This window comes from Corallococcus sp. EGB (genome assembly GCF_019968905.1).
Taxonomy (GTDB): domain Bacteria; phylum Myxococcota; class Myxococcia; order Myxococcales; family Myxococcaceae; genus Corallococcus.
Genome location: NZ_CP079946.1, coordinates 4107863 through 4569235, shown reverse-complemented (window position 1 = coordinate 4569235; position 461373 = coordinate 4107863). Strand labels below are relative to the sequence as shown.

General features: G+C 70.5%; 351 protein-coding genes, 3 tRNA genes, 1 pseudogene and 1 riboswitch (2 of these 356 only partly in view). Of the genes and pseudogenes, 149 read left to right on the top strand and 206 right to left on the bottom strand.

Features of this window, described 5'->3' with window-relative positions; translation table 11 throughout:
- On the bottom strand, positions 1-760 hold the 5' portion of the coding sequence (locus KYK13_RS19110; RefSeq protein ID WP_370645425.1) for a glucan biosynthesis protein. The gene continues 743 nt to the left of window position 1, outside the view; only the first 760 of its 1503 coding nucleotides appear in the window; it begins with the start codon at positions 758-760; the stop codon falls past the left edge of the window.
- A 548-nt stretch (positions 761-1308) separates the two neighbouring features.
- On the opposite strand from KYK13_RS19110, the gene KYK13_RS19105 reads away from it, so the two are divergent.
- From KYK13_RS19105 to KYK13_RS19090, 4 genes are all read left to right on the top strand, one after another.
- The gene (locus KYK13_RS19105; RefSeq protein ID WP_223646212.1) at positions 1309-2766 is read left to right on the top strand and encodes a DEAD/DEAH box helicase; all 1458 of its coding nucleotides are present in this window, start codon (positions 1309-1311) and stop codon (positions 2764-2766) included.
- Between the two features lie 229 nt (positions 2767-2995).
- Positions 2996-4990, top strand: coding sequence for a serine/threonine-protein kinase (locus KYK13_RS19100; RefSeq protein ID WP_223646210.1), 1995 nt, complete (start codon positions 2996-2998; stop codon positions 4988-4990).
- A gap of 53 nt (positions 4991-5043) precedes the next feature.
- Positions 5044-5865, top strand: coding sequence for a hypothetical protein (locus tag KYK13_RS19095; RefSeq protein WP_223646206.1), 822 nt, complete (start codon positions 5044-5046; stop codon positions 5863-5865).
- A gap of 11 nt (positions 5866-5876) precedes the next feature.
- Positions 5877-6698, top strand: a complete 822-nt coding sequence (locus KYK13_RS19090) for a hypothetical protein (protein WP_223646204.1) — start codon at positions 5877-5879, stop codon at positions 6696-6698.
- Between the two features lie 10 nt (positions 6699-6708).
- Here the strand turns inward: KYK13_RS19090 and KYK13_RS19085 are convergent, their stop codons facing one another.
- Both KYK13_RS19085 and KYK13_RS19080 read right to left on the bottom strand, forming a co-directional pair.
- A complete protein-coding gene (locus KYK13_RS19085) occupies positions 6709-7677 on the bottom strand; it encodes a 3-oxoacyl-ACP synthase III family protein (RefSeq protein WP_223646202.1) in 969 nt (322 codons plus the stop codon).
- Between the two features lie 11 nt (positions 7678-7688).
- The gene (locus KYK13_RS19080; RefSeq protein ID WP_223646200.1) at positions 7689-9608 is read right to left on the bottom strand and encodes a thiamine pyrophosphate-binding protein; all 1920 of its coding nucleotides are present in this window, start codon (positions 9606-9608) and stop codon (positions 7689-7691) included.
- Between the two features lie 391 nt (positions 9609-9999).
- Between KYK13_RS19080 and KYK13_RS19075 the strand changes: the two genes are divergently transcribed.
- Together KYK13_RS19075 and KYK13_RS19070 are read left to right on the top strand one after the other, a co-directional pair.
- Entirely contained in the window at positions 10000-10413 is a 414-nt protein-coding gene (locus tag KYK13_RS19075) for a hypothetical protein (RefSeq protein WP_223646198.1), read from the top strand.
- A gap of 285 nt (positions 10414-10698) precedes the next feature.
- The gene (locus KYK13_RS19070) at positions 10699-12294 is read left to right on the top strand and encodes a hypothetical protein (protein ID WP_223646196.1); all 1596 of its coding nucleotides are present in this window, start codon (positions 10699-10701) and stop codon (positions 12292-12294) included.
- A 10-nt stretch (positions 12295-12304) separates the two neighbouring features.
- Here KYK13_RS19070 and KYK13_RS19065 read toward each other — a convergent pair whose 3' ends face one another.
- The 8 genes from KYK13_RS19065 to KYK13_RS19030 all read right to left on the bottom strand — a co-directional run bounded on the left by KYK13_RS19065 (position 12305) and on the right by KYK13_RS19030 (position 19625).
- Positions 12305-12883: a GNAT family N-acetyltransferase gene (locus KYK13_RS19065; RefSeq protein ID WP_223646194.1), complete on the bottom strand. Its 579-nt coding sequence runs from the start codon at positions 12881-12883 to the stop codon at positions 12305-12307.
- A gap of 76 nt (positions 12884-12959) precedes the next feature.
- On the bottom strand, positions 12960-13112 hold the full coding sequence (locus tag KYK13_RS19060) for a hypothetical protein (protein ID WP_223646192.1): 153 nt from the start codon (positions 13110-13112) through the stop codon (positions 12960-12962).
- 13 nt (positions 13113-13125) lie between these two features.
- Positions 13126-14355, bottom strand: a complete 1230-nt coding sequence (locus KYK13_RS19055) for an ABC transporter permease (protein WP_223646191.1) — start codon at positions 14353-14355, stop codon at positions 13126-13128.
- A gap of 6 nt (positions 14356-14361) precedes the next feature.
- Positions 14362-15600, bottom strand: a complete 1239-nt coding sequence (locus KYK13_RS19050) for an ABC transporter permease (RefSeq protein ID WP_223646190.1) — start codon at positions 15598-15600, stop codon at positions 14362-14364.
- Complete coding sequence (locus tag KYK13_RS19045) at positions 15597-16358, bottom strand: ABC transporter ATP-binding protein (RefSeq protein ID WP_223646189.1); 762 nt, start codon at positions 16356-16358, stop codon at positions 15597-15599. Before KYK13_RS19045 ends, KYK13_RS19050 begins: the two co-directional genes overlap by 4 nt.
- Complete coding sequence (locus tag KYK13_RS19040) at positions 16355-17608, bottom strand: efflux RND transporter periplasmic adaptor subunit (protein ID WP_223646188.1); 1254 nt, start codon at positions 17606-17608, stop codon at positions 16355-16357. Before KYK13_RS19040 ends, KYK13_RS19045 begins: the two co-directional genes overlap by 4 nt.
- A complete protein-coding gene (locus KYK13_RS19035; protein WP_223646187.1) occupies positions 17605-18930 on the bottom strand; it encodes a TolC family protein in 1326 nt (441 codons plus the stop codon). Before KYK13_RS19035 ends, KYK13_RS19040 begins: the two co-directional genes overlap by 4 nt.
- Complete coding sequence (locus KYK13_RS19030; RefSeq protein WP_223646186.1) at positions 18927-19625, bottom strand: YIP1 family protein; 699 nt, start codon at positions 19623-19625, stop codon at positions 18927-18929. Before KYK13_RS19030 ends, KYK13_RS19035 begins: the two co-directional genes overlap by 4 nt.
- Positions 19626-19841: 216 nt before the next feature.
- Here KYK13_RS19030 and KYK13_RS19025 point away from each other — a divergent pair, with 216 nt between their 5' ends.
- Together KYK13_RS19025 and KYK13_RS19020 are read left to right on the top strand one after the other, a co-directional pair.
- Positions 19842-22421: an AAA family ATPase gene (locus KYK13_RS19025; protein WP_223646185.1), complete on the top strand. Its 2580-nt coding sequence runs from the start codon at positions 19842-19844 to the stop codon at positions 22419-22421.
- A gap of 170 nt (positions 22422-22591) precedes the next feature.
- Positions 22592-23407, top strand: a complete 816-nt coding sequence (locus KYK13_RS19020) for a Rossmann-like and DUF2520 domain-containing protein (RefSeq protein WP_223646184.1) — start codon at positions 22592-22594, stop codon at positions 23405-23407.
- Between the two features lie 46 nt (positions 23408-23453).
- Here the strand turns inward: KYK13_RS19020 and KYK13_RS19015 are convergent, their stop codons facing one another.
- Positions 23454-24779 carry a hypothetical protein gene (locus tag KYK13_RS19015; RefSeq protein WP_223646182.1) on the bottom strand — a complete coding sequence of 442 codons (1326 nt, stop codon included), beginning with the start codon at positions 24777-24779 and terminating at the stop codon, positions 23454-23456.
- Between the two features lie 218 nt (positions 24780-24997).
- Here KYK13_RS19015 and KYK13_RS19010 point away from each other — a divergent pair, with 218 nt between their 5' ends.
- Positions 24998-28021, top strand: a complete 3024-nt coding sequence (locus tag KYK13_RS19010; RefSeq protein WP_223646180.1) for a hypothetical protein — start codon at positions 24998-25000, stop codon at positions 28019-28021.
- An 8-nt stretch (positions 28022-28029) separates the two neighbouring features.
- On the opposite strand, the gene nadD is transcribed toward KYK13_RS19010, so the two are convergent.
- From nadD to KYK13_RS18985, 5 genes are all read right to left on the bottom strand, one after another.
- Entirely contained in the window at positions 28030-28596 is a 567-nt protein-coding gene (gene nadD, locus KYK13_RS19005; protein WP_223646178.1) for a nicotinate (nicotinamide) nucleotide adenylyltransferase, read from the bottom strand.
- A gap of 10 nt (positions 28597-28606) precedes the next feature.
- Positions 28607-29281 carry a hypothetical protein gene (locus KYK13_RS19000; RefSeq protein WP_223646177.1) on the bottom strand — a complete coding sequence of 225 codons (675 nt, stop codon included), beginning with the start codon at positions 29279-29281 and terminating at the stop codon, positions 28607-28609.
- A gap of 7 nt (positions 29282-29288) precedes the next feature.
- Positions 29289-30479 (bottom strand): exo-beta-N-acetylmuramidase NamZ domain-containing protein, encoded by a 1191-nt coding sequence (locus KYK13_RS18995; RefSeq protein ID WP_223646175.1) that lies wholly within the window; start codon positions 30477-30479, stop codon positions 29289-29291.
- Between the two features lie 50 nt (positions 30480-30529).
- Positions 30530-31864: an adenylate/guanylate cyclase domain-containing protein gene (locus KYK13_RS18990; RefSeq protein ID WP_223646173.1), complete on the bottom strand. Its 1335-nt coding sequence runs from the start codon at positions 31862-31864 to the stop codon at positions 30530-30532.
- Between the two features lie 67 nt (positions 31865-31931).
- On the bottom strand, positions 31932-32666 hold the full coding sequence (locus KYK13_RS18985; protein WP_223646172.1) for a lipopolysaccharide assembly protein LapB: 735 nt from the start codon (positions 32664-32666) through the stop codon (positions 31932-31934).
- Positions 32667-32741: 75 nt separating this feature from the next.
- Between KYK13_RS18985 and KYK13_RS18980 the strand changes: the two genes are divergently transcribed.
- The 5 genes from KYK13_RS18980 (at position 32742) to KYK13_RS18955 (ending at position 40200) form a co-directional block, all read left to right on the top strand.
- On the top strand, positions 32742-35147 hold the full coding sequence (locus KYK13_RS18980) for an endonuclease MutS2 (protein ID WP_223646659.1): 2406 nt from the start codon (positions 32742-32744) through the stop codon (positions 35145-35147).
- Between the two features lie 108 nt (positions 35148-35255).
- Complete coding sequence (locus KYK13_RS38880; RefSeq protein ID WP_255654318.1) at positions 35256-37424, top strand: putative metal-binding motif-containing protein; 2169 nt, start codon at positions 35256-35258, stop codon at positions 37422-37424.
- Positions 37425-37547: 123 nt separating this feature from the next.
- The gene (locus KYK13_RS18965) at positions 37548-38846 is read left to right on the top strand and encodes a hypothetical protein (RefSeq protein ID WP_223646171.1); all 1299 of its coding nucleotides are present in this window, start codon (positions 37548-37550) and stop codon (positions 38844-38846) included.
- 97 nt (positions 38847-38943) lie between these two features.
- Positions 38944-39726: a class I SAM-dependent methyltransferase gene (locus KYK13_RS18960; RefSeq protein WP_223646170.1), complete on the top strand. Its 783-nt coding sequence runs from the start codon at positions 38944-38946 to the stop codon at positions 39724-39726.
- A gap of 15 nt (positions 39727-39741) precedes the next feature.
- Positions 39742-40200, top strand: a complete 459-nt coding sequence (locus KYK13_RS18955) for a YdeI/OmpD-associated family protein (protein WP_223646169.1) — start codon at positions 39742-39744, stop codon at positions 40198-40200.
- Between the two features lie 198 nt (positions 40201-40398).
- Here KYK13_RS18955 and KYK13_RS18950 read toward each other — a convergent pair whose 3' ends face one another.
- The gene (locus tag KYK13_RS18950; RefSeq protein ID WP_223646168.1) at positions 40399-41337 is read right to left on the bottom strand and encodes a bifunctional 2-polyprenyl-6-hydroxyphenol methylase/3-demethylubiquinol 3-O-methyltransferase UbiG; all 939 of its coding nucleotides are present in this window, start codon (positions 41335-41337) and stop codon (positions 40399-40401) included.
- Positions 41338-41361: 24 nt separating this feature from the next.
- Positions 41362-42390 (bottom strand): NAD(P)-dependent alcohol dehydrogenase, encoded by a 1029-nt coding sequence (locus tag KYK13_RS18945; protein WP_223646167.1) that lies wholly within the window; start codon positions 42388-42390, stop codon positions 41362-41364.
- Positions 42391-42501: 111 nt separating this feature from the next.
- On the opposite strand from KYK13_RS18945, the gene KYK13_RS18940 reads away from it, so the two are divergent.
- The gene (locus KYK13_RS18940; protein ID WP_223646166.1) at positions 42502-43413 is read left to right on the top strand and encodes a LysR family transcriptional regulator; all 912 of its coding nucleotides are present in this window, start codon (positions 42502-42504) and stop codon (positions 43411-43413) included.
- Here KYK13_RS18940 and KYK13_RS18935 read toward each other — a convergent pair.
- Complete coding sequence (locus KYK13_RS18935; RefSeq protein WP_223646160.1) at positions 43406-44635, bottom strand: MFS transporter; 1230 nt, start codon at positions 44633-44635, stop codon at positions 43406-43408. The genes KYK13_RS18940 and KYK13_RS18935 overlap by 8 nt on opposite strands.
- A 77-nt stretch (positions 44636-44712) precedes the next feature.
- On the opposite strand from KYK13_RS18935, the gene KYK13_RS18930 reads away from it, so the two are divergent.
- On the top strand, positions 44713-45606 hold the full coding sequence (locus KYK13_RS18930; protein ID WP_223646159.1) for a LysR family transcriptional regulator: 894 nt from the start codon (positions 44713-44715) through the stop codon (positions 45604-45606).
- Between the two features lie 6 nt (positions 45607-45612).
- Here KYK13_RS18930 and KYK13_RS18925 read toward each other — a convergent pair whose 3' ends face one another.
- Complete coding sequence (locus tag KYK13_RS18925) at positions 45613-46491, bottom strand: sigma-70 family RNA polymerase sigma factor (RefSeq protein WP_223646158.1); 879 nt, start codon at positions 46489-46491, stop codon at positions 45613-45615.
- Positions 46478-46939: a carboxymuconolactone decarboxylase family protein gene (locus tag KYK13_RS18920; RefSeq protein ID WP_223646157.1), complete on the bottom strand. Its 462-nt coding sequence runs from the start codon at positions 46937-46939 to the stop codon at positions 46478-46480. Before KYK13_RS18920 ends, KYK13_RS18925 begins: the two co-directional genes overlap by 14 nt.
- Positions 46940-47032: 93 nt before the next feature.
- On the opposite strand from KYK13_RS18920, the gene KYK13_RS18915 reads away from it, so the two are divergent.
- Complete coding sequence (locus tag KYK13_RS18915; RefSeq protein WP_223646156.1) at positions 47033-47668, top strand: pyridoxamine 5'-phosphate oxidase family protein; 636 nt, start codon at positions 47033-47035, stop codon at positions 47666-47668.
- A gap of 3 nt (positions 47669-47671) precedes the next feature.
- On the opposite strand, the gene KYK13_RS18910 is transcribed toward KYK13_RS18915, so the two are convergent.
- The 3 genes from KYK13_RS18910 to KYK13_RS18900 all read right to left on the bottom strand — a co-directional run bounded on the left by KYK13_RS18910 (position 47672) and on the right by KYK13_RS18900 (position 52189).
- Positions 47672-48706 carry an ABC transporter ATP-binding protein gene (locus KYK13_RS18910; protein ID WP_223646155.1) on the bottom strand — a complete coding sequence of 345 codons (1035 nt, stop codon included), beginning with the start codon at positions 48704-48706 and terminating at the stop codon, positions 47672-47674.
- Positions 48706-50364 (bottom strand): iron ABC transporter permease, encoded by a 1659-nt coding sequence (locus KYK13_RS18905; protein ID WP_223646144.1) that lies wholly within the window; start codon positions 50362-50364, stop codon positions 48706-48708. Before KYK13_RS18905 ends, KYK13_RS18910 begins: the two co-directional genes overlap by 1 nt.
- A 778-nt stretch (positions 50365-51142) precedes the next feature.
- Positions 51143-52189, bottom strand: coding sequence for an ABC transporter substrate-binding protein (locus KYK13_RS18900; RefSeq protein ID WP_223646143.1), 1047 nt, complete (start codon positions 52187-52189; stop codon positions 51143-51145).
- 156 nt (positions 52190-52345) lie between these two features.
- Here KYK13_RS18900 and KYK13_RS18895 point away from each other — a divergent pair, with 156 nt between their 5' ends.
- Positions 52346-53338 carry an aldo/keto reductase gene (locus tag KYK13_RS18895; protein WP_223646142.1) on the top strand — a complete coding sequence of 331 codons (993 nt, stop codon included), beginning with the start codon at positions 52346-52348 and terminating at the stop codon, positions 53336-53338.
- A 73-nt stretch (positions 53339-53411) separates the two neighbouring features.
- Positions 53412-54770: a family 16 glycosylhydrolase gene (locus KYK13_RS18890; RefSeq protein WP_223646141.1), complete on the top strand. Its 1359-nt coding sequence runs from the start codon at positions 53412-53414 to the stop codon at positions 54768-54770.
- Positions 54771-54831: 61 nt separating this feature from the next.
- On the opposite strand, the gene KYK13_RS18885 is transcribed toward KYK13_RS18890, so the two are convergent.
- The gene (locus KYK13_RS18885) at positions 54832-56031 is read right to left on the bottom strand and encodes a polysaccharide deacetylase family protein (RefSeq protein WP_223646140.1); all 1200 of its coding nucleotides are present in this window, start codon (positions 56029-56031) and stop codon (positions 54832-54834) included.
- Positions 56032-56154: 123 nt separating this feature from the next.
- Here KYK13_RS18885 and KYK13_RS18880 point away from each other — a divergent pair, with 123 nt between their 5' ends.
- The 4 genes from KYK13_RS18880 to KYK13_RS18865 all read left to right on the top strand — a co-directional run bounded on the left by KYK13_RS18880 (position 56155) and on the right by KYK13_RS18865 (position 59730).
- Complete coding sequence (locus KYK13_RS18880; RefSeq protein WP_223646139.1) at positions 56155-57024, top strand: ABC transporter substrate-binding protein; 870 nt, start codon at positions 56155-56157, stop codon at positions 57022-57024.
- On the top strand, positions 57021-57815 hold the full coding sequence (locus tag KYK13_RS18875; protein ID WP_223646138.1) for an ABC transporter ATP-binding protein: 795 nt from the start codon (positions 57021-57023) through the stop codon (positions 57813-57815). Before KYK13_RS18880 ends, KYK13_RS18875 begins: the two co-directional genes overlap by 4 nt.
- Positions 57812-58747 carry an iron ABC transporter permease gene (locus tag KYK13_RS18870; protein ID WP_223646136.1) on the top strand — a complete coding sequence of 312 codons (936 nt, stop codon included), beginning with the start codon at positions 57812-57814 and terminating at the stop codon, positions 58745-58747. The genes KYK13_RS18875 and KYK13_RS18870 overlap by 4 nt, the downstream gene beginning before the upstream one ends.
- 143 nt (positions 58748-58890) lie before the next feature.
- Positions 58891-59730 carry a tetratricopeptide repeat protein gene (locus KYK13_RS18865; RefSeq protein WP_223646135.1) on the top strand — a complete coding sequence of 280 codons (840 nt, stop codon included), beginning with the start codon at positions 58891-58893 and terminating at the stop codon, positions 59728-59730.
- A gap of 21 nt (positions 59731-59751) precedes the next feature.
- Here the strand turns inward: KYK13_RS18865 and KYK13_RS18860 are convergent, their stop codons facing one another.
- The 3 genes from KYK13_RS18860 to KYK13_RS18850 form a co-directional block, all read right to left on the bottom strand.
- A complete protein-coding gene (locus tag KYK13_RS18860; RefSeq protein WP_223646134.1) occupies positions 59752-59970 on the bottom strand; it encodes a DUF3185 family protein in 219 nt (72 codons plus the stop codon).
- 52 nt (positions 59971-60022) lie between these two features.
- On the bottom strand, positions 60023-63247 hold the full coding sequence (rnr, locus tag KYK13_RS18855; RefSeq protein WP_223646133.1) for a ribonuclease R: 3225 nt from the start codon (positions 63245-63247) through the stop codon (positions 60023-60025).
- Positions 63248-63379: 132 nt separating this feature from the next.
- Positions 63380-64768, bottom strand: a complete 1389-nt coding sequence (locus KYK13_RS18850) for a protease inhibitor I42 family protein (protein ID WP_223646132.1) — start codon at positions 64766-64768, stop codon at positions 63380-63382.
- 162 nt (positions 64769-64930) lie between these two features.
- Between KYK13_RS18850 and glp the strand changes: the two genes are divergently transcribed.
- From glp to KYK13_RS18835, 3 genes are all read left to right on the top strand, one after another.
- Positions 64931-66160 (top strand): gephyrin-like molybdotransferase Glp, encoded by a 1230-nt coding sequence (gene glp / locus KYK13_RS18845; RefSeq protein ID WP_223646131.1) that lies wholly within the window; start codon positions 64931-64933, stop codon positions 66158-66160.
- 122 nt (positions 66161-66282) lie between these two features.
- Positions 66283-66957: a GTP cyclohydrolase II gene (gene ribA, locus KYK13_RS18840; protein WP_223646130.1), complete on the top strand. Its 675-nt coding sequence runs from the start codon at positions 66283-66285 to the stop codon at positions 66955-66957.
- A 34-nt stretch (positions 66958-66991) separates the two neighbouring features.
- Positions 66992-67813: an MBL fold metallo-hydrolase gene (locus KYK13_RS18835; protein WP_223646128.1), complete on the top strand. Its 822-nt coding sequence runs from the start codon at positions 66992-66994 to the stop codon at positions 67811-67813.
- A gap of 6 nt (positions 67814-67819) precedes the next feature.
- Here the strand turns inward: KYK13_RS18835 and lipB are convergent, their stop codons facing one another.
- The 4 genes from lipB to lipA form a co-directional block, all read right to left on the bottom strand.
- Positions 67820-68905 (bottom strand): lipoyl(octanoyl) transferase LipB, encoded by a 1086-nt coding sequence (gene lipB / locus KYK13_RS18830; RefSeq protein ID WP_223646126.1) that lies wholly within the window; start codon positions 68903-68905, stop codon positions 67820-67822.
- Positions 68902-70668, bottom strand: a complete 1767-nt coding sequence (locus KYK13_RS18825; protein WP_223646124.1) for a ClpX C4-type zinc finger protein — start codon at positions 70666-70668, stop codon at positions 68902-68904. Before KYK13_RS18825 ends, lipB begins: the two co-directional genes overlap by 4 nt.
- A gap of 98 nt (positions 70669-70766) precedes the next feature.
- Complete coding sequence (locus tag KYK13_RS18820) at positions 70767-72038, bottom strand: dihydrolipoamide acetyltransferase family protein (RefSeq protein WP_223646122.1); 1272 nt, start codon at positions 72036-72038, stop codon at positions 70767-70769.
- 43 nt (positions 72039-72081) lie between these two features.
- Positions 72082-73011 carry a lipoyl synthase gene (gene lipA, locus KYK13_RS18815; RefSeq protein WP_223646120.1) on the bottom strand — a complete coding sequence of 310 codons (930 nt, stop codon included), beginning with the start codon at positions 73009-73011 and terminating at the stop codon, positions 72082-72084.
- Between the two features lie 140 nt (positions 73012-73151).
- Here lipA and KYK13_RS18810 point away from each other — a divergent pair, with 140 nt between their 5' ends.
- The gene (locus KYK13_RS18810) at positions 73152-73997 is read left to right on the top strand and encodes a DUF72 domain-containing protein (protein WP_223646119.1); all 846 of its coding nucleotides are present in this window, start codon (positions 73152-73154) and stop codon (positions 73995-73997) included.
- On the opposite strand, the gene KYK13_RS39075 is transcribed toward KYK13_RS18810, so the two are convergent.
- The 6 genes from KYK13_RS39075 to KYK13_RS18775 all read right to left on the bottom strand — a co-directional run bounded on the left by KYK13_RS39075 (position 73991) and on the right by KYK13_RS18775 (position 87871).
- A complete protein-coding gene (locus KYK13_RS39075) occupies positions 73991-75484 on the bottom strand; it encodes an OmpA family protein (RefSeq protein WP_304504117.1) in 1494 nt (497 codons plus the stop codon). The genes KYK13_RS18810 and KYK13_RS39075 overlap by 7 nt on opposite strands.
- A 209-nt stretch (positions 75485-75693) precedes the next feature.
- Entirely contained in the window at positions 75694-76866 is a 1173-nt protein-coding gene (locus tag KYK13_RS18795; RefSeq protein ID WP_223646118.1) for a SpoIID/LytB domain-containing protein, read from the bottom strand.
- On the bottom strand, positions 76863-79166 hold the full coding sequence (gene pbpC, locus KYK13_RS18790; RefSeq protein WP_223646655.1) for a penicillin-binding protein 1C: 2304 nt from the start codon (positions 79164-79166) through the stop codon (positions 76863-76865). Before pbpC ends, KYK13_RS18795 begins: the two co-directional genes overlap by 4 nt.
- Positions 79166-85063 carry an Ig-like domain-containing alpha-2-macroglobulin family protein gene (locus KYK13_RS18785; protein ID WP_223646117.1) on the bottom strand — a complete coding sequence of 1966 codons (5898 nt, stop codon included), beginning with the start codon at positions 85061-85063 and terminating at the stop codon, positions 79166-79168. The genes pbpC and KYK13_RS18785 overlap by 1 nt, the downstream gene beginning before the upstream one ends.
- Before the next feature lie 424 nt (positions 85064-85487).
- A complete protein-coding gene (locus KYK13_RS18780) occupies positions 85488-86849 on the bottom strand; it encodes a hypothetical protein (protein WP_223646116.1) in 1362 nt (453 codons plus the stop codon).
- A 65-nt stretch (positions 86850-86914) separates the two neighbouring features.
- Entirely contained in the window at positions 86915-87871 is a 957-nt protein-coding gene (locus tag KYK13_RS18775) for an SDR family oxidoreductase (protein WP_223646115.1), read from the bottom strand.
- Positions 87872-87973: 102 nt separating this feature from the next.
- Between KYK13_RS18775 and KYK13_RS18770 the strand changes: the two genes are divergently transcribed.
- On the top strand, positions 87974-88972 hold the full coding sequence (locus KYK13_RS18770) for a YafY family protein (protein WP_223646114.1): 999 nt from the start codon (positions 87974-87976) through the stop codon (positions 88970-88972).
- On the opposite strand, the gene lpdA is transcribed toward KYK13_RS18770, so the two are convergent.
- Positions 88969-90366, bottom strand: a complete 1398-nt coding sequence (lpdA, locus tag KYK13_RS18765; protein ID WP_223646113.1) for a dihydrolipoyl dehydrogenase — start codon at positions 90364-90366, stop codon at positions 88969-88971. The two genes, KYK13_RS18770 and lpdA, sit on opposite strands and share 4 nt — an antisense overlap.
- Positions 90367-90480: 114 nt before the next feature.
- On the opposite strand from lpdA, the gene KYK13_RS18760 reads away from it, so the two are divergent.
- Positions 90481-91590 carry a hypothetical protein gene (locus KYK13_RS18760; protein WP_223646111.1) on the top strand — a complete coding sequence of 370 codons (1110 nt, stop codon included), beginning with the start codon at positions 90481-90483 and terminating at the stop codon, positions 91588-91590.
- A 57-nt stretch (positions 91591-91647) separates the two neighbouring features.
- Here KYK13_RS18760 and KYK13_RS18755 read toward each other — a convergent pair whose 3' ends face one another.
- From KYK13_RS18755 to hisG, 10 genes are all read right to left on the bottom strand, one after another.
- Positions 91648-92091, bottom strand: a complete 444-nt coding sequence (locus KYK13_RS18755; protein WP_223646109.1) for a DofB protein — start codon at positions 92089-92091, stop codon at positions 91648-91650.
- A gap of 222 nt (positions 92092-92313) precedes the next feature.
- A complete protein-coding gene (gene hisIE / locus KYK13_RS18750) occupies positions 92314-92931 on the bottom strand; it encodes a bifunctional phosphoribosyl-AMP cyclohydrolase/phosphoribosyl-ATP diphosphatase HisIE (protein ID WP_223646107.1) in 618 nt (205 codons plus the stop codon).
- Complete coding sequence (hisN, locus tag KYK13_RS18745) at positions 92928-93710, bottom strand: histidinol-phosphatase (protein WP_223646105.1); 783 nt, start codon at positions 93708-93710, stop codon at positions 92928-92930. Before hisN ends, hisIE begins: the two co-directional genes overlap by 4 nt.
- Complete coding sequence (hisF, locus tag KYK13_RS18740) at positions 93707-94471, bottom strand: imidazole glycerol phosphate synthase subunit HisF (protein ID WP_370645385.1); 765 nt, start codon at positions 94469-94471, stop codon at positions 93707-93709. The genes hisN and hisF overlap by 4 nt, the downstream gene beginning before the upstream one ends.
- The gene (locus KYK13_RS18735) at positions 94468-95013 is read right to left on the bottom strand and encodes an imidazoleglycerol-phosphate dehydratase (protein WP_223646101.1); all 546 of its coding nucleotides are present in this window, start codon (positions 95011-95013) and stop codon (positions 94468-94470) included. The genes hisF and KYK13_RS18735 overlap by 4 nt, the downstream gene beginning before the upstream one ends.
- Complete coding sequence (locus tag KYK13_RS18730; RefSeq protein ID WP_223646099.1) at positions 95010-95726, bottom strand: HisA/HisF-related TIM barrel protein; 717 nt, start codon at positions 95724-95726, stop codon at positions 95010-95012. Before KYK13_RS18730 ends, KYK13_RS18735 begins: the two co-directional genes overlap by 4 nt.
- On the bottom strand, positions 95723-96316 hold the full coding sequence (gene hisH, locus KYK13_RS18725) for an imidazole glycerol phosphate synthase subunit HisH (RefSeq protein WP_223646097.1): 594 nt from the start codon (positions 96314-96316) through the stop codon (positions 95723-95725). The genes KYK13_RS18730 and hisH overlap by 4 nt, the downstream gene beginning before the upstream one ends.
- Positions 96316-97353 carry a histidinol-phosphate transaminase gene (locus KYK13_RS18720; protein ID WP_223646095.1) on the bottom strand — a complete coding sequence of 346 codons (1038 nt, stop codon included), beginning with the start codon at positions 97351-97353 and terminating at the stop codon, positions 96316-96318. Before KYK13_RS18720 ends, hisH begins: the two co-directional genes overlap by 1 nt.
- Positions 97350-98651: a histidinol dehydrogenase gene (gene hisD, locus KYK13_RS18715; RefSeq protein WP_223646092.1), complete on the bottom strand. Its 1302-nt coding sequence runs from the start codon at positions 98649-98651 to the stop codon at positions 97350-97352. The genes KYK13_RS18720 and hisD overlap by 4 nt, the downstream gene beginning before the upstream one ends.
- Positions 98648-99505, bottom strand: a complete 858-nt coding sequence (gene hisG, locus KYK13_RS18710; protein WP_223646090.1) for an ATP phosphoribosyltransferase — start codon at positions 99503-99505, stop codon at positions 98648-98650. The genes hisD and hisG overlap by 4 nt, the downstream gene beginning before the upstream one ends.
- A gap of 293 nt (positions 99506-99798) precedes the next feature.
- Here hisG and thiO point away from each other — a divergent pair, with 293 nt between their 5' ends.
- From thiO to moaA, 3 genes are all read left to right on the top strand, one after another.
- Entirely contained in the window at positions 99799-100914 is a 1116-nt protein-coding gene (gene thiO, locus KYK13_RS18705) for a glycine oxidase ThiO (protein WP_223646088.1), read from the top strand.
- Positions 100915-101086: 172 nt separating this feature from the next.
- A complete protein-coding gene (locus KYK13_RS18700; protein WP_223646086.1) occupies positions 101087-102319 on the top strand; it encodes an HD-GYP domain-containing protein in 1233 nt (410 codons plus the stop codon).
- Between the two features lie 67 nt (positions 102320-102386).
- Positions 102387-103391 (top strand): GTP 3',8-cyclase MoaA, encoded by a 1005-nt coding sequence (gene moaA, locus KYK13_RS18695; protein WP_223646085.1) that lies wholly within the window; start codon positions 102387-102389, stop codon positions 103389-103391.
- Positions 103392-103394: 3 nt separating this feature from the next.
- On the opposite strand, the gene KYK13_RS18690 is transcribed toward moaA, so the two are convergent.
- Together KYK13_RS18690 and thiC are read right to left on the bottom strand one after the other, a co-directional pair.
- A complete protein-coding gene (locus KYK13_RS18690) occupies positions 103395-103805 on the bottom strand; it encodes a DUF4870 domain-containing protein (protein ID WP_223646084.1) in 411 nt (136 codons plus the stop codon).
- A 130-nt stretch (positions 103806-103935) separates the two neighbouring features.
- Complete coding sequence (gene thiC / locus KYK13_RS18685) at positions 103936-105807, bottom strand: phosphomethylpyrimidine synthase ThiC (RefSeq protein ID WP_223646083.1); 1872 nt, start codon at positions 105805-105807, stop codon at positions 103936-103938.
- A 45-nt stretch (positions 105808-105852) separates the two neighbouring features.
- Positions 105853-105965: riboswitch (TPP riboswitch) on the bottom strand.
- A gap of 175 nt (positions 105966-106140) precedes the next feature.
- Here thiC and KYK13_RS18680 point away from each other — a divergent pair.
- Entirely contained in the window at positions 106141-106797 is a 657-nt protein-coding gene (locus KYK13_RS18680) for a hypothetical protein (protein WP_223646082.1), read from the top strand.
- A 460-nt stretch (positions 106798-107257) separates the two neighbouring features.
- Positions 107258-109273 carry an amidohydrolase gene (locus KYK13_RS18675; protein ID WP_223646081.1) on the top strand — a complete coding sequence of 672 codons (2016 nt, stop codon included), beginning with the start codon at positions 107258-107260 and terminating at the stop codon, positions 109271-109273.
- A 54-nt stretch (positions 109274-109327) separates the two neighbouring features.
- Here the strand turns inward: KYK13_RS18675 and KYK13_RS18670 are convergent, their stop codons facing one another.
- A complete protein-coding gene (locus tag KYK13_RS18670; protein WP_223646080.1) occupies positions 109328-110452 on the bottom strand; it encodes a hypothetical protein in 1125 nt (374 codons plus the stop codon).
- A 583-nt stretch (positions 110453-111035) separates the two neighbouring features.
- Here KYK13_RS18670 and KYK13_RS18665 point away from each other — a divergent pair.
- The 3 genes from KYK13_RS18665 to KYK13_RS18655 are packed head-to-tail and all read left to right on the top strand — an operon-like array spanning position 111036 to position 114044.
- Positions 111036-111896, top strand: coding sequence for a hypothetical protein (locus KYK13_RS18665; protein ID WP_223646078.1), 861 nt, complete (start codon positions 111036-111038; stop codon positions 111894-111896).
- A 33-nt stretch (positions 111897-111929) separates the two neighbouring features.
- Positions 111930-112793, top strand: coding sequence for a hypothetical protein (locus KYK13_RS18660; protein WP_223646076.1), 864 nt, complete (start codon positions 111930-111932; stop codon positions 112791-112793).
- Positions 112794-112808: 15 nt separating this feature from the next.
- Positions 112809-114044 carry a kelch motif-containing protein gene (locus KYK13_RS18655; RefSeq protein WP_223646074.1) on the top strand — a complete coding sequence of 412 codons (1236 nt, stop codon included), beginning with the start codon at positions 112809-112811 and terminating at the stop codon, positions 114042-114044.
- A gap of 15 nt (positions 114045-114059) precedes the next feature.
- Here the strand turns inward: KYK13_RS18655 and KYK13_RS18650 are convergent, their stop codons facing one another.
- Genes KYK13_RS18650 through KYK13_RS18640 form a run of 3 tightly spaced genes read right to left on the bottom strand, consistent with a single transcriptional unit; the run spans position 114060 to position 117468 of the window.
- Positions 114060-116327 carry a molybdopterin cofactor-binding domain-containing protein gene (locus KYK13_RS18650; RefSeq protein ID WP_223646072.1) on the bottom strand — a complete coding sequence of 756 codons (2268 nt, stop codon included), beginning with the start codon at positions 116325-116327 and terminating at the stop codon, positions 114060-114062.
- Positions 116328-116338: 11 nt separating this feature from the next.
- Positions 116339-116800 (bottom strand): (2Fe-2S)-binding protein, encoded by a 462-nt coding sequence (locus KYK13_RS18645; RefSeq protein ID WP_223646070.1) that lies wholly within the window; start codon positions 116798-116800, stop codon positions 116339-116341.
- Positions 116797-117468, bottom strand: a complete 672-nt coding sequence (locus KYK13_RS18640) for an Isoquinoline 1-oxidoreductase subunit (RefSeq protein WP_223646068.1) — start codon at positions 117466-117468, stop codon at positions 116797-116799. Before KYK13_RS18640 ends, KYK13_RS18645 begins: the two co-directional genes overlap by 4 nt.
- A 397-nt stretch (positions 117469-117865) precedes the next feature.
- Here KYK13_RS18640 and KYK13_RS18635 point away from each other — a divergent pair, with 397 nt between their 5' ends.
- Positions 117866-118231, top strand: a complete 366-nt coding sequence (locus tag KYK13_RS18635; protein ID WP_223646066.1) for a hypothetical protein — start codon at positions 117866-117868, stop codon at positions 118229-118231.
- Here KYK13_RS18635 and KYK13_RS18630 read toward each other — a convergent pair whose 3' ends face one another.
- On the bottom strand, positions 118232-118942 hold the full coding sequence (locus tag KYK13_RS18630) for a siderophore-interacting protein (protein WP_223646064.1): 711 nt from the start codon (positions 118940-118942) through the stop codon (positions 118232-118234). It lies immediately after the preceding gene.
- A 110-nt stretch (positions 118943-119052) separates the two neighbouring features.
- Between KYK13_RS18630 and KYK13_RS39345 the strand changes: the two genes are divergently transcribed.
- A complete protein-coding gene (locus tag KYK13_RS39345) occupies positions 119053-120189 on the top strand; it encodes a DUF6600 domain-containing protein (RefSeq protein WP_370645384.1) in 1137 nt (378 codons plus the stop codon).
- 111 nt (positions 120190-120300) lie between these two features.
- Here KYK13_RS39345 and KYK13_RS18625 read toward each other — a convergent pair whose 3' ends face one another.
- From KYK13_RS18625 to KYK13_RS18615, 3 genes are all read right to left on the bottom strand, one after another.
- Positions 120301-122019 carry a radical SAM protein gene (locus tag KYK13_RS18625; protein ID WP_223646062.1) on the bottom strand — a complete coding sequence of 573 codons (1719 nt, stop codon included), beginning with the start codon at positions 122017-122019 and terminating at the stop codon, positions 120301-120303.
- Between the two features lie 116 nt (positions 122020-122135).
- Positions 122136-123119: a hypothetical protein gene (locus KYK13_RS18620; protein ID WP_223646060.1), complete on the bottom strand. Its 984-nt coding sequence runs from the start codon at positions 123117-123119 to the stop codon at positions 122136-122138.
- Complete coding sequence (locus KYK13_RS18615) at positions 123116-125533, bottom strand: helicase-related protein (protein ID WP_223646058.1); 2418 nt, start codon at positions 125531-125533, stop codon at positions 123116-123118. Before KYK13_RS18615 ends, KYK13_RS18620 begins: the two co-directional genes overlap by 4 nt.
- A 240-nt stretch (positions 125534-125773) precedes the next feature.
- On the opposite strand from KYK13_RS18615, the gene KYK13_RS18610 reads away from it, so the two are divergent.
- Positions 125774-126235 (top strand): ferritin-like domain-containing protein, encoded by a 462-nt coding sequence (locus KYK13_RS18610; protein ID WP_223646056.1) that lies wholly within the window; start codon positions 125774-125776, stop codon positions 126233-126235.
- Between the two features lie 60 nt (positions 126236-126295).
- On the opposite strand, the gene KYK13_RS18605 is transcribed toward KYK13_RS18610, so the two are convergent.
- Complete coding sequence (locus KYK13_RS18605) at positions 126296-127303, bottom strand: fatty acid desaturase (protein WP_223646055.1); 1008 nt, start codon at positions 127301-127303, stop codon at positions 126296-126298.
- Positions 127304-127453: 150 nt separating this feature from the next.
- On the bottom strand, positions 127454-128281 hold the full coding sequence (locus tag KYK13_RS18600; RefSeq protein WP_223646054.1) for a PPK2 family polyphosphate kinase: 828 nt from the start codon (positions 128279-128281) through the stop codon (positions 127454-127456).
- 377 nt (positions 128282-128658) lie between these two features.
- Here KYK13_RS18600 and KYK13_RS18595 point away from each other — a divergent pair, with 377 nt between their 5' ends.
- On the top strand, positions 128659-130098 hold the full coding sequence (locus KYK13_RS18595) for a cytochrome-c peroxidase (protein ID WP_223646052.1): 1440 nt from the start codon (positions 128659-128661) through the stop codon (positions 130096-130098).
- Between the two features lie 10 nt (positions 130099-130108).
- On the opposite strand, the gene KYK13_RS18590 is transcribed toward KYK13_RS18595, so the two are convergent.
- A complete protein-coding gene (locus tag KYK13_RS18590; RefSeq protein WP_223646050.1) occupies positions 130109-130612 on the bottom strand; it encodes an SRPBCC family protein in 504 nt (167 codons plus the stop codon).
- A 342-nt stretch (positions 130613-130954) separates the two neighbouring features.
- Between KYK13_RS18590 and KYK13_RS18585 the strand changes: the two genes are divergently transcribed.
- The 4 genes from KYK13_RS18585 (at position 130955) to KYK13_RS18570 (ending at position 135450) form a co-directional block, all read left to right on the top strand.
- On the top strand, positions 130955-131584 hold the full coding sequence (locus KYK13_RS18585) for an OsmC family protein (RefSeq protein ID WP_223646048.1): 630 nt from the start codon (positions 130955-130957) through the stop codon (positions 131582-131584).
- A complete protein-coding gene (locus KYK13_RS18580) occupies positions 131556-131765 on the top strand; it encodes a hypothetical protein (RefSeq protein WP_223646045.1) in 210 nt (69 codons plus the stop codon). The genes KYK13_RS18585 and KYK13_RS18580 overlap by 29 nt, the downstream gene beginning before the upstream one ends.
- A 281-nt stretch (positions 131766-132046) precedes the next feature.
- Positions 132047-134110 (top strand): ATP-binding protein, encoded by a 2064-nt coding sequence (locus KYK13_RS18575; protein WP_223646043.1) that lies wholly within the window; start codon positions 132047-132049, stop codon positions 134108-134110.
- Positions 134107-135450: a sigma-54 dependent transcriptional regulator gene (locus tag KYK13_RS18570; RefSeq protein WP_223646041.1), complete on the top strand. Its 1344-nt coding sequence runs from the start codon at positions 134107-134109 to the stop codon at positions 135448-135450. The genes KYK13_RS18575 and KYK13_RS18570 overlap by 4 nt, the downstream gene beginning before the upstream one ends.
- 17 nt (positions 135451-135467) lie before the next feature.
- Here the strand turns inward: KYK13_RS18570 and mtgA are convergent, their stop codons facing one another.
- Positions 135468-136367, bottom strand: a complete 900-nt coding sequence (mtgA, locus tag KYK13_RS18565; protein WP_223646039.1) for a monofunctional biosynthetic peptidoglycan transglycosylase — start codon at positions 136365-136367, stop codon at positions 135468-135470.
- 261 nt (positions 136368-136628) lie between these two features.
- Between mtgA and KYK13_RS18560 the strand changes: the two genes are divergently transcribed.
- A complete protein-coding gene (locus tag KYK13_RS18560) occupies positions 136629-137624 on the top strand; it encodes a hypothetical protein (protein WP_223646037.1) in 996 nt (331 codons plus the stop codon).
- A 103-nt stretch (positions 137625-137727) separates the two neighbouring features.
- Here the strand turns inward: KYK13_RS18560 and KYK13_RS18555 are convergent, their stop codons facing one another.
- Genes KYK13_RS18555 through KYK13_RS18545 form a run of 3 tightly spaced genes read right to left on the bottom strand, consistent with a single transcriptional unit; the run spans position 137728 to position 144026 of the window.
- Positions 137728-140898 (bottom strand): hypothetical protein, encoded by a 3171-nt coding sequence (locus KYK13_RS18555; protein WP_223646035.1) that lies wholly within the window; start codon positions 140896-140898, stop codon positions 137728-137730.
- 36 nt (positions 140899-140934) lie between these two features.
- Positions 140935-142059 carry a tryptophan 7-halogenase gene (locus KYK13_RS18550; RefSeq protein ID WP_223646033.1) on the bottom strand — a complete coding sequence of 375 codons (1125 nt, stop codon included), beginning with the start codon at positions 142057-142059 and terminating at the stop codon, positions 140935-140937.
- Entirely contained in the window at positions 142056-144026 is a 1971-nt protein-coding gene (locus tag KYK13_RS18545; protein ID WP_223646032.1) for a LodA/GoxA family CTQ-dependent oxidase, read from the bottom strand. The genes KYK13_RS18550 and KYK13_RS18545 overlap by 4 nt, the downstream gene beginning before the upstream one ends.
- A 431-nt stretch (positions 144027-144457) precedes the next feature.
- Here KYK13_RS18545 and KYK13_RS18540 point away from each other — a divergent pair, with 431 nt between their 5' ends.
- The 4 genes from KYK13_RS18540 to KYK13_RS18525 all read left to right on the top strand — a co-directional run bounded on the left by KYK13_RS18540 (position 144458) and on the right by KYK13_RS18525 (position 147314).
- The gene (locus KYK13_RS18540; RefSeq protein WP_223646031.1) at positions 144458-145258 is read left to right on the top strand and encodes a VOC family protein; all 801 of its coding nucleotides are present in this window, start codon (positions 144458-144460) and stop codon (positions 145256-145258) included.
- A gap of 16 nt (positions 145259-145274) precedes the next feature.
- The gene (locus tag KYK13_RS18535) at positions 145275-145763 is read left to right on the top strand and encodes a VOC family protein (RefSeq protein ID WP_223646030.1); all 489 of its coding nucleotides are present in this window, start codon (positions 145275-145277) and stop codon (positions 145761-145763) included.
- Positions 145764-145812: 49 nt separating this feature from the next.
- Positions 145813-145886: transfer RNA gene (locus tag KYK13_RS18530), tRNA-Gly, on the top strand.
- A gap of 108 nt (positions 145887-145994) precedes the next feature.
- Positions 145995-147314, top strand: a complete 1320-nt coding sequence (locus KYK13_RS18525; RefSeq protein WP_223646029.1) for an SDR family NAD(P)-dependent oxidoreductase — start codon at positions 145995-145997, stop codon at positions 147312-147314.
- A 39-nt stretch (positions 147315-147353) separates the two neighbouring features.
- On the opposite strand, the gene KYK13_RS18520 is transcribed toward KYK13_RS18525, so the two are convergent.
- The gene (locus tag KYK13_RS18520; RefSeq protein WP_223646028.1) at positions 147354-148193 is read right to left on the bottom strand and encodes a class I SAM-dependent methyltransferase; all 840 of its coding nucleotides are present in this window, start codon (positions 148191-148193) and stop codon (positions 147354-147356) included.
- 125 nt (positions 148194-148318) lie between these two features.
- On the opposite strand from KYK13_RS18520, the gene KYK13_RS18515 reads away from it, so the two are divergent.
- From KYK13_RS18515 to KYK13_RS18475, 7 genes are all read left to right on the top strand, one after another.
- Positions 148319-148765, top strand: coding sequence for a response regulator transcription factor (locus KYK13_RS18515; protein WP_223646027.1), 447 nt, complete (start codon positions 148319-148321; stop codon positions 148763-148765).
- 170 nt (positions 148766-148935) lie between these two features.
- A complete protein-coding gene (locus KYK13_RS18510; RefSeq protein WP_223646026.1) occupies positions 148936-149343 on the top strand; it encodes a response regulator in 408 nt (135 codons plus the stop codon).
- Positions 149344-149902: 559 nt separating this feature from the next.
- A complete protein-coding gene (locus KYK13_RS18505; protein ID WP_304504116.1) occupies positions 149903-159223 on the top strand; it encodes an Ig-like domain-containing protein in 9321 nt (3106 codons plus the stop codon).
- On the top strand, positions 159220-160398 hold the full coding sequence (locus KYK13_RS18490; protein ID WP_223646025.1) for a FecR domain-containing protein: 1179 nt from the start codon (positions 159220-159222) through the stop codon (positions 160396-160398). Before KYK13_RS18505 ends, KYK13_RS18490 begins: the two co-directional genes overlap by 4 nt.
- Positions 160399-160405: 7 nt before the next feature.
- Positions 160406-161872 (top strand): CHASE2 domain-containing protein, encoded by a 1467-nt coding sequence (locus tag KYK13_RS18485; RefSeq protein WP_223646023.1) that lies wholly within the window; start codon positions 160406-160408, stop codon positions 161870-161872.
- Between the two features lie 128 nt (positions 161873-162000).
- Complete coding sequence (locus KYK13_RS18480; protein ID WP_223646021.1) at positions 162001-163800, top strand: diguanylate cyclase domain-containing protein; 1800 nt, start codon at positions 162001-162003, stop codon at positions 163798-163800.
- 162 nt (positions 163801-163962) lie between these two features.
- The gene (locus KYK13_RS18475; protein WP_223646019.1) at positions 163963-164994 is read left to right on the top strand and encodes an LLM class flavin-dependent oxidoreductase; all 1032 of its coding nucleotides are present in this window, start codon (positions 163963-163965) and stop codon (positions 164992-164994) included.
- Here KYK13_RS18475 and KYK13_RS18470 read toward each other — a convergent pair.
- From KYK13_RS18470 to KYK13_RS18455, 4 genes are all read right to left on the bottom strand, one after another.
- Complete coding sequence (locus KYK13_RS18470; RefSeq protein WP_223646017.1) at positions 164945-165454, bottom strand: DUF6232 family protein; 510 nt, start codon at positions 165452-165454, stop codon at positions 164945-164947. The two genes, KYK13_RS18475 and KYK13_RS18470, sit on opposite strands and share 50 nt — an antisense overlap.
- Complete coding sequence (locus KYK13_RS18465) at positions 165447-165812, bottom strand: DNA-binding response regulator (protein WP_223646015.1); 366 nt, start codon at positions 165810-165812, stop codon at positions 165447-165449. Before KYK13_RS18465 ends, KYK13_RS18470 begins: the two co-directional genes overlap by 8 nt.
- Positions 165813-165950: 138 nt before the next feature.
- The gene (locus KYK13_RS18460) at positions 165951-167315 is read right to left on the bottom strand and encodes a sigma-54 dependent transcriptional regulator (RefSeq protein WP_223646013.1); all 1365 of its coding nucleotides are present in this window, start codon (positions 167313-167315) and stop codon (positions 165951-165953) included.
- Positions 167293-169425 carry a nitrogen regulation protein NR(II) gene (locus KYK13_RS18455; protein ID WP_223646010.1) on the bottom strand — a complete coding sequence of 711 codons (2133 nt, stop codon included), beginning with the start codon at positions 169423-169425 and terminating at the stop codon, positions 167293-167295. Before KYK13_RS18455 ends, KYK13_RS18460 begins: the two co-directional genes overlap by 23 nt.
- A gap of 199 nt (positions 169426-169624) precedes the next feature.
- Here KYK13_RS18455 and KYK13_RS18450 point away from each other — a divergent pair, with 199 nt between their 5' ends.
- Genes KYK13_RS18450 through KYK13_RS18430 form a run of 5 tightly spaced genes read left to right on the top strand, consistent with a single transcriptional unit; the run spans position 169625 to position 174242 of the window.
- Positions 169625-170320: a TetR/AcrR family transcriptional regulator gene (locus tag KYK13_RS18450; RefSeq protein WP_223646009.1), complete on the top strand. Its 696-nt coding sequence runs from the start codon at positions 169625-169627 to the stop codon at positions 170318-170320.
- Positions 170317-171117, top strand: a complete 801-nt coding sequence (locus KYK13_RS18445) for a CoA transferase subunit A (RefSeq protein ID WP_223646007.1) — start codon at positions 170317-170319, stop codon at positions 171115-171117. The genes KYK13_RS18450 and KYK13_RS18445 overlap by 4 nt, the downstream gene beginning before the upstream one ends.
- On the top strand, positions 171114-171863 hold the full coding sequence (locus KYK13_RS18440) for a CoA-transferase subunit beta (RefSeq protein ID WP_223646004.1): 750 nt from the start codon (positions 171114-171116) through the stop codon (positions 171861-171863). The genes KYK13_RS18445 and KYK13_RS18440 overlap by 4 nt, the downstream gene beginning before the upstream one ends.
- Before the next feature lie 48 nt (positions 171864-171911).
- Entirely contained in the window at positions 171912-172949 is a 1038-nt protein-coding gene (locus KYK13_RS18435) for a zinc-binding dehydrogenase (RefSeq protein WP_223646002.1), read from the top strand.
- Positions 172950-172991: 42 nt separating this feature from the next.
- Positions 172992-174242 carry a hydroxymethylglutaryl-CoA synthase family protein gene (locus KYK13_RS18430; RefSeq protein WP_223646000.1) on the top strand — a complete coding sequence of 417 codons (1251 nt, stop codon included), beginning with the start codon at positions 172992-172994 and terminating at the stop codon, positions 174240-174242.
- A 351-nt stretch (positions 174243-174593) separates the two neighbouring features.
- Here the strand turns inward: KYK13_RS18430 and KYK13_RS18425 are convergent, their stop codons facing one another.
- On the bottom strand, positions 174594-175616 hold the full coding sequence (locus tag KYK13_RS18425; protein ID WP_223645998.1) for an isopenicillin N synthase family oxygenase: 1023 nt from the start codon (positions 175614-175616) through the stop codon (positions 174594-174596).
- Positions 175617-175651: 35 nt separating this feature from the next.
- Complete coding sequence (locus KYK13_RS18420; RefSeq protein WP_223646652.1) at positions 175652-176959, bottom strand: FadR/GntR family transcriptional regulator; 1308 nt, start codon at positions 176957-176959, stop codon at positions 175652-175654.
- 647 nt (positions 176960-177606) lie between these two features.
- On the opposite strand from KYK13_RS18420, the gene KYK13_RS18415 reads away from it, so the two are divergent.
- Positions 177607-178659, top strand: a complete 1053-nt coding sequence (locus KYK13_RS18415; RefSeq protein WP_223645996.1) for an oxidoreductase — start codon at positions 177607-177609, stop codon at positions 178657-178659.
- Positions 178660-178662: 3 nt separating this feature from the next.
- On the opposite strand, the gene KYK13_RS18410 is transcribed toward KYK13_RS18415, so the two are convergent.
- A complete protein-coding gene (locus KYK13_RS18410; protein ID WP_223645994.1) occupies positions 178663-179136 on the bottom strand; it encodes a GNAT family N-acetyltransferase in 474 nt (157 codons plus the stop codon).
- A gap of 281 nt (positions 179137-179417) precedes the next feature.
- Between KYK13_RS18410 and KYK13_RS18405 the strand changes: the two genes are divergently transcribed.
- The gene (locus KYK13_RS18405; RefSeq protein WP_223645992.1) at positions 179418-212216 is read left to right on the top strand and encodes a non-ribosomal peptide synthase/polyketide synthase; all 32799 of its coding nucleotides are present in this window, start codon (positions 179418-179420) and stop codon (positions 212214-212216) included.
- A 130-nt stretch (positions 212217-212346) separates the two neighbouring features.
- Here the strand turns inward: KYK13_RS18405 and KYK13_RS18400 are convergent, their stop codons facing one another.
- The 7 genes from KYK13_RS18400 to KYK13_RS18370 form a co-directional block, all read right to left on the bottom strand.
- The gene (locus tag KYK13_RS18400) at positions 212347-213171 is read right to left on the bottom strand and encodes a GNAT family N-acetyltransferase (protein ID WP_223645991.1); all 825 of its coding nucleotides are present in this window, start codon (positions 213169-213171) and stop codon (positions 212347-212349) included.
- A gap of 221 nt (positions 213172-213392) precedes the next feature.
- Positions 213393-214109 carry a hypothetical protein gene (locus tag KYK13_RS18395; RefSeq protein ID WP_223645989.1) on the bottom strand — a complete coding sequence of 239 codons (717 nt, stop codon included), beginning with the start codon at positions 214107-214109 and terminating at the stop codon, positions 213393-213395.
- On the bottom strand, positions 214106-216172 hold the full coding sequence (locus KYK13_RS18390) for a serine/threonine-protein kinase (RefSeq protein WP_223645987.1): 2067 nt from the start codon (positions 216170-216172) through the stop codon (positions 214106-214108). The genes KYK13_RS18395 and KYK13_RS18390 overlap by 4 nt, the downstream gene beginning before the upstream one ends.
- Before the next feature lie 52 nt (positions 216173-216224).
- A complete protein-coding gene (locus tag KYK13_RS39340) occupies positions 216225-216752 on the bottom strand; it encodes a Dickkopf N-terminal cysteine-rich domain-containing protein (protein WP_223645985.1) in 528 nt (175 codons plus the stop codon).
- A 41-nt stretch (positions 216753-216793) separates the two neighbouring features.
- Complete coding sequence (locus KYK13_RS18380) at positions 216794-218518, bottom strand: sigma 54-interacting transcriptional regulator (protein WP_223645983.1); 1725 nt, start codon at positions 218516-218518, stop codon at positions 216794-216796.
- A gap of 64 nt (positions 218519-218582) precedes the next feature.
- Positions 218583-219281, bottom strand: coding sequence for a carbonic anhydrase (locus KYK13_RS18375; protein WP_223645981.1), 699 nt, complete (start codon positions 219279-219281; stop codon positions 218583-218585).
- On the bottom strand, positions 219278-220540 hold the full coding sequence (locus tag KYK13_RS18370; protein ID WP_223645980.1) for an FAD/NAD(P)-binding oxidoreductase: 1263 nt from the start codon (positions 220538-220540) through the stop codon (positions 219278-219280). Before KYK13_RS18370 ends, KYK13_RS18375 begins: the two co-directional genes overlap by 4 nt.
- A gap of 318 nt (positions 220541-220858) precedes the next feature.
- Between KYK13_RS18370 and KYK13_RS18365 the strand changes: the two genes are divergently transcribed.
- Positions 220859-221554 (top strand): MBL fold metallo-hydrolase, encoded by a 696-nt coding sequence (locus KYK13_RS18365; RefSeq protein WP_223645979.1) that lies wholly within the window; start codon positions 220859-220861, stop codon positions 221552-221554.
- 2 nt (positions 221555-221556) lie between these two features.
- Here KYK13_RS18365 and KYK13_RS18360 read toward each other — a convergent pair whose 3' ends face one another.
- Complete coding sequence (locus KYK13_RS18360) at positions 221557-222108, bottom strand: glutathione peroxidase (protein WP_223645978.1); 552 nt, start codon at positions 222106-222108, stop codon at positions 221557-221559.
- Between the two features lie 192 nt (positions 222109-222300).
- Here KYK13_RS18360 and KYK13_RS18355 point away from each other — a divergent pair, with 192 nt between their 5' ends.
- The 5 genes from KYK13_RS18355 to KYK13_RS18335 all read left to right on the top strand — a co-directional run bounded on the left by KYK13_RS18355 (position 222301) and on the right by KYK13_RS18335 (position 228616).
- Positions 222301-224418 (top strand): ATP-binding protein, encoded by a 2118-nt coding sequence (locus KYK13_RS18355; RefSeq protein ID WP_223645977.1) that lies wholly within the window; start codon positions 222301-222303, stop codon positions 224416-224418.
- Positions 224408-225784 carry a sigma-54 dependent transcriptional regulator gene (locus tag KYK13_RS18350; RefSeq protein ID WP_223645976.1) on the top strand — a complete coding sequence of 459 codons (1377 nt, stop codon included), beginning with the start codon at positions 224408-224410 and terminating at the stop codon, positions 225782-225784. The genes KYK13_RS18355 and KYK13_RS18350 overlap by 11 nt, the downstream gene beginning before the upstream one ends.
- 89 nt (positions 225785-225873) lie before the next feature.
- Positions 225874-226398, top strand: a complete 525-nt coding sequence (locus tag KYK13_RS18345; protein ID WP_223645975.1) for an OmpA family protein — start codon at positions 225874-225876, stop codon at positions 226396-226398.
- 84 nt (positions 226399-226482) lie between these two features.
- Positions 226483-227229: a DUF3014 domain-containing protein gene (locus KYK13_RS18340; RefSeq protein WP_223645974.1), complete on the top strand. Its 747-nt coding sequence runs from the start codon at positions 226483-226485 to the stop codon at positions 227227-227229.
- A gap of 244 nt (positions 227230-227473) precedes the next feature.
- Positions 227474-228616 carry a hypothetical protein gene (locus tag KYK13_RS18335; protein WP_223645973.1) on the top strand — a complete coding sequence of 381 codons (1143 nt, stop codon included), beginning with the start codon at positions 227474-227476 and terminating at the stop codon, positions 228614-228616.
- 57 nt (positions 228617-228673) lie between these two features.
- Here KYK13_RS18335 and KYK13_RS18330 read toward each other — a convergent pair whose 3' ends face one another.
- On the bottom strand, positions 228674-229579 hold the full coding sequence (locus KYK13_RS18330; RefSeq protein WP_223645971.1) for a LysR family transcriptional regulator: 906 nt from the start codon (positions 229577-229579) through the stop codon (positions 228674-228676).
- Between the two features lie 268 nt (positions 229580-229847).
- Between KYK13_RS18330 and KYK13_RS18325 the strand changes: the two genes are divergently transcribed.
- Both KYK13_RS18325 and KYK13_RS18320 read left to right on the top strand, forming a co-directional pair.
- Positions 229848-230195, top strand: a complete 348-nt coding sequence (locus KYK13_RS18325) for a carboxymuconolactone decarboxylase family protein (protein WP_223645969.1) — start codon at positions 229848-229850, stop codon at positions 230193-230195.
- Positions 230196-230206: 11 nt separating this feature from the next.
- Positions 230207-230440, top strand: a complete 234-nt coding sequence (locus KYK13_RS18320; protein ID WP_223645967.1) for a tautomerase family protein — start codon at positions 230207-230209, stop codon at positions 230438-230440.
- 19 nt (positions 230441-230459) lie between these two features.
- Here KYK13_RS18320 and KYK13_RS18315 read toward each other — a convergent pair whose 3' ends face one another.
- The 4 genes from KYK13_RS18315 to KYK13_RS18300 form a co-directional block, all read right to left on the bottom strand.
- Positions 230460-231233, bottom strand: a complete 774-nt coding sequence (locus tag KYK13_RS18315) for a ferredoxin--NADP reductase (protein ID WP_223645965.1) — start codon at positions 231231-231233, stop codon at positions 230460-230462.
- 285 nt (positions 231234-231518) lie between these two features.
- On the bottom strand, positions 231519-232085 hold the full coding sequence (locus KYK13_RS18310; protein WP_223645963.1) for an imm11 family protein: 567 nt from the start codon (positions 232083-232085) through the stop codon (positions 231519-231521).
- Positions 232086-232116: 31 nt separating this feature from the next.
- Positions 232117-233409 (bottom strand): AHH domain-containing protein, encoded by a 1293-nt coding sequence (locus tag KYK13_RS18305; protein ID WP_223645961.1) that lies wholly within the window; start codon positions 233407-233409, stop codon positions 232117-232119.
- Between the two features lie 579 nt (positions 233410-233988).
- Positions 233989-234064, bottom strand: a tRNA-Thr gene (locus tag KYK13_RS18300).
- 298 nt (positions 234065-234362) lie between these two features.
- On the opposite strand from KYK13_RS18300, the gene KYK13_RS18295 reads away from it, so the two are divergent.
- Positions 234363-235913, top strand: a complete 1551-nt coding sequence (locus tag KYK13_RS18295; protein WP_223645960.1) for a Glu/Leu/Phe/Val dehydrogenase — start codon at positions 234363-234365, stop codon at positions 235911-235913.
- Positions 235914-235997: 84 nt separating this feature from the next.
- Here the strand turns inward: KYK13_RS18295 and KYK13_RS18290 are convergent, their stop codons facing one another.
- On the bottom strand, positions 235998-236357 hold the full coding sequence (locus KYK13_RS18290; RefSeq protein ID WP_014396384.1) for a PilZ domain-containing protein: 360 nt from the start codon (positions 236355-236357) through the stop codon (positions 235998-236000).
- A gap of 199 nt (positions 236358-236556) precedes the next feature.
- On the opposite strand from KYK13_RS18290, the gene KYK13_RS18285 reads away from it, so the two are divergent.
- Entirely contained in the window at positions 236557-237192 is a 636-nt protein-coding gene (locus tag KYK13_RS18285) for a DUF6066 family protein (protein WP_223645959.1), read from the top strand.
- A gap of 22 nt (positions 237193-237214) precedes the next feature.
- Here the strand turns inward: KYK13_RS18285 and KYK13_RS18280 are convergent, their stop codons facing one another.
- The 6 genes from KYK13_RS18280 to KYK13_RS18255 all read right to left on the bottom strand — a co-directional run bounded on the left by KYK13_RS18280 (position 237215) and on the right by KYK13_RS18255 (position 243398).
- Positions 237215-238747 carry a trypsin-like peptidase domain-containing protein gene (locus tag KYK13_RS18280; protein ID WP_223645958.1) on the bottom strand — a complete coding sequence of 511 codons (1533 nt, stop codon included), beginning with the start codon at positions 238745-238747 and terminating at the stop codon, positions 237215-237217.
- A gap of 81 nt (positions 238748-238828) precedes the next feature.
- Positions 238829-239416: a nucleotide exchange factor GrpE gene (locus tag KYK13_RS18275; protein WP_223645957.1), complete on the bottom strand. Its 588-nt coding sequence runs from the start codon at positions 239414-239416 to the stop codon at positions 238829-238831.
- An 84-nt stretch (positions 239417-239500) separates the two neighbouring features.
- Positions 239501-239749 (bottom strand): RNA polymerase sigma factor region1.1 domain-containing protein, encoded by a 249-nt coding sequence (locus KYK13_RS18270; protein ID WP_120574329.1) that lies wholly within the window; start codon positions 239747-239749, stop codon positions 239501-239503.
- 105 nt (positions 239750-239854) lie between these two features.
- Positions 239855-241900 (bottom strand): ATP-dependent zinc metalloprotease FtsH, encoded by a 2046-nt coding sequence (ftsH, locus tag KYK13_RS18265; RefSeq protein WP_370645424.1) that lies wholly within the window; start codon positions 241898-241900, stop codon positions 239855-239857.
- A gap of 149 nt (positions 241901-242049) precedes the next feature.
- Positions 242050-242883 carry a hypothetical protein gene (locus tag KYK13_RS18260; protein WP_223646648.1) on the bottom strand — a complete coding sequence of 278 codons (834 nt, stop codon included), beginning with the start codon at positions 242881-242883 and terminating at the stop codon, positions 242050-242052.
- Positions 242884-242990: 107 nt separating this feature from the next.
- Complete coding sequence (locus KYK13_RS18255) at positions 242991-243398, bottom strand: (deoxy)nucleoside triphosphate pyrophosphohydrolase (protein WP_223645956.1); 408 nt, start codon at positions 243396-243398, stop codon at positions 242991-242993.
- A gap of 321 nt (positions 243399-243719) precedes the next feature.
- On the opposite strand from KYK13_RS18255, the gene KYK13_RS18250 reads away from it, so the two are divergent.
- Positions 243720-243956: a helix-turn-helix domain-containing protein gene (locus KYK13_RS18250; RefSeq protein WP_043321491.1), complete on the top strand. Its 237-nt coding sequence runs from the start codon at positions 243720-243722 to the stop codon at positions 243954-243956.
- A gap of 51 nt (positions 243957-244007) precedes the next feature.
- On the opposite strand, the gene KYK13_RS18245 is transcribed toward KYK13_RS18250, so the two are convergent.
- The 5 genes from KYK13_RS18245 to KYK13_RS18225 form a co-directional block, all read right to left on the bottom strand.
- Positions 244008-244880 (bottom strand): MaoC family dehydratase, encoded by an 873-nt coding sequence (locus KYK13_RS18245; protein ID WP_223645955.1) that lies wholly within the window; start codon positions 244878-244880, stop codon positions 244008-244010.
- Between the two features lie 60 nt (positions 244881-244940).
- Positions 244941-246200, bottom strand: coding sequence for a sigma-54-dependent Fis family transcriptional regulator (locus KYK13_RS18240; protein WP_223645954.1), 1260 nt, complete (start codon positions 246198-246200; stop codon positions 244941-244943).
- 48 nt (positions 246201-246248) lie between these two features.
- Positions 246249-248003 (bottom strand): hypothetical protein, encoded by a 1755-nt coding sequence (locus tag KYK13_RS18235; RefSeq protein ID WP_223645953.1) that lies wholly within the window; start codon positions 248001-248003, stop codon positions 246249-246251.
- A 186-nt stretch (positions 248004-248189) separates the two neighbouring features.
- On the bottom strand, positions 248190-250409 hold the full coding sequence (locus KYK13_RS18230) for a hypothetical protein (protein WP_223645952.1): 2220 nt from the start codon (positions 250407-250409) through the stop codon (positions 248190-248192).
- A gap of 96 nt (positions 250410-250505) precedes the next feature.
- The gene (locus KYK13_RS18225; protein ID WP_223645950.1) at positions 250506-252866 is read right to left on the bottom strand and encodes an FdhF/YdeP family oxidoreductase; all 2361 of its coding nucleotides are present in this window, start codon (positions 252864-252866) and stop codon (positions 250506-250508) included.
- A 172-nt stretch (positions 252867-253038) separates the two neighbouring features.
- On the opposite strand from KYK13_RS18225, the gene KYK13_RS18220 reads away from it, so the two are divergent.
- The 5 genes from KYK13_RS18220 (at position 253039) to KYK13_RS18200 (ending at position 258218) form a co-directional block, all read left to right on the top strand.
- Entirely contained in the window at positions 253039-253476 is a 438-nt protein-coding gene (locus KYK13_RS18220; protein ID WP_223645948.1) for a hypothetical protein, read from the top strand.
- Positions 253477-253607: 131 nt separating this feature from the next.
- Positions 253608-255263: a urocanate hydratase gene (gene hutU / locus KYK13_RS18215; RefSeq protein ID WP_223645947.1), complete on the top strand. Its 1656-nt coding sequence runs from the start codon at positions 253608-253610 to the stop codon at positions 255261-255263.
- 10 nt (positions 255264-255273) lie between these two features.
- Positions 255274-255993, top strand: a complete 720-nt coding sequence (locus KYK13_RS18210; protein ID WP_223645946.1) for a hypothetical protein — start codon at positions 255274-255276, stop codon at positions 255991-255993.
- A 2-nt stretch (positions 255994-255995) separates the two neighbouring features.
- Positions 255996-257261, top strand: coding sequence for an imidazolonepropionase (hutI, locus tag KYK13_RS18205; protein WP_223645945.1), 1266 nt, complete (start codon positions 255996-255998; stop codon positions 257259-257261).
- 87 nt (positions 257262-257348) lie between these two features.
- Positions 257349-258218: a class II glutamine amidotransferase gene (locus KYK13_RS18200; RefSeq protein WP_223645944.1), complete on the top strand. Its 870-nt coding sequence runs from the start codon at positions 257349-257351 to the stop codon at positions 258216-258218.
- 4 nt (positions 258219-258222) lie between these two features.
- Here the strand turns inward: KYK13_RS18200 and tsaE are convergent, their stop codons facing one another.
- The 8 genes from tsaE to tilS all read right to left on the bottom strand — a co-directional run bounded on the left by tsaE (position 258223) and on the right by tilS (position 268020).
- Positions 258223-258720 carry a tRNA (adenosine(37)-N6)-threonylcarbamoyltransferase complex ATPase subunit type 1 TsaE gene (gene tsaE, locus KYK13_RS18195; protein WP_370645383.1) on the bottom strand — a complete coding sequence of 166 codons (498 nt, stop codon included), beginning with the start codon at positions 258718-258720 and terminating at the stop codon, positions 258223-258225.
- Positions 258708-260240 carry an NAD(P)H-hydrate dehydratase gene (locus KYK13_RS18190; RefSeq protein ID WP_223645942.1) on the bottom strand — a complete coding sequence of 511 codons (1533 nt, stop codon included), beginning with the start codon at positions 260238-260240 and terminating at the stop codon, positions 258708-258710. The genes tsaE and KYK13_RS18190 overlap by 13 nt, the downstream gene beginning before the upstream one ends.
- Positions 260241-260254: 14 nt before the next feature.
- Complete coding sequence (locus KYK13_RS18185) at positions 260255-260629, bottom strand: holo-ACP synthase (RefSeq protein WP_139915148.1); 375 nt, start codon at positions 260627-260629, stop codon at positions 260255-260257.
- 15 nt (positions 260630-260644) lie between these two features.
- Positions 260645-261370, bottom strand: coding sequence for a pyridoxine 5'-phosphate synthase (locus tag KYK13_RS18180; RefSeq protein WP_223645941.1), 726 nt, complete (start codon positions 261368-261370; stop codon positions 260645-260647).
- Between the two features lie 101 nt (positions 261371-261471).
- Complete coding sequence (gene glmM, locus KYK13_RS18175; protein ID WP_223645940.1) at positions 261472-262866, bottom strand: phosphoglucosamine mutase; 1395 nt, start codon at positions 262864-262866, stop codon at positions 261472-261474.
- A 165-nt stretch (positions 262867-263031) separates the two neighbouring features.
- Entirely contained in the window at positions 263032-264255 is a 1224-nt protein-coding gene (gene folP, locus KYK13_RS18170; RefSeq protein ID WP_223645939.1) for a dihydropteroate synthase, read from the bottom strand.
- A 299-nt stretch (positions 264256-264554) separates the two neighbouring features.
- A complete protein-coding gene (gene ftsH, locus KYK13_RS18165; RefSeq protein WP_223645937.1) occupies positions 264555-266471 on the bottom strand; it encodes an ATP-dependent zinc metalloprotease FtsH in 1917 nt (638 codons plus the stop codon).
- 181 nt (positions 266472-266652) lie between these two features.
- Positions 266653-268020, bottom strand: coding sequence for a tRNA lysidine(34) synthetase TilS (tilS, locus tag KYK13_RS18160; protein WP_223645935.1), 1368 nt, complete (start codon positions 268018-268020; stop codon positions 266653-266655).
- A gap of 433 nt (positions 268021-268453) precedes the next feature.
- On the opposite strand from tilS, the gene KYK13_RS18155 reads away from it, so the two are divergent.
- Together KYK13_RS18155 and KYK13_RS18150 are read left to right on the top strand one after the other, a co-directional pair.
- Entirely contained in the window at positions 268454-268663 is a 210-nt protein-coding gene (locus tag KYK13_RS18155) for a TIGR04563 family protein (RefSeq protein WP_223645933.1), read from the top strand.
- Positions 268664-268671: 8 nt separating this feature from the next.
- Complete coding sequence (locus KYK13_RS18150) at positions 268672-268953, top strand: TIGR04563 family protein (RefSeq protein WP_223645931.1); 282 nt, start codon at positions 268672-268674, stop codon at positions 268951-268953.
- Positions 268954-269000: 47 nt separating this feature from the next.
- Here KYK13_RS18150 and KYK13_RS18145 read toward each other — a convergent pair whose 3' ends face one another.
- Positions 269001-269831 (bottom strand): 5'-nucleotidase C-terminal domain-containing protein, encoded by an 831-nt coding sequence (locus KYK13_RS18145; protein ID WP_223645929.1) that lies wholly within the window; start codon positions 269829-269831, stop codon positions 269001-269003.
- Positions 269831-272749, bottom strand: a complete 2919-nt coding sequence (locus KYK13_RS18140) for a TonB-dependent siderophore receptor (protein WP_223645928.1) — start codon at positions 272747-272749, stop codon at positions 269831-269833. Before KYK13_RS18140 ends, KYK13_RS18145 begins: the two co-directional genes overlap by 1 nt.
- 112 nt (positions 272750-272861) lie before the next feature.
- Between KYK13_RS18140 and KYK13_RS18135 the strand changes: the two genes are divergently transcribed.
- Positions 272862-274421, top strand: coding sequence for a ChaN family lipoprotein (locus tag KYK13_RS18135; protein WP_223645927.1), 1560 nt, complete (start codon positions 272862-272864; stop codon positions 274419-274421).
- Between the two features lie 234 nt (positions 274422-274655).
- On the opposite strand, the gene KYK13_RS18130 is transcribed toward KYK13_RS18135, so the two are convergent.
- The 11 genes from KYK13_RS18130 to KYK13_RS18080 all read right to left on the bottom strand — a co-directional run bounded on the left by KYK13_RS18130 (position 274656) and on the right by KYK13_RS18080 (position 283183).
- Entirely contained in the window at positions 274656-275051 is a 396-nt protein-coding gene (locus KYK13_RS18130) for a LysM peptidoglycan-binding domain-containing protein (RefSeq protein WP_223645926.1), read from the bottom strand.
- Between the two features lie 147 nt (positions 275052-275198).
- Positions 275199-276128, bottom strand: a complete 930-nt coding sequence (locus KYK13_RS18125; protein WP_223645925.1) for a hypothetical protein — start codon at positions 276126-276128, stop codon at positions 275199-275201.
- A gap of 83 nt (positions 276129-276211) precedes the next feature.
- On the bottom strand, positions 276212-276595 hold the full coding sequence (locus KYK13_RS18120; RefSeq protein WP_223645923.1) for a hypothetical protein: 384 nt from the start codon (positions 276593-276595) through the stop codon (positions 276212-276214).
- Positions 276596-276723: 128 nt separating this feature from the next.
- Positions 276724-277275: a hypothetical protein gene (locus KYK13_RS18115; protein ID WP_223645921.1), complete on the bottom strand. Its 552-nt coding sequence runs from the start codon at positions 277273-277275 to the stop codon at positions 276724-276726.
- A gap of 90 nt (positions 277276-277365) precedes the next feature.
- The gene (locus KYK13_RS18110; RefSeq protein ID WP_223645920.1) at positions 277366-278160 is read right to left on the bottom strand and encodes a class I SAM-dependent methyltransferase; all 795 of its coding nucleotides are present in this window, start codon (positions 278158-278160) and stop codon (positions 277366-277368) included.
- Positions 278150-278926, bottom strand: a complete 777-nt coding sequence (locus KYK13_RS18105; RefSeq protein WP_223645919.1) for an SDR family NAD(P)-dependent oxidoreductase — start codon at positions 278924-278926, stop codon at positions 278150-278152. Before KYK13_RS18105 ends, KYK13_RS18110 begins: the two co-directional genes overlap by 11 nt.
- Positions 278927-279141: 215 nt before the next feature.
- Positions 279142-279969, bottom strand: a complete 828-nt coding sequence (locus tag KYK13_RS18100; protein WP_223645918.1) for a 3-keto-5-aminohexanoate cleavage protein — start codon at positions 279967-279969, stop codon at positions 279142-279144.
- Positions 279966-280364 (bottom strand): hotdog fold domain-containing protein, encoded by a 399-nt coding sequence (locus KYK13_RS18095; protein WP_223645917.1) that lies wholly within the window; start codon positions 280362-280364, stop codon positions 279966-279968. The genes KYK13_RS18100 and KYK13_RS18095 overlap by 4 nt, the downstream gene beginning before the upstream one ends.
- Positions 280361-281146 carry an OAM dimerization domain-containing protein gene (locus KYK13_RS18090; protein ID WP_223645916.1) on the bottom strand — a complete coding sequence of 262 codons (786 nt, stop codon included), beginning with the start codon at positions 281144-281146 and terminating at the stop codon, positions 280361-280363. The genes KYK13_RS18095 and KYK13_RS18090 overlap by 4 nt, the downstream gene beginning before the upstream one ends.
- A gap of 4 nt (positions 281147-281150) precedes the next feature.
- Positions 281151-281636, bottom strand: a complete 486-nt coding sequence (locus KYK13_RS18085) for a hypothetical protein (protein WP_223645915.1) — start codon at positions 281634-281636, stop codon at positions 281151-281153.
- The gene (locus KYK13_RS18080; protein WP_223645914.1) at positions 281633-283183 is read right to left on the bottom strand and encodes a lysine 5,6-aminomutase subunit alpha; all 1551 of its coding nucleotides are present in this window, start codon (positions 283181-283183) and stop codon (positions 281633-281635) included. Before KYK13_RS18080 ends, KYK13_RS18085 begins: the two co-directional genes overlap by 4 nt.
- Before the next feature lie 314 nt (positions 283184-283497).
- Between KYK13_RS18080 and KYK13_RS18075 the strand changes: the two genes are divergently transcribed.
- From KYK13_RS18075 to KYK13_RS18065, 3 genes are all read left to right on the top strand, one after another.
- The gene (locus tag KYK13_RS18075) at positions 283498-285042 is read left to right on the top strand and encodes a catalase (protein ID WP_304504115.1); all 1545 of its coding nucleotides are present in this window, start codon (positions 283498-283500) and stop codon (positions 285040-285042) included.
- A gap of 82 nt (positions 285043-285124) precedes the next feature.
- A complete protein-coding gene (locus KYK13_RS18070; protein ID WP_223645912.1) occupies positions 285125-285742 on the top strand; it encodes an ankyrin repeat domain-containing protein in 618 nt (205 codons plus the stop codon).
- A 262-nt stretch (positions 285743-286004) separates the two neighbouring features.
- Positions 286005-287753: a glycosyl hydrolase family 18 protein gene (locus tag KYK13_RS18065; RefSeq protein WP_370645382.1), complete on the top strand. Its 1749-nt coding sequence runs from the start codon at positions 286005-286007 to the stop codon at positions 287751-287753.
- Here the strand turns inward: KYK13_RS18065 and KYK13_RS18060 are convergent.
- From KYK13_RS18060 to KYK13_RS18050, 3 genes are read right to left on the bottom strand one after another with little or no spacing between them, the layout of a single operon-like run.
- The gene (locus KYK13_RS18060) at positions 287750-288775 is read right to left on the bottom strand and encodes an L-erythro-3,5-diaminohexanoate dehydrogenase (protein WP_223645908.1); all 1026 of its coding nucleotides are present in this window, start codon (positions 288773-288775) and stop codon (positions 287750-287752) included. The genes KYK13_RS18065 and KYK13_RS18060 overlap by 4 nt on opposite strands.
- 14 nt (positions 288776-288789) lie before the next feature.
- Positions 288790-289797 (bottom strand): esterase family protein, encoded by a 1008-nt coding sequence (locus tag KYK13_RS18055; protein ID WP_223645906.1) that lies wholly within the window; start codon positions 289795-289797, stop codon positions 288790-288792.
- 34 nt (positions 289798-289831) lie between these two features.
- Positions 289832-290845 carry a uracil-DNA glycosylase family protein gene (locus KYK13_RS18050; protein ID WP_223645904.1) on the bottom strand — a complete coding sequence of 338 codons (1014 nt, stop codon included), beginning with the start codon at positions 290843-290845 and terminating at the stop codon, positions 289832-289834.
- A 223-nt stretch (positions 290846-291068) separates the two neighbouring features.
- Between KYK13_RS18050 and KYK13_RS18045 the strand changes: the two genes are divergently transcribed.
- Entirely contained in the window at positions 291069-291632 is a 564-nt protein-coding gene (locus KYK13_RS18045; protein WP_223645903.1) for an NADPH-dependent FMN reductase, read from the top strand.
- A gap of 4 nt (positions 291633-291636) precedes the next feature.
- Here KYK13_RS18045 and KYK13_RS18040 read toward each other — a convergent pair whose 3' ends face one another.
- Positions 291637-292455: a helix-turn-helix domain-containing protein gene (locus KYK13_RS18040; RefSeq protein ID WP_223645901.1), complete on the bottom strand. Its 819-nt coding sequence runs from the start codon at positions 292453-292455 to the stop codon at positions 291637-291639.
- Between the two features lie 147 nt (positions 292456-292602).
- On the opposite strand from KYK13_RS18040, the gene KYK13_RS18035 reads away from it, so the two are divergent.
- Positions 292603-293013: a hypothetical protein gene (locus KYK13_RS18035; protein WP_223645899.1), complete on the top strand. Its 411-nt coding sequence runs from the start codon at positions 292603-292605 to the stop codon at positions 293011-293013.
- A 187-nt stretch (positions 293014-293200) separates the two neighbouring features.
- Here the strand turns inward: KYK13_RS18035 and KYK13_RS18030 are convergent, their stop codons facing one another.
- Positions 293201-293872 carry a LysR family transcriptional regulator gene (locus KYK13_RS18030; protein WP_223645897.1) on the bottom strand — a complete coding sequence of 224 codons (672 nt, stop codon included), beginning with the start codon at positions 293870-293872 and terminating at the stop codon, positions 293201-293203.
- A 19-nt stretch (positions 293873-293891) separates the two neighbouring features.
- On the opposite strand from KYK13_RS18030, the gene KYK13_RS18025 reads away from it, so the two are divergent.
- Positions 293892-294050, top strand: a complete 159-nt coding sequence (locus KYK13_RS18025) for a hypothetical protein (protein ID WP_223645895.1) — start codon at positions 293892-293894, stop codon at positions 294048-294050.
- Between the two features lie 355 nt (positions 294051-294405).
- On the opposite strand, the gene coaBC is transcribed toward KYK13_RS18025, so the two are convergent.
- The 5 genes from coaBC to KYK13_RS18000 form a co-directional block, all read right to left on the bottom strand.
- Positions 294406-295623 (bottom strand): bifunctional phosphopantothenoylcysteine decarboxylase/phosphopantothenate--cysteine ligase CoaBC, encoded by a 1218-nt coding sequence (coaBC, locus tag KYK13_RS18020; RefSeq protein ID WP_223645893.1) that lies wholly within the window; start codon positions 295621-295623, stop codon positions 294406-294408.
- 40 nt (positions 295624-295663) lie between these two features.
- On the bottom strand, positions 295664-298642 hold the full coding sequence (locus KYK13_RS18015; protein WP_223645891.1) for a carboxypeptidase regulatory-like domain-containing protein: 2979 nt from the start codon (positions 298640-298642) through the stop codon (positions 295664-295666).
- Between the two features lie 112 nt (positions 298643-298754).
- The gene (locus tag KYK13_RS18010) at positions 298755-300047 is read right to left on the bottom strand and encodes a Stp1/IreP family PP2C-type Ser/Thr phosphatase (protein WP_014396319.1); all 1293 of its coding nucleotides are present in this window, start codon (positions 300045-300047) and stop codon (positions 298755-298757) included.
- Between the two features lie 57 nt (positions 300048-300104).
- Positions 300105-300617 carry an FHA domain-containing protein gene (locus tag KYK13_RS18005; RefSeq protein ID WP_223645889.1) on the bottom strand — a complete coding sequence of 171 codons (513 nt, stop codon included), beginning with the start codon at positions 300615-300617 and terminating at the stop codon, positions 300105-300107.
- 70 nt (positions 300618-300687) lie between these two features.
- Complete coding sequence (locus KYK13_RS18000; protein ID WP_223645887.1) at positions 300688-301308, bottom strand: hypothetical protein; 621 nt, start codon at positions 301306-301308, stop codon at positions 300688-300690.
- 111 nt (positions 301309-301419) lie between these two features.
- Here KYK13_RS18000 and KYK13_RS17995 point away from each other — a divergent pair, with 111 nt between their 5' ends.
- The gene (locus KYK13_RS17995; RefSeq protein ID WP_223645885.1) at positions 301420-301614 is read left to right on the top strand and encodes a hypothetical protein; all 195 of its coding nucleotides are present in this window, start codon (positions 301420-301422) and stop codon (positions 301612-301614) included.
- 15 nt (positions 301615-301629) lie between these two features.
- Here the strand turns inward: KYK13_RS17995 and KYK13_RS17990 are convergent, their stop codons facing one another.
- Both KYK13_RS17990 and KYK13_RS17985 read right to left on the bottom strand, forming a co-directional pair.
- On the bottom strand, positions 301630-302214 hold the full coding sequence (locus KYK13_RS17990; protein WP_223645883.1) for a DUF2716 domain-containing protein: 585 nt from the start codon (positions 302212-302214) through the stop codon (positions 301630-301632).
- 291 nt (positions 302215-302505) lie between these two features.
- Positions 302506-303918 carry an RluA family pseudouridine synthase gene (locus tag KYK13_RS17985; RefSeq protein WP_223645881.1) on the bottom strand — a complete coding sequence of 471 codons (1413 nt, stop codon included), beginning with the start codon at positions 303916-303918 and terminating at the stop codon, positions 302506-302508.
- 366 nt (positions 303919-304284) lie between these two features.
- On the opposite strand from KYK13_RS17985, the gene KYK13_RS17980 reads away from it, so the two are divergent.
- From KYK13_RS17980 to KYK13_RS17965, 4 genes are all read left to right on the top strand, one after another.
- On the top strand, positions 304285-309501 hold the full coding sequence (locus KYK13_RS17980) for a copper oxidase (protein WP_223645879.1): 5217 nt from the start codon (positions 304285-304287) through the stop codon (positions 309499-309501).
- 96 nt (positions 309502-309597) lie between these two features.
- On the top strand, positions 309598-311586 hold the full coding sequence (locus tag KYK13_RS17975) for a YncE family protein (RefSeq protein ID WP_223645877.1): 1989 nt from the start codon (positions 309598-309600) through the stop codon (positions 311584-311586).
- Positions 311583-312698: an SCO family protein gene (locus KYK13_RS17970; RefSeq protein ID WP_223645875.1), complete on the top strand. Its 1116-nt coding sequence runs from the start codon at positions 311583-311585 to the stop codon at positions 312696-312698. The genes KYK13_RS17975 and KYK13_RS17970 overlap by 4 nt, the downstream gene beginning before the upstream one ends.
- Positions 312699-312709: 11 nt before the next feature.
- Positions 312710-314296 carry an ABC transporter substrate-binding protein gene (locus KYK13_RS17965; RefSeq protein WP_223645873.1) on the top strand — a complete coding sequence of 529 codons (1587 nt, stop codon included), beginning with the start codon at positions 312710-312712 and terminating at the stop codon, positions 314294-314296.
- Here KYK13_RS17965 and KYK13_RS17960 read toward each other — a convergent pair.
- Together KYK13_RS17960 and KYK13_RS17955 are read right to left on the bottom strand one after the other, a co-directional pair.
- A complete protein-coding gene (locus tag KYK13_RS17960) occupies positions 314288-315691 on the bottom strand; it encodes a HAMP domain-containing sensor histidine kinase (protein ID WP_223645871.1) in 1404 nt (467 codons plus the stop codon). The genes KYK13_RS17965 and KYK13_RS17960 overlap by 9 nt on opposite strands.
- Positions 315688-316380, bottom strand: a complete 693-nt coding sequence (locus tag KYK13_RS17955) for a response regulator transcription factor (protein ID WP_223645869.1) — start codon at positions 316378-316380, stop codon at positions 315688-315690. The genes KYK13_RS17960 and KYK13_RS17955 overlap by 4 nt, the downstream gene beginning before the upstream one ends.
- Before the next feature lie 207 nt (positions 316381-316587).
- On the opposite strand from KYK13_RS17955, the gene KYK13_RS17950 reads away from it, so the two are divergent.
- Positions 316588-317958, top strand: a complete 1371-nt coding sequence (locus KYK13_RS17950) for an FAD-binding oxidoreductase (protein ID WP_223645867.1) — start codon at positions 316588-316590, stop codon at positions 317956-317958.
- A gap of 121 nt (positions 317959-318079) precedes the next feature.
- On the top strand, positions 318080-318490 hold the full coding sequence (locus KYK13_RS17945) for a VOC family protein (protein WP_223645865.1): 411 nt from the start codon (positions 318080-318082) through the stop codon (positions 318488-318490).
- A gap of 2 nt (positions 318491-318492) precedes the next feature.
- Here the strand turns inward: KYK13_RS17945 and KYK13_RS17940 are convergent, their stop codons facing one another.
- A complete protein-coding gene (locus KYK13_RS17940; protein WP_223645863.1) occupies positions 318493-318951 on the bottom strand; it encodes a GNAT family N-acetyltransferase in 459 nt (152 codons plus the stop codon).
- Between the two features lie 162 nt (positions 318952-319113).
- Here KYK13_RS17940 and KYK13_RS17935 point away from each other — a divergent pair, with 162 nt between their 5' ends.
- Complete coding sequence (locus tag KYK13_RS17935; RefSeq protein ID WP_223645861.1) at positions 319114-319890, top strand: TIGR04290 family methyltransferase; 777 nt, start codon at positions 319114-319116, stop codon at positions 319888-319890.
- A 260-nt stretch (positions 319891-320150) separates the two neighbouring features.
- On the opposite strand, the gene KYK13_RS17930 is transcribed toward KYK13_RS17935, so the two are convergent.
- Positions 320151-320606, bottom strand: coding sequence for a hypothetical protein (locus tag KYK13_RS17930; protein ID WP_223645860.1), 456 nt, complete (start codon positions 320604-320606; stop codon positions 320151-320153).
- Between the two features lie 45 nt (positions 320607-320651).
- Complete coding sequence (locus tag KYK13_RS17925) at positions 320652-321578, bottom strand: restriction endonuclease (protein WP_223645858.1); 927 nt, start codon at positions 321576-321578, stop codon at positions 320652-320654.
- Between the two features lie 171 nt (positions 321579-321749).
- Between KYK13_RS17925 and KYK13_RS17920 the strand changes: the two genes are divergently transcribed.
- The 5 genes from KYK13_RS17920 (at position 321750) to KYK13_RS17900 (ending at position 325410) form a co-directional block, all read left to right on the top strand.
- Positions 321750-321823, top strand: a tRNA-Ile gene (locus tag KYK13_RS17920).
- 142 nt (positions 321824-321965) lie between these two features.
- Positions 321966-323465 carry an AlkA N-terminal domain-containing protein gene (locus KYK13_RS17915; protein WP_223645856.1) on the top strand — a complete coding sequence of 500 codons (1500 nt, stop codon included), beginning with the start codon at positions 321966-321968 and terminating at the stop codon, positions 323463-323465.
- Positions 323458-323979 (top strand): methylated-DNA--[protein]-cysteine S-methyltransferase, encoded by a 522-nt coding sequence (gene ogt, locus KYK13_RS17910; RefSeq protein WP_223645854.1) that lies wholly within the window; start codon positions 323458-323460, stop codon positions 323977-323979. Before KYK13_RS17915 ends, ogt begins: the two co-directional genes overlap by 8 nt.
- Positions 323980-324011: 32 nt before the next feature.
- Positions 324012-324827, top strand: a complete 816-nt coding sequence (locus tag KYK13_RS17905) for an isocitrate lyase/phosphoenolpyruvate mutase family protein (protein ID WP_223645852.1) — start codon at positions 324012-324014, stop codon at positions 324825-324827.
- A gap of 10 nt (positions 324828-324837) precedes the next feature.
- On the top strand, positions 324838-325410 hold the full coding sequence (locus KYK13_RS17900; RefSeq protein WP_223645850.1) for a bifunctional 2-polyprenyl-6-hydroxyphenol methylase/3-demethylubiquinol 3-O-methyltransferase UbiG: 573 nt from the start codon (positions 324838-324840) through the stop codon (positions 325408-325410).
- On the opposite strand, the gene KYK13_RS17895 is transcribed toward KYK13_RS17900, so the two are convergent.
- Positions 325386-325670, bottom strand: coding sequence for a hypothetical protein (locus KYK13_RS17895; RefSeq protein ID WP_223645848.1), 285 nt, complete (start codon positions 325668-325670; stop codon positions 325386-325388). The genes KYK13_RS17900 and KYK13_RS17895 overlap by 25 nt on opposite strands.
- A gap of 92 nt (positions 325671-325762) precedes the next feature.
- Positions 325763-326263, bottom strand: a complete 501-nt coding sequence (locus tag KYK13_RS17890) for a DUF1579 domain-containing protein (protein ID WP_223645847.1) — start codon at positions 326261-326263, stop codon at positions 325763-325765.
- 147 nt (positions 326264-326410) lie between these two features.
- On the opposite strand from KYK13_RS17890, the gene KYK13_RS17885 reads away from it, so the two are divergent.
- Positions 326411-327454 carry an NAD(P)-dependent alcohol dehydrogenase gene (locus KYK13_RS17885; protein WP_223645846.1) on the top strand — a complete coding sequence of 348 codons (1044 nt, stop codon included), beginning with the start codon at positions 326411-326413 and terminating at the stop codon, positions 327452-327454.
- Positions 327455-327511: 57 nt separating this feature from the next.
- Here the strand turns inward: KYK13_RS17885 and KYK13_RS17880 are convergent, their stop codons facing one another.
- The gene (locus KYK13_RS17880; protein WP_223646644.1) at positions 327512-328078 is read right to left on the bottom strand and encodes a TMEM165/GDT1 family protein; all 567 of its coding nucleotides are present in this window, start codon (positions 328076-328078) and stop codon (positions 327512-327514) included.
- Between the two features lie 367 nt (positions 328079-328445).
- Here KYK13_RS17880 and KYK13_RS17875 point away from each other — a divergent pair, with 367 nt between their 5' ends.
- Together KYK13_RS17875 and KYK13_RS17870 are read left to right on the top strand one after the other, a co-directional pair.
- Positions 328446-328697, top strand: a complete 252-nt coding sequence (locus KYK13_RS17875) for a ribbon-helix-helix domain-containing protein (RefSeq protein WP_223645845.1) — start codon at positions 328446-328448, stop codon at positions 328695-328697.
- A 162-nt stretch (positions 328698-328859) separates the two neighbouring features.
- Positions 328860-329321, top strand: coding sequence for a hypothetical protein (locus tag KYK13_RS17870; protein ID WP_223645844.1), 462 nt, complete (start codon positions 328860-328862; stop codon positions 329319-329321).
- 9 nt (positions 329322-329330) lie between these two features.
- Here the strand turns inward: KYK13_RS17870 and KYK13_RS17865 are convergent, their stop codons facing one another.
- Both KYK13_RS17865 and KYK13_RS17860 read right to left on the bottom strand, forming a co-directional pair.
- The gene (locus tag KYK13_RS17865) at positions 329331-330404 is read right to left on the bottom strand and encodes a lysylphosphatidylglycerol synthase transmembrane domain-containing protein (RefSeq protein WP_223645843.1); all 1074 of its coding nucleotides are present in this window, start codon (positions 330402-330404) and stop codon (positions 329331-329333) included.
- 156 nt (positions 330405-330560) lie between these two features.
- Positions 330561-330764, bottom strand: a complete 204-nt coding sequence (locus KYK13_RS17860; protein WP_120576956.1) for a DNA gyrase inhibitor YacG — start codon at positions 330762-330764, stop codon at positions 330561-330563.
- Between the two features lie 53 nt (positions 330765-330817).
- Between KYK13_RS17860 and KYK13_RS17855 the strand changes: the two genes are divergently transcribed.
- Positions 330818-331819 carry a magnesium transporter gene (locus KYK13_RS17855; protein ID WP_223645842.1) on the top strand — a complete coding sequence of 334 codons (1002 nt, stop codon included), beginning with the start codon at positions 330818-330820 and terminating at the stop codon, positions 331817-331819.
- Between the two features lie 33 nt (positions 331820-331852).
- On the top strand, positions 331853-332842 hold the full coding sequence (locus KYK13_RS17850; protein WP_223645841.1) for an NAD(P)H-quinone oxidoreductase: 990 nt from the start codon (positions 331853-331855) through the stop codon (positions 332840-332842).
- 4 nt (positions 332843-332846) lie between these two features.
- Here KYK13_RS17850 and KYK13_RS17845 read toward each other — a convergent pair whose 3' ends face one another.
- Positions 332847-333281 (bottom strand): MmcQ/YjbR family DNA-binding protein, encoded by a 435-nt coding sequence (locus KYK13_RS17845; protein WP_223645840.1) that lies wholly within the window; start codon positions 333279-333281, stop codon positions 332847-332849.
- Positions 333282-333369: 88 nt separating this feature from the next.
- Here KYK13_RS17845 and speB point away from each other — a divergent pair, with 88 nt between their 5' ends.
- A complete protein-coding gene (gene speB, locus KYK13_RS17840) occupies positions 333370-334407 on the top strand; it encodes an agmatinase (RefSeq protein WP_223645839.1) in 1038 nt (345 codons plus the stop codon).
- 4 nt (positions 334408-334411) lie between these two features.
- Here the strand turns inward: speB and KYK13_RS17835 are convergent, their stop codons facing one another.
- Positions 334412-335419 carry a hybrid sensor histidine kinase/response regulator gene (locus tag KYK13_RS17835; RefSeq protein WP_223645838.1) on the bottom strand — a complete coding sequence of 336 codons (1008 nt, stop codon included), beginning with the start codon at positions 335417-335419 and terminating at the stop codon, positions 334412-334414.
- 257 nt (positions 335420-335676) lie between these two features.
- On the opposite strand from KYK13_RS17835, the gene KYK13_RS17830 reads away from it, so the two are divergent.
- Positions 335677-337017: a trypsin-like peptidase domain-containing protein gene (locus KYK13_RS17830; RefSeq protein WP_223645837.1), complete on the top strand. Its 1341-nt coding sequence runs from the start codon at positions 335677-335679 to the stop codon at positions 337015-337017.
- 53 nt (positions 337018-337070) lie between these two features.
- Complete coding sequence (locus KYK13_RS17825; RefSeq protein WP_223645836.1) at positions 337071-339056, top strand: serine/threonine-protein kinase; 1986 nt, start codon at positions 337071-337073, stop codon at positions 339054-339056.
- Positions 339057-339154: 98 nt separating this feature from the next.
- Here KYK13_RS17825 and KYK13_RS17820 read toward each other — a convergent pair whose 3' ends face one another.
- Genes KYK13_RS17820 through pru form a run of 4 tightly spaced genes read right to left on the bottom strand, consistent with a single transcriptional unit; the run spans position 339155 to position 343282 of the window.
- Positions 339155-339601, bottom strand: coding sequence for a spore coat U domain-containing protein (locus tag KYK13_RS17820; RefSeq protein WP_223645834.1), 447 nt, complete (start codon positions 339599-339601; stop codon positions 339155-339157).
- Positions 339602-339620: 19 nt separating this feature from the next.
- Positions 339621-341963 carry a fimbria/pilus outer membrane usher protein gene (locus KYK13_RS17815; protein ID WP_223645832.1) on the bottom strand — a complete coding sequence of 781 codons (2343 nt, stop codon included), beginning with the start codon at positions 341961-341963 and terminating at the stop codon, positions 339621-339623.
- Entirely contained in the window at positions 341960-342697 is a 738-nt protein-coding gene (locus KYK13_RS17810; protein WP_223645830.1) for a molecular chaperone, read from the bottom strand. The genes KYK13_RS17815 and KYK13_RS17810 overlap by 4 nt, the downstream gene beginning before the upstream one ends.
- Positions 342698-342754: 57 nt before the next feature.
- A complete protein-coding gene (gene pru / locus KYK13_RS17805; RefSeq protein ID WP_223645828.1) occupies positions 342755-343282 on the bottom strand; it encodes a fruiting body spore coat protein U in 528 nt (175 codons plus the stop codon).
- Positions 343283-343743: 461 nt separating this feature from the next.
- On the opposite strand from pru, the gene KYK13_RS17800 reads away from it, so the two are divergent.
- From KYK13_RS17800 to KYK13_RS17780, 5 genes are all read left to right on the top strand, one after another.
- Positions 343744-344571 (top strand): hypothetical protein, encoded by an 828-nt coding sequence (locus KYK13_RS17800; RefSeq protein WP_223645827.1) that lies wholly within the window; start codon positions 343744-343746, stop codon positions 344569-344571.
- A 57-nt stretch (positions 344572-344628) separates the two neighbouring features.
- A complete protein-coding gene (locus KYK13_RS17795; protein ID WP_223645825.1) occupies positions 344629-345663 on the top strand; it encodes an MAC/perforin domain-containing protein in 1035 nt (344 codons plus the stop codon).
- Positions 345664-345727: 64 nt separating this feature from the next.
- Positions 345728-346720 carry a cupin domain-containing protein gene (locus KYK13_RS17790; RefSeq protein ID WP_223645823.1) on the top strand — a complete coding sequence of 331 codons (993 nt, stop codon included), beginning with the start codon at positions 345728-345730 and terminating at the stop codon, positions 346718-346720.
- A 1-nt stretch (position 346721) separates the two neighbouring features.
- Entirely contained in the window at positions 346722-347639 is a 918-nt protein-coding gene (locus KYK13_RS17785) for a hypothetical protein (RefSeq protein ID WP_223645821.1), read from the top strand.
- A 323-nt stretch (positions 347640-347962) separates the two neighbouring features.
- On the top strand, positions 347963-348382 hold the full coding sequence (locus KYK13_RS17780; RefSeq protein WP_223645819.1) for an STAS/SEC14 domain-containing protein: 420 nt from the start codon (positions 347963-347965) through the stop codon (positions 348380-348382).
- 172 nt (positions 348383-348554) lie between these two features.
- Here the strand turns inward: KYK13_RS17780 and KYK13_RS17775 are convergent, their stop codons facing one another.
- Positions 348555-349541, bottom strand: a complete 987-nt coding sequence (locus KYK13_RS17775) for an AraC family transcriptional regulator (RefSeq protein ID WP_223645817.1) — start codon at positions 349539-349541, stop codon at positions 348555-348557.
- A 58-nt stretch (positions 349542-349599) separates the two neighbouring features.
- Here KYK13_RS17775 and KYK13_RS17770 point away from each other — a divergent pair, with 58 nt between their 5' ends.
- Positions 349600-350544: a chlorophyllase gene (locus KYK13_RS17770; protein WP_223645816.1), complete on the top strand. Its 945-nt coding sequence runs from the start codon at positions 349600-349602 to the stop codon at positions 350542-350544.
- Between the two features lie 187 nt (positions 350545-350731).
- Here the strand turns inward: KYK13_RS17770 and KYK13_RS17765 are convergent, their stop codons facing one another.
- Together KYK13_RS17765 and KYK13_RS17760 are read right to left on the bottom strand one after the other, a co-directional pair.
- Positions 350732-352063, bottom strand: a complete 1332-nt coding sequence (locus tag KYK13_RS17765) for a carotenoid oxygenase family protein (protein ID WP_223645814.1) — start codon at positions 352061-352063, stop codon at positions 350732-350734.
- Between the two features lie 221 nt (positions 352064-352284).
- The gene (locus tag KYK13_RS17760; protein ID WP_223645812.1) at positions 352285-355473 is read right to left on the bottom strand and encodes an NEW3 domain-containing protein; all 3189 of its coding nucleotides are present in this window, start codon (positions 355471-355473) and stop codon (positions 352285-352287) included.
- An 824-nt stretch (positions 355474-356297) separates the two neighbouring features.
- Between KYK13_RS17760 and KYK13_RS17750 the strand changes: the two genes are divergently transcribed.
- Positions 356298-358346, top strand: a complete 2049-nt coding sequence (locus KYK13_RS17750) for a hypothetical protein (RefSeq protein WP_223645810.1) — start codon at positions 356298-356300, stop codon at positions 358344-358346.
- A complete protein-coding gene (locus KYK13_RS38875; protein WP_255654298.1) occupies positions 358343-358477 on the top strand; it encodes a hypothetical protein in 135 nt (44 codons plus the stop codon). The genes KYK13_RS17750 and KYK13_RS38875 overlap by 4 nt, the downstream gene beginning before the upstream one ends.
- Here the strand turns inward: KYK13_RS38875 and KYK13_RS17745 are convergent.
- Positions 358469-360208, bottom strand: coding sequence for a serine/threonine-protein kinase (locus KYK13_RS17745; RefSeq protein WP_223645808.1), 1740 nt, complete (start codon positions 360206-360208; stop codon positions 358469-358471). The genes KYK13_RS38875 and KYK13_RS17745 overlap by 9 nt on opposite strands.
- Here KYK13_RS17745 and KYK13_RS17740 point away from each other — a divergent pair.
- A complete protein-coding gene (locus KYK13_RS17740; RefSeq protein WP_223645806.1) occupies positions 360207-360350 on the top strand; it encodes a hypothetical protein in 144 nt (47 codons plus the stop codon). The genes KYK13_RS17745 and KYK13_RS17740 overlap by 2 nt on opposite strands.
- Positions 360351-361024: 674 nt before the next feature.
- Positions 361025-362647: a peroxidase family protein gene (locus tag KYK13_RS17735; protein WP_223645804.1), complete on the top strand. Its 1623-nt coding sequence runs from the start codon at positions 361025-361027 to the stop codon at positions 362645-362647.
- 303 nt (positions 362648-362950) lie between these two features.
- Here the strand turns inward: KYK13_RS17735 and dnaG are convergent, their stop codons facing one another.
- The 3 genes from dnaG to KYK13_RS17720 all read right to left on the bottom strand — a co-directional run bounded on the left by dnaG (position 362951) and on the right by KYK13_RS17720 (position 366494).
- Entirely contained in the window at positions 362951-364699 is a 1749-nt protein-coding gene (gene dnaG, locus KYK13_RS17730) for a DNA primase (RefSeq protein WP_223645803.1), read from the bottom strand.
- A 210-nt stretch (positions 364700-364909) separates the two neighbouring features.
- Positions 364910-365782: an alpha/beta hydrolase gene (locus KYK13_RS17725; protein ID WP_223645802.1), complete on the bottom strand. Its 873-nt coding sequence runs from the start codon at positions 365780-365782 to the stop codon at positions 364910-364912.
- Between the two features lie 112 nt (positions 365783-365894).
- On the bottom strand, positions 365895-366494 hold the full coding sequence (locus KYK13_RS17720) for a TetR/AcrR family transcriptional regulator (RefSeq protein WP_223645801.1): 600 nt from the start codon (positions 366492-366494) through the stop codon (positions 365895-365897).
- Between the two features lie 119 nt (positions 366495-366613).
- On the opposite strand from KYK13_RS17720, the gene KYK13_RS17715 reads away from it, so the two are divergent.
- Complete coding sequence (locus KYK13_RS17715) at positions 366614-366934, top strand: hypothetical protein (protein ID WP_223645800.1); 321 nt, start codon at positions 366614-366616, stop codon at positions 366932-366934.
- A 357-nt stretch (positions 366935-367291) separates the two neighbouring features.
- On the opposite strand, the gene KYK13_RS17710 is transcribed toward KYK13_RS17715, so the two are convergent.
- From KYK13_RS17710 to KYK13_RS17615, 20 genes are all read right to left on the bottom strand, one after another.
- Entirely contained in the window at positions 367292-367864 is a 573-nt protein-coding gene (locus KYK13_RS17710; protein WP_223645799.1) for a hypothetical protein, read from the bottom strand.
- A 52-nt stretch (positions 367865-367916) separates the two neighbouring features.
- Complete coding sequence (locus tag KYK13_RS17705) at positions 367917-369506, bottom strand: hypothetical protein (RefSeq protein WP_223645798.1); 1590 nt, start codon at positions 369504-369506, stop codon at positions 367917-367919.
- A 599-nt stretch (positions 369507-370105) separates the two neighbouring features.
- On the bottom strand, positions 370106-370870 hold the full coding sequence (locus tag KYK13_RS17700; protein ID WP_223645796.1) for a hypothetical protein: 765 nt from the start codon (positions 370868-370870) through the stop codon (positions 370106-370108).
- An 11-nt stretch (positions 370871-370881) separates the two neighbouring features.
- Positions 370882-372561, bottom strand: a complete 1680-nt coding sequence (locus KYK13_RS17695; protein WP_223645794.1) for a hypothetical protein — start codon at positions 372559-372561, stop codon at positions 370882-370884.
- Positions 372562-372588: 27 nt separating this feature from the next.
- The gene (locus KYK13_RS17690) at positions 372589-372798 is read right to left on the bottom strand and encodes a hypothetical protein (protein WP_223645793.1); all 210 of its coding nucleotides are present in this window, start codon (positions 372796-372798) and stop codon (positions 372589-372591) included.
- Entirely contained in the window at positions 372795-374540 is a 1746-nt protein-coding gene (locus tag KYK13_RS17685) for a tail fiber domain-containing protein (protein WP_223645791.1), read from the bottom strand. Before KYK13_RS17685 ends, KYK13_RS17690 begins: the two co-directional genes overlap by 4 nt.
- Positions 374537-375931 (bottom strand): hypothetical protein, encoded by a 1395-nt coding sequence (locus KYK13_RS17680; RefSeq protein ID WP_223645790.1) that lies wholly within the window; start codon positions 375929-375931, stop codon positions 374537-374539. The genes KYK13_RS17685 and KYK13_RS17680 overlap by 4 nt, the downstream gene beginning before the upstream one ends.
- Positions 375928-377493 carry a baseplate J/gp47 family protein gene (locus KYK13_RS17675; protein ID WP_223645789.1) on the bottom strand — a complete coding sequence of 522 codons (1566 nt, stop codon included), beginning with the start codon at positions 377491-377493 and terminating at the stop codon, positions 375928-375930. Before KYK13_RS17675 ends, KYK13_RS17680 begins: the two co-directional genes overlap by 4 nt.
- Positions 377475-377960 carry a hypothetical protein gene (locus tag KYK13_RS17670; protein WP_223645788.1) on the bottom strand — a complete coding sequence of 162 codons (486 nt, stop codon included), beginning with the start codon at positions 377958-377960 and terminating at the stop codon, positions 377475-377477. Before KYK13_RS17670 ends, KYK13_RS17675 begins: the two co-directional genes overlap by 19 nt.
- Before the next feature lie 37 nt (positions 377961-377997).
- Positions 377998-378408: a DUF2634 domain-containing protein gene (locus KYK13_RS17665; protein WP_223645787.1), complete on the bottom strand. Its 411-nt coding sequence runs from the start codon at positions 378406-378408 to the stop codon at positions 377998-378000.
- Positions 378408-379058: a hypothetical protein gene (locus tag KYK13_RS17660; RefSeq protein WP_223645786.1), complete on the bottom strand. Its 651-nt coding sequence runs from the start codon at positions 379056-379058 to the stop codon at positions 378408-378410. The genes KYK13_RS17665 and KYK13_RS17660 overlap by 1 nt, the downstream gene beginning before the upstream one ends.
- 2 nt (positions 379059-379060) lie before the next feature.
- Positions 379061-379693 carry a phage baseplate assembly protein V gene (locus KYK13_RS17655; protein ID WP_223645785.1) on the bottom strand — a complete coding sequence of 211 codons (633 nt, stop codon included), beginning with the start codon at positions 379691-379693 and terminating at the stop codon, positions 379061-379063.
- Positions 379690-380217 (bottom strand): hypothetical protein, encoded by a 528-nt coding sequence (locus KYK13_RS17650; RefSeq protein WP_223645784.1) that lies wholly within the window; start codon positions 380215-380217, stop codon positions 379690-379692. The genes KYK13_RS17655 and KYK13_RS17650 overlap by 4 nt, the downstream gene beginning before the upstream one ends.
- The gene (locus KYK13_RS17645) at positions 380214-381098 is read right to left on the bottom strand and encodes a hypothetical protein (RefSeq protein WP_223645783.1); all 885 of its coding nucleotides are present in this window, start codon (positions 381096-381098) and stop codon (positions 380214-380216) included. The genes KYK13_RS17650 and KYK13_RS17645 overlap by 4 nt, the downstream gene beginning before the upstream one ends.
- Position 381099: 1 nt before the next feature.
- Positions 381100-382125, bottom strand: coding sequence for a hypothetical protein (locus tag KYK13_RS17640; protein ID WP_223645782.1), 1026 nt, complete (start codon positions 382123-382125; stop codon positions 381100-381102).
- 5 nt (positions 382126-382130) lie between these two features.
- Positions 382131-382484: a hypothetical protein gene (locus KYK13_RS17635; RefSeq protein WP_223645780.1), complete on the bottom strand. Its 354-nt coding sequence runs from the start codon at positions 382482-382484 to the stop codon at positions 382131-382133.
- 1226 nt (positions 382485-383710) lie between these two features.
- Positions 383711-384535 carry a hypothetical protein gene (locus tag KYK13_RS17630; RefSeq protein WP_223645778.1) on the bottom strand — a complete coding sequence of 275 codons (825 nt, stop codon included), beginning with the start codon at positions 384533-384535 and terminating at the stop codon, positions 383711-383713.
- A 3-nt stretch (positions 384536-384538) separates the two neighbouring features.
- Positions 384539-384928 carry a hypothetical protein gene (locus tag KYK13_RS17625; protein WP_223645776.1) on the bottom strand — a complete coding sequence of 130 codons (390 nt, stop codon included), beginning with the start codon at positions 384926-384928 and terminating at the stop codon, positions 384539-384541.
- Positions 384929-384943: 15 nt separating this feature from the next.
- Positions 384944-386314: a phage tail sheath C-terminal domain-containing protein gene (locus KYK13_RS17620; protein ID WP_223645774.1), complete on the bottom strand. Its 1371-nt coding sequence runs from the start codon at positions 386312-386314 to the stop codon at positions 384944-384946.
- Between the two features lie 222 nt (positions 386315-386536).
- Positions 386537-387049, bottom strand: a complete 513-nt coding sequence (locus KYK13_RS17615) for a hypothetical protein (protein WP_223645773.1) — start codon at positions 387047-387049, stop codon at positions 386537-386539.
- A gap of 507 nt (positions 387050-387556) precedes the next feature.
- Here KYK13_RS17615 and KYK13_RS39070 point away from each other — a divergent pair.
- The gene (locus tag KYK13_RS39070) at positions 387557-389302 is read left to right on the top strand and encodes an FAD-dependent oxidoreductase (RefSeq protein WP_304504114.1); all 1746 of its coding nucleotides are present in this window, start codon (positions 387557-387559) and stop codon (positions 389300-389302) included.
- A 37-nt stretch (positions 389303-389339) separates the two neighbouring features.
- Positions 389340-389678 (top strand): UBP-type zinc finger domain-containing protein, encoded by a 339-nt coding sequence (locus KYK13_RS17600; protein ID WP_223645772.1) that lies wholly within the window; start codon positions 389340-389342, stop codon positions 389676-389678.
- Between the two features lie 50 nt (positions 389679-389728).
- Here the strand turns inward: KYK13_RS17600 and KYK13_RS17595 are convergent, their stop codons facing one another.
- Complete coding sequence (locus KYK13_RS17595; RefSeq protein WP_223645771.1) at positions 389729-391294, bottom strand: mucoidy inhibitor MuiA family protein; 1566 nt, start codon at positions 391292-391294, stop codon at positions 389729-389731.
- Between the two features lie 10 nt (positions 391295-391304).
- Positions 391305-393491 (bottom strand): mucoidy inhibitor MuiA family protein, encoded by a 2187-nt coding sequence (locus KYK13_RS17590; RefSeq protein WP_223645770.1) that lies wholly within the window; start codon positions 393489-393491, stop codon positions 391305-391307.
- Between the two features lie 243 nt (positions 393492-393734).
- On the opposite strand from KYK13_RS17590, the gene KYK13_RS17585 reads away from it, so the two are divergent.
- The 3 genes from KYK13_RS17585 (at position 393735) to KYK13_RS17575 (ending at position 397688) form a co-directional block, all read left to right on the top strand.
- Positions 393735-394376: a glutathione S-transferase family protein gene (locus KYK13_RS17585; protein ID WP_255654296.1), complete on the top strand. Its 642-nt coding sequence runs from the start codon at positions 393735-393737 to the stop codon at positions 394374-394376.
- A gap of 295 nt (positions 394377-394671) precedes the next feature.
- A complete protein-coding gene (locus tag KYK13_RS17580; RefSeq protein ID WP_223645768.1) occupies positions 394672-396135 on the top strand; it encodes a hypothetical protein in 1464 nt (487 codons plus the stop codon).
- 173 nt (positions 396136-396308) lie between these two features.
- Entirely contained in the window at positions 396309-397688 is a 1380-nt protein-coding gene (locus KYK13_RS17575) for an FAD-binding protein (protein WP_223645767.1), read from the top strand.
- Here the strand turns inward: KYK13_RS17575 and KYK13_RS17570 are convergent, their stop codons facing one another.
- From KYK13_RS17570 to KYK13_RS17555, 4 genes are read right to left on the bottom strand one after another with little or no spacing between them, the layout of a single operon-like run.
- Entirely contained in the window at positions 397689-398240 is a 552-nt protein-coding gene (locus KYK13_RS17570) for a hypothetical protein (protein ID WP_223645766.1), read from the bottom strand.
- On the bottom strand, positions 398237-399262 hold the full coding sequence (locus KYK13_RS17565; protein WP_223645765.1) for a FecR domain-containing protein: 1026 nt from the start codon (positions 399260-399262) through the stop codon (positions 398237-398239). Before KYK13_RS17565 ends, KYK13_RS17570 begins: the two co-directional genes overlap by 4 nt.
- Positions 399249-399809, bottom strand: a complete 561-nt coding sequence (locus tag KYK13_RS17560; protein ID WP_223645763.1) for an RNA polymerase sigma factor — start codon at positions 399807-399809, stop codon at positions 399249-399251. Before KYK13_RS17560 ends, KYK13_RS17565 begins: the two co-directional genes overlap by 14 nt.
- A gap of 49 nt (positions 399810-399858) precedes the next feature.
- On the bottom strand, positions 399859-400773 hold the full coding sequence (locus KYK13_RS17555) for a hypothetical protein (protein WP_223645761.1): 915 nt from the start codon (positions 400771-400773) through the stop codon (positions 399859-399861).
- Between the two features lie 77 nt (positions 400774-400850).
- Here KYK13_RS17555 and KYK13_RS17550 point away from each other — a divergent pair, with 77 nt between their 5' ends.
- Both KYK13_RS17550 and KYK13_RS17545 read left to right on the top strand, forming a co-directional pair.
- On the top strand, positions 400851-402629 hold the full coding sequence (locus KYK13_RS17550) for a DUF1592 domain-containing protein (protein WP_223645759.1): 1779 nt from the start codon (positions 400851-400853) through the stop codon (positions 402627-402629).
- Complete coding sequence (locus KYK13_RS17545) at positions 402626-404233, top strand: DUF1552 domain-containing protein (protein WP_223645757.1); 1608 nt, start codon at positions 402626-402628, stop codon at positions 404231-404233. Before KYK13_RS17550 ends, KYK13_RS17545 begins: the two co-directional genes overlap by 4 nt.
- A gap of 111 nt (positions 404234-404344) precedes the next feature.
- Here KYK13_RS17545 and KYK13_RS17540 read toward each other — a convergent pair whose 3' ends face one another.
- Entirely contained in the window at positions 404345-404761 is a 417-nt protein-coding gene (locus KYK13_RS17540) for a DUF4267 domain-containing protein (RefSeq protein WP_223645755.1), read from the bottom strand.
- 218 nt (positions 404762-404979) lie between these two features.
- Here KYK13_RS17540 and KYK13_RS39335 point away from each other — a divergent pair.
- The 3 genes and pseudogenes from KYK13_RS39335 to KYK13_RS17525 all read left to right on the top strand — a co-directional run.
- A pseudogene (locus KYK13_RS39335) lies at positions 404980-405654 on the top strand (cupin domain-containing protein); the annotation flags it as partial.
- A 109-nt stretch (positions 405655-405763) separates the two neighbouring features.
- On the top strand, positions 405764-407191 hold the full coding sequence (locus tag KYK13_RS17530) for a hypothetical protein (protein WP_223645753.1): 1428 nt from the start codon (positions 405764-405766) through the stop codon (positions 407189-407191).
- Positions 407192-407447: 256 nt separating this feature from the next.
- On the top strand, positions 407448-408995 hold the full coding sequence (locus tag KYK13_RS17525) for an adenosine deaminase (RefSeq protein WP_223645751.1): 1548 nt from the start codon (positions 407448-407450) through the stop codon (positions 408993-408995).
- A gap of 308 nt (positions 408996-409303) precedes the next feature.
- Here KYK13_RS17525 and KYK13_RS17520 read toward each other — a convergent pair whose 3' ends face one another.
- Positions 409304-411181, bottom strand: coding sequence for a lipopolysaccharide assembly protein LapB (locus KYK13_RS17520; RefSeq protein WP_223645749.1), 1878 nt, complete (start codon positions 411179-411181; stop codon positions 409304-409306).
- Positions 411182-411506: 325 nt separating this feature from the next.
- Between KYK13_RS17520 and KYK13_RS17515 the strand changes: the two genes are divergently transcribed.
- Both KYK13_RS17515 and hrpA read left to right on the top strand, forming a co-directional pair.
- Positions 411507-412442, top strand: a complete 936-nt coding sequence (locus KYK13_RS17515; protein WP_223645747.1) for a serine/threonine-protein kinase — start codon at positions 411507-411509, stop codon at positions 412440-412442.
- 127 nt (positions 412443-412569) lie between these two features.
- The gene (hrpA, locus tag KYK13_RS17510; protein WP_223645745.1) at positions 412570-416280 is read left to right on the top strand and encodes an ATP-dependent RNA helicase HrpA; all 3711 of its coding nucleotides are present in this window, start codon (positions 412570-412572) and stop codon (positions 416278-416280) included.
- A 37-nt stretch (positions 416281-416317) separates the two neighbouring features.
- Here hrpA and KYK13_RS17505 read toward each other — a convergent pair whose 3' ends face one another.
- From KYK13_RS17505 to KYK13_RS17485, 5 genes are all read right to left on the bottom strand, one after another.
- A complete protein-coding gene (locus tag KYK13_RS17505; protein ID WP_223645743.1) occupies positions 416318-416665 on the bottom strand; it encodes a hypothetical protein in 348 nt (115 codons plus the stop codon).
- A 138-nt stretch (positions 416666-416803) separates the two neighbouring features.
- Entirely contained in the window at positions 416804-417121 is a 318-nt protein-coding gene (locus KYK13_RS17500) for a DUF1634 domain-containing protein (RefSeq protein WP_223645741.1), read from the bottom strand.
- Positions 417118-417984, bottom strand: a complete 867-nt coding sequence (locus tag KYK13_RS17495) for a sulfite exporter TauE/SafE family protein (RefSeq protein WP_223645739.1) — start codon at positions 417982-417984, stop codon at positions 417118-417120. Before KYK13_RS17495 ends, KYK13_RS17500 begins: the two co-directional genes overlap by 4 nt.
- Positions 417985-417999: 15 nt before the next feature.
- Positions 418000-418743 (bottom strand): GntR family transcriptional regulator, encoded by a 744-nt coding sequence (locus KYK13_RS17490; protein ID WP_223645737.1) that lies wholly within the window; start codon positions 418741-418743, stop codon positions 418000-418002.
- Between the two features lie 772 nt (positions 418744-419515).
- Positions 419516-421174, bottom strand: a complete 1659-nt coding sequence (locus tag KYK13_RS17485) for a hypothetical protein (protein ID WP_223645735.1) — start codon at positions 421172-421174, stop codon at positions 419516-419518.
- Between the two features lie 233 nt (positions 421175-421407).
- On the opposite strand from KYK13_RS17485, the gene KYK13_RS17480 reads away from it, so the two are divergent.
- Positions 421408-421713 (top strand): hypothetical protein, encoded by a 306-nt coding sequence (locus KYK13_RS17480; RefSeq protein WP_223645733.1) that lies wholly within the window; start codon positions 421408-421410, stop codon positions 421711-421713.
- A gap of 164 nt (positions 421714-421877) precedes the next feature.
- Positions 421878-422636 (top strand): hypothetical protein, encoded by a 759-nt coding sequence (locus KYK13_RS17475; protein WP_223645731.1) that lies wholly within the window; start codon positions 421878-421880, stop codon positions 422634-422636.
- Positions 422637-422640: 4 nt separating this feature from the next.
- Here the strand turns inward: KYK13_RS17475 and KYK13_RS17470 are convergent, their stop codons facing one another.
- On the bottom strand, positions 422641-423540 hold the full coding sequence (locus tag KYK13_RS17470; RefSeq protein ID WP_223645729.1) for a hypothetical protein: 900 nt from the start codon (positions 423538-423540) through the stop codon (positions 422641-422643).
- A gap of 171 nt (positions 423541-423711) precedes the next feature.
- On the opposite strand from KYK13_RS17470, the gene KYK13_RS17465 reads away from it, so the two are divergent.
- Positions 423712-424959 (top strand): hypothetical protein, encoded by a 1248-nt coding sequence (locus tag KYK13_RS17465; protein ID WP_223645727.1) that lies wholly within the window; start codon positions 423712-423714, stop codon positions 424957-424959.
- Positions 424960-425088: 129 nt separating this feature from the next.
- Complete coding sequence (locus KYK13_RS17460; RefSeq protein ID WP_223645725.1) at positions 425089-425922, top strand: hypothetical protein; 834 nt, start codon at positions 425089-425091, stop codon at positions 425920-425922.
- Here the strand turns inward: KYK13_RS17460 and KYK13_RS17455 are convergent.
- Genes KYK13_RS17455 through KYK13_RS17435 form a run of 5 tightly spaced genes read right to left on the bottom strand, consistent with a single transcriptional unit; the run spans position 425894 to position 432014 of the window.
- A complete protein-coding gene (locus KYK13_RS17455; protein ID WP_223645723.1) occupies positions 425894-426874 on the bottom strand; it encodes an ABC transporter substrate-binding protein in 981 nt (326 codons plus the stop codon). The genes KYK13_RS17460 and KYK13_RS17455 overlap by 29 nt on opposite strands.
- Entirely contained in the window at positions 426871-427923 is a 1053-nt protein-coding gene (locus tag KYK13_RS17450; protein WP_223645721.1) for a hypothetical protein, read from the bottom strand. The genes KYK13_RS17455 and KYK13_RS17450 overlap by 4 nt, the downstream gene beginning before the upstream one ends.
- Entirely contained in the window at positions 427920-430022 is a 2103-nt protein-coding gene (locus KYK13_RS17445; RefSeq protein ID WP_223645720.1) for an MFS transporter, read from the bottom strand. The genes KYK13_RS17450 and KYK13_RS17445 overlap by 4 nt, the downstream gene beginning before the upstream one ends.
- Positions 430019-430777: a hypothetical protein gene (locus tag KYK13_RS17440; RefSeq protein ID WP_223645719.1), complete on the bottom strand. Its 759-nt coding sequence runs from the start codon at positions 430775-430777 to the stop codon at positions 430019-430021. Before KYK13_RS17440 ends, KYK13_RS17445 begins: the two co-directional genes overlap by 4 nt.
- Positions 430778-430793: 16 nt before the next feature.
- Entirely contained in the window at positions 430794-432014 is a 1221-nt protein-coding gene (locus KYK13_RS17435; RefSeq protein ID WP_223645718.1) for an OprO/OprP family phosphate-selective porin, read from the bottom strand.
- A gap of 142 nt (positions 432015-432156) precedes the next feature.
- Here KYK13_RS17435 and KYK13_RS39065 point away from each other — a divergent pair, with 142 nt between their 5' ends.
- The 4 genes from KYK13_RS39065 to KYK13_RS17415 all read left to right on the top strand — a co-directional run bounded on the left by KYK13_RS39065 (position 432157) and on the right by KYK13_RS17415 (position 441138).
- Positions 432157-434472 carry an MFS transporter gene (locus KYK13_RS39065; RefSeq protein WP_304504113.1) on the top strand — a complete coding sequence of 772 codons (2316 nt, stop codon included), beginning with the start codon at positions 432157-432159 and terminating at the stop codon, positions 434470-434472.
- On the top strand, positions 434465-435670 hold the full coding sequence (locus tag KYK13_RS17425) for an ABC transporter substrate-binding protein (protein WP_223645717.1): 1206 nt from the start codon (positions 434465-434467) through the stop codon (positions 435668-435670). The genes KYK13_RS39065 and KYK13_RS17425 overlap by 8 nt, the downstream gene beginning before the upstream one ends.
- Positions 435667-440403, top strand: a complete 4737-nt coding sequence (locus KYK13_RS17420) for a CHAT domain-containing protein (protein ID WP_223645715.1) — start codon at positions 435667-435669, stop codon at positions 440401-440403. Before KYK13_RS17425 ends, KYK13_RS17420 begins: the two co-directional genes overlap by 4 nt.
- A 96-nt stretch (positions 440404-440499) precedes the next feature.
- Complete coding sequence (locus KYK13_RS17415) at positions 440500-441138, top strand: glycoside hydrolase family 19 protein (RefSeq protein WP_223645713.1); 639 nt, start codon at positions 440500-440502, stop codon at positions 441136-441138.
- A gap of 89 nt (positions 441139-441227) precedes the next feature.
- On the opposite strand, the gene KYK13_RS17410 is transcribed toward KYK13_RS17415, so the two are convergent.
- Together KYK13_RS17410 and KYK13_RS17405 are read right to left on the bottom strand one after the other, a co-directional pair.
- Positions 441228-441665 (bottom strand): hypothetical protein, encoded by a 438-nt coding sequence (locus KYK13_RS17410; protein ID WP_223645711.1) that lies wholly within the window; start codon positions 441663-441665, stop codon positions 441228-441230.
- A 122-nt stretch (positions 441666-441787) separates the two neighbouring features.
- Complete coding sequence (locus tag KYK13_RS17405; RefSeq protein WP_223645710.1) at positions 441788-442093, bottom strand: hypothetical protein; 306 nt, start codon at positions 442091-442093, stop codon at positions 441788-441790.
- Positions 442094-442275: 182 nt separating this feature from the next.
- Between KYK13_RS17405 and KYK13_RS17400 the strand changes: the two genes are divergently transcribed.
- Positions 442276-443727, top strand: a complete 1452-nt coding sequence (locus tag KYK13_RS17400; RefSeq protein ID WP_223645708.1) for a hypothetical protein — start codon at positions 442276-442278, stop codon at positions 443725-443727.
- A 70-nt stretch (positions 443728-443797) separates the two neighbouring features.
- On the opposite strand, the gene KYK13_RS17395 is transcribed toward KYK13_RS17400, so the two are convergent.
- Together KYK13_RS17395 and KYK13_RS17390 are read right to left on the bottom strand one after the other, a co-directional pair.
- Complete coding sequence (locus KYK13_RS17395; protein ID WP_223645706.1) at positions 443798-444124, bottom strand: hypothetical protein; 327 nt, start codon at positions 444122-444124, stop codon at positions 443798-443800.
- A 36-nt stretch (positions 444125-444160) separates the two neighbouring features.
- On the bottom strand, positions 444161-445303 hold the full coding sequence (locus KYK13_RS17390) for a patatin-like phospholipase family protein (RefSeq protein WP_223645704.1): 1143 nt from the start codon (positions 445301-445303) through the stop codon (positions 444161-444163).
- Between the two features lie 223 nt (positions 445304-445526).
- On the opposite strand from KYK13_RS17390, the gene phbB reads away from it, so the two are divergent.
- The gene (phbB, locus tag KYK13_RS17385) at positions 445527-446252 is read left to right on the top strand and encodes an acetoacetyl-CoA reductase (protein WP_223645702.1); all 726 of its coding nucleotides are present in this window, start codon (positions 445527-445529) and stop codon (positions 446250-446252) included.
- Positions 446253-446264: 12 nt separating this feature from the next.
- Entirely contained in the window at positions 446265-448082 is a 1818-nt protein-coding gene (locus tag KYK13_RS17380; protein WP_223645700.1) for an alpha/beta hydrolase, read from the top strand.
- Between the two features lie 52 nt (positions 448083-448134).
- On the opposite strand, the gene KYK13_RS17375 is transcribed toward KYK13_RS17380, so the two are convergent.
- Positions 448135-448821 (bottom strand): RNA polymerase sigma factor, encoded by a 687-nt coding sequence (locus KYK13_RS17375; protein ID WP_223645698.1) that lies wholly within the window; start codon positions 448819-448821, stop codon positions 448135-448137.
- A 10-nt stretch (positions 448822-448831) separates the two neighbouring features.
- Between KYK13_RS17375 and KYK13_RS17370 the strand changes: the two genes are divergently transcribed.
- Both KYK13_RS17370 and KYK13_RS17365 read left to right on the top strand, forming a co-directional pair.
- Entirely contained in the window at positions 448832-450109 is a 1278-nt protein-coding gene (locus tag KYK13_RS17370; protein ID WP_223645696.1) for an SET domain-containing histone-lysine N-methyltransferase, read from the top strand.
- A 35-nt stretch (positions 450110-450144) separates the two neighbouring features.
- Positions 450145-451104: an NmrA/HSCARG family protein gene (locus tag KYK13_RS17365; protein ID WP_223645694.1), complete on the top strand. Its 960-nt coding sequence runs from the start codon at positions 450145-450147 to the stop codon at positions 451102-451104.
- A 75-nt stretch (positions 451105-451179) separates the two neighbouring features.
- Here the strand turns inward: KYK13_RS17365 and KYK13_RS17360 are convergent, their stop codons facing one another.
- Together KYK13_RS17360 and KYK13_RS17355 are read right to left on the bottom strand one after the other, a co-directional pair.
- On the bottom strand, positions 451180-451683 hold the full coding sequence (locus tag KYK13_RS17360) for a hypothetical protein (RefSeq protein ID WP_223645692.1): 504 nt from the start codon (positions 451681-451683) through the stop codon (positions 451180-451182).
- A 69-nt stretch (positions 451684-451752) separates the two neighbouring features.
- Positions 451753-452235, bottom strand: coding sequence for a hypothetical protein (locus tag KYK13_RS17355; protein ID WP_223645690.1), 483 nt, complete (start codon positions 452233-452235; stop codon positions 451753-451755).
- A gap of 330 nt (positions 452236-452565) precedes the next feature.
- Between KYK13_RS17355 and KYK13_RS17350 the strand changes: the two genes are divergently transcribed.
- Entirely contained in the window at positions 452566-453684 is a 1119-nt protein-coding gene (locus KYK13_RS17350) for a triacylglycerol lipase (RefSeq protein WP_223645688.1), read from the top strand.
- Positions 453685-453707: 23 nt separating this feature from the next.
- On the opposite strand, the gene KYK13_RS17345 is transcribed toward KYK13_RS17350, so the two are convergent.
- Positions 453708-454154 carry a hypothetical protein gene (locus KYK13_RS17345; protein WP_223645686.1) on the bottom strand — a complete coding sequence of 149 codons (447 nt, stop codon included), beginning with the start codon at positions 454152-454154 and terminating at the stop codon, positions 453708-453710.
- Positions 454155-454220: 66 nt separating this feature from the next.
- Positions 454221-455246, bottom strand: a complete 1026-nt coding sequence (locus KYK13_RS17340) for an aldo/keto reductase (RefSeq protein WP_223645685.1) — start codon at positions 455244-455246, stop codon at positions 454221-454223.
- A gap of 198 nt (positions 455247-455444) precedes the next feature.
- On the opposite strand from KYK13_RS17340, the gene KYK13_RS17335 reads away from it, so the two are divergent.
- Positions 455445-456542 carry a glucose 1-dehydrogenase gene (locus KYK13_RS17335; protein WP_223645684.1) on the top strand — a complete coding sequence of 366 codons (1098 nt, stop codon included), beginning with the start codon at positions 455445-455447 and terminating at the stop codon, positions 456540-456542.
- A 72-nt stretch (positions 456543-456614) separates the two neighbouring features.
- Entirely contained in the window at positions 456615-458459 is a 1845-nt protein-coding gene (locus tag KYK13_RS17330) for a glycoside hydrolase family 15 protein (RefSeq protein ID WP_223645683.1), read from the top strand.
- A gap of 60 nt (positions 458460-458519) precedes the next feature.
- Here the strand turns inward: KYK13_RS17330 and KYK13_RS17325 are convergent, their stop codons facing one another.
- Together KYK13_RS17325 and KYK13_RS17320 are read right to left on the bottom strand one after the other, a co-directional pair.
- On the bottom strand, positions 458520-460739 hold the full coding sequence (locus KYK13_RS17325; RefSeq protein ID WP_223645682.1) for an alpha-amylase family glycosyl hydrolase: 2220 nt from the start codon (positions 460737-460739) through the stop codon (positions 458520-458522).
- A gap of 312 nt (positions 460740-461051) precedes the next feature.
- Positions 461052-461373 carry the 3' end of a deoxyhypusine synthase family protein gene (locus KYK13_RS17320; protein ID WP_223645681.1) on the bottom strand. It continues 701 nt past the right edge of the window, so only the last 322 of its 1023 coding nucleotides appear in the window; its start codon lies off the right edge, out of view; the stop codon is at positions 461052-461054.

Below are 461373 nucleotides of genomic sequence, written 5' to 3'. Positions count from 1 at the left end.
CGATGCCCAGCTGCCGCACCGCCTTGCGCGCGAACACCGTCGCGTCCACGTCCATCACCGTCCGCTCACCCGGGTGGATGGCGAAGCGGTACGCGCCCGTGACGCTGGGGCTGTCCATCAGCGCGTGCACCACCACCGCGTCGGAGCCCCTGGCCGGCGTCTCCAGCCAGAACTCGCGGAACGTGGGGAACTCCTCCCCCCCCGGCTGCGCCGTGTCGATGGCGAGCCCGCGCGCGGACAGACCGTACAGGTTGCCCTTGCCGAGCGCGCGGAAGTAGCTGGCGCCCAGGAACACCGCCAGCTCGTCGTAGTAGTCCGGCGTGTTGAGCGGCGCGTTGATGCGGAAGCCCGCGAAGCCGTTCACCTTGCCCTTGGGCGGCGTGCCCACCAGGGGGCCGTAGGTGAACTGCTCCGTGGAGAAAGGCACCGGGCGCGCCTTGCCGCCCTCCACCACGTTCACGCCTACCGGACGCGTGTAATAGAAGCCCGGGTGGAAGAACTGCGCGCGGAAGGGCAGCCCCTCCGCGCGCCACAGCGACGCGGCGTCACGGAAGCGGATGTCCCGGTACTGGTCGTAGGTGATCTTCTCGAAGGACGGGGGCACGCCGATGGGCGGCTCCTGGTACGGCTTCGCCGCCAGCGCGCGCGCCTTCTCCTCCACCGTCGCCGCGGAGAACCCGGAGGCCTTTGACACGGTCCCCGCCTTGGGCTGCTGGGCACACGCCAGCGCCGCCACGCACAGCCCGAACCCCCAGGCCATCCCCACCGTCTGTCGCTGCCACCGCTTCAAGTCCCGCTCCGTCCAGGGGCCCACCGCCCGCGCCAGAACGGCGCGACGCGGCAAAGGCTAGCAACGGTTGTGCCAAGCGGCAGTGGCCGGGAATTTTCCCAATTATTCCAACAGGCTACCCAAGGCAGGCGCGGCGCAGATTGTTGCGACACCAATGATTTAGATGGCTTGAGAGGGCGCCCAGAGAGGGGGCTAGCAGGACCTGGATTGGGGGGTTGTGGACGATGGGGACAGGCGGCCAACAGCCCTGTCCGAAATCTCCACAGCGGCGAGGGGCAGGCAGGCGGGGAGGATTTCCCGGGACATTGGCCCCCATTGCAGGCAGTGTGGCCGGGCCCTGGGGGGCGCCGGGAATCCGCCCGGCGACCCAGGGGTTCCAATTCGTTCGCAGGTGCCTCGGGCTGTTTCTTGGCCTGACCGCGTACCGCCAGGCGCCCCCGTCATATCGCGGGAGGGCGCGCTGCGCGGTCGGTCCCCCGCCGGAGGGGGAGTGCGCCGACCCTCTCATTCGGGATTTCATGACTTTCGACGATCTGCAGTTGACCGATTCGCTCCTCAAGGCCGTCAAGGCGGAGGGCTACACCACGCCGACGCCCATCCAGGCGAAGGCGATTCCCCATGCCCTGCTGGGCAAGGACGTGTTGGGCGTGGCCCAGACGGGCACGGGCAAGACGGCGGCGTTCGCGCTGCCCATCCTCCAGCGGCTGTCCGCGAAGGCCCCCGCGGGCGGTGCGCGTCCGGTGCGCTGCCTGGTGTTGACGCCCACGCGCGAGCTGGCCAGCCAGGTGAGTGACAGCTTCGCCACCTATGGCAAGCATTTGCCCTTGCGCCACGCGGTGGTGTTTGGCGGCGTGGGGCAGAACCCGCAGGTCCAGGCGCTGCGCCAGGGCGTGGACATCCTGGTGGCGACGCCGGGGCGCCTGTTGGACCTCATCGACCAGGGCTTCGTGACGCTGCGCGCGCTGGAAGTGTTCGTGCTGGATGAGGCGGACCGCATGCTGGACATGGGGTTCATCCACGACGTGCGGCGGGTCATCAAGGTGCTGCCGCAGGTGCGCCAGACGCTGTTCTTCAGCGCGACGCTGCCGCCGGACATCATGGACCTGGCGCGCAACATCCTGAAGGAGCCGGTGCGCGTGGAGGTGACGCCCGCGTCCAGCACCGCGGAGACGGTGAGCCAGCAGGTGTACTTCGTGGAGCGCGAGGAGAAGCGCGCGCTGCTCACACACCTCCTGAAGGACGCGACAGCGATCCCCCGTGCGCTGGTGTTCACGCGCACGAAGCACGGCGCCAACCGCGTGGCCAAGCAGCTCACGGCGGCGGGCGTGCGCGCGGACGCCATCCACGGCAACAAGAGCCAGAACGCCCGCGAGCGCGCGCTGGACGAGTTCCGCGCCGGCACCCTGCGCGTGCTGGTGGCCACGGACATCGCGGCGCGCGGCATCGACATCGACGGGCTGTCGCACGTGTTCAACTACGACCTGCCCAACGTGCCGGAGCAGTACGTGCACCGCATCGGTCGCACGGGCCGCGCGGGCGCCAGCGGCCAGGCCGTGTCCTTCTGCGACTCCGAGGAGCGCGCGTACCTGCGCGACATCGAGCGCACCATCCGCCGCAGCGTGCCGGTGGTGGCGGACGCCGCGTTCCGCTCGCAGCTGCCCCCTCCCCTGCCTGGTGACGTGGAGGAGAGCCGTCCTCCGATGAACCGCGGTGGCCGGGGCCCGTCGCGCGGCAACGGCGGCGGTGGTGGTGGTCAGCGCCGCGGTGGACGCGGAGGCCGTGGTGGTGGTGGTGGTGGCGGCGGTCAGGGCCGTGCGAACGGTGGCCCGCCGCGTCAGGCCAGCGGCGGCGGCAATGCCCAGGCGCCGCGCGGCGGTGGCCAGGGGCGCCCGCAGCAGGCCCGGCCCGCGGTGGCCTCGCCCGCGGCGGCGCCGAGCTCGCCTCCGCCCCGGCGTCAGATGTCCAAGTGGGGCTGAAGGCCGTCATTCCGGGGTGATCGCGGCTGTGCGCGCCGCGCCTCTTCCGGGTGAGCAGGGCTGAGGTTCATGACGCCCGGGTCCTCCTTCGAGGGTCCGGGCGTTCGACCGTCCGGGGTCTGGAGCGCGAGGGCCGGGCTCGCGCCCTGGCGGATGGGGCGTGGTAGCGTTGCGCCGTGTTTCACGGTGGTGCTTCGCACCCATTTGTCATCAGGACACGCCTTCTTCCATGACGCGCACGGCTGACGGTGAGCTGCACATCGATTCGGTCCTCCGGAATACCTACAAAGTCGTCTCCGTGCTGGGGCGGGGCGGCATGGGTTCGGTGTTCCTGGCCCAGCATCTGCGACTTCCAGGCAAGCAGGTCGCGGTGAAGGTGCTGCGGGTGGGCGACCACGTGGGGCCGGAGCTCCACGTGCGCTTCCGGCGCGAGGCGGAGATCGCCTCGCGGCTGGGACACCCGAACATCGTGGAGGTGCTGGACTTCGACACGCTGGAGGACGGCAGTCCGTTCCTGGTTCTGGAGTACCTGCGCGGGGAGAGCCTCGCGGACCGGCTGCGGCGCGGGCGGCTGACGCTGGAGGAGGTGTTCTCCTTCACGCGGCAGATGGGGTCGGCGCTGCAGGCGGCGCATCGCGCGGGCATCGTCCACCGCGACCTGAAGCCCGCGAACATCTTCCTGGTGCCCACGGACTCCGGCGGCGTGGTGGGCGAGCGCGTGAAGCTGCTCGACTTCGGCATCTCCAAGGTCATGTCGTCGGAGACGCTCCAGACGCAGGAGGCGGTGCTCATCGGCACGCCGCAGTACATGTCGCCGGAGCAGGCGCAGGGGATGAACAGCCGCATCGACGCGCGGACGGACCTGTTCGCGCTGGGCGGCATCGTGTTCGAGATGATCTCCGGGATGACGCCCTTCGGTGGCGGGTCGCTCGCGCAGATCATCTACCGCGTGGTGCACGAGCCGCCGGTGTCGCTCACCACGCTGATGCCGGAGCTGCCGCCGAACGTGCCGAGGGCGGTGTCGCGGGCATTGGAGAAGAACCCGGATCACCGGCATCCGGACGTCGCGTCCTTCATCGCGGAGCTCACGGGGATGACGCTCCAGTCGCTGCCGGAGACCGAGGAGCAGATCGCGGCCCGGACGCTCGGGCGCGCGAAGCGTCCGTCAGGGGTCGCCCTCCCCTCCGTGGCGCCCAGCGATGAGGACGCATTGGGCGCCACGATGGCGCCGTCGAACAAGGGACCTGGGACGGGGCGCTTTGGCGCGGATGCGTTGGCGGCGTCGGATGACATCGGCTTCGACGCGACGATGGCGCCCCGGGCAAGCGGCACGGTCCCATTCGGACAGCAGCCGCAGGTGGCGGGCGGCACCATGGGCTTCGGCGCCACGCAGATGCCCGGGAGCGGCATGGGGAGCTCCGGCGTGGCGCTGCCTGCGCCCGGGAGTGTCCCCGCGCGGATGCCTGGGAGCATGGGCGGACAGCAGGCCGCGCCGGGCTACGGCACGGGTCAGCACGGGATGCCGGGCAGTTTCGCGGGGGCAGTCGTCCCACCCGGGCAGCCGATGGCTCCGGTGAGCGTCGCGGGTCAGCCCGGGATGCCCGGGCCGATGACGATGCCGGTGGCCCCGCCAAAGTCGCGCGTGCTTCCCATCGCGGGCGCCGCGGCGCTGATCCTCGGGGCCGTGGGGCTCGGATGGTGGCTGCGGCCTCCGCCGCCCGTCTCGCCCCCGCCCGTCGCCGTGAACACCGCCACGCCCCCTGTAACCCCGACGACGGCCGCGCCCCCCACCGCGCCGCCGCCCACCGTCGCACAGACGCGGACGACGCCTCCTGTCGCGGTGACGACCGGCACGGATACGCCAGCGAAGGTCGCCGCCACGGAGCAGACCCATACGGCCTCGGGCAAGATGCCCCCACGGCCGGGCAGCAAGACGCCGTCGTCGCGCATCCCGCTCAAGCCCACCGACGCTCTCGCGATCACCAAGCTGGCGGACGCCCAGGCCGCCGCGGCACGGGACGACGTGGCCACCGCGGTCCGCATGGCCCAGCAGAGCTACGCGGCCCAGGACAACCTGGCCGCGCACCACCTGGCCATCCAGCTCCGCTGCGCGACAGGGGACCTCGCCAACGTCCGCTCGGAAGCGGCGAAGATCTCCCCATCGGAGCTGACACCGCGGCTCATCGCCGAGTGTCAGACCCATGATATCGACTTGAAGCGTTGAGCAGACACCGCCCGGCCGAATGACCTCGGCCGGGTGAGGGGGATACATCCAACATGAAATGCATCGTCGCCGTGGCCGTGCTGGCCACCGTCCTGGGCACCCTGCCCGCCCATGCCGCGCCGCCCGTTCCCGTCGAAGCCGGCAAGGTCTTCGTAGGCCCTCAGGGAGAGCTGGTCGCGGTCGTGCCGCTCGTGCCCCGCGAGCAGAACAAGTTCCTCCTGCGCATCCAGGGCACGGGCTCCGTGCTGGACAACCTGGTCCTCCCCTACGTGGTGAAGGACTGGAGCAGCATCGGCACCCTGCGCCAGAACTACACCACCCAGTGGCACGGCAAGGACTACTCGCCGCTCGTCGTCGTGGGCACGCGCACGGAGCTGTACTTCCCCGGCCGCTCCGGAAACGGCATCGTGGTCGAGTACGACGAGGCGCGCTCCCAGAAGCTCAAGCCGGAGGAGGTCTACGCCCAGCACCAGCAGCAGACCCAGAGCGGCCAGCTCGCGAAGCTGATGGCCTTCGACCGCAAGGCGGAGGAGGCCATCCACGACACCGCCTACACGGAAGCGCTCCAGGCGCTGAACACCACCTGCGGCACCTCCGTGGCGGGCGCCATCGACTGGACCACCGTCACCGAGCCCTTCCTCAAGGCCCAGGACATCAAGCGCTACTGCGCCTTCCCCCTCGCGGCCCTGAAGGCCATGTGTGGCGACTCCGAGGAGGCCCGCCGCACCGTGAAGGCCCGCATCCAGCGCATGGACTGCCGCTTCGGCGACGCACTGGAGCCCGCGCTGCAGGGCGAGCGCTTCGTGTGGACCACGACCCCGGAGGCCTCCAACCAGCAGAAGGCCGCCACCCGCTACTTCAAGAAGCACCTCTAGGCCCGCGCACCATGCTCATCCAACACATCCTCCCCGTGGCCATGCTTCTGACCGCCAGCCCCGCCGCCGTCGAACCGCCGTGGGGCAAGGCGGAGAACCTGGGCCAGCGCATGCTCCTGGAGGCCACCGCCGTCTGCACCGACGGCCGGGGGCACTACGTCGTCTCCGTGCCCCGCGAGGACACCGACGAACGGGATGACCAGCTCTACTACGGCGACGGCAAGTCCCTGGTGGAGGTGCCCCGGCCCAAGGGCCGCGGCCTGCCCGCCACCACGTTCCTGGACCCACGCTTCTTCAACCCCACCGCCATCGCGGACTACGACGGCGTGGACCTGCGCGTGCACTCGCAGCTGAACGTGGACACGAAGGAGCGCACCTGTTCGCTGCGCTGCGGCGAGCGCAAGGCGGCGCTGGAGATGCTCCCTGGCACGGAGGCGCGCGAGCTGTTGCGCAAGGCCACCTTCGTGCCCAACCCGCAGAAGTTCGTCCCCCACGCGCTGCTGCGCGACTCGGAGGGCACGTACTACTACGTGGACAAGGGCTTCACGCCCGCGGACGCACGCAACTTCCGTGTGTTCATCGGGCCCCGGGGCAACCTGAAGCCCCAGAAGATGACCAACGTGGTGTCGGACTCCGAGGGCGAGATCTTCACCACCAAGCTGGGCCAGCTGCGGCTCGTCATCGACCGCGCGCAGAAGCCCATGTGGATCGAGAAGGCGCGCAAGGAGGTGGAGCTGCGCAACGTCCCGGTGGAGCAGAACCTGCCCCTCATCTACAACGAGCTGGGCGTCTACACGGGCATCCGGCTGGGCACGCCCTGCGACGACCAGTAGCCCGCGTCCCTCAGACGCGCACCAGGACCGCCATCTGGTGCGCGCCGATGCCCAGGCCGACCATCACCAGGTACTTCGTGCGCAGCTGCCGGTGGAACCGCGCCAGCGTCACCGGGATGGACGCGTGCACCATGTTTCCGTAGTCCGCGAACGTATCCACGTACTCGCGCGGACGGATGGCCTCGGCCCAGTGGTCCATCAGCTTGCGCGTGGCCTGGTGCGAGATCAGCGTCACGTCCTCGCGCGACACGCCGTTCTTCGCGAGCAGCCGCTCCACCAGCCTCGGCGGCCCGTTCATCCCGGAGGACAGGAACGCCTTCACGCCCGAGCCGGGCGCCAGGCAGTACGTCGGGTGATCCACCCCCGCCTCCGGACGGGAGCGCATCGTCATCGCGCCGTACTCGTCGCTGAACGTGTCCGCCGCCCAGTCCACCAGCACGAGCGTGTCGCCCGGGCCCACCACCGCCGCCCCCGCGCCGTCCCCGATGCCAATGGCGTGGCCCTGCGTGTAGTCCATGTTGCGCGTCCACGCCGCGCCCACTGTCACCAGCGCGTGCCGGATGCTGCCCGCGCGCAGCGCCTCCCACGCCAGCACCACGCCCATCAGGAAGTTCACGAAGTCCGCCTGCACCGGAACCACCAGCGCACCCTGTGACAGGCCCAGCTCCTGGTGCACCGCGTACAGCGCGTTGGGCGTGATGTACTCCGACACGGAGAGGTAGCCGTAGAGCCGGTCCACGTCCGCGGCGGTCAACCCCGCGTCCTGGAGCGCCGCCTGCCCCGCCTTCGCGGTGAGCGACGCCAGGGACTCGCCGGGCTCCATCTCACGGCGCTCGCGGTTGCCGTAGAAGAGGGCGATCTCGCCTCCCCCTTCACGGGCGGCGCGGCGCAGCGGTTCGAAGAGCGGATGGTCGTTGCCCCGGACGCGGGCGGGCACCGCGGCACCCGCCCCCAGCAACGCGAAGGATGCGTGAGACATGGGGCGTGCGACTACTTGCCGTCGGACGCCACCGCCGCGAAGCGGTCGCCGTACGGGGGCACTTCCCGGTAGTCGATGTGCGCCACGATGACCTGCGGCTGGCCCGTCTCGTCCGCGCGGCGGAGCACCTCCGGCAACAGCGCGTCCAGCTGACCCGGGCCGTTCACCGTGTAGGCGCGCGCGCCCATGGACTCCGCGAAGCGCTCCAGGTCCGGGTTGCCCAGGCCGTAGAACTCGTCCTCCAGCGGGCAGGTGCGATCCTGCATGTGCTCGGCGTGGTTCACCATGCCCAGCGCGTTGTCGTTGAGCACGATCGTCACGGTGCCCACGCGGTGGCGCGCCGCGGTCAGCATCTCCACGCCGTTCATCACGAACGCGCCGTCGCCCACCAGCGCCACCGCCGCGCGCTCCGGACGGCCCAGCTTGCCGCCGATGACGGCGCCACAGGACCAGCCCATGGACGTCAGCCCCGTCGGGTAGAAGATGCGGGCGGGCGGCGCCACGTGAAGCAGGTGGGAGGACCACCCCGTGCAGTTGCCGATGTCGATGTACAGGTCCATGTCCGCGGACAGGTGCTTGTCCAGCTCCGCCAGCAGCTGCTGCGGCTTGACCATGCCCTCGGCCTCGGGCGCGCTCACGTGGGGCGCGGGCTCCTGGAGCGCCAGCACCTGGGCCCAGCGCTCACGCACGCGCGCGCCGCTGGACGGGCCAATCATCTGTCCCAGCTCCGCCAGGCCCACCACCACCGACGCCGCGTCCGCCACGATGGGCAGGCGCACCGGGAACAGCTGGCCCACGTTCGCTGCGTCCGCGTCCACCTGGATGACGTGGTGGATGGACTGGAAGTACTTGCTGAAGCTGCGGCTGGCCCACTCGCCCAGGCGGCTGCCCAGCACCAGCAGCACGTCCACGCCCTCGCGCAGGTACGCCTCCACGCGCCGGCTGCCGCCCAGGCCCACCACGCCCAGGCACAGGGGCTCGCGCTCGGAGTACAGGCCCTTGCCGCGCAGGCTGGTCGTCACCGGGATGCCGTGCTGGGTGACGAAGGCGTTGAACTCCTCCGCGTGCTTCTCCAGCGCGCCGCGGGCGCCCGCGCCCAGCAGGATGAGCGGGCGGCGCGCGGTGCGCAGCAAGGCGAAGGCCGCGCGCAGGTCCTCGAAGGGCGCGTTGGACGGACGGGCCTGGAAGGCGCCGCGCCGGGTGGGCACCGAGGCGCGCTTGATGGGCGTGCGGGCCACGTTGGTGGGGATGCTCAGGTGGGTGGCGCAGCCGGGCAGTCCCTGGGAGGTGCGCATCGCGCGCTGGAGCAGGCGCGGCAGGCTCTGCGCGTCCACCACCGCGGAGGACAGGGACGTGCACTGGCGGAACATCTCCACCGTGTTCACGCCGTGCGTACTGTTGCTCTCCTGCATCGCGAACAGGCCGATGCGCTCCGTGGACACGTTGCCGCTGATGGTGAGCAGGGGCACGCCGTCCAGGTGCGCGGAGGCGACGCCCGTCAGCGCGTTCGTCGCGCCCGGGCCCGCCGTCACCATGCACACGCCCAGCTTGCCGGTGGCGCGGGCGTAGCCGTCCGCCATGAAGGCCGCGCCGCCCTCGTGCGACGCAATGATGAAGCGGATGCTCCGGTGCTTGCGCAGCGCCTGCTGGAAGGGCGCCAGGTTGCCGCCGGGGATGCCGAACACCGCTTCGACCTCCTCGGCCTCCAGGTGCTCGAGCACGCAGTCGGCGACCGTCAGGTCCTCCACCGTCTTGAAGCCCCGGGCGCTGGTGTCCCCGTACATGGGGATGGGGTCCCCCTGGCGCGCCTCCCTGCCGTCGAGCCCCTCCGCCGGAGTCACCGCGTCGCCGCGGATGACGTTGACGGGCAGCTCCGGGAGTCCCGAGGTCGAAGCGGCCAGGTGGAGCTCGGCGAGAGACGAGGTCGACATCGGAAGCTTCTCCAGGTGCCCCGGGTCCTGGCCGACTCGAACTCCACTTCGAGTCACAGGCACCGGGTCGGGGTCACCTCCGGCGCCCACACAGTCTTGTGAGCCAAGTGCACAAATGCAGTTACTTCCTACCCGAGCAGGAGAGCGGTGTGAAGTAAAATTTAGCGGAATTTTCGTACCCCGCTGTATTCTCACAGTTCAGGACAGACAACCCCGCCCGGATACTTCTGTCTTACAAGTTTCACTGGGAGGGCAGGTTTCGCGCGCGCGTGCGGTGATGCACCTACCGTGGATCCACGGCCCCTCTGAGTTGGGCTAGGCTGGAGGTGCGCCCGCGCTCCCTTGTTCCAGAGGAGGCGCCCGCGTCCGACGAATCAACGTGGGGGTTGTCATGATCGAGAATCTGCGGACGGAGTACGGCTTCCGGATCAATGCACCTGGCTACATCCAGCTTCCTGAGATCACCGCGTGGTTCAATGACCTGAAGGCGAAGGTCTCGGTGAAGCGGGGTCGCCCCTTCGGGTTGGTGGTGGACATCCGCAGCCAGCGCGCGAATCCGCCGGAGACCCAGGACGTCATCAAGCAGGCAATGGTGTGGCTGCGGCAGAACGGCATGGTGCGCTCCGCGGTGGTGCTCGACAGCACGGTGGCGCGGCTGATGATGGTGCGCATGTCCAAGGCGAGCGGCGTCTACGAATACGAGCGCTACATCGACGCGTCGAAGGAGGCGGACTGGGAGCACAAGGCGATCGACTGGGTCGTCAACGGGACCGAGCCTTCGAAGGAAGAGGACGCGGCGGCCTGAGCGCTCCACCTGGGTGAAGGCGGTGGCCCCTCGTGAAGGGCCCACCGCCTCCCCTGCCCGGTCGGGCACGCTGTCTCCCCCGCTACCCTCCAGGTCCTGTCCGTGATTCCCGGGTCCCCGCGGACGCCAGGCTGGTGCAGGGCGGTCCTGATCCTCCTCGTCGGAGTGCTGGGTTTGCGGTGCGCCTCGCCGCCACGTCACCGTTCCGTGACGAGGACCTCCCCCTCAGCGACCTCCTCCCCTGCCCCCACCGCGCGGGGGGTGCGGGTGCGCGTGTACGCGGACATGGACCACCGTGCCCGGAGCCTCCATTGGGAGCGCGGCTTCGCGGCGTGGCTCGAGCGCGCGAGCGACGCGGTGCGCGGGCCCCTTGCCGTATCATTCGAGCTGGAATCCGCGAGGGCGTGGGACCGGCGCGGTTCAGACGGCCCGCTGGAGCCGGTGCTGGAGGCGCTGGAGTCGGTGGACGCGGGCGAGGACGTGGACCTCGTCATCGGCCTGGTGGCTGCGCCCACGTCCTTCAGCGGCGCGCAGCACGAGCTGGGCTTCGCGCGCGTGCTGGGGCGTCACTGCGTGCTGCGCGGCCTGGGCGGCGAGTTGCCGGTGGAGGCTCGGCAGCGGCTGGAGGTCGCGGTCCTGCTGCACGAGTGGGCCCACACCCTGGGCGCGCCGCACGTGCGCGACGGGCGCGGATGGATGTCGCCGAAGTACGACGCGGGCCAGACGGGGTTCGATGCGCGGACGCTCGGACTGCTGGCCGCGGGGCTCCGTCATCTGCCCGGAGCGCGCGTGGAGCTGGAGCCCCAGAAGGCGTGGGCCCGGGAGCTGCGCGCGGCGGTGGAGACCATGGTCGGCCCCGCATGGGAGGGCCCCGAGCGGGACTTCCTGCTCGAATGGACGGAGCGCGTGCGCACCTCCAGCGTCGTGCTGGGGCCGGAGGGCACTCCACGCTCACTGACGCCGTTGGAACGGCAGCGGCTGGCGGAGGTCATCGCCCTGGACAAGGCGGGCCGGCCGGAGCTGGCCGCGGAGCTCCTGGAGCCGCTGGCGGTGCGGCATCCGAGGGACGAGCGCGTGCAGTTGCTGGCGTGCTACCTCGCGGTGCACCTCACCCCGGGGTTGGACGCCACGCGTGAGCGCTGCGAGCGGGCCATCGAGCGGTTTCCGCGAGAGCCCTCGCTGCGAATGAACGTCGCGCTGCTCCACCTTCACGCGGGCCGCATCGACGAAGCGAGGGCCAGCCTGGTGGCGGCGAGGCAGAACCTGGAGGCCCGGGCGGAGGTGGAGCCCGCGCAATGGGCGGACCTGGCGGGCCTCTTCCTGCGTGCCCACTGCGTGACGTGGGCGGAGCAGACCGCGGCCCGTGCTCCGGGACTTGCGGCGTCCGCGGCGGTGCTGGAACAGGCGGCCCGGCTCCGGAGGCAGGTGGCGCTACCGGCCGTGTCCGAAGTGGCTCCCGCGAGAGAAGCAGTCCTGGTGCGCGCGGTGTCGGACGTCGAGGCGCTGTTGCATGCCGGCTCCTCGGGGCCCGCGCGTGAACGCATCACCGAGCTGGCGCAGGCGTTCCCGGGGAGCCCGTCCGTCACGCTCCTTCAATGCGAGCTGCACCTGCTCCAGGGGCACCTGGGCTCCGCGCGCAAGGCCTGCGAGCAGGTGCTCGCTTTCCGGGAGGACGCGGTGCAGGCCCACCTGCTGCTGGGCGTGCTGGCGACGAACACCCGTGCGCATGCGAATGCACGCAAGCACCTGGAGCGGGTCATCGCCCTGGAGCCATCGCGCACGGAGGCCTGGCACCTGCTCGCGCGCGAATACCGGGGCACCCGTCAGCTCAAGACGCTCCAGGTCCGCTACCGCGAGCAGTTCGCGCGCGACCTTCCGTGAGCCTCGCGTCCTACGTCGCGAGGGAAGCACGCCAGGCGTCTTCGAGCAGCGCGAGCAGGATGATGTCGTTGAACCCGCCCCCGTTCGCGTCGACCTGGTAGCCGCGCAACACGCCCTCCTGCTGGAAACCCGCGCGGGTCAGCGCCTTGAACGACGCGCTGTTGCGCACGTTCACCATGCCCTCGATGCGGTGCAGGTTCAGGTGCTCGAAGCCGAAGCGGAGCAGCGCGGGCAGGACTCCCGTCATCACGCGCTGGCCCCACAGCGCGCGCCCCACCATGTAGCCCACCTCCGCGCGGCGGTCCTTCTGGCTCCAGTTGAAGAGCGTCAGGTAGCCCGCGGGAGCCGGATCGTCATCCCGCGACAGCACCCAGCGGATGCCCTTGCCCTGGCGCATCGCCTCCAGGTCGCCAGTCAGCTTCTGGACCAGCGTCTCCCGGAGCACGGGCACCGTGAAGTTGAGGCTCCGCGCCACGTCCGGGTTCGAGTACAGCGCGATCACTCCGTCCATGTCCTCGGGGGTGAGGACGCGCACCCGGAACGGCGGGGGAACGACGGGCAGCGGCAGCGTGACGTAGGACATGGACATGCGGAGCAGGCCCCCTGCGGTAGGGACAGGAGCACCCTACCGGGTGATCGCCATCACCGCCATGGCACTTGCGTGATCACTCTTCCACCCGCAGTCGGCGGCGCTCGCGCAGGACGCCGCCGAGTGGCCCCCACTCGCCCCGGGCCCAGGGCAGTACCTCGCCCACCCTCGCCCGGTGGAGGAAGGCCAGCGCCGCGTCGGGCGTGCGCGTCCAGGTGAGGTGCGGCACCCATTCCGGCTCCCTACTCCGCGCGCATCGCCTCCACGGGATCCAGCCGCGCCGCGCGCGACGCCGGGTAGATGCCGAACACCAGCCCCACGCCGCAACTCATCCCCAGCGACAGCAGCACGGCCCACAGGGGCACGCTCATGGGGAACAGCAGCACCCACTTGCCCAGGAACACGCACCCGAAGCCCAGCCCCAGCCCCAGCACCCCGCCCACCAGCGACAACATCACCGCCTCCGTGGCGAACTGCCCCAGGATGCGGCGGCGACGCGCGCCCAGCGCCTTGCGGATGCCAATCTCGCGCGTCCGCTCCGTCACCGACATCAGCATGATGTTCAGGATGCCGATGCCGCCCACCACCAGCGACAGCAGGCACACGCCCACGCCCGCGAACGCGATGACCTGGGACAGCTCGTTGAAGGACGCGGTCATGGACTCGTTGGTGTGGACCTCGAAGTCGTTCGCGTCCTGCGGCGTGAGGTTCCGGCGGCGGCGCATCAGGTTCACCACCTCGTCCTGCGCCTTCTGGAACGACGCCCCGTCGCGCGCCTGGATGTCGATCTCCACCGAGCGGTTCTTGCCATAGAACTGCTGGAAGGCGCGCATCGGGACGATGGCCTGGTTGTCCTGGCTGGCCATCCCCATGACGCTGCCGCGCTTCTGCAGCACGCCAATCACCTGGAACGGCCGGCCCTGCAGCCGCACCTCGGAGCCCACCGGATTCATGCCCGGGAAGAGCGTGTCCGCCAGCTCCACGCCAATGACCATCACCGGGCGGCCGTCCAGCGTCTCCGTCTCGTTGAAGAAGCGGCCGGTCGACACGACGACGCCGCTCGTCTCCAGGTACGTGGGCTCCGTGCCCAGGACGCTCACCGAAGGGGGCGTCTCCCGGAACGCCGTGGTCAGCTTCTTGCCCCACTCCTGGGCCATGGGCGTGGCCGCGCCCACCGAGGGACAGGACTCCACGATGGCGCGCACGTCGTCCCCAAGCAGGTCCTTGCGCTTGGCGTACTTCGCCCAGTTGATGCGGCCGAAGCCCGAGGGCCACTTCGTCACCTCGAAGGTGTGCGCGCCCAGGCTGCCCAGGTTCTTGTTCACCTGCTCGCGCAGTCCCTCGATGAGGGCCATCATCGTGATGACGGTGGCCACGCCGATGACGATGCCCACCAGCGTCAAGAGCGAGCGCAGCGGGTTGCCCAGGAACGTGCCCAGCGCCAGCCGCAGATTGTCCAGGAAGGCACGCATCAGTGCCTATTCGTAGCGGAGCGCTTCCACCGGGTCCAGCTTCGCCGCCCGCGCGGCCGGCCAGATGCCGAACAGCAGGCCCACCAGCGCCGCGAACGCCACCCCGCCCACCACCGTGCTCGGCCGCACGTCCGCCGCCAACGGCGTCACCAGCGACACGATCTTCGCCGTGCCCAGGCCCACCATCGTCCCCAGCAGCCCCCCCACCGCGGACACGCTGGAGGCCTCCATCAGGAACTGGAGCACGATGGTGCGCTGACGCGCGCCGAGCGCCCGGCGAACACCAATCTCCCGCGTCCGCTCACGCACCGACACCAGCATGATGTTCATGATGCCGATGCCGCCCACCAGCAGGGTGATCAGCCCCACGCCCGTGGCCACCGCGTAGAGCGCGCCGGTGAGCTGCTCGTAGGTCGCCGCGAGCGAGTCCGTCCGGTTGACGTTGAAGTCGTCCGGCTGGCCCGGCGGCGTCGCGCGCACGCGCCGCATGATGCCCACCAGCTGGTCCTCCACCTTCGACATCTGACCCGCGTCCGCCACGGCGATGGCGATCTGCATGGGCCGTCCCTTGCCGAAGCTGGAGTTGAAGGTCTTGAAGGGCATGAACACGGACATGTCCATGTTCTCCGCCACGACCTTCCCCTTGCGCCCCAGCGTGCCCACCACCTGGAACGGCCGCCCGTCGATGCGCACCGTCTGCCCCAGCGGGCTGATGCTGGGAAAGAGCGAGGCGGCCACGTCCGCGCCCAGCACCGTCACCGCCCGGTTCACCTCTTCGTCCGCGCGGGTGATGAACCGTCCGGACACCACCTCGTAGTTGCCAATGGACAGGTAGTCGTTCCACACGCCGTTGATGCGCACGTTGGAGACCTGGAGGGCGCCGTGCGCCACGTCGGACGTGCGCATCACCGCCGGGGAGATGGCGGTGATGAAGTCCGCCTGGGCGCGCAGCTGCGCCACCTGCTCCAGCGTGAAGTTCTTCCGGTTGCGGTACATCCACCAGTTACCCTTGATCATCCAGGGGTACTTGGAAATGAAGACGGTGTTCGCCCCCAGGGTGGCCAGCTGCTTCTCGAACGAGGAGTTGAGCCCCTGGATGATGCCGACGATGGCGAGCAGCGTGGCCACGCCGATGCCGATGCCCAGCGTCGTGAGCACCGTGCGCATCCCGTTCGCCTGGAGGGAGAACACCGCGATGCGGGCCCCCTCCAGGACATCCACGCGGAAGCCCCGCCGGAAGCTCACGCGGTGCCCGCTTGCGGCGCCACCGCGTGTCCGCTGCCCATCGCCACCTCCGGCCCCGGCCCGTCCGCGACAATCTCACCGTCGCTCAGGCGGATGGCCCGGGGACATCTCGCGGCCAGCTTGGGCTCGTGCGTGACGAGCACCAGCGTGTGCCCCGCCCGGTGCAGCTGCTCGAAGAGCTTGACGATCTCCTCGCCCGTGGCCGAGTCCAGGTTGCCCGTGGGCTCGTCCGCCAGGAGCATGGACGGCTCCGACACCAGCGCCCGCGCGATGGCCACGCGCTGGCGCTGACCGCCCGACAGCTCGTTGGGCCGGTGGTGCATGCGGTGCGTCAGCTGCACCTTGTCCAGCGCCGCCTTCGCCCGCTCGCGCCGCTCCTTCGCGCTCACGCCCCGGTACACCAGCGGCAGCTCCACGTTGGCGAGCGCCGTCTCCTTGGGCAGCAGCTGGAACGTCTGGAAGATGAAGCCGATCTCCACGTTGCGGATGACGGCCAGCTCGTCGTCATCCATGCGCGACACGTCCTTGCCGTTGAGCATGTAGCGGCCGCTCGTGGGCGTGTCCAGGCAGCCCAGCACGTTCATGAGCGTGCTCTTGCCGGAGCCGGACTGGCCGATGATGGCCACCCACTCCCCCCGCCGGATGTCAAAGGACACGCCGCGCAGGGCGCGCACCTCTTCACCGCCCACGAAGAAGGCCCGCGTGAGCCCCTCCACCTGGATGAGAGGACCCGCGTCCGGTGCAGGGGCGGCGGTCACGACTTGCCCTTCGACGCGGCCTTCTCCGGCTCGCGCACCGCGTCCCCGTTGGACAGCTCCTTGGACAGCGTGCGGTAGGGGCCCTCCACCACGCGGTCCCCGGCCTGCAGGCCCTCCAGCACCTCCAGCTCCGTGTCGGACGCGATGCCGGTGCGCACGCGGCGCACCTGCGCCTTGTTGTCGCCGTCCACCACGAACACCACCTTGGCCAGCGACTCCGTGCGGCGCTTGGCGGTGAGCGAGGTGCCCTCCACCGGCGCCTGGTAGTCCGGCAGCGAGCGCTCGGCGCGCACCGTCACGGCCTGGATGGGCACGAGCACCGCGTCGTCGTGGGTCTCCGCGCTGATGCGGGCCTCGGCGCTCATGCCGGGGAGCACACCCGGCGGACGCGCGTCCAGGGCGACGGTGATGGGGAAGCTCGTCACCTCGGCCTCCGTGCCCGGGTTCTTGATGGTGGCCTTCTGGGCGATCTCCACCACGGTGCCGGTGAAGGACTGGCCCTCCAGCGCGTCCAGCGTCACCTCCGCGGGCTGGCCGTACTTCAGGTGGACGACCTCGTGCTCACCCACCTCGAACTTCACCTCCATCTGGTTGAGCGCGGCGATGGTCATCACCACGTCCTCGGAGAAGTCGGAGCCGCGCACGCGCTCACCGACCTCGCGCGACATCTCAATCACGTTGCCGTCGATGGGTGACAGGAGCGTGGTGCGCGCCAGGTCCGTGGAGGCCTGCTCCAGCACGGCGGAGCTCTGGGCCACGCGCTGCTTGGCCGCGGCGAGGCGCGCCTCCGCCGTATCCGTCACGGCCTTGGCCTGCTCCACCTCCGCGGCGGACGCGAGCCCCTTCTGCGCCAGCCCCTGCACACGGGCCAGCTCCGCGCGCTGGCGCGCGGCGTCCACCTCGGACACCTGCACCTCGGACCGGGCCGCGTCACGGGACGCGGTGGCCTGCTTCACGGCCGCCTCGTAGTAGCGCTTGTCGATCTGCCCCAGCACCTGGCCCTTCTTGACCGCGTCGCCGTCCTTCACCTGGAGGGAGACGAGGTCTCCGGACAGGTTGGAGGAGATCTTCACGGTGGTGGCCGCCTGCACCTTGCCCGCGCCGGTGATGGTGCGGGTGATGGTGCCCTTGCGGGCCTTGGCCATCTGGACTTCCTGCGTCGGGGGCGGCCGGTCGCGCAGGCCGCCCACGGTGATGCCCACCGCTCCAAGCAAAAGCGCGCCGGCGATTGCCGCCTTCCACCACGTCATTGTGCGTCTCCCGGGTTCAGCGTGCCCATGGCCCGGAACAGGGCATAGCGGGCGATTTCGACATCGATGCGGCTCTGGAGCAACACCAGCTCCGCCTGGGTCAACTTGAGCTGCGCGTCTCGCACGTCGAGCGTGGAGCCAGCGCCCGCGCGGAAGCGCTCGTCCGCCAGCGCCAGCCCCTGCTGGGCGACCGCGCGGTTGGCCGTCGCGAGCTTCGCGGAGGCAATCTGTCCCTCCAGCACCTGGTGGGCGCGGCGCACCTCCGCCTCCAACTCCCGCGCCGTCTGCGCGAAGGTCAGCTCCGCCTTGCGGATGTTGACCTGGGCGCGCGCGGACTGGGCGTCCGTGACGAAGCCGTTGAACAGGTCCCACGTCGCGGTGATGCCGCCGCTGAAGATGTTGCCGTAGCCGGGCTCGGTGAAGAACGGGCCCGGGGCCTGGGCGTTGTGCGAGTAGCGCGCGGACAGGCCCACGCGGGGGATGTAGTCCCCCTGCACGATGGCGCGCTGCAGCTCCGCTACGCGCACGCGCTGCTGGAGCGCCTTGAGCAGGGCGCGGTGCTCGCGGGCCTGCTTGAGGGCGTCATCCAGGGCGGGCGCCGGCGCGGGCTCCTGCTGGAGCACGCCGGGGTCCGCCGCCTGGAGCGGCTCCGTGCCGGGGCGCGCCAGCCACACGGCCAGCTGCACCTGGTCCGCGACCAGTTGGTTCTGGCGCTGCACGATGTTGATGCGGTCGTTGCCCAGGTTGACCTGGGCGGAGATCTCCTCGGCCTTGCCCACGCGGCCCGCATTGAAGAGGGCGCGGGCGCGCTCCAGCTGCTCCTCGCTGCGCTGCGCGGTGGCGGTGAGCACGTCCAGCGTGGCCTGCGACAGGAAGAGCGCGTAGAAGCGGCGGATGGCCTCCATCTCAGAGGTGTCCGCCTCTTCGATGGACTGGTTGCGCGTGGCGTCCACGTTGACGCCCGCCTGCTCCAGCTGCTTCCAGAGGCTGCGGTTGTAGATGACCTGCGACAGGCCCAGGGACGCGGTGTAGCTGTCCGCCGTGTTGGAGGAGCTCACCACCTCGCGCGTGATGGTCTCCGTCTCGCTGATGGGGACGGAGTAGACCTGCCGGCGCCGGCCCAGGTAGTCCAGGCTGGGGCCCAGGTTGAGCTGCACCTGCGGCAGGAGGTTGGAGCGCGCGACGCGCTGGTCCTGCTGGGCCACGGCGACGTCCAGCGCGGCCTGGAGCGCCTGGGTGTTCTTGCGGCCCAGCTGGCGCGTCTCCTCCAATGTGATGGGCGTGGCGGTGAGCAGCGTGGCGACGACGAGGAAGGCACTCACTGCGCACCTCCCGCCGGCAGGCCGATGAAGAAGACACCCGCGTACATGAGATACATCACCCCGATGAGCGCCATCGCGCGGCCCAGCCGCATGCCGGTGGCGGTGGAGAAGCCCACGCCCAACAGCCCCACGCTCCAGAGATTGAAGAAGTCCACGCCCTTGAGGACGCGCTGCATCTTCGGCGACAGGCCGTCCAGCAGGGCCAGGCTGGAGGGCACGAGCCGCTCCGCGCGCAAGTCCGTGAGCGAGTGCTGATAGCCCGCGCACACCGCGTAGATGAGGTGGTAGAGCGCGATGGGCAGGAGCGCCACCGCGGCGGCCGCCATCAACTGCCCGAACGACGCGGGCTTGTTGAAGAGCCACGCGGCAATCCAGAGGATGCACGCGAGCAGCAGCACCATCAGGGGCATCACGATGAGCCCCTTCGCGATGCCGCCCACCAGCGCCTTGCGCGACGCCGTCTGGATCTGCTCGGCGATGTCTGACTCGGACACGGTGGACGCGGTGGAGTCGGTGGGCAGGGCGCTCACCACGGAGGCGGCGGCGTCCCAGCGCAGTGCGTAGACGGTGCCGGAGATGGCGACGCAGACGGCGAGGATGAGGAGGGGCCACAGCCAGCGCCGGGCCTCGACGGCTGCGCGCGTGCCCCCAATGGGGTCCATGAAGACGCGGGCCGGTTGAACAAGGGAGGTCATAGGGATGGGGTCTCAGGGCGAATTACGCAGCCCTCCCGGAGTGATTGCCCGGTCCCTTGAATTGAGTCGGGAAACGGGCGGGCAGCCAAACGAAATCCGGCCGCGGCCCATGGTTTATCCTGCCTTGCATCCATCCTGTAGCGGTCTGTAGCCTAAATTTTGCGGCGGGGCGGCGGACGGTGTATTCCGCTCGGCCGGACGCTTGCCGGAGCATGAATGGTCGACAGCACGGATCTCGCCCAGGTTCTCCATGAGGCGCATGACATCGCCCGCAGCGTCGCCCAGAAGCCCACGTCCGCCCACGTGTTGCTGGCGCTGTTCACGGTGGAGAACCGCGCGCAGCTCCTCCTGAAGGAGAAGGGCGTGGACGAGGACGCGCTCCTGCAGCTCATCACGGAGGCCCCGGCGGAGACGGGCAACGTGGTGCAGGAGCTGACCGCGCGCGCCCGCGAGTTGGCCAGCACCTTCCGCGCGGGCGAGGCGGACTGTCTGCACCTGCTCATCGCCATCATCCGCAAGCGCTGCGCGGCGAGCGACCTCCTGGGGCGGACGGGGCTGGACCTCATCTCCCTGTCCAACACGGCGCTCGCGTACTCCACGAGCGGCGGGCTGCCGCGCCGCCTCCAGCCGGGCTACGGCCAGGCGCTGGCCGCGCGCGCCCCGGTGGGCCGTCCGGTGGGCGCGCCGCCGTCCCCCCTTCCCTCCTCCACGTTCGCGCTGAGCGTGCCGCGCCCGGCGCCGGCACCGGCGCCGGTCATGACGCCCCCGGTGACGACGCCGCCGGTCACGCGCTCGACGCCCGCGCTGTCGCCGCGCGACCTCATCGACGTGGACGAGGACGACGTGACGCAGGACACCGCGGAGCCCGTGCCGCCGATGCCGCGCATGGCGCCTCCCGCGCCGTCGGCCCCGGTGGCTCGCGCGGCGCCGCCCGCCTCGCCTCCCGCGTCCCCTGCTCCGGTTGCCCGCCCGTCCACGCCGCCGCCCGCGCAGGCCAAGGGTCAGCCGCTGACGCTGGATGCCAAGGCCTTCCCGATGCTCACGTCGCTGGGCCGCAACCTGAGCCAGGCAGCCCGCGAGGGGAAGCTGGATCCGGTGGTGGGCCGCGCGCGCGAGGTCGAGGAGGTCATCGACATCCTGGGCAAGCGCCGCACCAACAACCCGTGCCTGCTGGGCGAGCCCGGCGTGGGCAAGACGGCGGTGGTGGAGGGCGTGGCGCAGCGCCTGTTGGGCCTGCGTGGCACGCTGGCGGAGAAGATCCTCGTCGAGCTGGACATGGCCACGCTGGTGGCGGGCACGCAGCTGCGCGGCTCGTTCTCCGAGAAGCTCAACGCCCTCAAGGAAGAGGTGCGGCGGGCCGAGGGGCGCGTGGTCGTCTTCATTGACGAGATCCACACGCTGGTGGGCGCGGGCTCCACGGGCGAGGGCCCGCAGGACGCGGCCAACGAGCTGAAGACGGCGATGGCGCGCGGCGAGTTCCCCTGCATCGGGGCGACGACGCACGACGAGTACCGCAAGTTCATCGCGGCGGACCCGGCGCTGGAGCGCCGCTTCACGCCGGTGGTGGTGCACGAGCCGTCGGTTCCGGAGACGGTGCAGATCCTCCAGGGCATCATCGGACGCTACGAGGAGCACCACGCGCTGCGCTACCTGCCGGAGGCGCTGGAGGCGGCCGCGTCGCTGGCGAGCCGCTACGTGACGGACCGGTTCATGCCGGACAAGGCCATCAGCGTGGTGGACCTGGCGGGCAGCCGCTGCCACCGCGAGGGCAAGCACCGGGTGGACGCGGCGGACGTGGCGCGCGTGGTGGCGAAGCTGGCGGGCGTGCCGGAAGAGCGGCTGTTGATGAACGACTCCGCGCGGCTGCTCCGGTTGGAGAACGACCTGGCGGAGCGCGTGATTGGCCACAGCGACCCGGTGGTGCGCATCGCGAGGGTCATCCGCCGCAACTACGCGGGCTTCGCGTCACGTCGGCCCATGGGCAGCTTCCTCTTCCTGGGCCCCACGGGCGTGGGCAAGACGGAGATGGCGCGGGCGCTGGCGGAGGTGCTCTTCGGCAACCGGGACGCGCTGGTGCGCCTGGACATGAGCGAGATGTCCGAGTCCCACGGCGTGTCGCGCCTCATCGGTTCGCCCGCGGGCTACGTGGGCTTCGGCGAGGGCGGGCAGCTCACGGAGCCGGTGCGCCGGCGGCCGTCGTCGGTGGTGGTGCTGGACGAGATCGAGAAGGCGCACCGCGAGGTGCAGATGCTGCTGCTCCAGGTGCTGGAGGAGGGGCGGCTGACGGACGGCAAGGGCCGGCACATCGACTTCTCGAACACGGTCATCGTGATGACCACGAACCTGGGCGCGGAGGCGTTCAACCGCACGGGCCGCGCGGTGGGCTTCGGCGCGGCGGACGCGGCGGCGGCCAGCGCGCTCGACATGGCGTCGGACACGGCGCGCAAGGCGCTGCCTCCCGAGCTGTGGAACCGCATCGACGAGCGGCTGCCGTTCCGTCCGCTGGCGGAGCAGGAGGTGGCGAAGATCGCCACGCTCATCCTGGCGGAGAGCAGCAAGCGGCTCGCGACGGAGCGCGGCATCGTCTACACGGCGGGCACGGACGTGGTGGGGCACCTGCTCAAGTCCGGCGGCTTCGACCCGATGCTGGGCGCGCGTCCGATGCGCCAGGTGGTGCAGCGGCTGGTGGAAGGCCCCCTGGCGGAGCGCATCCTGTCCGGCGAGTTCGGCGCGGGCGACCGCGTGCGCGTGGCCGTGCAGGCCGGTCAGCTCCAGTTCGCGCGGGACGCCGCCTGACGGTGGCGCGGCGAGGCGGGAGCACGCGGAGCGGCGCCGTTCGCGCCGGGCTCGTGAGCCCGGCGGGCCCTCGCCCGGCACAAGCGAAAGGCCGCACCACCGAGAGCGCCCGCGGGCGTCCCTCGACGGGCACGAAGGCTCGCGGAACGGCGAAGGCGCAGCGGGTCCCCGTGGTCATCGTCGGGGCGGGCCGGCTCGGTGGCGCGCTCGCGTTGGCGCTGCAGGCAAAGCGATGGCCCGTGCGCGTGCACTCACGCGACGACGCGGGTCGCGAGCGCGCGCGAGCCCTGGGCCTCAAGCCCGCGACCTCAGCGGACCTGAGAAAGGCGCGCGTCTGCGTGCTGTGCGTTCCGGACGCGGCGGTGCCCTCCGTGTCCGAGGCCCTCTCCCGTGAGCTGCCGCGCACGGTGGCGCTGGTGCACACCGCGGGCGCCCTGCCCCTCTCCGCGCTGGGGACGCAGCGGGGCCGCGCGGTGGGCTCGTTCCATCCGCTGTGCGCCGTGTCCTCCGCGCGTGACTCGCTCGCGGGCCATACGGCGGCCATCAGCACGCGCTCCCCCGCCCTGCGCGCCGTGCTCCAGCGCATGGCGGAGGACGTGGGCTTCGCGATGTTCGACGTGCCGGAGGCGCACCGGGCCGCCTACCACGCTGGCGCCGTGTTGAGCGCGGGCGGACTCGTGGCCCTGGCGGACGCGGCGGTGGGCGCGCTGGGCGCCGCGGGCATCGAACCGGAGGCCGCGCTGAAGGCCCTGCTGCCGCTGATGCGCTCGGCGCTGCGAGGCATCGAAGCGCGCGGCCTTGCGGGTGGACTCACCGGCCCCATCGTCCGGGGGGACGCGGGTGTCGTCGCGGCGCACCTCGCGGCGCTTCCCGCGGACATCGCCCCGCTCTACGCGCAGCTCTCGCGGCGGGCCCTGCGGCTGGCGTCGGAGCGGCTCAAGCCAGAGCCACGTGCGGCGCTGGAGGCCCTGCTCGCGAAGAAGTGACCGCGCGCGTCCCGGTGTCCCGGGACGCGCGTCTTTCCCACCGTGACTAGGTGAGGATGATGCGCGGGCTCTGCAGCGCGCGGCGCACGATGGCCAGCGCCTGCTCGGAGGCGGCCTCGGCCTCCGTGAGGCGGCGCAGGCAGACGTCGCCGCCCACCGCCACCGAGCGCTTCAGGTCCGCCAGCAGCGTCAGCGCCGCCTGCAGCATCTCCTTGCCCTGCGGAGACTCCGCGGCCGGCTTGCCCGCCGCCTTGGACACGTGCTCCGTGAAGCGCTGCACGGCGTCCATGGTCGCGTTCGGGTCGTACTTGTCCAGCAGCGGCTTCAGCCGGTCCGGCTTGACGCGGATGAGGCGCAGCGCGGTGACCTTCTGGAAGGCCGGGTGCACCAGGCCGATCTCCGACATCTCGAAAGCGCCCAGCAGGCCCTCGTCCGGAGCGCGGTGCGAGTGCGGCACCACGTCCACGAAGAGCGCCAGCGGATCCGCGCCCTGCTTGAACGCCTCCAGCTCGTCCTCATCCAGCGGCGGGAAGCTCGCCGGCGTGCCGATGAACAGCAGCGGCAGCACCACGTCGTGCCAGAACTCCTCCGGCGCCGAGCCCGTGCCGCCCACCGTCGCCACCAGGTGCGTCATCAGCTCCGCGAGCCGCGGGGCGCGCTCGGCCTGATCCGCCAGCGTCTTGCCCTGCTCCATGCGCTGGAGCGACGTGACGATCTGTCCTTCGAACTGCTGGCGGGCCTCCGGCGGCAGCGGCGGCTGGGTGCGGCCCAGCGCGTCACGCACGTCGCGCGCCAGCGCGTCCGTCTTCGCCTCCAGGGCCTGCTTCGCCTTGGCCGGGTCCACCACGATGAACTGCAGGAAGCCCGGGTCGAACAGGCGCTGGTAGTCCTGCGGGCCCAGCCGCTGGGGCTGACCGCCGCCCAGGGCCTGCGCCGGGTTGGCGCCGAAGCGCACCTGCCCCAGCGAACGGCGGATGTCGCCGGCCAGGTCGTCCAGCCGCGTCAACTTGCCCTGGGCCAGCGCGTCCATCACCGCCCCGAACGGGGACAGCATGATGATGGCCTCGGGGAAGCCCAGCGAGGCGCCCTCGGGCGAGTCGCGGTTGGGGAACCAGAAGGCCTGGTGCTCGGCGATGAGGCGCAGGGCGAAGCCGCCCGCCAGGCCCAGCGCCGCGCCCTGGTGGTTCGGGTTGTTGGGGTCGAACCGGCCGCCGAGCAGCTGGATGACCGACTTCTCCACGTCCGCCCACGGCGCCTTCGTCAGGTCGACCGGCGCGCCGCCGGCCTTCTCCAACGCGGCGGAGAGCTGGAGCTGCGCATTGTGGACGTGCTGCGGAACGGGGAGCCCCTGGGGCTCGGCGGGTTCGGTCATGGAAAAGGTTCCTGTGCGAAAGCGACGCGTTCCCTTACCGTGAAAAACGCGTTCGTGACTACGAATTGTGGTCGGTAGGATGCGCAGCCATGTCAGCTTCCCGCGGGCCTGCCCGCCAGCCCGCCATCCTCGCTTGTCTCCTGCTGCTGACATCGGGGTGTGCCTTCGTCGCACCCCGTTTTCCGCAGAACGTCCAGGCGTCGTTCGCGCGGGACGAGATGCACAAGCTGACCACGCGGTCGCTGGAGTTGTACTACCCGGCGCCCCTGCGCGGGACGGCGCTGCGGGTGGCCGCCCGGATGGAAGGGTGCGTGGAGCGGCTGCGCGGGGACGCGTGGAGCAAGAGGGAGCGCAAGCGGGTCCTCGTCTATCTGACGAGCGCGGACTTCAACAACGCGTACGTCCAGTCCGAGTTCGCCAGCACCCCGCAGCAGATGGTGCTGCCCCAGCACATGACGCTGGAGCAGTTCAACCTGCTGGGCCTGGGGGAGACGAACATCGGCGACGTGGCCTGTCACGAGTCCGTGCACTACGTGCAGATGCAGCAGGTGGGCGGCATCTGGAACGTGCTCAACCAGGTGACGGGCGGCCTCTTCCAGCCCAACATCTTCACCGAGTCCTGGTTCCTGGAAGGCCTGGCCACCTACTACGAGGGCCGGCTGGGCAAGGACACGGGGCGCCCCAGCAGCCCGGTGTGGAGCGGCTGGTGGGAGGGCGCGGTGCAGGCCAGGGGGGGCGAGCTCAACGCGGGCTACCTGTCCCCGGGGAACCGCGCGCTGGAGCCGTTCGGCGGCAACTACCTGACCGGTTCGAACTTCGTGGCGTATCTGGCGCGGACGTACGGCGAGAAGCGCCTGTGGAAGCTGGTGGAGGAGCAGGGCAACTCGCTGTTCCCGCCCATCGCGGTGACGCTGCGGTTCAAGCGGGTGTACGGCAAGGACATCGGGTCGCTGTTCGGCGAGTTCGAGGCGAGCCTCCAGAAGGACCTCCCGCGGCGCGAGCGCCCCGCCACGCAGCAGGTGCTGGTGCGGGAGGCGGGCTACTTCTCGCGGCTCGTCGCGAACCCGGCCGACGGCAGCACGGCGCTGATGAGCGTGGGCCGGGAGGAGATCACCCGCCTCACCGTGCGCGAGCGCGATGGCCGCGAGCGCTTCAGCCGCGCGCTGGTGCAGTTGCTGCCGGGGCGCCGGTGGGTGGTGGCCAGCCCGACGCTGGTCAGCGGCATGACGTTCAGCCGCGACGGCCGGTGGCTGTACCTGGTCAGCGCGGACATCGACTCGGTGGGCAGCTACACGGGGAAGCTGTGGCGGGTGGACGCGCGCACGGGTGACGTGGTGCGGCTGTGGCACGACGTGGTGGGCATGGGCGGCGACCTCACGGCGGACGGCCGGTCCTACGTGTTCGTGGAGGTGAGTGGCGACGCGGCGAACCTCGTGCGGCTGGACCTGGAGAGCGGCCAGCGCGAGCGGCTGACGGACTTCCAAGCGCACACCGCGCTGGGCACGCCCGTGACCTCTCCGGACGGCGGGCGGTACGTGTTCCCCATGTTCGGCGCGGAGGGTTGGGACCTGGTGCTGCGCGAGCCGGACGGGTCGCTGCGCTGGCTCACGCGGGACGGGCTGTTCAACTACTCGCCCCGGTGGCTGGATGATGACCACCTCGTCTTCCTGCGCGAAGTCGAAGGGCGCCTCCAGGCGCACGTGATGACGGTGTCCACGCGGCGCATCGCCCGCGTCACCGACGCGCCGCTGCTCGTGCTCGACGCCGCGCCCGTGGGCGGGGACGCCGTGGTGTTCCTCAACCGCGACGGCGTCAACTTCACGGTGGACCGCGCGCCCCTCACCCAGGCCCTGGCCGAGCTGGGTGCGGCGCCGGAGCCTCCGCCTGAAAGCGTCGCGCTCGCGCCGGACACAGGCGTCGCTCCAGAAGGCACGGCTCCCTCCAGCCCCCTCGCCCAGGGCACGGACGCGCACGACGGCTTCGCCGCCTTTCCAGGTCAATCCCCCCTCCCAACGGACGCCCCCACCCAGCCCCCTCCCGACGTGTCACCGGCAGCGGTGGCACCGGTGGCGCTGCCTCCCCCGCCGCCAGTGGACCCCGCGAATGACGTGGACGCGCCCGTGACGCCTCCGCCCGTCGTGGGTCACGCGGTGGACGTGCTGACGGACGAGCCCTACTCGCCACTCGAGGGCTTCTTCGTCCCGAACTACCGCGTCCCCTACTTCTACACGGTCCCCAACGACGTCGATGCGAACGCCCCGTTCATCGGGGGCGGCATCTCCATCGCGGGCCAGGACCGGCTGGGCTTCAACGCGTACGCGCTCACGCTCACCTACGACACGAAGGTCAAGCAGCCGGGCGTGTCGTTCGCGTACGGCAACGCCCTCTTGTCGCCGTTCTACATCCAGATCTCCGGTGCGTACCTGCGCGAGGACAACCGCACGGACCTGCAGGCCACCGCGTTCGCGTCGCGCACGTTCTGGACGACGCCGGTGAGCTTCGGCGTGCTCGCACTCGAGCGCCGCTTCGACGCCACGGAGCGCCGGCCGGCCATCACCACCCGACTCATCGGGCCAGAGGTCGCCGCGTCATACTTCGCCGGCGAGGGCACGTCCTACGGCGGCACGCAGCGCGGCCTGGGCCTGTCCATGAGCGGCGGCGTCTTCCCGAAGGCCTTCACGCGCAACTCCACCGTGGGCGACGTGCGCCTGGGCGTGGACGGCTACCTGGGCGGCCTGCCCTTCACCGGCAAGGACAACCTCCAGCTCTCCGTCGCGGGCCGCGCCTTGCCCGGCGCGCCGGACGGCCTGCTGGAGGTGGGCGGCATCCTCCCGGGCCAGGCCTTCTTCCTCAACCGCGACAGCACCAGTGACGGCGGCCTGCCGCTCCAACTCCAGCCGGGCATCGCCTTCAGCGAATACCTGCGCGGCTACGAGGACCACACCTTCCGCGCGCGCAACGTGCTGCTCGCCAACGCGCGCTACCGCTACCGCTTCATCATCGACTACGGCTGGGCGTCCACGCTGTGGGTGCTGCCGTCGCTCTTCATCAGCCAGGTGGAGCTGGAGGGCTTCGGGGCCTTCGCGCGCACGGACAACCGGAACAACCACACGGCGGTGGGCGGCACCGCCACGCTGCGGCTCAACATGGGCCAGGCCTACAACTTCGCCTTCTTCTACCAGTACGCCCACCGCTTCGAGGACGGCTTCGGCGACCTGCACCTGATTGGCGTGACGTTCTAGCGAAGGCCCTACGGAGCGCGCGCCACACGCAGGCCGTACAGGCCCTCCTCGCGCGCCACCGCGAGCACCGCCGAGGGCACCAGTTCCCCAGGCTCGATGCCGCGCGCAAGCTGGTCGCGCACCAGCGTGGAGGACACCTCCGCCAGTGGCGGCCCCACCGTGTCCGGCGCCGGGTAGCCGGCGCGGTAGAGCACCAGCACGCGCGCCATCCGCTGGATGCGCTCGAAGTCCTTCCAGTGCGGCAGGTCCCTCAGGATGTCGCTGCCGATGATCAGCGAGAACTGCGTGTCCGGGTACCGCTCCACCAGGAACGCGAGCGTGTCCACCGTGCGCCCGCCGCCGCCCACCTCGCGCTCCACCAGGCTCGTCTGGAGCCAGCCGGACGTCTCGCGGCAGAGCGCGTCGCACATGCGCACGCGCGCGTCGAACGACTCCAGCTGCTTGCCGAACGGATGGTGGAACGTGGGCATCAGCCACACCGCGTCCACGCCCTGCGTCGCATGGACGTAGGAGGCCGCCATCAGGTGGCCCACGTGCGGCGGGTTGAACGAGCCTCCGAGCAGCGCGACCTTCACGGCGGGCCCCTTACTTGACGGTGAGCTTCGTCGAGCACGAATCGACCTGCAGCACCCGGGGCGGCAACACCAGGTGTCCATCCAACCGGAACGCGGAGAAGCTCAGGTTGCGCTCCGCCTTCTCCAGGAGGCCGCACGTCTGCTCCGCGGCCCCCACCAGCCGGCCCGGCGTCACGAAGAAGCGCGGGCCGATCTGCACCACCGCGGGCTCCGGCTCCTTGCCGTGGATGAACACCAGCGCGTTGAGCAGGTCGTCGCGCACCAGGTCGTTCTTGTCATGCACCACGCAGCAGAGCGTGTCCCCCACCAGGTCCATGGCCTTGTTGGCCACGGTCGGATCCCGGTACGCCAGCGAGTCGCGCTCCGGGACGCGCACGAAGCGCTCCATCACCAGGCGCCGGTCGTCCTCGTTGGCGAGGTCCGCGGGGGCCTCGCGGGAAGCGGCCGTGCGCGTCAGGCCATCCTGGGGCGCCACCAGCCACTGCGTCACGTCCGCCAGGAAGTCCGCGTCCGAGTACTCGCGCCCACCCCGGCTCTTCTTGCGGCGCCACAGCACCCACTCATCCAGGTCCGTGTAGCGCGCGCCGGTGAAGAGGAAGCGCCGGGCGCCCTTCGACCGCAGCAGTTCATACGCCGCGTCGAAGGCGTCCAGGTCACCGTGCGTATCCGAGAAGACGCCAATCACGTGGGGGTCACCGCGACGCAGCGTACAGCAGAGCGGGCTCGCGGTGCTTGCGGAAGGCCTCCGTCTGCAGCTCGAAGCCCTCCAGCATCCGGTCCAGGCTCCACCCCTCCTCGATGCCGCGGCGCACCTGGTCGGTGCCGCACAGCAGGTCGAACGCGGGCACGTCCTCCACGAACTCGTACGCGTCCGCCCGCCAGTCGAAATGGCCCGGGCCGATGTCATGCAGCGCCTGGACGATGGCGATGCCCGTGCGCAGCGGCTGGAACGCGTTCCGGTCCGTGACGTGGATGAACGCCCCGTTGCACGACTGGCCCTGGTACTTGTCGAACGTGGGGGTGAAGCCCACCGGACGGAAGGCCACGCCCGGCAGCCGCTCCTGGTCCAGCCGCGCCATCAGCTGATCCGTGTCCACCCATGGCGCGCCGAACTGCTCGAAGGGGCGGCAGGTGCCGCGGCCCTCGGACACGTTGGTGCCCTCGAGCTGGCACATGCCCGGGTACACCAGCGCCGTGTCCGCGGTGGGCATGTTGGGCGACGGCGGCAGGAACGGCAGGCCCGTGTCGCTCCAGTACATGTCGCGAGTCCAGCCCTCGCACGGCACCACCGTGAGGTCGCAGCCGAAGCCCTCCTGCGCGTTGAACAGGCGCGCCAGCTCCCCCGCCGTCATGCCGTGACGGTTGGGCAGCGCGTACAACCCCACGAAGGAGCGGAACTTGTCCCCCACGAGGTTGCCCTCCAGCGTCACCCCGTTCAGCGGGTTGGGCCGGTCCAGCACGTAGAAGGGCACGCGGGCCTGGGCCGCGACCTTCATCGCCAGGGCCATGGTGTAGACGTAGGTGTAATAGCGGGCGCCCACGTCCTGGATGTCGAACACCAGCGCGTCCAGGCCCTTCAGCCACTCCGGGCGAGGGGAAAGCGACTCGAAGGTGGAGCCGTAGAGGCTGTGCACCGGGACGCCCGTCTTGCGGTCGCGCGCCTCGTCCACGGCCACCATGTATTGGGCCTCGCCGCGGATGCCGTGCTCCGGCCCGAAGAGCGCCGCCAGCGTCACGCCGTCCGTACCGGCCAGCAGGTCCGCCAGGTGGCGGAAGCGCGAGTCCACGCTCGTGGGATTGACGATGGCACCCACGCGCTTGCCCTTGAGCGCGGTGAAGCCCTGCGTGGCCCACACATCCAATCCCGTCTTCACCTTCGTCACGTTCAGTCGCCTCGTCCCGTCGCCACCGGTCTCACGCGGGCGTGGAATGGTCAGTTCGCCGCCAGGCGCTTGAGCGCGCTCTGCGCGGCCTTCTTCGAGTCACAGGTGCCCAGCCCGAGGAAGCCTCCAGCGGCTCCGTCATTCGGGCCGCCGTCGTCCGCCAGCGTCTCCAGCGCGCCCCGAGCGGACTCGAGCCGCAGGTTGGCCACGGCCTCCGCGGCGCTGGAGCGCACGCCGCACTGCTCGTGCTTCAACAGCGAGATGAGCCGGGACTCCGCGCGGTCGTTGCCGTCCTTGCGCACCGCCTGCGCGTAATAGACCACCGCGGCGCCCAGATTGCCCTGCGCCTCCTCCAGCCGCCCGCTGAGGTAGCCGCGCTGCTCCGGCTCCTCGAGCTTGATGAGCCTCTTCGCCTCGTTCACCCGCTGCGCCTTCTCCGCGCCGCTGGCGCCCTCCACGTCGCGGATGGCCCGCATCGCGGGGCCGCCGCTGCTGACGAGCATTCCTCCGCCCAGCACCGCCCCCACCAGCAGCACCGCGCACACGCCCCACCCGGCCACGGTGGACGACACCTTCGAGGTGATGGCGGGCGGCAGCCTCGCGTACACGCGCGCCCAGAGCGCATCCGTCGCGGTGCGTGCCTGTTTGCCCAGCACCGAGGCCCGCTGCCCCACCAGCGCCGCGCCCGCCGCCGCGCGCTGGCCCACGGCCACCGCGCCCTGCCCCACCAGCACCGCGCCCGCCGCCGCGCGCTGGCCCATGTCCAGGCTCGAATCCACGCGCGACAGGGCCAGGTTGCCGTAGGGCGGCATCGAGGCCGCCTCCTCCGGCGAGGGCAGCACCGCGTCCGGAGTGGGCGCCAGCACCCGGTAGGGCGCGCGCGGCACGCGGAAGACGCGGATCTTCCCGGGGATGCCCTTCAACTCGAAGGCGCCCACCTCCTGCGACGGCACCTCCGCCTTGTTCATGGAGAGGTAGACGGCCTCCGTGAAGTAGACCTCGTCCGCCTCGGTGATGCCCTCCACGCGAGCGGCGATGTTCACGGGCTCGCCGAAGATGTCGTTGTTCTCCACCCGCACCTCGCCCACGTTCACCGCGACGCGCACGTGGATCTGGTCGTCCTCCAACAGCTGCCGGTTGTGATGCCAGAGCCGGTCCTGGATGGCGATGCCGCTCAGCACCGCCTGCGTGGGGGACTCGAAGGTGACGAGGAACGCGTCGCCAATGGACTTGATGATGCGCCCACCGAACGCCTTGAACAGCGGCGCGAGCAACGCCTCATGCACCTGGAGGAGCTGCTGATTCTCCTCCAGCGTCTGGCGACTGGTGCGTTCGGTGAAGCCCTTGATGTCGGTGAAGACGATGGCGAGGTTGGCGGTCTTCAAAGCGGGGGCAGTGTATGCAGCGCGTCGCGCGAAGCAATCGCCACGGAGCGCGCTCCGCCGCCTGCTGTCAGCGCTTTGAAGGTTTGAGCACCCGCATGTTGCGCTTCGGCGGCGCCGTCAGCTGCGCGCGCACCTTCGCGGCGAGTTGGGGCCTGTCCGTCCGCTCATAGAAGGCCGCCAGCGTCCTCAGGACGCCCGGGTTGTCTGGCTGGGCGTCGCGCGCGGCCAGGAACTCCCGCTCCGCGTCCAGCGTGCGGCCCTGCTTCTCCAGCACCGCCGCCAGCTGCATGCGCACCTGCACCCACGCGGGGCGGGACTTGGACAGGGGGCGGTAGTGCAGCTCCGCCTTGAGCCAGTCCCCCGCCTGCGCCCAGAGGCCCGCGAGCCGGAAGCGCGCGTCGTCGTACGACGGGCGCAGGGTGACGGCCTTCTCGTAGGCCCGGATGGCGTCGAAGGTGGCGCCCTTCTCCTCCTGGAGCTGGCCCTGGAGGAAGTACACGCGGGGGTTGTCCGGGGCCTCGCGCTGCGCGGCCTCCAGGTGGACGCCGGCGCGCTCCAGCTCCGGGTCGCTGCCTCCCTTGAGGAGCAGCCGCGCGGCCTCCAGGCGGGGCAACTCCCAGCGGGGCTGGTTGGCAATGAGCCGCTCCAAGGCGGCGAGGGCTCCCGCGTCGTTGCCCGTGGTCTCCAACGCCAGCGCGTCCGCCAGCGGACTGGAGGCCGGAGTCGCTTGCGCCGTCAGGCCCGGAGAGGCCGGTGCGTCGGACGCGCCCGCAAGCAGCGCCGCCACGAGAACCCACATCATGGTTGGCAGATAGCAGGTCCCGGTGGGCCACCTCAATACTTCCCCTTGACGGACACCCGGCCTCGCATGAAACCCATGACCGTGCAGATTTCCCAAAGGACATTGGAAGACCTCGGTTTCTCGGAAGTGCTCCGCGCGCTGACGCAGCGCTGCCGCACCGAGCCGGGAAGGGAGCGGGTGCTCGCCCGTCCATTCCTGGACACCGAGGCCGAAGTGACCGAAGCGCTGGCGCTCGTCGACGAGGCCCGCTTCCTCTCCCAGCAGCAGTTCTCCCTGCCGCTGGGCGGCGTGTCGGACCTGCGCAACGCCGTAGGCCATGCGGAGAAGGGCGGCGTGCTGGAGCCCCGCCAGCTCATCGACGCGGCCCAGCTGCTCTTCGCCTTCGCGCGCACCCGGGAGGCCCTGGACGAGCGCAAGGAGCGCGTCCCCCGCCTGGCGGAGATCTCCAAGCGCCTGCCCTTCCTGGAGGCCATGGCGCGCCGGTTGGATCAATGTTTCGAACCGGACGGAACCCTCTCCGACCGCGCGAGCCCCGAGCTGAAGGAAGCGAGGGACAGGGCGCGCGGCCTGCACCGGCGCATCAAGACGCGCCTGGACGAGATGCTCCACGACCTGACGTTCACCAGCAAGCTGCGCGAGAACTACTACACGCTGCGCAACGGGCGGTACGTGGTGCCGGTGGTGTCGAACTACCGCGCGGAGGTGGACGGCATCGTCCACAACGCCAGCCAGACGGGGCAGACGCTCTTCATGGAGCCCCAGGCGATGGTGGGCCTGGGCAACGACCTGGCCATCGCGCAGTCGGAGGTCGCAGAGGAGGAGCTCAAGGTCCTGCAGGAGCTGAGCAAGCTCGTGGGCCGCGAGTCCGCGCGCATCCTGGAGGGGCTGGAGGCGGTGGCGGAGCTGGACGAGGTGGAGGCCATCGCCGTCCTGTCCTCGGACCTGGACGCCACGACGCCCACCTTCGTGGACGTGAAGGAGTTGCAGCTGCGCTCGCTGCGCCACCCGCGCCTGGTGCTCAAGGGCACGGAGGTGGTGTCCAACGATGTGACGCTCACCGAAGCGGCCCGGGCGCTGGTGGTGTCCGGCCCCAACGCGGGCGGCAAGACGGTGACGCTGACGGGCGTGGGGCTGTGCGCGCTGATGCTGCGCGCGGGCCTGCCCATCCCGGTGGGCGAAGGGTCGCGGATGCCGCTGTACCGCTCCGTGCACTCGACCGTGGGTGACACGCAGGACCTGAGCCAGGGCCTGTCCTCGTTCAGCGGCCACGTCACCCTGCTGCGCGACATCCTGTCGGCGGTGGCGACGGACTCGCTGGTGCTCATCGACGAGATCGCCTCGGACACGGATCCGCGCGAGGGCGCGGCCATCGCCATCGCGGTGCTGGAGGAGCTGCTGGGCAAGGGCGCGTACGTCCTGGTGACGACGCACCTGGAGGAGCTCAAGGCGCTGGCGCACATGGATCCGCGCTTCCTCAACGCGCGCGTGGGCTTCGACGCGAAGCGGATGGCGCCCACGTTCCGGCTGCAGATGGGCGCGTCCGGTCAGTCGTCCGCCATCGACGTGGCGGCGCGCGTGGGCCTGCCCGCTTCGGTGTGCGAGCGCGCGCGGGAGCTGTCGCTCAACGCGGGCGGCCCACTCAGCAAGGCGCTGGCGGCGGCGGAAGAGGAGCGGCGCAAGCTCAGCGAGGAGCTGGAGAAGGCGCGCATCGCGGCGAAGGAGGCGGAGGCGCTCAGGGCGGAGCTGGAGAAGCAGAAGGTCGCCTTCGAACGCGAGCGCAAGGGCCGCATGATGCAGTTCAACGAGGACGTGCACGCGGCCAGCGAGCACGCCGCGCAGGAGGTCCGCGACCTGCTGGCGAAGCTGCGCGCGGAGCAGAACGAGAAGGCGCTGTCGGAGGCGCGGCTGCAGTTGCAGCAGCGCGCGGAGGAGGCACAGAAGCGCGCGGCGGCGGCGAAGGCGGAGCTGTTCCAGGTGGAGGCCCCGGGGCCCGCGAACCTCAAGGTGGGCGCGTGGGTGCATCACTCCGGCCTGGGCCGGGACGTGGAGATCCTGGAGCTGACGGACGGCCAGGCGGTGGTGTCCGCGGGGGGCGCGCTGAAGATGCGGGTGCCCACGACGGAGCTGTCCGGTTCGCGTGGCCGCAAGCCGCAGCAGACGAAGTTCCCGGAGCGTCAGAAGGGCGAAGCGGCCCTGAAGCGCGCGGCCTCCGCGGCGCCGTCGCAGGTGGAGGCCACGAACTTCCGCTGCGACGTGCGAGGCATGCGCGCCGACGACGCGCTGGCGGAGCTGGAGACGTTCCTGGACCAGGGCCTGCGCAAGGGTGAGGAGGCCGCGCTCATCATCCACGGCCACGGCACCGGAGCGCTGAAGCAGGCCATCCGCGACCATCTGGCCGCGTCGCCGTACATCCGCATGTTCCGCCCGGGCGAGAGCCACGAGGGCGGAGACGGCGTGACGGTGGTGTCCCTGCGCGGCTGAGCCGGTGTGTGACAGGGGGCCAGGGTCTCGAAGACCCCGCTCCCCTGCCCCGCGCAGTGTTGGCTACAGTGCGGGGCCATGTTTCGGCTCTGCCTGTTGGGATGTGTGATGTTGCTGGCCGCTTGTGGGGAGAAGGCTCCCGACGAGGGCGCCATCCGCGTGTCCGTGAAGTACGGCTCCTTCCAGCCCGCGTGCGTGCGGGTGGAGGTGAAGGACGCGAGCGGCCATGGGGACCGCACGGACATCCTCTCCAGTCAGTTCAAGAACGCCGACAAGAAAGAGGTCCGGGTCGCGGTGCGCCGGAAGGCGGACTGGGACGCGGCGCTGAGCGTGACGGCGTCGTCGTACGCGGCCGCGACGGCCGCCGGCTGTGACGGGGCCTTCGTGGAGAAGTACGAGAGCGATGGGCCGCTTGCCATCGTCGCGAAGAAGTTCACGAGCTTCGACGTGACGTTGAAGGCGACGGACGCGGACGGCGACGGCCACCTCGCGGACGCCATGTGGGACGAGCCCGCGGACTGCGATGACTCGAACCCGGCCGTGCATCCGGGCGCCGTGGAGTCCTGCGGCTCCACCAAGGACCTCAACTGCAACCAGCGGGTGGGCTGCCAGGAGGAGGGCTGCGGGGGCAACCCGTGCGACGACGGCAACGCCTGCACGACGGGGGACCACTGCGAGGGCGTGGGCCTGGAGGCGAGGTGCGTACCGGCGCAGACGACCACGTGCACCCAGCCCACGGGCGCCTGCGACGCGCGTCAGGAGTGCAACCCCACCTCCGGGCGCTGCGAGGCCGTGGGGTCCATGGTCGGCAAGAGCTGTGATGACCGCGACGAGTGCACGGCAGGCGACATTTGCGGAGCGGATGGGAAGTGCACAGGCATCGCGGTCTCGTGCACCAACTCGACGGATCAGTGTCTGGCAAGTGTGGGGACGTGCATCCCGGCCACTGGCAAATGTGTCTTCGCTCCGCTGCCGCCCACCACCTCGTGTCAGGACGCGAGGACGTGCACCACGGACGACCACTGTGATGGGACCGGGAACTGCGTGGCCACGCCCGGGACCTGCACTCCGCCGCCGTGCTATCGCGTCAAGCAGCAGTGCACTGCGAGCACTGAGTGCGACTACGAGTTGGACCTCAATGGGGTGTGCACGACCGCCAGTGGAGTCCCTGGCGTGTGCCAGGCGGACGCCACCTGCACTCCGTTCCCCTACCGGCCCTACAACTTTGATCCGAAGGACATCGCGGCCGCGGACATTGGTGAGTTGAAGACCACCGGGAACGTGACGTTCGACACCGCGAGTTCGACCTGGGCCCCTTCGGGCGCGATGGCATCCACGCCGAAGGTCTTGTCGATTTCCCAGTCGGGCGGCAATCCGCCGGTCCTGCTCATTCCGGTGCGGACCCTGGAGTTGAAGGGGAGCCTGACCCTCAAGGGTCCTTCTCCCGTCATCCTGGCCGTGTACGGAGACGCGAACGTGGACCAGTCCATCCTGGCCACCGGCAGCATCGCGAACCCCAACGCGGCCTGCGGTGCGTCTCAGGGACGCGACGGCGCCTTCGGGGGAAAGACGGGCGGTGGCGGTGGCGGCGCGGGCAATGGCACCACGGGAGTGGACGGCGGCAAGGGAAACAGCACCGGCGCGAGCCCTGGCGTCGCGGGCATCGTCCGGCCTGCCGGAGCCGAACCCCTTCTGGGAGGCTGCCCGGGTGGCAATGGTGGAGGTTCGGGTTCAGCCACGGGAGGCAAGGGCGGAGCGGGTGGCGGTGCCTTCCAACTGTCCGTCGCGCGCAACCTGACCGTGGCGAAGACCATCTCCGCGAGCGGCACGGGTGGTGACGGCGGCAAGGGTGCCGGCAACAAGGGGGCGGGCGGCGGCGGCGGTGGTAGCGGCGGCCGTGTGGTGCTCGAAGCCTTCCAACTGACGCTCACCCCGGCAGCCCGCGTCACCGCCAATGGTGGAGGCGGTGGCGAGGGAGGCAGCAGCGCCAACAACGATGGAAGGAATGCGAGCGATGGCAGCACGGAGTCAGCGAGCCCCGCGGCTGGCGGTACGGGAGGAGCCACCACGGGAGGAGACGGAGGAGATGGAGGCGCGGGCACAACCGGCCCGGGCAAAGGCATTGAAGGAACCAAGGACGCCTTCTCCACGGAGGGCGGGGGCGGAGGTGGCGGCGGCGCTGCGGGCTACATCCACCTGCGCAGTGTCCAGTCCTGCTCCTTGGCTGTCGGCCATGTGATCAGCCCGCCCGCCACGGGAGGCTGCGCCACCCCCTGACCTGGTGCGGCGGCCCGTTTCACCCTGTAGCCCGCTGTAGCGTCCAGGGAACGGGCGTCCATAGCGGGCACCAGGGCACACAGGGCCGGGCGCGCGGTGGCGTCCGGGTCGGGAGGCGTGGACGTGGCGGGTCTGGACTGGGTGCAGGTGGACGTGGGCTTCCCCATGAGCCTCGCGGTGATCGGCGCCGCGCGGGCCCTGGGCATGGAGCGGCGCGCGTTCCTGGGTGCCATGGTGGAACTGCAGATCTGGGCCGTCCAGGCCCTGCCCGAAGGGCGCTTCGTGTCCTTCGGACTGTCCGCGGACATGTCCGGCGGACAGGCGTGGGCCGCGTCCGCGGACGAAGCCGTGTGGATCGAAGCGCTGGAGTCCGCCGTCCGCTGGACGGGCACCCCCGGCGCATTCTGGTCCGCCCTCCTCCGCGCCCGCATCCTGATCCGCGAAGACGACGGCGTGCGCCTCACCCTGTGCGAGCGCTACGTCGGGGTGCTCGACAAGCGGAAGAAGGAGGCCGAGCGCAAACGGCGCGAACGGGCCGCATCGAGGGGACATGACGTGTCCGCGGGACGTCCTCGGGACATGTCCGGGACGTCCTCTCCCAGAAAGAGAAGGGAGAAGGAGAACAAGAGTTCGTCATCTGCTGCCGCGGGCCTGGATGAACAGGAAACCGTCACCGCGCTCCCCGCCCACCTGGCTCCGGTGGCGCTCATGCCCATCGAGGACACGCCCCCGGACGCGGAGCAGGACCCCGTCCAGCTCTCCCTGCCCGGCACACACCTCGTCCCTGCCACCCCGCCCCGCGCGGATACTCCCGCGCCGTCGCCCGACGCCGGACGTCCCGTCCCCGCCCGCGCGGAGGCCTACTTCGAGGCCTTCCAGGACGCCCGGACCCGGGCCTTCCGGGGCGTCCCCCGGGAGAAGCCGCCCACCGGCTGGGCGGACTGGTATGCCCAGGCACTGCGCGGCGTGGACGGCGACGAGGCCCGGCTCCATGCGGCCTGCCAGGGCTACCTCCAGTCCGACTGGGGCCGGACCCGGCAGCCTCCGGGCACCGTGGTCGCGTTCTGCTCGCCGCGAGTGTGGACGCGCTACGTCCCTCCCCTGGGGGCCGGTACGGACGTGGGCGTGGACGCGGACGCATCCGGCGGACAGGCCACGGATCAGGGCGAGTCCACGGAAGCCGCTCGCGTCTGGAGTTCCTGCCCGGAGCGCGTGCGCGGGCAGGGCAAGCGGTACGCGCTGTCGTGGCTGGGCAAGGCCCGAGCGGTGGGACTGGAGGACGGGTACCTGGTACTCGCGGCGCCGGACACCTCCTTCCCACAATGGGTGGAGGAGCAATACGGCGCGCTGATGGAGGCCGAGGTGCGGAGCCTGGGGCTGCAGGGGGTGCGCTGGGCCCGGACCGTGCACGAGGTCGCGTGAGCCGTCGCCGCGGTGCATCCTCACGAGGCCGCGCGCAAGCGGACCGCGGCCTGCTTTTCGGAAGGCAGCGGCCCGGCGCCAGCGATATGGATCGCCCATGCGCAATGCACTGATGGCGGCATCGTTCCTGGCCCTCGCGGGCTGTTCCCACTCGACGCCCACGGCTCCGGCGTCCTCCACCCAGGCGCAGGCGCCGGCCCAGTCCGCGCAGGCGCTGGTGGACGCGCCGGACCGCACGGAGGCGGATCGCAAGCTGGACGCGGGCCGGCATCCTGCCGCCCTGCTGGAGTTCGTGGGCGTGAAGCCCGGCATGCACGTCGCCGAGTTGATGGCGGGCGGCGGCTACACCACGGAGCTGCTCGCGCGCGCGGTGGGCCCCACGGGCAAGGTGTACGGCGAGAACCCGAAGGTCGTGCTGGAGCGGTTCGCGGAGAAGCCGTGGCAGGAGCGGCTGGCGCGGCCGGTGAACCAGAACGTGGTGCGCCTGGACCGTGAGCTGGACGCGCCCTTCCCGCCCGAGCTCAACGGCACGCTGGACGCGGTGGTGAGCCACATCATCTACCACGACACGGGATGGCTGGGCGTGGACCGGGCGAAGATGAACGCGGCGGTGTTCCAGGCGCTCAAGCCCGGCGGCGTTTACGTCATCTTCGACTCCAGCGCGAAGCCGGGCACGGGCATCACGGAAGGCCAGACGCTGCACCGCATCGACGAGAAGCTGGTGCGCGAGGAGGTCGAGGCCGCGGGCTTCAAGCTCCAGGAGGAGAGCAACACCTGGCGTAACCCCGAGGACACGCGCGACTGGAGCTCCAGCCCGGGCGCCGCGGGCGAGCGGCGGGGCACGAGCGACCGGTTCGCGCTGAAGTTCGTCAAGCCGTAGGACGGCTCCACGACCATGGCCGCGCGCAAGTTCAAGGCGAAGCTCGAAGTCGCCAACGACGTGGGAGGCCGGTTCGTGCGCTGTCCGTTCGATAGCCGCGAGGCCTACGGTGAGGCGCGGCCCGCCGTGGTCGGCACCGTCAACGGGCAGCCCTTCCGGAGCCGGTTGATGGTGTACGGCGGCATCACCTACCTGGGCTTCACCAAGGAGGTGCGCGAGGCCGCGGGCATCGAGGACGGCGCGATGCTGAGCATCACGCTGGAGAAGGACACGGCCCCGCGAGAAGTCGAGGTGCCGGACGATCTCCAGCGCGCGCTGGACGCGGAGCCCGCGCTGCGGGACGTGTTCACGAAGCTCGCGTTCACGCACCGCAAGGAGTTCGTGAAGGCGCTCACCGAAGCGAAGAAAGAGGAGACCCGCGCGCGCCGCCTGGCGCAGACGCTGGACAAGCTGCGCGAAAAGGCGGCGAAGTAGGCCCGGAGCACGCACCAGCTCGGAGGTGTCCGAAGGCATGGGACTCGAGGGCGTGGCGTGCCGTGCTCTTCGTGCTCGCCTGCGCGACGCCCGCGATGACGGTGTTCAACACGAACCCGCGCGCCGGGGGATGGCCAGCCTGCTGTTGGTTCCGGTTACTGCGTGGCACCTTCTGGGGCGCGAAGCAGCGTCCACGGCTCAGGCGTCTTCGTCACTCGAACCGAACGCCTGACCTCGGACCGCCGTGAGCAGCAGGTCGTACTTGCCGCCCAGGAACGTGCGGAAGCCGTGCTGGTGCAGGTAGCGGCGGTAGAAGGACAGGTCCTTCACCAGCAGCGACAGGTCCGGCTCGCGAAGGTTGCGCACGCGGGCGCCGTACACGACCTCGCCGTCGCGGAAGCGTGAGTTGGGGAAGCCCAGCACCAGCGAGGCCTTGGGCTCCAGGTGCTCCTGCACCAGCTTGCGCAGCAGCGCCCGGTCATCCACGCCCGGGCTCTGCAACGTGCCCACCGACACCACCGCATCGAAGCGGCCCAGGTCCGCGGGCAGCGCGTTCAGGTCCGCTTGAATGAACGCATGGCGCGGATCCGGGAACGCCGCCCGAGCCTCCGCCAACGCGCTCGCGCTGTGATCCACTCCGACGAAGCGGATGCCCTCCACCTCCGCGAACGCGGCCAGCTCATCGCCCCGGTTGATGCCCAGGTCCAGCAGCCGCGCGCCGGGTGGCAACGCCAGCCGACCCACCGCCTCCAGCCAGGGCACCAGGAAGCCCGCGTCCTCGAACTTCCGCACGCGCGCGAAGTCGGACGCGGCGCCGTAGCGCTCCTGCGGCGCCTCCGTGCGCGTCCCTCCGCCCGCGTGCCACGAAGCCTCCGGACCCAGCGGCTCGAACGTGAGCCGCACGTGCGTTGCATCCACCGCGCGCGGTGTGCGCAGCCGGCACGACAGCCCCTCCGCCAGGTCGCACCAGCTCCGCAGCGGCCGGTGCACGAGCCCGCCGTCCACGCGCTCCCCTGGATAACGGCCGTGGCCCAGGTCCGGATCCGGCACGTCGATGGAGACGGGGCCAGAGGGCAACAGCGCCTCCAGGTGGCGCAGCACGAGGATCAACGACTCGGCGTGGAAGCGGCGTGACATGCGCCGCACCCTACCCCGTGGGATTCAGTGGGACTCTAGCACGATCTTCCCGAACGCTCCCCGGCGCAGGTGCTCCAGGGCGGCGGGCAGCGCCTCCAGTGGATAGCGCTTGTCGATGACCGGCTTGAGCCCGGTGGCGTCCACCGCGCGCACCAGCGACTCCAGCGACCTCCGGGTGCCCACGTTGATGCCTCGAATGGTCGGCTCCTTGAGCAGGAGCGGCCCGGACGGCCCCGTCACCGTGAAGCCCTCGAACACGCCAATGACGGAGAGGGTCCCGTGCAGCGCCACCGCTTCGATGGAGCGGCCCAGGTTCGTGCCGCCCGCCAGCTCCAGGATGTGGTCCACGCCCCGGTCTCCCGTGATGCGGTAGACGGCCTCCACCCAGTCCTCGCGCTCGCGGTGGATGACATGCGTCGCGCCCAGCGCCTTCGCACGCGCCAGCTTCTCGTCGCTCCCCGACGTCACGATGACGTCCGCGCCCTGAGCCCGCGCGAGCTGCAACCCGAACAGCGCCACGCCGCCCGTGCCCTGCACCAGCACCGTCTGACCCGGCCGCACCGGGCCGTACTCGACCAGCGCGGTCCACGCGGTCAGCCCCGCGCATGGCAGCGTGCTGGCTTCGCCCGCGTCCAGCGTGGCCGGCGCCTTCACGAACCAGTCCTCCGGAAACGCGACGTACTCCGCGAGGACACCCGGATACGCACCGCCCAGCGTCTTGTACGGAGGCACGCGCGCCGTCCCCAGCGCCGGCCCGTCCAGGCGCCCGGGTGAGAACGTGGAGAGGACCTTCTCTCCCACCGCGAACCGCGTCACGCCCGCGCCCACCGCCGTCACCACGCCCGCCAGGTCCGAGCCCGGCGTGAACGGGAACGTCAGCGACAGCCCCATCCCGCTCTCGAGGACGAGCAGGTCCCGGTAGTTCAGCGACACCGCCGCCACCTTCACCAGCACCTCGCCCGGCCGGGGCTCCGGAACCGTCACGGTCCGCAGGTGCGGCCCATCACGTCCCACCGCATCCAGCTCCCACCGCTTCATCGTCGAAGTCTCCACGCGCACGGCTCCTTGCAACGGGTTCGCGGGGGAAGGTATTGGCGAAGGAATTTCTCCGGTGGCGACAAGATTTCCTTTCACTGTCGCCACCAGGGCGACAATGGACGAACCATGAGTGATCCCCTGCAAGGCGTGGCCGTCTTCGTGGAGGCCGTGGAGGCCGGAGGCTTCTCCGCCGCCGCGGCGAAGCTGAACCTGTCGCGCTCCGCCGTGGGCAAGACGGTGGCACGGCTGGAGGAACGGCTGGGCGTGCGCCTCTTCCACCGCACCACACGCTCACAGGGCCTGACCCAGGACGGACAGGTCTTCTACGAACGGTGCCTGCGCGCTCTCGGCGAACTTCGCGCGGGCGAGGCCCTGCTCGAGTCCGGCAAGCAGGAGGTCGCGGGCCGCCTGCGCGTCAGCATGCCCGTCATCTACGGCCGCCACTGCGTCGCGCCCATCCTGCGCGACCTTGCCCGCGCGCACCCGAAGCTGGAGCTGGACCTGTCGTTCAGCGACCGCCTGGTGGACCTGCTTGAGGACGGCTTCGACCTGGTCATCCGCAATGCCGGCATCCAGGGACTCGCCGCGGGCGACGGCCTCACCGCGCGCCGTGTCGGCTTCCAGCGCATGAGCGTGTATGCGTCCCCGGCGTACCTCCGCAAGCACGGCACGCCGCGCACGCTGGAGGCGCTGTCCGGGCACGAGGCCATCCGCTACGTCCGCTCGGGGACGACCCGCTCGTGGCTCTTTCCGCGGGAGGACGGCTCGAACGTGGAGCTCGTGCCCCAGTCGCGGTTGCGCTTCGACGACCTGGAGGCCATCCTGGACGCAGCGGTCGCGGGCATGGGGCTGGCGTGGCTGCCCTGCTGGCTCATCCAGGACCTCGTGCGCGACAAGAAGCTGGTGCGCGTGCTGACGGACCTGCCGAGCCTCTGCTTCGATGTCCACGCGCTCTGGCCCACGACACCCCACCTGCCCGTGCGGGTGCGCGTCGCCATCGACGCGCTCGCGGCGAAGCTGCCCTCCTACGTCAAGTGACGACGGGGGACGCCGCGACCTTCCTCGCCTGGATCTGCTCCCACACGAACGCGAGGCTCAGGAACCCACCGCCCACGGCGCACACTCCCAGCCAGCCCGCGTGATCCCACGAGATGGCGGACAGCGCCGAACCGCAGGCCCCGCCCACGAAGTAGAACATCTTGTAGAGCGTGTTGAGGCGGGTCTGCGCGGTGGGGTGCAGGCGGTACAGCTCCGTCTGGTTGGACACCGTGGCGGCCTGCGCCCCCAGGTCCAGCAGCACCACGCCCGCGATGAGCCCCGCCCACAGCTTTCCGAAGACGGCGAAGACCCCGAACGCCGCCAGCATCGTGACGATGCACACCCGGACGATCCTTCGCGCGCCGATGCGCTGCGCGTGCCGCCCCGTGACGTTCGCGGCGAGCGCCCCCACCGTCCCGATGAGACCGAACATGCCCGCCGTCCCAGGCCCCTCGTGGTACGCGTCACTGCCCAGGAAGAACGCCAGTGAGGCCCAGAACGCGGAGAGCGCGGCGTACATCAGGGCGCCCGTGAGCGCGATGGCCCGGAGCCCCGGCACGTCCCGCTGCAGCACCCACAGCGAATGCAGCAGGCGTGGATACGACAGCCGCGTGTTGGATGCATAGCTGGGCAGCCCCAGCCGCAGCAGCATCGCCAGGCCCACCATGGTCACGCCGGCCGCGAAGTACATCCCTCGCCAGCCCAGGTGCGTCGCCACGAAGCCGCTGAGCGTGCGGGAGATGAGCACGCCCACCAGCGCGGCGCTGAGCACGACGCCCAGGTTCCTCCCTCGCTCCTCGGGCGAGCTGAGCGCCGCGACGAACGGGATGAGGATCTGCACGAGCACGGACGTCAGGCCGATGGCCACGCAGGCGGCCAGGAACAGCGGGAACGTGGGCGCCAGCCCCGCCGCGAAGAGCGCCGCCGCCGCGAGCCCCAGCATCGTCACCAGCAGGCCGCGCTTCTCCAGCACGTCGCCCAGCGGCGTCAGGAGCACCAGCCCCGCCACATAGCCCAACTGCGACATCATGGGCACGGAGCCGACAGCAGAGGCGGACAGGCCGAAGCTCTGCGCGATGACGCCCAGGAGCGGCTGGCTGTAATAGACATTGCCCACCGCGAGCACGGTCGCCGTCGTCATCGTCCACAGCAGCCGGCGGTCCATCGGCGCGGCGTGTGTCTGGGCCACGGCGGCGGGGAGCGAAGCGGACGAGGTCTCCATGCGACATGCCTAGCGCTCCCCCATCCATACTTCCAATATATCCTGGGTCTGGAGTCCAGACCTGGAGCGTATGGACCATGGAGCTGCGCCACCTGCGGTACTTCGTCGCGGTCGCGGAGGAGCTCAGCTTCACGCGCGCCGCGAAGCGCCTGCACATCGCCCAGCCGCCGCTCAGCCAGCAGATCCGCAAGTTCGAGGCCGAGCTGGGCGGGGCCCTCTTCGAACGGGAGCGCCGCGCGGTGCGCCTCACCAAGCTGGGGCGCGAATTGCTGCCGGAAGCGCACCAACTGTTGGAGCGAGCGAAGCGGTTCCAGGAGCACGCGGCGCGACAGGCCCGGGGCGAACAGGACGTGCTGGTGCTGGGGCTCATCTCGTCGTTCGCGACGCCCCGGTTCGCGACGATGCTCCGGGCCTTCCAGAAGAAGGCGCCCGGGGTGCACATCGAATTGAGCAACCACCCCTCCGCGTGGCAGCTGGAGGCGCTGGAGCGGGGCACGCTGGACGTGGGCATCCTGCGCCCTCGCGAGCGCATGCCGCCTGACATCGTCACGCACCTCATCCGGCGTGAGCCCTTCCGGCTGGCGGTGCCTTCACGGCACCCGTTCGCGAAGCGAAAGTCGGTGGCGTGGAAGGACCTGCGGGATGAACCGCTCGTCCTCGTGGAGCCCGGGGTCGCGCCGCCGGACTACTACGCGGCGTTCTTCGAGCGGCTCCGCGAGGCGGGGGTCGACCCCACGGTGCGCCAGTACGCGCAGAACGTCGCGACGAAGATCTGGTTCGTCTCCGCGGGCTTCGGCATCGCGCCCATGCCGCACACGCCCGACACGGAGCACCACTCGGGCGTGGTGTTCATCGACCTGCCGGACGACGCGCCGGTGACGACCACCGTCATCGCCTGGCGCAAGGCCGGCGGCACGCCCGCCCTGCTCCGGTTCGTGGACTTCGTGCGCGAATCCTTCGCCGCGGGCTGAAGCCTCCTATGACGGCTCGCCCACCACCGCGCGCCGGATGCCCTTCAGCTTGTCGGGGTTGCGCGTGACGTAGAGCGCGACGATGCGGCCGTCCTCGATCTCGAGCGCCGTGGTCTGCAGCATTCCATTCGAATCCAGCGTGACGTACGCGGGCAGGCCGTCGATGGCGCCCTCGTACACGAGCTGCGCCGAGTTCACGGCCGGAATGCGCGACAAGCCTTCGAAGAAGCGCAGCAGCTTCTCCCGGCCATGGACGGGATTGAGGACCGCCTTCGCCTTGCCGCCGCCGTCGGCGTACAGGATGACGTCCTGGGCCAGCAGAGCCTGGAGCGCCTGCGTGTCCCCACTCCGGGACGCGGCATGGAACGCCGAGGCCAGCTCGTGGCCCTTCGCCTCCGTCACGGGGAAGCGGGGCCGGGCCTCCTGCACGTGGGCCCGCGCCCGGCTGGCGAGCTGCCGGCACGCGGCGGGGTCGCGGTCGATGGCCTTCGCTACCTGCTCGAAGTCCATGCCGAACACGTCGTGAAGGAGGAACGCGGCGCGCTCCAGCGGGGACAGGCGCTCCAGGGCCATCATCAGGGTCAGCGTCAAGTCGTCGCCCTCCACTGCCTCGATGATGGGCTCTGGAAGCCAGGTCCCCACGTACTCCTCGCGCCGCACGCGCGCGGACTTCAGGACGTCCAGACACAGGCGCGTCACCGTGCGGACGAGCACGGCCTCGGCGTCCCGCACGGCGTCGCGGTTCGTCTGGTGCCAACGGAGGTACGCCTCCTGCACCACGTCCTCCGCCTCCGCGACAATGCCCAGCATCCGGTATGCGATGCGGAGCAGCCGGGGGCGGAGCGGGTCGAAGACGTCCGCGGGATTTGAATCAGGCGGCGTCACTGCGAGCGGTCACCGGGTGGATGGCCCGGAAGCCGATGGCGAACCGGTTCCAGGAGTTGATGACACCAATCATGAGGGTCAGCTTCACGATCTCCTCTTCGGTGAAGTGCGGCTTGAGTGCAGCGTAGTCCTCATCCGGGGCGTGTGTCTGGGAGATGAGCGTCAGGGCCTCGATCCAGCCCAGGGCCGCCCGCTCGCGTCCGGTATACAGCGGTGACTCACGCCACCCGTCCAGCAGGTAGATGCGCTCCTCGGTCTCTCCTTGGGCGCGGGCGTCGCGGGTGTGCATGTGGAGGCAGTAGGCGCAGCCGTTGAGCTGGGACGAGCGGATCTTGATCAATTCCAGGAGGCTCGGCTCCAGGCCCAGCGCCTCCACCTTCTTGCTGAACTCAACCATCAGAGTGACTGCTCCGGGCGCCACCGCGTAGGCATCCATCCTGGGCTTCATGCGTATCTCCTCGTTCTGGGGGGCGAAGTGCCCTTCCATCCCCAGGACGACGCAGCCAGTGCCGCGTGTGACATGGCCATTTAAAAGGCAATAATGGCCACCCTGGGGGTGAGCCGGATGGAGACCGTGAAGGACGTGGAGACGCTCGAACGCCTGTACGGGGTGCCCGTGAAGCAGTCCGTCTTCAAGGAGGTGGACCACCTGCACCCGGCGTACCGGCCCTTCATCGAGCACTCGCCGTTCATGGTGCTCGCCACCTCCGGCCCTGGAGGGCTGGATGCGTCGCCCCGAGGGGATCCCGCGGGGTTCGTGGTCATCGAGGACGCGCACACGCTGCTGCTGCCCGACCGCCGGGGCAACAACCGCATCGACTCGCTGCGGAACATCCTGGCGGATCCGCGCGTCGCGCTGCTGTTCTTCGTCCCCGGCGTGAATGAGACCCTGCGCGTCAACGGCCGGGCGAGCATCGTCATCGAGCCGGCGCTGCTGGAGCGCTTCACCCACGAGGGGAAGACGCCGCGCTCCGTGCTGCGCATCACCGTGGAGGCGGTCTACTTCCAGTGTGGTCGCGCGTTGATCCGCGCCGGGCTCTGGGATTCGAGCCGGCAAGTCGCCCGCGCCGAGCTCCCGAGCACCGGCTCCATCCTCGAGGCGCTGAGCCAGGGCACGTTCGATGGCGGCGAGTACGACCGCGAGCTGCCGGGGCGCGTGAAGACGACGCTGTACTGAGCCTCAAGGGCCCGCGTCGAAGACCGTGGCCTTGCGCACCCGGACACGGAGCGTCTGCCCTGCGCGCACACCGTCGAGCGCCGGTCCGATGACGCGCAGGAAAGCGTCTCCGACCGGGAAGCGGTACTCCGCGGCGTGCCCCAGGAACAGGCGGGCGGAGAGCACCAGCGGCGTTCCTGTCGCACCCAGCTCCAGGTCCTCCGGGCGCACGACGAGCGTTCCCGGTCCGGGCTTCGCCTGCAAGGGCAGGTCGAACAAGAGCTCCGTCCCAGAGCAGTGAAAGGCGCCACCCCGGGTCTCCCCCCGCAGCACGTTCGCGCCGCCGACGAACCCCGCGACGAACGGCGTCGCGGGCTCGCGGTAGAGCCGCTCCGGAGTGTCCACCTGTTCGATGACGCCCCGGTTCATCACCGCGATGCGGTCCGACAGCGCCAGCGCCTCGCCCTGGTCGTGCGTGACGAAGACGAGCGTCGTGCCCAGGCGGGCGCGCAGCGCGGCGATCTCCGCGCGCAGCTCCTCGCGCAGGGCAGCGTCCAGGTTCGACAGGGGCTCGTCCAAGAGCAGCACGCGAGGACCCGCCACCAGCGCCCGCGCGAGCGCCACGCGTTGCAGCTGTCCACCGGACAGCTCATGCGGCATTCGCGCCGCATAGGCCTCCAGCCGCACCCAGCGCAGCGCTTCGCGCACGCGGGTTGCCACCTCGTGGCGAGGTACCTTCCGGAGCACCAGGGGATAGGCGACGTTCGCCTCGACGCTGCGATGCGGCCAGATGGCGTAGCTCTGGAAGACCATGCCCAGGCCGCGCTTCTCCGGGGGAACGCGCACGCCGGGGCCGGCGACCACTTCGTCCGCCAGTCGGATGACGCCCGCGTCCGGATGCTCCAGTCCCGCGAGCATCCGCAGCGTCGTCGTCTTCCCGCAGCCCGAAGGCCCCAGCAGCGACACGAACTCGCCCTGCTCCACCTGCAGGCTCAGGCCGCGCACCACGGGCGTTGCGCCATACGCCTTGACCAGTCCCTCCAGGACGATGGCCGCCATCACCGCACCTCCGGCACTCGACGCCGAGCCCACGCCAGCACGGCCTGTCCAGCCACCACCAGCGCCACGAACGCGCACGCGAGCACAGCGGCGGCGGCCGGATCCGCGTAGCTCTGCAATTCGAACAGCAACGTGCCCAGGACCTCGGAGCCCGCGGGCACCAGGAGCACGGAGAGGGTGATCTCCGTGGCACAAGCGAGGAACGTGAGCACGAATGCCACCACGAGCGCCGGCCGCAGCAGCGGCAGCGTCGCATCCACGAACGCCCGCGCAGGCCCGGCACCGCCAACGCGAGCGGCCTCCGCGAGGGACGGATCCACCTGGGCCAAAGCCTCGGAGCTGTTGCGTTCGCCCAGGGCCAGGTACTTCCCCACATAGCCCACGAGCATCAACCAAGGGGTGTGTGCCAGGGCCAGCACGAATGCCACGCGGTCCAGGACCACCAGCCGCCAGTCCCGGGAGAATGCCACCAACAACGCGAGCGCCAGCACCGTGCCCGGCACTGCGAAGGGCCACACCGCCATCGCCCCCACGCCGGCGCCGCCTCGACGGAAGGCCCGTCGCAGCAGCGCAGCCGAAAGTCCCAGCCCCACGACGCACAGGCCCGCCCCCGCCGCGAGCATCACGCTGCGCCCCGTGGCCCGTAACGTGCGCGAGTCCCAAAGCACACCGGACCAGTGCGCCAGCGTCAACGAGTCCCACGACAGCGAGGCGCCGAAGCTGCGTTGCAGCGACGTCAGCAGGATTGCCACCAGGGGCAGGACCACCAGCACTCCACCGGTGCCCCCCACGCCCACGAGCGCCCAGACTCGCCAGCGCCCCAGCGCGAGCACCCGCGGCGACACGCCCTTGCCCGCGCTGAGGCGAACCCTGCCGCTCCGGCCGAGCATCCAGGTCAGCCCCAACGCCAGCGGGGTGAGCAGCAGGAGGAACGACGCGAGCACCGCCGCACGAGGCAATCCCTCCTCGCTGCCCAGCAGCACCAGTTCATAGATGCGCGTGGTGAGAACGCGGGTGGGCGGCGAAGCAGACACGCCGAGCAGGTAGGGCACGCCGAACGAAGACGCGGCCATGAGGAACACCATCACCGCGCCCGACAGTAGCGCGGGCAGCACCAGGGGCACCGAGGTGTTCAGCACGGCGCGAAGCGGCGAAGCGCCACAGACGCGGGCGGCCTCCTCCAGCGCGGGATCCACGCGCCGCAGCGCCGCGGCGCCCGCGAGCAGCACCAGCGGCAATCCCGACAGCCCCTCCACGAACGCGATGCCCGCGGCGCCATAGAGGTTGAACACCTCCGCGCCCAGCATGCGGTTCAAGTATCCGGCGCGAGGGCTCGCGAGCGACAGCCATCCCATGCCCCAGATGAACGCGGGAATGGCGGAGGGCAGTGTGAAGAGCACGGTGAACGCGCCACGCAGGGGCAGGTCCGTGCGGAACAACAGGAATGCCAGCGGGGCCCCCAGGCACAACGCCCAAGCCGTCGCGCCCAGGGAAATCCCCAGCGTGTTCACGAACGCGCCGGCCTCCGAAGCAAGCACCGGGCCCAGTCCCTCGGTCGCCGCCCCCACGCCCCGCACCAGCAGCGCCACGACCGGGACCACCGCGAACAGCAGCAGCGGCACAAGCCACAAGGCCAATGCAATCCACCGGCCCTTCATCGCACGACTCCATCAAGGCTCGAGCGAAGACACCCGCAGTGCACCAGGCCCACGGAGATGCACTCCGTCCAACCGGATGAGAAAGGGAGAATCCCGCGAGGGCTCCCCGGCGGAGGCGCACCCAAAAAACCTGTCCGACAGTCGGACAAGTCCGCATCACCGCACGAACCGGTCTGACTGTCCGACAAGCCGCCGCCGTCGAATGAACCGGTCCGACAGTCGGACAGGTCGGGCTTCCAGTGGGACTGGGTCCGTTCGCCGGCTAGGCGTGGACTAGCGCTTGAACTGGTCCGACTGTCCGACAAGCCGCCGTCACCGCACGAACCCGTCCGACTGTCTGACAGGTCAACGCCACCGCATGAACCGGTCCTACAGCGGGACAGGACGGGCTTTCGGTGCGAATGGGTCCAATCGCCGGGCAGGCCGGGACCTCCACTTGGACCTGTGTTCGGACCACGGCCGGAACCGGCCCGATGGTCCGACAGGTTCGAGGCCCTGCGGCGGTCCTCCTGGGCTGATGCTCCCCTGCGGATGATTCGCATGGGACTGGCCGCGTCACCTGGCCACGGAAACCTGTCCGACTGTCGGACGGGTTCGGGGCTGCGCGGCGACCTGTCGGACTGTTGGACGGGTTGGGACTGCCGCCACTTGTCCGACTGTCGGACAGGTTTAGAGCGCGCCGGTCCGGAGGGGGGCCTCATGGAGGTCCGGGAACCGTGGGCCCCAGTCCGCTTTGATTGCCACGCCGCGTCGCCACTGCGGGTCTCGCGTTCCTGGCTCATCGCGCGAAGGCCCGGCTGAACGATTCCTTGATGTCGCCGCCGTGCAGCAGCCCCTTCTCCAGGAGCTGCGGCGTCCAGGCCTGCGCCCGGTCCATCAACCCGTCCAGGCCGGGTTCTCCACGCGGGCCACCCAAGCGCGGGTCCACCGCGTGCATGTCTCCCCTCTCCACGATGATGCGTTGACCCTCGGGCGACAGCAGCACATCCACCAATGCCTTCGCCGCCACCGGATTGCGCGTCGATGCGAACAGTCCCGCCGGGCCCGGGATGACCACCGCGCCGTCCTCCGGCCAGAGGATCTCGATGGGGCTCCCCTTCGCCTTCGCCGCCAACGCGTTCTCCAGGAGCAGCACGCCCGCGTCCACCTCGCCGCTCTCCACCTTCTGGAGCACCGCCGCGTTGCCTCCCGCCACCACCGCGCCTCTCTGCCTCAGCCCCTCGAAATACGCCGCCCCGTGCTTCGCTTGCAGGAACACCGCCCATGTGAACGCGGTGCCCGACGTGAGCGGATCCCCGATGGCCACCCTGCCCTTCCAGCTGCCATCCGCCAACGCGGCGAATGACTTGGGCGCCTCGCCCGCGCCCACCCGGTGCACCAGCACCATCGTGGACAACCGCACCGCCGCGTACCTCGCGTCCAGGTCCAGGAGCGTGCGCGGGATGCGCAGCGAGTTCATGGATGCATAGCGGAGGAACGCGCCGTCCCGCGCCAACCGCTCGTAGAGAAACGGGTCCGACGTCATCAGCACGTCCGCGCGCACCGCACCCGCGGCGCGCTCCGCCTCCAGCCGGCTCGCCACCTTCTCACTGCCCGCCTGGTACCAGCGCACCTGCACGCCCGGCAGCCGCTCCTTGAGCAATGGCTCCAGCGCATCCAGCACGTGCCGGTACATCGATGTGTAGACCCACACCTCGCCGGACGGCGTCTCGGACTGCGCCACGGCGGCGCCTCCCGACGGCGCGGCGGATTCGATGCGGCACGCGGCCAGGAGGAGCACCGCGAGGAGCGGGCCCGCTCGCCGCACAAGGAGAGGGATGCGCATGCGGGTGTCGATTATGCGGCACACGCCCGCCCGGCACACCCATCCCGCAGCGGTGGCTCCTGCACAGTCGGCCCGCGCGCCCGTTGTCCGCGGCTGCCTCTGGTCCCAACGTCGGCCTCCCAGACGCCACCTGCCCCTCTGGAAGGACGCCCGCGCATGACCCGGAAGGAATTCCTCGCCGCGACGCTGTCGTTGATGGTTGCTCCGCCCGTGCTCGGGGCCTCCCCCTCGAAGTCGAAGAACGCCCCCGCCGTGCCCCGCCGCAAGCTGGGCCGCACCGGCGTGGAGGTGTCGTGCATCGGCCTGGGGGGCTTCCACATCGGCAAGCAGAAGGAGGAGTCGGAGAGCATCACCCTCATCCGGGGCGCGCTGGACCAGGGCATCAACTTCCTGGACAACTGCTGGGACTACAACGACGGCAAGAGCGAGGAGCGCATGGGCAAGGCGCTGCGCGACGGCTACCGCGCCAAGGCCTTCCTGATGACGAAGGTCGACGGACGCGACAAGAAGACCGCCGCGAAGCAGATCGACGAATCCCTCCGCCGCCTCCAGACCGATCACGTGGACCTGCTCCAACTCCACGAGGTCATCCGCGAAAGCGACCCCGACCACGCCTTCGCCAGCGGCGGCGCCATCGAGGCGATGAAGGACGCGCAGAAGGCCGGCAAGGCTCGCTTCCTGGGCTTCACCGGCCACAAGTCCCCAGACATCCACCTGAAGATGCTGGAGACCGCGAAGCAGCACGGCTTCCGCTTCGACACCGTGCAGCTGCCCCTCAACGTGATGGATGCCCACTTCAACAGCTTCGAGAAGCGCGTGCTGCCCGTGCTCGTGAAGGAGGGCATCGGGGTGCTCGCCATGAAGAGCATGGGCGACCCGTTCATCCTCGACAGCAAGACCGTCACCGCCCCCGAGTGCCTGCGCTACAACCTGTCCCTGCCCGTCAGCGTGGTCATCACCGGCATCGACTCGCAGGAGCGCCTGCAGCAGGCACTCACCGCCGCGCGCACCTTCAAGCCCCTGAGCGAGAAGGACGTCCAGGCCCTGCTCGCGAAGACGAAGGACGCGGCCCAGGACGGCGCCTACGAGAAGTACAAGACGAGCCACCACTTCGACGGGACCGTCCAGAATCCCCAGTGGCTCGGCTGAGTCTCTCCACGACTTCCTGGCAATACACACAAAAACCGGCAAACATGAATGCTCCCCCAACCCTGGAGCATTCATGCACCGCCCCCTTCGAGCAGGCCTTGTCGCCGCAGGACTCCTGACCACCCTCTCCGGCTGTGCCCCGGAGCCGGGAGCCGCCGCCCCGGTGGAGGCGGAGGGATACGGCCAGACGCAGCAGGGCGAGCGTGCCTACGACCCGGGCGCGGGGTGGTCACTGGCGTGGCAGGACGACTTCACGGGCACGGCGCTGAACACGGGCGCGTGGAACGTGCTGACGAGCAACTGGGATCCGGTGACCAACAACTGCAACTTCGGCACGGGGGAGCTGGAGTTCCCTCGCGCGCAGAACGTGGCGGTGGCCAACGGGAAGCTGATCATCTCGGCCGAGCGCACGGCGGACAACCCCACGGACTCGCGCTGCCCGGGTCAGTACCGGTCGTTCTACTCCGGCCGCATCCACACCAAGGGCAAGGTGGAGGGGCGCTACGGGAAGATTGTCGCGAGCATCAAGGTCCCGCCGGGCTACGGGATGTGGCCCGCGTTCTGGACGCTGGGTTCGAACATCCAGAGCGCCGGTTGGCCGGGCGCGGGAGAGATCGACATCCTGGAGTGGAAGTCCACGGAGCCCACGTGGATGAAGTCCGCGCTGCACTGGTTCAACAACGGCAACGCGGACTGGGGCACGGGCGCGAGCCGCGGCGTGGACCTGTCGCAGGACTTCCACACGTATGAAGTGGAGTGGACGGCGAACACCATCGTGTTCCGCCTGGACAAGGACTTCGTGTCCACGGCGACGTTCAACCACAACGAGTCCGAGTTCCAGCAGAACCACTACCTCATCCTGAACCTGGCGCTGGGAGGCGTCTGGTACGGGAACCCGTCGCCGGCCTCCATCGACCTGCCTTCGGGCGCCAGGAAGACCCTGGAGGTGGAGTGGGTGCGCTGGTACCAGCCGGGCGGCTCGCAGTCGCTCGGGCTCACCAACCCGGGCTTCGAGAACGGCATGACGGGCTGGACCACCTGGAGCCCGAACGGCACGGGGGCGGCGGCGTACTCGGAGACGTACAACGGGGGTCACTCGGGCAGCTTCCACCTGACGCACTGGACGTCGGCGGCGGCCTACGAGGCGTGGACGTACCAGACGAAGGCGGGCCTGGCGTCCGGCAATTACAAGCTGCGCGCCTGGTTCCGCAAGGGCGGCACGTTCGACTTCGCGCGCTTCCAGGTGAAGACCTGCGGTGATTGCGCGCCCGCCATCACCAACCTGGGGACCTACGGCGATTACACGCTGCTGGAGACGCCCGCCATCAACGTCACCAACGGCTACCTGGAGTTCGGCCTGCACAGCAAATCGCCGGCCCACAACGGCTCCAACTTCATCCACATGGACGACGTGGAGCTGATCAAGCTGTAGGCCATGGTCGTCCTTCCCGCGCGCGCCGGCGAGCACACCGGCGCGCGCGGTGGCGTCCCGACTACGGCACGAGCACGAAGTCGTCCACGTACAGCGTGCCCTGATCCGAACCCGATTCGTCCATCACGTAGATGTCATCCACCATGCCGGACGTCGCGCCCATGGCGCTCAGCGGGATGGAGACCTTCTGCCAGGTGCCCGCCGCGATGGGGTGCCCCAGCGCTGTCGCCAGGTTCATGCTGCCCACCGGGGTGCTGCCGTTGTAGAGCGCCAGCCGCACCTGCTGCCCGCCCGTCGTGCCTCCGTGAACCCAGAGGTCGATGGACTGGTACTGCGCCAGGTCCAGCCCCGTGTGGTGGAACATCAGCGCCTCCCAGTAATCCGGCTCGAAGCTGACCGCCGTTGAGCCGGAGTGCACCGTGACGGACTGATCCAGGTCGTGCGTCGCCCAGCTCCAGTCCTGGAAGCCGCTGCCCATCGCGTCGTCGTAGACCACCGTCCCCACCGACGGCGGCGCCTCCGTGAGGCCCTCCGTCAGCGCCAGCCCCTCCTCCACCGTCACGGTGCGGATGCCCGTCGACTGCACATGGTTGAGGATGTTCGTGAAGTTGGTCGTCTTGTACTGCGTGTCGCGCGTGGGCGTGCCGGTGGTGAACTCGTGGAAGAGGATGATGAGCCAGCTCTTCTCCGCGATGGCCTGGTTGATCCACCCCTTCACCGTCGCCACCGTCACCGCGCTCGACACGTCGTTCGCGCGCAGCTCGTAGATGACCGTGTCGCGGTAGTTGCGCCCCGCGTTGATGGTGCGGTGGCTGGCGTACGCCGACTTGAGCGCCGTCATCACCGTCGCGTTGTACGCGCCGTACGGTGACGCGAAGTCCTTGCCGCACGCCGCCCCCACGTTCGCCTCCAGCCACGCGCGCGAGTCGTGCAGCTCCGACGCCAGCTGCGCGGGCGTCAGCGTCGTCAGGTCCGCGTGCGTGCGCGTGTGGCTGGCGATCTCATTGCCCTCGGCCATGAGCGTCCGCACCTGCGCGAGGCTCAGGTAGCCGCCCCACCCCTGCGCCACCGCGTCGGTGACCAGGTAGTACGTGGCGGGGATGTTCCGCGACTTCAGCGCGGGCCGCGCCTGCGTGTACTGCGTGCTCCAGCCGTCATCCAACGTGATGGTGATCATCCCCTCCGCGAACGGCGACGCGGCCAGCGCCGAGGAAGTGCCAAGCAGCGCCGCCGCGCAGAGCGCGCGCGAAGTCCAGTTCATCCATGCCATGTCCGGGTATCCCCCCTGTGAGGAACTCCCAGGATATGCGCGCCCCCGAGCGAAACCCAGACACCGCTTCCCGGCCACCCACGCGTGACGCACGTGCTAGAAGTCGGCCCTCCCATGAGTCTCTTCCGCCTCCCCTTCCTGCTCTGCGTGGTGCTCGCGCTCGCGGCGGGCTGCCAGCGCTCGGCGCCTCCCGCTTCGGAGACCCAGGCGCGGCGGATCGTCTCGCTGTCGCCTTCCATCACGGAGACGCTGTTCGCCCTGGGCGCGGGCGCGGAGGTCGTGGGCGTGTCCGACTACACCGCCCTGCCCGCAGGCACTCCCGCCCTGCCGAAGGTGGGCACCACGTTCGCTCCCAACTACGAGGCCATCGCGAAGCTCAAGCCCACGCTGCTCGTGGATCAGCAGGTGAAGCAGGCCCCGGCGGAGGCGCTCTCCGCGCTCGCGCCGCTGAAGGTGCTGCCGTGGACGTCGCTTCACGAAGTGGTGGGCAGCGTGAAGGAGCTGGGCCGGTTGAGCGGCCACGAGCCCCAGGCCACCGCGCTCGCGGAGAAGCTGAATCAAGCGCTGTCGCGTCCCGCGCCCAAGGGCGCCCCCCGCGTGCTGCTGGTGCTGGGTGACCTGGGAGGGGCGCTGTCGGAGGTCTGGTACATGAAGCGCGCGTCGCTGCACGGCGCCGCGCTGGAGGCGGCGGGGGCCCGCAACGCCGTCGCGGAGGACGTCACGGGGCCCCCCAACCTGTCGCTGGAGGGCGTCATCGCGTTGGATCCGGACGCGGTGCTGGTGCTCGTCAATGCGCCGTCCCTGGACGCCTCGCAACAGGCGCAGATCCTCTCCTCGTGGAAGCAGCTCACCGGCCTGCGCGCGGCGCGGGAGGACCGGGTGCGCCTGGTCTTCGGGCCCGACGTGCAGTCCACCGGCCCTGCCATCCTCCACCTCGTCGAGCAGCTCCACGCCGCCCTGGGCACCCTGCCCGCTTCGCGATGACGGCCGGGCTGACGCTGGACGCGGTGACGGTGCGGGCGCGAGGACGGACGCTGCTGGACGGCGTGTCCCTTCACGTCGCCCCCGGGGACTTCGTGGCCATCGTCGGGCCCAACGGCGCGGGCAAGTCGACGCTCCTTCGCGTGGCGCTGGGCCTGCTGCGTCCGGATGCCGGCCATGCCTTCGTGGACGGGCACGATGTGACGCGCCTCGCCCCCCGGGAGCGCGCGGCGCGGCTCGCGTGGCTGCCCCAGAGGCTGGAGGCCGCGGAGCCCATCACCGCGCTCGAGCAGGTCGTCTCCGCGCGCTACCGCTTCCCCGAATCCCGCCGGGCCGCCGTGGAGGCCGCGCACCATGCCCTCGCGGAAGCAGGCGCCGCGGCCTTCGCCCTGCGCCCCATCACCGAGCTGTCCGGCGGCGAGCGGCAGCGCGTGGCGGTGGCGGGGCTGCTCGCGCAGGAGACACCGATGGTGCTCCTGGACGAGCCCGCCAACTTCCTGGACCCCGCACAGCAGTTGGAGCTCTACACGCGCATGGGACACCTGTGGCGAGCGGGGCGCGGCATCCTCTGCGTCACCCACGACGTCAACGTGCTCTCGCACACCCATGCTCCGGGCACTCGCGCGCCCCGCGTGGTGGGCCTGTTCCAGGGCCGCGTGGCCTTCGAGCGCGACCTCGACGCGCCGGACCTGGGCGAGCGCCTGGGCGAGCTGTTCGGCGTGCGCATGCGCGGCACGTCCGTGGACGGACACCGCGTCTTCGTGGGCCTGCCCCGGAGCGGAGGCACCCCGTGAAGGCCTGGCTGCTCGTGTTGGCCTGCGTGGTCGCGTGCGCGGTGGCGCCGTTCATCGGGCCGGGGCTGTCGCCGGACTCGGCGGACTTCATCTTCTGGCAGCTGCGCGTGCCCCGCACGCTGATGGCCATGCTGGTGGGCGGCACGCTGTCGCTGGTGGGCGCCGTGTACCAGTCCCTCTTCGCGAACCCGCTGGCCGCGCCCAGCACCGTGGGCACCACCGCGGGGGCGACCCTGGGCGCGCTGGTGGCCATCATCCTCGGGGCCCGGCTCGCGCCCGGCGGGTTGCCGCTCATCACCGCCGCGGCGTTCGTGGGGGCGCTCGGCGTGAGCCTGGTGGTGGCCGCCATCGCCGCGGGCCGCCGCGTGCGGATGAATGACGTGGTGCTCGCCGGCATCGCGTGCTCCATGGCCGCGAGCGCCATCGCCAGCGGCCTGCAGTTCACCGCGGACTCCGCGGAGCTCATGGCCGCCATGCGCTGGTCGCTCGGCCACCTGCCGCAGGTGGGCTACTCCGGCGTATGGCTCATCACCCCGTTCGCGGCCGTCACCCTCGTGGGGCTGCTGGCCCTCACCCGCGCGCTGGAGGTGTTCATCGCGGGCGAGGAACACGCGGAGTCCCAGGGCGTCCCCGTGCGCCGCGTGCGCACGGTGGCCATTGGACTGGGGGCGCTGGGTGTCGCCGCCTGCGTCGCGTGGTGCGGGCCCATCGCGTTCGTGGAGCTCATCGTCCCGCACCTGGTGCGCCGGACGCTCGGGGTGAGCCGCCGCGTCCTGCTGCCCGGCTCCGTGGTGGTGGGGGCCGCGTTCCTCGCGTTGTGCGATGCGTCGGCTCGGGTGATCCTCCCTGGACGGGAATTGCCCGTGGGGGTGGTGACGGCCGCCCTGGGCACGCCCCTGCTCGTCTCCCTGGTCGCCCGCTCGCGCCCCTGAAAGCACCCGGCCGGACGGGGGCCGCCCGGGAGGAGACGGTCCTTCGGGACGAGGGGTGTACGCGACGACTTCGGGTATATTCCGCGCCACGTGGGGCCCCCGGCTGGGGCGTGCCCCTGGAACTTCACGGAAAGGCTTTGGGCATGAAGCGACTGGGTAGCGTGGGTTTGATGCTGGGCGTGCTGACCCTGGGTGGATCCTTCGGCTGCACCGACGAGAAGGAAGAGAAGGCCAAGGAGCACCGGGTCAAGGGCACCAACTTCCTCGCGGACAAGAACTACGCGGAGGCGGTGAAGGAGTACGAGGAGTCGCTGAAGATCGACCCGACCCAGGAGAAGGTCTGGGAGAAGAAGGCCTTCGCGCACATGCAGGCGGGCCAGACGGACGAGGCCGCGAAGGCCGCGCTGAAGCTGGTGGACTTCGCGAAGACGCCCAACGACAAGGCCGACGCCTACCGCAACGTCGCGGCGATGTACGCGAAGAACGGCCCGCTTGAGAAGGCGGAGCAGTACTTCCAGGAGTGCCTGAAGATCAACCCGAAGGACACCGACGCGCTCAGCTGGATCGCGGAGGTGCACTCGCAGCGCGGTGGCGCCCGTTCCATGAGCGCGCCCGCGGTCCCCGCGGAGCTGGACCTGGCGCTGAAGACGTATGATCAGGTCATCGCCATCAACCCGGACCTGGCCAACACGTACCTGAACAAGCGCATCGTGATGTTCAAGTACATCGAGCACGAGAAGGCGCTGAAGCAGGCCGCCGAGCAGGAGGCCGTCGAGGCCGCGACGCCGCCCAAGCCGGAGAAGGGCAAGAAGCCCGTGGTGGATCCGCAGGCCGCGGAGCGCGTCGCCGCCGCCAAGGCCAGCGCCGAAGCCCATGGCAAGCGCATCGAGGAGCTGACCGCGCAGGCCAACGAGGCGACCAAGCAGTTCGGCGAGGCGACCAAGCGCGCCAAGGCCGCGCAGGCCTCCGGCGCCACCAAGTAGTCCCGGTGGAGGGGACGGGGCCTAACGCCGGCCTCGTCCTCCCCCGAAGAGTGCCAGCAGCGCGCCGCCCACGAGCGCGGCGCCGCCGCCCGCGACGTAGAGCGTGGTCTGCTCGGTGTTGCGGCCGGTGATGAGCTCCGTGGCGCGCTCCGTGAGCGAGTCCCGCGCCTTGAGCCCGGTGAACAGCAGCACGCCGCCCGCCACCGCGAGCATCAACCCCACGATTCTCACAGCACCCACACGGCCTCCTCGAGTGGAACGGTGGCGCGGCCGGAAGGCCCGCGCCCCGAGATCAGCGCTTGCGCTTGCCCGGAGCGCCGCGCCCCGGCTTCTTCGCGCCCTTGGCTCCGCCGGCCTTCTTCCCTGGCGCGGCCTTCTTCGAGGGCTTCCCCCGCGAGTTCGCCCCCGCGGCCGCCTTGCGGAGCTTCTTGGATGCGCCAGCGCGGCCGGGAGCCGCCCCCGTGGAGAGCTGGCCCCGCTGCGCGGCCAGCGCGCGGATCCGGTCGAAGCCCGGGTGCGGTGAAGCAGCCGGAGCCGAGTCGTCGGCCTCGAAGGCCGGCGGCGTAAAAGCCTCGCGAGGCGCCTTCGCGTCGCTCGCGGACCCGCCGCCGAAGCGCTCCGCGCCGGAGACGTCCTCGCGAGTCGTCGGGACCTCCGACGCCGTGGTGGACTCGCCGCCCTCGTCGGACGTCGGGCGCGTCGGACGGATGACCTTGCGCTTGCCCTTGGCCGGCGGGGCCGACTCCGCCCTGGGCGCGGGGGCCTCTTCCGGGCGGGCCCGCAGGAATCGGGAGGTGGCGCGGGCAGGCGCGGCCTCCTCGCGGCGCCCTTCCGTGCTGAAGCGTCCTCGCGGACGCGGTGCGGCCGGCGCCTCTCCCAGGACCTCATCGCCATAGCCGGAGACCGTCGCGGCCTCCACCGTGGCGGCGTCCTCGGACGAGGGCGGCTCCCACCCCTTCACGCCGGACGGCGTCTCCTCCACCTCCCCGAGCGACCGCCATTGCCGCGCGTCCGCGGCCTCGTCCACCGCGGGCTTCCTCCACGGCGTGCCGCCCGTCTTCGCGGCCTCGCGCTCGCGGCGCCCCAGACGGCCCGGGCGCTCATTCCTGCCACCCGTGTGACGACGGCCCGGCGCCTCGTTCACGTACTCGCGGTGGCGCGTCAGCGGACGCGCGCCGCCGGTCCGCTGGAGCGGAGCCTCATCCTCGAACTGGAGCGCCTCGAAGTCGATCTTCCGCGCCGTCGTGTTCGCCGACAGCAGCCGCACGCGCAGCTTCTGCCCCACGCGCACGCGCCGGCCATTCGGATACACCAGCGAGTGCGTGCGCTTGTCCAGCTTGGAGCCCGGCCCCAGCGACTCGCCCTTCACCAGGCCCTCGACGTGGACCTCGTCCAGCTCCACGAAGAAGCCGAACTCGGCGATGCCGGCCACCGTCGCGTCGAACTCCTCGCCCACGCGGTCCTTCATCATCAGGGCCGCGTAGAACGCCACCACCTCGCGCTCCACCGTCATGGCCGCGCGCTCGCGCTCCGAGCACTGCTGCGCCATGCCCTCCAGCCGCTCCTCCTCGCGGTCCAGCTGCGAGTCCGAGGGCCGCTTGCCCTTGCGCGCCCACACCGCCTTCAGGATGCGGTGCACCAGCAGGTCCGGGTACCGCCGGATGGGGGACGTGAAGTGCAGGTAGTTCTCCGCCGCCAGGCCGTAGTGGCCCACGCGCGTCGCCGTGTACACGGCCTGCATCATGGAGCGCAGCAACAGCTGGTTCAGCGCGCGCTGCTCCGGGTGCCCTTCCAGCTGCGTGATGAACGCGTCCAGCTCCTTGGACGAAACGCCGTTCTCCACGTCGAGTTGGAAGCCGTACGCCTCCGCCAGCACCGCGAACGCCGCCAGCTTCTGCGGATCCGGCTCGCCGTGGAACCGGTACACCGTGGGCAGGCCCTCGTCCTGGAAGTACGTGGCCACCGCCTCGTTGGCGGCCAGCATGCACTCCTCGATGAGCCGGTGGCTGTCCTTGCGCTCGCGCTTCTCCATGCGCAGCGGAAGGCCGTCCTCGCCCAGCACCACCTTGTGCTCCGGCACGTCGAAGTCGATGGCGCCTCGCGCCTTGCGCATGCCCATCAGCGCGCGCGCCAGCGCCATCAACTCCTCGAACCGGGGCTTGAGGAAGTTGCGGTGCGGCACGTCCTTGCCGTCCAGGACGTCCTGCACCTCGTTGTAGGTGCAGCGCGCCACGCTGCGCATCACCGCCGGGTACAGCTCGTGCGAGCGGCGCTGGCCGTGGCGGTCGAACGTCATGTCCGCCACCATGCAGAGCCGGTCCTCGTCCGGACGCAGCGAACAGATGCCGTTGGAGAGCCGCTCCGGAAGCATCGGAAGCACGCGGTCCGGCAGGTACACCGACGTGGCGCGATTGAGCGCCTCCGCGTCCAGCGCGCTGCGCTCCTTCACGTAGTGCGACACATCCGCGATGGCCACCACCAGCCGCCAGCCCCCGGCCTTCGGCTCCGCGTACACGGCGTCGTCGAAGTCGCGCGCGTCCTCGCCGTCGATGGTGATGAGCGGCAGCTGGCGCAGGTCGCGGCGGTTGCCTTCCGTGGCCTCCGCCTCCGTGACCTTCACCGCGAACGCGTCCGCCTCGTCCATCACCTCCGGAGGGAACTCGTCGGAGAAGCCGTGCGCGAAGGCCGACCCCAGCACCTCCGCGCTCGGGTCACCGGGCCGCCCCAGCGAACCGGCCACCTCGCCGAACAACCCCTGTCCGGGCTCCAGCAGGTCGGCGCCCACGCCCAGCCGCACCTTCACCAGGTCGCCGTCGCGCGCCATCTGCGTCGCCGGCACGCGGATGGGGCCCGGCAGGTTCGTGTCCGTGGTCATCACCAGCGAGTGCCGGCCCTGCGCCACGTACGTTCCCACCGCCAGCTCACGCCGCCGGTTGAGCACGCGCACCAGCCGGCCCTCGAAGCGGCCCGGCCGCCCCGCGACCTCCACCAGCACGCGGTCGTTGTCGAGCGCCCGCTGCGCCTCGCCGGGCGGCAGGAAGATGTTCTCCCCCTCGCCCGACACCGGGTGGACGAAGCCGAAGCCGTCCCGGTGCATGTGGAGGATGCCCTCCACCGCGGGCTGGCCCGAGTCCTCGAAGCGGTCGTCCCGGGAACCGCGCTGGAGCGAGCGCCGGAAGCCACCGCCGCGGAAGTCCGGACGCTCGTCGCGGAAGCCTCCCCGGCGCTCCTCCCGCCCACTGCCGGGGGCGGGGCCCCGCTTCTTGAAGGGAGGCGCGGACAGGTCGCGGCGGGAATCGAGGCCGGCCTCGGGCGCCCGGGGCGTGCGCGGGCCTTCCGGCCGGAAGCGCTTGCCGTCCTTGACGATGGCGCCCGCGCGCACCAGCTCACGCAGGGCGCGCTTGAGCTCGGTCTGCTGGCCGGGGTTCAGCCCCGCGACGCGAAGGAGCTCCTTCACGCCCAATGGGTGGTCGGCTTCGGCGAGCAGCTGTCGGATGTGGTCTTGGGAGAGGCTCACGGTGGGGATGCGGCGAGGCCGCTGAGGGAACGGGTAAGCCCGAAGGGTGCGGGCGGGAACCCCCCGGCCCCCATTCGCCCTCCCTGGCGGACCTTGCGATCCAGGGAGGGCCCGTGCGCCCGGACCGTCAGGTCAGGGCTTGACCGTGACGTTGATCTTGAAGGAGCGCTCCACCACGCCCGGCGTGAACGCCTTGGCGAGGAAGAACTCCACTTCGAAGTTGCCGGGGTTGCGCGGCGTGAAGAAGAACTCGCGGGTGGCCGGGCCGGACGCGGCGCCCGGCTCGAAGTTGGCCTCGCGCAGACCCACGCGCTTGGCCAGCGTGGGCTCAATGGCCCAGGTGGAGCCGGGCTGCTCCTGCAGGCGCACCGTGAGGCCGTGGTTGAGCTTCACGTCCACGGACGTGGGCACCTCGCCCTCGATGTGCACCAGCTCCATCTCGTCGCGCGACACTGAGCGCGCCTCGGACGGACGCGGCTCCACCGTCTCCGCGCTGATGCGGCCGCCCCAGCCGGACGTCTTGTCCACCACGCCCGTCACCTGGAGCGTCTGCCCCACGTTCTTGCGCAGGGCCTTGGTGGCCGCCTTCCCGTCGATGGCGAAGGACACCTGCTGGCGCGTGCCGCCGTTGGACACCACCAGCACGAAGTCCTCGCCCATCATCTCCAGGTTGCCCCGGATGCTGGCGAAGCCCTTGATGCCGGCGCCCATGCCCGCGGCGACGGCCATGGAGACCTCGCCGGGCGACAGGTAGCGCAGCTTCGGCTCCGAGTCCGTGGGCGGCGGCGCGACCTCCTCCACCTCCGGCTTCTTGGCGGAGTACTTGCGCACGTCCACCACGCCGCTGTGGTTGGTGGTCTTCTTGATGAGCCCGCTCACGGAGACCTTGTGGTCCACGTAGGCCGGCAGCACTTCCTGATCCGGCCCCTGCAGGAGGAACGTCAGCTCGCGCTTGTCGCGGCCCACGACGACCAGGTGGGGCAGCTCGCCGCTGAGGATGAGCCGGCCCTTCAGGCTGCCCTCGCCCATCACGCCGCGGCCTTCACCGGCGGTGAGCAGCTGCTCCATCTCGCGCTTCGTGAGCGGCTCGCCCACGGGCGGAAGCTTCGTCGCGCGCGGGCGCGGCTTCTCCACGGGGGGCGCGGCGGGGATGGCCGACGCGGCCTTGCCCCCCGCCTTGCCTGCCGCCTTCTTCGCGGACGCGGGAGCCGCGGCGGGCGCGGTCTTCGCGGCGGGCGCGGCCTTGCCAGGCTTCGCGGGCGGAGCGGCCTTGGCCGCCGCCTTCTTGGCGGCCGCGGGGGCCTTCTCCACCTTCTCCGCCACCGCCTTCTTCGCCGCCGCGACCTTCCCCTTCGCGCCTTCCGCCACCGCCTTGACGACCTTCGTCGCGGCCGTCGCCACCTTCTTCGAGGCGTTGCGGATCAGATCCAGGCGGGCCGCGTTGTCCTTCTTCGCGGCAGGCTTCGCACCGGCTTTTGCAGCGGGAGTCGGCTTCTTCGCCCCGGACTTGGGCTTGGCCATCGACGCTGTCTCCTTGAGAATTTCCCGTGTGCTATCAACGGGTTGGCGGGACGCCCCTGCTGTTGGACGCGAGCCTCGCGATCACGGTTGCTTGTAACGATGATCAGCTGGGCTGTCAAACTAACACTTGATTTTCCCACGGACTTTGGGTGGGAAACCCGCATGAGTGATGCCCCCGCATTGCTGCCGGTGGAGGAGGCCCGAGCGCGGATCCTCGGGCTGTGCGCGCCGCTGCCCACCGAGTGGGTGCCCGGGGATGACGCCCTGGGCCGGGCGCTGGCCGAGGACGTCCACGCCCGCCGCACCCTGCCCCCCTGGGACAACTCCGCCATGGACGGCTACGCGGTGCGCTCCGAGGACGTGGCGGGCACGCTGCCCGTGCGCCTCACGGTGGGCGAGACGGTGTTCGCCGGCAGGCGCCCCACCCGGGAGGTCACCGCCGGAACCTGCGCGCGGATCATGACCGGGGCCCCCCTGCCCCCGGGCGCGGACGCGGTGGTGATGCGCGAGCGCACCCGCGCGGTGCCGGATGCGCCGGACGCCGTGGAGATCCTCGAGGCCGCGGGGCCGGGGAACTTCGTGCGCCCCCGGGGCGAGGACGCCAAGGAGGGCGACGTGTTGCTGCGGCGCGGCACGCCGCTGGGCATCCCGGAGCTGGCGCTCTTGTGGGCGCAGGGCCAGGGCACGGTCCCGGTGCCCCGCCGGCCGCGCGTGGCGGTGCTGTCCACCGGCGACGAGCTGTGCCGCGTGGACGAGCCCCCCGGCGACGGCATCGTGGACGTCAACGCCCCCGCCCTGGCCCTGGCGGTGCGGCGCGCGGGCGGCGTGCCCACGCTCCTGGGCATCGCCCGGGACACCCGAGAGGCCGTCCAGGAGGCCCTGGCCCGCGCGGAGGGCTTCGACGTCGTGCTCACCAGCGCCGGCGTGTCCGTGGGCGACCACGACTTCGTGAAGGAGGCCCTGGGGGCCCTGGGCGTGAAGCAGCACTTCTGGCGCGTGGCCATCAAGCCCGGCAAGCCGCTGGTCGTGGGCCAGCGCGGCTCCACCCTGTTCCTGGGCCTGCCTGGAAACCCCACCTCGTCCCTGGTGACCTTCGAGCTCTTCGTGCGCCCTGCCCTGCGCCGGCTCCTGGGCCACGCGGACGTGGAGCCGCCCCGGGTGGCCGGCCGCCTGGAGGGCGCGCTCTCCAAGGCACCAGGGCTGGCCCACTTCGTGCGCGTGACGGCCACCTGGCGGGCGGGCGAGCTGTGGGCGAAACCCCTGGGGACTCAGACGTCGGGGGCCCTGCGTTCAGCTGCGGCAGCCACGCATCTGCTCCACCTCCCCCGGGAAATCAGCAGCTTGACTGATGGCTCCCATGTGGAGCTGGTCCCCCTCTCGTGGGTGGCTTGAGCAACACAGTCCACGTCCGCCGCATCCAAACAGGCGGGTTTCATCACACCCATTGGGGTGCCACCTTGACTTGCATCCGGTGGGGCGAGAAGTAACGGCCCCTCTCTGGGAGACGACCTACCATGTCCGACACTCGCACACCCCAGGTCCTGCCGACCCGAAAGCCGTCCCAGCACCTGGAGCGGTACTCGGAAGCAGACGTGCCCACGGCCCGCGGGGTGCTGAAGACCATCGTCTTCCGCGACAAGCGCAACGGGCGCGAGCACGTGGCGCTGGTGGTGGGCGAGCCCAAGGGGATGGAGGGGGTGCCGGCGCGCATCCACTCCGAATGCCTCACGAGCGAGGTGTTCGGCAGCCTCAAGTGCGACTGCCGCGAGCAGCTGGACCGGGCGCTCGACTTCGTGGCCCAGAACGGGCTGGGCGTGGTGCTCTACCTGCGCCAGGAGGGCCGGGGCATCGGCCTGGGCAACAAGATCAAGGCCTACGCGCTCCAGTCGAAGGGCTTGGACACCTACGAAGCCAACCGCCAGCTGGGCTTCGCGGACGACTTGCGCTCGTACGACATCGCCGCGGAAATGCTCCGGTCGTTGGATGTGCGGTCGGTGGACCTGATCACCAACAACCCGCTGAAGATCGCCGGGCTGGTGGAGGAAGGCGTCGCGGTCCGGCGCCGAATCCCTTCCCGGACCGAGCACAATCCGCATAACGTCGACTATTTGAGGACGAAGCGCGAGCGTACGGGGCACCTGATTGAGCTCTTCGCGGAGGACGACGACACGGAAGCCAAGGCCGGCTGAGCGCCCGGCCCGGCGGGGCACCGCGCGCTTCGAGGTGCGCTTCTGGGGGGTGCGCGGCTCCATCCCCGCGCCCGGCCCCGCGACGAAGCGCTACGGCGGCAACACGCCGTGCGTGGAGGTCCGCTGCGGCGACGAGCTGCTCATCTTCGACCTGGGCTCGGGAGCACGCGGCCTGGGAGACGCGCTGGCGGCGACGCGAAAGCCCGTCAAGGCGTCCATCTTCATCTCCCACTACCACTACGACCACCTGCAGGGCCTGCCGTTCTTCTCGCCGATGTTCTCCCCGGCGAACCACGTGACGCTGTATGGCTCACCGCGTGACGGCCGGTCGCTCAAGCAGATATTGGCCGGCCAGATGGTGCACCCCTACTTCCCGGTGACGGCGGAGGAGGTGTTCCGCACGCGCCTGGAGTACCGGGACGTGAAGGTGGGCGAGGACATCCCGGTGGGCAAGGCCGTGGTGCGCACGCTGGAGCTGAACCACCCGGGCGGCAACGTGGGCTACCGCGTGGACTTCGGCGGGCGCTCGCTGGTGTACGCGACGGACGTGGAGCACGGCACCGAGCTGGACCAGAGGCTGTTCGACTTCGCTCGGGGCGCGGACGCGCTCATCTACGACTCCATGTACACGGAGGACGAGTACCGCGGCCGCAACGGGCCGGCCCGCACGGGCTGGGGCCACTCCACCTGGGAGGCGGCGGTGCGCGCGGCGGACGCCAGCGAGGTGAAGCAGCTGGTGCTCTTCCACCACGACCCGGGCCGCGACGACGCGGGCATGGACAAGCTGCTGCGCGAGGTGCGCAAGCACCGCAAGGACTCCATCGCCGCGAAGGAGGCGATGGTCCTCAAGCTGTAGCCGCCGTTACGGCCCGGGCGCCTGGAGCGCCCCGGTCACCGCCTCGCGCAGGCCCCGGAAGGGCAACCTCGCGAGCGCGGTGGGCACGTCCACCCACTCGAAGGCGTCGTGCTCCGGGCCCAGGCGCACCTGCGTGTCCGGCGCGGCGTGCACCGCGAAGCCGTGCTCCTCCACCAGCCTCGGCGGCAGCGCCTCGCCCAGCGCGAACGCGTGGCGGTAGGCCAGGTCCACGACGGGCAGCGCGAGGCCCGTCTCCTCCCTCAGCTCCCGGCGGGCGGCCTCCGCGGGGGACTCGCCCGGCTCCAGGCGCCCCGTCACCGTCTGCCAGAAGCCGCCGCGCTCCGGCGTCCGGCGCACCAGCAGCACGCGCGCCTCCGGCCCGCGGCCGCGCACCACGGCGACGCTCACCGTGCGCAGGTCCACCGTGCCGTCCACGCGCTGGGCGTCGAAGACCCGGGTGAACTCGCGCGCGAGCACCTCCTCCACGTCCGGGACGGACACGGGGTGGCCCAGCTCGCGCTGCATGGACGTGACGCCCGCCTCGCGGATGCCGCACGGGACGATGAGCTGGAAGTGCTCCAGGTTCGTGTTCACGTTGAGCGCGAAGCCGTGCGTCGTGAGCCAGCGCGACAGGTGCACGCCAATGGCACCAATCTTCCGCGCGTCCGGCGAGCCCTCCTGCCCCAGCCACACGCCCGGCCACTTGGGGATGGCTCCGGCCGTGAGGCCGAAGGCCGCGAGCGTCTGGATGAGCCCGCGCTCCACGTCGCGCACGTAGCGGCGCACGTCGCGGCGCTCCGGCGGCAGGAGGAGGATGGGGTAGCCCACCACCTGTCCGGGGCCGTGGTAGGTGACGTCGCCGCCCCGGTTGGTGTCGAACACCTCCACGCCCTCTTCGGCGAGGCGCGCGTCGGTGGCGGTGATGTTCTCGCGCTTCGCGGCGCGGCCCAGCGTGAGGACGGGCGGGTGCTCCAGGAGCAGCAGCGCGTCCCCGATGCGCTCCTGCAGGCGGGCCTCGCCGAACAGGTGCATCAACTTCAGCCCGTCCTCGTACTCCACCCGGCCCAGGCGGAAGACGGTGAGCGTGTTCATGGTGTTCCCTTTCGCCCCCCTCGTGGGTGGTGGGATGGCGCGGCGGGCGTCTGGGCCGCCTCCAGGCTCCAGCTGCCCGCATAGACGCGAGACAGCAGCGCCTGGAGCTCATGCCCCGCGCGGGGAGAGCGCACCGCCTCGGCGGCGAACGCTCCCAGGACTTCTTCGGACAACGTGACCACCGGCTGGCGCAGGGCCAGGGAGCGGCGGGCCACTTCGACCAGCTCCGGCACCGTGGGGCGGCGCACCGGGAGCAGCACCTGCACGCGCTCCAGGAGGGACACCGGCACGAGGCCCTGCACTGCTTCAATCATGCCCGCGGTGGTGGGGACGGGCAGGCTGCCGCCCTCCCCTCGCACCCACAGGCCCAGCGACGACGCGGCGCCCCGGGCGCTCATCACCACCGCGCGCACCGGGTGGCTGGCGAGGAACGCGGTCAGCGCGGCCTGGGCCCGGGGCTCCAGGCGGTCCACGTCTTCGACGAGGAGCGGCTCGGTGCCCGGCGTGGAGGCCAGCGCGTCCACGGTCGTGAGCACGCCCTGGCCGCGCCGCTGGAGCGACTGGAAGAAGAGGCTCTTGCCGCAGCCCTCCGGGCCGACGAGCAGCAGGCAGCGGGCGCCCGCCTGGAGCGTGCGCTCCAGCAGGGTCTTCAACTCGTCGTGGCCCACCATCTCCACGGTCCCGGCGCGCGGCTCCTCGGCCACGGGCTTGCGCACGGGGGGCGGAGCGGCGACGTTGCCGAGCAGAGCCAGGGATTCGCCCAGGCAGCCCTTGCAGATGAACGCGCCCGCCGGGCCCGCCACCAGGTCGCCCACCTCGCCACGGGGGCGGCAGCAGAACGAGCACCACGCGTCCAGCGCCGGATCCGCGCGGGTGGGGCCGCGCTCGATGATGCGCTTCTCGCGCCGGCGGCCCCGCGCCGGTTCCGCGTGCACGGGAGGGGCGTCCTCGTCCGGCGGGCGCAGCAACCCGCCAGGGACGACGGAGTCCTCATCCGGGCGACGCAGCAGCCCGCTGGAGACGCCAGCGTCCTCGCCGCCAGCGGCGCGCAGCAGCCCGGTCGCGGGATCGACCGCGTCTTCCTCAGGGGGCATGAGCAGTCCGCCCGGCACGACGACGTCGTCTCCGGAGGCGACGGCAGGCGTCCGCCCGGTCTGGGGTCGCCGCCCGGTCGAGGCGTCGTCCGTCGATGAAGGCCGCGAAGCATCGTCAGTCCTGGCCGGACGCCGGTGACCGCCAGACTCGGGGGCGTCCAGCTCCGCTTGCGGCTCGTCCTCCGCGGGCCCGGCGACGCTCTCTCCGGTAGCCGGGCGCATGGCGACGGGCCCGTCACGCCCGGTGATGGCTTCAGCCGAGGGCGGGGCCCCGATGGCGGCGATCCTCCCCGCGAGCCTCGGCAGGCCGGGCTCGGTGCGGAGCGGCGCGCCGCCAGTCACGGTGGGAGCCTCGTGGTCCGCCAGCGTGTGCGCCACCGCGTCCGCCTTGTCGTTGAACGCGGCGGATACCTGGTCGCTCCAGCTCACCGCGCGGAAGGTCATCGCGTCCTTGTTCCCCGCCATGGCCGCGGTGAAGGCGGGGCTGACGTCCGGGGCGCGGGCCTTCAGCTGGCGCGCCTGCCGCAAGAGCTGCGCGGCGCGCGAGGTGTGCCCGGACTTCTGGTACAGCGCGGCGGCCTGCTCCAGACACTCCGCTGCTCGCGCGCGGTCTCCCTGGAGCTCGGCGGTCTGCGCGGCGCGGATCAACTCACGGGGATTGTCGGCCATCGCGGATGCCCGCCTTCAGCGTTGCTCTTCCGGAGGTCCCCCGCCTCCCGGCCGCCCCCCGGAGCTGGAGCGGTCGGGAGTCCCCACGACGCGTGCCCTCACGCCATCGCGAGGAACAGCAGGTCCGGCGCTTCCAGGTACTTGATGATCTCGTACACGAAGCTCGCCGCGACATCACCGTCGATGACGCGGTGGTCGCAGGACAGCGACAGGTTCATCATGTCCCGAACCACGACCTGGTCGTTCTTCACCGCCGGGCGCTTCTTCAGCTTGTGAACGCCCAGGATGCCCACCTCCGGGTGGTTCAGGATGGGCGTGGCGAACAGGCCGCCGCTCTGGCCCAGCGACGTGATCGTGAAGGTGCCGCCCGTCAGCTCCTCCATCTTCAGCTTGCGGTCGCGCGCCGCGTTGCTCAGGCGGGAGATCTCCTTCGCCAGCTCGCCCAGCGTGAGCTGATCCGCGTTCCTCACCACCGCCACCGTGAGGCCGTCCGGCGTGGCCACCGCGATGCCGATGTTGTACTCGCCGCGAACCACCAGCTCCTGGGTCGCCTCGTCGAAGTTCGCGTTGAGGTGCGGGAACTTCTTCATCGCAGCGATGGTCGCCTTCACGATGAACGGCAGGTACGTGAGCTTCGTGCCGTCACCGGCCGCCGCCAGCTGGCTGTTGAGCCGCGTGCGCAGCGCGACCAGGTCCGTGGCGTCCACCTCCTCCACGAACGCGAAGTGCGGCATCGTGAACTTCGAGCGCACCATCTTCTCGGCGATCTTCTTGCGCAGCCCGCGCAGCGCGATGCGCTCGTCGCCCTTGCCGGAGGCCACCGGCGGCGCAGCGGGACGCGCGGCCTGGGGCGCGGGGGCCGCGACCTCGTTCTTCTTCGGCGCGCCGTTGCCACCCTCCAGCGCGGCCACCACGTCCGCCTTCGTCACGCGGCCCTGCGGCCCCGAGCCGGTGATCTCCGACAGGTCCAGGCCGTGCTCGCGCGCCATGCGGCGCGTGACGGGCGTGGCCAGCACCTTCGTGGCCGAAGCCGGCGCCGCGGACGCCGCCGTTTGCGCGGGGGCGGCCGCCGGAGCGCCATGGGACGCGGAAGCGCCGTGGGCCGGAGCCTCCGCCGGGGGCGCGCTCCCCTCCATCTCCAGCGTCACCAGCAGCTGGTGCACCTTCGCCATGTCGCCCTCACGGCCGTGCGTCTTCACGACGCGGCCGGCGTGGGGGCTGGGCACCGTGACGGTGGCCTTGTCCGTCATCACCTCGGCGAGCACCTGGTCTTCCTTCACCAGGTCGCCCTCCTTGACGTGCCACTTCACGAGCTCGCCTTCCGTCACGCCTTCGCCGAGATCCGGGAGCTTGAATTCGAAAGTCGCCATGAGGGGGAGTGTCTCTCTCTGGTTGGGGAAGGGGTGCGTCCGGTCAGCCGAGTCGCTCGACGCGCTCGCGCTCCATCAGGCCCTTCATGAAGAACTCGGCGGCGCGGTAGCTGGAGCGCACCAGCGGCCCGGATGCCACGTAGAGGAATCCGTAGGACTCCGCCAGCGTCTTGTACGCCTCGAACTGCGCGGGCGTCACGAAGCGTTCCACGCGCAGGTGGTACTGCGACGGCTGCAGGTACTGGCCCAGCGTGAGCACGTCCACGCCCACGTCGCGCAGGTCCTTGAACGTGCGCTCCAGCTCCTCGTCCGTCTCGCCCAGGCCCACCATCACGGACGTCTTGGTGTAGACCTTCTCCGGGCGGTTCTTGAGGTACTCCAGCACGCGCAGGGACTGGCAGTACGTCGCGCGGCGGTCGCGCACCGTGGGCGTCAGCCGCTCCACCGTCTCCACGTTGTGCGCCACCACGTGCGGCTTCGCCTGCGCCACCGTGGCCAGGTCCTCTTCCTTCCCCTTGAAGTCAGGGATGAGGACCTCCACGAGCGTGCGCGGGCTCTCCTTGCGCAGCTCCCGGATGGCGGAGGCGAAGTGGCCGGCGCCCCCGTCCGGACGGTCGTCGCGGTTCACCGACGTGACGACGATGTACTCGAGGTTCATCTCCTTCACCGCCTGCGCCAGATGGATGGGCTCCATCGGGTCCAGCGGCGGGGGTGCCCCCACCTTCACGTGGCAGAAGCGGCAGGCGCGCGTGCAGACCTCGCCCATCAGCATCACCGTGGCGGTGCCTCCGCCCCAGCACTCGGCGATGTTCGGGCAGCGGGCCTCCTCGCACACCGTGGACAGCCCCACCCGCTTCACAATGGCCTTCACCCGCTCATAGCCTTCGCCATGAGGCAGGCGCACCTTCAACCACTCGGGCTTGCGGGTGCTTTCTGAGACCTGTGGGAGGGGAAACCGATCAGGAGTCGCCATGGGTCGCGGGCCTTCTAGAGGGTGGGTGAAAGCAGGGTCAAGCGTGAAGCCCTAACGCCTCGCGTTAGCGCGGGCCAACCCCGAGCACAACTTCCAGCAGGTGTAACGCGGTGGACAGGGCGCGGCCACGTGGGGCGGGCATGTCCATCCTCCGGCGCATGGCGGCCATCCACCTGGGGACCAGCGGGTACGTCTACAAGCACTGGAAGGGGCTCTTCTACCCGGACGGGCTGCCGGTCCGCCGCTGGCTCCCCTACTACGCGCAAGTGTTCTCCACCGTGGAGCTCAACGCCACGTTCTACCGCCTGCCCACGGAGGCGGCCGTGGACGCCTGGCGTGAACAGGTGCCCCGGGGGTTCCGCTTCGCGTGCAAGGGCAGCCGCTTCCTCACGCACCTCAAGCGCCTCACGGAGGTGGGCGCGGGCGTGGAGCACTTCCATTCACGCGTGCTGCGGCTGGGGGACAGGCTGGGCCCGGTCCTCTGGCAGCTGCCGCCGACGATGAAGACGGCGGATCCCGAGCGGCTGGAGCGCTTCCTCGCCCACCTGCCGGGCGGCGTCCAGCACGTCTTCGAGTTCCGGCACGCGGCCTGGTACCACCCGGAGGTGCTCGCGGTGCTGGAGGCCTACGGCGCGGCGGTGTGCGAGCACGACCTGGTGGAGGCGCCGGTCCCCCACCCCACCGGCGGCTTCCGCTACCTGCGCTTCCACGGCGCTCATGCCCGCTACGAGGGCCGCTATGGGCGCCGCGCGCTCCGGCGGGTGGCCGATGATTTGAGGGCCTGGCGCGACTCAGGCCGGACGGCCTGGGTGTTCTTCAACAACGACCTGCGGGGCCACGCGCTGCTGGACGCGTTCGACCTGGCGGACCTGCTGGGTGCGCCGCTGCACCGGCCGGACCCGGCCGCTGTCCCCCAGACAGCGGCGCCCGGCCCTCCGCATGAGGACCGGACGCCACCGGGACCGCGTGCGCGGGGGGATTACTGACCGAGCACCTGCACCTCGATGCGGCGGTTCTGCACGCGGCCCTGGGCCGTGTCGTTGGAGGCGATGGGATTCGCGTCACCCTCGCCACTGACCTCGATGCGGTCCTGCGGGATGCCCCGGCGCACGAGCGCCCGGCGCACGCTCTCCGCGCGGCTCTGCGACAGCTGCCGGTTGGCGTCCGCGTTGCCGGTGGAGTCCGTGTAGCCGGTGATGCGCACGCGCGTGTCGGCCTTCTCCTGCATCACGTTCCCCAGCTCGCCCACCATGCGCTGGCTCTTCGGGGTGAGCTGCGACGAGCCGGTCTTGAAGTCGACGCCCTCCAGCACGAAGCCCTGCTCCGCGCTCGGGCTGTTGAAGGCCTCGCGCAGGCTGTTGGTGTCGGTCACGCGCATCTTCTCCTGGCCGGAGCCGCCGGTGCCCGCGTTGCCCTGCTTCCCGGTGTCCGCGGCGCCCGCGTTCTGGTTCCCCTGGCCGGAGCCGCCAGTGCCGTCATTGCCCTGGGTCCCGGTGTCCGCCGCGCCCTGCTTCTGCGGGGCACTGGAGCCACCGGTGCCCGCGTTGTTGGGCTGCGCGCCGGAGCCACCCGTCGCGGGCGGGTTCGGCTGTGCGGCCTGCGGCGGGGGCGCGGGTGGCGTCGCGGGCGCGGGCGGCGGGGACTGCGCGACGCGGTTCTGCGAGGGCGGCGGGACGGTGCGGCTCACCGGCGTGACCCGCGCGGGCTCGTGCCTGCGTCCGCGCAGGGCGCCCCACGCGAGCACGATCAGGGCCAGCAGGGCCAGCGGAATGGCCCAGCCGGCGATGCTCTTCTTTCGTTCCGGCGGACGGGCATGGGACGTGCGGGGCGGCGGCTCGCGCACGGTGTGCGTCTCCCGCACGGGGGTCGTCTCGCGGACCTGCGATACCGGCTCCCGGTGAGGCTCGATGACCTCCGCGACCGCGTGGCGCGCACCGCCGAAGCCCAGGACGCTGCCCAGGCCGGCCGGCATCGCGGCGGCGATGTTGTTGCGCTGGCCGTTGAGCAGCTGCATCAGCCCGGACGCCCCCATGCGCTGGTCGCGCACCTGCTTGCCCAGCACGCCCATCAGCATGGGGGCAGCGAAGGACAGCAGCCGCGTCGACGAGCCGGCGTTGCGCATGCCGCCGAAGCGCGTGAGCGCCTCGGTGACGCCGCCCAGCTTGTTGCCAAAGAGGCCGCCCAGCATCCCCTTGCCGCGCTCCTCCTCATCGAGCAGCCCTTCAGCGACGCCGCCCGCGCGCGGAGGCGCGTCAGGTCCGGTGTAGCCGCCCTCGTTGAGTCGGGTCAGCAGGCGGTGGGCGCCGGCCTCGTTTCCGCCCTGGTCCACGACGCCCGCGGCCACGGCGGCGATGGTGCCCGGCAGGGCCTTGGTGGTCGCCTGCGGATCCTCGCCCAATGCGCCGCTGATCTTCTGGATCAATCCCTGCTGCATGAACTGCGAGCCGACTGCTTCGATCAGGTTGAACGCCATGTGATGCCTCCCGGTTGGGTTCCGCACCGGGATGGCCGGTGCGCGAAGCCACCTCCCCACCGGACAGCGCGGGGCTCAGGGCTCTGGAGCAATCGATACGGAGCCCCCTGGATACTGGTAAGCCCTTTACAGAGAGGCGTGGGAGAGCCCCCGGAGGCCCGTCACCTGCGCGGACGACTGCGAGCGAGTGGCCATCATGGCCCCCGCGTTCACTTGTCCCGCGGCGTTTCCAGAAGGGCGCGTGGGAAGTAGTGCGCGAGCAACTGTTCGGCGGTCCATCCCTGCCGTGCGAGCAGGGCCGCGCCGGCCTGGCAGAGACCGACGCCATGGCCGTGGCCCTGCCCTTCGAGCAGTGCCTGGTCTCCGCCAAGCGTCATCGAGAAGCGAGCGCTGCGGATCCGATCCCACCCGGCGCGGGCCCCGAGCGCGCGGAAGAACGCATCACCGCGGGCATCGCGCCCCGAAGCGCGGTCCACGACGCGCACCACCGCGCCGCTGGAGTCCCGGTCCAGCAGCAGGTCCTCCGCCTGGGACGGGCCTCCGAGCGCATCCGCTGCGGCGGCGCTCACCAGAGCGCGCGGCACGACGGCGCGCCAGGGCGACGCGGGGCATCGGTCCGGCACGGCGGCGGCGCCGGTGAGGTCCGGGGCGCCGAACACGGCCACGGGTTCGGACGTGTGTCCGCCGCAGCTGGCGTGGAAGGGAGCGAGGGCAATGGCACCACCGGGCAGGCGCAGCACCATGCCCTCCGTGGAGCGGGCGGCATCGCGGGCGCGGCGCAGGTGGCGGGCGAAGCCCTCACCGCGAAGGACCTGGCAGTGGGTGAGGTCGCAGGCCCGGGCCTCGTCATGGCGCTTGCCGGAAGCGAGCACGTAGCTGCGGGCGGTGATGGCCTGGGCGCGCAGCGCTTCGAAGGGCGTGTCGACCTCGGTCTCGCTCGCGGTGACGGCGGCGACGTAGTCCTCCAGCGCGAAAGTGGCGACGACGATCAACTCCCCGTCCCGGGCCTCCAGGGACAGCGCGGCCTCATAGCGCCGGTCCAGCCCCCGGCCCCGGACGCGCCAGCGCCCCGCGTCGAGCCGCAGGGCGTGTGGCTGGGGGCGCCCCTCCACGACGAGGGTGTTCCCCGAAGCCACGGCCTCCAGCGAGCGCGGGCCATCGAGCCGCAGGCGCGCGGGCTGGTGCTTCGAGAGGATGCGAACGTCGACCTGGGTGTCGGCCGTGGGCTTCCGCGCACGGGGGTCGGGCCCGGAAGGATGGCTCGCGGAATTGGGCGGGGCATGCGGATGGGCCGGTGGCACCAGCGCGCCCGCGCTCCCGACACCGGGCGCCGTGCCCGCCACCAGCGCGGCGATGAGCACGGCCACGCCCACCGCGTTCATCGGACGCGGTACCGCGTCACCGCCAGCGGTTCGGATCCACCGGGCGCCCACAACTCCAACCGGCGCTCGCCCTCCACCGCGGGCAGCCGCGTCACGAAGGGCGGGCGCAGCTCGATGCGGCGGCCGTCGTCCGTGCGCAGCTCCAGCAGCGTCGCCCCTTGAGGCGCCATCACGCGCACGGGCACCGCCTGCGCGCTTTCGGGCAGCTGCGGCTCCACCAGGAACTCGTCCCCGTTCGCCGGCAGGATGAAGCCGGGCTGCGACCCCGGCCCTCCCTCGGAGCCCACCGACTCGGAGGCCAGGCCTTCCGCCTGGGCCCACGCGAGGTATGCCGGGCCCACGTCCAGGGCGCCGTCGCTCCGGTGCATGGTGCACGCGTGGCGCGGCGCCGTGCCCGGCAGGTAGACCTCCTTCATCGCGCCGGGACAGTTCGGGCCCGCGCGCTCACCGGACAGCGGACAGATCTCCGCGGACTCGAAGTGGCTCCGGTCCACCAGCGGCGCGGCGCGAAGGCCCTTCATCGCGAGCGCCATCACCCGCGCGAACACCGGGCCCGCGCCCGTGATGCCGGACACCCCGCGCATCGGCGTGCCGTCGAAGTTGCCCACCCATACGGCCACCGTTCGCTCGCGCGTGAAGCCCGCCGCCCAGTTGTCCACGTGCGCCCGGCTCGTCCCCGTCTTCGCCGCCACGCGGAACGGCAGCCGCAGCGCATTGTCCAGGCCGAAGGCCGGCGCCCGCGCGGCCTCGTCCGCGAGCACGTCCGTGAGCAGCTCCACCGGCCGCGCCGCCAGGAAGCGGTGCTCCTCCATCTCCATCGGGATGCGCAGCGGCGAGCCATCCGGCCCGGACGCCGCGCGCACCTCCCGCAGCGGCCCCACCACCCCACCCCGCGCCAGCCCCCGGTATGCCCGCGCCAGCTCGCGCAGCGTCACGTCGCCGTTGCCCAGCACGATGCCCACGCCGTAGTGCGACGCGCTCTCCGTCAGGCTCTGGAAGCCCGCCTCGCGCAGCACGCGCAGCACCTGATCCGGTCCCAGCGCGTCCGCGACCCGCACAGCCGGGATGTTGTAGCTGGACGCCAGCGCCGCCCGCAGCCGCACCGGCCCGTGCACGCGCCGGTCGTAGTTCTTCGGCACGTACGCGCCGCCCGGCGTCGCCAGGTGCACCTCCACGTCCGCGAGCACGCTCGACGGCGTGAAGCCCTTGCTCAGCGCCAGCCCGTACGCGAACGGCTTGAGCGCCGACCCCGGCTGCCGCAGCGACCGGACGCCGTCGTTCTGCCCGCCCTTCTCCTCATCCAGGAAGTCCGAGGACCCCACATACGCGAGCACCTCGCCCGTCGCGTTGTCCACCACGATGGCCGCCGCCTCGCCCACGCGCCGGTGCGCCAGGCCCCGCAGCTCCTCCGTGATGGCCTTCTCCACCTCCGCCTGGAGCGCCGGGTCGATGGTCGTCTCGATGCGCGCCGCCCCGTCCAACCCCATCTCCGGCAGCCGCTGGAGCAGCGCCGTCGTCAGGTGCGGGACCTCGAACACGCGCTCCGGAGGCACCAGGTCCAGCGGCGTCTCCTCCGCCAGCTTCGCCTCCCCCTTCGTCAGGAAGCCCTCCTCCACCATGCGCGAGAGCACGTCGCGCATCCCGGCCCTGGCCATCTCCGGCCGCCGGTAGGGGTCCCTCCGCGCCGGAGAGCGCGCCATGCCCGCGAGCAGCGCCGCCTGCCCCACCGACAACCGCTCCGCGGGCCGCCCGAAGTACCGCTGCGCCGCCGCCTCCACTCCGAACGTGGAGTTCCCCAGCGGCACGCGGTCCAGGTACTCCAGCAGCACCCGCTCCTTGGACAGGTGCGCCGTCAGCCGCAGCGCCCAGAGCGCCTCGCCGGCCTTGCCCCACCACGAACGCTCCCGGGGCACCAGCCTGCGCGCCAGCTGCTGCGGAATCGTGGACGCGCCGGACACGATGCGCCCGGCCGCCACGTTGTCGCGCGCCGCCCGGGCCACCGCCACCACGTCCACGCCCGGGTGCCGCGCGAAGCGTTGATCCTCCGCGGCGATGAAGGCCTGCCGCACCCGCGAGGGAATGCGCCCCCCCGGCAGCCCCACGCTCCGCCCGTCCTCGCGGGAGAGCACCTCGCGCAGGGTGTGACCCGTGCGGTCGGTGAGCACCAGCGAAGACAGCGCCTCGCGGGACAGCAACGTCCCCGGCAGGGGCCACGCGATGAACACCCCGCAGCCCGCCACCACGAGCGCCGCGAGGATCCCCACGGCGCGCACCACCGCGCGAAGCGTGAGGCGCTTCATCACTTCGAAGCGACCTCGTCCGGCATCAGCACCGGGAAGCGTCCGCCCTCGGAGCGGCCGAACACCTCCGGCGCGTACATCTCCTCCGCGTGCGCGGGCTTGAGCAGGAAGTCGCCCGGCGTCGTGGCCCGGGCGACGAAGCTCGCCACGTGCACGCCGGGGGGCAGCTCGTCAGCGAAGAACACCACGCGGTCATCGCGCATCTCCGTGTGGTTGAACGGCGACCAGAAGCGCGTCGCCCAGAAGTTGTTGCCCTCGTCCGTCTCCGACAGGTCCTCCTCGCTCTCGTACTCGTAGCCCTCGCCGGGCCCCTCCTCCTGACCGGAGCCCGCGGGGCCCGGCAGGTTCGCCGTGCTGGCCAGCGACGTGTCCACCGGCTCCAGGCCCGCGGGCAGCGGCACGTCCACCGCCACGAAGCTGCGGCGCATCGGCGTGGCCACGCGCACGCGCACGCGCACCAGCTCTCCCGCGCGCGCCGCCTTCGCCTGCCCGCCGCCCGCGTACGGCTCGAACCAGCGCTGGACGATGAGGCCCCGGTCCATGGGGTCCACCGGCAGCTGCGCCGGCGCGTAGCGCAGGAGCGCCCCGTAGTAGAGGTTGCCCGTGCCGTTCACCCCGAAGGTGAAGGGCTGCGCCTTGTCCGCCGGGCCCAGCTTCTCCACCGGCACCTGCACCGTCTTCACCGCCATGTCGCGGCCCTTGAAGTCGGCGGAGGCAATCACCTGCCCGCCCAGCTTCACCACCGCCTCGAAGGACGGCGTGGCCGTCTCCTTGCGGCGCACCACCTCCGACAGCGCCATCAGCGTGAAGGCCGCCTCCTGCGTGTTGCGGAAGCGCCCATCCCCCTCGCGCGCGGACGCCAGGTAGCGCCCCATCTTCGACACGTAGGGGTGGTCCGGCTGCACGTCCGCCAGCGTCTGGAGCACCAGCGCCGTGGTGCGCGTGTCGGAGGACCAGAGCGGCGCGTACGTCCTCGCGTCCGTCTCCTGGAAGTGCACGCCCGCCGCGGACTCCTGGGCCGTGTTGAGCAGCTCCTGGAGCATCGTCTGGCCCTGCGCGCGGTTGCCCTTCCCCACGAAGATGGCGTCCGTCAGCATCGCCCGAGCGAAGAGCGGCAGCTTCTGCCGCTGCTCGAACAGCTCGTTGTAGTACGACGGCCGGGGCGCCCCCATGCGCGCCAGCGTGTAGAGCGCGAAGGCCCGCGTCTCCAGCCCCATCTCGCTGCAGCCGGAGCCGCACTGCATGCACACGCCCGGCGCCACCTTGTCCGCCAGGAACTTCTTCGCCTTGTCGAGCACGGCCGCGTCCACCGGGTAGCCCACCTCCTTCGCGCGCGCCAACGCCAGCGTCGCGTACGCGGACGCATACGGCGACGAGCACTCGCTGGAGGCCCAGAAGCGGAAGCCGCCGTCGTGGCTCTGGAGCGCCTGGATCTTGCGCACCGTCGCCGTCACCACCGTGTCCGGATCCAGAGAGCCCTGCGTCTTCAGCGCGTCCTCGCTGAGGAAGCCGCGCACGAACGCCTGCTTCTGCTCGTCCGAGCCGCCGGTCCACGGCACGCCGAACTTGCCGGACAGCTCGCGCAGCGCGACGAACGGCACCAGCCGCGACGACATCTGCTCCAGGCAGCCGTAGGGGTAGTCCACCAGCTGGTTCATGGACTCCTCGAACCCGCCCATCACCGTGGAGGACATCGTCACCGTGAGGCCGCCCATGCCCGGGCGCACACCGCCCGGCGGCTTCAGGCCCTCCACGCGCTCGCTCGTGGTGTCGCCGTAGGTGGCCACCGCCTCCATGCCCACGGGCAGCTGCACGGGGATCTTCTGCTCCACCGCGTCCGTCTCTCCGCCGCCCGCGACGGAGAAGCGCAGCACCGCGGTGCCCGGCTGCTCGGCCACGAAGGTGAAGCGCACCTCGCGGGCCTTGCCATCCAGCTGCACCGTCTTCTCCGCCGGCCCCTCCACGCGCACGCCCGTGAGCTGCGCGGTGACCCTGGCCTCCTTGATGGCCGGGTTGGTGGTGTGGATGACCACGCCCGCTTCCGCCTTGTCCCCCACGCGCACCAGCCGGGGCAGCGCCGGGAGCGCCAGGAGCGGCTTGGCCACCTGCACCTTGCTCTCGCCCACGCCGAAGCGATCCGCGTCCGTCACGGCCACGGCCATGATCCGGAAGGTGGTCAGGTTGTCCGGCAGCGTGAACTCCACCTTCGCCTGGCCCTGGTCGTCCGTCTCCACCGACTGGAACACCGCCGTCGTCTTGAAGTTGGACCGGATGCCGGAGCCCGTCGTGTCGGAGCCGCCGGAGCCGCCCGGCCGCGAGCCCTTCTCGCCGTACAGCTTGCGCAGCACCAGGTGGATGAGCGGCTCGCCGATGCGCACCGACAGGCCGCGCTCCTGGAACATCGCGTCCACCGGATCCGGCGTCTTGTAGCCCGTCAGGCGCAGCACGCCCTCGTCCACGGCCCAGAGCGTCACTTCGGACTTCGTGCCCTGGCCCGCCGCGTCCTTCACCGCGACGTTCACCGTCACCTTGTCGCGCGGACGCTTCTCCGGCGCGTCCGGCGTCAGCGCCACCGACAGGCGCTTGGACTTCTTCTCCACCCGGAGCTGCGTGTAGCCCACGCGCACCGCGGGGCGGCCCGGGTCGTCGCCGGATTCGATGCCCTTGGCCGCCTCCACGCGGCCGCGCACCAGCACCACGCCCACGTAGACGTTGGGGATGGCGCCTTCACCCAGCGGGACATCCAGCGCGGTGGCGCTGCCCTTGAGCTTCACGCGGCGCACGCTGAGCACGCCCTCGCGCTCCACCGTGAGGATGGCGTCCGCCTGCGGGTACGGGCTCTTCACCAGGACCTTCGCGGTCTCACCCACGTCATACTGCTGCTTGTCCGCCACCAGGTCGATGCGGTCCGTGTCGTTGCGCTGCCAGGACACCCAGCCGGAGCCGGTGACGTAGAGCGAGTCGCGCGTCGTCGCCTTGCGGCCCTTTGCGTCCGTGGCCACCGCCTCCATCACGTACAGGCCGGGCTCGGCGGGGGTGAACCTGCACGGCTGAGGCGTCGCCGCGCTCTTCACCGCGCACTTCGCGGCCTCCGTCTCCACGGGCTCCGTGACGGTGAACCACTGGCCGCCCTCGCCCTTCTTGCGGATGGACTTCCACTCGCGGCGCTTGATGCTCACGTCCACCGCGACGCCCTCCTGGCGCTTGCCCTCCGGCGACACGGCGACCAGCTCCAGGCCCACCTCCTTGCCCGCCTCCGCGAAGCCGGTGGAGAGCGTGCGCAGGCCCGCGTAGACGGCCGCGGGGTGCACGATGATGAGGTTGCGGTTGGCCACGCGCTGGCGGTTGACGTCCTCCACCTCCGCCTCCAGCGTGTACTCCCACGTCTTGCCGCCGGGCGCGTCCGCGGTGCCCAGCGACAGCGCCAGCTGGCCCTGCGCGTCCGTGCGGCCGTCACCGGAGCCGAACGACTCGGCGCTGTGCTCCGGCTGGTCGTCGTCCCACCACCAGGTGTTCACCCCGAAGGTGAAGGACTCGTTGCCCGGGGGCGTGAAGAAGGAGCTCTCGCGCTGCACGTTCCAGCGCACCTGCGCATCGCCCATGGCGCCGCCGAACAGGTAGCGCGCGTCCACGCTGGCGGTGAGCGGTTCGCCGGCCGCGACGTCCCGCCTGGGCACCGCCACGTCCACGCGGAACTGCGGCGCGCGGTATTCCTCCACGCGGAAGGTGCCGCCGTAGCTCAGCGTCTCGCCGCCGACCTTCAGCTGCGCGGAGACGTCGTAGAAGCCCAGGGGCATGTCCTTGCCCAGCTTGAGGTCCGCGCGGAAGGTGCCGTACTTCGTGACCGAGGCCTCCGTCTGGAAGACCTTCTCGCCGCGCGAGCTGGTCACCGTCACCTTCGCCTTCGCGTTCGCGGGCGGCGACTTGAGCACGCCCAGGCGGCGGTAGCGCGCCACGCCCTTGAGCATCACGTCGTCACCGGGGCGGTAGATGCCGCGGTCGGCGAACACGAAGCCCAGGCTGTCCGGGACGCGGCCCTCCCACGCGCTCCGCAGCGAGAACGCGCCGGGCGACATGCCGCCCTCCCACGTCGACAGCGTCACGCCGATGTCCGTGTCCTTCTGCGCGGACACCATGGCCCACGGCGTGCTCCAGGCGGACTCATTCTTGGGCTTGAGCAGCTCCGACAGGCCCGGCACCTTCGCCAGGCCGTTCGCGTCCGTCGCGCCCGTCCACTGCGAGGTGCCCGCCTGGTCCCAGAGCGTGAGCTGCGCGTCCGGCACCGGGGCGCCCGTCGCCAGCGACGTCACCCACACGATGCCGGAGGCGGCGCCCAGCTTCGCGTGCACCGCCAGGTCCGTCACCTGCCCGATGACGCGGCGCGGGTACTTCTGCTTGAGCGCCGGCGCATCGAGCTTCGCGAGGAACAGGCCCGTCTTCGCCCCGTTGAACGCCGGCCGCAGGTCGAGCGGCGAGGTGCGCTGCACGTTGCGCTCGGCCCGGGTGTCCACCGTCGTCCGGTAGGACACCGTCGACGGCCACGTGTTGCCGTTGATGAACTGCGCCAGCTCCGCGGGGGACAGCGCCCACACCTCCGCCTGCACCTCCGGGACGTTCGTCGTCGTCAGCGGAATGGAGCCGTCACCCGAGGCCTCCACCAGCGCCTCGCTCGAGCCGGAGTCGAACGAAGGCTCCACGTCCGACAGCTTCGTCTGGCCCTGGAAGGCGGGGCCCGTCTGGCCGAAGACGTCCTTGTAACCGGCGGCGACCTTGATCGTGTACGTGGTGCCGGGGCGGTAGCGGCCGGGCAGCGCCACGTAGGGGCTCTTCCGCTCTCCCCCCGACCAGGGCATCTGCGTCTGCACGCGGTCCCAGTCGATCTCCGCCTTCGGCTCCAGCGTCACCTTCCCCTTGAGCGAGTCCACGTCCAGCTCATTGGACGTGAAGAGGATGAGCGGGCCGTAGGAGCACGCCTCGTCGCCCCAGGTGAACACGCACGCGCTCGCGGACTCCACCTTGAGCGCGCCGTAGGTGGCATACGCGTAGCTCAGCGGCTCGCCCATGGGCAGCGGGCCGTCCGTGCCCGTGAGCTCACCGTCCACCACCAGGGAGAACTGCGTCCCGGTGGGCAGCTTCTGCGCGGGCTTGAGCTCGTACTTCACGCGCCGGTCCTGCGACTTGCGCTCCGGAGCGCTGCCCACCTGCACCTCCTTCACCTCAGCGAACGGCGTCGCCTTGACCAGCGTGAGCGGGATGGGTGCGCCGATCGCGGGCGCCAGGCGCGCGTGCTGCGCCAGGTCCTTCACCGCCTGGTTGAACACCAGGGTGAAGGTCTGCTCCGGCTGCAGCCAGCGGAAGTCCGCCTCCGGCTGCGCGGACTGGAGCGCGGGGCGCGGCGTCTCGAACTGGAAGGTGTACGGCTGCGCCAGCGCGGTGCCGTCCATGGCCTTGAGGCCCGCGGGCACCGTCACCGTGTACTGAGTGCCCATCTTCAGGGGGGAGGCAGGCACGAACTCCACGCTCGCGGAGCCCAGCCAGCGCCACTCGCCCTCCAGCGCCGGTTCAATCTTCGCGGGGGCCGCCAGGCCTCGCTCCGCGGCGACCGAGCCCAGGGCGATCATCGGCTTGGTGAAGGTGACGGTCGGCCGGGCGTTGCCGTAGACCTGCCCCTGCGGCCGCGCGGCCGCGATGGACAGCGGGCCCTGCGCGGCTGCGTCCTGGGCGTCGATCTTCAGCGCGGGAGGCTCGGGCAGCGGCTCGACGGCGAGGCCCGGGGACTTGGAGGACGAAGCCGGCGCGGTGCCGGTCTCCGAGGGGCCGCCCTTCGCGTCCTTGTCGCCGCGCGAACACGCGGTGGCGACGGCGAGGCAGAGGGCCAGCAGGGAGAGTCTGCGCATGGTGGGGCTCACGGAGTTCCAGGGCGGGAGCTCGTGACTGTCTCCCCCTGAAAAATGACGCAGGCACCGTACCATGGGGCATCCCGCCCTGCAGTCACTCCTGCCTCACCCGGGGAGGCGTGGCTCCCCGCCTCGGATTCCGAGCGCTTGAGAGTTCCGGACCGGGACGGGAACGCGGCCGTAGCGGGGCCGGACATCCATCACCGGGGGGCCGTCCGCGAGCACGGAGTCGGGCGCGAAGACACGGGCGATGGACACGACGCAGCCGCCCAGCAGCTTGCGCCAGCGGGACTTGGAACGGCGAAAGGATGACGCCATGGGTGCCTCCAGCCGGAACATGGAGACACCAAGGTGGAAGGGCCGCGGCGGACGGGCCATTGCACCTGTGCGCAAGGGCCCTTCGCGCACTGGACAGTGGCGGGCCCTACGCGCCGCGCAGCAGGGTGGCGCCCACGCCGAGCCCCAGCAGGAAGGCCGCGATGATGAGCAGCATCACCCAGCGCACGGCGACGCCGGTGGCGCGAGGTGCCTGCTGGCCGACAGTCGCGCGGGTGGGTGCGGATTCGTCCGGCACGAGGATGCGGACCTGGATGGCGGCGGTGCGCAGCACCTCGTCCACGTCCGTGAGGAATTTCTCGTATTCCTCCGGGGCCAGCTCCAGCGGCGCGCCGTGCTGGAACTCGTAGCGCTTCGCCACGGCCTCGAAGTTGCGCAGCACGGCCTGTCCCTTGGCCACGTCCACCCAGCCCACGACGAGCGCCGGCGCGGCGCCCTTGCGGTCCACGAGCGAGATGGCCTGACGGGCCTGCTTGCCGCCCGCGGTGCTGGGGCCTTCGGGTTCGTCCACGCGGAGGATGCGGTGCGGGGTGCGGCCGTAGATCTTGTGCTGGAGCTCCGCCTTGAGGCGCTCCGCGAGCAGCGCGGAGTGGGTGGCGAACATCGTGCGCAGCTCGGGCGTTGCCTCCGACTGGCTGGCGGCCTGCGCGGACGGAAGCGGCGCGAAGAGCACCGGCTGACTGGCCTTGCGAGGAGGCTCGGACGGAGCGCCATCCAGTTCGGCGCCACGGCCCGCGTGGATGATCTCCGGCAGCGCGAAGTCCTCTTCCCTCGCGCCGCCGTCCTTGCCGGTGCTCCGCGCGGGGCCACCGGGCCGAGCAGGGCGGACGATCTCCGGCAGGCCCTGCCCTTCCTCGCGAGCACCATTTCGACCCGGGCGGACGATCTCCGGCAGGCCCTGTCCCTCCTCGCGAGTCACGGCGCGCCCCGGACGAGCCACCTCCGGCGCGCCCTGCCCGTTCGCGCGTGCACCTCCGCGCGGCGGGCGCCCGCCCTCGCCCGCGCGCCCCCGGCCGTCCTCACGCGACGGACGCACGGCGGTCTCCGGCGCGGCGTATCCCTCGTCCTCCTCCTCCTTCCAGGGGCCCGCGTCGTCCTCTCCCCGCATCCGGGGCGGAGGCGGAGGCGTGAGCCCGTCCACGCGGGTCTCCAGGGCGGGCTCGTCGTCATCGGGCACGGGCGGCGGTGCCATCCGGGGCTCAAGGCCCGTGAGCTCAGGCACACGCGGAGCCGTGGGGGGCGCGCTCCGCTTCTGGTTGCCCCAGGTCCTGCGGCCGGGAGTTCCTGCGGCCCGGGCAGCGGCCTCCGCGGCGTCGCGCTGGGCGGAGGCCGGCACCTGGGTCTGCTCGGTCCGGACCTCTTCGGTCTCGTCCAGGTCGTCGTCGAGCGGTGCGACCCGGGTCTCGTCGATCCGATCCGGCTCGTCGTTCCTGCGGTGCCCCTTGGCCATGTGCGCGACCTCTCGCGTCAGACCATAGCGCTTCGCATGGCCTCCAGGGGCATGCACCGTGCGTCTCAGTAGCGGGGCCAGTCGGGACAGACGATCTCGATGGAGCCCCCGAGCCACGACGCATAGGCCGCGTCGTCCGCGACCGTATACGGCTTCCCATACGTCCGCTCGAAGTACTCCGCCCAGTGCGGCTGCGAGCCATCCAGGTCCGTGAAGCCGTACTCGCGCGCCAGCGTCCACGACGCGACCACGCGCCCCGCCCTGCGGTGCACGTGCGGATCCGCCGCGAGCGCCGCCACTGCGCGGCCCACGTACGCCGGCGTCTCCGACGCGATGAAGTCCGGGACGATCTTCACCGCGTCGCGCCAGTTGGACTCCTTCACCCCGAAGCCGTCCAGCATCTCCTCCGAGCGCAGGAACCCCGGCGTCACCGCCAGCGCCGTGATGTGCGTGCGGCGCAAGTCGCGCGACATCGCGAAGGCCAGCCGGATGACCGCCATCTTCGTCACGTCATACGCGACGCCGCCCCGGTAGCCGAACGAGTCCCCATCCGTCACCTCCACGATGAGGCCCCGGTCGCGCTCCAGCATCAACGGCACCACGTGCCGGCTGGTGACCAGGTGCGTGAACACGGCGCGGTCGAACATGAGGCGCGCCTTCGCGGGCGACTGCTTCCAGAACGGCAAGCCCAGCTCGTGCAGCGTCTCCCCGCCCCAGATGTCGTTGACCAGCACGTCCAGCTTCCCGGCCTCGGAGCGGATGCGCTGGCACAGCGCCTCCACCTCCTCCTCCACGCTGTGGTCCACCCGCACCGCGATGCCCTTCCCACCCAGCGCCGTCACCTGCTCCGCCGTCTCTTCAATCGTCTCCGGCCGCGACGCCCCGCTCGCCAGGTTCCCCCTCACGCTGCGCCCGGTGCAGTACACCGTGGCCCCCGCCGCCCCCAGCATCGTCGCGATTCCCCGGCCCGCGCCCCGAGTCGCTCCCGCGACCAGGGCCACCTGTCCTTCGAGTGGCTTCATGTCAGTGCTCCCCTTTCACGCGCCACCTTGCACGCCCAATCCTGACAACCCCTGTCATGATTGCCGGTCCAGGCTGCACCTCGCTTCCAGGCCGGAGGACCCATGCGCGCGGATCGCCTCGTCCACTTGTTGATGCGCCTCCAGTCCCGCCCCCGCAGCACCGTGGGCGAGCTGGCGCGCGAGCTCCAGGTCTCCAGCCGGACCGTGCACCGGGACCTGGACGCCCTCTCCACCGCGGGCGTCCCCGTCTACTCCACGCGAGGGGCCGCGGGCGGCGTGGCGCTGATGGAGGGCTGGCGCACGCAGCTCACCGGCCTCACGCGTCCGGAGCTCCAGGCCCTGGCCACGGTGGGCGCCCACGGGGCCCTGGAGGACCTGGGCCTGTCCACGCCGCTGCGCACGGGGCTGGTGAAGCTGGCGGCGGCCCTCCCCGCCCTCCAGCAACCCGCGCTGGAGCACGCGCGCCAGCGGCTCCACGTGGACGCCTCCGGCTGGTTCACCGGCCGCGAGCCCCTGCCGCACCTGGGCAAGCTGCGCGACGCCGCCTGGCAGGACCGCCGCGTGTCGCTGAGCTACCAGGACTTCGAAGGCGCCCGCTCGCGCCGGACGGTGGACCCCTACGGGCTCGTGATCAAGGCGGACCGCTGGTACCTCGTCGCCGGGACGGACAAGGGGCCGCGCGTCTTCCGGGGCGGGCGCATTGGAGACGTGCGGCTGCGGCCCGAGGGCTTCACCCGCCCGCCGGGCTTCGACCTGCCCGCGTTCTGGAAGGACTGGTGCGCGAAGTTCGCCACCGCGCGCCCGCGCTACGACGTCACCCTGGCCTGCACCCCGGAAGGCGAAGCAGCGCTGCGGAGGCTCCGTCCCCCGGCCGACAGTGAGCGCCTGGACCAGGCACCCGCGGCACGCGGCGGAGAGCGGAAGGTGACGCTGGACTTCGAGCGGGAGGCCATCGCGGTCTCCCAGCTGTGCGAAATCGGGGCGGGCGTGGAGGTGCTCGCCCCGGAACCGCTGCGCCAACGGCTGGCCGCGCTGGCGGCCTCACTGGGGGCGCTCTACGGCGGGCCCGGCCAGAAGCGGCCGGGCCGCCATGCCCGCTAGAAGTGCAGCGGGTGCCCCAGCGTGGCCTCGGCGCCCTCGTGCATGATCTCGGAGAGCGTCGGGTGCGCGTGGATGGTGTGGGCCAGCTCCTCGGTGGTGATCTCCAGCTTCATCGCGACGCAGGCCTCGGCGAGCAGCTCCGTGGCGTGCGGCCCGATGATGTGGATGCCCAGCACCTCGTCGTACTTCTTGTCGGAGACGATCTTGATGAGGCCCACCGACTCGTTGGAGATGGCCGACTTCGTGACGGCGCCGAAGGGGGCGATGCCCACCTTCACGTCGTAGCCGCGCTCCTTGGCCTTCTTCTCCGTGAGGCCCACGGACGCCACCTCGGGGTAGCAGTACGTGGCGGACGGGGTCAGGTCGTAGTTGATGGGCGCGGGGTTCTTCCCGGCGATGTGCTCCACCACCATCACGCACTCGGCGCTGGCCATGTGGGCCAGCATCGGCGTGGGGATGACGTCGCCAATGGCGTAGACGTTGGGCTCGCTGGTGCGGCACAGCGTGTCGACCTTGATGAAGCCGCGGTCCACCTGCACCGCCGTCTTGTTCAGGCCCACGTCGTCCGTGACGGGCGAGCGGCCCACCGCCGACAGGAGGATTTCGGCCTCCAGCGTCTTGGTCTCGTTGCCCACCGTCATGGTGACGCGCACGCCGTCCGCCGTGTGCTCCACCTTCTGCACCGCCGAGCCCGTGTGCACGTCGATGCCGCGGCGGCGGAAGATCTTGTCCAGCTCCTTGGAGATGTCCGCGTCCTCGATGGGGAGCAGCGCGGGCATGTACTCCACGATGGCCGTCTTGCTGCCCACGTGGTTGAACACGGAGGCGAACTCGCAGCCCACCGCGCCCGCGCCCAGGACGATGATGCTCTTGGGGATGCGGTCGATGGTCAGGATGGAGTCACTGTTCATCACCCGCTTGTGGTCCACCGCCACGTTCGGCAGGGACTTGGGCACGGAGCCCGTGGCGATGATGATGTTCTTCGTCTCCAGGGTCTGCTTGGAGCCGTCCTCCGCCGTGACCTCCACCTTGCCCTTGCCCGCGATGCGGCCGTGGCCCTTCACCACGGTGATCTTGTTCTTCTTCATCAGGAAGTCGATGCCGTTGGCGCCCTTCGTGACGACCTTGTCCTTGTGCTTCTGGGCGTTGGCCCAGTTCACGGTCGGGTTCGCCACGTCGATGCCGAAGTCGGACGACTCCTTGATGTGGTGGAAGAGCGACGCCGTCCACAGCAGCGACTTGGTGGGGATGCAGCCGCGGTGCAGACACGTGCCACCCAGGCGCTTGTCCTTTTCGATGATGGCCGTCTTCAGCCCGAGCTGGGCCGCGCGGATGGCGCCCACATAGCCGCCAGGACCCGAGCCGATGATCACCACGTCGAAAGTCTCAGCCACACACGCCTCCGGTCATTTTTGCGGATGGAACTCGCGGGCGCTGATAACCCCCGGTCCCGGTTGGAATCAAGGAGTTTGCTCGTGCGTCGCTTCCCGCTCCACACGCTTCTCTTGATGCTAGTAGCGCTGCTGGCGTTCGCGCGCCTCTATTACGTGTCGCATCAAGCCCCGCCCCCGCCGCGGGCCCCCGGGCAGGCGCCGGGCGCGACGCCGGTGAAGCTCACCCCGCCCGACCTGGGCCCCGCCGCGTGCCGCGGCCTGGACGCCGTCCTGGGGGACCTCCTCTCCTCGGACGGCGGCACCGGCGAGGATGCGGGCACGGCCTGGAGCGACGCGAGCCGCCAGCTCGGCGACTGTCTCACCCCACCCGCCGCCGCCTGCGCCAGGGGCCCGGACCTGGCCTCCCGCGAGCCCCCCTCGGAGGCGGACGGCCCGCCCCGCGCGATGCTCGCCACCCTGTGCGAGCGCTGCGCCCCCGCCAACAACCCCTGCGGCCAGGCCGTGACGCGCGCGTTGCGGGAGGCCGCCCGACGGGGGACCCCGGACCTGCCGGAGGCGCGCTGGGGCCTGGAGCGCGCGGGGCCCGCCCTGGGAACTGCCTGCCAGGAGCTCGCGCGCCTAGCCGTGGGGCCCGCCGCCGTGACGGGTGAGGTGGTGGAACCGGCGCTCCTGACGCTGCTGGAGGAACTGGCGCCCACGTGCGTGCGGACGGAACAGGTGCCCCTGTCGCTCGTGAACGCGGCGGCGGTGCAGCAGGGCCCGCGCGCGCCCCGGCTCGCGGCGCCCTACACGGCGGGCGCGGTGGAGACGCAGCCCATCCAGCCGGATCAGCAGACGGGCCCCGGGGACGCGTTCCGTGCCGTCGACCGGAACGAGCTGTCCGGGGTGAAGCTGCCCATGGCGGACGCGGGCTCGGGCCCAGGCTCGGACGGTACGCTGCGGCTCGCATACGCGCCGGCGCTCAAGGTCGCGGTGTCCTTCCAGGTCCAGGCCACGGGGCCGGGCTCGCTGCGGGCGCACATCCGCGCTCCCGACGGCGTGGGGCACGCGGAGCCGGACGGCAAGGGCTTCTTCGTGGATCCCACCGTGTGCCGCTTCCAGGGCACGGGCCGGTGGGAGATCTGCAAGCCCGCGGTCCCCCTGCTCGACGTGGACGCGGTGAGCGTCCTACCGGAGCGGCCGGGGGTGGAGCTGAAGGAGCTGGAGATCAACGGCGCCCGGTAGCTCGGGCGCCACGACGCACGCGGCGTCGGAGGGCTTCCGACGTCGCCCGCGTGGGTCTCAGGCGATGAGGCCGCGCTCGCGCGCCTGGCGGAAGATGGGCGCCGCGTCCTTCTTCAGGGCGGTGGAGACGTCCTTCACGATGGCGTCCGCCGACTTGGCGACCGACAGGTAGTTGTCGAACGTGCGCGTGAGGATGAGCACGCCCGAGATGATGACGCGCTGGAGGTTGTGCTGCAGGTCCGTGCCCTCGTACACGAGCCAGGACTGCTCACAGTAGCGGCGGCCCTCGGCCACCATCTGGTTCAGGTGCGCGCGCTCGGTCGCGTCGGGAACCTTCGCCTTCGGGCTGATGGACGCGATGTAGAGCACGTTCTGTCCCAGCCGCTGCGTCGCGTCCTCCATCTGCGCCATGATGGCCTGGACGTCGTCCTTCGTCGGCGGGTTGTGCCAGCGCGAGAACAGGACGCGGTCGATGAGTTCGGATTGGTACGTGGCAGACACGAAGCCTCCGGGATGCGAACGCTGATGACGACGGGGCCGCTTCGTCGGGCACGGCCCGTGTCGCAGGCTGGAATCTGTACCAGGATCACAGAGGCGGTTGAAGAGTAGCGGACACACGCCTGCACCTTTGGCGTGGCTGTGTGCCAGCCACGCTGTGAGGATGCAGTGGGATTGGACAACTGCACCTGGGTCGCACCTGACACGCCCGGGTATCCTGGGAGTTCAGGGCACCTTCGGCCGGGCGCGGGCGGCGAGGACGGCCTTCACCTCATCCAGCGTCACCCCCAGCGGACGCACCGCGACGAGCACGTGGAACAGCACGTCGGCGGCCTCCTCGACGGCGCGGTGCCGGTCCGCGTCCGCGAGGGCGGTGACGAGCTCCGCGGCCTCCTCTCCCAGCTTCTTCAGGCGCAGGTTGCGGTCCTCCAGCAGGCGCCGCGTGTGGCTGGGCTTCGCGCCTTCCGGATGGGGACCCGCCGCGCGGGCGGCGATCGTCGCGTCCAACCGCGCGAGCGCGTCCCAGCGGCCTTCGCCGAAGCAGGTCTCCTCGCCGGTGTGGCACGCGGCGCCGGCCTTGCGCACGCGCGCGAGCACCGCGTCGCCGTCGCAGTCCGCGGTGAGGGTGACGACGCGCTGGGTGTTTCCGCTGGTGGCGCCCTTGTGCCAGAGGCCGCGGGTGCGGGAGCGGTAGTGCATCTCACCGGTGGCGAGCGTGCGCTCCAGCGCCTCGCGGTCGGCGTGCGCCACCATGAGGACGTCGCCGGTGCTCGCGTCCTGCGTCACCACCGTCACCAGCCCTTGCCCCTTGTCGAAGTTCAGCCCGGAGAGGTCCAGCGTCATGGCTGGACTCCCGGGCGCAGCACCTCGCGCACGCGCTCGGCCAGCGCCGCGTTGGTCGCGATGCCGTCTCCGCCGAACGCGGTGCGAGCACCCTTCCAGTCGGTGAATACGCCGCCGGCCTCCTCGATGATGGGCTGCAGGGCCGCCGCGTCCCAGGGCGACAGGCCTTCATCCACCATGACCTCCGCGCGGCCGGTGGCGACGAGGAGATAGCCGTAGCAGTCGCCCCACGTGCGGGAGACGGACGCCTGCCGGGACAGCTCGCGCCAGGCCGCGCCCTTGGCGGGGTTCTGGAGGAAGCGCTCGTCGGTGACGAGCACCACGGACCGGGCCAGCGAGTCCTGATCCGACACGCGCGCCGCGGATCCGTTCCAGAAGCAGCCCAGGCCCGGGGACGCGACGAGCAGCTCGTTCACGGCCGGGAAGTAGGCCGCGCCCGCGAGGATGGTCTCCCCTTCCGCCACCGCGACCAGCGTGCCCCACAGCGGCACGCCGCGGATGAAGGTCTTCGTGCCGTCGATGGGGTCCAATATCCACCGGCGCTTCGCGCCCGGACGCGACTCGCCGAACTCCTCGCCCAGGATGCCGTCCTGGGGGAAGCGCGCCTCCAGCCACTCGCGGGCCGTCCATTCGGCGGTGCGGTCCGCCACCGTCACGGGGGTTCCATCGCTCTTGGTGTCCACGGCGATGCCGCGCCGGAAGAAATCCAGCGCCACGTCACCGGCCTTGCGCGCCACGTCGGCGGCGGCCTCCATCAAGTCTCGCGGGTCGGCGTTCATGTCGTGCTCCGGACGGCGATGCCGTGGTCGTTCAACAGGGACTTCAAGGCGCCCACCGTGGTGAGGCCGTCGTGGAGGATACCGGCGACGAGTGCCGCATCCGCCGCGCCGAGCGTCAACGCATCACTCACGTGCTCCGCGCGGCCCGCGCCCCCGGAGGCGATGACGGGGACCTCCACCGCCTCCGCCACCGCCCGGGTGAGCTCCAGGTCATAGCCCGTGCGAGCCCCATCGCGGTCGATGCTGGTGAGCAGCACCTCGCCCGCGCCGCGCCGGACGCACTCCTTCGCCCAGGCCACGGCGTCCAGGTCGGTGGGCCGCCTTCCGCCGTGCGTATAGACGCGGTAGCGGTCACCCTCCCGCTTCGCGTCGATGCTGGCCACGACGCACTGGGCGCCGAAGCGCTCCGCGCAGCCGGTGAGCAGCGCGGGCGTGGCGACGGCGGCGGAGTTGATGCTCACCTTGTCCGCGCCGGCTCGCAGCGCGCGTCCCACGTCGTCCACGGTGCGCACGCCCCCGCCTACCGTGAGCGGGATGAAGAGGCGCTCCGCGGTGCGCTGGACCAGGTCCCACAGCGTCTGCCGCTCCTCGGCGCTCGCGGAGATGTCCAGGAAGGTCACCTCGTCCGCGCCGGCTTCTTCGTAGCGCCGGGCCAGCTCCACCGGGTCGCCCACGTCGCGCAGGCCCTCGAACTGGACGCCCTTCACCACGCGGCCGCCCTTCACGTCCAGGCAGACGATGATCCGTCGGCGGAGCATCACTTCACCTCCAGGGAGACGCTGCCCTTCATGCTGAAGACGACGCCGGAGTCCACCATCGCGTCGCGCAGCGCGAGCCCCAGCGCCTTGAAGGCCGCCTCGGTGAGGTGGTGGCTGTCGCGGCCGCGCAGCACGCGCAGGTGGAGCGAGATGCGCGCGTGCTCGCAGAAGGACCGCATCCAGTGCTCATAGAGGCGGCTCTTCAACGGGCCCCGGTAGTAGAAGCGCCCGCCCGCGTCGAGACACGCCTGCACCAGGGCATCGTCCATGGGCAGGGTGCGCTCGCCGTAGCGCGCGGCGGTGGCGGGGATGACGCGCTGGACGGCGGTGCCCAGGGTGATGGCCACGTCCTCCATCAGGTGGTGGCGCAGGTCGCCGCGAGCCCGCAGGGTCAGGTCCAGGCCCGCGTAGCGCGCGAAGGTGGCGAGCATGTGGTCGAAGAACTTGAGGCCCGTGTCCACGCGGGCCACGCCCGTCCCACGCGCCAGCTCCACCGTGACCTGGGTCTCCTTCGTTTCGCGGACCACCGTCGTGACGGTGCTCATGACGTGAACTCCCTCGCGACCGAGCGCGCATCCAACCGACCTGTGTAGAGCGCCATGCCCACGACGGCTCCAGCGGCCCCCACCTTCGACAGCGCGCGGAGGTCCTCCAGCGTCGTCACGCCACCGGAGGCGTAGAGCCGGTGCGGGCTCGAACGGGCGACCTCCTCCATCAAGGGCAGGTCCACGCCGCCCAGCTGTCCCTCCTTGTGCACCGCCGTGACGAGCAGTCCGCCCAGGGGCAGGGGCTCCAGCGAGGACAGCACGTCGCGGATGTCGCGCGAGCTGCCGGACGTCCAACCGCGCGTCACGACCTCGCGGCCCCTCACGTCCGCGGCGACCACCACGCGGCCCGGGAAGCGCTCGGAGACCTCCGTGAGCCAGGCGAGGTCCTCGATGGCGCGGGTCCCCACGACGACCGAGGACGCTCCGCCCGCGAGCACCGCCTCCACGCGCGACGCATCGCGAACACCGCCGCCCACCGTGAAGGTGAGGCCCGGGGCATGCGATACCAGCCGCTCCACCACGCCCGCGTTGGAGCCCTTGCCCAGCGCCGCGTCCAGGTCCACGACATGGAACGTGCGGAAGCCCAGCGTGAGCCACTGCTTCAAGGCGTCCAGTGGATCCTTCACGCGCACGCGCTCCGCTTCATAGGAACCTCCCACGAGCTGCACGCAGGCCCCCTCCCGCAGGTCGATGGCCGGGATGGCAATCACGGGGACACCTCCTGGAGGAACGCCTGCACGAAGCGCACGCCCGCGAGGGAGGACTTCTCCGGGTGGAACTGCACGCCCAGCACGTTGCCTCGCCGCACGGAGGCGGGGAACCGGTCGCCCTCGTGGGTGGTCCAGCCCACCACTTCTCGCGCATCCACGGCACGGCAGACAAAGCTGTGCGCGTAGTACACGGTGGACAACCGGGCGGACTGGAGCGCCCGGTCCTCGTCCACGTCGTTCCAGCCAATCTGCGGCACATGCCGCGCGGCCAGCCGGGTCACCCGGCCCGCGAAGTAGCCGAGTCCCTGCCCTGCCCCCTCATCGCTCTCCTCGAAGAGCAGCTGCATGCCCAGGCAGATGCCCAGGCACGGCAGGCCTTCATCCAATGCCCTGCGCATCGCCTCGCGCCCCGGATCGAGCCGCGCCGCCGCCGCGCCGAACGCCCCCACGCCGGGCAGCACGAGGACGTCGGTCTCCAGCGCGCGCAGTGGCTCCTCCTGCACGCGCACGTCCGCGCCGGGCGTGGTGGCCAGTGCCTTGGTCAGCGAGTGCAGATTGCCCGCGCCGTAGTCGAACAGGGTCACCCGCATCACAGCACCTCCTTCAGGGCCTTCAGCGCCGAAGCCATCAAGGGCCAGGGGCCGCAGCCGATGCGCAGCGCATCGCCCACGCCCGTGAGCCCTTCGAACACCCGCACGTTCACGTTGCGCTCCCGCAGCGCCTCCCCCACCCACCGGGCATCGGGCACGGGGACGAGGAGGAAGTTCCCTTCCGATGGCAGCGGCTCCAGCCCCAGTGCCCTCAAGGCGCCACGCAGCCGCTCGCGGTTCTCCACCGCCTCCGCCGCGCAGGCCTCCATCCAGGGCACGTCATCCGTGAGCGCGGACACGGCCAGGGCTTCACCCAGCACCGTGTGTTTGTAGGGGCCTCGGGCCTTCTCCACCTCCGCGACCAGCGACGGTGCCCCGACGCCCCACCCCACCCGCACGCCCGCGAGCCCGAACGCCTTGGACAGCGTGCGCGTCACCAGGACGTTGGGCCGCGTCCGCGCCAGGTCGAGGAAGTCTCCGTCCCGCGCGAACTCCACATAGGCCTGATCAATGACCACCACGCCCGGGGCCTCATCGACCAGCCGCTCCAGCGCCGAGCGCGAGGCCACGGTGCCCGTCGGATTGTTCGGCGTGCACACGTAGAAGAGCTTCGCGCCCGTGGCGAGCAGGCCCTCCACATCCACGTCATGGTCTGACCGAAGCGGCACGGGCACCGGCTTGAGCGCGCTCAACCGGGCAAACATGGGGACCATCACGAACGTGGGATCCGGAAAGGCCACGACATCCCCAGGCTCCAGGAAGGCCCGCAGCGCGCAGTCGATGACGTCGTCGGATCCGCAGCCTGTCGTCACGTTCTCCACCGCGACGCCCGCGTAGGCGGCCACGGCGCGCTTCAGGTCCGGCGCATAGCTGGCGGGATAGCGGGCCAACCTCAGGAGGCCCTCCTCGCGCAGCACGCGTTCCGCGGACGGAGGCGCGCCAAAGAGGTTGGTGTTGTCACCCAGGTCCACCCGGCACGGCTTCTTCGCCGGGGAGTACAGGGGGATGTCCCGATACGTGTCGCGAAACGGAATCACGGCATCCTCCAGGCCCGGGCCGCGGCCGCGTGGGCGAAGAGGCCCTCGCTGTCCGCCAGCGTTCCCACGTCGTCCGCCATCGCCGCCGCTGCTTCCGGTGTCACGCGTTGCCACGTGGTCCACCGGTAGAAGTCCAAGACGCTCAGCCCCGAGTACGCCCGGGCCAGTCCCGCCGTGGGCAGCACGTGGTTCGCGCCGGTGAGGTAGTCCCCGAAGGCCACCGACGCGCGCTGTCCCACGAACACCGTGCCCGCGTTGCGGACCCGCGCCAGGTCCTCCGAGGGCCGCGCCGTCGCGAGCAACAGGTGCTCCGGCGCGAAGTCCGACACGAAGGGCCACGCCTCCTCCAGCGAGTCGATGCGCAACACCGCGCCCCGGCTCCCCAGCGCCGTCAGGACGATGTCGCCGCGCCGAGCGACGCGGGCCTGCTGCTCCACCGCGTCCCGCACCGCCAGCGCCAGCGAAGCCCCCACCACCAGCGCCACGCAGCACGCCTCCGGGTCGTGCTCCGCCTGGGCCAGCAATTCGCGCGCGACGGCCTCCGGACGGGCGCTCGCGTCGGCGACCACGAGGATCTCGCTCGGGCCCGCGGGCGCGTCGATGGCGACGGCGTCCACCACCTGGAGCTTCGCGGCCGCGACGTACGCATTGCCTGGTCCAACGATGCGGTCCACGCGCGGAACGCTCTGGGTGCCATAGGCCAGCGCGGCCACCGCGCCCGCGCCCCCCAAGGCGAACACCCGGTCCGCGTCCGCGAGCGCCGCCGCCGCGAGCACGCCCGCGCTCGGCAGGCCGTCCGGTCCCGGCGGTGAGCAGACGATGACCTCGCCCACGCCCGCGACCTTCGCGGGGACCACGCCCATGAGCACGCTGCTGGGGTACACCGCCCGGCCGCCGGGGGCGTATACGCCGACACGGCTCAGCGGGTCCGGCCGGCGGCCCACGATGACGCCGGGCTCCGTCTCCACCTCGAGGGCCTGGGGCCGCTGCGCCGCGTGTGCCCGAGCGATGTTGCGCGCCGCGCGGGTCAGCGCCTCACGCACCTCGGAGGGAATCGACCCCAGCGCCGCGCTCCACCGGGCGCGAGGAACCTCCAGCGCCGTCAACTCCACGCGGTCGAACTCCCGAGCGAAGTCGAAGAGGGCCCGGTCGCCTTCCGTCCGGACGCGGGCAATCAGCGTCTGGACGCGTGAAGCGACGAGCGCATCCGACTCTCCCGTGCGCGCCAGCAACCGCCGCCGCGCTTCGGGCTCCAGCGCGGACAGCGCGCCCTGATACTTGAGGACCGATGCGCTCATGCCATCAACCTCTCGATGCGCGTGACGAGGATGCCCTGCCCGCCCAGCGCCTTCAGCGCGTTGACCGTGCGGTAGAGGTTCCGCGACGAGACCACCGCGTGCACCGCGACGAAGTGGCCCCCGTTCATCACGTCCACCACCGTGGGGCCGTTGAGGCCGGGCAGCACCTCGCGCACCTGCGCCAGGGACGTCTTCGGGACGTTGGCCATCAGGTAGCGCCGCCCGCGCGCGGCCAGCACCGACCCCAGCGCCTGCGTCAGCTCCTCCAGCGCCCGGCGCGCCTCCACGCCGTTGCGCGGATACGCGACCAGCCGGGCGCTGGACTCCAGCACGGTGGCCACCTCTCGCAAGCCATTCATCTTCAGCGTGGAGCCCGTGGACGTGAGGTCCACCACGATGTCCGCGATGCCCAGGTGCGGGGCGATCTCCGCCGCGCCGCTCACCGGCACCACCGTCACCTTCTGCCCGCGCTGCTGGAAGAAGGTCTGCGTCAGCCTCGGAAAGCACGAGGCGACCCGCATCCCGTCCTTCACGTCCTCCGCGCGGGAGATGCCACTGTCGTCGCGCGCGGCCACCACCAGCCGGCAGCGGCCGAACTCCAGGTCCATCAGCGACTCCAGCTCGCGCCCGGCCTCGTTCACCAGGTCCCACCCGGTGACGCCCGCGTGCGCGGCACCGTCCGCGACGAACTCCGGGATGTCCTGGGCGCGGACGAAGATGGCCTCGAACTCGCCGCCCAGCGACGCGGTGAGGGCGCGCTCTCCTCGCGCGCGCACCTCCAGGCCCGCGTCGTTGAACAGCTCGCGCACTTCCTCGGACAGACGTCCTTTGTTGGGCAGGGCAATCTTCAACATGGAGGGGCTCGGGGGGCGGCGGGGGCGGAAACGAAAAAAGGCCCGTCCTGGGGGGACGGGCCTTCGGTCACTGCGGCATCTGCCGGGAGTGGGTGCGTTCTAGTGCGTCACCCAGGCATGCGCGCGGCGAACGGTCCCGTCATGGGCCGGCCGATGATGCGCATGGTGGTGATGCATGGACGTGAAACGCACGGTCCTAGCGTTAACGACCGGAGGCCCCAGCGTCAAGTCACCCCAGGTCATTGCCTGTCTTGACGCTTGCAAACCCGTGCTCGCTTGAGCACAAGCGCCGCATGGCAACCTCCGACGTCCTCGTGGTGGGCGGTGGCGTGATGGGCTGTGGCATCGCGCTGAGACTCCGTCAGGCCGGCGCGCGCGTGACGGTGCTGGAACGCTCCATCCCCGGCGCCGAGGCCTCCAGCGCCGCGGGCGGCATCCTCGCGCCCCAGTGGGAGGCGGACGGCCCCGGCCCCTTCTTCGAGCTGTGCCTGCGAAGCCGCGCCCTCTACGGAGGCTTCGCCGCGGAGCTGCGTGAACTGTCCGGCGTGGACATCGCGTACCGGCCGTGCGGCCTCTTGCGCGTCGCGTTCGACGAAGCGGACCTCCACCACGTGGAGTCCACCGTGGGCTGGCAGCACGGCATGGGGCTGCGCGCGGAGCTTCTGGACGGCAAGGCCGCGCGCGAGCTGGAGCCGCACCTGTCCCCCGCCGCCGTGGGCGCCGCGCACTTCCCGGATGATCATCAGGTGGACAACCGGCTCCTCGTGCGCGCGCTCACCATGGCCGCCGCGCGCGTGGGCACGGTGTTCAAGAGCGGCTACGTGCGCGGCGTGGTGCACGAGCACGGCCGCGCGGTGGGCGTGGACCTGGACGGCGAGGTGCTGCGCGCGGACGCCGTGGTGCTGGCCGCGGGCTCGTGGTCGTCCCTGGTCCAGGGGGCGGGCGTGTCGGCGCAGGCGGTGCGCCCGGCGCGTGGACAGATGGTCCAGTTGCAGACGCGGCTGCCCCTCGTGGAGCGGGTGGTGACGTCCGCGAAGGGCTACCTGGTGCCGCGCGCGGACGGGCGGATCATCGCCGGGAGCACCATGGAGCATGTGGGCTTCGACAAGCAGGTGACGGCGGCGGGCCTGGCGCGGATCCTCGACATGGCCCTGGAGCTGTGCCCGGACCTGGCCAACGCCCCCATCACGGAGACCTGGGCCGGGTTCCGTCCCTGGACCGAGGACGCCCTGCCGTACATCGGGGAGGGCCCCTCGCCCGGCCTCTTCCTGGCCACCGGGCACTTCCGCAACGGCATCCTCCTGGCGCCCATCACCGCGAAGCTCGTCGCGCAGGCCGTGCTGGGGGAGAAGCCCTCGGTGGACCTCGCCCCCTTCCGGTACGACCGGGGGACGAAGGCGCGAGCCTGATGCGGGGCGCCTGCCCGCCCTACTCCGAGGGGCGGGGAATGCTCCGAGGACCGGGGACGTTCACTCCGGAGCCAGGGCTCGCACCCCACCCTGGATGGCAGGGAGGCGAGGGGGTGATGATTTCTCGCACTCGTTCGCCTTTAATCCCTGGAAACCTCTAGAATCTTCCGCCGTGGAAGCCATCCCCCCCGCACCGCCCAGAATCCTGATCGTCGACGACGACGATTCCGTCCGCGACGTCATCTCCGTGCTCCTCCGCGAGGAGGGCTACAACTGCGTCGTGGCCAACGGCGCCGAGATGGCGCTCGACGTGGCGGGTGAAGAAGAGACGCCGCTCGTCATCAGCGACATGAAGATGCCGGGCCGCGACGGACTCTGGCTGCTGGAGAACCTGCGCGAGCGGCTGCCGGACACGTCGGTCATCATGCTCACCGGCTACGGCGACACCGAGTCCGCCGTGGACTGTCTGCGCCGGGGCGCGGTGGACTACCTGCTCAAGCCACCCAAGCTCACCGACCTCATCCGGGCGATTGAACGCGCGCTCGCCAAGCGCCGCATCGAGATGGCGCGCAAGCGCTATCAGAAGAAGCTCGAGGGCAAGGTGCGCGACCGCACCGCCGAGCTTCGCAGCGCGCTGCACAACATCGCGAACACGTACCAGAACACGCTGCTGGCGCTGGTGGCGGCCCTGGACGCGCGCGAGCACGAGACGAGCGACCACTCCCAGCGCGTGGTCAGCTACACCACCGCCATCGCCACCCGCATGGGCATCCGCGGCAAGGAGATGGAGGAGATCGGCCGCGGGGCGCTCCTGCACGACATCGGGAAGATCGGCGTGCCGGACGCGGTGCTGCTCAAGCCCGGCAAGCTCACCCCCGACGAGTGGCTGGAGATGCGGCGTCATCCGGAGATCGGCTTCCAGATGATCCAGAACATCCCCTTCCTCAACACGCCGGCGGAGATCGTCCTGTCGCACCAGGAGCGCTACGACGGCGCGGGCTACCCCCGCAACCTCCAGCGCCATGAGATCCACATCGGCGCGCGCATCTTCGCGGTGGCGGACACGCTGGACGCGATGACGAGCGACCGGCCGTACCGCAAGGGCACGACGTTCGCCAACGCCATCCAGGAGATCAAACGCTGCGCCAACACGCAGTTCGATCCGGACGTCGTGAAGGCGTTCCTGGACATTGGCGAGGAGGGCCTCATCCGCATCAAGAAGGAGATGGCGGAGAAGAAGCTCAACCCGATGCAGGCCGCGGCGGACGCCGCCGAGTCCGAGGCGGAGCTCGCGCGGCTCACCGACCTGGACGACGAGCCGGACTCCCCGCCGGTGGGGCCGAGCGCCACGCCGATTGGCGCCCCTCCCGTCGCCGTCCGTTCAGCGTCCGGCAGCGAAGGCTGAACCTGTCTCCGGGAAGCGGTGCCTTTCCGCGCGGGGGTTGCTATCCATGGGGACTGAAGGCCCTGTGATGACCGCTCCCCTGCCCGCTTCCAATCCGCTCGCCCCGCCGCTGTGTGACGCGCAGGGGCGGCGCATGACGTACCTGCGGCTGAGCATCACGGACCGCTGCAACTTCCGCTGCACGTACTGCTCACCGGCGTCGTGGGGCGGGAAGAAGGACCTGCTCGACGCGGGTGAGTTCGAGCGCATCGTCTCCGTTTTCGCGCGCATGGGCATCCGCCGCGTGCGGCTGACGGGCGGCGAGCCGCTCGCCCGGCCGGACATCCTGGACATCGCCCGGCGCATCGCCGCGGTGTCGGGCGTGGAGCACCTGGCCATCACAACCAACGCGAGCCGCCTGGAGCCGCTGGCCGTGCCGCTGCGCGACGCGGGCGTCACCCAGCTCAACCTGAGCCTGGACACGCTGTCCGAGGACGTCTTCCGGCGCATCTCCAAGCAGGGAGACTTCGCGGCGGTGCTGCGCGGCATCGACGCGGCCGCGGGCGCGGGCTTCCAGTCGCTGAAGCTCAACGTCGTGGTGATGCGCGGCATCAACGACGCGGAGGTGCCACAGCTGGTGACGTACGCGCACGCGCGCGGCATCACCCCGCGCTTCATCGAGCTGATGCCGTTTGGCCAGGGCACGCCGGTGCCCACGGCGGAGCTCCTGGAGCGCCTGTCGGCCGCGGGCCGCGTCCTCACGGAGGAGCCGCCGGAGGACAGCGCCTCGCCCACGTCCGGACCGGCGCGCTACTGGCGCACGGACACCGGGCGCGTGGGGTTCATCTCCCCGCTGACGCAGAACTTCTGCGGCGGCTGCAACCGGGTGCGGGTGGCGTCCAACGGGGACTTGCGCAGTTGCCTGGGCGGCCGGGCGCAGGCGCCGCTGCACCAGCTCATCCGGGGCGGCGCGACGGACGTGGAGCTGGCCCTGGCCGTGCGTCGCGCGCTGGGAGAGAAGCCGGAGGGGCACCGCTTCACGGAGGCCGGAAACGGCGCCACGCTCCTGCCCATGATGGGCATTGGCGGCTGAGGGCTACTTCACCAGCCGCAGGTTCACGGGGTAGCGGTAGATCTGGCCCTCGTTCGCCTTGAGGCCGCCGATGACGCTGAACACCAGCGACGCCAGCGCGACGACGGGCACCAGGATGAATCCCACGCCCACGCAGATCAGGATGCCGGAGACGAACATCGCGATGAGCGTGGTGATCTGGAAGTTGAGCGACTCCACCGCGTTGGCACGGATGAAGGACGAGTCCTTGCCCTTGGCCAGCATCAGGAACAGCGGCACCGCCCAGCCCAGGAAACCCGCGCCCACCACGAGGCCCGCGATGGAGCCCAGATGGGCCAACATCCCCATCGTCTTCTCGTCCTGCGTCGCCGTGGGCGAGCCGGTGATGAACGAGCCGAACTGCTGATCCTCACGCTGCTGGGGGTCCGTGTCCATGAGAGCCCTTCCTCGATTCAGGCGGGCGCGACGGGTGCGCCCGGATGGAGCGCACCATGGCATGGCGTGTCGGTCCCTGTCATCCAGTGGACAGGGACCTCACCAGGAGGCCCCCGCCCGCCGGGTGGCTTCAGCGGTACAGCGCGTGCCCCGCCTTCTTGAATTCCTCGCTCTTCTCCTTCATCCCCTGCTCCAGGGCCTGGGCCTCGTCGACGCCGACCTTGTCCGCGTAGTCGCGCACGTCCTGGGTGATCTTCATGGAGCAGAAGTGCGGGCCGCACATGGAGCAGAAGTGCGCGACCTTGGCGCCTTCCGCGGGGAGCGTCTCGTCGTGGAAGGCGCGGGCGCGCTCGGGGTCCAGGGACAGGTTGAACTGATCCTCCCAGCGGAACTCGAAGCGCGCCTTGGACAGGGCGTTGTCGCGAGCCTGGGCGCCGGGGTGTCCCTTGGCGAGGTCCGCGGCGTGGGCGGCGATCTTGTAGGTGATGACGCCCTCCTTCACGTCATCGCGGTCGGGCAGGCCCAGGTGCTCCTTGGGTGTCACGTAGCAGAGCATCGCCGTGCCGAACCAGCCGATCATCGCGGCGCCAATGCCGCTGGTGAAGTGGTCGTAGCCGGGCGCGATGTCCGTGGTGAGGGGCCCCAGCGTGTAGAACGGCGCCTCGTGGCACACGGCGAGCTGCTTCGTCATGTTCTCCTGGATGAGGTGCATGGGGACGTGGCCGGGGCCTTCGATCATCACCTGCACGTCGTGCTTCCAGGCGATCTTCGTGAGCTCACCCAGCGTCTCCAGCTCGCCGAACTGGGCGGCGTCGTTGGCGTCGGCGATGGAGCCGGGGCGCAGGCCGTCACCCAGGCTGAAGCTGACGTCGTACGCCTTCATGATCTCGCAGATCTCTTCGAAGTGCGTGTAGAGGAAGTTCTCCTGGTGGTGGGCGAGGCACCACTTGGCGAGGATGGAGCCGCCGCGGCTGACGATGCCGGTGAGGCGCTTCGCGGTGAGCGGGACGTACTGGAGGCGCACGCCGGCGTGGATGGTGAAGTAGTCCACGCCCTGCTCGGCCTGCTCGATGAGCGTGTCGCGGAAGATGTCCCAGGTGAGCTCCTCGGCCTTGCCGCCGACCTTCTCCAGCGCCTGGTAGATGGGCACGGTGCCGATGGGCACGGGCGCGTTGCGGAGGATCCACTCGCGCGTCTCGTGGATGTTGCGGCCGGTGGACAGGTCCATGACGGTGTCCGCGCCCCAGCGGATGGACCAGACCATCTTCTCCACCTCTTCTTCGATGGAGGACGTGACGGCGGAGTTGCCGATGTTGGCGTTGATCTTCACCAGGAAGTTGCGGCCGATGATCATCGGCTCCAGCTCCGGGTGGTTGATGTTCGCGGGGATGATGGCGCGGCCGCGGGCGATTTCATCGCGCACGAACTCCGGGGTGATGACCCGCGGAATCGCGGCGCCCCAGGAGTGGCCGGGGTGCTGGGCGGCGAGTGAAGCGTCGAGCTTCTGGTTCTCGCGCACGGCGACGTACTCCATCTCCGGCGTGATGATGCCCTTGCGGGCGTAGTGCATCTGGCTGACGTTGTGGCCGGCCTTCGCGACGCGGGGCTTGCGGATGTGGCTGAAGCGCAGGCCGTTGAGGCGAGGGTCGGCTTCGCGGGCGCGGCCGTACTCGGACGTGATGCCGGCCAGTTCGTCGGTGTCGTTGCGGGCGCGGATCCAGTTCTCACGGACGGCGGGCAGGCCGCGGCGCAGGTCGATGTCGGCGTTGGGGTCCGTGTAGGGGCCGCTGGAGTCGTAGACGTGGACGGGGGGATTGGGGGTTTCGGGGCCGGAGTGGCCGTGGTGGCGCGTGGGGGTCTGCGCGATTTCGCGCAGGGGGACGCGGAGGTCGGGGTGCAGGGACCCGGACACATAGACCTTGCGAGAGGCAGGAAGCGGGCCGCGGCTGATTCCCTCCAGCACCTTCCCATCGACCTTGAGGCTCTTGGACGCTCCACTCATCGGACATCTCCTCGTGAGAACGGACGGGAGACGGGACGGGAGCATGGAGCGCCCACACCGCTTCCCTCCGCCGGTGCTAACCGGTTCAGGTTCAAAGGGATCGGACGCGGCCACACGTCCATCTCAGCCCCCTTCCGGAGGCGCCCCTAGCGACTGCGCAGCGATGTAGCGCAGGGGGAGGCGCGCATCAACCCGGCCGGAAGTGCGCCCGGGTCCAGTGGACGCACCGCGGCACCGTGGGGAGGGGCGCAGCCGCCAGGGAGGCGTAGAGTCCTCTCAATGCGTGCAAGTGCCAACAGCCACCCACTCCTTCGAAGCCTGTATGCGCCGACGATGGGCGCGCTCTGCATTCTTCTGTTCGCGATGCCTGCGCATGGCCAGGGCCTCTGGCTGACCGAGCACTTCGCCAACCAGTGCGACTACGAACTGGCATTGTCGAGTTGGTCCATGGCGCCGGCCGATCAGCAAGCGTCGTTTGACGGCCGGCTCCTCAGGGCAAGAATCCTGATTCAGCTCGATCTTGGCGCGAACGCGGTTTCCGAGCTCTCGACGCTGCGGGCGGAAGCTCCGGAGAAGCGCATAGCGGAAATCCTGCTGGCGCTCGGGCTGGCGCAGAGCTCGGCTCGGGTGTTTCAGGCCGCCGAGGCCACGCTGCGCGCGGCTCGCGAAAAAGGGGCCGATCGCGAACTGGTGGATGCCGCGATCGCGGAGGTGTGGCTTTCCAGTGGTCGGAAGATTGAGGCGGAAGCATTGCTACGCCAGGTCCTGCGCCGAGCTCCCGACCTGGCCGGCCCCATGATCAACCTCGCCATGATCAGGGCTGTCGAAGGAAACGTCACGGAGGCTGCCGCGTTGATTCGAATGGCTTGGCAGCTGGGCTACCGGAATCCCAAGGAACTTCGCAAAGCACCCGAGTTTGAACGCGTGCGTGCGCTCGGTCTGCTCAACGACCTGATCACCGAACCGCTCGGGCGTTGTCACATCTTCTGAACCAGCCGAAACCCGCCCGAACGAACATGGACACCAGAGTCCTACCCACTGAACGACAGTGCCTTGTCACGGGCTTCACGGCGCTTTGGCTATCCACGGCGTCGTACCTGTTCTTCCTGCTCCGGTACGCCGCTGGTGCCCGACCGGGCCTCGGCCTGTGGGCGACTCTTGCCTTCCTGCTGCTCGGGGTGGCCACGCTCTGCGCTGGCTACGCAGCGGTGCGCCACCGCTCCAATCCAGCGCTCGGCCTGCTCTTTGGATGCGGAATCGCATGGGCGGTGTTCGTCTTCTTCAGCGCGTCCTGACTTCGATCGCTGTCCGTGACCGCCACGGATGACACGTCGACACCGCCTCCTGACACGTCAAACACAGACTCTGACGCGTCAAGAAAATCTAGAATTACAGCTTTAGCCACGAGAGGGTTTGCCGTAGATTGTGGGCTCCCTCAACAGGAGTTCGCATGCAACACCACTCAATCCGGAAGGCACCGGCTCACGGACTCGTGGGTCGTCGCTCGCTCGCGATGTTCGGAGCGCTGGCGATGCTGACGTCCTGCGCGACGAAGGGCCCCGTTGCTCCGGTGGTCGACGACACCACCCTCTTCGTTGGCAAGATCATCACCCTCGACGACAAGGGAACCATTGCCGAAGCCGTCACCGTGGACCGCCACGGCCGGATCTTGAAGGTCGGGACCGAAAAGGACCTCAGCGCGGGGCTCGGCGTGGGCTCCAAGCGCGTCGAGTTGGAGGCCGGCCAGGTCCTCCTGCCCGGGTTCATCGATCCTCACCTTCACGTGCTGCCGACGCTCCTCCAGAGCGTGCTGGGGACCCACAACCTGGCGCCCTGCCTTCCTCCTCCCTACAACCTTTCCACGCCCGAGGAGTGCATGCAGCATCAGGATCTGCTGAGCGCGCTCTCCTCCATGAACGTTGCGCCCGCGACGCCGGAGACGGCCACCCAGTTCGTCCTTGGGATGAACCTGGATCCGTCGCGGCAGCAGTTCATCTCCGGCAAGTGTGGCGTGAAGTCGACCGTCGCGTTCATGCAGCAGCCGAAGCTCTACCTCGATGCGTGTGTGAGCAAGGAGCGGCCCGTCCTCATCCTCGACCAGTCGGGCCACCTCGCCTACGTGAACGAGAAGGCCTTCGAGATCGTCTGCAAGGGGCAGAAGCCCTGCACCCCTCCGAACTCGGTGACGCAGAACGGAGGCCGGTGGGTCGTCGACTCGAAGGGCCAGTACACCGGCTTGCTCGAGGAGGCCGCCGGCTTCGCGCCCTTCCTGGAAGCGACGCAGCAGGGGATGCTGGTCAACGCGACCATCCCGAAGGGAAGCCTCCAGGACCTCCACAAGGCCATCCAGGCCCTGCGTGAAGCCGGGCTCACGACCATCGCGGACGGAGGGCTGTCCAGCCGGTCGCAGCTCCAGCTGATCAAGCTCCTCGCCGAGAACCCGGCCTTCCCGCTGCGCATCACGGGTGTCGTGACCTACGCCGCCGCCGGCCCCATCGTGAAGGACGGAGCTGTCGTCGAACAGGCCCTCAAGCCGACCGGCCCCAAGTGCACGCCGAGCCCGACCAACGACTGTGCGCTGCCCAAGTGGCTGGGCGCCGGTGCCATCAAGCTCTGGGTGGATGGCTCGACGCAGGGATGCACCGCGCTGCTCGGACAGCCCTATGTGTACAGCGCGAAGGGTCATTGCCCCGACGCGAAGGAGGGCCAGGGCGACTTCAAGAGCTCGAAGGACCTCGCGGACGCCATGCGCCCGCTCTGGCCGGACTCGGCCTGGCGGTTCCAACTGCATGCCAATGGCAACGAGGCGAACCAGTGGGCCGTCGACGCGTTCTCCCAGCTCCAGTTGGAGCAAGCCAACACGCACCGGATGCTGCTCATCCACAACACCGTGGGCCAGGAGTCCGTCTCCCAGGCGATTGGTGAGCTGCGCAAGGGCACCCATGTCGCGGGCCAGAAGACGGTGCCCGCCGTGGACCTGCGGGTGACGCACCTCATCGGCCACGTGGCCTACTGGGGAGATGCCCTGGCGCAGATGCTCGAGAAGAATGGGGCGCACACGGACATCGACATCGACCCGGTGGACTTCGACCGCCGCAATGGCATCCCCTTCTCATTCCACAGCGATTCAATGGTGACGCCGGCGAGGCCACTCTGGTTCGTCGAGCAGGCCGTTACGCGGCGCACGTGGGCCTACCCTGACTTCAAGAGGACCTACGTGCTCGGGCCCCAGCACGCGACGACCGTCGAGGAGGCCCTCCGCGCGGTCACCATCGAGCCTGCCCGCCAGCATGAAATCGACGGCTGGGTGGGCAGCATCGAGCCGGGCAAGGTGGCGGACTTCGTCGTGCTCGGCGCCAACCCGCTCGACTACGACCCGGCGAAGGCGGGAAGCCAGACGCCCATCAGCCAGATTCCGGTGATCCGCACGTACCTGGGCGGCAAGGACCCCGCGAGCAGGAACTGACTGATTCCCAAGCGCGTCGTCCGAATCGCGGGCGACGCGCCCTCCCTTCGCCCTCTATGACGCCTGGAGCTGGGCGCTGGAGTCCCCTGCCCGGGTCGCCAATGCGCGGCGCAGCGCCATTCCCGCCCATTCGAGCTCTTCCTTCGACAGGTCCATGCCCAGCAGCTCCTGGCCCTTGTCGTGCTCGACGACGATGCCCCGCCCCCGGGAGACTTCTGTCCGCGCGTCGCGCACGTCGACGTCCTGGATGCGTGACCTGGGAAGCCGCAGGACCTTCCGGCGCCGCCATGGACCGTGATGCGTCAGCTCGACGCCCCGGGAGGAGGCGTTGATGGACCACCGGCTCGTGGCTTGACGAGCAACCCACACCCCGCAGAAGGCCCCGGCGGCGACGAAGAAGCCGCAGATGATGAGGACCATTCGCGAAGCGAAATCGTCATCGAAGGCCATCCCACGCAGCTTGCTCAGCACAAGGACGGGGCCGGCCACCGCGATAAGGACGGCGAAGGCGCCCTGCGCCGCGTAGCTGGGGCGCCATCCACACGGCGGCAGCTCCAGAATCAGGCCCCGGGCGTCCTGCTTGAACTGGATCCCGCTGCCATAGGGCAGGTCCGGAAGGCGCTCCCCCGTGAGCGGCGCTTCCTCCAGGCGCGCGGTGACGGAGCGGCTCTCGCCGCCTTCCACGCTGAGGCCCAACCCGAGGAACTTGGAGACGGCCTGCGCCAGCTCCGCGGCCTCCTCGCGGTCGTCGCTGTGGGACAGGACGACCGTGTCCGAGGGCCCCTTCAGCGCCACGACGTAGGCCTTCGTGATGAGGAAGCCTGCCGTGGGCCCCTCTCCGCGCTTGTAGAGGGCTACGGACGTGAACGACTCCAGGGGGTACGTCGTCCCCCTGAAGGTCTCTTTGTAACCGGTGCGGTGCCACAGCGTGCGCGTCTCCAGGTTCAGCAGCACCTTCCACCGGGACAGCAGGTGGTGGGTCGCCACGAAGCCCAGGCCCAGCATCAGGAGCCAGGCCTGCGGATCATCCGCGAAGAAGCCCGTCGTGAGGGCGAGCACCGGAAAGGCCAGCACCCACAGCAACGAGCCGCCGTGCAGCCACCTGTCGACGGGGCGGACTTCGTGCTCGAGGGTCAGGAAGGGGCCGGATACGGACCAACGGTGGGATCCACAACGCATCCGCCCCAGGTTAAAGCCTCGGTGTCGGCGACGAAAAGCGCCTGTTCATCCCTCCGTACCCCGCTCATCACTTCCTACGGCTTCCTTTCGGGCTGGGTGACCGGCCCCAGGGTGACCACGGAGGACGTCCCGTTCATGCCGCCCTCCCCTCCGAAGCCACCAGCTCAGGCCCCAAACCATGCCGACTCCCGCGAGGGCCAAGCGGATGAGGGACCCGTTCGGCTGGTAGGATCCGAACCCGACCATGCACGAGGGCTCCCGGAAGAACTCCATGATGGCGTCGAACACGGGGCCAGCCTAACGCCTCGCTTCGTCAGCTGCCTGCCGGGCAACGTGAACAACACCATCTGTTGCTCCGGAAGCGACAACCCGGAGGCGCCATCCCCACGCCTCCCGCGCCCCGGAGGGCGGTTTCCCGAGGGAGATGGGGCGTTTCCGCGGCCGTCCCTCTCACCGCTGCCGTGCTGGTACGGCTGTTGAAATGAGGCAATCCCATCCACGGGGCGCGGCGCACCGGCGCGTCGTGGAAGGGGGAGCCCCTTTCAAGGGGACCTCCTTCACTTCTGTGAATGGAGGCAGGACCATGAATCGCAACAAATCGCGAGCCTTCTCGCGCGCGGGTACTTTTGTCGTGACCCTGGGGCTGATGTCCGGCTCCGTGGCCGTCGCGCAGGACAAGCCCACTTCGGAGACGCCGTCGAACATTCCTCCCAGCCGCGTCATCGCGGGCCGTCCGCTGCACTCGCCGCCCAAGATGGACGCGGCGGATGCCCGCAAGAGCGTCAATGCCTTCATCACCTGGGCCAGTGAGTCCGTGGTGGAAGAGCAGGATGACGCGCGCCGTGCCCTGCTTTCCGCCGCGAAGAGCCCGGAGCTCATCAAGGCCTTCACCGAGGAGATCACCCAGGCGAACAACTCCGGCGACACCAGCCGCGCGCTCGTCGCCCTGGGCCTGCTCGGGGAGATGCGGACCTACGACGGCGCGAAGTTCCTCGTCGAGTTCGTCCGCATGCCCCTGCCCACGAAGGGCACCGTCATCGAGGGCGAGCTCCAGGAAGAGGCCCAGCAGGCGCGCCTGCAGGCCAAGGCCATCGCGGGCGTCGCGTACCTGCGCGACGCGGAGTTCGACCGCGAGGTGGCGAACCAGGCTGGCAACCACCCCTCCGTCATCGTCCGCGCGGAGGCCATCAGCGCGTACCTCTGGAACCGCGGGGACACGGCGGAGGCTCGCAAGGAATTGGAGCCGTTCGTCCGCAAGGAGGAGCGCCTGTTCCTGGAGCGCGTCCGGCGCGTCAGCGGTGAAGGCGCGGATGCCTTCAACCGCAAGCTCACCGCCTACCTCAAGGCCCACCCCGAAGTGCAGGCGCCGAACCCCGAGCCCAAGGAGCCGCGCCCGCCCGAGGAGAAGCCCAACACCTTCGACGTGACCCCTCCGAAGTTCTGACCTTCCCTCACGACCTGAGGAGCGAGAACGCCCATGAATCTCAAGCAAGGCATTGCCCTGATGTCGTCCGTCCTGGCCTTTGGCCTGGCCACCGAGGCCGGCGCCGTCTGCAACCAGACGGCCGCGAGCACCTCGGACCGGGCCCTGTGGAACACCCACGGCTGCTGGCAGGACTTCTTCCTCTGGCAGTACCAGGCCTACGGCCTGCGCTCGGGGGACTGGAGCAACCGCGGCTGGAATAACGCCTGCAACGTCAACCTGGAGTACCCCAAGCACTGGAACGCGTCCTACCTGCTGACGTACGGCATGGCGGACAACCTCTCCCAGTCCTTCCACGGCACCGTGGACTACCGGGCCACGGCGGAGGCGCGCAGCAGCAAGTTCCACGACAGCCTGTATCACAGCATCACCGACCGCACGGACGTCTTCGGGACCTTCACCCCCCGGTTCTGGCCGTGGGACACGGACCGCGTGGAGACGGCCTGCCCGCTCTACAACGCGACCGTCAGCAACTCAAACCCGGGCTCCCGTGCGGGTGACTACATGCACGAGGGCTGGCACGCGTACTTCGACAAGTACAACTTCAACAATGGCAACACCGGCGGCCACCGCCCCGGCCCGCAGGGCGCCTGCACCATCAACGGCTGTGACTATTTCTACTTCCACGGCATTGGCGCGTATGCCTTCGGCGCCCTGTGGGAGAACAATGGCACCGCGAGCCGGTTCCACTCGCCCAACCAGGTGCAGGTGGAGTTCCTCTGCGATGTGGCGGATCAATCGCAGTGGTGGGTTCCACTGAGCGTGAGGCAAGCTGCGGCGTCGGATGCCAATGCTCGCGCCGCGTCCCGGTTCATCAACGGCCCGGGCTACACCTGCGGCAGCCCCCGTCCCTGGTAGCTGGAGGAATCACCCATGGCGCAGTCGAAGCGTGACGCAGTGGTGCCGTTTCGGATGCGCCTGATTCCAGGCCTGCTCCTCCTGACGCTGGTCTGCTGCGCGAATCCCAAGGAGCAGACCGGCGCGGAGGAGCAGGGAACCTGGACGCCCCTCCCCGCGGGCGCGCCCCTGGGCGCGGGGCTCCAGGTGGCGAGTGTCTTCGATGGCCAGAACGTCCTGCTCTGGGGGGGACTGGGCGGCTGCACCCTCAACGGCGTCTGCGGTGACGGGGCCCGGTTCAACGTGGCGACGAAGACGTGGACGCCCCTGTCGGCGCGGGGGGCTCCGACCGCGCGCACGCTGCACTCGGCCGTGTGGACCGGTCGGAAGATGATCGTCTGGGGCGGACTGGGATGCGGGAGCCCCCAGGGCGCTTGTGGCGATGGCGCGATCTACGACCCCGCCACCGACACCTGGAGCTCGATGACGTCTAGCTACGCGCCGTCGCCGCGCGGGGGACACACGGCCACCTGGACGGGGGACATGATGGTGGTGTGGGGCGGCCAGGATCCCCAGCAGGGGCGCGTGCTGGGCGACGGCGCCAGGTACCACACGGAGTCAGGCCTCTGGACGACCATGAACTTCGTCGAAGCCCCCGTGGCGCGCCGCTACCACTCCGCGGTGTGGACCGGCGAGACCAGCGGGGAGGTGCTCATCTGGGGCGGAGATGGAGCCATCAACAGCGTGGACGTGGCCCTGGCGGACGGCTCGATGTACGGCCCGTTCGCGGGCCACTGGCTGGCGATGCCGACCGAAGGGGCGCCCACGGGCCGCTGGGCACACACGGCGGTGTGGACCGGCTCGAAGATGCTCATCTGGGGTGGGCTCGGCTGTGGCGACTCCAAGCAGGACCCGCCGGTCTACTGCGAGCAGGGCGCCGCGTTTGATCCGGTGTACCGGAAGTGGTCGCCCATCTCCTCCAAGGGCGCGCCTTCGCCTCGCACCGGGCACTCCGCGGTGTGGACCGGTTCGAAGATGGTCATCTGGGGCGGCGCCTCGTCGAAGTGCGGCTCCGGAGGTGGCGCCTGCTCGGACGGCGCGGCCTATGACCCGGAAACGGACACGTGGGCGCCGCTGCGCACCGGAGGTGCTCCTTCCGCGCGCTCCGGGCACGTGGGCGTGTGGACGGGCAACGCCCTCTTCATCTGGGGAGGAATGGGGGGCGGCGGCTCCGAGGCCCCCCTGTCGGATGGCGCCCTGTGGGTGCCGTGACGGCGAGGCTTCCGCTCAAACCTTCACGGTCTTCACCAACGGCAGTTCGCGCACGCGGGTCCCCGTGAGCGCGAACACGGCGTTGGCCAGCGCCGGGGCCACGGGGGGCACTCCGGGCTCTCCGACGCCTCCGGGGCGGCCGTCGCTGGGGATGATGTCCACGTGGATGCGCTTCGGCGTCTCCGCGATGCGCGCCAGACGGTAGTCGCGGAAGTTGCTCTCCACCGTGGCGCCGTCCTTCATCGTGATGGCGCCGTAGAGCCCCAGGCTCAGGCCGAACACCACCGCGCCCTCCATCTGCGCCCGGACCCGCTCCATGTTCACGATGGTGCCCGCGTCCGCGACGATCCACGCCTCGTCCACCCGGATGCGCTCGTCCGCGTCCTTCACCACCGACACCACCACCGCCACGTAGGTCAGGAAGCTGCGGTGCGCCGCCAGGCCCAGCGCCCGTCCCTCACGCTTGCGCTCGTCCCAGCGCGCCAGGCCCGTCACCCTTTCAATCACGCGCCTGAGTCGCGCCGTGTCCACGGGGTGCTCGTCAATGGACTGGCCGTAGTTCGGCACCTTCGCCACGCCCAGATCCTTGGGCGTCACGATGCGCGAGGGCCCCACCACCTCCAACAGCATGTCTCGCGGATCCGCGCCGCGCTCGTGCGCCAGCTCGTCGATGAAGCTCTGCACCGAGAATGCGTGGTAGATGTTCGCCACGGAGCGCATCCAGCCGATTCGCGTGTGCGCCCTCGCCTCGCAGTTCTCCATCCGGATGTCAGGGATGGCCAGCGGCAGATCCAGGATGCCCTGCCCCATCTCCCCGTCCCCCGCGAACGTCGCGTCCGAGAACGTCGAGCCGATGGGTGGAAACGCAATGCGCTGGTGCCACGCCACCACCTTGCCGTCCGCGTCCAGGCCCGCCTCCAGCCGCTGCGCGCTCGTGGAGTGGTAGTAGTCGTGGCGCACGTCGTCCTCGCGCGTCCACTGCACTCGCACCGGCGCTCCCACCTCCTTCGCCAGCAGCGCCGCCTCCACCACGTAGTCCGGCTTCGACTTGCGGCCGAACCCGCCGCCCAACAGCGTCACGTGGACCGTCACCTTCGACGGGTCCAGGCCCAGCGCCTTCGCCACCTCGCTGCGCGCGGCCTGCGGGTTCTGCGTCGTGGCCCACACCTCGCAGGTGCCGTTCTCCACCTTCGCCACCGCCGCGGGCGGCTCCATGGGCGCGTGCGCCAGGTGCGGCGTGTTGTACGTGGCCTGCACCCGCTTCGCCGCCTTCGCCAGCGCGCCTTCCGCGTCGCCGACGTTGCGCACCACCTTGCCCGGCCTGCCAATCACGTCCAGCAACTGCTCGCGGTACGCCGCTGAATCGTAGGCGGCGTTGTCTCCGCCCTCCCACGTCACGTCCAGCACCGCGCGGCCCTTCATCGCCGCCCAGGTGTGGTCCGCCACCACCGCAAGCCCGCCCAGCGGCTGGAACAGGAAGGGCTTCTTCGCCGCGGGCAGCTCCACCACCTGCCTCACGCCCGGCACCGCCAGCGTCTTCGATGCGTCGTAGCGGGCCACCCGGCCTCCCGCCACCGGCGGACGCGCGATGACCGCCGTGCGCATCCCCGGCAACACGATGTCCGCGCCGAACACCGCCCGGCCCGTCACGATGTCCGGCCCGTCCAGGAGCGGCAGCTCCTTGCCCAGGTGCTTGAGCTCGCTGCGCGGCCTCAGCGTCACTGCCTCCTTCTTCGGCACCTTCAGCTTCGCCGCGTCGCTGGCCAGGTCGCCGAACTTGAGCATCCGCTGCGTGGCCTTGTGGAACACGGCGTGGTCGCGCGCTTCGCACTCCGCGGGCGCCACCCTCCAGCGCTTCGCCGCCACCGCCACCAGCATCGTGCGCGCCGTCGCTCCCGCGTAGCGCAGGTCGTCGAAGATCTTCCGCACGCTGCTGGAGCCGTCCGTGTTCTGGTCTCCGTAGGCCGCGTCGCCGTCGCCCTGGACCACCTTCACGTGGGCCATGTCCGCGCCCAGCTCGTCCGCGATGAGCACCGGCAGCGAGCTGCGCACGCCCTGCCCCATCTCCGAACGATGACAGACGATGGTCACCACGCCGTCCGGCGCCACGTGCACGAAGACGTTCGCCCTCAAGCCCTCCGTGGGCACTTCAGGCATCGACGTGGGCATGGGCGCGGCGTGCGCCCTCGCGGGCAGGAAGACCTCCAGCCCCAGGCCCGCGGCCACGAGCCCCATTCCCTCCAGCACGGAACGGCGCGACAGACGGATGCGCGTGTCTTGCATGGTGGCGGCCCTCACTCCGTCGGCAGTCCCGCCGCCTTCTTCACGGCGGTGCGGATTCGCGTGTACGTCCCGCAGCGGCAGAGGTTGCCCGCCAGCGATTGATCGATCTCCGCGTCGGTGGGCTTCGGCTTCCTCGCCAGCAGCGCCGCCGCCGTCATGATCTGCCCCGCCTGACAGAAGCCACACTGCGGCACCGCCAGGTCCACCCACGCCTTCTGCAACGGATGCGAGCCGTCCGGCGACAGGCCTTCAATGGTCATCACCTCGCGGCCCTCCGCGCGGCGCACCGGCGTCACGCACGAGCGCACCGCCGCGCCATCGATGTGCACCACGCACGCTCCACAGAGCGCCTGGCCGCAACCGTACTTCGTGCCCGTCAACGTGAGCACGTCGCGCAGCGCCCAGAGCAGCGGCATCTCCGGATCCACGTCGAGTTCGTGCTCGGTCCCATTCACTCGCAGACGGATGCTCACGGTCGGCTCTCCTCGCGCGGGCACTCCGCGCCGTCCTTCGCCCACGCGGCCACCAGGGCCCCGAACTCCGCCTGTGTCCCCGGCGCCGGTAGCCGGTCCGCTCCGGGCTTCCAGCCCCAGCCCACCAGCTCGTCATGCGCGGAGTGCTCGATCAGCTCCGCCAGGCTCTTGCCGCCGTTGCGCGCCGGATCCTTCAGTTGTTCGCACAGCGAGCGCGGTGTGCGCCCCTCCCACGCCATCACCTTGGGCGCCACGTGCCACTTGGGTGCGCCGGGAACTCGCGCCAACTGCGCGTTGCGCTCCTGGTGGCAGGACGTGCACTCCAGGCCGGGGACGCCCTGGTCCTCGGGGCCTCGGACTACTGGCGGGTCGTGCACCTTGCTGGTTTCGCCCTGCAGGGGGCTGTCGCCCGCGGGATGGCAGTTGACGCAGCGGGGATGCAGCATCACCCGGCTCGCCTCCATGAACAGCGCCCGTGAGCGCTCCTTCTTGTCGCTGATATCCGCGAAGGCCTCCGGCGGCCGGAGCGTCTGCGGATTCGCGGGCGGAGGCACTCCTCCAGGACGCGTGGCCCGGCCTCCGCACCCCGCGCTGAACAGGAGCGCCAGCGACAGCCCCGCCGCCCCCGCACCCAGCACGGCTCCCAGTGCCTTCGAGCGAAGATTCATCGTGCTCCGTCCCATCCCTTCGGCCAGGGGTCGCCCGGCCCCACGCGCAGCAGCGCGAGGCCAGAAGGGGCCATCCTGCCCGGTCCAGCCGCCCCAAGCCTGTCAAAATGCCGCAGGGCCCGTGAAGGATTTCTTCAGGACGGGCCCAACCCTGTGCGTGCACGGCGCCGTCACACGGCGTGAGGGATGGCAGCCTCGGTGAAGGGCCGGGCCTCCGCTCGCGGCTCCCTCCTGAGAGCCATTGTCGCGGGCCGTGCCTCGGTGACACGGGCCGCTGGCGGGATTGACGGAATGTCTTTCGGGGTGCGTTGGGGCATCCGCGCAAGTGCTCGGAATCGCGTGCGCGGGGCGTTGGAACGCGGTGTGTATTGGGAAGCGCGCAAGGAGATAGCCCACCATGCGCCAGAGCCCCGCGTCGTCCGTGTTCTCCCTGACCCGCCTCTTCGTCGAGCAGTGCGCCCGCTGGCGGCTGCGCGAGGAGGTCATCGCGTTCATCCTCGAGTTCGGCGCGCCTGCCCGGGCGTGCGGAGCCACCCACCTCACGGTGCACGAGCGCGACCTGCCTGGTACGCTCCGGGACTCGTCGCTCGCCCGGCAGGCGCGCGGGTGGATCCTCATCCTCAATGACGAGGACCGGCTCCTCACCTGCTACCGCCGGCAGGACGCGTCGCGCTTCCTCAAGCAGAAGCCCAAGCGCCGCCCCGCGGGCATGTCGCGCGACCGCGACGACGTGCGGCGCGGCATGCAACTGGGCCCGGCCTGATCAGTCGAGCCCCGTCTTGCCCACGGACCAGTAGGCCTTCACCTTGGGCGTGGCGCGTTCGCCGTCGCCTCGCAGCCTCGCGCGCAGCGCCTGGATGGACTGCGCCCGGCCCGTCATCACCAGCGTGGCTTCCGGCTTCGTGCGCAGGGCTTCGCGCAGCCGTTCGTGGACCTGGGCCAGGTGCGCGTCGCCGGCCGTTCGCTCCACGTCGTGGCCCTCGAAGCCCAGCTCGCGCAGCGCGGGCGCGCAGTCCTCCCGGCGCGTCACCTCGAAGATGGGGGTGACGTTCCGGTTCGCTCCGGTGCGGAACGCGTGCGCCACCGCGAAGGACGTTTCGTCACCGAAGAGCACCACCGGTGCGTCACCCGACTCCAGCGACACCGAGCGCCCGGGCCCGAAGAACCGCACCGTGTCTCCAGTGCGTACGTCGCGGCCCCACTTCGCCCCCGGGCTGTCGCCGTGCAGGTAGACCAGGAAGGCCGTGGCTCCGCGCGCTTCGTCCCACGCCAGCGGCGTGTACGTGCGAAAGCCCAACCCCGGCAGGAAGACCTGCACCTTGTCGCCAGGGGTCCACTTCTGCCCTCGCAGCGCGGGGCCCTCGCAGTCGATCCAGCGGAAGGCGCGCGACAGTTCGCGCGCCTGGGTGACCTTCGCGTCGGTGAAGAGGAAGCGGCCCAGCATGCTTCCGAGCATGGCCTTGGCGTTCGCCATGGAAACCTCCCGTTCAGGCGTTCATACGCCCCTCGCGTGCAGACGGCTCATGAAGTTGCGTGAAGGAGTTCGCACCTTGAAAAGGTGAACCCCCACGAGAGGAACCGGACATGGGCCCCTGGTACACCCGAATGCGCTGGCTTCGGACTGGCGGCGCCACCGTCCTCGCCATCATGGCAACGAGCTCCTGCGCGTTTGGCCCGGAGGAATACGGGCCGCAGGTGACGACGAGCTCGCAGAACCTGGACAGCTCCGTGTCCGAGTTCCGAGATGCCCTGTCTCCCTATGGCACGTGGGTCAACCTGCCGGACGTCGGCTGGGTCTGGCGGCCGGATCCGAACGTCGTGGGTCCGGACTTCGTCCCGTACTCCACTGGCGGCCGGTGGGTGTCCAGCGATTGGGGATGGACCTTCGAGAGCGATTGGGATTGGGGTTGGGCGCCCTTCCACTACGGCCGGTGGTTCGCCAGTCCTTCGATGGGCTGGGTGTGGTGGCCGGACACCGAGTGGGCTCCCGCCTGGGTGGACTGGCGCTGGGGGGATGGCTTCATCGGCTGGCAGCCCCTCTCGCCGCCCGGCATCTCCATCGGGATCGGAATTGGATGGACGTTCGTGGGCGCGAACGACTTCGTGCAGCCCGACGTCTGGCGCTACCGCCTGCCTCCCGGACGCGTCCCCGTGCTGTTGCGCCAGACCCGGCCCGTGGGCGAGCACGTCGAGGGTCGCAGGGGACACTGGAACCGGGGCCCAGAGCCCAGCGAGGTCGCGCGCGTCACCGGACGCCCGGTTCCGGTCGCGAGGCCGATGACGCCGCCCACCGGCCATCCGCCACGGGGGCGCACCGGGCCCGGCGTGACCCCGTCACGGCCCGCGCCGTACGTGCCACGCCACCCGGCTCCGGCTCCCGCGGCGCCGGTCACACCGCGAGGGGCACCGGTCCCACCGCGCGCTCCAACGGTCCCCGCCGCGCCCCATGGACGCGTGGCGCCGGAACCCGTCGAGCCGCATGAACCCGCGCCTCACGCACCCGCGGCCCGGCCTGAGACTGTCGAGCCGCATGAACCCGCGCCTCGTGAGCCCGCCGCGCCTCACGCGCCCGCGGCCCGGCCTGAGACTGTCGAGCCGCATGAACCCGCGCCACATGAGCCTGCCGCGCCTCACGAGCCCGCGCCTCACGAGCCGGCCCCTCACGAGGCGGCCCCCTCGCACCCGTCGGGTGGGCACACCGGAGGCTCGCATCGCCATTGAAGAGGAGCCGCCCCCGGTGCCAAAGGGTTCGGAACCTGTCCGACAGTCGGACAGGTTTCCCGCGGCCGCGCCCGACACGGCCACCCCGCGCCCCGGCGTGACGCCGTGCGTCTACGCGGGCTGGAGGAACCGTCCGTCCACCAGGTGGTCGATGACCTCGCGGGCGGAGTCCGGGTCCAGCCTCGCCTTCGCGCCCAGGTGCGTCACCGCGTGGGAGACGGTCGTGGGCTGCTCGAAGGCGGACAGCGCGGCCAGGAGGATGGCGCCGTCGTCGCCCTGGGTCAGCGTGGGGTCGGTGAACCGGCGCGGGCTGACGGAGGGCGCGCAGCTCAGGGTGATGCCGTCCACGGAGCGCAGGACCGTCACCGGCTCCTTCGCCAGCTTCGCGGGGGCCCGGTGGCTGCCCAGCCAGTCCCCCAGCGTGAAGCGCTTCGTCGAGGGCGCGGTGTTGCGCAGCCGCGTCCTCCCGTCGAGGTCGACGCGCTTCCTCGCGTCCCGGTGCTGCCAGGCCAGGGCGTCCACGCGGTCGGAGTTGCGCTGCACCGCGGCCTCCAGCTCCCGGTCCTTGAAGCGGATCATCGGCACGGACACGTCGCCCGGCTCGCGGCGCTCGAAGTAGGCGAGGAACTCCGCGAACGTCTTCGCCTCCGTCACCATGTCGAAGCGCGCGGGGTGCTCCGTGACGAGCGCCCCGGGCTGGGCCTCCAGCCGCTGATAGCCCACCACGCAGTCCAGGCCGATGATGCGCTCCACCAGCCGCAGCTCCTCCGCGAGCCGCTCCCGGCTCGTGAACGGGAGACCTCCGATGCCGGAGATTTCGATCTCCACGTTCGGATGGCGGCGGGCGGATTCAATGACCTCCAGCAGCTCGCGGTCCTTCGCGCACGGCTTGAGCAGGCCCTTGGCCATCTGCTCCAACCGCTGCTGTTCGGAGAAACAGCCGATGTCGATGACCATGTAGATGCGCTGGAAGGTCTCCGCCAGCGCCGCGACCAGCTCCACGCGCGGTACGCCCCAGAGGAAGTACGTGCAGCAGTGGCGCGACAGGTCCACGCCCGCCCAGGTGCTCCCCAGGAACTCCGCCGTGCTGCCCGCGAAGTCGTAGCGCATCTGCCATGTGCGGCCCGCGATCTCCTGGTGGTCCCTGCGCACGTTCTCCTCCGCGCGCAGGAACGGCTTCGCGCGCCCGAAGTCCGCCTTCTGGTTGCCTCGCGCCCCACCGCAATAGAGGCAGTTCTCGCCGCAGCCCTTCCCCGGCGCGACCCAGCCGGAGAAGGAGTGCAGGTCCATCTGGCTGAGGAAGATCTCGTTGAAGTGCGAGTAGTAGACGTCCTGCGTATTGGTGGAGCGCTGCACGTACGCCAGCGGCAGCCTGCGGGGACGGCCGTCCGGGGTCCGCGTCACGCAGTTGGGCGGGGATTCCTCCCCGTTGCACAGCGCCAGCAGGGGGACCTCTCCGTCGCCCAGCACGATGTGGTCGATGCAGTCGAAGGCGCTCAATTCCTTCCACCAGTATGACGCGGAGTTTCCTCCCACGACGATGCGGATGGACGCGTCGATCTTCCGGATGGTCCGCGCGATGAGCAGCGCGCGGTCCACGTGGTGGAACCACTTGAGGCTGATGCCAATGAGCTTCGGGCGCACGCGGGCGATGAGGCGCTCGAAGGAGTCGGTCACCTCGCCTTTGCTCTCGTCGCCGTCCCACAGCCGCACGAAGGCTTCAATCCCGCCGCGCCTCAGGTAGCTCGCCAGGTAGAGGATGCCGCACGTGGCTTCGCCCGTTCCGGCACCGACGAGGAGGACTGGCGAGAGGGCACGACCACTGCTCATGGGACGACCACCGGCCTGGGTAGGAGACCGCGCCAGCGTAGGCGAATCCGGTCGGCCCCGCGTGGATTCGTCGCCTCCCTCCTCCCCTGCGGCCCGCCTGCTCCCCGGGCAGCCCCTCACTCCAGCAGTTCGGACAGGTCCGACGCGCGCAGGGCAGCCTGAAGCTCCGGGTCCTGCTTCTCCTCGGCGTTCAGCTCCAGGCCCCGCTGCCGGAGCAGGACCAGGGCGGAGCGTCTCCGCGCCTTCTCGTCGCCGTCGAGCCCTGATGCGTCCGCGGTCTGGAACACCTTCAGGTACGGGATGGTCAGCAGCAGGTACATCGGCGAGGCGCTGGAGCGGATGTTCGCGCTGAGCTCGTTCACGGACCTGAACACGGGAGCGGTGCTCTCCGGGGCCCTCTGCTCCGGCGTGTCTCCCAGCAGATGGAATGACTGGAACGCCTGGAAGAAGGCCTGTCCGCTCTCGTCCAGCCACAACAGGTCGCCATTGCCGAAGCGTTCGTAGCCCCGGTAGCGGGCTCGCAGCCGGTAGGGCAGCTTCGCGAGGAAGTCCCTGTGGCGCCCGCCCAGCCGCACCAGGAACTGGCGCTGCTCGGGGTTCACCCTGCGGTCTGTCTCGAGCTGATACCGGAGGAGCTCCTCCTCCGTGAAGGGACCCGCGGCGATGAGGCGCTCGGCCTCGTCCACGTCCCCCTCCCGGACCCGGTCGAAGACCGCCCACGAGAACCGCTTCACGTCGTGGCGCTCAATGGCGGTGCGCAGTTCGTTGGCCCGCTGGGCCGCCCGTTTCTCCTGGGTGGATGGCTCCAGGCTCCGCGCCGCGACCACGACGGACAGGGCAGCCAGGATGATGCCGGCGAAGGCGACACCTGCCCGGGACACCTTCGGGTTCTTCGCGACGAAGCGCTCCCAGAGGAGCATCAGCGCTCCGCCCAGCGCGATGACGCCCACCGTCACCATCGCGCCCACGACGAGGATGAAGCCGAACCCCATCGCGAAGGCGCCTTCGCGATCATGCTCGGGCGCTGTCGCCAGCAGCAGGCCGAGCATTCCGAGGTACAGCGCGATGACGCTTCCGGCGAAGAGGAGGAATCGCTTCATGGGCGTTCGTTGAGCCGGCCCGAGCCTGCCGACCCACGCCCACGAACGCCACTCGCGTCCGGCGCCGTCGCCAGCGGCTTCCGCCCCCGCCTGCGCCGCCGCCGCTTCGAGGCCGCGCCCGGAGGCTGTCCTCCCAGCGCCCGCAGCACCTGCGCGCGCGCGCCGCCATCCAATCGCAGTTGCTGGAGGAGTGCGTGCGCCTGCCGGGCGTTCTGGGGATTGCGCAGTGCCTCCGCGAGCCGCTCCATGATGTCGATGCGCAGCGCCACCGGCCCGATGACCTCGTAGCCCAAGGCCCTCGCGTTCCGGCCGGCCAGCGTCGCGGCGTTCAGCGCTGGCTCCTGGGGGATGCCCTGCGGACACGGAGACTGGTTGAACAGCGCCGTCAACATGGCCCGCCGCTCCAGCGCCTGCGGCGACAGGGCCTCCGCGACGTAGAGGAAGCGCTGACCTTCGTGGACACCCTGCGCCCTCAATCGCTCACGTGACTCCTCGTCCAGGAGCCTCCACTGCTCGCGCGCCTCGCCCTGGGAGATGACGCCCAGGCCCTCCGCCAGCCGGTAGGCAATGCCTCTCATCACCGGCGAGCGGCCAGCTCCCGTGAAGGACTCCGCGGGAAAGCCTCCCATGGCCTCCGTGACCAGGTCTCTCGCCAGCGCCACCAGCCGGCGCTCCAGCCGCTGCCGCGCGCCGCCCGTCCACACCTCCGGCTCCGCCAACGCCAGCTGCGGCGAGCGCCGGTCGCGCCCCCGCACCAGCCGGGCCAACGGCTGCGCTTCGAACGAGATGCGTCCCGCCGCGTCCACCTCGAAGGCGTCGTGCGTCGCGTCCACCACGCGCTGGACGAACTGCTCCTCCGTCATCAGCCCGCCATCCGCGCCCGGCACCTCCGTCAACAACTGCCCCAGCTTGGCGAACGGACTGTCCGAGCCCCCGGCCCGCGGCTGCGTGCTGGCCCGCACGAAGCGGCGCGCGCTCCGCCTCGCGGCCCGTTGCACGAAGCGCTCCACCAACCGCTCATGCAGGGCATCGCCCAGCGAGTCCTCGATGAGGCGCGTGCGCTCCTGCCACTCCACCGCGTCGTGCAGCCAGCCCGGACGGTGGCTGATGTACGTCCAGATGCGGATGGCCGCGAGCCGATCCATCAGCGTGTGGATGTCTCCGGACGCATCATCCAGCGGCGACACCTGCCGGCCCAGCCAGGTCGGATCCAGCTTCCCGTCCCCCGCCGACAGCTGGAGGAACACCTCGCGCAGGAGCGCGACGTGCTGCCCGAAGAGGCCCTTGCGGAAGTCCGGGACCTGGCAGACCTGCCACAGCAGCTCCACGGAGGCCTGGTCGGTGGTGAGCTCGCGGATGGCGGGCACGGCCGCCAGTCCCTTGAGCGCGTCGAAGTCGTCCGCGCGCTCCACCCGGACGAAGGCGCTGTCGCGCGGCGCCCGCGACAGCGAGTCCAGCAGCGCCTCCGGGCTGGCGAAGTCCAGCGAGGAGTTGCGCCAGATGAGGCTGCGCACCGCCGGGAAGCGGTGGGACTCGATGGCGGAGACGAGGCGCGGCGGCAGCTCCGGCAGCGTGTTCAGCGCCCCGAAGCTGCCGTCGTTGAGGTGGCGCCCCGCGCGGCCGGCGATCTGCGCCAGCTCGTCGGGGTACAGGTCGCGCTGCTCGGCGCCGTCGTACTTGGACAGCGTCGCGAAGGCCACGTGGTTGAGGTCCAGGTTCAACCCCATGCCGATGGCGTCCGTGGCCACGAGGTACTGGACCTCGCCGGACTGATACATCGCCACCTGGGCGTTGCGCGTCCGGGGCGACAGCGCGCCCAGCACCACCGCCACGCCGCCCCGCAGGCGCCGCAGTGATTCCGCCAGCTCGTAGACGCGGTCCGCGGAGAACGCCACCACCGCGGAGCGCGGCGGAAGGCTCTTCAGCGAGCGGCGCCCGGAGTAGCGCAGCTGCGACAGGCGCGTGGCGCGCTTCATGGACGCATGCGGGATCAGCGCCTGCACCATGGGGCGCATGGTGTCCGCGCCCAGGAACCAGGTCTCCTTGCGGCCTCGCGCGTGGAGCAGCCGGTCCGTGAAGACGTGCCCGCGCTCCCGGTGCGCGGCGAGCTGGATCTCATCCACCGCGAGGAAGTCGACCTGCCGGTCCGTGGGCATCGCCTCGACGGTGCAGATCCAGTAGTCGGGCCGGGGCGGCACCCGCTTCTCCTCGCCCGTCATCAGCGCGACCCGCCCCTCGCCCACCTTCGCGGTCACCCGGTCGTAGACCTCCCGGGCGAGCAGGCGCAGCGGCAATCCGATGATGCCTGAGTCATGCTCGAGCATCCGTTCGATGGCGCGGAAGGTCTTCCCGGTGTTCGTGGGCCCCAGCTCCGCCACGACGACGGACGGCCGGCTGGATGGGCTCGAGTTCATTGGCGAAGACTAACCTCGAACCCCCTCCTCCGCCCCCGGGGCCGCAAGGGATGTCCTCGAACAACGTCCCTGCCCGCGCCCGGCGTGGAGGCAGGCGTCGGTGAAGGCCCCAGCCCGGGAGCAACGGGCCCCGGGGCGGGACGGTCAGGCCCAGCGTCCCGGCCCGCGGGGGCTGAGGGGATGGCCGTCTCCGCCCGGGCCCCCCAGCTTCCCGACACGCAGCCGCCTGGAGGCAATCCCATGGCCGATCCGCATCCATCCATCATCGACCCGGGGATCCGCCTCACGCTGCTCAACGCCGCGCTCGCGACCAAGGTCGTCTGCGTGCGGCGATACACGCGCCATGCCCTCCTGGCCGGAGGCGCCTGTCACGAGGCGCTGAAGACCGTGTTCGGTCTGCACGCGCGCGACGAACAGGACCACGCGCTGAGGCTCGCCGAGCGCATCCAGCAGCTGGGCGGCCGGCCGGACTTCCGATGGGGAGGACTCATGTCCCGCGAAAATACTCAGGACGACGAAGGGCGCGCGCTGGTGGAGCTGCTCCGCGAGAACCTGGCGGCGGAGCGCGTCGCCATCGCGACGTACCGCGGCCTGCTCCACTCCTTCGCGGACCATGACCCCGCCACGCGGCGGCTCCTGGAGGAGCTGCTCGACGAGGAGGAGGCGCACGCCACCGCCCTGTATGAGTTGCTGGAGCCTTGAGAACCCGGCCCGGTGGGTTCCTCGGGCGGGTCCCGAACGGACCCGCCGGGCCGCGGTTCCTCAGACGCCGGGCGCCGCCTGTACGTCGCGGTAGCGGACCATCCGGTTCAGCGACGGATCCCACAGGTTCAGGCGCAGGCAGCCCACGATGTCCTTCACCGACAGCGTGGTGACGTGAGGCCCCTGCAGCTCCGGGATGGCCTCCATCGCCTCCGGCAGCCGGTAGAACGGGATGCGCGGGTTGAGGTGGTGCACGTGGTGGTAGCCGATGTTGCCCGTGAACCACTCCATCACCGGCCCGAAGCGCATGTAGCTGCTGGCCTCCAGCGCCGCGTCCGCGTGGTTCCACGCCGACTCCGGCAGGATGGCCACGTCGTCGAAGTTGTGCTGCGCGTAGAAGAGGTACGTGCCCAGCGCGTACGCGGCGAACAGCGGCCCCACGAAGGCGGTGAGGTAGACGCCCAGGCCGAAGAAGTGCCAGACGGCCGCGGACAGCGCCAGGTGCACGCCCAGCGCGAGCCCGGACGTCCAGTAGCGCTTCGGGTTCTTCACGAACGGCTGGAGGCACAGGCTGTAGAGGAACGCCGTGACGTAGCCGAGCGCCAGCGTCACCGGGTGGCGCTCCACCACGTAGCCCAGGCGCTCGGCGCGGCTCGCCTGACGCCACCGGTCCGTGGACCAGGTGACGAAGGTGCCCGCCGAGTCCGCCGCGATGCGCGCGGTGTTGGCGTGGTGGTGGTTGTGCGTGTCATTCCAGATGCGCGCCGGCGTGAGCGTGAGCAGCCCCTGCACGTGGAAGAGCGCCTTCGCCCACCGCGACGTGGGCAACAGCGCCCCGTGCATGGCGTCGTGGAAGAGGATGAAGCAGCGGATGAGCACCAGCGCCTCAATGAGGCCCCCGGCGATGCGCAGGGGCCACCAGGGCGCGGCCGCCGCCAGCACCACCGCGCCCGCGAGCGCCAGATAGGTGGTGCCGAGCGCCCGGAGGGAGCGGGCGGTGTCCTGGGCCGCGAAGGGACGCGTGCGGGCGATGAGGTCCTTGCTCGACGGCGTCGCGGTTCGTTCCATGTCGACAGGGCTCCGGCGGTGACCGCCCGGCGACACACCGGGACGGGCTGAACGCGAGCGTTGTCCCATCCCCATGTCACGGCCGGGTCAGCGCCCTCGATGACGCGCGCGAGGTGCCTTCACGTCATGGATGACGCGCGGAGCCGTGCGTCATCGCTTCTTGCGCCAGGCGCGCAGCTCCGCCTTCTTCTCCTTGCCCACCGCGTCCAGCCGCTCCTGCCACACCTTGCGGTAGGGGCGCAGGGCCTCCGCCACGGCGCGCGCGACCACCAGGTTGCGGTACCACTTGGCGTCCGAGGGCACCAGATGCCAGGGCGCCCGCTCGGTGGACGTGCGGGCGAACACGTCCTCGTAGGCCTGCGTGTAGTCCGACCAGTGCTTGCGGTCCTCCCAGTCGCCCGCGGAGATCTTCCACGCCTTGCGCGGCTCCTCCTCGCGCGCCAGCAGGCGCTGCTCCTGTTCGTCCTGGCTGATGTGGAGGAAGAACTTGAGGACGATGGTGCCGTGCTCCGCGAGCAGGGTCTCGAAGTCGCGGATGTGCTGGTAGCGCGAGCGCCAGAGCGACTTGGGCACCAGGTTGTTCACCCGCGCCACGAGCACGTCTTCATAGTGGGAGCGGTTGAAGATGGCGAACTCGCCCTGGCGCGGGGTCTTGCGGTGCACGCGCCAGAGGAAGTCGTGCTCCAGCTCCTCCGTGCTGGGCACGCCAAAGGACGCGACGGACACGCCGCGGGGGTTGAGGCAGCCCACCACGTGCTTGATGGTGCCGTCCTTGCCGGCGGTGTCGCGCCCCTGCAGGACGATGAGGACGGAGTTCAGCTTCGCCCCCCACAGCAGGTCCTGCAGGTCGAAGAGCTCCTCGCCCAGGGCGTCGAACTCCGCCTTCGCCTTGTCCCGGTCCAGCTTCTTCGGCGGCGCCGTGGGAATGCGCTCCAGCTTCACCTTCGCGCCCTGCTTGTCGTTGCGGATGATGTCCATGGTCCCCTTCGCTCCAGGTGGGGGTGCAAGCGTGCCCTGAGCGAAGGCGGATTCACACCGCCCCGAGCCAGGACGGCGGCAGAACGTCCGCGTCGAACCTTTCGAGGACGCTGCGGCGCCACGCCTTCGGCTCCGGCCATGTGGGTCGGCGCGCTGCTCGCGGGCCTGCTGACGCGCGCCCGCCGCCGCAAGTCCTGAGTCCCTCCTTCTTGATGGCATTCCAGGGGACCAGGCCCGGGAGCTCCAGATGCGCACGCGCGAGCTGCGGCAGGCCCGACTCCGGAAGCCGTGAGGGGCTCAACCGCGCGCCCCTCGCGGTGACACTTCGAGAGCCACGCGGTGTTCCCCTCCCATCGCGGCTTACCGGAGGGGAACACATGGCAGGACACCGACTCATCGCGAGCACCCTGGGGGCCTTCGCGCTCGCCGGGCTCGCGGGCTGCACCGACACCACGGCTCCCGTGGAGGACTCTCCCACGCTCGGAGCATCCCAGGCGGAGCTGGCCTCGTTGGCCCAGGCGTCCGCCGGCAAGAAGCACTTCCAGGAGGCCCTGCCCGGAACCAACGGCCGCTCCTGCGCGACCTGCCACGTGCTGTCGGACAACGCCGCGCTCACGCCCGCGCACGTGGAGGCCCTCTGGGCCCGAAACCCCATGGACCCGCTGTTCCACCGCATCGACGCGGACGACCCCAACGCCCCGGTGCCCACCTACGAGCACCTGAAGAAGGGGCTGGTGCGCTTGGTGCTCCCCCTCCCCGCGAACATGGATGTCATTGACGTGCAGGGGAACGTCATCACCGCTCCAGACCGGAAGGTGTCCGTCTGGCGCGCGGTGCCGAGCATCGCCGACACGGCCTTCTCCGGCCCCTTCCAGTCCGACGGCCGCGAACCGGACCTCATCACCCAGGCCCAGAGCGCGGTCACCAGCCACAGCCAGGGCGGGACGGTGGCGCGGCCCGTGCTGGAGCGCATCGCCGCGTTCGAGCGCACCGTCTTCAGCTCCCCGCGCTCCCGCTTCGTCGCGGAGCTCCTGGAGCGGGGCTGGCCGTTGAGCGCCATCCCGGATCCGGACGCCCTGCTGCTGCTGGATGCGTCCGAGCGGCGCGGCCGCGACGTCTACAACCTGGCCTGCGAGGCCTGCCACGGCGACCGCACGCGCAACCGCATCGTGAACCGCGCCACGCACGACGCCCTCTTCTACGCGCTCAAGCCCGACGGCAACATCCAGTACACCGTCACGCCGGAAGGCCGGCCGGAGCCCGTGCGCGTGCCCCGCCCGCACAGCGAGTTCCTCAACACCGGCTACGCGTACATGACCTACCTGGGGCAGCGCGGCGTGGTGCCGCTCTACAACACGTCCGTCGACTTCCCCCAGTACCGCTTCCGCTTCTACACGGACGGCACGCGCCAGCACGCCGTCACGGACCTGCCGCCCATCCCCGTCACCGCCAGCGGCGACCCGGACGACATCAACCCCGCACTGGATGAGAACGGCGCGCCCATCGTCGGACCCGCGCTGGCGGCCCAGTGGTACTCCACCGACCCCGGCCGCGCGCTGATCACCGGCGACCCGGCGGAGTTCGAGGCCTTCGACATCCCGTCCCTGCGCGGCATCGCGCGGACCGCGCCGTACTTCCACGATAACAGCCACGCCACGCTCGCGGAGGTGGTGGACACGTACAGCCGCTTCATCCTCCCGGGCATCCCCAGCGTGGGCGCGCTTCCGGTGCACCCGCCCGAGTTCCCGGGAGGACCGCCGGAGTCGCTCAGCCCCGCGCAGAAGCAGGACCTGGTGCGCTTCCTCCAGCGGCTGTGAAGGCCCACCCTCAGCGCCGCCACTCCCGCTCCGGCACCGGCACCCGGGGCGGAGGTGGCAGGAAGGTGTGCGCCAGTCCTCGCAGACCCCGCGCGTAGAACTCCTCGCGGATCCACTGGCACAGCGCGGCCGTCTCCCCCTCGTGTCCGGGCGTCACCTGGAAGGTCGCCTGCCACTCCACGAAGGTCTGTCCGGTCGCCGTCACCGGCGTCACCCGCAGCTTCGCCACGAAGTCGCGCACGGGCAGCGGGCCCTCCAGCATCTTGTACGCATAGGTGCGCGCCTGCGGGTCGTGTGCCAGCTGCATCTCCAGGTAGACCTCGCCGTCACGCGTGGTCAGCCGGCGCAGCGGGCCTGACTCCGGACGCGTCACCCGTTCGCTGGAGATGACGCCCGGGTGCCAGCGCGGAAGGCCGTCAAAGCCCCCGACGCGGTCCCAGACCACGTCCGCGGGTGCCTGGATGAGCTGACTTGCATACACCTCTGCCATCGGTGCCTCACGTCGTTCTTGCATGGTTCGACTCGGGAAGCGCGCTCAGGCCGACCGGCCCTGGGAGCCCTCGCAAAGCCATACAGCCAACGAACACCGATCCGCACCGCGTCGCACCTCGTTCATGCCGCCCCCATGTCAGGCATTGCGGCGCGTGATGTGGAGCGAGCCCGGCCAAGGCGGAATCACCCGAAAGGGCTGTTGTGCGCGCACGACATTCCGGGCCAACGTGCTTGTGGCCTCGCGATCACCAGCCTGACTGGGGGGACTCGCACTGTAGGGCTAGGGTTGACGGGATGTGAAGCATTGCCCAGGCATGGCTGTTGAAGGCGCAGGGTGCATGCCCCCTGGCCGAGGAGATGCCCGATGACCTCCGCTTCCATCACCGAGTATGAAACGCGCCTCTACTGGCAGGGAGCCCGGGGGGCGGTGCTGACGAGCGACCACGCGCCCCCTGTCCCGATTGGCTGCCCCCTGGGAGGCCAGGAGGGCGGGCCCGAGGACGGGCGGTGGGCCCCGGAGGCGCTGCTGGTGGGAGCGGTGGAGGGGCGCACGCTGCACGCCTTCCTGGACGGGGCCCGGGAGGCGGGCGTGGACGTCCTCTTCTATCAGAGCTCCGCCACGGCCCGGCTGGTGAGCGGAAGCCCGGAGCAGGCCGCCCAGTTCACCGACCTCATCGTCCGGCCGCATGTCGCCGTGGCCAGCCCACGCGAGGCGGAGGACGTGCGTGAGCTCTTCGCCCGGCTGCCTGAGCGCTGCTTCCCCAGCTCCATGCTCCAGCTCACGCCGCGCATCGAGCCGGTGGTGGAGGTCTGGGCCCACTCCCGTGCCGCGAGCAGCGGGGCACCTGTCGAAAATCCCGCAGCTGCCGGCGACGAGGCCGACGCGGCGGTTCCCTGGGAGAGCGGCGTGCGCAGTGTGGAGGAGCATGCCGACGAATCCACAGACGGACCCACCCGCGAAGCCGGTGAAGGAACCCGAGAAGCCCACGCCTGAGATCGAGCCTCCCCGGCCGCCCACGCCGGAGAAGGACCCGCCGCCCGGAGAACCCCGGCGCAGGGAGCCGCCGCCGCCCCTGCAGGACCCCGAGGTGGAGCCGGGCATCCAGGATCCACCCGCGCATGACCCGAACCACCCGGGGCCGCCGAAGATCATCGCCGGGCCGCCGCCTGCCTGAGCGGCTCCCCGCCACGCGGTGGGAGCGTGACTGCCCGCTCGGCATCGTGGATCTCCACGAGCCTGGCGCACTCCAGGCTTTGCGTACTTCACCACGATGGGATGGATGACGGTGCTTCCTGGACCACCGTCCAATGCTTGCGTTGGCTGGTTCCGCGCCAACATGCAAGTCGATGCGAGGGCACATAGAGTGAGACGCGCTCACCACGCGCCATGCCCACGTCTTCCTCGACTCCGCTCCTCCTCCGGATCTCCGCAGCCGCCGCCGCTTGCACGGTGCTCATGGGCCTGGTCGCGGCGTGGAGCGAAGGCCTGTCACCGGGTGCCCGCATCTTCCTGATGACGGCGTGCGCGTTCGTGTTGTCGGCGGTGGGTGCATGGGTCGCCCTGCGGGCGCTGACCCGGCGCGAGCAGGAGCTCACCCGGCTGCGGGACCAGGCGGACGACGCGCAGGCGATGAGCGACGCGGTGATGGGCGTCACACCGGTGGGCATCGCGTTCTACGACCGCGACCTGCGCTACGTGCACGTCAACGCCGCGCTCGCCGCGATGAATGGCCTGCCGGTGGAGGCGCACCTGGGCCGCCACGTGTCGGAGGTGCTGCCCGCGCTGGGCACGGAGCTCGCGCCCCGGCTGGCCCGCGCGCTGAGGTCGGACGCGCAGCAACAGGACGTTGGCCTCCAGGTGGAGACGCCCGCGGCGCCCGGCGAGACGCGCTTCTGGTTCGGCAGCTACTCACGCGTGCGTGGCGCGGGCGGCGCGGTGCTGGGCGTCATCGCCGCGCTGTCGGAGGTCACCGAGCGGATGCGCACGGAGGCCTCGCTCCAGGAGCACGAGGGCCGCCTGGACGTGCTCACCCGGTCACTGCCGGACTACCTGTGGGGTGGGAAGCTGCGGGCCGGTGTGTTGCGTGACTTCTACTGCACGCCCGTGGTGGAGCGCACCACCGGCTACCCGGCCAGCTCCTTCATCGGCGAGGGTCCGGAGCGCACACCCTCGCCGCTGTGGGCGGAGATGATCCACCCCGAGGACCGGACGCGCTACCGCGAGTGCATCGAGTCGCTGGCCCTGGCCCCCAGCACGGAGGTGGAGATCGAACACCGCATCATCTGCGCGGACGGGCGCGTGCGCTGGGTGCGCAGCCGCGCCGCGGCCTCCGGGCTGGACGACCGGGGGGGCGTGCACCTGGGCTGTGTCGTCACCGACATCACCGACAGGCGGCTCGCGGAGGACCTGCGCCAGCGGCTGAACGACAGCTTCCGCCGCTCCGCGATGGAGTGGCGCCGCACCTTCGACGCGGTGACCTCGCCGATGCTGGTGCTGAGCGCGGACGGCTTCATCCACCGGATGAACGACGCCGCCCGCGCGTTCTTCGAGGACCAGGACCCCTCCGGGCAGCCGCTGGCCGTGACGATTGGCTCTCCGCCCTGGTCCAGCGCGGCCTCCCTGGTAGAGGAGCTGCGCGTGATGCGCGGCAGCATGAGCCGGCAGGTGCAGGACGCGGCGTCCGGGCGCACCTGGGAGCTGTCCGCCTCCTGGGTGGACGAGCAGGCCAGCGAGGATGCGCGCATCATCCTGGTGGCCGTGGAGATCACCCGGCTGTTGGAGCTCCAGGCCCACGTGCGCCGGAGCGAGACGATGGCCGCGATGGGTGCCATCGTGGCGGGCGTGGCCCACGAGGTGCGCAACCCGCTCTTCTCCATCTCCGCCGTCGTGGACGCGATCGAAGCCACCTCTGGAGCCCAGGCGGAGCTCCAGCCCTACCTGGACGTGCTGCGCGGCGAGGTGCGCCGCCTCACGCACCTCACGCAGGAGCTCTTCGAGTATGGCCGGCCCGCACGGGGCGAGTGGACGGATGGCGCCGTGGGCGCGGTGGTCGCGGACGCCCTGTCCGCCTGCGCGCTCACGAGCGACAAGGCCGCCGTGAAGCTCGAGCGAGCGCTGCCGGACACGCTGCCCCCGGTGCACATGGACGCGCGCCGCCTGTTCCATGTCTTTCGCAACGTGGTGGAGAACGCCGTGCAGCACTCGCCCCAGGGCGCTACCGTGCACGTCACGGCGGAGGCCGTGGAGGAAGCAGGCCGTCCGTGGGTGCGCTGCACCGTCCACGACGGAGGGCCCGGCTTCAAGAACGAGGATCTGCCCCACGTCTTCGAGCCCTTCTTCAGCAAGCGCCGGGGAGGAACCGGCCTGGGCCTGTCCATCGTCCAGCGCATCCTGGATGAGCATCAGGGGCGCATCCGCTTGTCCAATCACCCCCAGGGCGGCGCGGAGGTGATCATCCTGCTGCCCGCCCTTTCCCCCGCCGGAAGCACCGGCTCCCCCCCGCAGGCACAGGTGTCATGACCCGGACCCGCATCCTCCTCGTGGACGACGAACCTGGCGTCCGACTGGGCATGAAGGGCTACCTCACGCAGCACGGCTTCGACGTGGACGAGGCCACGAGCGTGGCGGAGGCCCAGGAAGGCTTTCGTGCGCACCGGCCGGACGTGGCCGTCATCGACTACCGCCTGCCGGACGGCACGGCGCTGGAGCTGTTACCCCGGCTCAAGGAACTGGACGCCGCGGTGCCCCTGGTGGTGCTGACCGGGCACGGCTCCATCGAGCTGGCGGTGCAGGCCGTGAAGGAAGGCGCCGAGCAGTTCCTGACCAAGCCCCTGGAGCTGTCGGTGCTCAAGGTCGTGGTCGAGCGGCTCGTGGCCCAGCGGCGCGAGCGGCAGCGGCTCCTGGCGGACCGCTCGCGCTCGGCGCGCACGCAGGTGGATCCCTTCCTGGGCTCCAGCACCGCCATCCGCGCGCTGAGGGATCAGGCGGAGCGGGTGCGCGACAGCGACAGCCCGGTGCTCGTCACCGGCGAGACGGGCAGCGGCAAGAGCGTGCTCGCGCGCTGGCTGCATGAAGGCGGTCCGCGCAAGGAGGCCCCGTTCGTGGACCTCAACTGCGCGGCGCTGTCCAAGGACCTCCTGGACTCGGAGCTGTTTGGCCATGAGAAGGGCGCGTTCACCAGCGCTGTGGCCGCGAAGCAGGGCCTGTTGGAGGTCGCGGACCGGGGCACGCTGTTCCTGGATGAGATCGGGGACATGGACGTGGCAGTCCAGCCCAAGCTGCTCAAGGTGTTGGAGGAGAAGCGCTTCCGGCGCCTGGGGGACGTGAAGGACCGGCGCGTGGACGTGCGGCTGGTGGCGGCGACGCACCAGGACCTGCAGGTGGCCGCGCGGGAGAAGCGCTTCCGCAGCGACCTGTACTTCCGCATCAGCACGCTCATCCTCCACGTGCCGCCCCTGCGCGAGCGCCCCGAGGACGTGCCGGTGCTCGCGCGCCACTTCCTGGCGGAGATGGGCGCGCTCCGGGGCCGCGGCCAGGTGGAGCTGGAGCCCGACGCGGAGCGAGCCCTGATGGCCTACGGCTGGCCGGGCAACATCCGCGAGCTGCGCAACGTGTTGGAGCGCGCCGTGCTGCTGTCCGGCTCGGCCCGCCTGTCCCGCAGCGCCCTGCGCTTCGAGTCGCTCCTGCCCGCGGAGGAGCCGCTGAGCGAGGACCTCACGCTGGAGGAGCTGGAGCACCGCCACATCGAGCGGGTGCTGGCGCGCGAGGGCGGCCACGTGGAGCGCGCGGCGACGAAGCTGGGCATCTCCCGCAGCTCGCTCTACGCGAAGCTCAAGGGCTGGCAGCACAAGGGGGGCTGACGGCCGCGAGGGGGCGCTCAACTCCCCGCGGGCCCCCCGTTGCTGGCCTCCGCCACGAAGCCCGGCGCGGGCGGCACGGCGAAGAAGCGCGAGAGCTCGGCCTGCGCCTCACGGGCCTGCGCCGCGCTGATGCGCCCCTCGCGCTCCAGCCTCCCGACGATGACGCCCGCGCGGTTGCGCAGGGCCTCGGGACGCTGGGCGGGCAGCCAGCGGCGCGGGGCAGGCAACATGCCCGCGAGCATCGCGCCCTGCGCCACGCTGAGCGCCCGCGCCGAGACACCGAAGTGCTCGCGCGCCGCCGCCTCGATGCCATAGACGCCGTCGCCCCACTCCACGACGTTCAGGTACAGCGCGAGGATGCGCTGCTTGGACAGGTTCGACTCCAACTCTCGGGCGAGCAGCAACTCCTTGCCCTTGCGCAGCAGACTGCGGTCCGTGGAGAGGTAGAGGTTCTTCGCCAGTTGCTGCGTGAGGGTGGAGGCGCCGCGCCCCAGGCGTGCCTCGCGCACCGACTGCTCGACGGCGTTCTCCACTTCGGTCCAGTCCACGCCCTCGTGCCGGTAGAAGCGCGCGTCCTCGGAGCTCAGCACGGCGTCCACGGCGTGCGGGGCCACCGCGCCAAGCGACACCCACGCCTGGCGCACGCGAGGCTTCTTGCCCGCCTCCAACGCCTCCTCGGCCCGCTGCGCCATGAGCGCGGTGGTGCGCGGGTTCTGCGTCCGCAGGAGGCTCACGTCGGGCAGTCGCGCGAACTCCACGCCGAGCCAGAGGGCGAGCAGCAGCCACCCGCCGAGCGCCCAGCGCCCCCAGCCCGGCCCGGAGCGCTTCGCCACGACGCGCCGGGCGCCAGAGGAGAGCTGCTTCGTCTTCTGCGTCCGGACGGTGGAGGCGCGCACGGGGGGCGGACGGGAGGCCATCGGTGCATTCACATCTGCCCCGGGCAGCCGCCCCTGTCCAGAAGACGGCCGGGACGGAATCCGGCGCCCGGCCTGGATCCTCGAGAACTTGACGCGTCAGCCGTCGCTCCGGATGCGTCAGGCGGATGGAATGACAGGCACCGGGCTTGGATTTCCAGCGGGTTCGGAGCTGCGAGTCATTGGCGTGGTGGGTGCAGAGGCATTCGCGCATCCGCGCGGAACCTTCCCACTCGCGGATGTCACCCCCGAAGAGGAATGCCAATGACCACGATGTATGACGACCTGTTCTTCCGCTCCAACCTGTCGGACTACGGGCAGCTCCCTTCTCCCCCGCTGGCCTACGAGTCGCCGGACATCATCCCCGCGGGCCTCTACCCCACCAACAACCCGCAGACCTTCTTCTCCAGCAACTACAACCAGGATGTGGGCCAGAACCTGGTGACGGACGGCCCCAATTACATCTACCTGCGAACCAAGAACCTCTCCAATGGCGCGCAGAATGGCAAGGTGTCTCTGTATTACACGCCGGCCAGCCTGCTGCTCTACCCGAACAAGTGGCAGAACAACGCGCTCAAGACGAGTGATTCGCAGACGGAGGTCTTCCTCGCGTCCACCGCCCCTGGCGGCATCGCCGTGACGGACAATCCCTTCTTCTGGGAGCCGGGCGCCATCAGCGCGGATCACTACTGCCTCATCAGCCGGGTCTCCACGAGCCGGCATGACAACCCCGTGCCCCAGGTGGGCAGCTACACGGACATGACGGAGTTCATCCTCAACAACCCGGGCTTCGGCTGGCGCAACGTCAGCCTCACGGACGCCAACAGCCCCACCTTCGACACGACCGTGGACTACACCCAGGGGACGGAGGCGGGACGCATCACGTTCCAGCTCGAGTGCACCAACGTGCCTGGCGGCGCCGCCGTCGCGTTCTCCGCGGGGACGCCGGGCCCCTCCCCGCTCATCGTGCTCGAGAAGACGCAGGTGCCGCCGAACAACGGCAGTTGGAACACGTCCGTCACCTGCGACGTGCCCGCCAACTACCAGACGAACATCACCTACTCGTACTGGGCCAATGGGACCAAGCCACTGCAAGGCTTCCAGATCCGCCTCAAGGCCCTGGCCTACTTCGACGAGAGCAGCCGCTTCTTCCACAAGCTCCGCACGCCCCAGGAGCTGGGCGCGTCTCCGGAGCTGGCGCGGCGGATGAGCGCCCAGCGCGGCGTCGTGCTCGGTTCGCACGCCACCATCAGCCGCTGAGCCGTCCCACTCGCGCGGTTCCCAGGAGCGGTCACCGGGACGGGTCGTCGAACCGTCACCGGTGGCCGCTCCTCCTCCCTGGAACCGAAGCAGCCCGGCGTGCCTAGTTCTTCGTCACCCGGGCCTCGCTCAGCACCATGGACCAGTTGTCCATGAGGTCCACCTGCTGGCCGTCCTGCCCCTGCGCCGGGTACTTCAGCGACGCCTTCGTGTTCAGGTGGCTGGACATGTAGATGAGCCGCTGGACCGCTGGCCCTGGCGGCGTGGGCCGGCCCTGCTCATCCCGCAGCGAGTCCTGGAAGCGCGCGTTCAGATAGAAGGGCGGAATCGTCTGGTAGTTCATCCGCACCCGGATGCTCTTCCAGCCGCTCACCGCCGACAGCGGCACCTGGTAGACGAGCTGATCCATCCCCTTCGCGGGCGACGTGCTGAAGTCCGGGTCGGACGTCACGCTCGTGTCCTGGGGACCGAGCACGTAGCTGAACGGCTCGGTGAGGCGCGCGAGTTGCTGGAGGTTCAGGCCGAGCTGCACCTCGTCCGGCTTGCGCTGTGCCGGAGCCACCCAGCCTTCGGGCAACAGCCGGTTGTCCTTCACCTCCTTGAACTGCTGGAGCTCCAGGCTGGTGACGTGGTTCTGGTCATCCACCGCGCGCAGCTCGTAGATCTGCGCCTGGTCCTGCCGGGTGATGACCTGGTGGTGCGGCTGGAGCTGGGACGGGTCGGTGGTGAACTCGCTGGCGAGCAGCGCACTGTCGTCCGGCTTGCAGATACCGTTGCAGATGACCCCCAGCGCGTTCGGCTGACCGGAAGCCCACAGCACCTTGCCGTTGGAATCCAGCACCTCGAACTGGAGGAACGCCCGGCGGAAGCCCGCGCCGCTGGGGAACTTGTGGCCCACGTTGCTGGTGACGGTGACGGGCACCTTCAGCGTGCCGCCCGTCTCCTGGAAGCTGCCCACCGACACCAGGACCGCGGGCTGCGACGGATCAAACACGCCCTGAGAGGTGTTCACCGCCAGGTCCAGGATGGACTGCTGCGCGTTCAGCAGGTTCCTGGCGAAGGTGTAGTCGCGCTTGCCGTCCGCGAGCGGCTTCACCGAGCCGTCCGGGAACTTCAGCGCGACGAACACGTCGTCCACGCTCAGCGCGCGGCCGGGCTGGAACACGAGCCGCAGCGAACGGGTTCCGCTGGGGATGAGCGTGGGGCCCGCCGCCTGCACGGACAGCCAGCGCTGCTTCGTCGCCGCCACCGAGGCGGTGCCGGCCGTGTTCGTCCAGCCACCCTGCCCTGACCGCTGCTGCAGCGACAGCGTGCCGCACGGCTCGACGCCGTCGCAGTACACCGTGGCCCCCCACTGCACGGTCGCCGCGCCCGCCGCCCGGTCGATGAGGTCCTGGTACGCGGACACGTCCACGGTCAGGGACGCGCCCCCGCTCAACTGGAAGAATCGCGCGCCGTGGCTGGGACGGATGACCTGCTTGGACAGCCCCTGCTGCTCGGTCACCGCCGTGACGGTCGCGCCGGTGTCCGGCACCCAGCCATCCACCGTCAGGTCCGCCTTCGCGCCGTCCTCCGCGCCCGGGTTGGTGACGAGGTTGGGCGTGCGCGCGAGGATCTCCGGGCTCTGGAGGTACGGCGGCACGCGCGAGTCCGGCTGCGTGTAGAAGTCCAGGCCCAGCACGTCCGGGAACTGCTGGAACATCTCATGGACGAACAGGTTGATGCCCAGGAGCGTGTGTCGGTTGTATTGCCGGGGCGGCAGCGCCGCGTTGTCGCGATAGAAGGCCGCCAGGTCCCCGTTCTGCTGCGCCACCTTCATGTTGCCGTCGAACGGATCAGCGGGCGCGGTGAGCTGCATGTGGCACGTCATGCAGGTGGAGGTGGACCGGGCATAGCCGCTGTTGAGCCACTCGAAGTAGGTCGTCTGCTCGTAGGCCAGCTCCACGCACGGGTCGGTCAGGAAGTCCCCCGTGGCGCTGAAGGTCGTCTGGTTCTGCGGGCAGCTCGCGGGGCGCTTGTAGACGCCCTTCGCCTCCACCTCCGCGATGGGCATGGAGGGCCGGTAGTTCGTGGGGACCTTGGGCAGCACGACGACGTGGCACGAGCCGCAGACCATGGAGTCTCGCAGGTAGCTGTGCCCGCCCACCGTGGCGGCCGTCTCCAGGCTGAGGCCCGCGGCGGCCATGGGCTGCGTGTTCAGGTGCGTGTCCGGGCCCACGATGGCCCCCGGGCGCAGGTTCATGGAAGACGTGAAGGGGAACGGCGGCGGCTGGACGTCGTCGCCCCGGTCCTTGAGGCGCGCGGAGACGTTGTCACCGAAGAGGGTGCCCTCCTGGGGGCCGTAGAAGGCCGTGTAGTCCGTGCCGTTCCAGGGCAGGCCGCTGTCGGGCGCCACGGAGTGGCACGCGCTGCACGAGACGCCGTCGCGCCCCAGCGCGCCCAGCACCGCCTTCTCGGGGTCGCTCTTGGAGTTGTCGGGCGTCGCGTAGAGCAGCTCATGCGTGAAGGGCTTGTGCTGGCTTTGCGCCTGACGCTGGCCCAGCGGCGAGTGGCAGCGCAGGCAGAGGTTGTCCACGGTGGTGGGCTGGTGGGGTGACAGCTTGCGCGTGGTCTCCACCTGCGCGAGGAAGATGGGGTCGCGGCCCGCCAGCGCCTTCACGGACGCGCTCCAGTCGCCGAACGGAGACCAGTTGGCCGCGAGCGGCAAGGGCGCGTTGGGGTCCAGGAACGACGGCTGCGTGTTGTCGTTCCAGAGCTTGTCCACGGAGGGCATCTGCCAGAAGGCCATGGAAGGCAGGGCCTTGTAGGTGGACAGAGCGTCGGAAGGCAGCGTGATGTCGCTGTTGGCCAGCCAGTCCGCGTCATGGCAGGACTGACATACCAGCGAGGAATTGAACCGCTGGCTGCCCAGGTCCAGCCCGTTGTGCGCGATGTCGAGGGTCCGGGCGGGCAACGCCTGGAGCGAGCCCTTCGTCAGCGAGGGAAAGGTGACGCCGCCCTGCCTGGCATAGAATGAGAGGAATTGCTGGGCCTGGATGTCATTCTCATCCAGGGGCTGGGTCAGCTTGTCGCCGTGGGGAAAGACGGGATACGGCGTGGGCACGGTGCCCGGCGTGGGCACGGAGGTGACCTGGGCCGCGCTCGCGGCCTTACCGACGGGCGGCGGTGCGGAGTCCGCTCCTCGAATTCCGCGTCCGACCAGGGCCACCGCCACGGTCAGGGCGCACACGCCTCCCAGCGTGAGCAGGAGATACCGTTGACGACTTGTCTTCATGGGACCATCCCGGTTGGGGTGAAGAAGAGGCGGCCGTCACGCGGCCAGGGCGCGGGCGGCGAGGGACTCGCGCCGGTTGCGCCAGAAGGGGGCGTCGGGCCACCGCCGCTCCTCGCGGTAGTAGTGGTCCCGCGTCCGCAGGTGCTCCGCGAAGGCCTGACGCACCCGGGCCGCGTAGGCCTCCAGCGCCCCCGGACGGCCCCGCAGGTGCTGATCCAGGGCCTCGGCCGCCAGCAGCGCGGAGCCGAGCGCCTGGGTGATGCCCTGGGACGACAGCGAATCCAGCGCGCACGCCGCGTCCCCCACCGCGAGCCAGTGCTCCGCGTGGACCCGGTCCAGGCAGGCCACGGAGGCCGGCACCGCGCGCGGCGGCGCTCCGCTGAAGTCACAGGCCTCCAGCCGCTCGCGGGTCGCGGTGGTGCGGGCCAGCAATCCCAGCCAGGCTTCCGCGCCACGCACACCGCGCAGGGACTCTCCGTCTCCCATCAGTGCGACGACGACACGGCCCGACGGAAGCAGCGCGGAGTACCACCACCCCTCCGGCCGGGCCTCCACCAGCGCCTGCGTGCTGAAGGCCGCGCCCTCGCGCAGGCGGAAGTCGCCGTAGAGCGCGAAGCCGCGGTCCACCACCACCCGCCGCGCGCCCTGGGACGTGGCGAAGCCGGCCCTCCACCCGGTGGCATCCACCACGAAGCGCGCGCGCAGTGAGGTGGGGCCTTCCACCGGATGGGACAGGTGCAGTTGGAAACCCTCCAGGCTCAGGTCCTCGCACTCCACCAGCGTGGTGCCCGTGCGCACGGTGCCTCCGCGCTCCGCGACCTGGGCGCACAGGCTCGCGTCGAAGCGGGAGCGGTCCAGGTGCCAGGCCGACCCGAAGGGGGCCATGAGCGTGTCGTGATGCCCCACGGTGGCGGAGCCCCAGCAGGACGCCGTGCCGCGCGATGGAAGGTGCCCGTCGCGCAGGAAGCGGTCCCAGACGCCCAACGCCACGAGGGCCCGGCGTGCGTTGGGAGGCAGCGTCTCCCCAATCCGGGGCGCGCCGTGGGAGGTGCGCTCCACCAACGTGACGGACAGCCGCGTCCGGGCGCGCAGGGCCAGCGCCACCCCCGCGCCGGCCGGCCCTCCCCCCAGGACGGCGACGTCGCAGCGGGCCTCGCTCACGGCAGTTGACCGTCCGGCTTCAGCAGGCGCTCCACCTCGATGTAGAGCGGCGCGGGATCATCCGCGCTGTCGGGCCCCTGATCCTGCGGCCGGGCGTCCTTCCGGGCGAGGATGAACCCCAGACCCTTCCAGCCAACGACCATCTGCTCGTCCTTGTCGAAGTTGATGTCGAAGGGACGCGTCCAGTAGCCCTGCTGCCATTCCTGATCCGGGCCCAGGTAGCGCACCTCGTAGGGCCGCTGTGATGGCCACCACCACAGGGACGTGTTCTGCACCACCTGGTTGGAGCACTCGTTGAAGTCCGCCTGCCACGGCAGCGCCATGTACTTGGTGGCGTCCCCCGGCTCGAGGCCCTGGCCGTCATGCGGATTGGTGTCCCAGCGCAGGCCGCTGCCATTCAGCGTGCGGTGCTTGAAGCGGAACGGCTCCATGAAGAAGTTCGGGTCGCGGGCGATCCACGTCATCTCGATGCCCGGGCAGAAGGGGCCGCCCACGCAGTTCTCCAGCACGCCGCGATCCAGCAGCTGCCCCGGGGTGGGCATCGCCGTGCTGGGGGTGTTGTCGAAGAGGCCCTTGCTGAACTGGCTCAGCAGGAAGTACTGCGTCCGGGTGAGGGTGAGGAATTGCCGGGGGACCTGGTCGGTGAGCGGATTGTCCCCCGCCATCTTCGGCATGCGGCCGGGAAAGTCATTGGGCGACTCCGGGTCGCGCACGTACTTCATGAAGTTGTGGGTGCTGGCTTGCGGCTGGGGAAGCTCGGCGTGCGCGTCCACGCCCTGGTCGTTGATGCGCGCGGTCCAGCGATAGTCATTGGGGCGCTGGAGGATGGGCAGGATGTCCGCCTGGAAGTTCGGGCGATAGCTGTCGTTGAACGTTCCGCCCTTGCACAGCTCCGGCTCCAGGTCCCGCTGGGTGACGAAGGTGTCTCGCAGCGTTTCGTACAGCGTGACCATGTTGAGGAGCTGGGGCGCGTACGCCGGCGGGGCCACCACCATCCACGCCGGGGACGTCACCTCCACCCGCGTGCCCCCTTGCAGGATGACCGTCGCGGTGACGGGCCCGTCCGACGTGTCATCCCACCAGAAGTTGTTGTTGGCGTAGGTGTCCAGCCGAGGCTGCATGTAGGCCTGGGCCTGCATGTAGTCGGCGGTCTCCTGGATGTCGGCGGGGCTGTTGGACGTGTCCTTCGCCAGCTCCGCCACCATGGCGGCGCGGAGCGCTTCCTGCGTCGGGAAGAGCTGGTCGGCCACCGGCCTGAGCTCGTCCAGGCGCTTGCGCTGGGAGGCGGTGAGGGTCGGGTCGTCCTCCAGGAGGTTGTCGATCAGGCCGTTGGAGAGGTTCCACACCGCCGTGGTGCCGGAGTGCCCCAGTCCTCCCACCGTGTAGAGGTAGCCCTGGTCGTCCGCGATGACGCTCCCCAGCGTGGTGATGTCATTGCCCTCGGGGAGCAGCTGCGTCCGGGGAAAGGACCGCGGATAGTCCTTGCCCTGGGGGTCGTCGTTGGAGAACTCCGCGCGCGTTGGCAGCTGGTTGTTGCCTCGGCACGCCACGGTGCGAGGCCCCGGGTCGATGATGAGCGCCTTGCGTCCCGCCGCATCCTTCGTCCGCGGATTGCGCAGCGCGTGCGAGGCGTCATAGGTGCCGTTCGCGCCCTGCTGCTGCTGGAACTCGTACCAGGCCGCCTTCTTGTTCGCGACGTGGACGGTCCACTCGATGTCCACCACCCCGTCGACGCCCGGCTGGACGCGCTTGCCCGGCGCGCTGGGATTGGCGGGGTCGAAGGTGTGGATCTGGAACCGGGCGGCCTGCCGTCGGATGCCGCCGTGCACGTCGCGAAAGCGCGTCACGTCCCCGCCGGTCCGCTCCTGGGGGAGCCCTCCCGCCCTCTCCGGCCCCAGGTAGTAGTCCTCGCTGTCCCCGACGCGGGCCACCCCGATCGCCGGGTGGATCCTATAGCTGATGCCCATTGCAGCGCTCCTCCGGTGTTGGCTTGGAGTTCTGCAATTCATGGACCTCCAGAAATAGGAATGGATTTGAGGAGATTCGGAGGGTTCCAGGCGCTTGCGGAAATCCCTGACACGTCAAGCCTGGGGTTTGACAAGTCAAGCACAAGGCCTGACATGTCAGGACTGGCGGGCCGGCCCTTGCGTCACGCAAGCCGGACTCAACCGCTCCCACGGCCGCCTGCGCCGAGCCACGCGGCGCCCGAATGATGGCGAGTCGGCTGTGTCCATGCCCGTGCGGCCGAGTGTCATTGACGTCCATGGATGCGCGATGGACCTTCCGGACAGGAGGCCGCGCCGCTCCCGTGCTCCAGGAAGCCGAGGGCCGTCACGCATGGCCATCAGAGGCGCCCCCTCTATACTCTCCAACCGCTGATCACGAAGGGAGTGACACCATGAGCACCGGTAGCTTCATCTGGTACGAGCTGATGACCCACGACCCCGACGCCGCCGCGAAGTTCTATGGCGCTGTCGTGGGGTGGAAACTCTCCGCTCCTTCCGCGCCCATGCCGAACGGAGTGGACTACCGGATCCTCACGCGCGGCGATGGCGGCTCCGCCGGCGGCGTCCTCCGCCTCTCCCAGGACATGCTTCAGCATGGCGCGCAGCCTTGCTGGCTTGGCTACCTGCATGTCGCGGATGTCGATGCGGCCATCCAGGCCATGGTGGCCGATGGTGCCAGGGTGCTGATGCCGGGCATGGGTCTCCCCGTCGGGAGGATCGCGATGGTCGCCGACCCGATGGGCACGCCCTTCTACGTGATGGCGCCGATTCCCCCGCCCGGCAAACCCGGGGCGAAGAGCGATGTCTTCGACGTGAAGGCGTCACAGCGCGTTCGCTGGAACGAACTGGCCAGCCCGGATCTCGCGCGAGCCAAGGCGTTCTACGCGAAGCACTTCCACTTCCAGTTCAATGACGTGATGCCCATGGGCCCGATGGGCGACTACTGCTTCATCGACCATGACGGCGTCCGGCTCGGCGGCATCATGCAGAAGCCCGCCTCAAGCCCTGGCCCCACCGGCACCTGGCAGTTCTACTTCGGCGTCTCCTCGGTCGCGGAAGCGCAGCGCGCCATCACCGCCAACGGCGGTAGGATACTGCAAGGGCCGCACGAGGTGCCCGGCGGCGACTGGATTGTCGTCGCGACGGACCCCGCGGGCGCCGTGTTTGGTGTCGTCGGTCCCAAGGGTGAATGAAACAAGGAGCGCAACCATGACGAACCGCGTGAACAAGGCCGTCCTCTGCCTCTGGTACGAACGCAACGCCGAAGAAGCGGCGGCCTTCTACGCCCGCACCTTCCCTGACAGCTCCGTCGGTGCCAAACATCACGCACCAGGGGACTACCCGGACGGCAAGAAGGGCGACGTCCTCACGGTGGAGTTCACCGTGCTGGGCTTTCCGTGCATCGGACTCAATGGCGGCCCCGCCTTCAAGCACAGCGAAGCCTTCTCGTTCCAGGTCAGCACGAAGGACCAGGAAGAGACGGACCGCTATTGGAATGCCATTGTCGGCAACGGCGGTCAGGAAAGTCAGTGCGGGTGGTGCAAGGACAAATGGGGGCTCTCGTGGCAGATCACGCCCGCCGCCCTGACGGATGGAATGAGCGATCCGGATCCGGCCGCACGTAAGCGGGTGTTCGACGCGATGATGAAGATGAAGAAGATCGACATCGCGGCGATCAACGCGGCCCGCAAGGGGTGAGGCCGCTGGTGGCGAGTCCTCGCTCACTGCATACTGGTGGAGCCCGGGTGGGTGCCGTAGCGCAGCGGTGACGCGCCGCCTGGCCAAGGCGGAGGACGCCGATTCGAATCCGGCCGGTGTCCACCCGGGCACCTGCTTCATCTCCCCCTTCCAGCTACGCTGACGGAGCCGATGAAAACGCTCCCGTCTGACTGCACCGCCGTCACTTCCGATGAGGAGGTCGCCCGCTGCGTGGCGCTGCTGCACTCCGTGAAGCACTGGCCGGAGGACCACCCGGCCCGCCTGGCCATCGAAGCCGCCGCCATCCAGGTCCAGCGCGGGACCAAGAAGAAGCAGCGCCGACAGCGGGCGGAGACGCGCAAGCGCGCCGACCGCGCCACGCTCGAAGCCCTCCACACCGCCCAGACGGAGACGCTTGGAGTTCGGACCGTGACCTCTGCTTCGCCTGCGTCCGGACTGCTACGCGCGGGGCGTTGCTATGTCTGCAAGGAGCCCTACACCCGGCTCCACGCGCGCTATCCGCTCCTGTGCCCGTCCTGCGCCCACCTCAACGAGGAGAAGCGCGAGCAGCGGACGGACCTGTCTGGCCGTTCGGCGCTCATCACCGGAGGGAGGACCAAGGTGGGCTTCCAGCTCGCCCTGAAGCTGCTGCGGGACGGCGCGCGGGTGTGCGTCACCTCCCGCTTCCCCCGGGATGCCGCGCGGCGCTTCGCCGCGGAAGCAGACTTCGAGGCCTGGTCCCATCGGCTCGCGGTGTTCGGCCTGGACCTGCGCTACCTGCCCGGCGTGAAGGCGTTCACGGAACACCTGCTCGCCACCGAGCCGTTCCTGGACATCCTCGTCAACAACGCCGCGCAGACCGTGCGGCCGACGCCAGAGCAACTGGAGTCCCTGCACGCCCAGGAACAGGCCGCGCGGCTCCCGCCTCATGCCATCGCATTGCTGGGGGACACGTCGTTCCCTGCGCCGCGCAGCGGGCTGGAGCAACTTTCATCCGGAAGCGCGGAGCTGGCGCCGCTGGCCTCCTTCCTCGCGGAGCGCACGGATGGAAGCCTGGAGGATGGCGAGGGCGACAACAGCTGGGTGCTCCGGCTACATGAAGTTCCAGTGGTGGAGTTGCTGGAGGCGCAGCTGATCAACGCGGTCTCCCCCTTCCTCCTCAACGCGCGACTGAAGCCGCTCCTGCTCCGCTCGCCGCACGCGGACCGGTACATCGTCAACGTCTCCGCCGTGGAGGGGCAGTTCGCACGGGCGAACAAGACGGTCTTCCACCCACACACCAACATGGCGAAGGCGGCGCTCAACATGATGACCCGCACGTCCGCGGAGGACTACGCGCGGGACGGCATCTACATGAACAGCGTGGACACCGGCTGGCTCACGAACGAGAACCCGCGCGAGAAGCGGCTGCGGATGTCCCAACTGGGTTTCGTCACGCCCCTGGACGTCGTGGACGGCGCGGCCCGCGTCTACGACCCCATCGTCCAGGGCACGCAAGGCCGACCGGTGCACGGCCTCTTCCTCAAGGACTACCGAAGCGCCCCGTGGTAGCCGCCCCGCCGTTGAGGTGTCTTGATACCGCAATGGCAATCACGGCGAGGCGATTGCCAAGGTGATCCGGGTCACACCGCCCAGCGTGACCTTTCCTCCCGAGCGGGCCTTCTCCAGTTCGGCGACGAGCTCCGCCTCCCACGCCCGGTGCTGAGGCTCCGGTAGCTCGCCCACGAGTTTCATCACGGGCCCGCCCAGCTCGCGGATCCACGTCAGGAGGTCGCTCGCATCATGGGCCTCCACGACGGGGACTTCCTGTTCCTCCGCAGCCTGTACAGAGAAACCGCTGCGCTTGAGGGCGGCATCGAGACGGGCCGGGTCCGCATGACGAAACACCCCGGGTTCATCAGCGACTGGCAGTGCGGGGAGTTCGCGATAGCGGCCGAGGATCCTGCGGGCGAGCGAGGCCCAGGGAACTCGCGCCGGCTCCGCCCACGAGGCGATGACGAGCGCGCCCCCGGGCATCAGGGCGTGGTGGATGGACGCGAGGGCCCGCTCAGGCTCGCGCATGTACATCAAGCCCCAGCGCACAGTGGCCACGTCGAACGTCCCCGCGCCGACCGCCAGCGACTCCGCGTCGGCCACCTGGAACGCGATGTTCTCCAGCCCCTCCCGCCGCGCCCGCTCGCGGGCAATCTCCAGCACGCCCTCCACCAGGTCCACCCCGAGCACCCGCCCCGCTGGCCCCACGCGGTGTGCCGCGGGCACGGAAGGCTCACCCCGGCCACAGGCGACATCCAGCATGCGCATCCCCCTGGAGACGCCGGCCAGGTCAAGCATCCGCTCGGTCAGGGGCCGAGAGAGCCGCGCCTCCATCGCGTCGTGGTGACGCCAGAACTCGACCATCCGTGTCTGCTTTTCGCGCGAGGAGCCGCTCATGTACGTATTCCCCCTGATTCGATTCCAGATTCCGGAGCACGGTCCAGGAAATGGAAACCGGCCTCCCCCGGGCCCTCCCCTCTCCGCCCAATCTCTTGCAATGACTGGGATTGGAGGATGACGCCTTGCGTGGCACAACCGCTGCACTGTTGTTGTGCATGCACGGTAAAATCCTCCTCCTCGATTCCAAGCCCCCGGTTCGTGGGGCGACGGCGCGTCACCTGACGGCCGCGGGCTTCACCGTCCTCACCGCGCGTACGGATGGGCAGGCGCGCAGCCTGCTCGACACCCACCTGTTCGACGCGGTCCTCATCGACCATCCCTTCGGCCGGCCCGGCATGGAGGAAGGCCTGCGCTTCGCGCGCGACGTCCGCCTGCAGGACTCGCACCTCCCCATCCTGCTGATGACGGCGTTGCCCCTGGACGAGGTGCGGCACTCCGCGTGGGCGAGCGGTATCACCAAGCTGCTGCCCAAGCCGCAGCTGATGCCGGTGCTCATCCTCCACCTGTCCGCGCTCATCCCCGCGGCGGCCAACGAGAATCAGCCCCAGCCCATCCCTCTTGTTCGCTAGAACTTGTTCGCTAGAAAACCGGACAACCTTTCATCCCCGGTTTCCGTCCAGATTCCGGAAAATGGATCCGCAACCTGGACAAACGTGCGCGGCGGAACCCGGTCCGCCAGGCCAAGCGGCTGTAAAGACTTCACCCGTCGAATCCGGGATCCCTGGCCCCGCCCTTGCTCATGTCATCCAGTGTGCCCCGGAACCTGCTGATCATCGATGACGAAACGGTCTTGTGCTGGGTCCTGGGCAGGTTCTTCTCCAGTGCCGGATACGCGGTCGATTCAGCGACGGATCTCGACGAGGCGCTGGAGCGGGTGAAGCACGGCCGGTACGACCTGGTCATCAGCGACCTGCGACTGAGCGGCACGCAGTCCGAGGAAGGGCTGATCATCGCGGAGCGGCTGCGCGAAGCCTCTCCGCAAACACGCATGGTGCTGCTGACGGCGTTCGCGACCCCGGACCTGGGGGTGCGAGCGCGAGCCCTGGGCGTGGACCTGGTGCTGAGCAAGCCCCAGCCGCTGCCGGACCTGGCGGAGCACGTGGCGCAACTGCTGGGAGTTCCGCGTCAGGCAAACGCGCGGTCGTAGTCCGGCCGGAGGTCCGTGGTGGTCGCCCAGGCTGGCACCGGCCACGTCCTCTTCAAGGGCGTCGCGACCCCCATGAGTCCTCCCCCATGACGTCCGCAACGGCGGCGCTGGGGTTCCCGACGGGCTCCAGCCGCGGCGCGGCTCCACTCCGCGTCCGGGTGCTCCCATCCCTCTCCGCACCCAGGAGCGCCTCGCCCCTTCGCTCCGCTCCAGGGTGACGCACTGAGACTTGGATGAGGGCGGATCCGGTTTCCGGAAAATGGATCCGTAACCTGGACAACTCACTGCGTGCGAGCACGTTCATTTTTCCAACCACCCGGAAGAATTCGGCGTCGTCTGGCCAACAGGGCTGGCCCTGGCCTTGCTTTTGCGCCGGTCCGTGCCCCCGCGCCATTTGACCTCGGTTGATGCGCCCCCACGCCTGAAGGCCTCCGCTTCGGCGTTTTCCCAGCACGAGCTCCAGCCCGCGACAGGGCCGGCTCGCACGGCGCGAGCGGGCGGCGACGCCCCTGCGTTCCCCCTCGGCCGGCGCTCGCCGCGGCAGTTCCGACGGACTCCCATGGACTCCCCCCCCAACAACGTCCCCCTCGCTTCCGGGCGGGTCTCCGCCCCCCTCGCGCGTGCGTGGGTGCTGTCGTGCCTGGTGCTCCTGGCACTCCTTCCCCAGCTGGCCGCCGCCGCGCCCGCGCTGCGCTACCAGGTGGATCAGCGGGGCGACTTCGTGCTGTTCGGCAACACGCTGTCGCAGGAGTGCCGCAGCGGAACGCCCGCGCCGCTGGTGGGCACGGTGGGCGCCTGCGGCACCAACATCACCGACCAGGCGTCGGACGTGCACTGGAACACCGACGGCCTCACGGCGTACGCGGACACGTCGGTGGCGCCGGCGGATTCGAAGAGCCAGGCGATGCTGGTGCTGCCCGCGGGGGCGGTGGTGACGTACGCGCGGCTGTACTGGGGCGCGGTGCGCTCGGTGCAGAGCCGCACGGGGCCCATGACGCCGGGCACGACGGTGACGCTGTCGCGGGTGGGCACGGGTGCCTTCTCCACGAGCGTCACCGCGGACTCCAGCAAGGGCTACACGTCCGGCAACAACTACGCCTACCAGTCCACGGCGGACGTGACGGCGCTGGTGCAGCAGCGCGGCACGGGCGCGTACCTGCTCGCCGGCGCGGACGCGCTGGACTTCCGCAACGTCAACGACACCTTCCCCTACTCCGGCTGGGCGATGGTCGTCTTCTACCGGCTGGCCAGCGAGCCGCTGCGCAACCTCACGCTCTTCGACGGCCTGGATGCGGTGAGCAGCGGCGTGAGCGCGACGGCCACCCTGTCCGGCTTCCTGGTGCCGTCCTCCGGCTACTCGGCGAAGCTGGGAGTCATCGCGTACGAGGGTGAGAACTCGATCACGGGCGACGCGCTGAACTTCAACGGCGCGGCCCTGTCGGACGCGCAGAACCCGGCGACCAACTTCTTCAACGGCACGCGCAGCCGGCTGGGCGTGGCGCAGAGCAACGACGGGGATCTGCCCCGCTTCGCCGGCACGCCGGGCACCACCGAGGGTCTGGACATGGACGTGGTGGACATCACCTCGCGCGTCTCCGCGGGTCAGACGTCCGCGACGGTGTCCGCCACCTCCACGGGGGACCAGTACCTGCTGGGCGCGTTCATCACGTCCATCTCCACGCAGAAGCCGGACTTCATCCAGACGGTGAAGAGCGTGGCGGCGGTGTCGCCGCGCCCGGACGGCAGCCTGCGCGGCGGCGACGTGCTGGAGTACACGGTGCAGACGACGAACTCGGGCGATGACTCCGGCATCCTCACCGTGCTCACGGACACGCTGCCCACGAACGTCACCTACGTCCCGGGCTCGCTGCGGGTGGCGGCGGGCGCCAACACCGGCGCGATGACGGACGCGACGGGTGATGACCAGGGTGAATACGACGCGGCGAACCGCCGGCTCACGGTGCGCCTGGGAGCGGGCGCCACCGCCACGCAGGGCGGCGTCATCAACATCGGAGAGAGCTCGACCGTCGTCTTCCGGGTGACCATCAACGCGGGGGCAACGGGAAGCATCGACAACCAGGCCGTCGTGCGCAGCACCGGCCAGCAGGGGGCACCGGAGACGTCCTTCCCGTCCTCGCCGCCGGTGGGCACCGGCCCCACGACGATCCCCGTGGGTGCTCCGTCCGCGCCGACGGTGACGGCGCCCGCTGCGGGCTCTACGCTGGCGACCGCCAAGCCCACCTTCAGCGGCACCGCGGAGGCGGGCAGCACCGTCACCGTGCGCGAGGGAACCACGGTGCTCTGCACCGCGACGGTGAACGCGGCCGGAAACTGGAGCTGCACCTCCACCGTGTCGCTCGCTGACGGCGCGCACACGGTGAGCGCGCAGGCGATGGACACCAGCGGCAACGTCAGCCCCACCACGTCCGTGGGGTTCAACGTGGACACGACGCCGCCGGTGGCGCCGGTCATCTCCACGCCCGCGCAGAACGCGCAGCTCAACACGACGACGCCGACGTTCACGGGCACGGCGGAGGCGGGCAGCACCGTCACCGTGCGCGAGGGTGCCACGGTGCTCTGCACCACCACGGCCAACGCCGTGACGGGCGCATGGAGCTGCGTGTCCAGCGTGACGCTGACGTCCGGCTCGCACACCGTGACGGCGACGGCCCAGGACGCAGCGGGCAATACGGGCCCGGCCTCCGCGGGACGGACGTTCGTGGTGGACGTGACGCCCCCGGCGGCGCCGGTCATCACGGCGCCCGCGAGCGGTGCAGCGGTGAATACGACGACGCCCACGTTCAGCGGCTTCGCGGAAGCCGGCAGCACCGTCACCGTGGTGGTGGGCGGCGTCACGGTCTGCACCGCGACGGCCAACGCCTCTGGCGCCTGGTCCTGCGTGTCGACCACGACGCTGCCCCAGGGCACCGTGACGGCGAGCAGCACCGCCACCGACGCGGCGGGCAACACCAGCACGCCCAGCACGACCTCCTTCACCGTGGACACGGTGCCCCCGCCCGCGCCGGTCATCACGGCGCCCACGGCCAACAGCACCGTGACGACGAAGACGCCGACGCTGTCCGGTACGGCGGAGGCGAACAGCACCGTGACCGTGCGTGAAGGCACCACGGTCCTGTGCACCACCACGGCCAATGCCTCCGGCGCCTGGTCCTGCACCTCCGCGTCGCTGGCGGAGGGCGCGCACACCATCACCGCGACCGCGCGCGACGCGGCGGGCAACACGGGCCCGGCCAGCACCGCCGTGCCCTTTACGGTGGACTCCATCCCTCCGCCGGCTCCGGTCATCACGGCTCCGACGGCCAACCAGGCGGTGGCCACGCAGACGCCGGCCCTCAGCGGCACGGCGGAGGCCAACAGCACGGTGACCGTCCGCGAGGGCGCCACGGTGCTCTGCACCACGACAGCCAACGCGTCCGGTGCGTGGTCGTGTACCTCCGCGTCGCTTGCGCAGGGCGCGCACACCGTCACCGCCACCGCGACGGACGCCGCGGGCAATGTCAGCCCCGCGAGCACCGCCGTGCCGTTCACGGTGGACACCGTGCCGCCGGCCGCTCCGGTCATCGCGTCGCCCACGCCGAACCAGCGCGTCGGGACCCCGACGCCGGTCCTCTCCGGCACGGCCGAAGCCAACAGCACCGTGACCGTGCGAGAGGGCACCACCGTGCTCTGCACCGCGACGGCCAACGCGTCCGGTGCCTGGTCCTGCACGTCGAGCTCGCTCGCGGAAGGCAGCCACACCATCACCGCCACGGCGCGCGACGCCGCGGGCAACACGGGCCCGGCCAGCACCGCCGTGCCCTTCACGGTGGACACCGTGCCTCCGGCTGCCCCGGCCGTCACCGCGCCCACGGCCAACCAGTTGATCGCCACGAAGACGCCGACGCTGTCCGGCACGGCTGAAGCCAACAGCACCGTGACGGTGCGCGAGGGCACCACCGTGCTCTGCACCACGACGGCCAACGCCTCCGGCGCGTGGTCGTGCATCTCCTCCACGCTCGCGGAAGGCCCGCACACCATCACCGCGACCGCGACGGACGCCGCGGGCAACACGAGCCCGCCCAGCACGGCCGTTCCCTTCACCGTGGACTCCATCGCTCCGGTGGCGCCGGTCATCGCATCGCCCACGGCCAATCAGACCGTGGCGACCCAGACGCCGGTCCTCTCCGGTACGGCGGAGGCCAACAGCACCGTGACCGTGCGCGAAGGCACGACGGTCCTCTGCACCACCACGGCCAATGCGTCGGGCGCGTGGTCCTGCACTTCGCCGCAGCTGCCGGAGGGCCCGCACTCCATCTCGGCCACGGCGCGTGACGCCGCGGGCAACACCGGTCCGGCGAGCACCGTCGTTCCCTTCACGGTGGACACCATCGCTCCCGTGGCGCCGGTCATCGCGTCGCCCACGCCGAACCAGTTGATCGCCACGAAGACTCCGACGCTGTCCGGTACGGCGGAGGCGAACAGCACCGTGACCGTGCGCGAAGGCACGACGGTCCTCTGCACCACCACCGCGAACAGCACCGGCGCCTGGTCCTGCACGTCCTCCACCCTCACGGACGGTTCGCACACCATCACCGCCACGGCGCGCGACGCCGCTGGCAACACGAGCCCGCCCAGCACCGCCGTGCCCTTCACCGTGGACACCGCGCCCCCGGCGATCCCCGTCGTCTCGGCGCCCACGCCCGGTCAGCAGGTCGCCACGGCGACGCCCGTCATCACGGGTACCGCGGAGGCGGGCAGCACCGTCACCGTGCGCGAAGGCACCACCGTGCTGTGCGTTGCGACGGCCGACGCCAGCGGCGCGTGGTCCTGCACGGCCTCCGCCCTCACGGACGGCACGCACACCCTCTCCGTCACGGCCACCGACGCGGCGGGCAACACCAGCCCCCCGCGCACCGTGTCCTTCACCGTCGACACCTCCGCGCCCGCCGCGCCGGTCATCGCCTCGCCCGCGAACGGCTCGGTGCTGAACGCGGCCCCCGGCACCTACAGCGGCACGGCCGAGCCCAACAGCCGCGTCACGCTCACCCTGGACGGCACGACGCTGGGCGTCGTCATCACCAACGGCTCCGGTCAGTGGAGCTTCTCGCCCGGCCCCGCGCTCGCGAACGGCGGCCACACCCTCACGGCCGTCGCCCAGGACGCCGCGGGCAACACCAGCCCCGTCACCACCTCCAGCTTCACCGTGGACACCGCCGCTCCGGACGCGCCGGAGTTCAACGCGCCCGCCCCGAACGCCATCGTCACCACCCCGCGTCCGACCATCGCCGGCACCGCCGAGCCCGGCTCGCAGGTGACGCTCGTCATCGGCGGCGTCACCTACGGTCCGCTGACCGTGGACGGCAACGGCGGCTGGAGCTTCACGCCGCCCGCCGACCTGCCCCAGGGCCCCATCACCGTCAGCGCCACCGCGACGGACGCCGCAGGCAACGTCAGCGCCGCGTCCCAGCTGACGTTCACCGTGGACACGGTGGCGCCCGACACCGTCATCACCTCGCATCCGCCGGTCGCGAGCAACAGCCCGTCCGCCACGTTCACCTTCGTTGGCACGGACGCGGACGTCACCGGCTTCGCTTGCAGCCTGGACGCGACCAGCGTGCCGTGCGCGTCGCCGTACACCGCGACGGGCCTGCAGAGCGGCTCGCACACGTTCACCGTCGCCGCCATCGACGCGGCCGGCAACGTGGACCCCACGCCCGCCACCTTCACGTGGACCGTGGACCTCACGCCCCCGGACGCCCCCATCGTCCTCCAGCCCACGAGCGGCGAGCTGGTCACCACCGCCTCACCCGTCATCACCGGTACGGCCGAGCCGGGCAGCACCGTGTACCTGGTGCTCGACAACGGCGCGCCGCTGGGCCCGATCCTCGTCAACGCGCAGGGTGAGTGGAGCTACCCCGTGCAGGCCACGCTCGCGGACGGTCCGCACACGCTGACCGCCACCGCCACGGACGCGGCGGGCAACGTCAGTGAGCCCGCGTCGCTCTCCTTCACCATCGACACCGAAGCGCCGGACACCACCATCGAGTCCGGTCCCGCCCAGCCCTCGAACAGCGCCAGCGCCACGTTCGAGTTCAGCTCCACCGGCGGCGGCATCCGCTACGAGTGCAGCCTGGACGACGCGCCCTACGTCCTCTGCGACAGCCCCTTCACCGTCGACTCGCTCACCGAGGGCGAGCACACCCTCTCGGTGCGCGCCGTGGACGCGGCGGGCAACGCCGACCCGACGCCGGCCGAGTACACGTGGACGGTGGACCTGAGCCTCCCCGAGGCTCCGGCCATCACCTCGCCCGCGAACGGCGCCCTCTTCAACACGGGCGCGGTGTCCTACGCCGGCACGGCCGAGCCGGGCGCCACCGTGCGCGTGTCCGTGGATGGCGTCTTCGTGGGCACGGCCGTGGCGGACTCCGACACCGGCGCGTGGACCTTCACCCCGGGCCCGGTGCTGCCCCATGGCTCGCACACCGTCTCCGCGGTCGCGGTGGACGCGGCCGGCAACACCAGCCCGCCCACGAGCGTCACCTTCAGCGTGGACCTCGTGGCGCCGGACACGTCCCTCACCGCGTCCGTGCCCGCCATCACCTCGAGCCGCGAGGCCTCCTTCGAGCTCACCTCGAACGAGTCCAACGTGACCTTCGAGTGCCGCCTCGACGCGGGGGCCTTCGTCCCCTGCACCAGCCCGCAGACGTACGCGGACCTGGCGGACGGCACGCACACCGTCCAGGTGCGCGCGGTGGACGCGGCCGGCAACGTGGACCCCACGCCCGCCACCTTCACGTGGACCGTGGACACCACGCCCCCGGACACGTTCATCCGCTCCGGTCCGGTCGCGAACGACGCGCCCAACCCGGCCAGCTTCGACCTGGACTCCAACGAGACGGGCGTCACCTACGCGTGCAGCCTGGATGACGCTCCCTTCACGCCCTGCTCGGATCCGGCCCTCTTCACCGTGACGCCGGGCGCCCACACCCTCGCCGTGCGCGCCACGGACGCGGCGGGCAACGTGGACCCCACCCCCGCCACCTGGTCCTGGTCCGCGACCGATGACGCCGACAACGACGGCCTCACCGACGCGGAAGAGGCCCTCGCCGGCACCGACCCGCACAACCCCGACACCGACGGCGATGGCCTGTCCGACGGCGTGGAGGTCCACTCCGGCCGCACCGACCCGCTGGATGACGACACCGACGACGACGGCATCCTCGACGGCAACGAGGACGCCAACCACGACGGCATCACCCAGGACACGGAGACCGACCCGACCCTCGCCGACTCCGATCGCGACGGCCTGACGGATGGTCTGGAGCTGGGCCTCACCCAGCCCCAGGGCACCGGCACCGACCCGGCCGTCTTCGTCGCCGACGCCGACCCCACCACCACCACCGACCCGCTCAAGGCCGACACCGACAACGGCGGCGTCTGGGACGGCATCGAGGACAAGAACCACAACGGCAAGGTGGACCCGGGTGAGACCAACCCGCTCAACGCCGCCGACGACGTGGACGCGGACGGCGACGGCGTGGACAACGCCACCGAGTTGGAGCTGGGCCTCGACCCCTTCAACCCGGACAGCGACGGCGACGGCCTGCCCGACGGCATCGACGGCCTGGTCGACACCGATGGCGACGGCCTCATCGACGCGCTCGACACCGACAGCGACAACGACGGCCTGCTCGATGGAGAGGAGGACGTGAACCACGACGGCATCACCCAGCCCACCGAGACCGACCGCCGCAACCCCGACACCGACGGCGACGGCCTGAAGGACGGCATCGAAGTGCACGGGCAGAACCCCACCAACCCGCTGGCCCGCGACACGGACGGCGACGGACTGTCGGATGGCGAGGAGGACACCAACGGCAACGGCATCCGCGACGCCACCGAGTCCGACCCGAACAAGGCGGACACCGACGGCGGCGGCGTCCCCGACGGCGTCGAGGTGAAGGGCGGCACCAACCCGCTCGACCCCGACGACGACTTCGTGGTGATGGGCCGGGGCTGCTCGACGGGCGGCGCCGGGGGGCTGCTCCCGCTGGCGCTGGGCCTGCTGTCGGTGCCATTCCTCGGCCGTCGCCGCCGGGCCTTCGCCCGGGGCACGGTCCGGGGGCTGGCGGCGACGGTGGCGGCGGGGCTGTCGCTGGGCGCCGCGTCGCGCGCGGAGGCCCAGGCGACGGTGTCGCAAGCCATCGACGTGCAGCAGTACAAGCCGGGGCCGGGCGCGTATGACGTGCTCGGGGTGAACAGCGCCCGCGTCGCGCCGCACCTGACGTGGAACGTGGGCGCGTCACTCAACTACGCGCACCAGCCGCTCAACTTCTACGACCCGCGCGAAGACACGTTCGTCTACCGCATCGTGAAACAGCAGGTGTCCCTGGACCTGATGGGCGCGGTGTCCCTCTTCGACCGGCTGGAGGTGGGCCTGGTGCTGCCGCTGACGGTCACCGGCTCGCAGCCCTCGGGCGCCGTGGCGGAGCAGTTCGCGGAGGGCGTGGGCAAGGCGGGCCTGGGCGACCTGCGCGTGGTGCCCAAGCTGGCGCTGCTGTCCAAGGGCGCGCTGAACCTCGCGGTGCTCGCGCCCTTCACCCTGCCCACCGGCGGCGCGGACCACTTCCTGGGCGCGGACGGCCTCACCTTCCAGCCGCGCGTGGCCGGTGAGTGGGCCACCTCGTCGCTGCGGCTGCTGGCCAACGTGGGCGTGAACCTCCGCAAGGAGCAGGACCTGCGCAACCTGCACGTGGGCAACGAGCTCGCGTTCGGCGTGGGCGCGGAGGTGCCCCTCACGCAAGCGCTGTCCGCGCAGGCGACGCTCTCGGGCGCGGTGGGCCTCAAGGAGTCCAACGCGGAGGAGTTCCCCCTGGAGGTGCTGGGCGCGCTGAAGTACCGCTTCGCGAAGGGCTTCGCCGCGCACGTGGGCGCCGGTCCGGGCCTCACGCACGGCTACGGCACGCCCGCCTTCCGCGTGCTCGCGGGGCTGACCTACACGCCGGGCGGAACGCCGGCCCCGGTGTCCGCCGCGCCGCGCACGCCCGCCTGCACGCTGGGGCCCGAGGACTTCGACGGCTTCCAGGACGACGACAACTGCCTGGATCCGGACGACGACAACGACGGCATCCCCGACGTCAACGACCTCTGCCCCACCGAGCCGGAGACGGTGAACGGCTACCGCGACAACGACGGCTGCCCGGACACGGTGCCGGACACGCAGCCGGCCACCCCCGGCGCCCCGGCTCCCGCCCCGCTCGCCCTGATGCCCGCCCCCGCGGACTCGGACGGCGACGGCATTCCGGACAACGAGGACCGCTGCCCCACCGCGCCGGAGGACAAGGACGGCTTCGAGGACGAGGACGGCTGCCCGGACCCGGACAACGACCGGGACGGCATCCCCGACACGGTGGACAAGTGCCCGCTGGAGGCGGAGGTCATCAACGGCGTGAAGGACGACGACGGGTGCCCGGACAAGGGCGCTTCGAAGGTGCGCCTGGAGGGCTCGCGCATCGTCATCCTCGACAAGGTGTACTTCGCCACCAACAAGGCCGTCATCCTGGCCCGGTCGTTCCCGCTGCTGTCGCAGGTGGCCGCCGTCCTGCGCGCCCACCCGGAGCTGGAGCGGGTGCGCGTGGAGGGCCACACCGACAGCCAGGGCGATGACACGAAGAACCTGAACCTGTCGCAGCGGCGCGCGAACACCGTGCGCGAATGGCTGGTGAAGAACGGCATCGCGGCGGAGCGCCTGGAGGCGGTGGGCTATGGTGAGACGAAGCCGGTGACCACCAACGCCACGGCGAAGGGCCGCGAGAGCAACCGCCGCGTGGAGTTCAACGTGCTGAAGACCGCCAACCCGGCGGAAGGAGTGTCGCCGTGAGGAAGGCTGGCGCCCCCTGGATGCTGTCGCTGCTGGTGGCGGCCCTCCCCGTCGCGGGGTTCGCGACGGAGGCGGATGCCCCCTGCGGCGGGCTGTCGTTCGACAATGGGCGGCTCACGATGGGCCGTCCCCTGGAGCCGAAGGGGCCCCGGACGGAGGCCTGCCTGCGCGAGGTGGCGGAGGCCGTGAAGGCGCGCCCCGCCATCCGCGGCCTCACCGTGGCCGCGAAGGTGCCGGACGCGGAGCGGCTGGATGGCCAGGGCCTGGCGGTGGCGAAGGCCGCGGCGGAGGTGCTGGTGAACGCCGGCGTCCCCCGCACGCGCGTGTCCTTCGTCGCGCCCCCGGCCGACCCCAACGCCCCTGCCCAGCTGCAGCTCGCCTACGTGGAGCGGCCCTCGCAGGCCGCGGTGGCGCGGCTGCGCACGGCCAGCGGACTGGTGATGGCGAGCACCGGCGAGGGGCTGCCCACGCCGCGCCTCGCGGGAGAATCGCTGTACGCGGGCGAGCTGGTGGCGACGGACGACACCGGCCGGGCGGAGCTGGCGCTGGCGGACGGCAGCAGCCTCTTCCTGTCCCCCCGGAGCGCCGTGCGCCTGGGCACGCTGGAGCTCACCGCCGAGCGCCAGCGCCGGGTGCTGCTGGAGCTGGTGAAGGGCACGGTGGAGACGCAGGCGGCGCCGGGCGGCGCGGGCTCCACCTTCGAGGTGCGCACGCGCGGCGCGGTGGCGGGCGTGCGCGGCACGCGCTTCCGCGTGTCCCAGCAGGAGGACGGCACCAGCCGCGTGGAGACGCTGGAGGGAAAGGTGGCGCTGGGCGCGGAGCAGGGCTCCGTGGACGTGGACGCGGGCTTCGGTTCGCGGGTCCGTCCGTCCCAGCCGCCGGAGGCGCCCCGCGCGCTCCTGGCGGCCCCGGCGCTGGAGCGGCCCCGCGGCGGCGCGTATCCGAAGGCGCCTTCGCTCGTGTGGAAGGCCGTGGAGGGCGCGAAGGGGTACCGGGTGGAGCTGGGGACGACGGCGGACTTCGTGGGCGACGTGAAGGTCCAGGAGTCGGCCCACCCCACGGTGGACGCGGCGGCGCCCGGCCCGGGCAAGTGGTTCTGGCGGGTGCTGGCGGTCGACGCCGATGGCTTCATGGGCTTCCCCTCGAAGATCTTCAGCTTCGACGTCGCCGGATGAGGTGACCGTGGCCGCTCGGGGTCCCAGGTCCTCGTGGCGCTCCTCCACCGCCCTGCCGCGGTGGCTGGGCGCGGGCGTGGGGCTGCTGCTCGCGGTGGGCACGGCGGTGACGGGCGGCGCGCCGGGCCTGGGCGAGCGGAGCCTGTACGACTTCGCGGTGAGCCGCCTCCTGCCCCCGCTGCCGGCCTCGGCGGACCTGGTGCTGGTGGAGGTGGATGACCGCGCGCTCGCGACGCTGGGCGAGCGCTGGCCGCTGTCGCGCGCCACCTGGGCGAAGGCCTTCCAGGTGCTGGCGCACTACCGTCCCAACGCGGTGGTGGTGGACGTCCTCTTCGACGCGCCGGAGTCCCGCGGCGCGCTGGACCTGGGCGAGGACGTGCTGGAGCGCCTGCGCACGTCCGGGCTCGCGGAGACGCCCGCGGGCGCCTCGCTGGCCCGGGACCTGGAGGCGCGGCTGTACGCGCAGGACGGCGACGCGCGGTTCACGGAGGCCCTGTCCGCGGTGGGCACCGCCATCCTGGGCAACATGGCGCTGGAGGACGAGCCCGGCGGCCTGCCCGTGCTGGGAGATCCGCTGACGCCCGTGCCCATGACCGCGAACCGGCTGCGGCTGGGCGCCCGGGGCCTGTCCACGAACCTGGGCCCGCTGCGGCTGGCGGCCTGGGGCAGCGGGACGCTGAACGTGCTGCTGGACCCGGACGGAGTCATCCGGCGCTACCCCTACGCGGTGCGGGTGGACGGGAAGGCGTGGCCGTCGCTGGCGCTGGCGACGGCGCTGCGCCTGTGGCCGGAGCGCTCGGAGGCGCTGTTGCGCGTGGCGGCCATTGACGACGGCGCGCCCCTGATGCGGCTGCCCGCGCCGGACTGGCTGCCCCGCCTGAGCCTGGCGGACGTGCTGGCCGCGGGGCCGTCCTCCGTGGGGCTGGACCTGGCGCTGCGGGAGAAGACGGTGTTCGTGGGCGTCACCGCCACGGGGCTTCACGGCCAGAGCACCCTGCCCGGCCAGTTGGCGGTGCCCGGCGTGGAGATCCACGCCTTCGCCATGGACAACCTGCGCAGCGGCCGCGTGCTGCGGGCCTTGGGCCCCGCGGAGCTCGTGGGCCTGGTGGAGACGGCGCTGGTGCTGGCCCTGCTGCTGTGGCGCCGGGGCCGCGCGAGGACGCTGGCCGCGGTGGTGGGCCTGGCCGCGGGGGTGCTCGTCGCGCACACGGCGTTCGTCTTCTGGCTCCTGGTGGAGCCGGGCTGGGTCGTGCCGCTGCTCCCCGCCGGGGTGGGCGTGGTGCTGGTGACGCTGGCGGAGGCCGTGGCGCGCACCGGAGACCTCCAGCGGCAGAGCGGTGCCCTCAAGCGCCTGTTCGGCCGGTTCCCCCGGGAGCTCCCCACCCCGCCACCTGGAGCGCAGGAGGCCAGGGCGGGCCCGGTCGACGCGGAGACTGGAACAGCCCGCGGGCTTTCAGGTGAGCCCCGGCCCTGATCGGGCCCGGCACGTCCCGTGGGAATCCCCCAGGGCCTCGCACCGCCGACCCATGGACAGGCGACCGTGACTGGACGTAGGGCCAGGGTACGCGAGCGCGCTGGGCGTGGCACCATGTGCGGGACGCCATGCCTCGCTACGCCCTCATCGCCGAACCGGATCGCCACCGTGCCGCGGGCCTCCTCTCCCTCGTGCAGCAGGAGGGGTTGGAAGGCGTGGTCGCTCGGGATGGAGCGGAGGCCCAGGAGACGGTGCGCCTGCGCGGCGCGCCCGCGCTGCTGGTGACGGACCTCGCGCTGCCCCGGGTGGACGGGTTCGCGCTGCTGGCCTGGCTGCGGGGGCGCTCGGACGCGGGCGGCACGGCGGTGATGGTGGTGACGGCGTTCGACGAGCTGCGCGTGCGCGCGTGGCAGCTCAAGGACTCGCTGGGCATCCACGCGCTGCTCAGCCGGCGCGCGGGGCCGGAGGCGATGCGCGACGGGGTGCGGCGCGCGCTCGCGGGGCAGCTCGCGGGCCACGGCCAGCTGGAGCTCAACGCGGAGGACGAGAAGCGCCGACTCACGCGCATCGAGGAGATGCAGCTGGTGGACCCGGGCCTGCCCGACGCCGGATTGCAGGAGCTGGTGACGGAGGTGGCGCAGGCCTTTGGCGTGCCCGTGGCGCTGCTCACGCTGGTGCTGGGAGACCGGCAGTGGTTCAAGGCGCACGTGGGGCTTCCCTCCACGCTCGCGAGGGACCGCGGCACGCCTCGCGACTGGGCCTTCTGCCACCACGTGGTGCAGGGCCGCGAGGCCATGGTGGTGCCGGACGCCACGCGCCACCCGGTGTTCCGGGCCAACCCGCTGGTGCGCGAGGGCATCATCGGCAGCTACGCGGGCGCGCCGCTCATCACCTCCACGGGGGAGGTGCTCGGCTCGCTGTGCGTCATCGACACGCGCCCGCTGATGCTGGGCCCGGAGGACCTGGCGGCGCTGCGCGAGCTGGCGGGCCGCGTGGCGGAGAACCTGGAGCACACCTCGCTGGTGACACGGCCGCGACCCGCCGCGCCGCGTCCCCAGGGCGCGCCGGAGCCGGTGCTCAACGAGGCGGCGGCGCTGGCGCTCGTGCGCGAGGCGGTGAGCGCCCTGGAGGTGCCGGTGCTGGTGGTGGCGCCGGGCCGCAAGCCCTTCGCCGCCAACGCGGCGCTGGCGGAGCTCCTGGGGCTGCCCGAGGACCGGCTGGCGGGCATGCCCTTCGATTCGCTGTGCCAACACGTCGCGAACCTGACCGCGGACCCGGGCGGCACCCTGCGGCAGCTGGACCTGGCGGCGGAGGGTTCCCGAGGCCTGCACCTGACGCTGTCCCTGGAGCGCCCCCGGCCGCGCGTGGTGCGCTGGGTGGCGCGGCCCTTCCTGGTGCCCGGGGGCAGCGCGCAGCTGTTGTCGCTGGTGGACCTGGGCATCGGCGCGGACCTGAAGGCCCAGCGCGAGCGGCTGTTGCGCCAGGACGCGCTCACGGGCCTGGACAGCCGGCGCGTGGGCGAGGAGCGGCTGGCCAGGGAGATCGCCCGCTGCCGCCGGGATGGGGTACCCGTCAGCCTGCTGCTGGTGGTCCTTGCGGACCTGGCCACCCTCAACCGCACCAGGGGCTTCGACGCGGGCGACGCGGCGCTGCGGGAGCTGTCCCGGCGCGCGGAGGGGCTCTGCCCTCCACCGGGCTTCGTGGTGCGCTGGACGGGGGACACCTTCCTGATCGCCCTGCCCGGTGCGGACGCGGTGGGGGCGGAGGCCATGCGACAGGCGCTCATGGATGCCCCCGGTCCGCCCGCCTGCGTGGCCATCGCCGTGACGGTGCGAGGCGAGGAGGACCCCCACGGCACCCTGGACCGGGCGCACGCCGCGCTGGCCCGGGCGAAGCCGGAGCGCAAGCCCGCCTCCGAGCAGGGCTGACGCAGGCCCCTGGGGCCCGCAGGGCGACAAGCCAGGCTGATGGGTGGGATGGCCCCCGGCTGACAGGCCGTCGGCCGTGCGCGGCGTCAATGCCGTGAAAACCCTGGAGGCCCTGGCTATCGAAGGGCTTTCCCGCCAACCCGTGGCGCGAGGGTCCCACCGATGATCCCCTTCTCCGTCCTCGACCTGTCCCCCGTCATCTCCGGGGGTGACGCCGGACACGCGCTCCGCAACAGCCTGGATCTGGCCCGCCACGTGGAGAAGTGGGGCTTCAAGCGCTTCTGGCTGGCGGAGCACCACAACATGACGGGCATCGCCAGCGCGGCCACGTCGGTGGTCATCGGGTACGTGGCGGGCGGCACGTCGACGATTCGCGTGGGCGCGGGCGGCGTCATGCTGCCCAACCACGCGCCGCTCATCATCGCGGAGCAGTTCGGCACGCTGGAGACGCTCTACCCCGGCCGCATCGACCTGGGGCTGGGCCGGGCGCCGGGGACCGACCCACGCACCTCCGCGGCCCTGCGCCGGGGGCTGGGCGGCGCGGACAGCTTCCCGCAGGACGTGGTGGAGCTGCAGAACTACTTCAAGGATCCGGTGCCGGGGCAGGCGGTGCGCGCGGTGCCGGGCGCGGGCCTGCACGTGCCGCTGTGGCTGTTGGGCTCCAGCACCTTCAGCGCGCAGCTGGCCGCGGCGCTGGGGCTGCCCTTCGCGTTCGCGTCGCACTTCGCGCCCGCGCAGATGATGAGCGCGCTGCACCTGTACCGCACGCAGTTCCGCCCGTCGGACGTGCTCCAGAAGCCGTACGCGATGATTGGCGTCAACGTCTTCGCCGCGGACACGGACAAGGAGGGCCAGCGCCTCTTCACGTCCCTGCTCCAGGCCTTCCTCAACCTGCGCCGGGGCCAGCCGGGCCCGCTGCTGCCGCCGGTGGACAGCCTGGACGGCCAGCTCAACGAGATGGAGCTGGCGGAGGTCGAGCACATGCTGGCGTGCACCGTGGTGGGCTCGCCGGACAGCGTGCGCGAAGGACTCCAGTCGCTCATGGAGCAGACCGGCGCCGACGAGCTGATGGTGACCGCGCAGATCCACGACCACGCCGCGCGGCTGCGCTCGTTCGAGATCGTCGCGCAGGTGCGCGATCAGCTCACGGCCGCTGACACGCCGCCCGCACCGTCCCCGCAAGCCGGGCGATGAGCTGGGCGTCGTGGCTGCCGAAGACGCGGCGCATCCCGCCCGGCAGCCCGAGCACCAGGTAGTGGGTGTCCTCCACCACCAGCAGCGCGGCCATGGACGCGAAGAAGCCCACGGCGGTGGCGATGAGCCCCACCTCGTAGGCGCCCCTCAGCGCGGAGACGCTGACGGACATCGCGGACAGCAGCGGCAGTCCCACCGCCGCAATGAGCCCCATCGCGAGCAGGTAGGGCCACACCTTCGGGCTGCGGCGCGCGGTCTCCACCTGGAGCACGTCGCGCAGCGCCCAGCTCCGGGCGCCCACGACGAGCCGCTCGCCGGTGACGCGGACCTCGCCGGCCTGGAAGAGGCTGGGCTCCCCGGCGTCCACCGCCGGCTCCGGTGAAGCCACCGGGCGGCGCTCCACTTCGCGCAAGGACACAGCGGGGCGCAGCACGGTGACGACGGCCATCGGTTCACCCATGGGTGGTCTCCAACAGAGGAAAGTTCGAGCGCAGGACGGCGCGAAGCTCATCCAGCGGACGTCCCAGCGCGAAACATGCCCGGGCCCCCTGACACAGGGCGCGGGACACCAGGCGCTCGTCCGCGAAGGGCAGCAGGACGACGACAGGGGCAGCGGCGGCGCAGTCCCGTGCGTGGTTCAGCACCGGGAGGATGGCCTCCCCGCGCTCCACATGCGCCAGCACCAGGTCCGGCCGGGCCGCGTCCGCGGCGTCCAGGAACAGGGCGATGCCCAGGTCGCCCAGCACGTCCGCCAGCAGCGACGCCAGGGACTCATCCGCACCGAGCAGCAGGGCCCGGGTTGTGCGCAGGGACGCCACGGCCCCACGTCACAGCAAGCTACATGCCGGGACCACCGCCCCCCGGGGCCACCGAGTGCTCACCCGTGGACCGTGGCAATCCGCCAGCCTCCCGTGGCGGATTGCCATTCCCGCCTCGGACTCCAGGGCAGGTCGCGGCTACCGCTCCCGCTCGCGGCGATGGATGGTGGACACATCGATGCCCAGCAGCTCCGCCGCGCGGGTCTTGTTCCCGCCGCAGTGCTGGACCATCCAGTGGATGTACTCCCCCTCCAGCTTGCGCAGGGTCCACACGCCTTCCTGAGCCTGGGCGAGCGGCGCCGCCGGCTCCGGCAACGGCGCGTGCGGCCGCAGGTCCTCCAGCGTCACCGTCTCCCGGGGGACGAGCACCACCAGCCGCTCCACCAGGTTCTCCAGCTCGCGCACGTTGCCGGGCCACGGCATGGCGCCCAGCGCGGCCACCACCTCCGGTGACAGCGACGTCACGCGCGAGCGAGGGTTGCGCGCGCGGGAGCGGGCGGTGAAGTGCTCCACCAGCTGCGGGATGTCCTCCCGGCGCTCCTTCAGCGACGGCACCCGCAGCGTGACGACGTTGAGCCGGTAGAAGAGGTCCGCGCGGAACCTCCCCTCCCGCACGCGCGCCTCCAGGTCCTGGTGCGTGGCCGCCACCACGCGCACGTCCACGGTGCGGCTGGCGTCCGAGCCCACCGCGCGCACCTCGCCGTCCTCCAGCACGCGCAACAGCCGGGCCTGGAGCTCCGTGGGCATGTCGCCAATCTCGTCCAGGAACAGCGTGCCGCCGTGCGCCTCCACGAAGAGGCCCCGCCGCACGGACGTGGCGCCGGTGAAGGCGCCCTTCACGTGGCCGAACAGCTCGCTCTCCAACAGCGGCCCCGGCAGCGCGGTGCAGTTGACGGCCACGAAGGGGCCGGCCGCGCGAGGCCCCTCGACGTGGAGCGCGCGGGCCACCAGCTCCTTGCCGCTGCCGCTCTCGCCCCTCAGCAGCACCGGGGCCGCGGCGTGCGCCACCCGGTCGATGAGCTCGTACAGCCCGCGCATGGGCGCGCTCCTGCCCACGAGCGCGCCCAGCCCGGAGCGCTCCTGTGACGCCTGCTTCAGCGCCCGGTGCTCCGCGCGCAGCCGGCGGTCCTCCAGCGCGCGGCCCAGGTAGAGGCGCACCTCGTCCAGGCGGAAGGGCTTGGTGAAGTAGTGGTACGCGCCCCGGCGCATCGCCTCCACGGCGCTCTCCACGCCGCCGAAGGCCGTCATCAGCAGCACGGGCAGCTCCGGGTCCACCGCGCGCGCGGCGGCCAGCACGTCCAGCCCGTCCACCTTCTCCATGCGCAGGTCGGTCAGCACCGCGTCGTACACGCGCGAGCGCACGAGCGTCAGCGCCTCCTGGCCGCTCGTGGCCAGGTCCACCGTCCAGCCCGCGTCGGCCAGCGGCTCCTGGAGCATGCGCCCCATCTCCACGTGGTCGTCGACCACGAGGATGCGCGCGTCAGACGGCGAGTCGCTCGGCATGGCGTTCCTCTGGGACAGGGCGGGCCACCGGCCACAGCACGGTGACGCGGGTGCCCTGCCCCTGCGTGCTCTCCAGCTCCACCCGTCCGCCGTGGTTGCGGACGACGTGGGCCACCATCGTCAGCCCCAGCCCCGTGCCCTGCCCGCGCTTCTTCGTCGTGAAGAACGGATCGAACACCTGGTTGAGGCGCTCCTTCGGAATCCCGCACCCGTCGTCGCGCACGGTGAGCGCGACCAGGCCCCACGTCCCCTCCTCGGGGCCCGGCTGCGCGGAGGCGGAGATCTCCACCTTGCCGCCCTCGCTGCACGCGTCGCACGCGTTGAGCGCCAGGTTGATCAGCACCTGCTGGAGCTGATCCGCGTCCGCCGCCAGCGCCGGCACCGACTCCGGCACGTCCACGCTCAGGGTCACCTGCCGCCGCTCCGCCTCCACCTGCAACAGCTCGTGCACGCTCCGGGCGAGCGGCCCCAGCGGCACCGGCCGCACCATCGCGGGCTGCAGCCGGGAGAAGTCCAACAGCTGGCGCAGCGTGCGGCTCACCCGGTCGATCTGCTCGATGATGACGCCCAGCCCCGGGCCCTGCGGGTGCGAGGGGCCCAGCTTGCCCTGCACGTACTCCGCCCGGCCGCGCACCACGCCCAGCGGCGTTCCAATCTCATGCGCGATGCCCGCGGCCAGCACGCCCACCGTGGCCATCTTCTCCGCGCGCAACAGCTGCGTCTCCAGCGCGCGCACGTCGCTCAGGTCCTCCACCACCAGGAGCGCGCGCGTCTCCTCCTTGGGGTCCTCGGCCGTGAGCGGCACCGCGTGCAGGTTGTACGTGCCCTCCTCGCCGAAGAGCGCCAGCGGTTCGCCCAGCAGGCTCCGCGGCCGGTCCTCCTGCCTCGCGGAGGCCACCAGCGCGGACAGCCGCTCCACCACCGGCGCCGGCGCTCCCGGGAACGCGGAGGCCAGCGGCGCTCCCGTCACGTTGCCGGGCACGCGCGAGCGCAGGGCCTGGTTGACGGCGCTGATGCGTCCGTCCTCCGTCAGCGCGAGGACGCCCGTGGGCAGGTGGTCCAGGATCTTCCGCGTCCGGTCATGGAGCGCGGTGAGCTGGGCCGCGTGCCGCCGGCTCTCCGTCAGCGCCACCGCGCGCCGCCGCGCCAGCACCACGTACACCGCGAAGGTCACCAGGAAGAACGCCACCAGCGCGCCCGCGCCCAACAGCCGCACCACCAGCGCCTGCTCGTGCGAGCGCAGCGCCGCGGTGGACACCAGCGTCGCCACCGCCCAGTGGCTGCCGCCGCGCATGCGGATGGGCGTGTAGACCGCCACCACCTCCGAGCGCCCCAGCCCCAGCCGCTCCGCCTCCAGCTCCGACAAGGGCAACATGCCGCGCGAGCCCGCCTTCAGCCGGGACACGAGGAACGCGAAGGCCGGCACGCCCGCGTCCTTCTGGCCCGCGCGCCGGAACCACTCCGCCAGGGCCGGGTCGCTCGCGGAGGTGGGCTGGCCGTGCGTGCCCACCAGCAGCATCCGCGCCTCCAGGTCCGACGTGACGATGCGCAGCGGCGCGAAGAACGACTCCGTGTCCACCAGCACCGCCACCGCGCCCTCGGGCTTGCCGTCCGTGGCGGGCAGCGCCGTGGCCAGGATGCGCAGCCAGCCGCCGTTGGCCGCGTCCAGCATGGGAGACGTGGTGAGGTCCCCCGGCGGACGCATCAGCGCGCGGCGCGCCGTCTCCTTCATCTCCGCGACCAGCCCCTCGCGCGGCACCTGCGCATCCGGCTTGCGGTCCAGCAGCAGCAGCAGCTCCGCGCCGTCGCCGTCGTACGCCGCGATGGCCTTGTACTGCCCCACCGCCTCCAGGAGCGCGCGCAGCTCCCGCCGGTGCTCCGCCAGGCTGCCCGGCTGGGACATCAGCTCGCCGGCGAAGCGCAGGTTGCGGCCCACCTCCTCCAGCGAGTCCGTGACGCCCCCCACGGCCTCGTCCAGCTGCTTCTGCCGGTCCCCCGCGAACTGCTCCACCAGCGCCGTCCGGCTGCGCTTCACGAGCGTCCAGACCCCCACCCCCACGCTCGCCAGCGCGGCGGACAACAGGAGGATGGGCAGGAGCGTGGACCGCATGGGTGACCCGCAACCTAACCCGTCAGGTGGTCCCAAGTCCTTGTTTCCAAAAGCCTTTGTCTCACCTGCCTGCCAGTACTTGCCCGTTGACGGGACGCGTCGAGCGGTGCTACCTACCGGTCGGTAGGCGAGGTGACCTACCGGTCGGTAGGTGGTTTCAGCCCGGCAGGAGCAGGCAGGCCGGCAAGGGAAGGCACGCATGACACCCACGGGGCGCAAACCGGACGAGGGCGAGCGGTACCGGACCATCCTGGAGACGGCGGCACGGCTCATCTGCGAGCGCGGCTACGAGGGCACGTCGATGCAGGAGATCGCCGCCGCGTGCCGGATGACCAAGGCGGGGCTCTACCACCACATCCAGAACAAGGAGCAGTTGCTCTTCGCCATCATGAACTACGGCATGGACGTGTTCGAGGAGCAGGTCCTCGCGCCCGTGCAGGACGTGGCGGATCCGGTGGACCGGCTGCGCCAGTGCATGCGGCACAACATCCACCTGGTGACGAGCGGCCGCAGCAAGGAGGTCATCATCATCCTTCACGAGCACGCCACGCTCACCGGCGAGCCGCGCGAGTACATCGACCGGCGCAAGAAGCGGTACGTGAAGTTCCTGGAGGACGCGTTCGCGGAGGCCAACCGCCTGGGCCGCCTGCGCGGACAGGTGGACCCCACCGTCGCGGCCTTCTCGTTCCTGGGGATGATCCTCTGGGTCTACAAGTGGTTCAAGCCGGACGGGCGCCTCTCCGAGGAGCAGATCGCCGACGGCATGGTGGAGCTGCTCTTCCCTTCCGGCGCGGCGGCCGCGAGCGCCCCGGCCCCCTCGGAGGAGAACAGGGACGCGCCCGCGCTGCGCATGGTGCCGCGCGCCGCCTCTGGTACCGGGGAGGAGCCCCAGTGAACCGCGCCCGGTGGAGCTCCCTGTCGGAGGCGGTGGCCTCCATCCCGGACGGCGCGTCGCTCGCGGCCGGCGGGTTCATGCTGGGCCGCGCGCCCATGGCGCTGGTGCTGGAGCTGGTGGCGCAGGAGAAGCGCGGCCTGCGGCTCATCTCCCTGCCCAACCCGCTGCCGGCGGAGTTCCTCGTCGCGGGCGGGTGCCTGGAGCGCGTGGAGCTGCCCTTCGGCGCGCTGGTGCTGGAGAACCGCGTGCGCCCCCTGCCCTGCCTCAAGCGGGCCATCGAGGCGGGCGAGATTGAATGGCGCGAGCATGACGGCTACCGCGTGGTGCAGCGGCTGCGCGCGGCGTCCATGGGGCTGCCGTTCATCCCCGCGCCGGACTCGGACGTGTCGGAGCTGGCGGAGGTGGACGCGCCGCGCACGGTGGAGGACCCCTTCACGGGCCGCCGCGTGCCGGTGGAGCCCGCCTACTACCCGGACGTAGCGCTCATCCACGCCCGGGCGGCGGACGACAAGGGCAACCTCCTGATTGAAGACCCTACCACGGACCTGCTCGTCGCGGGCGCGGCGAAGCGGATCATCGCCACGGTGGAGGAGCGCGTGACGAGGCTGTCTCGCGTGACCATCCCTGCCTTCCAGGTGGAGCGCGTGGTGCTCGCCCCCGGCGGCGCGCTGCCCACGGGCTGCCTGGGCCAGTACCCGCACGACGACGCGATGCTGGCGGCCTACCTGGCCGCGGCGGACGCGGGTGACGCGAAGGGCTTCCTCATGTCGCTGCGCGCGACGCGGAGCGCGGCATGACGGCGACAGCGATGATGGACGCGACGCCCGCGGAGACGGTGGTGTCCCTGCTGGCGCGGGAGATTGAAGACGGCTCGGTGGTGGCCACGGGCGTGGCGTCGCCGCTGGTCATCCTGGCCATCGCGGTGGCTCGGGCCACGCATGCGCCCGGGCTGACGTACCTGGCGTGCGTGGGCTCGTTGGACCCCGAGCTGCCGGAGCTGTACCCGTCCTCGGAGGACCTGCGCTACCTGGATGGCCGGTCCGCGGAGGTGAGCATCGCGGACCTGTTCGACCACGCGCGGCGCGGCCGGGTGGACACGGTGTTCTTCGGCGCGGCGGAGGTGGATCCGGCGGGCCGCACCAACATGACGGCGTCCGGCAGCCTGGAGAAGCCGCGCACCAAGTTCCCCGGTGTGGCGGGCGCGGCCACGCTGCGGCAGTGGGTGAGGAACCCGGTGCTGCTGGTGCCCCGGCAGTCTCGGCGCAACCTCGTGCCGCAGGTCCAGGTGGCGACGACTCGCGACCCCAGCCGTCCGGTGCGGCTCCTCTCCGACCTGGGCACGTATGAATTGGGCGGACCCCGGGGCGCGCGGCTGTTGTCGCGGCACCCGTGGGCGACGGTGGAGGGCATCGCCGAGCGCACCGGCTTCGAGTTCTCCGCGCCGGACGCGCTGCCCGTCACCTCGCTTCCGGACGCGCGCACGGTGTCGGCCATCCGCGCGCTGGACCCCCGCAACCTGCGCGACGCGCTCGTCGGCGGCTGAAGCACTTCTTCCCCCACCCTCCAAAGCCACACGGAAAAGAGGTACCGCATGGAAGCCGTCGTTCTTCGCCAGTTCGGGAATGCAGAGAACCTGCGTCTGGAGACCGTCCCGGTTCCCCGCCCGGGCAGGGGCGAGGTGCTGCTGAAGGTCCACGCGTGCGGCGTCTGCTACCACGACGTCATCAACCGCCGCGGCAACCTGCCCCGCACGCACGTGCCGGCCATCCTCGGACACGAGGCCGCGGGCGAGGTGGTGGAGGTGGGCCCGGACACGGTGGGCTGGAAGGTGGGCGATCGCGCGGCGACGCTCCAGCGCATGTCCTGCGGCGAGTGCGCGCTGTGCCTCTCCGGCCGCAACAGCCTGTGCAAGACGGACAACCGCTTCTTCGGCGAGGAGCTCCAGGGCGGCTACGCGCAGTTCATGGTGGCCCCGGTGCGCGGCCTGGGCCGCGTGCCTTCCGACCTGCCCTGGGCGGTGGCGGCGACGGTGTGCTGCACGCTGGGCACCGCCGTCCACACGCTGCGCACGCGGGCGAAGGTGAAGGCCGGCGAGACGGTCCTCATCACCGGCGCCAGCGGCGGCGTGGGCCTGGCGGCCGTGCAGCTGTGCAAGGTGGACGGGGCGCGCGTCATCGCCATCACGTCCGGCGAGGCGAAGGTGGCGGCCCTCAAGGAGGCGGGCGCGGACGAGGTGATCGTCTCGCGCGGCCTGGACTTCGGGTCGGAGGCGCGCAAGCGCACGCAGGGCCAGGGGGTGGACGTGGCGGTGGAGATCGTCGGTAGCGCCACCTTCGACCAGACGCTCAAGGCCATGGCGCCCGGCGGGCGCGTGGTGGTGGTGGGCAACCTGGAGTCCGGGGTGGTGAACCTCAACCCCGGGCTGGTCATCGTGAAGGAGCTGGAGATCCTGGGCGCCTACGCGACGACGCGCGAGGAGTTGGACGAGTCGCTCCGGCTGACGGCCAAGGGCCTCATCCGCCCCTTCGTGTCGGAGGAGGTGGCGCTGGCGGACGCGAGCCGCGCGCACTTCCGGCTGGAGAACCGGGAAGTGGCGGGCCGGCTGGTGCTGGTGCCGCCGGCGGCGTGACGCGTTCTGGATTCTTCGACCTTTTGACTTGAGGAGTTCCCCATGAAGAAGCGGGTTGGAATCGAAGCGCTGGCGGTGGCGGTCCCCCGGCGGTACGTGGACATCGAGGACCTGGCGCGGGCGCGCGGCGTGGACCCGGCGAAGTTCACCGCGGGCCTGGGCGCGAAGGAGATGGCGGTCAACGACCCGGGCGAGGACTCCGTGTCGCTGGCGGCGACAGCGGCCGCGCGGCTCATCCAGCAGCAGGGCGTGGACACGTCCAGGCTGGGCATGCTGGTGGTGGGCACGGAGACGGGCGTGGACCACTCGAAGCCCATCGCGTCGCACGTGCACGGCCTGTTGAAGCTGCCGCGCTCCATGCGCACGTTCGACTCGCAGCACGCGTGCTACGGCGGCACGGCGGGGCTGATGGCGGCGGTGGAGTGGATCGCCTCCGGCGCGGCGGCGGGCCGCTCCGCGCTGGTGGTGTGCACGGACATCGCGCGCTACGGCCTGAAGACGGCGGGCGAGCCCACGCAGGGCGGCGGCGCGGTGGCGCTGCTGGTGTCGGAGACGCCGGACCTGCTGGCCATCGACGTGGGGCTCAACGGCGTAAGCACCGCGGACGTGTATGACTTCTGGCGGCCGGTGGGCCGGCGCGAGGCGCTGGTGGACGGGCACTACTCCATCACCTGCTACCTGGACGCCATGGCGGGCGCGTACCGGGGCTGGCGCGAGCGCGCCATGGAGCAGGGGCTGGTGCGTTGGGATTCGAAGCTGCCCAGCGAGCAGCTGGCGCGCATCCTGTACCACGTGCCCTTCTGCAAGATGGCGCGCAAGGCGCACGCGCAGGTGCGGCTGTGCGACCTGGAGGACTCGGGCAACGGGCCGGCCACGCCCGAGGCGCGCGACGAAGCGGCGAAGTCGCAGGCCAGCTACGACGCGCAGGTGGCGAGGTCGCTGGGGCTGAACGCGCGGGTGGGCAACGTCTACACGGCGTCGCTGTACCTGGCGCTCGCGGGCCAGCTGCACGCGGAGGGCGCGGCGCTGGCGGGTCAGCGCATCGGCCTGTTGTCCTACGGCAGCGGTTCCTGCGCGGAGTTCTACTCCGGCGTCGTGGGTGAGAAGGCCGCGGAGCGCATGGCCCGCGCGGACCTGGACGCGGTGCTGGCGAAGCGCGAGCGCGTGTCGGTGGAGGAGTACGAGCGGCTGATGAACCTGCCCTACGACGCGCCGGAGGCGATTGCTCCGGAGCCGGGCACGTTCCGGCTGGCGGAGATCCACGAATTCCGTCGCAAGTACGCGGGCGCGTAAAGGCGCACCCGTTTCAAGGTCGACCCACGGGCGATGCGCGCTTCGGCGGGCATCGCCCGTCTGCTTTCTGCGGAGAGGGCCCGTGACCCAAGCCGCGGGGGCTGCGTGCCCGAACGGGGCGGGCCCGTTGGCCGCGCGCTCCCTCAAGGGGCTCATGAACGTGAAGGGTGAGCGTCTGCGGAACTTCGGATGGCTGGGATGAAGCCGGGGACCTGCGCCCCCGTCAGCGCTACGCCTGACACGCCGCCGCGGACAGCGCCGCCTCCAGCTCCACGCCGCCCAGGTGAAGACCGCTCCCCCTCCCTCCAGGACTCCACTGAGGCCCGGTGGCTGTGGCACTCCTGAGCGCCGCTACAGCACCTCCGAGCGCAGGTCGGGGAACACCTTCCCCACCTTTCCAAGCAGGTAGTCCCCGTAGGTGCCCTGGAAGGAGTGGACGCTCTGGCGGTCCCACCGCTCGGCGTGGTCGTCCGAGCCCGCGTCCTTCAGCGTCGGTGAGTCGATGGCCCGCACCTCCGCCGTCCAGTCCGGATCGAAGAAGAACGGCAGGGACAGCCGGTCGCGGCCCGCGCGGTTGAGTACCCGGTGCGGCGTGGAGCGGTACACGCCGCGCGTCATCCGGTCGAGCATGTCGCCGATGTTGCACACGAACGCGTTCTCCACCGGAGGAGCGTCCACCCACCGCGTGTGTCCGTCCTGGCGCGTCTTCACCTGGAGCCCGCCCGCGTCGTCCTGCTTGAGGATGGTGAGCACGCCGTAGTCTGTGTGCTCGCCCACGCCCCAGACCGGCAGCCCTTGGGCGTCCACCTCCGGGCCCGGCGGGTAGTTGAAGATGCGGAACAGCACCGTGGGGTCCGCCATGTAACGAGTGGCGAAGAAGTCCGCCTCCAGGTCCAGGCTGAGCGCGATGCCGGACATCAGCGCGTGTCCCAGTGACGTCAGGGCCGCCATGTACTCGAGCACCGCACAGCCCAGCCCTTCCGGCTCCCGGGGGAACAGGTTCGGACCATGCAGCGGTGTGCCGGCGCGCACACGAGGATCATCCGGAGGCAGCTCCGTTCCGAAGTACAGCCCCTCCTTGCGGTCCGGCCGGCCCGACGTGAGCTCCCCGCCCACGGGGAAGAAGCCTCGCCATGCCTTCCCCCCGAACCCCATGCGCACGCGCAGCTTCTCCTCCTCCGGCCGGGCGAAGAAGTCCCGAGCCAGCGCCTCCAGCCGCGACTGGAGCCCCACGTCCACGCCGTGGCCCACGACATAGAAGAAGCCGGTGTTCCTGCAGGCCGAGCCCATGCGGGCGGCGACGTCCCGTCGGGCCCGGAGGCTCGACATGGGGTCGACGAGGGCTCGGACGTCAATGAGGGGCACGGTGTCCATGGTGCGAACTCTACGCAGGAGGCCAGGACCGTTGCTCAAGAAGGAGGCCGTCCCGCGGACATGGCCATCGAGCGCCAGAGACGCGCAGCCCACTGCCCCAGGCGTCCCAAGGCACCGTGAAGCAATCCACCCGCCATGCGCGCCCCCCCGTGGCCCTGCCCAATGGTGCCGGCAAGTGGAGTCCCGTGCTGGAAGCCCCCCATGGGCGAGGATGTGCGTCCACCCGTCGGACCATCAGCCAGGCCATCGACGACTGCCCCTTCAGGACACGAGTCGCAGGGCGCGCACCGAGCCTCCCCTGGAGTGGATGGAGGTAGCAGTGTCCCGCTGGAGGGCTCTGAGGTGAGGCCCTCATCGGGGCCAGTCGAACCCTCGCCTTCGTCAACATCCACAGCGGCAGATACAGGCCCCTCGGAGCCCGACGATTCCAAGGTGGGACCTGAATCCAATGCCCCGCCATGCACCTGGGTTGGCGCGAAGTGGGCTGAATCGTGCTCCGCAGCAAGGCGGCCAGGCTCAGGCGTCGCGATGAGGGAACAGGGCTCCACCGCCGCGCCCGAATCGGGAACTGGCACTGGAGCCTCGATGGAGCCCCCCGGGACACGCGAGGCATCAAGTGAATCAGGTTCAAGAACAACAGGGGCGAAGGCGTTCAGCACGCGCTCGTCGCACGCCTGCATCAGCGCCGGCAGCTCCTGCTGAAGCGCCCGCGTGTCGCGCTCTGACAGAGCATGCATGGCGCGAATGGCCCACTCGCGCAGCGCTTCACCTCCCATGAAGGGCAGCAACCGGGCCGCGCCTCCTAGGAAGGCCCGCTGCAGGGACTGAACGAGGAGCACATGTCCGGGCCGCTCCGCCACCCGGGCCGCCAGCCGCAGCAATTCGAATTCCACCTGGGCGCACCGCTCCCCCGACTCCCAGCGCGCCGCGTCCCAAAGCCCGAAGCAGAGCTGCGACAGTTGATTCAAGTCCCTCTCGGAAGCCTTCGCGCAGCAGTCAACCAGGAGCTCCACCAGCACCTGTCGCCGGAGGCTGAAGGAGCCCTCCAGCAGCCACCGGGCCTCCGGCGAGCGCGCGTCATGCAGCGCCAGTCCCAGGTTCTCCAGCGTCAGGGATTCGTCCAGCGCCACCGCGCGCGTCTTGCGCCCGGGGCGCTGCACCACCAGCCCCCGCGCCGCCAGCCGCCGCAGCGCCTCTCGCATGGTGCCCCGGCACACCTTCATGCGACGCGCCAGCTCTACTTCCGAAGCAAACTGCCCGCTTGGGTGCAGCTGTCCCAGCGCGATACTGCGCTCGATCTCAGATTCCACATACGCCACGAGTCCACCACGTCCCATCCCCAGCTCCCTTCCTCGTCCCAGCATCGCCATCCAACCACAGGGGTCTGACATGGATGCGGAAGGCAAACCGCCTGAGTCTTCGGCTAAGACAGCGCGTCCCCGGGCCGCGGGCTGCGAAAACCTGTCGGACTGTCGGACAAGTTCGTGGCTCGGGCACCGTGCTGCGAAAACCTGTCGGACTGTCGGACAAGTTCGTGGCTCGGGCACCGTGTGGTCCAGACCTGTCCGACTGTCGGACAAGTTTTTGAAGAGCGCGCCCGGCAGGCGGCCCCTCCCCGTGGCCCACCCTTGAGCCCGCGCAGGTCCAATGTCGCTACGCACCGCGGCCTCTGTCCGCGGCCCCACCTTTGCGTACGCGCAGCCACGACGGCGGGCCCCACGCCTGCGACTGCCCGTAGCGTCACCCTGTCCCTGCGGCGCCATGACGGTGCGGCCCACCATGAATTCCATCCATGACTCCGCACTGGATTCCGTCTGGCTCGACTTCGCGTTCCCCTGCGTCCATCCGGGGGCTTGCGGGGCCTTCTACTCAGGCACAACATCGCGTCCCGCTCCTGGTGACCTTCCTAGCGACGCGTGTCAGGAAGGTGGCGGGAGCAGGTGCTCGCGGCTGTCCGCATCGGGCGCACTTCCCGCTACGCTTTCGGTTCATGACCTCCGCTCGCGTCCCTGGCTCCCCGCTGCGGGTCGGCCTCCTCGGCTATGGCCTGTCTGGCTCCCGCTTCCACGGGCCCCTCATCGCCGCGGAGCCCGCGTTCACCCTCGCCGCCGTGGCTTCGAGCCGTGTGGATGCCGTGGCTCGCGACTGGCCTGGCGCCCGCGCCGGCACCGTGGAGTCGCTGCTGGCGGATCCGGACCTGGATGTGCTCGTCGTGTGCTCGCCCAATGACTCGCATGCGTCGCTCGCGGGACAGGCGCTGCGCGCGGGCAAGCATGTGGTGGTCGAGAAGCCCTTCGCGCTCGACGCGGACGAAGCGCTGCGGCTGGATGGGCTCGCCAGGGAGCGTGGGCTGTGCCTCACCGTGTTCCACAATCGGCGCTGGGACGGTGACTTCCTCACCGTGCGCCAGCTGCTGGAGCAGGGACGGCTGGGGACGCTCTACAGCCTGGAGAGCCACTTCGACCGCTTCCGGCCCCAGGTGAAGGCGCGATGGAAGGAGCAGGACGTGCCCGGTGGCGGCACGCTGTGGGATCTGGGCTCGCACCTCATCGACCAGGCCGTGCAGCTCTTTGGCCTGCCGGAGTCCGTGTCCGCGGACCTGGGCCGGCAGCGACCGGGCGCACAGGGAACGGACTGGTTCCACCTCGTGCTTCGCTATGGCCCGCTGCGCGTGGTGCTGCACTCCGGCTCGGTGGTGCATGCGCCGTGGCCCCGCTTCGTGTTGCAGGGCGACCGGGATGCGTACCTGAAGCACGCGCTGGATCCACAGGAGGGACAGCTCGAAGCGGGTCTGCGTCCCGGTCATCGGGACTTCGGCCGCGAGCCCGCGGAACACCATGGCCGGCTGCTGGCCTCGGGGGAGACCGTCGCCACCGCGCCCGGCGACTACGGCCAGTTCTACCGGCAGCTCGGCGCCGCCATCCTCCACGGCGCGCCCGTGCCCGTGACGGCGCTGAGCGCGAGCGAGACCGTGCGCGTCATCCAGGCCGCGATCCAAAGCGACATGGAAGGCCGTCGCATCCCGCTACCTCCGCGCGACTGAAGGTCAGAGCACCTTCTCCAACACCAGGAACGTTGGCGACACATGACCGGCATGCGTGCCATGGGAGTGGAAGGCATAGCCCTGGCGCGCGTACCACGCGTGGTGCGATGTGAGCGTGATCCGCACCGACAACCTCACGCGCATCTGGCCCGACTCGCGCGCGCGGGACTCCACAGCTTCCATGAGACGCAGTGACACGCCCTGCCCCCGGTGCGACGGCAGTACCGCGAGCCGATCCAGGTACAGATGGTCTCCCTTCGGATGGAAGAACACGCATCCGAAGAGGACTCCTTCCGCCTCCGCGACGAAGGCGCCTCCGTCCACCAGTTCGTTCCTTACCAGAGCCTCCGTCTTGTCGTGCGCGCTGGACGGCGGATCCAGACGGCCCCGGTATTCCTCGAAGGCGCCACGCAGCACCTGGGAGATCCTCGCGGCGTCGGCGGCGCGGGCTTCGCGGATCCGGAAGGGCTCGGGCATTCCCGAAGTCTAGTGGAAACGTCCGGCGCGGGCGTTCCAACACCACGGTGAAACACCGCTGAAATACGCCACCAGACACCGCGCGTGGAGCGGAATTCCCGCGCGGTTCACGCGCCTCGCACGTTCACGCGCCCAAGCGGCCTGACAGCCAGGCCCCGCGCGCAAATCGCTGCGGCCGTGTCGGAGGGGCTGTCTACTATCCCGCGCGCTCGCGAGCCCGGGAACGGTCACATCGCCTTCCCGAGCGTTCGCGAGGCCCCCTCCCAAGGAGTCTCCGACCCATGGCTTCCACCTCTGAGCAGAAGCGCGCGCGGCTTGCGGAACTGCTTCGCGAGAAGCGTCGCCCCGCGTCGCGGGTCCCGGCGTCGTTCGGCCAGGAGCGCATGTGGTTCCAGGAGCGGCTGGCGCCCGGGCAGGCCGGCTTGAACCTGCCCTATTCGGTGCGCCTGCAAGGGCGGCTCGATGTGCCCTCGCTGACGCGCAGCCTGAACGAAGTGGTGCGCCGCCACGCGGTGCTGCGGACCACCTTCGTGGAGCAGGATGGACGACCCTGGCAGCGCATCGCACCCGAACTGGACGTGCCCCTGCCCGTGGTGCCGGTGGCGGATGAAGCGGAGGCCTGGCGCAGGCTGCGCGCGGCGGCTCGCGAGGCGTTCGACCTGGAGCAGGGTCCGCTGCTGCGCGCCGTTCTGTTCGCCGTCTCTTCCACCGAACATCTGTTGCTGCTCGCGCTGCACCACACCGTGTCCGACGGCTGGTCCATGGGCCTGCTGGTCCACGAACTGGGTGTTCTCTACGAGGCCCTGGCGTCGGGCGGAACACCGGAGCTTCCCGCGCTGCCGTTGCAGTACGCGGACTTCTCCGTGTGGCAGCGGGAGGCGTTGAAGGGCGAGGTGCTGGACGCGGCAATTGACGCGTGGCGCTCGCGGCTGGACGCGCGGGCCGTCCTGTCGCTGCCCACGGACCGGCCCCGGGCAAGCGTGGCGGACAGCCGGGGCGCGACCGTGTCCGCGATGTTGCCCGCCTCGCTCGTCCAACGGCTCGCGGCCCTGGCGGCGCAGGAGGGCACCACGCTCTTCACCGTGTTGCTCGCGGGCTTCAAGGTGTTGCTGCTGCGCTACTCCGGACAGGACGACCTCACCGTGGGAACTCCTGTCGCGGGGCGCTCGCGCGCGGAGCTGGAGCCGCTGGTGGGATTGTTCGTCAACACGCTCGCGCTGCGCACGTCGCTCGCGGGGGATCCGTCGTTCCGCTCGCTCCTGGGCCGCGTGCAGGCGACGTCGGTGGAGTCCTTCGCGCATCAGGACGTGCCCTTCGAGAAGCTGGTGGAGGTCCTCCAGCCGCCGCGCCACCTGGACGTGCCTCCGTTCTTCCAGGTGATGTTCGTCCTGCAGAACACGCCCCTGCCGGCCTTGCGCCTGCCCGGGCTGTCGCTGGATGCGCAGCTCGTGGACAGTGGCTTCGCGCAGTTCGACCTCACCCTCTTCGCCTTCGAGCAGCCGGACGGCCTGCGCCTCACCGCCGAGTACCGCACCGCCCTCTTCGACGAGGCCACGATGGTGCGGCTGATGGCGCACCTGCGCGTCCTGCTGGAGGATGCCGTTTCCCGTCCGGATGCGCGCCTGTCGGAGCTGTCCCTCCTGGATGAGGCCGAGCGGCAGCGCGTGCTCCATGCGTGGAACGGACCCCGGGAGGCATTTCCGCGCGGCGTGCTGCTGCACCAGCTGGTGGAAGCGCAGGTGGCTCGCACGCCGGATGCGGTGGCCGTCACGTTTGGAGAGACCGCGCTCACGTATGCGCAGCTGGAGGCACGGGCCAACGCGCTCGCGTGGCACCTGCGGTCGCTGGGCGTGGGGCCGGAGGTCCGCGTCGGGCTGATGCTGGAGCGGTCGCTCGAGCTGGTGGTGGCGCTGCTCGCGACGTTGAAGGCGGGCGGCGCCTACGTTCCGTTGGATCCGTCCCTTCCCCCGCAGCGGCTCGCGTGGATGTTCGAGGACGCCCGGCCCGCCGTAGTGCTCGCCCAGGAGCGGCTGGTGGCGCGGCTTCCCGCGACGGATGGCGTGCCGGTGCTCTGCCTGGATTCCCAGTGGGCGGAGGTGGCCCGGCAGCCGACGGCGACACCGCCCCCCGTGGCCTCCGAGGACTCCCTGGCCTACGTCATCTTCACGTCCGGCAGCACTGGACGCCCCAAGGGCGCGATGAACGCGCACGCGGGCATCGTCAACCGGCTCCTGTGGATGCAGGGGGCGCAGCCACTGTCACCGGCCGACTCCGTGCTGCAGAAGACGCCGTTCAGCTTCGACGTGTCCGTGTGGGAGTTCTTCTGGCCGTTGATGACCGGGGCTCGGCTGGTGGTGGCCCGGCCCGGGGGACACCAGGAGCCTGGCCATCTGGCGGACCTCATCGCCCGGGAGCGCATCACCGTCACGCACTTCGTCCCGTCCATGCTCCAGGCGTTCCTGGAGGAGCCCGGCCTGGACCGGTGCGCGTCGCTGCGCCGGGTGGTGTGCAGCGGTGAAGCGCTGCCGCTGGAGCTGGCGGAGCGATGCCTGGCGCGGTTGCCCGCCATCCGGCTGCACAACCTCTATGGCCCCACCGAGGCTTCCGTGGAGGTCACCGCGTATGAGTGCGTGCGCGGCGCACCGGGACGCTCCGTGCCCATCGGGTATCCGGTGGCGAATACGCGGATCCGGCTGCTGGACGCGGCACTCCGGCCGGTGCCCCAGGGCGTGCCTGGAGAGCTGTTCATCGGCGGTGTGCAGGTAGGCCGCGGGTACCTGGGCAGGCCGGACCTGACCGCGGAGCGCTTCATCCCGGATGCGTACAGCGACACGCCGGGAGCGCGGCTGTACCGCACGGGGGACCTTGCCCGGTGGCTGCCCGATGGTGCCATCGAGTACCTGGGCCGCACCGACTTCCAGGTGAAGGTGCGAGGACTGCGCATCGAGCTGGGGGAGATTGAGGCCGCGCTGGAGCAGCACCCCACCGTGCGACAGGCCGTCGTGGTGGCGCTCGCGGGCGTCACGGCGAGCGACACGCGGCTGGTGGCGTATCTCGTCGGCGGGACGGACGTGCCGGGCACGGAGGCGCTTCGCGCGTTCCTTTCGGAGAAGCTCCCGGAGTACATGGTGCCCGGGAGCTTCGTTCCCCTGGAGGCCCTGCCGCTGACGTCCAGCGGCAAGGTCGACCGCAAGGCGCTGCCGGTGCCGGAGGTCGGCTCGGGGATGGCGCCGGAGTACGTGTCGCCGCGTACGCCCACGGAGGTGCGGCTGGCGTCACTCTGGACGGAGCTGCTGCGCGTGGAGCGCGTGGGCGCGCACGACGACTTCTTCGCGCTGGGAGGTCATTCGCTGCTGGCCACCCAGTTGCTTTCGCGCATCCGGGCGGCGTTCCAGGTCGAGCTGCCCCTGCGCGCGGTCTTCAAGGCATCCACGCTCGCGGGCCTGGCTTCGGCGCTGGATGAGGCTCGGGGCAGGGCCGCCGGTCCACAGGCTCCGCACTTGCGGCCCGTGTCGCGCGAGGGGGAGCTCGCGTTGTCCTTCGCGCAGCAGCGCCTGTGGTTCCTGGAGCAGCTCCAGCCCGGTGGCGTCGCGTACAACCTGCCGGGGACCGTGTTGCTCGAAGGCGTGCTCCATGTCCCCGCGCTGCGACAGGCCCTGGACGCGCTGGTCGAACGCCACGAAGTCCTGCGCACCACGTTCGCCGCGGGCGCCCATGGCCCCGTCCAACGCATCGAGTCTCGTGCGACGTGCCCGTTCGACTTCGTGAACCTGGAGGAGCTGCTTCCGAGCACGCGTGATGGAGGCAGCGGGCTCCAGGATCGCGAAGCCCGGTTGCTGGACTTCATCTCCGCCGAGGCGCAGCGGCCGTTCGACCTGGCGCAGGGGCCCATCTTCCGCGCGGTGCTCGTGCGGTTGGAGGAGACGCGGCAGGTGCTGCTCGTCCTCACGCATCACATCGCTTCGGACGGTTGGTCCACGGGCGTGCTCGTGCGCGAGCTCGTGGCCCTCTACCGGGCCTTCGCTTCAGGACAGCTGCCTCCGCTTCAGCCCCTTCCCATCCAGTACGCCGATTTCGCCGCGTGGCAGCGACAGTGGCTCCAGGGGGACGTGCTTGCGTCGCAGCTCGCGTGGTGGCGCGGGCAGCTCGCGGGGGCGCCCCCGCTCTTGACGCTTCCCACGGACCGGCCGCGTCCGGCGGTGCAGACGTTCTCGGGAGACCAGCTCGCGGTGCGACTGTCCCGGAAGCTGACGGACGGCGTGCACGCCGTGGCGAGGCAGACCGGCACCACGCCCTTCATGGTGCTGCTGGCCGCGTATCAACTGCTGCTGTCGCGGTATGCCGGTCAGGACGATGTCAGCGTGGGCGCTCCCGTCGCGGGCCGCACCCGCTCGGAGACGGAGGGCCTCATCGGCTTCTTCGTCAACACGCTGGTGCTGCGCGCGCGCATCGACCCACGCGCTTCGTTCCGGGCGCTGCTGGCCCAGGTGCGAGCCACCACGCTCGGGGCCTTCGAGCACCAGGACGTCCCCTTCGAGAAGCTGGTGGAGGAACTCCAGCCCGCGCGCGACCCGAGCCACACGCCGCTCTTCCAGGTCACCCTCACCCTCCAGAACGCGCCCACCGCGGAGTGGCGGCTGCCGGACCTCACGCTGCGCGAGCTGCCGCCGCCCTTCACGCCGTCGAAGTACGACTTCAGCCTCATCCTGGAGGAGTCGGCGGACGGCTTCTCCGGCGGCCTCCACTACAACACCGACCTCTTCGACGCGGCCTTCCTCCAGGGATTGCTGCGGGGCTACGCGGCGTTGCTGGAAGCGCTCCCCGGACAGCTGGACCTCCCGGTGGAGCGCCTGCCGCTGATGCCCTCCGGAGCACTGCGCCAGGTGCTGGAGGACTGGAGCTGCGTCGCCTCCGTCCGGGACTTCTCCACGCAGTCCATCCCGGCGCGCTTCGCGGAACAGGTCGCGCGGACGCCGGACGCAGTGGCGCTCGTGTCCGAGTCCGGCAGCCTGTCCTACGCGCGGCTCGATGCCCGGGCGAACCAGCTGGCGCACCACCTGCGCGCCTCTGGCATCGCCGAGGGCAGCCGTGTGGCGGTGCTGCTGCCCCGCTCTCCGGACCTCGTCGTCTCGTTGATGGCGGTGCTCAAGGCCGGGGCGGCCTATGTCCCCATCGACCTGAATGCGCCTCCCGAGCGCTGGTCCCTGCTCCTGGAGCAATCCGGAGCGGCGATGGTCATCACTTGGGAGGAACTCGCGGATGAGCTGCCTTCGCTGCTGGCCCCGCTGGTGCTGCTGGATGCGGACGCGTCCCGGGTGGCTTCGCGTCCGGAGACCGCGCTCCCGGAGTCGCGCGCGACGGGAGACCGGCTGGCCTATGTCCTCTTCACGTCGGGCTCCACGGGGACGCCGAAGGGCGTCTGCGTCCCGCACCGCGCCGTGCTGCGGCTGGTGGTGGACAGCGGGTTCATGCGCTTCGGTCCGGACGAGGTCTTCCTCCAGCTCGCACCGGCCGCGTTCGATGCGTCCACGCTCGAAATCTGGGGTGCGCTGCTGCATGGAGCCCGGCTCGTGCTCGCGCCTCCGGGGGAACTGTCGCTCGCGCGCATCGCGGAGGTGCTGACCGGGCACCGCGTCACCGCGCTGTGGCTCACCGCTGCCCTCTTTGAACAGATGGCCGTGCATCATCCGGAGGCGCTCGCTTCCGTGGCGCAGGTGCTGGCGGGGGGCGACGTGCTCCCTCCAGCCCGCGTGCGGGAGCACCTGACGCGGATGCGCCCGGGCACGGTGTTGCTCAACGGCTACGGGCCCACGGAGAACACCACGTTCTCCGCCACGCACCGGATGCATCCGGGCGAAACGGTGGGGTTCACGGTTCCCATCGGGCGGCCGCTGCCCCACTCCACGGTCTACGTGCTGGACCCGACGATGCGGCCGGTACCTCCCGGCATGCCCGGCGAGCTGTACGTCGGCGGCGAGGGCCTCGCGTGGGGCTACCTCCACCAGCCCGCCCTCACCGCCGAGCGCTTCGTGCCGCACCCGTTCAGCACGGCGCCCGGTGCGCGGCTCTATCGCACCGGCGACCGCGTGCGCTGGAGCGCGGAAGGCGCTTTGGACTTCCTCGGGCGCATGGACTTCCAGGTGAAGCTGCGCGGCTTCCGCATCGAGCCGGGCGAGGTCGAAGCCGCCCTTCGCGGACTGCCCGGCGTACGCGAAGCCGTGGCCATGGTGCGCGAGGACGCCCCTGGCGACAAGCGGCTCGTCGCCTACATCGTCGGCGAGTCCCTGGACGGCAAAGCGCTGCGCTCGGCCCTCCAGCAGCGGCTTCCCGACTACCTGATTCCCAGCGCCTTCGTGGTGCTGGACGTGCTGCCCCTCAACGCCAACGGCAAGCTGGACCGCTCGGCCCTCCCCGCTCCCGAAGCCCCCGTGGCTCCGGCGGAGACCCATGTCGCGCCTCGCGACGCGGTGGAGGAACGGCTCGCCACCCTCTTCGCCGAGGTGCTGCACGTTCCTCGCGTCAGCATCCACGATGACTTCTTCGACCTGGGGGGCCATTCGCTGCTGGCCACGCAGGTGGTGTCGCGGGTGCGCTCGACGCTGGGCGTGGAGCTGCCCCTGGGGGACCTCTTCGCCGCGCCCACGGTGGCGACGCTCGCGGTCCGCGTGGCCGCCCTGCGTTCGGGAGGGGCCTCCCTGCCGGGGACACCGCCGCTCGTGGCCGTGCCGCGCTCCGGCCCCGTGCCGCTGTCGTTCGCGCAGCAGCGACTTTGGTTCCTGGATCAGCTCCAACCCGGCAGCTCCTTCTACAACGTGCCCGGCATCCTGATGCTCGAAGGCGCGCTGGATGCCTCCGCGCTGGAGCAGTCCCTCCAGTCCCTGGTGCGCCGGCATGAGGTCCTGCGCACCACGTTCGTGTCCGGCGGGGACTCGCCGGTCCAGTGCGTCCATCCTGATGCGGCGCTCACGCTGCCCGTGGTCTCACTGGAGGACCTCCCAGAAGACCGCCGTGAAGCCGAGGCGCACCGTCGCGCTGCCGCGGAAGCAGCGCGGCCCTTCAACCTGAGCACCGGGCCCCTCGTGCGCGCCGTGTTGCTGCGGCTGGATTCACGGCGTCACTGGTTGCTCCTCACGCTGCACCACATCGTCTCCGACGGTTGGTCCATCGGGATCTTCGCTCGTGAACTGGGCGCGCTGTACCGGGCCTTTGCTTCGCGGCAGGCCCCGGCGCTGACGCCCCTGCCCCTTCAGTACGCGGACTTCGCCGCGTGGCAGCGCTCGTGGCTTCGGGGAGACGTGCTCCAGGCGGAGCTGGACTGGTGGCGTGAGCAGCTCGCCGGTGCTCCCACCGCGCTGGAGCTGCCCACCGACCGGCCGCGCCCCGCCGCGCAGTCGTTCCGAGGCGCCTCGCTTCCGGTGGCGCTGTCCCCCGCCGCGTCCGAAGCGGTGAAGGCGCTCGCGGCCCGGGAAGGCGCCACCGCGTTCATGGTGCTGCTCGCGGGCTTCCAGCTGTTGCTGTCGCGCTACGCGGGCCAGGACGACGTGCTCGTGGGGTCGGCCATCGCCAACCGCAATCGCGCGGAGACGGAGGGGCTCATCGGCTTCTTCGTCAACACGCTGGTGCTGCGCGCGCGCATCGACCCACGCGCTTCGTTCCGGGCGCTGCTGGCCCAGGTGAAGGCGACGACGCTCGCGGCCTACGCTCATCAGGACCTTCCCTTCGAGAAGCTGGTGGAGGACCTGGAGGGGGCTCGGGACCTGAGCCGGTCTCCGCTGTTCCAGGTGGCGTTCACGTTCCAGAACGCCCCCGTGGGCACGCTGGAGCTCCCCGGCCTCCGCCTGGAGTTGCGTGGCGGGGACGTCTCCACCGCGAAGTTCGACCTGGACTTCAGCCTCCAGGAACGGGACGGCGCGTTCAGCGGAGACCTCAACTTCAGCACCGACCTCTTCGATGCCGGCACCGTCACCCGGATGACGGTGCATTACGAGGCGCTGCTCGGCGCGCTCACCGCCCGGCCGGATGCGCCCGTGCGGGAGCACTCGTTGCTTGATGGCCGGGAGCGCCAGCGCGTGCTCGTGGACTGGAACGCCACGCATCGCCCGCTCGCGCCTCACACCGTCCCGGAGCTGTTCGCGTCCCAGGTCCTCCGTGCTCCGGACGCCATCGCGGTCCAGCACGAGGGCCAGGCCCTCACCTACGCGGAGCTGGCCTCGCGGGCGCGGAAGCTGGCCCGGTGCCTGCGGACCTTCGGCCTCCCGCCCGAGGCCCGGGTCGCGCTGTGCGTGGAGCGGGGGCTGGAGCTGGTGGTGGGGATGCTCGGCATCCTGGAGGCGGGGGGCTGCTATGTGCCCATGGACCCCGCCTATCCGCGCTCCCGCCTGGCGTTCATGTTCGAGGACGCGGGCATCTCCGCGGTGGTGGGCCAGCGCGCGCTGCTGGGCGCCCTGCCCGATCATTCCCTGCCCACGGTGTGCCTGGACTCGGACGGGCCCGGCCAGGAACCGACGCCCGCTTCCGGCAGCGTCACCGTGCGGCCGGGGCAGCTGGCCTACGTGCTCTACACGTCGGGCTCCACCGGCACGCCCAAGGGCGTGGGCATCACGCATCATTCCATCGTGCACCTGGTGCGGGACACGAGCTACGTCCAGTTGGGGCCGGAGGACTGCGTGGTGCAGGCGGGCACGCCTTCGTTCGACCTGGCCACCTTCGAGGTCTGGGGCGCGCTGCTCAACGGTGCCCGGCTCGTCATCCTGCCTCGCGAGGTGACGCTGGCTCCGGCAGAACTGGCCCGCACGCTGCGCGAGGTGGGTGCCACCACGGCCCTGTTCGCCACGGCCCTGTTCCACACCGTGGCGCGCGAAGTGCCGGACGCCTTCGCGACGATGCGGACGGTGCTCTACGCCGGAGAGGCGGCGGACGCAGACGCGGCTCGCGCGGTGCTGCGTGCGGGGCCTCCAGGCCGGCTGGTGAATCTGTATGGCCCCACGGAGACCACCGTGGGCGTCACCACGCACGACATCGTGGACCTGCCGGAGCACGCGACGTCGGTGCCCATCGGCCGGCCGATGACGCGCGTCCAGACCTACGTGTTGGATGCGCACGGCCAGCCGGTGCCCGTGGGGGTTCCGGGCGAGCTGTACCTGGGCGGCGACGGCCTGGCCCGGGGCTACCTGGGCCGCCCCGCGCTGACCGCCGAGCGCTTCGTGCCCTCACCGTTTGGCGACGTGCCCGGTGCACGGCTGTACCGCACGGGCGACCGCGTGCGCTGGCTCGCGGACGGGACGCTGGACTTCCTGGGCCGCCTGGACACGCAGGTGAAGCTGCGCGGCTTCCGCATCGAATTGAGCGAGGTGGAGGCCCTCCTCCGTCAGCACCCGTCGGTGAAGGCCGCGGTGGCTGGGGTGGTCGAGGAGCGCCTCGTGGCGTGGTACGTGCCGCGCGCTCCGGTGGAGGCCCCGGCGTTGCGCGCCTTCGTCTCCGAACGGCTGCCCGCGCCGCTGGTGCCCTCCGCGTTCGTGTCGCTGGACGCCCTGCCACTCACGCCCGTGGGCAAGGTGGACCGCAAGGCGCTGCCTGCTCCGGATGCACGCTCGGTCGCCTCCGGGCCCGCGGCTCCGGAGCGGATGACGCTCTTCCAGCAGCGCATCGCCTCGCTGTTCCAGGAGCTGCTCCGCCTGGAGTCCGTGGGGCTGCACGATGACTTCTTCGTCATCGGGGGGCATTCGCTGCTGGCCACACAGCTCATCTCCCGGCTGCGTTCGACCTTCAGCGTGGAGCTGCCGCTGCGCTCCCTCTTCGATGCTCCCACCGTCGCCCGACTCACGGAGCGGGTGGAGGCGCACCTCCTCGCCCGAGTGGAAGGCCCGCGCATCCCCGCCCTCGTCGCCACGTCGAGGGACCGCGACCTGCCGGTGTCCTTCGCGCAGCAGCGGCTGTGGGTGGTGGAGCAGCTCCGCCCGGGCGCGGGCCACTACACCATCGCCACCGCGTTGCGGCTGGACGGCGCGCTGGATGTGGAGGCACTGCGCCGCGCCCTGGAGCTCGTCGTCTCCCGGCATGAAGCGCTGCGCACCACCTTCGCGATGAAGGACGGACAGCCCGTCCAGCAGGTGCACGCGGCGGCGCCGTGGGAGTTGCAGGTCACAGACCTGACCACCGTGCCCCGGGAGGGCCGCGAAGCAGAGGCCCAGCGGCACTCCGTGGAGGAGGCCTCGCGTCCCTTCGACCTGGGCCGTGGCCCCGTGCTCCGCACGCGGCTGCTTCGCCTGGGTGAACGCGAGCACGTGCTGCTCCTGTGCATGCACCACATCGTCTCCGACGGCTGGTCGCTGGGCGTGCTGATCCGCGAGGTGGCCGGTGGCTACGAGGCCTTCACCTCCGGCCGGGACCCCGTGTTGCCGGCGCTTCCGGTGCAACCGGCGGACTTCGCCGCGTGGCAGCGTTCCTGGCTCCAGGGGGACGTGCTGGCGCGGGAGGTCGCGTGGTGGAAGCAGCACCTGGCCGGGGCTCCCCAGGTGTTGGACCTGCCCACGGACAGGGGGCGTCCGGCGCTCCAGTCCACGAAGGGGGCGCTGCTTCCCGTGCACCTTCCGTCGGGCGTGGTGGACCGGTTGGTGGCGCTGGGCCGCTCGGAAGGGGCGACGCCGTACATGGCGCTGCTCGCGGTGTGGCAGGTGCTGCTGTCGCGGTACTCGGGCCAGGAGGAGCTGCTCGTGGGCTCGCCCATCGCCGGGCGCGACCACGCGGAGCTGGAGGGGCTGGTCGGCTTCTTCGTGAACACGCTGGTGCTTCGCGGGCACGTGCGCCCGGGGGATTCGTTCCGGACCCTGCTCGCCCAGGTGCGGGCGACGGCGCTCGCCGCGTTCGAGCACCAGGACCTGCCGTTCGAGAAGCTGGTGGAGGAGCTGCAGGTCGCTCGCGACCTGAGCCGCAACCCGCTGGTGCAGGCGGTCTTCGCGCTCCAGAACGCGCCCACCGGAGAGTTGAAGGCGCCGGGGCTCACGCTGCGGTCCATGCCCGTGGACAACGCCACGGCCCGCTTCGACCTGGGCCTGCTGCTGCACGAGGCGCCGGACGGCCTGCGCGGCGTCCTCGAATACAGCACGGACCTCTTTGAACGCTCCACGGTGGAGCGCCTGTCCGGCCACCTGCGCACGTTGCTGGACGCCGTCGTCGACGCTCCGGACGCGCCGCTGTCCCGCCTGGAATGGCTCACGCCCGAGGAGCGCCAGCAGGTGCTCACGGCCTGGAACACCACAGGTGTGGAGTACCCGCGTGAGTCGAACCTGGTGGAGTGTTTCGCGCGCCAGGTCTCCCTGCGGCCGGAGGCCATCGCGCTGGAGTTTGGAGATGCGCGGCTGACGTATGCGCGGCTCGACGCGCGGGCGAATGCGCTGGCGTGGGTGCTGCGCTCGCGTGGCGTGGGGCCGGACGCGCTGGTGGCGGTGTGCCTGGAGCGCTCCGTGGAGCTCGTCGTCGCGCTCCTCGCCATCCTCAAGGCGGGCGGGGCCTACGTTCCGCTGGATGCGGCGTATCCGGCGCGGCGGCTGGCCCACATGCTGGAGGACGCGCCGCCCCGGCTGCTCGTCACCACCCGCGCGCTGCGTGCCTCGCTGCCGGTCTCCGAGCAGGTGCCCTGCGTCTTCGTGGAGGAGACGCCCCTGGAGGGCCAGCCCACCACGGCTCCAGAGGTGGCGCTCTCCTCGCGGAACCTCGCATATGTGGACTTCACGTCCGGCAGCACCGGCCGGCCCAAGGGCGTCGCCGTGGAGCACCGGGGCGTGCTGCGGCTCCTGCACGGCGGCTCCTGGGCCCGCTTCACCCCGGACGAGACGTTCCTGTTGATGGCGCCGCTGTCCTTCGACGCGTCGACGCTGGAGCTGTGGGGTCCGCTGGTGTCCGGCGGCAGGCTCGTGGTCTTCCCGCCCCAGCCGCCCACGGACCTGGAGCTGCTGGGACAGGTCATCCGGCGTCACGGGGTCACGTCGCTCTATCTGTCCGCCGGCTTGTTCGCGCAGGTGGTGGACGTGCGGATGGAGGTGCTGCGCGGACCACGGCAGCTCTTCGTGGGCGGAGACGTCCTGTCCCCCACGCACACGCGCCGCGTGGTGGAGACGCTGGGCCTCCCGGTGGTCAACGGCTACGGCCCCACCGAGGCCACCGTCTTCACCTGCTGCCTCCGCATGGAGCGGCCCGAGGACGTCGCGGGTGAAGTCATTCCCATCGGCCCGCCCCTGCCGAACACGCGGACGTTCGTGGTGGACGGGGCGCTGCGGCCGGTGCCCGTGGGCGTGCCGGGCGAGCTGCTCATTGGAGGGGACGGGCTCGCGCGAGGCTACCTCTCCCGCCCGGACCTCACCGCCGAGCGCTTCATCCCCCACCCCTTCGCCACCACGCCCGGCGAGCGCGTGTACCGCACGGGCGACCGCGTGCGCTGGAGAGCGGACGGGCGCCTGGAGTTCCTGGGCCGCATCGACAGCCAGGTGAAGGTGCGCGGCTACCGCATCGAGCTGTCCGAGGTCGAAGCCGCCCTCCGCGACTGGCCCGCGCTCACCGATGCGACCGTGCTCGTGCGCGAGGACGTGCCCGGCGACAAGCGACTGGTGGCCTACGTGGTGGCGAACGCCCTGGACGTGCAGGCGCTGCGCGGACACCTGCGTCAGCGGCTGCCCGAGTACATGGTCCCGGCCGCGTTCGTCCCGCTGACCGTGCTGCCCCTCACCGCGACCGGCAAGCTGGACCGCCAGGCCCTGCCCGCGCCGGATGTCGCGGCGAGCGCTCGCAAGGGGCGCTTCGTGGAGCCCGCGGATCCGCTGGAGGAACAGCTCGCAGGCATCTGGTCCCGGGAGCTGGGGGCCCGGAGCGTCGGCGTCCACGATCACTTCTTCGAGGACCTGGGAGGCACGTCGCTCACCGTGGTCCGCGTCGCCAGCCGTCTGCAGGAGGCGCTCCGGCGCGAGGTGCCCGTGGTCTGGCTGTTCGAACACCCGACGGTGCACGGACTGGCCCGGCGGCTGGTGCGCGAAGGCGTGACTTCGCATCCGGCCATCGGGACAGCGCCAATCGCCGCACCGCGCGCGGCCGTGGATGCCGCGTCGATGAGCGGGCCCTTCATGACGCCGCAAGCCGCTCCCGCGTCCGTTGCGGCGCCTGCGAAACCCGACTCCGCTTCAGGGGTCAGCGCCACGTCCGTGTCTTCCGGGGCCGTGACGGACAGGGCGACGGCGGCGTTGCCGTCGAACGCCATCGCCATCATCGGCATGTCCGGGCGCTTCCCCGGCGCGGCGTCGGTGGAGGAGTTCTGGCGCAACCTCCGCGAGGGCGTGGAGTCCATCTCCCGCTTCACTCCAGAGGAACTGGAGCCGATGCCCGGCCTGCCGCCGGGCGTGTCGCTGTCGCAGCACCCGGGGTTCGTGCCCGCCCAGGGAGTGCTCGCGGACATCGATCTGTTCGACCCCGCGTTCTTCGACATGTCGCTGCGCGAGGCGCAGTGGACCGACCCGCAGCAGCGCATGTTCCTCCAATGTGCCTGGGCGGCGCTGGAGGACGCAGGCATTGAGCCGTCGCGTTTCCCGGGCGTCATCTCCCTCTTCGCGGGAGCGAACGAGTCCGGCTACGCGAACGAGGTGCAGCGGAACCTGCCGTTGGACTCGGCGGCGTTCTTCGAGCTGTACGGCACCGCGACCTACCAGAGCCTGCCGACGAAGGTGTCCTACAAGCTGGGGCTCACCGGCGAGAGCATGCTCGTGTACACCGCGTGCTCCACGGGGCTCGTGGCGGTGCACGTCGCGTGTCAGAACCTGTTGGCCGGCCTGTCGGACGTGGCGCTCGCGGGGGCGACGCGGCTGTCGGTGCCCCAGCGCACCGGCTATGTGCACCAGGAGGGGATGATCTACTCCCCGGACGGGCACTGCCGCGCCTTCGATGCGAAGGGCCAGGGCACCGTCTCCGGCAGCGCAGTGGCCGCCGTGGTGCTCAAGCGGCTGGAGGATGCGGTCCGCGACGGCGACCCGATCCACGCCGTCATCCGAGCCACCGCCGTCAACAACGACGGGCGCGACAAGTCGGGCTTCACGGCTCCGAGCGTGCAGGGCCAGGCGACCGTCATCACGCAGGCGCTGCGCCGGTCGGGCGTGACGGCGCGGGACATCGGCTACGTGGAGGCGCACGGGACGGCGACGCCGCTGGGCGACCCCATCGAGGTCGCCGCGCTCCAGCGCGCCTACGGCCTGGGTCCCGAGCACCGGGGCACCATCCCGCTGGCGTCGCTCAAGACGAACGTGGGCCACCTGGACACGGTGGCGGGGCTCGCGGGGCTGATCAAAGCCGCGCTCTCGCTGCGCGAGGAGGAGATTCCTCCCAGCCTCCACTTCGAGGCGCCCAACCCGCGGATCGACTTCGACGCGGGTCCGTTCTTCGTCAACACGCGCCTGCGGCCGTGGCCTCGAGCGAAGACGCCCCGGCGCGCGGCGGTGAGCTCGTTCGGCGTGGGCGGGACGAACGCGCACGCCGTGCTGGAGGAGGCGCCGGTCGTCCGGAGCGGTCCCTCCACGCGCTCGCATCAGCTGTTCGTCCTGTCGGCGCGCTCGCCGGAGGCACTGGAGGCCGGAGCGCAAGCGCTGGCGTCACACGTGCTGTCGGACCGTTCCGCCGAGGCGCTGGAGGCGGCGTCATTGAAGCTGGCGGATCAGGTGCTGTCCGCGCGGTCGCCGGAGGCATTGGAGGCCGCGGCGAAGCAGCTGGCGCTGCGGGTGTTGTCGGCGCGCTCGCCGGAGTCCCTGGAGGCATTGTCGGCGCGGTTCTCCGTGGAGGTCGCGGGGGATGCGGGGGCCTTCGCGGACGCCGCGTATACGCAGGCGGTGGGACGGCGGGCCTTCGAGTACCGGCGCACGGTGGTCGCTCGCGACGCAGAGGACCTGGCGAAGCAGCTCCGAAAGCCGGCCACGCCCGCGCGTCTGAAGGACGTGGAGGCCGCCCGCCGGAAGCGCGTGGCCTTCGTCTTCTCCGGTCAGGGCTCGCAGCAGGTGGGCATGGGCCGGGAGCTGGTTGCCTCCGTGCCGGCGTTCCGCGCGCAGGTGGAGGCGTGCCTCGCGTCGCTGGATGCGCCGCTGCGCTCGCGCGTGGAGGCGCTGCTGCGTCCTGAAGCGGGACAGGAGGCGGAGGCGTCCGCCGCGCTCGCCGATACGCGTGTCGCGCTGCCTGCGCTGTTCACGGTGCAGGTGGCGCTGGCCCGCATGTGGCAGGCGTGGGGCATCGTCCCGCACGCGGTGCTGGGACACAGCTTCGGCGAGTATGCCGCCGCCTGTGTCGCGGGCGCGCTGTCGCTGCCGGATGCACTGCGGCTGGCCGTGGTCCGGGGCGAGCTGATGCACCGGCTGCCTCCGGGCGCGATGCTCGGCGTGGCGCTGCCGGTGGCGCAGGTCCAGCCGATGCTGTCCGGACGGCTGACGATCGCGGCGATCAACGCGCCGGATCGGTGTGTCGTCTCCGGGCCGGTGGATGAGGTGGAGCGCCTCCAGGCGGGGTTGCAGCAACGCAAGGCAGGTGCGGTGCGCATGCCGTCGGGCCATGCGTTCCACTCAGCGGACGTGGAGCCGTTGATGGGGGAGCTGGCTCGCGCGGTGGGTTCGCTCCAGCGAAACGAGCCCTCCGTGCGGTACGTCTCCAGCCTCACGGGGGCGCTCGCGCGTCCAGGTGAGTTGGCCGCGCCGGAGTACTGGGCCACGCAGATGCGGCAGCCCGTGCGCTTCACCGACGCCGTGGGGACCCTGCTGGAAGAGGGTTGCAGCATGCTGCTGGAGGTCGGGCCCGGTCAGGACCTGACCCCGCTGGTGCGCGCATGCCTGGGCGAGGACAGGGAGCGGGTGAAGGCGCTCGCGTCGCTGCGCCGGGGCGGTGCGACGACGGAGCAGTCAGGGCTGTTGCAGTGCGTGGGGGAGCTCTGGATGCAGGGCCTGGAGGTGGACTGGGCCGCGTTCTACGCCCACGAGCAGCGCCGCCGCGTGCACCTGCCGACGTACAAGTTCCTGCGCAAGCGCTGCTGGGTGGAGCCTCGCGGTCCGGGGGGTTCGTCCGCGACGGATGCCGCGGCCAGCAGTGCCCGAATGACTGCGACCGTCGCCGCGGCCAGCATGGCACCGCCCGTGCTGACCGCGTCTGTAACTCGCACGGTTCCGGACCAGGCGCCGTCCGTTCAGGCCCAAGCAGAGGCGGGCCCGACCGGCACGTCCGCTCCGTCGCCCGCTTCGCCCGCAGGCACCGGGGCGGCACTGGCGCCACCTTCCACCGGCGTGCCCGGGCAGCCCCCCGCTTCGCCCGTGAGCCCAGGCGCGACGGCCGCTGCGCCGTCCGTGGAGCGCCCTGCCCTCCCCGTCCCCGGGGGCCGTGAGGACGCGCCTCGCGGTGACGTGGAGGTCCGCATCGCCACGCTCTGGCGGGAACGACTCGGCGTGGACTTCGTCGGACGCGACGACAACTTCCTGGAGCTGGGCGGCAACTCGCTGATGGCCGCGCAGCTCCTCAACCAGCTCCGCGACACCTTCCACGTCCAGGTGCCGCTGGCCGCCCTGTTCGAAGCGCCCACCGTCGCGGGCCTTGCGTCCCGCATCGAACCGCTGCTCCAGCAGGCCCCCGCCCAGGAGCCCACGCGCGAGCTGCCGCTCGTGCCCCGCCCCCGGACGGAGCCGCTGCCCCTGTCCATCGTCCAGGAGCGCGTCTGGCGCCTGGAGCAGCACCTCCCTGGCCTCTCCGCCTACACGATTCCGTTCGTCCTGCGCCTGGAGGGCCCCGCCGACGCCGCCATCCTGGAGCGCGCCATCCAGGAGGTCGTCCAGCGCCATGAGGCCCTGCGCACCACCTACGACGCCGTGGATGGCCGGCCCGTGCAGCGCTTCCATCCCCACGTGCGCATCCCGCTCCCCATCGTGGACGTGCAAGGCACGCCCGAGGAGCGCGAGGAGGCCGCCCTCCGCATCGCTCGCGAGGACGCCGCGCGCCCCTTCGACCTCGTGCATGGGCCCGTGCTGCGCGCCACGCTCGTGCGCCTGCGCGCGGACCTGCACCTGCTGGTCTGCGCCATCCACCACATCGTCTGCGACACGCTGTCCACGTCCCTCTTCCTCCAGGAGGTGGGCCAGCTCTACGCCGCCTACCTGCAGGGCAAGCCGTCCCCACTGGCGCCCCTGCCCGTGCAGTACGCGGACTTCGGCGCGTGGCAGCGGCAGTCGCTCGCGGAGGCGCGCTTCCCGGAACAGGAACAGTGGTGGCGCCAGCGCCTGGCCGGCATGCCCCGTCAGCTCGGCATCCCCACGGACCGGCCCCGGCCTTCGAGCTGCCCGCTCACCTCCGAGCGCATGGTGCTCGACTTCCCGCCGGAGCTCGCCGAGGCGCTCGTCGCCTTCGGGCGCAGCGAGGGCTTCACGTCGTACATGACCGTGCTCGCCGCGTGGAACGCGCTCCTGCACCGCTACACCGGGCAGACGGACCTCATCGTCGGAACTCCCATCGGCAACCGCACGCGGCCGGAGCTGCTGCCGCTCATCGGCTACGTGGCGCACTCGGCCGCGTTCCGCACGCACGTCGGAGATGATCCGAGCTTCCGCGAGCTGCTCCACCGCGTGCGGCGCGAGGTCACGGACGTCCAGTCGCGGCCGGACGTGCCCTTCGAGCTGCTCGTCGAACAACTCGTCCCCGGCAGGGACATTGGCCGGGAGCGCATGACGGACACGGTGTTCGTCTACCACTCGAACCTGGAGATGGGCGGTGACGCGCTGGCGGCCGTCGGGGCGCGAGGCACCTTCATCGAGGTGCCGGGCACGCCCGTGCAGTGGGGCGCCACGCTGTCCGACCTGACGCTCATCCTCACCGAGGAACCCGGCCGCGTTCACGGCGCGCTGGAGTACGCGACGGAGCTGTTCGACGCGTCCACCGCGCGGCGGATGCTGGAGCACCTCCAGGTGCTGCTCGCCGCGGCGCTGGCCCGGCCCGAGGAGCGCCTCTCCCGCCTGCCGCTCGCCACCGACGCCGAACGCCGCGCGTGGCCCGTTCCGCCCCCCGTCACACAGGCCCCGAGCCTGCCCACCCGGTTGCGCGAACAGGCACTGCGGCAGCCGGACGCCGTCGCCGCGGAGCAGGCAGGCCGCGCCTGGACCTGGCGGGAGCTGGCCTCGCGCGCGCGGCGGCTCGCGCTGCGGCTGCGGGAACTGGGGCTGCGGCAGGGAGAACCCGTGGCCCTCTGCCTCCGTGCATCGCCAGAGAAGCTGGCGGCGCTGTGGGGTGTCCTGGAGGCCGGCGGGGCTCCGGTGACGCTCGGGCCCACGGAGCTGGGTTCGCTGGCGGTCTATGCCGTGGAAGGAGGCGGCGTGCCCCGGCTCGTCACCTCGCGGGGACTCTTCATGTCCGCGCGCCTGGAGCCTTCGCGCGTCCTGCACGTCGAAGAGGTGTTGGGAGACGTGTCGGCCGTATCCGTGACGGAGGCGCTGCCGTTGCCCTCGCCGGAGTCCCTGGCGTGGCTGCTGCCGATGGGCGCGGGCCAGTCCGCGTGGGCCCTGAGCCACACGTCGCTCGCGGCCTTCTTCGCGGGGCTGGATGCGCGGCTGCGTCCGGTGCCAGGCACCACCTGGCTCGCCGCTTCGGACCCCGTCCCCGAGAAGCCCGAGCTGGAAGCCCTCTGGGCCCTGTCTCGCGGCCTGCGCGTGCTGTTCCCGGCCGAGGCCTCCACGTCGCGCCGGAACGCGGAGGCGGTGCGTCCGCTCCAGCTCAGCCTGTCGTACTTCGCCAATGACGAGGACTCGCTCTCCGGTCCCAAGTACGAGCTCTTGATGGAGGGCGCGAAGTTCGCGGACGCGAATGGCTTCTCCGCCATCTGGACGCCGGAGCGGCACTTCCACTCGTTTGGCGGCATCTACCCGCAGCCCGCGGTGGTCTCCGCCGCGCTCGCGGCCGTCACGAAGAACGTGCGCCTGCGCTCCGGCAGCGTCGTGCTGCCGCTGCATGATCCGCTGCTCGTCGCGGAGCAGTGGGCCGTCGTGGACAACCTGTCGCAGGGCCGCGTGGACGTGTCCGTGGCCACGGGCTGGCACGTGCAGGACTTCATCTTCGCGCCGGGGAACTACGCGGACCGGCGCAACATCCTGCTGCGCCACCTGGAGACGCTGCGCGGCCTGTGGCGCGGCGAGCGGCTGCGGCGCCCGGGCGGCAACGGCGTCACGGTGGAGGTGGGCCTGCGCCCGAAGCCGGTGCAACGCGAGCTGCCCGTGTGGCTCACCGCCACCGCGAATCCGGAGACGTTCCGGCTCGCGGGCGAGCTGGGCGCGGGCGTCCTCACGGGACTCTTCGCCCACTCGCTGGAGGAGCTGAAGCCGAAGGTGGCCCTCTACCGCGAGGCCTGGCGCCGCAACGGGCACCCGGGCCGGGGTCACATCACCTGCATGCTGCACACGTTCCTCGGTGACGAAGAGGCCGAGGTCCTCCGGCAGGTCCGCAAGCCGCTCCTGGCGTACTTCCGGAGCTCGGCGGACATCACGACGTCGCTGCTCGCCGCGCAGGGGTATCAGGGGGAGATCGCCAAGGTGTCCCGCGAGGACATCGACGCGCTCCTGGAGCACACCTTCGAGCACCACGCGAAGGGCACCGGCCTCATCGGCACGGTGGAGAGCGGCATCCAGCGGTTGCGCGACGTGCGGGCCTCGGACGTGGACGAGGTGACGTGCCTCATCGACTTCGGGCTGGAGACGCCGGTCGTCCTGGAAGGGCTGAAGCGCCTGGCCAGGGCGCGCGAGGCCCTGGCCGCCGACGCGGTGTCGCAGTCGCGGCGCGTGAGCGGCGAGCAGGAGACGGATGCGGAGGAACTGCTGGCCCTGGCGAGGCGGTCCGGCGCGGTGCTGGTGAACACCACCGCGCGGCTGGCCCGTGCGATGACGGACCTGCCGGGAGCGCGCGAGGCCCTGGCACCGGTGGGGGCCTGGGTCCTGGAGAATGCGTCGGCGGAGTTGGCGTCGGCGCTCCATCGCACCGCGGGCGGCGCCGTGCTGCTCGCGGGCGAGGCCCGTGACGGCGGGCTGTTGCCGCGTGCACCGGAGGAGAAGCTGCCTCCGGGGCTGGAGGTCTGGGTGCTGGATGCAGCCGGAGTGCCCGTGCCCGCGGGCGTCGTGGGGGAACTGGCCCTGTCGGGCGCGGGCCTCCCCGCTTCACTCTGGAGGGCAGCGGGCGAGACGCCGGACCGGCTGGTGCCGCATCCGCTGAGCGCCTCCACGAACCTCTATCGCACCGGCCGTCCCGTGCGCCTGCGAGTGGATGGCCGCGTCGAGGCCGTGAACCTGCCTGGCGTCAAGCTGCCCGCACCGCGACCCGCGTCTCCTGATCAAGCGAGGACGGCGCCCGCCGCTCCGGCAAGCACCGCGTCGGCCCCCACGGCCGTGGTCACCCGTGCGATTCCACGCGCACCGCGTGACCGGCCGTTGCCGCTGTCGTTCGCGCAGCAACGCCTCTGGTACCTCCAGGAGCTGGAGCCGGAGAGCACCGCGTACAACAACGCGATCATCTTCCGGCTCACGGGAGCGCTGGATGTCAGCGCGCTCCAGACGGCGCTCCACTCGCTCGTGGAACGCCATGAGGTCCTGCGCACCACGTACGCGTTGGGGGAGACCGGGGCCGTGCAGGTCATCCATGCGACGGGCACCCTTGCCCTGGAAACGGAGGACGTTCCCGGCGAAACGGCCGAAGCGCGGGAGGCCGCCATGCTTCGCCGCTGCCAGGCGTACACCGCCACGCCCTTCCACCTGGGCACTGGCCCCGTGGCCCGCGCGCTGCTGCTGCGGCTGGCTCCCGATACGCACGTCCTCCACCTGCTCCTGCATCACGTCGTCTCCGACGCCTGGTGCGCCCTGGTCCTCAGCCGCGAGCTGCCGGTCCTCTACGCCTGCGCCAGCGCGGGTGCTCCGTCCGTGCTGCCACCCCTGCCGGTGCAGTACGCCGACTACGCCGTCTGGCAGCGCGCGTGGCTGACCGGTCCGGTGCTGGAGGAACAGGTCCGCTGGTGGAAGGACCTGCTCCAAGGCGCGCCGCCGCTGGAGCTGCCCACCGACCGTCCGCGTCCCGCCACGCAGTCCTACGCGGGCGCCTCCCATTCCTTCCATCTGCCCCGCGAGCTGTCCGAGCCCCTGCTCGCGCTGGGCCGCCGTGAAGGCGCCACGTCCTTCATGGTCCTGATGGCGTTGTTCCAGGTGCTGCTCTCCCGGGCCTCCGGGCAGGACGACTTCGCGGTGGGCACGCCCATCGCGGGCCGGTCCCGTCCCGAGGTGGAGGGCCTGCTGGGCTGCTTCGTCAACACGCTCGCCTTCCGCGCGAGACTCGATGGGGCTCCGGGCTTCCGTGAGCTCGTCGCGCGCGTGAGGCAGCAGGCCCTGGGTGCCTATGCGCACCAGGACATGCCCTTCGAGCAGTTGGTGGACGTGCTCCAGGTGCCTCGCGACCTGAGCCGCACGCCGGTGTTCCAGGTCATCCTCAACGTCATCAATGTGCCCGAGGCCCAGACGAACGCGGGCGCCGGGCTCCAGATTGGCGGCGTGGACGTGCCGGTGACGACGTCCAAGTTCGACCTGACGCTGGAGGTCTGGGAACAGCGCGACGGACTGCGCTGCCGCCTGGAGTACGCCACCGCCCTCTTCGACGCCGCGACCCTGGAGCGCATGGCGGAGCACCTGTCCGTGCTGGCGAAGGCCGTTGTCGCCGCGCCGGACGCTCCGGTCTCCACCCTGCCGTTGCTCACGCCGGCGGCACGCGAGCAGGTGCTGCGCGGCTGGAACGACACGCGCGTGGAGGCCCCTCGTGGCGCCACGCTCCATCAGCTCTTCGAGTCCCAGGCCGAGCGTACGCCGGAGGCCATCGCGCTCCAGTTCGAGGACCAGCGCCTCACGTACGCGCAGCTCGAAGCCCGGGCGAACCAGCTCGCGCATCACCTGCGGGCTCGCGGCGTCGGCCCCGAGACCCTGGTGGGCGTCTGCCTGGAGCGCTCGCTGGAGATGGTCATCGCCCTCCTGGGCGTCCTGAAGTCCGGCGCGGCCTATGTCCCGTTGGATCCGGCCACGCCCCCGGAGCGGCTCGCGGGGATGCTGGAGGACACCGCCACGCCCGTGCTCCTCACCCAGGAGCGCTTCCGTGCCGCGCTGCCCGTGCATGCCGTGCACGTCATCGCGCTCGACAGCCAGTGGGAGGCCATCGCGCGTGAGTCCAAGGCGCGCCCGGTGCAACTGGCCGGTGAGGATTCGCTGGCCTACGTCATCTTCACGTCGGGCAGCACGGGCCGTCCCAAGGGCGCGATGAACGCACACGCGGGCATCGTCAACCGCCTGCGCTGGATGCAGGCGCGGTACGGCCTGACCCCGTCGGACACGGTGTTGCAGAAGACGCCGTTCAGCTTCGACGTGTCCGTGTGGGAGTTCTTCTGGCCCCTGATGACGGGGGCGCGGCTGGTGCTCGCGCGGCCCGGCGGACACCAGGAGCCGGACTACCTGGTGGCGCTCATGGCCCGCGAGCACGTGACGACGGTGCACTTCGTGCCGTCCATGCTGCGCGCCTTCGTGGAGGAGCCGGGCCTGGAGTCGCTGACGCACCTACGCCAGGTGATGTGCAGCGGCGAGGCCCTGCCCGCGGACCTGGTGCTCCGCGCCCAGGCGCGCATGCCTCACGCCACGCTGCACAACCTCTACGGCCCCACCGAGGCCGCCGTGGACGTGACGTCCTGGGAGTGCCCGCGCGACGCGGCGCTGCGTGTCGTCCCCATCGGACGGCCCGTGTCGAACACCGCGATGTACGTCCTGGATGCCCACGGCCAGCCAGTGCCCGTGGGCATCCCGGGTGAGCTGTTCATCGGCGGCGTACAGGTGGGCCGGGGCTACTGGCGACGCCCCACCCTCACGGCCGCGCGCTTCCTCCCGGACGCCTTCAGCGGCACGCCGGGCGCGCGCATGTACCGCACGGGTGACCTCGCGCGGTGGCGCACCGACGGCACGCTGGAGTACCTGGGCCGCGCGGACTTCCAGGTGAAGCTGCGCGGCTTCCGCATCGAACTGGGGGACATCGAAGCCGCGATCCAGTCCTGGCCCGGGGTGCGAGACACCGTGGCCGTCGTGCGCCAGGACGCGGCGGGAGGCCCGCGGCTCGTCGCATATGTCAGCGCCGAAGGCGGGGTACTCGACGTGGCGGGGCTGCGCGCGTTCCTGCACGCGAAGCTGCCCGAGTACATGGTGCCCTCCGCCTTCGTCCGCCTGGAGGCGCTGCCGCTCACCGCCAGTGGCAAGGTGGACCGCAAGGCCCTGCCCGCTCCGGAGGCCTCCACGCCGGGACGTGAAGCGTCCATCGCTCCGCGCGATGACACCGAGCGCGCCCTCGCGGAGATCTTCGCCCAGGTGCTCGGCATCGCGCAGGTGGGCGTGCGTGACAGCTTCTTCGAGCTGGGAGGCCATTCCCTGCTCGCGACCCAGGTGGCCGCGCGCGTGCGTGCGCGCCTGGGCCAGGAGCTGCCGCTGCGCACGCTGTTCGAAGCCCCCACCGTGGAGGCTCTCGCTCGGCGCATCGCGGTGTCAGGCCCCGTGCGCAGCACTCCGGCCCCAGAGGAGAGGGCGACCGGATCCACCGGCCTCACGCCGTTGACCCGAGGCGTCCGGCCCGCCGTACTGCCGCTGTCGTTCGCGCAGCAGCGGCTGTGGTTCATCCATCAACTGGGCGCTTCGGACGCGGCCTACAACATGCCGTTCTCGCTCCGGCTGGAGGGCACGCTCGACGTGGGCGCGCTCCAGCGGAGCTTCGATCGGCTGGTGCGCCGTCATGAAGCCCTGCGCACCACGTTCCGCGAGTACGAAGGAGCCCCGGAGCAGGTCATCCACGCCCCCGGTCCGCTGCCCCTGCGCCAGGTGGACCTCACCGGTCTCCCGGATCTGGAGCAGCGCCGCACGGAGGCCGCGAGGCTGGCCACCGAGGAAGCACGCACCCCGTTCGACCTGGAGCAGGGTCCCCTCCTCCGGGCCCTCTTGCTGAAGCTGTCGCCCACGGAGCACGTGCTGGTGCTGAACCTGCACCACATCATCTCCGACGGCTGGTCCACTGGCGTCCTGGTGCGCGAGATGGGCACGCTCTACGCCGCCCTCTCGCGGAACCTCCCGTCCCCGCTGCCCGAGCTGCCTGTGCAGTACGCGGACCACGCGCTGTGGCAGCGAGGCTGGTTGCAGGGCGCGGTGCTGGAAGCGCAGCTCGGCTACTGGCGGCGGCAGTTGGAAGGCGCGCCGTCGCACCTGGAGTTGCCCACGGACCACCCGCGTCCGGCCCGGCAGACCTTCCTGGGCGCCCTGATGCCGTTCGCCCTTTCGCCCGCCACCAGCGAAGCCCTGGAGGCCCTGGCGAAGCACGAGGGCGCCACGCCGTACATGGTGCTGCTGGCCGCGTTCCAGATGCTGCTCGGCCGCTACGCGGGCCAGGACGACGTGCTGGTGGGCTCGCCCATCGCGGGCCGCCGCCACGCCGAGTCCGAAGCGCTCATCGGCTACTTCGCGAACACCGTCGTCCTGCGCACCCGGCTGCATGAGGACGACACATTCCGCTCCCTGCTGTGGCGCGTGCGGGACACCACCCTGGGCGCCTACGAGCACCAGGACCTGCCGTTCGAAAAGCTCGTCGAAGAGCTGCACCCCGCGCGCGATGCGTCCCGCACGCCGCTCTTCCAGGTCACGTTCACGCTGCAGAACGCGCCATTGCCGCCGCTGGAGCTGCCCGGCCTGACGCTCCAGCCGATGAACGCCGACCCGGGCGCCATCCGCTTCGACCTGGAGCTGCTGCTGCACCGCGCGCCCGAGGGCTACACGGGAGGCATCAACTTCAACACCGCGCTCTTCACGCCCGGCACGGTGTCCGGGATGGCGCGGCACCTGAGGGTGTTGCTCGACGCCGCGGTGGCTTCCCCCACCACTCCGCTGACGCGCCTGTCCCTGCCGACGCCCGAGGAACGGCACCAGGTGCTGGTCACCTGGAACGACACCGCGACGGAGTATCCGCGTGACACCTCCGTGCCCGCGCTTTTCGCGGAGCGGGCCGCGAGGACGCCGGACGCTGTCGCGGTGAGGATGCCCGCGAGCACTGGGGCCTTCCCCTCGGGAGAGGCTGAATCGGCCGTGGCGAGGGAGCTCACGTACGGCGAACTGGATCGGCGCTCGAACCAGCTCGCGCACCACCTGCGCCGGATGGGCGTGCGTCCCGGGGATTGCGTGGGGCTGTGCGTGGAGCGCTCACCGGAGCTCGTCATCGGCATGCTCGGCATCCTCAAGGCGGGCGCGGCCTACGTGCCCGTGGAGGCGAAGGCGCCAGCGGACCGCACCGCCTGGGTGCTTCAGGAGGCGAGCGTCAGCGTGCTCGTCACGCAGGAGGCGCTGGCGGATGAGCTGCCGGCGGTGGCGGGGCTCGTCGTCTTGCTGGACGCAGAGGCAGGGCTGATCGCGAAGCAGCCGGCCACACCGCTCGACGTGCGGGTGCCCGCGGAGGCGCTGGCCTACGTGATGTTCACGTCGGGCAGTACGGGACGGCCCAAGGGCGTCAGCGTCCCCCACCGGGGCATCGTGCGCCTGGTCCGCGGCAATGGCTTCATGGCATTTGGGCCGGAGCAGGTGTTCCTCCAGGCCGCGCCGGTCGCGTTCGACGCCTCCACACTGGAGCTCTGGGGCGCGCTGCTGCATGGCGCGAAGTTGGTGCTCGCGCCGCCGCGTGCGCTCTCGCTGTCGGAGCTGGGCACGCTGCTCGCCGTGGAGGGCATCACCACGCTGTGGCTCACCGCCGCCCTCTTCGAACAGATGGTCCTCCACGAAGGGGCCTCGCTCGCGGGCGTGCGCCAGGTGCTGTCGGGCGGAGATGTGCTGCCCGTGTCTCGCGTGCGGGAGCACCTGGCGCGGATGGCGCCGGGCGCAGTGCTCGTCAACGGGTATGGCCCCACGGAGAACACCACGTTCTCCACCACGCACACGCTGCGCGCGGGCGACGCCGTGGAGCGCTCGGTGCCCATTGGACAGCCGCTGGCGAACTCCAGCGCGTGGGTGCTGGACGCGCACCTCCAGCCCCTGCCGCCGGGGCTCCCCGGCGAGCTGTACGTCGGCGGCGACGGCCTCGCCTGGGGTTACCTCCAGCGGCCGGACCTCACCGCCGAGCGCTTCATCCCCCATCCCCACGCCGCCACGCCGGGCGCCCGCCTGTACCGCACGGGTGACCGGGCCCGCTGGCGCGATGACGGCACGCTGGAGTTCCTGGGCCGCACCGACTTCCAGCTCAAGCTGCGCGGCTTCCGCATCGAGCCCGGGGAAGTCGAGGCCGTGCTGCGCCAATCCCCGGACGTGCGCGAGGCCGTGGTGCTCGCGCGTGAGGACGTGCCCGGCGAGAAGCGGCTCGTGGCCTACGTGGTCCTCGACGAGGACGGCGCTGGCACCGACCGCGTGAAGGCACACGCGCAGCGGCGGCTCCCCAACTACATGGTGCCGGCCGCATGGGTCGCGCTGCCGTCCCTGCCGCTGTCACCGAACGGCAAGGTGGACCGCAAGGCCCTGCCCGCGCCTGAAGCGCCCAAGTCGGCGAATACCGGGCGCGAGGCCCCACGCAATGCCCTGGAGTCCCAGCTCGCTGCCATCTGGGCGGAGGTGCTGCACCTGGACGCCGTGGGCATCCACGATGACTTCTTCGACCTGGGCGGTCATTCGCTCCTGGCCACGCAGGTGGTGTCGCGGATCCGGGCGGTGCTGGGCATGGAGCTGCCCCTCGGCGAGCTGTTCAACGCGCCCACCGTGGCCGCACTGGCCGAGCATCTGGGCACCCCCACGAACCGTCACGCGCAGGTGCCACCGCTCCTCCGGGGCCCGAGGCCCCCACTGCTGCCGCTCTCGTTCGCGCAGCAGCGGCTGTGGTTCATCGACCAGCTCGAACCGGGCAGCGCCCTCTACAACATGCCCATCGCCCTGCGGCTCGTCGGCGCGCTGGACGAGGCCGCGCTGAAGGGAAGCCTGGACGCGCTGATGGAGCGGCACGAAGCGCTGCGCACCACCTTCCGGACGGAGGCGGGCCAGCCCGTGCAGCATATCCACGCCCGGGCCACCGTGCCGCTGGAGCGTGTGGACCTGACGGCGCTGGAGGACGCCGAGGCCCGGGTCCGCGAAGCAGAGCGCCTGGCCACGCAAGAGTCCCAGCGGCCGTTCGACCTGGAGCGCGGGCCGGTCATCCGGGCCCTGTTGCTCGAGCTCGCGGCGGAGGAGCACGTGCTGGTGCTCCACCTGCACCACATCGTCTCCGACGGCTGGTCACTGGGCGTGATGGTGCGCGAGCTCAGCGCGCTCTACGCGGCGCTGCGCGAGGGCCGGCCGCCCGCGCTTCCGGAGCTGCCCGTGCAGTACGCGGACTACGCGCTCTGGCAGCGCACGTGGCTTCAGGGAGAGGCCCTGGAGGCGCAGCTCGATTGGTGGGCCCGGCAGCTCGAAGGCGCCCCCCGAGCGCTGGAGCTGCCCACCGACAAGCCCCGGCCCGCCGTCTCCACCCAGCGCGGTGACACGGTGCCGGTGCACCTGCCCCTGGACCTGTCCGAGCGCGTGGAGTCCCTGGCGAAGCACGAGGGCGCCACGCCCTTCATGGTGCTGCTCGCCGCCTTCCAGGCGGTGTTGCACCGGTACTCCGGCCAGGACGACGTGCTGGTGGGCACGCCCATCGCGAACCGGCGCCACGCGGCGACCGAGGGCCTCATCGGCTTCTTCGTCAACACGCTGGTGCTGCGCGGAAGCTTCCATGGCAGAACGACGTTCCGGGAGCTGCTGGCCCAGCTGCGCACCACCACTTTGGGCGCCTACGAGCACCAGGACATCCCCTTCGAGCGGCTGGTGGAGTCGCTGCAAGCGAAGCGCGACCTGGGGCGGACACCGCTGTTCCAGGTGATGTTCGCGCTGCAGAACGCGCCGGTTCCGGAGCTGTCCCTGCCCGGCCTCACGGTGCGTCCCGCGGCACTCGCGGGGCGCACCAAGTCCCAGTTCGATTTGAGTCTGGATCTGGATCGCCGCGCGGACGGCTTCCGGGGAACGCTCGAATACTCGACGGACCTCTTCGAGCGTCCCACCATGGCGCGGCTCCTCACTCACCTGCGCGTGATGCTGGACGCCGTGCTCAAGCAGCCGGACGCACCGCTGTCCCGGCTGTCGCTCATCTCGGAAGATGAACGAAGCCGGCTGCTGGGGGACCTGGCGGGAGCCGTCTCACCCTTCAAGGGCGACGGCACGCTGCACGGCCACTTCGAGGCGCAGGTGGCACGAACCCCGGACGCGGACGCGGTGGTATTCGAGGACACGACGCTGTCCTTCCGGCAGCTCAACGCCCGGGCCAACCAGCTCGCCTGGCACTTGCGGTCGCTGGGCGTGGGTCCGGAGGTGATGGTGGCCATGTGCCTGGAGCGGTCCGCGGAGGCCATCATCGCGCTGCTCGCGGTGAACAAGGCCGGCGGCGCCTTCGTGCCCCTGGACCCGTCCGCGCCCGCCGCGCGCAAGTCGTTCCTCCTCAAGGACTGTGGCGCGTCCGTGCTGGTGACGACGCGGGCACAGCAGGAAGCGTGGCATCCCGAGGTGCCCCACCTGGTGAGGCTGGACGCAAAACCTGTCGGACAGTCGGACAGGTTCTGGGAGACCACAGCCACCTCGGGGAACCACGAACCTGTCGGACAGTCGGACCGGCACTGGGAGACCACGGCGGCCCCGGAGAAACACGAACCTATCGGACAGTCGGACCGGTTCTGGGAGACCACAGCCGCCTCGGGGAACCACGAACCTGTCGGACGGTCGGACCGACATGACGCGACCGAGCCGGCCTTGAGCGACCACAGACCTGTCGGACAGTCGGACAGGTTTGGAGAGACCACGGCGGCCCCTGGGAACCACGCCCCTGTCGGACAGCCAGACAGGTTGGCCATGGCCGGGTCGGCACCGCGAGTTCGTGAACCTGTCGGACAGCCGGACAGGTTTGCAGAGCCACTGCCGCCGACGATCCGAGACCTTGAACCTGTAGGACAGTCGAACAGGTCGGGCATGACCGGGTCGGCACCAGGGGATCGTGAACCTGTCGGACAGCCGGACAGGGTTGGAGACACCGTGTCCGCTTCGGCGGGTCGTGAACCTGTCGGACGGTCGGACAGGGTTGGAGGCACCGTGCCCGCTTCGGCGGGTCGTGAACCTGTCGGACAGTCGGACAGGTTTGGGAGGTCCGTGCCGACCTCCGAGGACCTCGAAGCTGTCCGACTGTCGGACCCGTTGGGTGGGACCGGGCGGACTCCGGGCGAGGCCGAACCTGTCGGACAGTCGGACAGGTTTTTGGAGAACCTGCCGCCAGCGGCGGGGCCGGGGAATCTCGCCTATGTCATCTACACGTCGGGCTCCACCGGCTCGCCCAAGGGCGTGATGGTGCGCCATCGGTCGCTGCTGCACCTGCGCCACGCGCTCCTGCGAACCGTGTACAAGGGACAGCCGCCGGGGCTCCGCATTGGCGTCAATGCGCCGCTGTTCTTCGACGCGTCCATGGAACAGATCATCTGGCTCATGGACGGCCACTGCATCTGCCCGGTTCCTGAGGACATCCGGTTGGAACCGGAGCGGATGCTCGAGTGGCTGGAGCGGACACGGGTCGACGCGCTGGACGTCACTCCCGCGCAACTGAAGCTCCTCCTGGACGCGGGGATGCTGGAGCGCCCGCGCCTGCCGTCGCTGCTGCTGGTGGGCGGCGAGGCCATGGACGAGGTGCTCTGGCGGCGGCTCGCCGCCACCCGGCGCACACGGGCCTTCAACGCCTACGGTCCCACCGAATGCACCGTGGACGCCACCCTGTGGGAGCTCCAGGGAACGCCCCACGCGATGCCTGTTATCGGGCGGCCGTTGGACAACCTGCGCGCGTACGTGCTCGATGAACATCAGGAACTGGTGCCCTTCGGCCTGCCCGGAGAGCTGTGCTTCGCCGGTGAGGGCGTCGCGCGGGGCTACCTGGGCCGGCCTCACCTGACAGCGGAGCGCTTCATGCCGGATCCGTTCGGCACGGAGCCCGGTGCACGGCTGTACCGCACGGGTGACAAGGCCCGCTGGCGCGAGGACGGCACGCTCGACTTCATGGGCCGCCTGGACTTCCAGGTGAAGCTGCGCGGCCATCGCATCGAGTTGGGTGAAATCGAGTCCACGCTGCGCACGCAGCCCGGCGTCCGGGACGCGGTGGCCCTGGTGCGCGAGGATGTTCCAGGCGATGCGCGCCTCGTGGCCTATGTCGCGCCGGAGGTGGACACCGCTTCGCTGCACGAACACCTGCGGAGGCACCTGCCCGACTACATGGTGCCGGCCGCCCTCGTCGCCCTGCCCCTCCTGCCGCTGACACCGAACGGCAAGCTGGACCGCAAGGAGCTGCCCGTGCCGGAGGCGTCACGGCCGTCCGCTCGGAGCTCCGAGCCGCCTGCCACGCCCACCGAGGTGCGCCTCGCCGCCATCTGGGAGGAGCTGTTGCGCGTGTCCGGCATCGGCCGTCACGACAACTTCTTCGAGCTGGGCGGGCACTCGCTCCTGGCCACGCAGGTGGTGGCCCGAGTGCGCGCCCGCTTCGGCGTGGAGCTGCGCGTCCGGGCGCTCTTCGAAGCCCCCACCGTGGCGGGCCTCGCCCTGCGGCTGACAGGCACCACGCCCGCGCTGCCGCCGTTGAGGGCACACGCGGGTGGACTCGCGCCCCTGTCCTTCGCGCAACAGCGGCTGTGGTTCATCGACCAGTTGGAGCCGGGCAGCCCGCTCTACAACATGCCCTTCGCGCTGCGGCTGTCCGGAGCACTGGACGCGACTGCCCTTGAGCGCGCCTTCGACGCGTTGGTGCAACGGCACGAAACCCTTCGCACCTCGTTCGAGGTCCACGACGGCACACCCCGCCAGCGCATCCACCCCGCCCCTACGGGCGTGCTGCGCATGGAGGACCTGGAGGCCGTGCCCGCTGAGGACCGTGAGGCTGAGGTCTGGCGCCAGGTGGACGCGGAGGCGCTGCGTCCCTTCGACCTGGCCACGGGGCCACTCGCGCGCTTCATGCTGGTGCGGCTCGACGCACGGCAACACGTGCTCCTCCTGTGCACGCACCACTCCATCTCCGATGGCTGGTCCTTCGGAGTGCTCGTGCGCGAACTGGTGGCGCTCTACGAAGCGTTCCGCGAGGGACAGCCTTCGCCCCTGCCAGCGCTGCCCGTGCAGTACGCGGACTTCGCACGGTGGCAGGCCGCGTGGATGGAGGGCCCGGTGCTGGAGGGACAGCTGGAGTGGTGGAGGCAGCAACTCGAAGGGGCCCCCCACTCGCTGGCGCTGCCCACCGACCGGCCCCGTCCGGCCCGCCGCTCCGCGCGGGGCGCGCTGTTGACCGTCCATCTGACACCGGCATCAAGTGTCGCGGTGGAAGCGCTGGCGAACCGCGAGGGCGCCACGCCCTTCATGGTGCTCATGGCCGCGTTCCAGTTGCTGCTTTCGCGGTACGCCGGCCAGGACGACGTGCTGGTGGGCACGCCCATCGCGAACCGCCGTCATGCGGAAGCCGAAGGCCTCATCGGCTTCTTCGTCAACACGCTGGTCCTCCGGGCCCGCTTCACCCCGGACATGTCGTTCCGGAAGCTGCTCGCTCAGGTGCGCACGACCACGCTGGGCGCCTACGAACACCAGGACCTGCCCTTCGAGCGGCTCGTGGAAGCACTCCAGCCCGAGCGGGACCTGGGCCGCACCCCGCTCTTCCAGGCGCTCTTCGCGCTGCACAACACCCCGGAGCCAGAGGTCGTCCTGCCCGGCCTCACGCTCAAGGCGGTGGAGGCCCCCACGACGACGGCGAAGTTCGATCTGGACCTGGCTCTCACCCGGCAGCCCGACGGTTTCCAGGGTGCGCTCACGTACAGCACGGACCTCTTCGATGCCGCCACGGCCCAGCGCCTGATGGAGCGCTGGAGCCAACTGCTGGAGACGGTCCTCGCCGAACCCGACGCGCCGCTGGACCGGAGCTCCCCGCTGACGGAGGACGAGCGGCGACGGATGCACGTCCCGGAGGCACCAACCACACGTCCTTCCGAAGCCGCTGACGTCGCTCCTCGCGACGACATGGAGCGGGAGCTCGTGGCGCTCTGGGAGGAGCTGCTGAACGTGCGGCCCGTCGGTGTGACGCAGCCGTTCTTCGACCTGGGAGGCCACTCGCTGCTCGCCGTGAAGCTGATGGCGCGCATCCGGGAGCGCTTCCACCGCGAGCTGCCCCTGGCCGCCCTCTTCCAGGCGCCCACGGTGGAGACGCTGGCCCGGCTGCTGCGCCAGGCGCCCGCGGTCTTCTCTCCGCTCGTCCCCATCCAGCGCGAGGGCTCGCGGCGGCCGTTCTTCTGCGTCCACCCGGTGGGCGGCAACGTGCTCGCGTATGCGGCATTGGCGAAGCAGCTGGGCCCGGAGCAGCCCTTCTACGGGCTCCAGTCCCAGGGGCTCGATGGGAGCCGTCCGCCGCTTGATTCAGTGGAGGCGATGGCCGCGCTCTACGTGGTCGCCATGCGCACCGTGCAGCCCCACGGCCCCTACCGGCTGGGCGGCTGGTCCATGGGCGGCGTGGTGGCCTTCGAGATCGCCCGTCAGCTCCAGGCCCGGGGAGAGACCGTGGAGCTCGTGGCCCTCATCGACTCCAGCCCGGCGACGGACGACCGCGTGCCTATCGACGTGGACGACGCGGGCCAGGTGGCCGCGATGTTCGAGCTCGACCAGGGTCAGCTCGCGACGCCGGAAGCAGCCACGGAGACAGGGCGCGCGCTCCTGCACGTCTTCACCCGCAACCTGCGGGCCCTGAAGCACCACCGTCCTGGAACGTTCAAGGGCCGCGTCCTCCTGCTCCAGGCGGGCGACGACCCGACGCGTGGGAACGACGGCTGGGGCGAGCACGTCCACGGAACGCTGATGCGGGAAGTGCTCCCTGGCACCCACTACACGCTGCTCCGCGAGCCCCTCGTCCAGCGGCTCGCGGAGCGGCTCACGAGGGCGCTCCAGCGCGATGACGAGACCCCATGAAGGGGCTGACAGGGCCGTCCCCGGGAGGTGCCCGCGCGCAGGCCAGGCGCGGCACGTTCCGGGGGGCCCAACCCGCGCGACGTGCCGGTGCCCCTGGCGTCCACCGTGCCGCTGCGGTCTCCGTGTCCGCTCAGGGTGACGGCACCAGCCCCGCACCGGGCTTCACCAGCACGACGCGTGAGTAGGCCATCTGGAAGCCCAGGCGCATGGCGTTGCGCTCCGTGGGGATGCCGGGCGCGGACATGATGGTGGCCAGGTCGGAGCCCTTCTCCAGCCCTCGCTGGAGGCGCGCGGCGATGAGCGCCTGCTGCACGCCCCGTCGCCGGTACGCGGGCAGCACCGACGTGCCATACAGCGACGTGAGCCCGTCACTCACCTCGCAGCTCCCGGCCCCCACCGCCACACCCTCGAGCCATGCCACGTAGGAGTCCGTGGTGGGGTTGCGTGCCCCCTTCAGCCCTGCGTCCCGGAACACCTCCGGCATGGACTCGCCTTCCGGGACGAACCCGCTGCCGGAGAGTTCCACGAACTGACACACCGCCGCTTCGTCGGATGGATCCACCCGCTCGACGCGCAGCCCGGCGGGGGCCGCTTGCGCCATCCTCGACAGGTCCTCTCCCGCGCGCAGCGGGCGGTAGAGCACCGTCTCGAACTCGCGCAGCACGAAGCCGCGGTCCGCCAGCCCCTTCAGCAGGGATGGCGGCGCGAAGGGGCTCAGCTCCGCCTTCGGCTCCACCCCGCGCGACGCGAAGAAGGCCACCAGCGCGTCCAGCTCCGCGTCCGTGACGCCGCGCTCGAAGCCATAGCCGCACGACTTGTTGATGTAGGAGCCCACGGCACCGAACACCATCCAGCCGTCGGCGAGCGGGGCGGACTCCGTGGCCAGGGCCGCCACGGAGGCGGCCTGCTTGCGTTCGAACCGCCGGGCGAACTCCACCAGGTTCACTTCGTTCATCCGCCTCCTCTACACCAGGGCCGCCGCGACGTCAGGAGCTCGGAGCGCGGACCTGCCCGTCGTGGAGAAGAGCCTGGGCAATGTGTCCGGATGAGACCTGACGCGCCACCGTGACCCGGGCCCGCTCAAGGCGTGCGAGCCTCGCCAGTTCCAGTCAGACCGACCTCCGAGGGGAGCAACTGCTCACGAAGGGCCACCGGCCCGCGTCGCTCCGTCAACGCTCATCCGGGCCCGCTTCCCGTGGACGCGGGTGAGGACAGCAGGCCGTCCAGCACGCCGTAGGCGTAGAGCGCCGCGAAGGCATACGCGCCCACGAGATAGGAGACGTTGAAGGCCCTGGCCGTGGGTGCGTCCTGCGCCGAGTAGCGCCCGTCCGGGCCGCGCAGGGACAGGGCCACGCCCAGGGAGACGGCGGACGCGGCGAACATCGTGCCCTGCCCCACCGCGAGCACGGTGCCCTTGGTGCACTCACCGTGGACCAGGTGGCCCACGCCGAACGGCACCAGGTACCAGCCCTTCGAGGCAGGGCGGGACTCCACGAGGATGGGGGCGGCAGGAACGGACCGGGGCAGGAGCACGGGCGGACGGCGGCGGGCGGCTCGCCGGTCAATCTGCTCGCGGCGCTGGACGGTCACCCGTTCCACGAAGGCGATGAAGTCCGGCGGATACATCAGCGGATCCAGCTTCGCGTCGGCGTTGAGCACGATCCCCTCCACAACCTCCTGCTCCGCGCGAGCGAGGTCCTCCTGAGCGTGGAGCGTCGCCGCGAGCAGCAGGTGGGCTTCGGCCTCCTCTAGGGGGTTCGAGAGTCGTGGAGGCTGGAGCAGGGCCTCCAGCGCGGCCCGGGCGCGGAGCAGGTCGCCGGACTGGTAGGCCTCGCGAGCAGGGCCCAGCGACGAGGACGCGGCGAGCACCAGGGACACGATGGCGGTCTTCATGGCGAGGACTCCAGCACGACCGTGGTGCGGGTGCCCGCGACCGCCTTCAGCGAGTGCCTCAGCACGTTGCCTCCCGGGTCGCGGGCGGACAGGACGTGCCCGCCGTGCGTGAGCGTCACGGGGTCGCGCAGCGGGGCCACGCCCACCTCCCTGCCGTCGACGAAGACGCGGGATGCCGCGGGCGCGACGATGGTGACTTCCGCGTCGCGCACGCGGAGGGCGACTTCACGGGAGACAGACTCACCGGCGGCCACTTCGAGCTGTTCCTCGACGGGTTCGCACAGCGGATTGGAGAAGCGGAGCCGGTGCGCGCCGGGCGAGAGCCGCAGCTCGCGCAGCCGTGGGGTGTAGCCACGGCTCTGGCCGTCCACGAACACCTCGGCCCACGGGCGCGTCGCCACCGTGATCGTCGCGAAGGACTGGGCGTCCGGAACGCGCACGGGCACCTCCGCGTCGGCGGGCTCCGGAGTCGCGGGCTGGGCAGTGGGGGCCGGTGAAGCCGACGCTGTCCGAGCAGTCCTGCCCTGCGCATCAGGACGCGCGGCTCTTGCCGGCGTGCCCACCGTCCGGTTCAAGGGGCGTGAGGCCGCCACCGCAGGAGTGACGCTGGCGTCCGTCATGGGAGCGGCCGAGGACTCCGCGCTTGCAGGCGCGGGCGCGATTGGCGGAGGCACCACGGGAGTTGACGCTGCTGCACGTGAATCGCTACCGGGTGGCGAGGCCGCGTTCACGGACACCGAGCGGTTCAAAGAACCCTCCGTGCCCCTGCCCACACGCCCTGCCCACACGCCCAGGCCCACCAGCACGCCCACGAGTGCCGCGCCCGCCTTGAGCCGATGCCGTCGCGACAAACGCGCGGCCCTCGCGCCCGCCAAGAGCCGCGGCTGCTGTGGCCCGTGCAAAAGCACACCACCCGGAATGGGCCGGTGCTGCTCCTGCGCACGCCGGTGCACCCCTCCAGCCGCAGTGCCCGTCCGATGCAGCCATGGGCGCGCGAGTGCTCCCCAAGCGCGCCGGATCAGCCCCTGCTTCATGGGACGCGAGCGCAGAAGCGCCAGCACCTCGGGCGCCCCAGGCCGAAGTGCCAGCGCGGCATTGAGACACCGCGCGGCCTGAGCGCCCTGCCCTGCCGAGAGCAGCACGCGGCCTTCGTCCAACAGCCGCGCGAACCGGTCCTCGCGCCAGCGGGCCACGGAAGCCTCCGGGGCCACGAAGAAGGCGCGGGACGCTTCGGAGGGAGCACCAACCCAGGGGCGCACCACCGCCTCCAACTCGCGAGCCAGCACCGCGCCATCCGCGGGACGGTCACGAGCATCCCGTGACAGGCACCTCGCGACCAGTCCACTCAGAGGCACGGGCGTGCCCGGCGAGACCTCCGCCAGTAGCGGCGCATCGCGAGTCATTGCGGAAACCGCCAGCCGCGCACTGCCCTCTCCCGCATGCGGTGTCCTGCCCGAGCACAGCTCGAACAACACGACCCCCACGGCATAGACATCCGACGCCGGAGACCACGCACCGGTATCGATGCGCTCGGGAGCCATGTACGCGAGCGAGCCGATGACTGCGCCGGTGCTCGTCAGCCGCGCCCGGTCCGCCAGCGCGGCGATGCCGAAGTCCGCGAGCTTCAGCGGCCCCCCATGTGCCACGAGCACGTTCTCCGGCTTGATATCCCGGTGCACCACGCCGCGCGCGTGCGCTGCCTCCAGCCCCCGGGCGAGCTCCCAGCCCAGGAGCGCAACGGCCTCTGGCGGCATGGGAGCCAGGCGCCGCGCCAGCTCGCGCAGGCTCTCCCCCTGCACCCATTCACAGACGAGGAACGGGCCCCGCACGGCGTCCTCGCCAAAGTCATGCACCGCCAGCACGTTGGGGTGCTGGAGCGACGCCACCACCTCCGCCTCCTGGCGGAAGCGCTCGGTGAAGCGTGCGTCCAGGCCCGGGTGCAGCACCTTCACCGCCACGCGGCGGGACAGCCGCAGGTCGCGGGCGAGGAAGACCGTCGCCATCCCGCCCCGCCCCAGCTCCTGCTCCAACTGATAGCGGCCGGCCAGCAGTTCGCCCGTCATCGCGCGCGCAGTCTAGGAAGCGCGATCCGCGCGAGCAAACCCCCGGGTCCGCTCACGGCCGACACACGCGCAAGCCGGTTCCGGAAATCGGCACGCACGAGCCGGCGCCCCCACCGGGGCACTCCGCGTCCGACCGGCAGGGTTGGTGGCACTTTCTCCCACCCCCCGAGTCGGTACAGAAACCACAGGGAGTGCAGTCCATGGAGGTCTCGCAGTATTCACTTAGGTGCCCGCCCGTGCGTCCTTCACAGGTCTCGACGCACGTGGACTCCGGTCCGCACTGGTAGCCCAGGGGGCAGCCCCGCTCGCAGCTTCGGACGCAATGCCCGCCCATGCATCGCGCGTTGCTCGCACAGTCGGAGCTGCTGGAACAGGGCTCCGTGAGGCGGGGACCGTCCTCGCAGACCTCGTAGAGGGAGTGGCAGCGCTGCCCCGCCGGACACTCCCGGTCGGCGTCACACGTCTGCTGGCAGGAGCTCTCGTCACAGCCCGCGTCCGCCTCCTCACGGACCTGGATGTCGAGCGGACAGCCCGGGGCCGCGAGCAGCGTGACCAGGAGGAACGCGAACAGGCAGCGCATGGGCCCAGGATTACTGCAAGGTTCAGGAGCAAGGACAGCCCTCAGCCTTCTTCCCCCAGGTACCGGAACACGGAGCGCAGGCCAATGCCCAGGGCCCGGGCTGCTTCCTTCTTGCTGCCGCCGCTGCGGGCAATGGCCTCGCGCACATAGCGCAGCACGAAGGCATCCCGCGCTTCATCCAGGGGCACCAGCGGCGCCGAGTCCGCGCCCAGGTCCAGATCCTCGACGCCAATGAGCTCTCCAGACGCGAGGATGGCCGCGCGCCGCACGCGGGACACGAGCTCGCGGACGTTGCCCGGGAAGGGATGGCCGCGCAGCGCCTCCGCCGCCTTCTGTGTGAATCCCCCCGCCCTGGCCCCCTGCTGCTTCAGGACATGGTGCGCGATGAGCAGCACGTCCTCACCGCGCTCCCGCAGCGCGGGCACCTCCAGGCGCACCTCGTCCAGGCGGAAGAGGAGGTCCTCGCGGAAGGCACCGCGGGCGACGAGCGCCTTCAACGGCTGATGCGTGGCTGCGATGACGCGCATGTCGACCTTGCGGGGACGGTGCTCGCCGAGCCGCGTCACCTCGTGCTCCTGGACCACGCGCAGCAGGCGCGACTGGAGCGACAGCGGCATGTCTCCAATCTCATCCAGGAAGAGCGTGCCCCCATCCGCCGCCTCCACCAGCCCCGCCCGATCAGAGGTCGCGCCAGAAAACGCCCCGCGAGCGTGGCCGAACAACTCGCGCTCGATGAGCGACTCCGGGAGCGCCGCGCAGTTGATGGCCACCAGCCGTCCGCGCCGGCCGCTTCGCCGGTGCAGCGCGCGGGCCACCTCCTCCTTCCCCGTGCCCGTCTCTCCCAGGACGAGCACGTGCAGGGACGTCGGCGCCAGGCGCTCAATCTGCCGATAGAGCTGACGCATGGCGGGCGATTCACCGATGAGCCCTTCGAACGTGGCGGAGGCGATGCGCTGCGTGAGGCTGTCCACCTGGGCGCGCAGCTCCATCAGCTCGCGCGACGTCGCCAGCAGCAGCGCCGCGAGCGACGAAAGCGCCGTGGCCTCCTCCAGCTCACGGGGCGAGAACGGAGCACTGCCCAGGCGGCGTCCCAGGTACACGGCGCAAAGTGGCGCGGAGGCCGCGCGAAGCGGCAGCACGAGCGCGGACGTCAGCCGCAGGGCCAGCACACTGGGGGCCCCCGCGAGCGCCGCCTCGGCCGCGACATCCGGCACCAGCACCGGAGTCCCCGAGCCCACGACCTGGTCCACGAGGCTGTCCGCCACCACCGAGGCCGGCACGGAGTCCGTGGCCCCCAGCACCTGACGCCGCTCGCCCTCCACCGACACGAGGAAGCCCACGTCCGCGGCGGTGACCTCCGCGAAGCCCCGCAGCGCCGCCTCCAGCAGCTCCGACGCGGGCCGCTGCGCGAGCAGCCGGGAAGCGAAGTCCATCAGCACGCCCAGCAGGCGGGACGGCGTCGCGGCAGGCGCCACATGGACCGGGGCCTCGGAGGCCGTCAGCGTGAGCGACGCCTTGCCCACGCTGAAGGACTCCCCCACCTCCAGCGCAGCCAGCTCCACGCGCGTGCCGCGCACCCGGACGTCGCGGTCCGGGCCGGAGGCGGACACCGTCCACCCGCGCGCGTCACGAAACAGCAGGGCATGGCTGCGCTTCACTCCTGGCGCGGAGAGGACGACGTCGCACGCGGGTTCGGAGCCCACGGACACCACCGGCTTCTCCAGCGCGATGGAACGTCCGTCCGGCAGGGTCAGGAAGAAGCGCATCCTCGCCGCATCCTACCGCCCCGCCGCGGGCGCCGGCCCCCCACCTGTCATCAGCCCGGGGGGCTCACTCCTTCGTGAGGTCGTAGACCTCCTGGATGCTGTGGAGTGTCTGCTCGAAGTCGAGCTTCAGGTCCTGGAGGATGCCGTTGCGCAGGTCGAACACCCACGAGTGCACCGTGGGGAAGCCCCGCGTCAGGAAGGACTTCTGCACGGCGGCGGTCTTGATGATGTTGATGCTCTGCTCCAGGACGTTGAGCTCCACCAGCCGCTCGTAGCGCTTCGTCTCGTCCGCGATGGCGTCCAGCTCCTGCTTGTGGAAGCGGTACACGTCGCGGATGTTGCGCAGCCACGGGTTGAGGATGCCCAGGTCCTTGGGCTGCATCGCCGCGCGTACGCCGCCGCAGCCGTAGTGGCCACAGACGATGATGTGCTTCACGTCCAGCTGCCGGACGGCGTAGTTGATGACCGACATCACGTTGAGGTCGACGTTGTTGACCAGGTTGGCGACGTTGCGGTGCACGAACACGTCACCCGGCGCCAGGCCCATGATCTGGTTGGCCGGCACGCGGCTGTCCGAACATCCAATGTAGAGGAAGTCCGGCTGCTGCGACACGGACAGCTTGTTGAAGAATTCCGGATCCGAGCGGAGCTGCTCCTCCGCCCAGAGCTTGTTGTTCTCGAAGATCTTGTCGTAGGGAGTCACGGCCGCGAAGGTGGCACGAGCGGGCGCCAGCGTCGAGCGGTCACTTGCGCCAATGTTCACGCGCGACCACGGAGCATCCCGTCCCAGTACAGGCGGGGCAGGCCGTACTTCTTCAGCAGCCACAGGTCCCGCCGCTCCACGAAGGTGTTGATGAACGGCAGGCTCGGCGCCGGCCGGCCCTCGTAGTCGAACTCGGCGAGCAGCATCCGCCCATAGCCCGTCACCAGCGGGCAGGACGCATAGCCGTCATACCGGGCCGTGGGCTCACGCCCCGCCATCACCGCCACCAGGTTCTCCACGAGGACGGGGGCCTCCGCCCGGACTGCGGCGCCCGTGCGCGACGTGGGCAGGTCGCTCGCGTCTCCAATGGCGAAGACGTTCGGATGGTCCGGGTGCTGGAGCGTATGCTTGTGCGCCTTCACCCAGCCCGCGTTCGGTCCGTCCGCATGGGCCAGCGGGCTGCGCTTGATGAAGTCCGGCGCGCTCTGCGGCGGCGTGACGTGCAGCAGATCATACTCCAGCGTCACCTCCTCCCGGCGTCCGTCGCGCGTCACCGCGAAGACGGCCTCGCGGGTGGCCGAGCGCACCTCGACCAGGTCGTGGTGGAAGTGCGTCTGGATGCCGTAACGCTCCACGACGCCCTCCAGCACCCGGGCGAAGGGCTGCACCGCGAAGAGGGCTTTCCCCCCCGAGCCGAAGACGACCCGCGACCGCCCGGCGAGTCCGCTCCGGCGCAGGTGGTCCGCCACCAGGTACATGATCTTCTGCGGCGCCCCCGCGCACTTCACCGGCGTGGCCGGGTGGGTGAACAAGGCCGTCCCGCCCTGAAACGCGCGCACCATCTCCCAGGTCTTCGGCGCGAGCCGGAAGTCGTAGTTGCTGGACACGCACGGCGTCTCCAGCGCCTCACGCAGGCCCCGCACCCGGTCCCAATCCAGCTGGATGCCGGGAGCGACCACCAGGAAGTCGTAGGACACGCGCGTGCCCCCCCGCGTGAGCACCTGTTGCCGGACGGGATCCACCTCTTCCGCCCGGTCCCGGATCCACTGCGTCCCCGCGGGGATGTAGTCAGCCTCCGGCCGCACGGTGCTCCCGATGTCCGCGGCCCCGGCGCCCACCAGCGTCCACAGCGGCTGGTAGTAGTGATGCGCGGAGGGCTCGAGGACGGCGACCCCGTGCACGCCCTTGCGCTTCAGCCGCGCCGCGACCGTGAGGCCCGCGGTGCCGCCGCCGATGATCAGCACCCGGTGGTGCTCGGAGGCGAACGAAGGCTTGAGGAGAACGGATGCGTCGGTGCGTGCGGCCAGGGAAGCGGACATGGATGGCCTCCGGGAGGCAGCGGCGCCGGGCATCAACGCGAACGGCGAGACTGCGCGCCTCGGGGGCGCGCGACACCTGTCCTCCGGGGCGCCCCCCACGTCGCGCGGTCTACACTTCCGCGCGCCTCCTCCGGGCCCGAAGCATGCGCGCGCCGCGGGAGGCAGGCCCCCAGCCCGATGAGCGCTCCCCCAGAAGCGATAGAACAACTGGAGAAGACATACCTTTATTGAAACCTGACTTCCGGCGGAGGATTGAGCCACACGCAGCGCCTCCCCCGCTCGCCCGCCTCACGGCCCCCAGCGACCGGAGAATTCGACATGCTCTTCCGTCAGCTCTTCGACTCCGAGTCCTCGACCTACACCTACCTCATCGGTGACGAGGCCTCGCGCCAGGCCGTGCTCATCGACCCGGTGCTGGAGCAGGTGGAGCGCGATCTGCGGCTCGTTGACGAACTGGGACTCGTCCTCACGCACGTCCTCGACACCCACGTGCACGCGGACCACGTCACCGCGTCGGGGGCGCTGCGCGAGCGCACGAAGTGCCAGGTGGTGGCCGGAGCGGGCGGAGCCGAATGCGCCGACCTCCAGGTGCGCCACGGCGACACGGTGCGCGTCGGAGCATGCACCTTCCAGGTGCTCGCCACGCCGGGCCACACGGACGACAGCGTGAGCTACCTGCTCGGGGAGCGCGTCTTCACCGGCGACGCCCTGATGGTGCGAGGCAACGGCCGCACCGACTTCCAGAACGGCGACGCGGGTCAGCTCTACGACTCCATCACCCGCGTCCTCTTCCAGCTCCCGGACGCGACGCTCGTCTACCCCGCGCACGACTACCACGGTCACCTGGCGACGAGCATCGGGGAGGAGAAGCGGCACAACCCGCGCCTCGCGGGGAAGACCCGCGAGGAGTTCATTGCCGTGATGGCCGCGCTCAACCTGCCCCGGCCCAGGAAGATCGACCTCGCCGTCCCAGCCAACCGCGCCTGCGGACGGCTCCAGCCGCCGGAGTCCTGAGCTCAGGCCGGCTTCGCCAGCTCCGCGTCAATGGCCTGGACCAGCCGCGGATCCTCCGCCGTCACGTCCGGCGCGAAGCGGCCCGCGACGCGGCCATCCCGGCCGATGAGGAACTTCTCGAAGTTCCACTGCACCTCCGGCTTCGGGTTGGCCTCGATGCCGTAGCCCTTGAGGTTCGCGCGCATGGGCCCCTCGCCCGTGGCCTCCGGGATGGCGCCCGTCAGCGCGTGGTAGAGCGGGTGCTTGTCCGGTCCCACCACGGAGATCTTCGAGTACAGCGGGAAGGTCACGTCGTACTTCGTGGTGCAGAACTGCTGGATCTCCGCCTCGCTACCCGGCTCCTGCCCCATGAAGTTGTTCGCGGGGAAGCCCAGCACCTCCAGGCCCTTGCCCTGCCGGCTCGCGTAGAGCTTCTGGAGGCCTTCGTACTGGGGCGTCAGGCCGCACTTGGACGCGACGTTCACCACCAGCAGGACCTTGCCCCTGTACTGACCGAGCGTGCGGGGGGAACCGTCAATGCCGGTGAGGGGGATGTCGTACAGGTTCTGGCTCATGGTCAGGCTCGGTCTCCGTTCGAGGGGGCGGCCACTCTAGCGCAAGCCCGGAGCGGGGCTGGCGCCAGACAGGTCCGGCAAAGTGCCAGTCCCAGCGTGGTGATTTGCGGCGGTCGCGGCCTGGCGCGTGGCGCGATGCCTGGAGGGAACGACTGGCCCGGGCCTTGCGTTGTCCTGGCTCCTCCCCCGCCCATGCACCGGCTCCTTGTTCCCCTCGTCCTGCTGCTCGTGTCCCTGGCCAGCGTGGCGGGCGGCGCCGTGTGGTTCATCCAGCGCGACCGTCAGGCCCTGGTGGAGCAGTTCGCGCGCGACCGCCGGGCCCAGCTGGACGAGGCCGCCAGCGGCGTCGCCCGTTCGCTCGAGGACCTGGGGGACAACCTGCGCTTCGCGAGCGAGCTGCTCGCCCAGCCCGGTTCGGCCGGAGACCATTACAACGAGCTGCGCGCCCTGCTGGAGTCCGTGGGCCAGTACCGGGCCATCGCGGTGCTGGGGCCGGACGGCGACGAGCGGCTCTTCCTGGTGGACCACAAGTCGCGCCACCTCCCCCGGGAAGCCGTCCATCCCTCCGCGCTCGTGGAGACCGCGCGGCAGGCGCTCACGGCGCCGGAGGGACACGTCATCCCCTCGTTCCCCATCGAGGGGCCAACGTCCTCCGGATGGATGCGCGTCTTCGCCACGCGCATCGACTCCGACACGCCCGGGGGTGGAGGCGCCGTCGCCATCCTCGTGGACACCGAGCCCATCTTCGCGCCGCTGCGCATGGTGACGGTGGAGGAGAACACGCGGCTGCTCCTGCTGGGCGCGCACGGCATGCCCGCACCCATGAGCGACCCGACCCTCACGTCCTGGCACCGGAGGCTGGGGGGGCCCGAAGGCGCGCTCGTCCCCGGGCTCCGCGCGCTGGTGGAGCGGATGCGCGCGGGCGAGTCCGGGACGCTGCGCCTCCACGAGGCGCAGGCCGCGCGCCTGGGCCTGGGGGCCGCGGACGCGGTGGCCACGTTCCGCCCCTTGCGCATGCGAAGCGAGGCGTCCTGGTCCGTGGCGACGCTCTCCTCCACCAGCGCCCTGCGCTCCCATGAGCGCACGCTGGTGCTTCGCCTGTCGCTGGCGGCGCTCCTCGTGGCGGTGTTCCTGGTGGCGTTCGGGACGTATGTCGTGCTCGCCAACCGCCGCGCGGTGGCGCTCCGGGAGAGCCTGCGCCACGCCGCCCGGTTCGCGCACCTGCACGAGAAGACCCAGAAGATCCTCGACCACATCCCCACGGGCATCCTGGCCCTGAACCACGAGGGCCGCATCAGCGCCGTGAACCAGGCGCTGCGCGCGCGCCTGCCCGCCACCGCCGTGGGAAGCACGCTGCCAGAGGCCTTCCCCACCGCGACCGCCGTGGCGGTCCAGCGGCTGGAGGCCATGGTGCTGGCCGCGCGGGACAAGGGCGCCGTGCGCAGCCTGCACGGCGAACCACTCAGCCTCTTCAACGAGAAGGACCAGTTCAACGTCCACGCCGTCCCGCTGGAGCACAGCGACGGCGAGGCCAGCACGCTGCTGGTGCTGGAGGACCTGAGCAACGTGCGGATGCTGGAGGACCAGCTGCTGCGCGCGGAGAAGCTGGCCACGGTGGGGGTGCTCGCCGCGGGGGTGGCCCATGAAATCGGCACGCCGCTGGGCATCATCCGGGGCCACGCCGAATACATGCTCCAGAAGGTGGGCGGCGTGGAGCACCCGCAGGGCCGGGGCCTCACCGCCATCGTCACGCAGATCGACCGGGTGAGCCGCATCATCCGCCAGCTGTTGGACCTGTCGCGCCTGCAACCCGCGCCGGCCGGCGTCGTCCCGCTCGCGTCCGTGGTGCGCGGCCTCCAGGAGCTGCTCGACGTGGAGGCCGAGCGCCGGCGCGTCCACTTCGAGATGGACGTGCCCGAGCGGCTGCCCAGCCTCGCGGCGGACGCGGATCAGCTCCAGCAGGTGCTCCTCAACCTCGCCCTCAACGCCTGTGACGCGTGCAGCGCGGGAGGCCACGTGCGGCTGAGCGCCGCGGCGTGCATGGCGGGGGACACGCCGGCGGTGGAGATCCGCGTCCAGGACGATGGCCGCGGCATCGCGCCGGAGCACCTGCACCAGGTGTTCGACCCCTTCTTCACCACCAAGAAGCGCGGCCAGGGCACGGGCCTGGGGCTGAGCGTGGTGGCGCAGATCGTCCGCAATCACGGAGGCCAGGTGGGCGTCGAAAGCGAGCCCGGCCGAGGCACCGTCGTCACGCTGCGGTGGCCGGTGGCCGCCGCGTCCGGCTGGGAGGAACGGCATGCCGTCTAGCGCGCGCATCCTCGTGGTGGATGACCACGAGGAGATGGGACAGATGTTGAGGGAGCCCCTCACCGACGCGGGCTACCGCGTGGACCTCTCCACGGGCGGCGCGGACGCCATCGCCCAGCTGAGGGCCCGCGTCTACGACGTCATCCTGTGCGACCTGCGCATGGAGGAGGTGGACGGGCTGGACGTGCTCGCCGCCGCGCGCCGGCACGACCCGGAGCTGCCCGTGCTGCTGATGACCGCCTTCGGCGCGGTGGAGAGCGCGGTGGAGGCGATGAAGCGCGGCGCCTGGCACTACCTCACCAAGCCCTTCCGCCTGGACGAGGTGCTGCTCCACGTCGGCCGCGCGCTGGAGGCCCGGCGCCTGAGGTCCGAGCACCGCGACCTCAAGCGCCAGGTGGCCCAGCGCAACGGCATGGGCGCGCTGCTGGGCCACAGCGCCCCCATGCGAACGCTCTATGAACTCCTCGACCGCGTGGCGGCATCCGACGCGCCGGTGCTCATCCGGGGCGAGAGCGGCAGCGGCAAGGAGCTGGTCGCGAGGGCCCTGCATTCCGAGGGGCCACGAAACCCGGCGCCCTTCGTGGCGGTCAACTGCACCGCCCTGCCCCACGCGCTGCTGGAGAGCGAGCTGTTCGGCCACATCAAGGGCGCCTTCAGCGGCGCCACCACCACGCGCCGGGGCCTCTTCGTGGAGGCGGACGGAGGCACGCTCTTCCTCGATGAAATCGGGGACATGCCCCCGGAGCTCCAGGCGAAGCTGCTGCGCGTGCTCCAGGACGGCGAGGTGCGCGCGGTGGGAGCGGACGGCTCGCGCAAGGTGGACGTGCGCATCCTCGCCGCCACGCACCAGGACCTGGACGCGCGGGTGAAGGAGGGCCGCTTCCGGGCGGACCTCTTCTACCGGCTCAATGTCGTCTCACTCCGCGTCCCACCGCTGCGAGAGCGCTCGGAGGACATCCCGAAGCTCGCCGAGCACTTCGTGGCCCAGGCCCGCGCCCGCAACCCGCGCTCCCCCGTCACGGCCCTGGCCCCGGAGGTCCTGGCCACGCTCGCGCGCATGTCGTGGCCCGGCAACGTGCGCGAGCTGGAGAACCTGGTGGAGCGCCTGGTCGTCCTGGGCGCGCAGCCCACGGTGGACCTGGCCCAGCTGCGGCTGCACACCACCGAGGGTGCGGCGGACGTCCACCCGCTGGCCGCGGCCCACCAGGGGCAGGTGGTGCCGTTGCGACAATTGGAAGGTGAATACATCGCGTGGGTGGTTGCCCGCTGTGGAGGCAACAAGACGCGGGCGGCGGAGCTGCTGGGGATTGATGTCTCCACCATCCACCGTCGGGAGCGGACCGACAGCGGCGTTTCGCAACGCTAGGACGACGCGCTTTGCCAGTCATCGCGCCCCACCGCGCGAGACGCCAGAGGGGGAGGACCGCGGCACAGCCCTTGCTCATGTATCAGGGCATGAACCGAACCTCCCTGGTGCTCCTGATGTCTGTGATGGGTCTCACCGGTTGTGCGCGGCGCGCGGCCAATACCAGCACCGCCGACGCGGCAACCCATACACCGCCGCCCGTCGTCAGTGACCGGGGCAATGCGACACAGCCCAATCCTGACGACACGGAGCAGGCGCTCGCGGCGCTCAACGCCGCGCCCATCTACTTCCCGCTCGACTCCTCCATCCTCCCGCCCGAGGCCACCGAGGAGCTGTCGCGCATCGCCCAGGCGATGCGTCAGCGGAGCCTGGCGAAGGTGACGGTGGCGGGCCACACCTGCGAGCTGGGCACCACGGAATACAACCTCGCGCTGGGCCAGCGCCGCGCCGCCAGTGTGCGCAGCTACCTGGTGAACCTGGGCGTCGAGCCCGGGCGCATCTCCGTCATCTCCTACGGCGAGGAGCGGCCCGCGGACCCGAACGTCCCGGAGAAGAACCGCCGCGCGGAGTTCTCCTTCCGCCTGGCGGAGCAGGCCCGCACCGGCGACCTCTAAGCCCTTTCCACCGACCTCCACCGAGTCCCCACCCACATGAGCCCCAGCGATAACGCCCCCCTCCCGCCGTCTCCCATTCGTTCCATGCGTTGGCCCCTGGGCATCGCCGCCGTCGTGGCGCTCCTGGGCGGAGCGAGCCTCTTCTTGCTGCGGACACCGGAACCGCCGCCCGCCTCCACGCCCGCCTACGCGGAGCCGACGCCTCCGGCTCCTCCTCCGCCCCCTGCGGTGCAGCTCTCCGGCACGGACGCCAGCGTGAGGGAGCTGTTGAAGGGCCTCTCCACGGACGCGGACTTCGCGCGCTGGCTGTCCGCCGAGGACCTGGCCCGCCGCTTCGCCGCGTCCGTGAACCTGGTCGCCGAAGGCCAGAGCCCGCGCATGCCGTTGTCGTTCATGGCACCCACGGGGACCTTCCGGGTGACAAAGCGTCACGGCCAGACGGTGACATCGTCGGAAAGCCATACCCGCTACGACGCAGTGACCCGCGTCATCGTCTCCCTGGACGCGAAGAAGGCGGGGCAGGTGTATCAGGAGCTCAAGCCGCTGCTGGACGCCGCGCATGCGGAGCTGGCACCGCCGGGCCGGAGTCTGGATACGACCCTGTCGCAAGCCATCGGGCGGCTCACCCGGGTCCCCGTCCCCAAGACGCCCCCGGAGCTCACGCCGAAGGGCGCGCTCTTCGTCTACGCGGATCCGAACCTCGAAGCGCTGAGCGCGGCGGAGAAACACCTGCTGCGCATGGGCCCGGAGAACATGCGCAAGGTGCAGGCGAAGCTGACCGAGCTGGCGGCCGCCCTGGGCCTGCCGTCGGCGGAGCAGGCCCGCCAGTAAGGGGGGGGCGGCTTCACTCACTCCCTCGGAGGGTTGTCTCCCCGGCCTCCACCGGAAGGCCGTCCGGTGGTGCTGGGTGCATGGGAGGCGGACGTGACCGGGGGCTACCGCCACCACCCTTGCCGCCGCTCCCTCCTTTGGCGCTTCCAGCACCGCCCTTGCCCCGTCCACCACTGCCTTCGCGCAGCCTGGTTGCTTCTTCGACTGGCAGGAGCCGCCATCACAGCACAGCTTTGATGCGGTCATGGACGTCCCCGCCTCATTGCTCGACTTCTCGCTGGTCCAGGGCACGCTGCTCGGCCCACGTCATCGCGCCCATCCTCGGCGGGCGTCGCTGACCATGCGCGTCGTCTTCCTGACGCTGGTGAGCTGGCTTCCGCTCCTCGTCCTGTCGCTCCTCGGTGGAGAGCCCGCGGTGGCGCGAGGCTTCCTGCGGGACCTGGGGACCCACGTCGCGTTCCTGGTGTCCCTGCCGCTGCTCGTCGCGTCCGAGCGCTACATCGACCTGAACCTCTCGGCGGCCGTGCGCCAGTTCGTCGTCTCGGACCTGATTGATGCGAAGCATCTGGCCACCTTCGAGCGCATCGCCAACGACGTGGTGCGGGTGCGGCGAAGCGCCATCATCGAAGCCGGGCTGCTGATCGTCTCCGTCGCCGTGTCCTTCGTGAACGTGCCCCTCCTGACGAGCCGTCCAGCCTGGCTCCATGCGCAGCCCCAGGGCCCGCTCACCCTCGCCGGCTGGTGGTACCTCGCGGTGAGCATGCCGCTCCTCCGGTTCCTGTTCCTGCGCTGGCTGTGGCGGGGAGTCCTGTGGGCGAGGTTCCTGTTCAAGGTCTCCCGGCTGCCGCTCGCGCTCGTGCCCACCCATCCGGACGCAGCGGGCGGCCTGGGCTTCCTCGGGACGGTCCAGGCCAGCTTCTCGCTCATTGTCTTCGCGGTGGCCGCCACGATCACCGCGCATCGCCTGACGCACGGCCCCACCACCGACCTCACCGACTACGCCCTTCACCTGTTCGCCTTCGCGCTCATCTGTCTCGTCATCGTCTACGCTCCGCTGGCGGCCTTCTTCCGTCAGCTGCTGAGGACGAAGCGAATGGGGGGCCATCACTTCTCGGCCGTGGCGGCCTGGCACTCACAGCGCTTCGAAGAGCGGTGGTTCCACCGCGATCCGCCGGAGGGAATGGATCCGCTGACCGCGCACGACTTCTCCTCGCTCGCGGACCTGGGCACGTCCTTCGGCGCGGCGCGCCGCATGCGCTGGTTCCCGGTGGACGTCCGTGCGGCATTGGCCGTCATCGTCGCGGCGATGGTGCCCATCGTGCCCCTGCTCTTCGCCGACCGGCGCTTCGTCGAGGTGGTGCTGGAGCTCGGCAAGAGCATGTTCTGACGCCCGGGGTGCGCCACCTTCGTTGGGGGACCTCATCGCCTCAACGACAGCGGCCCGCTACAGCCTCCTGACAGCCATTTGCTTCGCGGTCTCGATGAAGTGACGCAAGGGCATGGAGCGCTGGGCCCGGCTGGGGAAGTAGAGGAAGAATCCAGGAACGGTGGGCGCATAGGCCTCCAGCACCCGCACGAGCCGTCCGGAGCGCACCCGCTCCTCCGCGGCCGGCTCGAAGGCATACGCCAGCCCCATTCCCGCCTCCGCGAGCGACACGGCCGTCTGGTTGTCATTGCTGACCACGCCGCCCCGCACCGGCACACGCCAGCTCCGGCGGCCACGTTCCAGCTCCCAGGCGTACAGCGTCCCGGTGGTCTGTGATCGGAAGGTGATGCACTCGTGCTTCAGGAGGTCCTCGGGCCGCTGGGGCGTGCCCTGGTGCGCGAGGTAGCTGGGGGCGCCCACCACCACGAAGCGGAACGCGTCGGTGATCCGCACCTGCACCATGTCGCGCTCGATGGCCTCGCTCAGCCGCACGCCCGCGTCGTAGCCCTCGGCCACGATGTCCACGAAGCGGTCCTCGACGACGACCTCCACCTCCACCCGGGGATGGCGCTCCCTGAATGTGGGGAGGACCGGGGTGATGAGGAACGGCACCGCCGAGTGAGGCACCGACAGCCGGAGGCGGCCCACCGTCTCCCCCGGCTGCGCGGACACCTCGCGGAGGGCGGACAGGGCCTGGCCCAATCCCGGGCCGGCGCCTTCCACCAGGCGCCGGCCGGCGTCCGTCAGCGACACGCTGCGCGTCGTGCGCGCGAGCAGCGTCACCCCCAGGTGCTCCTCGAGGTGACGCACCGACTGGCTCACCGCGGTCGTGGAGACGCCGAGCTCACGCGCCGCGCCGCTGAAGCTGCGCAGGCGGGCCACGACGAGGAACACCTGGAGCTGGGGAAGGAGGGGCGTCTTCATCGCGAAGCTCCTATCTCGGGCAGCGCCACCGCATTATCAACCCTGGGTTCAAAGCCCATCTCCCCCGTGTCTCCTGGTCGCCAACGGCGGATGGGCATACCCGTACGGGCATGAGTGCACGGAGTCGGCCCCGCGGTCCGTCACCTGCGAGCCCAGCGCCCGCACCGTGTGGCACGCGGAGCGCGAGGGATGGAACGTCACCTGACTGGAGCAGGTCAATGAAGAGCAGAACGCCAAGGGACCGCCCGCGTCCCAGGGAGCCATGAACATGAAGAAGGAACCTTCCGCGCTGAAGAAGCAGCTGGGCGACTTCGCGCCCAAGATGGTGCAGCTCACGGATGACGTGCTGTTTGGCGACGTCTGGGCGCGCCAGGATCTCGCGCCTCGCGACCGCAGCCTCGTGACCGTTGCCGCGCTCACCGTGGGCGGCAACACGGAGCAGCTGCCCTTCCACCTCAACAGGGCCCGGGAGAATGGCCTCTCCGAGTCGGAGATCGTCGAGGCCCTCACACACCTGGCCTTCTACTGCGGCTGGCCCAAGGCCCTGTCCGCGATGAACGTCGCCAAGGAGACGTTCAAGACACCGCTCCCCGCGAAGGACCCGTCCCAGAAGTAGAGGAGCGGCCCATGCCCCACATCAGCGTGAAGCTCTACCCCGGCAAGTCCGAGCAGCAGAAGACCCAGCTCGCCGAGCGGATCGTGAAGGACGTCATGGAGGCCCTCGGCAGCCCGGAGGGCTCCATCTCCGTCGCCATCGAGGAGGTCTCTCCGGCGGACTGGCCGGAGGCAGTCTACCGGCCGGAGATCGCGAGCCAGTGGGACCGCCTCTACAAGAAGCCCGGCTACAACCCGCTCAAGTAGCTGGCGGGTCGCAGGCCGCTCAGCGCTCCGCGAAGGCCTTCTCGGTGACGTAGTGGCCGGCTTCTCCGGGAGTGCCCTCGCGGAAGCCGCGCTCCTCCAGCATGACCGTGAGGTCCGCGAGCATGCCGGGGCTGCCACAGAGCATCACGCGGTCGTGCTCCGGGTTCAGCGGCGGCAGGCCCACGTCCTTGAACAGCTTCTCGCTGCGGATGAGGTCCGTGATGCGGCCGGTGTTGCGGAAGTCCTCGCGCGTGACGCTCGGGTAGTACGTGAGCTTCTGCTTCACCAGCTCCCCGAAGAACTCGTTGTGGGGCAGCTCGTGGAGGAAGAGGTCGTGGTAGGCCAGCTCCTCGGCGCGGCGGCAGGTGTGCGTGAGGATGACGCGGTCGAACTGCTCGTACATCTCCGGGTCCTTCACGAGGCTCAGGAAGGGCGCCAGGCCCGTCCCCGTGCTCAGCATGTAGAGGTTCCGGCCGGGCAGCAGGTGCTTGAGCACGAGCGTGCCGGTCGCCTTCTTGCTGACGAGGATGTTGTCGCCCTCCTTCAGGTGCTGCAGCCGGGAGGTCAGGGGCCCGCCGGGCACCTTGATGCTGAGGAACTCGAGGTGGTCGTCATAGTGCGCGCTGACCATGCTGTAGGCGCGCAGCAGCGGGCGGCCCTCGACCTCCAGGCCAATCATCGTGAACTGGCCACTGGCGAAGCGGAAACCCGGGTCACGCGTGGTGACGAAGCTGAAGAGGGTGTCGGTCCAGTGGTGCACGCGCAGCACGGACTCCTTCATGAGACTGCTCACGGTTGTTGCTCCCGAAGAGTGCCGGCGGTGTTCCTGCGCACTTCGCGCGAACGGCCGAACGTGCCGGTTAACGGGCGACGTTCTGCGACAGATTCCCCGTTGACACCAGGGAAAGCAGGCAGGCGGCCCGTCCCGGGCTTATCGCCGGGTTCAGGAGTCCAGGGGGTACGTCGCCGGACGGGGCTCCCCTCTCCCGCTCCCTCGGGGGCCCCGAGGCCGCCGGGGGTGGGCGCGGTCCCGCGACTCTGGGTCCACGCCTCAGGCGCCCTCCGCCCACATCGACCATCAGGAAGGTTCGTGCGGTCCAGTCACGCGCTCGAACGAAACGCCGAGGTTCCCGACCGCTTCGAGTGCGTTCTTGATGTCCTCCGAGACAATGAACGCCGTCTTGAACTTCTTCAGCCGGAAGACGTGCGCCCCCTCGGTCTTCGAGGGGTCGATTCGCAGCCCGTAGATCCAGTTGTACTCCCCTTCATATCCAGGGGCAGGGGCGTCCTCGTCATAGTGATGCACCTCCCGGCATCCGGCCTCGTCTATGGCATCAACCACCTTGATTGCATTGACGACGAAGAACCGTTGGCCCTCCCCCTCAATTGACACCGGGAACAGCTGCACATCACCGGGAGCCAGCGCTCTGAACACGTTCGCGACGGCTTCACTGACGATGGGCGTTTCCTCTACCCCCGCGAACACGAACGCGCGCTTCTCTCCAGGGTGTGAAATCCGGGTCGTGATAGTCCCAGGATCTGGAAGGACGCGACCATCCACGAACATCCAAGGCTCGTCAAAAGCCTCACCTGAATCCCGGAATGCCGTCGCGAGAAGCCACTGGGGCACATCGCCAAGTCTCACCCAATAAAAACACCGTTCCACCTCGCTCCTCCTACTGCACGATGAAGCTTCGCAGCTCGGATCCGGGTGTCAGAAGCTCGTTGGCAATCTTCGCAAGCTCCTTGATCAAACTGGCCCGGCAGGTCTCTGTCGTTTGGCAACGCGAAACTGAACGATTAAGCCGCTGAAGCACCTCTGCGTGGTACTGCTCAGGATGCGGACCCTCGTGCCCCTTGAGCCGCACCTTGTTTGCGACGTCTTCAAGCGTCATTCCGGCCTTCTTGAAAACCTCCTCGCACCTCGGCGTCCAAGGACCACCTGATACAGCCGAGACCGGGTTCTTGTTCGTGCAGATGTGGTGAACCGGCCCTTCCACATCACCCGGATACCGCCCCTCTCCGTACATCGCAAGGGCCGCAGCCGCCCCCGGAGCCAGCGCCACGTTCAGCACTCCAGCCGCAGGCATCGCGATGGCCGATACCCCGCCGCTCATCGCCGCCCCGAGCTGGAACCCCGCCTCGGCCTCCGCGCGAAGTGCCGCTTGGGAGAAGCCGGGGAGCCTGGGCCCCTGGGCCGCCATCGCACTCCTTCCGCCGAGGGCCGCGGTGACGAGCAGCACCAGGACACGCGCGCCGTTCGTTCCGAGCACCTTCCCGAAGCGATGGCCGATGTCCTGCAACTCGATAACGCTCGTTGCTCTCTCCGCGTCGTCCCACAGTCGCACGAAGCCCCGTCCCATCTCCCAGACAGGCACCACCCCCAGGTAGGCCACCATCGCCGCCGTCAACGCCACGGCGAGGACCTTCGTGACGGGCTCGGGCAGCGCCATCGTGAGGAGCACGGTCAGCGCGGCAGAGGTCACCATGGCCTTGAGCACCACCGGGTTCAGCATCTTGCCGATCTCAGCCTCGACACTCCCCCAGACCGTATCCAGCGCGAACGACAAGGCCATCAACGTTCGGTCCTTGCGCGAGAAGAGCAGCCCCGTGCCGCCCACCAGGGTCAAGCACTCGTCACCGTCCGGACAGATGCGCGAATACAGGGACTCCGGTGACACCCCCACCCCCGAATCCGCGAGTCCCTTCGAGGATGCGAGCAACGACCGGGACCTCACCCACCCTCGCTGATCGGCTGCATCCATCTCGCGAAAGGCAAAGTCCATCCGCATGTCGAGGATGAGCTGCGTAAGGGCAGACTTGAATTCCGCCTCGTTCACCTCGACCGGGTCAGCGTCCATTGACTTGTGGACGATTCGATGACCATTCCCGGTATCGATTTGAACAACACGAGCAGTCGCACACCCCGACGCAATCATGAGCAGAGAAGCCACTGCAATCAGTCTCATGGGATCCCCCGACGTCGCCCCCTGGGAATCAGGGGGTGCGACATCCTGATTTTGGAGTCTGACAACTTCACCGGGGCTCCTGAACTCCTGACACACTGAACCCAGCCAGACATCCTTGATGCCTGTCACGCAGGTGTCTGTCTGAACCTACCTTCCGCCGAGTCGTCGAGGACCGGGACGGTTTTGCGTCCGCGCACGCAGCGCGGGTTGAAGCGCTCGCGCAGAACGACGCCCTGACGGAAGAGAACGACCGCACCCGCAAGGAAGAAACCCCGGAGGACCACATGTCCTGGCGGCGCTGCTCGCATCGGGTGCGGAACTACTCCGCTCAGCCGATGAACGGACCCGAGCAGAGGCCCATCTGCGCAGTCGCTCGACTGGGGCTCGATCAGCTCCGGACATGCCCCGAGCCCAGACGCGGGATGGCCGCCCTCGGATCATCTGAGGGCCCACGGCCCCGCGAGTCGTCCTTCACGCAGCCAGCCCGGGCATGGACCGCGGCGCCTTCGCGCCGAACCGCCGAGGCAACACAAGAAAAAGGGCCTGGGTGACCGAAGTCACCCAAGCCCTTGATTTCTTTGGAGCCGACATCCGGATTTGAACCGGAGACCTACTGATTACGAATCAGTTGCTCTACCAACTGAGCTATGTCGGCGCACCGAAAGTGGCGCGTAAGTACCACCCGCATCCGGACCCGGCAAGGAGTTTCTCCTGGGATTTTCAAGCCCCCGCCCCCACGCCCGCTTCTAAGCCCCAGAAGCCATGACATTCATGACACAGCGCATCTGTTGAGGTGACACACCGCGTTGGCTAAGCCCGCGACTTTTCTCCCTAAATTGGAGAAATGGCCTGGCGCCAGACTGGTTGAAACCCTGGGGCGCCTGTGCACATAAGGGCGCCGCTTTCCCCAGTGGCCCCCATTCCGGGTGGGCCCTCAAGGAGCGAGTTTCATCATGGCCAGCGAAGAGACTTTCATGCGCGCCCCGGCCCCTACGCCCAAGCGCACCATCTATACGGAGGCGATGGAGATCTTCCACTTCGCGGCGGATCTCATCGGCCTGGACAAGCGGGTCCGTCTGGAGCTCGAAGAGCCCGACTACGAGCACATCTTCTACGTCACGGCGAAGCTGAAGGACCGCTTGGTGCCGCTCGCGCCGGAGGCCGCGAAGGCCTTCTCGGACCTGTCCGTCACCCAGGTGCGCAACCCGGAGGGCCTGGAGCGCCTGGCCAACGGCAACCTCATCCTCAACGGCCGCGCCCTCCTGGGCTCGGACGTCGCCATCCGCCACGGCCACCTGCGCCTGCCGGACGGCCACGTGTACCAGCTGGTCCCCGGTGAGTCGCAGCGCTTCAAGGCCTACCGCGTCCAGCACAACCAGGCCCGCGGCCCCTACAAGGGCGGCCTGCGCTACCACCGCGAGGTGTCCCTGGACCTCTTCAAGGCCCTGGCCGCGGAGATGACCTGGAAGACCGCCATCGCGGAGGTCCCGTTCGGCGGCGGCAAGGGCGGCATCCAGCTGGATCCGCGCGAGTACGGCCGCGAGGAGATCGAGGCCATCACCCTGCGCTTCATGTACCGGCTCAAGAGCCTCATCGGGCCGAACATCGACATCCCGGCGCCGGACGTGGGCACCAACCCGGAGATCATGGCGCTCTTGTACCGCCAGTTCTCCGACGGTGAGCGCGAGCGCCACAACCTGCGCGGCATCGTCACCGGCAAGGACGTGCGCATCGGCGGTTCCGAAGGCCGCGGCAAGGCCACCGGCCAGGGCGTCGCGTTCTGCATCGAGGACTACTTCGCCGACCGCGGCGAGAGCGTGAAGGGCAAGACCTTCGTCCTCCAGGGCTTCGGCAACGTGGGCAGCCACGCCGCCCTCATCCTGTCGAACATGGGCGCGCGCCTGCTGGCCGTGAACGACGCCGACGGCTCCATCTTCAACGGCGACGGCATCGACGTGAACGCGCTGGCCGCCTACGTGGCGGACCCCAAGAACCTCAAGCGCTCCGTCGTGGGCTTCCCGGGCGCCCAGCGCATCGAGAAGAAGGACCTCTGGGACGTGCAGGCGGACATCCTCGTCCCCGCCGCCCTGGGTGGCGAGATCACCGCGGACGTCGCGGAGCGCCTCAAGGTCAAGCTCATCGCCGAGGGCGCCAACGGCCCCACCACCCCGGAGGCCGACCGCGTCCTGCAGAAGCGCGGCATCGAGCTCATCCCGGACATCATCGCCAACGCCGGCGGCGTGACGGTGTCCTACTACGAGTGGATCCAGAACAAGCGCATGGAGCGCTGGAGCGAGGCCGAGGTCGATCAGCGCCTCGAGCGCGCCATGAAGCGCAACTACCGCATCATCCGGGACATCTCTCGCAACCAGCCGCGCAAGACGGAGATGCACGACAGCCGCCCGTACTGCATCGGGAAGCCGGTGGACAGCCGCTGCGCCGCGATGATCCTCGCGCTCAAGCGCATCGAGGCCCACTACCTCCTCGAGGGCTTCTCGCAGTAACCGGCTGAAGGCCGATTCCCGCGTCGCCCCCCGGGGCACGGTGTCTTCCCGCTTCAATGGGGAAGGGCCGTGCCCCGTGGTGTCTCAGTGCATCACCCGCTCGCGGTCCACCAGGAGCAGCGGCGCGTCGTCCATCGTCTCGTACGCCACGATGCGCAGCCCCACGCCGCGGCTGTTGCCGGGCCGCCCGTCCTTGCGGCCAAACGCCAACGCCACCTGGTAGCGGACCTCGCACAGGCACGTCATCTCCGTGCCGTCCTCGCCCGCGAACGTCACCTTCAGCTTCTCGCCCAACCCCAGCGAGTCGCGCACCTCGATGAACATGCCCCGCGCGCTGATGTTGCGGCCGATGCCCCGCATCATTCCGTCCTGCGTAGACAGGTACACGGTAAAAATCTTGTCGAAGCGCAGATGGGAGCGGCGTTCCTGGGGCTGCGTGTTCATTCGGGGAGGGCTCCGAAACAGGTGGGGACAGGGGCAAACTACACGGTAGCCTGATGTAGGCAAAATAATCACCTACATCCACCCTGACGCACCATGCCGCACCATGTTCCGGCCCGTGGGAAAGCGCTGCCCCCGGCGCGGCCGGAAGTGGCACCATCGCCGCGTTGTCCTTCCCCCTTTTTTCCGGGAGTTCCCCTCCGTGAATCGCTTCCTGGCCGCCGCCTTTGCCCTCCTTGTGCCCACGCTCGCCCTGGCCGACGTGGACTCGCGCTTCGCGAAGCTGCGCGACGAGTCCGAGCCCCTGGGCGGGCTGGGGGCCTTCCTGGAGAAGTACGTGGGCGAGTGCGAGGGCGCGCTGGTGGATCCGCAGTGCAAGCAGCAGGCGGAGGCCTTCCGCAAGAAGTACACGGGCAAGCGCCTGTACATGATCGTCACCGAGGACGACGCGGGCATGCTGTCCCCCGGCGACTTCAACCCCGGCACGAACGAGTACACCATCAACATCACGCCCTTCTTCGCGGGCGGGAAGTACGGACTGTGCCACGGCGCTCCGAAGAAGACGGACGCGCAGGGCAACCCGGTGATGAACTACCTCACGGTGAGCGGCACGGCGCCGGACATGTGGAACGGCGGCACCTTCGACCGCATGTTCCGCGCGCGGGGCGTGCGCGCGCAGGTCGTGTTCACGCCGCAGTCGGTGTGGACGCTGCCCAAGAAGGGCGGTGGGAAGAACTACGGCGTCAACGCCCGCATCGAGGCCATCCTCGTCACCGAGGGACGCACCGGCAACCAGCTGGGCCTGTGGCTCAACGGCAAGGACGCGGGCGCGAAGTAGCGCGCCCGTCCCCGGGGCCGGGTCAGCGGGCGATGGCGATGTACTGGAGCGCGTCGCCCCGCTGGACGCGCAGGAGGATGCTGGCTCCGCTGCTGCCCCGCTCCAGGGCGGCCTTCACCGCGGCGGAGTCCTTCACCCGGCGGCGGTTCACCTCCGTGACGACGTCGCCCGCGCGCAGTCCCGCCTGCTCCGCCGGGCTGCGCGGCAGCACGCCGGACACGAGCGCGCCCAGGAAGGCCTCGTAGCCCAGGGGCGCGGCCACCTCCGGCGTCAAATCCCGCAGCACCAGCCCCAGGTCGCTCGTGCTGCTGCCGCTGCGGTTGGCGAGCCCCTCGGTGGCCTCCTGCGCGGGCCGGGCCACGAGCCGCACGGCCACCTCCTGGGTGCCGCCGTCGCGCAGCAGCGTCAGCTTCGCCTCCGAGCCCGGGGCCAGCAGCGCCACCTTGCGCAGCAGCTGGAGGTAGCTGCCAATGGGCCGGCCGTTCACCGCCACCAGCCGGTCCCCGGGACGGATGTGCGCCTGGGCGGCGGGGCTGCCCCGGTAGACGTCCTTCACCACCGGCGCCGTGGCGGTGTCCGCGCCGTCCTCGTTGATGACGACGCCCAGCCAGCCGCGCTCCAGCTTGCCGTTCTCCCGCAGGTTGGGCAGCAGGTCCTTCACCAGGTTGATGGGCACCGCGAACCCGATGCCCTGCCCTTCGCTGATGATGGCGGTGTTCACGCCAATGACTTCGCCCTTCATGTTGAAGAGCGGGCCGCCGGAGTTGCCGGGGTTGATCAGCGCGTCCGTCTGGATGAAGTCGTCGAACTGGCCCACGCCCAGCACGCGCTCCTTCGCGGAGATCATCCCGTGCGCCACCGAGTGGTCCAGGCCGAACGGGTTGCCGATGGCCACCACCCAGTCCCCCACCTCCAGCGCGTCCGAGTCCCCCAGGTACACCGCGGGCAGCGACCCCAGCCCCGCGCCGTTCAGCCGCAGGAGCGCCACGTCCGTGGACGCGTCGCGGCCCACCACCTCCGCGGGGAACTCGCGGCCGTCCGCCAACCGCACGGACACCTGCTGCACCGGCACCGCGCGAGGGCCGTCCTTGCCCGGCGTGACGCCCGAGCCGCCAGGGCTCTCCGCCAGGCCCTGCGCGTTGGCCACCACGTGGTTGTTGGTGACGACCAGCCCGTCCCGCGTCAGCACGAACCCGGAGCCGGTGGAGCGCTTCACCGCGCCCGCCACCGCGCCCGGCCCCACCGTGGTGATGTTCACCACGCTCGCCTCCACCGCGCGGATCAGCGGTGCAAGCGACGTGGGGGGCGTGAAGTTCGGCAGGCCCGTGTAGCCCGCGGGGCGCTCGCGCCACAGCGAGGATGCGCCCGCGGCGGACGGGGCCTCCACCGCCGCGGGCGGAGGAGCGGCGAACCAGGCCAGGTGCTCGCGCACGCGGGCCTGGAGCCAGGGCGTGAGCGGATCCTCGGCGGCTTGCGCCACCGGGGCGAGCGCCACCACGAGAAGGACGCTGAACAGTCGGACGGACACGGGGCGGCAGCTTACACGGCGGGCCATGGCATCAGCGCCCAACACATGGGCGTCCTGCGCCCTTCCCCGTCCACGCCCCTGCCACGGGCGGGGGCGCGAGGGGGGACTTCAGGCCTGGGCCGGGGCCACGTACCGGGCCACCTTCACCCGGGCGGGGCGGATGATGCGGTCCTTCAGGCGGTAGCCCGCGCGGAACTCGGCGACCACCTTCTGGTCGTCTCCCTGCACCGGGGTGACCTCCATGTCCGCCGCCTCGGCCACGTTCGGATCAAAGGGGCGGCCCAACACCTGGAGGCGCTCGATGCCGGTGGCCTGGGCCTTGGACAGCAGGCTTTCGCGGATCATCCGCACGCCCTGCGCCAGGGGTGACGTGTCCTGGTGGCTGGCGGCCAGCGCCAGGTCCAGCTCGTCAATGGCCTCCAGCAGCGTGCGGGCCACGTTGCCGCGCTCCACGTCCAGCATGCGCTCCCGTTCCCGGGTGATGCGCTGCTTGAACTCCTCGCGGTCCTTGGTGAGGTCCTGGAGCCCCCGCGCCAGCTCGTTCACCCGACGGCGCGCCGCCTCCAGCTCCGCCTGGAGCCGCGCCACCTCACCGTCCTGGGCGGGCTCGGGCTGCGTGCCGGCAGCAGCCTCCACCTCCGTCTCGGTAGGAGCCTGCGTCTCCGGGGTTTCGTCGCTGCGGGGATTGCCGTCCATTGTCGAACCTGCGCCAGGGGTTGGAAGAAACGAACCTCGTTGAGTGGCGCGAACCTAACCGCGAGGACGGGGCTGTCAACGCGCCTAATGGTTGGATGGGGCCGCTGGCGGCGCTTCCGCCATGAAGCCGTGATCCACCTGCCCGGTCACCTCATCGATGATCTCCACCTGAGCGGCGCGAAGGGAGTAGTAGAGGAGCCACCGCTCGGCGGCCGTCAGCGTCCCCGCGGGGAGCGCCTCCTCGATCTCCTGCACCGTGAGCCGGCCGTCCTTCAGGCCCTTGGCGAACAGCGCTTTGCGCGCGACGTAGCTCTTTCCAATCCGGTTCTCCACGGCGACGCCTCCTTGTCGCAGGAAGGTAATTTCGCCCACCGGCCACCGCAGGCTGGCGGTGGATCCGGTGGGCGAACGTCTGCCCGGAGGGCAGGCAGGCACGCGCTATGAGTCGAGCTTGCCTTCCGCGTGCTGCGTGGGCGGCACGGGCGGTTCGGTCTCCGTGCTCCCCACCGGGTGGGCGGAGATGACCGTGCGCGCCTCCGGGTGGAGCAGGCCGCGCTGCGCCTGCACCTTGGGCCCCAGGATGGTGATCATCGCCTCCTCCTCGATGACCTCCGTGGCCAACAGCCGCGCCGCCAGGGCCTCCACCTTCTCGCGGTGGGTGTGGAGCAGCTCCCGCGCGCGGTCCAGCGCCTCGGAGACCATCTTGCGGACCTCTTCGTCAATCATCCGCGCCGTCTGCTCGGAGTAGCTGCGCGACTCCGGCAGGCCCGCGGACCTCAGGAAGCCCGGCCCCTGCTCACCGCTCAGCGCCACCGGCCCCAGCGTGCTCATGCCGTAGTCGCGGACCATCAGCTTGGCGATCTCCGTCGCCTGCTTGATGTCGTTGGACGCGCCGGTGGACACCTCGCCGATGAAGATCTCCTCCGCCGCGCGGCCGCCCATCATGCCCGCCATCTTGTCGCGCAGCTCGTCGAAGGACATGAGGTAGCGGTCCTCGAGCGGCAGCGACATGGTGTAGCCCAGGGCCGCCAGGCCGCGCGGGATGATGGACACCTTCGTCACCCGCTCGGCGTAGGGCAGCATCCAGCCCACCACCGCGTGGCCCGCCTCGTGGTGCGCGACGATCTCCTTCTCGCGCTCGTTCATGCGGCGGTTCTTCTTCTCCAGGCCCGCCACCACGCGCTCGATGGCCTCGTCGAAGTCCGCCTTCATCACCGCGTCGCGGTTCTTGCGCGCGGCGAGCAGCGCCGCCTCGTTCACGACGTTGGCCAGGTCCGCGCCGGCGAAGCCCGGGGTGCGGGAGGCCAGCTGCTTGAGGTCCACGTCCGCGGCCAGCTTCACGCCCTTCGCGTGGATCTCCAGCACCCGCTCGCGGCCGCGCTTGTCCGGGCGGTCCACCAGCACCTGCCGGTCGAAGCGGCCCGGGCGCATCAGCGCGCTGTCGAGGATCTCCGGGCGGTTCGTCGCCGCCAGGATGATGAGGCCCGCGCGGCTGTCGAAGCCGTCCATCTCCGCGAGCAGCTGGTTGAGCGTCTGCTCGCGCTCGTCATGGCCGCCGGCCACGCCCGAGTTGCGGCTCTTGCCGATGGCGTCCAGCTCGTCGATGAAGATGATGCACGGCGCCTTGGCCGTGGCCTGGGCGAAGAGGTCGCGGACGCGGGCCGCGCCGACGCCCACGAACATCTCCACGAACTCCGAACCGGAGAGGTTGAAGAAGGGCACGCCCGCCTCGCCGGCCACGGCCCGCGCCAGGAGCGTCTTGCCCGTGCCCGGAGGTCCCACGAGCAGCACGCCCTTGGGGATGCGGCCGCCCAGGCGGCGGAACTTCTCCGGCGTCTTGAGGAACTCCACGATCTCACGGAGCTCTTCCACGGCCTCATCCACGCCGGCCACGTCCTTGAAGCCCACGCCGGTGTCGGACTCCGCCTGCACCTTCGCGCGCGTCTTGCCAAAGGACATGACGCTCTGCGGGCCCTGGCCCATGCCGCCAGACATCCGGCGCATCATGAAGCTCCAGAAGAGGATGAGCAGGCCCATGGGAATGAGCCAGATCCACAAGACCTCGCTGAAGCTGGACTGCGGGACGGCCTCGAACTGGACGCCCTTCTGCTCCAGCAGCGGCACCAGGCTCTCGTCACCCGGGACGCGGTAGGCCATCCACGGCAGGGCGCTGGGCTCGCTGCGCAGCGTGCCGCGCTCCCCGGGAGGAGGCTGGGCGTTGTCCTTGAGGAAGCCCTTCACCCACTCGTTGGAGATCTGCACGCGGCTGAACTGGTTGTTCTCCACCGCGTCGCGCAGCTGGCTGTACGACACGCGGCGCACGCCCGCGTCCTGAAACACGTTCCGGAACAGCAGGAACCCCAGGACGAGCAGGAGGATGTAGCCCAGTGGTGAGCCGAACTTGAACCCACCTTTCGTGGGTGTTGGCTTGTCGCTCTTCTTTCCGCGCGGGCCCATCCCCGGCGGCAGGTCCTGTGGCTTCATCGTCGGCACGCTCGCCCTCCCCCTCCCCCGTACACACCGACACCATGTCGTGTGACGGTTCCCTCAGCCGGCCAAAGATGGTCACCTCCGCCAAGCCGTCAACCGCAGGGCGTGATCGGATGACGACGAACGAGGTCGGGACTGTCCGGTCAGCGGCAGTCCACGCGAACCAGGGGCTCGCCCGCGAACTCACTGCCCAACAGGTAGCCGCGGCCATCCTGGAGGTACGTCACGGCCTCCGCCTGGGCCTGGCTGGCGCCCGGCACCTCCACCACCTGCGCGTGGACGAAGTCCTCCAGCCGCTTCGCGTCCGGGCGGCGCAGCTCCCACACGCGGGTGTACGTGCGCACCAGCAGGCGCTCGCCGGAGGGATGCAGCGCGGCGGCGGTGGACAGGCGGTCCACGTCGTCCGGCACGCGCAGGGTGCCCAGCTTGCGCGCCTTGCCGGTGGCCCCGGGCTTCAGCCCCTCCACCGAGTACAGGTCGCCCAGCGACGCGCGCGTCTTGGTGAGGATGCCCACCTGCCCGGTGCGGGCGTCGATGATCAGGGACTCGGCGTCGTGGGCGCCGTCCTCATAGGTGAAGGGCAGCGTCTCCACCGGGAGCGTGGCGTTGGCGACGGAGCCGGGCTCCGGCAGCCGGAAGAGGCGCACCTCCTTGCGGCGCTCGAAGTTGTCGCCGGTGTCCGCCAGGAAGATGCAGCTGTCCTTGTGGCCCGGCGCGCACGGCCCCACGGCCACGTCCTCGATGTCGCGGGGATCCGCGCCGGTGAGCGTCAGCGTGGCCTTCACCGCGCCCGTCTCGTCCAGGGCGAACAGCTCGAAGGGGTTGTTGGAGTCGTTGTGTCCCCAGAAGATGCCCGGGTGGCGCTCGCTGGCGGCCAGGCCGGACAGCTCCGGCGCCTGGCGGGGCACGGTGCCCGTCTGGCGGCCATCCGCGTAGAGCAGGCATCCCTCCAGCCCCGTGGCGGGCACCTGCTGCATGCCGGCGGCCGGGGCCCGGGAGGCGGTGGGCGTGGGGCGGGTGCCGGAGCAGGCGGTGGACAAAAGGAGGCCCGCGACGGCGAACAGACGCAGGGGGGAGCGCACGGTCAGTGGTCCAGGTCCAGCAGCCGGGCCAGCGTCTTCGCATCCGCGTCGGGGAAGCGGTACTGGCCCATCTCCTCCAGCGCGACCCAGCGGTGATCGTGCACGCGCAGGTGGTGGATCTCCGCGTCCGGGTGGCTCAGGCGGCAGCGGAACACCCGGAAGTCGATGTCGTAGGTGGGGTACTCGTGGCGGGTGTGCATGACCTGCTCGAGCACCTCGATGTGGACCCCCATCTCCTCGTGGAGCTCGCGGGCGAGCGCCGCCGCGTCGTGCTCCCCCTCCTCCACGCGGCCGCCCGGGAACTCCCAGAGCAGGGGCAGCGACGCGGTGGGAGGACGCTGGGTGATGAGGTAGCGACCCATCTCGTTCTGGAGCATCGCGCCGACGACTCGCACGTGACGACGGGTCATTTACTTCTCCTCGATTGGGGTCCCAAAGATGGAAGGCAGGGTGCGGCGGCGTAACACAGCCCCTGCCCGGCGCCAATGCGCAAGGCCCCTCCTGGCCAGGAGCGTGCGCATGGCCGGGACGCGTGGCCACCCCACCCGGCCCCGGCGTCCAGGGCAGCGGCGGGGGCGCGCGGGGGACATGGCGGCGGCCCGGACCCTGGGGGAAGCAGGCTGTTGGGGACTTCACGTCCCGCGGAGGCGCTTCCCGGCCGGGCCACCGTCCTTGTGGGGGGCGTGTGGGATTCAAGTGACGCGCGGGCCGGATGGCGCCATGCTCGGGGGATGACACAGAGTCGGAGAGAGCGGGCCGAGGCGCTTGGCGCCGCGCTGAAGGCAGCGCGGCAGCAGGCGGGGCTCTCCATGGAGGAGGTCGCCGAGCATCTGGAACTGGGCGTGGAAGTGCTGGCCCGCGTCGAGCGAGGGGTGATGGTCCCCACCATCCCCACGCTGAGCCGGCTGTGCGCCCTGATGAAGTTGGATCCGGACAGCCTGCCGGATTTGCCGGAGCTGAGTGACTGACGCGCCTGGCGGGCCCCTCCCCGGCCCGCCGGCGCGCCCCGCCCGCCGTTGTCAGCCCAGCCGCCCCACGAGGTGCGGCTTCCCCTCCTCCGACAGCACGCGGAACGCCACGCCCCCGGACTCGCGAGCCGTCTGGAACGTCACGCGCGACGGCAGGAGGAGGGGCTTCTTGAAGTCGCAGTCCAGGCGGAGCGGGTCCACGTGGGCCGCTTCGCCCAGCTCCGCCACGCAGCGCGCGAGCGTCCACATGCCGTGCGCGATGGCGCGCGGGAAGCCGAAGGGCTTCGCGGTGACGGCGGTGAGGTGGATGGGGTTGAAGTCGCCGGAGGCCCGGGCGTAGCGGCGCCCGGTGTCCGCGGGGATGCTCCAGGGCGCGGGGCGGCTGGACGCGAAGCGCATGTCCTCCGGCGGAGGAGCCTTGCGCGCCCCGTCCTTCTCCTTCCGGGCGGCGTGGCGGCGGAGCATGGTGCTGACGGCCTGCCAGAGCAGCTCGCCGGTCTCCTGGGATTCGATGCGCGTCTCGATATCGAACTCGTGGCCCGCGAGCACTTCACGCCGGGCTTCGAAGCGGCAGGCGACCGTGAGCGCGGCGGTGTCCGGGATGCGGCGGTGCTGCTGGATGCAGTTGCGCACGTGCACCATGCCCATCGCGGAGTACGGGAAGCCGGGCAGCCCCAGCAGTTGCATGTGCAGCGGTGTCGCCAGCACCTGCGGATATGTGAGCGGCAGGAAGCCATCGGTGTCGAAGCCACACGCGGTCCGGTAGCGCTCCAACAGCGCGGGCGACGCGCGGCAGCCATGGGCCCGCAGCGTCAGGGCGGGCAGCGAGGTGGCGCCCCGGGACTTCCCGAAGGGATTGGCCGCGCGCAGCAGCGTGGCTGGCATCGACGGGAGCGTGTGCAGGTCGAGGATGGGAGCGGACATGCGGCGGATTCTCCGACACCCGGTGCCGCCGCGCGCGGGATTTGTGCGGGAGGCTCCGCGTCAGCTTCTGAGCCCGTGCCTGCGCAGGAGCCGGTACAGGTAGACGCGGTCCATGTCCGCCGCGGCGGCGGCCTGGGACACCCTGCCTCCGTGCAGCTTGAGGAGCGCTTCGACGTAGTCGCGCTCGAAGGACTCCAGCGCGCGGCGGCGCGACTCCGCGTACGTCAACGTGGCGTCCACCGCGCGGGGCGCGACAGGGGGCATGCGGCTCGCGTCATCGGACACCGAGGGCGGCAGCGCGCTCTGGAAGACGAGGCAGCGCTCCAGGTGGTTGCGCAGCTCGCGCACGTTGCCCGGCCAGGGGGCGCGCTGGAGCCGCGCCAGGAAGTCCGGCGTGGTGAGCTTCTCAAGCTGGTCCGGCGTGGCGTCCAGCCCCGCGAGGATGCGCTCCACGATGAGCGGGATGTCCTCCGTGCGCTCACGCAGTGACGGCAGCGGGATGCCCACCACGGCGAGGCGGAAGAACAGATCCGCGCGGAAGCGGCCCGCCTCGACTTCCGCGCGCAGGTCGCGGTGCGTGGCCGCGATGACGCGCACGTTGACCGGCTGGTACGTGTTGGTGCCCAGGCGGCGGATCTCCCGGTTCTCCAGCACGCGCAGCAGCTTCGGCTGGAGCTCCGCGGGGAGCTCGCCGACCTCGTCGAGGAAGATGGTGCCTCCGTCGGCCTCCTCGAAGGCGCCCACGCGGCGCTGGATGGCGCCGGTGAACGCTCCCTTCTCGTGGCCGAACAGCTCGCTCTCCAGGAGGTTGGCGGGAAGCGCGCCGCAGTCCACGACGAGGAACGGCGCGTTCGCCCGGGCTCCGGCGCGGTGGATGGCTTGCGCCGCGCGGCTCTTGCCGGTGCCCGTCTCCCCTTCCAGCAGCACCGTGGCGTTGCATGCCGCCGCGCACGCCATGCGCTCGAAGCTGGCCCGCGCCGCGGCGGAGGTGGCGACCAGTTCGCCGAAGGTCGCCCGCTCCGGCACGGGCATCCGCACCGCTTCCGAGGGCCCTGGCTCCCCCTGAATCCGGAGCGCCCGCTGGGCCTCGTCGCGGTCCAACGGCTCGGGTGGCATCGACACGTCCCGCGCGTCGTGGCGCACGGGCGGATATGCCCCGGTGGAGTCTCCGCGTCCCCGGGCCCGGGATTGGCGAAACCGGACCCCGTCCACGTACGTCCCCGGACGTTCATCCGGAGCCCGTGCGCGCGCCCCCTTCTGCTCCGACTTCATCTCGCAGTGGAAACGCGGCACGGCGAACTTCTCGCTCGGTATGTTCATTGAGGAAACGGTCCCCCCCCGGAACCCGTGATGGATGGTGGCCCGCGCTCAGTAGGCGCGGAGGATCTTCAGGCGCCAGCCCTGCGGCCACAGCTCGTCGTAGCGCTCGCGGTAGCTACTGTAGTCCGAGTCATACCGCTGGGTCTCGCTCGCGGTGCTCGGGCGCCAGACCGCCGTGTAGAGCGTCTGCCCGTTCACGACGAAGGGCTCCAGCAGCTTCAGGCGCCAGCCCTGCGGCCACAGCGAGTCATACGTCGCGCGGTAGGACGCGTACGTGACGCCGTACACCTGCACCTCGCCCTCGGTGCTGGGGCGCCACACAGCCGTGTAGAACGTCTGACCGTTCACCACGTATGGCTGGAGCAGCTTCAGACGCCAGCCCTGCGGCCACAGCGAGTCGTACGTCGAGCGGTACGACGCATACGCGGCGCCATAGAGCTGGATCTCCCCTTCGGTGCTCGGGCGCCAGACGGCCGTGTAGTACGTCTGACCGTTCACCACGTACGGCTGGAGCAGCTTCAGGCGCCAGCCCTGCGGCCACAGCTCGTCATACTTCGCGCGGAAGGCGGTGTACGTGGCACCGTAGAGCTGGATCTCCCCCTCGGTGCTCGGGCGCCAGACGGCGTTGTAGAGCACCTGCGTCCCCACCACGTACGGCTGCAGCGTGTGCAACCGCCAGCCCTGCGACCAGAGCTGATCATACTTCTCGCGGTACTCCGCGTAGGTGCGGGCGTAGGCCTGGATCTCCGGCTGCGTGCCCGGCTCCCACACCGCGGTGAAGGTGCCCGGGAGGTTGGGGACGCCCACGTCCGTGTATTGGGTGATGCGGCAGGTGGAGGTGTTGGGCAGCGGCACCTCGTTGCGGCGCAGCGCGCACGCGCGGATGGCTGCCGCGGCGGCCGCGTTGTCCGCGTCGTAGTACGTGGCGCCCGGCGTCATCCAGATGGGCGACGCGGGCGAGTGCGGGTTCTTCGCCACCTCCGACGTCGCGGTGGCGCGGATGCCCAGGTCCAGCGCGACGCCGTCGTCGTAGCCCAGCTGGTTGTTGGTGCCCATGCGGTGGCAGCCCAGGCACACGTTGCCGGCGACCTCGACCTTGTAGGCCTTCCACGTCGCGAAGTCCGCGCCGATGAAGCGGTAGGGCTGGTCGTGGTTGAAGCCGTAGTCGCCCGCGCCCGGCAGCTTGTTCACGCCCGTCAGCTGCGTCAGGTATGGCGAGCGGATGATGGCCCCGTTGTCATGGCAGCGCACGCAGCGGATGGCCGCGGTGTCCGCGGGCGTCTTCCAGCTCCACGCGCCCGTGCCCTTGGAGGGCGCCTTCACGTCCGCGCCATAGAGCGTGCCCAGCGCCTGGTAGAAGCAGGTGGCACCGTTCTTCTTGTTCGTCTGGATGACGGCGATGTCGCCGTAGTAGTTCGCCGCGTTCCCCTGCTTGCGGCAGTGCGCGACGATGGACACGTCCGCCGTGTCCTTCAGCACCTGGAAGCGGCTGCCCGGATCGCACTGCTCGTTGAGCCGGTTGGGCCGGTCGCACTTGCCGTTGACGTGGTTCGTCGTGGGCACGAGCGTGCCCAGCTCGCAGTTGAAGTCCGGCACCGTCGCACCGATGGCCGCGTCGCACTTGGCCGCGTACTGCTCCAGCGTGTCCGACAACGCCGACGTCTGTTGGGCGAGGACGGGCTCGCCGGAGGACGACACGAGCCGGTGCTCGGCGTTCATTCCGGCGCCTTCACCACACGCCCCCAACGCGGCCGTGGCGGCCAGGCCCAGCAGGGCCCACGCCGCTCGCAACGAAGTCTTCATGACGAATGCCTCTCGCTTTCCTGGAGACACGGCGACGACGCGCGCGTGGAGGCATGCCATCCCGTCAGCCGACGGTTGGACCTGTGACCCGGGACCCCTCCCGGGAATGTTCCAGCACCCCTCATCCGCCTTTACGCCGGGGCTTCTGGATATTCCCGGACAATTCCCGGGGGCATTTCCGCGGGCTCAGCGCACGGTGACGTCCACCACGAAGCCGGCGGCGGCCTCTCCCTCGCGGGAGGCGTCGATGACGTCGGGGCGCTCGTCGCCCACCCACAGGCCCAGCACGTCGTACACCAGCCACTGCGCCAGGGGCCGGGACGCGCCCTGCGCGGCCTCGCGGGGCACGCCGGACAGGGCGCCCTGGGCCTCCATCAACGCACGGGCCAGGCGGGCCGGCATCACCCACAGCTCCGGACGCACGAAGGCGGGCACCAGGAAGAGGCAGAAGGCAGCCTCGGTGCGGGAGAGCAGCGCGTCCAGGCGCTCACGGCCCAGGCGGAACGTGGGCAACCACTGCCCTTCCCCACGCTGCTCCAGCTTCGCCACCTGCGCGCGGACGACGCGGCGGGTGCGCACGAATCCCTCGCGCTCCACCGACACGACGAAGGCGATGTCGGACGCGGCGTCCGGCGGAGCTTCAGGATGGCGGTGCACCGCCATGGCCAACGACAGCGGCGATGACACCAGCGAACCCAGGTCCGCCTGCGCGCGCTCCCATTCCGACCGCAGGCCGTCGAGCATCCCCGCGATCAGCGCCGGCGTCTCCTCGCGGAAGCGGCGCGGATGCTGCTGGGCGGTCTCCGCCTCCACGCGCCCCACCGCGCCCACCAGCAGGTCCTCCAGGTCGCGATCGCGCAGCCACGTGCGGCCGCCCACGTGCACCGAGCGCGTCGCGTGCAGGTGGCGCAGGGAGCCGGTCAGCGTCGCGGGCTCGGAGGGCTCGACGGGAGCAGCGCCCTGCCCCGCTCCGGCCTGGAGGAAGGACTGAAGCGCGCGTGCACGGAAGCGGGCCCGAGGCGACGGGTGCTCCAGCATGCGGCGCACCAGCCGCCGGTCCGTGGCCGTGCGCACCAGCGTCAGCGTGGCCAGCTCCGCCTCCGACGAGGCCTCGTCCGGCGCGCACCACAGGAGGAACTCGATGGCGGCCTTGCGAAGCACGGGCTTGTTGCCCATGCGCCGCGCGACCTCCGCGCGCCACGCGACGAGTCCGTCCAACCCGGGGCGCGCGGGCGTGCGGAAGCGCGGCCACATCTCCGCGCACTCCTCCGCCAGCCACACCAGATGCATGAAGCCGGACAGCGACTCCAGCTTCGCGCGAGCCCGGGTGCGCCGCTCGAACGCCTCCGGCACGCCGCGCCGCACGGAGGCGCGGAACAGGCGCTCCTCCAGCCACAGCAGCGTGAGCGCCAGCGCGGGCTCGCTCTTGCGCATCGTGCCCTGGCAGTGGTCGAGCACGAAGCGCGCGTGGCCCAGGTCCGCGGCCGTCTCGAAGTCGCTCTGCACGAGCGCGCCCAGGGCGCCGCGCAGCCCGTCCACCGGGGGCGCGTCGAAGAGCGTGAGCAGGTCGCAGAGGTTCTCCACCACCGCGGGCGGTCCACCCACCTCCACGGTGCGCGCCAGCAGGAGCCCCGCGCGCGAGCACCAGTCCGGCTCCTTGCGCCCGTTGGGGTAGCACGCGAGGAAGCCGCGCATGCCGCTGCGGCCATCCGGCGACGTGGCCAGCGCGAAGAGGCGCTCGCCCAGCACTTCACTGGCTTCACGCCATGGAATGCGGGCCGCGCGCGTGCGGATGAAGTCGGTGAGCTTGTCGCGGCCACCGTCGCGCGTGTCGGGGAGCAGCGAGCGCAGCTGCTCCAGGAGGTCCACCGACTTCGCGCCCGTGCCCATGACGTACTTGAGGTCCACCTCCACCGCGTCCTGGAAGCGCAGCGCGCGGCCGTCGTAGGTGCAGGGCACCTCGCGCACCAGCGTCGACAGCGCCTCCGGGTGGCGCTTGAGGAAGCGCGTGAGCACCGTGGAGATGGTGACGGTGGACTCACGATGGATGCGGTCGGCGTTCTCCGGGTCCCCCGCTTCCCGGAGCGCCGTCACCGCGGCGTCCCGTCGCGCGAGCAACTGCTTCAAGAGCCCCAGGCGCGGCTCTTCATACGGCCAGAGCAGCTCGCTGAGGGTGGACAGCAGGAAGAGGAGCTCGGACGGTGTGCGCTCACCCGGGGACAGCCGTTCCCACGCGGCGGCCTGGGCGCGTGTGCGCTCCTCCAGCGAAGCGCCGCGCACCCAGCGGGCGAAGTCCTCGCGCCACTCCGCGCTCGACGCCGCGGCCTCTCGCGGCGCCGTGGCGGCGACGCGAGCGTGGAGCGCCAGGAGCGGCTCTGGCCAGGAGGGTTCAACCGACGGCTGCATGGGACCTCGAGAGGCTCACGCGAATGGCACGTGGGCGCAAGCCCCCCATGCCCTGGAGCATGGGAGCGGAGCCCATCGCCTGGGACCACACGAGGCTCACCCGGCCCTCGGGGCGCTGGCGGGCACCAGGGCGGTGGCCTCGGGACTGGGGGCCACGGTGATGATCACGGACTTCGACGTGGGCGTGCGGCTCTTGTCCGCGAAGCTGTCCACCGGCACCAGCACGTTCGCTTCCGGGAAGTAGGTGGCCGCGCACTGGCGCGGGATGTTGTACGGCACCACCAGGAACTCGCGCGCCACCCGCGTCTCACCCTGGAAGTGGCTGGTGATGTCCACCTTCTGCCCCGCCGTCAGCCCGCGCGCCTGGATGTCCTCCGGGTGCAGGAACACCACGCGCCGCCCCTGGCGGATGCCCCGGTAGCGGTCGTCCAGCCCGTACACGGTGGTGTTGTACTGATCATGCGAGCGCAGCGTCATCATCATCAACTGCCCGGGCTCCAGCCGGTGGCGCGGCATCTCGTGCACCGTGAAGTGCGCCTTGCCGTCCTTCGTCGTGAAGCGGCCCTCGCGCGGGCCGTTGGGCAGCGCGAACCCGCCGGGCTGGTGCACGCGGCGGTTGAAGTCCTCGAAGCCCGGGATGCAGCGTTGGATCAGCTCGCGCACCCGGTCGTAGTCCTCCACCAGCGTCAGCCACGGCACCTTCGAGCGCGCCCCCAACACCGCCTGCGCCAGCCGGGCCACGATGACGGGCTCGCTGAGCAGGTGCTCGGACGCGGGGGCCACGGCGCCGCGCGACGCGTGCACCATCCCCATCGAGTCCTCCACCGTGACGAACTGCCGCCCCGCGGCCTGCACGTCGTGCTCCGTGCGCCCCAGGCACGGGAGGATCAGCGCGCGCCGTCCATGCACCAGGTGCGCGCGGTTGAGCTTCGTGGACACGTGGACCGTGAGCCGCGCACGGCGGAGCGCCCGCGCGGTGAGCTCCGTGTCCGGCGTCGCCGACAGGAAGTTGCCGCCCATGGCGAAGAGCACCTTCACGCGCCCGTCGTGCATCGCCTGGATCGTGCCCACCGTGTCCAGGCCGGTGTGGCGCGGCGGCGCGAAGCCGAACTCCCGCGCCAGCGCGTCCATGAACTCCGGCCTCGCGTGCTCCCAGACGCCCATGGTGCGGTCGCCCTGCACGTTGCTGTGACCGCGCACCGGGCACACGCCCGCGCCCCGCTTGCCGATGCTTCCGCGCAGGAGCGTGAGGTTCACGATCTCCTGGATGTTGCCCACCGCGTTCTTGTGCTGCGTGAGCCCCATGGCCCAGCAGAAGATGGTGCGCTCGGAGCGCGCGAGGATGTCCGCCGCCGCTTCAAGCTGATCGCGCGGCACCCCGCTCTGCTCCACCACGTCGTCCCACGACACCGTGGCCAGGTGCGCCGCGTACGCGTCGAAGCCCGTCGTCTTGCCCTCGACGAAGGCCCGGTCCACCACCGTGCCGGGCGCCCTCGCCTCGCGGTCCAGCAGCGCCTTGCCCAGCCCCTGCAGGAGCGCCACGTCGCCGTTGATGCGCACCTGGAGGAACAGCTTGTTGAGCGCCGTGCCCGGGCCGAACAGGTGCAGCACCTCCTGCGGGTGCTTGAAGCGGTTGAGCCCCGTCTCCGGCAGCGGGTTGACGCTGACGATCTCACACCCCCTGCGAGCGGCGGCCTGGAGCGCCGTCAGCATGCGCGGGTGGTTGGTGCCCGGGTTCTGCCCGATGACGAAGATGGCCTGCGCGTGGTCGAAGTCCTCCAGCGTCACCGTGCCCTTGCCGATGCCGATTGTCTCCGACAGGCCCGTGCCGCTGGACTCGTGGCACATGTTCGAGCAGTCCGGCAGGTTGTTGGTGCCGAACTGCCGCACGAACAGCTGGTAGAGGAACGCGGCCTCGTTGCTCGTGCGGCCGGACGTGTAGAAGGCCGCCTCGTCCGGAGAGCCCAGCGCGTTCAGCTCCTCCGCCACCAGCGCGAAGGCGTCATCCCAGGAGAGGGGCGCGTAGTGCGTCGCGCCCTCGCGCAGCACCATGGGGTGCGTGAGCCGCCCCGCCTTGCCCAGCCACAGGTCGGACTGCTCCGCGAGCCGCGCCACGCTCCACTCACGGAAGAACTCCGGCGTCACGCGCTCGCGCGTGCCCTCCTCCGCCACCGCCTTCGCGCCGTTCTCGCAGTACTCCTGCACGGAGCGGTGCGCCGGGTCCGGCCACGCACACCCCGGACAGTCGAAGCCGTCGTCCTGGTTGATCTTCCAGATGAGCTTGCCGCCGCGAAACGGGCCCGCCTCCCCCAGCACGTGCTTGAGCGCGCTCAGCACCGCGGGCACGCCGCCCGCCACCGTCTTCACCGGCCCCACGTCCGGAGCCCGGGGCTCCAACGGAGGCTGCGCCGCCGGCACCGCCAACGCGTTCCCCGTCCCGTCCTGTCCCTGATCCATGTCCCACCTCTGCGCGGCGCGACTCTAGCGCGCCCGCGTCCTCCCGGCAGGCGGTGGGTGCCGAGCAACACCAGGAAAGCCACGATTTCAAGCCTCTCTTGAATCATGCACCATGGATTTCACGCGGAGTCCCCCGAACGCTCCGCGTCCACCCACAGCAGGAGGCCCCCCCATGAAGACCATCCGTTCCGCCGTCGTCGCCGCGCTGTTGCTGTCAGTCCCCGCCCTGGCCGCCCCTGCGGTCCACAGCATCTGGTCCAACCGCGGCCTCTTCGTCTCCGACAACACCGGCACCTACCCGGTGACGAGCGCCAACGCCGTCGTCGCCTGGAACCAGAGCACCAACACCGCGTTCGTGAACTTCCACGGGTTCGCGGGCGGCAACGAGTACGACTTCGAGCTGGTGGGTTCGCCCGCCATCGCGACCAGCGTGGACGACATCAGCGGCATCTGGAACATCCGCCGCAACGGCGCCTTCATCTGCACCGGCTGCTCGGGCACCGCGTACGGCCTGAACCAGCCCGCGGGCGCCAGCAACTACTTCAAGTTCTACGACTCCACCAACGTGTTCCACTTCAGCGCCTTCCTCGACGCGCGCAAGGACTACTGACGCACGGCGTCCAAGCGGCTCCTGGAGAACACCCGGGGCTGCACGCCAGGCCCCCGCGGCCCCGGGGGTTCGGTTAGGGTGCCCGTCACCAAGCGCCGCTTCCTGGCGCCCTCTTTCCAGGAGTCTTCCGCATGTCCCGCATCATCCGCGCCTCTCGCGGCACCACCCTCTCCTGCAAGGGCTGGGTGCAGGAGGCCGCGCTCCGGATGCTGATGAACAACCTCGACCCGGAGGTGGCCGAGCAGCCCGGTGACCTGGTCGTCTACGGCGGCACCGGCAAGGCCGCCCGGGACTGGCCGTCGTTCGACCGCATCGTCTCAAGCCTCCAGAGCCTCACCGACGAGGAGACGCTGCTCGTCCAGTCCGGCAAGCCCGTGGGCATCCTGCGCACGCACCCGGACGCGCCGCGCGTGCTCATCGCCAACTCCAACCTCGTGGGCCACTGGGCCAACTGGGAGCACTTCCACGAACTGGAGAAGAAGGGCCTGATGATGTACGGCCAGATGACGGCCGGCTCGTGGATCTACATCGGCACGCAGGGCATCCTGCAGGGCACCTACGAGACCTTCGCCGCCGCGGGCCGCCACCACTTCGGCAGCGACGACCTGTCCGGCCGGCTCATCCTCTCCGGCGGCCTGGGCGGCATGGGCGGCGCGCAGCCCCTGGCCGCGACCATGAACAACGCCGTGTTCCTGGGCGTGGAGATTGATCCGCACCGCGCCCAGCGCCGCGTGGAGACCCGCTACCTGGACGTGGTGGCCAAGGACCTCGATGAGGCGCTGGCGCTCGCGAAGGACGCGCAACAGAAGCGCGTGGGCCGCTCCATCGCCATCATCGGCAACGCGGCGTCGGTGTTCCGGGAGCTGTACAAGCGCGGCATCAAGCCGGACCTCGTGACGGACCAGACGAGCGCGCATGATCCGCTCAACGGCTACATCCCCACGGACCTGTCGCTGGAGGCCGCCGCGGAGCTGCGCAAGCGCGACCCGGAGGGCTACGTGAAGCGCGCCCGCGAGTCGATGATCATGCACGTGCAGGCCATGAATGACTTCCAGGCCGCCGGCAGCCACGTCTTCGACTACGGCAACAACCTGCGCGGCCAGGCGAAGGTGGGCGGCATGCAGAACGCCTTCGAGTTCCCCGGCTTCGTGCCCGCGTACATCCGCCCGCTGTTCTGCGAGGGCCTGGGGCCCTTCCGCTGGGTGGCGCTGTCCGGAGACCCGGAGGACATCCGCCGCACGGACCGCGCGGTGCGCGAGCTGTTCCCCCAGAAGGCGTCGCTCAACCGCTGGCTGGACATGGCCCAGGAGCGCGTGGCGTTCCAGGGCCTGCCCGCGCGCATCTGCTGGCTGGGCTACGGCGAGCGCGCCAAGGCGGGCCTCGCCTTCAACGAGCTGGTCCGCAAGGGCGAGGTGAAGGCGCCCATCGTGATTGGCCGCGACCACCTGGACTGCGGCAGCGTCGCGTCTCCCAACCGTGAGACGGAGGCCATGAAGGACGGCTCGGACGCGGTGGCGGACTGGCCCATCCTCAACGCGCTGGTGAACGCGGTGAACGGCGCGTCGTGGGTGTCGTTCCACCACGGCGGCGGCGTGGGCATGGGCTACTCGCTGCACGCGGGCCAGGTCATCGTCGCGGACGGCACGCCGGAGGCCGCGCGCCGCATCGAGCGCGTGCTCACGTCCGACCCCGGCATGGGCGTGCTGCGCCACGCGGACGCGGGCTACCCGGAGGCCATCGACGTGGCGAAGGAGCGGGGCGTGCGCATCCCCGGCCTCACCGCCTAGAGTGCGCCGGATGCCACGACGCGTCCGACCCTTCGTGATGACCGCGGTGATGGGGGTGCTCGCGGGCTGCACGCCCACCACCGCCGGGCCCATGGTGATGCGCCTGGGCCCGGGCCTGCCCCAGGAGAACTTCTTCCAGCTGGGCGTGCGCACCGGCCCCCGCCTCAACGCCCCGCAGCTGTCGGCGCGCGGCGAGAACGGCACCTTCCAGGGCGACGCGAAGCCCTTCAACAACGAGCAGTGGGGCATCGACCTCGACGGCTCGGTGACGGTGCCCGTGAGCGACCGGCTGTCGTGGCACCTCGGCCTGCAGGGCGAACTCGTCGGCCTGCCGGCGCCCGGCTACGGCGTCTACTCGGGCGTTTCGTACTACATCGGGTCGGGGCGGCTGGGACTGGCCCCGGCCCTCTCCCTGCGCGGCGCGTCCGACTTCGGCCTGGGCGACAGGGACAGCACGAGCAGCCTGTTCGGCGCGGAGGCCACCTGCGCCTTCACCGTGCAGCCGGAGCCCGGCATGTCGCTGGGCCTGGTGCCGTTCATCAGCGTGCAGCAGTCGCTGGTGAACCCCGGCTCGCAGGTGACGACCTACTTCTACGGCGCCGTGGTGGCGGCGCAGATCAAGTTCGGCGAGAGCCGCACGAAGCTGGAGCTGTCCGGCGGCTTCGGCCGGGCGCACTCGGGTGCCACGAGCTGGAACGCGCCCGTGATGGGCGCACGCGGAGGACGCTGAAGATGGAAGCCCTGGACCTGTGGGTGCGCAACACCTCCGAGGTGCTCACCGTGGAGGGCACCCACCGGGAGCCCGCGGAAGAGGCCCTCACCCCGCGCCCGGGCGCCGGCATTGGCGTGAAGGACGGCCGCGTGGCCTACGTGGGCCCGGAGTCCGGCCTGCCCGAAGGCGCGCTCACGGACGCGACGGAGATTCTCGACGCCGAGGGCGGCTTCGTGGGCCCGGGCTTCGTGGATCCGCACACGCACCTCGTCTTCGCGGGCGAGCGCTCCCGTGAGTTCGATCTGCGCAACCAGGGCGCCACGTATCTCGAGATCGCCAGGGCCGGCGGCGGCATCGTCAACACGGTGAGCGCCACGCGCGCCGCGAGCGAGGAGGAGCTGGCACGGCTCGCCCTGCCCCGCCTGGAGCGGCTGCTCGCGCAGGGCGTGACGACCGCCGAGGTGAAGAGCGGCTACGGCCTGTCGCTGGCGGACGAGCTCAAGATGCTGCGCACGGTGCGCCGGCTGGGCGGGATGTCGCCGCTGGAGCTCGTGCCCACGCTGCTGTGCGCGCACGCGGTGCCCGCCGAATACAAGGACCGCCGCGCCGAGTACCTGGACCTCTGCATCAACGAGATCCTCCCCGCCGTCGCGCGCGAGGGCCTGGCGCGCTTCTGCGACGTCTTCACGGAGGACAGCGCCTTCACCGTGGACGAGTCACGCCGGCTGCTCACCGCCGCGAAGGCGCTGGGACTCACGCCGCGGCTCCACGCGGATCAGCTCACCGCGTGCGGTGCGTCCGCCCTGGCCGCGGAGGTGGGCGCCGCCAGCGCGGACCACCTGGAGCAGGTGACGGACGAGGGCATCCGCGCGCTCGCCGCCGCGAACGTCACCGCCGTGCTCGTGCCCACCTCCACCCTCTTCCTGCGCATGCGCCCCTACGCGCCCGGCCGGAAGCTGCGCGATGCGGGCGTCAATATTGCTTTGGGTTCAAACGTGAATCCGGGCTCCTCCATGACGGAGAACCTGGCGTTGGTGCTGGGGCTCGCCTGCCTGGAGAACGGCCTGTCGGCCGCGGAGGCCTACTGGGCCGCCACGCGAGGCGCCGCGCAATGCTTGGGGTTGCAACGGCAGGGACGTCTGGCCGTGGGTGACGCAGGCGACCTGGTGCTGTTCGCCTGTAGCAGCTACCGGCACCTGCCTTATCATCTGGGTGTCAGTCACGCGCGAGTGGTGGTGAAGGGTGGACGTGTGGTGTTTCGCGCGCGAATGAATCACTGCCCCTGAGTGGGTGCCGCTGAACAGCTGGCATCAGACAAGGGGGCAAGAGGAACTTCCGTCGTGGGCCGGCCGTTGTAGAGATCAGCTGCCACCATGTGCCGATTATTTGGTTTCAGGAGTGCTGTTCCCGCTGCTGTCCACACCGCCCTGGTCACGGAGAGGAATTCCCTCCTCATCCAGTCGCGTGAGCACAAGGACGGCTGGGGTATCGCTTCATACGGAGTGGATGCCTCGCCGCTCGTCGCACATGGCGTGGGTCCCGCGCACAGCGACCCCGACTTCGAGCGTGTATCGAGCCAGGTCTCCGCGCGGACCGTCGTGGCGCACATCCGCCTGGCGAGCGTGGGGGCGGTGGAGCTGCGCAACTCCCACCCGTTCCACTACGGCCGCTGGTCCTTCGTGCACAACGGCACGCTGCGCGAGTTCGCGAAGCACAAGGCCGCCGTGGAAGCGCTCATCCACCCGGAGCTGCGCGTCAACATCAAGGGCACCACGGACAGCGAGCGCTGCTTCTATTTGTTCCTGTCGCGGCTGTCGGCGCGCGGGCCACTCGACGGCACGGTGAGCGTGGAGGCGCTGGCGCAGGCGCTCTCGGAGACGATGACGCTGGTGTCCACGCTGACGGACGTGCCGGGAAGCCGCGAGCCGAAGGACCGCTCCGCGATGAACTTCCTCGTCACGGACGGCGAGGCGATGGTGGCCACGCGCCGCAACCGCACGCTCTTCATCTCCTCCGGCATCAGCGGCTGCCCGGAAGCGCTGCGCGGACAGAGCACGCGCGTGCCGCTGCAGCAGTTCCTCGTCGCCAGCGAGTCGCTGTGCGGCGGGCCGCACTGGGTGCCCGTGGATGAAGAGGACGTGGTGGGCGTGGACTCGCGGCTCGTGTTCCACCGCTGGAAGGTGCAGACGCTGGCGGACGGCGTGCTGAACCCGCGGCAGGCAGCGCATCACGCCGCGGGCTGAGGGCTCAGCCCAGCCACGCGTCGAGCAAGGCAGCGGGACGCGCGCCGAAGGCCTCCACGTCGAGGCTCCGCGCGTCCTCACCCTCATGGCGGAGCGTGACGCGCAGGAAGTCGCGTGGCGCGGCCTGGGGGATGCGGTCCAGCCACTCCACCAGCATCGCGTGGTCGCCGCCCACCAGGTCCAGGAGCCCGGTGGCGTACAGCTCGTCGTAGTCCGTCAGGCGGTACAGGTCCGCGTGGTACAGCGGGATGCGGCCCGCATATGGGTACACGATGGCGAACGTGGGGCTGGCCACCTCGGACTGCGCGACGCCCGCCCCTTCCGCCACGCCGCGAACCAGGTGCGTCTTGCCCGCGCCCAGGTCGCCAATCAGCCCCACGAAGTCCCCCGGCTGGAGCAGCTGCCCCAGCTTCACGCCCAGCCGGTGCGTCTCCTCCGGAGACGGAGACACGAGCCGCCGCGAGCGCGTGGGCTGCTGCTCCGCGCCGCTCACCGCTCCCACCGCGTCCAGACGTGGCCCAGGCCCGGCAGCAGGTCCGTGGCGATGAGCCCCATCAGCCCGCGCTGCCGGGCCATCAGGTCGCCCGCGAGCCCGTGCGCGTAGACGGCCGTCCACGCGGCCTTGGGCAGCGGGATGCCCTGCGCGAGCAGCGCGCCGCACACGCCCGACAGCACGTCACCCGTGCCGCCGGTGGCCATGCCCGCGTTGCCCGTGGGGTTGATGAACACGCGCCCGCCCGCCTCCGCGATGAGCGTGCGCGAGCCCTTGAGCACCACCGTCACGTTGAGCGACGTGGCGAGGTTGAGCGCCACGCCCACGCGGTGCGCCTGCACGTCCTTCGTCGTCCGGCCCCACAGCCGCGCCATCTCTCCAGGGTGCGGCGTGAGCAGCACGGGCCCCCTGGCCTGCCGCAGCACCTTGAGGTCCTCCGCGACGGCGTTGAGCGCGTCCGCGTCCAGCACCGCGGGCACCTCCACCGCGGCCAGCAGGTCGCCAATCAGCGCGCCCGTCTCCGGCCCTCGGGGGATGCCCGGCCCCATCACCAGCGCGTCCTTGCCCTCCAGCGCGGACTTGAGGGCCTCCAGGTCGCCCTTCCCCAGCGGGCCCTCACCGGGCAGCGGAATGCCCATGATCTCCGGTGAGTGCGCCATCACCCACGTCAGCGCCTCCGGACGCGTTGCCACCGTGACGAGCCCCGCTCCGCTGCGCAGCGCGGCCAGGGCGACCATCGCCGCGGCGCCCGTCTTGCCCGGGCTGCCCGCCACCACCAGCACATGGCCGTAGGTGCCCTTGTGCGAATCCGCGCGGCGCTTGGGCAGGGCCTCGCGGGCATCCTTCTCCTCCACGCGGAACAGCTCCGCGCCGGACACCGCGCGCGAGGACTCGCCCCCCAGCCCGATATCCACCCGCCGCACGTCGCCGCACAGCGACGCGCCGGGCTCCAGCTCATGCGCGGGCTTCACGAAGCCGAAGGCCACCGTGACGTCCGCCTCCACGCACGGAGAGAAGGGCTCCGCCGTGTCGCTCTGGAGGCCGGACGGCACGTCCGCGGCCACCACCTTCGCCCCCGCGCGCCGCCACCGCGCCACGGTGCCAATGGCATCCGCGAACGCCCCCTCCGGCGCGCGCTTCAGGCCCGTGCCGAAGAGGGCATCCACCACCACGTCGCCCGGGCCCGCCTCCGGCAGCGCCTCGAAGGCGCGGGGCGACTCACCGAAGCCCTCCAGCGCCTGGAGGTTGCGCTTCGCCTCCGGGGTGAGCTTGCCGGTGTCCCCCACCAGCGCCACCACCACCCGAGCCCCGCCCTCCAACAGGAAGCGCGCGGCGACCAGGCCATCCCCGCCGTTGTTGCCGGGGCCGCAGAGCACCGTGAAGCGCCCGCCCGGGCCCGCGACGCTCCGGGCGGCCTCCGCGAGCGCGCGGCCCGCGTTCTCCATCAACAACCCGGACGGCATCCCGTGCTGGTCCTGGGCGGCCTTCTCGGCCTCTCGCATCTGGTTGGCGGTGAGCACGCGCTGCATGGGTTCCACCCTCCCTACTTCGTCTGGAGCACCACCGTGGCCGCGGCCACGCCGGCATCATGGGTGAGCGCGAGCATCGCGTCCCACCCCCGCGCTTCCATCACCTCACGGGCCACGCCGGAGAGCACGAAGCGCGGCGGACCGCCCTCGCGCACCACCTCCATGTCCCGCCACTTCACGCCCGGAGGCACGCCCATCGCCTTCACCAGCGCCTCCTTCGCCGCGAACCTCGCCGCGTACGCGCTGGCCGCGTCGTGGCGGGGGGCGCAGTACGCCCGCTCGCCGTCCGTGTACACGCGCTTCAGGAACGCCTCCGCGCGCGGACCTTCGAGGATGCGCTGGATGCGCTCGATGGAGCAGAGGTCCAACCCCAGTCCGACGATGGGCATACGGGCCTCGTCGCCTCATCCCGGGTCGCGCATCAGCTCGAGCATCTCGCGCACCGCGCGCTCGAAGCCCACCAGCACCGCGCGCGCCACGATGGAGTGACCGATGTTCAGCTCGTCGATCTCCTGGATGCGCGCGATGGCCTGCACGTTGTCGTAGTTGAGCCCGTGGCCCGCGGCCACGCCCATGCCCAGCTTGGCGCTCGCCTTGGCCGCGTCCACGATCCGCGCCAGCTCCCGCGCGCGCTCCTTCTCGTTGCGCGCCTCGCAGTAGCGGCCCGTGTGCAGCTCGATGCGGTCCGCGTTCACCTTGTGCGCCGCGCGCACCTGGTCCAGGTCCGGATCGATGAACAGCGAGACCGAAATCTCCCCGTCCTTGAGGTTCTTGATGATCTTCGCGATGGACTCGCGCTGGCCGGCGACCTCCAGGCCGCCCTCGGTGGTGAGCTCCTCGCGCCGCTCGGGGACGAGCGTCACCACGTCCGGCTTGTACTCGTAGGCGATCTTCACCATCTCCGCGGTGGCGGCCATCTCCAGGTTCAGGAGCGTCTGCACCGTCTCGCGGAGGATGCGCAGGTCCCGGTCCTGGATGTGGCGCCGGTCCTCGCGCAGGTGGATGGTGATCTGCCGGGCACCGGCCAGCTCCGCCATCGCCGCGGCCGTCACCGGATCCGGATACACGGTGCGCCGCGCCTGCCGCAGCGTCGCCACGTGATCCACGTTGACACCCAGTCGCTGTCCCATCGTCCCGCTCCTTGCGCTGGCGCGGTGCGGGATTGTCCAAAGGCCCGGGCCCGCGCCGGCCCCTCTATTCGTGGCCGGCGTCCGGAAGTCAACCGCTGTCGCTAGCCGTTGAGCGCCTTGGAGAGCGCCTCGACGATTTCGCGGGCGTACGCCTCGTTGCGCGCCGCGTCCTCGCCTTCAATCAGGACGCGGGCCTTGGGCTCCGTCCCGGAGAAGCGCACCAGCACCCGGCCGTTGCTGCCCAGCTTCTGCTCCACGCTCTTGATGGCCTTCATCACCGTGGGCAGCTCACCCAGCTCGCGCTTGTGCTTCACCACGACGTTGAGCAGCGTCTGCGGGACCGGCTGGAAGATGGAGGCCAGCTCCGACAGCGGCTTCTGCTGGCGGCACATCACGGCCAGCAGCTGCAGCGCCGCGAGCGTGCCGTCGCCCGTGGTGGTGTGGTTCAGGAAGATGAGGTGGCCGCTCTGCTCGCCGCCCAGGTTGTAGCCGTTGCGGCGCATCTCATCCACGACGTGCCGGTCGCCCACGCGCGTGCGGGCCACCTTCACGCCCCACTGCGACACCGCGCGCTCCAGGCCGATGTTGCTCATCACCGTAGCGACGAGCGTCTTCTTCTTCAGCTCCTTGCGCGCGACGAGTTCCCCCGTGCAGATGGCCATGATGGCATCGCCGTCCACGACGCTGCCCTTCTCGTCCACCACGATGAGGCGGTCCGCGTCGCCATCGAGCGCGATGCCCAGGTTGGCGCCGTGCTTCACCACCGCCTTGGCCAGGCCCTCCGGGTGGAGCGCGCCGCACTTGTGGTTGATGTTCTTGCCGTCCGGGGACACGCCCAGCGCGATGACCTTCGCGCCCAGCTCCTCCAGCACCGCGGGCGCCGTGCGGTACGCCGCGCCGTTGGCGCAGTCCACCACGATGGTCATCCCCTCCAGCGTCAGCTCGCGGGGGAAGGTGGCCTTCAGGTAGACGATGTAGCGGCCGCGCGCGTCGTCCAGGCGGATGGCCCTGCCAATCTTGGTCGCCGTGGGGCGGATGTTGTCGATCTCTCCGCTGGAGACCAGCTCTTCAATCTTCGCCTCGGTCTCGTCCGGCAGCTTGAAGCCGTCGCGCCAGAAGAACTTGATGCCGTTGTCCTGGTACGGGTTGTGGGACGCGGAGATGACGGCGCCCGCGTCCGCGCGCATGGACGTGGTGAGGTTGGAGATGCCCGGCGTGGGCAGCGGGCCCACCTGCTCCACGTCGACGCCCATGGAGATGAGGCCGGCGGCCAGGGCCTGCTCCAGCATGTAGCCGGAGAGGCGCGTGTCCTTGCCCACGATGACGCGGTGGCGGTGCGGACCGTTGCGGATGAGGTACGCCAGGGCGCGGCCCAGCTTCATCGCGACCTCGGCCGTCATCGGATAGACGTTGGCCACGCCACGGACGCCGTCCGTGCCGAACAGCCGCTCCGTCTTCTGCGCTTCCTTCGGGGGCATGTCCATCCTGTACGCCATGTGTGCCGCTCCACCTTTCCCATTGCCGGAAGGGCTCCGGCCACTCACGTCCGGGGGCTTATACCCCGTCCGGCACGTGGGCCCGAAGCTAGGGATGGGGTGCCCCCCAGGCAAGCACCCGGGCATCCGGAACCGCCCCGGATGCGACGCCAGGATTTGCCCCCGTCAGCCGCCGTACAGGTCTCCGCCCCCCCGGGCCCGGCGGATGGCGTCCACCACGGCCAGCGCGTCCCGCGCCTCGCCCACGTCGTGCACCCGGACCACGTCCGCGCCGCCCAGGATGGCCAGGGCCGACACGGAGCCCAGGGTGGCCGGCAGGCGCTCCTGGGGGCCCTTGCCGCCCGTCAGCTTCCCGAGGAACGACTTGCGGCTGGTGCCCACCAGCAGCGGCTGTCCCAGCCCGCGCAGCTCCTCCAGGCGGCGCAGGAGGAAGAGGTTGTGCTCCAGCGTCTTGCCGAACCCGATGCCTGGATCCAGCAGGATGCGCTCGCGCGGGATGCCGGCCTCGGTGGCCTGGAACATCCCCTCCTCCAGGTAGTCCATCACCTCGCCCACCACGTCGCCGTAGCGGGGGGCCTCCTGCATGGTCCTCGGCGTCCCCTGGGTGTGCATCAGACAACACGCGGCGCCCGCGGCGGCCACCACGCCGGGCAGCGCCAGGTCCGAGTGGAACCCGGTGACGTCGTTGATGAGGTGCGCGCCGGCCTTGAGCACCTCCCTGGCCACCGCCGCCTTCGTGGTGTCCACGGAGATGGGCACGGTGGAGCGGCGCTTGATGCCCTCCACGACCTTGAGGATGCGCGACAGCTCCTCGTCCGCGGACACCGGCAGCGAGCCCGGCCGGGTGGACTCCCCGCCCACGTCGACGATGTCCGCGCCCGCGTCCACCAGCTTCAGCGCGTGCGCCACGGCGCTGTCCGCGTCCGGGAGGCTTCCGCCGTCGGAGAAGCTGTCCGGCGTGACGTTCACCACGCCCATGAGGTACGTGCGCGTGCCCCACTCGAACCGGCGTCCGCTCAGGGCCAGCACCGGCAGGGCCTGCGGGGACAGCGCCTCCTCCAGCGCCCGCGCCAGGCCGTCCGTGCGCGGCGACTTGCGGGCGAGCGAAATCAGCCGGTCGAACTGCTGGCGGCTGCCGGACAGGAGCACCTCACCGGGATGATCCACGTGCCCACCCGCCGTCCAGGTGGGCAGCTTCTCCCGCTCGCGCGAGCCGTGCGGCGGCACCAGCTCCTCCTCGTACGAGGGGCGGCCCCCGGTGACGAGCACGTGCGCGTGGCCCAGCTCGCGCGTCAGGTGCTCGCGGGTGCGGGGGGACAGGTTCAGACGGCGCAGGATGAGCGACAGGTCGTCAGGACGGTCTCGCGAGATGAGGCGGGCACGCAGCACGTTCAGGTCCCCTGCGGAAAGGCATGGGGGCGGCGGCGAACCCCAGGTCGACGGCCCCATCCCCCTGGATAGCAGGACGCGCGGAACACGGAAAAGGGCCCGATGCGCCCTGGTGGCACCCGAAGGGTGAAGCGCCGAGGGATGCGGGGGAAGCCGGAGCCCCCGGAGTGGCGCACGGCCTTCACTCCACGCGTAAGCCGTCCGGCCTTCCAGTCAGGCGGCGCAAACACAAGCGAAAAGGCCCTCCCCGGTTCGCGGGAAGGGCCTTCGTCACTTCAGGGGGGAGACCTCGAGAGGCTCTACGCCTTCTTCGGCTCCATGTTGGGCAGGCCCTCGAGCGCGTCGAGGATCTTCCGCTTGTCCTTCTTCTCCGTCGGCTTCGGCGTGGAGCTGATGCGCGGCGCCGGGCGCTCGCGGGTGAGCTGGCCCCCCTGGAGGATGATGTTCACGTCCTCCGCGTCGAGCGTCTCGTACTCCACCAGGGCGTCGGACACGCGCTGGAGCACGTCCAGCTTGTCCGTGAGCAGCTGCTTGCCCAGGTTGTAGCAGCCCACCACGATGCTGCGGACCTCCGCGTCGATCTGCCGCGCGGTGTCCTCGGAGTAGTCCTTGGACGCGTTGAAGTCGCGGCCCAGGAAGACCTCACCGTCGCTCTTGCCGAACGCCAGCGGGCCCATCTTCTCGCTCATGCCCCAGCGGCACACCATGGCGCGCGCCGTCTCGGTCGCCCGCTCGATGTCGTTCGCCGCGCCGCTGCTCATCTCGTTGAACATGAGCTCTTCGGCGATGCGGCCACCCATGGCCATGGTGATCTGGTCGAGGATCTGCTTGCGGTAGCCGTTCACCTTGTCCTCGGTGGGCAGGCTCCAGGTGACGCCCAGGGCCTGACCGCGCGGGATGATGGTGACCTTGTGCAGGGGGTCGCAGCCGGGCAGCAGCTTGGCGAGGAGCGCGTGGCCGGCCTCGTGGACGGCCGTGTTCCGCTTCTCCTTGTCGGTCATGATCATGGACCGGCGCTCCGGCCCCATGAAGACCTTGTCCTTCGCCTGCTCGAAGTCCGCCAGGTCCACGCGCTCCTTGTTCTGACGCGCGGCCATCAGCGCCGACTCGTTGACCAGGTTCTCCAGGTCCGCGCCCGTCATGCCGGGCGTACCGCGGGCGATGACCTCCAGCTCCACCTCCGGGGCCAGTGGCACGCGGCGGGTGTGCACCTTCAGCACGCCCAGGCGGCCCTTGAGGTCCGGACGGGGGACGATGATGCGGCGGTCGAAGCGGCCCGGGCGCTGGAGCGCCGGGTCCAGCACGTCCGGACGGTTGGTGGCGGCGATGAGGATGACGCCGTCGTTGGACTCGAAGCCGTCCATCTCCACCAGCAGCTGGTTGAGCGTCTGCTCACGCTCGTCGTGACCGCCGCCCAGGCCCGCGCCACGGTGGCGGCCCACCGCGTCGATTTCGTCGATGAAGATGATGCAGGGGGCGTTCTTCTTGCCCTGCTCGAAGAGGTCGCGCACGCGGCTGGCGCCGACGCCCACGAACATCTCCACGAAGTCCGAGCCGGAGATGGAGAAGAACGGGACGCCTGCCTCACCGGCCACCGCGCGGGCAAGCAGCGTCTTGCCCGTGCCCGGGGGGCCCATCATCAGCACGCCCTTGGGGATGCGGCCACCCAGCTTGGTGAACTTCTTGGGGTCCTTGAGGAAGGCGACGATCTCCTCCAGTTCCTCCTTGCACTCGTCCACGCCGGCCACGTCCGCGAACGTGACCTTGTTGTGGCTCTCGCTGAGGAGCTTCGCCTTGGACTTCCCGAACGTCATCGCCTTGCCGCTGCCGCCCTGGAGCTGGCGCATGAAGAAGATGAAGAACAGGAACAGGAAGACGACGGGCATCCACTGCCCGAGGATGGTCAGCCAGAGGCTGTTCTGCTCCTCCCGCTCGTACTTCACGTCCACGCCCGAGGCGCGGAGCTGGTTGAGCACGGCCACGTCCGGCGCGGGACCCGTCGTCCGGAACTTGTCGTTCGAGTCACTGAACGTGCCGGAGTAGGTGTTGCCCTTGACGGAGACGGCCTTGACCTTCTTCTCCTCCACCTTGGTCAGAAGCTGGGTGAAGGTCGGCTCCTGCACCTGCTCGTTGCCTTGAGAGAAGAAATTGTAGAAGGCGACGAAGAGGACGATCAGGATGACCCAGAGCCCGATGGTCTTGTAGGTCGAACGCACGTTTCAGCTGCCCTTTCGGTACTCGGCGGGATGAGGGCCGTGCCAGGAAGAACCCTGGCGAAGTTCGTCATGTGCCCGGCGCCCGCCCGGATGCAGGCCAGCGACGGACCGTATCAGCAACAGCAAAAAGCCCTCAACTATTTAGGGGACCGCGACCATCCCCTGATTCGAGGCATCGACTCTATAACGGAGGGGTCTTCCGTTCGCTCGGAAGCGGCGGGAATGCCCACAGCGAGTGTCGGGAAGACACCTCGCGCGAAGCGGCTCCGGGTTCGGCGGAGCGCGGCAGGACGCCGGGAAGCCACAGCGCTTCACCGAGCGCGTCCACCACCACGGGTTGCATGTCGCGCTCCTCCGAGGGAACGCGGGCATCCACGAGCGCGTCCTGCACCTTGCGGTGCCCGGCGCGCGTCCGGATGCGGTCGCCCTGTTTCCGCGAACGCACCGTCAGGGGCCATGCCGTCTTTGCTTCCACGGTCAGCACCAACACGCCCGGGGGCGGCATTCCTTCCGCCACCTGGAAGCGCCACGCGCCAAAGTCACCGCGCGCCCCCGGCCCCGCGAGCACGAGCGGCGGGGGCGGCACCTTCCGCCCTGGCTCCACGCAGCGCACCCGTCCGCCGGTGGCCTTGAGGAGCAGCCCGTCGCTGAGCGGCGTGGTGCCCCCGCGAACCACCGTGTCGCGTGCCCGCTCGAGCGTGGCGTGGTCCACCCGCGCCCCCGCCACGCGCAGCAGCCGCGCGAGCACGCGGCGCGCCAGCGGCGGCTCCAACGCGCGAAGTCCCACGGCCTCCAGTCCGCCGCCCCGCAGCGACAGCCGGTCCCACGCCGCGTCCGCCAGGCCGGCGAGCAGGGCCTCATCCTCCGAGGCGAGCCGCGCGAAGGTGGCCAGGTGCTCCACGGTGCTGAAGCCCGCCGCGCGGTACAGCGCGGGCAGCACGTCCCGGCGCACGCGCGTGCGGAAGAAGGAGGGGTCAGCGTTCATCGGATCGCGCGCGAACCCCACCTCCTCGGTCGCCAGGAAGGCGAGCACGTCCTCGCGCGAGCACGCGAGCAGCGGACGGAGGAGCGTGGAGGCGCGAGCGTGGATGGCCCGCGCGCCCCGGAGCGCCGCCCCCCGGGACAGGCGCATCAGCAGCGTCTCCGCCTGGTCGTCGAGCGTGTGGCCGGTGGCCACGAAGTCCAGCCCGCGCTCCTGGCGCAGCGCCTCCAGGGCCGCGTAGCGCGCCTCTCGCGCACGCGCCTCCAGGCCCGCCCCGGGCGGAAGCTCCAGCCGCCGGACGTGGCAGGTCAGGCCCAGGCGCGAGGCCAGCCCGACGACGGAGGTCACCTCCTCCGCGGCCTCGGCCCGGACTCCATGGTCCACCGTCGCCACCTCCACCCGCAGCGCCAGCGCCTCGCGCACGCGCGCCGTTCCGACGAGGAGCGCGGTGGAGTCCGCGCCCCCGGACACGGCGAGCAGCACCGAGCGCGCGCGGGCGCCGTGCTCGGCATAGGAGCGGGCGAGCGCGGCGGGCAGCGAGGGACTTTCAGAGGACGCGCGAGGCATGGCCCCAGGATTGGAATGGAGTGTCAGATGGCGGGGTTACAGATTCGCGGTGGACGGAAGGCGTGGGAGTGCATTCCATGATTCCCACAATGGAATGACGCGAGCGGAAATAGAACGGCGCTTCGCGGTTGTTGGTCGGACGTTCTGGACTTCATGACGTTGGGCCTAGGGGTCCCCCCCCTCCCCCTCTGGGCCCACGGGGCCGCTTGGAGATTCGCTCCCTGCGGTCCCTCTTTCCGAAGCGCCCCGGTCTCCCTCGCGGAGGCCGGGGCGTTTCTCTTTTTTCACTTGGCATGCATTGTCGGAAGCGGAGCGTTCACCCTGCGGGCGCACGCTTGAGTGCTCCGAAACCGTTGACCCTTCAGGGAGTCTGTCGGATAACCGCTCCGGTGTGTTCAGGTCGTCACCTCGAATCCGCCCCGGAGACCCAGGCATGGCAGGCACCGACAAGCGCAAGCAGTCGCTGTACTTCCCCGAGGAGATGCTGAAGGAGATCCAGGAGGAGGCGAACCGGCAGGACCGTTCCCTCTCATGGGTGGTGCAGCAGGCCTGGAAGATCGCCCGCGACCGCATCAAGTCATTCCCTGCCGTGAACGATGTCACGGGCGACGAGCGCAATGACCCGCGCGAAGAAAGGCCGTAGACAGGGCAATGGCCACCACGGATCACCGCAAGCAATCCCTCTATTTTCCCGAGGACATGCTGGAAGAGATCCAGCGCGAGGCGACCCGGCAGGATCGTTCCCTGTCGTGGATCGTCCAGCAGGCATGGAAGGTCGCCCGCGCTGACATCCGGCGCATGCCTTCGGTCAATGACGTACTGGGCCCCCTGCCTCCACGGCCGGTGGCCCCCGCGGCCCAGACGGCCACCTCCGCTCCGGCGGCGGTGACGACGAGCGCCCCGGCTTCCTCGGACGAGCCCTCCAAGCCGTAGGGGCCGTCCACCCCGGCCCCCGTGAAGCCTCGAATCCGCGCGCGAAGTCAGCGCGGAGCAGGCCGGGAGGGCCGGGCGCAGTTGTCGAACACGATGCGCGGGGCCTCCTTCAGGGCCTGAACCGGGCTGGGGTACGTGCTCTTCATGTACGCCGCAGCGATGTTGGAGTCCGTGCCGCCCGCCTTCCGCGCCGTCACCGGGTTGCGGTCCGGGTCCTTTCCCGCGTTGCCCAGGATGCTCCCGTAGCCGTCCCCTCCCTCCAGGAGGAACGTGGACATCGCCACGCGGTAGCGGATGGACGCGTCGTCGCGCGCGGGGATGGACACGTCGCGGCCGCGCACACGCATCGCCGTCACCCGCTGGCCCGCGGGACGCGAGCAGTCCACGCGCAGGGTGGTGCCTTCGGACACGTGGAGGAACGCGCCGGACGGTGACGCGATGGCCTGCCCTTCCACGTAGAGCCCCTCCACGGAGTGCTCGAAGAGGGCGACGAGCTGCTTCTCCGTGAGGTCCACCGTCACCAGGAGGTTCTCGAAGAGGATGACCTCGTGGAGGACGCCGTCGGTGAGCGGCCCCGCGCGCAGGGCCGTACGGGTGACGCACAGGCCCTCGTCGCGCAGCGAGCCGCCGTTGATGATGCCCAGGTCCGTGGGCTTCGCGGCGCCGTCCTCCGCGTGGAGGAACGCGTCCGCGGCCAGCTGCCCCAGCGCGTTGTTGTCGTGGCGGGTGAAGGCGGTGCCCAGTTGCACCTCTTCCCCCAGGAAGCCCACGATGGCGTCGGGGTCGTCCACCAGGGGGGCGCAGGAGTCGTTGTACGCGAGGCACCCGGGCAACAGCGCGAGCGCCGCGAGCGCGGCGGTGAGGTGGCGGCGGTCCATCAGTAGAAGGCCCTCAGGGTGAGGTAGCCGGACACGCCCTCGCGCGGGAGCAGGCCGGTGACGCGGTCCGGACGGGGCACGTCGTCGCGCAGGTCGTGGTCGAAGAGGTTCTGCGCGAAGAGCGTCACCTCGAAGTGCTCCCAGATGGGCTCGGTGCGCAGCTGCGCGGTGATGAGGCTGTAGGCGGGAATCTGGTAGCGGCGGATGAGCTCCAGCGTGGAGCGGTTGTTGTTGCGGCGCTCGGCGCCCGAGCGCACCACCACGTCCAGGTTCAGCCAGTCTCCCAGGGGCATGGACACGCCCGCGTTGAAGCGCGCCTGGGGCACGTCCGTGAGCAGCCGGGACTGCTCCGGCAGCTCCAGGTCCTGCGCGCGCGACAGGCTGGCGTTGACCCACGCGGAGGCGCGCTTGGACGCCTCCAGGCGGGCCTCCGCCTCCACGCCGTACACGCGCACGCCCTGCTCGCGGTTGCGCAGGGGGACGATGTTGCCGCTGGTGTCCACCGGGATGATGGGCGAGGCGAAGTTCTGGAGGAAGGCGTTGGCGCGCACGCGCACGCGGGTGTCGCCCGCGGCCTGGACCAGGTCCATGCCCAGCTCGAAGGTGTCCACGGTGGTGGGCCGCAGCAGCGGGTTTCCCTCGAAGCGGCCCTGGTTGTAGTCGGTGTCGGGGATGCGCTCGACCAGCTCCTGGGGCGTGGGGGCGCGGAAGGCGCGGCCGTACAGCGCCTTGAGCACGAGCGCGTCCGACGCGGCGACGACCAGGCCCACGCGCGGGTTGACGCGCACCACCATCTTGCTCGTGTCGAACGTGCCCGTCGCCGCGTCCGCGTCCGGCAGCTGGGTGGCGTCCAGGCGCAGGCCGAAGGTGAGCGTGAGCGCGGAGAGCACGGTCCACTGGTCCTGCGCGGACAGGCCCAGGTTGAGGCGGCGGGCGGCCGCGCCCTGCGTGGGGTCCACCAGTCCTTCAGGGGCGGCGGGGCTGGGGCGCAGGCGGCCGTCGAGCGTGTAGTTGGTGGTGTAGTCGTAGCGGGACAGGGACTGCTGCTCGGCGACGAAGCCCAGGGTGAGGTGGTTCTCCTTGGCCAGCGTGAGGTCCGCGTCCACGGAGCCCGTCACGGTGCGCGCGGTGACCTGCGTCTGCTCGCGGAGGCCGTCGGGGAAGAGGCGCTCCAAACCATCTCCGGTGCGGAAGTCGTGCGGGGTGAGCTGGAACAGGCGGTCGGTGGACTGCTGATCGAAGCCCAGCCGGGCGCGCACCTGGCCGCCGTCGAAGAGGGCCTTCTCCCAGGTGAGGTCCGCGAGGAGCACGTCCCAGGACAGCTGGGAGTCGTTGCCCACGGTGTCGAACAGTCCGACGAGCGCGTCCCGCTTCTCCGAGAGATAGCGCGCGGTGACGCCCACGCGGCCGGCGCTGTCCATGCCGTAGGACACGCCGCCGCCCGCGTTCAGGAGGAAGCGGCCGTCGCGGGTGCGGCCCGCGGGCTGGTCCACGTCGCGCAGCCGCTGGGCCACGGCCTCGTCGTCGAGCGCGTCGTGGGCGATGACGAGCGAGTCTCCCTCCTGGCTCCACAGGTCCAGGTCCGCGAACAGGCGCAGGTCGCCGGTGGTGTGCGCGGCGGCCAGGTGGCCGTCGGTGGCGAGCGCCAGGCGGCCGTCGTCGCGAGGGACGCCACCGGTGGTGACGGCGCCGCGCACGCCATCAGCGTGGTTCGTGACGAGGTTGACGGCGCCCTGGAAGGCGCCCGCGCCGTAGATGGCGGAGCCGGGGCCGCGGATGACCTCGATGCGCTCCAGGTTCTCCACCGGCAGGTTCATGAGCGCCTTGCCGTCGTAGAAGTTGTTGAGGCGGTGGCCATCGAGGAGGAAGAGGACCTCCGCGTCGTTGCGCAGGCCCCGGATGGCCGTGCGGTGGAAGCCCTGCACGTCGCGGCTGACGGAGACGCCGGGCACCACGTCCAGCACGTCCGCCACGGTGCGCGCACCCAAGGCGATCATCTGCGCGCGGTTGAAGGACGCGCCAATGGCGGGCACGGTGCGGACGGCCTCCTCCTGGAGCGTCGTCACCGCGAGCACGTCCTCCGCGCTGTAGAGCGCCAGGTCGTCATCCATGGCGTTGCGGGAGGAAGCGGGCGCGCGGGAGCTGGACCGGGTCTCCGGAGGAAGGTCCGCGTTGAGCGCGGCCATGGCGTCGTCGGAGCCGGAAGCGCGTGGGCTCGCGGTGTCCACGCGACCGGGCGACCGCGAGTCCGTACCGCTCGCGCGGGTTGAAGCGCGCGGGTCGGAGGCATCCGTCCGGTTGGAGGGCCGCGAATCCGTACTGCTCGCCCGGGTTGAGGCTCGCGGGTCGGATGCATCCGCGCGCGGCGCGGCGCGAGTTCCCGTGCCGGACGGGGGCGGAGCCGAAGGGGCCCTCGAGTCATCGTCCTTCCCTGCCCCCGACGGCGGCCCGAAGGCATCGATGTCCGGCGTGGACTTCGGAGGCTCACGGGGCCCCTTGCGGCCCGGCGGTGTGCGGCCCGGTGGAGGAGGATCCGGGAGCTGCGCCCCCACCATCACCCGTGCGGGCCGGAGCGCGGACATGAAGAGCGGCCTGCGCTCTCCATCCACCATGGCCGCCTCGACGAAGTACTCCACGCCAGGGGGCACCATGTGCTCGGCGGGGATCATCGCGCGGTACAGGTCTCCGTACTGCCGCTCCATGGGGACCTGGACGTAGGGCTCTCCCGGGCCGCGATAGCGGACGAAGAGCTCCAGCACCTTGCCGCCATCCACCAGCGTCGCATCCAACTGGAGGGGCTGCCGGGCCTCCGCGCGAGCCGACGCCGCGTGCAACAGCGCGGGCTCCTGCGCGTGGACGGGGGCCGCGGCGAACAGCGCGGCACAGAGGATGAGCGTGCGAGGAAGAGCGGTCTGCAAGATTGACGACGATGGTCCGTTGCAGGGCCATGCGAGTCAAGCAACGTGCCCCGTCACCTCCCGCTGATTTTTTGCCGCCCCCGCGAGCGCATGCGACGGTGCCTGCCGCTCCATGCGTGCGTCGCTTTCTCTTCACCTCGCCCTCTTCCGCCGCCAACGCGCCCAGATCGCCCGGGTGGTCGAAGGCCGCACCGATGCCTTCCGTGCCTACGAGGCCCGCTATCGCCGGCGCACGAGCACCTATCAGCGCGTGGTCCCCCTGCCCCACGTGCACCAGCGCATCGCGGCGTCGGACCTCGTCTATGTCGGCGACTACCACACGCTGCCGCTGGCCCAGCAGACCTACCTGGAGCTCGCCGAGCGCGCCCTCGCGTCCGGACGCCGTGTCGTCCTCGCGCTCGAGTGCGTGGAGGGCCGTCATCAGGCCGCGCTCGACGCGTACCTCGCGGGCCGCCTGCCCGAGCGCACGTTGATGGCGCGGCTGGGCCACGGCCCCAACCCGGGCTTCGGTCCCGGCGCCGGCATCCGCAACGTGCTGGCCTTCGCGAAGCGCCTCAAGCTCCAGGTGGCCGCCATCGACCGGCGGGCCCAGGGAGAGCGCTCGCTCGCGCTGCGCGACGCCTTCGCCGCGGAGCGCATCGCCCGCGTGGCCCGCGCGGAGGACGTGCCATTGGTGATGGTGCTCGTGGGCCAGTTCCACGCCGCGCCCTGCCACCTGCCCGCGCAGGTGGAGCGCGCGTTGGGAGACGCCCACCCGCGCCGCGGCCTCGTCGTGTACCAGAACGCGGAGGGCCTCTGGTGGCGCCTCGCTCGTGAGGGGCGGCTGGGCAGCGCGGAGGCCGTGGAGCTGGCGGACGGCGCGTTGTGCCTGATGAACGCCTCGCCCGTCCTCTGCCAGCAGAGCTTCCTGGACTACCTGGAGGCCGAGGGCGACGACGCGCCCCTCCTGGACCGCAGCGCGGCGGAGCGCTTCCGCGACATGGCGGAGCTCATCGGCGGGCTCGCGGGCGTGTCCGTGGGTCGCGAGCTGGACTCGGTGGAGGTGACGACGGCGGCGGACGGCGACGTGCTCGCGCGCATCCGCCGGCGCGGCCGCTTCACCCAGGCGGAGCTGTCCCAGCTGCGCAAGCACATCCTGTCGCGCGAGAGCGGTTACATCCCCCGCGCGCGCACGGCCTACCTCGCGTCGCTGTCGCTCAACCACGCCGCGGAGGAGGCCGCCCACTTCGTGCGCCACTGCGCCGTGGGCGATGCCATGGACGCCCCGCGCGGCGCGTCCGAGGCCTTCTACGCGCGCTGCCTGGAAGAGGCCCTGGGCTTCTTCGGCTCCAAGCTGATCAACCCGCGCCGCACCTGCCCGGGCGTCCCGGAGTGGGCGAAGCGCTTCGGCGAGGCCCGGGGCCTGGAGCGGCAGGTCGCCGCCTTCGTCCTCGCCCACAAGGCCACGGAGTCCGAGGCCCCCGACGAGGCCGTGAAGCTCCTCCCCCTGCGCCGCGACCGCCTGTTCCACGGCGTCAGCCACGCGCTGGGCTACCTGCTGGGAGACAGCCTCTACCGCGCCTTCGAAGCGGGCCAGGTGGACACCGCCGAGATCCGCGCCCTCTTCCGGGATCCCCTCGAGGATCCACGAGGTGCGTACCTCGCCTGGGCCGCGCGTCTGCGGGGTCTCTAGTTCCGCGGGGGTATCACCACTGGTGAACCCGGGCCCACGGGCGACGCGCAGGTCTACACGCAGTGCGCCTCCGTGTGGAACTACCGCTGCCAGCAGAAGAACGACAGCGCCGCGGACCAGAACTGCCTCGTCTACGACTCGCTCGAGGCAACGGTGGCGTGCCCGTACTGCCCTTGAGCCGGAGGCCGGCGGGCCGCGTGAAGGCGGTCCACCGGCACTTCGAGCGCGGACGACTCAGGCGCGGTTGGCGATCGTCTTCGGCGGCAGCTTGAGGACCTGGCCCACCTTGATGTGGTCCGGGTCCTTGAGCTGATCCTTGTTGGCCTCGAAGATCTTCGTGTACAGCTTCATGTCCCCGTAGATGTCCTTGGCGAGCTTGCTGAGCGTGTCGCCGGACTTCACGGTGTGGAGGCCGTAGGGCTCGTTGTGGGTCACGGTCAGCAAGACCATGATCTCGTCGTTCCACTTCGGGTGCTTCGCCTTGATCTGATCCCACATGCGGTCGCGGTCGAAGGCGTGGTCCACGGTGCCCTTGATGATGAGCTTGCCGTTCTCCTCGCGCGTCTCGATCTTCGCGCCCACGTTCTTCGCCACGTCCAGCACGTCCTGGTAGTCGTTCTGCAAGGCCATCCGCGTCCTCCTGTCAGTGCACGGGGGACTGTGCATCGCGCCAGCCAGCCCCCGTGAGTCCGCGAACTTAGGCCCCCTGCCCGCGCGGGATGCCGGGCCTCCAGGCAGGGCCTGAACGAAGCTCAACACTGCGGGGACGGGAGCTGTTCAGAGCGACACGTCCACCCCGGACTCCGGCTCGGCGTTCAGCTCCTCCGGCGGCGCGAAGGTGCCATCCGGCCGCAGCTCCCGCAGGACCTCCTCGCGGCTCAGGCGCACGGCGCGGATGGTGCCATCCGGCGACAGCGCGTAGACGCAGTCCTGGTCCGGCACGCCCACGAAGAGGCCGCCCAGCGCGGGATAGAGCATCACCAGCGCGAGCTCCGTCTCCAGCGGCCCCGGGAAGAGCACGTGCGCGTGCGCGGAGAAGGGAGGCCGCTCACCGTCCGCGTCCGGCGCGACGGACACGGGGATGAGCCCCTGGTGCAGCGGCAGCTCCTGGAGCTTCTCGCGGCCGTCCTTGCTGAACTTGAAGCGGTAGTCCCCGCCCAGGAGGTACAGGTTCGAGTCGTCGAAGCCCTGGAGCACGTAGACGGTGATGCCGCCCTCCTCCTCCACCACGACGGGGTTGAGCTGCCTGCGGCCGTGCACCTGGAAGACGCGCTCGCACGCGGTGCTCACCGCGCGGGCGAGGGCGTCCATGCCCTCGGGGAGGGACTCGACGGGGAAGTCCTCCATCTCGCCGGAGAACTCGATGGGCGCGCGGTACGCGTAGCCGGGGACGAACGCACCCTCGGGATTGAGGCGGCCGAAGACGGCGTACCAGGCGTTGCCACGAGGCACGGTGAAGAACCAATGCATCCTCGTGCGGTCCAGGTCCTGCCGCGCGAGCAGCAGGTCCGTGGCGCTGATGGCACCCTTCTCCGATTCGACGATGTACTGCGCGCGCCGCTGCACGCGCTGGAGCTCCGCGTCCGCCACCAGCACCACCGGCGACGCCGCCGGGACCTGCTGCTCCGCCGCGGCCGGCTTCGCGGTGGAGTGTCCGCGGCAGCCAGCAGTCAGAGCGACGAGGGCGACGAGGAGGCTGCGAAGCATGGGGACTCCCGCGGACGAAGGGGCCCGGTCAGTCTGTGCTGGCCGGGGCCCTCGCGTCACGTCCCCCTTTCACGGCGGGGACCTCAGGCGCCCTGCTGCGTGGGCGCCAGCGCGGCCTTGATCTTCTCCTTCAAGGCCTTGCGGCGCTCCTTGAACTGCGCGCGCGTCGCCTCGTCCACCTGGCCGTTGTTGGAGGCGCGCGCCGCCTTCATCTCCTCGTGCAGCTGCTTCGCCTCCGCCTTGAAGCCATCCGCCTGGGCCTGCGTCAGGCGCCCCTCGGCGACCTGCTTGTCCAGCCGGTGCTCCATGCGGCCGAACGGGTGGCCCCCGCCGTGCCGGCCATGGCGGCCCTCGCACTGGCCTGCCTTGTTGGCGGAGTCTGCCGGCGGGGCCGTCTGGGCGAGCACGGGCACGGCGATGAGCAGCGAGGCGACGGCGGTACCGCGAAGAATGGCCTTGAGCGACATGGTGTGTGGACTCCGGGTTCAGGTCAAAACGCTCCGGGAGCAGCCGTGCAGGCCCGCTTCCCGTCGCGCTCTGACCCTTCAAACTCCGCAGCCCGCCGAAGGTTAAATCGCCTCCGGAAATCCGGCGGCTACTCGCAGTCCTCCATGCTGTACGTGAAGTCCTGGCGCGGCGTATGGCCCGGGTCCTGGTTGATGGCCGCGATGCTCAGGTCCGTGTACGACACCGTCTGCGTGCCGCCGATGACCATCTGCGTGCGCTGCACGCGCGTGGTGGACAGCACCACCTTGCCCGTCGTGCCGTTGGGCTCGATGCGGAAGCAGTTCAGGATGCGCGGATCCACCGTGGAGCGGTTGCACTGCGTGTACTGCCCCAGCACCACGCGCTTCTCGTACGTGCAGCGGCAGTCCCACGGATCGTAGGCCTCCGACACCGTGGCCGCCTCGTAGCCCGTGGCGGTCTGCACGACCTCCAGGTAGCTGCCGTCCTGCGGCTGCGTGCAGCGCAGCACCGTGTCGCCCACGGCGCCCTGCTTCACCTCCGCCAGCGCGGGATCCACCTTCACCTGCGCGCCCGCTTCAATGGCCTTCAGCGGCTCCCTCGCGTCCGCACCCTCACAGCCCAGGCCCAGCACGGACACACCCAGCAGCAACACAGCGGAAAGACGCAATGACGCCTTCATGGACGACTCCTACAGTGGGGGGATGTCCGGGAAGACCCGGACCCCTTATCTGTAGGCTTTCGCGGTGGCTCCGCGCAACGCAAGTCTGCGTCACAAACGCGATAAGGGCTTCACGGCGCGCGTGGCGATGAAGGTGGACAGGAACGTGGAGAGCAGGTCCTGGGCTTCGTGCTTGTCCTCGAAGAGGTGGGTGAGCACGAAGCCCGCCGCCATCTGTCCGCCCAGCTGATCCTCCAGCGAGTGGCCCACGCACATGGGCTCGCCCTTGTCCATGTAGCGGCGGCGCTCTTCATCCGTGAGGCTGGTGAAGTCCGAGTACGGCATCGTGTACCTGAGCCGCATCACGCCCTTCTCCTCCTCCGCCGGATCGAAGAGGTAGCGCACCGGGTTGCAGATGCCCGACAGCAGCGCGCCGCCCGGACGCAGGACGCGGAAGGCCTCGCGCCACACGGGGAGGACCTCCTCCGCGAAGCAGTTGGAGCACGGGTGGAAGATGAGGTCGAAGCTCCCATCGGCGAAGGCGGACAGGTCGCGCATGTCGCCCTCCACGTACTGGAGCGTCAGGCCCTCGCGCTCGGCCACCTGGCGGTCCTGCGCCAGCTGCGCGGGCGAGTTGTCGAACACGGTGACGCGCGCGCCCGCCGCCGCGAGCACCGGGCACTGCTGGCCGCCCGCGCTCGCCAGGCCCAGCACGTCCTTGCCCTTCAGGTCCCCGAACCACTCGCGCGGCACGGGCTTCGTCGGGGTGAGCACCAGGCTCCAGTCGCCGCGCCGCGCGGCGGCGATGACCTCCGGGGATACCGGCACCGTCCACCGGTTGCCGCGCCCCACCTCGCCGTTCCACGCCTCGCGGTTGTACGTCCGCACGTCCAGCTCAGTCTTCATGAAGCACCCGTCCTTCCATGCCTCCGGCCACGGTAACGACTTCACCCGTCACGTGCCCGGAGATGCGATCCGACGCGAGCGTCACCACGACGCGCGCCACGTCCTCCGGCTGTCCCACCTTGCGCAGCGGCATCGTCCGCGTGACGCGGCCGATGAACTTCGGGTCGCCCAGCTTGTCGCGGTTGCGATCCACTTCCGTCCACCCCGGACACACCACGTTGACGCGGCCCATGGGCGCGATGCGGTGCAGTTCGTTCTTCAGGCTCTTCACGAAGCCCGCCGCGAGCGCGCCCTTCGCCGCCGCGTAGTCCGTGTGGCCCGCCTCACCGAAGAGGCCCGCGGTGGAGCTGATGATGACGATGGTCCCCGTGCCGGTGGTCTCCACGTGGCGCAGGAACGCGCGGCAGCTGAGGAACACGCTGTCCAGGTTCTGCGCCAGCGTGCGGCGCCAGCGCTCCAGCGACATCCGCCACACCGGCTCGTCGGGCGCGGGGTAGACGCCCGTGTTGCACACCAGCATGTCCAGTTGGCCCAGGTCCTTCACGGCCTGGGGCACCAGCGCGTCCACGTCCGCCTCCACCGTCAGGTCCGCGCGCACCGACACGCCACCCACCTCGCGCGCGAGCGCCTCCGCCTTCTCCTGGCTGCGGTGGTAGTGCACCGCCACCTTCGCGCCCTCGCCCGCGAACGCCCGCACCAGCGCGGAGCCGATGCCGCCCGCGCCGCCCGTCACCAGCACGCCCTTGCCCTGCAGTCCCGTGTCCATCGCTTCGCGACTCCTCGTGGGCTCCCGTCCGAGCGGGAGGAATGCGCGGCATGATGCCCGAGCCGTCCTGCGCGGACAGCCGGGACGAAGGGGCGCTGTCAGCGGATGCGCTGAGAGCCGGGCAGCGGGGACGAAATGCGCGCCGGGCTCCTGACAAAAAAGAAGGCCCGGGGCGTCGTCCGCTCCCGGGCCTGACGTCACGGCGCGTGTCTTCTTCAGCCCAACCGCAGCAACTGCCGGGCCTGCTCCGGGGTGGCCAGCTCACGGCCCGCGGCACGGGCCCGCTTCGCGGCCTCCGCCACCAGCTCGAAGTTGCCCTTCGCGAGCACGCCCTTGGACACGTAGATGTTGTCCTCCAGGCCCACGCGCGCGTTGCCGCCGCGCTGCGCGGCCTCGTCCACGAACGGCAGCTGCTGGCGCCCCACGCCCGCCACCGTCCAGGTGCTCCCCTCCGGCAACGAGGCGATCATCAGATCCAGCACCTCCGGCCGCGCCTGGAGCGTGCCGGGCACGCCCAGCACGAAGTCGAAGTGCGCCGGCAGCTCCACCAGCCCCTCCTTCGCCAGGTAGCGCGCCTCGTCAATCATCCCGACGTCGAAGCACTCCAGCTCCGGCCGGAGGCCGATGCTCTTGATGCGCTTCGCGATGTCGCGCACCAGCGGCCTCGGGTTCCAGAACACCTCTTCCCCGAAGTTCACCGTGCCCGTGGTGAGCGTGGCCATGTCCGGCTTGTCCGCGCCGGTGAGCGTCAGCCCGCCGCACCGCTCGTCCACGCCCATGCCCACCGCGCCGCCCGTGGACACCTGGATGAGGACATCCGTGCGCTTGCGGATGGCGCGGATGGCCGCGCGGAACAGCTCCGCGTCCTGCGACGGCTTGCCCTCCGCCGTGCGCACGTGCAGGTGCACCATCGCCGCTCCGGCCTCGCGGCACTTCACCGCGTCCTCGGCGATCTCCTCCGCGGTGATGGGCAGGTACGGCGTCTGCTCGCGAGTCGTCTCCGCGCCGACCATCGCGGCGGTGAGGACCATGGGCCTGCTCATCGCTGCCCCCGCTGCTTGTCCTTCGGAACCACGCAGGTGCCCGACGCGCGGCACACCACCACCGCCTCCGGCAGCACGTCCGCCGCCGAGTCGTTCACGTCCGGCCGGGGCCGGATGACCTTGCGCGCCTCGAAGCGCATCTTCCGCGACGTGCTGCCCGCGGAGACGATCTCCCCTTCCGCCTCGATGAAGTCGCCCGCGTACACCGGGGCCAGGAACTCCACGGAGTCGTACGCGCGGAACAGCCCCTCGTCTCCGTCGGACCGGATGCACAGCTCCGTGGCCACGTCCCCGAACAGACCGAGCATCCGCGCCCCGTCCACCAGGTTGCCGCCGTAGTGCGCGTCATGGCTGCCCATGCGCAGCCGCAGTACCGCCTTCGTGCCAGTGCTCACGAGGGTTCCCCCTGGTAGTGGGAGTCCGCGGACTCCGTGCCTTCCTTCTTCATCACCGCGTGCACGATGTAGTTCGCCACGTCGGACGGCTTGGTGCCCGGCCCGAAGCCCGCGTCGAAGCCCAGCTCCAGCGCCAGCTTGTGGTCCACGCGCGGCCCGCCCAACAAGAGCAGCGTCTTGCCGTGGATGCCCGCCGCCTTCGCCGCCTCGATGAACTGGCGCGAGTTGTCCTTGTGCACGTCGCGCTGCGTGACGACCTGCGACACCAGGATGGCGTCCGCGTGCTTCGCGGTGGCCTTCTTGATGAGGTCCTCGTTGGGCACCTGGCTGCCCAGGTTGAACGCCTCGAAGCCGGGGTAGCGCTCCAGGCCGTAGTCGCCCGCGTAGCCCTTCATGTTGAGGATGGCGTCGATGCCCACCGTGTGCGTGTCCGTGCCCGTGCACGCCCCGAAGACGACGATGCGCCGGCGCACCTTCTCCTTGATGAGCGCGTTGAGGTCGTCGAACCCCATCTTGCGCACCACCACCTCCGGCACGTCGATCTCCGCGTAGTCCAGCGTCACGTTGGAGCGGGCGTAGACGACGAAGAACGTGTACTGGTCCGCCGCGCGCTCGGCGGCGGCCACCTTCACGTCCGTGAAGCCCATCTTCTTGGTGAACTGGGCGGCGGCCTCCTTGGCCTTCTCCGACAGGGGCACCGGCAGCGTGAACGACAGCTGCACCATGCCGTCGTCGCGACGGTCGCCGTAGGGGCGGATGATCTGCTTGCTCGGCTTCACCATCGAACTACCCCTTCTTGTTCTTGGGCGGCGTGAACGACACGCTGGTGCCCACCTTCTCGGCCACCGCGGCGAAACGGTCCTTCTTGCCCTGTTCCATGTAGAAGACCACCGACCACGTCGTCTTCCCGTTGCACCCCACGTACGTCACCGTGTCCACGTTGCCGCTGCCGTCCGGCGCCGCGTCCGTGTCCGTCTTCGTGGCCGCCGGCTGGCCGCCCACCTTCAGCATCGTCCAGCCCTCGCCACCGATGTTCGCGAGGATCTTCGTGCGGCACAGCTCCGCCTTCATGCCCGCGGTCTGCACCGCGCCCACGTCCACCAGGAAGTACGCGTCACCGGAGGGCGCCAGGAACTTCTCCGTGCCGTCCATGTTGGAGCGCGTCCACGCCGCCGGGGCCTTCAGCGCGATGTTCTTCACCGTGACGCTGCTCAGCGCATCCGCGCTGCCGCCCGCGGCCACCATCACGGCCACCAAGGTACTCAGGATCATGACGCCTCCAGCATTTCCAGGAACGGGTTGAAGTAATCCGGCGCCTTCAGCAGCACGCCATCCAGGCCCTTGCCGCCGGTCTCCTCGCGCTTCACGTCGCCGAAGCGGCCCTTGCCAATGGCCGCGACCATGCCCTCGGAGTGGCACTCGCGCAGCAGCTCCTCCGCCTTGGCGAACACCTCGCGCGCGCGGTTGGCGATCTTCCCGTCTTCGCGGACGGTGAACTCCTCGTCGATGCCCCGCGCCGCGCGGTGGATGTACGACGCGGACTTGAGCGCCACGTACCGGTCCGCGAGCAGCGGCGTGTGCATGGCCTCCGTCATCATGCCCAGAAGCTGGATGCCCTGCCGCGTCCAGATGGCCACCAGGTCCGCCATCACGTCATACGCGTGGCTGAAGAAGATGTCCGTCTCCTTGTGCTTCGTGGGCGGCATGTACTTGAGCGGCGCGTCCGGGAAGCAGCGGCGCACCAGCATGGCCTGCGACAGCTCCAGCAGCAGCGTGTCGTCGCGGTACGGGTCGATCTCGTACGAGTGCCCGATGCCCAGCTGCCAGTCCTTGAGGCCCGCGCGCTTGGCGAAGCACTCGTTGATGAACTGGCTGGCGATGACGGTGTGGGCCGCGTCGTAGGCGTCCGCGGTGGTGATGTAGTTGTCCTCGCCGGTGTTGATGATGATGCCGGCCAGGGCGCAGATGCGGCGGCTGAAGTACTGGTCGATGAACGTCCGCCGCATGTTGATGTCGCGGAAGAGGATGCCGTACATCGCGTCGTTGAGCAGCATGTCCAGCCGCTCGTACGCCGCGCAGAAGGCGATCTCCGACATGCACAGGCCGGACGAGTAGTTGGTCAGCTGGATGTAGCGCTTGAGCTTGCGGCTCTCGTCATCCAGGGCCTCGCGCATGATGCGGAAGTTCTCCTGGGTGGCGTAGGTGCCGCCGTAGCCCTCCGTCGTCGCGCCGTGGGGCACGTAGTCCAGCAGCGACTGCGCCGTGGAGCGGATGACCGCGATGACGTCCGCGCCGGCCTGGGCCGCCGCGCGCGCCTGGTCCACGTCATCGTAGATGTTGCCCGTGGCGACGATGACGTACTTGTGCGGCGCGGGCGACATGGGGAACTGCTCGCGCAGGGCGTTGCGCTGGGCGATGCGGGCCTTCAGCTCCGACATCGCCGCGCGGGCCTCCTCGCGCACGGCGTCGCGCAGGTTGGCCTCCATCTCCGGCGACAGCGGGCCCAGCTTGTCCGTGGGCAGCGCGGTGATGCGCTCCACGGCGTCCAGCGGGCTGCTGGCGCCCAGTTGCAGCGCGCGGCCGTACCAGTACGCGGCGCCCCGGTTGAGCACCTTGGCGGACTGGAGCTTGTCCACCATCAGGTTCGCCAACGGCACGCCGCGCGCTCCCGCGCCGGAGATGCCAAAGAAGCGCAGCACGGTGCGCTCGTTGGAGACGGTGGTGTTGTGTTGGATGAGGTCGAAGATCGGATTGACGATCTCGTCCGCCAGTTTACGCGCCTGGGCAATCCGCGCGTCGTCGATGAACGGGCCTGACATGCGCGCACCCTACCCGAGCCCCGCGTCATTCTGCTCAAGAACGCGGACACTCCCGCCACGAGCGAACGATGCCGCACCGCGCCTCTTGAATGGCGAGACGCATCAGCCGAACGCCTCCCTCACCGGGATCCCGGTGCCAGCATCCACACCGAATAGACGGTGACGCCTAGCACCGACGAATCGGTGTCTCCACCGAAAGGCCGGTGGGCCGACACTGCCCGGAGAATCCAACCCATTGGAATCACAAGAACGGCGAGTTCGGCACAGCGCGTGCTCTGGGGGTGGTCCGGTCCCCCGTAACCCAAGGAGCTCCCTTGAACCGACGCTCGTTGATGCTCGCCGTCCTGTTGTCTGGCGCCCCCGTCCTCGCCGCCGGCAACCCACCCCCCATCACCACCGACTCGGGCGCGCCGTTGGGCACGAACCAGAGCTCCAAGACGGCGGGCCCCCGGGGCGGCGTGCTGCTGGAGGACTTCGCCCTCATCGAGAAGCTCGCGCGCTTCGACCGTGAGCGCATCCCGGAGCGCGTGGTGCATGCGCGCGGCGTGGGCGCCTACGGCGTCTTCGAGAGCTACGGCGACTTCTCCCAGCTCACGCGCGCGTCCGTCTTCTCGCGGAAGGGCAAGAAGACGCCGATGTTCGTGCGCTTCTCCACGGTCATCCACCCCAGTGGCTCACCGGAGACGCTGCGGGATCCGCGCGGCTTCGCGCTGAAGTTCTACACGGACGAGGGCAACTGGGACCTGGTGGGCAACAACCTCGCCGTCTTCTTCATCCGCGACGCCATCAAGTTCCCGGACATGGTGCACTCGCTGAAGCCGTCCCCGGTCACCAACCGGCAGGATCCGAACCGCTTCTTCGACTTCTTCAGCCACCAGCCCGAGTCCACGAACATGCTGACCCAGCTCTATTCGGACCTGGGCATCCCGGCGAACTTCCGCCAGATGGACGGCAACGGCGTGCACGCCTTCAAGTTCGTCAACGCCCGGGGCCAGGTGAAGTACGTCAAGTTCAACTGGAGGTCGCAGCAGGGCGTGAAGACCCTGACCGCGGAGGAGGCCACGACGCTGGGCGGCCAGGACTTCCAGCACGCCACCCATGACCTCTACACGAACATCCAGGCGGGGAGGTTCCCCTCGTGGGAGCTGAGCGCGCAGGTGCTGGATCCCAAGGACCTGGACAGCTTCGCGTTCGATCCGCTGGACGCCACCAAGGAGTGGCCCGCGGACAAGGTGCCCCCGGTGAAGCTGGGCCGCTTCACCCTCAACAAGATGCCGGACAACTTCTTCGAGGAGACGGAGCAGTCCGCCTTCTCCCCGGGCGTGATGCCGCCGGGCATCGAGCCGTCCGAGGACCGGCTGCTGCAGGGCCGCCTCTTCGCCTACGCGGACACGCAGCGCTACCGCCTGGGCGCCAACTACCTGTCCCTGCCGGTGAACCGCGCGCACGCCGCCGTGAACAACAACAGCCAGGCCGGCGCGATGAACAGCGGCCACACGAAGTCGGACGTGAACTACGAGCCCAGCGTCACGCGGGAGACCCAGGACACGCCCTCCGCGCTCTTCTCCCAAGCGCCGCTCTCCGGCACCACGCAGCAGCGCCCCATCGAGAAGACGGACAACTTCTCGCAGGCGGGCGCCTTCTGGTCCGCGCTCGACGCGGGCGGCAAGGAGCGGCTCATCCAGAACCTGGCCGGCGACCTGGGCCAGGTGCGCGACGCGAAGGTCAAGGCGCGCATGGTGGGCCACTTCTACGCGGCCAACGCGGACTACGGCACGCGGCTGGCGAAGGCCGTGAACGTGAAGCTGGACGACGCGAAGGCCTCCCTCGCGCCGCTCACCACCCTCGACCAACCGTGACCTGACAGCGCCGGGGCCGCCGGTGACGTGACGGCGGCCCTGTCTTCCCCTCCCCTCGCTTCCTGTCGCTGGAGACGCCCTCATGGTTCGCAAGCTGCTGCTCGGTTCGCTGGGTCTGGTGATGCTGGTGTGCACGGTGCTGACCGCCGCGTGGATGTCCCTGCGCGCGCCCGCGACGCCCACGGGGCGGCTGCTCGCCACCAGCGACGCGGAGCGCTACCTGCTCGCCGCCGCGCGCGAGGGCGAGACGGACATCGTCGAAGGGCTCCTCCAGGCCGGCACGCCCGTGGAGGCCCGCGATGCGCGAGGCTTCTCCCCGCTCATCCTCGCCGCCTACTACGGCCACACGCGCACGGTGCAGGCGCTGCTCGACGCCGGGGCGGACGCGTGCGCGGGCGACAGCCGGGGCAACACCGCCCTCATGGGCGCCGCCTTCAAGGGATACGCGGACGTGGTGATGCTACTCGCCGCGCAGCCGTGCGCGGTGGACCAGACCAACCGGCTGGGACAGACGGCCCTGATGTTCGCCGTCCTCTTCGGCCGCACGGAGGTCGCCGAAACGCTGCGCCAGCAGGGCGCCTCCCCCGAGCGTCGCGACGCCAGCGGCCGCTCCGCCAGCGACTGGGCCCAGACCCAGGCGCCCACCGCTCCCGTGGCCCCCGCCGTCCCCGCGAACGACCCCACCGCCCAGGTCCCCTGAGTTCCACCTGCCCGCGCGCGGAGCCTGCCGGCAGCCCCCCACACCAGCCGGCCTTCCGCGCCTGATTTCCCATCCGCTGAGGTTTTGTGATTCCCTGGCAGAATGGGATTAGTCGGTTTAATACGCGAATTGCGGTCCATGCAAAATTACCGCACTTTTCCACCTAGACTTGACTCGACCGGGGGACTGGCCGCATAACATCCCGCGACATTTCAGGAGCACGGGGATGAACAGCCATCGGGCAATGCCAGTGCGTGGGTGGGTGGTTCTGGCCCTCGCGGTGATGTTGAGCGGTTGCGACTTTGGCGGCGGGCCGGACAAGCCCGCTCCGCCCCTGACGCCTCCTGAAGCGCCGAAGCAGGTCGTCGCGCAGGCGGGGGACGCGTCCGCGCTGGTGACGTGGACGGTGCCTCCCGGTGATGGCGGCAGCCCGCTGCTCTACTACGTGGTGCGCTGCGTGCCCGAGTGCGGCGGCGCGCTGGTGAAGGTGCCGGACACGCAGGCCACGGTGCTCGGGCTGAACAACGGCTTCACCTACGTCTTCAAGGTCTCCGCGGTGAACGCCTTCGGCGAGGGCCCGGCCTCCGTGGAGACGGACCTGGTGACGCCGAAGGCGGGCATGAGCATCCCGAACCCCACCGTGCCGGGACAGCCGCGCTCGGTGGTGCCCACCGCGGGCAATGGCCAGGCGTACGTCAGCTGGCTGGCGCCCGCGAGCTACGGCGGCCGGCCGCTGTCGTACTTCAAGGTGATGGTGGAGCCGGGCGGCCGGGTGCAGCGGGTGGAGGCCCCCGCGTCCGGCACGCTGATCGAAGACCTGGCCAACGGCACCGCGTACGCGTTCACCGTCTGCGCCGCCAACGAGATGGGAGAAGGCCCCTGCTCGCGGCAGACGGCGCAGGTGACGCCGCGTCCGGGCGGTGCGCCCACGAGCTGGGTGATGGGCTACTGGGTGGGCTACCAGCGCGACCTGTACCCGGTGGAGGCGGTGGACATGTCCCTGCTCACGCACATCGTGGTGGGCCGCATCCGCCCGCGCATCGACGGCACGCTCTACACCGACTTCGACGTGGACGCCGTGGAGGGCCCCAAGCTGGCCCGGGCATTGGCGGAGCGCGCGCACGCGGCCGGCAAGAAGGCGCTGCTGATGCTGGGCGGCATGGGCGAGTACGACGGCTTCAAGGGCGCGACGGAGACGCTGGAGAAGCGCCGCAACCTGGTGCGCAACATCATCAACACGATGCACGAGCTGCAGTTCGACGGCGTGGACCTGGACTGGGAGCCCATCCTCCTGCCGCAGGACAGCGCGCCGCTCCTGGCGCTGCTGGACGACCTGCGCGCCGCGGACGAGAACATCATCCTCACGGTGCCGGTGGGCTGGGTGAACAGCAACTTCACGCTGGGCAAGGTGGACGCGGAGTTCCACCGCCAGCTGGCGGCCCGCGTCGATCAGATGAACGTCATGGCCTACAAGATGAGCGGCCACTGGGGACAGTGGGAGAGCTGGCACTCCAGCGCGCTCTTCGGCGAGACGCCCGGACACCCCAGCTCCGTCGCCAGCTCCGTGCAGGCGTTCCTGGACGCGGGCGTGCCCGCGCAGCGCGTGGGCGTGGGCGTGGGCTTCTTCGGCACGTGCTGGAAGGGCATCACGGAGCCGGGCACCCCGCTGGACGGGCGCGGCGGCATCGTGGAGGAGCAGAGCGACAACGCGATGAGCTACGCGAACATCCAGTCGCTCTACTACTCGCCGGAGGCGTACCGCTGGGACGCCGTCGCCAAGGCGCCCTACCTGTCCTTCCCCACGGCGTACGGCCCGCAGTCCTGCAACTACATCTCCTACGAGGACGTCGCGTCCGTGTCGGAGAAGGGCCGCTGGGCGCGGGAGAAGGGCCTGGGCGGCAGCATCATCTGGACCATCAACCAGGGCCACATGCCCAGGACCCTGGCGGGCGGCTCCGGTTCCAAGGATCCGCTGATGCAGGCCGTGCACACGGCCTTCCTCAAGCCCTAGACGTAGCGGGACTCGAAGAGCTGGCGCAGCGACGGCTCGGTGCGCAAGAGGTCCAGCGTGAGGGTGGCGTGGTGGGGCACGTAGCCATTGCCCACGAGCATGGTGACGTCCTTGCCCACGCCCTCCGCGCCCAGGGCCGCCGTGGTGAAGCTGGTGGCCATGGAGAAGAAGATGACGGTGCCGCCGTCCTTCACGGACAACAGCGACGCCATCTCCGTGTTGCCCACGCTGGCGCAGTTGACCACCAGGTCGCAGAGCTGACCGTGGGTCGCCTTCGACACGGCCTCCATCACGTCCACGCCCTGGGTGGCGTCGACCTTCAAGGCCTCGTCGCACAGGCCGATGCCGGAGAGCGCGTCCAGCGCCTTCTGGGAGATGTCGAGCGCCAGCAGCTTGCCGCGGCTCTCCAGGCTGCGGCGGGCCTGCGCCAGGCACAGCGCGCCGCTCTTGCCCGCGCCCAGCACCGCCACCGTCATGCCCGGGCGCACGTGGCGCGCCACCAGCGCGGGCGCGCCGCACACGTCTAGCGCCGCCAGCGACAGCGTGTCCGGCATGTCCGCTGGGAGCTTCGCGTAGATGCCGCTCGCGAAGAGCAGCGCGTGGCCGCGGATGTCCACGCGGTCGATGTCCGCGTGCACCGCCTTCACTTCTTCGATGACGAGCGGCGTGAGCGTCAGGCTCACCAGCGTGGCGATGCGGTCGCCCGGCTGGAGCACGCCCCTGGCGGGGTGCTTGGGGCCCAGCTCCTTCACGCGGCCGATGAGCATTCCGCCAGAGCCGGTGACGGGGTTCTGCATCTTGCCGCGCTCGCGCACGATGTCCTGGATGCGGGAGGCGATGCGCGCGGGGTCTCCGCCCACGTCGTCCTTGATCTGCTTGAAGGACGCGGCGTCGATGTTGAGGCTCTCCACGTCGATGAGCAGCTCCGCCTCGCGGCACGGCAGCGAGGGGTCCAGCTTGCGAGCGCGCTGCGGCAGCACGCCCTTCTCTCCAACGACGCGCGACAGTCCGTAGGTATCCATGGCGTCCCCCCTTATCAGTCCCGCGCCAGCAGCGGCACCAGCACCGACAGCGACCGCTCGAAGCGGTACGACACGCCCGAGTGTCCGTCCTCGAACTCCTCGTGCGCCACGTCCACGCCGCCGGCCTTCAGGTCATCCGCCACCATGCGCGTGCCCCAGCGCAGGTTGAACTCGTCGCGCGTGCCAGCGTCCAGGTAGACCGTCTTCAGCTTGCGGAAGGAGTCCATGAACTTGGGCACGAAGCGCACGGGGTCGTGCACGAGCCACCGGTTCCACACGTCCAGGCGCAGCTTCGCGTTGTGCTGCTCGAAGGGCAGCTCCAGGTTGAGCGGCTCGCCCTTCTTGGGGGAGTAGGCCGCCGCCATGGCCAGGATGTTGATGACCGGGAAGTCGTCGCCGCGCACCTTGGTGGCGCTCGCGCGCTGGCGCAGGTCCGTCACCCACGCCTCCACGCCGCCGGCCTTCATGAGCGCGGTGGCCGCCTTGGGCAGGTCCGGCATGTACGAGTATTCGAAGTAGGAATCCGGCGCGTGCGCGCCCACCAGGGAGAAGACCTCCGGGTGGTACCGGCCCATCACCAGCGCGCCATAGCCGCCGGAGCTGTGGCCCACCACCGCGCGCGACGCGGCCCTGGGCTGCGTGCGGAAGGTCTTGTCCACGAACCCGACGATGTCCTTGACCAGGTAGTCGCGGTAGCGGCCGATGGCGTCGCTGTTCACCCACTGGCTGCCGCCCAGCTTCGTCCACGCGTCCGGGAAGACGCCGATGACGGGCGGGATGGCGCCCTGTGCGATGAGCGCGTCCAGGCGGTCCGGCACGGTGGGCGAGAACCCGGACGCGTTGGTCCACGAGCCGCCGCCGTTGCCGAAGGCGTGCAGGAAGTAGACGACGGCGTAGCGCTGCGTGCCCTCCGCGTAGCCCGGCGGCAGGTACACGGTGAGCCGGCGGCGGGCCGGATCTCCCAGCGGGTTGTTCTCCAGCGCGGGGGACTGCACTTCACGCGTCTCGAGCACGCCCTTCATCTGTGCCTCTCCTGGTCGCGGTGCGCCGCGCGTTCTATGCGCTGGAGCCCGGGTGCTTGCCGAACAGCTTCATCACCTGTTGCAGGTCCTCCCACGCCTTGCGCTTCTCCGCGCTGTTGCGCAGGAGGTACGCGGGGTGGAAGGTGGGCATGAGCTGGATGCCCTCGTACTGGCGCCATTGGCCCCGCATGCGGGTGATGGGGGTGGTGTCCCGGAGCAGCGTCTGCGCCGCGAACTTGCCCAGCGCGACGATGACCTTCGGCTGGAGCGCGAGCAGCTGCGAGCGCAGGAAGGGCTCGCACGCGGCGATCTCATCCGGCTCCGGGTTGCGGTTGCCGGGCGGGCGGCACTTCACGACGTTGGCGATGTAGACGTCGTTGCGCGTGAAGCCCATGGCGCCGATCATCTTGGTGAGCAGGTCGCCCGCGGCGCCCACGAAGGGCACGCCCTGGAGGTCCTCGTTCTCACCGGGGCCCTCGCCCACGAACACCAGCTCCGCGCGGGGGTTGCCGGAGCCGAACACGATGTTCTTGCGGCCCGTGCACAGCTTGCAGCGGCGGCAGTCGCCCAGCTCGCGGCGGATCTGATCCAGCGTGGGGCGTTCGCCCTCCACGACGCCGGGCAGCGCGCCGTTGTAGCGGGGCGCGGACTGGGGCACGTCCAGGAGCATCCCCGCGGCGGGCGCGGCCCGGGGGGCCGGAGCCTCGGGGGCCAGGGGGCGCGGCGCGGCGGGAGGCGGCGTGGCGGCGGCCGGTGGACGGGGGGCGCCCAGGGGCTGCTTCATCGCGGCGTGCAGGGCGTCGCGCGTGGGGGACTCCGCGGGTGGCCGGGGAGGCGGGGGGGCGGCGGCCGGCTCGGGCGCCTTCGTCCGGGCGATCATCGTCCGCACGGACGAGGCGGCGGCGCGCTGCTGCTGGAGCTCGGCGGCGACCTTCGCGTCGACGAGGAGCGCGCGGCCCGCGGTCTCCTCCTGCCAGAGGAGGTGGCGGCGCACGTCCTGGAGCACGTCGGCCAGCTCCTGCGCGGAATCAGGCGTGTCGTCGTTCACGGGGGAGATCGGTATCGAAGGGGCCGTCCCGGTGCAAGGAAGCAGCCGGGGAAGTTGCCTGTACGCTTAGCCCAGGGTCGGGGGTTGCGCCACCTTCCGGGCGAATGGGCCGGGCACTGGTCGAATCAGGACACACCCACGGCGAACAGTCCTTGGCCGCCAGGCGGACGTGGAGAAGATGCCGCGCGTCGGTTCCACGCCCTCTCCCAGGAGTTCCCCGGACATGATCAAGGTGGCCATCGTCATTGGAAGCACGCGGCCCGGACGCAAGGCGGACAAGGTCGCCGCCTGGGTCCACGACATCGCGAAGAAGCGCAGCGACGCCACGTACGACGTCGTCGACATCCAGGACTTCCACCTGCCCCTGCTGGACGAACCGAGTCCGCCGTCCCTGGGGAAGTACACCCAGGAGCACACGCGGAAGTGGAGCGCGGCGGTGGAGGGCTACGACGCGTACGTGTTCATCACGCCCGAGTACAACCACGGCACGTCCGGCGCGCTGAAGAACGCGCTCGATTACGTCTACCGCGAGTGGAACAACAAGGTCGCCGGCTTCGTGGGCTATGGCAGCGCGGGCGGCGTGCGCGCGGTGGAGCAGCTGCGCCTCATCGCCGCGGAGTTGCAGATGGCCACGGTGCGCGCGCAGGTGCAGTTGTTCCTCTCCACCGACTTCGAGCACTACACCGTCTTCAAGCCGGATCCGGCCAAGGAGAAGCAGGTGAACACGCTGTTGGATCAGGTCGTGTCCTGGGGCACGGCGCTGCGCACGGTGCGCGTGAAGCCGTAGCGGATCAGGTGTCCTGGCGGGCCCGCTCGGTCGCGGCCCGCCGCAGCGCCTCCGCCGTGTCAGGGTCCGCGGGGAAGAACGACTCGATGGCCAGCTCCGCGAGCGTGATGTCCACGGGCGTGCCGAACACGGTGGTGGTGCTGAAGAGAGACAGCCGTCCCAGCGACGTGCGCAGGCGCAGGGGCACCACGACGCCCGCGAAGTCGCGAGCCTTCGCGTCCGGGGCGGCCTCCGGGACGGGGTAGCCCTTCAGCTCCTCCAGGAGCGCCGCGAGCGTCGCGTCCGCGGTGACGTCGACCTGCCGGTGGAGCCGCGTGAGGACATGGTCGCGCCACTGGCGCAGGTTCTCGATGCGCGGCGCGAGCCCGGACGGGTGCAGGCTCAGGCGCAGGACGTTGACGGGAGGCTGGAGCATCTCCGGAGCGACGTCCGATAGCAGCGCGGCCACGGCGCGGTTCGCGGTGACGAGCGTCCAGTGCCGATCCACCGCGAGCGCGGGGTACGGCTCATGTCCCGCGAGCACCAGCTCCACGGCCTCGCGCGTGGCGCTGAGGGCGGGGTCGTCCAGGGGACGTTCGGCGAAGACGGGCGCGAAGCCCGCGGCCACGAGGAGACTGTTTCTGTCGCGCAGGGGCACGTCGAGTTCCTCCGCCAGGTGGAGCAGCATCTCGCGGCTGGGCTGGGAGCGGCCGGTCTCCAGGAAGCTCACGTGCCGGGTGGAGACCTCGGCGCGCAGCGCGAGATCCATCTGGCTCAGCCCGCGCCGCTGGCGCCAGCCGCGCAGCAGCTCTCCTACGGGGCGGCTCTGCTGAAGGCTCGTCATGGCGGGGAAGATAGGGGGCGCACGTCAGCGCTTCCATTCCCTCGGAGGTAATCGACACCGCGCGGGCCGGCTCGCATCTTGTGCACCGTCGACGGACGGCCTCTCCGGGCCGCCGCCGCATTCACCCATCGCAAGGATTCGTGTGCCATGAGCGTCAAGAACGTGTCGGGAACCTTTCTGCGTCGCGCGCTGCTGCTGGATGGTGTCGCCAGTGGGGCCATGGGCGTGCTGATGGCGGCGGCCGCAGGCCCCATGGGTCCGCTGCTGGGCCTGGAGCCAGGCCTCCTGCGCGCGGCGGGGCTCGGGCTCATCCCGTTCGCCATGCTGCTCGGCTACCTGGCGTCGAGGGCCCACCTGTCCCCGGGGCCGGTGTGGTTCGTGGTCGCGGTGAACGCGCTGTGGGTGGTGGACAGCGTGCTCCTGATGACGCACGGCCCGACGGCGCCCACGGGGCTCGGGGTGGCGTTCGTCACGGCGCAGGCGCTGGCGGTCGCGGCGTTCGCGGCGCTGGAGTACGCGGGCCTGCGGCGAGGCACGGCGGCGACGGCGATGGCCTGAGTGGCTTCGCGAGTGTCCGGTCCGCGCGGCTCGGCCGTCACGCCGTGCCGCGCGGAAGGACGGGCACTCGTCCCCAGAGCCGGAGTGGAGCGCCTCGCAGCGTCCCTCGCGGAGTTCCTGGAGAAGGCGCTGCGCCGCGGCGACCGCTCGTTCTGACGGCGCAGCGGACCGCGGGACGAATGGTCGGTCAGCCCATGCCCACGTCGCCGAAGTAGTCGAGAAACGCGCGGATACGTGCCGGGAGGTGCTTCGCGGGCTCAAGGAACACCGAGTGGAAGACGACGGTGTCTCCCGGGTTGCGGTCCTCGAGCACCGCGACCAACTTCGGCGTCCCCATGCGCTTCAGGTAGGCCGGCGCGCCGACGATGATCTTGCGAGTCTCGCCCAGCCTCCGCGCGATCAGGTTGGACGACTTGAGCGCGCCTGCCCGGATGGCCACGTCCGCGCGATCCTCCAGCAGGTCCACCATGTGGTCCGTGAGCCCGATGTCCAGGCGGATCCCCGGGTAGCGGGCCTGGAACGCGACCACCTGAGGCAGGAGGACGTGCGTGCCGTAGGGCACGTTGCTGTTCACCCGAACGCGGCCAGAAGGCGCGTCATGCGACGTGACACCGCGCTCGGCGGCCTCCAGTTCCGCGAGCACCTGGACGCTGCGCTCGTAGAAGACACAGCCCTCGGAGGTGAGCTGGAAGCCCCGGGTGTTGCGGTGGATGAACCGGGCCCCCAGCCGGGCCACGAGCTTGCTGACCGCCGACGGGGGCATCCGCAGCGTGCGCGCCGCCGCGGAGAACCCCTCCTGCTCCACGACCCGGACGAAGACCTCCATCTCCCCGGAGCGATTGATTTCCAGACGTGCCATTGAATTGAGCTCACAAGCCTTGTGCCTGGGACGGCTCTACCGGGTGTTCTCGACGAACTTCGACTTCCTCGCGGACACGTCCAAGGCGCGCCGCCACGGTTTCCAGGAGCACATCGAAACGGAGACGATGTTCCGCGAGGTCTTCGCGGACTACCGCCGCCGCAAGGTCATCCCCTGACAAAGACTCCAGGAAATCCAGCTTCAGGAAGCAAACCCCAAACGCCTGCCATCAGGGTGTCTCCTCCAGCACCGCTGAGCACCCAGCCAGGACCTCCGGTTCATGGCCACGGCATATCGAGCGAACGGATGTAGCGCGCCCCCGGTCCGCATCTGTCCGGGGGGGCCAGCTGAGGCATTGGGTCATGCGCGGTGAGGGCAAGGGCAGCACCACCGTGCGCAGGGGCTGGATGTCGCGGAAGGCCTTGGCGACGCGGCGGGGCACTCCCGCCATCAGGCGGGGCGCGCGGCCACGAGCGCCGCAGCGAAGAAACGCCTTCGTGCGCTGGATGGTGCGCCTGATGACCCCGACGCCCTCAGCCTCGCGGTGACACCAGCAGCAGCGACAGGATCTCCGCCGCCACCCCGCGCTTGCTCCCTTGCATCACGCGGTCAGGCCCCTCGCGCGAAATCACCGTCACCCGGTTCGTATCGGTCCCGAACCCCGCGCCCTCCGTGCTGACGTCATTCGCGACAATGGCGTCCAGTCCCTTGCGCTCCAGCTTCTCGCGCGCGTGCTCCACCACCCGCTCCGTCTCCGCCGCGAAGCCCACCAGCACCGGGCGCTTCGCCTTCCCCGCCACCTTGCGCGACGCCTCCAGCAACACGTCCGGCGTGCGCACCAGCTTCAGGTTCTCCGGCCCCTCGCCCTTCTTCACCTTCTGCGGCGCGCGGGTCTCCGGCCGCCAGTCGCTCACCGCCGCCGTGGCGATGAACGCATCCGCGGACTCCACGCGCGCCAGCACCTCGCGCGCCATGTCCTCCGCGCTCACCACGTCCACCACCTCCAGGCCCGTGCGGTCCACCGCGCCCACGGGCCCCAACACCACCGTCACCTTCGCGCCCAACGCGCGCGCCTCGTGCGCCAGCGCCAGGCCCATCTTCCCCGTGGACGGATTGGAGATGAACCGCACCGGATCCAGGTACTCGCGCGTGGGACCCGCCGTCACCAGCACCGTCTTGCCCGTGAGCGGACCGCCTCCCAACCTCGCCGCCACCGCGGACACGATGGCGCCCACGTCCGCCAGCCGCCCTGCCCCGACATCGCCGCACGCCAGCATCCCCGCGCCCGGCCCCACCGTGCTGAAGCGCGCCTCCTTCAGCAGCGACTCCACGTTCTCCTGCGTCCGGGCGTTCTCCCACATCGCCACGTTCATCGCGGGCGCCAGCACCACCGGCCCCTTGAACGCGAGCAGCGACGTCGTCACCGCGTCACCGCCGAAGCCCGCTCGAATCTTGGCGATGAGGTCCGCAGTCGCGGGGGCCACGACGTAGAGCTCGCCCCAGCGGGCCAGGTCCAGGTGACCGAAGTTCCCCTCCTGCGCCGGGTCGAAGTAGTCCGTGAGCGGCGGGTGCCCCACGAGCGCCTGGAAGGTCAGCGGGGTGACGAACTGGCGCGCGGCCTCTGTCATGGCCACCCGCACCTCCGCGCCCGCGCGGCCCAATTCGCGCACCAGCTCGCAGGCCTTGTACGCCGCGATGCCGCCACCCACGCCGACGATGATCCGGCGACCCTTCAATGCCGATGCGTCCATGCGGCTTCATTACGCGCCAGCCCGCCCGGTCGCAACACGACTACCGCAGGGACACCTCGCCCTGGGTGGGCACCTCCACCGAGCGCACCACCGGGCCCGCCCCCGGCATCTCCGCGTGGAAGTAGCCCCACACCAGCGTGTAGCGCCCTGGCTTGAGCCCCTGCACCACCACCCGCTCCGACATGGGCTGATACACCAGCTGTGCATAGCGCGTGCGCAAGAGCTCCGTGGGCGGATTGCCCACCACGCCCACGTCGCCCGGCACCACCCACAGCGCCTTGCCCCGCTCCGGCTGGAGCAACACCGTCACCGACCCCGTCCCAGGCACCGGCCCCAGGTCCAACGTCATGTCCGTGCCCGCCACCTGCACCACCACCGCCGGCGCGCCCATGCCTCCGCGCGCGCCCACCACGAAGCGGTAGCTGCCCGGCGACAGCTCCGCGCTGTAGCGGCCATCCGCGCCGGTGATGAGGGACACACTCTCACTGCGGTCCGCGTTGAGCCCCTCTACCTGCGCGCCCGCCGCCGGCTGCCCGTCCGCCAGGTACACGCGGCCCGACAGGCGCGTCGCGGGCTTGAGGGTCAGCTCCACCGGCGCCGTGCTGCCTCGCGGCACCTCCTGCGTACCGCTCACCTTGCCCTTGCGCGCGGACACCGTGAAGCGCGGCACGAACGGCGGGCTCGCCAGCGTGAAGCTGCCATCCGGCCCGGACAGCACCGAGCCGTCGCACACGTCGCACGTCACCACCGCGTCCGGCACCGCGCCGCCGGACGCATCGCGCACCCGCCCGGACACCGACGGCGCCTTCACCAGCACGATGTCGCCCATGTCCTGCGGCGTCGCCGGACGGTCCACCACCTGCGGCTCGTACCCCGGTGCATCCACCGCGACGATGAGCCGGTCGCCCGACGTGGACAGCGGCAGCTCGAAGCGCCCGTCCTGGCTGTTCACATCGTGCTCATCCAAGCGGAAGCGCCGCACCGGCTGGCCCGAGTCGTCCACCACGCGGCCCCGGAACGTCGTGCGCTGCCGCATCTTCACCTGCACAGGCGGCCCGCCCGGCTTGCCCTGCGGCCGCTCCAGGGGCTCGTAGCTCGCGTGGCGCGCCTCCACGATGTACGTGCGGTCCGGCCGCAGCGCGCGGAACTCGAAGTGGCCGCTCGAATCCGACTGCGTGGGCTCTGCAGCGCGCGGCATCACGCTCATCGCCGCGCCCACCACCGGCTGGCCGTTCTCGTCCACCACGTCGCCCGTGAGCTGCGCGCCGGCCTCCAGCTCCACCGTCACCTGCTGCTTCGCCCCGTCCTGCACCGTCACCGGCCGGGGCGAGGACTGCAGGTACTCCGGATGCGACGCCACCAGCTGGTACGTCCCCGGCGGCAGCCCGCGCATGGGCACCACGCCGTCCGGCCCGGAGGGGCGGTCGCTGCGGAAGATGTTCTCCGGATCCGCCCACATCACCACGTCCGCGCCCTCCACCCGGCGGCCGCCGCTGGTCACCGTCACGTCCGCGCCCGCCTTCGCCTCCAGCGACAGCGTCACGTCCGTCGCGGGCGCCGTCGCCTGCACGCTGCCGCCGCCCCACTCGGAGTGGTGCGCGTGCAGCGTGTAGAGCCCCGGCATGGGCACCTGCGCGGAGAAGTGGCCGTTCTCATCCGCGTTCACCACGCCGCCGGTGGGCTGCACCAGCACGGACACGCCCGACGCGGGCCGGCCATACTCGTCGACGACGTTCCCGCTGATGACCGTGGCCTTGGACAGCTCCAGCTCCAGCGGCGTCTCGCCCTGCACCACGCGCGCCGGCAACTGCGCCGCGGTGAAGCCCTCCGCCTGCCCCTCCAGCACGTACTCGCCCGGAGCCAGCGGCCCCAGCTCCGCCAGCGCCCCGGTGGGCACCGCGTCGCGGCGGATGAGGTCGCCCGCCACCGTGCGCAACAAGAGCTGCGGGTTGGGCACCGGCTGGCCCTCTTCATCCACCACCGTGACGAGCAGCCGGCCCGCGGCCTCCAGCTCCAGCGTCACCTGCGTCACCCGCTGCGACAGCGTGAGCGTCTTGGGCGCGGAGCCGAAGCCCGGCGCCTCCGCCGTCACCACCACCTCGTCCGGATACAGGCCCTTGAAGCGCACCGGCCCGCCCTGCGCCTCCGTGTGCTCCTCGCGCGTCAGGTGGTCGCCCCGGAGCCGCACCGTCGCCGCCGCGGGCGCCCCGTCGCGCGTCACGCGCACCTCCAGCGTGCGCGACGGCGTCAGCTTCAGGCGCAGGGGCTGCGAGTCCGCCTCCACCTGCTGCGCCACCGCGGGCTGGAAGCCCTCCGCGTCCGCCAGCACGTAGAAGGGGCCCTCGCCCAGGCCGGACAACGTGAAGGCCCCGCCCGCGCCCGCCACCACCTCGAAGGGCAGCGGCACCTTGCGCGACACCGCGCGCACGCGCGCCCCGGGCTTCGCGTGGCCGGAGTCATCCACCACCGTGCCGGTGATGCTCCGCAAGGGCGGCAGGTACAGGTCCACGGCCTCCCCCGGCGCGGCCCGGTCCTTGAGCGCCACGCCCAGCCCCGCCGAGCGCGCCCAGACCGAGAAGGACACGCCCGCCAGGTGTTCGAAGCGGAACTTCCCCTCCGCGTCCGTACGCACCGTGGCGCGCGCCGTGAGGAAGCCCTGCTGCTGCTCGAAGAAGGCCCGCGTGTGCAGCGCCGTCTCGTGCGCGGTGCACGCCAGCAGCGCCAGCCCGCACTCGTCACACCGCACGTCCGCCAGCGTCCGCTCCGCCGACGCCGCGAGCGACACCTCCGCGTCCGGCACCGGCCGGCCTTTGCCGTCCAGCACGCGCCCGGTGAGCGTCAGCCCCTCCTGCGCCCCGGACGACACCGCCACCGCGTTGAACGCGGGCATCCCCTGACGGATGGGGTTCGCGGAGACGGGGGAGACGGGGTGCGCGGCCGGAGCGCCCCACCGGGGCCCCAGCACGATGGCGGCGAGCGCCAGCAAGGCGGCCGCCGCGATGAAGACCCATTTGCGCATGTTTACGCGGCCGGGACCTTACTCCCAGGCCGGCCCCCCAACGATGGTTTCCCCCGGGAAATTCCAGAGCGTCCTGTTGAGGACGTCCCGGCGGCCGGGAGGAGCACCCCGCTCAGTCCTCCGCGAACGGTTGGATGGCCTGCGCCACCGCCAGCTCCTGCCGGGCCTCGCTCAGCTCCGAGTTCGTGGCGCGCAGCCGGTCGCTCAGCACCTGCACGAAGCTCCAGAGCATCTTCACCGCCAGGATGGCCTCGCGCTTCATCAGCCCCATCAGGTCCGAGCGGGCGATGACCATGGTCCGCGTGGGCTCCGTGGCACGCACCGTGGCGGAGCGGGGCGCGTTGTCGATGAGCCCCATCTCGCCGAAGTGCCCACCCGAGCGCAGCTCCGCGATCTCCACGCCGTTCTTCTCGATGGCCACCCGGCCCCGGATGACGACGAAGAGCTCCTCGCCCGGCTGGCCCTCCACGACAATCTCCCGACCCGCCGGGTAGGTGCGCGTGGTGGCGATGGACAGCACCGCCGTCTGCTCCTTGTAGGTGAGGTGGCGAAAGAGCGGGATCTTCCGCAGCGCCTCCATGCGCGACTGCGCCTCGCTCGTCTCCTCGCTGGCGAGCGCCGCGCTGTCGCCGGCCACCTTCACCACCACGGCGGTGATGTTGTCCTTGCCGCCGCGCTCGTTGGCCATCTCCACGAGCTTGCGCGGCAGGTCCCCGGGCTGGAGCCCCGCGACCAGGGGCAGGATCTCCTCGTCCTCGATGTAGCCGTGCAGGCCGTCCGAACAGAGGAGGAACACGTCGCCGGGCATCAGGTCCACGATGAGCGTGTCGACCTGGACGGACTCCTGGATGCCCACCGCGCGCGTAATCACGTTGCGGTACTGCGAGGTGGCGGCCTGCTCCTTGGTGATGGTGCCGGCCTTGAGCTGGGCGGCGACGAGCGTGTGGTCCTCGGTGAGCCGGTGGCACTGCCCGTGCCGCACCAGGTACACGCGGCTGTCGCCCACGTGGCCGATGACGCCCTTGTTGCCGCCCACGGCCAGGCACACGAACGTGGTGCCCATGCCGCGCTTGGAGGCGTCCGTCATCGCCGTGCGGTAGATGTCCGCGCACGCGCGCTGCACCGCCACCTCCACCAGCGCGGCCGCGGCGGAGCGGCTGTCCGCGGTGGGGTTCTGCGCCAGGTCCTTGAGCAGGTGCCGGTTGGCCGCGATGTGCTGCTTGACGACCTCCGTGGCCCGCGCGCTGGCGACCTCACCCGCCGCGTGTCCGCCCATGCCATCGGCGACCATGAACAGGCCGAGCGACGCGTCCACCATCATCGCGTCTTCGTTGTGTTGCCGTTTCCGGCCGACATCGGTCAGCCCGAAGGCTTCTGTGGTCAAGGCCACCGCGAACGCTCCCATCCGTGCCTAGAGGGTGACTCCGCACGTTACGCAGTCCTCCGAAGACGTGGCAAGGCTTCAGGGCTGCAGGCGCACCGCCAGCAGCCGCATGAAGCCGCCCGCCGTGTAGAAGGTGACCTCCACCTGACCGAAGCGCAGCCGCCCCCCGTCCTCCACCGGCATGGGTTTACGCGCCAACAACCGGCCCCCGGCCACGAACGAGCCGTTCTTCGAGCCCGCGTCCGTGAGCAGAAAACCGGTATCCCCCGAGTCCCGCGAAAACCACGCGTGAAAGCGGGACACACTGCCATCATCGAGGACGATGTCGTTGTTGCCGGTGCGCCCCACGGTGATGCCCCGGCCGAAGGCGTTGCCCTGCGATTTGCGCACCGGGAAGACGACGGGTTCGTCCTGGCCCAACGTGGGCGGGCCCGCGTTGGTCACCGTGCGCACCGGGTACTCCTCCTGGTCGGAGGGAGGCAGCCCGCCCAGCGGAGGCGTGAAGAGGAGGAGACCCGGCGGGAGTCCCCGTTCGAACTCCTCGCGGTTGCGCAGGTAGCGCGCGACGTGGGCACTGAGCAGCTCGGCCATGGACGTGGAAGCGGGGCGCTACCCGCACCAGCAGGCAGGGCCGCTCTCGCGCATGGAGTGTACCGCGCCCCTACCGCCAATCCGCGAAGAATCCGACGTTCAGACCGCCCACGAAGTCCCGCGCCAGGCTGCGGTTCTTCAGCCCGAAGGGCTCCGAGTAGCTCACCGCCACGCCCACGCCCACATCCCGGGGCAGCTGGTAGCCAATCTGGAAGCGGCCCTGGACGGCGCCCGCGACGCGGCGGTCCGGCGGCTGGGTGGTGAAGTGGGCGCCATAGAAGGTGGGCCCGGCCGTCACCTGGAAGCCCCAGTGGATCTTGCCCGGCAGGTGGTTGCGGTAGCCGAAGCCCAGCTGCGCGGTGTGCTCGTAGTAGGACGTCACGGGCAGGTAGAGGTTCTGGCTGGCCAGCGCGGTCGCGGGCAACGACGCCGCCCACCCCACCCCACCCTCCAGGATGGTGATCCACGCGTCCTTGCGGTCCTGGAAGAGGGTGAACTCCCACTGCAGGTGCAGGTTGGGGATGACCGCGCCGTTGCGGAACTGCGTGCCCAGGAAGACGCCCCGGGGCAGCCAGGCAGGCGTGGGCGACACGTGGCCCCGGAGGTCGATGGCCTCTTGCGACTGTGCGCGGGCGGAGGTGGAGGCCAGGGCAAGCGAAACGACCAGCAGGGCGCGAGCGAGGTGGAGCATGACGTCCTATCCATCGTGGCAGCGCGCACTTGTCAACGAAGTGTTCCGTTGGCTATGACACGCAGCGCCCTCCTGTCCGTCACGGGAGGGTTACCAGGAGCAGAACACCGAATGCCGGTCGTCACGGTCCGGGCCAGCAGCAAGCAGGGTCCGGCGCAGCTCGACACGCTGGTGCGCAAGGTCGCGCAGAAGACGTCGGGGCTCCTGGAGGAGAACGACCGGGTGCTGGTCGTCTACGGCGAGGGGCGCGCCAGCCTCTACTACGAGGGTGTGCCCCGCACGCGCTCCGTGTCACGGCCGGCCTGACGTACCGGCATCACCTCAGTCGTCGGGCCCCAACCTGCGCGCGAGCCGGAAGAGCTCCGGCGGGTCGCGGTCCACGGCGGCGATGAGGCGATGTCCCAACAGCTCGTAGGTCTCCGTCTCGAGGGGGCCCCGCCCCGGGGCTTCCAGCCCGTCGAAGTTGCCCACGCGGTAGCGCGCCGCGAAGACGAAGTGGAAGTCCGGCGGCGCGAAGAGGTGCTCGGGGTCCCCCGCCGGGTGGACGTCCATGGCCCAGCGCGGGTCGAACGACGGTGGGTGGATGCCACACTCCACCAGCTCCATGTGCTGGCGCGTGTAGAGCCCGGTCATCTCCTGCAGCGTCGCGCCGGTCTCGAAGCGCACATGCGGGTAGAGGCGGTAGCAGGGGTGGTGGGGATCCAGCGCGTAGAGCCAGCCGCCGGGCGGGGTGAGCTCGCGGAAGACGGCGAGCATCCGCTCCGCCAGGTTCCGGTAGAGCTCCAGCCGGGCGTCATGCTCCAGGCGGAAGAAGTCCTCGCCCACGACGAAGCGCACGCTGCCCTGGTCCGCCGCGGGCCACGGATGGTCCAGCGCGTGACGCTCCACATCGCCCGACAGCGGCATCCAGGCTCCGGATTCTGGTTTGAGTTCGAGCACGGCCGCGTCCCCCGCTGAGTCGCGAAAACCCGGGTATGTGCGAAACGCTGGAGTCGCGCAAGCACTGGGGAGGAAGGGCCAGGGCCGTGCATGGCATCCGACGTCCACCGCGACGAGGGCCGGAGGCGCACGTCGGTCACGGGCATCTCGGGTGTCACGCGGTGGACGCCGGGGGGGACGGTGACTTCGTCTCAGGCCCGAGCGCCCTTCCCTGCCCCTGGGGCCCGGACGTGCTCAAACACAACACGCCGGCAGGCCTCAAAACGGCGCGGGTGACGTGAATGCCAGACGTTGGCCGGTGCGAGGATGCAGGAAGACCACCGCCTCGGCATGGAGCATCAGCCGGGCGGCCTCTCGTCCAAAGCGCGCGTCGCCCGAGATGGTCACTCCCAGCCCCAGGCGATGCGCGGAATGGATGCGCAACGTGTGGAGCGGATGGCTCGTTGGAATGAACTCCACCCGGGTCCGTGTGGCCTCGCGACGGAGGACCCGCCACGCGCTCCGGGTGCGCTTGCCATGGCGGGCGTCCACGCAGTCTTCCAGGGGCGCGTGGACCACCGGGCGAAGCGGCAGGTCGATGAGGCCGGCATCGCCCTCCACGCGGCCGTCCACCCAGGCGACGTGGCGGTGCTCGGCCTCGCGTTGGGAGAACTGGCGCTGGAGCGCAGCCCGCGTCACCGCGTCCCGGGGGATGACGAGGAGCCCGGAGGACTCGGGGTCCAGTTCCTGGAGGAAGCTGGCGGAGGTCAGCTCCGGAAACCGGGGCTGGAGGCGGACGAGCACCGAGTCGCGCGAGGGCGCGTGGCGTCCGGGGAGCGAGGGCAGTCCCGCGGGCTTGTCCACCACGAGGACCCAAGGGTCTTCATGGAGGACGTGCGGCCCGGCGAGGGCTGTCGCGGCGGGAGGCGTCCGCTCCACCGCCAATCCCTGCAACATGAATGGCAGCACGGTGCCACATTTGTTGTCACACGCCGGATAATACGCGCCGGACGCGCGGCGGCCGTCGAGCGGCGGCGCGCCCCACCAGAACTCCGCGAGTTCCAGGGGCTGCAATCCGTTGCGAAAGGCATACGCCAGCAGCTTGGGCGCCGCGCAATCCCCCGCGCCACCGGGAGGCGGCCGGGGTTCGAACAGCGCGGCCAGTGTCTGGGTTTCACCGCGTGCATTGGGAATGACATAGCCCCGCGTCACCTGTCGCCACAGGGCCCGCGAGCGTTCGGCGCGCACGTGTTCCACCTCCACCCGGCGCGCGTCCACCTCCCGGAGGGCGTGAGCGTCACCGCGCGCCCGCAGCGTCTCCGCTTCCCGGCACAGCGCCGCGTGCTGACGTTCCAACGCGGCCAGCTCCGCCTCGCCCGCGGGCCAGAACGCGTCACGGGCCGCAAGGTCGAACAGCGGCGGCACGAAGCCCTCCGCGGTCCACGCGCCGCCCAGCATCCCGGAGAACCCCCGGAGGAATCCGACCCCGCCCCCAGGCACCGCGACGCCCAGCACGCCGAACATCTTGCCGCCCCCTGGCCGCCACAACGCGTCCGAGCACGCGGCGTCACGGCGCAGCGCGTCCTGGAGCGCCTCCGCCGCCTTGCGGCCCCAGGCGCTGGGCGGCCCCCGGCGGAAGGGGCTCGCCAGGCGCTCCGGCGGGAGCTCGCCGGTCGTATCAGTCCAAACCATCAGGGTCGATTCCATGACTTCACCCGTGGGCACCTCTGGGGAGCGGCGGGCGCCGGCCCCTCCGCTTCCTTTGAATCCTCTTAGAGAAGGCGCCCTCCTGCATCTCCACTCCAACAAATCCAGCGCCTTGGGCGGGGTGTTTACTTTCGATCAGCACCTCTCCTAGTGAAAACAGGTCACCCGAAGTCCGTCTGTGTTTCACCCAATCCCTTGCCGCCAGGCGTAGGGGAACGCTGAGCGCTTCATCAAAAGATTCTCATCCGTGACATCGGGCAATGCCGAGGGGGCGTTGTGTTTCCACACCAGAAGAGAAGCATTGCGTCAAGACATGCGAGGACCGCGGTCTTCGGCGCGCTTTGTGGCGTGATGGCCTGCGGGCCGCGCGCCCCCGGAGAGGCCGCACCGGAAGGCACGGGCGCCACCGCGCAGGGCATCCAGGGCATCCAGATCGTCAACCTGCCGTACCGGGACAAGATCGTCCCCGAGCCTGTCCCGCCGCCCTCGCCCGCGTGCGCTCGGACCCTCAGCGCGGAGGTGGTGGCCTTCGATCAGGTCTACACCTACAACCGCCTGGGTTCCTACAACCCGACGGGGATGATCTACGCGCTCCTGGACGACGTGGAGCCCATCAGCGCCAAGACCGGCCTGGGCCCCGGCAACGTCCGCCTGAAGGCGAACAAGCGCCCTCGCCCGCTCACGCTGCGCGCCAACGTGGGGGACTGCCTCACGGTCCAGTTCCACAACATGCTGGCGCCCACGCGCTCCGCCATCCCCAGTCCATCCCAGTCGCAGCCGGGCGTGAGCTGGGCGTCGAACTCCAGCAATGGCTGGACGTTCCTGCGCAAGGTGCTGCCCGCATGGGTGCTGACGCCCACGTATGACCGGGTCAAGTCGCTGCTCCAGAACGAGCCCGCGGGCGGCTTCTGGGTCTTCCCGGGCAATGAGGGCAAGTTCGACGAAAGGCACCGTGAGGACTCTCCGGCCACGCGCACCGCGTCCATCCACGTGCAGGGCTTGCAGTACCTCTCCATGAACTCGGACGGGGCCTGGGTGGGCCAGAACGCCAGCAGCCTGGTGAGCCCGGGCGGCAGCACCACGTACACCTGGTACGCGGATCACGAGGGCGTCTTCTTCTTCTACAGCATGGGCGCGTCGTTCGGCGGACAGGGCGACGGCGGCTCCACGGTGCATGGCCTCTTCGGCGCCATCAACGTCGAACCGCCGGGCGCGCGGTGGTACCGCTCCAAGGTCACCGGCAAGGTGCTGGAGGCGGTCACCAAGTCCAGGAACCCCGACGGCACGCCCGTCCTCGACTACGAGGCGAAGGACGGTTCGGGCCGGCCGCTTCTGGCCATCCTGGATGGAGACAACCGCATCCGCCACGGCGACCTGGAGGCGGTCATCACCGGCTACGCCAGCACGAAGGTGGGGACGTCCACCTCCATCGACACCGGCAGCTTCCGCGAGTTCACCGCCATCTACCACGACGAGGTGAAGGCGGTTCAGGCCTTCGACGAGTTGGAGTGGAACCCCACGTTCCACAGCGTGCGCGACGGCTTCGGCATCAACTACGGCGTGGCCGGCCTGGGCGCGGAGCTGCTCGCCAACCGCGCGAAGATTGGCCCCACCAAGGACTGCGTCACCTGCGAGTACGAGGAGTTCTTCCTGGAGTCGTGGGCCAACGGCGACCCCGCGATGAACGTGGAGAAGGACGCGGCGGGCCGCGCCACCCAGGCGCTCTACCCGGATGATCCCACCAACGTGCAGCACAGCTACCTGGGGGACCCGGTGCGCATCCGCAACATCCACGCGGGCCCGGCGGAGACGCACGTCTTCCACCTGCACGCCCACCAGTGGAAGTTCTCTCCTGGCGTGGACGCGTCCAACTACCTGGACTCGCAGACCATCGGGCCGGGCTCCGCCTTCACGTACGACATCAACTTCGGCGGCTCCGGCAACCGCAACCTCACCGTGGGCGACGCCATCCACCACTGCCACCTGTACCCGCACTTCGCGCAGGGCATGTGGGCGCTGTGGCGCGTGCACGACGTCTTCGAGGCCGGCACGAGCGACCGCCTCCTGCCGGACGCGGAGATCCAGAACGGCACGCCCAACCCCGCCGTCGTCCCGCTGCCCAACCGGGCGATGCCGCCCATGCCCACCTACGCCAGCACCACCGTCACTGACGGCAACGGACGGCCGGTGACGCGCCCGGCGTTCCCTGGCTACCCCTTCTACATCGCGGGCATGGCCGGCCGCCGCGCGCCACAGGCGCCGCTGGACCTGGAGTTCGACGGTGGCCTGCCCCGCCACATCGTCACGCGCGCCGTGGGGCCCGTGACGTACGGCGCCTCCGGCCGCTTCGACGTGGACCCCTCCGCGCTCAACATCAAGCTGCTGCCCCAGGGCGGCACCCCCCTGGAGCAGAACGCCATGGCGTTCCACTCGGGGAGCTTCCCCAACGCCTCCAGCGTCACCACCCTCTACGGCGACCTGGCCGCCGGCTATCCCAGCTACACGCCGCTGGGCGGCAGCGGGACGTTCACCGTCAACGGGCGCAAGCCGGTGGCGGGCGCGCCCTTCGCGGACCCATGCCCCCAGAACGCGGGCGTGCGCAACTACCGCACGGCCTACCTGCAAATCGACCTGCAGCGCATCAACCGCGCCGGGTGGCATGATCCGCAGGCCCGGCTGATGGTGCTCAACGAGGACGTGCCCGCGACCCAGGACGGCCTGCGCCCGCCTGAGCCCTTCTTCTTCCGGGCCCTGTCCGGCGAGTGCATCAACTTCTATTCGACCAACCTCATCCCCAAGCACCTGGAGCCGGACGCGTTCCAGATCTACACGCCCACGGACGTCATCGGGCAGCACATCCACCTGGTGAAGTTCGACGTGACGTCCGCGGACGGCGCCGGCAACGGCTGGAACTACGAGGACGGCACCCTGTCCTCCGACACCGTGGCGGAGCGCATCCACCTGGCCAACGCGGCCGGCGGCGCCTTCGCGGCGGACGGCGCCATCAGCGAGACGGGCACCCGGGTGACGCTCAGCGCCCCGGCCTCGCACCCGCGCATCAGCCGCGCACCGGGCACGGCGCAGACCACGGTGCAGCGCTGGTGGGCGGATGATCCGTCCCCGCAGCGCACGCTGGAGACGGTCTTCACGCACGATCACTTCGGTCCGTCGTCTCACCAGCAGCACGGCTTCTTCGGCGCGCTCATCGTGGAGCCCAAGGGCTCCAAGTGGCGCGACCCGCGCACGGGCGTCTACTACGGCTCGCGCGTGGCGGACGGCGGCCCCACCAGCTGGCGCGCGGACGTCATCACCGCGGACCCCACCCAGAGCTTCCGCGAGTTCACCCTGGGCTTCATGGACTACAACCCGCTCTACGACGAGTGCGGCCAGCCCGTGAACCCTCCCAACTACAAGGAGGACGCGCTGCCCTGGGCGGTCGGCTTCGAGCCCGTCGCCATGCCAGAGGCCATCAGCGCCGCGGACCCGGGCGCCATGATGATCAACTACCGCAACGAGCCCATCCCCGTGCGCATCTCCTCGCGCTCCACGCGTTGCGGCACCCGCAAGCTGCTCGCCACCAAGGCGGGAGAGATGTCCAACGTCTTCCGCTCGGACATCCACGGCGACCCGTACACCCCACTGATGGCGGGCTACGAGGGCGACCGCGTCAAGATCCGCCTGGTGCAGGGCTCGCAGGAGGAGCAGCACAGCTTCAGCCTGCACGGCCACAAGTGGCTGCGCGAGGGCGGCGACCCGAACAGCGGCTTCCAGAACGCCCAGGCCATTGGCATCTCCGAGCACTTCGAGTTCGAGCTGACCGGAGGCCTGCCCGTCATCGGTGGTCCCTACGATACGGCGGACTACCTGTACATGAGCGCCTCCAACGGCGACCTCTGGAACGGCATGTGGGGCCTCTTGCGCACCTACCGGAACAAGCAGAGGGGGCTGCGCACGTTGGGCGACGTGGCGATGCTCGCGGTGGACCTGAACCCACGCCTGGACCTGGCGGTGTCGGCGGGAGGCAAGGAGCCGCTCCAGGCCTACCCCCCCGTGTCACTGCTGGAGATGCCCGAGCGCGCGGGCCTGCCCCGGCTGAGCGAGAACGACGAGACCATCCAGGGCTCGTTCGAGATCAACGAGAAGGGCGAGGAGGTGAAGCAGCGCAGCGTGGCGTTCGCGCTGGAGGAGCGCGAGGCGATGCTGAAGATCGACCCCGATCTGGTGCTTCAGCACGAGAACAGCGGGAAGCTGGGCGTGAAGCCGGTGAAGGTGGACTCGTGCCCGCGCAACACGCCGGTGCGGCTGTACAACGTGTCCGCCATCGACGCGCGCAACTGGTTGCCCGGCGGACGGCTCGTCTACAACAGCAAGTACGGCTTCTATGATCCGGACGCCGTCATCTTCGCCCGCGACGAGTACCTGGCCGAACTGAAGGCGGGCAAGCGCGCGCCGGAGCCGCTCATCCTCCGCGCGAGGGCCGGCGAGTGCGTGCAGGTGGTGCTGACCAACCGGCTGCCCGCGACGGTGCCCACGAAGAAGGACGTGTGGGCGCACCACTCGGCCATCACGTCCAGCTTCAACGTCAACCAGACGCGGATGTCCAACCACGTGTCGCTGCATCCGCAGCTGGTCAACCTGGACGTGAACACGGACGACGGCGCGAACGTGGGCCTCAACGCCCAGCAGACGGTGCCGCCGGGCGCGACGCGCACGTACCGCTGGTACGCGGGCGAGTTCAAGAGCTCGCCCTGGACGTCGCCGTTCCCGGTGGGCCAGGTGACGCCCACGGAGTTCGGCATCGTCAACCTGCGCAACATGGCGGACGTGGTGAACCACGGCATGCACGGCGGCATCGGCGCGCTGGTCATCGAGCCCAAGGACGCGGACTGGACCCCCGACTCCGGCACGGACGCGCAGGCACGCGTGCGCTACACACGCCCGGACGGCAGCAAGCAGACGTTCCGGGAGTTCGTCCTGCTCTACCAGGACGACCTGGGCCTGCACACCGACAACGCCCGCTTCCAGGACTCCGGCTTCAGTGGACTGAACAGCGGGACGGCGCTGCGCAACACCAACGGCATCGACGACTCGCAGGACACCGGCCAGAAGGGCTTCAACTATCGCACCGAGCCGCTGTGGGCCCGCCTGGGCGTCCCGCCGCAGACGCCGCCCGAGGACACGAACAACTACGACCTCACCGCCATCCTCAGCAGCACCACCCACGGGGACCCGGCCACGCCGGTGTTCACCGCCAAGGTCGGTGAGCCGGTGCGCTGGCGCGTGGGACAGCCGTCCGGCCACTCGCGGCAGCACGCGTTCTCCGTGCATGGCGCGGAGTGGCACCGCAACCCGTGGGCAGCGGGCGCGCAGTCGCGCGTCATGGGCCCCAACGCCATGTCGCCGATCATCTCGACGCAAGGTGGCTCGTCGGTGATGCACCACTGGAACATCGTCCCGGAGTACGGCGCGGGCGGTGCCTACGGCGTCAAGGGCGACTACCTGTACCGCGACATGCCCAGCTTCCTCTGGAGCAGCGGCGGTCTGTGGGGCGTGTTCCGGGTGGAGTAGGCCCGGCCGTCCCTCCGGGTGGCGCGGGGGTGGAAGGACCTCCTTCCCCTCGCGCCGCCCTCCCCTCCTTCCTGGCCTCACCGCTTCAACCCGCTCATGCGCAAGCCCTTCGTCCTCGCCACCACCGGTCTGCTGTCCATGGGGCTCCTCGCCGTGGGTGGGCGTGCCTTCTTCTCGCGAGCCCCCGCCGAACCCGCCGAGCCGGCGGTCTCGCGGCCCGCCCCCATCACCGCGCCCGCCGCGAAGGTGACGCGCGACGGGGTGTCGCTCGCCTTCGACCTGACGTTGATGCCCCGGCCGCTGGAGGCCGAACAGGGCTCGCCGCTTCAGGCGCTCGCACGCGTCGCCGTCACGGATGCCCGCACGGGCGAGCCGCTCGCGGGACGGCGCCCCCTGGCGTGGATGCGCCTGCGCCCCCAGGGCGAGCCCGCGCCGGATGACGCCGCGTGCAAGGAGCGCGTGCGGTCGTATCTGGGCGGGCTGCTGTCCGCGCAGGCGGACGTGGACTTCAACGCGTACTGGTTCCTCACGCTCAACCATGACCAGACGGTGTCCGTCATCAACCCGCAGATCGCCTTCGACCGCACGAAGCTCCAGCACCTGGTGTCCGTGGGCGGCGGCGCGGCGGACTGGGCGCTGCTGCCCGACCGCTCGGCGCTGTACGTGACGGTGCCGTCGCAGGACACCGTGTCCGTGGTGGACACCCAGCGCTTCGTGGTGACGCGCCCGCTGCGCGTGGGCCGCCAGCCGGGGCGCATCGCGCTGTCCCCGGACGGCCTCACCGCGTGGGTGAGCAACGACGGCGACAGCACGGTGAGCATCATCGACACGCTCGCGCACGCCGTGCGAGACCCGGTGGACGTCGGGCCGGGCCCGCATGCGTTCGGCTTCTCCGACAGCGGTCGCACCGCCTGGGTCTCCGCCCGCGACGCCACGGCGCTGACGGCGCTGGACGTGGCCTCCGGTGAGGTGCTCGGCCGCGTGGAGGTGGGCGCGGGGGTCACCGCGCTCGCGTGGAGCGACGTAGCCCGGGCCCTCTTCGCCTCACGGCCCGGGGCGCGGGAGGTCGTGGTGGTGGACGCCAAGCGCCGCGAGGTATCGCGCCGGATCCCCGTGAAGGGCGGCCTGGACGCGCTGCGCTTCGACAACACCGGCCGCTGGGCCTTCGCGGTGCACCGTGACACCAGCACGGTGGACATCCTGGACGCGGCCTCCGGCCAGGTGGCGCACTCGCTCACCGGCTTCTCCGCGCCGGACTCCGTCGTGTTCACGGACGCCTTCGCCTACGTGCGCAACACCACCGACAGCCGCGTGACGCTGGTGGAGTTGAAGACGCTGGAGGGCACCGGCACGCCCGCCCAGGTGCACATCACCGCGGGCCAGCGCCCCGCCGCCGAGGCACGGGAGCTGGGCCGGTCCGACCCCATCGCGCCGCTGCCGGAGGGCACCGGCGTCATCATCGCGGGCAACGCGGACCGCGCGCTGTTCCTCTATCAGGAGGGCATGATGGCCCCGCGGGGCACGCACCTGAACTACGGCCGCGAGCCCCGCGCGGTGAAGGTGTTGGATCGCTCGCTGCGCGAGGTGGAGCCCGGCGTCTTCACCGCCCGGGGCAGCGTGCGCGAGAACGGCACATATGACGTCCAGGTGTTGCTGGACAACCCCCGGGTCGTGGCGTGCCTGGAGTGGAAGGTGGGCCAGGTCCCCCTGGACGCGTCGTTCGCGAAGACGCTGTCCCTGGAGCTCACGCCGGAGTTCGACGCGAAGCGGACCTATGCACCGGAGGAGACGGTGCCGCTGCGCTTCCGCCTGGAACCCACCGCGGGCACGGGCGCGCCCGCGGTAGCGCCAGAGGAGATCCGCGTGCTGCTGTTCCGCACGCCCGGCACCTGGCAGGTGCGCACCGAGCCCCGGCAGGTCGCGGCTGGAGTCTTCGAGGTCGACTTCCGGCCGCCGTCGCCGGGCCAATACAAGTTCGTGGTGGGCGTGGAGGGCCGGGGGCTGGACCTCGGCCGCCTGCCCACGTCCACCCTCGGCGTGTCGTCCCCGCTCGCGGCCGCCGTCACCTCCGAGTCCACCCCATGATGATTCCGCCCCTGAAGCAGGTGGTGCTCGCCCTGGCGCTGACGTGCGCGCCGGTGGCGCTCGCACAAGAGGACGTGCGCGTGCCCCTCCCCTCCCAGTCCGCGTCGCTGGAGGTGACGGTGCCGGACGTGACGCTGGTGGATCAGCACGGCAGGCAGGTGAAGCTGTGGACGGACCTGGTGCGCGGGCAGACCGTGGCCATCAACTTCATCTTCACGCGCTGCAAGACCATCTGCACGCCGGTGACGGCCACGCTCGACAAGGCGCGCCAGCAGTTGGGGCGCGGCTCCAACGTGCGCTTCATCTCCATCACGCTGGACGTGAACAACGACACGCCGGAGCGGCTGGCGAAGTTCGCGGAGCCCTTCCACCCGGGGCCGGACTGGTCCTTCCTCACCGGCGAGCCCGCGAAGGTGAAGGAGGCGCTGGTGGCGCTGGGCGGGTACGTGCCGGACAAGGAATCGCACCGGCCGCTCGTCCTCGTGGGCAACGCCCTCACCAGCAGGTGGACGCGCGTGGATGGGCTGGGAAGCCCCTCGCGCATCGTGGAGGCGGTGAAGGAGGCGCAGGCGTCCTCCGCCGCGCCGCCGGAGCTGGCGGCCATGGACGGCACGGCCGCGCAGGACGCCGCGGCGGCGAAGTACTTCACCAACACGGAGCTGGTGGATCAGCACGGCAAGACGCACCGGTTCTACGAGGACCTGGTCCGAGGCCGGACGGTGCTCATCAACTTCGCGTTCACGTCGTGCAAGGGCGCGTGCTCCCCCATCACGCAGCACCTGGCGGAGGTGCAGAAGAAGCTCTCGGCGCGCATGGGCAAGGACGTGCACATGCTCACGCTCTCCGTGGACCCCACCAACGACACGCCGAAGAGCCTGGCGAAGTTCGCGAAGAAGTTCGGCGCGCAGCCGGGGTGGTACTTCCTCACGGGCTCCCGGGAGAACATCACGCTCGTGCTGAAGAAGCTCGGGGGCTACACGGAGAAGCCGGACGAGCACAACACGACGCTCCTCATCGGTGACGCGTCCACGGGCATGTGGGTCAAGTCCCCGGCCATGGCGATGGCGGACAACATCGTCGCCGCGGTGGAACACCTGAACGATCCCAGGTGAGGGGGCACGGCATGCGGTGGCATCACGGTGTCGGGGCCCGCGCGGTGCTGCTGCTGGCGGCTGGACTGTTGCTGTCCGGCTGTCGGCGTGAGGCGCCCCCTCGGGCCGCGACGCCCGAAGAGGTGAAGCGCGGGCGCGGCTTCTTCCAGCGGGGCCAGTCGCCCCAGGGCTCGCCGCTCACCGGCTTCCTGGGGCCGGAGCGGGTGGAGCTGGAGGGCGCCGTCGCCGCGTGCTCGCGCTGCCATGGGCCTTCCGGGCGGGGCAGCCGCGAAGGCGGCGTGGAGGTGCCGGACATCACGCCCGGCGCGCTCCAACACGCGCGCGCGGTGGGCCTGGAGGAGGTCGAGGATCGCTCACGCCCCGCGTACACGCGCGCCACCTTGCTGCGCGCCATCACGGAGGGCCGCTCCGCCAGCGGCCGTCCACTGGGTGTGGCAATGCCGCGCTACGTGCTCGCGGAGTCAGACGCGGACGCGCTGCTCGGGTATCTCCAGACGCTGGATGCGGCTCCGGATCCCGGCGTCTCCGCGACGACGCTCACGGTGGGCGCGGCGCTGCCCTTGACGGGGCCGTTGGCGCCCCTGGGCCAGGAGATCCAAGCCGTGGTGCGCGCGGTGTTCCTGGACGTGAACGCCCGCGGCGGCATCTTCCGGCGCAAGCTGGAGCTGGTGGTGGAGGACGACGCGGCGCTGTACGCGACGGCCGCGTCCACCGCGGGCGCGGACGCCACGGCGCGGCTGCTCGAAAGGGACGTCTTCGCGCTGGTCGCCAGCCTCCGCCTGGCGCGGCTTGCATCCGATGCGCGACTGGAGCGCGAAGGCATGCCGCTGGTGCTGCCCCTGCCCCTGGAGCCGGGACCGCCGCCGGACGACGGGCCGGTGTTCTTCCTCTACCCGGAGCCCTCCGAGCTGGCTCGGCTCGCGGTGCAGCATCTGGCCAGCACCGGGGAGCCCCGGCTGCGTGGCCAGCCGCTCGCGGTGGTGCATCCGGAGGACGCGGCTGGCCACGCGTGGTGGGAGGCCGTGCGCGCGGAAGCGGGGCGCAGGGAGCTGGCCACGCCGCTGGACTGGGGTCTCGCGCTGGAGGAGATGGAGCCTGGGCCTGCCCCCTTCGCGGTGCTGTACACCGGCACGTCCGAAGGACTGGCCTCGCTCATGAGGACGCTGGCCTCCCGCGCGCTGAAGGTGCCGGTGTTCGCCCCGGCGGCGCTCGCGGACCCGCGCCGGCCGGAGCTCACGCAAGGACAGGTGACGTTCCTGTCCCCCATGGGGTTGGGCGAGCACGCGCCCGACCTGGAGGCACTGACCGCGTTCATGGACCGGCACGGCTTGAAGCCCGGTCACACCGCCTTCCAACTGGGGGCCTACGCCGCCGCCAGGGTCCTGGTGGAGGCCGTGACCCGCGCGGGCGCGGACCTGACGCGCGCGAGCCTGCAACAACAACTGGAGGCCCTGCGCGACTTCGACACCGGGGTCTCTCCCCCGGTCAGCTTCGGCGTGAACCGGCGGGTCGGCGTCCAGGGCGCGCAGCTCGCGACGCTGGACGCGGCGACGGGACGCCTGCGGGCCGTGTCGGACTGGATCCCCCTGTCACCCTGAGGATCGATCGTCCCTGGGAGGCGCCACCGGCAACTCCAGCACCAGTTCGGCGCCGGGCCCGGCCGTGGGCGCGACGTAGGCCCATCCCCCGTGCCGCCGCGCGACCTCGCGCACGATGGCCAGGCCCAGCCCCGCTCCGGGACTGCCCTCCGCGCCCACCACGCGGTGGAAGGGTTCGAACACCGCATCATGCTCCGCCAGGGGAATGCCCGGGCCGGTGTCCCGGACGCTCACGCGGAAGCGTCCCGCCTCCGGCGAGAGCCGGACGTGGATCTCCCCGCCTTTCGGGGCGAACTTGAGGGCGTTGCCCAGGAGGTTGTCCACGGCCTGCCGCAGGCTGCCCGCGTCGAACGGGGCCTCCATCCCGGCAGGCGCGTCCAGGTGGATGAGCAACCCCCGATGCTCGGCCTCCGCACGAGCCCCCTCCACCGCCTGGAGCAGAAGCAGGCCCAGGTCGCCCTTCTTCCAATCCCATGCGCCGCGCCCCGCCGTGGCCATGTCCAGCAGCGAGTCCGCCAGCAGCGCCAGCCGATCCACCTCCGTGCGCGTGTCCCGGAGCGCGACGCGCAACTCCTCCGCGCTCCGCTCGCGCCTCAGCGACAGGTCCAGGCTGGTGCGCATCAGCGCCAACGGAGTGCGCAGCTCATGCGCCGCGTTCGCGATGAGCCGATCCTGCGCCTCGCGCGCGCCGCGCACGCGGGCCGTGGCCTCACGGAGCGCCGCGCCCACCTGGCCTATCTCGTCGGAGCCAGCGTCCTCCTCCGGAGACAGCGTGAAGTCTCCTTCGCGCAGCCGCTCCAGGCTCCGGGCGATGGCCGCCAGCCGCCGCGACAACCGGCGCGCCAGCAGGGTCTGGACGATGAGCAGCAGCCCCCCCAGCACCGCCGTCAGGGAGAACGCCATCCGGAAGAACGAATCCACCGAGCGGTCCACCTGCCCCAGCGAGGCCAGCAGCCGCAGCCCGTACCACTCCCCTTCCGGGGACCGCACGTTCACCATGACCTCGCGCCACCGGCTTCCGTCCGGGGCCACCTCGGTGATCAGCAGGGGCGGTCCCTCCCGCGTGCCCGGCACGCGGCGCGGTGGCTCGGGCGCGCCCTCGGCGACCGGCGGATAGCGCATCACCAGCCGTCCATCCGACTGATAGAGGTAGCCCTGAGGGGCGAAGGGGCGCACCTGCTCCACCAGCGGAGAGACGGCCATGTGCAGGTGGACCTTCTGCCCGGGACCGTCGAAGAGGCTCACGCTCTCCACGGCGGCCTGCGCCAGGAGCGCGCGATCCAACGAGCGTTCCAGGTCCGCGCGGAACAGCCGCCCCGCCACCGCCAGCGCCCCCAGGGTGGCCAGCGCGGGCAGCAGGGCCCCATGCAACCACAAGCGCCGCGCCAGCCTCATGCCGGAAGGGTTCCGGCCGGCGCGACGACGAGCTTGTAGCCCACGCCCCGCACGGAGCGGATGGCCACGTTCGCCGCGCCCAACCGCTCCAGCTTCGTGCGCAGGTAGCCCACGTACACGTCGAGCACGTTGGCGCTGCCGTCGAAGTCCGGCCCCCACGTCTGCTCCATCAGCCGCGCCCGGACCTGGGGCTCACCGGGGTGACGCGCGAGGGCGCTGAAGAGGGCGAACTCGCGCGCGGTGAGCGACTCCTCCCGCGAGCCGATGCGCAGGATGCGCCGGCCGGGCTCCAGCACCAGCTCCCCCAGCCGCACCACGCCCTCCTTCGCTTCGCCGCGGCGCCCCAACACCTCCAGACGCGCGAGCAGCTCCTCGAAGTCGAAGGGCTTGACCAGATAGTCGTCCGCACCCGAGCGAAGGCCCTTCACCTTGTCGGCGGTGGCGCCACGCGCCGTCAGCAGCAGCACCGGCGTGCGCACGCCAGCCTCGCGCCAGCCCTTGAGCAGCGTCATCCCATCCGTGTCCGGCAGCGACCAGTCGAGGACGATGACGTCGTAGAGCTCCGGGCAGCCCAACGCGAGCGCCTCGCTGCCCCGTGAGCAGACATCCAGGACGTGCCCCTCTTCCCCCAGTCCCTTGCGAAGCAGGAGCACCATCTTCGCCTCGTCCTCGACGAGCAGGAGTCTCATGCGATGTCCCGCCTCCTCGAACCGTGCCATTCGGACCCGCGGTATTACGGATTGTTTCATGCCTGCCCGCATGGGGACCAGCCTTCCTGGAAGGCAGGTGCCGCACGCGAGGCCCCGTCCTCAAGCCTCCATCCGGACGTCACACGGGGGCAGCGAAGCGGCCCCGGCTCCGGGGCATGCTCACGTTTCAGAACCTGGGAGGCCTTCATGACGGTCGACGTGGAGCGGGCGCTGGCGGACGTGGTGCCAGCGGAGGCGATCACCACGGATCCGGACGTGCTCGCGGCGCACCGGCATGATCAAGCGGAGTGGGCGCCCTCGGGGATGCCAGCGGTGCTGGTGCGGCCCGGCTCCACCGCCGAGGTCCAGGCCGTGCTCCGCGTGGCGACGGCGCTGCGGGTGCCGGTCGTTCCCCGGGGCGCGGGCTCGGGCCTGTCGGGCGGCGCGAACGCGAGCGACGGCTGCATCGTCCTGTCGCTCCTGCGGATGAACCGCATCCTGGAGGTGGACCCACGCGGGATGCTTGCCGTCGTGCAGCCTGGAGTCCTCACGGGCGCGGTGAAGGCCGCCGCCGCGGACCAGGGCCTCTGGTACGCGCCGGATCCCGCGAGCTGGGAGTTCTCCTCCATCGGCGGCAACCTGGCCACGAACGCGGGGGGCCTGTGCTGCGTGAAGTACGGCGTGACGGGCGACGCGGTGCTGGGGCTGGAGGCGGTGCTCGCGGACGGCTCCGTGGTGCGCACCGGCGGGAGGACGGTGAAGAACGTGGCGGGCTATGACCTGACGCGCCTCTTCGTCGGCTCCGAGGGCACGCTGGGCGTCCTCACCGAGGCCACGCTGCGGCTGCGGCCCCGTCCCCCGAAGGCGACGACGCTGGTCGCCGCGTTCCCCACGCTGGTGAGCGCGGGCACGGCCGTCTGCGACATCATGGAGCGGACGCGCCCGTGCGTGCTGGAGCTGATGGACCGCACCACCGTGCGCGCCGTGGAGGCGTGGAGACCCATGGGCCTGGACGTCGAAGCCGAGGCCCTGCTCCTGGCGCGCTCCGACGCGGGCGGCGTGCAGGGCGAGGAGGAGCTGGCGCTGATGGTCGCGGCCTGTGAGCGAGCCGGCGCGACCACCGTGATGAGCACCGCCGACGAGGCCGAGGGCGAGCTGCTCATGGGCGCCCGGCGCTTCGCCTTCCCGGCGCTGGAGCAGCGCGGTGCCACGCTGCTGGACGACGTGGGCGTGCCCGTCGTGCGCATCCCCCAGTTGCTCGCGGAGGTGGAGCGCATCGCCGTGAAGCACGGGGTGCTCATCGGGACGTTCGGGCACGCGGGCGACGGGAACATGCACCCCACCGTCGTCTTCGACCGGAGGGATCCGGTGGCGCTGGCGCGGGCGAAGGACGCGTTCGACGACATCCTGCGAGCGGCGCTCGCCCTGGGAGGCACCATCACGGGCGAGCACGGCGTGGGGTCCCTCAAGCGCGGCTTCCTGGGTGCGCAGCTGGGCCCGGAGACGCTGCGCCTGCACCAGGCGATCAAGGGGGCGCTGGACCCGCTGGACCTGCTGAACCCCGGCAAGATGCTGTGATTCCAGCGGGTTGGCGGCGCCGCGCGGAAAAATAAATCCGGTGTCGATCCAGCGCGGCCCCGTTCGTTGCGTGGATGAAGGCGACGTTCACCTCCCCCCACTTCCGCCAAGGAGACGCACCATGGGCACCAAGATCTTCGTCAACCTCCCCGTCGAGTCGCTGGACCGCGCGGTCGGGTTCTTCACGAAGCTGGGCTACAAGTTCAACCCCCAGTTCACCGACGCCAACGCCACGTGCATGATCATCAGCGAGGACATCTACGCGATGCTCCTGGTGAAGCCCTTCTTCAAGAGCTTCATCAAGAAGGACATCGCGGACACGAAGAAGTCCACCGCGGCCATCATCGCCCTGACGGCGGAGAGCCGTGCCGCCGTCGACACGCTCGTGGACAAGGCGCTCGCGGCGGGCGCGAAGGAGACCAAGGAGAAGATGGACCAGGGCTTCATGTACCAGCGCAGCTTCGAGGACCTGGACGGCCACCAGTGGGAGTCCTTCTGGATGGACCCCGCCGCCGTGCAGCCGCAGCAGTAGCTTCAGAGCGGGCGCTTCATGCCCTCGTGGCTCGCCACGAATCCCAGCCGCGCGTAGAAGCGCTGGGCTTCGTGGCGGCGCTTGTCGGTGGTGAGCTGGATCAGCGTACAGCCCCGGGCCCGGGCGCGCTCCATGGCGTCCACCATCAGCGCCTCGCCAATGCGCTGTCCCCGCAGGTCCGAGCGCACACGAACCTCCTCCACCAGCGCCCTCCGGATCCCGCCGCGCCCCAGGCCCGGGATGTACGTGAGCTGGAGCGTGGCGACGACCTGCCCGTCCTGCTCGCCCACGATGAGCTCGTTGTTCGGGTCGGCGGTGATCTCCTTGAACGCGGCTTCGACTGCGGGAGTGACCTCCTCGGCATAGCCGGTGCGAGCTCGCGCGATGGCGTCATCCGCGAGCAGCTTGAGGATGGTGGGCAGGTCCGTGGCCCGTGCGTGACGGAAGGTGATGGGGGACATGTCGATGTCCCTGTTACCAGAGCGTCCGCCGTCCATCGACGCCGTCCCGTTGTCTGATGAGCCACAGCGACACTTCTCTCGAGGGCAGTGGGCCGCGGCAGGACCTGGCTTCAGCTTGCACGGGCAACCGCTCGGGGCGCCCATTTCCGGAAAGGAGCCATCATGAGCCCGGCGCCAACGAAGCCCGCCTCCACCCTGACGCCGCGGGAGATTGAAGAGCGCGTCCGCTCCCTGGGCGAGTGGTTCCACAACCTGGACCTGAAGGGCGTGCGCACCGCCCCCGGCCACTTCCTGGGGGACTACCCCGCGAGGAACTGGCGGCTCATCGCGGACGCCCTCCCGCGCGACCTCTCAGGCAAGACGGTGTTGGACATCGGCTGCAACGCCGGCTTCTACGCCATGGAGATGAAGAAGCGCGGCGCCGTGCGCGTCCTGGGCATCGACAGCGACGAGCGCTACCTCGAACAGGCGCGCTTCGCCGCCGAGGTGAACAGGCTCGACATCGAGTTCCGCCGGCTGGACGTCTACGACGTGAGGGCCCTGCGCGAGACGTTCGACGTCGTCCTCTTCATGGGCGTGCTCTACCACCTGCGCCACCCGCTGCTGGCGTTGGACCTGCTGCACGCGCATGTCGTCAAGGACACGCTCGTCTTCCAGACCATTCAGCGCGGAAGTCCGCACGTGGCGCAGGTGCCCGAGGACGCGTCCTTCGATGACCGCGCGCTCTTCGACGACCTGACCTTCCCGCTCGCGTACTTCATCGAGCACCGCTACGCGCACGACGAGACGAACTGGTGGATTCCCAACCGCGCCGGCGCGGAGGCCCTGCTGCGCTCGGCGGGCTTCGAAATCGTGAGCAACCCGGTGGGCGAGTTCTACGTCTGCAAGCGGCGCGAGCCCCGGCCCGGGGGCCCACGGGCCGTGCATCCCCGTCCGTAGACACAGGCTTCCAGGGCCCGCTACCGGGCAGGCAGCCCGGCAAGAACCAGAGATGAATCGCCCCTCTCGCGCGGAGTCAAATCGAGCAGCGGCTGCAGCGGCCCGGTCTCACATTATCGAGAACGTCTCGCTCGACTTGGACCTGGGAGGCCAGCGCGTCGGAATCGTCCTCAACCGCGGAGCCACCACTGCCAAGGGAACGGACATCCAAGTCGAGCTCATCCGGCTGCAGGCCGCGGATGGTAGCTGGACCTTCTTCGTCAACACCGCCTTCCCGACCCTGTGATGAGCACGCCTACCCGACCCTCAGGGATTTCTTCCTTCGGCGCTTCCACCGGGACGCCGAGCTCAACTGGCCCGACATGAAGGAGAACGTCCGCGATTGGGCCACCTGGAGCGAGACGGAGGATCTCGAGCAGCTCGTCGACGAACTGTAGCGCTTCGTCGCCGCGCATGCGGATGCTGGCGCTCTCGAAGCGGCCCTCCTCGACGACCTCGCCTGCCCCTTCCACTCGCCCGGCATGGGAATGAGCTACCGCGAGTGGCTGGCATTTCTGGATGACTCCTTCAGCGAGGGGTGCGGGCGCGTCGGGCACCTCTACTGTGCGCACCGGCTTCAGTTCCTCCTTGTCGGAGAGAAGCGCATCCACCGCGTACACCGCCACCGTGTCCGCTCCGTCGTCCGCGACGAAGAGCTTCTTGCGCTGGGCGACCAACGCGAGCCCTGCGGCCCGGAGGTGATGGGGGGCATGGCGATGTGCCTATTCCTCGGAGAAGAAATCAGAGTCCACGCGCTTGAGTTCGTAGGCGCTCACCGCGTTCACGCCGATACCAAAATCGAACATGAGCCCAGAGAGCTGCGCGCCATCGATGAGGACGATCTTCTTGTCGATACGCGCCACATATTCACGCGCCTCCCTGGAAAAGGTGGAGGTTGTGATGAAGACGCCCTTGCGCGCGCGCTCACCTTCCAGCGTCCCCGCGAAGCCCTGGACCTCGGGCCGCCCCACGGTGTTCTGCCAGCGCTTGGCCTGGATGTAGATGACATCCAGGCCCAGATGGTCCTCCTTGATCATCCCATCCACACCGCCGTCGTGGCTGCGGCCAAGTGCCTTCCCTGCATCCTCCAGCGAACCGCCGTACCCCATCTTCACCAGGAGTTCGACCACCAAGCGCTCGAAGAACCGTGGACTTGCCTGCAGCGTCGTGGCCAACAGCTCCGCCTCTGTCTTCTTGCGGAGGTCCTTGTACGCGCGTTCGAGTGCTTCCTCAGGAGTGATGGCTGGAGCCGCGACCGGCTCCCCTTTGGAAGGCTCGGGCACTACGGCGTCGACCTCATCGTTGCTGCGAACGATGAAATCCTTGAACCCCTCGAACTGCATCAGGATGTTCGTGTCCAGTGCCGTGGGCTTTCTTGCGAGCACGCCCTTGCCTCGCTCGGTGATCTGATACACGCCACGGCGTACCGATCGCAGCAGCCCGGCCTTGTCCATGTACGTCTTGGCCCATCCAAGGCGATTGTCGAAGACGGCCTGTTTGCCACTGGGCAGCAGTTCGGCGCGATCCGCCTCAGACAGGTTCAGTGAGGTGGCCACGGCCTCACGCACCTCGCGGACGAGGTGTTCCTTCCCATCCGCGAGCCGCTCCAGGAGCGGAAGCATCAGGGCTTGGTAATCCGGTACGGGCATGGGCCCCATTCTAGGGGGGCTGGACACGCTCAAGCTGGCCTCTGCGCAGGAGGCCGAGCCGAACGCGGGAAAAACGCGCTCTCCTCCCGACCGCATGTCAGGCACCCTCCAGCCCCCCGTTTGAAGTTCTTGCGGTCACGGCCCTGGCCCGGTATACGGGCGGGGCTTCACGGCCAGGTAGCTCACCTGGTTAGAGCGGCGGTCTCATAATCCGCAGGTAGTCAGTTCAAGTCTGACCCTGGCCACTGAGCAGCCCCGGAGTCACTTTCCCAAGTGATTCCGGGGCTTTTTTCGTTCTGACCATGGCCTCCGGGGGCTCCATGGCGGCCCCACGTCCACGTCCGAAAACGGCCAGACATCCGGGGCCCGGCGTGTGAGCTTTCCCCCATGGACGGCCTGGACCCCACCGCCTGCTACCGCGCGCTGACGACGCGGGACTCCCGCTTCGACGGGCGGTTCTTCACCGCCGTGAAGACGACGCGCATCTACTGCCGCCCCATCTGCCCGGCCCGCGCACCCCGCTTCGAGAACTGCACGTTCTACCCCACCGCCGCCGCGGCCCAGGAGGCCGGCTTCCGGCCGTGCTTGCGCTGCCGCCCCGAGACGTCCCCCACCCTGGCCCCCTGGCGCGGGACCTCCGCCACCGTCTCGCGCGCCCTGGCCCTCATTGCGGACGGCCTGCTCGACGCCGAGGAGGCCAGCGTGGAGGTCCTGGCGGGCCGGCTCGGCGTCGGGGACCGGCAGCTGCGGCGGCTCTTCCAGCAGCACCTGGGAGCATCCCCCCTGGCCGTGGCCCAGACGCGGCGCGTGCTCTTCGCCCGCCAGCTCATCCACGAGACCTCCCTGTCCATGGCCGAGGTCGCCCTCGCGTCGGGCTTCGGCAGCGTGCGGCGCTTCAACGCCGTCTTCCAGTCGCTCTACGGCCGCCCCCCGGGCGTCCTCCGCCGCACCCGCACGGCGCCCTCGGCGTCCGCCGTCCCCGAGGTGACGCTGCTCATCCCCTACCGGCCTCCCTACGACTGGGACGCGCTGGTGGCGTGGCTGACGGCCCGCGCGCTCACCGGAATGGAGCACGTCGAGCCCGGACGCTACCTGCGCACCTTCACGAACTCCTGGGGTCAGGGAGCCGTGGCGGTGTCGCCCGATCCGGGCCTCGATGCCCTGCGCGCCACCCTGCGTGTCAGCGACGTGCGGATGCTGCCCTCCGTCGTCGCCCAGGTCCGGCGCGTCTTCGATGTGGGCGCGGACATGGAGGCCATCCGTGCGCACCTGTCGACGGATGCCCTGCTCGCGCCCCTGCTCACCGCGCGTCCCGGCCTGCGCGCACCGGGTGGCTGGGACGGCTTCGAGCTGGCGGTCCGCGCCATCCTGGGTCAGCAGGTGTCGACCGCCGCCGCGCGGCAGCTGGGCCAGCGGCTCATGGCCACACATGGTGACAGCCTGGACCCGGCACTCACCGGCGATGACCGGCTCCAGCGCGCCTTCCCCCGCCCCGAAGTCCTCGCCTCGGCGGACCTCACCGGCATGGGCATGCCGGCCGCCCGGGCCCGGGCGCTCTCGCAGCTCGCCGCGGCGGTCGTGGCGGATCCGGCGCTGTTCCAGCCCGGTCCGTCGCTCGCGGACACCGTCGCCCGCTTCACGCGCCTGCCCGGCATTGGCGAATGGACCGCGCAGTACATCGCCCTCCGCGCCGTCCGGGAGACGGATGCCTTTCCCGCCTCCGACGTCGCCCTGCTTCGCGCCGCGACGGAAAGCGGAGGCCCACGTCCCACGCCCGAAGCGCTCCTGCGACGCGCCGAAGCATGGAGCCCGTGGCGAGCATATGCCGCCCAGCACCTCTGGACCGCCGCGGCCCTCACCCCTTCCCGCCGGAACGCCCATGCCTGACCGTCTGCGCTTCTTCATCGATTCCACCCCCACCCCCGCGGGCGTAGCGCTCCTCGTCTGTGATGAGGAAGGCCGCCTGCGCGCGCTGGACTGGGAGGGCTACGAAGCCCGCATGCACCGGCTCCTGCGCCTGCACTACGGCGAGAACGGCTGCGTCCTGGAGCCCGCGCGCGACCCCGCCGGCCGCACCTCCGCGCTCCAGGCCTATCTGCGCGGAGACCTGGGCGCCATCGCCGCGCTCCCCGTGGAGACCGGCGGCACACCCTTCCAACGCGAGGTCTGGCGCGCCCTCCGCGAAATCCCCGCCGGCACGACGACCACCTACGGCCGGCTCGCCGAACGCATCGGACGACCCAAGGCCATCCGCGCCGTGGGTCTGGCCAATGGCGCCAATCCCATCAGCATCGTCGTCCCGTGCCATCGCGTTGTCGGTGCCAATGCCTCGCTCACCGGTTATGCAGGAGGCCTCGAACGCAAACGCTGGCTGCTGAGTCATGAGCAGACCCACGCCTGAATCCCTCTCACCCGTCACCGGAGCGCCCACAGATGACCTCCCGTCCCGACACCGCCCTCACCTTCCGCGCGCTGCACCAGGGCGCTGAGCTGCTCGTGCTCCCGAACGCCTGGGATGCCGGCAGCGCCCGCCTCTTCGAGAGCCTCGGCGCGAAGGCCATCGCCACCACCAGCGCCGGCGTCGCCTGGGCGCTGGGCTACCCCGACGGCAACGCGCTGCCCATCGACGCGCTCGTCCACACGGTGCGCGCCATCGCCCGCGCCATCCAGGTCCCCCTCACCGTGGACGCCGAAGCGGGCTACTCGGAGGATCCGGCCACCGCCGCGGAGAACGTGGCCCGCCTCCTGGCCGAGGGCGCCGTGGGCTGCAACCTGGAGGACGGCAACGGTCCTCCGGAGCTGCTCGCCGCGAAGATTGAACGCGTGAAGCAGGCCGGCACGCGCCTGGGCGTGGATGTCTTCGTCAACGCGCGCACGGACGTCTACCTGCGCAAGCTCGTGCCGCCCGAGCGCCGCGTCGAGGAGACCCTGGCCCGTGCCGCCCGCTACCAGCAGGCCGGCGCGGATGGCCTCTTCGCCGCGGGCATCACGGACGCGGCCGAGATCCAGGCCATCACCCGGGGCACCTCGCTGCCGGTGAACGTGCTCGCGCGGCAGGGACTCCCCGCTCCGGTGGAGCTCCTGCGCCTGGGCGTGCGGCGGCTCAGCGCCGGCTCCGCCATCGCGGAGTCCCTCTGGGGCCGGGCCGGAGCGCTCGCCTCCACCTTCCTCCGAGAAGGACACTCCGCGAGCCTGTTCGAAGCCGCCGCCAGCTATCCGTCCCTCAACGGGCTGATGACCCGGAAGTAGGAACCGCGCCATGTCCCAGGAGGATCGCCAGCGCTGGAACGACAAGCACCAGCGGTCCTCCGCGCCGCGGGAGCCGTCTGCCTTCCTCCGCTCGTTCGAGGACCGGCTGCCCCGGAAGGGGCGGGCGTTGGACCTGGCTGGCGGCTCGGGCCAGGACGCGTGCTGGCTCGCACGGCGCGGGCTGGAGGTGACCCTGGTGGACATCTCCGACGTGGCGCTGGCGCAGGCGGAAACCCTGGCGCGCGAAGCGGGCGTATCCCTCACGTGCGTGCGCCTGGACCTGGAATCCGACGCGCCGCCGCCCGGTCCGTTCGACCTGGTCGTATGTCTGAGCTACCTCTGGCGGCCGCTCCTGGCCGCCGTGCCACAGCTGCTCGCACCGGGCGGGCTGTTCGTCTTCGCCCAGCCCACCCGGCGCAACCTGCAACGCCATCCGCACCCGTCCGCGCGCTTCCTCCTGGAGGAGGGTGAACTGCCCACCCTACTCCCGGGGCTCCAATTCCTTTCATTCAGCGAGGACTGGACGGACGCCGGACGTCACGAGGCGCGGCTTCTGGCTCAGAAGCTCCAGCAGGCGCCGTAGGCGGGGCGGCCGCAAACGGAGTCGGCCTTGGCCTGGCATCCGCCCTCGGGAACAGAGTCGTTGAGAATCACCCAGGTGCTGGTGGAAGTGCACTTGACGGAACACCTACGGGCACCCTTGGCATACCCATCACAGAGCCCCTGCTCGGTGGTGGCCAGCGAAGCGCCGTCGTCCTGCGCAACGCCCTCGCCCTCCATCCCGCCGCAGGCCATCAGGAGCGAACCAAACCCAAGGCTGGCGACAACCATCTTCAATCGCATGGGCAGACGCCTTTCGGGCAATGCCGGCGAAGCGCGCGGCCCCCATGGATTAAAATGGAAATCACGAAACGTGCCCCTTTGGGACGCCCCCCTCAACCCCGCCGCTTGTATTGGATTTCAATGGCCTTCTGCGGCGCCTCTCCCGGCTGGATGTTGAAGTGCGTGATGACCAGCGCATCCGGACCGGCCACGTCGATGTCCACGCGCCAGCCCCAGCGGGGTGACTGCTCGCCGATGAAGTAGCTGCCCGTCACGGAGAAGCGGTCGTCCCCCCCGGGCTCTCCCTGCAGCGTCATGATGTCCGTGCCGACGTGGAAGGTGTCCACCCACGCCATGGTGAACCGCCCCTGGTCCAGATGGTGTCCCAGCGTCGCGATGCCGGACAGCGGCTTGCCTCCAAAAGCGGACGTGTACTCGTACACCACGAAGCGTCCGTCGAGCACGCTCCGGAAGGTGCCGGAGCTGGGCGATTCGTCCTCCACCTTGTCGGGCTGGAACCACGTGCGCGCGACTCCCTCCCACGAGCCGACCAGTTGGGAGAGGAGGTGATGGGGACCGGCGGACAGGGATTGCTGCAGACGTTCCTGGCTCATGGGCGCCCAGTCTCCCGTGCGCTCCCGGGCAAATCCACTGCGCATCACGTTCAGCCGGCACGAACGCAGTGGCGCCATTAGATTGCCGCCCCGCTTGCGGGCCGGCGCCCGGCAAGCCCCCTGTCTCGCTTTCCCCTGGAGCCTTCCTTGCCTACCACTCCTGCCTATGCCGCCCCCAGCGCGAAGGCCGCGCTCGGCCCCTTCACCGTGGAGCGCCGCGAGCCGCGCCCCCAGGACGTGCTCATCGACATCCAGTATTGCGGCGTGTGCCACTCCGACATCCATCAGGCCCGCGACGAGTGGGGCGGCGCCCTGTTCCCCATGGTCCCGGGCCACGAAATCGTGGGCAAGGTGTCCCAGGTGGGCAGCGCCGTCACGACCTTCAAGATGGGCGACACCGTGGGCGTGGGCTGCTTCGTGGACTCCTGCCGCGAGTGCCCCCAGTGCCTCAAGGGTGACGAGCAGTACTGCGACCAGGGCGCGGTGAACACCTACAACGGCCGGGACCATGACGGCCACCCCACCTACGGCGGCTACTCGACCCGCATCACCGTGGACGCGAAGTACGTGCTGCGCATCCCGGAGGGCATCCCCCTGGACCGCGCCGCGCCGCTGTTGTGCGCGGGCATCACCACGTACTCGCCGCTGCGCTATTACGGCGTGAAGCCCGGCAGCAAGCTGGCCGTGGTGGGCCTGGGCGGCCTGGGCCACATGGCCGTGAAGCTGGCCAAGGCGATGGGCGCGGAGGTGACGGTGCTGAGCACCTCGCCGTCCAAGCGCGATGACGCGCTCGCGCTGGGCGCCGCGCACTTCGAGGCCACGTCCGACAAGGCGACGTTCAAGAAGCTGCGCCGCGCGTTCGACTTCATCCTGGACACCGTCTCCGCGCAGCATGACTACAACGCCTACCTGAGCCTGCTGAAGACGGACGGCACGATGATCCTCGTCGGCGCGCCGGAGAACCCCACGCCGCTGGCGGCCTTCTCGCTCATCCCCCGCCGGCTCAAGCTGGGCGGCTCGATGATTGGCGGCATCCGCGAGACGCAGGAGATGCTCGACTTCTGCGCGAAGCACCAGGTTGCCGCGGACGTGGAGGTCATCCCCATCCAGAAGATCAACGAGGCCTACGAGCGCATGCTCAAGAACGACGTGCGCTACCGCTTCGTCATCGACACGAAGAGCCTGAAGTAGGCGTCACGCGGCAAGCCCCGGCGGCGAGTGAGCGCGCCGGGGCCCTCGCCACGGGCGTCAGCCGCGCCAGGCCGTCCAGAGCGACACGAGGCCGAAGAGGAAGAAGAGCACGGCGGTCCCCCATCGCATGTACTTCATGTTCACCTTGCCGGACAGCCGGTCGCCCAGAAACACCGCGAGGCCGTCCGACACCAGCATCCCCAGCGTGGTCCCCAGCGTCACCAGCACGGGCGCCTGGTAGCGCGCGGCGACCGCCATGGTGGCCAGCTGCGTCTTGTCCCCCATCTCCGCCATGAAGAAGAGGACCACCGTGGTGAGGAAGGCGCCAAAGCGCGGGGGCTTGCCGTTGTCCTCGTCCAGCGTGTCGGGCTTGAGCGTCCACAGGCCGAAGCCCAGGAACAGCACCGCCAGCACCAGCGCCATCACCCGCGCGGGGACGTGCGTGGACACCCACGTGCCCACCGACGACGCCAGCGCGTGGTTGGCCACCGTGGCCACGAAGATGCCGCCCAGCACCACCCACGGCTTGCGGAACTTGGACGCGAGCGAGAACGCCAGGAGCTGCGTCTTGTCGCCCATCTCGCTGGCGGCGACGAGGACGAATGATCCGACAATGGCTTCCAAAGACACGACGGCACCTCTTCCCGGTTCCTGGCGCGGAGGGGGTCGTGGGGGGGAGCGCTTCAGGGAGGAGCGCGCACGACGGACCTCGGCCAGGGAGCATTGAATCCCTGTCCGAAGGTCTCGTTCGTCTCGCGCTTCGCGAGATGGGGGCCCGGGCTGTCACCAGCCAGTGTGTCGAGCTCCCCTCCGCCCCTCGCTGCCGGGCGGGAACTACTCCCCTTACGTGGGTGCGCGAGTAACAGCGCACCGGCGCCCAAGTCAACTCGGCACGTTGCGTGTCGCTTTTTTTGACGGCACGAGAGGCCGGCCCCCTAATGCCCACGCCAGGTCGGTAGCGGCCTGTAGCAGCATTCCTGGAGGAAGCCCGATGCAGGATGGAAGCGCCAGCCCGCTGAGCCCCGACGCTCCGTCGTCCCCGTCCCCGGTGGAGCCCGGCGAGGTCCGTAGCCCCGAGGCCGACATCGTCTCCACCCACGTCCTCGTCCCCGAGGAGCAGGTGCACAAGCTGCGCGAGCTCGCGCGGCGCACCCGCATCCACCAGAGCGAGTACCTGCGCGAGGCCGTGGAGGACCTGCTGTCCAAGTACGGCCGCATCCCCAAGCCGGAGGGCGAGTCGTGAGCGGCCCCCTGCTCCGCCGCCGGGTCCGCTTGCTGCGCGAGCGGCTGTCGCAGTGGTTGGAGCAGGAGCTGTAATCCTCCCGGCACCGCCCCAGGGTCCACCTGGAGCCATCCGGGAGGAACACGCTAGGGTCGCTCGCGTCCTCTTTCGCGGAGCGCCCGGATGCGTCCCTCCCTGCTGTCCGTCGTCCTCGCGCTGGCCGCCACCGGCTGCGCCGCCCCCGGCTTCGAGAAGCTCTACCCCGGCATGACGGCCGCCCAGGTGGCGGACACCATGGGGAGGGGGCCTGCGCGGGCGCAGGAGTTCTCGGACGGCTCGGCGGCCTGGTACTTCGACGATGATCACTGCGTGCTGATGCGCGACCAGGTGCTGGTGGCCAAGTCCACCACCCAGACGCGCACCGCGGTGAGCACACCCGTGGGCACGCTGGAGGACTCCGCCAAGGCCTGGTGCGGACCGCCGGGCACGGGCGGCCGGCACGAGGCGAAGCTCGAGACGCCCTTTGGCACGTTCAAGGGCACCGTGGACCCCACCGCCGTCACCGAACAGGTGCGGAGCGGGGTGCGCGTCCACCAGGTGCCCCCCGCTGCCGACGGCGGGCAGGCCACCCAGCCCGCCCCGTAGCGGCGGGGCTCAGGCCACCGACGAGCGGGTGACCGCGGTGTCGTCGTCCTTCTTCATCTTGCCGGCCAGCTCGCGGAAGGACATGTGGCTGACGGACAGCAGGATGAGGCCGAAGGCGATCTGCTGCACCGTCTGGCACAGCCACAGCACGTTCGCGTACGCCAGCCCGTGCGCGTTCACCATCGCCGCGGGCAGGAACAGCCCCAGGCCTACCTTGGTGGCGGCCTGGAAGGTGCCCATCATCCCGGGCGCGGCGGGGATCATCACGCCCACCACCAGCACGCACATCACGATGTAGGACTGGAACAGCGACAGGTTCATGGGCTCGCAGGCCATGCCCGCGCCCGCGCCGGAGCAGTCGAAGGCCCGCGCGAGCAGCGCCATGCCCAGGCCGTTCACGCCCCAGTAGCCGAACGTGTAGAGAAAGAAGAGGGCGATGTGCTTGCCGTCGGGCAGCTGGCGCATGGCCCCGACGAAGGTGTCCACGACGTCCGCCACCTTGTCGGCGATGCCCGGGGAGAAGCGGCCCACGGTGGCGCGCACCAGGCGCACGGTGCGCTCCTGCTGCCACAGGCCCAGGAGCAGGAACACGAGGCCGCCTCCGAACACGGCGAACATCAGCCACGAGCCCAGCTTCACGTACCGGACCTCGGGCGTCTCCGTGGGGATGAAGAAGAGCAGCACGCGGAACAGCGCCGCGACGAAGAGGCCGTCCACGATGCGCTCCAGCACCACGGACGTCATGGCCGCGCTGCGCCGGATGGAGCTGCGCTGGGCGATGAGGAAGGGCCGGGCGAACTCACCCAGGCGGAAGGGCAGCACCAGCAGCATCATGAAGCCGATGCCGGAGGCCTCATTCAGCTTGCGGAACGGGACGTGCTCCAGGCCCGACAGCAATGCCCCCCAGCGCAGCGTGCGGAAGACGTGCACGATGGCGAGGCACAAGAAGTACGGCAGGAGCCACGCGTAGTTGGCTGCCTTGAGGCTGGCGACCTGCGTGGACACGTCCGTGTCCCGGAAGGCCCACCACATGAAGGCAACGGTGACGAGCAGGCTGGCGATGAGGTTGACGGCGCGTTTCACGGCAAGCGGGTATAGCGTCACTCTCTCCGCGACTCCAGCGGCACGCCTGCCCCTCGCCCTCCGGGGCGCGTGTGTGCGGGCCCGGCGGCGGCACGCTCCCCTGCTCCTTCATTCAATGGGGCTGGGAATCTTCCAGCGCACGACGCAGGCAACGGCTCAGGCGTCGTGGCGGCGCGGCTCGCCGTCGGAGGGCAGCTCGTCCTCCTGCTGTTCGGCCTGGCGGTCGGGCACGCGGTACTCCTCGCCCAGCCAGCGGCCCAGGTCGACGGCGCGGCAGCGGCGGGAGCAGAAGGGATGGGAGGTGTTCTCCGGACGCGGAGGCACGGGCTTCTGACAGATGGGACACGGCGTGAGGGGCATGGCGGTCTGAAGTCTTAGATAAGCCTTGACGCTCCAGCGGGCCAGGACGTTTCGTGCCCGGCCCCGTGCAGACGCCTTCGGAGACCGCGCACACGCTGTTGCAGAGCGACCGGCTATCGCGGGACTTCACGGCCGTGGGCGTGGAGGACACGGTCGCCCAGGCGCTGGAGAAGCTGCGCGCCCACCCGGGCACGGGGGAGATCTTCTACTGCTACGCCTGCGATCCGGCCGGCCGGCTGGTGGGCGTGGTGCCCATCCGCAAGCTGATCCGCGCGGCCCCCGAGGAGCACATCGCATCACTGATGTTCACACGGGTGGTGAAGCTGCCGGTGGACGCGTCCGACGCGGTGGTGGAGGACTTCTTCGTCACCTACCGCTTCCTGGCGTTCCCGGTGGTGGATGCGGAGGGCCGCATCGTGGGCGTGGTGGAGATGAACCAGTTCGTGGACGCGTTCTCCGACACGCTGTTCGACGAGGTGGAGGGCCGCGTGCGCGACGAGGTCTACCGCTTCGTGGGCCTCCCCCTGGGCGAGCACCGCGAGACGCGCCCAATGCGCATGGCGCTCAAGCGCTTCCCGTGGCTGCTGGGGAACATCGCCGGCGGCTTCCTGGCGGCCACGACGACGCGGCTGTTCGAGCGCACGGTGTCGGAGCTGGTGGTGGTGAGCGCGTTCATCCCCATGGTCCTCGTGCTGTCGGAGAGCCTGGGCGTGCAGACGACGGCGGTGGCCGCGTCCATGGTCGCGCACGGCGAGGTGGACCGGAAGATGGTCACGCGCGAGGTGCTGGCCGCGAGCCTGGCCGGGTTGATGGCGGCGGCGGTGGTGGCGCTCCTGGGGCGCGTCTATTCGCCGGGGTTTGGCTTCTCCCTGGCGCTGTTCGTGGCGGTGACGGTGTCGGCGACGTTGGCGTCCTGCCTGGGCGGCGTGCTGCCGTTCCTGTTCCGGCGGCTGAAGGTGGATCCGCACCTGGCCTCCGCGCCGCTGGTGCTGGCGGTGTCCGACAACCTGACGCTGCTGACGTACTTCGGATTGGTGTCGCGATTGTTGTTGTAACGGTGTTGGCATTTCTCGCGGAAGGGGCAGGTCATGAAGGTCGTGCGCATCACGAAGCCGGGCGGTCCGGAGGTCCTCGCCATCGAAGAGCGGCCGGAGCCGGCGCCGGGGCCCCATGACGTGCTGGTGCGGGTGCGGGCGAGCGCGCTGAACCGGGCGGACCTGCTGCAGGTGCGCGGCTCCTATCCGCCGCCCCCGGATGTGTCCCAGGACGTGCCGGGCCTGGAGTACGCGGGCGAGGTGGTGGCGGTGGGGCCGCGTGCACGGAAGTTCCAGCCAGGCGACCGGGTAATGGGGCTGGTGGGCGGAGGCGCGTGGAGCGAGGTGATCACCACGCATGAACGCGAGGTGCTGCACATGCCCCGGGGGATGGACTTCGCGGACGCGGCGGCGCTGCCGGAGGCGTATCTGACGGCATACGACGCGCTGGTGCTCCAGGCGGATTTGAGGCCCGGGGAGGCGGTGCTGGTGCACGCGGTGGCGAGCGGTGTGGGGTCCGCGGCGGCGCTGCTCTGCAAGGCGATGGGTGTGCGGGTGGTGGGCACGGGGCGGAGCCGGGACAAGCTGGCGCGGGCCTCCGAGTGGGGCGTGGGCCACACGGTGCTGTGTGAGAGCACCCCCCCGGTGTTCGCGGACGCGGTGGTCACGGCGACGGGGGGCCGGGGCGCGGACGTGTGCCTGGACCTGGTGGGCGGCGCCTATCTGCCGGAGACGGTGAAGGCCATGGCGCCGCTGGGGCGGATGATGCAGGTGGGCTCGGTGGCGGGTGCGCGCGCGGAGCTGGACCTGGGGCCGGTGATGCGCAAGCGGCTTACGGTGAAGGGCACGGTGCTCCGCAGCCGACCCGCGGAGGAGAAGATGCTGCTCACGCAGGTGGCGGAGCGGCAGCTGTTGCCCCTGTTCGACTCCGGCGCGCTACGGGCCGTGGTGGACGCCGTATTGCCCATGACGGAGATCCGCTCCGGACTGGAGCGGATGGCGGGCAACGGCACGGTGGGCAAGGTCGTGGTGCGCTGGGATTGAGGCGCTACACGGTCCGCTTCCGGGCAGGGGCCTTCTTCGCCGGTGACGCGGCGGGTGGAGCGGGCTCCAGCGCCTTGAGCACCTTGGCGGAGGCGCACCGGCGCCAGGCCTCCTTGAGCAGGGATTGCAGCAGGGGCCGTGTCACGGTGGTGAGCCGCACGATGACCATGGGCCAGTCCTGATAGTGCGGCGTGACGAGGAAGACGTCCGGCTGTGATTGCAGCAGGGCCTCCCGGTGGTCGAAGTCCACCTTGATGACGATGGAGTCCTCGTCCAACACGCGCGCGAAGAGCTTGTCGCTCACCCGGAAGCCGGGCGTGCCGTATGACGGTCGCTCCTCTGTCGAGGGCAGCGCCAGCGCCAGCGCGCGCACGTCGTCCACCGTGATTCCACCCTTGCGCCCCGGGGACTTCGCCACCGCCTTCTTCCGCGTCGCCATCCGAATCCTCCCTGTCCGCTTGCCGCCCGGCCGGCGGATACCACCGAAGCCATTGCGCCCGGGAGGCGGAACCGTATCCTGCGCCGCCATGGCTACCCACTTCGACCCCGCCGCCGCCGCGCAGCCGGGCTCCGGCATCTTCGGCCTCCCCCACTCTCCCGACGAGGCCCACGTCGTCGTCATCCCCGTTCCCTTCGAGGCCACCACCAGCTACGGCGGCGGCACGTCCAACGGCCCCGCCGCCCTGCTGGAGGCCAGCAAGCAGGTGGACCTGTTCGACGTGGAGACCGGCCGTCCCTACGAGCGCGGCATCGCCATGCTGGAGGCCCCCGCCGAGCTGCATGAGTGGAACGAACGCGCCAAGGAGCGCGCCCAGGTCGTCATCGAGGCCGGCGGCATCGACTCCGGCGAGGCCGAGTTGCTCGCCGCCGCCAGGGACGTGAACGGCTTCAGCGAGAAGCTCAACGAGCACGTCTACCGCACCACGAAGCACTGGCTGGAGCAGGGCAAGCGCGTGGCCGCCGTGGGAGGCGATCACGCCATCTCCTTCGGCATCATCCAGGCGCACGCGGAGAAGTACCCCGGCATGGGCGTGCTGCACCTGGACGCGCACGCCGACCTGCGCGTCGCCTACGAAGGCTTCACCTGGTCGCACGCGTCCATCTTCTACAACGTGTGCGAGCGCATCCCGGGCGTGAAGACGCTGGTCCAGGTGGGCCTGCGCGACATGAGCGAGAACGAGCACCGCTACATCGAGGACTCCGGCGGCCGCATCCACGCCATCTACGACTCCATCCTCCAGCAGAACCGCTTCGATGGCCTCCCCTGGAACCAGCAGGTGAAGCAGATCGTCGACAAGCTGCCGCAGCAGGTCTACCTGTCCTTCGACATCGACGGCCTGGACCCCGTGCTGTGCCCGAACACCGGCACCCCCGTCCCCGGCGGCCTGTCCTTCCCGGAGGCCACCGCGCTCGTCGCGGGCGTCGTGCGCTCGGGCCGCACCATCGTCGGCTTCGACCTCACCGAGGTGGCCCCCGGCCCCGACGGCAGCGAGTGGGACGCCAACGTGGGCGCCCGCATGCTCTACAAGATGATTGGCTGGATGCTGAAGTCGCAGAAGGCCTGAGCCTTCAGGCCACGCGCGGCAATGACACGCTGAAGGTCGCGCCCTGCCCGGGGCGCGACTCGGCGGAGAGCGCGCCGCCGTGCAGCTTCGCCAACTCCGACGCCACGTAGAGCCCCAGCGCCTCACCGCGCGCGGGGACCTCCGGGAAGCGCTGGAACAGCCGGGGCAGCTCCGCTTCGGGGATGCCCGGCCCCGGGTCGCTCACGCGCACCAGGACCTCTTGCGGAGACGCCTTCAGCTCCACGCGCACCCTCCCCTGACGGGCCGCGTTCGACAGGAGCACGTCGAACACCTGCTCCAGGCGCTCCGGATCGAACTTCAGTCCCACCGCCTCCGGAGGCACCGTCAGCTCCACCGGAACGCCGGGCCCCGAGGTGCGGCACCGCGCGACGGACGCCTCCAGGGGCTGGCGCAGGTCACCCTCCACCGGCCGCAGCGTCACGCTGCCCGCGCTCAGGCGGACGGCGTCCTGGAGGTAGCGGCCCATGCGCTCCAGCGACTGGAGCTGCTCGCCCAGCGCCTCCACCGCACCCCTGCCGGGCGGAGGCAGGTCTTCCAACGCGCGCAGCTGATTCCTCGCGGCCTCCAGCGGGCCCTGGAGCGACTGCGCCACCCACCGGCTCAGCGCCTCCACGGGCGTCGCCGGCTCCGGGAGCGCGGCGGGGGCCTTCTCCAGCACGTCGTGGACCAGCGTCTCGAAGTCGGTGATTTCAAAGGGCTTGTTGAGGAACGCGGACGCATCCGGCGAGCCCTGCTGGAGCACGGCGCTCAAGAGGATGATGGGCACCTCGCGCAGGCCCGGCTCCTGCTTCAGCCGGCTGCACAGCTCCATGCCGCTCATGCGCGGCATCATGTGGTCCGTCACCACGAGCCTCGGGCGGTGGGTCCGGGCGAGCGCCAGCGCCTCCTCGCCATCCCTCGCGCGCACCACGTCGTGCCCCAGGTCCTCCACCACCTGGCTCAGGACTTCCAGCACCGCGGGTTCGTCATCCGCGACCAGGACGAGACTCATGTGCAACCACTCCCTCGGCCCCCGCGGGCATCAAGCAACACGCCGCGCCGGGACTCCCAGGCTGCCCTGGCACCCCCAACGCCGCAATCGGGCCAGGGCCAGGACGTTCTGCCTGAAAGTGCGTGCGATCACGGCCGCACCATCTGGTCTATGAAGAGCGGGACGCCGCTTCCAGCCACCCAGGGAATGGCTGAGGCCTTCCCGACATTCAGGCTGTCTTCCGGGAGACAATTCCCGGCGGCGTACGGAGGAAGGGCATGAAGGCAGCACACATCCGGTGGGGGCTCATGTGGGTGGGGCTCGTGCTGGCGATTCCGGCGCACGCGGACCTGTCCCGGCGCCGGAGCGACGTGGTGGAGGTGGTGCAGAAGGTCTCCCCGGCGGTCGTCTACATCGGCACCGAACAGGAGGTGGAGTCGCGCTTCCGGGGCCGGCCCCGCTCGCCGCTGGAGGAGTTCTTTGGCCAGGGCATGTCCCAGCCGGAGACGCGCCAGCGCATCACGGGCCTGGGCAGCGGCGCCATCATCGACCCGTCCGGCATCATCGTCACCAACGACCACGTCATCCGGGGCGCTTCCGCCATCCACGTGGTGCTCGCGGACGGGCGCACCTTCGACGCGGAGGTGGTGGGCAGTGACGCGAACAACGACCTGGCGGTCCTCAAGGTCAACGCGAAGGAGCCCCTGCCCACCGCGAAGCTGGGCACCAGCTCCGACTTGATGATTGGCGAGACGGTGGTCGCCATTGGCAGCCCGTTCGGCCTGAGCAAGACGGTGACGGCGGGCGTGGTGTCCGCCACGGGCCGCACCTTCCGCGCGGACGACCGCGTCTACAACGACTTCCTCCAGACGGACGCGGCCATCAACCCGGGCAACTCCGGCGGGCCGCTGCTCAACGTGGACGGGGAGATCATCGGCATCAACACGGCCATCTACGCCAATGGCCAGGGCATCGGGTTCGCCATCCCCGCGGACAAGGTGCGGCGCATCGTGGAGGAGCTCACGCGCTTCGGGAAGGTGCGCCCCGCGTGGGTGGGCATGGACACGGCGGACCTGCCCGCGCAGGTGGCCGCGCGGCTCGGGTGGGACCGCACCTACGGCGTCATCGTGACCAACGTGGATCCGGACAGCCCCGCCGCGCAGGCCGGCGTGCAGCGCGGTGACGTGGTCGCGGAGCTGGGCGGCTCGCGCATCCAGGACGCGGAGGACTTCGACTCGCGCGTGCGCGGCTATCCGGCGCGCTCGGTCTTCCCCATGGTGCTCTTCCGAGCAGGCGGCAACCGCACGGTGCAGGTGACGCCCATTGAATTTCCTGCCCGCCTGCTTGAGTCCCTGGCATGGGAGAAGCTGGGACTGCGGGTGAAGGAGGGCAAGGGCGGGATGGCGATTGCGTCGGTGCGGCCGGGGTCGGCTGCCTCGGAGATTGGCCTGGAGCCGGGCGACGTGCTGCTGCGGATGAACAACCAGCCCGTCCCCACCGGTGACACTTTCCGTGAAGCCCTGCTGACGGCGCGACGGGGACGTAGCGTGCTGTTGCTCGTGCGGCGCGGGCGCTACGGCTACCACCTGACGCTGCCTTTCGAAGGGCAGCGGCTCTAGGCGCGACCCGGGGATTCCAGGATCGGCGGGAAGGGCACTAGCATGCCGTTCCCATGAGTTCGCCTCGCTATCAGTCACTCGGCCCCCTCCTCGCCGGAGAGGGCTCGCGTGCCTTCCTTGGACTGGCGCTGGAGGAAGGCGCCACGCCCCGCCCCGTGGTGCTCATCTGGGCACCGCCTGAGATTGCCCAGAACCCGGAGCTGGTGGCGCGCCTGGAGCGCGAGACGAACCGCGCCATCGTCTTCGACCATCCGAACATCCTGCGCGTTCACGGCCTGGAGAAGCTGGACGGGGGCCTGGCGCGCGTCACCGAGTTCGCGGACGGTGAGCCGCTGCGGCGCGTGCTGGAGGCGAACCCGCGCATGACGCCGGGCTTCGCGGCGCTGGTGGTGGCGGACGCGGCCATGGGGCTGCACTACGCGCACGTGGCGGGCAACGACGACGGCTCGCCGCTGGTGCACGGCGACATCCGGCCCGAGACGCTGATGGTGTCCTTCAGCGGCTACACGAAGGTGACAGGCTACGGCGCGCTCTCCGTGGCCCCGCGCGAGCGCGGCGGCAAGCGCGTGAAGAACCGCCGCGCGTACACGTCCCCGGAGCAGCTCCTGGGCGGGCGTGAGGCGGTCAACGTGCAGTCGGACGTGTTCCTGCTGGGGCTCACGCTGCACGAGTGCCTCACGGGGAAGATGCCTTTCAAGGAGTCGGCGGATCCGGACAAGGCGGTGCTCAACCGCGCCCTGCCCCCGATGCCGGCGGACGTGCCGCTGAAGCTGGATGCCGTCGTGCGCCGCGCGACGACGAAGCGCGCGTTGGAGCGCTATCCGTCGGCGCTCGCGTTCCGCGAGGCGCTGGTGGAGGCGGTCGGCAAGCTGCCGTCGCACGAGGAGTTCGCCGGGCACCTGGCGAAGCTGTTCCCGCCGGAGGCCGAGGCGCGCGCGGCGCGGCGGGCGACGATTGAGAAGGGCATCGCGGAGGCGCTGGCGAAGGCGGGCATGCCCGCGCCGCAGATCGCGGAGCTCATCGCGAACGGCGCGGGGCTCTCTGAGCCCGTGAAGAGCAAGGTGCCGGAGCTTGCTTCAGCGGAGAGCAGCAAGCCGGCGCCCGTGCCGGTCGCACCGCAGGCGTCCGCCCCCGCGCAGGCTCCGGTGGCGCCGGCCTCCGCGCCCGTGCAGGCCTCGCAGGCCGCGTCCCCCGCTGCGCCGCGGAGCGCGCAGGCTGCGACGGCCGCGCGGAGCGCACCTGTCGCGTCGTCCACGCAGAGCGCTGCCGCGAGCACCCCGAGCCCCGCCACGCCCAGCGCCACGGCCCAGGCTGAAACGCCCTCCCCCGCCCCCACGGAGACGCGGCCCGCGGGTCCCATCTTCGGCGGCGCGGCGAGCCCCACGGCGCAGGTGGAGGCCGCGCAGAAGCCGTCGCGCGCCTGGATCCCGTTCGTGGTGGGCGGTCTCGTGCTGACGCTCGGCGCGGGAGCGGTGATCATCCAGCGCCAGCTCCAGGGCACGATGACGGTGGAGACGTTCGACGCGGGCCTGCCGGCCATGGTGGTGGCCGAGCCCTTCGACGCGGGCACCGAGGACGCGGGCGTGGACGCCGGTGTGGACGCGGGCCCGACGATGGGCATCCTGGACCTCACCGTGGAGCCCCGCGTGGAGGTCACGCTCAACAACGCGCTGCTGGGCCGCACGCCGCTGTCCGCGTCGCTGCCGCCGGGCAAGCACCTGCTGACCTTCACCAACGGCGCGCTCGGCATCTCCGTGTCGCGCACGGTGACGGTGGCCCCCACGGGCCGCTCGGCCTACCAGTTCTTCCTCAACAAGGCCTTCATCAACGTGCGCGGCCCGGCCGGCGCCAACGTCTCCGTCGACGGCAAGCCCGTGGGCGTCGTTCCGGTGGAGGAGCTGGACGTCTACGAGGGCTACCACCGCCTCAACGTCAACGTGGGCCCCTCGCACTGGCAGAAGACCTTCACCATCGAGCCCGGCCAGCGCGTCAACTTCGACGTGGACTTCCAGGAGCCCCAGCAGGCCGCGGAGGAGTAGTCGCCGGTTGGCGCGACGGCTCGCGGCTGCGCCTGAGTCGCGGCCGCGAGGCCGCGGAGGAGGCCCTGCGGCGCCAGTCGTTCTGACGAGACGCTCGCTCAGAAGGTGATCGTCACCACGAGGGTGTCGGAATAGCTGCCCGCGGCGACACTCTGTCCGGCGGGAATCCGTCCGTAGACAGGGAGCGTCACGGTCTCGCCGAGCAGCGGGAGGATCGGGCCATAGTGCGCGGTACCGGAGAGCCCATTGCCCCAGACGAGCAGGCGCGTCACATCCGTGTAGAGATTGTAGTTGAGGGAACTGTTTGAGGGCCCCTTCAGGGTGCGGGACGCGTAGCTGCCGGAGCTCCCCTGACTCAGGTCGATGGTGACGGGGATGAGCTGGCCGTCACAGCGAAAGCTGATGCTCCCGGCCGAGTCGAGCGGCACCACGGCGCTGCTGGTGTAGTTGCCGAAAGACACCCCGACGATGTCCTCCAAATGGCAGGTGGCCCCGGCAAGCCCGGGGAACAATCCGCACACACCCGCCAACGCCAGGGTGCCCATTCGTGGCAGGACCGCGCGCCTATTCATTGACACAGCTCACCGTTCCCAGGTCGATGACCGAGCCTGCCCTGGCGGGGACTTCCAACCTCAGGGCGCAGCGGCCCTTGGGATGGAGAACCGTCGCCGCGTAGCGGCCCGGAGGCACACCGACCAGCTCGAACTCTCCGCTCGCCCCCACCGGCGAGCGCCATTGCTTCCCGCCCGCGTCGACGCGCAGCTCTCCATATGCGGGCGCGCCGGTGCCGGACGCGAGCACCACCCGGCCCCGGAAGGCCCGCACCGATTCCTTCTGGAAGTCCAGCACCACGCCGCCGCGCAACCAGGGCGCCACCATCCGCTCCGTCGTCGGGAGGTAGTCCTCCAGCGGCAGCTCCTCGTCCGACACGGACAGGCGGTTGGGGCTGTAGGACTGAAGCCGCGTCACCACATACTCCCCTTCGGAGTCCGTCCTCCCGATGAGGTGGTTGTTCAAGAGGATGCCGATGTTCTCCGCGCCCGCCACGCGCACCAGCGCGAACCCCTGGTCCACCGCGCGGGTGGCGTGGATGCCGCCGCCAATGGCCACCAGTCCGCCGGACACCTCAGCCAGCCCCACCACCTTGCCCTGCTGCAACTCCATGCCCGCCGCGTAGTGGCCCACTTCGCCTTCGTAGTCCACCCGTCCCCGCGCGAAGTCGAACCGGCCCAGTTGGGCCTGGGCCTGGAAGCCCAGCCCCCCCTCCAGCGGCACGCCGCGGGAGATGTCCAGGGACGTGTCGCCGCCGCCGCCGCCTCTCGCGTGCCCCACCGCCCCCGTGGTGCGCTCGTCCAGGACGGCGTTCAGCAAGAGCATGCCCTCCAACGAGGCCAGCCCCCCCACCTCCTGGCTGCGGCGGGCGGACAGGGAGACCGTCACCCGGTCCGTCACCTGCGCGGCGGTGGTGGCCCCCATCCACATCGTCCAGCCGCGCTCCCGCCAGCGCGTCACCGCCGCCTGGCCGCTCACACTGGCCCGGCTGCCCAGCGCGAGGAAGAGGCCGCCCCCCGTCTCCACCATCGGGTGGTCATCCTCCGGATGGAGGCTGGTATTGAGATAATGGGCGCTCATTGCCCGTGAGAAGACGGAGCCGCCGACCCGTTGCCCCTGGAGGGCATAGACGAGGCCCGCCGCCGCGCCGGTGCGGCCCTCGCCCCGGCTGATGGCCTGGGACAGCTCCAGCGCGCCCAGGGGGAGCTGAAACAGCTCGACGGCGCCCGTGCTGACCATGTTCGTCGCCAGCTCCAGCCGCACACCCGGCGTCAGCCACGGCGTCGCGCCCATCCGGAACGTCCCCAGCAGCAGCCCCCGCCCGAAGTCGAAGCTCCGGTTGCTCAGTGACTCGCGCTCCACGCCCGCGGAGAGGCGGTAGTCGGCCACGCCCGGCGCGAGCGGCTGGCCGCTGAGGGAGTACGAGGCATTCACCTCGCTCACGCGGCCAAAGGCATCGCGCAGCACGTAGCGCGTGGTGCCCTCGCCCCGGGGCACGGTGAGGTTCTCCAAGCGATAAGGGCCGGGCGGAAGCTCCGTGCGGCGCACCAGCTGGTTGTTGACGTAGACCTCCAATGTCGACGGGGTGGTGACCTCCCCCGCGATGTCCTGCATCGGGTCACGCACGAAGTAGGGGTTCAGCTCGAACGAGCGCATGACGTGCAGCCCCGCCACCACCGCGCCGCCGCCGAGCACGCCGCCAAACCCCGTCGCCTCACCGGCGATGGTGCGCACCATGGCCTCAGGGAAGTCCACGGTGAGCTGGGTGAGCCCCCGGAGGGGTGCCTCGCCGGGACTCCACCGCGCCTGGGTGGTCAACACGCCCCGCCCCAGCGAGGCCCCGGCCTCGCCATGGAGCGTGAGGAACGTGTTTCGGGCCCGGGCCGCGTAGTTGAAAAACGCGCTCGGGCTGCCACTCACCCTGTAGCCCGGGGGCGCGGCCCTCCGCAGGTCGATGCGGGTCTGGTTGAAGGCGGAGGGAGGAAAATCACAGCTGAGGCTCGCATCGCGCTCGTTGAACTGGAACCTGGCCGGAGGCGGCAGGGACTGCAATGAGACATAGGTCGCCTCACCCAGCACCTCCCGCCGCGCGCCGAGCCGCCCCACGTCGACCCCGAAGGATTCGAGCGCCACGACTGGCACCAGCACGTCGCCGTCGCGCAGCACGGGGAAGATGTCCCCGCGGGGGACGCCGTTCAAGGTGAACTCCACGACGATGGGAGTGAGCCGCTGGGGCGTCCTGGTCCCATCGACCGTGGGCTCCTGCGCGGGCGCGGGCGTCGCGCCCAGCAGGAGGGACAACGCGAGCGTCAGGTGCCAGGTCCCGCGCATCCCTGGTGGGGGGAAGGGGCTCATGGCTGCGGTGCTGCCTCGCAGGGAACGGATGCGGTGACGGGTGCGCTCTGGCGGATCACCCCCTTGTCCGTCACCGCCTCCACCTCCACGGAACGGACCTGCCCGCACATGTCCGCGGGGACATCCAGCGTGAACACCTGCTTGTCACCGGCCAGCACGTACCAGCCAGGCTGCTCCTGTTCCACCAACCGCTTGCCCTGGGCATCGAGCCCGCGCACGTGCGTCTGGCGGATGAAGAAGTTCACGGTGCCTGCGTTGACCACCTGGAAGCGGAACTTCGATTCGCGCAGCTCGACGTTTTCGACGCGGCCCAGGATCTCCTTGCGCTTGGGCGCGACGAACACGGGAATCGATACGCGCGTGAGGATCCGGAGGCCCATGGGCTCGGCCGAGGGCCCCAGGGGAGGCAGCTCCTCCACGATGAGCCGGAAGGAGCGCTCCTTGTCCTGCGGAGCCGAGGAGATTCCCACCCGGATGAGGCGGGACTCTCCCGGCTCCAGCGACAACATCGCCGGAAAGAAGAACACCTCCTGCGTCGGAGTGAGCGTCATGCGCCCTTCTTCATCCTGGACCCAGGTATGAGCCGAGGCCTGGAACCGTGTCGGCTCGGTGCTCTGATTCTTCACCGTGACCACCACCCCGCGGGCACCCGTCCCCAGTTCAACGCGGACCGGATTCACCTCGAGCGTTGCCGCGCTCGAGCTGCCAGCGAATGCCCATACCAGGACAGCCATCCACTTCAGGCCGTCAGCCCAGGGGAGAAGACATGTACGCATGTTCGTCGTCCCGAATCAGAAGGTGATGGTGGCGACGACCGTGTCGCTATAGGTGCCGGAGGGGACGTTCTGCCCCTTGGGCACGGTGCCGAAGACGGTGACTGGGGTGCCCAGGCCGGTGCCCACGTACGGCAGGCCCGTGCCGGCCGTGTTGCCCCAGACGACAAGGCGCGTCGCGTCCTGGTACAGCGAGTAGTTCAGGTAGTTCGCCGACGACGTGTTCAGCATCCGCCGCACCGGCGCCGCGTCCGTCGACCCCGTGCCCGGGTGCGAACCCTGCCCCAGCGTGATGTCCGCGGTCCCGAGCAACGTGCACTGCACCTGCAGCGTGCCGGAGCCCAGCAGGTCCACCCCCGTGGACGCGTTGACGACGATGGGATCGTAAGTACCGAAGTTGAGCGAGCCCGAGTTGATGGTGCAGGTGGAACCCACCGTGGCCGTCACCGTCAGGTTCGCTGTCGCGGTAGCGGCGTGTGCGGACGAAACGGCGGCCAGTGACGAGGCGACTGCGAGGACAGCGAGTGTGTTTTTGAATGCTTTCATTGACCATGCTCCACCAGCCGGCCGGTGAATTCCGGTTTGCGTCTGGCGGCGGCAACCTGGGACATCGCGGCACATCCGCCCAGGGCCAACCTCACGCGGAGCACGCCACTTCACGCTCGGGGCGTTCTTTTCTTTGTAATTCGCGGCGGGCCACCCTGTTGCGTTCGGCTTTTGAACCGGGCCTTGCCCTCCATGGCGGGAGCTGCGGGGCGCGGGCCCGCTGACGCGTCAAGGACAGGCCCTGACGCGTCAGCGGACCGGCCTGGATAGCCATGTCTTTTCAGAATTCCCAGTGGTTCCGGCGGCTTCGCGCTCCCGAGTGACTGGCATTGCACTTGCGATAGGCCTGTCGTGCATGAAGAGAGACCTGACCGGCATGGGCAAGGCATGGGTGCCGAGCGCTTCGCCACGACGTCTCTTCTCTGCCCACAACAGCCATTGGATGCCGTGAGGATGCAAGCATGTCACTCGTGAGTTGCAATGCGCAGAATCAGCTCTTCCAGCAAGGCATCATGACCGTCAAGGTCGCCTACAACATGGCCGACGCCGCCGCCAAGGTCGCGAATGAGCGCCAGATCGCCGCCTACTCGGGCATCTCCGGCCTGCCGGACCTCTCCACCCCCTTGATGGTGGAGAACGTCACCAACCTGAAGAACAGCACCCTGGTTGACAATGGAAAGGGCGTCATCGTCCCCCCGGACACCTATCTGGCCTTCCAGATCGGCTTCGGCTGCCAGGTGGGGTTCGGCTTTGGCATCGAGATCCTCCCGAGCTCCATCGCCATCGTGGACAACAACTCCTTGATCCTGCCCCGCACGTCCGTGCCATCCACCAACCAGTGGGCTGTCGCGGGCCAGTACGCGTTCTTCGCCAGCAACAGCTACAACCAGGACATGATCTACGTCTATGACAACAACTTCGGGACGCACGCGCTGGGGCAGGAGATAGCGGCCAACTCCTACCAGATCCGGATCACCTGCACCCCGTTGCGCTCCTGGACTGATAGCAACGGCAACACGTACTCCGTGGACAGGCCGAACCTGGATCCGCCCTCGGACCCGCCGCAGTTGCCGGGCGTCCTGGCGGAGGGAGGCGGCATCAACGTTCACGGCGGCACGGTCACCGGCTCGGGCACGTCCGGTCAGCAATATGGCGGCTGCAGCGGCTACACGATGGACAGCCAGTCTGTCTCCCTGGTGTTCGACGTGTTCGTGGTCAACCAGAAATATTACAACACGCAAACCTACCAGCTCTTCCAGTCGAATGGCGGCGACGGCCTGAACGACTAGCGAAGCCGGGTTGATGTCTTCGTCAAGAAGCGAACCTCTTGAAAGGAATCAAAGGCAATGCTCAAGCTCAAGAACGCGGACCTGCCCAGCGATCCGCATGACTTCACCGCCCAGGACTGGCTCCACCTGTTCGAGGACCGTGGCCTCTTCCACGCCATGGTCATCACGCAGGAGAAGAACCCCACCAACGTCTTCAGCATCCACCAGGGCCTGCAGCTCACCGGGGACCTCATCCTCCCGGACCCGCTCCATCCGGGCAACAACGCGACGTTCCAGTGGCTCATCCCGAACATCACCGCCCAGCTCCACACGGTGGCGACCTTCTTCCAGACGGTGCACACCTACCACTCGCAAGGGTACGACGTGGAGAAGGCGGACATCGGCATCCCCGGCATCTTCAGCGTGAACTTCCAACACGAACACCAGTACTCGAACGACCAGTCGTTCTCGGAGACGGACTACTACGTCACGAGCATGTACCGCGTCCCCAAGCTGCAGATCGGCTTCAGCGACGGCGCGATGACGCTGACGGCTGACTTCATCCAGGCGCTGGCGCAGGCCGTGGAGCCCGGCGTCAATGACCCTCGCAGCTACGACAACCTCACGAAGGTGTTGAACGAGTGGGGCCACTACTACGTGAAGCAGCTGGACCTGGGCGGTCTCCTGTACGGCACGGACACCCGGAAGATCACCAGCATGAGCCAGGGGCATAGCTTCTCGGACAGCGTCTCCGCGGGCTTCCAGGCCAACCTGGAGCTGGAGGAGGTGCCCATCTCCGGCGGCGGCAGCGGCGGTGACGGCAATGGCTCGTCCTCGAACGACAGCTCCACGCAATCGGACAAGAACGTCACCGTCAACGTCATCGGAGGCGACGGCTCGCTGATTGGCAAGTACCCGGCCTGGGCCGCATCCTTGAATGGCAACTACGTGAGCTGGCACATCATCGACACCCTCGTGCTGGAGCCCGTCATCAACCTCATCCCCGACGAGGCCCTGCGCTACAAGGTGGCGAACACGATCAGCGCCAAATACGGCGTCACACCGTACACGCAGGCCATCTCCAACGATGAGCAGGGCGGACTCAACGACTGACGGTTCCCCCGGGGCAGCGCGCGCCCGTGCGCTGCCCTCCGCTTCCTTCCGGGGAGGGATTGCCATGGAATATGACACCGAGCACCTGCTGAAGCCTGTCTCCCCGGAGGCATTCCTGCGAACGTACTTCGAGCGGGAGCGTCTGCTGATCCGCCGGGGGGACGCGGGATATTACTCAGGCCTCTTCGGCATCGAGGAGATGCTGTCGTTCCTCCAGAAGGAGAACAACGCCTACCCCAATGTGCGGATGGTGAAGGATGGGCGTGAGACGGCGTATAGCGAGTTCTCGTCGTCCGTGTCCTACAAGGAGGCGCGGGTCAATTTCAATCACCTGATCAACCGGGAGCGTGTATCGCGCCTGTTCCTGGAGCAGGGCCACTCGGTGATTGTCTATCAGGCACAGACGGCCCTGGACCCCCTCCGGCGGTTCTGCGACACGCTGGAGCGGGAGTGGCGGGTGCGGGTGCAGGCGAACCTGTACATGACGCCCGCGGGCAGCCAGGGCTTCACGCTCCATTACGACACGCACGATGCCTTCATCCTGCAACTGGAGGGCGAGAAGCGCTGGCGGCTGTATGACAAGCCCATTCACCTGCCCTACGACGGCGAGCCGATGCAGAACCCGGAGCAGCACCGGCCCACGTTGAGCTGTGTGTTCGACGAGGTGCTGCGCAAGGGCGACCTGCTGTACGTGCCCCGGGGGCATTTCCACGACGTGACCGCCACGGACGTGCACTCCCTGCACATGACGGTGGGGCTGCTGACCAGCCCCTGGCAGGCGCTGTTCCGGCGGGTGGCGGAGGGGCTCGAGAAGGAGGACTTCATGCGCAACACCGTCCCGCTGGCGGTCTGGCAGCAGGGAGAGCTGGCGGCGTTCAAGGACCAGCTGAAGGCCGCGGTGCTGGCGGGGTTGGACGCGAAGCTGGACGGGCTGCTGGACGAGTACCTGAGCCGGCACGCGAACGGGAATGCCTCCGCCGGCATCAACCGGCTGGCACGGTCCTTCGCGCAGATGGAGAGGCCCCGGCTCCGGGCGGTCTCGTCCGGAGGCGGGTGACATGGAGCGCGTCCCCGTCCCCACCCGCGTGTCCGTCCAGGATGGGCAGGCCATGCTTCAAATGGTGGAGCTGCCTCCCTCCGTCTACGAGGCCCCCTTCCTGTCCGACGGCCTGAACCAGGCCCAGGCACGAGGGGAGGCTGGACGCGCCTCCTCGTGTCCCGTGAAGGACCTGCCAGCGGAGGGCCCACTGCCGGCGGGCCTCATCTTCCACGTCTCGCGGTGCGGGAGCACGCTGGTGACCGGGATGCTGGGGACGCTCCCGGGGGTGCGGGGCGTGAGCGAGCCCGAGGCGCTGTCGCTCTACCTGCTGCACTGCGCCCAGGGCGCCTGCGCATTCGACGCGGAGGCGTTCCGCCGGTTGATCAAGGTCTTCGGGCGGGGGGCCGGGCCCGGGGGGCGTTATGTGATCAAGTTCTCATCATGGAACCTGCTGTTCCTGGACTGGATCCGCGACGCCCTGCCAGAGGTGCCCTGGGTGTTCCTGACGCGGGACGTGACGGAGGTGATGGCCTCCAACTTCCGGAACCCTTCCGCGCCGTTGCGGTGGTACCGGAGCCGCGGGCCGTGGTTCGAGGCGTGCTTCCCGGATTGGCCAGGCGAGGAGCGGAACGCGCCTGAAGCGTTCTTCGCGGGGTGTCTGGCGCGCTACACGCGGAAGGCCCGGGAGCACCAGGGGCCGCTGTGTCTGTGGGCGGACTACGCCCGCCTGCCCGGCCTGGTGCTGGATCAGATCCTTCCGCACTTCGGACTGGCGGCGGATGCGCCGCAGCGGGCGCGGCTGGAGGAGAAGAGCCGCTACCGGTCGAAGGGGAACACGCGCGAGACCTTCGTGCCTGACGGGGAGCGGAAGCGGGCGGAGGCGACGCAGGCCATCCTCGAGGCCGTGAAGGTTGCCGTCCCAGGGCCAGGGTGGTGATTCCGCCCCGTCCGACGCCACTCGGCGCCGGTCGGCCGCATCGACTCGCCGCTGCCTCAGGCGACTCACCTGCATCCTCCGGCTGCGGCTCTGGCGCTGCTTGCGGGAGTGGCAGTTCGCGCCGTCGGAGGCTCCCCCTGCCCTGGCGGCCCTCGTGACCTACGCACTCGCCCTGGCGTCGGAGGCCCCGGTTGGCTGAACAACAGTCGCGCAGGGCTCTGCCCCGCGCGGCTGCGAGAGGACCTGGACCGGGCCTTCCTGGGCTGGGAACGCTCTATCCTGAGAACCGGGTCGAGGCATCGGTCGCAAGGGGGAAGCACCCGATGAAGCAGGCAAGAGAGTGGACGTCCGGGAAGCAGCGCATGCGCTTCGAACCTCCCAACCTGGTGGTGGCGACGTTCAGCGGGGAGGTGACCGTGGACGAAACCCGGTGGATGGTGTCCATCTACCAGGAGGTGTTCGAGGACGGGCCGTTCTACATCATCGCGGACGTCACCCACGCGACCCTGCCCACGGAGCCTCGGAAGTACCTGGCCGACAACATCCGCTCGGAGTGGACGCGGGGCATTGTCTACGTGGGCGCGGACATGGCCCAGCGCATCGTCACCAAGGCGCTATCGGTGGGCATGCTCTTCACCGGGAAGTCGGCGGGCTTCGACACCGTGTTCCTGGAGAGCGTGGAGGCGGGACGCGCGTGGGTGGCCGAGCACCAGGCCCGGGCCGAGCAACAGCGGACGGGGTGAGGCACGGCACGAGGAGCCCCACGCACGCCCGCGCGTAGCAAGCGGGGCGGCCCTTCCAGGCTGCCCGACGATGTCTTGCCCCGGACTGCGGGGGCTGGCCGGGGAGCCAAGAGAGAAGGCCCTCCCCCACCCCGGCAGGACCTCGCGATGAACATCGCGGAGCCTTCGCGCCTTACGGGCTGGACCTCCCGGAGGACGCGCGCCGGAACGCTGCCGGGCCAGTGCCCTGCAAACGCTTGAACGCGCGGCTGAACGCGGGAACGCTCTCGTATCCCACGCGGCGTGCGATGCTCTCCACCTTCTCGGTCGTGTCACGAAGCAGCTCCGCGGCCCGCGCGATGCGCCAGCGCGCGAGGTACTGGAGCGGGGACTCTCCCACGAGCTCCGTGAAGCGCGCCGCGAACCCTGAGCGCGACATGCCCACGCGTCGCGCGAGCATGTCGACGGTCCATGGGGCGGCGACGCGGGCGTGCATGAGGCTCAGCGATTCGTAGATCCGGGGATCGGCAACAGCGGCGATGGCGCCGCGCTGACACTGCCCCTCCCCCACCGTCGAGCGGAGGGCGAGCACGAACAGCACGTCGGCGAGCCGCTGAAGCACGATGTTGCTCGCCGGTCGGGGCGACGCGCTCTCGGCAAGAATGAACTGAACCGCGCTGGAGACCCAGGGCACCGAAGCAGGGTCGCTCGCCGACAACACGACGAGTGGCGGTACGCCTTGAAGGAGCACCGGCCCGAGTCCGTCGCTCAGTTCGAAGAAGCCAGCGACAAGCGTCGTCGACGCGCCACGCCCCCCGATGCGCAAGGGTCTCTGGTTGAGGGAGTACGGTCCGTCGCAGATGGGGAGCGGCTCGCTGTCAGCCGAATCGCGCAGCACGTGAGCCGTGCCGTGCGGGACGAAACCGACATCTCCAGGCGACAGGACGTGCGTTCGCGCCCCTTCGACCTCAAGACGCGCGCCGCCTTGCGCGACCAGGTAGAAGCTCGCGCGATTCCGGCGGGGCATGCGAAGCCCCCATGGCACGCGCGCCTCGATGGGGTTGTAGAGCGCGTGCCGGATCAGCGAGGCGCCGAGCACATCGGCGACCGCGTCTCCACGCGGATCTCGAAGCTCCAGCGGAGTTGGCTTTTCAGCTAACGGATTTGGAGCTTTGCGCATGGATCGTCCATAGCGCAGGCACTATCCAGAGACCACCGTGCGAAAGGAGAGCGGTCCCATGAGCAGCTCAATCTCTCGAGCAGAAGCCAGTGCCCTTGATGCGCCCGCGCCGGTGGTGTCGGTGAGCCCGGTCGTCCTGACCTCGCCGGGGCGGGGCTCGGATCTGGAAGTGCGGGTCTCCGCGCCCGTGGTGGGAAGCGGTTTGCCAATCATCGTCTTCGCGCACGGCCATGGGTCGTCGTCGGACGGCTATCTCCCCCTTGCACACTACTGGGCGGCTCGTGGCTTCGTCGTGATCCAGCCCACCTTTCTCGATTCAAGGATGTACGGCCTCGGACCTGAGGATCCGCGGACCCCGTTGCTCTGGAAATTCCGTGTCGAAGATGTCACGCGCGTCCTCAATCACCTGGACGTCATCGAAGCGTCTGTTCCGGGGCTCGCGGGCCGCGTCGATCGCAGCCGCCTCGCTGCGGTTGGACACTCGTTCGGCGCTCAAACGACAGCGATGCTGCTCGGCGCCAGAATCCGGTGGCCCGATGGCAGATTGAGCGAGGATCTGTCCGATCCCAGGATCAAGGTCGGCGTGTTGCTTTGCGCAGGTGGCCGGGGGGGTGATGCGCTGAGCCCTCTCGCGCGTGAGCATTTCCCGTATCTGGATCAGGTCTATGCCCGGATGACCCCGCCGACCCTGGTTGTGGCGGGCGACCAGGACCATTCTCCGTTGACCGTCTGCGGTCCCGAGTGGTTCACGGACGCGTACACCTTGAGCCCGGGCCCCAAGTCGCTCCTGACGCTGTTTGGAGCCGAGCACATGCTTGGTGGAATCTCCGGGCATCGCGTGACGGAAACAACCGACGAGAACCCCGCGAGAGTCGCAGCCGTCCAGCGTGTTACATGGGCGTACCTCCACGAGGCGTTCTACCCCGGCGAGCGTACGTGGGCCGTGGCATGCGAGGAGTTGATGGCAAGCCCGACTCCGCAGGGCCGGGTTGAGAGCAAATGAGTACCGGAGTTCCAGAGGCTCCAAGATGGCGCGCACGCTCAGACGAGGAGAGGCCATCGGGGCTCCAGGCCAGGTCACGGACGCGATCCACGCGAGGGACCAGGGTCTGGAACAGCGCGGCCGGGCCGCCCGCCCAGACCTTCCCGGTGCCATCCCAGTTCGCCAAGGCGAGCGTCGAACAGGCCGCTCAGCGCGCCCGAGGGACCCAGGCGCCGTGAAAACCGGCCGGCACCCGACGCGGCAGGTGGACGGTCGCGACGGGCTCCTCGTGGATCGCGCGCGCGTCGAGGATCACGAGGTCGCTGGAGTCCGTCGCCGCGCGATACACCATCACCATCAGCCAGCCGTCGTCCTCTTCGACACCTCCGGGGCGCGGCACGAACACGGGCTCGCTGTTCTGGTCGCCAGCCGGCACCGCGTAGCGCGTCGCCTCACCGCGCTCGAGATCGAAGCGGACCACGCCGCGCATTTCAATGGGAGTCGGCTGCTCGGTCGCATACAGGTAACGGTAGCGGCGCCCGGTACGGCTCTCGTTGATGCGCGGCAGTTCGAGCCCGCCATCGGTGAGCGGCCCTTCATCGACCCGGCCGGTCGCCGTATCAATCACGTAGCGCCAGAGCACGCCGACGGGGTTGTCGGCGAACCTGCCCGTGCTCGCGTCGAGCCGCAGATACCACGGGTAGCGGACCGCATCGAGCACGACACACGCTTCGTCGCGGTCATAGGCGTTGACGACGTGCATGATGAAGCAAGGCTCGATGCCAAACCAGCGCACCTCGCCGCCGTGCCGCGGGATGACACCGATGCGCGCCGGCCGGTCGTCGTGCCAGCGCAACGGCATCCGGTGGCCCTGCTTCAGCATCGAGAAGTCGTACCCGACGTTCACGTCGAGCAGCAGGCTGCGGGTCTCGGTGATGGCGATGTCGTGCATCATTGACGGCGCCGGCACGTCGATAACGGTGTCGACGCGCTGCACCCCCTGCGCGTCCACGACGCCATAGCGCAGCCACGGTGCGCGCCAGTCCGCGCGAAACGCAATGAGCTCGCCCGTCAGCGGATCGACCTTGGGATGCGCGGTCATCCCGCCGCCAACCCCTGCATGCCGTCGGGGCGCTCCGAGCGAATCGAGCCCGGCGGTGATCGCGAGCGGCGCCCCACCCTCCGCCAACGCCAGCAGTTCGCCCGCGTGCAGCAACACATTCACGTTCGGATTGGTGTCGGTCAGCGTCGGCGCCTGCTCGGGCGCGTACACGTCGGCCCAGCGGCGCGTGCGCACCCAGCGGTTCCGGTAGCTGGCCGCGCGGCCGTCCTCGAACGCGATCGCGTGCAGCATCGCCGCTTCCGGCCACCAAGACAGCACGTCGTTGCCCTCGAAGCGGCCGCGCAGGGGGTTCGGACCGTTGCGCAGCAGCGTTCCGTCGAGCTCGCGCGGGATGTCCCCTGTGACGCGCAGCTCAGCGAGATCAATCTCGTCGGCGACCGGCGCGCCCGCGCCACGGTTCAAATCGAATGTGGTCATGACATCACCCCTGTCAGTGCTCTTCGAGCGAGCGCCATCGCGCCCGCCCGGGCAGGAATCAGAATGACGCCATTTCTATCCGGGTATAAATGCCTCGTCAATATCACCCGGGTAGAATAGGGGCCCCAGCAGGCGCAGCGGCAGAGGGCTCACCTGGACGAACGCACTGCTGGAGCGCACGGCCGGGCTCCAGACCCAGGAGCCCGGCCTCCTGCTTCACGCTACTGCACGGTGAAGCCCACCGTGTTGCTGGTGACTGTCTCCGTGCCGGCGGTGGCGGTGGCGGTGACGGAGTACGCACCGGGCGCGCGCGCCGCGTAGCTCCACGCCGCCTTGCCCTTGGCATCCGTGGACACGGTGTGCGCGTCCGTGAGGCCATCTGGACGGAGCACACTGAATCGCACGCTGGCCTGCGCGGAGCCTGTTCCTCGCGTCACGAGGGTCGTCAGGGGCACCTGGGCGTTGCGCTTGTAGCTGAGCGCCGGCACCGACAGCGTGGCCATCAACGGCGGCGGGGTGACGTCCACCGTGAAGCTGCCCGGCGCCGCGCTCGCGCCCGCGTGCGAAGCCGTCCCGCTCACCGTGAAGCGACCGGACACCGTCTGCGGAGGCGTCACGGTGAGCATCACCTGCCCGCGCGCGCCACGGGCCAGCGTGATTGATGTCTGCGACAGGCTCGACGTCCAGCCCGACGGTGCCGTGGCGCCCAACGAGAAGCTGCTCGCGGCGCACGCCGTGCTGTCGTTGTTCGTCACCGCCATCGTCACGGTGAGCGGCTTGCCCGCCTCCACGGTGGCCGTGGCCGGCGTGAAGCCCACCGATGGCACACGAGGCACGCACACCACGCGCGCCTCCAACTGCGCGCCACCGACGGACACCCCGTCACGCAGCACGCCCGGCGCGAAGGAACGGCTGCCCGCGCCCGCGTTCGAAGGCGCGGTGACCGTCAGCGTCGCGGTGGCCGTGGCCCCGGGCGCCACCGTGAGCGACGGCGCGGAGAACACCGCCCCCCACGGGTCCGAATCCAGCGCCAGCGTGAACGTGGAGGCCCCACACGTCGCCGTGTCGTGGTTGGTGACGGACAGCGTGTAGCTCCCCGTCCCTCCCGGCACCACGTCCACCGTCGACGGCAGCGCGCTGAGCGTCGGCGCCGAGCGCACGCAGGGATTCACCGTGACGGAGGCCGTGGCGGTGGTCTCCACCTCATAGCCGTCCCGCAGGATCTGGAGGTCCACGGTGTAGGTGCCCTGCGCGTCCGAGGGCACCGTCTTGTACATCGTGAACTCGAACGAGCCGCCGGGCTCGATGTCGAAGCCGTACTGATCATAATCCGTGGCCCAGCCCGCGGGCAGCGTGGACGCGGGCTCGAAGTACCACCACCCGCACGCGCGCGAGTCGTGGTTGACGAGGGTGACGCCGAAGGCGGCCGTGTCCCCGGCGCTCACCGTCTGCGAGGTCCGGTCGAAGCGCACCTCGATGGGCGCTTGCTCGCACGGCGCAATCACCTCCAGCGCGTCATCCGCAGTGACGCTCTCGCCGTCGCGCGCGACGGTGACGTCCACCGTGTACGTGGCGTATGGCGTGCCCTCCGGCACCTCCTTGGTGAAGGTGAGGGAGCGCTGCTTGCCGGGCTCCAGGGTGATGCTGGCGGGGAGGTTCGTCGTCGGCCAGCCCGCGGGCATCGACGTGGAGAGCGCGAAGGTGGAGGTGGGGCAGCCCACCGTGTCGTTGTTGGTGAGGGTGAGGCCGCTGGCCACCTGCCAGCCCGCCGCGGCGTAGTCGTACCAGGTGTCAAACGTCACCGTCGGCGGAGCGCGCACGCACGGCACGGGCTCGTAGTGGACGCTCACCGTGACGCCCGCGGGCGTGGCGGCGGTCACCGACAGGCGCAGGTTGGTGTACGGATCCGCCCACGTGCCAGGCAGGAAGGCCGGATCCCACCACGCGGACGTCTCCGGCGTGAAGTCCAGCAGGTGCGTGTAGCTGCCCGTGTACACGTCCTCGTAGTGCACCAGCGCGCCGCCGAATATCTGCGCGGGCTGGAGGGTGGCGTCGTAGTCGCCCACCTGCCTGCGGGCCTCCAGCCACAGCCAGCCGTCGCCGTAGAAGCCGCGGCGTACCTTCAGCGCCTGCAGGCCACTGCCCATGGGCGCGGACAGCGGGGACAGCGTGAAGGTGCCATCCGTGCCGTCCACCGTGGCCACCGCGCTCGGCTCCAGCCAGCCGGCGCGCACCTTGTGCGGCGCCGCGTAGTGGCCCAGGTTCCAGTCGCCCATGGAGGAGAACTTGTCGCCGTACTCGGTGAGCGTGCCTCGAGCGCCCACGGGGCCCAGGGCCTCCGCCCCGAAGTCGCGCGAGCTGCCGTGGTGCAGGGTGAGGTTGTGGCCACCCTCGTGCGTCACCAGCTGCACGCCCAGGTCATTGGGGCTCATGTACTCGGCGCGCAGCCACGCGGTGGAGGCGGTGATGGGGCCGTCCTGCGTCTGCTGCGTGTAGCACGCCAGCGAGCCCAGGCCGCCGTAGGAGCAGCTGGTGCCCGTCGCCTGCGGGTGGACGACGAAGATGCGGTCATACTGCCGGAAGTCCACGTCCGCGTCGGCCGCGGCGATGGCGGCCACGCGCATGGCGTCCGACTCGCTGCACGAGTAGCCCCGATTCAGCGTGTACCAGCCCACCACGTCGCCGCTGGCGCTGGTGCGGCCCTGGGACGCCTCCTGCCAGTAGCCCGTCAGCGAGCGCTGCGTGGTGGAGAAGAACACCTCGCGCACCTGCTGCGCGGTGAGCGTCTGCGGCTGCCCCGGGAAGGTGGCGAGGATGACCAGCGAGCGCTGATCCCCCGTGGTGCGGCACGCGGAGGTGGCGGAGAGCGACTGGCGCACCACCTCCGTGTCCTCCGCCGCCAGCCGCGCGGCCAGCTTCAGGCCCCGCATGCGCACGCGCAGGCCGCTGCGCAGATCGCCGGATGGAGGATTCGCGAAGCGCACCTGGAGCCGCTCGCCCTTTGCGCGCAGGAAGTGCTCCGTGCGCACCTCCGTCCGCTCCGGGTTGTCCGCGACGAGCACCTCCAGCTCACCCTCGAAGTCCCCGCGCGCCTCCAGCAGCGGCGCCGCGTCCGGCTGCTTCCGGGAGAGGCTCGCGCGTACGGACTCGGGAAGCGACAGCGCCAGCGCGGCGCCCGCGTCCACGTCCATCAGCGAGCCCAGCGCCTCGGCGCGCTCGCGGAGCAGCGGCGTCAGCCCTGCCTTCTCGCCCCGGCGCAGCCGGGCGTTGAGCTGCGACACCTTCTCCTTCAACGGCGCGGCCTCGGCCCTTGCGGGGGCTGGGGGCGCGGTGGGAGCCGGAGTGGGCTCCTCCTGCGTGGCGCAGCCCACGGCCAGCGCCAGCGTGACGGTCAACAACGTGCGAAGCATACCCTCTCCCGGTGAGCGGCGGCCCTGGCACGGGGAGCGCGCCTTCTGGCCCGCCGCGCGCGCCTTCTGCACCGGGCTGCTGGATGTTTCAACATCACTCCAGCACTCCGCGCGCGAGACAGGTCCGTCACGCGGAGTTATCCCCGATGTCACTCCGCGGTGTTACGGCCCGTCCAGGCCCCGAGCCCAAGGAGCGGCTGGGACGCTACTGCTGGCTCGTGGAGCGCACGCTGGCCTGGAAGAACCCGCTCCGTCGCCTTCGAGAGCATTGACTGGACCCTGAACGACCTGTCGTCCCACACAAGAGCCATTGACGCGGCGCCAGTGGAGGAGACCTTCTGGTCATTCATTGTTCTTGAGGCCTGACTTCGCCATCACGTCCTCACCCAGCACCTGGCAGCGCTGGATGATCTTGTCATCGCGGAGACGGTCAACGATGGCCCCGGCGAACCGTTCGCCGGAGGTGTTGTTTTCGGCGAACCGGGTCCCTCATCGGTCCAGGCCCTGAGCACCATATCACCCTTCCACTGTTCGCCCCACCTGGCCGCCGCACCGCGCAGGGAAACAGCCGCAGGTTCACGTCGTGAAGGACCCGGAACGTAGGGCAATGGGCTTGGACAGGGTCTCCAGAGATCCTCCCCGACCTTCACGCATTCTTCTTTTCTGCCTATCCTTTCGACATGCGACAGCCGCCGTCGATCGAAGACGTTGTTTCAGTCCCCTCCATCCTGGCGCACATCGTCAGCTTCCTGGATGCGCGGAGCTCCAGCAACCTGAGCCGAGCCCTCCGCCTCCTTCCGAGTCCCGAGGGCCCTCTGGAGCGGATGGCGAACGAGGTCTACGCGGAGGCCCTCAAGCGCTTCGCCGAGCTGACGGGCGGACCGCCGACGCGGGAGCAGACCTCCACCGCGCCTGTCGCCCGCGTCTTCTTCGAGCAACACCAGCTCCGGCTCTTCCATGGAGTCATCCAGCTGGTCCTGGACGCCGTCAACCGGGCGAAAGGCAATGAGGCGGAGCTCAACGTCGTCACGGGCGAAGACCTGCTCTACACCGTGGGCCGCCTGTCCATGATGCTGAACGACGCGGATTACCTCCCGTCTGACACCCGCCCCACTCCCCACAACTGGACCCGGGAGTCCTTCCTGCGCGAGCGTCCCCAGCTCCAGGACCAGGCGGTGGGCACCATCGTCGCGCGGCTGGGTGAAAGCCAGAGGCAGCAACACGCCCCCTCGCGCAGGCTCACGGCATACGAAGGTGACGTCCGCTTCCGCGTCTACTCCATCCTCCAGCGCAAGCTCAAGGAACAGATGGGAGACACCTTCCCGCTGAAGTGGACGGAAGGGGACCTGAACATCCTCAATGCCTTGATCGAGCAAACGACCAGCAGCCTCTTCTCTGACAGCGACCGCCAGCAGCTCATCAAGTCGCTGGCATACTCGAACAAGCGATTCCTTGTGCTGGTCGGCGTCATGCCGCCCCAGAGCCTGCTGGATGACCCGGCCCGCCGTGACGCCGTGGTGGAGGTCGCGCTCTCGCTGGGGAGGCTCTTGAAGAAGAGAGCGAACCTGCTCCTCCAGACGCACCTGGAGAACAACTCCATGCCGGAGCTGCCCAAGGCCCGGCGCAACGACCTGTCCTCGAAGATCAAGACGCTGGAGGGCGCGTTCAAGAAGGACTCCGATGCCGTCGAGCTCGTCAAGTGGAGGAAGAAGGGCGAGTTCCGCAACATGGACCTGCCCTGGGGAGGTCACCACGCCGTGGGCCTGGCGTACGCGGGCTCCGTCCGGCTCATCTTCTCCCAGGCGCTCGCCATCATGAACGCCATCGGGGACCAGAGCAGTGCGGCGCTGGACCTGAGCTACGAACGCATCGTGGATTACCTCGACCGGCTGCCTCGCGAAGAGGTGACCACCGAACTGCAGGCGGCGCTTGGCAATCCACTGGCCGTCCGCAACGCCTTCTTCGGGGAGCTGGGCATCCTGCTCGTGGGCATCGAGGGCAGTCAGAACAACATGGCCGTGATGCAGGCCCCCATGGTGATGGACCTGATCTCCATGGGGCGGATGACCTGGGCCCAGGCCCTGTTCCAGCGTCTCGACATCCCCTTCTTCGTCATGGGCGCGGACAAGACCGAGAAGGGCAAGAAGCCCCTGGAGCGGCACAGCAAGGTCATCCAGCAGATTGCCTTCACCGAGGAGGAGCGCAGGGACGAGACGTTCCCCAAGTTCGAGAACTTCCTCCAGCGGGAGCTGGACCTGAACGCGCTCTTCCTCAAGACGTTCTTCCCAGCCCTGGCGCGCCTCGATGAGAACAGCCAGCTCATCATGTCGGCGCTGATCATCCAGGGCTATCTCCGCCGCAAGTTCAACCTGTCCTTGAAGGCGTGCAGGACGCTCGACGCGGGCATGGAACGCCTGCTCGGCCCGCTGCTGGGCAGGAAGAAGGGGACCTCCGGCGCCGCGAAGAAGCAGGGCGCGTCCACGGCGCAAGAGGAGGCGCCCAGGAAGCAGTCCCAGGAGTCGCACGGCACCTCCGGGCTGCCGCTGCACGACTTCGTCCCCAGCCCTTCCGGTCAGGTCTACCCCGCGATGTACGGACTGCCGACGCACATCAACCAGATCGTCAGCCAGCAAACCGTGGCGGAGTGGTACCTGGAGATCTCCACGGGGCAGGTGTCACGCCCACTGCTCGCCCGGCTGGATCAGATGATCGTCCACCTGGACTGGCAGACCGCGGAGCTGGAGCCGGACCCCTACGAGCGGCAGATGTTCGCGAACCGGGTGGTCGCCTACCGGGGCCCCTCTCAGGAGGCGTTCCAGACCTGGAAGCAGTTCGTCCGGTTCGTTGAGCTCCGGGAGCGACTCACCCGGTGACGCCGGGGGGACGGCGCGGCGGTCCGCGCCGCCACTCGCGCAAGGACGCCGCGCAGCTGGGCTCCATTCTCGCCAGTGGCGACTTCGACGACGACGCCGAGGCGAGCAACGAGTTCGGGGGCTCAGCGTGAACCCTCCTTGGCATCGCGGTGACGCTGGCGCAGCAGCGCCGCGGCCCGGGTTCGGACGCTGGCAATGGGATGCTCTCGGGCAGCAGCCTCCAGCGAGGGCACCGCGGCCTCGCCCAGGTCCTTGCGGAGGAAGTCCTCGCAGGTGCCGTGGAACCGGTCACTGACGAGGCATTGGATGGCGTTCTGGCTGACGACCGGTGCGTTGCGGTACGCGGCGTCATTGCGCAGCGCCGCCCGGTAGGCCGCCACTCCATCCACCCAGCGGAGGTTGTCGAAGTCGACATTCCCCTCCAGGTAGCGGACGTAGGCGCTCGTCGGGTACTTCGCCGCCAGCCTCTTCAACGCCGCCAGGGCCGCGTCCCGTCGCTGTGCCTTGATCAACCGGTGGACCTCGTCGATGCCCGGGAGCTGCTCCACGACGGGCTGCCAGGCCGTGGCGTCCGGTGGTGCCTCCACCCGTGCATCCTCGACCACCGGGGCCGTGGGCGACGGGCGCTCCGAGGCCACCGGCACCGGAGCCGCGGACTTCGACGGCATCGCCCACCAGCCAAGGCCCACCGCGGCCAGGCCGAGCACCACCGCGCCTCCCACGAGCCAGCGCGCGCTGCTCCGGGCGGGCGGGGGCGTGATGGGGCCAGACCGCATCGTGGCCTCGGACTCCTCCTTCCGGGCCACCGCCTCCGTCGGCGCCACCGGCGGGGGCTCCGGAGCGCGGGCCCCTGCCTGGAGGCCCACCGGCGTCGCACGGGGCTGCGCCCGCGCGTTCCGTGTCTCGAGCACTTCCGCCGTGGGACGTGACGGCGTGGGCGCGGAGGCGCGCGGTCCCCCCGGAGCATCGCCGGCCCCGGGCGCCACGAAGAGCACCGCCGGCCCCGCCCCGGCCCCTTCAAGCGCGGTCAGGAACTCCGTGGCGGACTGGAAGCGCTCCCCCGGCGCCTTCTCCATCGTCTTCGCCAGCGTCGCTTCGAGCTCCGCGGAGAAACCCGCGTCAGGGGCGGCGTCGCGCAACCGGGGCGGTGGCACCTCGCGCTGCATGCGCAGCAGCTCCGCGTTGCTGGTGGCGTTGAAGGGCTTCTTCCCCGTGAGCAGTTCGTAGAGCAGCACGCCGGTGGAATACAGGTCCGTCGGCGGCCCCACCGGCTCTCCCTGGATCTGCTCCGGGGCCATGTACGCCGGCGTCCCCAGCATCAGCCCCGAGGTGAGGCCCGTCACCTCGTCGCGGAGCTTGGCCAACCCGAAGTCGAGGATGCGCACCTGCTCCCCGAGCCCCACCGCGTGGGTGACGATGATGTTCTCGGGCTTGATATCGCGGTGGATGATTCCCTGTGAATGGGCATGGGCGAGGCCGGCGAGCACCTGCCGGATGAGGCCCAGCGCCCGGGCCGGCTGGAGTGGACCGTCTCGCAAGAGGCCCCGCAGCGTCTCTCCGGTGACGAAGTCCATCACCATGAAGGGTGAGTCCTGATCCACGCCGACGTCGATGACCGACACGCAGCAGGGGTGCGTGAGGCGGCTCGTGGCGCGCGCCTCCACCTGGAAGCGCTTGCGGAACTCGTCGTCCCGGGCGGCCCAGGCGTGGAGGAACTTGATGGCGACGGGCTTGCCCACCTCCAGCCGCTCGCCCCGGTACACCATGCCCATGCCACCGGCAGCGAGTCGCTCGATGATGCGGTAGCGCTCCTGCAACACCGAGCCGATGCGGGGATCCGAAACGGCCGTGGGCTCATTCATGGGCGCGCACGATAACAAGTGGGACGCGCGGTGGAACGCCCGCGAGGAGCGACACCTCCAGCGCCAGATGCGGGACGGCGTGAAGGACGTCGAGGAACGCGGCGAATGGTTCCAGTGCGTGGGCGCCGGGAGCAGCATGTGAGAGCTCGGCTCCCACGCCCGGGGCGTTCAGCCCCGCTGCTCATGCTGCACTCGAGGTGCACAAGCGCAGGAACCGGGAGTGAGGGATGAGTCCTCGGGTGTGATCGACCCGAGCCTGCCTCGATCCGGTATCCGCTGGACGCTCGCCCCCAAACGAGGCTCCCTCCATGTCACGGAAGAATCTGGCCGGCCTGGCCGCGCTGATTTCGAGTCGTGCCTGGAGCTCTGAGCCGGGGTGGCGTGACAGGCTTCCGTGGTCAAAAGTGACACGCCGGGTGCTCCAATCCAATTCCTGTCGGACTTCCAATCCATCGGTCTCATTCAGTCATTTACATTGCCGTGCATCCAGGCCCTCGAGCGGTGCCCGCCGTATCTCCGGCACCTCATTTCCAGACCTGAATGCATTCCCTCCCATCCCCAAACCCTGCTCTTCCGGCCATGGGCTGTCACGCCCTGCGTCATGCCAGCATCCACAGTGCATTGAGCTGATTTGATGTCAAGGAAGACCCGGGGACTGCAATCCTTGTCCCGCCTGCCTCACTCCGATTGCCAAACTTTCCTGATGACAACTGGACAACACCAGTTGTATGAGGAGCAACCATTAAAGCAACGGGGGGAGTGCACATGCGCAGAGCGTCAATTGCTGTCCCGAGGAAGCCGGCCCGTGCGTTGATCATGTTCGCCACGGTTGTCGTTGGTTCCGCCGCGCACGCGCAGGATCGTTTCAGCGAGGAGGCAGACACCGAGTCGCTGTACACGCAGTACCGCTCCATTGACGGAACGGGCAACAACCTGGCGCACCCGCGATGGGGCGCGACAGAGGAGCACCTGCTGCGCGGGCCGAGCGGTGTGCACTACGCGGATGGTGTCTCCGCGATGGGCGGCGCCGGACGTCCCAGCCCTCGCGACGTCAGCAACGCGCTCTTCCAGCAGGACGTCTCCATCCCGAACACGCACCGGATCAGCGACTTCATCTGGACCTGGGGGCAGTTCCTCGACCACGACTTCAGCCTCACCGAGGGCGCCAACGAGTCCGTGCCGGTGCCCGTGCCGCTGTGCGACGCGTACATGGACGCGCTCTGCACCGGGACGCAGATGATTCCCTTCCGGCGCTCCGTGTATGACCCGGCCACCGGCACCGGCCCCGGCAACCCGCGCCAGCAGTTCAATGAGATCACGGGCTACCTGGATGGGTCGAACGTGTACGGCTCCGACGCGGCGCGCGCCGCCTGGCTGCGCACGTTCCAGGGCGGCCGGCTCAAGGTGACGCACACCCCCTATGGCGACCTGCTGCCCTACAACGACGGCACGCAGGCGAACGCGGGTTCGCCCGAGCAGCCGGACCTGTCCACCGACCTGTTCGTCGGCGGGGACATCCGCGCCAACGAGCAGCCCACACTGGCCGTCATGCACACGCTGTTCGTGCGCGAGCACAACTGGCAGGCGGCGCGCATCGCGCGGGAGAACCCCCGCTTCTCCGACGAGCAGATCTACCAGGCTGCGCGGCGCATCGTGATCGCCGAGCTTCAACACATCACCTACACCGAGTTCCTCGAAGCCCTGCTGGGGCCCCACGCGCTGCGGCCCTACCGCGGCTACGACCCCAGCGTGAACGCGGGCATTGCGCAGACATTCTCGACCGCCGCCTACCGACTCGGCCACACGCTGCTCAGCCCCTTCATCCTGCGGCTCAATGAGGACGGCTCGCCGGTCGCCGCAGGGCCGCTGTCGCTGCGCGATGCGTTCTTCAGCGCGACGCCGCCCCTGTTGGAGAACGGCGGCATCGAGCCGTTCCTGCGCGGTGTCGCCGCCCAGAAGGCGCAGGACCTGGACCGCTTCATGATCGACGACGTGCGCAGCTTCCTCTTCGGCCCGGCGGGCGCAGGCGGCCTGGACCTGCTCTCACTGAACCTCCAGCGCGGGCGCGACCACGGCCTGCCGGACTTCAACACGGTGCGCGAGGAGCTGGGGCTGAGGAAGTACAATCGCTTCTCGCAGATCACCGACGACGCGCAGGCCGCCCAGGCGCTGGAGCAGCTGTACGGGAGCGTCGACAACATCGACGTGTTCACGGGCATGTTCGTCGAGAAGGACGTGCCGGGCGGAATCGTCGGCGAGACGCTGCGGGCGGCGCTCGTGGAGCAGTTCGAGCGCACCCGCGCGGGGGACCGATTCTGGTACGAGCGGTCGCTGAACATCTTCGACCTCCTGCGGGTGAAGTCGACACGGCTGTCCGACATCATCCGGCGCAACACCAGCATCCGGAGAATCCAGAACGACGTCTTCTTCGTGAAGTAGCGCGAGGAGTTCTCCCCGCCGCCCTGGCCCGCCACGCACCACGCGCGGCGAGCCGGGTGGACCGCGGCCGACGTGGGCTCCGGTGGTAGGGCCCTCAACCAGCGCAGCCTCTCCGGGGAGGAGTTCCGGACGGTCCCCTCCCGAACTGGCTGCTGCTCTGCTCGACCGCAATGGCTCCCTCGATGAGTGCTACTTCACCTATTCCCACAGTCCCATCCGCGATGAGACTGGCGGCGTCGGGGGCGCGCTCGTATTGCGACGAGCCCAGGGTCGCGAACGTCAAACGCCGGATCCGCTAGCGTCTCAGCGATCGCCCTGGAGCACCTGGAGCACCCGGTGGCGCAGGGCCAGCAACTCCGAGCGTTGGGAGAGTCGCGCGAGGGTCGCGCCACTGGGGCGGGGTTCGCGACTGAGTTCGGTCAGCTTCGCCAGCTCCGCGTCCAGCCGGCGAAGGGTCAACTCGCAGCAGGTGGCGCGGAAGACCTTCACCAGGTCGCCTTCCTGCGTGGGCAGGGCACGCGTGGCGCTCGCGAGGGCTCGCGCCACCGCGCCGGTGGCAGCGAGGCCTCCGGTGGTCGCGCTGCCCAGCGCCATTCGCAGCCCCGCCTCCCGAAGATGCGCCAGCGCCCCAAATGCGTCCTGGTCCCGCACGCGGGGATTGCGCAGCACACAGGCCACCGCGCGGGCCTCCAGCGCATCCACACCGCGCTCGGCTGGCGTGACGGCCACTGGAGGAGGAACGACGGTGGGTGGCGCCGGAAGCCGCGGCCCGGTGAGCACGCCCTCCAACTCCGCGGAGGGCAGACCCACGTGGGCGGACAGCGCGCCGAGGAAGGCCGTGCGCATGAGGCCCGGGGGTATCTTCGCCACGACGTCCCGCAGCCGGCCCAACGCGAGCATCTTCTCCTCGAAGCTGGATTCACGTCCCTCGGGCAGCACGGAGGCGAAGAGGTGGTGCGTGAGCGGACGGGCGTCGTCGAACAGACGGGACACGCCTGCCCCGCCCTCCCGCAGCGCGAAGGTGTCTGGATCCTCCCCTTGGGGCAGCAGCGCCACGCGGGTGGCCACTCCGGCGGCGAGCAGCGGCCCGGCCAGGCGCTCCACCGCGGCGAGCCCCGCTGCGTCCCCGTCCAGCAGCAGCACCAGCTCGCGCGCCTCCGCTCTCGCGAGCAGCTGGAGGTGGCCTGGCGTCAGGTGCGTGGAGCAAAGCGCCACGGCATGGCGCACCCCCACCTGATGCAGGAGGACGCAGTCGAAGTAGCCCTCCACCAGCACCGCGCGATGCAGCCGGCGGATCTCCGCCCGCGCGAGGTCCATCCCGAACAGCGTGTCCGCCTTGTGGTAGAGCGGGCTGTCCTTCGAGTTGAGGTACTTCGGTCCCCCAGCGCCACCGGACATGAGCCGTCCGCCGAAGCCCACGGGACGTCCGTCCGGCGAACGCAGCGGCAACATCACCCGGCCCCGGAAGAAGTCGTAGCAGCCCGCGCCCTTCTTGCGCGGCTGCACGAGTCCCGTCTCGAGTCCCGCCTCCCGCAGCCCCGCGCGCTCGAGCCGCTCCGCGAGCCGGTCCCAGGCCTCGGGAGCCCAGCCCAACCCGAACGCGCGCGCCGTCTCCTCCGCGACGCCCCTTGCCTCCAGATAGGCCCTCGCCGATGCGCCTTCGCTGCTCCAGAGCAGGGCCTGGAAGTGGTCCTGGGCCAGCCTCGTCACGTCGCGCAAGCGCTGGCTTGAGTCCGCAGCCGAGGCCTCGGATTCGGACACCGCAAGTCCCACCTCCCGTGCCAGCTCACGTACGGCCTCTCCAAAGGAGAGCCCGAGCATGCGCCGGAGGAAGTCCACCGCATCTCCACGCGCGCGGCACCCGTGGCAGAAGAAGAAGGCCTTCGCTGGGACGACGAAGAAGGACGGGGTGCGCTCCTCGTGGAAGGGGCACCGCCCGCGAAACTCCCTTCCGCTCGGGGTGAGCGCCACGTGACGAGAGATGAGGCCGGGCAGGTCCACCCGGCGGCGCAGTTCCTCGAGGGTCTGGGGAGAGATCCGCCGCGATGCCATGAGCCTTTCCGGAAGGCCACTCTACCCCGGACGGGCGCAGCGCCCGTTGTCCCCTCGGCGCTGCCCTCATGAGACTGGCTGCCAGCAACCACTTCCATCATGAGTTCTCATGCGGGACGTGTCTGTGAGAGGACGGTGGGCCGAAGAGCAGTGGGGTGACAGCGCCGCGTTGGCTCATGACAGACATCCCCTCGCAATCGGCTCCATCCATCACGAACCTGTAGGACTCACACGAAGCGGCGGCGTCCCTCGCGCGGGCGACACCGACGCCAGCAGCTCTGGCCCGGGCCAGGCATTGCTCGGCCGTCCTTCCGCCAGGAAGTCCACCGCGGGCGAAAGCACCTCCGGCGCATAGAGGATGCGGAAGTGCCCCAGGCCTTGCGTGCGCGTGAGCTTCGCGCCCGGCCACGCGCGCGCCACCGCTTCGCCTGCTACCAGCGGCACCTCCCGGTCTCCCACGTCGTGGAAGATGCGCAGCGGCACATCCAACCCTGGCGCGAAGGCAGGCAGCGCCAGGTCCGCCAGCCGCATGTCGAAGCGCGCCTCGATTCGCGCCGCCATCCGCCGCCACAGGGCCTCCGAAAGGCCCACCGTGTCCGCGAAGGCCCGGATGCCCTCCAGCGGATCCGCTGGCGGCGAGATGAAGACCGCGCGCTCCACCTTCATCCCGTCTCGCAGCGCCACCGCCGTGGCCGCCGCGCCGAACGAGTGCGCCACCACCGCATAGGGCCCGCCCGTCGCCTGTCCCACCGCCGCCACCATTCCCGCCAGCTCCGGCAGCGAGCTGGTGCGCCCGGAGGACGCCCCGTGCCCCGGCGCGTCGTACGTCACCACCGAGAAACCCGCGGCCACCAGGGGCTGCACGAACGCCGTGAGCTGCCCGCCGTAGCCACTCCACCCGTGCACCAGCAGCACCCGGGGGCCTTCGCCCCAGCTCCACACCGCCACCTTCTCGCCCTCCACCTTCAACACCCGGGGCTGGCCCCGCGCCAGCACCGCCTCCGCCGTGCGCGAGCGCCGCGGCCGCCGGGGCGTCAGGAACAGCCGCTCCGCCCATGCCGCCGCCAGTCCGGGTGCCACCACCCCCAGACTCCGCGCCGCCGCCCTCACACCCCACAGCGTCACTTCAGACCGAACGTTCGTGCTATTTTCAGCCATGATGAGGTCCTCATCGAAGGACATTGCAACGACAAGGTCAGGAAGCCGGGGTGCGCGCGGCGGTGACGAGCGCGTCGAAGGCGCGGCGGGCTCGCGCCTCGGCCTGGGGGTCCCGCATCAACCGGCTCGCGTGGTGGAAGCCCAGCATCACCGCGTACTGGTCATGGGCGAACTGCTCCACGTCCAGCGCCTTGTGGAAGTGCCCCTCCGCCATGGCGATGCGCGCGGCCTGGGCCAGGCAGTCCAGCCAGTCCCGCTGCCCCTGCACCAGCGTGTCGCGTGCGGGCCCGGGTACGTCGTCCAGCTCCGCCGCCGCCGCCACGAAGATGCAGCCGCCTTCGAGTAGCTTGTCCCGGTCCCACGTGAGCCAACCCTCGAAGAGCGCCCGCACCCGGGGCTCGCCGCGGGCCCGGCCCAGCGCCGGACGGATGACGCGCTCGGTGAAGACAGCGGTGGCCGCCTCCAGGACCTGAACCTGCAGCTCTGTCTTGGACTTGAAGTGCGCGAACAAGCCGCTCTTGGAAAGCCCCAGCTCCTCCGCCAGCCCGCCGATGCTCAGCCCGTTCAGCCCCACCCTGCTCGCCAGCCGGACGGCCGTCTCCAGGATGGTCTGATGGGTGAGCTCGCCCTTGCGCATGACCTCTTCATAGAACGGTCGTGCTTTTCTCGCAACTGCTTTCGCGGGCAAGGTCTGGGAATCAGGGATTTGCGATAGGCTCCGGTTTCGCAGTCACCATCCTCGTAGGAGGCCTCACGATGAAGAACAAAGCAGCCCTGGCGCTATCGATGTGGGCAATGTTGACCCTCGCCTGCGGTGGGCCGCCCGAGGAGACGTCTGCCCAAGAAGCGCTCACTCCGGAAGCGGCCCTGACCTCGGTCGAGCAGGGCATCGATGAGGTATGCGGCGACGGCGTCACCGTCTGCGGCCGGGGCTTCCACTGCTGCCTCTGTAACGCCTGCGTGCTCGTCAGCGTGAAGTGTCCCCAGGTGGATTGCGCGAGCGCGCCACGTCCGGAAGAACCGGGCGCCCGCCCCGCGCCCGATACGGCCCCGTCTCTCAGCGATGGCCCCCGGTAGCCGAGGAGCGGCGAGTTCCCATCCCCTTCCCCGGGAACGAATCCACGCGTTTGTTTGTTATCGGGGCATCGGACTGCGCGAGTCGCAGAAGGAGCTTGGGAGGCCCGCGGCGGCGCGAAGGTGGGCATGTCGAGCCCTTCGCTCCTTGGTCCCAGGTGAGCATCAGGCGCCTCTGCCTTGGAAGCGCGGTGAGCGAACCGGGAGCACGCATGCGGCTCCCCTCCAACTGCTTCTTTCGATGACGGATGCCCTGCCTGGCGCAGTGGGACCCCCGAAAACAGGGGAACGACACGCGGACGCCCGGTCCCCCATGGAAGAGGAACCGGGCGTCCGGACTTCGCTCACCTCTGCTTCACGTCAGAAGGCCACCGCGGACGTGGGCATCAGCATCGCGTCCCCCGTGGGGGGGACGATGACGGAGTGGGACAGGTCCAGATGCACGACCGCGTGCTTGCGCGGCGCCAGCAGGGCACGGGTGACTTCGAACCGCAGGGGCGCGGTGCGGACATCCAGCGCGCCGATCCGCCGGCCGTCCTCGAAGGCGCCGTACTCGTCGAGGCGGATGACCACCTGCGCCGAGTCCACGCCCGGAGGCAGCGTGAAGTAGCCCACGAGCGCCGCGTGGTCCGGCCTCGCGAGGTCCATCACCGTGGCCTTCATCTCCACCGGCAGCTCCCGCCCCCCGGCGGACACGGTCATGCTGTCCACGTTGACGTACGCCCCCTTGTAGAAGTTGTTCCCCACTCCCAGGATGCGCACCTCGTACTGGTTCTCCGCCAGGTTCGCCTGGACGTCTTCCGACAGGGACGGGACGAACCCCGTCGGCTTCGCAGGGGTCTCCGAGCCATCATCCGGAGCCGGCTGCTCACCGCACCCCACCAGGCTCAGCCCACCCAGCACAACCGCCATCCACAGCTTCCAGTTCTTCATGTGCGTGTTCTCCAGAATCTGAGTGTTTGAAATCGACGTGTGAACCCAGCGCTCAGAGGCTGCTCTTCGGCTCGCGGGCGATGGAGAGGGCATGCGACGCCGACGCCGGCCCACCATTGAAGGACATGGGCAGGGCGTACCGGGCGCCCTTGTCGTTGAGCGCGCGCAGCTCGGTCAGCTGGGCCTCCATGTCCGCGCTGCTGCCGGAGTCCATGACCACGCGGGCGCGGTCGATGCCGGGCTGCGTGGCCGCGCCGAAGAGCCGCGCGTTGCAGGTGGCGGTGAGCGACTGGCGCCCCAGCTTCACTCGCAGGGACTGCTCCTTCGTGCGAGGGACGCGCTGCTGCGTCGCGGAGGGGCTGAGCCACAGGACCCCCATGGCCTCCTCCACGCTGCTCACGACGCCCAGGCGGCCCAGGTCGATGTTGCCGCCGTTGGCGAGGCACATGGCCACCGCCTGCTCATGCGTCTTGAAGAACCCCTCGTTGCGGGTCGTGCCCTTCTCGAGCGGGGCGGGGAACGGGCAGGAGGCGAAGTTCTCGTTGCCGTTGAGGCTCACGGCGCCCGTCGCGACGCGCGTGAAGGTCCCGGTGGTCACGTCCACGGAGTAGAGGGTGTTGATGGGGTGGATCAGCCCGGTCAGATCGTTGCCGTAGACGTAGAGCGTCCCCGCGGCATCGAAGGCCGCGGCGGTCGTCGTGAAGTACAGCGCGGGCAGGCCCGTGATGGAGTCCGGCGGCCCGATGGGGCCGTAGTCAGTGGTGCTGCCCGTGTTCGGGTCGAACCGCGTGAGGCGGTGGGTGATCTGGTTGTAGCCGTACACCTGGCCATCAATCGGGTTGGTCGCGAAGTCGAGGATGCTCGCCAGCGTCGGGGCGGCCCCGGCGTTGATGACGGTGCCCGTGGACAGGTTGATGCGCGCGTACGACGGGACGACCCCGAAGCCCGGGCCGCTGAAGATGAGGTAGGTGCCGTCCGACAGGACGGTGCCGGCCGGATACGTGTTCAGCAGACTCAGCTGCGGCAGAGGGGCGACGATGGTGGCGACACCATCCGCGCCAATGCGCACCAGGCTCTTCAGCGGCAGCGTGTTGTCAATGGCGTAGATGTAGCCATCCAGGTGGTTGAAGGCCGTGGCGGAGTAGAAGATGTTCGCCGTGGAGAACGGCGTCAGCGCCGCCGTGGCGGGGTCCATCCGGCTGAGCGTCGTGTTGGGCAGCCCCAGGCCACTGTCCGAATAGTACAGGGAGCTGTCGCAGGGGAGCGTGTTGGCCGGCTGGCACGTCACCTTCACGCTGCTCTGCGCGGTCCCGCTGTCCCACGTGGCGAAGAACGTGTTGGTGAACGACGCATTCGGCAGCGGGCCGGGCGTCGTCGGGTCGTCATCCGCGTTCCCCAGCGCGACGCAATCGTCGAAGCTGTTGATGGTGTACGAGTAGTAGGAGATGAGATTCCCACCCACCGGCACCGACTGCGGAAGCGGGGGCGTGAACGTCCAGCCCGTGGGCTCCAACAGCGGGTCCGTCGCGGTCAGCAGCGTCGAAGGAAGGGTCGGGTGCGAGTTGAGCGCGACCGTCGTGAAGTTGATCGTCGTCGGGTACGAGGTGATGTTGAATGTCTGATAGCCATTGACGAGCTTCAAGACAACGAAGTCGTGAGCCTGCGCCGCACCGCCGACCATGACCGTGGCCGCCGCAATGGCAGCCTTCCATGCCTGATGCATTCTTTTCTCCCCCACAGCACCAAATCCTCCCATCATGGGAGGCACGAATCCCTCTCTTTGCACCTTGCGCACCACAGGAGGGAAACGCCTTCTCCAATCAGGCCTCCAACAATGCCGTACGGCCCGGGTACGGCGATCCAGCATTTCCAGTCATCCAAACAAAATCAGCTTTGCACGACTCGATAGCCATAACATGCACATGGCACGTTCCGTTCAATGCGGGGCCGCGGGCCGTCCGTTTTCCATGGAATTGGCGACGAAGCCCCTGCCCTCCAGCCTGGGGCTGCCGGGCTCTGGCCATACACAGTCAATCTCTCACAAACAAAGACTCCGGAAGTCCGCCATGCCCGGCAGTGCCTTTCCGTCTTCTGAGCGGACACGAAAAGGCCCGCGCCCCGTGGAGGGTCGCGGGCCCCGGCGCCCTGCGGATGCCGCCCCGGTTCGCGGCGTGGCGACGGCGAGCGGGGCCTGGATCCTCCCCATGTGCTCGTGGCCCAAGGAGTCAATCCATGGCCGTGCTACGCCCTCCGCACCTCGCGGATGATGCCCTCGGCCTCGGGCTCGCCCAGCGCGACGAGCTGCTCGAAGTCGCCCCGGATGAGGAACTCCGCCTGCGCGCGGTAGAAAGGTGTGTCGTCGACGGTCTCCGCGCTCCGCTGGATTCCCGACAGGCTCATCACGGGCCGCATCAACCGGAGGCGAACCCCCGAGTCAGCAGGGGGCACCTCCGTGTCATCCAGGTTGCCCAGGTCCGCGGAGGCCACCAGCGCCGCGGTGAGCGCGGCGGACAGCAGCGGATCCGCCGCGCCGGCCGCCCGGGCCCACGCACGGATGACGAGGGACAGCTCGCAGCGCCGCCGCTCCAGGAAGCCCGCGGAACGCTCTCCCCGCAGGAAGGCGACCACGGCCACGTCCGCGAGCGCGGGCGGCTGATAGAAGCGCACCTTGCGCCCTTCGACGACGTAGTCGTCCCCCCGACGCAGCGGCCGGCCGGGCGGAGATTCCACGTCCACCACCCTCCCCCGGGCCTGCTCCGGCAGGTCGAAGTCCACCTGCTTCCCGTTCGCGGACCACCGGTGGACCTGCGCGAAGTAGGCCGCCTCGCGCTGCGCGGCGAGGTCGTCTCCGGGCGGCGGGTCCAGCTTCAGGTGGGAGGCGCAGACCTCGACGAGCAATGCCGTCTCCGCGCCGGGCCCGCGGGACGGCCCCGTCGAGATCTCCACCGAGCCGGGGACGGCGGAGCGCAGCGCATCGTGGAAGTAGGACTCGATGGCGACCAGCATGGCGGCGGACCTCACTTCCTCGGGAAGAGCGCGTAGGTATCGCTGCGCGGGCTCGTCACGCGAAGCCCGGAGAGGGTCGCGACGCCCGCCACGCGCGACCGGACGAGGAGCTCCAACGGAGGCGCGCTCCCCGTGCCCCCCGGCGGCGTCAGCGGGGCCAGGGCCCTGGCATCCAACGTCACGCTCCCGTCCTCGCCAGGAGTCACATCCAGCACGCGCGCGCCCCAGCGCAGCTGCACGACAGGCGCGGGGGGCGGGGCGGAGGCGGCGGCGAGAAGCCGCGGGCGCGCACAGGCCCATGACGCTGCGGTGGGCTCTCCCGCGAGCAGGGAGGTGTCCCTCGGCAGCCAGGGCCCCGCGGCCTCGGTGCGATACAGCGCGGGGCCGGGGACCAGGGACGGAGCCTGCGGCAGGCCCGTCAGCGGCGGCGACAGGCTCCAGAGCAGGTCGCCCTCGGTCACCGTGAGCACGGCCCACCAGGTCGAGGACCTCAGCGCCACGGGCTTCGGAGGCTCGAAGGAGACCCAGCGCGCCTTCCACGGCGGAGGGCCCTTCTCCTCCAGCACCAGCTCCAGCGGAGCGGTCATCCAGGGATCATCCCCGGGCCGTTCGTGGGCATCCGCGTAGAGCGCCAGCGTGGCCTTCACGGAGCGCGTGAGCGGCCGGACATGGAGGTCCAGCCCCACGAGCGACGCGTCGGGCCCGGGCATGCGGAAGGCCTGCGCGGCGGAGTATCCGGAGCCGCAGCGGTGGGCCAGCGAGGGGGGCTCCGGGGGCTGGGGCGCGAGCGGCAGCTGCTCGGCGTCCGGCTGATACCGCACGGCGAAGCGCACCTCGGACAGGGGCCGGTCGGGCGGCACGGTCACGCGCGCCACCGCCAGGCCGTCGGTCTCGACCGGCAGCGACAGCGCCCCTTCCCCGCCGCTCCAGGTCTGGACGACGGCGAGCGTGTCCAGGGTGAGCTGCACGCGCTCCAGCATCCCCAGCCCCGAGGAGCGGAGCGTGACCTGGAGCGCGCCCCCCTTCAGCTCCGGAGGCCAGGCGCGCTGGAGCGCGCTGGTCAGCGGCTCCCCCAACACCAGCTCCTGCCGGGGCAGCAGGGGCAGCGCCTGATGGAAGAAGAGCGAGCCCGTGCCCACCATCGCCGACAGGTCCGGAGGACGCGCGGCGGCGCGCACCACGACGCTGGTGACCGGAGTGTCCACGAGCGTCTTCGGCGTCCCGACAGGCGGGGTGCTGGCCGCGTCCACGAACTCCACCAGGAGCCGGCTCGCGAAGAGGCCCGGCAGGGGCACCACGCTGCCGATGGACACGGTGTCCGAGGGCGTCGGGGGATACCAGGGGCCTCCCTCGGCGACGCTGAGGCGCCCCTTCTGGGCCGTGCTCTTGGGTTGGAGCTCCAGGGACATGAGCGGCCGGCGCGCGTTCCAGTCCAGGCTGAGCCACTGGACCTTGTCGGCGCCGAGCGTGCTCTTTCCCAGGTTCGTGGTCAGCGCGGCGACCGGGGTGAGGTCCACCGTCAGGTCGTCGCCGGGCGCCTGCACGGTCAGCGCCGCGCGCGACAGCGCCACCCCCGCCGGCACGTCCAGCGCGAGCACGAGGCCGGCGGCGTCCACGGGGACCACCGCGGTGGTGGGGGGCTTCGCCGTCCCCGCATAGCTCAACGTGGCGCCGACGCGTGAATCACTCATGGAGATGTCCCGACGTGGCGCTGGGGCTCAGCGAGCGGCGTCCTTGATGTCCGTGACCGTGGCCGACGCGCCCTCTTCCGGCGGCAGCAGCTCCTTGAGCACCTGCATGGCGCCCTCGATGCGGAGCATGGTCTGCACGAGCTGCATCCGCTTCGCGTCGAGGTCCGCGAGCATCTTCTGGCCTTCCTCATGCTCGGCGCGGAGGGCCGCGAGGCGCTTCTCAATCTGGTCCTTCATCGGTTCGACTCCTGACGCTGGAGCTGGCGCTCCAGGGATTCGATGCGTGCGTCGTAGTGCTGCTTGAGTTCCTTGATGGCCGCGACCGCCAGCACGCCCAGCGCCTCATAGGCGAGGCCCTTGAGCGGCCGTCCATCCTCCCCGCGCTTCCCGCTCTCGCTGACGATGTCCGGGAAGAGGGGCTCCACCTCCTGTGCCACGAGCCCCAGGGTCGGCAAGCCGTCGACCTTCCAGTCGAAGGTCACCGGGCGGAGCGCGACGAACCGCTCCAGCACCCCCTCCATCTCCACGATGTTCTCCTTCAGCGAGACATCCGAGTTCCGGTTCCACAGCCCGTCTTCCCTCATGTACTGGCCGGAGCCATTCTGATGGTAGAGGCAGATGACCCCCGGGTTGTCGTAGTGGATGCCGAAGTACCTCCCGCCGCCGGTGTAGTCCTGGATCCGGATGCCTTGCGACCAGGCCCGCTGGTTGATGTGCAACGCCGTCAGCGGGTTCGTGACGCCCATCCCGACGTTGCCGTTCATCACCGTCATCCGCTCCGCGCCGGCCTGCCAGAGCCCGAGGCTGTCATCACCGTCGTTGTCGATGCCGATGAGCAGCTTGCACGTCTCTCCGCTGACGACGTAGTAGCGGATGAAGGCCGCGTCACCGCTCCCGCCCCCCGGGTCGGTCGGGAACATGATGCCGGCGGAGGACGCGTTGCCAACGGACGGGATGATCGCGCCGCCGTTGACGCGGAGGCCGCCTCCCTGGATGTCCAGCCGTGTGGCGGGCGCCGTCGTGCCGATGCCGATGTTGCCCTCTTGCGTCAGCCAGAGCGCGTGGTTGCTGCCGTTGAGCGCCAGGGAGAAGGCGTTGTTCAGGCGCGTGCCGACGTCCCAGAAAGCGCCGCCCTGGACTCCCCCGCTGCGGCCATAGCGGATGGCGGCGCTCTGGGCCCCCTTGAGCCAGACGACATGGGGGTTGCTCATCATGATGCCCGACGCGCCCCCCGCGCCAATCGTCACGTATTGGAGCGTGCCGTCGCCCCAATCCGACGTGGTGGTGACCGTGAGCCGGTCCCAGCCGTTGGCGCCCGGGACCCGGACGTCCAGCATGCCCTGGGGATCCGTGGTGCCGATGCCCACGGCGCCGCCGGACTTGATGTGCAGGCGCGGCGTGCCGGCTCCGCTGCCGTACTCGGAGTCGCCGCCGTCCTCGGAGATCTGGAAGCCCGTCGCGGCGGCGCCCGTCTCGCCCCGGACCTGCCAGCTCTTGCTCCGGCTGCGCAACAGCATGGACGCGCCATCCACGCCCGCCACCGTGCGCAGGACCAGGGCCACGCCCCACGAGTGGTCTCCGTTGCCCCGGACCTCCAGGCCCGCGTTGTTGTCCGGAGACCCTGGCTGGACGACGAGCAGCCGCTTGGTGCCAGGGGCGGGGGCGCCGACGGCGACATTGGCGCTCACGGACAGCGCCCCCGTCATGCTGCCCCCTGTAAGCGACAGCTTCTGCGCGCCCAGCTCCGTCAGCCGCGTGTGCACGTCGATGTTCTTCACCGTCAGGGCCACGGCGGCATCCACCCGGTTCACCTTCAACGAGGCGGTAGGGACGATGCTGTCTCCGTCGAGCTGCTTCCCATCATCCGCGCCCCGGTGCGTGTGCGAGCGGATCTCGTCGCGCACCTTGATCTGCATGTTGTTCCAGGTGTCCGCCAGGATGGGGTCGCCAGACTTCGCCGGGTAGAAGGGATCACTCATGGTTGGAACCTCGAGGAGTCAAAGCGGGTCGCATCGAAGATGCCGGACCAGGACAGCTTCTCCTGGGGCTCCGGCACCTGCTCGTGCAGCTCGATGGTGTAGCCGAAGGAGGTGAGCGAATCCTTCGTGTCCAGGGCGTCGGTGAAGGACGCGGAGACTTCCTGCCGCAGCGGCCCCTCCTCGATGGAGAGGACCTCGGGGGGCATGGGCAGGGTCAGCTCGACGCGCGTGCGCACGCCCGCCGCGCGGCCGAAGTTCAGCGCCGCCGACAGCTCCCTCACCAGCCCCGGCAGGCCGGGGACCTCCCCCTCTTGGTCAGGGACCTGGAGGTGCGGGGGGATGTGGTCCGCGGGGATGCGCAGCACGCAGGTGGCGGGGGTGACCTCCGTCCAGTCGAAGCGCAGCTCCGCGAGCGGCGTGTCGCGCTTCACCAGGGCCTTCGCCTCCGCTTCCTTCTGGCGCGCCTCGGTCCAGCCCAGCAGATAGGAGCGGACTTCCTGCCGCTCCAGCGTGTCGTAGCTCCAGTGGCTCTCACCGGGCGCGAGCTCCGGGATGCGGTGGTCCTCGCCGAACACGGAGAAGCGCGACTCCGGCGCATTGAAGCGGGTCAGCACCCCGCCGTCGTCCAGGCCCGAGAAGCGCGTGGGGTGGGCCAGGATGATGGAGTCGGTGACCGGACGCCCGTCGATCAACGGCGCGCGCAGGTTGCGCAGCGTGAGGGTGGAGCCCTGGGGCACCCGGCCCAGGAAGATGAGGTCGAGCCCGGATTCCTGGTGGCGCAGGATGGGGACGGCGATGTCCTTCCCGGTGGCCTTCAGCGCGATCTCCGGGATGGCCGTCTCCAGCCCGCCGTTGACGGTGAGCAGGCGCTGGCCCGCGCCGACGCTGCTGAAGCGCGCCATGGCCGGAGTCACCGGGTTGTCCACCAGCTCGATGCGCAGCGGCCGGTACGAGCCATCCGCGCGAGGCACGCTGAAGAGCCCGACGGCGGTGTCGCCTTCCCAGACGAGCTCCGGGGGCTGACGCGCCATGTAGACCAGCGAGACCAGCCGGAGCAGCGCGGTGGCCGAGCCCAGGCCCGTGCGGTGGAGCTCGACGAGCGCCGCGAGGTGCTGCCGGAGGTAGTCCGCCGGCTCTCCCCGGCGCGGATGCAGACCGTACAGCGCGGCCAGCATCCCCAGCTCGGAGGCCGCCTTGTCCGCCAGGGAGTCCGCGTCCGGGTACCCCTTCGCCAGCGTGTACCACCGCGAGCGCATCAGCCGCGTGATGCCCTCCTCCATCTTCCCCAGCTCCGCCGCGAGCGTGGAGAAGAAGAGGTTGAGCTTCGCGCCGGCCTGGAGGACCGGCGGGAGGTAGCCCACCATGCGGCGCGCACGTTGCTCCGGCGTCATCCGACCCCCACCAGCTCGGCGCCGCCGAGCACCAGCCGGACGTCGGGCCGCAGCGCGACGGACGTCACCGTGTCCCGCAGGGTGGCCGCGACGAGGGAGACGGACAGCCCCGTCTCCAGGGTGACGTTGCAGGCCAGCAGGGAGTCGATGCGCGCCTGGGTCCTCAGCGCCTGCTGGAGGTCGTCCAGGCGGATGCGCGCTTCACGCCCCATCTGGACATCCTCGGCGAGCCGGGCGGCGTACACCTCGATGGCGCCCCGCAGGGACTCGCGCACCTGCTCCGGCGTGCGGGGCTCGCTCCCCGGCAGCGCCACGACCAGGTCCAGGCGCCAGACGGGAGGACGCAGCCGGGAGATGCGCGGCGGCTTCAGGTCCACGTCGATCCGCGCCGCCTCCAGCGGATCCATCTTCCAGTCGCGGTTGGCGCCGTACACGCGGCTCTTGCTCTCGCGCACGAGCTGCTTCTGGAGGGGATCCTGGGGGCTCGCGCCCCAGACGAAGGTCTCCACTCCCAGGTCGCTGATGCGGCGGATGGCGGGGTTGCCGAAGAGGAGCGCCTCCAGCTTGCGGCGGTTCACGCTCTCCCCCACGGGCAGCTCCAACATGTGGCGCATGAGCGCCTGCTGGAGCTCCCGGCGGAGCCGGTCGAAGGTGCCCTCGTCCATCTGCGGATCCGCGGGCTCCACCTGGAAGTCCACCTGGAAGTAGACGGTGCGCGCGTAGCGCAGCCGCACGCGGATGCCGGCGGCCTTCGACGCGCGGATGGCCGCCTCCACGCGCGCCACGCCCTGGGTGTTCAGCTCGAAGTCGGCGTCGCCCACCAGCACGTCGATGACGCCCGGGGGCGCGTCCTCCGGCTCTCGCACGGTGACCTGCTGCACGCCCTGCTGACGCACGGCCGCTGCGATGGCCTCCACGGTCCCCTTCTCGCCATCGCGCAGCGCGGTGCGCGCGCGGGCGCGGAGGCTTTCATCCGTTTCGTCCTCGCTGCCCCGGCGCAGGGGCGCGGGGTTGGTGACGGCCTCGATGCCCAGCACCGGCCGGGGCATCATCGTCAGGCGGAAGGGGTTGATGACAGGCGGCGCCTGCTTGGACGCCTCCGAGTCGTCCCGGATCTCCTGCACGCGGATGACGACGCGCGTCTCGCCCCGGCGCAGCGTGGCCTCTTCCATCGTCTCGAAGAGGGGCAGCGGCTTGGAGTCCGCGGACACGCCCGTCACCTGCCGGCCCGCGGGGATGCCGATGTCCTCCGGGGCGGGCGCGGCGCGGCTGAGCTCCACCTCGCCCGTCAGGCGGCCGGCGCGAGCGCGCTGGAGTCCCAGCACGGCCACCACGTTGTCCAGGGCGGCACCCTCGGCGGTGTCCAGGTATCCGGAGCGGTGGGCCAGCTCCAACATGGCGTAGAAGGTCGCCATCTCCCGGCCGTACGCCTCCGCCAGGGTGCGCGCCATGCTGCCCGCGTTCGTGTCGCTCCCCGGCCCCAGGTTCGACAGCAGCCGGTCGACGATGGCGCTGAACGAGGTCTCTTCGGGCGGGATGAGGCTCAAAAGGAGATCTCCCACGTCATCTTCATGACCATGTTGGGACCCCGGTTGACCTCCTCGAAGCGGACGCGGTTGAACAGCACCGGGGGGGAGCCCCCCAGGGTGATCTGGATGCCGGCCTCCGTGAGGGGCTGCACGCCGGGCTGGGTGAGCGCGGGCAGGATGGCCGTCACCGTGGCGCGCACCATGCTGGTGCCGTCCCCCCGGCTGACGACCTCCACCTTGGGCGTCGTGTCGATGGCCTCGTCCACCTGGGTGCCCAGCGCCGTGTCCAGGATTTGCGGCTGCGCGGTGCCCGTGCCCACGGCGATGGCCCAGCGGGTGGGCAGCGCGTCCGCCTTGCCCATGAGGAGGCGGGCGAGCAGCTGCTTTCCCGCGGTGGTGATGAGGTTGGGCACGTGGCGCCGCTCCATCAGCGCGCCGCGGGTGTCGAGCAGCTCGATCGTCAACACCCCCACCAGGCCCTGCTTCTCCCTGAGTTCCATCGCGTTCTCCCGAAGTCGTGTCCTTGCCGCGTCCCGCTCAACCCAGGTCGAGCGCCAGTCCCAGCTCCACCGCGTCTCCCGTGACGGCCCGGATGCTGGCCCTCACGTCCACCGCGCCCGGCAGGTCGGCCCGGGCGGTGACGCTCAACGCCGTCACCTCGTCCACGCGCGGATCCTCCTTGAGCGCCTGACGCACGTAGCGCCGCAGCAGGTCCAGGTTGGCCCGGTCCAGCGGCTCTCCGATGAGGTCCGCGACACGGCTGCCGTAGCGGGTATGCCCCAGTTGCTCCAGGTGTCCCCGGTAGACGATGAGGCGCAGCGTCAGCGCCTGGATGAGGTTGTCCTTGCCGCTGACGGTCGTGGCGCCGGTGTCGGTGGACCAGTCCAGGTCCACCTCGCCGGTCTCCTTGAACGCCAGGCGCAGGTCGGTCCGAAGCGCGTCCGCCATTACATCAACCTCCCGGGGCTGGCCGTCGCGCCGGGCGAGGACGCGATGCCCGGGGTCACCTTCAGGCGCGACATCATCTGCGTCATCGCGTTGGACAGCGTCTCCGCGATGGCGCCCGCCAGGTCCGGCGCGTTCTCCCCCTGGATGCCGCCCGCCTGGAGGAAGCCCAGCGCGAGCGGCTGCAAGAGGGCCTTGGCTGGCGCCGCGCCCGCCAGCGTGCCCGGAGAGGACGTGGTGAAGCCCGCGATGGCCATGCCCGGCGCCACCATGACCATGGACGTGAAGAGGACGAGGGCCTGCTCCACGGACTGCGCGATGGCCTTCGCCAGCGCGCCCTGCTTCTCGCCGTTGATGCGGTTGGAGGCCAGCAGCGCCTGGACGATGGGCTCTATCTGCGAAGCCCCCGGTCCCCCGGCGGGAGGAGGCAGCAGCATCCCCGGCCCCGCCGTGCTGCCAGAGCCCGCGGGCGGAGGCGCCGCGGCGGGGATGCCCGGCGACACCACGGCCATGCCGACGAAGAGCGTGAACGTCTGTCCGCAGGCGTCGCCCAGCGCGGTGGCCAGGTCCGGGGCATTCTCCCCCCGGAGGCTCGCGGCCTGCATCGCGCTCTTGGCCAGGGTGCCTATCTCGGAGCCGGTCGGAGCGGGCATGGTCACTTCGCCTTCACGTCCTGGGAGCCCTTGAGCGGGGCGCCCGTGAAGTAGCACTTGTGGCTCTGCTCGGTGATGACGCCGCTGCCGCCCTTGCCCAGGTCGATCTTCCCGGACGCGTCGATGGTGCAGTCCACGCACTTGAGCTGGACGTTGCCCTCCACCTCCAGCGTGAGGTCCGTCTTGCCCTTGATGGAGATGACGTCGTCCTGCTTCACCGTCACCACCGTCTCGCCGGCGGTGAGGATGATGGACTGCTCCTGGTCGATGGCGATGGACGTGTTGCCGCCCGGAGGCGCCACGACGCGCCACTCGTCGGCCTCGTGGAGGGGCGGGTGGATGGCGTCGGAGTAGAGCCGGCCGGTGATGATGGGGCGGTTCGGATCCCCCCCGACGTAGGTGATGACGACCACCTCGCCCGCGTGCGGCGCGCTCACCATGCCGATGTGCGGCGTCGCGATGGGCACCTTGCGCAGCTCCAGCCCGCTCTCGCGCAGCTTCACGTTGCACTCGTGGTTGTGCGCGTCTCCGTCCGCGTGCGGGAAGGCGCTCGTCACCACGCCGAGGTCGCCCAGCCGCAGGGAGGCGATCTCATCCCGGACGATGGCGCGGATGATGGTGACCAGGTCGCTCATGCCGCGCCTCCCGCGAGCTGGGGCTTCTTCTGGGGCGCGGGCGCGGAGACCACGGCGGCCTCGAGCTCCTCGAGCGTGGCCGCGACCGACTCCACCGACTCGCGCAGCGCCTTCAGGGACTCCGCGGGCAGGTAGCCCTGGATGATGGTGGTGACCCCGGCGCGGACCTTCTGGAGCAACTGCAGCGCGGAGTGCGCCGCGCCCGCAAGCGGGGCCAGGGCCTCCATGCCCATGTCCCGCATCTCCGCGTCGGAGGTGCCGCCAATGGCCTCCAGCCCCTCGAAGGCGGGCTCCAGCTTCTCCAGCAACAGCGGGATGGCAGCCACCTGCTCCAGGCGGGCAAGCCACCCGGTGATGAGGTCCAACACCTTGCCGATGGCCTGGAGTCCCGTCTTCACGTATCCGCCGATGCCGAGCGAGCGCACCAGGTCGGTGAGGGCCTTCACGGTGTCCGTCTGGAGCAGCGCGTCCACCGCGCTGACGAGGCGGGTGATTCCGTCGACGAGGTCGGCGGTGTTGCTCATGGTTTCGCCTCCAGATCCTTGAAGGGCCCGAGCGGATCGAACTCACCGAGCGTGGTGCCCAGCGCGGAGGCCTCCTCCGCGACGCGCTTGAGCTTGGTGAGGAAGTCGCCCGCGCCAGCGATGCCCTTGATGAGGGAGAGCGCCGCGCCGAAGTCCACGCCCTTCACCATCTCCAGGAGGCTGACGCCTTCGGTGGCGAGCTTCTGGATGAACTCCCCCAGGCTCCCGGACTGCCTCAGCGAGTCGATGAAGCCGCCCACGGCGGCGGGGTTCACCTTGCCCAGCGAGCCCAGCAGGCTGCCGAAGTTCTCTCCGGTGAGGGAGTCCTTGGTGCCGTTGACGACGGAGCCCAGCTCGTCCGGCGTGAGGTGACCGAGCAGCGCCGGGTTGCCGTCCACGGCCTCCATGAGCGAGTCCGGGTTCTGCAACACGCCGGCGGCATCCACGGAGCCCCGGGCCCAGGACTCGGCGTCCGCGGCCACGGCGGCGTCCACCGCCGCGACGCCCGCATCCGCGGCGACAGGAGGCTCGACGTACTCCTTCACGCGGAGGAAGAAGCTGAAGCGGCTCTGGTGGCCCGCGAGCTGCCTGACCTGGAAGTCCGCGATGAGGACGTCGGTGAGGTCGGCTCCGGCGATGGCGTCGGAGGCGAACGACATCGGCGTGGCCTTCATCTGCGCCTGGCGCAGCTCCTCCAACTCCGCCTGGGTGTCACTGCCCAGGAAGAGGCCCTCCATGACGATGGTGACGGGCTCTCGGCCGAGGTCCTGGAAGACGCTGCCGGACTGACCGGGCACGCGCTGCTGCACCAGGTTGCGCGCGTCCTCGGTGTAGATGTTGGTGAGCCCGACGAGCTCTATCTTTCCAATCCGGACCGCCATCTCAGAGCTCCATCCGGGTGGTGAAGCCCGCGCGGGCGTTCAGGGTGTGACGGACCGCGCGGACGCGGAGCAGCTTTCCGGAGACGAGCACCTCCACCGGGTGTCCCTCGGGGATGTCCTCGAGCTGAACGAGGTCTCCCGGACTCACGGCCGGAGCGCCGAGCACCTCGATGAAGCCCCGGAGCGGACGCGAGGCCAGCGCCGTCATCCGCGCCCGCGCCTGGGTGGCCGCGTCGTCGCCGGTGCGCAGCGCGCCGTCTCGCAGCTCGCGGGGAAAGTCCCCCTCGCTTCCGGCCTGCACGCTTCCGTTCTTCCCGAGCGAGGCCTTGCCGCGGATGGACGCGAGGTCGGCCATGAGCCAGTGGGCCTTCTCCGCGCCCTGGGTGCTGCCGGCGCCCTCGCCCCAGACGACGACGCTGTCATGGGCAGCGGGCGACTGGCGCAGCTCGGTGCGCAGCACCTGCTTCCGGTAGATGAACGTATGGTCCGGGCTGCCCGTCCTCGGCGCCGCGAAGTGAACCTGGCCCTCGCCATCCGTGTAGAGGTCGAAGCCGCACTGTTCGGCCAGACGCTGGATGTGACGGAGCGCCCGGGGCCCCGGGTGCAGCACGTACGCAGGAAACGTGGGGCCATCCTCGATGGTGCCCGCGGTGGCGCCGGCCTGCTGCACGAGCCCGCTGACGATGGAGCCGGCGGTGGTCTGTTCGTAGGCGCCGGAGACATCCAGGCGGGCGAGGTCCGCCAGCGCGTCAGTGCCGACGACAGTGGCGGTCTCCGGCGTGGCGCGCGTCTCCTGCACCATGCCCGTGAAGACCGTGACCTCGCCGTCGCCCGCGTCGAGGGAGATGGTCGTCGCGTCACCCGGCGCGGGCAGCGCGTCCGAGGTCACCAGCTCCAGGGTGCAGCGTCCGCCAGCCCCGTCCATGGTCAGCTCGCTGGTGATGGAGCGCACGAAGCCATTGCCCTGACCGGCCTTGCTGGAGGCCCGGAAGGCGCCAATCGTCACGCTGTAGGCGATGCCCGCCATCGGCCTCAGACCTCCAGCCCGTGACGGCGCGCCGTCTCACGCAGGATGTCCACCAGGGCGTCCTCGAGCGAGCGCCGGTCCATGCCCGCCGGAGCCTCCGAGGAGGCCAGGTGGACGTTGACGTTGAACGTGTTGCGCACGGCGGCCCCCTGCGCGGAGGAGGTGGTGACCCGCTCCACCGGGAGCGGGACCTGGGAGACTCGCTGGGCCTGTTCCCAGACCGGGGTCAGGCTGGCGGAGAGCGGCTCGGTGAGGCGGCCCGTCGCGGCCTGTTGACGCGGCGTCGCGCGTTCGACAGCGGAAGCGCTGGCGACGGGCGTGGGCTCCGAGCGCGAGAGGGCGGGCGCGAACGAGGGCACTCCGGCACGCGGATCCGGGTGTGGGTGAACGGCCGCCGACGCGGAGGTTCCAGGCTCCGGTTGCGAGAGGTCGAGCGACCGAGGGCCGGCGCGAACAGCCAGCGGAACGTTCGTGGCCGGCGCACCGATGGCGGACGTGGAGACTCGCGAAGCCGGTTGCGTGAGGCCGGACGAAGGTGCGCCCTCCTCCGCGGAGGACTCCGAGGCGGGAAATCCCGGGGCAGGCGAAGCCGTGGCTTCCGGAGGTGCGACCGCGCCGGTCATCCCGCGCGTTCGCGAGCCCAGGCGGAGGCCCACATCCGCCGTCGAGCCGCCCTCGGGCAGGAACGTGAGGCGACGCCTTGGCGCGGTCCCCCCCGGGGCGCTGGGGTGGGCATCCGTCCGAGGCGGGACATTTGACGTCGCGTTGTGAGCGACGTCCCCCGGCTCGGGCACGGCGGGGGTCGACGAAGGCTTCGACGGCAACAGTCGGACGACGCGCCTGTCGGAGGCCGCTGTGGGAGTCGCGCCGTGTGCCGGAGCGGCGGTGGAACCGTCCGGCAGCGGGAGTGCCGGTACGACCGCTCCCGGCGCCTCGGGCGTCGGCGGCTTCGCGTTCACGGGCGCCGCAGGGCGAATCACCCGGACGGTGCGAGGGCCCGGGGCACCGGAACCCGCGTGCATCGCGGAGCCGCTATCGGTTCGCTGGCCCGTCGCGCCAGGGCCCGTATGCATCGCGGAGCCGCTATCGGCTCGCTGGGCCGTATCGCCAGGGCCCGTGTGCGGCGCGGAAGCCCCCTCGACGTGAAGGCCTGAGCCTCCGGGACTCGCGGATCCGCCACCGGTACGCAGGGCCTCCACGGACAGGAGGTCCAAGCCTTCCCGTGGCGACGTGGGTGCGAGCCCTCGCGAGAACGCGCTCCCGGACGTCTCGACGAGGGACTCCCGTCCTTCGGGCCCTGGAGCCCGCGCCGGCGCCACGACGGGCCGCGACGTCTCGCGGGTGACGACCGGCACGGCACTGGCCCGCGAGCCGACGCCACGAGGAGCACCGTTCACTGCCTCCTCGCTGGAGACGCCCTCGGAGGTCGCGAGTGCTTCCGGGGACGGCACGGGGCGCTCCTCGAGCCGGGCAGCAGGCTCTGGCGGCACCTTGACGCCGAGCTGTCGCGCGACGCCCTCCAGCGCGAGGAGCGCGGGCCGCGCCAGGAAGGCCGTGAGCTGAGCGGTGGTGAAGGTCTTCCGCATCACCGGTCCTCCACCTGGATGACCACCGCGTCAGGGAAGTCGGACAGCCGCGGCCGCCGGGGGACAGGCGCGGGCGCGGGGGAAGGCACCTCCGAGACCTGGAGCAGCGCGAGCAGCCGGTCCACCTCCGCGGCCGGCGCCGCCCAGACCTGGGAAGGTGTCCAGCCGAGGGCCCCGCACAGCCGCAAGGTGATCCGCGCCAGCTCCCGGGCCTCGCGGCCCGCGGACCTCACGGTCTCATCCTCGACACGCTCACCGCCCTGGTTGAGCGCGACCACCTCTTCGAGCAGCGCCGCCGTGCTGGGACCGTCCAGCGCCGCCACCGTCGTGCCCGGTGGCTCCAGGGCCACCACGGAGGCACGCAGCATGGCCCGCAGATAGCGATCCAGGCTCAACTCCCGGGCGCCGTCGGGCCGTGAAACGAGGCTCTCCTCCAGCGCCCTCGAGCGCTCGGAGTACGTCCACGGGCGGAGGCGCGCCTGCACCGCGCCGGAGTGCCCGCCCCCCGAGGCCCACCACAGCGCCACCGGCGCCAGCTCCTCGAACTTCGACTCCGGCACACCCGAGTCCCGCAGCACGTCGCGGGCAAAGCCCTCCGAATCGAAGGCCCGCCCGGAGCCGTCCACCCGGGTGTGTTGATCCAGGGCGCGGAGGTGCGCGTCGAACCCCCAGGGACGCAACCGGAACCGCTCTCCGGTGCGCGTCTCCACCTCCAGCGGACCCGTGGGGCCCGCCGGGTGGACGCGAAAGCTCCTGCCGTCGATCTCGAGCTCGACCGGGACGGCGGGGGCCTGCGTGTCTGGGATGGTGGACGCCTCCCTCACGCGCTACTCCTCCCGGATCCGCGTGGCCGTGAAGGCATACGTCGTGGCCGCGCTGCCGTGCGCGTCCATCTGGAACGACTTGCCCTCCACGAAGCAGTCATCGAACGAGAGCGTGCGCGTCTCGTCCGTCCCCTCCGTGCGGTTGAGGTTCGCCACGAGCTGGAACTTCCCGCGAGCCTCCAGGAGCGCGTCCAGCTTCACGGCGGCGGAGCGGATCACCATCTCCCCCAGCACGGTGCGCAGCCCGAAGATGACGTCGACGCGCTCGTTGGAGCCAATGGCTCGGATGTCCTCGCGCTCGGTGACGACGCGGAAGGCGAGCGACTGCAGCCCTTCCACGGCCTCGCCGTCGACCAGGATGCTGCTACGGTTGGCAGAGAATACCGTTGGCATCAGTGCTCCTCCTCATCAGACCTGGACCGTGATGGTCGCGTAGATGTAGTCGATGGCTCGCACCGGCCGGACAGCCATGTTGACCCGGACGACTCCGAGCGCGAAGTCCTGCTGCGACGAATAGACCTCCACCTTGAAGGCGGGGTCCTTGCCGTCGGTGGAAGGGACGATGGCGCCGTCCTTCTGCATCTGCACCAGCGCCTCCACCAGCTTCTGCTTCAGGGCGCTGCGTCCGTCCGCGTTGTTGAGCAGGCCGATGAACAGGTCGCCCACCATCTTCAGCGTGCGCACGGCGCGGTCCGCCACGCGACGGACGTTGATCTGATCTCCGTCCGTGGTGAGGCCGCGCACGACGATCGTGCCCCGGCCGCGCTCCACGACGACGGGCACCACGTTGCCGCGCAGCAGGCCCTTCTGCTCCTCCACCGTCAGCGTGGGCTCTCCGACGCCGGAGACGCGCTTGAAGGTCGGCGACTGGTGCGGGGCCAGGCTTCCCACGAGCCCCGCCACCGCGCCGACGACGCCGTTGGGCGCCACCAGCACGAAGCGGTCACTCACCAGGTTGCTGGCCAGCTGCGAGTGCTCCTCCACCGTGCCCGACGTGGGCACCTGGCCCAGGCCCAGGCGGCCCTTGCTGTCGCCACTCAGGTTGTTGCAGTGGCTGATGACGTCGCCGTAGATGCGCGTCACCTTCGCCCGGTCACTGAAGTCCTGCACGGCCGCGACCACCAGGTCGACATCCGGCTCGTTGCGCAGCCGGCCCAGCGCGGTGGCGTACTCGTCCGCCGTCGCGTCCTTGCCGCCCGTCAGCGTGTACGTCCCCGCCGTGGGCCAGCCCACCGCCTTGGACGCGTCCACCTTCACGAAGGAGGACCCCTCCAGCGAGGAGGCCAGCGACGCGGAGCCGACGTTGCGGAAGACCTCGGAGGCGCCGCTGGCCGGGTGGGTGATCTCCAGGTCGAAGGACACCGACTTGTCGATGTTGTTGCGGTACTCCACCCTGGCGGTGAGGCCATTGGCCCAGGGGCCGGGGGCCCTGGCCGTCAGGGTGATGCCCGCCTTCTCGCCCGTGGCGCCCGAGGGGAACCGGGAGGCGTCACCCGCGATGGAGATGGAGGCGGCGGTGCCGGCCCCCACGGGCAGCGGGGAGATGACCAGCTCCGAGACGCCGTTGTCGAGCGCCTGTCTCGCCTCGGGGAGGCTGTAGGCGCTGGCGCGCCCCATGACCTCCACGAAGCGGGACCAGCTCCCGGCACGGACGACCTTGCCGGTGTTCTGCTCCGTGAAACCGGTGATGCCCAGCACGCCCGACGGGGCGAGTTGCTGGGGCAGGACTTCCTTGACGACCGTGACCTGGACACCAGGAATGATGAGGCCTGTGGCCATACCCTCTCCGACCCTCATGAACGAGGGGGTGGATGCCCCTGCTCAGGGTGCAGGTTCCCTGGACCGTATGGAGGGGCCATCAGCCCACTCCTCAGGAGGACGGTCCGCTTCGTCAGCAATGACTTTCACAGCAAGGGTGAGCGCGCTTGCAGAACTGTGACGCCGCGTCGGCGGCGCCCCCAGGCCCGCGACACGCTCACGAGACTTGAAACCGGGAGGGGATCAGCCAGCCGCCAGGACGTTGACGCCGGTCTTCTTCAGCGCGGCGATGGTGGTGTCCGCCAGACGCGCGCCCTCGTTGATCAGCGCCTTGCCCACGTTGAGGAGCAGGTCGACGATGGCGACGATGTGCTCGACGCCGGCGCCCACGAAGTCGACGATGATGTTGAGGAACCGCTGCCCCGTCTGCGCCAGGCCACGCGCGGAATCCGGCAGCAGGTCGAGCGTGGAGTTCACCAGGTCGCGCCCCGCCTCCAGCACGTTCTTGATGGAGTCCACGACCTTGGGATCCATCATCGGCTTGATCAGCGTCTCCACCTGCTTGAGGACGGAGCTGAGGACGTTGCGGACCGGAGTCCAGATGACGGAGATCTTCTCGGTGATGCTCTTGAATCCGTCACCGCTCACGGCGAGATACAACTTGTAGAGCGCCTGCTCGACCTTGATAGCGACGTTGTCGACAGTTGCAAGTGCACTCGACACATTCGTGGCTGCGTCATCTGCCGCTGCTGGCATGGATGTCTCCCCCTGCGGTCCAAAAATCCCGGCGAACAGTAAGATACTGAACTCCGGACGAGCAAGGTTTTACAAGGTAGGGAAGATCCAGGCCCACGGATCCTACCGAAACCAGCCGGTCACAACGGACCCTGGCAACGTGACGCAACCGGCCATTTGCATCACCTTTGTCACAATGTATGTGATTCACGGGGGCGCGTCGTTTCGATGCGGGCTTCCCCCCGGGGCTCGGGATTCCGGCCATCACCGGGGACACGAGACCCAACACCGCGTGGATCAGCATCGCCTGACTGGCGGTAGCGACGAGCAGTGCGGGAGGTGCGGGACGCTGACGGCCAGCCCATGAGCCGCACTCCGGGCCGGCGTAGAAGCCATCCATCTCCAGCAGACCCGCGCCTGCCCGGTCACCCCACCGGACGTGGAAGCAGCCCGGGCGCTGGGGTCCCTCTCCAGCGCGCCCGTGCGCGTGTCGCCCGCGCGCCCCATGCCCATGCATTGGGCACGGCCATGATTCCCCCTCCCCTGCCCCCGAACCTCGAGTCGCGCCGGTCTCAGATGTTCCCCGTCCTGGACGCCCGGGACCACGAGCGCATGCAACGCTTTGGCGAGGTCCGGCGCTTCCGGGATGGGGAGTGTCTCGCCGCGGCCGGGCAACCGAGCCCCGGGATGATCGTGCTCGCCCAGGGGCGCGTGGCCCTCTCCCGGCGCGATGGCCTGGGGCACGCCATCCCCATCGTGGAGGAGGGCCCTGGACAGTTCCTGGGTGAGGTGGCCCAGCTCTCCGGACGCCCCTCGCTCGTCGACGCTCACGCGGTGGGGGAGGTGGTGGCGCTGGTGATGCCCCCGCACCGGTTGCGTGCGCTGCTCGTGGCGGAGGCGGACCTCGGCGAGCGCATCATGCGCGCCCTCATCCTGCGCCGCGTGGGCCTGCTCGAGACAGGCGCCGGTGGCCCCGTCCTGGTGGGCCCTCCCGAGGGCGAGGGCAGGATCCGCCTGGAAGGCTTCCTCTCGCGCAATGGCCACCCGTACCTCGCGCTGGATCCAGCGCAGGGCGGCGAGGCGGCTGCATTGATTGAGCGCCACTCGCCACGCGGGGAGGAGCTCCCGCTCGTGGTGTGCCCCGATGGCTCGGTCTTGAAGTGTCCCTCCGAGAGCACGCTGGCCCGAGCGCTCGGCCTGCTTCCGGAAGGAGCCTTCGAGACGCGCTATGACGTTGCCGTGGTGGGCGCAGGGCCCGCGGGGCTCGCCACCGCCGTGTACGCGGCCTCCGAAGGGCTGCGGGTGCTCGTCCTGGATCAACGGGCCTTCGGAGGGCAGGCGGGCGCAAGCTCGCGCATCGAGAACTATCTGGGCTTCCCCACGGGCATCACCGGCCAGGCGCTCACCGCGCGTGCCTACGTGCAGGCGCAGAAGTTCGGCGTGGAGATGGCCATCCCGGCGGAGGTCTCCTCCCTGCGCTGCGCGGGCCCTGGCGCGCCGCTCACGCTCGAGCTGACCGACGGGCGAACGGTGCGCACGCGGACCGTGGTGGTGGCCAGCGGCGCACGCTACCGCCGTCCCGCGCTCGCGAACCTCACCCGGTTCGAGGGCCGTGGGGTCTTCTATTGGGCCAGCCCCATCGAGGCGCGCATGTGCGACGGCGAGGAGGTCGTGCTCGTCGGCGGTGGCAACTCCGCGGGCCAGGCGGCCGTGTTCCTCGCGAACCACGCGCGCCGGGTCCGCGTCCTCGTGCGTGGCCGCAAGCTCGCCGCGAGCATGTCCAGCTACCTCATCGAGCGTCTGGCCGCGTCGCCTCGCATCGAGTGGATGATGGAGACGGAGGTGGTGGAGCTGGCGGGCTCGGAGGAGCGCGGCCTGCGGAGCGTGCGCTGGCGGCACCGGCCCAGCGGGCGGGAGGAGGAGCACGACGTGCGCCACCTCTTCCTCTTCATCGGAGCGGACCCGGCCACGGAGTGGCTTGAGGGCTGCGGTGTGGCGCTGGACGCGAAGGGCTTCGTGCGCACGGGAGGGATGCTCGGCGAGGAGCCGCTCCACGCGGAGGCCTGGGAGGCCACCGGGCGGTCGCCGTTCGCGTTCGAGACGAGCCTGCCCGGCGTGTTCGCCATCGGCGATGCGCGCTCGGACTCCGTCAAGCGGGTGGGCGCGGCGATCGGCGAGGGAGCGGCCGTCGTGGCGCAGATACACGCCTGCCTGGCCTCCTCCCCCACGCACGTTGCGACCGGCCCCCTCGCATCCCCATGTTCAACAGCCTGAGGCCAATGGACGCAGGCCCTGACACGGAGCGCGAGCCATGAAGAAGGAATGTCCCCACCTGGAAGCGACCGAGCATCACCGGACGGCTCCCGTCCACCCCAGCGGCCACGGCTGCGCGGAGTGTCTGAAGGACGGAGGGGAGTGGGTCCACCTCCGGATGTGCCTGACCTGCGGGCACGTGGGCTGCTGCGACGACTCGCCGTCACGCCACGCGACCCAGCACTTCCACGAAAGCACCCACCCGGTCATCAAATCGTTCGAGCCCGGGGAGGATTGGGCCTGGTGCTACGTGGATGAGCAGTTCGTCGAGCGGATTCCCACCTTCCCAGGCGAGTCGCCGCCGGTGCACTACTCGTCCCCCATGAGCGCGCCGTAGGCACCCGGCACCTGTCGCACGCGAACGCGTCCATCCCGCGCCGCGCATGGCTACAGGCGCCCCGTGTCGTAGCTGGAGGGCGCGTCCACGTGGAAGGCGAGGTCCACCGTGCGCTTCCCGCCCGAGGGCAGCGCCACCTTCCACGTGGCGATGCCGTCGTCCTCCGCGAGCGTGTAGCCAGCCGTGGATTCCGGCTCCAGCTCCACCTGCACGTCGTCCAACTCGGACACGGGAATGTGCTCGGACAACTCCACCAACTCCGGCTGGGAGCGCAGGTTCGCGAGCTCGAAGCGGTACACGTAGCGGAAGCGCTGCTTGCCGCCGAAGAGGCCCTTCGGCCGCTGCACCTCCGCTACCACGGTGCGTTTCACGCGCAGGCCCTCCTCCACCCCGAAGGCCAACTCGAAGGGCGCGCCTCGGGCGACGCGCTCCAGTTGCTGGTGTCCCAGGTAGCCCGTGTCGCGGAAGATGCCGACAGGGCCCGCCAGCAGCGGGAAGGGCGTGGTGTTGTTCAGTCGCGCCACACGGAATACCACCGGGAGCAGCTTGGGAGCCGTGCGCCAGGAGAAGTCCGCTTTCAGCCGGTGGCGGCCGATGCGCACACGCACTGCGGTGCCGTCCCCGGGCACGCGCGTGGCCTCCTGCGCCTCCCACTGCACGGAGAGGCCCTGGTCCACCACGCGCAGGCCCTGGCCTTCAGCCTTCTCCTCACCCGGGCCGGCCTCCGCGTGCTGCCCGAATTCGTCGCGGCGCACCAGCACCTTGCGCTCCTTTGGCCTCTTCCAGGCGGAGACGTACAGCGGCGTCACTTCGGGCGGCGTGGCGTCCTGGCGCGGCAGTGCGGTGGAGAGGAAGAGCTTCGCGCCGGCCCAGTCCTCGCCCGAGCGCTGCCGCACGGTGGCCAGCGTCGTCAGCTCCACGAGGCCAGAGGACTCCAGCGCGCGGGCTTCGTAGAGCGGCTCCCAGGACGTGCCGCCCACCAGGTAGCTCAGCGCTACGCGCACCTGTGAACCCTCGGGGCAGGACAGCCGCACCTCCACGCGCTGCTCGCCGCGCTCCGCGAGCACCTTCAGCCGCGTCAGCTCCGACTGCACCTCGGCCCGCTTCCGCTGGAGCGCGCGCTGCTTGTCCGCGACGTCGCGCGCCTCCTTCACCGCGCGCAGCCGCACCGCCAGCGCCGAGTCGAACGCCGAGGCCCACGCCCGCGTGTCCGGCTTCGGCCCGGTGAGCTCCTGCGTGATGCGATCCACCGCCACGTGGGTGAAGCCGAGAGCCAGCCTCTCCAGGTCCTCCGCGCGTGCCGCGGCGGCGTCAAGCACCTCCCCCTCCCTGTCCAGTTCCACATTGCGCGCCTCCCACTTCTGGCGCTCCGGCCGCACCGACACCTCGAGCGTCACGGCTTCAGCGGTGAGTCCCTCCAGCGTGGCGCCGTTGGCGCGGGCGCGGAAGCTCTCGCGCGAGGCAGCCTCGGGCAGGTGCTCGAAGACGGCGGTGGTGGCGCCCGTGCACGTCACTTTCTGCTCGCGCGTCACCTCCGCGCGGTCCGGGTAGATGACGACGGAGGACACCTGGGACGTGGTGGCAAGCGCGAGGAGCGTCAATGGCAACAAGGTCATGGTGGGTTCCTCACGGGCGCTGGGAGAGGCGCCAGTTCTGGGGACGGCGCAGCGAATACTCGAAGGACACGGTGGACGTGCTGGAAGGCGGCACCACGAGGTCCCACCACAGCTCGCCCTTCTTCGGGTCCTGATGCGCGGCGGGCGTGGTGCGCAGCAGCCTCACCTCCACCTTTCCGTCCTGGTTGAGCGGCCACTGATCAACCACGCGCACTGGCATGGGGAACGGATAGGGATTGGGCACCTCCAGCGTGACTTCGTAGGTATTGATGTCGTCCTTGGAGATGAAGCCCTCCTGAGCCTGCACGAGCCTCACGCTGCGGGCCGTTCGCACAGCGAGGTCCACGCCGAGCGGCAGCGCGAATGGCTCGCCCGGAACGATGAGGTTCAGCGCCGTGGTGCCGGCCGGGTCCGTGCCGACGAAGAGGGTGGCCGGGCCTCCCGGGAGCACGGTGCGCGACGGGCTCTTGAGCTGCGCGACGAGGTACGCGTCCCTGGCGAGCGCGGGGAAGACGTGGCGCTCCACCTGCACGGGCCAGGACTCGTTGAGCAGCGGGACGGTGCGCTCTCCCCCGCCGCTGCGCACCGTCTCCGGTCGTTGTGCGGTATAGGCCAGGTCGTAGCCGCCGGCGAGCGAGGCGGGGAGGTCCGCGGCCAGCTTCGGCGGCTGCCAGCCCGCGGGCGGCGCGAGTCCCACGTAGGAATCCACGACGGGCTCGGGCTCGGAACTGCTGCCCGTGGAAAGCCCATCGACCACGTAGCCCGACTCGGGTGAGCGCTTGATGAACTCCGGCTCGGTGTTGACACCCGAGTGCGTGGAACCCACTTCGATTGTCGGCGTGGCGCTGATGACTTCAATCCGCTCATGCGACTCGGTGACGAGCTCCATGTTCACACGGATGGTGCGGTTGAGGCGCAGCTGCACGTCGGTCCGGGTATGAGGCCGGAACTGCTCCTTCTCAACCCGCAGGGTGTAGACACCCGGCGGAAGCTGGGAAATGCGGTAGTTGCCCTGTGCGTCCGTCACCACGGTCCGCTCGCCCTGGAGGTTGGGCGAGGTGGCGGTGACGACGGCGTCAGCAACAGGCTGCCGGCCCCGAGCGTCGGTGACACTCCCGATGAGGGTGCTCGCAGAGAAGGGCTCGACGTTCGTGGGAGGCTGCGCAATGGAGGACGGAGTCGGTGCGGACTTCGCCGGCTGGGGAACAGGAGCAGTCCGTCCCGCACGGGTGAGGAGCTCCCGGCGCAGCTCGAGCTCCAGGTCAGGCTCGGCCATGCGCGCAGGGAGGGACGGCGGCGTGCTGGGGGGCTCCCGCGGCCTGCTCGGCTCGGGGATGAAGCGCTCGACGGTGCCAATCTTCCAGGTGGAGAAGCGCGGCAGCGATGTGACGGTAGAGGGCAGCGCGGTGCTGAGCGTGAGCTTCGCGCCCTCCCAGTCTTCGCCCGTGTCCTGGCTGACGCGGCCGGAGAAGGCCATCAGCACGCGCTGCTGCTCCGGCTGGAGCTGCAACTCGTAGCGCGGGGACCAGCGCACGTGCCTCAAGACAAGGTAGGTGAGGTGCACCTTCGCGGGCCCCGTTCCGGAGAGGGTGACTGCGACTTCGAGACCGGGCTTTCGGGGCAGGTCTCCGAGCCGGGCTGCTTCTTCGAGCCGCCGCATGCGCTCGTCCTGGAGCCGGACGTGCTGGTCCCTCAGCACGAGCATGCGTGTCTGCAATGTCTCGGCTGCGTGCACGAGGAAGTCGGCGGAGGTGCTCCAGGTCGTGGGCGAAGAGGAGGCCCGTTCGCCCGCGGTGGCGCCGGTGCGAACCTCCGACGCCGCTGGCTGCACCTGACGAAGCGCGGCGAGTTGGGCCTCGAAGGCCAGCCGCTCGGACTCGACGCGCGCGAGGTCGCCGTCGAGCTTGTCCAGCATGCCGAGCAGCTGCTTCGCCGAGTCCAGAGGAAAGGACGGGGCGCTGGCGGGGCGGATGTCGACGGAGGAGACCTCGGCGCCCTGGGCCTCGACGCGGATGGAGTCCGGGTCCACGAAGTCCGGCAGGCGGGGCAGCTCCACGCGCTGGGTGCCGGAGACCGTGACGGTGGCGGTCCGCTCCACGCGAGCCCTGTCGCTGTACACCGTGACGGCGGTGATGGGAGCTTCCGTGGTGGCGGCGAGCATGCTCACCGCCACCCCTCCGAGTCCGAAGAAGAGCATGGCGCCACGGTATCCAGCGCCCCGCTCCCGTATCGTCATGGAATCATCATGGCGCGGGAATGGATGGCGCATTCCCGCGCGCGTCCGCGAATCAGCGCGGGGGTCGCAGAAAGGGGCGCTCCACAGACGGAGAAGGTGCTCCGCATTGTCGTGAAGCCACGCCCCTGACGATACCTGACAGGCCCTTGTCACTCCGGGCGGCTAGCTCCTCCCCCTCCACCCGTGCCGTCCTGGAGGTCCGTCTTGAAGCTCTACTTCCACCCCCTGTCTGGAAACTCGCGCCGCGTGCTGCTCGTGGCCGCCCACCTCGACATTCCCCTCGAGCGCATCGTGGTGGACCTCACCACGGGCAAGCAGCGCGAGGCGTCGTACCTGGGCATCAACCCCAACGGGCGCGTCCCCGTCCTGGACGACGGCGGCTTCCGGCTCTGGGAGTCGCGCGCCATCATGGTGTACCTCGCAGAGAAGACCCCGGGGCAGACCCTGCTCCCGACGGACGCGCAGGGCCGCGCCGACGTGAACCGCTGGCTGTTCTGGTGCTCGTCCCACATGGCCCCGGCGAACACCGTGCTCGTCCAGGAGAACTTCGTGAAGCAGCGCACCGGCCGCGGGCCGCCGGACCCCGCCGAGGTCGCGCGCGGTGAGGCCCTCTTCGCGCAGACCGCGCCCGTGCTGGACTCGCACCTGGCGGGCAGGACGTGGGTCACGCAGGAGCGCCTGACGCTCGCGGACCTCTCGATCGCGGCGTCGTTCGCCCTCGCGGGCCCGGCGCGCCTGCCCCTCGAAGGCTACGCGAACCTCCGGGCGTGGCTGGGGCGCGTGCAGGAGCTGGAGGCGTGGCAGCGCACCGCGCCCCCCATGCCTCCACCGGCCGCCCGGAGCTGAGCAGCCGCTCGCGGCGCTCCACCTGCCGCGCAGCTTTATCGCAGCGAGAGGTGACAGCACGCCCGGGCTCCGGTGTTTCGTTGATGTGCATCCGCCGCCTTCCTGCGGACCGAGGGCCTGGGCTGCCCTGGAAGGAAAGAGAACCATGCATCCATCACCCTCGTCGCCGACATCCATCTTTCGGGGAGCGTGGCGCCATCGCATCTCGTGGCGATCGACCCCGGCCGTGCTTGGACTCTGCATTCTCATCGGCTCTGGCTGTGGTGGAGACAAACACCAGGCCCCGGATGGCGCTGTGACTCCCCCGCAGTACACGCGAGTCGACAATGCGGACCTGGACGTCATGCCGGGCGTGTACCCCAACGCCGTGCATGGCTCGGACACGGGCGATCTCGAGGTCGCCGTGCTTTGCTCCGAAGCAGCGGTGGATGTCACCACCCTCGACCCCGCCACGGTGGTTCTCACGAATCCCGGAGGGACCGGGACGGTGCGGGCGCGAGGACCGGGCGCGGTGCGGGACGTGAATGGTGACGGCTGCCTGGATGCACTCTTCAGCTTCCCCCTGCCGGCGCTGCGCGAGGCGGGCGTGTTGACCCGGGAGACCACCCGGGTCCTCTTCGATGCGAGGACCCGGAGCGGCGTCGGCGTCTTCGCGCAGGATGGTGTGCACGACGCCAGCCATTCCGTGGTGGAGATTCCTGTCCCCACCGGGCCCTACGCGGTAGGCACGACAGCGTTCACCTGGACGGACCCGACGCGTGACGAGACGTTCACCGCGACCCCCGACGACCGCCGTGCGGTGCAGGTGCGGCTCTGGTATCCCGCGCGCCGGATGTCGCAGGCGCAGCCGGCGCCCTACTTCCTCAACCCGTACGAGGGCGAGCTGCTGGCCGCCTCCCAGGAGTATCCGCCGCAGCTGTTCGGGTTCTTCTTTGCCCACGCCGTGCGCGATGCCCCCATGGCGGAGGGCTCCGAGCGCTTCCCTGTGCTGTTGTTCTCGCCTGGCTATGGCACCGGGACGGCGCTCTACAGCGGCCCGGCCGAGGAGTTGGCGAGCCAGGGCTATGTGGTGGCGGCCATCTCCCATCCCTTCACGGGCGGTCCCGTGGTGTTCCCTGACGGCCGGGTGGTGCTCCACACCGTCGAGATCTCTCCTGTCGACTCAGCCCAGAACGCCTCCATCCAGGGCGTCTGGACTGGGGATGCTCGGTTCGTGCTCGACCAACTGGAAGAGCTGGGCGCCGAGGCGTCGGGGAGCCGCTTCGCCGGCCGATTCGAATTTTCGCGAGTGGGCATGTTCGGTCACTCCTTCGGAGGCTCGACCGCGGCCGATGCCTGTCGCACGGATGAGCGATTCAAGGCGGGCCTCAACATGGACGGGACCTTCCACGGGGACATGGACGCCGAGGTTCACGTCCCGTTTCTGTTGATGAACAGCGATGGCACGGGTGCGGACCCCACGCGGGCCACCTTCTTCCAAAAGCTGCGCGCCACGGGCTACGAGGCGAGCATCCACGGCACCGGGCATTTCAGCTTCAGTGACCTCGCCATCGCCCTGCCGCTGGTGCGGACCTATGCCCCCCAGGTGACCGGCCCGGACCTCGGTCTTGGGAGCATGGATGGCGCGCGCACGGTGCCCTTGACTGCCACGTACCTGCGGGCCTTCTTCGACAAGCACCTGCGCGATCGCCCCACCCCACTCCTGGACGGCCCCTCGCCGGAGTTTCCGGAAGTGGACCTGGTCGTCCACCGCCCCTGACGACTCCCGCCTGTCCCCACCCGAAACCTCACTCCAGAAACGGGAGGACAATTGTTGAGGGGGCGGCCTCGGGATAGACGTCTTCGACGGCGAAGGAGGAATGAATGTCGAATCGAACCGTCTCCCGAAGGGCGTTGCTCCAAGGTGCGCTGGTGGCAGTGGCATTCAATCCCATGAGCCGGAGTTGGGCCTCCACGCTGGAGGCTGGCGCGGTCCCCCTGCCGCCGCTCGATGGCGAGTTGCTGATGGACGCGGCGTCGCGGACCGCGGCCGCGGAGGACTTCGGTCACATCCTCCACCGCACGCCGTGGGCGGTGCTCGTTCCCGGCTCGGTGACGGACATCGTGGCCATGGTCCGCTTCGCGCGGCGCCAGGGCCTGAAGATCGCCGCCGCTCGCGGCCTCGGTGAGAGCCACAGCACCTTCGGGCAATCCCAGGTGACGGCGGGCATCGTCATCGACATGTCCGCGCTGTCGACCCTCCATGAGCTTGGCGAGGACAGCGCCTGGGTGGATGCGGGCGTCCGGTGGCACGAGCTGCTCCAGGCCTCGCTTCCCCGCGGCAAGAGCCCGCCGGTGCTGACCGACTACATCGAGCTGAGCATCGGAGGAACGCTGTCGGCGGGGGGCATCGGCGGACAGGCGTTTCGCTGGGGCCTCCAGGTGGACAACGTCCTGGAAATGGACGTCGTCACGGGCCGGGGCGAGCTCGTGCGGTGCTCGCGCTGGCGTGAGCGGCCCCTCTTCGATGCCGTGCGCTCGGGCCTGGGCCAGTTCGGCATCATCGTGCGAGCCAGGGTGCGGCTCGTCGAAGTGCCGCCCCGCGCCCGGACTTACATCGCGCTGTACAACGACCTCCACCGCTTCATGGAGGACCAGCGGCGGCTCATCGAGGACGGCCGCTTCGACTACGTCGAGGGCTCCGCCGTCGCCTCCAACGGAGGGTGGGCGTATCAGCTCGAGGTGGTGAAGTACTTCACCCCGGGCTCGGAGCCCCACGACGCGAGACTGCTCGCCGGCCTGGGCTTTGAGCCGGGAACGCTCCAGGTCAGCGACGGCAGCTACTTCGACTTCGCCAACCGGCTCGCGCCGCTGATTGAGCTGCTCAAGCAACTCGGCGTCTGGGGTTTCCCCCATCCGTGGCTGGACATGTTCGTCCCGGCCCGGTCAGCCGAGTCCTTCGTCCAGGAGGTCCTCTCGCAGACCACCGAGGCCGACATGGGCCAGGGGCCCATCCTCCTCTACCCCTTCCGCTCCTCGGAGCTGACCACGCCCTTCCTGCGCACTCCCAACGACAGACACGTCTTCCTCTTCTCGCTGCTGCGCACCGCCATTCCACCGACGCCGGAGAACGTCGCCGCCCTCGTGCGGAAGAACCGCGCCATCTTCGACCGGCTCACGGCCATCGGAGGGAAGATCTATCCCGTGGATGCCGTGCCGTTGAGCCCCGCCGACTGGCGCCGCCACTTCCACCCCGACTGGGAGCGGTTCGAGCACGCGAAGCGGAACTACGACCCGGACCGCGTCCTCACGCCGGGACAGGGCATCTTCTGATCACGGTGCGCCCAGGGCCTGGACGACCAGGACATCCAGCTCGATGACATCGCCAGGGGAACCTTCAGCGCCAGTCACATCCACGGAGACCCGCTCCGTTCCGGCCGGAGCCGTCAGCTCGCGAGCGGTCCGGCCCCACTGCCCGGAGAGCACGGGGCTCGAGAGCGTCTCCGCCTGCAGTTCCCGGCCGCCCGAGTCACGCCAACTGACCCGCATCTCGGCGACCAGTGAGCGCCCCGGCGTCCCACGTGCCCAGAAAGAGGCACGGTGGGCCCCTGGCGATGCCGCGAACCCCGGCCAGTTGTCGAGGTGGACACCCCAGCCGTAGGGCTCGGTCACCTCCACGCGCATGCCCGCATCGCCCTCTCTCGCGGCGGTGGGCGCCCTCGAAACGGTGACCGAGAACCACGCACTCCAGGCTCCGAGCCCCGTCTCCAGGGAGGACGTCTCGGCGTCGAGCAGGTTGGAGGTCGGGGAATGGTCGATGATGGCGGGCTCGCAGGCGGTCAGCGCCGCTGCCAGCAACAGCTTGCTCCAGCGCCCCGGTTTCATCGCGCGGTCTCGCGTTCCCGGCCCTCACAGGACAGCAGCCCACGGGCACGCTGGACCGCCTCCGCGTAGTGCCCGCGCCGGAACTGCTGTTCGTGCCGGGTCCAGTGGGCGCAGGCGCGCTGCGCGTCCTTGAGCTGGTACGTCAGCAACGAGCCCAGCTCGAAGCTGAGGCGCTCCCGCGTCGCCACTGGCTGCTTGCGCATCGACTCCTCGAGGTACCTCGCCGCCTGCTCGAACTCGTGCCGACCGCGAAGGACCTCCAGCTCTCGCAAGACGTCTTCCGCGCTCGGAGCACGAACCGGTGTGGAGGGAACGCGGGAGGGAGCCGCCTTCGTGCTGGGCGTCACCAGGGGCTGGGGCGATTCCGGCGCGGGAGGCGCTGGCTCGCGAAGGGCGGGCTCGGCCACCGGCCACTCCAACGTCTGCCCCACCCTCACGGGAATCACCCCTCCGCCGCGCTGACGGAAGGCAATGGCGCCTTCGTGCAGGGTGACCGCGCCTCCCGACTCCCGCTCCTCCACCGTGAAGCGCGTGCCCATGATCTCGATGGCGCCGCCTGACACGAGCACGACGGCAGGGGGCGTACCCGGCTGGCGGTGATTCACGGAGAACTCCGCGCGCCCCCGGACGAGTCGCACCCCAGCGGGTTCACGGCGAACGACGAGCGGCCCCTGGTTCCGGAGGGTGATGCCTCGGGCCACGTCCATCAGGGCGGCCTCTCCCACTTGAATCTCCACACCCGCGGCGTCTTCCCGCACCTTCAGGTCGGCACTGGCCCGCGCGAGCTCGAATCCCCCCAAGGGACGTGCGGAGGGAGCGCGCATCCAGAACACCACGAGGGCCAGCGCCACGGCCGACGCGGCGAGTCCCCAGAACGCGGGGCGTTGGTGCCACACGCGCTTCGGCTCGCGTGCGTCCCGCAGCCGCGACCACAGCCGGGCCCGGACGGCAGGTGGCATCCCCTGCTCGCGGCGGAGCGGGTCTTCACGCCGGAGCTCTGCGCGGAAGTCACGGGGAGCCATCGTCCACCTTCCATCCCCAGGCCGACAGACGGCCCTGGGCGCGGCTGATCAACTTCGACACGTAGCCCTCTGACAGGGAGAGGAGCTGGGCAATCTCGCGCTGGCTCAGGTCGTCCAGGATCTTCAATGCCATCACCACCCGCTCCTGCCCCGGCAAGCGGTCCAGCGTCGCCGTGGCGCTGCGCACCGCCTCTTGCCGCGCGAGGGCCGTCTCCGGCGTGGACTCCGCCTGCGCGGGTTGCACCGGAGACCAGAGGTCGGCGATGCGCTGCCGAAACGTCCTTTCGCGCCGCAGGGCGGAGAACGCCACGTTCTGCGTGACGCGAAAGAGCCAGCCCCTCACATCCTCCTCGCGCAGCCAGGCCCGGTGCTCCCAGGCCTTGAGGAAGACATCATGTGTGACGTCTTCGGCCCAGCCCGAACGACCGGCCGCATATCGCATGGCCCAGACGTAGACGTCCTCGGCGTGCTCCTCGTAGAGCGTGTCGAATGACACAGGCCGGGCAGGCAGGGCGGGCGGGGCCTTGGAGTGGAGAGCACGCGACATCCATCACCTGAGGACCTACGATTGAAGCCGGAGAAACTTTCCTCGAAGGTTACTGCCCCCAGGAAAGCTGAACGCCGGTTTCGAGCCTCGCGCCTCCCCGCGACCACAGCGTCACGCCCTCGCTCACATGCGTCACGGGCCGCAGCAGCCCCAGGGCCACGCGCAACTCCGTCGCGAGACGCTCGGTGAACCGCCACCGGAGCTTCATCCGGGCCCAGCCCGCGGGAGACACCTGGGTACCGGTCTGGCTCGACACCCAGGCGTCCTTGAGCCGGAAGGCGTGGACGACGAGGCCCCCGCCCACCGCAGGTTCGAGCTGAAGGCGCTCCGCCACGGAGCGCCGATAACTGAAGAAGGCGCCGCCTTGTGCCTCGAACACGGTCAGCGCCGCTTCGCGGGACACCCCGAGCCCCGCCTCCGCCTCCAGGCCGAATGACTCCAAGCCACGCCTCGCGGAGAGCAGCAGGTGTGGATCCGCCCCGGGTCCACGCCAGAGCGTCCCCAGCCCCAGGCCCAGGTCCAGTTCGGGGCGCCGTGGGGCGGAGGTCACCTCCACGGGAGGCGGGAGCACGGGCTCGGGCTTGGGCTCGGGCAGGGGTGGCTCCGGCTGGGGCTGCACCGCCCGCGTCATCTCAGAGAGCTTCTGTGCGACTTCCAGATGAAGCTCCGCGATGGAACCCCGCCCCACTCGAACGCCCTGTTCGACCCGTTGCCGCGGCCCGGCGGCCTCGAGCCACAGCCCTTCGGGAGTGCGGCTTGCGCGCAGTCGAAGCTGCGCCGGACTCCGTGGAGAGACGACCGCGAAGCCCTCCTGGATCAGCCGCAGGGCCACCTTTCGCTCCAGCTCCACTCCGTCCCACCGCCGGTAGTCCTGTTCGGAAAGGGAGCCAAGGTCGAAGGACACCGACACCGCCGGGGCCTGGGTCAGGACGACGAGGGAGAGCGCGCAGAGCAGAGCGGTCATGCGGTGGTGGCGAGAGTACCGTCGCCCGTGGCGCTCCGGGCAGGAAAGTATTTCCGGCCACGCGCGTAGCCAGGGTCATGACGCTTCCCCGCTACACGAGCATCCTGCTTCTCTGCGCTGGCGCGGTCGCCTGTGACGGCACCATCGGGCCTGGCCGGCACACCGGTGGAGACGATCCCCCGCCGCCGGCCGAGACCGGCTCCGTCCGTCCGGCGCCAGCGAGGTTCTCCTGCGACGCGAACGCCGTCCCCTCGGAGCTGCCGTTGCCCCGGCTGTCCCGGACGCAGCTGATGAACTCGCTTCGCTTCGCCATTGCCCGTGCGCTGCCGAACGAGGCCGACGCCCTGTGGACGAAGCTCACGCCCATCCTCGCCCGGTACCCGACGGACCAGCGCACTCCCGCGCCCGGTGACTTGAAGGGCGGCTTCAGCCGGCTGGACCAATCCATCCAGCAGACCCAGATCGACGTCATGTATGACCTGGGCAAGGCCGTAGCCCAGGAGCTGACCAGCACCGACGCGCGCCGCGACGCGCTCCTGGGAAGCTGCGCGAGCGACAGCCAGACCGCCAACGACCGGGCCTGCCTGGAGACCTTCATCCGGGGCTGGGGCTCTCGCGTCCTGCGCTACCCACTGCCGCCGGCGGAGGTCACCGCCTTCGCCGACATTGCCGGGTCCACCCCGGTGGACAGGGCCGCGGTGGCGGACGTCATCACCACCCTCCTGAACTCACCCTGGTTCCTCTACCGGGTCGAGCATGGCACCACCGCCGGCCAGCCGGTGAGTCCCCTCTCCGCGTTCGAGCTGGCCTCGAGGCTGTCCTATCAATTCTGGCAGGCGCCCCCGGACGACGCGCTCTGGGCCGCGGCGACCGATGGCTCGCTCCTGACCGAGAGCGGCTTCAACGCCCAGCTCGACCGGATGATGAAGAGTCCCCAGTTGCGAAGCTCGCTGGACGAATTCGTCAGCGAGTGGCTTCGGCTCGAGGAGCTGCCGTCGCTGGTGGCGCTCCGGAACGACCCGGTCTACCAGGCCTTCGTCGGAGCGCAGATGCCAACGGACACCACGCGCACCGCGATGTTCGAGGACGTCCAGCTCTCCGCCTGGAACACCGTCGTGTCCGGTGGCTCGGTCAGCGACTTCCTGCTCGACCGGAGGTCCTACACGGCGGATCCGTTCCTGGCCGCCATCTACGGTGTCCCCGTCTGGAACGGCTCCGGTCCGGCGCCGGTCATCCCGTCCCAGAACCGCAGCGGACTCTTGACCCGCGCGGCGTTGCTGGCCACGGGGACCGCGTCGACACGTCCCATCCACAAGGGATACCTGGTGAGAAACGCCCTGCTCTGCCAGCAGGTCGGGGCCCCTCCGCCCAATGCCAGCGACAGGCCTCCCGCGCCGACGGCGAGCATGACGACGCGACAGGTGGTGACCCAGCTCACCTCCGGAGGCAGCTGCGGGGGATGCCACAACAACACCATCAATCCACCGGGCTTCGTCCTGGAAGGGTTCGATGCGCTCGGGCGGGAGCGCGGCATGGAGCGGCTGTTCAACCCGCAGGGCCACGAGACCGCCACGCCCCCCGTGGACACCTCGGCGGACGTGTGGCTCTACGACTCCGAGCAGCGAGCCATCTCCAACGCCGCGGAGCTCTCGCGGATGATCCATGACAGCCAGCTCTTCGGGTCGTGCGTCGCGCAACACTACTTCCGCTTCGCGCACGCTCGGGTGGAGTCCACCTCCCGCGATGGCTGCCTGCTCTCGGAGATGGAGGCTGTCGCGCGCAGCGGCGCACCGATGGCCGACCTGTTGAAGACCGTCGCCAATCATCCTGCGTTCAAGCAGAGGAGCTTCCAGTGAGCAACGCCCCCATCTTCCAATTGAATCGCCGCATGTTCCTGCGCGGCGCGGGCGGTGCCGTGCTGGCGTTGCCGCTGCTCCCCTCGCTCTTGAGCCCCCGCGAAGCGAAGGCCCAGGCCGCTCAGCGCCCGAAGTGCTTCGTGCACTTCCGTACCCCCCACGGCGCCATCTTTGGCGCGAACATGTGGCCGGGGGACTCGGCGCTGACGCAGTCCCTGCTCTATGCGGACCACGACGTCCGGCGGGGGGACCTGACCGCGACGGCCAACGCGAGCGGTGATGCGGTCATCAGCCGGGTGCTGACCGCGAGGTCGTCCGTGCTCACACCCACGCTCGTCTCGAAGATGAACATCCTGCGGGGACTCGACTTCCCCCTGTACATGGGTCACAACTTCGGCGCCGCGCTGGGCTACTACGACTTCGACAAGCAGCGGCCTGGCTCGCCCCGGGCGACCATCGATCAGGTGATGGCCTACTCACCGGCCTTCTACCCAAGCGTCGCCTCCGTCCGGAAGCGAAGCGTCGCCATCGCCGCCTCGGGCAGCTCGAGCGGCAGCTGGGGGCACAGCACGCCCGGGGTTCGATCCTCCGGGGTCGCTTCGAGCTCCATCAGCGGCACGGAGAGCTCACTCGCCCTCTTTGACACCTTGCTGGCCGGGACCAGCAGCCCCGGCACCGCGCGGGCCCCCGTGGTGGACAAGGTCCTCGAAAGCTACCGGCGGCTGCGCAACGGCAACGGCCGGCTCTCGGCCGAGGACAGGAAGCGGCTGGACCAGCACATCGACGCGGTCGCGGAGCTGCAGCGCCGGCTGGAGACCACCAGCGCCGGCTGCGAGGTGCCGTCCCGTCCCACCACCGACAACCTGTCGCTGCGGAACTCCGGCTCCTTCGCGGGAGACCCCGCGAAGAACGTCGAGTACTTCCGGCTCATCAACGAGGTGCTCGCCGTGGCGATGAACTGCGGCGTCTGTCGCATCGCCACCTTCAGCATCGACGAGAACAACCAGAACCTGACGTTCACCCCCCGCGCGCCTCAGGGGGAAGACTGGCACAACAACGTCGTTCACCCCGCGACCGTGGCCGGGGCGAACCAGGACCTGGTGGTCCAGTTCAACCAGGTCTTCTTCTCGCAAGTGTTCCTCGACCTCGTCTCCCGCTTCGAGCGGTTCTCGAACGGCGCGGGGGGAACCCTGCTGGATGATTCGCTGCTCGCGTGGGGGCAGGAGAACGGCAACACGCCCCACTTCTCCTTCTCGGTCCCGGTCGTGACCGCCGGGAGCGCGGGGGGCGCCCTCAAGACGGGCAGCTACTGCGACTACCGGAACATCACGCGCAAGGTGAGCGGCGACTCGAGCACGGGCAGCGAGGGCAACTTTCTGTGGTCCGGCCTCCTCTACAACCAGTGGCTCGGCACGGCGCTCCAGGCGATGGGCATTCCGAAAGCGGAATGGAGCGAACCCGACCACCCCGGCTACGGCTGGAAGGCGTCGTACCAGTCGACCTACGAGTACTTCTTCACGAACCAGGGCTTCACCTCGGCACAGGCCTATCCGGCATCAATGTGGCAGAAGACCGGGGAGCTGCTGCCGTTCCTCGCGCCCTGACCGAGCGTGTCGTGAGGCACGGGAGGCCAGCGCGAACAGGACGTTCCAGCGAGGGTTCCTGTCGCCCAGTTGGAGCGTCACCGTGGGGTTCAAGAACATGATGACGTGACCTCAAGAGGTGGCCTTCTGGGGACGCAGCAGCGCGGCGGCCAGCACGACTCCGTAGACCGCCGCGCTCCCATGGACCGCGAGCGCGAAAGCCAGTGAGGCGCCGCCATGCATCACGGTCAGCGCGTCCACGGTGGGCATCACGATGCAGGCGAGGACGAAGACGCCCGCGGCCTGCCGCTGTCGGATGGCCACCAGGGCGACCATCGCCAGTGCCACGCAGAGGTCCCTGCCCGCCTTGACGTACAGCCAGGGGATGACCTCGTGCCCGGAGTCGGGCAGCCCGAAGCCCCTGGCCGCGCTGATCGGATCCATCGCGGCCCGGAGGCTGAGGAACAGCATGAAGGCGCCCAGCAGCAAGGTGAACAAGGCCGTGGGAGAGGTGAGCTTCCAGGGCAACCGTGAGGGGTTCGGGTTCATGGGGTCTCCAGCTGAAGCGCGGGTGTCATTCATGTCTGTGAATGTGACGTTCAGGCCCCGCAGATGCCATTCTCGGACGGCGCAACCTTTTGTCTGAAACGCTCACGGCACGAGCGATGGGGACAGCCCGCTGCTAGCCTCGCGGGCATGGACCTCTCGCATCCCTCCGACCTGCTGGGGCAGCTCCTCGAGCGAACCCGTCTGCGAGGGCAGCTCTACTGCCGCACCGTGGCGCGGGCCCCCTGGGGCTGCGCTTTGCTCCCACGGCCTCGGCGACCCTGCATCTGGTCATCGCGGGCTCCTGTCACCTCACGCAGGGCCGTGACGCCGTCGCGCTGGGGCAAGGGGACGTCGTGCTGCTGCCGCGCGGTGATGGGCATGCCGTGGCGGACTCGCTCCGCAGCCCCAAGCTGAAGGTGGAGGAGTGGCTGGCGACACGAGGTGAAGGAACCACCTCGTATGCGCTGGGCGGGGACGGCGTGGAGTCGCGGCTGCGCTGCGGCTTCTTCACGTTCGACGAGCCAGGGGCTCATCCCGTGTTGCGGCTGCTTCCCGAGCGGGTCCACCTGCGGGGGGCCTCCGAGGACGCGCGTGCCCTGTTGCCCACGGTGTCGCTGCTCGAACGGGAGTACGAACGGGGAGAGCGAGGCGCCTCCGTCATCGTCTCCCGGTGGCTCGAGATCCTCCTGGTGCAGGTGCTTCGTGCCTGGGCGGACGCGCAGCCGCCGGGCGGCGCGGGCTGGTTGGGCGCGCTCGGCGACCGGACGCTCGCCACCGCCCTGGGCTGGATGCACGCGGAGCCGGGGCGGAGTTGGACCGTGAGTGAGCTGGCGCGGCGCTCGGGGACCTCGCGGACGACGCTCGCGCGGCGCTTCGCGAGCGAGGTGGGCGTGGCGCCTCATGAGTACCTCACACGGCTTCGCATGCAGGAGGCCGCGCATCCTCTCGCGATGGGACCCAACAGCCCCAACCCCGGGCGCTTCACGTGGGTAGAATCCACGCATGATTCTCACCCAGGACACGTTCCTCCCGCGCGCGGAGGCCCTGCTCGCCCAGCTCGAAGGGGCCGTCCACGACGCGCTTCACCATCACGGAGAGCCGTCAGTCGAGTCCCTCGCCAGCGCGTTCCACGACGCGGAGCCGGTGTCGCCCTCGCAGCTCGTCCAGGCGCTGTGTCCCGGCCCCCTCTCCTCCATCGGGCTCGCGACCCTTGCAATGCGCGGGCTGCTGACGCCAGTGGACGCGGTGCTCGACGGCTCCGTCTCCGAGGCGCGGGTCGTCACGGGCAACGCGCGGGCTCCCGGCTCGCTGCGCGTCACCTGCCCCCTCGTCGTGCTCGGCGACCTGGAGGTCGAGGGCGTGCTGGAGGACTGCGGACCGGATTCGACCCTCGTCGTCCTGGGCCGTTGCTCGGCATTGGGGCTTAGGACGTCGGGGAACGTCCTGGTCCTGGGGGGCCTCGAGGTCCGGGATGTGATCCAGGGCGTCTACAACGACGACAGCCTCGTCGTGGCGGGCAACCTCTCCACGCGCTTCCTGGACGAAAACGATCACGAGGTGGCCTGCTACGGCGAAGTCCGCGCCCGACATCGCCTCGAGAACGGTCGCTCCGGCGAGGCCGCCACCACCCTCGCCTCCACCTTCCTCCTCCCCGAGCTCTGGGATCTGGACCTGGGGGAGGTCCACCACGACGCGCTCTTCGAGCGCATCCAGCGCGGCGATCCGATCTTCACGGACACCCTCCAGCCCCCTCAGGTCCGTGAACCCGACGCGCCCACCGCCGAAGAGCTCGAGGGCCTCGACATCGAGGGGATCGCGGCCCAGGCGTCGAAGAAGGCACGGGCGAAGCATGTCGTCTACGCGCAGCGGAAGACCGGAGAGGTGTGGTTGCTGAGTCCGGGGAACTTCCCCCTGCAGATCTTCGACGGCAAGCAGATCCTGGGGAAGGAAGCGCCGCCGGCCCTCGACGTGAAGCAGCGGGCTTCGGAGCGCGTCACGTTCTGGCGCAAGCGCGGCGACCTCTTCCTGGAGCTCGAGCGCTTCGGCGCCGTCATCCAATTCCACGCGGGCACCAACAACGGCTCGCTGCGGACGTTCCGCTTCGCCTTCAGCACCTCCGACGCCGCCGTGCTCGAACTGCGGCGGCTGGAGGCCCGCTACGCCGGCGACTTCCTGCGTGTGACGTCCGAGGTTCCCGGTCGCGGGCCGCTCGAACGGGAGTTCGCGAAGTACGGCGGACCGAAGCCGGAGTACACGTCTGCCATCGTGAAGGACTCGAAGTTGGTCACCCGCGACGGCGAACAGCGGCGCTTCGATGACGAAGCCTCCGCCCTGAACGCGCTCGAGGACTGGATCGCCGGGAAGCGCCAGGCCGGCTTCGACCTGAAGGTCCTGGAGTGGAAGCCTTTTGGCCTCCTGGGCGGCCGCTAGCCAGACATCCGTCCCGGCTCCGAGTGTCCACCATCCGCCTCCCGCCTTCCCCCCAGGCCCCGGTTGCGGCGGGCGAAATAGCACCCGGGGCCCTCTTGAAGGAATCCCCAGACACACTCACGCCAATCAAGATAGACCAGAAAAACGCTTCACGTTCTGCTTGGCAACCTGTAGGGAGCGCCCCGCACCTCACGCAAGGATTGCCATGACCGCCACACTCAAATTCTCATCATTCGCAATTATCGCCGCGCTTGGCTTGAGCGCATGCAGCGAGGACGATCCGCCCCCGCCCGCGGAGAAGACGCGCGAGGAGCGGGTGAACGAGCACATGGAGTCGCTGCGGAGCGACGCCACGGCGCTCGGGACCTTCCTGTTCGAGATGCCCAAGGGCGGCGACCTGCACAGCCACACCTCCGGAGCCATCACCACCGAAAAGCTGATCGCGTGGGGGGCGGAGGACGGCGCCTGCGTGAACACGACGACCTACGTGGCCAGCAACCCGTGCGCGGCGGGTTCGGTGCCCCTGTCCCAGACGGAGAGCGACCGCGCGCTCCGTGACGCGGTGATGAGCGCCTGGTCCATGGAGAACCATCCGGGCCCGCTGCTGGCCGCGCACCAGCACTTCTTCGACGCCTTCGGCAAGTACGGCGCGGTGCAGCTCGACTCGCGCAACGACGACAGCTACGCGGACATCCTGTCGCGCGCGGGCAAGCACCATCAGATCTACGTGGAGTTGATGCAAGGCTTTGGCGCGGGCAGGGGTGGCAGCCTCGCCACGCCGCTGTTCACGTCCACGGACACCTGGGACAAGGCGACGCTGCTGGCGAAGCGGCAGCAGCTCATCGCGCTGCCGGACTTCCAGAGCGCGCTGACGGCACAGGTCACCAGCATCGCGAACACGCTGAAGGGCGCTCGCACGCTGATGGGTTGTGAGACGGCCCACCCGGACCCCGGCTGCGGCGTGGAGGTGCGGCTCATCGTCTCCGCCAACCGCACGGCGGACCGGACGAATGTCTTCGGGCAGTGGGTGTATGCCTATGAGCTGGCCCAGCAGGTGCCTGAGATTGTCGGCGTGAACCTGGTGTCCCCGGAGGAGAACGCCAACTCGCTGGCCTTCTATCACGATGAGATGTTCGCCCTGGGCACGCTCGACGACTTCAACGACCAGGAGGTCGGCCGCAAGCTGGTCCACGTCTCGCTGCACGCCGGGGAGCTCATCCCGGAGGTGCTCACGGCGCAGGACCAGCAGCACATGAGCTTCCACATCCGCGAGGCCGTGGAGAAGGCCCACGCGGAGCGCATCGGCCACGGCGCGGACGTGCTGGGCGAGACGGCCGGCGACGGCGCCGCGGACCTGCTGCGCGACATGCACGACGCGGGCGTGATGGTGGAGATCTGCCTCACCTCCAACCGCGTCCTGCTGGGCATGTCCGGGGAAGCGCACCCGCTCGCCGCGTATTTGAGGAACAACGTGCCGGTCGCCCTGTCGACCGACGACTCGGGCATCCTGCGGGGCGACATCACCCAGGAGTACGTCGCCGCCGCCACCGACCAGCGGCTCGAATACAAGACGCTCAAGCAGATGGCGCGGGCCAGCCTGGAGCACGCGTTCGCGGAGGGCGACAGCCTCTGGGCCCTCCGGGATGACTTCACGAAGACCGTGACGGCCTGCGCCTCCGACAAGCCGGAGCAGGCCACCCCCTCCGCGGGCTGCGAGGGCTTCCTCGCGGCCAACAAGCGCGCCGCGTTGCAATGGAAGCTGGAGGTGCAGCTGGCCGCCTTCGAGCGCGGCATCGCCCCGTGACCCGGGGGGCCACGCTCACGTGAGCGTGGCCCCCCGCCGTTACCCTCCCTGCCCTGGGTGAGGATCGGCCCCTTGCGCTTCACCTCCGCCACCGTGGAAGCCGTGCGCCACGACGAGGGCGCTTACACCAAGCGCCTGGAGGAGCGGATGGCATTCCTGGGCGACGGCCTCCCGGAGGGACACGCGTTGCACGGCGCGGCCTGCCCGACCATGTCCCGACTGGCGGAGGCCTTCGGGCGGCAAGGGGTGAGGGACGTGGCGGCCTGGGCGTGCGGCCCGAGGTGCCCCACGCGCAGGCGCGCCGCGCCTCAGCGCAGCTCCTGGGCGAACTGCTCACGATAGCGCCCCTGGAGCATCTTCAGCGCCTCCGTCATCCCCACGGCGCGGTACTGCTCCGCCAGGAGTTGCCACGCTTGCTTGTGCAAGGGCTCCAGCGCGACGACACGCTCCAGGTGGGTACGCGCCTCCTCGCGGGGACCCGACGCGGAGGCCAGCCACCCCAGGATGAAGTGCGCTTGCACAGCTTCCTCGTGCGCGGCCACGGCCTGCCGACATGCCGCTTTCGCAGGCCCCGTCCTGCCAGCGCGCAGGTGGCCTTCGCAATCCAACACGTGCAGCACCGGCGCTCGTGGAAACTCCCGCTTGAGCCAGGTGAGCCGTGCCTGCGCCTTCGTCGCCTGCCCCTTGTCGAGGGAATCCTCGACCTCCTTCGCCGCGCGGATGAACTCTCCCTCCCGCTCCACCGCGACACCGCTCACGGAGACATCCACCGGCAGCGCCTTCCAGCGGCGAGCCTGCCGGGCCCAGGTCCGCAGAGACTCGATCCGAGAGTCATTGCCCGCCTTCTGGATGGCCTGCTCCGCCCACGTGACCGAGGAGGTCTCCTTGAAGAAGGCCGCGAGGTCTCCCCAGACTTCCGGCGGTGTTCCAGGGTTCGCTTCCATCCGCTGCCGCGCCCGCACGAGCTGGCCTTGCGCCTCCAGGTGCTGCCCCTGCTGGAGGGCCAGGTTCGCGAGGTGGAACAAGGGGGCGGGCGCGGAGGGAAATTTCTCGGCGACGGCCTCGCACTTCTCCTGGGTCGCCGCCAGCTTGGGGGCGACACGCGTGTCCAGGTAGCAGGCCAGGCTTTGGACGACGAAGTCCTCCGGGTGGCGTCGCGTGAGGGGCTCCAGCTGCTGGGCGGCGACCTCCACGCGCCCCGCCTTCTCGAGCGCGATGATTTCGTCGAGCCGGCGCCGGTCCTCCGGAGGCAGGGGGGCCTGGGGCTGGTGAACGACCAGCGGCGCCTTGCCCTCGCGGACCTTCGCGAGCCATTCGACGACCGCCTCCTTCTCCGGTCCCTCCCAGTCCGGCGAGGACGTCGAGGCCAGCAGTGCACCCAGCTCGGTCGCCCAGGCCCGCGCGGCAGCGTCATCGCGACGGCCCGCCGAGGCATGGCGAAGGCTGGTCTTGAGCAACGCCAGGGTCTGCGGCGCGAAGGCCGCCTGATTCGGTGCGTAGCTCGGGAACATCATCCAATGCGAGCTGCGCACGTGGAATGCCCCCAGCGTGTGCGCCCACTCGTGGAGGAAGACGGACGTCTCCTTGTGCATCTTCCGCTCCTCGTAGAGCGTCTGCCGCTCGTCCTGGGGCAGGTGGATCAACGCCTCCATGATGGCGCGGACCTCCTCCGGGTTTCCCATCTCGCGCAGCACGCAGTGACGCCCGAACAGCCGGGCCATGCCCAACTCATGCTGCGCGGAGGAGAAGAACTTGAGCGCGGAGACGAAGCCGACCACCAGGTCCACGTCCTCGCCCGGATCCCACAGCTCCAGAGCGGTCAGTGAACCCTCCAACTCGCCCTCGACACCTCGATGCGCCCACTCGCGCGTCGACTCAAGCTCGAAGACAACGCCCAGTTGCCCCTGCGTCACCGAGCTCGCGCGCTGCAACTGGGATACGACGCTGCTTCGCCAGCGCACCACCTGCTCCCGATAGTCCGAGTCCGCATAGACCCGGACCCGAATCTTCCGGACTGGCCCCGTCGAGGGTTGCGACGAGGACTCCAACTTCGCTGGCGCGAGGGTTCGCGCCTGTTCCCGTGCGTAGTCCACGGGCCGCTTCACACACGACACGCCGAGGGCACAGCCCCACACCGCCAGCAGGGCGACACGCGCCGCCAATCCCATGACACGACCTGTGCTCATGGAGCCCTCCCATACGCGAAATGCGTCAGAATCGCACCTGCCGCCCAGCGTGAGCGCACGTCGCGTGAGAGGAAGAGCCTGACGGCGCTGCGACGATCTTGAGCAACCCAGCCTCATCCAGCCACGGCGTGCGCTCCTGGGTCGGCTCCCGCCTCGTCGCTGTGTGGCAGCCTCCGGAAGCGCCATCACGCGCCTCATCGTGCTGCCGGGCGCCGCGCATGACGGCTGGATTCAGCGGGACGGCAACCCTGCGTTCTGAGATTGGCTTCTCGCCCGACACCGGTAGCAGTTCCAGTTCCCGCCTGGGCTGTTAACGTCCCTGGACATGAGCACTCCCCGGACCGAACGGTTTGGCAGGTTCGAGCTGTTGGAGCGGATGAGCATCGGCGGCCTGTCCACGCTTCACCGGGCGCTCGACACGGAGGCCCCCGCCGGCAGCAGGCCCGTGGTCCTCAAGCGGTTGCTGCCGTCGCTCTCGGAGGACCCCGCGGTCGTCGAGGAATTCCTCGACCTCGCCTCCCTTTCGGCATGCATCCAGCACGACAACGTCGTGCGCGTCCTGGACTTCGGTGTGGCCGACGGCGAGCCCTTCCTGGTCCGGGAGTGGGTGGAGGGGCAGAGCCTGGGCAGGGTACAGTCCATGCACCGGCGGCAAGGCATGCGGACGTTGCCCGAGCCCATCGCCGTGAGCATCGGCATCGACATCTGCCAGGGATTGCAGCCTGCGCACCAGCTCGTGGGCCTGATCCATGGAGACCTCATGGCCTTGAACGTACTGATGGGCAGCGGCGGAGAGGTGAAGCTCATCGAGTTCGGCTTCAACCACTGGACGCTGCGGAAAGCGTGGCGGAAGGCGACGGCGCAGGGGGGCATTCTCCGCGGCAAGCTGATGTACTTCGCTCCCGAGCAGTTGCTGGAAGCTCCGGTGGATGGCCGTGCCGACGTGTATGTCCTGGGCGTGCTGCTCTACACGCTGCTGTGCGGAGACCTTCCCATGAATTGCGACTCCGAATATCAGATATTCAAGGATGTCCTGGAGGGCAGACTGATTCCCGCCCGGCAGCACAACCCCTCCCTGGATGCGGAGCTCGTGCGAATCCTCGAGCGCGCGCTGGCGAGGTCCGTGGACGACCGCTACCCGTCCGCCGAGGCGATGGGACAGGCGCTGACGGACTGGCTGAAAGCCCACGCGCCCGCGTTCAGCAGGGAGACGCGGAAGCAATGGCTGGCCCCGCTCCTCCCGCCCGCGACGTCCAGGTGATTGGCGGGAGCCGGGCCAGGACTCCCATTGGCGTCCAGGGAGAAGCCCTCCAGGAACGCTCGCCGGGCAGGCGCCCATGCGATTCGTCAGGGGCAGAGCGCGCGCTTCAGTGCTAGTCCATGCTCCCATGTCCGGCGACTCACCCGTCCCCACTCCCGGCGGCCTACCCACCCTGCGCTTCCCCCCCGAGCTCCCCATCTCGAGCCGGGTGGAGGACATCACCGCGGCCATCACCGCCCATCAGGTCGTCATCGTCGCGGGGGCCACCGGCTCGGGGAAGACGACGCAGCTGCCGAAGATCCTCCTCGCCATGGGGCGCGGCCGGCCGCGCCAGATCGGCGTCACCCAGCCCCGGCGTATCGCCGCGACGAGCGTGGCGGCGCGCGTGGCTCGCGAGCTCGGCACGGAGCTGGGCACGGATGTCGGCTACCAGATCCGCTTCGAGGACCGTTCGTCCCGGCAGACGGCCGTGAAGTTCATGACCGACGGCGTCCTGCTCGCGCAGATCCACAGCGACCCGCTCCTGAGCCGCTATGACACCATCGTGCTCGACGAGGCCCACGAGCGCAGCCTCACCATCGACTTCCTGCTCGGATGGCTCAAGCGCATCCTCCCCCGGCGCCCCGACCTCAAGGTGGTGGTGAGCTCGGCCACCATCGAGACCGAGCGCTTCTCCCAGTTCTTCGGGGGCGCTCCCGTCATCCAGGTGGAGGGCCGGACCTTTCCCGTGGACGTGCTCTACGAGCCGCCCCCCGAGGACGCCGAGCTCGCCGACGCCGTCGCGGATTCGGTGGCGAACGTGATCTCACTCGACCCGGACGGGGACGTCCTCGTGTTCCTCCCCGGCGAGCGGGAGATCCGCGAGGCCGAGAACGCCCTGAACGCGCGCGAGCTTCGCGGCACGGTGGTGCAGCCCCTGTATGCGCGCCTGTCGGCCGCCGAGCAGTCGCGCGTCTTCGCCACCATCCCCCAGCGCCGCGTCATCCTCGCGACCAACGTCGCGGAGACGTCGGTCACCATCCCGGGGATCGTGTACGTCGTGGACACGGGGGTGGCGCGCCTGTCGCGCTACGACCCACGCTCGGGCACCACGCGCCTGCACATCGAGCCGGTCTCCCAGGCCAGCGCCGACCAGCGCAAGGGGCGCTGCGGCCGCGTGCGCGAAGGCATCTGCGTGCGCCTCTACGACGAGGTGAGCTTCACCTCGCGGTCGCCCTTCACCGACCCGGAGATCAAGCGCACCGGGCTCGCGGGGGTCATCCTGCGGATGAAGTCCCTCGGCCTCGGTGACGTCGAGGACTTCCCCTTCCTCGACCCGCCCCAGCCGAAGGCCATCGCCGAGGGCTGGCGGGTGCTCGAGGAGCTCGGGGCCATCGAGGGCAAGGAGCGCACCCTGACGCCGCTCGGGCACCAGCTCGCGCGCTTCCCGGTGGACCCACGCATCGCGCGGATGATCCTCGCCGGCGCCGAGTACGGGTGCCTGGACGAGGTGCTCATCATCGCCGCGGCGCTCAACCTGCAGGACCCGCGCGAGCGGCCCCGGGAGCTCGCGCAGAAGGCGGATCAGCTGCACTCGCGCTTCCGTGACGAGCATTCGGACTTCACGGGGCTCCTCAAGCTGTGGGCGTTCGTGCGCGAGGCCGAGGAGCGCGGGACGTCCCATCTGCGGCGCGTGTGCCGTGACAACTTCCTGTCGTTCCTGCGGGTGCGCGAGTGGCGAGACGTCCAGCGCCAGCTCGAGGAGACCGTCCGCGAGCTGCGCCTGCCTCGCAAGGGCCGGGGCCCCCCGGCGCGCGGGGACGTGCTGCACCAGGCGCTCCTCACCGGGCTCTTGTCCCGCATCGGCCAGTGGAATCCGGAGCAGCGCTACTTCACGGGCGCGAAGCAGACGCGCTTCATGGTCCACCCCTCGTCGGCGCTCGCGAAGAAGCCCCCGGCATGGGTGATGGCGTTCGAGCTCGTGGAGACGTCCCAGCTGTTCGCGCGCACCGTGGCGAAGCTCGACCCGGAGTGGCTCGCGGCGGCGGCGCCCCACCTGCTCAAGCGCAGCTACTCCGAGCCGCACTGGTCGGAGAAGTCCGCGCGCGCCATCGTGAAGGAGAACGCGACCCTCTTCGGGCTTCAGGTCTTCAAGGAGCGCCCCGTGGCCCTGGCCCACATGGACCCCGCCCGGGCACGGCTGATGTTCCTCGATCATGCACTGGTGCGCGGCGAGTACCGCACCCGGGGGGCGTTCCAGGAGAAGAACCGCCGGGTGCTCGAGCGCGTGGCGCGCCTGCGGGACAAGGCCCGGCGCAGCGAGCTGCTCGACAGCGAGGCGCTGCTGACGTTCTTCGACCAGCGCGTCCCGGAGGACGTGACGGACGGAGCGGGCTTCGAGGCCTGGCGCCGAAAGGCCGAGGCGGCCGACCCCGACGTGCTCGTCCTCTCGATGGAGGATGCACTCTCACACGACCCGGGCCTGTCCCCGGCGCACTACCCGGATGCCATCACCCTGCACGGCGCGTCCGTGCCGGTGACGTACACCTTCGATCCCTCGGCCGAGGACGACGGCATCACCCTGAGCGTGCCGCTGCTGCTGCTCGCCCAGTTGGTCCCGGGGGAGCTCGACTGGACCATCCCCGGGTGGCAGCGGGAGAAGCTCACCGCCCTGCTCGAGCAGCTCCCCCGCGCCCAGCGCAAGCAGCTGGGGCCGGTGCCGGACCTGGTCGACCGCCTGGAGAAGGAGCTGGTGCCCTTCCGCGGACCGCTGATTCCAGCGCTCGCGCGTGCGGTGTCCCGGCTGTGTGGCGTGGACGTGCCCGAGGAGTCCTTCCGGGCGGATGCAGTGGTGCCGTACCTGCGCGTCACACTCCGGGTGCTCGACGAGCGGGGAAAGGAGATCGCGCGGAGCCGCGACGCCGACGCGCTGCTCGAGCAGCACGGGGGACATGCACGGGCGGCGCTGCGCAGCGCGGCACCGGCCTCGGACTGGGAGCGCAAGGGGCTGACCGCCTGGACCTTCGGGGAGCTGCCCCCCTTCGTCACCCGACGGGTCGGCGGGCTCGAGGTCCGCAGCTATCCCGCGCTCGTCGACCGGGGCGCTGCCGTGGACCTGGTGCTGCTCGAAACCGCTGCCGCCGCCGAAGCGGCCACGCGCGCGGGGGTCCGCCGGCTCCTGATGCTCGCCGCACGCGGACACGTGGCCGTCAGCGCCGCGCGCATGCCTCCGCCCTTCCCGTCCCTGGACGGCGCACCGCCCGCGCGCGGCCAGGCCGACGCCTTCCGGGCGCTCGTCCTCGCACGCAGCGTCGACGATGCGTTCAAGCTCACACCGGGGGCGCCGCTGCCGCGCACGAAGGCGGCCTTCGAGAAGCTGGTCCAAGAGGGCTCACCGCGCATCGAGCAGGCGGCTCGCGACTGGGCGAACGTCGTCATTGCCACCTCCGCGGAGCTCGCGGAGACGCTCGCCGCACTCAAGGCCGCATCCAAGGGGCCGAGCGGCGCGGCGGCCGTGCGGGACATCCGCTCGCAGCTCGGGCAGCTGTTCCCCGCGAAGCTCATCGAGTGGATTCCCCTCTCGCGCCTGCTGAACTACTCGCGATATCTCCGCGCGGCCCAGGCACGGCTGTCGCGTGCGGTGGCGAACCCGGCCAAGGACGCAGGGAAGGCCGCGCCCTTCACCCCCCTGTGGGAGACCTTCCTCGCCAGGAGCGCCACCGTGCGTGACCAGGAGGCGGCGCAGGAGCTGCGGTGGGCCTTCGAGGAGCTCCGCGTGGCCATCTTCGCTCCGGAGGTGACGACGCCCGTGTCGGTGACGGTGGCGAAGGTCGGCGCGGCCCTCGCGGCGCTGCGCTAGAAGCGAGTGGCGGTGCGGCCGCGACGAGAGCCCCGCGCTACTCGAGCTCCACCACCAGGCGCTCTCCATCCCGAAGAACGCGCACCGGCCGCTGCATCCCAGCTTGAAAGAGCGGCGCCTCCATGGGCCGTACGAGGCGGTCCGCCGTGGCATGGAACTCACGGTCCTCGGAATGGAGGCGAACGGTGAGCGCGAAGCGGAGGATGTCGTTGCCCCCATGGACAACCCCGGTCGGCTCCCAGCCGAGGATGCGCGCCGTCCCGCCCTCCCCCTGAGCGAGCACCTTCGCGCGCCGTACCTCGGCCCCCACTGTCCACCGAAGCAGGGCCACCAGTCCGACGACGAGCGCGACGGCAATCACGCCCACAACGATGAGCTCCGTCATGGCCGGACGCTACCACATGGCAACCGCCGCCCCCTCACGTCACCAAGGCCAACGCGTAAGTTGCTCGCGATGGTAGCCCCACGTCGAGGAGTGGCCCAGGAGCCGCACTCCAGGCCGGCGCAGGAGCATGTCACAGACTCACAGCCCGACCATGACCGCGGCCGTGATGACAGCCAGGACGAACACCGAAATCGCGGTATAGATGTAGTCGCGCTCGCGCAGGGACATGACCAGCATCAGCGCCACACGCGCGACGGGCAAGATGATGAACAGGGCCACACCGGCTTTCATCACGTCGTAGCCGCTGAGGCCCGGTGCGAGAGAACTCCAGAAGTCATGTGTCGCGCCCAGGGCCAACCCGGCGGCAATGAGCGCTGAAGCAAGCCAGGTGCCGCCCCAAAGCAGTCCGGCGATACCCTGCTCGCACCGCTCAAGGCGATGGGCTTTGCCCTTCATGTCGACCGTCCAGGGAACTGAACACCCAGGGCGCTCAGGAGCATTTCAACCGCAAGCAGGGCGAGGATCACCACGAAGGCGATGCGAATCTTCTCGGCGGGTAGCCCGAACAGCAGGCGCGCCCCGACAAGCGCTCCGACGACCGATCCAAGCGCGACAGGCCCCGCGATGCCGATGTCGATATCGCCTCTCACGAAGTATGCGCCGGCGCTCGCCGCGGCCGTCACGCCGATCATGAAGTTCGATGTGGCAGACGAGACCTTGATGGGCAGCCGCAAGGCGGTATCCATGGCAGGGATCTTGAGCACGCCAGAGCCGATGCCGAGCAGTGCCGAGATCACGCCCGCCCCGTACATCAAAGCCAGACTGAACGGCACGCGGCCAACCTGATACGGCACGTCGCGGCCCGATGCATGGTCGGGAAAGCTCGAATGCAAGCGTAGGACCGTGGCCAGACTCTTCACGTCTGGCCCGCGGGGTTCGCCCCCTTCCACCTCGCGCCGTCGCGCCAGCATCTGTTTGACGGACAGCGCCAGGATCAATGAAAACAGGCCGTACAGAAACGCATTTGAGACGACGCCGATCAGGAACACGCCCGTCAGCGCTCCGAGTGTGGTGGCCGTCTCAAGGACGATCGCAAGGCGGATATTGGTCAAGCGCCTCTTCAGGAGCGGAGCGGCGCTGCCGCACGAACAGGCAATCACCGAGACGATGCTCGCGCCGATCGCCACGTGAATATCGATGCGGAAGAACAGCGTGAGGATTGGCACGATGAAGATGCCGCTGGCCATGCCAAGCACACCGCCGAGGGCACTCGCGCCAAAGGCGGCCGCGAACAGCCATAGGACCGTCGTGGAATCCATTGACATGTATCCAGCTCACGACCGTGCGCGAGGGCGCCGGGACAAGCGCGTGTTGAACCTGATGAGGTCGCCGCGATAGTGAAGCCTTTCGTAGTCGATGGGGCGAGAACCGTCGCTATACGACGTGCGCTCGATCAGGAAGATCGGGTTGCCGGGCTCCACGCCGAGGGCCTGCGCAACGGCCGGTGTGGCCGTGATGGCTTCCAGCCGGTACTCGGCCTCAATCAGTGGCAGGTGGTATCGCTCTTCGAGCAGGGAGAAGATTGGCTCGGTTTCGAGATCGTGGGTGACGACCTTCTCCCCTATCTCGCGCGGCAGGTAGGTCTCATCGAAGGACATGGCCACGCCATCGGCGAGCCGCACGCGTTGGATGCGCATGACGAGGCAGCCGGTCGGCACTGCGAGCTGCCGTGCAACGTCCGCATCGGCTGGGACAATCTGACTCTCCAAGAGCCGGGCGGTCGGGGTGCGGCCGAGGGCCCGCATGTCCTCGACGAAGCCAGTCAGCTCGGTCAGCTCTTGGACGATCTTGGGCTGCGCGACGAAGGTGCCGATGCCGCGGCGGATCTCCACCAGGCCACGAGCGACGAGGTTCTCGATCGCTTTCCGGACGGTCGTTCGGCTGGCGCCGAACCGCTCGATCAAGCGGTCTTCCGTGGGGAGCTGGCTGTGAGGAGGGAGGACGCCAGCCGCGATTTCCGAGGCAAGCGTCGACTCGATTTTCGCGTAAAGCGGGTTGGTTTCACGTACAGTGCCCATGACGACATCACGACATCATGATGTCTCGACGTCAAGGTCCATCATGAAGCGAACGGCGCGCGCTGCACGCATGACGGGCTGCCTGTCCGGAGCCACGTGACCATGGCCCGCCTCGGCTGGGGCCCGGTCGCGGGGCTGACGGGGGCGTCGCCCGCGGCCCAGGTGGGGGCCCCAGCCGAAGCGCCGGGGGCGCTCATGTCTGGGTCGGAGCGCCACCTGCTCATGGACGAGCGTCGCCCCTGCCTCAATGTCTGCGAATCCATCGCCGGCGCTGCCGAGCCAATGGCACTCCCGTCCGATGCCAGCGTCAACCATCCAACAGGGTCATGACTTACTCGCTTCGCCTGTTTTCACCCATCTCCCACCATTCTGGCGCGCGAATGGGCGCGTCACGAGGAGCGACAAATGAAAAGACTGTTCGTGGGAATCTCGCTCGTATTGGGCGTGGGCATGGGTGCCGTGGCAGGCGCCGCGACGTCATCCGGCGACCTCGCCGCCACGATGACGTGCGGAGAGACCTGTTCCTACAACTATGGTTACTGTCTGGGTGGGTGTAATGGGAACGACATCTGCCAGCTGAACTGCGACAAAGCCTATCTCCGCTGCAAGCAAAGCTGCTGAGCCCTGATACACGAGGGCCTGGAGCGCGGCTGTCCCACCGCTGACCCTCGCCCTTGCGGCCCATCTCCAGCAGACACACGCCGGCCCCTGCCGCCCTCCCATCAGGGGCGCGGCAGGGGCGAGCGGCCAGCACGGGGACGCGGGAGGATGACTACCGCTGCGCCGCGGGGACCCGGGCGTAGATGATGGCCACGCGGGTGGCGTTGGGTCCGCCGCCGGGGTCATCCGCGGGCTGGGTGCCCACACCGACGTGCGTCAGGCGCGCATCCATCAACCAGGGCGAGCGCGGCAGCCCCAACGGATCATCGACCGCGTGCACTTCGATGACCACCGAGTCGGCGCCGGGGAGTGCCTTCAGGGCCCGCTCGTACAGCACCGGGTCGGTGACTTCACCGGGAGGCAGACTGCCCCGAGCCACCTCCGCCGCGAGCTTCGCCAGGACGGCGTTGGGCTTCAGCGCGCGAAGGGTGGCGGGCCGCAGCCTTGCCAGCAGCCGGTAGGAGAGGGCTTCGGGCGTCGCCGCGCCCTTCTTCGTGGAGTCCAGCGGACGCCGCGTCAGCACCTCCACCACGAGTGCTTCGCGCCGCCCCTCGACCTCCCGCCACGCGAGCCCCAGTCCCGCGAAGCGCATCACGGGCTCCAGGAGGTTGCGCCGGGCCTCAGCGGTGGTCTCGAGGCCGAAGTGCGCCGCGAGCGCACCAGCGCCCCAGCCCACGTTCTGTGCGCCCCACAGAGGATCCGCCTCGAGGACGTCGCACGTCGCGGACAGGTCGACGCTGCGGCGCTGCATCACGCTGGCGTCGGGTGGAAGGTAATCGCACGTGGGGTTGTCGTCAGGCAGACGGTCTCGCGCTGTGGTGCCATCCGGGGCCTCGAGGCCGAAGAACCCCTCCCGCACCATCCGCTCCGCGTAGGCCTGGGCCACTCGCTCCACGAGCACGTCGCGCTTCACCGGCACCAGCCCTTCCGCGGCGCGCAACGCATTGATGCGGGCCAGCATCACGAGGCGGGCCTCTGCCACCCCCGCGGGTTCCTCGGGGGCCGGCGCCGGCCCGCCCACCTGGACCCGAAAGACCCCGCCGACGTTGAGGTGCGGGCCGTGGCCTGCCGTCACCGTCACCGTGTGGATGCCCGGTTGGGAGAACGTCGGCTCCACGCAGAAGGACCGCGTTTCGGTGGGGGTCGGGGCGTCGCGCTGCCGCACGAAGCCGACCCCCTGGACCTCTCGGCCAGAGGGCGCCGCCCGGACCTGCAGCAGCTTCATCCGCGACACCGTTCCATCCGGACGGGAGATGTCGACGTTCGGTGCGCTCAGCGGAGGAAGCAACGCACCACACAGCCGCACGCCCTTGTCGGTCGCGGGAAGGGTCCGGGGAAAGGGTTCAAGCTGGACCCAACGGTGGGTCTTCATCACGACGAGCGCGATCTGCGAACCCGCCTGGGCCACCCCCACGCCCAGGTGCGTGCCTCCAGCCTTGCGCAGCTCCGGGTTCTCTTGAATGAGCTCGAGCGCGTGGGAGGGAACTCCCGCCAGCACCCCCACCGTGGAGACCACGACGTCGGCGCCGCCTTCCTCGCTGATGGCATCCGTTGCCGTCAGCGCGTCGGGGGCCCGGGCCATTTCGGCGCCCAGCACCCGTTCCGCCAGACGTCTTGAGGCCCGGACAAGCATCTCATCCAACACCAGCTCGGGTTGCCCTGCTGCCGCGGCCTGCGTCTGCAAGAATCGAGCAGCCCGCTGCTCCAACACCGCCGGCTCCGGCTCGGTCGCCGCCACCACGAGGAAGACAATCAGCCCACCTGGAATCATCAAGCCAGCCTAGGCAATCCATCGGCGCAATACGAGAGCAACGCCTCGCATTCTTTCGCCCCTCGGACGATTTCGCCAGCTTTCGCGGGCCGGGCCTCCTGGGCCGCGCCGCGGAAGAGTGACGATAGCGTGTGCCCCGGCGAGTGTCAGAGGAGAGGTTTAGCGTGGCCGCGCTGCCCACACTTCTTGGGGCGGCGCCCCGGGCCGGGAGATTCACCACAGGAGCCAACACCATGAAGAAGCACTTCCTTCTCGTCGCCGCGCTGGCCATTCCCTTCCTCGCGGGCGCCACCGGGCAGTCCTCTTCCGCCGAGGCGAGCCATGAGCAGCTCGTCAGCGAGGAGGAGTCTGACAACGCTCAGCGCATCCCGCCGCTGCTGTCGAACTGCTGGGACCTGGACCAGACCGCGTGCACCAGCGTGGGCTCCACCCAGAACTGCACGGACGGCATCTGGACGGACTACGTCTGCACCTGCCGCTCGTACTCGGTGTACCCCACCGGCACCAAGCGCGTTTGGGACTGCCCCGAGGTCCGCTAGGAGGCATCCCTGAACGAGGGAAGAGGCACTGCGGCCGGGGGCCGTCCTGCCCTCGGCCGCAGTGCGGCAGAGGGGGTTGCGCTCGAGCGGAGCCAACGAAGAGAAGGAAGACGATCTCCATCAGACCGGGGCGTTCGCCCCGGCCCCTGCCATAGACTCTCCGGATGCTTGCGCCTCCGCGTCCCTGGGCCGTCCCCCGCCGCGCCGCCCTCCTCGCCTGCCTGCTGCTCGCGGCGGCGTGCGGCCGGCGCGTGGAGTCCGATTCGACCGAAGCCGTGGGCTCCGCCAGCGTCAGGCACGTGAGGACCTGCCAGTGGCTGGACTGGGAGAACACCTCCTGCCGGGTGGACTCCGTGATGACGGCGGGCTCCCGGCGCATCGAGGGCGTCTATTCCACTTCGGCGAGTCCTCACGGGGAGCTGGTCCACGTGAACCTGCTGCATGGGGACAGCCTGCTCATCGATACGCGCTCGGGAGCGGTCCGCGCGACGCTGCCTGCCCAGAGCAGCGTCAAGGAGTGGTGCGGAGACGCGGAGCTCGTCCTCTCCTCGCACCCCGGCCCTACCGGTGAGAGCGGGGACTCCCACCTGGAGCACCTGTGGCTGGAACACGGCACGGAGGTCCACCGCGCCACCGTCTACCGGGGGCCGCGCCACGTGCCCCGGGTCCTCTGCGGCCCCGAGCACACGGTGGCGCTCGTCCTCTCGACCCTCCACGAGGGGCCGCCCATCGACTTGCTCCGTTGGAGCGCGGACCAGGGTCTCCAAACCGTGGAGACCTGGCCCGGAGACGTCCAGGGGGGAAGTGCCTCCGACCTCGTCCTCTCCTGGACCGGCGCGGGCCGGCCGGACTGGTGCGCACGCAGCCGCCCCTACTCCCTCGGCACGTGCGTGCCCCCCGCCCGGCCCGCTGTCCCCCACTGAGGGATCAGTACGTGCAGCTCAGGACCTGGCGGTAGGTGCCGCACTGGCCGAAGTCCGTCGTGCCCGCCGGCTGCGAGTGGTAGCAGGCGGAGACGACCGGGTCGCAGGGCGGGCTGGGCCAGACGTCGTAGGCGTCGCCGTCGGTGAGCGCCAGCTCCGTCACGCGCGCCACGAGCCGGGCGGTCTTCTGCATCGTCGGGCCGTCGTCGCCGCCAGCGCTGAAGGCGAGCGGGACCGTGTGCGGATCAATGGCCTCGTGCAGCTTCGTGTACGTCCAGTCGAGCTTGAAGTTGGGCCGGCCGTAGACGGACGGGATGCCGTCCGGCGCCGTGACGGAGAGCCAGTCGACGCGCCCGGCGGCCGTGGCGTGGCCCCGGTAGATGAGGTTGTCGTTGCCCTGGATGACGTAGCGGGGGGTGACCTCCTCGTCGATCCAGATTCCGGAGTCGCCGCGGAAGTCATAGAAGCGCGGGGCCACCACGATGCGCGCGGTGTACGCCCGCGGCGTGCCCGTGTTGGTGGTGACGCGGATGAAGAGCGGCAGCCCGGAGAGCACCGTGTTGAGCTCGTAGCCCTCGTGGAGGACGATCTCGAACCGGCGCTCGCTGATGATGTGCGCATCCCCGAAGGCGTCATCCGGGACGAAGCTGAGCACATCCGCGAGGTAGCGGTTCGCGGTCGCGCGGAGGATGAGGGCGCGCACGCCGTCGCGCTGCTCGAAGGTCCCGAGCGTCTCGAAGCTCAGGTCGTTGTCGCCGATGGCGGCGGAGATGCGGGTCGCCGTCGCCGCGGCGGTGTTGACACCCACCTCCTCCGTGGACGCAGGGAGGGTGTTGTCGACAGGGGCGTTGTCACAGGCCGCGAGCGCGGTGAAACAGGTCAAGGCAAGAGCACGTAGATGCATGGAAGGCCTCCAGGTGAGGAATTCCATGTAACACATGCCGGTGACATGCCCACGGCGGGGATTGTGGCGGTCTCGTCACGCCCGCCCCCTTCACAAGGGGCTCCAGCTCCGCGTCCTGGCTCCAACGCCTATCGGAGCGGGCGCTCAAAGCTCCAGAAGGAGAGGTCTTCGATGAGCCTGGTGAAACAGCAGGGCATCCTGAGCCCGGGTACGCACTACGACAAGGACGCGGACGTCATCATGACGGCGGCGGTCCTCGGGTGGGCGTGGAGCCGTCTCACGAACGCGGACGTGAACAAGCGGCACGTCCGGGTCGACTTCGAGGTGGAGGATGGCCACAAGCTGACCGAACAGGAGCTGCGGGAGAAGCCGGTGGACCCCACCCACACGTCCGCCATCCAGAAGCTCAACCAGGTGCTGCATGCGTCGGGGCTCAAGCCCGAGCAGAAGGTGGAGCTGGGCGCGACGCCCATCTGGACGACCGGTGGCCGCATCACCGGCGGCAGCGGCGACAAGAGCCCCAACGACCCCTACCGCTACAACCCGCCGCTGCCGGACGGCTATGCCGCCAAGCTGTTCCTGATGGCCACCAACCCGGCCACCGCGGACCGGCTGGGCTACCAGGGCCGCGGCGCCTACACGGGGTTCGTCGATGGCCGGACGGATGGGCAGACCGGCCTGATGAGCACCTTCCGGCACAACGTGCCGTTCGACGTCGCCTACGGGCGGCGGTGGCATCCCCTCGAGGCGCCGGCGGACCGGCCCTGGGGGATGATCCTCTCCGAGGCCCAGCAGGACCACGAGGACCACGACCCGGCGAAGCAGGGGCTCAAGCAGCAGGGCATGCACTTCGAGGGCCCGGCGCCCCAGCGCGGCCATGACATCTGCGCGTACACGCACGGGATGATCCAGGCCATCTACGACGTGCACTTCCACAAGCTGGTCAACGACACCAGCCCGAACAAGAAGACGCCCTACAACCCCGGCACGCCGTATGAAATCGCCGTGGGCAAGCAGACCACGAAGCTCGCCTCCTGCTTCCCGTGCAGCATCTTCATGGAGGCCACCGGGCACGCGGCCTCGTCCACGCACCTGGGCCGCGGCGAGTCCTGGAGCCCCCTCTACCCTCCCCCCAATCCCACCACCACGCAGCACAAGGCCTGGCAGGCGTGCAACGCGCAGTGGCAGGCCTACTGCAAGACCCTCCTCGATGCCGGGCTCCAGTGCCTGAAGAAGGGCGCCGCCCAGGTGAACGCGGACTGGAGCGCCAGCGTGAACGCGCTCGACGCCTTCCTCAACGGGCCGAACGGGGTGAACAAGTCGCCGGCCACCGCGGCCCAGGCCTACGCCAACCTCATCCTCGACGCCGTGACGGTCCACGACAGCGAGGTGAAGCGCATCGACCGGACCCTCAAGTAGGCACGCACATGCGGCGGTTCCCGGCGGCAGGCCGGTGACTTCCGACAGGCCTCACGGGGCAGCCGCCCCGTGGGGCTTCTTTTATTCCGAGGGGAATCACAACCTCGCCGCCGGTGCCGTCCTGGCGGCATGATCCGAACGCACATCTCAGAGGCGTGTGACGCCAGGGACCTGGCGCTGTTGGACGCGGTGCTCTTCGTCATCCAGGCGAAGGAGCCCCCCACCCCGGCGAGACAACTGGAGGCCTGGCACCGCGTGCTGGGAGACCCGGAGGTCCGCGACCCGCGGCGCGAGCTGCTCGCGGCCCGCCTGGCGCGCCGGGCCGCCGCTCCGGTGGAGGGCGACACCCTCTTCGCGTCGCTGCGCGTGCGACTGCCGGACACCCCCAACCGGCTGCTGGCCTACGGCCTGGCGCTGAAGGCCGCGACCGCGCACGGCGGACATCCGGGACCGGTGCAGCTGTCGCTGGCCCTGCTGTCCCGCGAACTGGGGCTGACGCCGGCCCAGGCGCGCGACATGCGCCTGGGCATCCTGGATGGCGTGTCCCCCGTCGCGCTGGCGGCGGAGCCCGCGCACCCGCGGCGTGCCCGCGTGCTGGAGGCGGTGCTGCTGGCGGCGGGGCTGGAGGCCCACCTGACGGAGGCGGAGACGCTGGCGCTGGACGCGTCACGGGAGGACGCGCCCCTCCTCCAGGAGCTGTCCGGCCAGTTGCTGCGCCGCATCGCCTTCGGCTCGCAGGTGGCCTCGCCGCTGGATGCGCTGTGCCGGCAGCTGACGGACCTCGCGCTCGCGCCCGCGACCCTCGCGCAGCGCTGGGACACCCTGCGGCTGGCGTCCTGCTTCTCACACGCGGTGGGCCACGACCTGGGACAGCAGCTCCTGCTCGACCTGCTGCAGGAGCTGCTGCCCCTGGGGGCCGTGGCCGCGGCCCGCGCTACCGCTCGCGAATCCGCGCGTACCTGAGGATGTGCATGGGCGGGTACAGCCCCAGCGCGTGCGCGGCTGGCATGTTCACCTCGAAGGAGAAGCGGGACAGCGTCTCCACGGGCAGCTCCGCCGGCGAGCGGTGCTCACGCAGGATCTGCGTGGCCTTGAAGCCCGCGAGTCCGCCGACGTTGTAGAAGGGCGCCACCAGGCCCATCATGCCTCCCGCCTCCAACTGCACCTCGATGGCGCAGAAGGTGGGCAGGCCCAGGCGGATCGCTTCGTCCATCAGCAGCTGGCTGTGCGGCGCGAAGAAGTTCACCGGAGGCAGGTACACCAGGTCCGGCCTCCGGGCCGCCAGCGCCTGCATCATCGCCGGCAGGCGCGCCGCGTCCGGCTTCCCGTCCTTGCCGAGCGGGTGCACCGCCACCAGCTCGATGCCGGCCTGCGCGGTGAGCTGCGTGAGCTTGTCGAACATGTTGCGCTGGGACGGCTCGGAGGGGTTGTAGGCGACGCCCAGCCGCTTGAGCGGCATGAAGGACTGCATGGCCTTGAGCTGCACGGGCAGCGAGGCCACGTGGATGGCGCCGGTGAGGTTGCGCCCGGAGCCCTCCAGCCGCGCCACCAGCCCCGAGGCGATGGGGTCCGACACCATGGCGAAGACCACGGGGATGTCGGTGATGTGCCGCGCGGGGTCCACCTCGCCCAGCCGGCCCACGAGCCCCTCCGTCACCAGCGTGCTCTGCGCGTAGATGAGGTCCGGGCGCCGCGCGCGAATCTCCTGGATGACCGCCGGCAGCCGGTTCGCGTCGCCTTCGATGTTGCGGACGGTGAACTCCACGTCCAGCCCCGCGCTGCTCAGGTAGTCCCGGAAGCCCTGGTCCGCCTCCGCGCCGGTGCGGTGGATGACCATGAAGACGCGGTACGGCGCGGCGGAGGCGTTGACCGCCCAGAGCAGCAGCAGGGCGGAGAGGAACGTCCGGGCCGTCATCGCCCCGCCTCCGTCCGGGCGGAGGCGGTCCGCCACATGCGGCCCTGCCGGTCCAGGCTGTGCCGCAGGATGTGTTCGATGACGTCCGCCTGCTGGAGGCCCGCGTCGCGCGCCGTGAACATCACCGCCGCGTGGCTGCCCAGGTTGCAGCCGATGTTGAACTCCAGGAGGAACACCTCCCCGGTGTCGCGGTGCTGGCGGAAGTCGACGCGCAGGTAGTCGAAGTCCCTCACCGCGCCGCACAACCGGAGCGTGTACGCCCGCAGGCGCTCCGACAGCGGCCCATCCGGCAGCATGCGGCGTTCGCGCCCGCCATCCAGCAGCCGCTTCTGCCGGTGGGTGACGATGCCGTGCGGCTGCGTGGAGGTCTCCTCCGCGACGCCCAGCACGAGGGGCTCCTCACCGCCCAGCACCGGCACCGTCAGGTCCACGCCGGGCACCAGCGCCTCCACCAGGCAGGCCTGGCCCAGGTCCTGGAACAGGCGCAGGCGCTCGTGCAGTCCGGCCTCCGTCTCCTGGATGCTGTCCTCGGAGATGCCCACGGACGCGGCGCCGAAGCGCGGCTTGATGATCCACGGCCCCCGGAAGTCCGGCGCGGGCGGCAGCCTCCCCTCCGCAGGGCACGTCACCCAGGGCGCCGTCGGGATGCCCAGCGAGCGCGCCATCAGCTTGGTGAGGTGCTTGTCCTCCGCCAGCGCTCGGATGTTGGGCGGCGCGCCCAGGTAGGGGACCTGCAACCATTCGCAGAACGCCGACGTGAAGACCTCCGAGTTGCGGACCGGCGCGCGGTTGAGGAGCGTGAAGACGTAGTTGGGTTCGCTGCGGATGTGGACCAGGTCCTCCAGCGAACGGCACGGCGAGCACCGCAGCCCCAGTCCGGTGAGCGTGTGGAACAGCTCGTGGTTGTAGCGCGGGAGCACGCCGTGCTCCGGGTGCGGCTCGGGCGTCGGGGCTCCGGGGTCCGGCGCGTACTGCGCGAGGAACAACACGTCCAGCTGCTCGCGCTGCGTGGGCGTGAGCTTCAACAGGCTTCCGACGGCGGCGGTCATGGGGCCTTCCTTGAGGGAGTGAGGGGGGGATGGGAGTGGAGGAAGAGGTAGGCGGCGAGGCCCGCGGTGAGCGCGAGCATCCCGACGCCGATGACGTGGGTGCTGCGCACGAAGCCGCTGGCGCCCAGCAGCGCGGCGGCGAGCAGCGGGCCGACGAGGCTGCCCACGCGTTCGATCATCCGGAAGACGGACAGGAGCGAGTCGAGGCCGAACCCGGCGCACTCCTCGGCGAAGAGCGGCGGGATGCTGGCGAGCAGCGGCGTGGCGGCCAGCGCCTGACCCAGGCCCACCAGCAGCACCGCGGCCAGGAGCGGCCACATGCCAGCCGCCGACGCGAACAGCAGCACGCCCAGCCCGGAGAGCCCACCGCCCGCGAGCATCATCCCCCGGTGCCAGCCATGGCGGTCCGCCAGCAGCGACACCACCGGCGTGGCGAACACCGTGACGATGAAGTAGCCCATCATCAGGCGGCCGATGGCGGCTTCGGTGAAGCCCATCGCATGCAGGCGCAGGGGCGTCAGGTAGAAGAGGAAGCCCGTCAGCACCAGGCGCGCCGGCATGGCCGCCAGCAGGATGAAGAGCAGCACGCGGCCGCGCTTGAGGATGCCCAGGTAGGCCGCCATCGGGCGGGCCGCGCCCTCCTCCCGCGCCCCGGAGGGCCCCAGGTCCGGCGCCAGCAGGAGCACCAGCACCATGGACAGGCCCACCAGCGCCGCGGCCACCCCGAACGTCGCCGCGTAGCCGATGCGATCCGCGAGGATGCCGCCGATGGCGGTGCCGCAGACGCTGGCGGCCGTGGACGCGCCCACGAACACGCCCATGCCCCGCGCGCCGTGGCTCTGCTTCGACGTGCGCGCCACGTGCAGGAGCGCCGCGGTGGTCACGACGCCGTAGCCGCCCGCGGTGACGACGCGCCACAGGAAGAGCTCCGTGAGGCTGGACGAAAGGCCCGTCAGGAGCAGGCCCAGGCCGGCGGGCACCATGCCCACCAGCAGCGCCACGCGGCTGCCCCGGGCGTTGAGCAGGCGCCCCGCCAGCGGCGTGCACACCACCATCGCGGTGACCCACAGCGACATGGGCAGCGCCACCATGAAGCTCTCGGGGAAGGAGGAGCCGGGCTGGTACAGGCGCTTGACGAAGAGCGGCCAGAACGAGCGCGACAGCTCCGACCCGAAGAGGAAGACGAACAGCGGCAGCCGCAGGTCGCTCGTCCCGGGCTCCTCCAGCGGCGCGGGGGCCTTCGGGTCGCCGAAGCGGAAGCGCTCGCCCAGCGCCGCCAGCGCCCGCGCCGCGGGTTCGCTCAGCCTGCCGGCCTGGAGCGTCCGGGCCGCGCGCTCGTCCAGCGTCGCGTGGCGGCGGTTGAGGCCGCGCACCAGCCTGCCCGCGGCGGCCAGCGCCCGCGTGGCCTCGTCGTGCAGCCGCACCCGGGCCTGCCGCGTGAAGTCCCCCGCGACGCCCAGCTCCAGCAGGCGCTGCAACAGCCGCAGCGGCCGGATGACCAGCAGGCCCATCAGCGCCATGAGCACCTCCACGGTGACCAGCGCCGTCACGAACAGGGTGATGAGGATGTCGGTGTGGATCTCCTGGAGCCGCTGTTCGACGTACGTCGCGTCGATGCCCAGGTGCAGCTCGCCGATGACACGCCCCCTCGACTCCACGGGGTGGACCAGGTCCAGGTCCCCGTCCAGGCGCGCCAGGCCGCGCGACTCCTCGAGCGCGTGGGCCTTGAGCACCTTGTCGAAGAAGGAGGCGGGCCTCGCCTTCAGGTCCCTGGACGCGTACAGCAGGTGGCCGTCGGGCGAGGCGAAGCCGATGTAGCGGAGCTCCTCGTGGCCCAGGGCGGCGTCGTCCAGGTAGGCATCCGCCGCGCCCAGCCGGTTCACCGGGATGCCCAGGTCCGCGGCGCGGTGGAACTGGAGCGCCACGGTCTGGGCCAGCGTCTCCGCCTTCGCGCGCAGGTCCGGCCGGAAGGACTGCTCGAAGAGACGCGAGGCCTGGAGCGACGCGGCCACCAGCGTCGCCACGATGATCAGCGTGGACAGCAGGCTCACCTTCCAGGTGCGGCCCCGGGACAGGCTTCCGTCGTTCGCGGGGCTCATGCCGGGCCCTCCAGCAAGCGCTCCGCGCGGGCGAGGGCCAGGGAGGCCTCCTGGTAGCGCGCGTCGAAGGCCTGCAGCGCCTCGTCGGCCGGGGGCTCGTGCACCGGGCCATCCATGTTCCGGAAGGCGTGCTCCATCGCCTCGAAGCGCTGCCCCAGCGGCCTGAGCAACCTCCACATCAGGGCGCAGACGAGCGCGAAGCCGACGGCCAGCGGCCCCAGCGCCTGGCGGGCGAAGGTGTGGAGGAAGGCGCTCGCGCGCGCATCCAGCGCCTTGCGGTCATAGGCGATGAGCACCAATCCCACGGGCTGGCTGAACGGGTTGAGGATGGGCGCGCCCACCAGCAGGGCTTCGCGGTCCGCATGGCTCCAGGTGCCACCGTGCGCGGCGGCGGCGGCCTCGAACCAGGCGGCCCGCTCACGGGCGGAGCCGGGCAGGTGGGTGGTGGCGTGCAGCCCGCTCTGGAACAGCACCGTGCCCCGGCGGTCGAGGATGGCGACGCCCCGGATGTCCGGGTCCATTCCGGACACGCGGGTGAGGATCTGCTGCGCGTCGCGGACGGCGGGCAGGGCCAGCCCCAGGTCGATGGCCGCCTCGGTGGAGGCCTTCGCGTCCAGGGCCAGCACGCGCAGCCGGGACTGCTGGAGCTCCCCGAGCGTCGCCTCGAACTTGGCGAAGTTGAGCAGGACGATCAGCGCGATGGAGAAGCACAGGATGGCCGCTGTCGCGGTCCCCAGCTTGAAGAACAGACTCATGGCCCCGCGCTCCCCTTCAGAAGAACCACTGGATGCGCATGAGGAGCTCGTCGTAGTGGGGCCGCCCCCCGGCGAAGACGTACCGGCTGGCGTTGAACATCCAGCGGGTGGTGGAGTTGAGGTACCAGTTGAGGCCGGCGGTCATCTCCTGGAGGCGCTCCTCGGAAGGTCCGTCGTGGTCGGGCAGGCCCTCGAAGCGCAGCCGCGCGAAGCCGTAGCGCAGCGCCAGCTCCCACGCGCCCGCGCCGTACCGGTCCGCGCCCGGATCGAAGGGCCGCTCCGGGTCCACCCCCCGCTCCTGCTTCTCCTCGCCCGTGAGCACCCACGTGCCGGACGCGTAGAAGGCCTGGGAGCGCAGGCCCGCCAGGTGCACGCGCCGGTCCTCCCGGCCCAGGTCCGCGGCGGTGAGCCAGCCCTCGCGCGAAGGGGAGAAGGCGCGGGCGTACTCCACCTTCAGCGACGTGGGCCCCTGGAAGGACACGAAGTCCGCGCCCAGGCGCCATTCAGGCGGCACGACGAACAGGCCCGTGGCGCCCGTGGAGTACGTCAGCTTGTACTGGGGCGCCGTCAGGAAGGAGAAGCCCGTGGCCAGCTTGCCGCGCGCCTCCTCCGGCAGGTTGTCGCCCAGCGCGTGGGTGGCGCTCACCGCGACGGAGACGCCCTCCGCCGGAACCACGGCGACGCGGCCCGCCAGCATCTTCCCGCGATCCTCGTCGCGCGCCTTGCTGCTCGCCTCGTTGAAGAGGCCCAGCCAGTACTCCACGCGCTTGCCGCCCCCCTCTCCGTGGAGCGCCAGGCCCTGGTCGTACCGGGGCAGCACCAGGGTGAAGAGGAGGGATTGTTCGACGAAGTCCAGGAAGGTGGAGGAGGTCTCCAGCCACTCGTAACCGAAGGGGACCTTGAGCCGGCCCGTGCGCAGCCGCAGCCAGGGCGCGGCACGCAACTCCAACCATGCGTCCTGGTAGAGGGGCGTGTCACGCAGGCCCACGTCGGTGATGAGCCGGACGTCCGCGAAGGGCGCCAGCGTGCCGGAGAGGTTCAGGCGCGCGCGGCGGACGAGGAAGGTGCTCGCGAGCCCGTCGTCGGTGGGCGTCAGCCGCAGGTCCGTCTGGAGGCCCATGCCGACGCGCAGCGTGGACCGGCCGTCGCGGCTCTGGAGCACGGTGGCGCCCGTGGGCGGCGGGGGTTCCGCGCGCGCCAGGGGCGCCAGCAGGAGCACCGGGACCAAAACAGACATCCAAAACGAGACATGCGATGAGGGCGTGGGCATGCCCACAGGACGGCGGCATGAATGTCTTTGTGAACCCTTCACACCGGAGGCAACGGGCCGTCCTGGGAGACAGGGCGCGGCGCGCATGCCGCTTCTTCACGAGTGAACCATGTCTGTCCATTCCCTCCGGCACGGGCGCGGGCTGCGCCGGGCCCGGCTTGGCGCCCTCCTCCTGGTGCTGGCCGCTTCGCTCGGCGGGGTCGTCGCCCTGGGGCTGGGCGAGGCGTGGCGCGGGGATGCCCGCCTCCAGTTCGAGCGGCTCGCGGCGCAGGGGGCGATCATCCAGGGGCCGGTGGAGATGTTCCTGCGCGTGGGCGTGGCGCTGGAGCAGTTCACCGGGTTCACCCAGCTGGCGCGCGCGCTGCGCGAGTCGGACCCCACGCTGGAGGCGGTCCGCGTCCTGGATGACCAGGGCCGCCTCCTCTTCTCCGAGCCCCCCGGCTCCGAGGCTCCACCCCCCGCGGCCCGCCGCGTGCCCCCCCTGCCCCACGAGCGCTTCGCGGTGACGGAGGATGCGCACGCCTTCCACGTGTCGCTGCCGCTGTCGGACCGCTTCGGGGAGGTGGGCCGCCTGGAGCTGGTGATGCCGCGGGAGGCGGTGTCGCAGCGGGTGCTCCAGCGCTTCCAGCCCCTCTTCACGCTGCTGGGGGGCTGCCTGCTGTTCCTGGGGGCGTTCGTGGCGGGCGCGCAACGGCTGTGGATGCGGCGGCCCCGGCGCTGGCTGGGCGCGGCGTTCAGCCTGGGCTTCGTGGGCCTGACGCTGGCCTCGTTGCTGGCGCTGGCGGACCTCTATTCCGACGGGCTGCACCAGCGCACCAGCAGCCTGGCGCATTCGCTGGCGCGGCGGCTAAACGAGGCGGCGCGGCTGGGCCTGACGCTCTCCCACCTGCGCGGCCTGGACACCCTGCTGGAGGAGTACCAGCGCACCAACGCGGACCTGGGCTCGCTGGCGCTCATCGCGGATGAACGGGTGCTCATCCAGGTGGACGCGGGCGCGGGGCGCACGGGGGACGGGCGCTTCGAGTACACCATCGACCTGGAGCTCACGGAGGGCCCGTGGAACCTCCCCGTGCGCCTGGAGGTGGGCGCCGCGAAGGGCGCGCTCCAGGCACGACTCTGGCGCGCGGCGCCCGGCTTCCTCTTCCTCTTCGCCGCCTCAGGATTGTTGGGTCTGCTGGTGCTCGGTGCCCTGGTGCCCCTGCCCCGGCGTGGCTCGGGCTCGCGCGCCTTCGAGCAGCGGACAGCGGGCCGGCTCCAGCCCCTCGCCTTCCTCGGGGGCTTGCTGGAGGGGCTCCCGTTCTCCTTCCTCCCCGTGGCCGCGGAGGCCTTCTCCCCGGGCGGTGGCGCCGCGCTGCTCGCCGTCGCCTTCCAGGGCGCGTGCGCGCTCGCGCTCGTCCCCTCCGAGCGTTACGCAAGGCGGGGCCACCTCGGGCGCTGGCTCACGGTGGCGCTGGGGGTGTCCACCGCGGCCTTCGCCTTGATGGCGTTCACCTCGGACCTGCGCGCGTGGCTGGTGCTGCGCGGGCTCTGTGGGTTCGGATTGGGGGCGCTGGCCGCCGGGACGCGGGCGTATCTGCTCGCCGCGCTTCCCCCGGGACCACCGCCCCGGCGCCTCGCGCGGCTCACCCTGGCCCGGGGGGGCGGCCTGCTCGCCGGCACGGTGCTGGGCGCGCTCGCGGCGGCCCACCTGGGCCCGTCCCCGGTGTTCCTGTTCGCGGCCCTCTGTGGCCTGGGGGCGCTCGCGTATTCGCGGCGCTGGCTGCCCCCGCTGGAGGCGCGAGACCGATCCGCCGGGCCTCGCACCTTCCGGGCCTCCCTCGCGCCTCCGCCGCCACCTCCGGGCGCGTGGAGCCCGCGCGAGCACCGCCTGGCGCTGCTGTGCATCGGGCTGCCGTCATGGCTCTCACGCGGGGGCGTGCTCGGCCTCGTGTTGCCCCTGTGGCTCGTGGGCGAGGGCCAGGACACGGACCGCGTCGGTCAGCTGCTCGCCCTCGTCGCCCTGGGCGCGCTGCTTCCCCATGCCCTGCCGGCGCGCCTCGACGGGAGCCGGAGGCTGCTTCAGGCAGGCGTGCTGGGCACCGGAGTGTCACTGCTCGCGCTCGCGAAGCTCGGCGCGATGGAGCCCGTCCGCGCACTGGCGCTCTGCCTGCTGGGAGTGTCCCTCGGGCTCATCCATGGCCCGCTCGACCACCACCTCGAGAGCCCGCCGCCGGAGGGCGCGCGGAAGCGCTCCTGGGCCTCCGTTGCGCAGCTGCTCGGCGCGCTCGGGCAGTGCGTCGGGCCGCTCCTCGTCAGCACCTTCTGGAGGCCCCCGGAGGATCCGCTCCCGGTGCTCGGAGGGTGGAGCGTCGGGGTGCTGCTGCTGGGGGCCCTTCATTCCTGGATGACCCGGGCCCGGCCCGGCCGCGAGGTGCGCCATGCATGACTGCCTCCTCCACCCGCGCGGGTGGCTGCTGGGCCTGCTGCTGCTCCTGTGTATTCCCCGGACGGGCGAGGCCCAGCCGGAGGACCTCTCCACCTGGGTGGCCCTGCCCCCAGAGACGCTTCGCGGCTGGCGGGTGGAGGCGACGTCGCAGCGGATCCGCATCTCCCACGAACAGCCCCCGACGCCCGAACTCCAGACGCGCGAGGTGCTGGTGCTGCTCACCGTGGCCCAGAGCAGCCTCAACTGGATCCTCGAGGGAATGCTGCCGGTGCTGCGCAACCCGCGCGTGCGGGTGGAGCTCACGCTCTACAAGCTGGGCACGGGCCGCGAGGAGCAGGAGCGGATGCTGGCGCTGGCGGACTCCGGCCAGTTCGACCTGATTGTCGCCATGGGCTCGGACGCGACGCGCTTTCTCTACAACCGCTTCGGCAACCAGCCCACGCCGGTGGTGGCGCTGTGCAAGGCGCCGGAGCTGTGGCTGGGCTTCGAGGAGGGCGCGTCCCAGCAGGCCAAGCCCGACAACATGGCCTTCGTCTCGCTGTCGCTCTCTCCCGACGTGCAGCTGCACTACCTCCAGGAGCTGCTGGGGCCGCTGAAGGTGCTGACGGTGGTGTACGACCGCCGCAACCAGAGCACCGTGGAGGTGGAGGCGGAGGCCATGCGGCGGATGTCCGCGCGGGACGGCTTCCAACTGCTGGAGCTGGCGGTGGACGGCAAGCGCGGCGCGGAGGAGACGCTCACCGAACAGCTGCCCCGCATGGCGCGCGCGATGCGGCAGATAGACCCCGGTGGCCGGCACAGCCTCTTCTGGGTCACCACGTCCTCCGCGGTGTACGACGAACTGGAGCGCATCGACCGGTCCTCCGAGGGCATCCCGGTGCTGGGCTCCGTGCGTGAGGCCGTGCGCGGGGGGAACGCCAGCGCGGTCATGTCCATTGGCGTGCCCTTCAAGAGCGCCGGCCAGCTGGGCGCACGGTACGTGCTGGAGGTGTTGGGCTCGCGCCGCCCGGCGTCGCGGCTGCCCATGGGGGTCATCTCCCCGCCGGACCTGGCCATCCACCTGCGGCGGGCGCGGCAGCTGGACATCAAGCTGCCCTTCCACTTCCTGGAGCAGGCCGGCTCCCTCTACGACCTGGATGGCCGGCTGGTGCGCCAGGATGGACAGCCCGCCGTGTCCACCCCGGCGGCCCCGCCATGAGCGCCGTCGTCGCGAAGCCCGCCCCGCTGGAGCTGCTCCTGGAGCTGGTGCGCGCGCTGGAGGCGGGTGACCCCTTCCACTTCCGGATGGAGCCGCAGGAGTACCTCCTGCGGAGGGCCGGGGGCAGCTACGCGCGCGCGGCGCTCGCGTGGGAGCCCGCGCTCCTGTCGGACCTCGCGGAGCTGGAGAAGCCCCACCCGGACCGCAACGTGGTGCAGCGCCTGGGAGAGCGGCTGCGCGCGTTCCTGGAAGGCGTGGGCTGGGACGCGCAAGCCAATGACATCGCCGCCGCCGTCCAGCAGGGCCGCGCGGTGCACCTCACCTTCCGCTTCGCCGCGGCGGAGCTCTTCGCGCTGCCCTGGGAGCTGCTCACGCTGGGCACCTCCGGGCGCACCGTGGCGGAGCTCCCCGGCGTCCTCATCCGCTACGAGTGGCCCGCGTCCGCGGACGTGCCCGCGCCGGGCACATCCCAGCAGGGCCGCGTCCTCTTCGCCTGGTCCGCCGCCGGAGGCCCGGTGCCGGCCCGGGCGCATCAGCAGGAGGTGAGCTCCGCCTGTCAGCAGGGCGCGTACCCGTTCGAGCCGGAGCGGGACATCCTGCCGCACGTCTCGCTGGCGTCGCTGTCGGAGGCGCTCCACCGCCCCGGTGAACCCGTGTCCGTGCTCCACCTGCTGTGCCACGGCGGCCGGCGTGGGCAGACGTATGGCCTGCTCTGGGACGCGTCGTGGGAGGGAGGCGAACCGGAGCTGGTGGACGGCGCGACCCTGCGCCAGCTGCTCATGCCGCACGCGGCGACGCTGCGGCTGGTGGTGCTGTGCGCCTGCCAGAGTGGCGCGGGCGCGACGGACAATCACCTGGGCAGCGTGGCCCAGGCGCTCCACCGCGCGGGGCTGCCTGCGGTGGTGGCCTCGCGCCTGCTGCTCTCCGTGCCGGGCTCCGTGGTGCTCACGCGCGCCCTCTACCGCGCGCTGCTGGTGACCCCCGCGTCGCTGGAGGAGGCGGTGGGGCACGCCCGGCGACAGCTGGCGCTGGACACCACCGCGTTGGACCACGTCTCGCTCCAGCTCTACGCGCGCGCGGAGCACGGCGGCGACACGCGCCCGGTGGCGCTCAGGCCCTACCGGGGACTGCTGCCCTTCCAGCAGGAGGACCGCCGCTTCTTCTTCGGCCGCGAGTCGCTCCAGCAGGAGCTGCTCCAGCGCATCCATGAGGCGGTGGAGGGAGAGCGCCCCCGCTTCCAGGTGCTGGCGGGGGTCTCCGGCAGCGGCAAGTCCTCGCTCGCCCTCGCGTCCCTGCCCCAGGAGCTCCGGGCCGCGGACTGGGAGGTCCGGCTGCTCAAGCCGGGACAGGGCGCGGCGCAGACGCTCCACGCGGTGCGCCAGGTCCCGCCGGAGCGCCGGCAGCTCTTGCTGGTGGATCCCTTCGAGGAGCTCTTCACCGCGATGGAGGCCCCTGCGCGCCGCGACCTGGCCACCGCGCTGTGGCGCCTCGCGAAGGACCCGGAGCGCCGGGTGGTCGTGCTGGCCACGCTCCAGGTGGACTACCTGGGGCGCTGCGGCGACCTGGTGGTGGACGCGGAGGGCACGCGCCTGGACGCGGCCGTGTACTCGGACGCCCACCGCCTCTTCGTCACGGAGCTGCAGGGCGATGCGCTGCGAGCCGCCATCGAGGGCCCCGCGCACAAGGTGGGGCTGCGCTTCGAGGCCGGGCTGGTGGACCGGCTCCTCCAGGAGGTGGGGCAGGAGCCCGGGTCCCTGCCCCTGCTCCAGTACGCGTTGGATCAGCTCTGGGAGGAACGCGAGGGACAACAGCTCACCCACCGCGCCTACGCGGCCCTGGGCGGCGTGGCGGGGGCGCTGAAGCGGGCGGCGAACGGGCTCTATGAAGCGTTGCCCCGGAGCGCCCAGGGGCAGGCGCGCCGGCTGCTGGTGGAGCTGGTGGACTTCCAGGGCGGGCCCTCGCATGGGAGGCGCCGGCGGGTGCGCACGCAGCAGCTGCGCCCCACCCTTCCGGAGCCCCGCGCCGACTTCGACCGGGTGCTGGGCGCCCTCGGCACCGCGCGACTGCTGACCCGGGAGGCGGACCCGTCGGGCGTGGAGTGGTTGCAGCTGTCGCACGAGTCGCTGCTGCGCACCTGGCCGGAGCTGGCGGAGTGGGCCCGCGCGGACCGGGAGCGCCTCCAGCACTTCCGCGAGCTGGAGGCCTGGGCCCAGGCCTGGCTCGCGCACCGGAGCGCTCCCGACGGCGGCGCGCCCTACCTCCTGTCCGGAAGCCGGCTGGGCTACGCGCAGGACATCCTGCGGCGCTACAGCGAGGAGCCGGGCGAGGACGTCCTGCAGCTGCTGGACGCCAGCGAGGCCGCCGCCGAGGCCCAGGACGCGTCGGCGCGTCAGCGCCTGGTGCGGATGCTGGTGTCCGCGCTGGTGGTGGCGGGGGTGATGGCGGCCCTCGCATGGAACGCGCGCCAGCTGGAGGCCCGGGCCTGGCGGGAGCGGCAGGAGGCGCAGCGCCACGCCTGGCGCGCCCGGGACCTGGTGCTGCTGGACGTCGCCCGGAAGCTGCGGCGAGACAATCCCACGCTGGCGCTGCTCATGCTGCGCGAGGTCCAGGAGCCCGGCCGCCTCCGGGGCTGGGCCCAGGACGTGTCCGCGGTCCTCCAGGAGCCGTTGAGCCGCGCGGTGCTGCGCGGCCACACCCAGGCCGTGGTCCATGTGGAGGTCAGCCCGGACGGGCAGCGCGTGGTGACCGCGTCGAAGGACGGCACCGCGCGGCTGTGGCGGGCCGACGGCGAGGGAGCGCCCGTGGTGCTCACGGGCCACGCGGGCCCCGTCTACCACGCCACCTTCAGCCCGGCGGGAGGACAGCGCGTGCTCACCTCCTCGCACGACGGCACGGCGCGGCTGTGGAGCTCGGCCGACGGCGCGCTCCTGCACACGTTCCGGCATCGCGGCGTCGTGCAGTGGGGCGCCTTCAGCCCGGACGGCCGGTACGTGGCCACGGCCTCGCGCGACGGCCTGGCGCGGCTGTGGACCGTGGACGGCACCGGCGAGCCGCGCGAGGTGCGGCACCGGGGCGCCGTGCAGACCGTGGCCTTCAGCCCGGATGGGCGGTGGCTGCTGACGGCCTCGCTGGACGGCACCGCGCGCCTGGTTCCCGTGGAGGGGACGGAAGCCCCGCGCGAGCTGCCCCACCCCGCGCCGGTCGCCTCCGCCACGTTCGACCCGGAAGGCACCCACGTGCTGACCGTGGCCCGGGACGGCGTCGCGCGTGTCTGGCCCGTCAACGGCGCCACCGCCCCCGTGGCGCTGAGGGGCCATCAGGGCGAGCTGACCACCGCGCGCTTCAGCCCGGACGGGCAGTGGGTGGTGACCGCGTCGGCGGACACCACCGCGCGCGTCTTCCGGGCCGACGGGCGGGGCGAGCCCCGCGTGCTGCGCGGCCACCAGGGCGCCGTGCGTCTGGCCACCTTCGGGGGACCGCTGGGCGAGTGGATCCTCACCGTCTCCTCGGACACCACGGCGCGGCTGTGGTCCGCGCGGGAGGACACGCCGCCCCGGCTGCTGCTCGGCCACCGGTCCACGTTGCTGTGGGGCGGCTTCGGTCCGGACGGCAAGCAGGCCGTCACCGCCTCCGTCGACGCCACCGCGAGGGTGTGGCGTCTGGACGCGCCCCAGGACTCACTCCCGCTCCAGGCGTCCGGGGGCTTCCTCTGGTCCGTGGCCTTCAGCCCGGACGGCGCGCAGGTGGCCACGGCATCACAGGACGGGGCGGTGCGCCTCTGGTCGGAGGACGGCCGGGTCACACACGTCCTGCGGGGCCACGCGCGGGACGTGCGCTCCGTGGTGTTCAGCCCGGATGGCCGGTGGCTGCTGACGGCCTCGCTGGATGGCACCGCGCGCCTGTGGCCCACGGACGGAAGCACCGCGGGCCGGCGCGTGCTGGCATCCCAGCGCGAGCCCTTCTTCGGCGCCGCCTTCAGCCCCGACGGGCAGCGCGTGGCGCTCGCCTCCAGCCCGCGCGCCACCCGCATCGTGAGCGTGGATGGGACGCGGCCGCCCGTCGCGCTGGAGGGCCACGGCGACCTGGTCCGCTCCGTGGCCTTCAGCCCGGACGGCCAGCGCCTCATCACCGCGTCCCAGGATGGCACCGCCCGCATCTGGAGCGCGGAGGGGCGGCTCACCGCCACGCTCTACAGCCATGACGACTGGGTCCTCTCCGCCGCCTTCCACCCGAAGGATCCCACCCAGGTGCTCACGTCCTCGCAGGACGGCACGGCGCGCCTCTGGACCGTGGAGCACGGCCGCGTGCGAGGGGTGCGCGCGCTCCTGCGCCACGACGCGCCGGTGCCCTGGGCCGCCTGGAGCCCGGATGGCGCCCGCGTCGTCACCGCGTGCGCGGACGGCCGTGTCCGCGTCTGGCTCGCGGACGCGCCGGACGCGCCGTACCTCGTCCTCGCCGCGCATGAGGGCGAGGTGACCTCGGCGGCGTTCAGCCCCCGCGCGGAGGAGCCCCGGCTCGTCACCGGCTCCACGGACGGCAGCGCCCGGGTGTGGCGTCCGCGCGAGCCGCTTCCCATCGAGCGGCTCCAGGAGAAGCTCCAGGCGACCAGCTCCGCGTGCCTGACGCCCGGCGAACGGCGCGGCCACCTGGGCGACCTGCCCGCGAAGGCGCTGGAGGCCAGCGCCGCGTGTGAGCAGCACCATGGACGCCCACCGCTCCCGGACGAGCCCTGAACCCCACAGCCGGCCTCACAACGCCCGGACACCCGGCGTCTTCCAGACACCCACGGCCCGGCCGCCGCCGGCGCCAACACCCCGGGAGTCCGCCCGATGGCATTCTTCGGCTTTGGTTCCAAGTCCCCCAAGTCCTCCAAACCCTCGCAGTCCGACGCCTCCTCCGAGCCCGCCGGGCCCGCCGAGCCGAAAGGCGAGAGCTTCCAGGCTCTGACGCTGGAGCAGCTGCGTTCGCTCCTCCCCCGGCTGCCCAGGGCGCGCGCGCAAGAGGTGCTGCCGCACCTGAACGACGCCATGTCCGAGGCGGGCATCAACACCCCGCGCCGCCAGGCCGCGTTCCTGGCGCAGCTGGCGCACGAGAGCGCCGAGTTCCGCTACTTCGAGGAGCTGGCGTCCGGCCGCGCCTACGAGCGGCGCAAGGACCTGGGCAACGTCAAGCCGGGCGACGGCATGCGCTACAAGGGCCGGGGGCCCATCCAGATCACCGGCCGCGCCAACTACCGCGCCGCGGGCAAGGCACTGGAGCTGGACCTGGAGGAGAACCCCGCGCGCGCGGCCGACCTGGACGTGGGCTTCCGCACCGCCGCCTGGTTCTGGAACAGCCGCGACCTCAACAAGCACGCCGACAAGGGCGAGTTCGACGCCATCACCCGGCGCATCAACGGCGGCTACAACGGCAAGGCCTCGCGCGACACCTACTACCAGCGCGCGCTGCGGCTGCTGGACAAGAAGTGACGCGCCCCCCGGCGGGCTCCATGCCGCCCCTGAAACACGAAGAGCCCGCGGCCTGCACAAGGCCGCGGGCTCCGGGGTCGTCCGGGCATCTACTTGCGCTTGGACGGACGCGGCGCGGGCTCGGCCGGCGCCTCCTCCGCGGGGGCGCTGTTGTCGGCGGACTCGGTGGCCTCGGTGGCCTCGGCGGCGCCGCCCGCCAGGTGCTTGCCTCCAGGGCGGAACAGCATGCGCACCGTGAGCTTGCTGGAGTCCTTCTCGTTGAGATCATGCAGGCGCGAGTGGTCCTTCCTGGCTCCGCCGCCGAAGAGGGAGAACCAGCGCTTGGGCTGCGGCTTGTCCTCGGGAATGTCGCTGTCCTGCTCCGTCATCTCGAACTCGAAGCTCGCGGAGACCTCCAGCTCCACCACGGAGAAGGAATAGTGCTTGCGGGCCGTCTCCTCCGCGATGTCCAGCGAGGACTGGACGGCCAGGATGAGGTCGTGGATGAGGACTTGCGCGTGGTCAGGCGTGGGGTTGGGCTTTGCCATGGGATGGGATGGGAGGAAGAAGGGTGGATGGCGGACCGCCACCGCCGGTGCTCCACAACGAAGCACCGGCGGCGACGGGGGTGTCTTGCTTCAGCGTGTTCCAGTCAGACCGACGACTGGCTTCAGGCACCGCCGCCGGTGGCGCCACCCTGGGCCGCGAGCACCGCCGCGGGCTTGATGGTGCACTTCACGGTGAGCCCCATGTGCTCCTTGTAGTCGAGCGTGAGCTTCTCCTTGATGCTCATGCGCCAGATGTTGAGGGAAACGTCCGTCTCGCTCTTGATCTCGAAGTCGCTCGTGAGGTTCACCTCGAAGTAGTACTCGGCGATCGTCATCGGGTCCATGCCCGAGGACATGAGGCGCTGCGCGGTGCGGGCGGCACCCGCGAACGCGATGATGTACGTGGACAGCTGTGCGGCTGACTGCATGGGCGTGCTCCTGGGGTTGGGTTGACGGCGACATGCCGGGCACTGCGTCCACAGGACGTCACGCGCCGTTTGTGTGTGAATGCCAACGCCAGACATCCATGGCTCACACGGCCGTCCTCCGCCGCGTCCTGCCCTCACACGCCCGACTTCCCGGGCGCGTGGCGCCAGGAGCCATCCCCAAGATGAGCACGCAGAACGTAGAACTGTTGTTGTCCCACGCCGATTCACACGAGCCGGTGGCCCCCGAGGGTCTGCCCGCCGACGCCGCGACACGGGCCCCGCTCGACGACGACGCGCGGGGGCGCGAGGAGAGCCACCTGTGGGACGATGGCGAGGACCCCAACTCCCTGCCCGCGCAGCGCTGGGGGCTGGTGGCGCCGGAGGGGCCGGAAGGTGACCGGCTGCTCGCGCTGATCGACCCCCTGCGCCGCCACCGGCAGGGACAGCAGGATGGCCACCCGGTGCGCGTGTACCGGGTGGGCCCGGAGCTGGCCGCGGAGGGGCGGAACCTGGAGGACTTCACCCGCTGGGTGCGCGTCGTGCTGGACGACGAAGCGGTGCCCGTGGAGGACCGGCCCCGCTACCTGCTCTTCCTGGGGGACTTCCACCAGGTGCCCTTCGAGCTGCAGCAGGCCGCGGCCCACGACGCCTACGTGGGGCGGCTGGCCTTCCGGCGCGACGAGGACTACGCGGCCTACGTGGACAAGGTGCTGCGCTGGGAGAACGCGCCGTCCGCGCAGCGTCAGCCCCGCTCGCTCTTCTTCACCGTCCACGACGGCACCGCCGCGACGCGGACGGGCTATCAGTCGCTGGTGGCCCCGGCCATCGCGTCAGCGCGGCAGGCGCGGGAGCTGGGCCGCTTTCCCGCGCGGGACGTGCTGGAGCTGGGCGCGCCGGGAGAACCCGGCGCCAACGCGCTCCTGGAGCAGGCCGCGCTCCAGGAACCCACCCTGCTCTTCTCCATGAGCCATGGCCTGGGCAGCCCCCGCGCGGGCTGGCGGAGCACCGACGCGAAGCTCGCGCTCCAGGGAGCGCTCAACCTGGGCGAGGGCCAGCACCTGGATGGCGCGGCGCTGGCCCAACGGCCGTTCCTGCCCGGCGGCATCTGGTTCCTCTTCGCGTGCTTCGGCGCGGGCACGCCGTCGCGCAGCGCCTTCCATCATTGGTTGAAGCAGTTGCAGGCGGGAGGCCAGTTCAGCGGGAGGCTGGACTCGCTCACCGCGGCGCTGCCCCGGCCCGGGGAGCGCCCCTTCGTCGCCGCGCTGCCGCAGTCCGCGCTGGCCAACCCCCAGGGGCCATTGGCGGTCATCGGCCACGTGGACCTGGCGTGGACGTATGGCTTCCAGGACCGCGACCACCGCCAGGGCAAGGTGTCCCGCTTCCTGGAGCCGCTCCAGCAACTGGCGCGGGGGCGGCGTGTGGGCCTGGGACTGAGCTGGCTGCTGCGCGGGGGCCACCAGGCCAACCTGGAGCTGACCACGCTGTATGACCAGGAGGAGGCGGCCCGGAGCGCCGGGAAGGCCTCCTCCGTGGATCCGCTGCGGCGCTCGCACCTGTGGATGCTCCGCCAGGACCTGGGCGGCTACGTGCTCCTGGGCGACCCCGCCGTGCGTCTGCCATTGGCCTCGCGCTGACGGTCGGGAACAACAAGACCCCGGGCGGCGCCAGGGCCACCCGGGGTTCGAGTCTGACGACGCCAGAGGCTCAGGCGGAGCGGTGCCCGCCGCGCTCCACCCCCTGCAGCGTGAGGTTGCGCAGGGTGTCGTCGGCCAGCTCGAACAGGTGGGCCTGCGCCTTGAGCAGCTGCTCGCGAGCCAGCTGCTCCAGCGCGTAGAACGGCGCCAGGGTCTCCAGCGCCTTGCGCCCCCACTCCTCGTGCTGCGAGCGCAGCGGCCTCACGGCGGCATCCCCCTCCACGAACTGCCGGGAGTATTCGAGCGCGGAGCGCTGGACGGCGACGGCCTGGTGCAGCAGGCCCCGCCCCAGGTCCATCAAGTGGGCATACGGATCGACTCTCTTCGCTTCGGTCATGGCATGGCTCCTTCGGGTTGCGACAGGTGGACGCTGCTAGAGGCGGTGGACGACGGCGCCCCCTTCGGCCGGCGCCTGGGCCTCGTCACTGAACGCCTGGGGGCCGCTCGCCACGGACTGCGTCCACGGTGAGCTCGCCAGGGCGCGCGCCATGTCGCGGTAGCCGTCCGCGCGGCGCTCCGCGATGGAGGCGCGGGAGAACTCCGCGTCGCTGCTGGAGATCTGGTGCGCGCCGCGCTGGTACGTCAGGTGGATGATGTCCAGCCTGGGCGCGGGCTTCGCCAGGGGCTCGTCGCTGAACGCGAGCGGCGAGGACGCGGACATGTGTCGCGTCACCTGGGTCGAGGTCCGGCGCAGGTTCCACACGGTCGCGAACTGGTCCACCTGCTGCGACGCGCGGCCCGCGAACTGGATGGACTTCATGCGCCAGCTCGCCTCGTCCAGGTTCTGCGGCAGCGGGGCGCGCGCCTCGAACAGGTCGATCATGAAGACGAGCGAGTGCCGCTGGGGCGGGTCATCCAGGATGGCGTTGAGCGGCGTATTGGTGACGCAGCCGCCGTCCCAGTACAGCTCCCCGTCGATGACGCTGGGCGGGAAGGCGGGCGGCAGCGCGCCGCTGGCGAGCACGTGCTCCGGCCCCAGGGCGCAGCGCGTGTTGTCGAAGAACACCAGGTGGCCGTCGCTCACGCGGGTGGCGCCCAGGCTCAGCCGCGTCGCGCGAGAGTTGATGTAGTCGAAGTCCACCAGCCGCCGCAGCGTCGAGCGCATGGGCCGGGTGGTGTAGAAGCTCAGCGCCTCCGGCGAGCCCGGCGGCGCGAACAGCGGGGACAGCGCGCGGGGCGCGTAGAAGCCGGGCTGACCGAAGAGCAGGCTGGTCAGGTGGCTGCCCAGGTTGAAGAGCTGGCGCAGGCGCCCCTTGAGGAGCGAGCCCCACTCACTGCCCGGCCAGGACACCTCGCGCCAGAACGCCTCCAGCCGCTCGAGCCGCTGCTCCGGGCGGTTGCCCGCGACCAGCGCGGCGGTGAAGGCGCCAATGGAGATGCCGGAGACCCAGTCCGGACGCAGGCCGGCCTCCTCCAGGGCCTGATAGGCCCCCACGTGATAGGCGCCCAGCGCCCCGCCGCCTTGAAAGACGACGATGACCTGCGGGCGCTCCTGGGGTGCTTGCGGCTGTGTCATGGCTGTCCTCTCGCGGGTGCTGCGGTGGAGTGCCGCCCCGGAGGCGCGGGAGCTGATGGATCCCAATCCACCCTTCCCAGATCCCCCGCTCCCCCGAGGCAGCGCTCCAGGGACGTCCGCGCCCGCGCGCTTGTGAATCCACGCCAGGCCGCTCGGGTCGCGCCATTCACACCCGGCGGGCGTCCGCGTCCTTCTGGCGCAGCTCTCAACCCCGGAGACAGACATGAGTGGACGCGTGGCAGTGGTGACAGGAGGAACGCGCGGCATTGGGGCCGCGAGCGCCGACGCCCTGCGGCAGCAGGGATACCGCGTGGCGGTCACCTACAATGCGAATGAGCAGGCGGCGCAGAGCTTCACGGGGCGCACCGGCATCCCGGCGTTCCGCTTCGACGCCGCCAACACCGCGCAGTGCGCCGTGGGCGTGAAGAAGATCGTCGACACGCTGGGCCCCATCGAGGTGCTGGTGAACAACGCCGGCATCACCCGGGACGCCATGCTGCACAAGATGACGCCCGAGCAGTGGAACGAGGTCATCCAGACGAACCTCACCTCGTGCTTCAACCTGTGCAACGTGGTGGTGGGCCCGATGCGCGAGCGGGGCTTCGGCCGCATCATCAACATCGGCTCCATCAACGGGCAGACGGGCCAGCTGGGCCAGACGGCCTACGCGGCGGCCAAGGCCGGCATGCACGGCTTCACCCTGGCGCTGGCGCGTGAGGGCGCCGCCCGCGGCGTCACCGCCAACCTCATCGCGCCGGGCTACATCGACACGGACATGATGCGCACGGTGCCTCCGGACGAGCTGGCGCGCATTCGCGTGCGCATCCCCGTGGGCCGCCTGGGGCACTCCGACGAGATCGCCCGCGCCGTGACGTTCCTCGCCTCCGACAAGGCCGGCTTCATCACCGGCTCCACGCTCACCATCAACGGTGGGCAGCACATGTACTGAAGGAGCCCGCGGATGGACGCATCCCTGGAGCCCATGCGGCGCGCCTTCCTGGAAGTCCTCCTCCGGCTGGCGATGGATCCCCAGCGGATGCTCGCGGCGGGAGTCGACCTGTGGGGACGCTCCCTGCGCGGGGGCGTCCCCCCGGAGTCCCCCCCTCCCGCGCCGGACCGCCGCTTCCGGGCCCCGGCGTGGAGCGAGCAGCCCTTCTTCGACGGCCTGCGCCGCGCGTACCTCACCGGCGCGGGCTGGCTGGAGGACCTGGTGGCCCAGGCGCCGGGCGTGGACCGGCACACGGCGCACCAGGCCCGCTTCTACGCGCGCCAGCTCACCGACGCGCTGTCTCCGTCCAACTTCCCCGCGCTCAACCCGGAGGTGCTCCGCGCCGCGCGCGAGTCCCACGGCCTGAGCCTGCTCAAGGGACTGGAGGCGCTGTGCGAGGACCTGGCGCGGGGCCAGGGCCAACTGGCGACGCGCATGACGGACCGGCGGACGTTCCGGCTGGGGGAGAACCTGGCCACCACGCCGGGCGACGTGGTCCATGAAGAGCGCCTGTTCCAGCTCATCCAGTACCGGCCCACCACGCCCACCGTCCACCGCCAGCCGCTGCTGGTGGTACCGCCGTGGATCAACAAGTTCTACATCCTGGACCTGCGCCCGGAGAACTCGTTCGTCCGCTGGGCGGTGGAGCGCGGGTACACGGTGTTCCTCATCTCCTGGGTGAACCCCGACGAGACGCACGCGGACGTGGAGTGGGAGGACTACCTCGTGCACGGGCTGCTCGCCGCGCTCAAGGCCGTCACCCGCGCCACCGGCGAGGAGCGGGTCTCCGCGCTGGGCTACTGCATTGGAGGGACGCTGCTGGCGTCGGGGCTCGCGTGGCTCGCCGCCCGGGCTGACGCACGCGTCGCCAGCGCGACGCTGCTCACCACGCAGGTGGACTTCAGCGAACCGGGGGATCTGGGGGCCTTCATCGACGCGCCGCGGTTGGAGCGGCTGGAGGCCCACATGCGCGAGCGCGGCTATCTGGAGGGGCTGGAGATGATGACCACCTTCAACCTGCTCCGGGCGAGGGACCTGGTCTGGCCCTTCGTGGTGAACAACTACCTGCTCGGTCGGGAGCCGGCCCCGAGCGATTTCCTCGCGTGGAGCACCGACCCCACGCGCATGCCCGCGCGCGCGCACGCGACGTACCTGCGGGAGCTGTACCTGCACAACCGCCTGGTCCAGCCAGGCGCGCTATCGCTCGCGGGCGTCCCCCTGGACCTGGGCCGCGTGAAGACGCCCCTCTACGTGCAAGCCTGCCGGGAGGACCACATCGCGCCCTTCCGCTCGGTGTATCGGGGAGCGAGGCACTACCGGGGACCCGTGCGGTTCGTGCTCGCGGGCTCGGGCCATGTCGCCGGCGTCATCAACCCGCCGTCCGCGAACAGGTATCGTCATTGGATCCCGAGGCCCCATGGGGGTGCGTCATCCGGGAACGCAACCGCGTCCTCCGAAAACGCGACTGGGATTGCGTCATCGGGAAACGCACTCGCGTCGCTCGGGAACGCAATTGGGATTACGCCTGATGACAAAACGAATGCGTTTGCGTTGGGATCGGACGCGCCAGCGTCATTCGCGGACGCGGATGGGATTGCATCGCTTCCGGACGCGGACGCGTGGCTCCAGGACGCGGTGGAGCGCCCGGGCTCATGGTGGACGGACTGGGACGGTTGGCAGTCCGCGCGCTCGGGCGGACGCGTCCCGGCTCGCGTCCCCGGCGAGAGAGGGCTGCGAATCATTGAAGCGGCGCCGGGGCGCTACGTGCGCTCGCGCAGCCTCCCGGAATGAGGAGCGTGAGCCGTGTTCCGTCGGCCTGCCTGGACGGAGCACGGGCTTGCGCTCAGCGGGGGCACGGCTCTTGCGACAGGGTGGTCCGAAGGATGCCGTACGCGAGCTGGATGCGCTTTCTCACGTTGCAGTGGGTCAACCGGAGCTGTTCCGCGATGTCGGCATAGGACATGTCCTGGAGGTAGCGCATCACCAGGGGCCCCCTCAAATTGGCGGGCAGCGCCTGGATGCATTCGTGGACCGCCGCGGCGCTCTCGCTCTGGAGCAGGCCCGCGTCGGGCAGCAGCTCCGGGGACTGCGGCTCCGCGGACTCCAGGCCTTCCATCCGCTCCTCGGCGTCGCCCCAGCGCTGGCGCTCGCGGTGGATGTCCATACATACGTTGTGGAGGATGCGTCCCAGCCAGGCCCTCGGGTTGAGGATCTTCCCGGGCGACACGTATTTCTGATGGGCCCGGAGCATCGCGGTGTCCACCGCGTCCTCCGCGTCAGCCACATTCCCTCCCATCAGCCGCAGCGCGTGCTGGAACAATGGTTCCCTGTACTGCGCCCACACATTCCAGAAAGAGGGATTGGTGTTTTCTTTCACGGTTTCCAGTGCTCCAAAAGTGCATCTGGAAACGGTGCAGCGAGATGTCTGTGAATAAGCCTTGAACCATCCCCGAAACGACTTGCGGGAAAATCCGCTGGAAATCACAAACCGTAGCGTCCGGCGTCTTCCCGGCGTTCCCCCCGAACGCATGGCGGAGCCAATGAGCGCGCGACAGGAAGCAGAGCCGGACAGCCTTGAGGAAGAGAGCCCGCTGAAGGAGCACCTCGCACTCCAGTGGAGCAGGCAGGCGGGCGCGAGCTTCCCGAAGTTGCGGGTGGGGCACCTGGAGGGCGACGAGCGCGGCGTCTTCGCCAAGGTGCCCATCGCGCCAGGAGAGGAGGTGCTGCGGGTGCCGCGCGCGTGCCTGGTGACGCTGGAGGTCGCCAGAGCGTCGGACATCGGCCGGCTCATCGACGCGCACGCGCCCGGCACGAGCGAGGAGTGCTACCTGGCGGCGTTCCTGCTCCAGGAGCAGGAGCGGGAGGACTCGGCCTGGAAGCCGTACCTGGACGTGCTGCCCCGGTCCTTCCCGCACCTGCCGCTGTTCTTCGACGCGCAGGAGCTGTCGCTGCTCCAGGGCTCCTCCGCGCTGCGCGAGGTGGCGCGGTGGAGGGAGCTGCTGCTCGCGCGCTACGTCGCGCTGGCGGAGCGGGTGCCGGGCTTCGCGCGCTTCACGCCCGAAGCGTATCTCTGGGCACAGCACGTGTTGATCAGCCGCACCTTCGGCCTGACGGTGGCGGGCACGCTCACGCGGTGCTTCGTGCCGGTGGCGGACATGCTCAACCACCGCGCCTCGCCGCGCCTGGCGTGGGGCAACACGGAGGAGGGAGACGCCTTCGTGCTGGTGGCGCGCGAGCCGGTGGCCGCGGGCGAGGAGCTGCACATCAGCTATGGCGTCAAGCCGAGCTGCCGGTTCCTCCTGAGCTACGGCTTCGTGCCGGAGGACAACCCGGACGACACGCTGGTGCTCTACCTGGGCGTGCCCGAGGACGCGGTGGAGGCGGAGGGAAAGCGGGAGCTGCTCGCGCTGGCGACTCCGGCGTCGCGGCGCCGCTTCGAGGTGCCGCTGCACTCCGGGCACTCCTCCACCGTGGCGATGTTCTCCTTCCTGCGCGTGGCGTGCGCGAACGCGCGGGAGCTGACCCGGCTCACCGAGGAGGCCCGCGAGGAGCAGGGCCTGGGCGAAGTGGCACCGCTGAGCGCGGAGACGGAGGAGCGCGTCTTCCGATCCCTCCACGACGCGTGCGAGGCGCGGCTCGCGGGCTTCGGGACCACGCTGGAGGAGGACGAGCGGTTGCTTCGGGAGGCGGACCTGTCGCGCAACGCGCGCAACTGCCTGCTCTTGCGACGCGGAGAGAAGCGGCTGCTGCACGCCTACGCGGGCCTCGCGCGCGCCTCCCTCTCCGCGCTGAGCCCCACCCCGCCCGCGGGCGGATGAACCGGCTTCATTCGCGGACCTCAGGACGACAGGACATGACCATGGACAAGAAGATCATCGCGGTGGTGGGAGCAACAGGCGACGAGGGAGGCAGCCTCGTGCGCGCCATCCTCGCGGACACGCGGGGCGGCTTCACGGTGCGCGCGCTCACGCGCCAGCCGGGCTCGGAGCTGGCGCGCCGGCTGGCGAAGCTGGGCGCGGAGGTCGTCGCGGCGGACGTGAGCGACGCGAAGAGCCTGAAGGCCGCGTTCACCGGAGCGCACGGCGCCTTCTGCGTCACCAGCTACTGGGAGCGGCCCGACCCGGAGCGCGAGCTGGCACAGGCTCGGACGCTGGCGCACGCCGCGAAGGAGGCGGGGGTGGCGCACGTCATCTGGTCCACCCAGGAGGACACCCGGCACCTCATCCCTCCGGAAGACACGCGGATGCCCATGCTCAAGGGGCACTACCGCGTGCCGCAGTTCGACGTGAAGGGCGCGAGCGACGCGTTCTTCAGCGGCCTGGACCTGCCCGTGACGTTCGTGCGCACCTCGTTCTCGTGGGAGAACCTGCTGTCGTTCGGATTGGGAGGAAAGCGCAACGCCGACGGGGCGCTCGACTTCGTGCTGCCCACGGAGGACCGGAAGCTGCCTGGCATCGCCACGGAGGACGTGGGCGGCTGCGTCCACGGCATCTTCCAGCGCGGGCCGGAGGCGTGGGCGGGCCGGACGGTGGGGCTGGCCAGTGAACACCTGACGGGCCAGGAGATCGCCCGGACGCTGAAGCTGGTGTTGGGACAGGAGGTGGTCTTCCACTCCATGGAGCCGGAGGTCTACCGGACGTTCAACTTCCCCGGCGCGCCGGAGTTCGCGAACATGTTCCAGTTCATGCGGGACTTCTCGCCGGAGTACTGCGCCGCCAGGGACCCCGAGCTCACCCGCGAGCTCAATCCCCAGGTGCTGTCGCTGGCCGGCTGGCTCGAACGCAACAAGGCCCGCTTCGTGCGCACGGCGTGACGCCCTTCCATGGCGAGCGGCGGGCCCTGCCTCCCAGTCCGCGGAGGCAGGGCGTCTCTCCGGCCGCGCCGGAGCTCAGACCGTGATTTCGCGGCCTCCCCCGCCCACCCCAGGGGGAGGCGGCGGAGGCCCCTTGTCCCAGCCATCCTTCCAGAAGAGTCCCATCGCGCCCTGGCAGCTGAGGAAGAACAGCGCGGGGGTGACGATCCTCTTGGGCAGGTACTTCACGAGCTCCTTGCCGATGACCCAGCTGAAGGCCGAGCCACCGATCAGCTGCCCCACCTGCTGCTTTCCCCAGTCGAGGGTGTTCTGCTGAGCCTCGGGAGGCAGCGCGTTCCAGAGGGTCGTGACGAGCGACGGATCGACGTTCAGCCCCGCGGCGTACTGGAAGCCGGCCCTCAGCGCCCGGGCCGTGAGCAGGTTGTGGTACTGGATCACCTGCTGCTGCTGGGGCCCCTGCAGGCCCAGCTGCCCGAGGGTGCGGAGCCCACCGACAACCAGCTGGGGAGGCTTGCTCGCGAGGCCGTAGTAGAGGCCCCAGAAGAAGGGGTACTGCTTCTGCTTTTCGTCACCGTTCACGGTCACCACTCCTTGGATGTGGGAGTCATCTCCCACGAAGAAGACGGTGGAGCCGCTCGCGAGTGAAGCTCAGGGCTCGCGGAAGCCGCCGCGCACCCACGCGTTGGCGATGTCCCGGGTGAACTTGAAGTTCACCGGCACGCGATGCTTCGCGACGGTCGCGCCCGCGTCGTCGACGGCCGAGAGCAGCGCGTGGGGTTCGTACTCATCGGCCACCATCTCCAGCCGGACCTCGTACCACCGGCCCTCCCAGGCGATGGACAGCTTCCGCGTCATGGCCTGCTCGCGCTGTCGCGCGGAGCGATCCAGGACCTCCGAGGCCGTCTTCACGAAGGTCGCGAACGCCGTCGCATCGAAGGGCTTGGGATTCTTCTTGTCGCGCCCCATCACCCACGGACTGACGAGGACGGGCTCGGAGAGCCCCTGCTTGCGGATCTCCACGGCCCAGCCATCGTCCTCCTCGTTCTTGATGACCCTGGCGGACCAGCCGTTCTTCCGCCAGAACGTGGGCTCCATCACTTCGGGTTCGGCGGGCGAGTGCTCGTTGCTCATGGGGATGCCTCTTACCCCCAGGTCCCTCGCGAAGTCCCCCTCCACGAACCGGAGCGGAGGTCATTCGCCCAGGAACTCCACGAGCGCTCGAGCGAGCGCCTTGGGGCCCACGGCGTGCGCCTGTTCCTTCTGGGTACAGTGAAGGTCCCCAACGTGGCGCTTCACCGAGAAGGACTTGCGGTTCGGGTGAAGCGTCCCGCCGTCCGGGACAAGGGTTCGGGACTTCACGTTGAGGCCGCGCCCCGCCGCCAGAAGCTTCCCTCACGTTAGGCTTGCCTCATGGCAAGCCACCGCGTCTATCTAATCCCCGGCTTCTTTGGCTTTACGCAGATGGGTGACAAGGAAACGGAGCGCATCGCCTACTTCCAGAACGTCCCCGAGTTGCTCCAGCAGCGGTTCAAGGAACGCGGCATCGATGCGCAGGTGCATGCCGTGCCTTCCTCCCCCACCGCCGGGCTGGCGGTGCGGGCCCGCGACGTGTTCCGCGAGATGGCTCGGACCGCGAACGAGGACAATGCGCAGCTCCACCTCGTGGGGCACTCCACGGGCGGACTGGATGCACGGAGTGTCGTCTCGCCGCGCATGGCCCAGGAGGCCCCGGACTTCGTCAGGCGCGTGCGCTCCGTCGTGAGCATCGCCACCCCCCACTATGGCACCCCGCTGGCCACCTACTTCCACCAGGGCCACGTGGGGAAGACGCTGCTGCGCTATCTGTGGCTCCTCACCTTCTTCACCCTGCACCGCAAGGTCATGCCCTTGCGGAGCGCCGTGCTCCAGGCGTGCTACTGGCTCGTCCTGAGGAGCGAACAAGCGAAGCTTCCGCCCAACATCTTCAATCAGGTCTTCCGGCTGACGGCGGACCTCTCCGAGAACGAGCGCGAAGAGCTCCTCCGGTTCTTCGGCCAGGTGGGCGAGAGCCAGGCGCTGATCCATGACCTGATGCCGGCCAGCGTGCAGGCCTTCAACGCGCTCACCGCGGACCGCGGAGGCGTGCGCTACGGCTGCGTCGTCACCGGCGCGCCGCCGCCCAGGCCGGCCCTCCACCTGCTGCCGACCACGGACTCGCTCCTCTACGGAATCTTCTCCTTCCTGTACGAGAAGAGCGCGCCCCTGTCCCGACAGCTCCAGACGCCCGAGCCCACGGGGGTCCAGTCCCAGGCCCTCCAGGCGGTCCTCGGCAGGAACTTCGAGTCCCGGAGCGACGGCATCGTCCCCAGCCGCTCCCAGGTCTGGGGACAGGTCGTCCACGTCGCGGCCGCGGACCACCTGGACGTCACCGGCCACTTCGACCAGCCCCCGGATTACATCAGCTGGCTGAAGTCGGGCTCCCGCTTCCAGGAACCGCAGTTCCAGACGCTGTGGGATCGGATCATCGACTTCACGGTGGGCGGCGCAGCGACTGTTCACCCAGGCACGTCAGCGGGGGAACGCGTGTCCGCGCACGGGTGACGTCCGCGCCGTCCCGGCGGACATCATCCCCTCCGCCGGAGCAGGTCGGCACGCATCGCCTCCACGTCGTCCTTGGCCTCCTTCAGGCCTACGCCGTGAAGGTCGCGGTAGAGCTTGATGGCCTGGATGAGGTTGTTGTCCCAGATGGCCTGCTCGATGGCGGCGTTCGCCTCTGCATCGGACAGAGCCTGACGACTGGGAAGGGCCGTGGAGGCCCGGCCATCCCGCATCGCGTCCACCGCGTCCTTGGCCTCCTTCAGGCCTACGCCGTGGAGGGCGCGGTAGAGCTTGATGGCGTCAATCGTCTGCCCGGCCTGGATCAACTCCGCGAGGCGCTCCTGCCCCTTCTCCGGAGACAGCGCGGTGGGCGGCTCCGCGGGCTGCTCATGCCTGGAGGAGCGCCACCAGGAGCCCACGAGGGCTCCCACGACCACCGCGATCACCAACAACACGAGGAATGACGGAGACATCCCACGAGCATACACCGGCCCCGGCCCCCTCGACGTGTCAGGGCAGGAAGGGCTCCGCGACGCGGGTCAGATGGGCGCCCCCTGCGGTTCGCTCGACTCTTCCTGATGCCGCTCCGGGGGGGCCATGAACTCGGGGCCCACGGGGTCACGCACGGACTCATTCACCACCGAGTCCATGTACATCAGGGCCTCGCCGTCGAGACTCCAGCCCATCACGTCCCGCAGCGGAGCCAGCTCGCCGGGGTGACGGGCGCCCCACAGCGCGACCGTGACGCCGGGCTGATCCAACACCCAGCGGATCGCGAGCGGGAGCATGCCCTTGTCGTAGCGCTCGCGCGCGAACTGCGTGAGCCGCTGGACCGCCTGCAGGTACTGCGCGTAGCGCGGAGGCTGGAACTTCGGGTCGGTCTTTCGCAGGTCGTCTCCTTCGAAGCGGGTGCTCTCGTTCATGCCTCCGGTCAGGAGCCCACGGCAGAGCGCACCGTAGGTCAGCGTGGACAGGCCATTCGCACGACACCAGGGGATGATGTCCGCCAGCGCCTGCCGCTCGAAGAGGTTGAGCGGGGGCTGCGCGGCGGCGAGCGGTGCCACACGGCGGAACCGCTCCATCGCCTCGATGGAATAGTTGGAGACGCCAATCGCGCGGATCCTTCCAGCGCGCTGAAGGTCGAGCAGCGCCTGCGCGGTCTCCTCGTACGGCGTGGCGAAGTCCGGCCAGTGGACCTGGTAGAGGTCGATGTAGTCGGTGCGCAGACGCGTGAGCGAGATCTCGATCTCCTCGAAGAGCCGCCGCCGTGACGAGTTGCGGATGACGCCCTCCCCGCGCTGCTCCAGGCCCACCTTGGTCGCCACGACGACCCGCTCACGCCCTCCCCGCTCGGCGATCGCCCGGCCCACGACCTCCTCCGAGTGTCCGAAGCCGTAGGCCGGCGCGGTGTCGATGAGCGTGACGCCCATGTCGAGCGCCGCGTGGATGGTCCGCACCGACTCATCGTCGTCGGTGCCTCCCCACTGTGTCCCGCCCATGGCCCAGGTCCCCAGGCCCACCCGGCTGACAGGGGTCGAAACGCCGGGAATCGATGCGTACTCCATGGCTCACCTCCGTGACACTTCGGTGTGCACCGCCTCCCCGCGAATCAAGCTGTCGTCCGGCATGGGCAGGGAGCCACCTCCCCCTCTTCAGCGCGCGCAGGAGTGGCACGGCCGCACGGTGTGGCTGGCCGGCCACCGCGCTCCACCTTGAGGGCGTGCACATCTGAAAGACGTACCCGTCATTGCGAGAGGTGCGGCATGCGAGCGGTGGCTGTCTTTCCAGGGACGCGTGAGGTCCGCCTCATCGAACGGCCGGAGCCCCCGCCCGTGAAGGGCTCCCAGGTGCTCCTGAAGGTCCTCGAGGTGGGCATCTGCGGCACGGACCGGGAGATTGGCGCCTTCGAGTACGGGACGCCGCCTCCAGGCTCCGACCACCTCGTCATCGGGCACGAGGCCCTGGCCGAGGTGACGGAGACGGGCCCGGACGTCACCCTGGTCCGAAAGGGGGACCTCGTCGTCCCCACCGTCCGCAGGCCCTGCCCCCATGCCCGCTGTCATCCCTGTCGCGCGGAACGTCAGGACTTCTGCATCACGGGGGACTTCCGGGAGCGAGGCATCAAGGAGGCACACGGCTTCCTCCAGGAGTGGGTGGTGGAGGACGAGGAGCACCTGGTCGTGGTGCCCCGCAAGCTCTCCGATGTGGCGGTCCTGACGGAGCCGCTCACCGTCGCGGCCAAGGCCGCGGAGCAGGCACAGGCCGTTCAGCAGCGGCTTCCCTGGGAGCGTCAACGCGTGCGCGCCCTGGCGCTCGGCGCGGGGCCGGTGGGGCTCCTGGGCGCCATGAGCATGGTGGTGAACCACTTCGACACCTTCGTCTACTCGCTGGAGTCCGCGACGAGCGAACGCGCGGACCTCGTCCGCTCCCTCGGTGCCACCTACGTCTCCGGGAAGGACGTGCCGCTCGGGGAGCTGGGGCAGAAGCGCGGCACCTTCGACATCATCTATGAAGCGGTGGGCGTGTCGAAGGTCGCGTTCGCGGCGCTTGAAGCGCTGGGCCCGAACGGGCTCTTCATCTTCACCGGCATCCCGGCTCACGGCCGCCCGAACCCCATCGATACCGACACCCTCATGCGCAACATCGTGCTGCGGAACCAGCTGCTCCTCGGGACCGTGAACGCGAGCCGGAGTGCCTACGCGCTGGCGCTCCGGGAGCTCGAGCAGGGGATGTTCCTGTTCCCTCAGAGCCTGCGCTCCCTCATCACCCACCGGACGCCCATCCAGGAGGCGCCCGCGCTGATCACGCGACACAGCGGCATCAAGCAAGTGGTTCAGCTGACGTCGGGCCGGCGAGACTGAGGCTCCCTCCTCCGGCCGGGCAGTCTGCGGCGCGGCGTTGCGTGGGACGGTGGCACATCCCAACTTCCGGGCATGTCCTCCCCCCTCGAGCACTACGGTCTCATCGGCGACCAGACGACCATCGCACTGGTGTCCCGCAGCGGGTCCATCGACTGGATGTGCCTGCCGCGCATCGACTCCGATGCCTGCTTCGCCAGGCTGCTCGGGACCAAGGAGCACGGCTACTGGAGCCTCCGGCCCTCGGCGCCGGTCCGGTCCGTCCAGCAGCGCTACCGGCCGGAGACGCTGGTGTTGGAGCGGGAGATCACCTGCGATGCCGGCAAGGCGCGCGTCATCGACTTCATGCCTCCGGGAGAGGTCGAGCACGACATCATCCGCATCGTCGAGGGACTCGAAGGGGAGGTCCCGATGCATGCGGACCTCCGCGTGCGCTTCGCCTACGGCAAGCTGACGCCGTGGATCCAATGCGAAGGCCGCCACGCCACCCTGACCTCGGGTCCGGACGCGCTCTCCTACAGCAGCTCGGTCCCCTTCACACCGGACTGGGACGCGGCGCGCCTGGAAGCGGACTTCGTCATCCGCGCAGGCGAGCGGCTCCCCTTCTCCCTGACGTTCTATGAGTCGCACCGGCCCGCGCCGGGGCACTCCATCGATGCGGAGCGGGACCTGGTGCGGACCGAGCGGCACTGGCGCGAATGGGCCAGCCGCTGCCGGTACGAGGGGCCCTATCGCGACGCCGTGGTGCGCTCGCTCATCACCCTGAAGGCGCTCACCTACGAGCCGACCGGCGGCATCGTCGCGGCGCCCACCACGTCGCTCCCCGAGGAGCTCGGCGGGGTCCGCAACTGGGACTACCGCTACTGCTGGCTTCGCGATGCGTCCCTCACGATCGAAGCGCTGATGCGGGGAGGCTACCTCGACGAGGCGCGCGCCTGGCGCGACTGGCTGCTGCGGGCCGTGGCCGGCGCCCCGGCCCAGGCGCAGATCATGTACGGCGTCGCCGGCGAGCACCGCCTCACCGAGGTCGCGCTGCCCTGGCTCCCCGGCTACGAGGAGTCGAGGCCGGTGCGCATCGGGAATGCCGCGTACGATCAGTTCCAGCTCGACATCTACGGCGAGACGCTGAACGCCATGTATGAGGCGCGCGTGTACGGGATGCCGGAGGAGGGCTCGCTCCCCTGGGACATGCTGAGGGTGCTCGTCGACTTCATGGAGACGCGCTGGCAGCGCCCGGACGAGGGCATCTGGGAAATCCGCAGCAAGCAACACCTCCACTTCACGCACTCGAAGCTGATGGCGTGGGTGGCGGTGGATCGAGGCGTCCGCTTCATCGAGGAGTTCGGCGCCAACGCGCCGGAGAAGCTGAGGCAGCGCCTGAACCGCTGGCGCGCGCTGCGCGAGGAGATCCGCGCCGACATCCTGTCGCGCGCCTTCAATCCACGCCTGAACGCCTTCACGCAGTCCTACGGCTCGGACGCGCTCGACGCGAGCGTGCTCCTGATGCCTCACATGGGCTTCCTGCCCGCGGATGACCCGCGCATGCAGGGCACCGTCGCCGCCATCGAGATGGGCCTCACCTGGGATGGGTTCGTGGAGCGCTACTCGACGGAGACGGGCGTGGACGGGCTGGCGGGCAACGAGGCCACGTTCCTCATCTGCAGCTTCTGGCTCGTGGACAACTACATCATGGCGGGCCGACTCGAAGAGGCGGAGGCGCTGTTCCAGCGCCTCATCTCCGTCCGGAACGACCTGGGCCTGCTGGCCGAGGAGTACCACCCCGGGCTGCGCCGCCAGCTCGGCAACTTCCCGCAGGCGTTCTCCCACGTCGGCCTCATCAACAGCGCCGTGCTGCTCGAGGCGAAGCGGGCAGGACGCGACGTGTCGTTCGCCGCCAGGGTCGCCGCGAGCCTGCATTAGGCGCGCAAAAGAGCGGTGCGCGGGCAGGACCGCACCCGCGCGCCTCGGCGTGTCAGCGCGTCAGGGGCACTTGCTGACCATCAGCTCCCCGCCATCGTTCGTGGCATTGATGCGGAAGCTGAACACGTAATTGCCGGCCTCCGGGATGGCGATGGAGGACTCCTTGCCGGGGCCCGCGGCGCGCGACATCGGCTGCTCCGAGGCAATCACCACCGGGGCCGCGTCCAACACCGCGAGCTCCGTCGACCAGTCCGCGCTGGCGAACTTGAAGGTATAGGCGGTGACGTCCGGCTCGTTGACCACCACCTGGTAGATGTTGTCGCCCTTGTAGGCGAAGCGGCGGCTGGCGGGCGTCGCACCGAAGTTGTCCCCACCGACATAGCTCCCCCGGATGAAGAGCTCCTTGCCGAGAGGACCGGCCCCGTCGACCGTCGGAGCGTCGCAACGGGCCAGCGGTCCCTGGCCGGAGAGCCCGCCTCCCGGGCCGGTCTGCGGTCCGTCGGCGGTGGGCGAGGCGATGACGAAGAACCGGCCCTCGTACGGCCTCAGCGCAATCACATACTGGCCATCCGAGAGGGCCACATCGGTGCCTCCCAGCAGGGCGACGAGGGCGCCCGCGCTGCCAATGGCCGTCCCGGCCACGGTGATGACCGCGGGAGTCGCCTTCGCGTTCAACACATACAAGACGTGGTCGGTGCCCGTGTCCTTGCGGTCGACGTAGACGCTGTCATCCGAGTAGATGTGCGTCCGGCTGCCATTCGCCAGCGCCGGGTGGGCATCGCGCAGCGCCATCAGGGAAGCGACGTAGTGCTTCAGGTCCGCCTGCGCGGGCGTCAGCACCGTGGCGGGCGCCCCCACCGTGGTCGGAATCCCTTCCACGATAGCGGAGGTCCGGGACACATGGTCGTCGCAGACGCCCCGGACGGCACAGGTCGCGTTGTCCTCCTTGGCCGCGAAGCCTGGCAGTTCCTGTCCGACCTCGTCGCCGTAGTAGAGGGTGATGGGGCCGCTGTAGTCGGCCATGAAGCTGAAGGCGGCCTTGTGCCGCGCCCACCAGGCGCCGTCCTGGGGCTCCGCCAGGCCTCCTCGCTGGAGGAGATCGCCGAAGCGGACCAGGTCGTGGTTCGTCAGCATCAGGTTGGGCATCGCGTGGGCTGGATACGCCAGCTGGTTCTGATACCCGGCCTGGAGGTTGCTCGCCGCGCGGTTCCCCGTGCCGGACTCCTCGACGGCCAGGGTCTGCACCAGGCTGTAGCGCATCGGGAAGTCGAACGCGGACAGCAGCGCGGGGCTCGCGGCGGTGCCAAAGCCGTGGCTGGCGATGTCCGCCGGCCCGCTCCAGATCTCCGCCACCATGTATCCCAGCGGATGGACCGTCTGCCCGGCCGCGTTCGTGTAGCTCACGTCCGCCGCGGCACCGGCGACGGCGGTCCGCAGGTCGTCCCAGTACTGGACCGGAACCTGAGCGGCCTGATCCACGCGCCAGCCGTCGATCTTGTATTCGGTCACCCAGTGCGTGGCGACCTCCTTGAAGAAGTCGAGGTCGTCCGGATACACGGCCGCCCGCCCGGTGCCGCCCTGCTGCCCCGTGGTGGAGAGCGTGCGGCCCTGCGGCGAGGCGTAATCACTGGCATTGACCTTGAAGTGGCCGAACACGCCGTCCAGGAAGACATACATCCCGCGGGCATGGGCGCGCTCCACCAGCTCCTTCAGCTTGGCGTTGGTGCCGAACTTCGGATCGACGTTGAAGTAGTCCGAGGCGAAATAGCCCGTGGCATCGAGCCGGCTGGCCCAGTCGTCCTGGCCGCTCACGGGCACGCTCGTGAAGATGGGGGTCAGCCAGAGGGCGTTGACGCCCGTCGACTGGATGGCGTCGAGGCTGTTGATGATGCCTTGCAGGTCGCCCTTGTGATGGCTGGTGCCGTAGCCGGTGTTGTAATCCGCGGTGCTGTCGCCGTCGACGAAGGCCTCGACCATCACCTGGTAGAGGCGGAGGTTGCACTCGGGTTCGCCGTTGCCCTTGAAGCAGGCCAGGCGGCTGTCGGTCCGTGTCGCGGCGACGGTGACGCTCGCGGTGTACGGCGCGCCTGCATCCATCCCCGCGTCCACGCCGCCATCGCCCGTGCCAGCGTCGACACCCGCATCCACCACGCCTGCATCCACACCCCCATCCGCCGGGGGCGGCGGCTGGGTTCCTCCATCGCCTCCACCGCCCTCGCCCTGGCAGGCGGCCAGGACACCCGCCATGGCCAGCGTGAGCAGGGACTTCCGCCAATGCATGCCAGCGCTCCTTCGGGGTCGATGCCCCATGAGAATCCACGGGGCAGCATACCGTCGGCGGGGCGAGCTCCATTCCTCCAAGTCCAGCCGGGCATGCCGCGGGGGCGAGTACACGACACACCGGTGGAATCGTGGCCCCCGGCGTGATGGACGCGTCACCGCGCCGGTGTCAGCACGCGGGAGCCATCCAGGGGATTGGACCAGCGCTCATGTCCGAGCGCCCCATCGCCGCCACGCCCACGAGCACGCCGGATACGTCGGGCTCCAGTGGTTCCGGTCGCCCGGCGTATCCGCGTCGGGTGCATGAGGTGGCTAGCGGCGGGGCTTCGCGATGAGCGCGTTCGCCGCCTCCGGCCTGGCGTGGCACTCCAGCAGCGCGCGGAGGATGAGCGGAGCGACGATGGTGGCGTCCGATTCGATGACGAACATCGGCGTCGTTTCGGTCAGCTTGTCCCAGGTGATCTTCTCGTTGGGCGTGGCGCCCGAGTACGAGCCGTAGGACGTCGTCGAATCGCTGATCTGGCAGAAGTAGGCCCACGGCTTCACCGGCTTCTGCAGGTCGTACTTCGTGGACGGGACCACGCAGATGGGGAAGTCGCCGGCGATGCCGCCGCCAATCTGGAAGAAGCCGACG

Bases quoted from the DNA above. Each gene is read 5' to 3' on its own strand.
- KYK13_RS19105 (WP_223646212.1), top strand. From the start codon at position 1,309: ATGACTTTCGACGATCTGCAGTTGACCGATTCGCTCCTCAAGGCCGTC.
- KYK13_RS19100 (WP_223646210.1), top strand. From the start codon at position 2,996: ATGACGCGCACGGCTGACGGTGAGCTGCACATCGATTCGGTCCTCCGG.
- KYK13_RS19095 (WP_223646206.1), top strand. From the start codon at position 5,044: ATGAAATGCATCGTCGCCGTGGCCGTGCTGGCCACCGTCCTGGGCACC.
- KYK13_RS19090 (WP_223646204.1), top strand. From the start codon at position 5,877: ATGCTCATCCAACACATCCTCCCCGTGGCCATGCTTCTGACCGCCAGC.
- KYK13_RS19085 (WP_223646202.1), bottom strand. From the start codon at position 7,677: ATGTCTCACGCATCCTTCGCGTTGCTGGGGGCGGGTGCCGCGGTGCCC.
- KYK13_RS19080 (WP_223646200.1), bottom strand. From the start codon at position 9,608: ATGTCGACCTCGTCTCTCGCCGAGCTCCACCTGGCCGCTTCGACCTCG.
- KYK13_RS19075 (WP_223646198.1), top strand. From the start codon at position 10,000: ATGATCGAGAATCTGCGGACGGAGTACGGCTTCCGGATCAATGCACCT.
- KYK13_RS19070 (WP_223646196.1), top strand. From the start codon at position 10,699: ATGGACCACCGTGCCCGGAGCCTCCATTGGGAGCGCGGCTTCGCGGCG.
- KYK13_RS19065 (WP_223646194.1), bottom strand. From the start codon at position 12,883: ATGTCCATGTCCTACGTCACGCTGCCGCTGCCCGTCGTTCCCCCGCCG.
- KYK13_RS19055 (WP_223646191.1), bottom strand. From the start codon at position 14,355: ATGCGTGCCTTCCTGGACAATCTGCGGCTGGCGCTGGGCACGTTCCTG.
- KYK13_RS19040 (WP_223646188.1), bottom strand. From the start codon at position 17,608: ATGACGTGGTGGAAGGCGGCAATCGCCGGCGCGCTTTTGCTTGGAGCG.
- KYK13_RS19030 (WP_223646186.1), bottom strand. From the start codon at position 19,625: ATGACCTCCCTTGTTCAACCGGCCCGCGTCTTCATGGACCCCATTGGG.
- KYK13_RS19025 (WP_223646185.1), top strand. From the start codon at position 19,842: ATGGTCGACAGCACGGATCTCGCCCAGGTTCTCCATGAGGCGCATGAC.
- KYK13_RS19015 (WP_223646182.1), bottom strand. From the start codon at position 24,779: ATGACCGAACCCGCCGAGCCCCAGGGGCTCCCCGTTCCGCAGCACGTC.
- KYK13_RS19010 (WP_223646180.1), top strand. From the start codon at position 24,998: ATGCACAAGCTGACCACGCGGTCGCTGGAGTTGTACTACCCGGCGCCC.
- KYK13_RS18985 (WP_223646172.1), bottom strand. From the start codon at position 32,666: ATGATGTGGGTTCTCGTGGCGGCGCTGCTTGCGGGCGCGTCCGACGCA.
- KYK13_RS18980 (WP_223646659.1), top strand. From the start codon at position 32,742: ATGACCGTGCAGATTTCCCAAAGGACATTGGAAGACCTCGGTTTCTCG.
- KYK13_RS38880 (WP_255654318.1), top strand. From the start codon at position 35,256: ATGTTGCTGGCCGCTTGTGGGGAGAAGGCTCCCGACGAGGGCGCCATC.
- KYK13_RS18960 (WP_223646170.1), top strand. From the start codon at position 38,944: ATGCGCAATGCACTGATGGCGGCATCGTTCCTGGCCCTCGCGGGCTGT.
- KYK13_RS18955 (WP_223646169.1), top strand. From the start codon at position 39,742: ATGGCCGCGCGCAAGTTCAAGGCGAAGCTCGAAGTCGCCAACGACGTG.
- KYK13_RS18950 (WP_223646168.1), bottom strand. From the start codon at position 41,337: ATGTCACGCCGCTTCCACGCCGAGTCGTTGATCCTCGTGCTGCGCCAC.
- KYK13_RS18940 (WP_223646166.1), top strand. From the start codon at position 42,502: ATGAGTGATCCCCTGCAAGGCGTGGCCGTCTTCGTGGAGGCCGTGGAG.
- KYK13_RS18935 (WP_223646160.1), bottom strand. From the start codon at position 44,635: ATGGAGACCTCGTCCGCTTCGCTCCCCGCCGCCGTGGCCCAGACACAC.
- KYK13_RS18930 (WP_223646159.1), top strand. From the start codon at position 44,713: ATGGAGCTGCGCCACCTGCGGTACTTCGTCGCGGTCGCGGAGGAGCTC.
- KYK13_RS18920 (WP_223646157.1), bottom strand. From the start codon at position 46,939: ATGAAGCCCAGGATGGATGCCTACGCGGTGGCGCCCGGAGCAGTCACT.
- KYK13_RS18915 (WP_223646156.1), top strand. From the start codon at position 47,033: ATGGCCACCCTGGGGGTGAGCCGGATGGAGACCGTGAAGGACGTGGAG.
- KYK13_RS18910 (WP_223646155.1), bottom strand. From the start codon at position 48,706: ATGGCGGCCATCGTCCTGGAGGGACTGGTCAAGGCGTATGGCGCAACG.
- KYK13_RS18905 (WP_223646144.1), bottom strand. From the start codon at position 50,364: ATGAAGGGCCGGTGGATTGCATTGGCCTTGTGGCTTGTGCCGCTGCTG.
- KYK13_RS18900 (WP_223646143.1), bottom strand. From the start codon at position 52,189: ATGCGCATCCCTCTCCTTGTGCGGCGAGCGGGCCCGCTCCTCGCGGTG.
- KYK13_RS18895 (WP_223646142.1), top strand. From the start codon at position 52,346: ATGACCCGGAAGGAATTCCTCGCCGCGACGCTGTCGTTGATGGTTGCT.
- KYK13_RS18890 (WP_223646141.1), top strand. From the start codon at position 53,412: ATGCACCGCCCCCTTCGAGCAGGCCTTGTCGCCGCAGGACTCCTGACC.
- KYK13_RS18885 (WP_223646140.1), bottom strand. From the start codon at position 56,031: ATGAACTGGACTTCGCGCGCGCTCTGCGCGGCGGCGCTGCTTGGCACT.
- KYK13_RS18880 (WP_223646139.1), top strand. From the start codon at position 56,155: ATGAGTCTCTTCCGCCTCCCCTTCCTGCTCTGCGTGGTGCTCGCGCTC.
- KYK13_RS18875 (WP_223646138.1), top strand. From the start codon at position 57,021: ATGACGGCCGGGCTGACGCTGGACGCGGTGACGGTGCGGGCGCGAGGA.
- KYK13_RS18865 (WP_223646135.1), top strand. From the start codon at position 58,891: ATGAAGCGACTGGGTAGCGTGGGTTTGATGCTGGGCGTGCTGACCCTG.
- KYK13_RS18850 (WP_223646132.1), bottom strand. From the start codon at position 64,768: ATGGCCAAGCCCAAGTCCGGGGCGAAGAAGCCGACTCCCGCTGCAAAA.
- glp (WP_223646131.1), top strand. From the start codon at position 64,931: ATGAGTGATGCCCCCGCATTGCTGCCGGTGGAGGAGGCCCGAGCGCGG.
- ribA (WP_223646130.1), top strand. From the start codon at position 66,283: ATGTCCGACACTCGCACACCCCAGGTCCTGCCGACCCGAAAGCCGTCC.
- lipB (WP_223646126.1), bottom strand. From the start codon at position 68,905: ATGAACACGCTCACCGTCTTCCGCCTGGGCCGGGTGGAGTACGAGGAC.
- KYK13_RS18825 (WP_223646124.1), bottom strand. From the start codon at position 70,668: ATGGCCGACAATCCCCGTGAGTTGATCCGCGCCGCGCAGACCGCCGAG.
- KYK13_RS18820 (WP_223646122.1), bottom strand. From the start codon at position 72,038: ATGGCGACTTTCGAATTCAAGCTCCCGGATCTCGGCGAAGGCGTGACG.
- lipA (WP_223646120.1), bottom strand. From the start codon at position 73,011: ATGGCGACTCCTGATCGGTTTCCCCTCCCACAGGTCTCAGAAAGCACC.
- KYK13_RS18810 (WP_223646119.1), top strand. From the start codon at position 73,152: ATGTCCATCCTCCGGCGCATGGCGGCCATCCACCTGGGGACCAGCGGG.
- KYK13_RS39075 (WP_304504117.1), bottom strand. From the start codon at position 75,484: ATGGCGTTCAACCTGATCGAAGCAGTCGGCTCGCAGTTCATGCAGCAG.
- KYK13_RS18795 (WP_223646118.1), bottom strand. From the start codon at position 76,866: ATGAACGCGGTGGGCGTGGCCGTGCTCATCGCCGCGCTGGTGGCGGGC.
- pbpC (WP_223646655.1), bottom strand. From the start codon at position 79,166: ATGAAGCGCCTCACGCTTCGCGCGGTGGTGCGCGCCGTGGGGATCCTC.
- KYK13_RS18785 (WP_223646117.1), bottom strand. From the start codon at position 85,063: ATGCGCAGACTCTCCCTGCTGGCCCTCTGCCTCGCCGTCGCCACCGCG.
- KYK13_RS18780 (WP_223646116.1), bottom strand. From the start codon at position 86,849: ATGGCCAAGGGGCACCGCAGGAACGACGAGCCGGATCGGATCGACGAG.
- KYK13_RS18775 (WP_223646115.1), bottom strand. From the start codon at position 87,871: ATGAAGCCACTCGAAGGACAGGTGGCCCTGGTCGCGGGAGCGACTCGG.
- KYK13_RS18770 (WP_223646114.1), top strand. From the start codon at position 87,974: ATGCGCGCGGATCGCCTCGTCCACTTGTTGATGCGCCTCCAGTCCCGC.
- KYK13_RS18760 (WP_223646111.1), top strand. From the start codon at position 90,481: ATGCTAGTAGCGCTGCTGGCGTTCGCGCGCCTCTATTACGTGTCGCAT.
- hisIE (WP_223646107.1), bottom strand. From the start codon at position 92,931: ATGACGCTGGACCTCTCCGGGCTGAACTTCGACAAGGGGCAAGGGCTG.
- hisN (WP_223646105.1), bottom strand. From the start codon at position 93,710: ATGAACGCCGACCCGCGAGACTTGATGGAGGCCGCCGCCGACGTGGCG.
- KYK13_RS18735 (WP_223646101.1), bottom strand. From the start codon at position 95,013: ATGAGCACCGTCACGACGGTGGTCCGCGAAACGAAGGAGACCCAGGTC.
- hisH (WP_223646097.1), bottom strand. From the start codon at position 96,316: ATGCGGGTGACCCTGTTCGACTACGGCGCGGGCAATCTGCACTCGCTG.
- hisD (WP_223646092.1), bottom strand. From the start codon at position 98,651: ATGAGCGCATCGGTCCTCAAGTATCAGGGCGCGCTGTCCGCGCTGGAG.
- hisG (WP_223646090.1), bottom strand. From the start codon at position 99,505: ATGTTGAAGATTGCCCTGCCCAACAAAGGACGTCTGTCCGAGGAAGTG.
- thiO (WP_223646088.1), top strand. From the start codon at position 99,799: ATGGCAACCTCCGACGTCCTCGTGGTGGGCGGTGGCGTGATGGGCTGT.
- moaA (WP_223646085.1), top strand. From the start codon at position 102,387: ATGACCGCTCCCCTGCCCGCTTCCAATCCGCTCGCCCCGCCGCTGTGT.
- KYK13_RS18690 (WP_223646084.1), bottom strand. From the start codon at position 103,805: ATGGACACGGACCCCCAGCAGCGTGAGGATCAGCAGTTCGGCTCGTTC.
- thiC (WP_223646083.1), bottom strand. From the start codon at position 105,807: ATGAGTGGAGCGTCCAAGAGCCTCAAGGTCGATGGGAAGGTGCTGGAG.
- KYK13_RS18680 (WP_223646082.1), top strand. From the start codon at position 106,141: ATGGGCGCGCTCTGCATTCTTCTGTTCGCGATGCCTGCGCATGGCCAG.
- KYK13_RS18675 (WP_223646081.1), top strand. From the start codon at position 107,258: ATGCAACACCACTCAATCCGGAAGGCACCGGCTCACGGACTCGTGGGT.
- KYK13_RS18670 (WP_223646080.1), bottom strand. From the start codon at position 110,452: ATGCGTTGTGGATCCCACCGTTGGTCCGTATCCGGCCCCTTCCTGACC.
- KYK13_RS18665 (WP_223646078.1), top strand. From the start codon at position 111,036: ATGAATCGCAACAAATCGCGAGCCTTCTCGCGCGCGGGTACTTTTGTC.
- KYK13_RS18660 (WP_223646076.1), top strand. From the start codon at position 111,930: ATGAATCTCAAGCAAGGCATTGCCCTGATGTCGTCCGTCCTGGCCTTT.
- KYK13_RS18655 (WP_223646074.1), top strand. From the start codon at position 112,809: ATGGCGCAGTCGAAGCGTGACGCAGTGGTGCCGTTTCGGATGCGCCTG.
- KYK13_RS18650 (WP_223646072.1), bottom strand. From the start codon at position 116,327: ATGCAAGACACGCGCATCCGTCTGTCGCGCCGTTCCGTGCTGGAGGGA.
- KYK13_RS18640 (WP_223646068.1), bottom strand. From the start codon at position 117,468: ATGAATCTTCGCTCGAAGGCACTGGGAGCCGTGCTGGGTGCGGGGGCG.
- KYK13_RS18635 (WP_223646066.1), top strand. From the start codon at position 117,866: ATGCGCCAGAGCCCCGCGTCGTCCGTGTTCTCCCTGACCCGCCTCTTC.
- KYK13_RS18630 (WP_223646064.1), bottom strand. From the start codon at position 118,942: ATGGCGAACGCCAAGGCCATGCTCGGAAGCATGCTGGGCCGCTTCCTC.
- KYK13_RS39345 (WP_370645384.1), top strand. From the start codon at position 119,053: ATGGGCCCCTGGTACACCCGAATGCGCTGGCTTCGGACTGGCGGCGCC.
- KYK13_RS18625 (WP_223646062.1), bottom strand. From the start codon at position 122,019: ATGAGCAGTGGTCGTGCCCTCTCGCCAGTCCTCCTCGTCGGTGCCGGA.
- KYK13_RS18620 (WP_223646060.1), bottom strand. From the start codon at position 123,119: ATGAAGCGATTCCTCCTCTTCGCCGGAAGCGTCATCGCGCTGTACCTC.
- KYK13_RS18615 (WP_223646058.1), bottom strand. From the start codon at position 125,533: ATGAACTCGAGCCCATCCAGCCGGCCGTCCGTCGTCGTGGCGGAGCTG.
- KYK13_RS18610 (WP_223646056.1), top strand. From the start codon at position 125,774: ATGGCCGATCCGCATCCATCCATCATCGACCCGGGGATCCGCCTCACG.
- KYK13_RS18605 (WP_223646055.1), bottom strand. From the start codon at position 127,303: ATGGAACGAACCGCGACGCCGTCGAGCAAGGACCTCATCGCCCGCACG.
- KYK13_RS18600 (WP_223646054.1), bottom strand. From the start codon at position 128,281: ATGGACATCATCCGCAACGACAAGCAGGGCGCGAAGGTGAAGCTGGAG.
- KYK13_RS18595 (WP_223646052.1), top strand. From the start codon at position 128,659: ATGGCAGGACACCGACTCATCGCGAGCACCCTGGGGGCCTTCGCGCTC.
- KYK13_RS18590 (WP_223646050.1), bottom strand. From the start codon at position 130,612: ATGCAAGAACGACGTGAGGCACCGATGGCAGAGGTGTATGCAAGTCAG.
- KYK13_RS18585 (WP_223646048.1), top strand. From the start codon at position 130,955: ATGACCTCCGCTTCCATCACCGAGTATGAAACGCGCCTCTACTGGCAG.
- KYK13_RS18575 (WP_223646043.1), top strand. From the start codon at position 132,047: ATGGGCCTGGTCGCGGCGTGGAGCGAAGGCCTGTCACCGGGTGCCCGC.
- KYK13_RS18570 (WP_223646041.1), top strand. From the start codon at position 134,107: ATGACCCGGACCCGCATCCTCCTCGTGGACGACGAACCTGGCGTCCGA.
- mtgA (WP_223646039.1), bottom strand. From the start codon at position 136,367: ATGGCCTCCCGTCCGCCCCCCGTGCGCGCCTCCACCGTCCGGACGCAG.
- KYK13_RS18560 (WP_223646037.1), top strand. From the start codon at position 136,629: ATGACCACGATGTATGACGACCTGTTCTTCCGCTCCAACCTGTCGGAC.
- KYK13_RS18555 (WP_223646035.1), bottom strand. From the start codon at position 140,898: ATGAAGACAAGTCGTCAACGGTATCTCCTGCTCACGCTGGGAGGCGTG.
- KYK13_RS18545 (WP_223646032.1), bottom strand. From the start codon at position 144,026: ATGGGCATCAGCTATAGGATCCACCCGGCGATCGGGGTGGCCCGCGTC.
- KYK13_RS18540 (WP_223646031.1), top strand. From the start codon at position 144,458: ATGAGCACCGGTAGCTTCATCTGGTACGAGCTGATGACCCACGACCCC.
- KYK13_RS18535 (WP_223646030.1), top strand. From the start codon at position 145,275: ATGACGAACCGCGTGAACAAGGCCGTCCTCTGCCTCTGGTACGAACGC.
- KYK13_RS18520 (WP_223646028.1), bottom strand. From the start codon at position 148,193: ATGAGCGGCTCCTCGCGCGAAAAGCAGACACGGATGGTCGAGTTCTGG.
- KYK13_RS18510 (WP_223646026.1), top strand. From the start codon at position 148,936: ATGTCATCCAGTGTGCCCCGGAACCTGCTGATCATCGATGACGAAACG.
- KYK13_RS18505 (WP_304504116.1), top strand. From the start codon at position 149,903: ATGGACTCCCCCCCCAACAACGTCCCCCTCGCTTCCGGGCGGGTCTCC.
- KYK13_RS18480 (WP_223646021.1), top strand. From the start codon at position 162,001: ATGCCTCGCTACGCCCTCATCGCCGAACCGGATCGCCACCGTGCCGCG.
- KYK13_RS18475 (WP_223646019.1), top strand. From the start codon at position 163,963: ATGATCCCCTTCTCCGTCCTCGACCTGTCCCCCGTCATCTCCGGGGGT.
- KYK13_RS18470 (WP_223646017.1), bottom strand. From the start codon at position 165,454: ATGGGTGAACCGATGGCCGTCGTCACCGTGCTGCGCCCCGCTGTGTCC.
- KYK13_RS18460 (WP_223646013.1), bottom strand. From the start codon at position 167,315: ATGCCGAGCGACTCGCCGTCTGACGCGCGCATCCTCGTGGTCGACGAC.
- KYK13_RS18455 (WP_223646010.1), bottom strand. From the start codon at position 169,425: ATGCGGTCCACGCTCCTGCCCATCCTCCTGTTGTCCGCCGCGCTGGCG.
- KYK13_RS18450 (WP_223646009.1), top strand. From the start codon at position 169,625: ATGACACCCACGGGGCGCAAACCGGACGAGGGCGAGCGGTACCGGACC.
- KYK13_RS18440 (WP_223646004.1), top strand. From the start codon at position 171,114: ATGACGGCGACAGCGATGATGGACGCGACGCCCGCGGAGACGGTGGTG.
- KYK13_RS18435 (WP_223646002.1), top strand. From the start codon at position 171,912: ATGGAAGCCGTCGTTCTTCGCCAGTTCGGGAATGCAGAGAACCTGCGT.
- KYK13_RS18430 (WP_223646000.1), top strand. From the start codon at position 172,992: ATGAAGAAGCGGGTTGGAATCGAAGCGCTGGCGGTGGCGGTCCCCCGG.
- KYK13_RS18425 (WP_223645998.1), bottom strand. From the start codon at position 175,616: ATGGACACCGTGCCCCTCATTGACGTCCGAGCCCTCGTCGACCCCATG.
- KYK13_RS18415 (WP_223645996.1), top strand. From the start codon at position 177,607: ATGACCTCCGCTCGCGTCCCTGGCTCCCCGCTGCGGGTCGGCCTCCTC.
- KYK13_RS18410 (WP_223645994.1), bottom strand. From the start codon at position 179,136: ATGCCCGAGCCCTTCCGGATCCGCGAAGCCCGCGCCGCCGACGCCGCG.
- KYK13_RS18405 (WP_223645992.1), top strand. From the start codon at position 179,418: ATGGCTTCCACCTCTGAGCAGAAGCGCGCGCGGCTTGCGGAACTGCTT.
- KYK13_RS18400 (WP_223645991.1), bottom strand. From the start codon at position 213,171: ATGAACGAAGTGAACCTGGTGGAGTTCGCCCGGCGGTTCGAACGCAAG.
- KYK13_RS18395 (WP_223645989.1), bottom strand. From the start codon at position 214,109: ATGAAGACCGCCATCGTGTCCCTGGTGCTCGCCGCGTCCTCGTCGCTG.
- KYK13_RS18390 (WP_223645987.1), bottom strand. From the start codon at position 216,172: ATGACGGGCGAACTGCTGGCCGGCCGCTATCAGTTGGAGCAGGAGCTG.
- KYK13_RS39340 (WP_223645985.1), bottom strand. From the start codon at position 216,752: ATGCGCTGCCTGTTCGCGTTCCTCCTGGTCACGCTGCTCGCGGCCCCG.
- KYK13_RS18380 (WP_223645983.1), bottom strand. From the start codon at position 218,518: ATGCGCTTCTTCCTGACCCTGCCGGACGGACGTTCCATCGCGCTGGAG.
- KYK13_RS18370 (WP_223645980.1), bottom strand. From the start codon at position 220,540: ATGTCCGCTTCCCTGGCCGCACGCACCGACGCATCCGTTCTCCTCAAG.
- KYK13_RS18365 (WP_223645979.1), top strand. From the start codon at position 220,859: ATGCTCTTCCGTCAGCTCTTCGACTCCGAGTCCTCGACCTACACCTAC.
- KYK13_RS18360 (WP_223645978.1), bottom strand. From the start codon at position 222,108: ATGAGCCAGAACCTGTACGACATCCCCCTCACCGGCATTGACGGTTCC.
- KYK13_RS18355 (WP_223645977.1), top strand. From the start codon at position 222,301: ATGCACCGGCTCCTTGTTCCCCTCGTCCTGCTGCTCGTGTCCCTGGCC.
- KYK13_RS18350 (WP_223645976.1), top strand. From the start codon at position 224,408: ATGCCGTCTAGCGCGCGCATCCTCGTGGTGGATGACCACGAGGAGATG.
- KYK13_RS18345 (WP_223645975.1), top strand. From the start codon at position 225,874: ATGAACCGAACCTCCCTGGTGCTCCTGATGTCTGTGATGGGTCTCACC.
- KYK13_RS18340 (WP_223645974.1), top strand. From the start codon at position 226,483: ATGCGTTGGCCCCTGGGCATCGCCGCCGTCGTGGCGCTCCTGGGCGGA.
- KYK13_RS18335 (WP_223645973.1), top strand. From the start codon at position 227,474: ATGGACGTCCCCGCCTCATTGCTCGACTTCTCGCTGGTCCAGGGCACG.
- KYK13_RS18330 (WP_223645971.1), bottom strand. From the start codon at position 229,579: ATGAAGACGCCCCTCCTTCCCCAGCTCCAGGTGTTCCTCGTCGTGGCC.
- KYK13_RS18325 (WP_223645969.1), top strand. From the start codon at position 229,848: ATGAAGAAGGAACCTTCCGCGCTGAAGAAGCAGCTGGGCGACTTCGCG.
- KYK13_RS18320 (WP_223645967.1), top strand. From the start codon at position 230,207: ATGCCCCACATCAGCGTGAAGCTCTACCCCGGCAAGTCCGAGCAGCAG.
- KYK13_RS18305 (WP_223645961.1), bottom strand. From the start codon at position 233,409: ATGAGACTGATTGCAGTGGCTTCTCTGCTCATGATTGCGTCGGGGTGT.
- KYK13_RS18295 (WP_223645960.1), top strand. From the start codon at position 234,363: ATGGCCAGCGAAGAGACTTTCATGCGCGCCCCGGCCCCTACGCCCAAG.
- KYK13_RS18290 (WP_014396384.1), bottom strand. From the start codon at position 236,357: ATGAACACGCAGCCCCAGGAACGCCGCTCCCATCTGCGCTTCGACAAG.
- KYK13_RS18280 (WP_223645958.1), bottom strand. From the start codon at position 238,747: ATGGCCCGCCGTGTAAGCTGCCGCCCCGTGTCCGTCCGACTGTTCAGC.
- KYK13_RS18275 (WP_223645957.1), bottom strand. From the start codon at position 239,416: ATGGACGGCAATCCCCGCAGCGACGAAACCCCGGAGACGCAGGCTCCT.
- ftsH (WP_370645424.1), bottom strand. From the start codon at position 241,900: ATGAAGCCACAGGACCTGCCGCCGGGGATGGGCCCGCGCGGAAAGAAG.
- KYK13_RS18260 (WP_223646648.1), bottom strand. From the start codon at position 242,883: ATGCAGCAGGTGCCCGCCACGGGGCTGGAGGGATGCCTGCTCTACGCG.
- KYK13_RS18255 (WP_223645956.1), bottom strand. From the start codon at position 243,398: ATGACCCGTCGTCACGTGCGAGTCGTCGGCGCGATGCTCCAGAACGAG.
- KYK13_RS18250 (WP_043321491.1), top strand. From the start codon at position 243,720: ATGACACAGAGTCGGAGAGAGCGGGCCGAGGCGCTTGGCGCCGCGCTG.
- KYK13_RS18245 (WP_223645955.1), bottom strand. From the start codon at position 244,880: ATGTCCGCTCCCATCCTCGACCTGCACACGCTCCCGTCGATGCCAGCC.
- KYK13_RS18240 (WP_223645954.1), bottom strand. From the start codon at position 246,200: ATGAACATACCGAGCGAGAAGTTCGCCGTGCCGCGTTTCCACTGCGAG.
- KYK13_RS18235 (WP_223645953.1), bottom strand. From the start codon at position 248,003: ATGAAGACTTCGTTGCGAGCGGCGTGGGCCCTGCTGGGCCTGGCCGCC.
- KYK13_RS18230 (WP_223645952.1), bottom strand. From the start codon at position 250,409: ATGCAGCCGTCGGTTGAACCCTCCTGGCCAGAGCCGCTCCTGGCGCTC.
- KYK13_RS18225 (WP_223645950.1), bottom strand. From the start codon at position 252,866: ATGGATCAGGGACAGGACGGGACGGGGAACGCGTTGGCGGTGCCGGCG.
- KYK13_RS18220 (WP_223645948.1), top strand. From the start codon at position 253,039: ATGAAGACCATCCGTTCCGCCGTCGTCGCCGCGCTGTTGCTGTCAGTC.
- hutU (WP_223645947.1), top strand. From the start codon at position 253,608: ATGTCCCGCATCATCCGCGCCTCTCGCGGCACCACCCTCTCCTGCAAG.
- KYK13_RS18210 (WP_223645946.1), top strand. From the start codon at position 255,274: ATGCCACGACGCGTCCGACCCTTCGTGATGACCGCGGTGATGGGGGTG.
- hutI (WP_223645945.1), top strand. From the start codon at position 255,996: ATGGAAGCCCTGGACCTGTGGGTGCGCAACACCTCCGAGGTGCTCACC.
- KYK13_RS18200 (WP_223645944.1), top strand. From the start codon at position 257,349: ATGTGCCGATTATTTGGTTTCAGGAGTGCTGTTCCCGCTGCTGTCCAC.
- KYK13_RS18190 (WP_223645942.1), bottom strand. From the start codon at position 260,240: ATGCAGCGCGTGCTCACCGCCAACCAGATGCGAGAGGCCGAGAAGGCC.
- KYK13_RS18185 (WP_139915148.1), bottom strand. From the start codon at position 260,629: ATGCCCATCGTCGGACTGGGGTTGGACCTCTGCTCCATCGAGCGCATC.
- KYK13_RS18180 (WP_223645941.1), bottom strand. From the start codon at position 261,370: ATGGGACAGCGACTGGGTGTCAACGTGGATCACGTGGCGACGCTGCGG.
- glmM (WP_223645940.1), bottom strand. From the start codon at position 262,866: ATGGCGTACAGGATGGACATGCCCCCGAAGGAAGCGCAGAAGACGGAG.
- tilS (WP_223645935.1), bottom strand. From the start codon at position 268,020: ATGCCTCGCGCGTCCTCTGAAAGTCCCTCGCTGCCCGCCGCGCTCGCC.
- KYK13_RS18155 (WP_223645933.1), top strand. From the start codon at position 268,454: ATGGCAGGCACCGACAAGCGCAAGCAGTCGCTGTACTTCCCCGAGGAG.
- KYK13_RS18150 (WP_223645931.1), top strand. From the start codon at position 268,672: ATGGCCACCACGGATCACCGCAAGCAATCCCTCTATTTTCCCGAGGAC.
- KYK13_RS18145 (WP_223645929.1), bottom strand. From the start codon at position 269,831: ATGGACCGCCGCCACCTCACCGCCGCGCTCGCGGCGCTCGCGCTGTTG.
- KYK13_RS18135 (WP_223645927.1), top strand. From the start codon at position 272,862: ATGCGTGCGTCGCTTTCTCTTCACCTCGCCCTCTTCCGCCGCCAACGC.
- KYK13_RS18130 (WP_223645926.1), bottom strand. From the start codon at position 275,051: ATGGCCTTGCAGAACGACTACCAGGACGTGCTGGACGTGGCGAAGAAC.
- KYK13_RS18125 (WP_223645925.1), bottom strand. From the start codon at position 276,128: ATGCTTCGCAGCCTCCTCGTCGCCCTCGTCGCTCTGACTGCTGGCTGC.
- KYK13_RS18120 (WP_223645923.1), bottom strand. From the start codon at position 276,595: ATGTCGCTCAAGGCCATTCTTCGCGGTACCGCCGTCGCCTCGCTGCTC.
- KYK13_RS18115 (WP_223645921.1), bottom strand. From the start codon at position 277,275: ATGAAGGCGTCATTGCGTCTTTCCGCTGTGTTGCTGCTGGGTGTGTCC.
- KYK13_RS18110 (WP_223645920.1), bottom strand. From the start codon at position 278,160: ATGAAGACTGAGCTGGACGTGCGGACGTACAACCGCGAGGCGTGGAAC.
- KYK13_RS18105 (WP_223645919.1), bottom strand. From the start codon at position 278,926: ATGGACACGGGACTGCAGGGCAAGGGCGTGCTGGTGACGGGCGGCGCG.
- KYK13_RS18100 (WP_223645918.1), bottom strand. From the start codon at position 279,969: ATGAGCAGGCCCATGGTCCTCACCGCCGCGATGGTCGGCGCGGAGACG.
- KYK13_RS18090 (WP_223645916.1), bottom strand. From the start codon at position 281,146: ATGGTGAAGCCGAGCAAGCAGATCATCCGCCCCTACGGCGACCGTCGC.
- KYK13_RS18085 (WP_223645915.1), bottom strand. From the start codon at position 281,636: ATGATCCTGAGTACCTTGGTGGCCGTGATGGTGGCCGCGGGCGGCAGC.
- KYK13_RS18080 (WP_223645914.1), bottom strand. From the start codon at position 283,183: ATGTCAGGCCCGTTCATCGACGACGCGCGGATTGCCCAGGCGCGTAAA.
- KYK13_RS18070 (WP_223645912.1), top strand. From the start codon at position 285,125: ATGGTTCGCAAGCTGCTGCTCGGTTCGCTGGGTCTGGTGATGCTGGTG.
- KYK13_RS18060 (WP_223645908.1), bottom strand. From the start codon at position 288,775: ATGGATACCTACGGACTGTCGCGCGTCGTTGGAGAGAAGGGCGTGCTG.
- KYK13_RS18055 (WP_223645906.1), bottom strand. From the start codon at position 289,797: ATGAAGGGCGTGCTCGAGACGCGTGAAGTGCAGTCCCCCGCGCTGGAG.
- KYK13_RS18045 (WP_223645903.1), top strand. From the start codon at position 291,069: ATGATCAAGGTGGCCATCGTCATTGGAAGCACGCGGCCCGGACGCAAG.
- KYK13_RS18040 (WP_223645901.1), bottom strand. From the start codon at position 292,455: ATGACGAGCCTTCAGCAGAGCCGCCCCGTAGGAGAGCTGCTGCGCGGC.
- KYK13_RS18035 (WP_223645899.1), top strand. From the start codon at position 292,603: ATGAGCGTCAAGAACGTGTCGGGAACCTTTCTGCGTCGCGCGCTGCTG.
- KYK13_RS18030 (WP_223645897.1), bottom strand. From the start codon at position 293,872: ATGGCACGTCTGGAAATCAATCGCTCCGGGGAGATGGAGGTCTTCGTC.
- coaBC (WP_223645893.1), bottom strand. From the start codon at position 295,623: ATGGACGCATCGGCATTGAAGGGTCGCCGGATCATCGTCGGCGTGGGT.
- KYK13_RS18015 (WP_223645891.1), bottom strand. From the start codon at position 298,642: ATGCGCAAATGGGTCTTCATCGCGGCGGCCGCCTTGCTGGCGCTCGCC.
- KYK13_RS18010 (WP_014396319.1), bottom strand. From the start codon at position 300,047: ATGGGAGCGTTCGCGGTGGCCTTGACCACAGAAGCCTTCGGGCTGACC.
- KYK13_RS18005 (WP_223645889.1), bottom strand. From the start codon at position 300,617: ATGGCCGAGCTGCTCAGTGCCCACGTCGCGCGCTACCTGCGCAACCGC.
- KYK13_RS18000 (WP_223645887.1), bottom strand. From the start codon at position 301,308: ATGCTCCACCTCGCTCGCGCCCTGCTGGTCGTTTCGCTTGCCCTGGCC.
- KYK13_RS17995 (WP_223645885.1), top strand. From the start codon at position 301,420: ATGCCGGTCGTCACGGTCCGGGCCAGCAGCAAGCAGGGTCCGGCGCAG.
- KYK13_RS17990 (WP_223645883.1), bottom strand. From the start codon at position 302,214: ATGCCGCTGTCGGGCGATGTGGAGCGTCACGCGCTGGACCATCCGTGG.
- KYK13_RS17985 (WP_223645881.1), bottom strand. From the start codon at position 303,918: ATGGTTTGGACTGATACGACCGGCGAGCTCCCGCCGGAGCGCCTGGCG.
- KYK13_RS17980 (WP_223645879.1), top strand. From the start codon at position 304,285: ATGGCCTGCGGGCCGCGCGCCCCCGGAGAGGCCGCACCGGAAGGCACG.
- KYK13_RS17975 (WP_223645877.1), top strand. From the start codon at position 309,598: ATGCGCAAGCCCTTCGTCCTCGCCACCACCGGTCTGCTGTCCATGGGG.
- KYK13_RS17970 (WP_223645875.1), top strand. From the start codon at position 311,583: ATGATGATTCCGCCCCTGAAGCAGGTGGTGCTCGCCCTGGCGCTGACG.
- KYK13_RS17965 (WP_223645873.1), top strand. From the start codon at position 312,710: ATGCGGTGGCATCACGGTGTCGGGGCCCGCGCGGTGCTGCTGCTGGCG.
- KYK13_RS17960 (WP_223645871.1), bottom strand. From the start codon at position 315,691: ATGAGGCTGGCGCGGCGCTTGTGGTTGCATGGGGCCCTGCTGCCCGCG.
- KYK13_RS17955 (WP_223645869.1), bottom strand. From the start codon at position 316,380: ATGAGACTCCTGCTCGTCGAGGACGAGGCGAAGATGGTGCTCCTGCTT.
- KYK13_RS17950 (WP_223645867.1), top strand. From the start codon at position 316,588: ATGACGGTCGACGTGGAGCGGGCGCTGGCGGACGTGGTGCCAGCGGAG.
- KYK13_RS17945 (WP_223645865.1), top strand. From the start codon at position 318,080: ATGGGCACCAAGATCTTCGTCAACCTCCCCGTCGAGTCGCTGGACCGC.
- KYK13_RS17940 (WP_223645863.1), bottom strand. From the start codon at position 318,951: ATGTCCCCCATCACCTTCCGTCACGCACGGGCCACGGACCTGCCCACC.
- KYK13_RS17935 (WP_223645861.1), top strand. From the start codon at position 319,114: ATGAGCCCGGCGCCAACGAAGCCCGCCTCCACCCTGACGCCGCGGGAG.
- KYK13_RS17925 (WP_223645858.1), bottom strand. From the start codon at position 321,578: ATGCCCGTACCGGATTACCAAGCCCTGATGCTTCCGCTCCTGGAGCGG.
- KYK13_RS17915 (WP_223645856.1), top strand. From the start codon at position 321,966: ATGGACGGCCTGGACCCCACCGCCTGCTACCGCGCGCTGACGACGCGG.
- ogt (WP_223645854.1), top strand. From the start codon at position 323,458: ATGCCTGACCGTCTGCGCTTCTTCATCGATTCCACCCCCACCCCCGCG.
- KYK13_RS17905 (WP_223645852.1), top strand. From the start codon at position 324,012: ATGACCTCCCGTCCCGACACCGCCCTCACCTTCCGCGCGCTGCACCAG.
- KYK13_RS17900 (WP_223645850.1), top strand. From the start codon at position 324,838: ATGTCCCAGGAGGATCGCCAGCGCTGGAACGACAAGCACCAGCGGTCC.
- KYK13_RS17895 (WP_223645848.1), bottom strand. From the start codon at position 325,670: ATGCGATTGAAGATGGTTGTCGCCAGCCTTGGGTTTGGTTCGCTCCTG.
- KYK13_RS17890 (WP_223645847.1), bottom strand. From the start codon at position 326,263: ATGAGCCAGGAACGTCTGCAGCAATCCCTGTCCGCCGGTCCCCATCAC.
- KYK13_RS17875 (WP_223645845.1), top strand. From the start codon at position 328,446: ATGCAGGATGGAAGCGCCAGCCCGCTGAGCCCCGACGCTCCGTCGTCC.
- KYK13_RS17870 (WP_223645844.1), top strand. From the start codon at position 328,860: ATGCGTCCCTCCCTGCTGTCCGTCGTCCTCGCGCTGGCCGCCACCGGC.
- KYK13_RS17860 (WP_120576956.1), bottom strand. From the start codon at position 330,764: ATGCCCCTCACGCCGTGTCCCATCTGTCAGAAGCCCGTGCCTCCGCGT.
- KYK13_RS17850 (WP_223645841.1), top strand. From the start codon at position 331,853: ATGAAGGTCGTGCGCATCACGAAGCCGGGCGGTCCGGAGGTCCTCGCC.
- KYK13_RS17845 (WP_223645840.1), bottom strand. From the start codon at position 333,281: ATGGCGACGCGGAAGAAGGCGGTGGCGAAGTCCCCGGGGCGCAAGGGT.
- speB (WP_223645839.1), top strand. From the start codon at position 333,370: ATGGCTACCCACTTCGACCCCGCCGCCGCCGCGCAGCCGGGCTCCGGC.
- KYK13_RS17835 (WP_223645838.1), bottom strand. From the start codon at position 335,419: ATGAGTCTCGTCCTGGTCGCGGATGACGAACCCGCGGTGCTGGAAGTC.
- KYK13_RS17830 (WP_223645837.1), top strand. From the start codon at position 335,677: ATGAAGGCAGCACACATCCGGTGGGGGCTCATGTGGGTGGGGCTCGTG.
- KYK13_RS17825 (WP_223645836.1), top strand. From the start codon at position 337,071: ATGAGTTCGCCTCGCTATCAGTCACTCGGCCCCCTCCTCGCCGGAGAG.
- KYK13_RS17820 (WP_223645834.1), bottom strand. From the start codon at position 339,601: ATGGGCACCCTGGCGTTGGCGGGTGTGTGCGGATTGTTCCCCGGGCTT.
- KYK13_RS17815 (WP_223645832.1), bottom strand. From the start codon at position 341,963: ATGAGCCCCTTCCCCCCACCAGGGATGCGCGGGACCTGGCACCTGACG.
- KYK13_RS17810 (WP_223645830.1), bottom strand. From the start codon at position 342,697: ATGGCTGTCCTGGTATGGGCATTCGCTGGCAGCTCGAGCGCGGCAACG.
- pru (WP_223645828.1), bottom strand. From the start codon at position 343,282: ATGAAAGCATTCAAAAACACACTCGCTGTCCTCGCAGTCGCCTCGTCA.
- KYK13_RS17800 (WP_223645827.1), top strand. From the start codon at position 343,744: ATGTCACTCGTGAGTTGCAATGCGCAGAATCAGCTCTTCCAGCAAGGC.
- KYK13_RS17795 (WP_223645825.1), top strand. From the start codon at position 344,629: ATGCTCAAGCTCAAGAACGCGGACCTGCCCAGCGATCCGCATGACTTC.
- KYK13_RS17790 (WP_223645823.1), top strand. From the start codon at position 345,728: ATGGAATATGACACCGAGCACCTGCTGAAGCCTGTCTCCCCGGAGGCA.
- KYK13_RS17785 (WP_223645821.1), top strand. From the start codon at position 346,722: ATGGAGCGCGTCCCCGTCCCCACCCGCGTGTCCGTCCAGGATGGGCAG.
- KYK13_RS17780 (WP_223645819.1), top strand. From the start codon at position 347,963: ATGAAGCAGGCAAGAGAGTGGACGTCCGGGAAGCAGCGCATGCGCTTC.
- KYK13_RS17775 (WP_223645817.1), bottom strand. From the start codon at position 349,541: ATGCGCAAAGCTCCAAATCCGTTAGCTGAAAAGCCAACTCCGCTGGAG.
- KYK13_RS17770 (WP_223645816.1), top strand. From the start codon at position 349,600: ATGAGCAGCTCAATCTCTCGAGCAGAAGCCAGTGCCCTTGATGCGCCC.
- KYK13_RS17765 (WP_223645814.1), bottom strand. From the start codon at position 352,063: ATGACCACATTCGATTTGAACCGTGGCGCGGGCGCGCCGGTCGCCGAC.
- KYK13_RS17760 (WP_223645812.1), bottom strand. From the start codon at position 355,473: ATGCTTCGCACGTTGTTGACCGTCACGCTGGCGCTGGCCGTGGGCTGC.
- KYK13_RS17750 (WP_223645810.1), top strand. From the start codon at position 356,298: ATGGCGAACGAGGTCTACGCGGAGGCCCTCAAGCGCTTCGCCGAGCTG.
- KYK13_RS17740 (WP_223645806.1), top strand. From the start codon at position 360,207: ATGGGCGCGCACGATAACAAGTGGGACGCGCGGTGGAACGCCCGCGAG.
- KYK13_RS17745 (WP_223645808.1), bottom strand. From the start codon at position 360,208: ATGAATGAGCCCACGGCCGTTTCGGATCCCCGCATCGGCTCGGTGTTG.
- KYK13_RS17735 (WP_223645804.1), top strand. From the start codon at position 361,025: ATGTTCGCCACGGTTGTCGTTGGTTCCGCCGCGCACGCGCAGGATCGT.
- dnaG (WP_223645803.1), bottom strand. From the start codon at position 364,699: ATGGCATCGCGGCGGATCTCTCCCCAGACCCTCGAGGAACTGCGCCGC.
- KYK13_RS17720 (WP_223645801.1), bottom strand. From the start codon at position 366,494: ATGCGCAAGGGCGAGCTCACCCATCAGACCATCCTGGAGACGGCCGTC.
- KYK13_RS17715 (WP_223645800.1), top strand. From the start codon at position 366,614: ATGAAGAACAAAGCAGCCCTGGCGCTATCGATGTGGGCAATGTTGACC.
- KYK13_RS17710 (WP_223645799.1), bottom strand. From the start codon at position 367,864: ATGAAGAACTGGAAGCTGTGGATGGCGGTTGTGCTGGGTGGGCTGAGC.
- KYK13_RS17700 (WP_223645796.1), bottom strand. From the start codon at position 370,870: ATGCTGGTCGCCATCGAGTCCTACTTCCACGATGCGCTGCGCTCCGCC.
- KYK13_RS17695 (WP_223645794.1), bottom strand. From the start codon at position 372,561: ATGAGTGATTCACGCGTCGGCGCCACGTTGAGCTATGCGGGGACGGCG.
- KYK13_RS17690 (WP_223645793.1), bottom strand. From the start codon at position 372,798: ATGAAGGACCAGATTGAGAAGCGCCTCGCGGCCCTCCGCGCCGAGCAT.
- KYK13_RS17685 (WP_223645791.1), bottom strand. From the start codon at position 374,540: ATGAGTGATCCCTTCTACCCGGCGAAGTCTGGCGACCCCATCCTGGCG.
- KYK13_RS17680 (WP_223645790.1), bottom strand. From the start codon at position 375,931: ATGACGCCGGAGCAACGTGCGCGCCGCATGGTGGGCTACCTCCCGCCG.
- KYK13_RS17670 (WP_223645788.1), bottom strand. From the start codon at position 377,960: ATGGAACTCAGGGAGAAGCAGGGCCTGGTGGGGGTGTTGACGATCGAG.
- KYK13_RS17665 (WP_223645787.1), bottom strand. From the start codon at position 378,408: ATGGCGGACGCGCTTCGGACCGACCTGCGCCTGGCGTTCAAGGAGACC.
- KYK13_RS17660 (WP_223645786.1), bottom strand. From the start codon at position 379,058: ATGCCCGCTCCGACCGGCTCCGAGATAGGCACCCTGGCCAAGAGCGCG.
- KYK13_RS17655 (WP_223645785.1), bottom strand. From the start codon at position 379,693: ATGAGCGACCTGGTCACCATCATCCGCGCCATCGTCCGGGATGAGATC.
- KYK13_RS17650 (WP_223645784.1), bottom strand. From the start codon at position 380,217: ATGAGCAACACCGCCGACCTCGTCGACGGAATCACCCGCCTCGTCAGC.
- KYK13_RS17645 (WP_223645783.1), bottom strand. From the start codon at position 381,098: ATGGCGGTCCGGATTGGAAAGATAGAGCTCGTCGGGCTCACCAACATC.
- KYK13_RS17640 (WP_223645782.1), bottom strand. From the start codon at position 382,125: ATGGCGGGCATCGCCTACAGCGTGACGATTGGCGCCTTCCGGGCCTCC.
- KYK13_RS17625 (WP_223645776.1), bottom strand. From the start codon at position 384,928: ATGCCAACGGTATTCTCTGCCAACCGTAGCAGCATCCTGGTCGACGGC.
- KYK13_RS17620 (WP_223645774.1), bottom strand. From the start codon at position 386,314: ATGGCCACAGGCCTCATCATTCCTGGTGTCCAGGTCACGGTCGTCAAG.
- KYK13_RS17615 (WP_223645773.1), bottom strand. From the start codon at position 387,049: ATGCCAGCAGCGGCAGATGACGCAGCCACGAATGTGTCGAGTGCACTT.
- KYK13_RS39070 (WP_304504114.1), top strand. From the start codon at position 387,557: ATGATTCCCCCTCCCCTGCCCCCGAACCTCGAGTCGCGCCGGTCTCAG.
- KYK13_RS17600 (WP_223645772.1), top strand. From the start codon at position 389,340: ATGAAGAAGGAATGTCCCCACCTGGAAGCGACCGAGCATCACCGGACG.
- KYK13_RS17595 (WP_223645771.1), bottom strand. From the start codon at position 391,294: ATGACCTTGTTGCCATTGACGCTCCTCGCGCTTGCCACCACGTCCCAG.
- KYK13_RS17590 (WP_223645770.1), bottom strand. From the start codon at position 393,491: ATGCTCTTCTTCGGACTCGGAGGGGTGGCGGTGAGCATGCTCGCCGCC.
- KYK13_RS17575 (WP_223645767.1), top strand. From the start codon at position 396,309: ATGAGCCGGAGTTGGGCCTCCACGCTGGAGGCTGGCGCGGTCCCCCTG.
- KYK13_RS17570 (WP_223645766.1), bottom strand. From the start codon at position 398,240: ATGAAACCGGGGCGCTGGAGCAAGCTGTTGCTGGCAGCGGCGCTGACC.
- KYK13_RS17565 (WP_223645765.1), bottom strand. From the start codon at position 399,262: ATGGCTCCCCGTGACTTCCGCGCAGAGCTCCGGCGTGAAGACCCGCTC.
- KYK13_RS17560 (WP_223645763.1), bottom strand. From the start codon at position 399,809: ATGTCGCGTGCTCTCCACTCCAAGGCCCCGCCCGCCCTGCCTGCCCGG.
- KYK13_RS17555 (WP_223645761.1), bottom strand. From the start codon at position 400,773: ATGACCGCTCTGCTCTGCGCGCTCTCCCTCGTCGTCCTGACCCAGGCC.
- KYK13_RS17550 (WP_223645759.1), top strand. From the start codon at position 400,851: ATGACGCTTCCCCGCTACACGAGCATCCTGCTTCTCTGCGCTGGCGCG.
- KYK13_RS17540 (WP_223645755.1), bottom strand. From the start codon at position 404,761: ATGAACCCGAACCCCTCACGGTTGCCCTGGAAGCTCACCTCTCCCACG.
- KYK13_RS17530 (WP_223645753.1), top strand. From the start codon at position 405,764: ATGATTCTCACCCAGGACACGTTCCTCCCGCGCGCGGAGGCCCTGCTC.
- KYK13_RS17520 (WP_223645749.1), bottom strand. From the start codon at position 411,181: ATGAGCACAGGTCGTGTCATGGGATTGGCGGCGCGTGTCGCCCTGCTG.
- KYK13_RS17515 (WP_223645747.1), top strand. From the start codon at position 411,507: ATGAGCACTCCCCGGACCGAACGGTTTGGCAGGTTCGAGCTGTTGGAG.
- hrpA (WP_223645745.1), top strand. From the start codon at position 412,570: ATGTCCGGCGACTCACCCGTCCCCACTCCCGGCGGCCTACCCACCCTG.
- KYK13_RS17505 (WP_223645743.1), bottom strand. From the start codon at position 416,665: ATGACGGAGCTCATCGTTGTGGGCGTGATTGCCGTCGCGCTCGTCGTC.
- KYK13_RS17500 (WP_223645741.1), bottom strand. From the start codon at position 417,121: ATGAAGGGCAAAGCCCATCGCCTTGAGCGGTGCGAGCAGGGTATCGCC.
- KYK13_RS17495 (WP_223645739.1), bottom strand. From the start codon at position 417,984: ATGGATTCCACGACGGTCCTATGGCTGTTCGCGGCCGCCTTTGGCGCG.
- KYK13_RS17490 (WP_223645737.1), bottom strand. From the start codon at position 418,743: ATGGGCACTGTACGTGAAACCAACCCGCTTTACGCGAAAATCGAGTCG.
- KYK13_RS17485 (WP_223645735.1), bottom strand. From the start codon at position 421,174: ATGATTCCAGGTGGGCTGATTGTCTTCCTCGTGGTGGCGGCGACCGAG.
- KYK13_RS17480 (WP_223645733.1), top strand. From the start codon at position 421,408: ATGAAGAAGCACTTCCTTCTCGTCGCCGCGCTGGCCATTCCCTTCCTC.
- KYK13_RS17475 (WP_223645731.1), top strand. From the start codon at position 421,878: ATGCTTGCGCCTCCGCGTCCCTGGGCCGTCCCCCGCCGCGCCGCCCTC.
- KYK13_RS17470 (WP_223645729.1), bottom strand. From the start codon at position 423,540: ATGCATCTACGTGCTCTTGCCTTGACCTGTTTCACCGCGCTCGCGGCC.
- KYK13_RS17465 (WP_223645727.1), top strand. From the start codon at position 423,712: ATGAGCCTGGTGAAACAGCAGGGCATCCTGAGCCCGGGTACGCACTAC.
- KYK13_RS17460 (WP_223645725.1), top strand. From the start codon at position 425,089: ATGATCCGAACGCACATCTCAGAGGCGTGTGACGCCAGGGACCTGGCG.
- KYK13_RS17455 (WP_223645723.1), bottom strand. From the start codon at position 426,874: ATGACGGCCCGGACGTTCCTCTCCGCCCTGCTGCTGCTCTGGGCGGTC.
- KYK13_RS17450 (WP_223645721.1), bottom strand. From the start codon at position 427,923: ATGACCGCCGCCGTCGGAAGCCTGTTGAAGCTCACGCCCACGCAGCGC.
- KYK13_RS17445 (WP_223645720.1), bottom strand. From the start codon at position 430,022: ATGAGCCCCGCGAACGACGGAAGCCTGTCCCGGGGCCGCACCTGGAAG.
- KYK13_RS17440 (WP_223645719.1), bottom strand. From the start codon at position 430,777: ATGAGTCTGTTCTTCAAGCTGGGGACCGCGACAGCGGCCATCCTGTGC.
- KYK13_RS17435 (WP_223645718.1), bottom strand. From the start codon at position 432,014: ATGTCTGTTTTGGTCCCGGTGCTCCTGCTGGCGCCCCTGGCGCGCGCG.
- KYK13_RS39065 (WP_304504113.1), top strand. From the start codon at position 432,157: ATGTCTGTCCATTCCCTCCGGCACGGGCGCGGGCTGCGCCGGGCCCGG.
- KYK13_RS17425 (WP_223645717.1), top strand. From the start codon at position 434,465: ATGCATGACTGCCTCCTCCACCCGCGCGGGTGGCTGCTGGGCCTGCTG.
- KYK13_RS17420 (WP_223645715.1), top strand. From the start codon at position 435,667: ATGAGCGCCGTCGTCGCGAAGCCCGCCCCGCTGGAGCTGCTCCTGGAG.
- KYK13_RS17415 (WP_223645713.1), top strand. From the start codon at position 440,500: ATGGCATTCTTCGGCTTTGGTTCCAAGTCCCCCAAGTCCTCCAAACCC.
- KYK13_RS17410 (WP_223645711.1), bottom strand. From the start codon at position 441,665: ATGGCAAAGCCCAACCCCACGCCTGACCACGCGCAAGTCCTCATCCAC.
- KYK13_RS17405 (WP_223645710.1), bottom strand. From the start codon at position 442,093: ATGCAGTCAGCCGCACAGCTGTCCACGTACATCATCGCGTTCGCGGGT.
- KYK13_RS17400 (WP_223645708.1), top strand. From the start codon at position 442,276: ATGAGCACGCAGAACGTAGAACTGTTGTTGTCCCACGCCGATTCACAC.
- KYK13_RS17395 (WP_223645706.1), bottom strand. From the start codon at position 444,124: ATGACCGAAGCGAAGAGAGTCGATCCGTATGCCCACTTGATGGACCTG.
- KYK13_RS17390 (WP_223645704.1), bottom strand. From the start codon at position 445,303: ATGACACAGCCGCAAGCACCCCAGGAGCGCCCGCAGGTCATCGTCGTC.
- phbB (WP_223645702.1), top strand. From the start codon at position 445,527: ATGAGTGGACGCGTGGCAGTGGTGACAGGAGGAACGCGCGGCATTGGG.
- KYK13_RS17380 (WP_223645700.1), top strand. From the start codon at position 446,265: ATGGACGCATCCCTGGAGCCCATGCGGCGCGCCTTCCTGGAAGTCCTC.
- KYK13_RS17375 (WP_223645698.1), bottom strand. From the start codon at position 448,821: ATGCGTTCGGGGGGAACGCCGGGAAGACGCCGGACGCTACGGTTTGTG.
- KYK13_RS17370 (WP_223645696.1), top strand. From the start codon at position 448,832: ATGAGCGCGCGACAGGAAGCAGAGCCGGACAGCCTTGAGGAAGAGAGC.
- KYK13_RS17365 (WP_223645694.1), top strand. From the start codon at position 450,145: ATGACCATGGACAAGAAGATCATCGCGGTGGTGGGAGCAACAGGCGAC.
- KYK13_RS17355 (WP_223645690.1), bottom strand. From the start codon at position 452,235: ATGAGCAACGAGCACTCGCCCGCCGAACCCGAAGTGATGGAGCCCACG.
- KYK13_RS17350 (WP_223645688.1), top strand. From the start codon at position 452,566: ATGGGTGACAAGGAAACGGAGCGCATCGCCTACTTCCAGAACGTCCCC.
- KYK13_RS17345 (WP_223645686.1), bottom strand. From the start codon at position 454,154: ATGTCTCCGTCATTCCTCGTGTTGTTGGTGATCGCGGTGGTCGTGGGA.
- KYK13_RS17340 (WP_223645685.1), bottom strand. From the start codon at position 455,246: ATGGAGTACGCATCGATTCCCGGCGTTTCGACCCCTGTCAGCCGGGTG.
- KYK13_RS17335 (WP_223645684.1), top strand. From the start codon at position 455,445: ATGCGAGCGGTGGCTGTCTTTCCAGGGACGCGTGAGGTCCGCCTCATC.
- KYK13_RS17330 (WP_223645683.1), top strand. From the start codon at position 456,615: ATGTCCTCCCCCCTCGAGCACTACGGTCTCATCGGCGACCAGACGACC.
- KYK13_RS17325 (WP_223645682.1), bottom strand. From the start codon at position 460,739: ATGCATTGGCGGAAGTCCCTGCTCACGCTGGCCATGGCGGGTGTCCTG.